Source organism: Lentzea sp. NPDC020367, assembly GCF_044387305.1.
Lineage (GTDB): Bacteria > Actinomycetota > Actinomycetes > Mycobacteriales > Pseudonocardiaceae > Lentzea.
Genome location: NZ_JBIRVV010000008.1, coordinates 1 through 331,381 on the forward strand (window position 1 = coordinate 1; position 331,381 = coordinate 331,381).

General features: G+C 68.7%; 338 protein-coding genes, 5 tRNA genes and 1 pseudogene. 201 read left to right on the top strand and 143 right to left on the bottom strand.

Features of this window, described 5'->3' with window-relative positions; translation table 11 throughout:
• The first annotated feature begins 360 nt into the window (after positions 1-360).
• The 13 genes from ACH413_RS30615 to ACH413_RS30675 all read left to right on the top strand — a co-directional run bounded on the left by ACH413_RS30615 (position 361) and on the right by ACH413_RS30675 (position 19,337).
• Positions 361-1,428, top strand: a complete 1,068-nt coding sequence (locus ACH413_RS30615) for an ATP-binding cassette domain-containing protein (protein WP_360049215.1) — start codon at positions 361-363, stop codon at positions 1,426-1,428.
• A complete protein-coding gene (locus ACH413_RS30620; RefSeq protein ID WP_360049213.1) occupies positions 1,425-2,210 on the top strand; it encodes an ABC transporter permease in 786 nt (261 codons plus the stop codon). The genes ACH413_RS30615 and ACH413_RS30620 overlap by 4 nt, the downstream gene beginning before the upstream one ends.
• Positions 2,210-3,019, top strand: a complete 810-nt coding sequence (locus ACH413_RS30625) for an ABC transporter permease (protein WP_093606336.1) — start codon at positions 2,210-2,212, stop codon at positions 3,017-3,019. Before ACH413_RS30620 ends, ACH413_RS30625 begins: the two co-directional genes overlap by 1 nt.
• Positions 3,016-4,332 (top strand): MCE family protein, encoded by a 1,317-nt coding sequence (locus tag ACH413_RS30630; protein ID WP_360049212.1) that lies wholly within the window; start codon positions 3,016-3,018, stop codon positions 4,330-4,332. Before ACH413_RS30625 ends, ACH413_RS30630 begins: the two co-directional genes overlap by 4 nt.
• Positions 4,329-5,360, top strand: coding sequence for an MCE family protein (locus ACH413_RS30635; protein WP_360049210.1), 1,032 nt, complete (start codon positions 4,329-4,331; stop codon positions 5,358-5,360). The genes ACH413_RS30630 and ACH413_RS30635 overlap by 4 nt, the downstream gene beginning before the upstream one ends.
• Positions 5,357-6,358 carry an MCE family protein gene (locus tag ACH413_RS30640; RefSeq protein ID WP_360049209.1) on the top strand — a complete coding sequence of 334 codons (1,002 nt, stop codon included), beginning with the start codon at positions 5,357-5,359 and terminating at the stop codon, positions 6,356-6,358. The genes ACH413_RS30635 and ACH413_RS30640 overlap by 4 nt, the downstream gene beginning before the upstream one ends.
• Positions 6,355-7,521 (top strand): MCE family protein, encoded by a 1,167-nt coding sequence (locus ACH413_RS30645; RefSeq protein WP_360049207.1) that lies wholly within the window; start codon positions 6,355-6,357, stop codon positions 7,519-7,521. The genes ACH413_RS30640 and ACH413_RS30645 overlap by 4 nt, the downstream gene beginning before the upstream one ends.
• A complete protein-coding gene (locus ACH413_RS30650; protein WP_360049206.1) occupies positions 7,518-8,657 on the top strand; it encodes an MCE family protein in 1,140 nt (379 codons plus the stop codon). Before ACH413_RS30645 ends, ACH413_RS30650 begins: the two co-directional genes overlap by 4 nt.
• Entirely contained in the window at positions 8,654-9,880 is a 1,227-nt protein-coding gene (locus ACH413_RS30655) for an MlaD family protein (RefSeq protein ID WP_360049205.1), read from the top strand. The genes ACH413_RS30650 and ACH413_RS30655 overlap by 4 nt, the downstream gene beginning before the upstream one ends.
• Positions 9,880-10,380 carry a hypothetical protein gene (locus tag ACH413_RS30660; RefSeq protein WP_360049204.1) on the top strand — a complete coding sequence of 167 codons (501 nt, stop codon included), beginning with the start codon at positions 9,880-9,882 and terminating at the stop codon, positions 10,378-10,380. The genes ACH413_RS30655 and ACH413_RS30660 overlap by 1 nt, the downstream gene beginning before the upstream one ends.
• 30 nt (positions 10,381-10,410) lie before the next feature.
• Positions 10,411-11,286 carry a hypothetical protein gene (locus ACH413_RS30665; protein ID WP_360049202.1) on the top strand — a complete coding sequence of 292 codons (876 nt, stop codon included), beginning with the start codon at positions 10,411-10,413 and terminating at the stop codon, positions 11,284-11,286.
• Positions 11,287-11,854: 568 nt separating this feature from the next.
• The gene (locus ACH413_RS30670; protein WP_360049201.1) at positions 11,855-15,340 is read left to right on the top strand and encodes a DNA-directed RNA polymerase subunit beta; all 3,486 of its coding nucleotides are present in this window, start codon (positions 11,855-11,857) and stop codon (positions 15,338-15,340) included.
• Between the two features lie 100 nt (positions 15,341-15,440).
• Positions 15,441-19,337 carry a DNA-directed RNA polymerase subunit beta' gene (locus ACH413_RS30675; protein WP_360049199.1) on the top strand — a complete coding sequence of 1,299 codons (3,897 nt, stop codon included), beginning with the start codon at positions 15,441-15,443 and terminating at the stop codon, positions 19,335-19,337.
• 611 nt (positions 19,338-19,948) lie between these two features.
• Here the strand turns inward: ACH413_RS30675 and ACH413_RS30680 are convergent.
• From ACH413_RS30680 to ACH413_RS30710, 7 genes are all read right to left on the bottom strand, one after another.
• Positions 19,949-20,230, bottom strand: coding sequence for a DUF4287 domain-containing protein (locus tag ACH413_RS30680; protein ID WP_360049037.1), 282 nt, complete (start codon positions 20,228-20,230; stop codon positions 19,949-19,951).
• A 104-nt stretch (positions 20,231-20,334) separates the two neighbouring features.
• A complete protein-coding gene (locus ACH413_RS30685) occupies positions 20,335-20,538 on the bottom strand; it encodes a hypothetical protein (RefSeq protein ID WP_360049038.1) in 204 nt (67 codons plus the stop codon).
• Between the two features lie 230 nt (positions 20,539-20,768).
• The gene (locus tag ACH413_RS30690; RefSeq protein WP_360049040.1) at positions 20,769-21,215 is read right to left on the bottom strand and encodes a hypothetical protein; all 447 of its coding nucleotides are present in this window, start codon (positions 21,213-21,215) and stop codon (positions 20,769-20,771) included.
• Between the two features lie 89 nt (positions 21,216-21,304).
• Positions 21,305-21,589 (bottom strand): zf-TFIIB domain-containing protein, encoded by a 285-nt coding sequence (locus ACH413_RS30695; protein ID WP_396425382.1) that lies wholly within the window; start codon positions 21,587-21,589, stop codon positions 21,305-21,307.
• Between the two features lie 67 nt (positions 21,590-21,656).
• Positions 21,657-22,481, bottom strand: a complete 825-nt coding sequence (locus ACH413_RS30700) for a phosphotransferase (RefSeq protein WP_360049043.1) — start codon at positions 22,479-22,481, stop codon at positions 21,657-21,659.
• A gap of 72 nt (positions 22,482-22,553) precedes the next feature.
• Entirely contained in the window at positions 22,554-23,003 is a 450-nt protein-coding gene (locus tag ACH413_RS30705) for a hypothetical protein (RefSeq protein ID WP_360049045.1), read from the bottom strand.
• On the bottom strand, positions 23,000-23,473 hold the full coding sequence (locus tag ACH413_RS30710) for a hypothetical protein (protein ID WP_360049046.1): 474 nt from the start codon (positions 23,471-23,473) through the stop codon (positions 23,000-23,002). The genes ACH413_RS30705 and ACH413_RS30710 overlap by 4 nt, the downstream gene beginning before the upstream one ends.
• A gap of 308 nt (positions 23,474-23,781) precedes the next feature.
• Between ACH413_RS30710 and rpsL the strand changes: the two genes are divergently transcribed.
• The 37 genes from rpsL (at position 23,782) to truA (ending at position 47,528) form a co-directional block, all read left to right on the top strand.
• A complete protein-coding gene (gene rpsL / locus ACH413_RS30715; protein WP_030473471.1) occupies positions 23,782-24,156 on the top strand; it encodes a 30S ribosomal protein S12 in 375 nt (124 codons plus the stop codon).
• Positions 24,156-24,626, top strand: a complete 471-nt coding sequence (gene rpsG, locus ACH413_RS30720) for a 30S ribosomal protein S7 (RefSeq protein WP_030478293.1) — start codon at positions 24,156-24,158, stop codon at positions 24,624-24,626. Before rpsL ends, rpsG begins: the two co-directional genes overlap by 1 nt.
• A gap of 77 nt (positions 24,627-24,703) precedes the next feature.
• A complete protein-coding gene (fusA, locus tag ACH413_RS30725; RefSeq protein ID WP_360049047.1) occupies positions 24,704-26,806 on the top strand; it encodes an elongation factor G in 2,103 nt (700 codons plus the stop codon).
• A gap of 147 nt (positions 26,807-26,953) precedes the next feature.
• On the top strand, positions 26,954-28,147 hold the full coding sequence (tuf, locus tag ACH413_RS30730; RefSeq protein ID WP_093591175.1) for an elongation factor Tu: 1,194 nt from the start codon (positions 26,954-26,956) through the stop codon (positions 28,145-28,147).
• A 584-nt stretch (positions 28,148-28,731) separates the two neighbouring features.
• Positions 28,732-29,037 carry a 30S ribosomal protein S10 gene (rpsJ, locus tag ACH413_RS30735; protein ID WP_003938093.1) on the top strand — a complete coding sequence of 102 codons (306 nt, stop codon included), beginning with the start codon at positions 28,732-28,734 and terminating at the stop codon, positions 29,035-29,037.
• A gap of 27 nt (positions 29,038-29,064) precedes the next feature.
• Positions 29,065-29,715 carry a 50S ribosomal protein L3 gene (rplC, locus tag ACH413_RS30740; protein ID WP_093591178.1) on the top strand — a complete coding sequence of 217 codons (651 nt, stop codon included), beginning with the start codon at positions 29,065-29,067 and terminating at the stop codon, positions 29,713-29,715.
• A complete protein-coding gene (rplD, locus tag ACH413_RS30745) occupies positions 29,715-30,401 on the top strand; it encodes a 50S ribosomal protein L4 (RefSeq protein WP_360049049.1) in 687 nt (228 codons plus the stop codon). The genes rplC and rplD overlap by 1 nt, the downstream gene beginning before the upstream one ends.
• A complete protein-coding gene (rplW, locus tag ACH413_RS30750; protein WP_045309807.1) occupies positions 30,398-30,697 on the top strand; it encodes a 50S ribosomal protein L23 in 300 nt (99 codons plus the stop codon). Before rplD ends, rplW begins: the two co-directional genes overlap by 4 nt.
• A gap of 19 nt (positions 30,698-30,716) precedes the next feature.
• Positions 30,717-31,550 (top strand): 50S ribosomal protein L2, encoded by an 834-nt coding sequence (gene rplB, locus ACH413_RS30755; protein WP_089949047.1) that lies wholly within the window; start codon positions 30,717-30,719, stop codon positions 31,548-31,550.
• Between the two features lie 18 nt (positions 31,551-31,568).
• Complete coding sequence (gene rpsS, locus ACH413_RS30760; protein ID WP_030478300.1) at positions 31,569-31,850, top strand: 30S ribosomal protein S19; 282 nt, start codon at positions 31,569-31,571, stop codon at positions 31,848-31,850.
• 34 nt (positions 31,851-31,884) lie between these two features.
• On the top strand, positions 31,885-32,283 hold the full coding sequence (gene rplV / locus ACH413_RS30765) for a 50S ribosomal protein L22 (protein WP_360049052.1): 399 nt from the start codon (positions 31,885-31,887) through the stop codon (positions 32,281-32,283).
• Positions 32,283-33,116: a 30S ribosomal protein S3 gene (rpsC, locus tag ACH413_RS30770; RefSeq protein WP_189160161.1), complete on the top strand. Its 834-nt coding sequence runs from the start codon at positions 32,283-32,285 to the stop codon at positions 33,114-33,116. The genes rplV and rpsC overlap by 1 nt, the downstream gene beginning before the upstream one ends.
• A gap of 3 nt (positions 33,117-33,119) precedes the next feature.
• Positions 33,120-33,539: a 50S ribosomal protein L16 gene (gene rplP / locus ACH413_RS30775; RefSeq protein ID WP_030473461.1), complete on the top strand. Its 420-nt coding sequence runs from the start codon at positions 33,120-33,122 to the stop codon at positions 33,537-33,539.
• Entirely contained in the window at positions 33,539-33,781 is a 243-nt protein-coding gene (gene rpmC / locus ACH413_RS30780; RefSeq protein ID WP_089915286.1) for a 50S ribosomal protein L29, read from the top strand. The genes rplP and rpmC overlap by 1 nt, the downstream gene beginning before the upstream one ends.
• The gene (gene rpsQ, locus ACH413_RS30785) at positions 33,778-34,059 is read left to right on the top strand and encodes a 30S ribosomal protein S17 (RefSeq protein WP_065915974.1); all 282 of its coding nucleotides are present in this window, start codon (positions 33,778-33,780) and stop codon (positions 34,057-34,059) included. The genes rpmC and rpsQ overlap by 4 nt, the downstream gene beginning before the upstream one ends.
• A 71-nt stretch (positions 34,060-34,130) precedes the next feature.
• Positions 34,131-34,499 carry a 50S ribosomal protein L14 gene (gene rplN, locus ACH413_RS30790; RefSeq protein ID WP_030478306.1) on the top strand — a complete coding sequence of 123 codons (369 nt, stop codon included), beginning with the start codon at positions 34,131-34,133 and terminating at the stop codon, positions 34,497-34,499.
• Between the two features lie 2 nt (positions 34,500-34,501).
• Positions 34,502-34,816: a 50S ribosomal protein L24 gene (rplX, locus tag ACH413_RS30795; RefSeq protein WP_360049054.1), complete on the top strand. Its 315-nt coding sequence runs from the start codon at positions 34,502-34,504 to the stop codon at positions 34,814-34,816.
• 2 nt (positions 34,817-34,818) lie between these two features.
• On the top strand, positions 34,819-35,382 hold the full coding sequence (gene rplE / locus ACH413_RS30800; RefSeq protein ID WP_360049056.1) for a 50S ribosomal protein L5: 564 nt from the start codon (positions 34,819-34,821) through the stop codon (positions 35,380-35,382).
• A 4-nt stretch (positions 35,383-35,386) separates the two neighbouring features.
• Complete coding sequence (locus ACH413_RS30805) at positions 35,387-35,572, top strand: type Z 30S ribosomal protein S14 (RefSeq protein WP_030473455.1); 186 nt, start codon at positions 35,387-35,389, stop codon at positions 35,570-35,572.
• A 121-nt stretch (positions 35,573-35,693) separates the two neighbouring features.
• Positions 35,694-36,092, top strand: a complete 399-nt coding sequence (gene rpsH / locus ACH413_RS30810; RefSeq protein ID WP_030478309.1) for a 30S ribosomal protein S8 — start codon at positions 35,694-35,696, stop codon at positions 36,090-36,092.
• 12 nt (positions 36,093-36,104) lie between these two features.
• Positions 36,105-36,644: a 50S ribosomal protein L6 gene (gene rplF, locus ACH413_RS30815; RefSeq protein WP_045309814.1), complete on the top strand. Its 540-nt coding sequence runs from the start codon at positions 36,105-36,107 to the stop codon at positions 36,642-36,644.
• A 1-nt stretch (position 36,645) separates the two neighbouring features.
• A complete protein-coding gene (gene rplR, locus ACH413_RS30820; RefSeq protein ID WP_090015388.1) occupies positions 36,646-37,047 on the top strand; it encodes a 50S ribosomal protein L18 in 402 nt (133 codons plus the stop codon).
• 34 nt (positions 37,048-37,081) lie between these two features.
• Positions 37,082-37,690: a 30S ribosomal protein S5 gene (gene rpsE / locus ACH413_RS30825; protein WP_053733140.1), complete on the top strand. Its 609-nt coding sequence runs from the start codon at positions 37,082-37,084 to the stop codon at positions 37,688-37,690.
• Between the two features lie 2 nt (positions 37,691-37,692).
• Positions 37,693-37,878, top strand: a complete 186-nt coding sequence (rpmD, locus tag ACH413_RS30830; protein ID WP_030478313.1) for a 50S ribosomal protein L30 — start codon at positions 37,693-37,695, stop codon at positions 37,876-37,878.
• Entirely contained in the window at positions 37,875-38,318 is a 444-nt protein-coding gene (rplO, locus tag ACH413_RS30835; RefSeq protein WP_360049058.1) for a 50S ribosomal protein L15, read from the top strand. The genes rpmD and rplO overlap by 4 nt, the downstream gene beginning before the upstream one ends.
• Before the next feature lie 862 nt (positions 38,319-39,180).
• On the top strand, positions 39,181-40,491 hold the full coding sequence (gene secY, locus ACH413_RS30840; RefSeq protein ID WP_360049060.1) for a preprotein translocase subunit SecY: 1,311 nt from the start codon (positions 39,181-39,183) through the stop codon (positions 40,489-40,491).
• A complete protein-coding gene (locus ACH413_RS30845) occupies positions 40,492-41,052 on the top strand; it encodes an adenylate kinase (RefSeq protein WP_360049062.1) in 561 nt (186 codons plus the stop codon).
• Positions 41,053-41,111: 59 nt separating this feature from the next.
• Positions 41,112-41,894, top strand: a complete 783-nt coding sequence (gene map, locus ACH413_RS30850) for a type I methionyl aminopeptidase (RefSeq protein ID WP_360049064.1) — start codon at positions 41,112-41,114, stop codon at positions 41,892-41,894.
• Between the two features lie 206 nt (positions 41,895-42,100).
• Positions 42,101-42,682, top strand: a complete 582-nt coding sequence (locus ACH413_RS30855) for a hypothetical protein (protein WP_360049066.1) — start codon at positions 42,101-42,103, stop codon at positions 42,680-42,682.
• A gap of 122 nt (positions 42,683-42,804) precedes the next feature.
• Positions 42,805-43,026, top strand: coding sequence for a translation initiation factor IF-1 (gene infA / locus ACH413_RS30860; protein WP_005166804.1), 222 nt, complete (start codon positions 42,805-42,807; stop codon positions 43,024-43,026).
• Between the two features lie 25 nt (positions 43,027-43,051).
• On the top strand, positions 43,052-43,165 hold the full coding sequence (gene rpmJ, locus ACH413_RS30865; protein ID WP_010148647.1) for a 50S ribosomal protein L36: 114 nt from the start codon (positions 43,052-43,054) through the stop codon (positions 43,163-43,165).
• 217 nt (positions 43,166-43,382) lie between these two features.
• On the top strand, positions 43,383-43,763 hold the full coding sequence (rpsM, locus tag ACH413_RS30870; protein ID WP_330272345.1) for a 30S ribosomal protein S13: 381 nt from the start codon (positions 43,383-43,385) through the stop codon (positions 43,761-43,763).
• Between the two features lie 37 nt (positions 43,764-43,800).
• On the top strand, positions 43,801-44,208 hold the full coding sequence (rpsK, locus tag ACH413_RS30875; protein ID WP_030478320.1) for a 30S ribosomal protein S11: 408 nt from the start codon (positions 43,801-43,803) through the stop codon (positions 44,206-44,208).
• Positions 44,209-44,231: 23 nt separating this feature from the next.
• Entirely contained in the window at positions 44,232-44,837 is a 606-nt protein-coding gene (gene rpsD, locus ACH413_RS30880; RefSeq protein WP_330272346.1) for a 30S ribosomal protein S4, read from the top strand.
• 151 nt (positions 44,838-44,988) lie between these two features.
• A complete protein-coding gene (locus ACH413_RS30885) occupies positions 44,989-46,047 on the top strand; it encodes a DNA-directed RNA polymerase subunit alpha (protein WP_030478322.1) in 1,059 nt (352 codons plus the stop codon).
• A 51-nt stretch (positions 46,048-46,098) separates the two neighbouring features.
• A complete protein-coding gene (rplQ, locus tag ACH413_RS30890; RefSeq protein WP_360049069.1) occupies positions 46,099-46,662 on the top strand; it encodes a 50S ribosomal protein L17 in 564 nt (187 codons plus the stop codon).
• A gap of 59 nt (positions 46,663-46,721) precedes the next feature.
• The gene (gene truA / locus ACH413_RS30895) at positions 46,722-47,528 is read left to right on the top strand and encodes a tRNA pseudouridine(38-40) synthase TruA (protein ID WP_360049071.1); all 807 of its coding nucleotides are present in this window, start codon (positions 46,722-46,724) and stop codon (positions 47,526-47,528) included.
• A gap of 525 nt (positions 47,529-48,053) precedes the next feature.
• Here truA and ACH413_RS30900 read toward each other — a convergent pair.
• The 3 genes from ACH413_RS30900 to eccE all read right to left on the bottom strand — a co-directional run bounded on the left by ACH413_RS30900 (position 48,054) and on the right by eccE (position 51,919).
• Complete coding sequence (locus ACH413_RS30900) at positions 48,054-49,616, bottom strand: S8 family peptidase (RefSeq protein ID WP_360048346.1); 1,563 nt, start codon at positions 49,614-49,616, stop codon at positions 48,054-48,056.
• Between the two features lie 255 nt (positions 49,617-49,871).
• Entirely contained in the window at positions 49,872-50,600 is a 729-nt protein-coding gene (locus ACH413_RS30905; protein WP_360048345.1) for a hypothetical protein, read from the bottom strand.
• Positions 50,597-51,919 carry a type VII secretion protein EccE gene (gene eccE, locus ACH413_RS30910; protein WP_396425388.1) on the bottom strand — a complete coding sequence of 441 codons (1,323 nt, stop codon included), beginning with the start codon at positions 51,917-51,919 and terminating at the stop codon, positions 50,597-50,599. The genes ACH413_RS30905 and eccE overlap by 4 nt, the downstream gene beginning before the upstream one ends.
• Before the next feature lie 159 nt (positions 51,920-52,078).
• Between eccE and eccB the strand changes: the two genes are divergently transcribed.
• The 3 genes from eccB to ACH413_RS30925 all read left to right on the top strand — a co-directional run bounded on the left by eccB (position 52,079) and on the right by ACH413_RS30925 (position 55,167).
• Positions 52,079-53,695: a type VII secretion protein EccB gene (gene eccB, locus ACH413_RS30915; protein WP_360048343.1), complete on the top strand. Its 1,617-nt coding sequence runs from the start codon at positions 52,079-52,081 to the stop codon at positions 53,693-53,695.
• 72 nt (positions 53,696-53,767) lie between these two features.
• On the top strand, positions 53,768-54,085 hold the full coding sequence (locus ACH413_RS30920) for a hypothetical protein (RefSeq protein WP_360048341.1): 318 nt from the start codon (positions 53,768-53,770) through the stop codon (positions 54,083-54,085).
• An 8-nt stretch (positions 54,086-54,093) separates the two neighbouring features.
• Positions 54,094-55,167 carry a hypothetical protein gene (locus ACH413_RS30925; protein ID WP_360048339.1) on the top strand — a complete coding sequence of 358 codons (1,074 nt, stop codon included), beginning with the start codon at positions 54,094-54,096 and terminating at the stop codon, positions 55,165-55,167.
• A 72-nt stretch (positions 55,168-55,239) separates the two neighbouring features.
• Here the strand turns inward: ACH413_RS30925 and mycP are convergent, their stop codons facing one another.
• Both mycP and eccD read right to left on the bottom strand, forming a co-directional pair.
• The gene (mycP, locus tag ACH413_RS30930; RefSeq protein WP_360048337.1) at positions 55,240-56,652 is read right to left on the bottom strand and encodes a type VII secretion-associated serine protease mycosin; all 1,413 of its coding nucleotides are present in this window, start codon (positions 56,650-56,652) and stop codon (positions 55,240-55,242) included.
• On the bottom strand, positions 56,649-58,052 hold the full coding sequence (gene eccD, locus ACH413_RS30935; RefSeq protein ID WP_360048335.1) for a type VII secretion integral membrane protein EccD: 1,404 nt from the start codon (positions 58,050-58,052) through the stop codon (positions 56,649-56,651). The genes mycP and eccD overlap by 4 nt, the downstream gene beginning before the upstream one ends.
• Before the next feature lie 229 nt (positions 58,053-58,281).
• On the opposite strand from eccD, the gene eccCa reads away from it, so the two are divergent.
• The 16 genes from eccCa to ACH413_RS31015 all read left to right on the top strand — a co-directional run bounded on the left by eccCa (position 58,282) and on the right by ACH413_RS31015 (position 81,306).
• A complete protein-coding gene (gene eccCa, locus ACH413_RS30940; RefSeq protein ID WP_360048334.1) occupies positions 58,282-62,310 on the top strand; it encodes a type VII secretion protein EccCa in 4,029 nt (1,342 codons plus the stop codon).
• 477 nt (positions 62,311-62,787) lie between these two features.
• The gene (locus ACH413_RS30945; protein ID WP_360048333.1) at positions 62,788-65,493 is read left to right on the top strand and encodes a BTAD domain-containing putative transcriptional regulator; all 2,706 of its coding nucleotides are present in this window, start codon (positions 62,788-62,790) and stop codon (positions 65,491-65,493) included.
• Positions 65,494-65,734: 241 nt separating this feature from the next.
• Positions 65,735-65,872, top strand: a complete 138-nt coding sequence (locus ACH413_RS30950; RefSeq protein ID WP_360048332.1) for a hypothetical protein — start codon at positions 65,735-65,737, stop codon at positions 65,870-65,872.
• 112 nt (positions 65,873-65,984) lie between these two features.
• A complete protein-coding gene (locus ACH413_RS30955) occupies positions 65,985-68,690 on the top strand; it encodes a BTAD domain-containing putative transcriptional regulator (RefSeq protein WP_360048330.1) in 2,706 nt (901 codons plus the stop codon).
• Positions 68,691-68,731: 41 nt separating this feature from the next.
• On the top strand, positions 68,732-71,395 hold the full coding sequence (locus ACH413_RS30960) for a BTAD domain-containing putative transcriptional regulator (protein WP_360048329.1): 2,664 nt from the start codon (positions 68,732-68,734) through the stop codon (positions 71,393-71,395).
• Between the two features lie 126 nt (positions 71,396-71,521).
• A complete protein-coding gene (locus ACH413_RS30965) occupies positions 71,522-73,324 on the top strand; it encodes a type VII secretion-associated protein (protein ID WP_360048327.1) in 1,803 nt (600 codons plus the stop codon).
• A 25-nt stretch (positions 73,325-73,349) separates the two neighbouring features.
• Entirely contained in the window at positions 73,350-73,736 is a 387-nt protein-coding gene (locus tag ACH413_RS30970) for a hypothetical protein (RefSeq protein WP_360048325.1), read from the top strand.
• Between the two features lie 147 nt (positions 73,737-73,883).
• Positions 73,884-74,189, top strand: a complete 306-nt coding sequence (locus ACH413_RS30975) for a WXG100 family type VII secretion target (protein WP_360048323.1) — start codon at positions 73,884-73,886, stop codon at positions 74,187-74,189.
• A 67-nt stretch (positions 74,190-74,256) separates the two neighbouring features.
• Positions 74,257-74,544 carry a WXG100 family type VII secretion target gene (locus ACH413_RS30980; protein ID WP_360048322.1) on the top strand — a complete coding sequence of 96 codons (288 nt, stop codon included), beginning with the start codon at positions 74,257-74,259 and terminating at the stop codon, positions 74,542-74,544.
• 255 nt (positions 74,545-74,799) lie between these two features.
• A complete protein-coding gene (rplM, locus tag ACH413_RS30985) occupies positions 74,800-75,243 on the top strand; it encodes a 50S ribosomal protein L13 (RefSeq protein ID WP_189160352.1) in 444 nt (147 codons plus the stop codon).
• 26 nt (positions 75,244-75,269) lie between these two features.
• Positions 75,270-75,857 (top strand): 30S ribosomal protein S9, encoded by a 588-nt coding sequence (gene rpsI, locus ACH413_RS30990; protein ID WP_360048320.1) that lies wholly within the window; start codon positions 75,270-75,272, stop codon positions 75,855-75,857.
• Positions 75,858-76,065: 208 nt separating this feature from the next.
• On the top strand, positions 76,066-77,400 hold the full coding sequence (gene glmM / locus ACH413_RS30995; RefSeq protein ID WP_360048318.1) for a phosphoglucosamine mutase: 1,335 nt from the start codon (positions 76,066-76,068) through the stop codon (positions 77,398-77,400).
• Between the two features lie 26 nt (positions 77,401-77,426).
• Positions 77,427-77,699: a hypothetical protein gene (locus ACH413_RS31000; protein ID WP_396425383.1), complete on the top strand. Its 273-nt coding sequence runs from the start codon at positions 77,427-77,429 to the stop codon at positions 77,697-77,699.
• 170 nt (positions 77,700-77,869) lie between these two features.
• Positions 77,870-78,163 (top strand): hypothetical protein, encoded by a 294-nt coding sequence (locus tag ACH413_RS31005; protein ID WP_093591261.1) that lies wholly within the window; start codon positions 77,870-77,872, stop codon positions 78,161-78,163.
• Positions 78,164-78,169: 6 nt separating this feature from the next.
• On the top strand, positions 78,170-80,872 hold the full coding sequence (locus ACH413_RS31010; RefSeq protein WP_360048314.1) for a hypothetical protein: 2,703 nt from the start codon (positions 78,170-78,172) through the stop codon (positions 80,870-80,872).
• On the top strand, positions 80,863-81,306 hold the full coding sequence (locus tag ACH413_RS31015) for a hypothetical protein (protein ID WP_360048312.1): 444 nt from the start codon (positions 80,863-80,865) through the stop codon (positions 81,304-81,306). Before ACH413_RS31010 ends, ACH413_RS31015 begins: the two co-directional genes overlap by 10 nt.
• A gap of 54 nt (positions 81,307-81,360) precedes the next feature.
• Here ACH413_RS31015 and ACH413_RS31020 read toward each other — a convergent pair whose 3' ends face one another.
• A complete protein-coding gene (locus ACH413_RS31020) occupies positions 81,361-82,188 on the bottom strand; it encodes a dienelactone hydrolase family protein (RefSeq protein WP_360048310.1) in 828 nt (275 codons plus the stop codon).
• A 134-nt stretch (positions 82,189-82,322) separates the two neighbouring features.
• On the opposite strand from ACH413_RS31020, the gene glmS reads away from it, so the two are divergent.
• From glmS to ACH413_RS31050, 6 genes are all read left to right on the top strand, one after another.
• Positions 82,323-84,182, top strand: coding sequence for a glutamine--fructose-6-phosphate transaminase (isomerizing) (gene glmS, locus ACH413_RS31025; RefSeq protein ID WP_360048308.1), 1,860 nt, complete (start codon positions 82,323-82,325; stop codon positions 84,180-84,182).
• On the top strand, positions 84,183-85,565 hold the full coding sequence (locus ACH413_RS31030) for an NAD(P)H-hydrate dehydratase (protein ID WP_360048307.1): 1,383 nt from the start codon (positions 84,183-84,185) through the stop codon (positions 85,563-85,565).
• A 50-nt stretch (positions 85,566-85,615) separates the two neighbouring features.
• Positions 85,616-86,701, top strand: a complete 1,086-nt coding sequence (alr, locus tag ACH413_RS31035; protein ID WP_360048305.1) for an alanine racemase — start codon at positions 85,616-85,618, stop codon at positions 86,699-86,701.
• Entirely contained in the window at positions 86,698-87,795 is a 1,098-nt protein-coding gene (locus ACH413_RS31040; RefSeq protein ID WP_360048304.1) for an alpha/beta hydrolase, read from the top strand. Before alr ends, ACH413_RS31040 begins: the two co-directional genes overlap by 4 nt.
• Positions 87,792-88,253, top strand: a complete 462-nt coding sequence (gene tsaE, locus ACH413_RS31045) for a tRNA (adenosine(37)-N6)-threonylcarbamoyltransferase complex ATPase subunit type 1 TsaE (RefSeq protein ID WP_360048302.1) — start codon at positions 87,792-87,794, stop codon at positions 88,251-88,253. Before ACH413_RS31040 ends, tsaE begins: the two co-directional genes overlap by 4 nt.
• Before the next feature lie 63 nt (positions 88,254-88,316).
• Positions 88,317-88,661 carry a hypothetical protein gene (locus ACH413_RS31050; protein ID WP_360048301.1) on the top strand — a complete coding sequence of 115 codons (345 nt, stop codon included), beginning with the start codon at positions 88,317-88,319 and terminating at the stop codon, positions 88,659-88,661.
• 60 nt (positions 88,662-88,721) lie between these two features.
• Here ACH413_RS31050 and ACH413_RS31055 read toward each other — a convergent pair whose 3' ends face one another.
• The gene (locus tag ACH413_RS31055; RefSeq protein WP_360048300.1) at positions 88,722-90,071 is read right to left on the bottom strand and encodes an acyl-CoA synthetase; all 1,350 of its coding nucleotides are present in this window, start codon (positions 90,069-90,071) and stop codon (positions 88,722-88,724) included.
• Between the two features lie 203 nt (positions 90,072-90,274).
• Between ACH413_RS31055 and tsaB the strand changes: the two genes are divergently transcribed.
• Genes tsaB through tsaD form a run of 3 tightly spaced genes read left to right on the top strand, consistent with a single transcriptional unit; the run spans position 90,275 to position 92,458 of the window.
• Positions 90,275-90,955 carry a tRNA (adenosine(37)-N6)-threonylcarbamoyltransferase complex dimerization subunit type 1 TsaB gene (tsaB, locus tag ACH413_RS31060; RefSeq protein ID WP_360048298.1) on the top strand — a complete coding sequence of 227 codons (681 nt, stop codon included), beginning with the start codon at positions 90,275-90,277 and terminating at the stop codon, positions 90,953-90,955.
• Positions 90,952-91,410, top strand: coding sequence for a ribosomal protein S18-alanine N-acetyltransferase (gene rimI, locus ACH413_RS31065; RefSeq protein WP_360048296.1), 459 nt, complete (start codon positions 90,952-90,954; stop codon positions 91,408-91,410). Before tsaB ends, rimI begins: the two co-directional genes overlap by 4 nt.
• Positions 91,403-92,458: a tRNA (adenosine(37)-N6)-threonylcarbamoyltransferase complex transferase subunit TsaD gene (gene tsaD, locus ACH413_RS31070; protein ID WP_360048295.1), complete on the top strand. Its 1,056-nt coding sequence runs from the start codon at positions 91,403-91,405 to the stop codon at positions 92,456-92,458. The genes rimI and tsaD overlap by 8 nt, the downstream gene beginning before the upstream one ends.
• Here tsaD and ACH413_RS31075 read toward each other — a convergent pair.
• The gene (locus ACH413_RS31075) at positions 92,455-93,978 is read right to left on the bottom strand and encodes an alkaline phosphatase D family protein (protein ID WP_360048293.1); all 1,524 of its coding nucleotides are present in this window, start codon (positions 93,976-93,978) and stop codon (positions 92,455-92,457) included. The genes tsaD and ACH413_RS31075 overlap by 4 nt on opposite strands.
• A 122-nt stretch (positions 93,979-94,100) precedes the next feature.
• Positions 94,101-95,606, bottom strand: coding sequence for an alkaline phosphatase D family protein (locus ACH413_RS31080; protein ID WP_360048291.1), 1,506 nt, complete (start codon positions 95,604-95,606; stop codon positions 94,101-94,103).
• A gap of 175 nt (positions 95,607-95,781) precedes the next feature.
• Between ACH413_RS31080 and groES the strand changes: the two genes are divergently transcribed.
• Entirely contained in the window at positions 95,782-96,075 is a 294-nt protein-coding gene (gene groES / locus ACH413_RS31085) for a co-chaperone GroES (protein WP_030478362.1), read from the top strand.
• An 86-nt stretch (positions 96,076-96,161) separates the two neighbouring features.
• Positions 96,162-97,790 carry a chaperonin GroEL gene (gene groL / locus ACH413_RS31090; RefSeq protein ID WP_360048290.1) on the top strand — a complete coding sequence of 543 codons (1,629 nt, stop codon included), beginning with the start codon at positions 96,162-96,164 and terminating at the stop codon, positions 97,788-97,790.
• A 75-nt stretch (positions 97,791-97,865) separates the two neighbouring features.
• On the opposite strand, the gene ACH413_RS31095 is transcribed toward groL, so the two are convergent.
• Complete coding sequence (locus tag ACH413_RS31095; RefSeq protein WP_086663892.1) at positions 97,866-98,162, bottom strand: WhiB family transcriptional regulator; 297 nt, start codon at positions 98,160-98,162, stop codon at positions 97,866-97,868.
• A gap of 180 nt (positions 98,163-98,342) precedes the next feature.
• Between ACH413_RS31095 and ACH413_RS31100 the strand changes: the two genes are divergently transcribed.
• The 5 genes from ACH413_RS31100 (at position 98,343) to ACH413_RS31120 (ending at position 102,645) form a co-directional block, all read left to right on the top strand.
• Complete coding sequence (locus ACH413_RS31100; RefSeq protein WP_396425389.1) at positions 98,343-99,281, top strand: MerR family transcriptional regulator; 939 nt, start codon at positions 98,343-98,345, stop codon at positions 99,279-99,281.
• Positions 99,282-99,295: 14 nt separating this feature from the next.
• Positions 99,296-100,192, top strand: coding sequence for a hypothetical protein (locus ACH413_RS31105; protein ID WP_360048288.1), 897 nt, complete (start codon positions 99,296-99,298; stop codon positions 100,190-100,192).
• An 81-nt stretch (positions 100,193-100,273) separates the two neighbouring features.
• On the top strand, positions 100,274-100,870 hold the full coding sequence (locus tag ACH413_RS31110; RefSeq protein ID WP_030471988.1) for a response regulator transcription factor: 597 nt from the start codon (positions 100,274-100,276) through the stop codon (positions 100,868-100,870).
• Between the two features lie 308 nt (positions 100,871-101,178).
• Entirely contained in the window at positions 101,179-101,751 is a 573-nt protein-coding gene (locus ACH413_RS31115; RefSeq protein WP_030471987.1) for a sigma-70 family RNA polymerase sigma factor, read from the top strand.
• Positions 101,752-102,645: an anti-sigma-D factor RsdA gene (locus tag ACH413_RS31120; RefSeq protein WP_360048286.1), complete on the top strand. Its 894-nt coding sequence runs from the start codon at positions 101,752-101,754 to the stop codon at positions 102,643-102,645.
• A gap of 94 nt (positions 102,646-102,739) precedes the next feature.
• On the opposite strand, the gene ACH413_RS31125 is transcribed toward ACH413_RS31120, so the two are convergent.
• The gene (locus ACH413_RS31125; RefSeq protein WP_360048284.1) at positions 102,740-103,123 is read right to left on the bottom strand and encodes a DUF5319 domain-containing protein; all 384 of its coding nucleotides are present in this window, start codon (positions 103,121-103,123) and stop codon (positions 102,740-102,742) included.
• Positions 103,124-103,265: 142 nt separating this feature from the next.
• On the opposite strand from ACH413_RS31125, the gene guaB reads away from it, so the two are divergent.
• From guaB to ACH413_RS31170, 9 genes are all read left to right on the top strand, one after another.
• Complete coding sequence (gene guaB / locus ACH413_RS31130) at positions 103,266-104,777, top strand: IMP dehydrogenase (protein WP_360048283.1); 1,512 nt, start codon at positions 103,266-103,268, stop codon at positions 104,775-104,777.
• Positions 104,778-104,819: 42 nt separating this feature from the next.
• A complete protein-coding gene (locus tag ACH413_RS31135) occupies positions 104,820-105,953 on the top strand; it encodes a GuaB3 family IMP dehydrogenase-related protein (protein ID WP_360048281.1) in 1,134 nt (377 codons plus the stop codon).
• A gap of 61 nt (positions 105,954-106,014) precedes the next feature.
• Positions 106,015-106,362 (top strand): hypothetical protein, encoded by a 348-nt coding sequence (locus ACH413_RS31140; RefSeq protein WP_360048279.1) that lies wholly within the window; start codon positions 106,015-106,017, stop codon positions 106,360-106,362.
• Positions 106,363-106,401: 39 nt separating this feature from the next.
• Positions 106,402-106,626: a hypothetical protein gene (locus ACH413_RS31145; protein ID WP_360048278.1), complete on the top strand. Its 225-nt coding sequence runs from the start codon at positions 106,402-106,404 to the stop codon at positions 106,624-106,626.
• Positions 106,627-106,870: 244 nt separating this feature from the next.
• On the top strand, positions 106,871-107,044 hold the full coding sequence (locus ACH413_RS31150; protein ID WP_360048276.1) for a hypothetical protein: 174 nt from the start codon (positions 106,871-106,873) through the stop codon (positions 107,042-107,044).
• A 33-nt stretch (positions 107,045-107,077) separates the two neighbouring features.
• Positions 107,078-108,754 carry a GMC family oxidoreductase gene (locus tag ACH413_RS31155; protein WP_360048275.1) on the top strand — a complete coding sequence of 559 codons (1,677 nt, stop codon included), beginning with the start codon at positions 107,078-107,080 and terminating at the stop codon, positions 108,752-108,754.
• A 12-nt stretch (positions 108,755-108,766) separates the two neighbouring features.
• Positions 108,767-109,726, top strand: a complete 960-nt coding sequence (locus ACH413_RS31160; RefSeq protein ID WP_360048273.1) for an MBL fold metallo-hydrolase — start codon at positions 108,767-108,769, stop codon at positions 109,724-109,726.
• Positions 109,723-110,955: an FAD-dependent monooxygenase gene (locus ACH413_RS31165; protein ID WP_360048272.1), complete on the top strand. Its 1,233-nt coding sequence runs from the start codon at positions 109,723-109,725 to the stop codon at positions 110,953-110,955. Before ACH413_RS31160 ends, ACH413_RS31165 begins: the two co-directional genes overlap by 4 nt.
• Positions 110,956-110,998: 43 nt before the next feature.
• Positions 110,999-112,156, top strand: coding sequence for an FAD-binding oxidoreductase (locus ACH413_RS31170; protein ID WP_360048270.1), 1,158 nt, complete (start codon positions 110,999-111,001; stop codon positions 112,154-112,156).
• Here the strand turns inward: ACH413_RS31170 and ACH413_RS31175 are convergent.
• Positions 112,151-113,596: an aldehyde dehydrogenase family protein gene (locus tag ACH413_RS31175; RefSeq protein WP_360048268.1), complete on the bottom strand. Its 1,446-nt coding sequence runs from the start codon at positions 113,594-113,596 to the stop codon at positions 112,151-112,153. The genes ACH413_RS31170 and ACH413_RS31175 overlap by 6 nt on opposite strands.
• Before the next feature lie 10 nt (positions 113,597-113,606).
• Complete coding sequence (locus ACH413_RS31180) at positions 113,607-114,275, bottom strand: aminoglycoside phosphotransferase family protein (protein ID WP_360048267.1); 669 nt, start codon at positions 114,273-114,275, stop codon at positions 113,607-113,609.
• Positions 114,276-114,294: 19 nt separating this feature from the next.
• Here ACH413_RS31180 and guaA point away from each other — a divergent pair, with 19 nt between their 5' ends.
• The gene (guaA, locus tag ACH413_RS31185; RefSeq protein WP_360048265.1) at positions 114,295-115,854 is read left to right on the top strand and encodes a glutamine-hydrolyzing GMP synthase; all 1,560 of its coding nucleotides are present in this window, start codon (positions 114,295-114,297) and stop codon (positions 115,852-115,854) included.
• A 43-nt stretch (positions 115,855-115,897) separates the two neighbouring features.
• Here the strand turns inward: guaA and ACH413_RS31190 are convergent, their stop codons facing one another.
• Positions 115,898-116,092, bottom strand: a complete 195-nt coding sequence (locus ACH413_RS31190; RefSeq protein WP_360048264.1) for a hypothetical protein — start codon at positions 116,090-116,092, stop codon at positions 115,898-115,900.
• Positions 116,085-117,269: a PspC domain-containing protein gene (locus ACH413_RS31195; RefSeq protein ID WP_360048263.1), complete on the bottom strand. Its 1,185-nt coding sequence runs from the start codon at positions 117,267-117,269 to the stop codon at positions 116,085-116,087. The genes ACH413_RS31190 and ACH413_RS31195 overlap by 8 nt, the downstream gene beginning before the upstream one ends.
• A 111-nt stretch (positions 117,270-117,380) precedes the next feature.
• Between ACH413_RS31195 and ACH413_RS31200 the strand changes: the two genes are divergently transcribed.
• The 3 genes from ACH413_RS31200 to ACH413_RS31210 are packed head-to-tail and all read left to right on the top strand — an operon-like array spanning position 117,381 to position 119,807.
• Positions 117,381-118,571: a PspC domain-containing protein gene (locus tag ACH413_RS31200; protein WP_396425384.1), complete on the top strand. Its 1,191-nt coding sequence runs from the start codon at positions 117,381-117,383 to the stop codon at positions 118,569-118,571.
• Complete coding sequence (locus ACH413_RS31205; RefSeq protein WP_090067146.1) at positions 118,568-119,218, top strand: response regulator transcription factor; 651 nt, start codon at positions 118,568-118,570, stop codon at positions 119,216-119,218. Before ACH413_RS31200 ends, ACH413_RS31205 begins: the two co-directional genes overlap by 4 nt.
• A 7-nt stretch (positions 119,219-119,225) precedes the next feature.
• Entirely contained in the window at positions 119,226-119,807 is a 582-nt protein-coding gene (locus ACH413_RS31210; RefSeq protein WP_360048261.1) for a phosphatase PAP2 family protein, read from the top strand.
• On the opposite strand, the gene ACH413_RS31215 is transcribed toward ACH413_RS31210, so the two are convergent.
• The 3 genes from ACH413_RS31215 to ACH413_RS31225 form a co-directional block, all read right to left on the bottom strand.
• The gene (locus ACH413_RS31215; protein WP_360048259.1) at positions 119,800-121,077 is read right to left on the bottom strand and encodes a serine/threonine-protein kinase; all 1,278 of its coding nucleotides are present in this window, start codon (positions 121,075-121,077) and stop codon (positions 119,800-119,802) included. The genes ACH413_RS31210 and ACH413_RS31215 overlap by 8 nt on opposite strands.
• A 275-nt stretch (positions 121,078-121,352) precedes the next feature.
• The gene (locus ACH413_RS31220; protein ID WP_093591358.1) at positions 121,353-121,772 is read right to left on the bottom strand and encodes an SsgA family sporulation/cell division regulator; all 420 of its coding nucleotides are present in this window, start codon (positions 121,770-121,772) and stop codon (positions 121,353-121,355) included.
• A 121-nt stretch (positions 121,773-121,893) separates the two neighbouring features.
• Entirely contained in the window at positions 121,894-122,820 is a 927-nt protein-coding gene (locus ACH413_RS31225; RefSeq protein WP_360048257.1) for a DMT family transporter, read from the bottom strand.
• 81 nt (positions 122,821-122,901) lie between these two features.
• On the opposite strand from ACH413_RS31225, the gene ACH413_RS31230 reads away from it, so the two are divergent.
• Positions 122,902-123,804, top strand: a complete 903-nt coding sequence (locus ACH413_RS31230; protein WP_360048256.1) for a LysR family transcriptional regulator — start codon at positions 122,902-122,904, stop codon at positions 123,802-123,804.
• A gap of 12 nt (positions 123,805-123,816) precedes the next feature.
• Here ACH413_RS31230 and ACH413_RS31235 read toward each other — a convergent pair whose 3' ends face one another.
• The 6 genes from ACH413_RS31235 to ACH413_RS31260 all read right to left on the bottom strand — a co-directional run bounded on the left by ACH413_RS31235 (position 123,817) and on the right by ACH413_RS31260 (position 130,377).
• A complete protein-coding gene (locus ACH413_RS31235; RefSeq protein ID WP_396425385.1) occupies positions 123,817-125,475 on the bottom strand; it encodes a protein kinase in 1,659 nt (552 codons plus the stop codon).
• A gap of 94 nt (positions 125,476-125,569) precedes the next feature.
• Positions 125,570-126,889: a serine/threonine-protein kinase gene (locus ACH413_RS31240; RefSeq protein ID WP_360048254.1), complete on the bottom strand. Its 1,320-nt coding sequence runs from the start codon at positions 126,887-126,889 to the stop codon at positions 125,570-125,572.
• 148 nt (positions 126,890-127,037) lie between these two features.
• Positions 127,038-127,895 carry a hypothetical protein gene (locus ACH413_RS31245; RefSeq protein ID WP_360048252.1) on the bottom strand — a complete coding sequence of 286 codons (858 nt, stop codon included), beginning with the start codon at positions 127,893-127,895 and terminating at the stop codon, positions 127,038-127,040.
• 205 nt (positions 127,896-128,100) lie between these two features.
• Positions 128,101-128,919, bottom strand: coding sequence for a hypothetical protein (locus ACH413_RS31250; RefSeq protein ID WP_360048251.1), 819 nt, complete (start codon positions 128,917-128,919; stop codon positions 128,101-128,103).
• Positions 128,920-129,091: 172 nt separating this feature from the next.
• A complete protein-coding gene (locus ACH413_RS31255; RefSeq protein WP_360048250.1) occupies positions 129,092-129,946 on the bottom strand; it encodes a hypothetical protein in 855 nt (284 codons plus the stop codon).
• A gap of 104 nt (positions 129,947-130,050) precedes the next feature.
• A complete protein-coding gene (locus ACH413_RS31260) occupies positions 130,051-130,377 on the bottom strand; it encodes a hypothetical protein (RefSeq protein ID WP_360048249.1) in 327 nt (108 codons plus the stop codon).
• A 70-nt stretch (positions 130,378-130,447) separates the two neighbouring features.
• On the opposite strand from ACH413_RS31260, the gene ACH413_RS31265 reads away from it, so the two are divergent.
• A complete protein-coding gene (locus tag ACH413_RS31265) occupies positions 130,448-131,500 on the top strand; it encodes a histone deacetylase (RefSeq protein WP_360048348.1) in 1,053 nt (350 codons plus the stop codon).
• Between the two features lie 21 nt (positions 131,501-131,521).
• Here the strand turns inward: ACH413_RS31265 and ACH413_RS31270 are convergent, their stop codons facing one another.
• Positions 131,522-131,782: a chorismate mutase gene (locus ACH413_RS31270; protein ID WP_360048248.1), complete on the bottom strand. Its 261-nt coding sequence runs from the start codon at positions 131,780-131,782 to the stop codon at positions 131,522-131,524.
• A gap of 338 nt (positions 131,783-132,120) precedes the next feature.
• Here ACH413_RS31270 and ACH413_RS31275 point away from each other — a divergent pair, with 338 nt between their 5' ends.
• Together ACH413_RS31275 and pcrA are read left to right on the top strand one after the other, a co-directional pair.
• On the top strand, positions 132,121-132,597 hold the full coding sequence (locus tag ACH413_RS31275; protein ID WP_360048246.1) for a hypothetical protein: 477 nt from the start codon (positions 132,121-132,123) through the stop codon (positions 132,595-132,597).
• Positions 132,598-132,670: 73 nt separating this feature from the next.
• Positions 132,671-134,983, top strand: coding sequence for a DNA helicase PcrA (gene pcrA / locus ACH413_RS31280; protein WP_360048244.1), 2,313 nt, complete (start codon positions 132,671-132,673; stop codon positions 134,981-134,983).
• A gap of 1,646 nt (positions 134,984-136,629) precedes the next feature.
• On the opposite strand, the gene ACH413_RS31285 is transcribed toward pcrA, so the two are convergent.
• A complete protein-coding gene (locus ACH413_RS31285; RefSeq protein ID WP_360044576.1) occupies positions 136,630-137,418 on the bottom strand; it encodes a M23 family metallopeptidase in 789 nt (262 codons plus the stop codon).
• Positions 137,419-137,627: 209 nt separating this feature from the next.
• Positions 137,628-138,521 carry an alpha/beta fold hydrolase gene (locus ACH413_RS31290; protein WP_360044573.1) on the bottom strand — a complete coding sequence of 298 codons (894 nt, stop codon included), beginning with the start codon at positions 138,519-138,521 and terminating at the stop codon, positions 137,628-137,630.
• 221 nt (positions 138,522-138,742) lie between these two features.
• On the opposite strand from ACH413_RS31290, the gene ACH413_RS31295 reads away from it, so the two are divergent.
• The 7 genes from ACH413_RS31295 to purH all read left to right on the top strand — a co-directional run bounded on the left by ACH413_RS31295 (position 138,743) and on the right by purH (position 147,488).
• On the top strand, positions 138,743-140,422 hold the full coding sequence (locus ACH413_RS31295) for a hypothetical protein (RefSeq protein ID WP_360044570.1): 1,680 nt from the start codon (positions 138,743-138,745) through the stop codon (positions 140,420-140,422).
• A 240-nt stretch (positions 140,423-140,662) separates the two neighbouring features.
• Complete coding sequence (sucC, locus tag ACH413_RS31300; RefSeq protein WP_089915033.1) at positions 140,663-141,829, top strand: ADP-forming succinate--CoA ligase subunit beta; 1,167 nt, start codon at positions 140,663-140,665, stop codon at positions 141,827-141,829.
• Positions 141,830-141,834: 5 nt separating this feature from the next.
• Positions 141,835-142,722, top strand: a complete 888-nt coding sequence (sucD, locus tag ACH413_RS31305) for a succinate--CoA ligase subunit alpha (RefSeq protein WP_360044567.1) — start codon at positions 141,835-141,837, stop codon at positions 142,720-142,722.
• A gap of 164 nt (positions 142,723-142,886) precedes the next feature.
• Positions 142,887-143,603: a DUF5336 domain-containing protein gene (locus tag ACH413_RS31310; protein WP_360044564.1), complete on the top strand. Its 717-nt coding sequence runs from the start codon at positions 142,887-142,889 to the stop codon at positions 143,601-143,603.
• A gap of 112 nt (positions 143,604-143,715) precedes the next feature.
• Positions 143,716-145,257: a DUF6350 family protein gene (locus ACH413_RS31315; RefSeq protein ID WP_396425386.1), complete on the top strand. Its 1,542-nt coding sequence runs from the start codon at positions 143,716-143,718 to the stop codon at positions 145,255-145,257.
• A 45-nt stretch (positions 145,258-145,302) separates the two neighbouring features.
• Positions 145,303-145,920, top strand: coding sequence for a phosphoribosylglycinamide formyltransferase (purN, locus tag ACH413_RS31320; RefSeq protein ID WP_360044604.1), 618 nt, complete (start codon positions 145,303-145,305; stop codon positions 145,918-145,920).
• Positions 145,917-147,488 (top strand): bifunctional phosphoribosylaminoimidazolecarboxamide formyltransferase/IMP cyclohydrolase, encoded by a 1,572-nt coding sequence (gene purH, locus ACH413_RS31325; protein ID WP_360044558.1) that lies wholly within the window; start codon positions 145,917-145,919, stop codon positions 147,486-147,488. Before purN ends, purH begins: the two co-directional genes overlap by 4 nt.
• Before the next feature lie 51 nt (positions 147,489-147,539).
• Here purH and ACH413_RS31330 read toward each other — a convergent pair whose 3' ends face one another.
• Positions 147,540-148,262 (bottom strand): hypothetical protein, encoded by a 723-nt coding sequence (locus ACH413_RS31330; protein ID WP_360044555.1) that lies wholly within the window; start codon positions 148,260-148,262, stop codon positions 147,540-147,542.
• Between the two features lie 224 nt (positions 148,263-148,486).
• Here ACH413_RS31330 and ACH413_RS31335 point away from each other — a divergent pair, with 224 nt between their 5' ends.
• From ACH413_RS31335 to ACH413_RS31345, 3 genes are read left to right on the top strand one after another with little or no spacing between them, the layout of a single operon-like run.
• Positions 148,487-149,281: a hypothetical protein gene (locus ACH413_RS31335; protein ID WP_360044552.1), complete on the top strand. Its 795-nt coding sequence runs from the start codon at positions 148,487-148,489 to the stop codon at positions 149,279-149,281.
• Complete coding sequence (locus ACH413_RS31340; protein WP_360044549.1) at positions 149,278-150,780, top strand: DNA polymerase Y family protein; 1,503 nt, start codon at positions 149,278-149,280, stop codon at positions 150,778-150,780. The genes ACH413_RS31335 and ACH413_RS31340 overlap by 4 nt, the downstream gene beginning before the upstream one ends.
• 60 nt (positions 150,781-150,840) lie before the next feature.
• On the top strand, positions 150,841-154,128 hold the full coding sequence (locus ACH413_RS31345; RefSeq protein ID WP_360044546.1) for an error-prone DNA polymerase: 3,288 nt from the start codon (positions 150,841-150,843) through the stop codon (positions 154,126-154,128).
• 10 nt (positions 154,129-154,138) lie between these two features.
• Here the strand turns inward: ACH413_RS31345 and ACH413_RS31350 are convergent, their stop codons facing one another.
• The 7 genes from ACH413_RS31350 to ACH413_RS31380 form a co-directional block, all read right to left on the bottom strand.
• Entirely contained in the window at positions 154,139-154,810 is a 672-nt protein-coding gene (locus ACH413_RS31350) for an SUKH-4 family immunity protein (protein WP_360044543.1), read from the bottom strand.
• Between the two features lie 20 nt (positions 154,811-154,830).
• Positions 154,831-154,902: transfer RNA gene (locus ACH413_RS31355), tRNA-Asn, on the bottom strand.
• Positions 154,903-154,912: 10 nt separating this feature from the next.
• Positions 154,913-155,001, bottom strand: a tRNA-Ser gene (locus ACH413_RS31360).
• A gap of 8 nt (positions 155,002-155,009) precedes the next feature.
• Positions 155,010-155,097, bottom strand: a tRNA-Ser gene (locus ACH413_RS31365).
• Positions 155,098-155,213: 116 nt separating this feature from the next.
• Positions 155,214-155,285 (bottom strand) — tRNA-Arg (locus tag ACH413_RS31370).
• Positions 155,286-155,572: 287 nt separating this feature from the next.
• Positions 155,573-157,519 carry a PIG-L family deacetylase gene (locus ACH413_RS31375; protein ID WP_360044540.1) on the bottom strand — a complete coding sequence of 649 codons (1,947 nt, stop codon included), beginning with the start codon at positions 157,517-157,519 and terminating at the stop codon, positions 155,573-155,575.
• 72 nt (positions 157,520-157,591) lie between these two features.
• Complete coding sequence (locus ACH413_RS31380) at positions 157,592-158,155, bottom strand: dihydrofolate reductase family protein (RefSeq protein ID WP_360044537.1); 564 nt, start codon at positions 158,153-158,155, stop codon at positions 157,592-157,594.
• A 73-nt stretch (positions 158,156-158,228) separates the two neighbouring features.
• On the opposite strand from ACH413_RS31380, the gene ACH413_RS31385 reads away from it, so the two are divergent.
• A complete protein-coding gene (locus ACH413_RS31385; protein WP_360044534.1) occupies positions 158,229-158,798 on the top strand; it encodes a TetR family transcriptional regulator in 570 nt (189 codons plus the stop codon).
• Here the strand turns inward: ACH413_RS31385 and ACH413_RS31390 are convergent.
• The 3 genes from ACH413_RS31390 to ACH413_RS31400 are packed head-to-tail and all read right to left on the bottom strand — an operon-like array spanning position 158,788 to position 160,860.
• Complete coding sequence (locus tag ACH413_RS31390) at positions 158,788-159,108, bottom strand: DUF3017 domain-containing protein (RefSeq protein ID WP_360044531.1); 321 nt, start codon at positions 159,106-159,108, stop codon at positions 158,788-158,790. The two genes, ACH413_RS31385 and ACH413_RS31390, sit on opposite strands and share 11 nt — an antisense overlap.
• Complete coding sequence (locus tag ACH413_RS31395) at positions 159,095-159,943, bottom strand: bifunctional methylenetetrahydrofolate dehydrogenase/methenyltetrahydrofolate cyclohydrolase (protein WP_360044528.1); 849 nt, start codon at positions 159,941-159,943, stop codon at positions 159,095-159,097. The genes ACH413_RS31390 and ACH413_RS31395 overlap by 14 nt, the downstream gene beginning before the upstream one ends.
• Positions 159,940-160,860, bottom strand: coding sequence for a DMT family transporter (locus ACH413_RS31400; protein WP_360044526.1), 921 nt, complete (start codon positions 160,858-160,860; stop codon positions 159,940-159,942). The genes ACH413_RS31395 and ACH413_RS31400 overlap by 4 nt, the downstream gene beginning before the upstream one ends.
• Positions 160,861-160,998: 138 nt before the next feature.
• Between ACH413_RS31400 and ACH413_RS31405 the strand changes: the two genes are divergently transcribed.
• Genes ACH413_RS31405 through ACH413_RS31415 form a run of 3 tightly spaced genes read left to right on the top strand, consistent with a single transcriptional unit; the run spans position 160,999 to position 164,333 of the window.
• Positions 160,999-163,665 carry a glycohydrolase toxin TNT-related protein gene (locus ACH413_RS31405; RefSeq protein WP_360044523.1) on the top strand — a complete coding sequence of 889 codons (2,667 nt, stop codon included), beginning with the start codon at positions 160,999-161,001 and terminating at the stop codon, positions 163,663-163,665.
• Positions 163,666-163,714: 49 nt separating this feature from the next.
• Positions 163,715-164,020: a tachylectin-related carbohydrate-binding protein gene (locus ACH413_RS31410; protein ID WP_360044520.1), complete on the top strand. Its 306-nt coding sequence runs from the start codon at positions 163,715-163,717 to the stop codon at positions 164,018-164,020.
• A 4-nt stretch (positions 164,021-164,024) separates the two neighbouring features.
• Positions 164,025-164,333: a hypothetical protein gene (locus ACH413_RS31415; RefSeq protein ID WP_360044517.1), complete on the top strand. Its 309-nt coding sequence runs from the start codon at positions 164,025-164,027 to the stop codon at positions 164,331-164,333.
• Here the strand turns inward: ACH413_RS31415 and ACH413_RS31420 are convergent.
• Positions 164,319-164,870 (bottom strand): pentapeptide repeat-containing protein, encoded by a 552-nt coding sequence (locus tag ACH413_RS31420; protein WP_360044602.1) that lies wholly within the window; start codon positions 164,868-164,870, stop codon positions 164,319-164,321. The genes ACH413_RS31415 and ACH413_RS31420 overlap by 15 nt on opposite strands.
• Positions 164,871-165,011: 141 nt before the next feature.
• Between ACH413_RS31420 and ACH413_RS31425 the strand changes: the two genes are divergently transcribed.
• Complete coding sequence (locus ACH413_RS31425) at positions 165,012-165,992, top strand: malate dehydrogenase (RefSeq protein ID WP_189154450.1); 981 nt, start codon at positions 165,012-165,014, stop codon at positions 165,990-165,992.
• Between the two features lie 20 nt (positions 165,993-166,012).
• A complete protein-coding gene (locus tag ACH413_RS31430; protein WP_360044514.1) occupies positions 166,013-166,825 on the top strand; it encodes an inositol monophosphatase family protein in 813 nt (270 codons plus the stop codon).
• Here the strand turns inward: ACH413_RS31430 and ACH413_RS31435 are convergent.
• The 9 genes from ACH413_RS31435 to ACH413_RS31475 form a co-directional block, all read right to left on the bottom strand.
• Complete coding sequence (locus ACH413_RS31435) at positions 166,822-167,013, bottom strand: DUF1918 domain-containing protein (RefSeq protein WP_360044511.1); 192 nt, start codon at positions 167,011-167,013, stop codon at positions 166,822-166,824. The genes ACH413_RS31430 and ACH413_RS31435 overlap by 4 nt on opposite strands.
• Before the next feature lie 96 nt (positions 167,014-167,109).
• Positions 167,110-167,457 carry a hypothetical protein gene (locus ACH413_RS31440; protein WP_360044508.1) on the bottom strand — a complete coding sequence of 116 codons (348 nt, stop codon included), beginning with the start codon at positions 167,455-167,457 and terminating at the stop codon, positions 167,110-167,112.
• A gap of 45 nt (positions 167,458-167,502) precedes the next feature.
• Positions 167,503-168,474, bottom strand: a complete 972-nt coding sequence (locus ACH413_RS31445) for an ATP-binding cassette domain-containing protein (protein ID WP_360044507.1) — start codon at positions 168,472-168,474, stop codon at positions 167,503-167,505.
• The gene (locus tag ACH413_RS31450; RefSeq protein WP_360044505.1) at positions 168,471-169,268 is read right to left on the bottom strand and encodes an ABC-2 family transporter protein; all 798 of its coding nucleotides are present in this window, start codon (positions 169,266-169,268) and stop codon (positions 168,471-168,473) included. Before ACH413_RS31450 ends, ACH413_RS31445 begins: the two co-directional genes overlap by 4 nt.
• Positions 169,261-169,971, bottom strand: coding sequence for an ABC-2 family transporter protein (locus ACH413_RS31455; RefSeq protein ID WP_360044502.1), 711 nt, complete (start codon positions 169,969-169,971; stop codon positions 169,261-169,263). The genes ACH413_RS31450 and ACH413_RS31455 overlap by 8 nt, the downstream gene beginning before the upstream one ends.
• Positions 169,972-170,083: 112 nt before the next feature.
• On the bottom strand, positions 170,084-171,457 hold the full coding sequence (locus ACH413_RS31460; RefSeq protein WP_360044499.1) for a serine/threonine-protein kinase: 1,374 nt from the start codon (positions 171,455-171,457) through the stop codon (positions 170,084-170,086).
• Between the two features lie 37 nt (positions 171,458-171,494).
• Positions 171,495-172,442 (bottom strand): hypothetical protein, encoded by a 948-nt coding sequence (locus tag ACH413_RS31465; protein ID WP_360044496.1) that lies wholly within the window; start codon positions 172,440-172,442, stop codon positions 171,495-171,497.
• A 68-nt stretch (positions 172,443-172,510) separates the two neighbouring features.
• Positions 172,511-173,077 (bottom strand): HhH-GPD-type base excision DNA repair protein, encoded by a 567-nt coding sequence (locus tag ACH413_RS31470; protein WP_360044493.1) that lies wholly within the window; start codon positions 173,075-173,077, stop codon positions 172,511-172,513.
• 59 nt (positions 173,078-173,136) lie between these two features.
• Positions 173,137-174,252, bottom strand: coding sequence for a DnaJ domain-containing protein (locus ACH413_RS31475; RefSeq protein ID WP_360044490.1), 1,116 nt, complete (start codon positions 174,250-174,252; stop codon positions 173,137-173,139).
• Positions 174,253-174,357: 105 nt separating this feature from the next.
• On the opposite strand from ACH413_RS31475, the gene ACH413_RS31480 reads away from it, so the two are divergent.
• The 4 genes from ACH413_RS31480 (at position 174,358) to ACH413_RS31495 (ending at position 176,487) form a co-directional block, all read left to right on the top strand.
• Positions 174,358-174,430: transfer RNA gene (locus ACH413_RS31480), tRNA-OTHER, on the top strand.
• 141 nt (positions 174,431-174,571) lie between these two features.
• Positions 174,572-175,807: a glycoside hydrolase family 18 protein gene (locus ACH413_RS31485; protein ID WP_360044487.1), complete on the top strand. Its 1,236-nt coding sequence runs from the start codon at positions 174,572-174,574 to the stop codon at positions 175,805-175,807.
• A 10-nt stretch (positions 175,808-175,817) separates the two neighbouring features.
• Complete coding sequence (locus ACH413_RS31490) at positions 175,818-176,240, top strand: MmcQ/YjbR family DNA-binding protein (protein WP_360044484.1); 423 nt, start codon at positions 175,818-175,820, stop codon at positions 176,238-176,240.
• Entirely contained in the window at positions 176,227-176,487 is a 261-nt protein-coding gene (locus ACH413_RS31495; protein WP_030478439.1) for a hypothetical protein, read from the top strand. The genes ACH413_RS31490 and ACH413_RS31495 overlap by 14 nt, the downstream gene beginning before the upstream one ends.
• Here the strand turns inward: ACH413_RS31495 and ACH413_RS31500 are convergent.
• The gene (locus ACH413_RS31500) at positions 176,484-177,098 is read right to left on the bottom strand and encodes a helix-turn-helix domain-containing protein (protein ID WP_360044481.1); all 615 of its coding nucleotides are present in this window, start codon (positions 177,096-177,098) and stop codon (positions 176,484-176,486) included. The two genes, ACH413_RS31495 and ACH413_RS31500, sit on opposite strands and share 4 nt — an antisense overlap.
• A gap of 78 nt (positions 177,099-177,176) precedes the next feature.
• On the opposite strand from ACH413_RS31500, the gene ACH413_RS31505 reads away from it, so the two are divergent.
• Positions 177,177-177,494, top strand: a complete 318-nt coding sequence (locus ACH413_RS31505; RefSeq protein WP_396425390.1) for a nitroreductase/quinone reductase family protein — start codon at positions 177,177-177,179, stop codon at positions 177,492-177,494.
• A gap of 5 nt (positions 177,495-177,499) precedes the next feature.
• Here ACH413_RS31505 and ACH413_RS31510 read toward each other — a convergent pair whose 3' ends face one another.
• From ACH413_RS31510 to ACH413_RS31520, 3 genes are read right to left on the bottom strand one after another with little or no spacing between them, the layout of a single operon-like run.
• Entirely contained in the window at positions 177,500-178,075 is a 576-nt protein-coding gene (locus tag ACH413_RS31510; RefSeq protein ID WP_360044475.1) for an ABC transporter permease, read from the bottom strand.
• Between the two features lie 28 nt (positions 178,076-178,103).
• On the bottom strand, positions 178,104-178,562 hold the full coding sequence (locus tag ACH413_RS31515; protein ID WP_360044472.1) for a TetR-like C-terminal domain-containing protein: 459 nt from the start codon (positions 178,560-178,562) through the stop codon (positions 178,104-178,106).
• Positions 178,559-179,608 carry a medium chain dehydrogenase/reductase family protein gene (locus ACH413_RS31520; RefSeq protein ID WP_360044469.1) on the bottom strand — a complete coding sequence of 350 codons (1,050 nt, stop codon included), beginning with the start codon at positions 179,606-179,608 and terminating at the stop codon, positions 178,559-178,561. The genes ACH413_RS31515 and ACH413_RS31520 overlap by 4 nt, the downstream gene beginning before the upstream one ends.
• A gap of 108 nt (positions 179,609-179,716) precedes the next feature.
• Between ACH413_RS31520 and ACH413_RS31525 the strand changes: the two genes are divergently transcribed.
• Entirely contained in the window at positions 179,717-180,343 is a 627-nt protein-coding gene (locus ACH413_RS31525; protein WP_360044466.1) for a TetR/AcrR family transcriptional regulator, read from the top strand.
• Here ACH413_RS31525 and ACH413_RS31530 read toward each other — a convergent pair.
• The 6 genes from ACH413_RS31530 to ACH413_RS31555 form a co-directional block, all read right to left on the bottom strand.
• Entirely contained in the window at positions 180,318-180,710 is a 393-nt protein-coding gene (locus ACH413_RS31530) for a hypothetical protein (RefSeq protein ID WP_360044463.1), read from the bottom strand. The genes ACH413_RS31525 and ACH413_RS31530 overlap by 26 nt on opposite strands.
• Entirely contained in the window at positions 180,707-181,369 is a 663-nt protein-coding gene (locus ACH413_RS31535; protein WP_360044460.1) for a hypothetical protein, read from the bottom strand. The genes ACH413_RS31530 and ACH413_RS31535 overlap by 4 nt, the downstream gene beginning before the upstream one ends.
• An 87-nt stretch (positions 181,370-181,456) precedes the next feature.
• Positions 181,457-182,401 (bottom strand): ribose-phosphate pyrophosphokinase, encoded by a 945-nt coding sequence (locus ACH413_RS31540; protein ID WP_360044457.1) that lies wholly within the window; start codon positions 182,399-182,401, stop codon positions 181,457-181,459.
• Positions 182,402-182,411: 10 nt separating this feature from the next.
• A complete protein-coding gene (locus ACH413_RS31545; RefSeq protein WP_360044454.1) occupies positions 182,412-182,894 on the bottom strand; it encodes a hypothetical protein in 483 nt (160 codons plus the stop codon).
• Entirely contained in the window at positions 182,891-184,399 is a 1,509-nt protein-coding gene (locus ACH413_RS31550) for a PHP domain-containing protein (RefSeq protein WP_360044451.1), read from the bottom strand. Before ACH413_RS31550 ends, ACH413_RS31545 begins: the two co-directional genes overlap by 4 nt.
• A gap of 78 nt (positions 184,400-184,477) precedes the next feature.
• Positions 184,478-185,284 (bottom strand): metal-dependent hydrolase, encoded by an 807-nt coding sequence (locus ACH413_RS31555; RefSeq protein ID WP_360044448.1) that lies wholly within the window; start codon positions 185,282-185,284, stop codon positions 184,478-184,480.
• 272 nt (positions 185,285-185,556) lie between these two features.
• Between ACH413_RS31555 and ACH413_RS31560 the strand changes: the two genes are divergently transcribed.
• From ACH413_RS31560 to ACH413_RS31570, 3 genes are all read left to right on the top strand, one after another.
• Positions 185,557-186,780 carry an NADP-dependent isocitrate dehydrogenase gene (locus tag ACH413_RS31560; protein ID WP_319975034.1) on the top strand — a complete coding sequence of 408 codons (1,224 nt, stop codon included), beginning with the start codon at positions 185,557-185,559 and terminating at the stop codon, positions 186,778-186,780.
• Positions 186,781-186,981: 201 nt separating this feature from the next.
• A complete protein-coding gene (locus tag ACH413_RS31565) occupies positions 186,982-187,269 on the top strand; it encodes a hypothetical protein (RefSeq protein ID WP_093591502.1) in 288 nt (95 codons plus the stop codon).
• 106 nt (positions 187,270-187,375) lie between these two features.
• Complete coding sequence (locus ACH413_RS31570) at positions 187,376-189,991, top strand: LuxR family transcriptional regulator (protein ID WP_360044444.1); 2,616 nt, start codon at positions 187,376-187,378, stop codon at positions 189,989-189,991.
• A gap of 27 nt (positions 189,992-190,018) precedes the next feature.
• On the opposite strand, the gene ACH413_RS31575 is transcribed toward ACH413_RS31570, so the two are convergent.
• Positions 190,019-190,333 (bottom strand): hypothetical protein, encoded by a 315-nt coding sequence (locus ACH413_RS31575; protein ID WP_360044441.1) that lies wholly within the window; start codon positions 190,331-190,333, stop codon positions 190,019-190,021.
• Between the two features lie 167 nt (positions 190,334-190,500).
• Here ACH413_RS31575 and ACH413_RS31580 point away from each other — a divergent pair, with 167 nt between their 5' ends.
• The 9 genes and pseudogenes from ACH413_RS31580 to yhjD all read left to right on the top strand — a co-directional run bounded on the left by ACH413_RS31580 (position 190,501) and on the right by yhjD (position 199,388).
• Positions 190,501-190,719 carry a hypothetical protein gene (locus ACH413_RS31580; RefSeq protein WP_319975036.1) on the top strand — a complete coding sequence of 73 codons (219 nt, stop codon included), beginning with the start codon at positions 190,501-190,503 and terminating at the stop codon, positions 190,717-190,719.
• Positions 190,720-190,730: 11 nt separating this feature from the next.
• Positions 190,731-191,534: an exodeoxyribonuclease III gene (locus tag ACH413_RS31585; protein ID WP_360044438.1), complete on the top strand. Its 804-nt coding sequence runs from the start codon at positions 190,731-190,733 to the stop codon at positions 191,532-191,534.
• Between the two features lie 9 nt (positions 191,535-191,543).
• Positions 191,544-192,176, top strand: a complete 633-nt coding sequence (locus ACH413_RS31590; protein ID WP_360044435.1) for a hypothetical protein — start codon at positions 191,544-191,546, stop codon at positions 192,174-192,176.
• 331 nt (positions 192,177-192,507) lie between these two features.
• Positions 192,508-192,645 (top strand): annotated as a pseudogene (locus ACH413_RS31595) (exodeoxyribonuclease III); the annotation flags it as partial.
• Between the two features lie 110 nt (positions 192,646-192,755).
• Entirely contained in the window at positions 192,756-194,414 is a 1,659-nt protein-coding gene (locus ACH413_RS31600; RefSeq protein ID WP_360044432.1) for a TIGR03767 family metallophosphoesterase, read from the top strand.
• A gap of 61 nt (positions 194,415-194,475) precedes the next feature.
• Positions 194,476-196,998, top strand: coding sequence for a bifunctional FO biosynthesis protein CofGH (locus ACH413_RS31605; RefSeq protein WP_360044429.1), 2,523 nt, complete (start codon positions 194,476-194,478; stop codon positions 196,996-196,998).
• Between the two features lie 123 nt (positions 196,999-197,121).
• Positions 197,122-197,313 carry a hypothetical protein gene (locus tag ACH413_RS31610; protein WP_093591525.1) on the top strand — a complete coding sequence of 64 codons (192 nt, stop codon included), beginning with the start codon at positions 197,122-197,124 and terminating at the stop codon, positions 197,311-197,313.
• Between the two features lie 28 nt (positions 197,314-197,341).
• Positions 197,342-198,364: a tryptophan--tRNA ligase gene (gene trpS, locus ACH413_RS31615; RefSeq protein WP_360044425.1), complete on the top strand. Its 1,023-nt coding sequence runs from the start codon at positions 197,342-197,344 to the stop codon at positions 198,362-198,364.
• A gap of 37 nt (positions 198,365-198,401) precedes the next feature.
• Positions 198,402-199,388, top strand: a complete 987-nt coding sequence (yhjD, locus tag ACH413_RS31620) for an inner membrane protein YhjD (protein ID WP_360044422.1) — start codon at positions 198,402-198,404, stop codon at positions 199,386-199,388.
• Between the two features lie 57 nt (positions 199,389-199,445).
• Here the strand turns inward: yhjD and ACH413_RS31625 are convergent, their stop codons facing one another.
• Entirely contained in the window at positions 199,446-200,714 is a 1,269-nt protein-coding gene (locus ACH413_RS31625) for a D-alanyl-D-alanine carboxypeptidase family protein (protein ID WP_360044419.1), read from the bottom strand.
• A 61-nt stretch (positions 200,715-200,775) separates the two neighbouring features.
• Between ACH413_RS31625 and ACH413_RS31630 the strand changes: the two genes are divergently transcribed.
• Positions 200,776-201,003, top strand: a complete 228-nt coding sequence (locus ACH413_RS31630) for an SCO4848 family membrane protein (protein ID WP_360044416.1) — start codon at positions 200,776-200,778, stop codon at positions 201,001-201,003.
• A 10-nt stretch (positions 201,004-201,013) separates the two neighbouring features.
• Positions 201,014-201,364: a hypothetical protein gene (locus ACH413_RS31635; protein WP_319975046.1), complete on the top strand. Its 351-nt coding sequence runs from the start codon at positions 201,014-201,016 to the stop codon at positions 201,362-201,364.
• A gap of 97 nt (positions 201,365-201,461) precedes the next feature.
• Here the strand turns inward: ACH413_RS31635 and ACH413_RS31640 are convergent, their stop codons facing one another.
• Complete coding sequence (locus ACH413_RS31640; protein ID WP_360044607.1) at positions 201,462-202,004, bottom strand: hypothetical protein; 543 nt, start codon at positions 202,002-202,004, stop codon at positions 201,462-201,464.
• Between ACH413_RS31640 and ACH413_RS31645 the strand changes: the two genes are divergently transcribed.
• Together ACH413_RS31645 and ACH413_RS31650 are read left to right on the top strand one after the other, a co-directional pair.
• Complete coding sequence (locus ACH413_RS31645; RefSeq protein ID WP_360044412.1) at positions 201,931-202,092, top strand: LPXTG cell wall anchor domain-containing protein; 162 nt, start codon at positions 201,931-201,933, stop codon at positions 202,090-202,092. The two genes, ACH413_RS31640 and ACH413_RS31645, sit on opposite strands and share 74 nt — an antisense overlap.
• A gap of 40 nt (positions 202,093-202,132) precedes the next feature.
• The gene (locus tag ACH413_RS31650; RefSeq protein WP_360044409.1) at positions 202,133-203,047 is read left to right on the top strand and encodes a hypothetical protein; all 915 of its coding nucleotides are present in this window, start codon (positions 202,133-202,135) and stop codon (positions 203,045-203,047) included.
• A 562-nt stretch (positions 203,048-203,609) separates the two neighbouring features.
• On the opposite strand, the gene ACH413_RS31655 is transcribed toward ACH413_RS31650, so the two are convergent.
• The 4 genes from ACH413_RS31655 to sdhC are packed head-to-tail and all read right to left on the bottom strand — an operon-like array spanning position 203,610 to position 207,001.
• Positions 203,610-204,392 (bottom strand): succinate dehydrogenase iron-sulfur subunit, encoded by a 783-nt coding sequence (locus tag ACH413_RS31655; RefSeq protein WP_319975049.1) that lies wholly within the window; start codon positions 204,390-204,392, stop codon positions 203,610-203,612.
• On the bottom strand, positions 204,392-206,146 hold the full coding sequence (sdhA, locus tag ACH413_RS31660; protein WP_360044405.1) for a succinate dehydrogenase flavoprotein subunit: 1,755 nt from the start codon (positions 206,144-206,146) through the stop codon (positions 204,392-204,394). Before sdhA ends, ACH413_RS31655 begins: the two co-directional genes overlap by 1 nt.
• Before the next feature lie 22 nt (positions 206,147-206,168).
• Complete coding sequence (locus ACH413_RS31665; RefSeq protein ID WP_086660969.1) at positions 206,169-206,576, bottom strand: succinate dehydrogenase hydrophobic membrane anchor subunit; 408 nt, start codon at positions 206,574-206,576, stop codon at positions 206,169-206,171.
• 2 nt (positions 206,577-206,578) lie between these two features.
• Positions 206,579-207,001 (bottom strand): succinate dehydrogenase, cytochrome b556 subunit, encoded by a 423-nt coding sequence (sdhC, locus tag ACH413_RS31670; protein WP_093591546.1) that lies wholly within the window; start codon positions 206,999-207,001, stop codon positions 206,579-206,581.
• 676 nt (positions 207,002-207,677) lie between these two features.
• Here sdhC and ACH413_RS31675 point away from each other — a divergent pair.
• The 6 genes from ACH413_RS31675 (at position 207,678) to ACH413_RS31700 (ending at position 214,459) form a co-directional block, all read left to right on the top strand.
• Positions 207,678-208,811, top strand: coding sequence for a BMP family ABC transporter substrate-binding protein (locus ACH413_RS31675; protein ID WP_360044599.1), 1,134 nt, complete (start codon positions 207,678-207,680; stop codon positions 208,809-208,811).
• Positions 208,812-208,902: 91 nt separating this feature from the next.
• Positions 208,903-210,483, top strand: coding sequence for an ABC transporter ATP-binding protein (locus tag ACH413_RS31680; RefSeq protein ID WP_360044401.1), 1,581 nt, complete (start codon positions 208,903-208,905; stop codon positions 210,481-210,483).
• Positions 210,483-211,556, top strand: coding sequence for an ABC transporter permease (locus ACH413_RS31685; protein ID WP_360044398.1), 1,074 nt, complete (start codon positions 210,483-210,485; stop codon positions 211,554-211,556). The genes ACH413_RS31680 and ACH413_RS31685 overlap by 1 nt, the downstream gene beginning before the upstream one ends.
• Positions 211,553-212,806 (top strand): ABC transporter permease, encoded by a 1,254-nt coding sequence (locus ACH413_RS31690; protein ID WP_360044395.1) that lies wholly within the window; start codon positions 211,553-211,555, stop codon positions 212,804-212,806. The genes ACH413_RS31685 and ACH413_RS31690 overlap by 4 nt, the downstream gene beginning before the upstream one ends.
• Complete coding sequence (locus tag ACH413_RS31695; protein ID WP_360044392.1) at positions 212,799-213,188, top strand: cytidine deaminase; 390 nt, start codon at positions 212,799-212,801, stop codon at positions 213,186-213,188. The genes ACH413_RS31690 and ACH413_RS31695 overlap by 8 nt, the downstream gene beginning before the upstream one ends.
• A complete protein-coding gene (locus ACH413_RS31700; RefSeq protein ID WP_360044389.1) occupies positions 213,185-214,459 on the top strand; it encodes a thymidine phosphorylase in 1,275 nt (424 codons plus the stop codon). Before ACH413_RS31695 ends, ACH413_RS31700 begins: the two co-directional genes overlap by 4 nt.
• Here ACH413_RS31700 and ACH413_RS31705 read toward each other — a convergent pair.
• On the bottom strand, positions 214,456-215,919 hold the full coding sequence (locus ACH413_RS31705; protein ID WP_360044386.1) for a serine/threonine-protein kinase: 1,464 nt from the start codon (positions 215,917-215,919) through the stop codon (positions 214,456-214,458). The genes ACH413_RS31700 and ACH413_RS31705 overlap by 4 nt on opposite strands.
• 160 nt (positions 215,920-216,079) lie before the next feature.
• Positions 216,080-217,558, bottom strand: coding sequence for a hypothetical protein (locus ACH413_RS31710; protein WP_360044383.1), 1,479 nt, complete (start codon positions 217,556-217,558; stop codon positions 216,080-216,082).
• A gap of 559 nt (positions 217,559-218,117) precedes the next feature.
• Here ACH413_RS31710 and ACH413_RS31715 point away from each other — a divergent pair.
• Positions 218,118-219,212, top strand: coding sequence for an adenosine deaminase (locus tag ACH413_RS31715; RefSeq protein WP_360044380.1), 1,095 nt, complete (start codon positions 218,118-218,120; stop codon positions 219,210-219,212).
• On the opposite strand, the gene ACH413_RS31720 is transcribed toward ACH413_RS31715, so the two are convergent.
• Both ACH413_RS31720 and ACH413_RS31725 read right to left on the bottom strand, forming a co-directional pair.
• Entirely contained in the window at positions 219,196-220,179 is a 984-nt protein-coding gene (locus ACH413_RS31720) for a dTDP-glucose 4,6-dehydratase (protein ID WP_360044377.1), read from the bottom strand. The genes ACH413_RS31715 and ACH413_RS31720 overlap by 17 nt on opposite strands.
• 2 nt (positions 220,180-220,181) lie before the next feature.
• A complete protein-coding gene (locus ACH413_RS31725; RefSeq protein WP_360044374.1) occupies positions 220,182-220,925 on the bottom strand; it encodes a GntR family transcriptional regulator in 744 nt (247 codons plus the stop codon).
• Positions 220,926-221,015: 90 nt separating this feature from the next.
• Here ACH413_RS31725 and ACH413_RS31730 point away from each other — a divergent pair, with 90 nt between their 5' ends.
• Positions 221,016-221,345 carry a hypothetical protein gene (locus ACH413_RS31730; RefSeq protein WP_360044371.1) on the top strand — a complete coding sequence of 110 codons (330 nt, stop codon included), beginning with the start codon at positions 221,016-221,018 and terminating at the stop codon, positions 221,343-221,345.
• Between the two features lie 57 nt (positions 221,346-221,402).
• Here the strand turns inward: ACH413_RS31730 and ACH413_RS31735 are convergent, their stop codons facing one another.
• Genes ACH413_RS31735 through ACH413_RS31750 form a run of 4 tightly spaced genes read right to left on the bottom strand, consistent with a single transcriptional unit; the run spans position 221,403 to position 224,067 of the window.
• On the bottom strand, positions 221,403-222,629 hold the full coding sequence (locus ACH413_RS31735) for a primosomal protein (RefSeq protein WP_360044368.1): 1,227 nt from the start codon (positions 222,627-222,629) through the stop codon (positions 221,403-221,405).
• Between the two features lie 54 nt (positions 222,630-222,683).
• A complete protein-coding gene (locus ACH413_RS31740) occupies positions 222,684-223,121 on the bottom strand; it encodes a YbaB/EbfC family nucleoid-associated protein (protein WP_360044365.1) in 438 nt (145 codons plus the stop codon).
• On the bottom strand, positions 223,118-223,471 hold the full coding sequence (locus ACH413_RS31745) for a hypothetical protein (protein ID WP_360044362.1): 354 nt from the start codon (positions 223,469-223,471) through the stop codon (positions 223,118-223,120). The genes ACH413_RS31740 and ACH413_RS31745 overlap by 4 nt, the downstream gene beginning before the upstream one ends.
• 5 nt (positions 223,472-223,476) lie before the next feature.
• Entirely contained in the window at positions 223,477-224,067 is a 591-nt protein-coding gene (locus tag ACH413_RS31750) for a TetR/AcrR family transcriptional regulator (RefSeq protein WP_360044359.1), read from the bottom strand.
• Positions 224,068-224,149: 82 nt separating this feature from the next.
• Here ACH413_RS31750 and ACH413_RS31755 point away from each other — a divergent pair, with 82 nt between their 5' ends.
• A complete protein-coding gene (locus ACH413_RS31755) occupies positions 224,150-224,572 on the top strand; it encodes a tautomerase family protein (RefSeq protein ID WP_360044356.1) in 423 nt (140 codons plus the stop codon).
• A gap of 1 nt (position 224,573) precedes the next feature.
• Here the strand turns inward: ACH413_RS31755 and ACH413_RS31760 are convergent, their stop codons facing one another.
• Both ACH413_RS31760 and ACH413_RS31765 read right to left on the bottom strand, forming a co-directional pair.
• On the bottom strand, positions 224,574-225,761 hold the full coding sequence (locus ACH413_RS31760) for a C40 family peptidase (RefSeq protein WP_360044353.1): 1,188 nt from the start codon (positions 225,759-225,761) through the stop codon (positions 224,574-224,576).
• Positions 225,758-226,084 (bottom strand): hypothetical protein, encoded by a 327-nt coding sequence (locus tag ACH413_RS31765; RefSeq protein WP_360044350.1) that lies wholly within the window; start codon positions 226,082-226,084, stop codon positions 225,758-225,760. Before ACH413_RS31765 ends, ACH413_RS31760 begins: the two co-directional genes overlap by 4 nt.
• 92 nt (positions 226,085-226,176) lie before the next feature.
• Between ACH413_RS31765 and ACH413_RS31770 the strand changes: the two genes are divergently transcribed.
• Entirely contained in the window at positions 226,177-226,713 is a 537-nt protein-coding gene (locus ACH413_RS31770; RefSeq protein WP_360044347.1) for an SMI1/KNR4 family protein, read from the top strand.
• Here ACH413_RS31770 and ACH413_RS31775 read toward each other — a convergent pair.
• The 5 genes from ACH413_RS31775 to ACH413_RS31795 form a co-directional block, all read right to left on the bottom strand.
• Positions 226,710-227,300, bottom strand: a complete 591-nt coding sequence (locus ACH413_RS31775) for a MarC family protein (protein ID WP_360044344.1) — start codon at positions 227,298-227,300, stop codon at positions 226,710-226,712. The two genes, ACH413_RS31770 and ACH413_RS31775, sit on opposite strands and share 4 nt — an antisense overlap.
• 66 nt (positions 227,301-227,366) lie before the next feature.
• Entirely contained in the window at positions 227,367-227,825 is a 459-nt protein-coding gene (locus tag ACH413_RS31780; protein ID WP_360044341.1) for a hypothetical protein, read from the bottom strand.
• A gap of 48 nt (positions 227,826-227,873) precedes the next feature.
• Positions 227,874-228,392 carry a VanZ family protein gene (locus ACH413_RS31785; RefSeq protein WP_360044338.1) on the bottom strand — a complete coding sequence of 173 codons (519 nt, stop codon included), beginning with the start codon at positions 228,390-228,392 and terminating at the stop codon, positions 227,874-227,876.
• 77 nt (positions 228,393-228,469) lie between these two features.
• On the bottom strand, positions 228,470-230,647 hold the full coding sequence (locus ACH413_RS31790) for an FtsX-like permease family protein (protein WP_360044335.1): 2,178 nt from the start codon (positions 230,645-230,647) through the stop codon (positions 228,470-228,472).
• Positions 230,644-231,318: an ABC transporter ATP-binding protein gene (locus tag ACH413_RS31795; RefSeq protein WP_360044333.1), complete on the bottom strand. Its 675-nt coding sequence runs from the start codon at positions 231,316-231,318 to the stop codon at positions 230,644-230,646. The genes ACH413_RS31790 and ACH413_RS31795 overlap by 4 nt, the downstream gene beginning before the upstream one ends.
• Positions 231,319-231,427: 109 nt before the next feature.
• On the opposite strand from ACH413_RS31795, the gene ACH413_RS31800 reads away from it, so the two are divergent.
• The 3 genes from ACH413_RS31800 to ACH413_RS31810 are packed head-to-tail and all read left to right on the top strand — an operon-like array spanning position 231,428 to position 233,375.
• Positions 231,428-232,558 (top strand): histidine kinase, encoded by a 1,131-nt coding sequence (locus tag ACH413_RS31800; RefSeq protein ID WP_360044330.1) that lies wholly within the window; start codon positions 231,428-231,430, stop codon positions 232,556-232,558.
• Entirely contained in the window at positions 232,555-233,181 is a 627-nt protein-coding gene (locus ACH413_RS31805) for a response regulator transcription factor (protein ID WP_319975078.1), read from the top strand. Before ACH413_RS31800 ends, ACH413_RS31805 begins: the two co-directional genes overlap by 4 nt.
• Positions 233,178-233,375: a helix-hairpin-helix domain-containing protein gene (locus ACH413_RS31810; RefSeq protein WP_360044326.1), complete on the top strand. Its 198-nt coding sequence runs from the start codon at positions 233,178-233,180 to the stop codon at positions 233,373-233,375. Before ACH413_RS31805 ends, ACH413_RS31810 begins: the two co-directional genes overlap by 4 nt.
• A gap of 5 nt (positions 233,376-233,380) precedes the next feature.
• On the opposite strand, the gene ACH413_RS31815 is transcribed toward ACH413_RS31810, so the two are convergent.
• The 10 genes from ACH413_RS31815 to ACH413_RS31860 all read right to left on the bottom strand — a co-directional run bounded on the left by ACH413_RS31815 (position 233,381) and on the right by ACH413_RS31860 (position 241,243).
• The gene (locus ACH413_RS31815; protein WP_360044323.1) at positions 233,381-234,244 is read right to left on the bottom strand and encodes an aldehyde dehydrogenase family protein; all 864 of its coding nucleotides are present in this window, start codon (positions 234,242-234,244) and stop codon (positions 233,381-233,383) included.
• A complete protein-coding gene (locus ACH413_RS31820) occupies positions 234,237-235,664 on the bottom strand; it encodes an aldehyde dehydrogenase family protein (RefSeq protein WP_360044320.1) in 1,428 nt (475 codons plus the stop codon). The genes ACH413_RS31815 and ACH413_RS31820 overlap by 8 nt, the downstream gene beginning before the upstream one ends.
• A gap of 4 nt (positions 235,665-235,668) precedes the next feature.
• A complete protein-coding gene (deoC, locus tag ACH413_RS31825) occupies positions 235,669-236,625 on the bottom strand; it encodes a deoxyribose-phosphate aldolase (RefSeq protein ID WP_360044317.1) in 957 nt (318 codons plus the stop codon).
• A gap of 56 nt (positions 236,626-236,681) precedes the next feature.
• Positions 236,682-237,020, bottom strand: coding sequence for a hypothetical protein (locus ACH413_RS31830; protein ID WP_360044314.1), 339 nt, complete (start codon positions 237,018-237,020; stop codon positions 236,682-236,684).
• Positions 237,020-237,664, bottom strand: coding sequence for a DUF1707 domain-containing protein (locus ACH413_RS31835; protein WP_360044311.1), 645 nt, complete (start codon positions 237,662-237,664; stop codon positions 237,020-237,022). Before ACH413_RS31835 ends, ACH413_RS31830 begins: the two co-directional genes overlap by 1 nt.
• Before the next feature lie 103 nt (positions 237,665-237,767).
• Complete coding sequence (locus tag ACH413_RS31840; protein WP_360044308.1) at positions 237,768-238,142, bottom strand: hypothetical protein; 375 nt, start codon at positions 238,140-238,142, stop codon at positions 237,768-237,770.
• 82 nt (positions 238,143-238,224) lie between these two features.
• The gene (locus ACH413_RS31845) at positions 238,225-238,422 is read right to left on the bottom strand and encodes a hypothetical protein (protein WP_143138612.1); all 198 of its coding nucleotides are present in this window, start codon (positions 238,420-238,422) and stop codon (positions 238,225-238,227) included.
• Positions 238,423-238,522: 100 nt separating this feature from the next.
• Positions 238,523-239,506 carry a sigma factor-like helix-turn-helix DNA-binding protein gene (locus tag ACH413_RS31850; protein WP_360044305.1) on the bottom strand — a complete coding sequence of 328 codons (984 nt, stop codon included), beginning with the start codon at positions 239,504-239,506 and terminating at the stop codon, positions 238,523-238,525.
• Between the two features lie 62 nt (positions 239,507-239,568).
• Positions 239,569-240,561, bottom strand: a complete 993-nt coding sequence (locus ACH413_RS31855) for a Gfo/Idh/MocA family oxidoreductase (RefSeq protein ID WP_360044302.1) — start codon at positions 240,559-240,561, stop codon at positions 239,569-239,571.
• Positions 240,562-240,595: 34 nt separating this feature from the next.
• Positions 240,596-241,243: a maleylpyruvate isomerase N-terminal domain-containing protein gene (locus ACH413_RS31860; protein ID WP_360044299.1), complete on the bottom strand. Its 648-nt coding sequence runs from the start codon at positions 241,241-241,243 to the stop codon at positions 240,596-240,598.
• Here ACH413_RS31860 and upp point away from each other — a divergent pair.
• Together upp and ACH413_RS31870 are read left to right on the top strand one after the other, a co-directional pair.
• Entirely contained in the window at positions 241,242-241,865 is a 624-nt protein-coding gene (upp, locus tag ACH413_RS31865) for a uracil phosphoribosyltransferase (RefSeq protein ID WP_093591645.1), read from the top strand. The two genes, ACH413_RS31860 and upp, sit on opposite strands and share 2 nt — an antisense overlap.
• Before the next feature lie 94 nt (positions 241,866-241,959).
• On the top strand, positions 241,960-243,258 hold the full coding sequence (locus tag ACH413_RS31870) for a glycoside hydrolase family 18 protein (RefSeq protein ID WP_360044296.1): 1,299 nt from the start codon (positions 241,960-241,962) through the stop codon (positions 243,256-243,258).
• A gap of 91 nt (positions 243,259-243,349) precedes the next feature.
• Here the strand turns inward: ACH413_RS31870 and ACH413_RS31875 are convergent, their stop codons facing one another.
• A complete protein-coding gene (locus tag ACH413_RS31875) occupies positions 243,350-243,949 on the bottom strand; it encodes a TetR/AcrR family transcriptional regulator (RefSeq protein ID WP_093591651.1) in 600 nt (199 codons plus the stop codon).
• Positions 243,950-244,004: 55 nt separating this feature from the next.
• Between ACH413_RS31875 and ACH413_RS31880 the strand changes: the two genes are divergently transcribed.
• The 4 genes from ACH413_RS31880 to ACH413_RS31895 are packed head-to-tail and all read left to right on the top strand — an operon-like array spanning position 244,005 to position 246,007.
• Entirely contained in the window at positions 244,005-244,211 is a 207-nt protein-coding gene (locus ACH413_RS31880) for a ribbon-helix-helix protein, CopG family (RefSeq protein WP_030478506.1), read from the top strand.
• A gap of 32 nt (positions 244,212-244,243) precedes the next feature.
• Positions 244,244-244,630 carry a Fic family protein gene (locus ACH413_RS31885; RefSeq protein ID WP_319975093.1) on the top strand — a complete coding sequence of 129 codons (387 nt, stop codon included), beginning with the start codon at positions 244,244-244,246 and terminating at the stop codon, positions 244,628-244,630.
• A gap of 34 nt (positions 244,631-244,664) precedes the next feature.
• Positions 244,665-245,042 (top strand): MerR family transcriptional regulator, encoded by a 378-nt coding sequence (locus ACH413_RS31890; protein ID WP_093591660.1) that lies wholly within the window; start codon positions 244,665-244,667, stop codon positions 245,040-245,042.
• 47 nt (positions 245,043-245,089) lie between these two features.
• Positions 245,090-246,007, top strand: coding sequence for an aldo/keto reductase (locus ACH413_RS31895; protein WP_360044596.1), 918 nt, complete (start codon positions 245,090-245,092; stop codon positions 246,005-246,007).
• A 70-nt stretch (positions 246,008-246,077) separates the two neighbouring features.
• Here ACH413_RS31895 and ACH413_RS31900 read toward each other — a convergent pair whose 3' ends face one another.
• Positions 246,078-246,530: a flavodoxin family protein gene (locus tag ACH413_RS31900; RefSeq protein WP_360044291.1), complete on the bottom strand. Its 453-nt coding sequence runs from the start codon at positions 246,528-246,530 to the stop codon at positions 246,078-246,080.
• Between the two features lie 243 nt (positions 246,531-246,773).
• On the opposite strand from ACH413_RS31900, the gene ACH413_RS31905 reads away from it, so the two are divergent.
• From ACH413_RS31905 to ACH413_RS31915, 3 genes are read left to right on the top strand one after another with little or no spacing between them, the layout of a single operon-like run.
• Positions 246,774-246,968, top strand: coding sequence for a hypothetical protein (locus ACH413_RS31905; RefSeq protein ID WP_360044288.1), 195 nt, complete (start codon positions 246,774-246,776; stop codon positions 246,966-246,968).
• An 18-nt stretch (positions 246,969-246,986) separates the two neighbouring features.
• The gene (locus tag ACH413_RS31910; RefSeq protein WP_360044286.1) at positions 246,987-247,613 is read left to right on the top strand and encodes a class I SAM-dependent methyltransferase; all 627 of its coding nucleotides are present in this window, start codon (positions 246,987-246,989) and stop codon (positions 247,611-247,613) included.
• Positions 247,614-247,634: 21 nt separating this feature from the next.
• Positions 247,635-247,976 (top strand): hypothetical protein, encoded by a 342-nt coding sequence (locus tag ACH413_RS31915; RefSeq protein ID WP_360044283.1) that lies wholly within the window; start codon positions 247,635-247,637, stop codon positions 247,974-247,976.
• On the opposite strand, the gene ACH413_RS31920 is transcribed toward ACH413_RS31915, so the two are convergent.
• Genes ACH413_RS31920 through ACH413_RS31930 form a run of 3 tightly spaced genes read right to left on the bottom strand, consistent with a single transcriptional unit; the run spans position 247,973 to position 252,009 of the window.
• Positions 247,973-249,574 carry a phospho-sugar mutase gene (locus ACH413_RS31920; protein WP_360044280.1) on the bottom strand — a complete coding sequence of 534 codons (1,602 nt, stop codon included), beginning with the start codon at positions 249,572-249,574 and terminating at the stop codon, positions 247,973-247,975. The two genes, ACH413_RS31915 and ACH413_RS31920, sit on opposite strands and share 4 nt — an antisense overlap.
• Positions 249,571-250,362, bottom strand: a complete 792-nt coding sequence (locus ACH413_RS31925; RefSeq protein ID WP_360044277.1) for a purine-nucleoside phosphorylase — start codon at positions 250,360-250,362, stop codon at positions 249,571-249,573. The genes ACH413_RS31920 and ACH413_RS31925 overlap by 4 nt, the downstream gene beginning before the upstream one ends.
• Before the next feature lie 9 nt (positions 250,363-250,371).
• Positions 250,372-252,009: a serine/threonine-protein kinase gene (locus tag ACH413_RS31930; RefSeq protein WP_360044274.1), complete on the bottom strand. Its 1,638-nt coding sequence runs from the start codon at positions 252,007-252,009 to the stop codon at positions 250,372-250,374.
• Positions 252,010-252,099: 90 nt separating this feature from the next.
• Here ACH413_RS31930 and ACH413_RS31935 point away from each other — a divergent pair, with 90 nt between their 5' ends.
• The 6 genes from ACH413_RS31935 (at position 252,100) to ACH413_RS31960 (ending at position 259,918) form a co-directional block, all read left to right on the top strand.
• Positions 252,100-253,800, top strand: a complete 1,701-nt coding sequence (locus ACH413_RS31935) for a methylmalonyl-CoA mutase family protein (protein ID WP_360044271.1) — start codon at positions 252,100-252,102, stop codon at positions 253,798-253,800.
• Positions 253,797-255,932 carry a methylmalonyl-CoA mutase gene (gene scpA, locus ACH413_RS31940; RefSeq protein ID WP_360044269.1) on the top strand — a complete coding sequence of 712 codons (2,136 nt, stop codon included), beginning with the start codon at positions 253,797-253,799 and terminating at the stop codon, positions 255,930-255,932. Before ACH413_RS31935 ends, scpA begins: the two co-directional genes overlap by 4 nt.
• The gene (gene meaB, locus ACH413_RS31945; RefSeq protein WP_360044266.1) at positions 255,925-256,917 is read left to right on the top strand and encodes a methylmalonyl Co-A mutase-associated GTPase MeaB; all 993 of its coding nucleotides are present in this window, start codon (positions 255,925-255,927) and stop codon (positions 256,915-256,917) included. Before scpA ends, meaB begins: the two co-directional genes overlap by 8 nt.
• Positions 256,918-256,973: 56 nt before the next feature.
• Positions 256,974-257,267, top strand: coding sequence for a hypothetical protein (locus ACH413_RS31950; protein WP_360044263.1), 294 nt, complete (start codon positions 256,974-256,976; stop codon positions 257,265-257,267).
• A 204-nt stretch (positions 257,268-257,471) separates the two neighbouring features.
• Positions 257,472-258,644 carry a M20 family metallopeptidase gene (locus tag ACH413_RS31955; RefSeq protein WP_360044593.1) on the top strand — a complete coding sequence of 391 codons (1,173 nt, stop codon included), beginning with the start codon at positions 257,472-257,474 and terminating at the stop codon, positions 258,642-258,644.
• The gene (locus ACH413_RS31960) at positions 258,641-259,918 is read left to right on the top strand and encodes a M20 family metallopeptidase (protein WP_360044260.1); all 1,278 of its coding nucleotides are present in this window, start codon (positions 258,641-258,643) and stop codon (positions 259,916-259,918) included. The genes ACH413_RS31955 and ACH413_RS31960 overlap by 4 nt, the downstream gene beginning before the upstream one ends.
• Here ACH413_RS31960 and ACH413_RS31965 read toward each other — a convergent pair.
• Both ACH413_RS31965 and ACH413_RS31970 read right to left on the bottom strand, forming a co-directional pair.
• Entirely contained in the window at positions 259,915-261,324 is a 1,410-nt protein-coding gene (locus tag ACH413_RS31965) for an alkaline phosphatase D family protein (RefSeq protein WP_360044257.1), read from the bottom strand. The two genes, ACH413_RS31960 and ACH413_RS31965, sit on opposite strands and share 4 nt — an antisense overlap.
• 20 nt (positions 261,325-261,344) lie before the next feature.
• Entirely contained in the window at positions 261,345-263,054 is a 1,710-nt protein-coding gene (locus ACH413_RS31970) for a glycerol-3-phosphate dehydrogenase/oxidase (protein WP_360044590.1), read from the bottom strand.
• Between the two features lie 284 nt (positions 263,055-263,338).
• Between ACH413_RS31970 and ACH413_RS31975 the strand changes: the two genes are divergently transcribed.
• Together ACH413_RS31975 and glpK are read left to right on the top strand one after the other, a co-directional pair.
• On the top strand, positions 263,339-264,082 hold the full coding sequence (locus ACH413_RS31975) for an MIP/aquaporin family protein (protein ID WP_360044254.1): 744 nt from the start codon (positions 263,339-263,341) through the stop codon (positions 264,080-264,082).
• A 13-nt stretch (positions 264,083-264,095) separates the two neighbouring features.
• Positions 264,096-265,604: a glycerol kinase GlpK gene (gene glpK, locus ACH413_RS31980; RefSeq protein ID WP_360044251.1), complete on the top strand. Its 1,509-nt coding sequence runs from the start codon at positions 264,096-264,098 to the stop codon at positions 265,602-265,604.
• 78 nt (positions 265,605-265,682) lie between these two features.
• Here the strand turns inward: glpK and ACH413_RS31985 are convergent, their stop codons facing one another.
• The 5 genes from ACH413_RS31985 to ACH413_RS32005 form a co-directional block, all read right to left on the bottom strand.
• A complete protein-coding gene (locus ACH413_RS31985; protein ID WP_360044248.1) occupies positions 265,683-266,219 on the bottom strand; it encodes a sortase domain-bontaining protein in 537 nt (178 codons plus the stop codon).
• A 70-nt stretch (positions 266,220-266,289) separates the two neighbouring features.
• Positions 266,290-266,985, bottom strand: coding sequence for a hypothetical protein (locus ACH413_RS31990; RefSeq protein ID WP_360044244.1), 696 nt, complete (start codon positions 266,983-266,985; stop codon positions 266,290-266,292).
• A gap of 118 nt (positions 266,986-267,103) precedes the next feature.
• Complete coding sequence (locus ACH413_RS31995) at positions 267,104-267,691, bottom strand: class F sortase (RefSeq protein ID WP_360044242.1); 588 nt, start codon at positions 267,689-267,691, stop codon at positions 267,104-267,106.
• On the bottom strand, positions 267,688-268,383 hold the full coding sequence (locus ACH413_RS32000; RefSeq protein WP_360044240.1) for a hypothetical protein: 696 nt from the start codon (positions 268,381-268,383) through the stop codon (positions 267,688-267,690). Before ACH413_RS32000 ends, ACH413_RS31995 begins: the two co-directional genes overlap by 4 nt.
• Positions 268,384-268,446: 63 nt before the next feature.
• A complete protein-coding gene (locus ACH413_RS32005; protein WP_360044237.1) occupies positions 268,447-269,850 on the bottom strand; it encodes an NAD(P)H-quinone dehydrogenase in 1,404 nt (467 codons plus the stop codon).
• Between the two features lie 109 nt (positions 269,851-269,959).
• Between ACH413_RS32005 and ACH413_RS32010 the strand changes: the two genes are divergently transcribed.
• A complete protein-coding gene (locus ACH413_RS32010) occupies positions 269,960-270,409 on the top strand; it encodes a gamma-glutamylcyclotransferase family protein (RefSeq protein ID WP_030478530.1) in 450 nt (149 codons plus the stop codon).
• A gap of 28 nt (positions 270,410-270,437) precedes the next feature.
• On the opposite strand, the gene ACH413_RS32015 is transcribed toward ACH413_RS32010, so the two are convergent.
• The 8 genes from ACH413_RS32015 to ACH413_RS32050 all read right to left on the bottom strand — a co-directional run bounded on the left by ACH413_RS32015 (position 270,438) and on the right by ACH413_RS32050 (position 277,135).
• On the bottom strand, positions 270,438-271,244 hold the full coding sequence (locus ACH413_RS32015; protein WP_360044233.1) for an ESX secretion-associated protein EspG: 807 nt from the start codon (positions 271,242-271,244) through the stop codon (positions 270,438-270,440).
• Positions 271,244-272,446: a PPE domain-containing protein gene (locus ACH413_RS32020; RefSeq protein WP_360044230.1), complete on the bottom strand. Its 1,203-nt coding sequence runs from the start codon at positions 272,444-272,446 to the stop codon at positions 271,244-271,246. The genes ACH413_RS32015 and ACH413_RS32020 overlap by 1 nt, the downstream gene beginning before the upstream one ends.
• Positions 272,447-272,448: 2 nt before the next feature.
• Positions 272,449-272,814 carry a transcriptional regulator gene (locus ACH413_RS32025; RefSeq protein WP_360044227.1) on the bottom strand — a complete coding sequence of 122 codons (366 nt, stop codon included), beginning with the start codon at positions 272,812-272,814 and terminating at the stop codon, positions 272,449-272,451.
• Positions 272,815-272,911: 97 nt separating this feature from the next.
• Positions 272,912-273,493, bottom strand: coding sequence for a DUF3558 domain-containing protein (locus ACH413_RS32030; RefSeq protein WP_360044224.1), 582 nt, complete (start codon positions 273,491-273,493; stop codon positions 272,912-272,914).
• Between the two features lie 6 nt (positions 273,494-273,499).
• Positions 273,500-274,066, bottom strand: a complete 567-nt coding sequence (locus ACH413_RS32035; protein WP_360044221.1) for a GNAT family protein — start codon at positions 274,064-274,066, stop codon at positions 273,500-273,502.
• Positions 274,067-274,076: 10 nt separating this feature from the next.
• Positions 274,077-274,853, bottom strand: a complete 777-nt coding sequence (locus ACH413_RS32040; protein WP_360044218.1) for an HAD-IA family hydrolase — start codon at positions 274,851-274,853, stop codon at positions 274,077-274,079.
• Positions 274,832-275,218 (bottom strand): DUF1707 domain-containing protein, encoded by a 387-nt coding sequence (locus ACH413_RS32045; RefSeq protein ID WP_360044215.1) that lies wholly within the window; start codon positions 275,216-275,218, stop codon positions 274,832-274,834. The genes ACH413_RS32040 and ACH413_RS32045 overlap by 22 nt, the downstream gene beginning before the upstream one ends.
• A gap of 153 nt (positions 275,219-275,371) precedes the next feature.
• Positions 275,372-277,135 carry an acetyl/propionyl/methylcrotonyl-CoA carboxylase subunit alpha gene (locus ACH413_RS32050; RefSeq protein ID WP_360044212.1) on the bottom strand — a complete coding sequence of 588 codons (1,764 nt, stop codon included), beginning with the start codon at positions 277,133-277,135 and terminating at the stop codon, positions 275,372-275,374.
• A 134-nt stretch (positions 277,136-277,269) separates the two neighbouring features.
• On the opposite strand from ACH413_RS32050, the gene ACH413_RS32055 reads away from it, so the two are divergent.
• On the top strand, positions 277,270-277,926 hold the full coding sequence (locus ACH413_RS32055; protein WP_360044209.1) for a hypothetical protein: 657 nt from the start codon (positions 277,270-277,272) through the stop codon (positions 277,924-277,926).
• Here ACH413_RS32055 and ACH413_RS32060 read toward each other — a convergent pair.
• The 3 genes from ACH413_RS32060 to ACH413_RS32070 all read right to left on the bottom strand — a co-directional run bounded on the left by ACH413_RS32060 (position 277,923) and on the right by ACH413_RS32070 (position 281,366).
• The gene (locus ACH413_RS32060) at positions 277,923-279,209 is read right to left on the bottom strand and encodes a dicarboxylate/amino acid:cation symporter (RefSeq protein WP_360044206.1); all 1,287 of its coding nucleotides are present in this window, start codon (positions 279,207-279,209) and stop codon (positions 277,923-277,925) included. The two genes, ACH413_RS32055 and ACH413_RS32060, sit on opposite strands and share 4 nt — an antisense overlap.
• Positions 279,210-279,394: 185 nt before the next feature.
• Positions 279,395-279,994 (bottom strand): nucleoside triphosphate pyrophosphatase, encoded by a 600-nt coding sequence (locus tag ACH413_RS32065; protein WP_360044203.1) that lies wholly within the window; start codon positions 279,992-279,994, stop codon positions 279,395-279,397.
• A complete protein-coding gene (locus tag ACH413_RS32070; RefSeq protein WP_360044200.1) occupies positions 279,954-281,366 on the bottom strand; it encodes an MFS transporter in 1,413 nt (470 codons plus the stop codon). The genes ACH413_RS32065 and ACH413_RS32070 overlap by 41 nt, the downstream gene beginning before the upstream one ends.
• 77 nt (positions 281,367-281,443) lie before the next feature.
• On the opposite strand from ACH413_RS32070, the gene ACH413_RS32075 reads away from it, so the two are divergent.
• Positions 281,444-281,830 (top strand): hypothetical protein, encoded by a 387-nt coding sequence (locus ACH413_RS32075; RefSeq protein ID WP_360044197.1) that lies wholly within the window; start codon positions 281,444-281,446, stop codon positions 281,828-281,830.
• On the opposite strand, the gene ACH413_RS32080 is transcribed toward ACH413_RS32075, so the two are convergent.
• Positions 281,827-282,054, bottom strand: coding sequence for an acyl-CoA carboxylase subunit epsilon (locus ACH413_RS32080; protein ID WP_360044194.1), 228 nt, complete (start codon positions 282,052-282,054; stop codon positions 281,827-281,829). The two genes, ACH413_RS32075 and ACH413_RS32080, sit on opposite strands and share 4 nt — an antisense overlap.
• The gene (locus tag ACH413_RS32085) at positions 282,051-283,697 is read right to left on the bottom strand and encodes an acyl-CoA carboxylase subunit beta (protein ID WP_360044191.1); all 1,647 of its coding nucleotides are present in this window, start codon (positions 283,695-283,697) and stop codon (positions 282,051-282,053) included. Before ACH413_RS32085 ends, ACH413_RS32080 begins: the two co-directional genes overlap by 4 nt.
• Positions 283,698-283,814: 117 nt before the next feature.
• Here ACH413_RS32085 and ACH413_RS32090 point away from each other — a divergent pair, with 117 nt between their 5' ends.
• From ACH413_RS32090 to ACH413_RS32100, 3 genes are read left to right on the top strand one after another with little or no spacing between them, the layout of a single operon-like run.
• Complete coding sequence (locus ACH413_RS32090) at positions 283,815-284,618, top strand: biotin--[acetyl-CoA-carboxylase] ligase (protein WP_360044188.1); 804 nt, start codon at positions 283,815-283,817, stop codon at positions 284,616-284,618.
• A gap of 13 nt (positions 284,619-284,631) precedes the next feature.
• Positions 284,632-285,156, top strand: coding sequence for a PH domain-containing protein (locus ACH413_RS32095; RefSeq protein ID WP_360044185.1), 525 nt, complete (start codon positions 284,632-284,634; stop codon positions 285,154-285,156).
• Positions 285,143-286,072 carry a hydroxymethylglutaryl-CoA lyase gene (locus tag ACH413_RS32100; RefSeq protein ID WP_360044182.1) on the top strand — a complete coding sequence of 310 codons (930 nt, stop codon included), beginning with the start codon at positions 285,143-285,145 and terminating at the stop codon, positions 286,070-286,072. The genes ACH413_RS32095 and ACH413_RS32100 overlap by 14 nt, the downstream gene beginning before the upstream one ends.
• Positions 286,073-286,076: 4 nt before the next feature.
• On the opposite strand, the gene ACH413_RS32105 is transcribed toward ACH413_RS32100, so the two are convergent.
• Positions 286,077-286,514: a MaoC family dehydratase gene (locus ACH413_RS32105; protein ID WP_360044179.1), complete on the bottom strand. Its 438-nt coding sequence runs from the start codon at positions 286,512-286,514 to the stop codon at positions 286,077-286,079.
• A 96-nt stretch (positions 286,515-286,610) separates the two neighbouring features.
• Between ACH413_RS32105 and ACH413_RS32110 the strand changes: the two genes are divergently transcribed.
• From ACH413_RS32110 to ACH413_RS32125, 4 genes are read left to right on the top strand one after another with little or no spacing between them, the layout of a single operon-like run.
• Positions 286,611-287,096 carry a YbaB/EbfC family nucleoid-associated protein gene (locus tag ACH413_RS32110; RefSeq protein ID WP_360044176.1) on the top strand — a complete coding sequence of 162 codons (486 nt, stop codon included), beginning with the start codon at positions 286,611-286,613 and terminating at the stop codon, positions 287,094-287,096.
• On the top strand, positions 287,093-287,407 hold the full coding sequence (locus ACH413_RS32115; protein ID WP_360044173.1) for a WXG100 family type VII secretion target: 315 nt from the start codon (positions 287,093-287,095) through the stop codon (positions 287,405-287,407). Before ACH413_RS32110 ends, ACH413_RS32115 begins: the two co-directional genes overlap by 4 nt.
• Position 287,408: 1 nt before the next feature.
• Positions 287,409-290,036, top strand: a complete 2,628-nt coding sequence (locus tag ACH413_RS32120) for a TNT domain-containing protein (RefSeq protein ID WP_360044170.1) — start codon at positions 287,409-287,411, stop codon at positions 290,034-290,036.
• Positions 290,033-290,287 (top strand): hypothetical protein, encoded by a 255-nt coding sequence (locus ACH413_RS32125; RefSeq protein WP_360044167.1) that lies wholly within the window; start codon positions 290,033-290,035, stop codon positions 290,285-290,287. Before ACH413_RS32120 ends, ACH413_RS32125 begins: the two co-directional genes overlap by 4 nt.
• Here ACH413_RS32125 and hisN read toward each other — a convergent pair.
• Positions 290,268-291,047 (bottom strand): histidinol-phosphatase, encoded by a 780-nt coding sequence (gene hisN / locus ACH413_RS32130; protein ID WP_360044164.1) that lies wholly within the window; start codon positions 291,045-291,047, stop codon positions 290,268-290,270. The two genes, ACH413_RS32125 and hisN, sit on opposite strands and share 20 nt — an antisense overlap.
• Positions 291,048-291,079: 32 nt before the next feature.
• Between hisN and ACH413_RS32135 the strand changes: the two genes are divergently transcribed.
• On the top strand, positions 291,080-291,754 hold the full coding sequence (locus ACH413_RS32135) for a response regulator transcription factor (RefSeq protein ID WP_330272542.1): 675 nt from the start codon (positions 291,080-291,082) through the stop codon (positions 291,752-291,754).
• On the top strand, positions 291,754-293,028 hold the full coding sequence (locus ACH413_RS32140) for an ATP-binding protein (protein WP_360044160.1): 1,275 nt from the start codon (positions 291,754-291,756) through the stop codon (positions 293,026-293,028). The genes ACH413_RS32135 and ACH413_RS32140 overlap by 1 nt, the downstream gene beginning before the upstream one ends.
• Here the strand turns inward: ACH413_RS32140 and ACH413_RS32145 are convergent.
• From ACH413_RS32145 to ACH413_RS32155, 3 genes are all read right to left on the bottom strand, one after another.
• A complete protein-coding gene (locus tag ACH413_RS32145) occupies positions 293,025-293,558 on the bottom strand; it encodes a GtrA family protein (protein ID WP_396425387.1) in 534 nt (177 codons plus the stop codon). The genes ACH413_RS32140 and ACH413_RS32145 overlap by 4 nt on opposite strands.
• Positions 293,488-294,087, bottom strand: coding sequence for a GtrA family protein (locus ACH413_RS32150; RefSeq protein WP_396425391.1), 600 nt, complete (start codon positions 294,085-294,087; stop codon positions 293,488-293,490). Before ACH413_RS32150 ends, ACH413_RS32145 begins: the two co-directional genes overlap by 71 nt.
• A gap of 112 nt (positions 294,088-294,199) precedes the next feature.
• Positions 294,200-296,425, bottom strand: a complete 2,226-nt coding sequence (locus ACH413_RS32155) for a sigma-70 family RNA polymerase sigma factor (RefSeq protein ID WP_360044157.1) — start codon at positions 296,423-296,425, stop codon at positions 294,200-294,202.
• A 142-nt stretch (positions 296,426-296,567) separates the two neighbouring features.
• Between ACH413_RS32155 and ACH413_RS32160 the strand changes: the two genes are divergently transcribed.
• The 4 genes from ACH413_RS32160 to ACH413_RS32175 all read left to right on the top strand — a co-directional run bounded on the left by ACH413_RS32160 (position 296,568) and on the right by ACH413_RS32175 (position 299,636).
• On the top strand, positions 296,568-297,335 hold the full coding sequence (locus ACH413_RS32160; RefSeq protein WP_360044154.1) for a GGDEF domain-containing protein: 768 nt from the start codon (positions 296,568-296,570) through the stop codon (positions 297,333-297,335).
• Between the two features lie 113 nt (positions 297,336-297,448).
• Complete coding sequence (locus ACH413_RS32165; protein ID WP_360044151.1) at positions 297,449-297,829, top strand: GntR family transcriptional regulator; 381 nt, start codon at positions 297,449-297,451, stop codon at positions 297,827-297,829.
• Positions 297,826-298,620: an ABC transporter ATP-binding protein gene (locus ACH413_RS32170; RefSeq protein WP_360044148.1), complete on the top strand. Its 795-nt coding sequence runs from the start codon at positions 297,826-297,828 to the stop codon at positions 298,618-298,620. Before ACH413_RS32165 ends, ACH413_RS32170 begins: the two co-directional genes overlap by 4 nt.
• Positions 298,617-299,636 (top strand): hypothetical protein, encoded by a 1,020-nt coding sequence (locus ACH413_RS32175; RefSeq protein WP_360044146.1) that lies wholly within the window; start codon positions 298,617-298,619, stop codon positions 299,634-299,636. The genes ACH413_RS32170 and ACH413_RS32175 overlap by 4 nt, the downstream gene beginning before the upstream one ends.
• On the opposite strand, the gene ACH413_RS32180 is transcribed toward ACH413_RS32175, so the two are convergent.
• Positions 299,594-299,776 (bottom strand): hypothetical protein, encoded by a 183-nt coding sequence (locus ACH413_RS32180; protein WP_360044143.1) that lies wholly within the window; start codon positions 299,774-299,776, stop codon positions 299,594-299,596. The two genes, ACH413_RS32175 and ACH413_RS32180, sit on opposite strands and share 43 nt — an antisense overlap.
• An 83-nt stretch (positions 299,777-299,859) precedes the next feature.
• On the opposite strand from ACH413_RS32180, the gene ACH413_RS32185 reads away from it, so the two are divergent.
• The 3 genes from ACH413_RS32185 (at position 299,860) to ACH413_RS32195 (ending at position 302,783) form a co-directional block, all read left to right on the top strand.
• Complete coding sequence (locus ACH413_RS32185) at positions 299,860-301,056, top strand: 5-(carboxyamino)imidazole ribonucleotide synthase (RefSeq protein WP_360044140.1); 1,197 nt, start codon at positions 299,860-299,862, stop codon at positions 301,054-301,056.
• A complete protein-coding gene (gene purE / locus ACH413_RS32190; RefSeq protein WP_319975146.1) occupies positions 301,053-301,541 on the top strand; it encodes a 5-(carboxyamino)imidazole ribonucleotide mutase in 489 nt (162 codons plus the stop codon). Before ACH413_RS32185 ends, purE begins: the two co-directional genes overlap by 4 nt.
• A 78-nt stretch (positions 301,542-301,619) precedes the next feature.
• Positions 301,620-302,783 carry an acyl-CoA dehydrogenase family protein gene (locus tag ACH413_RS32195; protein ID WP_360044136.1) on the top strand — a complete coding sequence of 388 codons (1,164 nt, stop codon included), beginning with the start codon at positions 301,620-301,622 and terminating at the stop codon, positions 302,781-302,783.
• A 57-nt stretch (positions 302,784-302,840) separates the two neighbouring features.
• Here the strand turns inward: ACH413_RS32195 and ACH413_RS32200 are convergent, their stop codons facing one another.
• The 3 genes from ACH413_RS32200 to ACH413_RS32210 all read right to left on the bottom strand — a co-directional run bounded on the left by ACH413_RS32200 (position 302,841) and on the right by ACH413_RS32210 (position 304,095).
• Positions 302,841-303,197 carry a hypothetical protein gene (locus ACH413_RS32200; protein WP_360044133.1) on the bottom strand — a complete coding sequence of 119 codons (357 nt, stop codon included), beginning with the start codon at positions 303,195-303,197 and terminating at the stop codon, positions 302,841-302,843.
• Positions 303,198-303,292: 95 nt separating this feature from the next.
• Positions 303,293-303,772: an SRPBCC family protein gene (locus tag ACH413_RS32205; protein ID WP_360044130.1), complete on the bottom strand. Its 480-nt coding sequence runs from the start codon at positions 303,770-303,772 to the stop codon at positions 303,293-303,295.
• Entirely contained in the window at positions 303,769-304,095 is a 327-nt protein-coding gene (locus ACH413_RS32210) for a metalloregulator ArsR/SmtB family transcription factor (RefSeq protein ID WP_360044127.1), read from the bottom strand. The genes ACH413_RS32205 and ACH413_RS32210 overlap by 4 nt, the downstream gene beginning before the upstream one ends.
• Before the next feature lie 312 nt (positions 304,096-304,407).
• On the opposite strand from ACH413_RS32210, the gene ACH413_RS32215 reads away from it, so the two are divergent.
• From ACH413_RS32215 to ACH413_RS32225, 3 genes are all read left to right on the top strand, one after another.
• Complete coding sequence (locus ACH413_RS32215) at positions 304,408-305,340, top strand: hypothetical protein (RefSeq protein ID WP_360044124.1); 933 nt, start codon at positions 304,408-304,410, stop codon at positions 305,338-305,340.
• Between the two features lie 85 nt (positions 305,341-305,425).
• Entirely contained in the window at positions 305,426-306,190 is a 765-nt protein-coding gene (locus tag ACH413_RS32220) for an META domain-containing protein (protein ID WP_360044121.1), read from the top strand.
• 129 nt (positions 306,191-306,319) lie between these two features.
• Positions 306,320-306,736: a DoxX family protein gene (locus ACH413_RS32225; protein ID WP_360044118.1), complete on the top strand. Its 417-nt coding sequence runs from the start codon at positions 306,320-306,322 to the stop codon at positions 306,734-306,736.
• Here the strand turns inward: ACH413_RS32225 and ACH413_RS32230 are convergent.
• The 3 genes from ACH413_RS32230 to ACH413_RS32240 all read right to left on the bottom strand — a co-directional run bounded on the left by ACH413_RS32230 (position 306,717) and on the right by ACH413_RS32240 (position 310,155).
• A complete protein-coding gene (locus ACH413_RS32230) occupies positions 306,717-307,412 on the bottom strand; it encodes a TIGR03089 family protein (protein ID WP_360044115.1) in 696 nt (231 codons plus the stop codon). The genes ACH413_RS32225 and ACH413_RS32230 overlap by 20 nt on opposite strands.
• Before the next feature lie 10 nt (positions 307,413-307,422).
• A complete protein-coding gene (locus ACH413_RS32235) occupies positions 307,423-308,592 on the bottom strand; it encodes an LCP family protein (RefSeq protein WP_360044112.1) in 1,170 nt (389 codons plus the stop codon).
• An 87-nt stretch (positions 308,593-308,679) separates the two neighbouring features.
• A complete protein-coding gene (locus ACH413_RS32240; RefSeq protein WP_360044110.1) occupies positions 308,680-310,155 on the bottom strand; it encodes an LCP family protein in 1,476 nt (491 codons plus the stop codon).
• A gap of 195 nt (positions 310,156-310,350) precedes the next feature.
• Here ACH413_RS32240 and rfbB point away from each other — a divergent pair, with 195 nt between their 5' ends.
• Positions 310,351-311,337: a dTDP-glucose 4,6-dehydratase gene (gene rfbB, locus ACH413_RS32245; RefSeq protein ID WP_360044107.1), complete on the top strand. Its 987-nt coding sequence runs from the start codon at positions 310,351-310,353 to the stop codon at positions 311,335-311,337.
• Positions 311,334-312,191 carry a dTDP-4-dehydrorhamnose reductase gene (gene rfbD / locus ACH413_RS32250; RefSeq protein WP_360044581.1) on the top strand — a complete coding sequence of 286 codons (858 nt, stop codon included), beginning with the start codon at positions 311,334-311,336 and terminating at the stop codon, positions 312,189-312,191. Before rfbB ends, rfbD begins: the two co-directional genes overlap by 4 nt.
• 237 nt (positions 312,192-312,428) lie before the next feature.
• Here rfbD and ACH413_RS32255 read toward each other — a convergent pair whose 3' ends face one another.
• The 4 genes from ACH413_RS32255 to ACH413_RS32270 all read right to left on the bottom strand — a co-directional run bounded on the left by ACH413_RS32255 (position 312,429) and on the right by ACH413_RS32270 (position 317,535).
• A complete protein-coding gene (locus ACH413_RS32255; RefSeq protein WP_360044104.1) occupies positions 312,429-313,520 on the bottom strand; it encodes a glycosyltransferase family 1 protein in 1,092 nt (363 codons plus the stop codon).
• Positions 313,521-316,007 carry a glycosyltransferase gene (locus tag ACH413_RS32260; RefSeq protein ID WP_360044101.1) on the bottom strand — a complete coding sequence of 829 codons (2,487 nt, stop codon included), beginning with the start codon at positions 316,005-316,007 and terminating at the stop codon, positions 313,521-313,523. It lies immediately after the preceding gene.
• Between the two features lie 3 nt (positions 316,008-316,010).
• A complete protein-coding gene (locus tag ACH413_RS32265) occupies positions 316,011-316,562 on the bottom strand; it encodes a hypothetical protein (RefSeq protein ID WP_360044098.1) in 552 nt (183 codons plus the stop codon).
• 70 nt (positions 316,563-316,632) lie between these two features.
• Positions 316,633-317,535 carry a glycosyltransferase gene (locus ACH413_RS32270; RefSeq protein ID WP_360044096.1) on the bottom strand — a complete coding sequence of 301 codons (903 nt, stop codon included), beginning with the start codon at positions 317,533-317,535 and terminating at the stop codon, positions 316,633-316,635.
• Between the two features lie 20 nt (positions 317,536-317,555).
• On the opposite strand from ACH413_RS32270, the gene ACH413_RS32275 reads away from it, so the two are divergent.
• From ACH413_RS32275 to ACH413_RS32285, 3 genes are all read left to right on the top strand, one after another.
• Positions 317,556-318,527, top strand: coding sequence for a glycosyltransferase family 1 protein (locus ACH413_RS32275; RefSeq protein WP_360044093.1), 972 nt, complete (start codon positions 317,556-317,558; stop codon positions 318,525-318,527).
• A gap of 80 nt (positions 318,528-318,607) precedes the next feature.
• On the top strand, positions 318,608-319,735 hold the full coding sequence (locus ACH413_RS32280) for a glycosyltransferase family 1 protein (RefSeq protein WP_360044579.1): 1,128 nt from the start codon (positions 318,608-318,610) through the stop codon (positions 319,733-319,735).
• Positions 319,736-319,806: 71 nt separating this feature from the next.
• The gene (locus ACH413_RS32285) at positions 319,807-320,658 is read left to right on the top strand and encodes a glycosyltransferase family 2 protein (RefSeq protein WP_360044090.1); all 852 of its coding nucleotides are present in this window, start codon (positions 319,807-319,809) and stop codon (positions 320,656-320,658) included.
• A gap of 628 nt (positions 320,659-321,286) precedes the next feature.
• Here ACH413_RS32285 and ACH413_RS32290 read toward each other — a convergent pair.
• The gene (locus tag ACH413_RS32290) at positions 321,287-321,724 is read right to left on the bottom strand and encodes a hypothetical protein (protein ID WP_360044087.1); all 438 of its coding nucleotides are present in this window, start codon (positions 321,722-321,724) and stop codon (positions 321,287-321,289) included.
• Between the two features lie 101 nt (positions 321,725-321,825).
• On the opposite strand from ACH413_RS32290, the gene ACH413_RS32295 reads away from it, so the two are divergent.
• Entirely contained in the window at positions 321,826-322,893 is a 1,068-nt protein-coding gene (locus ACH413_RS32295; RefSeq protein ID WP_360044084.1) for an NDP-sugar synthase, read from the top strand.
• Positions 322,886-323,767, top strand: coding sequence for a DNA-3-methyladenine glycosylase 2 family protein (locus ACH413_RS32300; protein ID WP_360044081.1), 882 nt, complete (start codon positions 322,886-322,888; stop codon positions 323,765-323,767). Before ACH413_RS32295 ends, ACH413_RS32300 begins: the two co-directional genes overlap by 8 nt.
• Here the strand turns inward: ACH413_RS32300 and ACH413_RS32305 are convergent.
• Genes ACH413_RS32305 through ACH413_RS32320 form a run of 4 tightly spaced genes read right to left on the bottom strand, consistent with a single transcriptional unit; the run spans position 323,764 to position 327,342 of the window.
• Positions 323,764-324,291: an NUDIX domain-containing protein gene (locus ACH413_RS32305; RefSeq protein ID WP_360044078.1), complete on the bottom strand. Its 528-nt coding sequence runs from the start codon at positions 324,289-324,291 to the stop codon at positions 323,764-323,766. The two genes, ACH413_RS32300 and ACH413_RS32305, sit on opposite strands and share 4 nt — an antisense overlap.
• Positions 324,288-325,610, bottom strand: a complete 1,323-nt coding sequence (locus tag ACH413_RS32310) for a coenzyme F420-0:L-glutamate ligase (RefSeq protein ID WP_360044075.1) — start codon at positions 325,608-325,610, stop codon at positions 324,288-324,290. The genes ACH413_RS32305 and ACH413_RS32310 overlap by 4 nt, the downstream gene beginning before the upstream one ends.
• Positions 325,603-326,553: a 2-phospho-L-lactate transferase gene (cofD, locus tag ACH413_RS32315; protein ID WP_360044072.1), complete on the bottom strand. Its 951-nt coding sequence runs from the start codon at positions 326,551-326,553 to the stop codon at positions 325,603-325,605. Before cofD ends, ACH413_RS32310 begins: the two co-directional genes overlap by 8 nt.
• Before the next feature lie 33 nt (positions 326,554-326,586).
• Positions 326,587-327,342 carry a site-2 protease family protein gene (locus tag ACH413_RS32320; protein WP_360044069.1) on the bottom strand — a complete coding sequence of 252 codons (756 nt, stop codon included), beginning with the start codon at positions 327,340-327,342 and terminating at the stop codon, positions 326,587-326,589.
• Between the two features lie 245 nt (positions 327,343-327,587).
• Between ACH413_RS32320 and ACH413_RS32325 the strand changes: the two genes are divergently transcribed.
• Together ACH413_RS32325 and ACH413_RS32330 are read left to right on the top strand one after the other, a co-directional pair.
• Entirely contained in the window at positions 327,588-327,893 is a 306-nt protein-coding gene (locus ACH413_RS32325) for a WhiB family transcriptional regulator (RefSeq protein WP_051784712.1), read from the top strand.
• A gap of 31 nt (positions 327,894-327,924) precedes the next feature.
• Positions 327,925-331,095, top strand: a complete 3,171-nt coding sequence (locus ACH413_RS32330) for a glycosyltransferase (RefSeq protein WP_360044066.1) — start codon at positions 327,925-327,927, stop codon at positions 331,093-331,095.
• The last annotated feature ends 286 nt before the right edge of the window (positions 331,096-331,381 follow it).

The window sequence follows — 331,381 nt, forward strand, 5'->3', positions numbered from 1 at the left end:
GGGGTGTCAAGCGGGCGAAAAGCGTGCCCGCTTGACACCCCTACCTGCATGCAGCAAGAGCTATGGCGCGACTCGTGACGGGACCCCACCGCCCAGCCCGTTTGGTAAGGACGGCTCGCCTTCGGCTTCGCGGGTGAGTTGTGTGTGGCGGTGTGTGTTTGGGGTCACATCGGTCTCGTAATTCCCGGTTGTCGGGTGGTGGTCTACGGTCTCGTGCCCGTTTTGCGAGGTCACCCTGTGTGGTGTTATCTGAACGCAACCGCCATTAGGCCAACTGGTGAGTAACCTGCCGCGAACGAACTCGTTGCCCAGGTGTGACGCCGATCGCTGCGGCGTCCTCGGGCGTGTGCGGAGGTGCGGATGGGCGTCGAGGTGGTCGTCGAGGGTCTGACCAAGTCCTTCGGCAAGCAGACCATCTGGCAGGACGTCACGCTCACGTTGCCGCCGGGTGAGGTCAGTGTGATGCTCGGGCCTTCCGGTACCGGCAAGAGCGTGTTCCTGAAGTCGCTGGTGGGGCTGCTCAAGCCGGAGCAAGGCAAGATCATTATCAACGGGACGGATCTTGTGCGGTGCTCTGAGCACCGGTTGTACGAGATTCGGAAGATGTTCGGCGTGCTGTTCCAGGACGGCGCGTTGTTCGGGTCGATGAACCTGTACGACAACATCGCGTTTCCGCTGCGGGAGCACACCCGCAAGACGGAGGCCGAGGTTCGGCGGATCGTCCTCGAGAAGATGGAGATGGTCGGTCTCGTCGGGGCGGAGAAGAAGCTGCCCGGTGAGATCTCCGGCGGTATGCGCAAGCGGGCTGGTCTTGCCCGTGCGCTGGTGCTCGACCCCGAGATCATTTTGTGCGACGAGCCCGACTCCGGGTTGGACCCCGTTCGTACGGCGTACCTGAGTCAGTTGTTGATCGACCTGAACGCCCAGATCGACGCGACCATTCTGATCGTCACGCACAACATCAACATTGCTCGTACCGTGCCGGACAACCTGGGGATGTTGTTCCGGCGCGAGCTTGTCATGTTCGGGCCGCGCGAGGTGTTGCTGACCAGCGATGAGCCTGTTGTTGAGCAGTTTTTGAACGGGCGGCGGCTTGGGCCCATCGGCATGTCCGAGGAGAAGGACACGGCCACGATGGCCGCCGAGCAGGCGCACGCGGACGCTGGGCACTCGGACGGGTCCACGTCTGAGGACGTTCGGGGGATCATCCCGCAGATCGAGCCGACTCCCGGGCTGCCGTTCCGGGACGCTGTTCGGCGGCGCAAGGACCGGGTCATGTCGATCATCCATCAGCTGCCCTACCAGGCTCAGCAGGGGATCATCGAGAGTCTCACCACTGAGGAGCAGGTGCGGTACGGCGTGCATGTTGGTGCGCCGGCGGCGGCGCCTTCGCCCAGCCCTTGGCCTCGGCAGGGTGGTGTTCTGTGACCACTCAGACCTCGTTCCCCGGCGCTGGTGCGCTGCGGGAGACCGGGAAGCTGTGCCAGCTCGGGATCGACGTCGTGCGGACCACGTTCCGGCGGCCGTTTCAGTTGAGGGAGTTCATTCAGCAGAGTTGGTTCATCGTCAGCGTGACGGTGTTGCCCACGGCGCTGGTGTCCATTCCGTTCGGTGCGGTCATTGCACTTCAGCTCGGGTCGTTGACTCGGCAGATCGGTGCGCAGTCGTTCACGGGTGCGGCCAGCGTGCTCGCGATCATTCAGCAGGCCAGTCCGATCGTGACCGCGCTGCTGATCGCGGGGGCCGGTGGCTCGGCCATCTGTGCGGACCTCGGGTCCCGGACGATTCGCGAAGAGATCGACGCGATGGAAGTGCTCGGTGTCTCGCCGATCCATCGGCTCGTCGTGCCTCGGGTTCTTGCCGCGATGTTAGTGTCCGTGCTGCTCAACGGCATGGTCAGCGTCGTCGGTGTGATGGGCGGCTATTTCTTCAACGTGGTCATGCAGGACGGCACGCCTGGTGCGTATTTGGCGAGCTTCTCCGCGTTGGCTCAGCTGCCGGACCTGTGGATCAGTGAGCTGAAGGCGCTGATCTTCGGGTTCATCGCCGGGATCGTGGCCGCCTATCGGGGGCTCAACCCCGCCGGCGGGCCCAAGGGCGTGGGGGACGCGGTGAACCAGGCCGTGGTCATCACGTTCCTGCTGCTGTTCTTCGTCAACTTCGTCCTCACCACGATCTACCTGCAGGTCGTGCCCGCGAAGGGGAGCTGATGGCGAACAAGGTGCTCTCCACCCTCGACGGGTTCGGCGACCAGCTGTCGTTCTACATCAAGGCGCTGGCCTGGACGCCCCGCGCGTTGAAGCGGTACTCCAAGGAGACGATGCGGCTGCTGGCCGAGGTCAGCTTCGGGTCGGGTGCGCTCGCGGTCATCGGCGGCACGATCGGCGTGATGGTCGGGTTGTCCGTGTTCACCGGGACCGTGGTTGGCCTTCAGGGCTTCACGGCGTTGAACCAGATCGGTACCAGCGCTTTTGCCGGGTTCGTGTCCGCGTACTTCAACACGCGTGAGATCGCACCGTTGGTCGCTGGGCTGGCGCTCAGCGCGACGGTGGGGTCCGGCTTCACGGCTCAGCTCGGCGCGATGCGGATCTCCGAGGAGATCGACGCGCTGGAGGTCATGGGGATTCCCAGCCTGCCGTTCCTCGTGACCACGCGGATCATCGCCGGGTTCGTCGCGATCATCCCGCTGTACGTGATCGGGCTGCTGACGAGTTACCTGGCGGCGAGAACGATCACCGTGGAGTTCTACGGGCAGTCCGCGGGTACCTATGACCACTACTTCAACCTGTTCCTACCGCCGATCGACGTGCTCTGGTCGTTCGGCAAGGTGCTGGTCTTCGCGGTCGTGATCATCATGACCCACTGCTACTACGGCTACCGCGCGTCCGGCGGTCCGGCCGGTGTCGGTGTGGCGGTCGGGCGCGCGGTGCGGACCGCGATCGTCACGACGGCGCTGCTCGACTTCTTCCTGAGCCTCGCGATCTGGGGCGCGACGACGACGGTGAGGATCGCCGGATGAGGAAACGCGTGCTGGGCATCGCCTTCCTTCTCGCGATCGCCATGTTCCTGTCGCTCACGGTGGCGCTCTACAAGGACGCCTTCAGCGACTACGTGAAGGTCACGCTCAAGACCGACCACATCGGCAACCAGTTGCAGACCGCGAGCGACGTCAAGGTGCGCGGGCTGATCGTCGGCTCGGTGAAGGCAGTCCGCACCAGCGGGGACGGCGCCGAGCTGGAGCTGGCGCTGCTGCCGGACAAGGTCGAGCAGATCCCGTCCAACGTCAGCGCGCGGCTGCTGCCCAAGACGTTGTTCGGTGAGCGGTACGTGAACCTCGTGCTGCCGCAGCAGAAGAGCGCGGCCATCACGCAGGGCGCCGTCATCGAGCAGGACCGGACGAGCAGCGCGATCGAGCTCGAACGCGTGCTGGACAACCTGATGCCGGTGCTCCAGGCGATCCAGCCGGAGAAGCTCGCCACCACGCTGACCGCGTTGTCGCAGGCACTCGACGGCCGCGGCAAGCCGCTCGGCGAGACGCTGGTGTCGCTCGACTCCTACCTCGGCGAGCTCAACCCGCAGCTGCCGGCGTTGAAGGAGAACATCTCCAGGCTCGCGGACGTTTCGAACGTCTACGCGGACGCGGCGCCGGACCTGTTGCAGGCGCTCAACGACATGACCACGACGACCAAGACCGTCGTCGACCAGCGGGAGAACCTGCTGGCGCTCTACGGGTCTCTGACCACGACGTCGCAGGACGTCACCAGCTTCGTCACGGTCAACAAGAACAACATCATCGCGCTCGCCGACACCGGCCGCCCGACGCTGGAGCTGCTCGCGAAGTACGCGCCCGAGTACCCGTGCCTGCTCAAGGGGCTCGCGGAGTTCGAGCCGGTGATCAGCAAGGCGTTCGGCGAGGGCACCAACGAGCCCGGCCTGCACATCACGCTGGAGATCACGCAGAACCGCGGCAAGTACAAGCCGAACCTCGACGAGCCCGAGTACAAGGACAAGCGCGGACCCCGTTGCTACGACCTGATCCCGCGCCCGAACCCGTTCCCGCAGTACCCGCCGGAGGGTCCGGTGCAGGACGGTGCCACGGCGCCGCCGCCCGCCCGCGTCGCGAACGACGGGATCCTGCCGCCGGCCACCGCGGGCAACGTGACGGTGCCGCAGTCCGCTGACGTGCTGCGGCTCGCCAACTCGCCGGAGGAGGCCAGGTTGATCGCGGCCCTCTTCGGCCCGCGCGTCGGCGTCGACCCGCAGGACATGCCCGGCTGGTCGAGCCTGCTGCTCGGGCCACTGGTTCGCGGAACGGAGGTGACCGTCAAGTGAAGGGCGTCCTCGCTCCACTGCTCAAGCTGATCGCCTTCGCGGTGGTCACGATCCTCGCCACGTCGCTGCTCGCGGTCACCATCGCCAACGTGAACCTGGCCAGCGCCACCGAGTACAAGGCCCAGTTCACCGACGTCACCGCGCTCAACGAGGGCGACGACATCCGCATCGCCGGCGTCCGCGTCGGGCAGGTCGACGGGATCAAGGTCGTCGACCGCAAGACCGCCGAGGTGGAGTTCTCGATCGACGGCGACCGCAAGCTCCCCGAAGCCGTGACGGCGACGATCAAGTACCGCAACCTGGTGGGGCAGCGGTACATCGCGCTGGAGTCCGGCACCGGTGACACGAAGGCGGTGCTGGCCGAGGGCGGCACGATCCCGTTGGAGCGGACGAAAGCCGCGTTGGACCTCACGGTGCTGTTCAACGGCTTCAAGCCGCTCTTCCAGGCGCTGTCGCCCGACGACGTGAACAAGCTGTCGTTCGAGATCATCCAGGTGCTGCAGGGAGAAGGCAGCACGATCGACAGCCTGCTCCAGCACACGGCCTCGCTGACCAGCACCTTGGCGAGCAAGGACAAGGTGATCGGCGACGTCGTCGACAACCTCAACACCGCGCTGGAGACCGTGAACTCGCGCGACGAGGACTTCAACAACCTCGTGATCACGTTGCAGACGCTGGTCTCCGGGCTCGCGCAGGACCGCCAGCCGATCGGGGACGCGATCACCGCGCTCGGCGACCTGACGCAGGCCACCTCCGGGCTGCTGGAGCAGGGCCGCGAGCCGTTGAAGAACGACATCGCGCAGCTCGGCATCGTCTCGAAGACGCTGGGGGACAACGAGGTGCTCGTCGACCGCATGTTGCAGCGCCTGCCCAACAAGCTGGAGACGATCACGCGGACCGCGACCTACGGCTCGTGGTTCAACTTCTACCTGTGCGAGGCCAGCGGCCAGGTCGCCGTGCCGCCGATCATCAACAACCCGATCCCGATCACGGCGTTGCCGGTGACACAGCAGAGGTGCCGCCGATGAAGACCTCCAACCCGATCCGGACCGGCGCGATCAGCCTGACCCTGATCGCCCTGCTGCTGCTGGCCGCGTTCTACTCCGACGACCTGCCGATCGTCGGCGGCGGCACGAGCTACGCCGCCGACTTCAGCGAGGCCGCGGGACTGGTGCCGGGCAACGAGGTCCGCGTCGCCGGCGTGAAGGTCGGCAAGGTCACCAAGGTCAAGCTCAACGGCGACAAGGTGCGGGTGACGTTCAAGGTCAAGGACGCCTGGGTGGGCGACCGGACGACCGCGATGATCCGCATCAAGACGCTGCTGGGCCAGAAGTTCGTGGCGCTGGACCCGCAGGGCACCCAGCCGCTCTCGCCCGGCAGCCCGATCCCGAAGGAACGCACGCTCGCGCCGTACGACGTGAACGAGGCGTTCAACGGGCTCGCGACGACGGTCGGGCAGATCGACACCAAGCAGCTCGCGGACAGCTTCACGGTCCTGTCCAACACCTTCAAGAACTCGCCGGAGCACGTCAGGGGCGCGCTGGACGGCCTGTCCGCGTTGTCCAAGACGATCTCCTCGCGCGACGAGCAGCTGGCGAAGCTCCTGGACAACACCAGGCAGCTCACCAAGACGCTGGCCGACCGCAACGCGGAGTTCGAGAAGCTGCTGTCGGACGGCAACCTGCTGCTCGGCGAACTGCGCAAGCGCCGTGAGTCGATCAGCGCGCTGCTGACCGGCACGCGCGACCTTGCCCGTGAGCTCAGCGGTCTGGTGAACGACAACCAGAACCAGCTCAAGCCGGCTCTGGAACAGCTCGGCCGCGTCACCACGATCCTGGAGCGCAACCAGGAGAACCTCGACCGCAGCCTCGCGCTGATGGCGCCGTTCTACCGGGTGTTCGCGAACACCCTGGGCAACGGCCGTTGGTTCGACACCTACATCTGCGGTCTGCTGCCGCCCTCGGTGAACCTCGGCGTCGTCGGGTTCAACGAGGAAGGCTGCCTGCCTCCGGGGGTGCAGCGATGACGGAAGTCGCGAACAGCAAGGTCGGCCGGTTCATCGCGATCGCGTGCGTTCTCGCGCTCGTCGTCACGGCCGGGCTCTGGTGGGTCTTCAACGGGATGAACGGCCGCAAGGTCACCGCGCACTTCGCGGCGGCCGTCGGCGTCTACCCCGGTGGTGACGTGCGGGTCCTGGGTGTGAAGGTCGGCACCATCGACGAGGTCACGCCGGAGGGCAAGACCGTGAAGGTCGTGTTCACCGTCGACCGCGACGTGCGGGTGCCGGAGAACGCGCAGGCCGTCGTGGTCTCGCCGAGCGTGGTCAGCGACCGGTACGTGCAGCTCGCGCCCGCCTACACCGGTGGGCCGACGCTGGCCGACAACGCCGTGATCCCGCGCGAGCGCACCGCGACGCCGGTCGAGCTGGACGAGCTGTACTCGTCGCTCGACAAGCTCACGACCGCGCTGGGTCCCAACGGCGCGAACGCCGACGGGGCGTTGGCGGACCTGCTGAACTCCGCGGCCGCGAACCTCGAGGGCAACGGCCAGGCGCTCAACGACACGTTGAAGAACCTCGGCCAGGCCACCCGCACGCTGTCGGGGTCCAAGGAGGACCTGTTCGCGACCGTCGACAACCTGCAGAAGTTCACCGCGATGCTGGCGGCCAACGACAGCCAGGTGCGCGACTTCAACAAGCAGCTCGCGGACGTGTCGAAGATGCTCGCCGACGAACGCGGGGACCTCGGTGCGGCGTTGAGCGAGCTGGCGACCGCGCTGGGACTCGTGCAGGGGTTCATCAAGGACAACCGCGAGGCGCTCAAGTCCAATGTGGACAAACTCGCCTCGATCACGCAGGTGCTGGTGAACCAGCGGGGGGCCTTGGCCGAGACCCTCGACGTCGCCCCGCTGGCGCTGGGCAACCTGCAGAACTCCTACAACGCGGCGTCCGGCACGCTCGACACCCGCGCGAACATCAACGAGCTGAACCAGCCGCCGATCGTGCTGATCTGCAAGCTGATCCAGCAGGCGACGCCGAACAACGTGCCGCCGGTGCTGACGAACACCTGCAAGCAGTTGGAGCCTCTGCTGACCGGCGCGATTCCGTTGAAGTCGCCGGCCGAGGTCATCAGCGACCTGAACGTGGGCAAGCTGCCGTTGCCCCTGCCGCTCGCGGGGGTGCCCCAGTGAGGAAGCTGGTCGTAGGGCTGACGGCGTTGTTGCTCGTGTCGGGCTGTGGTTCCGGCGGGTTCGACGGCGTCTACAACATGCCGCTGCCCGGTGGCGCCGACGTCGGCGATCACCCGTACCGGGTCAAGGCGCAGTTCAAGGACGTGCTGGACCTGGTGCCGCAGGCGGGCGTGAAGGTCAACGACGTGCCGGTCGGGCGGGTCGAGCAGATCGACCTGGGTGCCGACGGCTGGACCGCCGAGGTGACCATGCTGGTCAACGGCGACGTGCAGCTTCCGGCGAACGCGTTCGCGAAGCTGCGCCAGTCCGCGTTGCTCGGCGAGAAGTTCGTGGAGCTGGGCAAGCCCAAGGACGCCAGCGGGAAGCTCGCCGACAACGCCACGATCCCGTTGGACAGGACCAACCGGAACCCCGAGGTCGAAGAGGTCTTCGGGGCGTTGTCGATGCTGCTCAACGGCGGTGGCGTCGCGCAGCTGCAGAACATCACCAAGGAGCTCAACGCGGCGATGCAGGGCAACGAGAAGGAGATCCGCTCGTTGCTCGGCAACCTCAACACGTTCGTCGGGGAGCTCGACAAGCACAAGGCGGAGATCGTCCGCGCGCTCGACTCGATGAACCGGCTGGCCGGGACGTTGGCGCAGCAGCGCGAGAAGATCGCGGTGGCGTTGACGGACCTGGAGCCCGGACTGAAGGTGCTGGCCGAGCAGCGCACGCAGCTCGTGACCCTGCTGCAGTCGCTGGACAAGCTCTCCGACGTCGCGACGGACACGGTGAACAGGAGCCGCGACGACATCGTGGCGGACCTGAAGGCGTTGCAGCCGACGCTGACCAAGCTCGCCGAGTCGGGGCAGAACCTGCCGAAGTCGCTGGAGCTGCTGCTGACCTACCCGTTCCCGGACGAGGCGGTCGACGGCATCAAGGGCGACTACACCAACGCGTTCATCGACCTCGACCTGAACCTCGGCACGGTGCTCGACAACCTCGGCCGGTCGCGGCAGTCGCCGATCGACTCGCTGATCCCGTCGCAGGGCACGCCGTTGCCGATGCCGAACATCCCGCTGCCGAACCTCGGGCAGGGCACCGGGTCCGGGCTGGGCGACCTGCTCGGCGGTCTGCTGGGAGGTGGTCGCAAGTGATCACGCGGGGGACCAGGCTCAAGATCGGCGCGTTCGTGCTGGTCGCGTTGCTGGGCATCTCTTACGTCAGCGCCACCTACGTCGGCTTGTTCAAGTCGGCGTCCACGGTCGTGACGATGCAGCTCGCGGACTCGGGCGGCATCTTCACCAACGCCGAGGTGACCTATCGCGGCGTGACGATCGGCCGGGTCGGGCAGCTGCGGCTGACCTCGGACGGCATCGAGGTCGACCTGGAGCTGGACTCGGACGCGCGCGTGCCCGCCGAGACCGAGGCCGTCGTCGCGAACCGGTCGGCCGTCGGTGAGCAGTACGTGGACCTGCGGCCGAAGAGCGACGGCGCGCCGTACCTGGAGGCGGGGTCGGTCATTCCGCGCTCGGCCACCAAGACGCCGCCGCCGGTCGACGGACTTCTGTCCAATTTGGACGCTTTCGCGTCGTCGGTGCCGACGGACTCCCTCCGGACAGTCGTCGACGAGCTGCACACGGCGTTCAGCGGGACCGGTGGCGACCTGCAGGTGCTGATCGACAACACCGCGGCGTTCACGGCGGCGGCGAAGGAGCACCTGCCGCAGACGACGCAGCTGTTGCAGGACGGGCGGATCGTGCTGGCCACGCAGGCCGCGTCCGGTGGCGCCATCCGGTCGTTCAGCGGCGACCTGCGGTTGCTCGCCGAGCAGCTGAAGGCCTCCGACGGCGACCTGCGGCGGTTGATCGTGGCCGTGCCGCCGGCGTCCGAGCAGGTGTCGGCGTTGCTCAAGGAGAGCGGGCCGAACCTCGGGGTGGTCTTCGCGAACCTGCTGACCACGTCGAACATCCTCGTGACCAGGCGTGACGGTTTGGAACAGATCGCGGTGACGTACCCCATCGCCGTCGGCGGTGGCTTCTCCGTTGCTCCTGGCGACGGGTCGGCGCACTTCGGGCTCGCGTTGAACGTGTTCGACCCGATGCCGTGCACTGTCGGATACGAGGGCACGACCATCCGTCCCGGTGGCGACACCTCGGCCGCGCCGCTGAACACGCAGGCGTACTGCGCTCTCGCGCGCGGGTCGGCGACGTCGGTGCGAGGCTCGCAGAACGCGCCGTACGGTGGAACGCCGACCACGCCGGTCGGCAACGCGACGACGCAGCCGGGCCAGGAACCGACAACGGGCCAGGCCGCGCCGGAGCTGCCGTTGCTGACGTCGCTCGGCCAGCTGCTCGGTCTGCCAGAGGGGAAGAAGTAGTGCGGGTCTTCACGGTGGCCGCCGCGGTCTTCGCGGTGGTGGCGTTCGTGTTCGCGGTGTTCAGCGGCTTCGTCTGGTACTCGTCGGCCAGTTCGTCGGAGTCGTCGTACGCCGCCACGCGCGACGACGCCCTGCGGTCCGGCCAGGTCGGCATCACGAACTTCCTGACCCTCGACTACAAGAAGGTCGACGAGGACCTCCAGCGCTGGCTCAACTCGTCCACCGGCGACCTGCGCGCGGAGATCGACAAGGACAAGGACTCGCGCAAGAAGCAGCTGGTCGACGCCAAGTCGGTGACGACGTCGAAGGTCCTGGACGCCGCGATCACCGAGCTGGACGACCGCGCGGGCAGCGCGTCGATGATCGCCGTCGTGGAGAGCACCGTGACCCCCGACAACGGCCAGAAGGTCACCAAGATCAACCGGTACCTGACCAAGCTCACCCGCACCGACGACGGCTGGAAGCTCAGCCAGCTGGGTCCGCTGCGGGCAGGCGTCTGATTCCGCCAGAGCTGATTGGAACGAGTGCACGTGCCTCCATCCCGCCGCCGCCCGATCCCCACCCCGCCCGCAGGAGGCCGCCCGAAGGTGGCCGGCCTGAACCGGCGCGCGGCCGCCGACCCCGTGGTCGAGCCGGCCGCGGAGCCGGTGGTCGAGGACGTGCCGCAGGAGGTCGTGCCCGCTGAGGTCGTGCCCGCTGAGGTCGTGCCGGAGCCGGTGGCGGAGGAGGCAGAGCTCAAGGCCCCGGAAGCCGTCGACTGGGCGCCGCCGGCCGCGCCGAAGAAGAAGGCCGCCGCCGAGAAGTCCGACGCGGTCGAGAAGCCCGCCGTGGCGGAGACCGAACCGGCCGCTGAGAAGGCCGCCCAGAAGACCGGTGCGGCCGGCTGGGTGCTTCCGGTGGCGCTGGTGCTCGTGGGGCTCCTGATGGCGGGCCTGGGCACGTTCTTCCTGGTGAAGTCGCGGTCGGTGTCCTACGACGCCGCCCTGGTCGACTCGGCCGGCACCTCGGCGGTGAACGGCCAGGTCCGCGAGGCCGTGGAGAAGTCGTTCTCGTACAACTTCGCCGACGTGGAGTCCACCGAGAAGGCGGCCAAGGAACTGCTCACCGGCAAGGCCCTGTGCCAGTACAACGCCGTGTTCGGCCCGGTGAAGGAAGTGGCGCCGCAGCAGAAGCTCGTCGTGACGGTCCGTGTGGTGTCCTCGGCCGTGTCGTCCCTCAAGGACGGCCACGCCACCGTCCTGGTCTTCGCCGACCAGGTCACCACCCGCACCACCGACAACCAGTCGGGCGGCGGCACCGCCATGCTCCGCGTGAGCGCGATCGACGACGGCGGCCGCTGGAAGATCGACAACATGGAGATGTTCGGGGCGACGGCGGAGCAGAACCGCCAGATGCAGGGCTGCTGACTCACAAGCCGCGAACTCGCACCCCTCGCGCCGCACCCACCTCACGTCGCTCTCCGTCCCCACCCGACCCAGTCGTTTGGGGCGGGCCGGTGGCGGGTACCTGATCTTCGTCCCCTAAGATCAACACCGCCGTGAGGTCGTCAGATCAGCCCTAGAAGCACCGCTGAGACCCCCTCCGCCAGCCCCGACACGCGTGATCTCGGTCACACCAAATCCTGTGGCGCTCTGTAAGTTCACTTGAAGCCGCCAACTTCCCACCAAATCGGCCGTACACGTGTTTGTGCAGGTCAAATGGGTGACTTCAAGTAAACAGCGCTCCATCCAGAGGGTGGATCGGCCCGCAACATCTTGACTGCGCGCTCATGCAGGGTCACTCTGTCGGTGAGCAAGAGGAGGGTCCTTCCAGGTGCCTCTCGACAGTCGCCGTGCGCGTGGCTAGACTGCCCCTTTGCGCTGCCCATTTTCCGCTTGCCCTTCGCCGAGAGCGTGGATTATGCGGGCATCGCCGCACCCTTGACAGCCGTGCTAGTTCGCTCTAGCCAGCTACCTGTCCCTGGAAGGACGCATCTTGGCGATCTCTCGCGCGACCAAGGCCACTGCTGCGACCAACTCCACGTCGGGGATCCCTGGAGCGCCGAAGCGGGTCTCGTTCGCGAAGATTAACGAGCCGCTTTCGACGCCCAACCTGCTTGACCTGCAGATCCAGTCCTTTGAATGGCTCACCGGCGACGAGGCGTGGTTCCAGCGCCGCGTCGACGCCGGCGACGAGACTCCGACGGGCGGCCTCGAAGAGGTCCTCAACGAGATCTCGCCGATCGAGGACTTCTCCGGCTCCATGTCACTGTCCTTCTCCGACCCGCGCTTCGACGAGGTCAAGGCCTCGACCGAAGAGTGCAAGGACAAGGACATGACGTACGCGGCACCGTTGTTCGTCACGGCGGAGTTCACCAACCACACCACTGGCGAGATCAAGAGCCAGACGGTGTTCATGGGTGACTTCCCGATGATGACGAACAAGGGCACGTTCATCATCAACGGCACTGAGCGCGTGGTGGTCTCTCAGCTCGTGCGGTCCCCCGGTGTGTACTACGACACCGCGGTCGACAAGACGACCGACAAGGACGTCTTCAGCGTCAAGATCATCCCGTCCCGGGGTGCTTGGCTGGAGTTCGACGTCGACAAGCGCGACACCGTCGGTGTCCGCATCGACCGGAAGCGTCGCCAGCCGGTGACGGTGCTGTTGAAGGCTCTGGGCTGGAGCACGGAGCAGATTCGCGAGCGGTTCGCGTTCAGCGAGACGTTGCTGACCACGCTCGAGAAGGACCACACCGCGGGTACCGACGAGGCGTTGCTCGACATCTACCGCAAGCTGCGTCCGGGCGAGCCCCCGACGAAGGAGTCGGCGCAGGCTCTGTTGGAGAACCTGTTCTTCAAGGACAAGCGCTACGACCTGGCGAAGGTTGGCCGGTACAAGGTCAACAAGAAGCTGGGCCTGGACACCGAGATCAACACCGGTGTCCTGACCGAGGACGACATCGTCACGACGATCGAGTACCTCGTTCGCCTGCACGCCGGCGAGACGATGATGGACGCCGCCGCCGGCGGTGACGTGCCCGTCGAGGTCGACGACATCGACCACTTCGGCAACCGTCGCCTCCGCACGGTCGGCGAGCTGATCCAGAACCAGATCCGCGTCGGTCTGTCCCGCATGGAGCGCGTCGTCCGCGAGCGCATGACCACGCAGGACGTCGAGGCCATCACGCCGCAGACCCTGATCAACATCCGTCCCGTCGTGGCGGCGATCAAGGAGTTCTTCGGCACCTCGCAGCTGTCGCAGTTCATGGACCAGACCAACCCGCTCGCGGGTCTGACCCACAAGCGCCGCCTGTCGGCGCTGGGTCCCGGTGGTCTGTCCCGTGAGCGCGCCGGCATGGAGGTCCGCGACGTCCACCCGTCGCACTACGGCCGCATGTGCCCGATCGAGACGCCGGAAGGCCCGAACATCGGCCTGATCGGTTCGCTCTCGAGCTACGCGCGGGTCAACCCGTTCGGCTTCATCGAGACGCCGTACCGCAAGGTCACCGACGGTCGCGTCACGGCGCAGATCGACTACCTGACCGCGGACGAGGAAGACCGCTTCGTCAAGGCGCAGGCGAACTCGCCGACCGACGAGGACGGCAACTTCACCGACGACCGCGTCCTGGTCCGCAAGAAGGGCGGCGAGGTCGAGTTCATCGACCCGACCGACGTCGACTACATGGACGTCTCGCCGCGCCAGATGGTGTCGGCCGCGACCGCCATGATCCCGTTCCTCGAGCACGACGACGCGAACCGCGCCCTGATGGGTGCGAACATGCAGCGTCAGGCAGTGCCGCTGCTCCGCTCCGAGTCGCCGCTCGTCGGCACCGGCATGGAGCTGCGCGCCGCCGTCGACGCCGGTGACGTCGTCGTCGCGAAGAAGACCGGTGTGGTCGAGGAGGTCTCCGCCGACTACATCACCGTCATGGCCGACGACGGTGCGCGCAACACCTACGCGCTGCACAAGTTCCGTCGCTCGAACCAGGGCACCTGCATCAACCAGAAGCCCATCGTCAACGAGGGCGACCGGATCGAGGCGGGTCAGGTTCTGGCCGACGGTCCTTGCACCGAGAACGCCGAGATGGCGCTCGGCAAGAACCTGCTCGTGGCGATCATGCCGTGGGAAGGCCACAACTACGAGGACGCGATCATCCTGTCGCAGCGCCTCGTGCAGGACGACGTTCTCACCTCGATCCACATCGAGGAGCACGAGATCGACGCCCGCGACACGAAGCTCGGCGCCGAGGAGATCACCCGGGACATCCCGAACGTCTCCGAAGAGGTCCTGGCCGACCTGGACGAGCGCGGCATCATCCGCATCGGTGCCGAGGTCCAGCCCGGCGACATCCTCGTCGGCAAGGTCACGCCCAAGGGCGAGACCGAGCTGACGCCGGAGGAGCGCCTGCTCCGCGCGATCTTCGGTGAGAAGGCGCGCGAGGTTCGCGACACGTCGCTCAAGGTGCCGCACGGTGAGTACGGCAAGGTCATCGGCATCCGCGTCTTCTCGCGTGAGGACGACGACGAGCTGCCTCCGGGCGTGAACGAGCTCGTCCGCGTCTACGTGGCCCAGAAGCGCAAGATCCAGGACGGTGACAAGCTCGCCGGCCGCCACGGCAACAAGGGCGTCATCGGCAAGATCCTCCCCGCGGAGGACATGCCGTTCCTCGAGGACGGCACGCCGGTCGACATCATCCTGAACACGCACGGTGTGCCGCGTCGTATGAACATCGGCCAGGTGCTGGAGACCCACCTCGGGTGGATCGCCAAGCAGGGCTGGAGCATCAACGGGGACCCGGACTGGGCGAAGAACCTGTCCGAGGACCTGATGGATGTCGAGCCCGGCACCAAGACCGCGACCCCCGTGTTCGACGGCGCGAAGGAAGAGGAGATCACGGGCCTTCTCGGCTCGACGATCCCGAACCGCGACGGCGAGCGCATGGTCAAGGAGAACGGGAAGGCACAGCTCTTCGACGGCCGCTCCGGCGAGCCGTACCCGTTCCCCGTGTCGGTCGGCTACATGTACATCCTGAAGCTGCTGCACCTGGTGGACGACAAGATCCACGCGCGTTCCACCGGCCCGTACTCGATGATCACGCAGCAGCCGCTGGGTGGTAAGGCGCAGTTCGGTGGTCAGCGCTTCGGTGAGATGGAGTGCTGGGCGATGCAGGCGTACGGCGCCGCATACACCCTGCAGGAACTTCTCACCATCAAGTCCGACGACGTGCTTGGCCGCGTGAAGGTCTACGAGGCCATCGTCAAGGGCGAGAACATCCCGGAACCCGGTATCCCGGAGTCCTTCAAGGTGCTGCTCAAGGAGCTGCAGTCGCTCTGCCTCAACGTCGAGGTCCTGTCTTCGGACGGTGCCGCGATCGAGATGCGCGACGGCGACGACGAGGACCTGGAGCGCGCGGCCGCGAACCTCGGCATCAACCTGTCGAGGTCCGAGTCGCCCTCCGTGGACGACGTCGTCAACTAGTCACCTCGCCGGCTGGTGAGAGGGATGCCTCCCGCGTCCCTCTCACCGGCCCTCCGACCAGCTCCTTTGCCACCGATCTAAAAAGGGGAAGAGAGTAGACGTGCTCGACGTCAACTTCTTCGATGAGCTCCGCATCGGTCTCGCGACCGCGGACGACATCCGCCAGTGGTCTTTTGGCGAGGTCAAGAAGCCCGAGACCATCAACTACCGCACGCTCAAGCCTGAGAAGGACGGCTTGTTCTGCGAGAAGATCTTCGGTCCCACCCGGGACTGGGAGTGCTACTGCGGCAAGTACAAGCGCGTTCGCTTCAAGGGCATCATCTGTGAGCGCTGCGGCGTCGAGGTGACCCGTGCGAAGGTGCGTCGTGAGCGCATGGGCCACATCGAGCTCGCCGCTCCCGTCACGCACATCTGGTACTTCAAGGGCGTCCCCAGCCGGTTGGGCTACCTGCTCGACCTGGCCCCCAAGGACCTCGAGAAGATCATCTACTTCGCCGCCTACGTCATCGTGGGCGTGAACGCGGAGCTGCGCCACAACGACCTGCCGACGCTCGAGAGCGAGATGCAGGTCGAGCGCAAGCGCGTCGAGAACCGTCGCGACGCCGACGTGGAGGCCCGCGCCCAGAAGCTCGAGGCCGACCTGGCCGAGCTCGAGGCCGAGGGTGCCAAGTCCGACGTGCGCCGCAAGGTCAAGGAGGGTGGCGAACGTGAGATGCGCCAGCTCCGCGACCGCGCCCAGCGCGAGCTGGACCGCCTCGACGAGATCTGGTCCACGTTCACCAAGCTCGAGCGCGCTCAGCTGATCGCGGACGAGCTGCTCTACCGCGAGCTGTACGACCGCTACGGCGACTACTTCACCGGTGCCATGGGCGCGGAGGCCATCCAGAAGCTCCTGGGTGACTACGACGTCGACGCCGAGTCCGAGATCCTGCGCGAGACCATTCGCAGCGGCAAGGGCCAGAAGAAGCTGCGTGCGCTCAAGCGCCTCAAGGTTGTTGCCGCCTTCCAGGCGACCCGCAACAACCCGCAGGGCATGGTCCTGGACTGCGTCCCGGTCATCCCGCCGGACCTGCGCCCGATGGTGCAGCTCGACGGTGGCCGTTTCGCGACGTCCGACCTGAACGACCTGTACCGCCGCGTCATCAACCGCAACAACCGGTTGAAGCGACTGATCGACCTCGGCGCGCCCGAGATCATCGTCAACAACGAGAAGCGGATGCTGCAGGAGGCCGTCGACGCGCTGTTCGACAACGGCCGCCGCGGCCGCCCGGTCACCGGTCCCGGTAACCGCCCGCTGAAGTCGCTGTCCGACCTGCTCAAGGGCAAGCAGGGCCGGTTCCGCCAGAACCTGCTCGGCAAGCGCGTCGACTACTCCGGCCGTTCGGTCATCGTGGTCGGCCCGCAGCTCAAGCTGCACCAGTGCGGTCTGCCCAAGCAGATGGCGCTCGAGCTCTTCAAGCCGTTTGTGATGAAGCGGCTCGTGGACCTCAACCACGCGCAGAACATCAAGTCCGCCAAGCGGATGGTCGAGCGTGCGCGCCCGGCCGTGTGGGACGTGCTGGAAGAGGTCATCACCGAGCACCCGGTGCTGCTCAACCGCGCACCCACGCTGCACCGCCTCGGCATCCAGGCCTTCGAGCCCCAGCTGGTCGAGGGCAAGGCCATCCAGCTGCACCCGCTGGTCTGTGAAGCGTTCAACGCCGACTTCGACGGTGACCAGATGGCAGTCCACCTGCCGCTGTCCGCCGAGGCGCAGGCTGAAGCCCGCGTCCTGATGCTGTCGTCGAACAACATCCTGTCCCCGGCGTCCGGCAAGCCGCTGGCCATGCCGCGTCTGGACATGGTGACGGGTCTGTACCACCTGACCCGGCACAAGGTCGGCGACCTGGGCGAGGGTCACTCGTACTCGTCGCCCGCCGAGGCCCTGATGGCGTTCGACCGCAAGGTCCTGGGCCTGCAGTCGATGGTGAAGATCCGCGTCTCCGACAAGAACCCGCCCAAGGGCCAGGAGCCCGAAGGCTGGGAGCCCGGTCAGCCGTGGCTCGCGGAGACCACGCTGGGTCGCGTGTTGTTCAACGAGATCCTGCCGCAGGACTACGCCTTCATCAACGAGGTCATGCCCAAGAAGCGGCAGGCCGTGATCATCAACGACCTCGCCGAGCGGTACCCGATGGTCACCGTCGCCCGGACGCTGGACAAGCTGAAGGACGCCGGTTTCCACTGGGCCACCCGCTCCGGTGTGACGGTCGCGATCTCGGACGTCCTCGTGCCGGCTGCGAAGCAGGACATCCTCGAGGAGCACGAGCGCCTCGCGGACGCCGTCGAGAAGCGCTACCAGCGCGGTCAGCTCTCGCACGACGAGCGCAACTCCGAGCTGGTCAAGGTGTGGACCAAGGCCACCGAGCAGGTCCACGAGATCATGGAAGACAACTTCCCCGAGGACAACTCGATCCGCGTCATCGTGCAGTCCGGCGCCGCCGGCAACATGACGCAGGTCCGTTCGCTCGCGGGTATGCGTGGTCTCGTCACCAACCCGAAGGGTGAGTACATCCCGCGCCCGATCAAGAACTCGTTCCGCGAGGGCTTGTCGGTGCTCGAGTACTTCATCGCGACGCACGGTGCCCGCAAGGGTCTGGCCGACACCGCGCTGCGTACCGCCGACTCGGGTTACCTGACCCGTCGTCTGGTGGACGTCTCGCAGGACGTCATCATCCGCGAGGTCGACTGCGGTACCACCCGCGGTGTGCAGATGACCGTCGGCGAGCAGCTCGGCGACAAGGTCGGCATGCACGAGTTCGCGCAGACCTCGGTCTACGCCCGCACGGTGGCGGACGACATCACCGACGCCCAGGGCAACCTGGTCCTGAACCGCGGCGACGACCTCGGCGACCCGGCACTCGTGTCGCTGGTCGAGGCCGGCATCGTCCGCGTGAAGGTGCGCTCGGTGCTGACCTGCGAGTCCCCGGTCGGTGTGTGCGCGTCCTGCTACGGCCGCTCGATGGCGACCGGCCAGCTGGTCGACGTCGGCGAGGCCGTCGGCATCGTCGCCGCCCAGTCGATCGGTGAGCCCGGCACGCAGCTGACGATGCGTACGTTCCACCAGGGCGGTGTGGCCGGTGACGACATCACGACCGGTCTGCCCCGTGTCCAGGAGCTCTTCGAGGCCCGCGTCCCGAAGGGCAAGGCGCCGATCGCCGACGTGGACGGTCGCGTCCGCATCGAGGACGGCGACCGCTTCTGGAAGATCACGCTGATCCCGGACGACGGCTCCGAGGAGATCGTGTTCGAGAAGCTGTCCAAGCGTCAGCGTCTCGCCAACACGGCCACCGGCCCGCTGCAGGACGGCGACCACGTGTCCGTCGGCCAGCAGCTGCTGGAAGGTACTCCTGACCCGCACGAGGTCCTGCGTGTCATGGGCCCGCGCGAGGCGCAGCTGCACCTCGTGGGCGAAGTGCAGAAGGTGTACCGCGCCCAGGGTGTGGCGATCCACGACAAGCACATCGAGGTCATCGTCCGGCAGATGCTCCGCCGGGTCACGATCATCGACTCCGGTGCGACCGAGTTCCTGCCTGGTTCTCTTGTGGAGCGGGCGGACTTCGAGTCGGGTAACCGCGCTGTCGTCGCCGAGGGTGGCGAGCCGGCTGCCGGTCGTCCGGTGCTGATGGGTATCACTAAGGCTTCGCTGGCTACCGATTCCTGGTTGTCCGCGGCGTCGTTCCAGGAGACCACTCGCGTTTTGACCGACGCTGCTATCAACGGGCGTTCGGACAAGCTCATCGGTCTCAAGGAGAACGTGATCATCGGTAAGTTGATCCCGGCTGGTACTGGGATCAACCGCTACCGCAACATCCAGGTTCAGCCGACTGAGGAGGCGCGGGCTGCGGCTTACGCGATTCCTTCTTACGACGACGGGTACTACACGCCTGACGTCTTCGGTACTGGGACTGGTGCCGCGGTGCCGCTGGATGACTACGACTTCGGTCGGGATTACCGCTAAGAGTTAGTGCTGAACGGCCCCTGGAGCTTTTGCTCTGGGGGCCGTTTTGTGTTTGCTGGCTTGTGTTCCGCGGCCTTGCGGGTGGGTCACCGTGCGGGCGGCCTGGTTGCGTTGGGTGCTTCCCCTGGGGGCTCTGCCCCCAGACCCCCGGCAATCTGATCGGGGGGTCCGCGCCATACGCGGGTAGATGGCACGCCTGTTGCTTTGGGCGGCTGCCTGTTGCTTAGAGAGTTGCGTTGGCGGTGGGTCCCGTCACGAGCCGCACCAAGAGCGGGCCACACCTGGGGATGGGTGTCAACTCGACGAAAAGCGTGTCGAGTTGACACCCATCCCCAGGTGCAGCAGGAGCTATGGCGCGACTCGTGACGGGACCCACCGCCCAGCCCGCTTGGTAAGGACGGCTCGCCTTCGGCTTCGCACCAAGTACGGCTCGCTCGCTCCCGCTCCCGATCCCGTCCCCACCTTCGCTTCCGCTTCGCACCAAGCACGGCTCGCTCGCTCCCGCCCCCACCTTCGCTTCGTTTCGCTCTCGCGGGAGTGTCGGACCTGCTCTGTACGTTGGGTCGCGGGGGACGCTGAATCCAAGGGGACCCCTGCCTTGGCCTGCCGTTTTAGCGGTTGGCGATGCCGTCCAGGCGGAGTGTTGTCGACTCGTCTCGGTGGCTGCCCGTGGTGCCCACGTGCTTCTCGCTGATCTGCGTGCCGTTCTTCAGCACGTGGTAGAGCGCCATGCCGTGGCCTCTGCCCAGGTCGTAGTCGGTCTTCAGCCACTCCAGGAACACGCCTGCCTTGGTGGTTCCGTCGTACCCGCGTCCCGCCGCCTCCGTCAGCAGGTCGGCCGGGGTCTTGCCGGTCTTCTTCTCCGCGCCGTCGAGGTAGGCCTGGAAGGACATCGTGGTCTCCGTTCGTCTGGTGAACAGAGCGTAGGACAACTCCGGCTGTCTTGACAAGAAAAATTGTCGGTGGGGTCTTGTGGAGGTAGGCAGGGCGGGTGTTGTCAGCGGCGGCGGGCTCTGGCCAGGGCTCTGGCTCGGATTACCAGGTCGTCGACGAGGTGCTCGTCGACGAGGGGTGGGATGCCTGACTCGTCGGTGCAGCAGCGGGGTTTGGTGCGCTTCTCCGAGAGGCGTGGTCTTACGCCGGCCATCTCGTACAGGGCCTCGTAGAGGTCCAGGCCCGGGTCGTCGTCGTGTGGGCCCACCAGGAGCACCCACACGACTTCTGGGGAGGGGAAGGCGACTACTACTCGGTCTGGGCCCCGTAGGTGCTTCACGCACAGGCGGGGGAGTGGTTCTGGGCCCGTTACGCGGTAGCCCAGGGCGGCGCAGCCTGAGTGCGCCAGTTCGTCCAGGAAACGTTCGTAGGCCACGCGGGCTCTGCCGCGCAGGCCGTTGGCCTGGGCGTGTGCGGTGGGGGTTTCTACTACCTCGATCAAACCGGGCGGACCACGCGTCCTCTGCCGCTGCGCATCTCGTCCAGGGAGTTGGCGAGGTCTTGGCGGTCCAGCAGTGACTGGTCGCTGAGGCGGCGGTGGACTTCGTCGATCAGGCCGCGGGTCTTGCCTGCGCGGCGTAGGTCGGACACGAGGTGCAGGACTTCGTGCAGGCGCACGGTGTCGAGCAGCATGCGTGGTTCTTGGCTGTGGATGGCCAGTACGCCTTCTCTGGCCCAGGCCTTCACCGTCTTCTCGGTGAGGTCGAGGAGTTCGCCTGCCACCACGGGACGTACCGGTGGGGCCTGGCGGAGGGTTTTGGCCACTACGCCGTCGAGGCGGTGGCGGCGTTCGTCGTCTGCTGACAGGGATGACGCGACGGCTTCGAGTTCCTCGATCGTGTCGAAGAGGTCGCGGATGTGGGCGGCCTCGGTCGCGACAGACATGGCTACTCCTCCCGTTGACTACCGATTATCCACTACTTTTTCGGTAGTCGTCAACGGCCCCGGAGCAGTGATCCGGGGCCGTCGCACGATCAGGAGGAGAAGAAGAGGCCGCCAAGGCCGCGGTGCTTGCGGTGGCCGTAGCCGTACGGGGCCGCGTGACCGCCGTGGTGGTGGTGGATCTGCTGCGGCTGGGCGCCCCAGGCGGGCTGTGCCGGCTGCGGGTACGCGGCGGGCGGCGGCGCGGCCACGGGCGGCGGGGCCTGCATCTGGGCCTCGAGGCGCGTGATCGACTCGAGCTCGCCGTAGTCGAGGAAGACCCCGCGGCAGCCGTCGCACTGCTCGATGTGAACGCCCATGCGGTCGAACGTGCGCATGTTCGCATGACACTTGGGACACTGCATCGTGGTGAGCCTCCTGCGGTGGGACCGGACAAATACGATATTAGCCGCGGTCACTGCTCTCGTGCGTCGTGGCGATCCGACGACAGGCTTCAACCAGCGGTTCCACTGCCTGCAACCCGGACACGAGTGCCCGCGCTGCCATCTGCACAACGTACGCCTGAGCCGGGATGTTGAGTGCTTCCCATTCCATTGTCGGCAGAGCCACACCACCCGTTTCACGGTAGGCGTTGAGGAACCGCGCCCACAGGTCACCGGGCAGCACCCCCGCGGCGAACAAAGCCGCAGGTCGGGCCAGGTCCCACACCGGATCGCCGACCCCCAGATCGTCCACGTCGATGAGTCGCCAGGCACCCCGGTGCACGAGCTGTCCGAGATGCCAATCGCCGTGGATCAACGCACGGCCGTTCGTGTCCAACGGCGGCAAGACTTCGAACGCGCGCAACACGACATCGGCGTGCGGCAACTCCGGTGGCAACGCCCGAATAGCCCGAACAATCCGTTCGGGTGTACCGGCCACGGGCCCTTGCACGGGCAATGCGTGCAGCTTCGCCAGCAGTGCCGCGCTCTCCTCCCACGGCGCCGCATCGGCATCGGCCTGACTCACCGGCGTCCCGTACGGCCACACCGTGATCGGCCGGTCGTCCACGAACTGCAACGGCTTCAACGGCGGCAACAACAACTCGGGATACGCCGCCGCGATCTCCACCCGCTGCCGCAACGCGTCCACGTCGGTGTCCGCGGGATGCGCCTTGGCCACCACGTCACCGACGCGCACCACCACGACGTCGCCGCGATCACCGCCGAGCACCTCGGGGGTGGCCGAAGAGCCGGTCAGCGAGGCCATTGCCGCGATCAGGTCGTCCACGCGCACAAGTGAATCAGGCCCGCGGACGCACGAGTCCGACGAGGTGCGCCGCCGCGGTCACCACGACGTCGCTCAGTTGGAGATGCAGATCGTCCTCACCGGCTGCGAGTACGTCTTCGCGTCGTCCCCGTTGCACAGCGCACGGTCGGACTTGCCGTCGACGACCTTCGTGACCTTCCGCGTCTCGGTGCCGCACGCCACGCGTTCGAAGTACTGGTTGACCGGCTTGAGGCAGTCGCCCTCCTGCACGTTGAGGACGTAGCAGAGCCGCGTCTTGCCGTTCGTCCTCGACCGTCCTGACGACTCCGTCAGATAGTCACCGGTCGGGCACATCGTGCGTCGCTCACGGGAAGACACGCGGTACACGGCCTCCTGCGACGAACAGTCCACTTCGGCCATTTCGACGTTCGTGTCGTTGAGATCGACCTGCTTCGCGCACTCGCCGACGCCGGCCTGCTCCTGCCAGCCGGAGCATCCGGCCAGGGCGAGGATCAGGGTCACGGTGAGGAGGACGACCTTCACGGCTTCTCCAGGCAGACGGTCATGGCGGGCTCGGGGTAGGTGCGGGCCTCGTGGTCACCGCACAGCGATCGGTCGGCGGAAGCGGTGATCTTCGACACCCGCTGGGAGCCGCTCGTGCCGCACGCGACGCGCTCGTGGAACGCGCTGCCCCGCTTGAGACAGTCGCCTTCCCTCGCGTTGAGCACGAAGCAGTAGTGCTTCAGGCCGGCCGGCTTGCCGGCCCTGCTGGCCGTCTGGACGAGGTAGTCGCCCTGCGGGCACGACTTCTTCATCTCGAGCTTCACGAGCCGATATGCCGCCTCGGGGGACGCGCAGCTGGTCTCGTCCATGTCGAAGCCGCCGTCCGACGTGCCGATCGGCTCGGCGCAGTCGCCCACCTCAGGCTCCGAGAACACGTCGCTGACGATGAAGTAGCCGGGCACGACCAGTACCAGCGCGATGAGGCCGTAGACCAGCAGGTTGAGCTTCAAGGCGAGTTCTCCGTCACACGAGTAGCCTGAGTGCCGAGGGCAATGTCTACTGCAGGCGCGGGTGCGGTACCCCCGTTTTGACCCAGGTAGACGTGGGCGGGTATCTTTGCTACTCGTGCCCGACCCATGTCGGGCCGCTCCGCGTGCCCGTGAGGCAGCGGTGTCCTCCACTCGCAGTGGCAGTTGAACTGTTGCTTGCGGACCTGAGGAGCGGGCGACACGCCCGACCTCGGGTGCAGAGAGGGATCAAGAAACAACGTGGGTGAACCGCAAGGGAAACCCACAAAGACGGAAGAAGTAGCCGGCGAATGCCAACGATCCAGCAGCTGGTCCGCAAGGGCCGCCAGGACAAGGTGGCCAAGCAGAAGACGGCGGCCCTCAAGGGCTCGCCGCAGCGGCGCGGTGTGTGCACCCGCGTTTACACCACCACCCCCAAGAAGCCGAACTCCGCACTGCGCAAGGTCGCTCGCGTGAAGCTGACCAGCGGCATCGAGGTCACGGCCTACATCCCCGGTGAGGGTCACAACCTCCAGGAGCACTCGATGGTGCTCGTCCGCGGTGGTCGTGTGAAGGACCTGCCGGGTGTTCGTTACAAGATCATCCGTGGCTCTCTCGACACGCAGGGTGTCAAGAACCGCAAGCAGGCTCGCAGCCGCTACGGCGCGAAGAAGGAGAAGAGCTAATGCCCCGCAAGGGACCGGCCCCGAAGCGGCCGCTTATCTCTGACCCGGTCTACAGCTCGCCCCTCGTGACCCAGCTCATCAACAAGGTGCTGGTCGACGGTAAGCGCTCGGTGGCCGAGAAGATCGTTTACGAAGCCCTCGAGGGCGCTCGCGAGAAGACCGGCACCGACCCGGTCGTCACGCTGAAGCGCGCGCTGGACAACGTGAAGCCGTCGCTGGAGGTCAAGAGCCGCCGCGTCGGTGGTGCGACCTACCAGGTGCCGATCGAGGTCAAGCCCGGCCGCTCCACCACGCTGGCGCTGCGCTGGCTGATCACCTTCTCCCGGCAGCGCCGTGAGAAGACCATGGTCGAGCGTCTGATGAACGAGCTGCTCGATGCGAGCAACGGCCTCGGTGCGAGCGTCAAGCGCCGTGAGGACACGCACAAGATGGCCGAGTCCAACAAGGCCTTCGCCCACTACCGCTGGTGATGTGCCGCCCGGCTTCACCAGGAGCCGGGCGCTCCCAGCCCTAGTGAGCTCACAAGCTCAAGACAGGGGAAAGACCCGTGGCACAGGACGTGCTCACTGATCTCTCCATGGTCCGCAACATCGGGATCATGGCGCACATCGACGCGGGCAAGACCACGACGACTGAGCGGATCCTCTTCTACACGGGGATCAGCTACAAGATCGGCGAGGTTCACGACGGCGCGGCCGTGATGGACTGGATGGAGCAGGAGCAGGAGCGCGGCATCACGATCACGTCGGCCGCGACGACCTGCTACTGGAAGAACCACCAGATCAACCTGATCGACACGCCCGGCCACGTCGACTTCACCGTCGAGGTCGAGCGCAACCTGCGCGTCCTCGACGGCGCCGTCGCCGTCTTCGACGGCAAGGAGGGCGTCGAGCCGCAGTCCGAGCAGGTCTGGCGGCAGGCGACCAAGTACGACGTCCCGCGCATCTGCTTCGTCAACAAGATGGACAAGCTCGGCGCGGACTTCTACTTCACGATCAAGACGATCCAGGACCGGCTGGCCGCCAAGCCGCTGCCGCTCCAGATCCCGATCGGTGCCGAGAGCGACTTCATCGGCGTCGTCGACCTGATCGAGATGCGTGCCCTCACGTGGCGCGGCGAAGTCCAGAAGGGCGAGGACTACGCCATCGAGGAGATCCCCGCGGATCTGCTCGAGAAGGCGCAGGAGTTCCGCGAGCAGCTGCTCGAGGCCGTCGCCGAGACCGACGACGACCTGACCGAGAAGTTCTTCGAGAACGGCGATCTGTCGGTCGAGGAGATCAAGGCCGGCCTCCGCAAGATCGTCGCCGCGGGTACCGCGTACCCGATCCTGTGCGGCTCCGCGTTCAAGAACAAGGGCGTTCAGCCCATGCTCGACGCGGTCATCGACTACCTGCCGTCGCCGCTCGACCTCCCGCCGGTCGAGGGCACGCTGCAGGACGGCGAGACCATCGTGAAGCGCAGCCCGTCCACGGACGAGCCGTTCTCCGCGCTGGCGTTCAAGATCGCCGTGCACCCGTTCTTCGGCAAGCTGACCTACATCCGGGTCTACTCGGGCAAGGTCGCCGCGGGCACCCAGGTCGTCAACGCGACCAAGGACCGCAAGGAGCGCATCGGGAAGATCTTCCAGATGCACGCCAACAAGGAGAACCCGGTCACCGAGGCCATCGCGGGCCACATCTACGCCGTGATCGGTCTAAAGGACACCACGACCGGTGAGACCTTGTGCGACCCGCAGCACCCCATCGTGCTCGAGTCGATGACCTTCCCCGAGCCCGTCATCCAGGTGGCCATCGAGCCCAAGACGAAGGCGGACCAGGAGAAGCTCGGCACCGCGATCCAGAAGCTGGCCGAGGAGGACCCGACGTTCCGGGTCAACCTCGACCAGGAGACCGGCCAGACCATCATCGCCGGCATGGGCGAGCTCCACCTGGACATCCTGGTGGACCGCATGCGCCGCGAGTTCAAGGTCGAGGCCAACATCGGCAAGCCTCAGGTGGCGTACCGGGAGACCATCCGCAAGGCGGTGGAGAAGTACTCCTACACCCACAAGAAGCAGACCGGTGGCTCCGGCCAGTTCGCGAAGGTGCTCGTCACCGTCGAGCCGCTGGAGAAGAAGGAAGACGGCGCGCTCTACGAGTTCGTCAACGCCGTCACCGGTGGTCGCATCCCTCGCGAGTACATCCCGTCGGTCGACGCGGGTGCGCAGGACGCGCTGCAGTACGGCGTGCTGGCGGGTTACCCGCTGGTCGGCGTGAAGGTGACGCTGCTCGACGGCGCCTACCACGAGGTCGACTCCTCGGAAATGGCGTTCAAGATCGCTGGTTCGATGGCCCTCAAGGAAGCCGCCCGTCAGGCGTCTCCCGCGATCCTCGAGCCTCTGATGGCCGTCGAGGTCACGACGCCCGAGGAGTACATGGGCGACGTGATCGGCGACCTGAACTCCCGCCGTGGCCAGATCCAGGCCATGGAGGAGCGCAGCGGCATCCGTGTCGTCAAGGCACTGGTTCCGCTGTCGGAAATGTTCGGGTACGTGGGTGACCTGCGGTCCAAGACCCAGGGTCGTGCCAACTACTCGATGGTGTTCGACTCCTACGCAGAGGTTCCCGCGAACGTCTCGAAGGAGATCATCGCGAAGGCGACCGGGGAGTAATTCCCCACCGGAGCACCGCAGTTCCACCGCGGGCTCTCCGGGGGTCTCTCCCTGGGGTCCGCTACTTTCAGACCCTGACGTGTAAGTCCGGCGGGTGGCCACAGATGCCCGCCGGACCAGCAAAAAGAAGTCCAGGAGGACAATCCAGTGGCCAAGGCGAAGTTCGAGCGGACGAAGCCGCACGTCAACATCGGCACCATCGGTCACATCGACCATGGCAAGACCACGCTGACCGCGGCGATCTCCAAGGTTCTGCACGACGCGTACCCCGATGTGAACGCCTCTTTCGCGTTCGACCAGATCGACAAGGCGCCGGAAGAGAAGCAGCGCGGCATCACGATCTCGATCGCGCACATCGAGTACCAGACGGAGAACCGTCACTACGCGCACGTTGACTGCCCCGGTCACGCCGACTACATCAAGAACATGATCACCGGTGCGGCGCAGATGGACGGCGCCATCCTGGTGGTCGCGGCGACCGACGGTCCGATGCCGCAGACGAAGGAGCACGTCCTCCTGGCCCGCCAGGTCGGCGTTCCCTACATCGTTGTCGCCCTGAACAAGGCCGACATGGTGGACGACGAGGAGATCCTGGAGCTCGTCGAGCTCGAGGTCCGCGAGCTGCTCTCCGAGTACGAGTTCCCGGGCGACGACCTCCCGGTCGTGCGCGTTTCGGCGCTGAAGGCGCTGGAGGGCGACGAGACCTGGGGCAAGTCCGTTCTCGAGCTCATGGCCGCCGTTGACACGGCGATCCCGGAGCCGGAGCGCGACACCGAGAAGCCGTTCCTCATGCCCGTCGAGGACGTCTTCACGATCACCGGCCGCGGCACCGTGGTGACCGGTCGTATCGAGCGCGGCATCATCAACGTGAACTCGGAAATCGAGATCGTCGGTATCAAGGAGACGTCGAAGAAGACGACCGTCACCTCGATCGAGATGTTCAAGAAGTTCCTCGACGAGGGCCGCGCCGGCGACAACGCCGCGCTGCTGCTCCGTGGCATCAAGCGCGAGGAGGTGGAGCGCGGCATGGTCATCGTCAAGCCGGGCACCACGACCCCGCACACCGAGTTCACCGCGCAGGTCTACATCCTGTCGAAGGACGAGGGTGGCCGCCACACGCCGTTCTTCAACAACTACCGTCCCCAGTTCTACTTCCGGACGACGGACGTGACCGGCGTTGTGACGCTGCCCGAGGGCACCGAGATGGTCATGCCGGGTGACACCACCGGTATGGACGTCAAGCTCATCCAGCCGATCGCCATGGACGAGGGCCTCCGCTTCGCGATCCGCGAGGGTGGCCGCACCGTCGGCGCCGGCTCGGTCACCAAGATCCTCAAGTGACCTAGCAGCACCCAGTTCGGCGTGAAGCCGGGCCAACGATCTTCGTTGGCCCGGCTTTCGTCGTTCAGAGGAAATTGTGCGACAGCTCACGTGGAACTGTCGCCGACGCGCGGGTGAAGAGCCGTCGCCGGGATTCTGTTGCCGGACAATGGAACCGGCGCGCCCGTCGCTCCACATGCGACGGAGGACAGCGGCTCACCGGCCAAGATCCGCACGTGATCTGGGTCCAAGTCACCCACCCCGATTTGGATCGCCTCGCTTCCGTGTGGCATCCTTTACGGGTTGCTCGATGAAGGCCGGACCCGCGTCATGCGTGCCCGCGTTTTCGATTGAGCGTCCGCGCCCTGTTAGTGAACGCCTCCTTGCGGAGATGGGCATCAGGGTGCATGGGCTGTGGTAGGCCCAATCCCACCGGGGAGACCTTGAGTGGGACCGGTATGCGCACCGGGCGCGACACGCCCGACCGCGTGGACCGGGCACCATGACACTTCAACAGGGGCGGAGCGCGCCAAGAGGCTGTAAAAGGCCTCATCCGAGGCACCGCACCGCAGCGGTTACGAGAAGCAGAGGAACGGCAAGCCATTATGGCGGGACAAAAGATCCGCATCCGGCTCAAGGCCTACGACCACGAGGCGATCGACGCGTCTGCGCGCAAGATCGTTGAGACCGTGACGCGCACCGGCGCTCGGGTTGTCGGGCCCGTGCCGCTGCCCACTGAGAAGAACGTGTACTGCGTCATCCGCTCGCCGCACAAGTACAAGGACTCGCGCGAGCACTTCGAGATGCGCACGCACAAGCGGCTGATCGACATCCTCGACCCGACGCCGAAGACGGTTGACGCGCTCATGCGCATCGACCTGCCGGCCAGCGTCGACGTCAACATCCAGTAAGCGTTGGGCGCGGAGAGTAACGGACCAATGTCTGACAGGCAGATGAAGGGCATCCTGGGCACCAAGCTCGGCATGACTCAGGTCTTCGACGAGAACAACCGGGTTGTCCCGGTGACGGTCGTCAAGGCTGAGCCCAATGTCGTGACCCAGGTACGCACCGAAGAGAAGGACGGCTACACCGCCGTCCAGCTGGCGGCCGGCGCGATTGACCCGCGCAAGGTCAACAAGCCCGTTGCTGGGCACTTCGCCAAGGCCGGGGTCACGCCCCGTCGCCACCTGGTGGAGCTGCGCACGGCGGACGCCAGCGAGTACACGGTCGGCCAGGAGATCACCGCTGAGGTGTTCGAGGCCGGCGCTGTTGTCGACATCACCGGCACCAGCAAGGGCAAGGGCACCGCGGGTGTCATGAAGCGCCACAACTTCAAGGGCCTCGGCTCCAGCCACGGCACCCAGCGCAAGCACCGCTCGCCGGGTTCCATCGGTGGCTGTGCCACGCCTGGTCGCGTCTTCAAGGGTCTGCGCATGGCTGGCCGCATGGGCCACGAGCGTGTGACGACCCAGAACCTGAAGGTGCACAAGATCGACGTTGAGAACGGCCTGCTGCTCATCAAGGGCGCGGTTCCCGGTCCCAAGGGCGGTCTGGTGTTCGTCAAGACTGCTGCGAAGGGCGGTGCCTGATGTCGACGGTTGAGATCCGCACCCCGGATGGCAAGTCGGCCGGTTCGGTCGAGCTGCCTGCCTCCGTTTTCGACGCGCAGGCGAACGTCGCTCTGCTGCACCAGGTCGTCGTGGCCCAGCAGGCCGCGGCTCGCCAGGGCACGCACTCGACGAAGACCCGCGGCGAGGTTCGTGGTGGCGGCAAGAAGCCGTACCGCCAGAAGGGCACCGGTCGTGCCCGCCAGGGTTCGACGCGTGCGCCGCAGTTCGCCGGCGGTGGCGTCGTCCACGGCCCGCAGCCGCGCGACTACTCGCAGCGGACGCCCAAGAAGATGAAGGCCGCCGCTCTGCGTGGCGCCCTCTCCGACCGGGCTCGCGCCAACCAGGTCCACGTCGTGTCCGGCCTGGTGGACGGGGACACCCCGTCGACCAAGACCGCGCGCAAGGTCCTGGAGTCGGTCACCCAGGCTCGTCGCGTTCTCGTGGTGCTCAACCGCACCGACGAGGTCGCGTGGGTCAGCGTGCGGAACCTTCAGCACGTGCACGTGATCGCGCCCGACCAGCTCAACACCTACGACGTGCTCGTCAACGACGACGTGGTGTTCACCAAGGACTCGCTCGACGTGTTCCTCGCCAGCAAGGCCCAGCAGGGTTCTGGCTCGGCTGAGGCCACGGCGACCGTCGTGGACGAGGAGGGTTCCAAGTGATCCCCGACCACAGGGACATCTTGCTCGCGCCGGTGATCTCGGAGAAGTCCTACGGGCTGCTCGAAGAGAACAAGTACACCTTCTTGGTGGCGCCGGGTTCGAACAAGACCCAGATCAAGATTGCCGTGGAGAAGGTCTTCGGCGTCAAGGTCGTCAGCGTCAACACCATCAACCGCCAGGGCAAGCGCAAGCGGACCAAGAGCGGTTTCGGCAAGCGCAAGGACACGAAGCGCGCGATCGTCACGTTGTCGGCTGACAGCAAGGCGATCGAGATCTTCGGCGGCCCTGCCGCCTGATGACGAGGACTGCGTAGAGATGGGCATTCGCAAGTACAAGCCGACGACGCCTGGTCGTCGCGGTGCGAGCGTCTCCGACTTCGCCGAGATCACTCGGTCGACTCCGGAGAAGTCGCTGATCCGCCCGCTGCACAAGCTGGGTGGGCGCAACGCGTCGGGCAAGATCACCACGCGTCACAAGGGCGGCGGTCACAAGCGGGCATACCGCCTGATCGACTTCCGTCGCAACGACAAGGACGGCGTGCCGGCCAAGGTCGCTCACATCGAGTACGACCCCAACCGCACCGCGCGCATCGCGCTCCTGCACTACGCGGACGGCGAGAAGCGCTACATCATCGCCCCGGAGAAGCTCAAGCAGGGTGACACGGTTGAGAACGGCCCCAAGGCCGACATCAAGCCGGGTAACAACCTGCCGCTGCGCAACATCCCGGTCGGTTCCGTGATCCACGCGATCGAGCTCCGCCCCGGTGGCGGCGCGAAGATCGCCCGCTCCGCCGGCGCCTCGGTTCAGCTCGTGGCGAAGGACGGACCGTACGCCCAGCTGCGGATGCCCTCGGGCGAAATCCGCAACGTGGACGTGCGCTGCCGCGCCACGCTCGGCGAGGTCGGCAACAAGGAGCACCAGAACATCAACTGGGGCAAGGCAGGCCGCATGCGGTGGAAGGGCAAGAAGCCCACCGTCCGTGGTGTCGCCATGAACCCCGTTGACCACCCGCATGGTGGTGGTGAGGGTAAGACCTCCGGTGGTCGCCACCCGGTGAACCCGGCTGGTAAGCCCGAGGGTCGCACCCGCCGCCGTAAGCCAAGCGACAAGCTCATCGTCCGGCGTCGTCGCACCGGTAAGAAGCGCTGAGCAGGGAGGGAGTGAAGGATGCCTCGCAGCCTTAAGAAGGGTCCCTTCGTCGACGACCACCTGCTCAAGAAGGTGGACGTTCAGAACGAAGCGGGCAAGAAGACCGTCATCAAGACGTGGTCCCGCCGGTCCACGATCATCCCGGACATGCTCGGCCACACCATCGCGGTGCACGACGGTCGCAAGCACGTCCCGGTGTTCGTGACCGAGGCCATGGTCGGGCACAAGCTGGGCGAGTTCGCCCCGACCCGCACCTTCAAGGGCCACATCAAGGACGACCGGAAGTCTCGTCGCCGCTAGGCGCCGAACTGAGAAGAGCAAGGGAAAAGCAGCGATGAACGCCCGTAAGGACGCTGAGGCAGCGGAGTTTCCGCGCGCCGTGGCTCGGGCTCGTTACGTTCGCGACACCCCCATGAAGGTGCGTCGCGTCATCGAGCTCATCAAGGGTCGTAACGCAAGCGAGGCCCTGGCCGTGCTCCAGTTCGCGCCCCAGGCCGCCTCTGAGCCGGTCGCGAAGGTGCTCGCCAGCGCCATGGCCAACGCCGAGAACAACCTGTCCCTGGACCCCTCCACCCTCTGGGTGTCGGTGGCCTACGTGGACGAGGGTCCGACCCTCAAGCGTTTCCGCCCGCGTGCCCAGGGCCGCGCGTACCGGATCCGCAAGCGGACGAGCCACATCACCATCGAGGTGGAGTCTCGTCCCAAGAAGACCAGCGTGAAGGGAACGCGGTAGTGGGCCAGAAGATCAACCCGCACGGCTTCCGGCTGGGGATCACCACCGACTGGAAGTCCCGCTGGTACGCAGACAAGCAGTACGCCGAGTACGTGGCGGAGGACGTCAAGATCCGCCGCCTGCTCAGCAAGGGCATGGAGCGTGCCGGCATCTCCAAGGTGGAGATCGAACGGACCCGTGACCGGGTGCGCGTCGACATCCACACCGCTCGGCCGGGCATCGTCATCGGCCGTCGTGGTGCCGAGGCGGACCGCATCCGCGGTGAGCTGGAGAAGCTCACCAAGAAGCAGGTCCAGCTGAACATCCTCGAGGTCAAGAGCCCCGAGTCGGACGCGCAGCTCGTGGCACAGGGTGTCGCCGAGCAGCTGTCCAACCGCGTCGCCTTCCGGCGCGCGATGCGCAAGGCCATTCAGTCGGCCATGCGTTCGCCGCAGGTCAAGGGCATCCGCGTGCAGTGCGGCGGTCGCCTCGGCGGCGCCGAGATGTCCCGCTCGGAGCACTACCGCGACGGCCGCGTGCCGCTGCACACCCTCCGCGCGAACATCGACTACGGCTTCTTCGAGGCCCGCACCACGTTCGGCCGTATCGGCGTGAAGGTGTGGATCTACAAGGGCGACATCGTCGGTGGCATCTCGGCCAAGCGCGCACTCGACGCGGCCCCGGCCCAGGGTGCTGACCGCGCCCCGCGCCGCGACCGTGGCGAGCGTCCGAACCGTGCCCGCCGCTCCGGTGCCAGTGGCACCACCGCGACGAGCACCGAGGCCGGCCGCGCCGCCGCTGACGCCACCGCGTCGGCCGAGGCCCCGGCTTCTGCAGAGAAGACGGAGAGCTGAGTCATGCTCATCCCTCGTAGGGTCAAGCACCGCAAGCAGCACCACCCCAAGCGGTCGGGTGCTGCCAAGGGCGGCACGAAGGTCACCTTCGGTGAGTACGGCATCCAGGCTCTCGAGCCCGCCTACGTCACCAACAGGCAGATCGAGTCCGCTCGTATCGCCATCACGCGACACATCCGTCGTGGCGGCAAGGTCTGGATCAACATCTTCCCGGACCGTCCGCTGACGAAGAAGCCGGCCGAGACCCGCATGGGTTCCGGTAAGGGTTCGCCGGAGTGGTGGGTGGCCAACGTCAAGCCGGGTCGCGTCCTCTTCGAGATGGCCTTCCCGAACGAGCAGGTCGCTCGCGAGGCTCTCCGCCGCGCGATCCACAAGCTCCCGATGAAGTGCCGCATCGTTACGCGTGAGGGTGGTGAGTTCTGATGGCAGCGGGTACCACCGCTTCCGAGCTGCGTGAGCTCACCGAGGAAGAGCTCGTGCTGCGTCTGAAGGAATCGAAGGAAGAGCTGTTCAACCTTCGCTTCCAGATGGCCACGGGCCAGCTCGACAACAACCGGCGGCTGCGCACGGTCCGGCATGACATCGCCCGGATCTACACCGTGATGCGGGAGCGGGAGCTCGGGCTCTCCGTTTCGCCGGATTCCACTGGTGAGGGTGCGGCATGACCGAAAGCAACGAAGTCCAGACCGAGAAGCGCAACGACCGCAAGGTCCGCGAGGGCCTCGTCGTGTCCGACAAGATGGACAAGACGATCGTCGTGGCGCTCGAGGACCGCAAGAAGCACCCGCGTTACTCCAAGATCATGCGCTCCACCACCAAGGTGAAGGTGCACGACGAGGAGAACGCGGCGGGCATCGGTGACCGCGTGCTGCTCATGGAGACCCGGCCTCTGTCGGCGACCAAGCGCTGGCGGCTCGTCGAGATCCTCGAGAAGGCCAAGTAAGTCTCATCTAGACAGACCGAGCCCGTCGGGTCGGAAATCCGGCGGGCCAGGAATGGTCAAGGAGCAAGTAAGTGATTCAGCAGGAGTCGCGGCTTCGTGTCGCCGACAACACTGGTGCGAAGGAAATCCTTTGCATCCGTGTTCTCGGTGGATCCGGCCGCCGCTACGCGGGCATCGGCGACATCATCGTCGCGACCGTCAAGGACGCGATCCCCGGTGCCGGTGTGAAGAAGGGTGACGTCGTCAAGGCCGTCATCGTCCGCACCGTCAAGGAGCGTCGCCGTCCGGATGGCTCGTACATCCGCTTCGACGAGAACGCCGCCGTGCTCATCAAGAACGACAACGAGCCCCGCGGTACCCGCATCTTCGGCCCGGTCGGCCGTGAGCTGCGCGACAAGAAGTTCATGAAGATCATCTCGCTGGCTCCGGAGGTGCTCTGACCATGAAGGTGAAGAAGGGCGACACGGTCGTCGTTATCGCCGGCAAGGACAAGGGCGCGAAGGGCAAGGTCATCCAGGCCTACCCGGAGAACGGCAAGGTCCTGGTCGAGGGCGTCAACCGGATCAAGAAGCACACCAAGATCACGCAGACCCAGCGGGGCGCGCAGTCTGGTGGCATCGTGACCCAGGAAGCTCCGATCAACGTCTCCAACGTGATGGTGGTCGACGCGGACGGCAAGCCGACCCGTGTTGGTTACCGGACGAACGACGAGGGCAAGCGGGTCCGCATTTCCCGTCGTAACGGGAAGGACATCTGATCATGACCACCGCAGAGAAGATCATCCCGCGGCTCAAGACGCGTTACCGCGCCGAGATCGCCGGCGAGCTGCACAAGCAGTTCAACTTCGACAACGTGATGCAGATCCCGCGCGTTGTGAAGGTCGTCGTCAACATGGGCGTCGGCGACGCCGCCCGTGACGGCAAGCTGATCGAGGGTGCCGTCAAGGACCTCTCGATCATCACCGGCCAGCGTCCCGAGGTTCGTCGGGCCCGCAAGTCCATCGCGCAGTTCAAGCTGCGTGAGGGCATGCCGATCGGTGCGCGCGTCACGCTGCGCGGCGACCGCATGTGGGAGTTCCTCGACCGTCTGCTGACGATCGCGCTGCCCCGTATCCGCGACTTCCGCGGCCTCTCGGGCAAGCAGTTCGACGGCAACGGCAACTACACGTTCGGTCTGAACGAGCAGTCGATGTTCCACGAGATCGACCCGGACGCGATCGACCGGCCTCGCGGCATGGACATCACCGTCGTCACCACCGCCACGAACGACGAGGAGGGCCGGGCGCTGCTGAAGCACCTGGGCTTCCCGTTCAAGGAGAACTGAGTCGATGGCCAAGAAGGCGTTGATCAACAAGGCCGCGAAGAAGCCGAAGTTCAAGGTCCGGGGTTACACCCGGTGCCAGCGTTGCGGCCGCCCTCACGCGGTGTTCCGCAAGTTCGGCCTTTGCCGGATCTGCCTGCGCGAGATGGCTCACCGCGGTGAGCTGCCTGGCGTGAGCAAGTCCAGCTGGTAATTCAAAGCTCCATTACTTCGCTGTAGGCCCGCACACGACCGTCCTGTCCCTCCCTTCACCGGGAGGGCGGGTCTGGACCCTGAGCCGGTGAACCGCAGCGAGAAAGGTTGACCAGGTCACCATGACGATGACCGATCCCATCGCAGACATGCTCACTCGTCTGCGGAACGCGAACTCGGCTTACCACGACAAGGTCGTGATGCCGCACTCCAAGATCAAGGCGAACATCGCCGAGATCCTCAAGCGCGAGGGCTACATCGCCTCGTACCGCGACGAGGACGGCGAGGTGGCCAAGAACTTGGTCGTCGAGCTGAAGTACGGCCCGAACCGTGAGCGCAGCATCGCCGGCCTCCGCCGCGTGTCCAAGCCCGGTCTGCGCGTGTACGCGAAGTCCACCGGCCTGCCCCGAGTTCTCGGTGGCCTCGGCGTGGCGATCATTTCGACCTCTGGCGGTCTCATGACCGACCGTCAGGCCAACAAGGCAGGCGTGGGCGGAGAAGTCCTCGCCTACGTTTGGTAAGGGGGAGTAGACATGTCGCGCATCGGTAAGCAGCCGATCATTGTCCCCTCCGGGGTCGACGTGAACATCGCCGGCCAGGACGTCAGCATCAAGGGCCCCAAGGGTCTCCTGACGCTCACGCTCGCTGAGCCGATCATCGTCGAGAAGGCCGAAGACGGCACTCTCGAGGTCAAGCGCCCGAACGACGAGCGCCGCAACCGCGCGCTCCACGGCCTGTCGCGCACGCTCGTGCACAACATGGTCGTCGGCGTGACCCAGGGCTACGAAAAGAAGATGGAAATCCACGGCGTCGGTTACCGCGTCGCGCTCAAGGGCTCTGAGCTCGAGTTCGCGCTCGGTTACTCGCACCCCGTCAAGGTGGAGGCCCCCGCGGGCATCACCTTCGCGGTCGAGACCCCGACCCGGTTCTCCGTCTCGGGTATCGACAAGCAGCTGGTCGGTGAGGTCGCCGCCAACATCCGCAAGCTGCGCAAGCCCGACCCGTACAAGGGTAAGGGCGTCCGTTACTCGGGCGAGAAGATCCGTCGCAAGGTCGGAAAGACGGGTAAGTGACATGAGCGAGTCGACTGTTACGAAGCGCAAGCCGGTGGGCAAGGACATCTCCACCAGGCGTCGTGTTGCGAAGGCCCGTCGCCACTTCCGCCTCCGCAAGAAGGTCAACGGAACTGCCGAGCGTCCGCGCCTGGCCGTGCACCGTTCGTCGAAGCACATCACCGTGCAGATCATCGACGACCTCAAGGGCCACACGATCGCGTCCGCTTCCTCCATGGAGGCCGACGTCCGTGCCCTGGACGGCGACAAGAAGGCCCGTGCGGCCAAGGTCGGCCAGCTGGCCGCGGCCCGCGCCAAGGACGCCGGCGTCACGGCGGTCGTTTTCGACCGCGGTGGCAACGCGTACCACGGCCGCATCGCGGCTCTGGCTGACGCCGCTCGCGAGGCGGGGCTGGAGTTCTGACAATGATCATCACCGGAATTGAGAGGGACGCCTGATGCCAGGACGTACGCGTCGCGAAGGCGGCGGGGGCGAGCGCGGAGAGCGCCGCGACCGTCGTGACGGCGGCCGCGGCGGCGCGGCCCAGGAGAAGACCCCCCACCTCGAGCGCGTGGTTGCGATCAACCGCGTCTCCAAGGTGGTCAAGGGTGGTCGTCGTTTCAGCTTCACCGCGCTCGTCGTGGTGGGTGACGGCGACGGCATGGTCGGCGTCGGCTACGGCAAGGCCAAGGAAGTTCCCGCGGCCATCGCCAAGGGTGTCGAGGAAGCGAAGAAGAACTTCTTCCGCGTGCCTCGCATCGCCGGCACCATCCCCCACCCGATCCAGGGTGAGAAGGCCGCTGGTGTGGTCCTGCTGCGTCCGGCCTCGGCCGGTACCGGTGTCATCGCGGGTGGCGCTGTCCGCGCCGTCCTCGAGTGCGCCGGCGTGCACGACGTGCTGTCGAAGTCCCTGGGCTCCGACAACGCGATCAACATCGTGCACGCGACCGTGGCGGCCCTCAAGGGCCTGCAGCGTCCCGAAGAGGTCGCGGCCCGTCGTGGCCTGCCCCTCGAGGACGTCGCTCCCGCCGGCATGATCCGCGCTCGCGCGGGTCAGGGGGTGTGATCATGGCTCAGCTCAAGATCACCCAGGTGAAGAGCACCATCGGTACCAAGCACAACCACCGCGAGTCGATGCGCACCCTCGGGCTGCGCAAGATCCGCCAGTCGGTCGTGCGTGAGGACACCCCCCAGGTTCTCGGCCTGATCAACGCCGTGCGCCACCTGGTGGTTGTTGAGGAGGTCCAGTCGTGACCATCAAGATCCACGATCTGCGTCCCGCCCCCGGTGCCAAGACCGCCAAGACCCGCGTTGGTCGTGGTGAAGGCTCCAAGGGCAAGACCGCCGGCCGCGGTACGAAGGGCACGGGCGCTCGCAAGAACGTCTCGCCGCGCTTCGAAGGTGGCCAGATGCCGCTGCACATGCGGCTTCCGAAGCTCAAGGGCTTCAAGAACCCGTTCCGCACCGAGTACCAGGTCGTGAACGTTTCCTCGATCGCTGCCTCCTTCCCGGAGGGTGGCTCGGTGGACGTTCCCGCGCTGGTGCTGGCCGGGCTGGTCCGCAAGGGCTCGCTCGTCAAGGTGCTGGGTGACGGTGACGTCAGCGTCAAGCTGGACGTCACGGCTGACAAGTTCTCCAAGACCGCTGTGGAGAAGCTGGCCGCTGCTGGTGGGTCTTCCACCGTGTCGTCCTGACGTTCTGATTTAGGACGTGTCTGAAGGGCCCTGAGGCTTTGCCTCGGGGCCCTTTGGCGTGTCTGGCGGGGGTTGTGTTTCTCGGTGCGGGTTGCGTGCGGGACGTTGCTGTTCCAGCGGGGTTGGTCGCGTTCCCGGGCGAGTGGTCACCTTGCGAGGGTGCTCGCTCAGGTCGTGACGAAGTGCGGGGTTGCGATTGGGGCTTGACCTTGAGCCTCTAGCTGGGCGCGTAGTCGGCCTCAAAGGCCGGGGTGAAGAGCGCCCCGGCCGAGCCCAGACAGGGTGGCACCCAGCCCCTCAAGGTCAAGCCCCAATCGCCATGAGCGGGGTGCACCGCTACCCAGGCGGCAGAGGTTCACACGGCTCGCCTTCGGCATTGCGCCGCCAGGCTTCGTACGTGGTTGCTTTACGAGGGCGGGCGCCGGATGGCACCGCGCGGTGCCGGTTGCGATGGCACCAAGGGGGCCGCGCGGGTCGGCTTGCGATTGCGGGTGGCGGATGGCACCGCGCTGGTCGAGTCGCGTTGCCGGTTGCCGGTTGGCGCCCCGCGTTCCGGGGTTCGCTTTGCGGGTATTTCTCGGGGGAACTTTGAGGGGCCGGCGGACGTTCGCGGACGGCGTAAAAGCGGGTCGTAGCACGGATTTGCAGCGGGAACTGACCCGGATGGCCTAGTGGTGTGGTCAGAGATCAACGAGTTGAAACCTGTGATTGGCCACTGGGTACGACCAGCTCGTTGGGGGCTGTTAGTGTTGCCTGCTGAACCCGGATGTCCTCCGGGTTGCTTGGTCGTGGCTACCTGACTCGGCCTGCCAACTACCGCATGTGCCGGTCCCTGGGGGTCGGCAACGCTCAGGAGGTTCGCGTGCTCGGCGCATTCCGCTCGGCTCTCGCGACGCCGGATCTACGCAAGAAGATCCTGTTCACGCTCGGGATCATCATTGTGTACCGGCTTGGTGCGACCATGCCCGCGCCGGGCGTGTCCTTCAAGAACGTGCGGGCGTGTGCTGAAGCGCTCGAAGGTCAGAACATCTACTCGCTGATCAACCTGTTCAGCGGTGGCGCGCTGCTGAACCTGTCCGTGTTCGCGCTGGGCATCATGCCTTACATCACCGCGAGCATCATCATCCAGCTGCTCACCGTGGTCATCCCGCGGTTCGAGCAGTTGAAGAAGGAAGGACAGGCTGGTCAGGGCAAGCTGACCCAGTACACGCGGTACCTGACGATCGGTCTTGCGATCCTGCAGTCGACCGGTCTCGTGGCGCTGGCGGTGCGCGGGCAGCTGTTCGGTGAGTGCGACCAGGACGTCATTCCCGGCAAGGACAGCATCTTCACCCTCATCGTGCTGGTCATCACCATGACCGCCGGTACCTCGGTCATCATGTGGCTGGGTGAGCTGATCACCGAGAAGGGCATCGGCAACGGCATGTCGTTGCTGATCTTCACCGGTATCGCCGCCCGCATCCCGGCCGAGGGCAAGAACATCCTCGACAAGGACAAGCTCACGTTCGCCCTCGTGATCGTGGCTGCGCTGATCATCATCGCGAGCGTCATCTACGTCGAGCAGGCCCAGCGTCGCATCCCGGTGCAGTACGCCAAGCGCATGATCGGTCGCCGCATGTACGGCGGCACGTCGACGTACCTCCCCCTCAAGGTGAACCAGGCCGGCGTCATCCCGGTCATCTTCGCCTCGTCGCTGCTCTACCTGCCGGACCTGATCGTGCGTCTCACCCAGGGCTCCTCGACCGAGACGAACTGGTTCTCCACGTTCGTCCAGACCTACCTGGTCAAGCAGTCGAGCTGGGTGCACATCGCCGCGTACTTCCTGCTGATCGTCTTCTTCACGTACTTCTACGTCGGCATCACGTTCAACCCGGACGAGCGCGCTGACGAGATGAAGAAGTTCGGTGGCTTCATCCCCGGCATCCGTCCTGGACGCCCGACCGCCGAGTACCTCAAGTTCGTGCTGGGCCGCATCACGCTTCCCGGTTCGCTCTACCTCGGCATCGTGGCGATCCTGCCGAACCTGTTCCTGGACCTGACCGGTGACGGCCAGAACCAGAACTTCCCGTTCGGCGGCACCGCGGTTCTGATCATGGTCGGTGTCGGTCTCGACACCGTGAAGCAGATCGAGAGCCAGCTCATGCAGCGCAATTACGAAGGGTTCCTCCGCTAGATGCGACTCGTTCTCGTTGGCCCGCCCGGTGCGGGCAAGGGCACCCAGGCCGAAGTTCTGAGCCGCAAGCTCGGCGTGCCGCACATCTCGACGGGCGACCTCTTCCGGTCACACATCAGCAACCAGACCGAGCTCGGGCTGGAGGTGCAGAGCATCCTCGACGAGGGCGCTCTCGTGCCGGACTCCATCACGAACGAGATGGTGCGCAAGCGCTTGGCCGAGTCCGACGCCGCGGACGGGTTCCTGCTCGACGGGTTCCCCCGCAACGTCGCCCAGGCCGACACGCTGGGTGAGTTCCTCGCTGTCGACGACCACTCGCTCGACGCGGTGCTGGAGTTCCGGGTCGACGAGGACGTCGTGGTGGAGCGGCTGCTCGCCCGCGGGCGCACGGACGACAAGGAAGAAGTCATCCGGCACCGCCAGCAGGTGTACCGCAACGAGACCGCGCCGCTGCTGAGCTACTACGCGGACAAGGTCATCTCCATCGACGCGGTCGGCGAGATCGACGAGATCAGCGAGCGGGCGCTCGCCGCGCTCGCCTCGTTGCGCGACGAGAAGTGACAGGTGGACTGCTTGACCGGCTCCGCTCCGTCATTTCAGGTGCAACAGGTAGTGAAGGCATGAGCAAGATCGAGATCAAGACCCCCGGCCAGCTGGAGGCCATGCGCGCCTCCGGCCTGGTCGTGGCACGGGCGTTGCGCAACGTCGTCGACGCGGTGAAGCCCGGGGTCTCCACGTGGGAGCTCGACGAGATCGCCGAGCAGACCATCCGCGACGCCGGCGCCATCCCGTCGTTCAAGGGCTACCACGGCTTCCCGGCGAGCATCTGCGCGTCGGTGAACGAGCAGATCGTCCACGGGATTCCGAGCAGGACGCAGGTGCTGGCCGAAGGGGACCTGATCTCCATCGACTGCGGTGCGATCCTCGACGACTGGCACGGCGACTCGGCCGTGACGGTCGGCGTCGGCACTCTGTCTCCCGCGGACCACAAGCTTTCCGAGGCGACCAGGCTGTCGATGCTCGCGGGCATCGAGGCCGCGGTGCCCGGTGGCCGGCTCACGGACATCTCGTTCGCCATCGAGTCCTCCGCCATCGAGTCGGGGGAGCGCGACGGCATCGAGTACGGCGTCGTGGCGGACTACGGCGGCCACGGCATCGGTTCCAAGATGCACATGGAGCCGTTCCTGCCGAACTTCGGCAAGCCGGGCAAGGGCCCGCGGCTCAAGGTCGGCATGGCCATCGCGATCGAGCCGATGCTGACGCTCGGCACCGACGACTCCCAGGAGCTCGAGGACGGCTGGACCGTCATCACGCTCGACGGCACGCGTGCCGCGCACTGGGAGCACAGCGTCGCGATCACCGAGGACGGCCCCTGGGTGCTCACCGCGCCCGAGGAAGGCTAAGCGCCCCAACGGTTTTGGACATGGCCCCGCTCACCTGCCCGGTGAGCGGGGTTATTCGTTTGTCAGCCTCGATACGGTCGTGGTGACGAACGAGTCCAATGCTTGGGGGCATTGTGGGGGTAACCCGTTTCGTCCTGTCCGCGCTACTGATTCCACTTGCAGGCTGTGCTGCCTCTAAGCCGGCCACCGATTTCACCTACCAGGACGTGCCGGCGGATCGGATCGCCGACCGGATCTTCCTGGCCGACACCATCGCGGCGACCGAGGGCTGCTCGCCGCCGTTCTCCGACGTCGTCGTCTGGCGCCCGAACTTCATCAGCCCGCCGCCACCGGTCGATGGTGGGTGCGGGGGCAGCGTCCGTGCCTCCGCGCCGCGGGAGTACGTCGACGCCGTGAGCCGCATCACGGTCCTGCACGACGTCGTCGTGCGGGAGTGGGACGCCCTGCTCCAGTCCGGTCCGGAGGCCGCGGAGACGCGGGCGACCGGGGCGGCGTTGCTGCACTGCCTCGACCGGGCGGGGTTCATCCAGCGCGAACCGGGCGAGCCGAGTCTGGCGGGCTACGGCATCGGATCCGGCGACGTCGCGCTCAACAACGCAGCTCAGAGGTGTTCCGACGACACCGCGTACGGGACCAGGACCGCGGTCCAACGGCTGCGGACGTTGAAGTCCGTGCTCGGCAAACACGAGTCCGAGATCAACGACATCGTGCGGCTGCGGCCCGTGCTCGAACGGGGCGCGCGCTCCGACTCTGGCCCTGAACGGACCCGATTTGGGTTGCCGCTGTGAACTGCGTACACTGGTCAGGTGGCGCACCAGTCGCGCCGGTTCAGTCATGCCCTTGCAGGTGAGATCGAACCGGGCTGACGCGCGTCCAAAGGTTATTACAACTGTCACGAAACGCGGAGGACATGGGCAAGAAGGACGGGGCCATTGAGGTCGAGGGCCGCGTAGTCGAGCCGCTCCCCAACGCGATGTTCAGGGTCGAGTTGGAGAACGGTCACAAGGTACTCGCGCACATCAGCGGCAAGATGCGACAGCACTACATCCGCATCCTCCCTGAGGACCGGGTTGTCGTGGAGCTCTCGCCCTACGACCTGTCCCGCGGGCGCATCGTCTACCGCTACAAGTGACCTCCAGTAGCAGGAGATCTCAGGCGTGAAGGTCCAGCCGAGCGTCAAGAAGATCTGCGACAAGTGCAAGGTGATCCGCCGTCACGGGCGGGTCATGGTGATCTGCGAGAACCTGCGCCACAAGCAGCGCCAGGGCTGAGCAGCTCCACCGCGCGCTCGTCGAGATCCTCGATGACGCAGTAACGAGAATCTCCTCGCACCTACCGCACACAGGGCTTCAAGTGTGCGGACACCCCCGGATTCCAGGCCGGGGCCGGGACACCGGCTGTGAGAGCAGCCGGAACGACATAGCGAGTCAGTCACCGGAATTGGGCGAGGAGCAGACCTGGAAGTAATCGACAGGAGTTAACCGCCACATGGCACGACTCGCTGGCGTCGACCTCCCCCGCGAAAAGCGGATGGAGATCGCGCTCACCTACATCTTCGGCATCGGTCGTACGCGCTCCAAGGAGCTGCTCACCGCCACGGAGATCTCCCCGGACCTCCGGGTGAAGGATCTGACGGACGACGACCTCGCCAAGCTGCGGGACCACATCGAGACGAACTACAAGGTCGAGGGTGACCTTCGCCGTGAGGTTCAGGCCGACATCCGTCGCAAGATGGAGATCGGCTGCTACGAGGGTCTTCGGCACCGTCGCGGCCTGCCCGTTCGCGGTCAGCGCACCAAGACGAACGCCCGTACCCGCAAGGGTCCGAAGAAGACCGTCGCCGGCAAGAAGAAGGCCGGCAAGAAGTAAGACCTCGCGTCTACTGCCCTCAACTTAGGAGCTCGTTTTGCCACCGAAGTCCCGCACGGGCGCCGGGGTCAAGAAGATCCGGCGCAAGGAAAAGAAGAACGTCTCGCACGGCCAGGCGCACATCAAGAGCACGTTCAACAACACCATCGTGTCCATCACGGACCCGCTGGGCAACGTGATCAGCTGGGCGTCCGCCGGCCACGTGGGCTTCAAGGGCTCGCGCAAGTCCACGCCGTTCGCGGCGCAGATGGCTGCCGAGAACGCCGCCCGCAAGGCCGCCGAGCACGGCATGCGCAAGGTGGACGTGTTCGTGAAGGGTCCCGGCTCCGGCCGCGAGACCGCGATCCGTTCGCTGCAGGCCGCCGGTCTCGAGGTCGGCACCATTCAGGACGTGACCCCGCAGCCCCACAACGGCTGCCGCCCGCCCAAGCGGCGCCGGGTCTGAGGCACGGGGAGGAGTAAGAACTCATGGCTCGTTATACGGGACCCGCGACGCGCATCTCGCGTCGCCTCAAGGTTGACCTCGTTGGTGGGGACCAGGCGTTCGAGCGCCGTCCGTACCCGCCCGGCCAGCACGGCCGTGGCCGGGTCAAGGAGTCCGAGTACCTGCTGCAGCTCCAGGAGAAGCAGAAGGCTCGCTACACCTACGGCGTCCTTGAGAAGCAGTTCGTCCGCTACTACAAGGAAGCGGTTCGTCGCCCCGGCAAGACCGGCGAGAACCTGCTGCAGATCCTCGAGGCCCGCCTCGACAACGTGGTGTACCGCGCGGGCCTCGCCCGCACGCGTCGCCAGGCTCGCCAGCTGGTCAGCCACGGGCACTTCATCGTGAATGGCCACAAGGTCAACATCCCGAGCTACCAGGTGTCGAAGTTCGACATCATCGACGTGAAGCCGAAGTCCATGCCGACGCTGCCCTTCGAGGCTGCTCGCGCGTCCTTCGGTGACCGCCCGATTCCCGCTTGGCTGCAGGTCGTCGCCTCGAACCTGCGCATCCTCGTGCACCAGCTGCCCGAGCGCGCGCAGATCGACACGCCTGTCACCGAGCAGCTCATCGTCGAGCTCTACTCGAAGTGATCCTCTCTCGGCGGCCGTCCCTTCTGGGCGGTCGCCGAGGTCGGGTCCCGCATCGGCGCGAAGGGTGTGCCGAGTGCGTTTGCCGGTCCTCGTGGCTGGCTGTTGTTGACGGCGTCAAATAGCGGGCGTCGTTGTCGAAAGGTTGAATCCAGTGCTGATTTCCCAGCGCCCCTCGCTCGCCGAGGAAGCGGTCTCCGAGACCCGTTCCCGGTTCGTCATCGAACCGCTGGAGCCGGGCTTCGGTTACACGCTCGGCAACTCGATCCGCCGCACGCTGCTCTCGTCGATTCCCGGTGCTGCTGTCACGAGCATCCGCATCGACGGCGTGCTGCACGAGTTCACCACGGTTCCCGGGGTGAAGGAGGACGTCACCGACGTCATCCTGAACCTCAAGGAGCTCGTCGTCTCGTCCGAGGAGGACGAGCCGGTGACCATGTACCTGCGCAAGCAGGGCCCTGGTGTGGTGACCGCGGGCGACATCGTGCCTCCGGCCGGTGTCACCGTGCACAACCCCGACCTGCACATCGCGACCCTGAACGGCAAGGGGAAGCTGGAGATCGAGCTCGTCGTCGAGCGCGGTCGCGGCTACGTCCCGGCTGTCCAGAACAAGCAGGCGGGCGCCGAGATCGGCCGCATCCCCGTCGACTCGATCTACTCGCCGGTTCTCAAGGTGACGTACAAGGTCGAGGCCACGCGTGTCGAGCAGCGGACGGACTTCGACAAGCTGATTCTCGACGTGGAGAGCAAGCCCTCGATCACTCCGAGGGACGCCGTTGCCTCCGCGGGTAAGACCCTGGTCGAGCTGTTCGGTCTCGCTCGCGAGCTGAACATCGACGCCGAGGGCATCGAGATCGGCCCGTCGCCGGCCGAGGCCGACACCATCGCCGCGTTCGCGATGCCTATTGAGGATCTGGACCTCACGGTCCGTTCCTACAACTGCTTGAAGCGGGAAGGCATCCACACCGTCGGCGAGCTCGTGTCGCGCAGCGAGGCGGACCTGCTGGACATCCGCAACTTCGGTGCGAAGTCGATCGACGAGGTCAAGATGAAGCTCGTCGGCCTCGGTCTCGCCCTGAAGGACTCGCCTCCTGGATTCGACCCGTCCGCGGCTGCTGCCGACTACCACCCCGGTGACACGGGCTGGGGCGCCGGTACCGGCCTGGACCCGCACGACGACGGTCAGGACTACGCGGAGACCGAGCAGCTCTGACGCTCTGATTCAGAGCTAGAGGATCTCTTTTAGTTACTACAGGAGCAAGCGATGCCCACCCCTACCAAGGGCCCCCGGCTCGGTGGGTCTCCGGCGCACGAGCGGCTGCTGCTCGCCAACCTGGCGACGGCGCTGTTCCAGCACGGCCGGATCAAGACCACTGAGGCCAAGGCGAAGCGGCTGCGTCCGTACGCCGAGAAGATCATCTCCAAGGCCAAGGCCGGCGACCTGCACAACCGTCGCGAGATCATGAAGGTGATCCGCGACAAGGACGTCGTGCACAAGCTGATCGCCGAGATCGGTCCGTTCTTCAGCGACCGCTCCGGTGGCTACACCCGCATCACCAAGACGCTGGCGCGCAAGGGCGACAACGCCCCCATGGCCATCATCGAGCTGGTGCAGCAGAAGCTCGTCTCCACCGAGGCCGAGGCTGCGCGCAAGACCAAGTTCGCCAAGGACGAGAAGCCGGCCGAGGCCGCTGTCGTCGAGGCTGACGCCGACGAGACCAAGGCCGAGGACGCCGTCGAGGTTGACGGCGAGCCGACCGCTGAGGCCGTTGAGGCTGAAGAGGCGAAGGACGACGAGGCCAAGGACGATTCGAAGGACAAGTCCTGACCGGTTCGACCGCTGACGAGCCCGCCGCTCCCCTTGTTGGGGGCGGCGGGCTTGTTCGTGTGCGGTTCGACCTGGGCTACGACGGCACCGAGTTCTCCGGCTGGGCTCGGCAGCCCTCGCGGCGGACCGTCTGCGGCGTTCTCGAGGACACGCTCTCGATGGTGCTGCGGGAGGACGTCTCGCTGACCGTTGCTGGGCGCACCGATGCCGGGGTGCATGCGTCTGGGCAGGTTGCTCACGCTGATCTGCCGTTGTCTGTGGATGTCGCTGGGCTGCCCAAGCGGTTGGCTCGGGCGTTGCCCTCGGATGTTCGGGTGTTCGGTGCTCGGGTGGTGCCTGCTGCCTTTGACGCTCGGTTTTCTGCCTTGCGGCGGCACTACGAGTACCGCGTGTCGGATGCTGATTTTGGAGCGCATCCGTTGCGGCGGTTGGACACCCTGGCCTGGCCTCGTCCGCTGGACGTTGGCGCTATGAACGTTGCTGCTGGGTTGTTGCTGGGGGAACACGACTTTTGTGCGTTCTGCAAGCGGCGTGAGGGGGCCACGACCATTCGGGAGCTGCAGCGGCTTGAGCTGGTGCGATCCGAGGTTGATGGAGTGGTCACGGCGTTTGTGTCTGCTGATGCGTTCTGTCACTCGATGGTTCGGTCGCTCATTGGGGCGTTGCTGGCTGTTGGGGAGGGGAGGAAGGCGGTTGAGTGGCCTTCCTCGTTGTTGTCGCTCAGTGGGCGGGCTAGCGGGGTTACCGTGGCTCCTGCTCATGGGTTGTCGCTGGTGCGGGTGGATTTTCCTGGGGATTCGGAGTTGGCGGCTCGGGCTGAGGCGACTCGGCGGGTTCGGACGTTGTCGGATCCTCTGAGTTCGTGACGTTGGGATTTGCCGGCCTTGGTCGCTTTGCGGGCCGCGGCTTGGTGAGTGGTGACCTTGCGGGCGGCCTGTCGCTTTGCGGGCCGCGGCTTTGTGCTGTGGTTGCCTTGCGGGCGGCGACCTTGCGGTTGCGTGCTTCCCCTGGGGCTCTGCCCCAGACCCCGGCAATCTGATCAGGGGGTCCACGCCACGCGCGGGTAGATGGCACGCCTGTTGCTTTGGGCGGCTGCGCGTTGCTTTGGTGTTTGGGGTGCGGTGGGTCCCATCACGAGCCGCACCAGGAGCGGGCCACATGCGAGAAGGGGTGTCAACTCGACGAAAAGCGTGTCGAGTTGACACCCCTTCTCGCATGCAGCAAGTGCTGTGGCGCGACTCGTGACGGGACCCACCGCCCAGCCCGCTTGGTAAAGACGGCTCGCCTTCGGCATCGCGGGCGATCAGGCGTGCGGCCTGTTTCGCTCTGCTGGAGCAAGGGAGGAGCCCCCGGCGGGGGGACCGGGGGCTCCGAGGGGTGGTGCGGCTGGCTTAGATGTCGAGCGTCCACGAGTCGATGTAGCCCGTGTCCTGGCGGTAGAGGTCGCGGACTCGCAGTTGCCAGGTGCCGTTGGCGTCCTCGGCTGCGACGTTCACGGCGTAGGTGGCGTTGACGTCGTCAGCTGCGTCTGAGCCACTGGAGACCTTCAGGACCTTCACGGTGCCCGAGGGGGCGATGAGGGACACTTCCAGGTCGCCCCGGTAGGTGTGCTTGATGGCCACCTTCACGGAGCCGGTCGTGCTGGCCTTGCCGTTGCAGTCGGCGACGGTGATTGCCGACTTGACCTCGCTGGCGTCCGGGATGGCCGTGTCGGTGTCGTTCGTGACTGCCGGGCACTGGCCCGGGGGGTTGCCGGGGGCCGTGCCGGTGATCTGGAGGAGCTTGTTCGGCGAGCCGGTGCCGGGGGAGGTGACAACGTCGGAACTGGCGTTGTCGACGAGGGCGTCCCGGACCTGCTGCGGGGTGGCGGTGGGGGCCGAGCCCAGGTAGACGGCCGCCGCGCCGACTACGTGAGGGGTGGCCATCGAGGTGCCGCTGATGGTGTTGGTGGCCTCGTCGTTCGTGAGCCAGGCGCTCGTGATGTCGCGGCCTGGGGCGAAGATGTCGAGGCAGGTGCCGAGGTTCGAGAACGAGCTGCGGGCGTCGGTGCGGTCCGTGGAGCCCACGGTGATGGCTTCCGGGGTGCGGGCCGGGGAGGTGTTGCAGGCGTTGCCGCCGTTGTCGTTGCCTGCTGCCAGGCCGTAGGTGACGCCTGCGGCGATGGAGCGGGCCACGGCGTCGTCGACGGTCTGGTTGGCGCCGCCGCCGAGGGACATGTTGGCCACCGCGGGCTTGCGGGCCGGGTTGGCCTGGACGTCCGCGGTGACCCAGTCGATGCCGGCGATGACGCCCGCGAAGGTGCCGGAGCCCGAGCAGTTCAGGACTCGGACGGCTACCAGCTTCACGTCCTTCGCGACGCCGAACTTCGTGCCGCCGACGGTGCCCGCGACGTGGGTTCCGTGGCCGTTGCAGTCCGTGGCGTCGGCATCGTTGTCAACGGTGTCGGTTCCCGACACGGCGCGGCCGCCGAAGTCCGTGTGGGTGAGGCGGATGCCGGTGTCGATGATGTACGCGGTGACGCCCGCGCCGCGGTTCGGGTAGGTGTAGCTGTTGTCCAGCGGGAGTGTGCGCTGGTCGATGCGGTCGAGGCCCCAGGACGGGGTCGGGGTCTGCGTCTCCGAGATGCGGACCTGGCCGTCCTGCTCGACGTAGGCGACGGCCGGGTCTGCGGCCAGGCGCTTGGCCTGGGTCTCGGACATCTGCGCCGAGAAACCGCGCAAAGCGGACTTGTAAGTGTGCTTCACCTGCGCGCCGTACTTAGCGCTGAGGTTCTCCGCGCTTGACGTGCTGATGTCCTTCAGGACGACGATGTAGTTGTCCTTCACCGCGTTGGACGCACCGAGGTTGCGAATCTCCCCCTCGGGCGCAGCGGTGGCGGAGACGGACGACAGGACGAGCGCAGTGCCCGCCACCAGTCCGATTCCGGCCGCTCGTCTGGCCCACGATTCTCCCATAGCAGCAAGCTCCCTCGTCGCAGGGTTGTGCAGGTGAGAGTTTTCTTAGTGGCGCGGACTGATTTCGCACAAGAAGGTCCACGAAATTGCCTTCGAATGGCGAATCAACAGATTTGCTCAGTGATGTGAATTAGTTGGTGCAGCTGATCTCTTTACAAAACAATTGCGCCCCGAACGGTTGTCCGTTCGGGGCGCAAGTTTCGCCTATATTGCCGAGCGTCTCAATCCGCCTGGAGCAGGCGATCGAGTGCTCTCTCAATCGCCTCGGCGCACTGCTCCGAGGATCTGCTGTTCGGCCGGGGTCGTGTAGAGGCGCAGGTGCGCCCACATGTCCTGACCCATCGCGATGACCTGGTCGTCCTTGAGCTGGGTCAGCTGCTGGAACATCTGCGGGCGCAGGCGCCACATCTGGCCGGCGAGCTGGGCCTGGCCCATCGGGAGGCGCTGCAGCAGCACGAGGTCCGCGTTGTTCGCCGTGGACGACGCCTGCGGGTGCAGGTACGGCAGCACGTACATCGTGGTCTGCCACGCCGCGCGCGGCGGGAACAGCTCCTGCGGGACGTGGCCGCCGTCGTGGATCACGAGCAGCGGCATGTCCTCGGTCGGGCGCGGGAGGTCCGCCGGGGACAGTCGGCGCAGCTGCACCAACTGAGACGGACGGCCGTCCGGGCCCTGGCCCGCGGCGCGCACGACCGGCTGCCACGCCTGCGGGCGGCCCGTCGCGATGATGATCCACGCTCCGGTCGCCATGGCGCGCAACGCGATCTGGCGGGCCAGGTACAGGCCGCCGACGACCACCATGCGGGTCGGCGTCGGGCGCAGGACGGACACGCTGAGCGGCTCGCCCTGCGTGCCCTGGCCGAGCATCATGCCGCCGCGGTCGCCGCTGGGGCTGACCAGGTCGAGCATGTTCGGCGACACCAGGAACTCCGGTGCCACCGCGCCTCGGCCGCGCGTGTCGAGCAGACGGGACGACGAGCTCATGCCACACCTCCCAGCGGCAGCGTCGCGGCGAGACCCGCGAGCTGCATGCCCCGCAACGGGGTCAGCGTGATGTCGAGCTTGTCACCCAGCTTCGAGAGCTGGTCCTCGGCCCGGTCCAACTCGCTCGGCGTGCGGGCCGAGACCCGCACCAGGCCGCGCAGCGAGACCTGACCGTCCTCACGGGACGGTGAGATGGACATCGCGAGCGTCGACGAGAGAGCGCGCACACCGGTCAGCGAGTTCAGGTTGCCCTTGAGGCCCTTCGACGGCCAGCCGGTGATCGCGTAGCTCGCGTGACCGACGCCACCCGCGGTGACGCCCTTCCACTTCTCCCGCAGCGACACCGGGTTCGTGTTGCCGACGGCCGCGGTCAGCTCGGCCGACGAGATCGCCGCGCGCAGCAGTTCGTCCGAGTCGAGCGGGCGGATCGTCACACCGGCGGACTCCAGCGCGTTGCGGACGCGGGACAACGCGCCGATCAACGCGCGGTGCGCGCCGACGACGCCGCCGCCGCGCTCCCGGATCGCCTCGCCGCAGCGGCGCGGGTCCAGCCGGACCGTGATCCACGTGGTGCGCCTGGCCGCCGCGGGCAGCGGGCCGAGCACCTCCATGTACGAGCTGATGGCCGGCGAGTTCGGCGGAAGTGCCGCGCTGCCGGGGTAGCAGTGCCAGATCACCGTGATCGCGTCGAGCACGACACCGCGGTCCTCCAGGCACGGTGTGAGCGCTCCCAGGGGCAGTGACGGCGCCGAGCCGACCGCGGAGATCAGCGGCGGCGTCGGGTCGACCAGCAGCACCGCGGTCCACACGCCGTCGTGCCACGACAGCGCGAGCGGACGGCGTTCGTGGTCGACGCCCTTCGCGATCACCAGATCCGGGATCGCGAGGCGCAGCAACGCGACGCGCGGGTCCTCCGGGCCGAGCACCTGCAGCTCGTCGTCACCGAGCTTGGACTCCGTCGGCTCCTGACGCTTCGCGGTGCGGCTGTGCGACCGGAAGTTGTAGCGCAGCCGGACACCGATCCACTGGGTGAGCCAGCGGCCACGCGATCGGGTGAACGCGAGGATCAGTGCGACGAGGAGCACACCGCCGGCGATCGAGACGGAGACGACGTTCAGCGCGCCGCCGGCCTCCTTCACGCCCATGATCGTGAGCACGAGGAGGGCGATGGCGAGACCGACCTCGATCGTGACTACGTTCGAGACGGGCAACGAGCCGAGGCTCACGCCTGCGGCTCTGCGACGGACACGCCCGACCGGACGCGGAGGCGCGGGTGCCTGCTGGCCAGGACCCGCGGGTCCCTGCGGCGGCCGTGCCATCCCTGGGTTGGGCCGGGGCGGATGTGGAGTGGTCACGGACATCCGTTGTGGTCTCTTTCCCCTCGATGGTCGGTGGGCTTGGCGAACCGGCCCACGGAGCAACCTGCGTCCGGCTATCCTGCCGAACCGTACCGCGACTGGGAGAGCAGCGAGCCGAGAATGGCATCAACACCCACCACCAAGTCACAGGTCCAGGCCTACCAATTCGTCCTGCGGCGGATGCAGTCAGCGCTTGTCCGCAGAGACGCTGTGATGCTGCACGACCCCATGCGCAACCACTCGCGCGCGACAGCGGTGGGTGTGGTGCTGGGCGTAGTCGGTCTGATCGGCTTCCTCGTGGTCGGTCTTTTCAGCCCTGCACCGCGGCTGGACGACCAGACGCAGATCGCCATCAGCAAGGAGACCGGCCAGGTCTACGTCGTCGACAGCGCGCCGCGGCGGCTGATCCCGATGACGAACCTCGCGTCGGCCCGGCTGCTCTGGTACTCGCGCAACAACCCGGACGCGCAGCAGGGTCAGGGCGGCGGCGACGCACCGGCCGGCACCGCGGGCGCTCCTCAGGAGGCGGCCGGCGGCACCCCGAAGCTCGTGAGCGAGTCGGCGCTGGCGAGCCTCCCGCGCGGCAGGCTCACCGGTCTGCCGGACGCGCCGGACGTGCTGCCGAAGCAGAACCTGCGGATCGACGCGCAGTGGTCCGTCTGCGACACCCTGAACCTGGACGAGTTCCGCGAGAACCAGGCGGCGGAGAACCAGATCAAGACCTCGGTGATCGCGGGCGTCAGCGAGGGCAACTCCCAGCTGGGCGAGGAGGCCGTGCTGGTGCAGCAGCGCACCGGCGCCAAGAAGGCCTACCTGATCTACAAGAAGCCCGACAGCCGCACCGACATCTCGTCGTCGACGGTCCGCGCCGAGGTGGACCTCAAGAACGACAAGGTGGTCAACGCCCTGAAGCTCGGCGGCAAGCAGGCGCGGTCGATCAGCACGGCGCTGCTCACCACGATCCCCGAGGTCGCCCCGCTGGCCGCGCCGATCATTCCGAACCAGGGCAAGCAGGCCACCTACGTCACCGAGACCAACGTCAAGATCGGTGAGGTCGTCCAGGTCGAGCGGCAGAACGGCTTCGAGTCCATGGTGGCGCTCGAGGACGGCTTCCAGACCGTCGACGAGACCGTCGGCGACCTGCTGCGCTGGGCGTACTCGAACAACAACAAGTCGGTCCGGCTCTCGCCGAGCGCGATCGCGAACCACAAGGACCCGAAGAACCCGCTGAAGCTCGACTCCTTCCCGAAGCAGATCCCCGGCACGCTCGAGGCGAACGCCGGCAACACCGTGCTGTGCCTGGGCTGGAAGGCCGACAACTACACCGAGCAGACCAAGGCCGAGCACACCACGGTCACGATCGGCTCGAAGCTGCCCGGCCCCAAGGACATGGCCCCGGTCGAGCTGAACGCGCCGGGTGCGGCCGGCGAGATCATCGACCAGTTCCTGATGCTGCCGGGCAAGGCCGCGGTCGTGCGGGCGAGCCAGGGCAAGGGCGACTTCGGCACCGGACCGGTGCAGGTCGTCACGGGTCGCGGCGTGCGCTACGGCGTGCCGGACGGCGGCACCGCGTCGGCGCTGGGTCTCGACGGGACGTTCCCGCCGGCACCGAACCAGATCCTGAGCCTGTTGCCGATGGGACCGCAGCTCAACAAGAACGAGGCCAACCGCAGCTACGACTCGATCCCGGCGCCCAAGGGCACCTTCAAGGATCCGCAGGCGGCCGTTCAGAAGTAGCGGAACCGCTCCGGGTGCATCACCGTCAAATGCGACGAAATGCACCCGGAGTTTTCGTAGGGGGACAGAGTCGTGGCCGGTCGGATCAGCGTCGATGCGGAGTGGCTGGAGAAGTACGCCGACCGCATCGACGGGACGACGGACGATCTGAGGCGGGTGCGGGACGCCATGAAGGTGTCCCCGTTGCGCCCCCAGTCGTTCGGCGAGATCGGCAGAACCGTCGGTACCGCCCAGGGTTACGCGCGTGCGGCCGAACTGCTCAACTCGCAGCTCGGCCGCGCCTGTGAGGCGCTCGACGCGGCCTCCAAGGGCCTGCACGCCGTCGCCCGGCAGCACGGGCAGGGCGACGAGGAAAGTCTGCAGGCCATCAAGAAGGCCGACCGGCGGTAGGGGGAGCTGTGGCCAAGGACGGCAGGCAGATCGCGGCCGAGGTGGGTCCCGAGCTCGACTACCTCTCGCGGCTGAGCCGCAAGCTCGGTGTCGTGGACCTCGTGCACGACTTCTTCGACCCGCTGGTGGGCGACTGGAACGACCTGCGCGAGGAAGCCGAGCGCTGGCGCAAGGCCGCGAAGGTGACCGAGGCGGTCAACAAGCACGTCTCCGGGCCGCTGGGCGGGGTCGACGCGCGGTGGGAGGGCAAGGATGCCGACGCGTTCCTCGACCACATGCGCAAGGTGGGCCTCGCGGGCGGTGACCTGTCCGACGCGATGAACGCGATGGCGGACGCGCTGGAGGAGACCGCGGACGGCGTGCGTGTCATCGTGCAGGACATGGCGCACGTGCTCGCCGACGCCGCCGACTCGGTGTCCGGCACGGCCTCGTTGCCGATGGAGGGCGACCAGCGCGCGATCAAGCACATCGAGGAGCTCAAGCACCCGGTCCGCGAGCTGCACGAGTCCGCGCGGCAGGTGCTGGAGGCGTTTCTCAAGCTGTGCGACGGGGTGTCCGGTGAGGCCGGCGGCTTCGAGGCCGTGCGGATGGAACACAAGTACCCCGAGCAGAACTGGACCTACACGGCGCCGGCCAAGTCCGAGACGAAGACGCCCGAACCGGCGAAGGCCTCGGCCACGGCCGCCGCGGGCAGCGCTGCGTCAGGTGGTGCCGCGCCCGGCGGCAGCCCTGTCGGTGGCGGTGTGGGCGCCGGTGGAGTCGGCTCGGTCGGCGCTCCTGCCGCCGCGGCCCAGCAGCCGATGCAGTTCGGAGGCGCCACAGGCGTCGCTGAGCAGGTTCCGCTGGCCGACAGGGGTGCTGGGGTCGGGCAGGCCGCAGCGGCCGCTGGTGGCCGTCCTGGGGCCTCTTCCGGCGGCATGATGGGCGGCGGCATGGCACCGATGATGGGTGGCATGGGCGGTGGCGGGCAGCAGGGCGGCGACAAGGAGCACAAGCCGAAGCAGCGGCTCTCCGGCTCGATCGACGATCTGCTCGGCAAACCCAAGAAGGCCGCGCCGAAGACGATCGGTGACGACGACTGAAAGTCTTCCCCGACAACGAGAAGGGCCCCGCCGGTGAATTCCGGCGGGGCCCTTCTCGTCATGTCTCGAACGCTACGCGGTGCTTCTGCGCTTGCGGTTGAGCGAGTTGCGGACGAACAACGTCAGCGCCAGCAGGATGCCACCGGCACCGATGCCGCTGAGCGCCACGATGATCGGCGGCCAGTCGAGCCCCTGCGGCGGAGTGACGCTGGTGGTCAGCTCCTTCGGTTCCTGCGCCTTGAAACCGGCCGCCTCGGCGGGCAGCACCGCGGTCAGCGCGGCCACCGGGTTGATCATGCCGAAGCCGGCCTTGTTGTCCTTGCCGGTCACCCCGCCGGGGTGCAGCGCCGTGGCCTTGAGGCGCTCCATCACCTGGCGCGCCTTGAGGTTCGGGAACCGCTCGCGCACCAGCGCCGTGATCCCCGCGACGTACGGGGACGCGAAGCTCGTGCCCTTGATGTCCTGCACGCCCTGCGCGGTGACGTTCGCGTTCGTCAGGCCGGTGCCCTTGGGGTCGACGGAGATGATCTCCTCACCCGGCGCGGCGATGCTGACCCACGGGCCCCAGACGCTGAACGACGAGACGTCGCCGGAACGCGCGATCGAGCCCACGGACAGCACGTCGTTGGCGAACCACGCCGGCGACGACACCGAGTTGACGTTGGCCTGGTCCAGGTTGTTGTTCTGGGCGGCGCAGCCGGTGCCCTGGTCGCTCAGGTTGCCGGCCGCCGTGACGATCACCACGTCCTTGACGTCCACGGCGTACCGGATCGCGGCCTGCAGCTTCCTGTCGTCATCGCTGAAGAGCTTGGGAGAGCTGCAGTTCGTCAGCGAGATGTTGATGACCTTGGCGTCCTGGTTCGCCGCGCGCACGATCGCCTGCGCCAGCGTGCCGACCTTGCCGGCCGACGCGCGCTTCTCGTTGTTCGCGTCGCCCTTGAACTCGAAGCGGTCACTGGTCTGGCGGATCGCCAGGATCGTCGCCTCCGGTGCGGCGCCGACGAAGTCGCCCTCGGTCTTGGCCGCGGCGGCGACGCCGGCGACCTCGGTGCCGTGGCCGTCGCAGTCGTCCGTGCCGTTGGCGTTGCCGAAGACGTACTCGCCGCCGCCCTGGACCCTGCCGCCGAAGCGGGGGTTGCGCGGGTCGACACCGGTGTCGATGATCGCGATCTTGATGCCCTTGCCCTTGGCGAACCGGTGCGCCTGCTCCAGGTTCAGGTAGACCTGGCCCCAGGGCATGTACTCGATCAGTTCGCTCTTGGTGTCGGACTCCACGCACCCCTTGGAGGTGCGCTCGTACTTGACGTCCGGCTTGCCCTCGTCGTTGGGCGGCGGGGTGCCGGCCGGCAGGTCCGGCGGCACCGAGTTCGGCCGCGCGGTCGCCGGTGTGGACGACGGCTGAGCGGAGGCCTGTGGCAGCGCCCCCGTCAGCAGAAGCAGTCCGGCGGTCGCTGCCGCCGTGGTGCGCCTGATGCCGGCCCTCATAGCGTGATCAGACCTCGGAACACCTGGTACATGTCCATGACCGCCAGCGCCAGCGGCAGCACGGAGGCGATCAGGATCGCCTCGATGATGTCGACGGTGCGGCGCAACGGCGGCGAGAACTTCTGGCCGGGGAAGATCACACCGAGCACCAGCGCGAGCGCGCCCAGCACCAGCAGCGCGCCGAAGACGAACGCGATGCGGTTGAACGAGGTCGACGAGATCAGCCAGCCGATCAGGATGCCTGCGCTGGCGAACATGCCGGTCGACAGCAGTGCGACGGCCTGCGCGCCGTTGGCGTACGCCCGGCCGCGCATCATCAGCACGATCGCGACGACCACGCCGTAGATCGGGCCCCAGACCGTGTCGGCGGACGCGGCGACGATGGCGGCCAGTGCCGCGACCACGCCGGTGCCGATGATCATGCCCGTCAGGTACTCGTGCGCGACGGCCGTGCGACGCTCGATGACCGCGTACTCCGGGAAGCCGCTGTCCTCCTTGAGGTCCTCGGCGTTCGTCGGCACGACGGGCGGCGGGATCTTGGCCAGCCGCAGCGTGAGACCCGGCAGCATCGACAGCGCGGCGAGCGCCACGGCACCGGTCGCGGCGGCCACACCGGACAGCGGGTGCTCGACGAACGTCGAGACGAGGAACGCCAGCGCCACGAGCGTGCCGCCGGTCGACGCGGCGATGAACACCGTGATGCCCTGCCCGATCAGCAGGATCCCGCCCCACGCGAAGATCATCATCAGCGCGGAGGCGAGCAGCATCTTCGGGCTGAAACCCACACCGGGCACGGCGTGGAAGCCCGCGACGAACGCGAGCGGCAGCGAACCGCACGCGGCGATCAGCACACCGGTCGACGCCGAGCTGTAGGCCCGCGCGATGGTCGCGCCCGCCGCCAGCATGGCGATCGCGCCGACACCACCGGCGATGGCGGCCGCGAGCCCGCTGCCGGAACCGGCCTGCGTGACCGGACCGGACAGGAACAACGCCACCGCGGACGCGATCAGCGCGAGCGCGCCGGCCAGGTGACCGAACCGCTGCGCGGTCTCCTTGGTCCACGGCCGGAACGAGTCCGGATCGGACTCCGCGATCGCGTCGACGACGTCGTCGTACAACGGCGGCGGCGGATTCTCGTTGCGGCGCCGCAACTGCAGCAGCTCACCGTCGACGACGCCCAGCGATGCCAGCGTGCGAGCCGGGTCCAGCGGGTTGTCGCCGAGCTTGGCGAGGCACCAGCCACCGTGCCGGACGCCACCGTCCGGAGTGGCCTCTCTCGCCATGTCCAGCAGCATCGGCAGGAGATCGGCCACCGCCACATCGGCAGGCAGCGCGACGTCGATACGCGTCCGAGGTGCCACCACCGTGACACGGCTGAACACCGTCGTACCGGTCGCCACCAGGGCCCCCTAAGTCAGATCAGCCTTGCAAACAATGTGCCCGACCTTATTGGTCCACTCGGACGGTTGCCGGGCGGCCCTAGTATGGCCGCACCGACGTCTCTTGCACGTGTCGTTTGCAGAACACGTTCGACTGGGTTTTTTCCCGACCCACCTTCGTGACGCGCGCGGATGCGCAATAGTGTCGGTTGCTACTGGTGGCGTAACGAGTCGAAGAGGTGCCTGTCAGTTGAGCACGCTGCAGTTCAAGCGAACGGCACGCCTTGCTGCTCCCCGGCCTCCTGGCGGTGAGGTACACCTCGAACCGCCACCCGAGGTCCCCCGGATCATCCCCGGCAACATCATGATGAAGGCGATGCCCGTCGTCATGATCGTCGCGTCCATGGGCATGATGGGCATGATGCTCGTGTTCATGCCGCGGCAGCCCGCGGCGATGATCATGCCCGGCATGATGATGATCTCGACCATCGGCATGATGGCGAGCGGCATGGGCTCGGGCAAGGGCCAGAAGAAAGCCGAGATGAACGAGGACCGCAAGGACTACCTGCGGTACCTCGGCCAGATGCGCGACCGCGCCCGCGAGGCCGCCGACGAGCAGCGCGCCGAACGCGAGTGGGTGCACCCGGACCCGCAGATGCTGTGGTCGCTCGCCACCACCCGCCGCATGTGGGAACGCCGCCAGAACGACCCGGACTTCTGCCACCTGCGCGCGGGACGGGGCTCGCAGCGCCTCGCCACCCGCCTGGTGCCGCCGCAGACCGGTCCCGTCGAGGAGCTCGAACCGATCGCGACGCTGGCGCTGCGCCGTTTCGTGCGCGCCCACTCGCTCGTGCCCGACCTCCCGATCTCCATCGCACTGCGCGGGTTCGCCGCGGTCGGCCTGCTCGGCGAGATCGAGGACCGCCGCGACCTCGCGCGCGCCCTCCTCGCCCAGCTCGTCACCTTCCACGCCCCGGACGACCTGCTGATCGCGGTCGTCAGCGCGGGCCGCACCAAGCAGCTGTGGGAGTGGGTGAAGTGGCTGCCGCACGCGCAGCACCCCACCGACATCGACGGCATCGGCCAGCGCCGCATGATGGCGAACTCGCTCGCCGAGATCGAGGCGATGCTGGACGAGAACCTGCGCGACCGCCAGCGGTTCACCCGCAACGCCCCGCCGCCGCCCGACCAGCCGCACATCGTGATCGTCATCGACGACGGCGACATCAGCCGCGAAGAGATGATCATCCTCGAAGAGGGTCTGGTCGGCGTCACGCTGCTGGACCTCAACGAGTGCCTCGGCAACCTGACGGCCCGGCGCGGCCTGCGCCTGGTCGTCGAGAACAACCAGCTGGGCGCCCGTTCCGCGAGCGGTGTCGAGTGGTTCGGCGCGCCGGACCGGCTGACCGTCGTGGAGTCCGAGGCGCTGGCCCGCAGGCTGTCGCCCTACCGCATGGGCGCCGCCGGTGAGGCCGGTGGCGACTCGGGCGAGGACCCGTTGGCGATGACCAACAACCCGCCGCTGCTCGAGTTCATGGGCATCCCCGGCGACCCGATCACGTTCGACGTGCAGCAGGCGTGGCGGCCGCGGCCCAAGCGCGACCGCTACCGCATCCCGTTCGGCATCGGCGAGCACGGCCAGGCGGTCGAGCTCGACATCAAGGAAGCGGCCGAGGACGGCATGGGCCCGCACGGCCTGTGCATCGGCGCGACCGGTTCCGGCAAGTCGGAGTTCCTCCGCACCCTGGTGCTCGGCCTGCTGGCCTCGCACTCGTCGACGGCGCTCAACATGATCCTCGTCGACTTCAAGGGTGGTGCGACGTTCCTCGGTCTGGACAAGGCACCGCACGTCGCCGCGACGATCACCAACCTCGCCGGCGACCTGAGCCTGGTCGACCGCATGAAGGACGCCATCGAGGGCGAGGTGTCGCGTCGCCAGGAGGTGCTGGCGAAGGGCAACTACAAGAACGTCTGGGACTACGAGAAGGCCCGTGAGAACGGCGCCCAGCTCGACCCGCTGCCCGCGCTGTTCATCTGCATCGACGAGTTCTCCGAGATGCTGACGGCGAAGCCGGACTTCATCGACATCTTCCTGCAGATCGGTCGTGTCGGCCGGTCGCTGCAGATGCACATGCTCCTCGCGTCGCAGCGACTCGAGGAAGGCAAGCTGCGCGGTCTGGACACGTTCCTCTCGTACCGGATCGGTCTGAAGACGTTCAACGCGGCGGAGTCCCGTGCGGCGATCGGTGTGCCGGACGCGTACGAGCTCCCGCCGATCCCGGGTTCGGGTTACCTGAGCGTGCAGGGCATGCCGCTGACCAGGTTCAAGGCGCTCTACGTCTCGGGCACCTACCGTCCCGCCGGCATGCAGTCCGCCGGTGAGTCGGTGGCCGTGCGCAGTGACAAGCGCCCGCGCTTCTTCGTGCCGGACTTCATCGAGATCCCGAAGGAGCCCGAGCGCCCGATCGAGCCGGTCAAGGTCGAGGCCGCGCCGGTCAAGGAGGACGCGAACGAGCCGACCCAGCTCGAGCTCATCGTCGACCGCCTCGTCGGCCAGGGCCCGCCCGCGCACGAGGTGTGGCTGCCGCCGCTCAACGAGCCGCCGACGATGGACACGATGCTGCCGCCGCTCGACGTGACCCCCGACCGCGGTCTCACGTCGCCGGGCTACCCGGCCAACAGCACGCTGCAGGTCCCGCTGGGCGTGGTCGACAAGCCGTTCGAGCAGCGCCGCGACCTGCTGTGGGCGGACTTCTCCGGTGCGGCCGGTCACGGCGCGGTCGTCGGTGGCCCGCAGTCCGGCAAGTCGATGATGCTCAGGACGCTCGTCGCGTCGATGGCGCTCACCCACACGCCGGAGGAGGTGCAGTTCTACCTCATCGACCTCGGTGGTGGTTCGCTCGCCGCGATGGAGGACCTGCCCCACGTCGGTGGCTTCGCCGGTCGTCTCGACGTCGACAAGGTCCGCCGCATGGTGGCCGAGCTGCAGACCCTGATCGCGGAACGCGAACTCCGCTGGCGCGACCAGCGCATCGAGCTGGGCGAGTTCCGCAACCGCAAGCGTCGCGGTGAGATCAAGGACGACTCCTTCGGTGACGCGTTCCTGATCGTGGACGGCTGGATGAACTTCCGCCAGGAGTTCGAGATGGTCGAGCCGCAGATCCAGGCGCTCGCCGCGCAGGGTCTGTCCTACGGCGTGCACGTGATCGTCGGCGCGAGCCGGTGGGCGGAGATCCGGCCCGCCATGAAGGACCTCCTCGGCACGCGCTTCGAGCTGCGGCTCGGTGACCCGAGCGAGTCCGAGGTCGACCGCAAGGTGGCGGTCAACGTGCCGCCGGGCCGGCCCGGCCGCGGCATCACCGTCGACGGTGCCACGGGACGCAAGCTGCACTACCTCGTCGGCCTGCCCCGCATCGACACCTCGCAGGACGCGAGCACGGTGGTCTCCGGTGTCCAGGACCTCAGCCACAAGCTGAACCAGGCCTGGCAGGGCCCGCGCGCCCCGCAGGTCCGGATGCTGCCCGACCTGCTCGACCACGCGCAGTTCATGGCGCACGTCCAGCAGATCCTCCCCAACCGAGGCCACCTGGTCCCGGTCGGTGTCAACGAGGACGAGCTCGCGCCGGTCTACCTGGACTTCGACGCGGACCCGCACTTCCTCGCGCTGGCCGACGGCGAGTCCGGCAAGACGAACATCCTGCGCACGATCGTCCGCGGCATCATGCAGAGCTACACCTCGTCCGAGGCGTTGATCCTGCTCGCGGACTACCGCCGCACGATGCTCGGTTTCATCGACACCGACCACCTGCTCAGCTACGCGGTGTCGGGCACGCAGTTCACCCAGAACGTCCAGGAGGTGCGCGGCTCGCTCGCGAACCGCATGCCCGGCCCGGACGTGACGCAGGAGCAGCTCAAGAACCGCTCCTGGTGGAAGGGCCCGGAGGTCTTCGTCGTCGTCGACGACTACGACCTGGTCGCTCCGCAGGGTGCCGCGAACCCGATGCAGCCGCTGGCCGAGTTCATCCCGCAGGCGAAGGACGTCGGTCTGCACGTCGTCGTCGTCCGCCGCATGGGTGGAGCGTCCCGCGCGATGTACGACCCGATCATCGGCAAGCTGAAGGAGATCTCGGCGCCGATCTTCGTCGGTTCCGGTTCGAAGGAGGAGGGCAACATCATCGGCAACCTGAAGCCGTCGCCGCAGCCTCCCGGCCGGGGCACGATGGTGACCCGCAAGCACGGTCAGCAGCGCATCCAGTTCGCCTGGCTCCCGTCGGACTAGGAACAGTTGCACGGAAAGGGCCCGCGGCATCAGCCGCGGGCCCTTTCCGGTTCGCAGGCTCGGAACCTGGTGCGCCCAAGAGGGAGGGAGGCGGCACCGGGTCCGTCGAGTCACCCCCAGTGCTGACTCTTCCGAACCGGCTGGGCAGGACTCTGCGGGACACCGCTCACGCGCCGCCGGCATCTCGATGACACCGGTTTCCGGTGCAATAAAAAGGCCCGCAGCCGAAGCCGCGGGCCTTCACCGAACAGCAGGGGACTGTCCGGTTCCCCCCATGACCGGATTTCCTCCCGGACCGCACCACTGGGGAGGGGCGGCCCGGAGGGAGCGCGGCGATCGTGACAGCCCCCCAAGACTTCGCTGTCACTCTCATCGCTCCGGCTGATGACTACTTTGCCCGGCTGTGCTCACACTTCGGTCACACCCAGTTCTCGCCCCTACACTCGGCGCTCGGCCACCGAGCGGGAGAGGGGCGACGTGCGAGTCGAGTACCACGTGCTGGGGCCGCTCGAGGTCCTGCTCGACGGTGCCCCGGTCACCGTTCCGGCCGGCCGGTGCCGGGTTCTGCTCGGCACACTTCTCCTGCGCGCCAACGAGTTCGTCTCCGTGGACGAGATCGTCGAGCGGCTGTGGGACGGGGCGCCGCCCAGCGCGGACCGCGCGGGCAAGACGGTGCACATGGTCGTGACCCGGTTGCGGCAGGCGCTCGGCGCGGCCAACTGCGTGCGGACGGGTGCGGGCGGTTACGCGGCCGTGGTCGGGCAGGAGCAGCTCGACCTGCTCATGTTCCGCGCCCACCTGAGGGCCGGTGAGCACGCCGAGGCGACGGCGTTGTGGCGCGGGCCGGTGCTGGCGAACGTCCCGGCGGAGTCGCTGCACCGCGATCTCGTGCCGGCGCTGGTCGAGGAATGGCTGGCAGCGCTGGAGAAGCGGATCGACGACGACCTGGAGCGGGGTGTCGCGGCCGAACTGGTGCCGGAGCTCAAAACGCTCACCCACCAGCACCCGGTGCGGGAGGTGTTCTGGGCGCAGCTGATGCTCGCCCTGCACCGCGGCGGACAGCAGGCGGACGCGCTCGCGACCTACCAGGAGGTCGCGGTCGTGCTGGGCGAGCAACTGGGCGTCACGCCGGGACCGCGGCTGCGGGAGGCGCAGCAGCAGGTGCTGGCGGGGGAGGTCCCCGCGACGGCGGTGCTCGTTCCGTCGCACCACCACGTTCCCCGGCAGCTGCCGACCGCGTTGCCGCACTTCGTGGGCAGGGAGCGGGAACTCGACCGGCTCGACGCCGTGCTCGCGCCCGGGCAGCTGGTGATCAACGGAAGCGGTGGCATCGGCAAGACGTCGCTCGCGGTGCAGTGGGCGCACCGGATCGCCGGCCGGTTCCCGGACGGGCAGCTCTACAGCGACCTGCGCGGGTTCGATCCGACCGGATCCCCGGTGAACCCGATCAGCACGGCCCGCGACTTCCTGCTGGCGCTCGGCGTGCCCGCGGACGAGGTCCCGGCCGGTACCGAGGCGATGCTGGAGAGCTACCGGACGCTGCTGTCGCGGCGGCGGGTGCTGGTGCTGCTCGACAACGTCCGGGACGTGGCGCAGGTGCGGCCGCTGCTGCCGGGCGGGTCGCAAAGCCTGGCCGTGATCACGTCCCGCAACCGCTTGCGCGGCCTGGTCACGCAGGACCGGACGTTCCAGCTCGACGTGCTGGGACCGGAGGAGTCGATGACGCTCTTCGGCGGCAGGGTCGGCGCGCACCGGGTCGCCGAGGAACCCGCGGCGGCCGCCAGGCTCGTCGAGCTGTGTGCGGGCCTGCCGCTGGCACTCGCCGTGGTGGCGGCACGGGCGATGCTCGACCAGCACCCGCTCGGCGTGCTCGTGGAGGAACTCGAACACGCTGCCCTGGACGCGTTGGACACCGACGATCCGCTGACCAGCGTGCGGGCGGTGTTCTCGTGGACGTTCGGATGGCTGAGCCCGGTGGCGGCGCGTCTGTTCGTGCTGCTGGGCCTGCACCCCGGCCCGGACGTGACCGAGCCCGCCGCGACCAGCCTCATGGCGCGGCCGTCGGCCGACGCGCTGGACGAGCTGGTCCGCTACAGCCTGATCAACAGCCAGAACGGCCGCTACCGGCTGCACGACCTGATGCGTTCGTACGCGGCGGAGGAGGCGGCTCTGTGCCTGACGCCTGCTGAGCGCGAGGCTGCCCAACGGCGGTTCTTCGACCACCTCATGCACTCCGCGCTGGCCGCCGCGGTGAGGTCGGACCCGTTGCGCCAGCCCATCACCACGCCGGACCCGGCTCCCGGCGCCGTCGTGCTGGCGTTCGAGGTGAGCACCGACGCCGACCGCTGGTACGCGGAGGAACGCGCGGTCTTCGGTCCCGCGGTCGTCGCGGCGGGCGAGGCGGGCTTCGACGGTCACGTGTGGCGCACGGTGTGGGCGATCCGGCACTTCCTGCTGGCCACCGGCCGGTGGCGCGAGGGCGAACGCCTGCAACGGCTGGCCGTGGCCGCCGCGCGCCGGGCAGGTGATCTCGAGGGGGAGTGCCGGGCCCGCCGCGGCCTGGTGTCCTGCCTGGTGCCGGGGCAGGAGTTCGACGAGGCCGAGCGCCAGCTCCGCGCGGCCGTCGCCCTGGACGAACGGCTGGGCGACCTCATCGGGTTGTCGAACGACCTGCGCGGCCTCGCCTACCTGCTGGCCAGGCAGGACAGGCACCGGCATGCGCTCGGCCCGTTGCTGCAGGCCCTGGACGTGGCGATGCGCAGCGGCGACCGCATCGAACTGGCGAGCGTCTCCGCGTCGCTGGCGTTCGTGCACCACGAGCTCGGCGACCACCACGAGGCGGCCGCGCACGCCGAACAGGCCCGGGACATGTACCTGGACCTGGTGCCGGACGAGCGGGACACCGTGGTGGCCTCGAACCGCGACACCCTCGGCAGCATCTACCGCGCGCTGGGCCGCTACGAGGAGGCGGAGGCGAACTACCTCAGGTCCGTCGAGCTGCAGGCGACGTTGTCGTACCGCCACTACCAGGCGGACACGCTCGTGCGGCTGGCCGACATGAAACGGGAGCTGGGCGAACTGGACGCGGCCCGCGGCTACTACCTCGCGGCGCTCGACGTCTACGACGACCTGGGCAACGCGCAGGCCGACGACGTGCGCGAACTGCTGGCCTCGTTGAACTGAGGCCGGCCCCTCCACGGTGAAGAGGGAGGTAACCGCGGAGAGGCCGGCCGCTCACAGAGTCGCTGATCGCGCTCACACTTCGGTCACGGGCGCGGCGGCCCGGGAACTGATGAGCGGTGCTGGTGGCCCCCCAGGTAACTCAGCCACCAGCACCGCTGAGAACTACTCTGCCCGGCCCCGCTCACACTTTGCTCACACCGCGATCACACGCCGCTAAACTGGCTGCGACCTGGGGGGACTTGTGCGAGCCGAGTACCGCGTGCGGCTGGATCGGCGTGACGAAGCACCCGAGACGTGGCAACGCGCGACAGGCATCTGGCGTGATCCCGGCGGCGAGCGGGCGGAGGGGCTCGCCGGGAGGCTCGCGGCACTGGAGTAGCCGGAGACGACTGCGACCCCCCAGGCGAAGCCACTTGTCGCTGTCGTCCCCGGCTGATGATGAGCTTGCCGACCGGCGCTCACACTTCGGTCACACCCCTCAAGAATCCACTGTGGACGAGCAGGTGAAGGAGCCCATGAACGTCGAGTACCGCGTCCTCGGGCCGTTGGAGGTGCTGTGCGACGGCGTGCGCGTGCAGGTTCCCGCCGGGCGCGGGCGCGTGCTGCTCGCCACGTTGCTGTTGCGGCCCAACCGGTTCGTGTCCGTCGACGAGCTGGTGGACCGGCTGTGGGACGGTGAGCCGCCCACGATCGATCGCGCGCACAAGACGTTGCAGATGGTCGTGCGGCGGCTGCGGATGGCGTTGGGGGACGCCAACTGCGTGCGCACGGCCACCGGTGGCTATCTGGCCGAGGTGGATCCGGACCGGCTCGACCTGACCCGGTTCCGCCGGTTCGCCGCCGAGGGCGAGTTCGCCGCCGCGCTCGCGCACTGGCGTGGTGAGGTGGCGTCCAACGTCGCGTCGACGCACCTGCATCGCGAGGACGTGCCGCCGCTCGTCGAGGAACGGCTCGTGGTGCACGGCCGGCGCGTCGAGGCCGATCTGGCACGCGGGCGCGGAGCCGCACTGGTGGACGAGCTGCGCGAACTGACCGGCGAGCATCCGTTGCGCGAAGGGTTCTGGGCGCAGCTGGTGCACGCGCTGCACCAGGCGGGACGGCCCCAGGAGGCGCTCGCCGCGTACGAGCAGATCCGCGACCACCTCGACGACGAACTGGGCGTCGAGCCCGGTCAGCCGTTGCGCGACCTGCACGCCCGGCTGCTCGACCCGGCCGCGCGGGCCGGTGTGCCGCGGCAGCTGCCCGTCGGGGCCGTGCACTTCGCCGGCCGCGACGCCGAGCTGGCCAGGCTGACCGAGGTCACCACGGGCGGGGCGGCGGTGGTGATCACCGCGATCGACGGCACCGCGGGGATCGGCAAGACGGCACTGGCCGTGCGGTGGGCGCACTCGGTCGCGGACCGCTTCCCGGACGGGCAGCTCTACGTCGATCTGCGCGGCTTCGAGCCGTCGGCCGATCCCGCCGACCCGGCCGAGGTGCTGGCGGCGTTCCTCGGCGCTTTCGGGGTGTCCGGCAGCCGGGTTCCGGTGGACCTGCCCGAACGGGCGGCGCTCTACCGCAGCGTCGTCGCCGATCGCCGCGTGCTCGTGCTGCTCGACAACGCCCGCGACGTCGAACAGGTCCGGCCGCTGCTGCCCGCCGGCCGCGGCTGCCTGGTCGTGATCACCAGCCGCAACCGGTTCACCGGACTCGTCGTCCGCGAGGGCGCGGTCCCGGTGACGCTCGACCTGCTCGGTGAGGACGACGCCGTCGCGCTGCTCACCGCCCGCCTCGGTGCCGGGCGCGTGGCCGCCGAACCGGACGCCGTCGCCGACCTGGTCGCGTTCTGCGGCGGCCTGCCGCTCGCCCTCGCCGTCTCCGCCTCCAGGGCGGCCGACGATCCCGGTCTCGGCCTGCGCGAACTCGTCGCCGAGCTCAGGGCCGCGGACGGCCTGATGACCCACGTCGAGGCGGTCTTCGCCACGTCCTGCGGCCGCCTGGACGACGACACGGCGAGGCTCTTCCGGTTGCTCGGCCTGACCACGGGCCCGGACATCTCGCTGGACGCGGCCACCGCACTCGACGGCCGCCGCCGCGGTGAGGTGCGCAGGTCGTTGCAGACGCTGGCGCGCATGCACCTCGTCATCGAACGCTCGCCGGGCCGGTACACGTCCCACGACCTGCTGCGCGCGTACGCGCGCTCGCTGCGGGAGACGGATCCGGCCGCCGAGCGGCTCACGGCCGTCCGCCGGCTGCTGGAGTTCTACCTGCACTCGGTGGACAGCGCCGACCGGCTGTTGCGCCACAGCCGGGTCGCCATCACGTTGTGCCCGCTCTCCGACGGCGTTCAGCCGGTGCTGTTCGAGGACTCGGCGGTCGCCGCCGCCTGGTGCGAGACCGAGCACGAGAACCTCCTCGCCGCCGTCGGGCTGGCCGGTGAGTGCGGCCTGCACCAGCACGCCTGGCAGCTCGCGACCGTCATGTTCGGCTATCTCTACTTGCGCGGGCGGCCGTCGGAACGGATCGCGCTGTACCGCGTCGCACTCGCGGCCGCCCGCGCGAGTGCCGACAGGTACGCCGAGGGCATCACCCTGCACTCGCTCGGCAACGCCTTCTCCGCCCTGGGAGCGTTCGCCGACGGCGCCGTCCACTACGCCGAGGCGCTGCGGGTGCGCGAGGAGATCGGCCACCTGCACGGCATCGCGGTCACCCTCGACCAGTGGGCCGTCAACCACGCGATGAGCGGCGACCTGGAGTCGGCGAAGGCCCTGCACGAACGAGCGATCGAGAAGCGCCAGGAACAGGGCTCGCCGTCCGGGCTGGCCATGGCGCTGAACAACTACTCGATGACGTTGGTGGGCCTCAAGGAGTTCGACGCCGCACTCACCGCGAACGACGAGGCGTACGCCGTCGTCACCCAGGAGGGCATGGCCGAACTCGCGGCCTCCACTTTGGACACTCGCGGTCTGCTGCACCTGGAACGCGGCCACCTCGCCGAGGCCGTCGCGACGTTCCAGCGGGTGCTCGCGCTGCCCGGCGACCAGCTGCCGGACGCCATCAAGAGCGTGACGCTCGAGAACCTCGCCGACGCACACGCCCGCGCCGGACGGGCGGAGGACGCCGTGGCCGCGTTGAAGGAGGCGTTGCTGCTGCGCGAGGACATGGGCAACGAGCAGGCGGCGGAGAAGCTGCGGGCTCGCGTCGCTGAACTCTCCTGATGCCTGATGAACTGCCACACTCGTCGTGAAATGAGGTGAACGTGAGCGTCGAGTTCCGGGTGCTGGGTCCGCTGGAAGTGCTGCTCGACGGCGAGCCGGTCGCGGTGCCGGCCGGGCAGGTGCAGACGTTGCTGGCCGTGTTGTTGTTGCGCCCCAACCAGTTGGTGCTGGTGGATGAGCTGGTCGACCGGCTGTGGGACGGTGCCCCGCCGAACGCCGACCGCGCGCACAAGACGCTGCACATGGTCGTGCGGCGGCTGCGGGTCGCGCTGGGTGAGGCGGACTGCGTGCAGACCCGGACCGGTGGTTATGTCGCCGTGGTCGAACCGGACCAGCTGGACCTGCTGCGGTTCCGCGCCTTCGCGGGTTCGGGTGACTTCGGTGCGGCCGCGGCGTTGTGGCGCGGGGCGGTGCTCGGCAACGTCGCGTCGGACGTCCTGCACCGCGAGGACGTGCCGCGGCTGGTCGACGAGCGGCTCACGGTGCTGGAGCGGCGCATCGACGCCGATCTGGACAGCGGGCTCTCCGGCGAGCTGGTGGCGGAACTGAGGTCGCTGGTCGCTGATCATCCGTTGCAGGAGCCGTTCTGGTCGCACCTGATGCTCGCGCTGTACCGGTCGGGCAACCGTGCCGAGGCGTTGAACGCGTACCAGGACCTGCGGACCAGGCTCGCCGAGGAGCTGGGCGTCGATCCCTGTCCCGCGCTGCAGGAGCTGCACCAGCAGATCCTGCGAGCCGAGGTGGCACCTGGGAGGCGCGTGCAGGTGCCACGTCAGCTCCCGCACGGTGTGCGGAACTTCGTGGGCCGTGAGGACGAACTCGGGGAACTCGGCACGGCGACAGGCGTCACCGTCGTGCACGGCGTCGGTGGCGTCGGCAAGACCGCGCTGGCGCTGCACTGGGCTCGCGCTGTTCGTGAGGACTATCCGGACGGCGACCTCTACGTGAACCTGCGCGGGTTCGATCCCGAGGTGCAGCCGGTCGATCCCGCTGCCGTGGCGGAGACGCTGCTGGCCGGGCTCGGCGTGGACGAGGTCCCGGCCGGCGCGGACGCCCGGTTCGCGTTGCTGCGCACCACCTTGGTCGACCTGAGGCTGCTGCTCCTGCTCGACAACGCCGCGTCGGCGCGCCAGGTCCTTCCCCTCCTGCCCGCCGCGGCCGGGGTGCGGGTGCTGATCACCAGTCGCAACCAGCTCCGCGCGCTCGTCTCCCAGCACGACGCGACCGCGATCGGGCTGCAGGAGCTGGAGTTCGACGCGGCACGGTCGTTGCTCGCGGTCGTGCTCGGTGAACAGCGGCTCGACGCCGAACCGGAGGCCGCGCGCGAGATCGTCGAACGTTGTGCCGGCCTGCCGTTGGCGCTCCGCGTGTTCGCCGAACGGGTGGCGCGCTTCCCGGACGTTCCGCTGCGGGAGTTCGTGGCCGAGCTGCGCGACGAGCGGCTCGACGCGTTCAGCGACTTCTACGACGTGGACGTCCGTGCGGTGTTCTCGTGGTCGTACCGGGCGTTGGACGACGAGTCGGCACGGATGTTCCGGCTGTTGTCGGTGCACCCCGGTCAGAACTTCGACGTGAGCGCCGCCGCCGCGTTGGCCGGGGTGTCGGTGACGCAGGCCAGGCGGCTGCTGGAGCGGCTGGTCGCCGATGCTCTCGTGCAGACGCCTTCCCCTGGGCGCTACAGCCTGCACGACCTGCTGCGCGCCTATGCGGTCGAGCTGTGCGGTGACGACGAGGCGGCCTCGCTGAGGATCACCGAGTGGTACGTCCACACCCTCGAGAACGCCGCTCTGGTGGAGAAACCGATCGCGCTGGTGCGGGCCGGTGAGATCACGTCGGGCGTGGTGCCGCGGGAGTTCGCCTCGCGGTTCGACGCGCTGGCATGGGTGCGGCAGGACTGGGACAACCTCCACGCGATCCTGCGCGAGGCCGCGGCACGCGGGTGGGGCCGGCTCGCGCTGCTGATCCCGACGCACGTGCAGAGGTTCCTGGTCTACAACCAGCCGCGCTGGTCGGAGGCGATCGAGATGTTCGAGGCGGTCCAGACCTTCGGGACTGCTCGTGAGCAGGGGTTCCTGCTGCTGAAGCTGGCTGGTCTCTACTCGGACGTCGGACGCCAGGACGACGCACTGGCCTGCTTCGAGGAGGGACTGCGGTTCGTCCGCGAGTCGGGGGAACGGACCGCGGAGGCGGCCGGTCTGATCAACTTGGCCGCGCACCAGGAGAGGCTCGGTCAGGTGGAGGCGGCCCTCGGCACCTCGCGCCTGGCGGCCGAGGTGAGCGCCGAGATCGAGAACAGGTACATGGAGGGCGCCGCGCGTTCCAACATCGGCTTCATGCTGACCGAGCTCGGCCGCCACGACGAGGCTCTCGTCGCGATCGACCGTGCCGTCGTCATCGCGACCGAGTTCGACGACAGGGACGAGCACGTTCTCGCGCGGATTCACGCTGTGCGGGGCAGAGCCCTCACCCGACTCGGACGGCACGCCGAAGCCGTGGCCGTGCTCGGACCCGCTGCCAAGGCCCTGGCCGGGCTCGGCGACTCCGAGTACGAAGCTCTGGCCCTGCAGGACCTGGGCAGCGCCTTGGTCGAGCTGGATGAGCGCGAGGAAGCCACCGCGGCCTGGCGACGTGCGATGGACCTTCTGCGTCAACTGGACGGGGGCCAGGCTGAGGCGCTCGCCGCCAGGCTGGCCGCTCTGGAGTAGGCGGAACGACCCCCGGGACGGACGTGGGTGGCGCGATGCGCTGAACTCGTCACGGCGACCTTCGTCATCCGTGTCGTCCTGCCCAGTCGCATCGGGTAAGCATGTGCGCGGAAGAGGGGAAGGTGCATGAGCCTGCACGTCGCGGTCGACTTCGGCACGTCGAGCACCTGCGTGGCGATCTCCGCGCACGGCCGGGAGCCGCAGGTCGTCGTGTTCGACGGCCAGCCGCTGGTGCCGTCCGCCGTGTTCGCCGCCGCCGACGGGACGTTGTTCGTCGGTCAGGAGGCCGAGCGCCAGGCCGCGGTCGACCCCGCCCGCTACGAGCCGCACCCGAAGCGCCGCGTCGACGAGGGGGAGTTGCTGCTCGGCAGCACCGTGCTGCCCGTTGTGGACGTTGTGCGCGCAGTGCTGTCGCGAGCCGTGGGGGAAGCACGGCGCGTTGGTGGCGGAGCACCGGTAGACCTTCTCGTCCTCACTCACCCCGCGGACTGGGGCACGGTCCGCACCCGCGTCCTGCTGCAGGCGGCACGAGGGCTCGGCCGCGAGCTGGTGCTGGTGCCCGAACCCGTCGCCGCCGCCGTCTTCCACTCCGCGAGCCACTCCATTCCGGACGGTGCCGCCCTCGCCGTGCTCGACCTCGGCGGAGGCACTGTCGACGCCAGCGTGGTGGCGCGCGCGGGCAAGAGCTTCCGGGTGCTGTCCGCCAAGGGCGACCCGAGCTTCGGTGGCGCCGACATCGACCAGGCGCTGCTCGAACACGTCGGCGGGCTGGTCGCGGCCAAGGACCCCGAGGCGTGGCGACAGCTCGTCGAGGGCCGCGAGATGGCCGACCGGCGCAAGCGGCGGGTGCTGCGGCAGGACGTGCGGGGTGCCAAGGAGACGCTGTCCCGGCACGCCTACACCGACGTGCCGATGCCGCAGCCGTTCCCCGACGCGCACGTGACGCGGTCGGACCTGGAGCAGCTGATCACCGCGCCGCTGAACCGGGCGGCCGCGCTGGCCGCCGCCACCGTCCGCGACGCCGGTCTGCGGCCCCAGCAGCTCGCCGGGGTGTTCCTGGTCGGCGGGTCGAGCCGGATCCCTCTCGTCGCGCGCCTGGTGCACGACCAGATCCGCGTGGTGCCGACGAGCATCGACCAGCCGGAGACGGTGGTGGCCCGCGGCGCGCTGCGGGCCGTCAGCCTCGATCCGGAACGGACCGGCGGTGTCGCCCAGCAGCCGAAGGGGCCGTCGGGTGAGGTGACTCACAACCTGAGGGTCGGCGACGACACCACCCGCAAGATCACCCGCCGGATCACGCCGCCGCCTCCCGGGCAGTTCCCCGTGTCGTTCGCCACGGCCTCGCCGTCGCCGCCGCGGAAGAAGAGCAGGGCTCCGCTGTTCATCACGATCGGTGTCGTGGTCGTCCTCGCGGCGGCCGGTGCCGGTGGCTACCTCTGGCTGAACCGCAAGCCGCCGCAGCAGCCGGCTCCGCCCGGCGATCAGATCGCGGTCTACGACTACAGCTTCACCCGGCCGGACGGGTGGGAGCAGACCGGCGGCGCGGCCGGTGATCGACAGGTGCTTTTGCAACCGATTGAGCGCAAGAATTCCGATAGCAAACAACCGGAAGCGCGTATTGCTGTGCAGGAGCAAACTCTCACGTACAACAGCGACCAGGACCGAGTTCGCGCGTTGAGTGAGTTGAAGGGCCTGTATCAGCAACGCAAGGAGAATGGCGACGAGGTCGCCGACTTCGTCGACAACACGACATTCGCGGGCAAGTCTGTTGTTCACTATCGCGAAGTGGTCGAAGTGACCGGGGTCGAGTGGTACATCCAGTTCGCCGGCGACGTCCAGGTGAGCGTGGGCTGCCAGGCGACGGAGGCCACCAGGGCCCAGGTCCGCACCGCCTGCGAGCGGATCGTCAGCTCGCTCGTCATCAAGTGACAGTCGCAACCTCAGGGAGTCGCCGATGTCCGCCACCGAGGTCCTCGCCCGGTTCCGCGCCGAGGTAGGAGCCGCGGTCACCCGTGCCCGTCGCGCGTCGGGTGAGGTCGGTGAACGCAACGCCGAGCTGCGGGAACGCACGCGTGATCTCGCCGCGCAGGCGCGTGAGCGCAAGGTCGAGCCCGGTGCTCAGGCCACCCCCGGCGAGGTCCGGCAGACCGCCGCGGGCTTCCGCGCGGACCGGGGTCTGGCCGTCGAGCAGGTGCCGAGTGCCGCCGAACTCACCGCGCCCGCTCCAGTTGAGACGGAGCGGGTGACTCTCGGTTCTTCCGCCGTCGCCGGTCCGAGTGGTCAGCTTCCCCGTGTGAGTGACGATGACGAGGACTTTTCGCAGTCGCGAATCCTCTACTGACGCCTGGTTTCACCCGGAGCCGTTTACTAGCGCAACTACTTCGAAAGAAATCGCGACAGGGCGGAACCGACGTGGCAGGGTCCTCGTCGGAAGAGACGTACGAACCAAGAAGTACGCCTTGAAGTTCTCTGAAGGGGGCATCTCCCAATGGCATTGACCGTTACTTCTGAAGAGCTCGACGCGCTGGCGAAGCACATCGCCGACGTCAACGACCAGACGCAGGGCACGCTCCGCCAGGTCGGCAGCACCGTCGACACGCTGGCCGGCACCTGGAAGGGCGGCGCGGCCACCGCGTTCGCCAACCTGATGTCGCGCTTCCACGACGACGCCGCCAAGGTGCAGGAAGCGCTGATGGCCATCGCCGAGCAGATCTCGAGCTCCGCGGACGTCTACGCCCGCAACGAGGAAGAGCAGTCGCAGAGCATGACCGGCATCACCAGCCGCCTCAGCTGATCTTGCTTTCGTTCGTCAGTCGCTTCTCGCGTTTCCAGACTTCAAAGACATCCCAGGGGAGATAGCAATGACCGGTCCTATTGAGGTTACCTTCGCCGAGGTGGCGAACGCGGCTTCGCAGATCAGCAGCGCCGCCAAGAGCGTCGACCAGCAGCTCGACGACCTGCGCTCGAAGGTGACGAGCACGCTCTCCGGCTACACCGGTGACGCCGCCACCCAGTACCAGGCCGCGCAGCAGAAGTGGGACACGGCCGCCGCCGACCTGCAGGCCGTGCTCGCCGCCATCGGTACCGCCGTGCAGCAGGCCGGCGAGGCCTACGAGTCGTCCGAGCGCATGAACGCCGCGCGCTGGTAACTCAGCACGATCGCAAGAACTCTCGCGAGCCCCGGAACCACGTGGTCCGGGGCTCGCGTATGTCCATGGTGAGGTGGTTTCGGAGGGGCCGTTTTGGTCCCGGAGCCACCCATCCGGTATCTTCTGACGTTGTTGTGCGGTAGCTGGCACCCCTATGTGTCGCGCCTGTCTCGGAACCACCGCTTGGTTCGTCCAAGATCGGTCTGGGGCAACCGCCGCAGTGACCCCAGACGCAAGTGACGACGAGGTAGATCCGTGCGCACGTACAGCCCGAAGCCCGGTGAGGTGACCCGCACCTGGCACGTGATCGACGCCCAGGACGTGGTGCTCGGCCGGCTCGCCACCCAGGCCGCGACGCTGCTGCGCGGCAAGCACAAGCCGACTTACGCACCTCACGTTGACACCGGTGACTTCGTTGTCATCATCAACGCTGACAAGGTCGCTCTGACCGGTGCGAAGCGCGACCAGGCGTTCCAGTACCGCCACTCCGGCTTCCCCGGTGGTCTGCGCAAGCAGTCCTTCGGCGAGGTCCTGGACACCCGTCCGGACCGCCTGGTGGAGAAGGCGATCAAGGGCATGCTGCCCAAGAACCGCCTCGGCCGCCAGATCGCGAACAAGCTCAAGGTCTACGCAGGCCCGAGCCACCCGCACGAGGCGCAGCAGCCTCAGGCCTTCGAGATCAAGAAGATCGCCCAGTGAGCGACGAGTACACCGAGGAAGTTCCTGTGACCACCCCTGAGAACGAGACCCCTGAGGTCGAGACCCCCGAGGTCGAGGCCGAGGTTGTCGAGGCCGAGGTCGTCGACGCTCCTGAGGCCGAAGAGGCTCCCGAAGCCGTTGAGGCCGAGGCCGTCGAGGCTGACGCCGACGACGCCGAGGTCGAGGAGACCTCCGCGCCGGTGGTCGCGCCCTCGCTGAACGGCGCCGCGCACCTCGCGCAGACCGTCGGCCGCCGCAAGGAGGCCGTCGTCCGCGTCCGCCTCGTGCCCGGCACCGGCAAGTTCACGCTGAACGGCAAGTCTCTCGAGACCTACTTCCCGAACAAGGTGCACCAGCAGCTCATCAGGGAGCCGCTCGTCACCACGGAGAAGCCCGAGACCTTCGACGTGATCGGCAACCTGCACGGCGGCGGCATCACCGGCCAGGCCGGTGCGCTGCGTCTCGCCATCGCGCGTGCGCTGATCGCCATCGACGCCGAGGACCGCCCGGTCCTGAAGAAGGCCGGCTTCCTCACCCGTGACCCGCGGGTCAAGGAGCGCAAGAAGTACGGTCTGAAGAAGGCCCGCAAGGCGCCTCAGTACTCCAAGCGTTGACGGGTCAGTCGCTGGGCGAGCTCTGTCTGCTTCGTCAGACCACTGCTCGAACCCGGTGACTGCGGGGACACCCCGCACCCCGAGCGCGTCACAGCTGTACCTGCGGGAGCAGCAGTTCACTACGAACTGCTGCTCCCGCAGTGTTTTCCAGGGTTTCCGGGTTTTCCGGGTCAGTCCCCGCCGCCTTGCAGTCCACTTCGGAGGTTCCATGGCCCGCCTGTTCGGCACCGACGGTGTACGCGGTCTCGCCAACGCCGATCTCACCCCTGAACTCGCGATGTCCGTCGCTTCCGCGGCCGCGCGGGTGCTCGCCGAGCACGACCGCTCCCACCGCCCCGTCGCCGTCGTCGGCCGCGACCCCAGGGCGAGCAGCGAGATGCTCGACGCCGCCGTCACCGCCGGCCTCACCTCGGCCGGTGCGGACGTGCTGCGCGTCGGCGCCCTGCCCACGCCCGCCGTCGCGTACCTGGTCGCAGCCCTCGGCGCCGACATCGGCGTGATGATCTCCGCGTCGCACAACGCCATGCCGGACAACGGGATCAAGATCTTCGCCGCTGGTGGCCACAAGCTGCCCGACTCGGTCGAGGACGAGATCGAGCAGCACATGGGCGCCGGTTTCGACCGGCCGACCGGTGCCGCGATCGGCCGGGTGCGTGATGTTCCCGACGCCGAGACCCAGTACGTCGAGCACCTGCTCAAGGTCACACCGCACCGCCTGGACGGCCTCAAGGTCGTGGTGGACTGCGCGAACGGTGCCGCGTCGGTGGCCGCACCGGACGCCTACCGCCGCGCGGGGGCCGAGGTGATCGCGATCAACGCGAACCCGGACGGCCTCAACATCAACGCCGGCTGTGGTTCCACTCACATCGACGTCGTGGCCGCCGCGGTCCGCGAGCACGGTGCCGACCTCGGCATCGCGCACGACGGTGACGCCGACCGCTGCCTCGCCGTGGACGCCCAGGGCGAGCCGATCGACGGCGACCAGATCCTCGCGGTCCTCGCGCTCGCGATGCGCGACGCGGGCGAGCTGTTCGAGGACACGCTCGTCGCCACCGTGATGAGCAACCTCGGCCTGCACATCGCCATGCGCGAGTCGAAGATCCGGCTGCGCACCACCGCCGTCGGCGACCGCTACGTGTTGCAGGACCTCAAGGCCGGCGGCTTCTCGCTCGGCGGCGAGCAGTCCGGCCACGTCGTGCTGCCCGCGCACGCCACCACCGGCGACGGCCTGCTCACCGCGCTGCGCCTGATGGCCCGCATGGCCGAGACCGGCAAGTCGCTCGCCGACCTCGCCTCGGTGATGCGCCGCCTGCCGCAGGTCCTGATCAACGTGAAGGTCACCGACAAGGCGGCCGTCGCCAAGGCGGCCACGGTCAGCGAGGCCGTCGCCGCCGTCGAGGCAGAGCTCGGCGACACCGGCCGCGTGCTGCTGCGCCCGTCCGGCACCGAGCAGCTCGTGCGGGTGATGGTCGAGGCGACGAGCCACGAACAGGCCGAGTCGGCCGCGCAGCGCCTCGCGGGTGTGGTTTCCTCGGTGCACTGAGGTCGGACGGGGGCTGGGGAATGACCATGTTGATGTTGCTCGTACTCCTGGTGTTCCTGGGAGGTGTGACAGCGGTCGTCATCGCCGTCGTCACGACGTCGAAGCGCAAACCCGTCGCCCAGCCCCCGTTCCCGCCCGGTCATGGTCATCCGCAGCAGCCGTACGGGCAGCAGTACCCGCAGGGATTTCCGCAGCAGGCCCCTCCCCAGCAGGGATTCCCCCAGCAGCCGTACCCGTCCCACGGGTACCCGCAGCAGCCCCCGCCCGGCGCACAGCCGCCCGCGCCCGGCGGCTGGTGACCAGGCGCCACCCGTTCAGTGGTGATCATCGGCATCTTGCGCCGAATGGCTGTTTACTAAGGCAACCGACATCCTGGAGCTCCGGTCACCGCGTGATCCGAGCTGGCACTGTATGGCGGAACCCGATGAGGCCGAATTGCGTCAGATCGGGGACTAGGGGAGGCGAGCAGATGTCCGGGTTCGGCGTTCAGTCCGGCGATTTGACCAAGGCTGCGGGGACGTACGAGGCAGAGGGATCAGCCCTGATCCAGATGAAGGCCGCGGCCGTGCCGGGTGTGGGAGCCGGGCAGGTCGGCCGCAAGTTCCAGGGCGTCGCCGCCGAGTACAAGGCCTGCTTCGACCTCTTCGGCCAGGACTTGGAGAAGTTCGGCAAGGAGGCGACCGGCATCGCCACTCGCCTGAAGGACGTCGCCAAGACGTACGAGTCGAACGAGGCGCAGACCTCGAGCCAGTTCAAGGGGTAACGAGTCGTGGCGGATCAGACCGAGATCAAGAAGCTCCTCGACGACCCGAACGTCACTCCGGAGACCAAGAAGCAGCTCGTACCCGCGCTCGCCGGTGCCGGCGCCTCGGACGAGGACGTCGAGCGGTATGCGAAGGCCAACGGAGTCGATGTTCCGAGCGATCCTGGCGTCGGCAGCTACCTGCTCGGCGCGGCGTTGGCCGTTCCTACCGCCGGCCTGAGCATGGGGGTGGTCGCCGGCAAGGAGGTCGACCGCGCCCAGTGGGAGAAGAAGGGCGGCGACGCCGACAAGCTCGTCGACCAGGCCAAGGTGGAGCGCGAGCTCGGCTCCACCCAGAAGGTCCTGAACGAGCAGGGTGACGTTCCGAACAGCAACACGCTGCTCGACGCCGGTGCCCCCGGTCTCAGGTTCTTCGAGAAGTTCATCCCGATCTACCCGAAGGCCGCGCAGGCGTGCGGTCATGGTGGCGCCGCGCCGAACCTGCAGAACGACATCTACCGGCAGTACGACGAGGTTCGCGACATCGACTTCGCGAAGTTCCGCGAAGACGCCCACAAGCTCACCGAGAACGTGAAGAAGGCGGAGGCGCACGACAACGCCCTGGGCTCCGCCTGGAACGGGCTCGGTTCCTGGGAGGGCTCCGCCGCGAAGGCCGCGGGCGAGTACCGGACCAAGTTCGCCGGCGCCTCGAAGACGTTCGTGCAGCAGGCGGGCACGGCTCCCGGCGCGATCACCGCCGGCGTGACGAACGTGCAGAAGCACGTCAAGGACTTCGCGCAGCAGATCCACGACCAGTACTCGGAGAAGTGCGGCGGTCTGACGGTCGAGGAGGCCGAGACCGCGATCCGTCAGGCGAACGGTGACATCTACGAGAACGACGCGGGCATCCTCGACGGACTCTCCGGCCTGCCCGGTTGGGTCGTCGGCGGTGTCGTGGGCGCTCTCACCGGCGGCATCCTGTCGGGCGTTCTCGCGGGCCTCGGCTGGGATTCCTGGGTCAAGGGCCGGCGGGAATCCATCATCAACGAGGCCAAGCAGAAGCTGAAGGCGCTCTGCGATGAGTTCGACGGCAAGAAGAAGGCGTTCGACGGCTACTGCCAGGCCGTGCAGGCCGGTGTCGACGCCGACTACAAGGCCATGTTCACGGGCTTGAAGAACGCGTTCAAGGACACGTTCGGCCCGATTGGCGACCCCCCGGCGTTCTCCGATCAGGGCGGCGGCCGCAAGAACGTCGACAACGGCGGCGGTGGTGGCGGCAGCCCGAACGGTGGCGGCGGTGGCGGCAGCCCGAGCGGCGGTGGTGGCGGTGGCTCGCCGGAGATGCCGAAGCCGCCGGAGAACCCGCTCGACAAGGACGGCGACGGCAAGCCCGACGTCCCCGGTGACACCGACGGCGACGGCAAGCCCGACGACCTCGACGGCGACGGCAAGCCGGACCAGCCGAAGCCGGAGGAAGAGCTCGAGACCGTCACGGTCACGGCGGGCGACAACACGATCAAGGTCACGGAGCCCGACTCGAACGGGCACGTGAAGATGACGATCGACACGCCGAAGGGCGAGCCGAAGACCTACGACCTGGACTTCAGCAAGAACCCCGAGGCCGCCAAGGCCCTGATGGGGCAGAACGGCACGCAGGCCATCACCAACATGGCCAACCAGCTCACCGCCTCGAACCCGACCGCGGGCGCCCAGACTCCCGGCGGGCAGACGCCTGCCGCCGGTGGCACGCCGGCGCCCGGTGGCGGCGCGGCCCCGACGACGGGCCCGCTCGGGTCGGAGTCGAACCCGATCCCGGTCGAGGTCGGCGCGGACGGCAAGATCCACATCGAGCAGGACGGCGTCAACTTCACGGCCGAGGTCGACACCCAGACCGGCGAGATCAACCTGACCGCGGACAACGGCGACGGCACGCCCGACAAGATCGGTGTGGGCTTCGGCGAGGACGAGAACCCGGCCGCGCAGACGCCGGGCTCCGAGTCCGGTCCCGGCGGGGGCGGTGCCGACGGCGGCAGGCTCGAGGACGGCCTGCGCACGCCGGAGTCGGACTTCCCGCAGGCCGTCGAGGACGTCGTCACGACGCTGCCCGCCGAGGCCGACTTCCAGACGATGCCCGCACCCGCGGGCGACCAGGTCTGGAGCCCGCCGGGGGAGACGACGCCGAACGTGGCGGAGCGCTTCCAGGAGTCGATGGGCCGCAGCTACATCGAGGACAACGGCATCATGCCGAACGTCGGCGAGCCCAGGATCTCCGCGGAGAGCACCCCGCAGTTCGCCCAGGCCTCCGACAGCACTTCGACGTCCGGTGTCTCGTTCACCGGCGGCGCGGGCAGCGGCGAGTCCGTGCTCGGCGGCTCGAACGCGGACAGCGCGTGGAGCAGCCCGAACTCGAGCGACAGCAGCGGCGGCTCGTTCAACACGAACCCCTCCGAGGCCGGTCAGGCTGGTTCCGCGAACCTGCCGTCCATGCAGGACGCCCAGGGCCAGGCGCCGAGCGGTGCGGCCTCCGGCGGCATGATGGGTGGCGGCGGAATGATGGGCGGCGGTGCCGGAGCCGGCGCCGGCGGTCAGCAGGGCGGCGACACCGAGCGCGGAGCCAGCCAGTGGCGCACCACGGGCACGTTGTTCGACGACGACAACAGCAACCCGTTGAGCGCCATGCAGACCACGCTGGGCGATGACCGAGGAGAGGCCGCCAACCCATGGCGATGATCGGGGAAACGGACCCGCGCGTTCAGGCGTTGTTCGACGAGAACATCGCCAAGACCCGCCGTGCCACCGCGGAGGTCTCGGCGGAGCTCAAGGCGAGCCAGGACAAGGTGGCCGCCGACATCGCGGCTCGCGAGGAAAAGCACAAGCAGGACGTCGCGGCCGCTCAGAAGAGCGCCGAGGACATCGTCAAGCAGGGCGAGAAGCAGCAGCCGCGCAAGCCGCAGTGGGAACGCCCGGAGCGTGGTGCGGGCGAGATGGCGTTCGGGCCGGAGGACGACGACGGTGGCTACTCGCCGCAGGCGTCCACTCCGCCGACCACGCCGATGCCCGTCGTACCGCCTCCGGTCGCTCCGCCGCCTCCGCCGGCCCGGCCGCGCAGGCCTGCCCCGGTGGACGACGATGACGACCTGAGCGGCCAGACCTGGCTCAGCTGACCGGATTTCTCCGGCCGAGAGGCCCGCGCCGACGCCGGTGCGGGCCTCTCGCCGTCAGCGCTGGCGCAGGGCTTCGCGCTGGAAGACGAGGTTCGCGTTCTTCAGATCGGTGTCCAGCAGTTCGTCGTAGGTCTTGTCGCCGGTCAGCACGCGGAGCAGGAACGCCGTCACGAACGCGCGCCCGAGCTTCTGCGATCCGCGCTCGGCACTGCCGTCGAGCATGAGCTCGCTCCAGTGCCTGCCTTCGGTGAACCCCAGGTGCGAGGCCTTGGGCAGCAGTCGCAGTTGCACGGGGCCGCCCCAGGCCTGGGCGATCGCCTCGGCGTGGCCGACGGGCGGTGCGATGCGGTCCTCGCCCGCCGCGAGGTGCAGTCCGGGCGCGCGCACCTCCCGCGCCGCGTCCAGCGCGGAGGGTCGCGTCTCCGTTGCGGCCAAAGTCACAACGGCCCTGATGCGGTCCGATCCCGACGCCGCCAGCACCGCCGCGCCGCCACCCATCGAGTGCCCGGCCAGTGCCAGTCGCGACGGGTCGACGCTGATCTCCCCGGTGCCGAGCCGCACGCCGGTGGAGATGTCCAAAGTGGTCAGCAGGTTCGCCGCCAGCACCCGCGACGACAGCAGCGGGCCGCGCTCCACGGCCGGTGCCGCGGCGACCACGCCCCACGACGCCAGGTGCCGCAAAAGGCCGTGGTAGCGGCGTACGGGCTGCATCCAGCCGTGTCCGAACGCGACGGCGGGCAGACCGAGGCCGGACTGGGGCGTGAAGATCACGCCCGGCAGGCCGACGAGCGCGAGGTCGCCGCGCAGCACGGGGTGCGGGCCAGGCCTGCTGAGCTGCTCAAGGGCCTGTTTCGCGGTCAGCGTGATCACGCGGCGAGCCATGCCGTGAACCGTAGTCGATCCTGTCGCGCGCACCACACCTGAGATTGGTCTACACCACATGGGCGTGTGACCTGCGCAAACAGAGCCCCCTCACTCATTAGGGTTAGCGGCGTGGTCTAGCTAGTCTGTTTTCCGTGTGCGGAATCGTGGGATACGTGGGTCACCAGTCGGCGCTCGACGTCGTTCTGGACGGGCTGAGGCGCCTCGAGTACCGGGGTTACGACTCGGCGGGCGTCGCGGTCGTGACAGGCGACGACCTCGCCGTCGAACGCAAGGCCGGACGGCTGCAGAACCTGGAGACGAGGCTCGACGAGGTGGGCCGCGACAACTTCGTGGGCACCGTCGGAATGGGCCACACCCGGTGGGCGACGCACGGCGCGCCGATCGACAAGAACTCGCACCCGCACCGCGACGCCACCGGCCGCGTCGCCGTGGTGCACAACGGCATCATCGAGAACTTCCTCGCGCTGCGCGCCGAGATCGAAGGTCTCGGCGTCGAGATGGCGTCCGACACCGACAGCGAGACGGTCGCGCACCTCGTGGCGTTCGCCTACGCCGAGGGCGACACGAAGGGTGACCTGCCTGCCAGCGTGCGCAAGATCGCGCGCCGGCTCGAAGGCGCGTTCACGCTCGTGATCACGCACGCCGACGAGCCCGACCAGGTCGTCGCCGCGCGCCGCAACTCGCCGCTGGTCGTCGGCGTCGGCGACAACGAGTACTTCGTCGCCAGCGACGTCGCCGCGTTCATCGCGCACACCAAGGAAGCCGTCGAGCTGGGTCAGGACCAGATGGTCGTGCTCACCCGCTCCGGCTACGAGGTCACCGACTTCGACGGTGAGCCCGCCGCGGCCAAGCCGTTCACGGTCAACTGGGACCTCAGCGCCGCCGAGAAGGGCGGCCACGAGTACTTCATGCTCAAGGAGATCGAGGAGCAGCCGGAGGCGCTGGCGAACACGCTGCGCGGCCACTTCGCGAACGGCCGGATCGTCCTCGACGAGCAGCGCCTCTCCGACCAGGACCTGCGCGACGTCGACAAGGTCTTCGTCATCGCCTGCGGTTCCGCCTACCACTCCGGACTCGTCGCGAAGTACGCGATCGAGCACTGGACCCGCCTGCCCGTCGAGGTCGAGCTGGCCTCCGAGTTCCGCTACCGCGACCCGGTGCTCGACCGCGACACGCTCGTCGTCGCCGTGTCGCAGTCCGGCGAGACCGCGGACACGCTCGAGGCCGTGCGCCACGCCCGTGAGCAGAAGGCCCGCGTTCTGGCCGTCTGCAACACGAACGGCGCGCAGATCCCGCGTGAGTCCGACGCCGTCCTCTACACGCACGCCGGTCCGGAGATCGGTGTCGCGTCGACGAAGGCGTTCCTCGCGCAGATCGCCGCGAACTACCTCGTCGGCCTGGCCCTGGCGCAGGCCCGCGGCACCAAGTACCCGGACGAGGTCGCCCGCGAGTTCCACGAGCTCGAGGCCATGCCCGAGGCCGTGCGCCGCGTGCTCGCCACGGCCGACCAGGTCCGGGCCCTGGGCCGGGAGCTCGCGGACTCGAAGGCGGTGCTGTTCCTCGGCCGTCACGTCGGCTACCCGGTGGCACTCGAAGGCGCGCTCAAGCTCAAGGAGCTCGCCTACATGCACGCCGAGGGCTTCGCGGCCGGTGAGCTCAAGCACGGCCCGATCGCGCTGATCGAGGAGGGCCTCCCGGTCGTCGTGGTCATGCCGTCGCCGAAGGGCCGCGCCGTCCTGCACTCGAAGCTGGTGTCGAACATCAGCGAGATCCAGGCCCGTGGCGCCCGCACGATCGTGATCGCCGAGGAGGGCGACGAGACCGTGCGCCCGTTCGCGGACCACCTGATCGAGATCCCGGCCGTCCCGACGCTGCTGCAGCCGCTCATCTCGACGGTGCCGCTGCAGATCCTCGCGGCCGAGATCGCGTCCGCCCGCGGCTACGACGTGGACAAGCCTCGCAACCTGGCGAAGTCCGTTACCGTCGAGTGAGTGAGAGGCGTCTGGCACACCGAACGCGTCAAGTCCGCTGAAGAGGAGCTCATGGCGGTCGTCCCGCCGGGTTCCTTGATGCGCAAGGCCGCGTTCGGTGTGGCCACTCACGCCCTCAGGCTTCTTTCCGGACGTCGCCGCATCACGTTGCTCGTGGGTGCGGGCAACAACGGCGGCGACGCCCTGTGGGCCGGCTACTTCCTGCGCCGCAGGGGAATCGCCGTGTCCGCGGTGTTGCTCAACCCGGCCAAGGCGCACGCCGAGGGGCTTCAGGCCTTCCGGCGGGCAGGCGGGCGGATCGTCTCCGAGGTCGGTGCTCCGGACCTGGTGATCGACGGCATCGTCGGGCTGTCCGCGCGGGGTCCGTTGCGGCCCGACGCGGCGGCACTGGTCGAGACGGTCACAGCTCCGATTGTGGCCGTGGACCTGCCTTCCGGCATCGACCCGGACACCGGCGAGATCTCCGGGCCGCACGTCCGCGCGCACACCACCGTCACGTTCGGCTGCCTGAAGCCGGTGCACGCGCTGGCTGACTGCGGCGACGTGCATCTGGTCGACATCGGGCTCAGGCCAACAGATCCGGACTTCGTGCTGCTGGACCGCGAGGACATCGCCTGGCCGGTGCCGGGCCCGTCCGACGACAAGTACACCCAGGGCGTCACGGGAGTGGCGGCCGGCAGCGCGACCTATCCCGGCGCCGCGGTGCTCTCCACCGGTGCCGCCGTGCTCGCGACGTCCGGCATGGTCCGCTACGCCGGTCCGGCCGCCGACGCCATCCGCTCCCGCTGGCCAGAAACGATCTGCACTGGATCGACCACCGACGCCGGTCGCGTCCAGGCCTGGGTCGTCGGCCCCGGCATGGGCACGGGCAGTTCGTCCGCCGAGGTCGTGAGGTTCGTGCTGGACGCCGGGGTGCCGGTGATCGCCGACGCGGACGCCATCACGCTGCTCGCCTCGACCCCGTCGCTCTGGGACGCCCGCGATCCCGACGCCGCCCTGGTGCTGACGCCGCACGACCGCGAGTTCGCGCGCCTGGCCGGTCCGGTGGGCCCGGACCGCGTCGCGGCGGCCCGCAAGGCCGCTCAGCGGTTCAACGCGGTGGTGCTGCTCAAAGGCCATCGCACCGTCGTGGCGGCGCCGGACGGACGGGCGCTGGTCAACTCGGCGACCTCGTCCTGGCCCGCGACGGCCGGGTCGGGCGACGTGTTGTCGGGCATCATCGGCGCGTTGCTCGCGGCCGGGGTGGATCCGTTCCTGGCCGCGGGCTACGGGGCCTACCTGCACGTGCGGGCCGCGGAACTGGGCGCGGACGGTGCTCCGGTGCCCGCGTCCGGCCTCATGGCGGCCATTCCTGACGCCATCAGGGCACTTCGCCGGTCCTGAGCGCTCGCTCACACTTGTGAGCTGCGAAGTCATGGCACGATGAACAGGTTATGGCCCGTTCAGAAGTGGTAGTCGACCTCGGTGCGCTGCGGCACAACGTCGCGTTGCTCGCCGGCCTCGCCCCCGGTGCGGAGACGATGGCCGTCGTCAAGGCGGACGGCTACGGCCACGGCGCGGTGGAGGTCGCCCGCGCGGCCCTGGAAGCCGGCGCGACCTGGCTCGGTTCCTGTTCGACGCAGGAAGCCCTCGCCCTGCGCTCGGCGGGCATCCAGGCCCGGATCCTGGCCTGGCTCGACGCGCCGGACGAGGATCTCGCCGCCGGTCTCGCGGCCGACGTCGACATGTCCGTGTCCTCGCTCTCGGACCTGCGCCGGGTCGAGGCCGCCGCCGAGGAGGCCGACGCCCGGCCGCGGATCCACCTCAAGATCGACACCGGGCTGAGCCGCAACGGCTGCCAGCCGCACGACTGGCCGGAGCTGGTCGAGGCCGCGCGCAGGCACGAGGTGGTGGCCGTCTGGTCGCACCTCGCGTCCGCGGACGAGATCGGCGACCCGTCGATCGACCTGCAGGCCAAGAGGTTCGACGACGCCTACGAGGTCGCCAGGAGCTTCGGCCTGACCCCGAAACGGCACATCGCGAACTCGGCGGCGTTGCTGACCAGGCCCGATCTGCACTTCGACATCGTGCGGCCCGGCATCGCGATGTACGGGCTGAACCCGGTGCCGACCGAGCACGACCTGAGGCCGGTCATGAGCTACCGGTCGCACGTGGCGCTCACGAAACGTATCCCCGCAGGTGAGTCGGTCTCCTACGGGATGACATGGACAGCGCGGACCGACACGACGCTGGCACTGGTGCCGGCGGGGTATGCGGACGGTGTCCCGAGGGCGCTCTCCGGCCGGATGGAGGTGCTCCTGGACGGGAGACGCCGCCCGGTGGTCGGCCGTGTCTGCATGGACCAGATCGTCGTGGACTGCGGGAACGACGAGATCGCGGAGGGTGCCGAGGTCGTCCTGTTCGGCGACGGGCGCCGGGGGGAGCCGACGGCGACGGAGTGGGCGGAGCTGACCGGGACGATCGACTACGAGATCGTCTGCGGGATGTACCGCCCTCGGGTGCGGAGGATCTACACGTGAAGCCGGTGTGGAAGGTCGTCGGGTGGGTCGGTGGCGCGGTCGGTGCCGTCGTCGCCGGCGCGGCCGTGGCGCAGACCGCGAAGGTCTCGCACGAGCGCAAGAACGCGACCGACAGCCTCTCCGACGAGCCGCTCGGTGAGCTGAGGCCCGATCGCGAGTCGACGGTGGCCGCCGACGACGGCGTGCCGATCTCCGTCGAGGAGGTCGACCCGGCGGACGGCGGCGAGCCGGACATCACGGTCGTGCTGGTGCACGGGTTCGCGCTGGACCGCCGCTGCTTCCACTTCCAGCGCCGGGATCTGGCCGAACTGCTCGACCCGCGCGTCCACCAGGTCCTCTACGACCAGCGCGGCCACGGCCGTTCCGGGAAGTCCTCCCCCGAGAACAGCACGATCGACCAGCTCGCGCTCGACCTCGACTCGGTGATCCGCTCGGTCGTGCCGGACGGCCCGCTGGTGCTCGTCGGCCACTCCATGGGCGGCATGACGATCATGGCGCTGGCCGAGAAGGAGCCCGGGCTCTTCGAGGAACGGGTGCGCGGCGTCGCGTTGATCGGCACGGCCGCCGGGGCCGTGGGCGGTGCGGGGCTGCCGAAGTCCGTGCTGTCGCGGTACAACCCGGTGACGCTGGGCGTCGGCCGGCTCGCGGGCCTGCAGCCCGGACTCGTCGAGTGGGTCCGCAAGGGCACGAAAACCCTGACGTGGAGCGGCATCCGCGCGCTGGCGTTCGGTGACCGCAAGGTCGCGCCGTCCCTGGTGGACCTGATGGAGAAGATGATCAACGGGACCACGGTGAAGGTGCTCACCGACTTCCTGGAGACCCTCGGCACGCACGACCGCTACAAGGCGCTCGCCGGGTTGCGGCACTGCGAGGTGCTGATCCTGAGCGGTGACGCGGACAAGCTCACGCCGTTCTCGCACGCCGAGCGGATGGCGGAGGAGATGCCGCACGCCACTCTCGTGCGGGCCCCCGGTGCCGGGCACATGGTGATGATGGAGCAGGCTGATCTCGTCAACGACCACCTGGTCGCGCTCGTCGAACGCTGCGCGACCGATCGCGGAGAGAGTCGGAAGAAGTGGTGGCGCCGAGCGTGAAGACCGTCGAACTGCCCCTGGTGGAGGACACCGAGGAGTTCGGCCGCAAGCTGGGTGAAGTGCTGCGGGCGGGCGACCTGCTGCTGCTCGCCGGGCCGTTGGGAGCGGGCAAGACGGCGCTGGTGCGCGGGCTCGCGCGCGGCCTCGGCGTGCAGGGCCGGGTGTCCTCGCCGACGTTCGTCGTCGCCCGTGTCCACGAGCCCGCCGAGGACGGGCGTGGCGTGCGGCTGGTGCACGTCGACGCGTACCGGCTCGGGGGTCACCTGGACGAGTTGGACGACCTCGACCTGGACACGGACCTGGTCGACGCCGTGGTCGCCGTCGAGTGGGGCGAGGGCGTCGCGGAACGCCTGAACGAAGATCATCTGCTGATCCGGCTCGAGCGCGGAATCGACGACGTTCGCACAGCTCAGCTGATCCCGCACGGCGAGTGGAGCTCACGTCCCCTGCCTGTGTGACGTTTTCTGACGCATGGGGTGACGTCCATTAAGGACAGAGCGTGACGGGCCGATGAGATCCGCATGATCAAGAAGACGCTCTTCGCAACCGCAGTCATCGGTGGCGCGCTCCTCGCGGCCGCTGCTCCCGCATCCGCCGGCGAGCACGACCGCCACGGTGGCATCAGCGTTGCCGACAACCTCTGCGCCGCGCCGTGGCAGTGGAACGGCCCGATCTCGCTGCTGCACGAGGGCCACGCCCCCGGCTACGCCGCGTGCAACGACAACCACGCCGCCGGTGGCTCCGACATCAGCGTGCTGAACAACGCCTGTGTCGCGCCGTGGCAGTGGAACGGCCCGCTCGAGGTCTTCACGGTCGACCACTCGCCGTCCTACGTCGCCTGCAACGGCAACACGTCCGGTCGCTAGTCCGGAGCGTCACGGGGGATGGCCGGACGAGCCCGTCGGCCATCCCCTGAGACCGTCCTTTCAGGACAACTCCCGCTTGAGGACCTTGCCCATCTCGTTGCGCGGCAAGGCCTGCAGATAGCGCACCACTCGCGGCCTCTTGTGCGGCGACAACAACTTCGCGACATGATCGCTGAGGGCTGATGGTTCCGGCGCTTCGCCCGCTGGAACCACCCACGCCACGATCCGCTCGCCCAGGTCGTCGTCCGGCTCGCCCGTCACCGCCACCTCGGCCACCGACGGATGCTCCAGCAGGACGTTCTCGATCTCGCCCGCGCCGATCTTGTAGCCACCGCTCTTGATGAGGTCCGTGGCCCGCCGCCCGACGATGCGGACGTACCCGTCGGGATCGCGCACCGCCATGTCGCCGGTCCTGAACCACCCGTCCCGGAACGCTTCCTCGGTCGCGTCCGGACGGTTGAGGTACTCCAGGAACAGGTTCGGCCCGCGCACCTCGATCTCGCCGATCGCGTCGCCGCTCACCTCGTGGCCCTGCTCGTCCACCACCCGCACGTCGACGCCGTCCACCGGCAGCCCGACCGCGCCCGGCCGCCGATCACCGTCGAACCGCACGCTGACGTTCATCAGCGTCTCGCTCATCCCGTACCGCTCGACGATGCCCTGCCCGGTGGCCTTCGCGATCCGCTCGTGGTCGCTCGCGGGCAGCGCGGCGGAGCCCGAAACCAGCAGCCGGGCCGTGCGGAACCGGTCGGCGAGCTCCTGGTCGTTCTCCACGGCCTCCGCGATCCGGTGGTACATCGTCGGGACGCCGAACATCATCGTGGCGCCGGTCGCGAACTCCTGGCCGATGGCCTCCGGCGAGAACTTCACGTGCCGCACCGCTCCGCCGAGCCGCAGCGGGCCGAGGATGCCGATGCCCAGGCCGTGCACGTGGAACAGCGGCAGCCCGTGCACCAGCACGTCGTCCGCGGTCCACTGCCAGGCCTTGGCGAGCGCGTCGATGTTCGAGGTCAGCGACCGGCGGGGCAGCACCACGCCCTTGGGCGGTCCGGTCGTGCCCGAGGTGTAGATGACCAGCGCGGGAGTCTCCGGACCCGGCTCGTCGAACGTGCCGGGCTCGCCGAACGCGATCGGTTCGTCGCGCAGCACCAGGTCGGGCTCGCTGTCGCCGAGGATGTGGTCCAGTTCGCGTTCGCCGAGCTTGGGGTTGAGCGGCACGATCGCCACGCCCGCCAGGAGTCCCGCCACGACGGCGACACACGTTTCCAGCGTCGAGGTCGCCCAGACGGCGACGCGAGTGTGGCCTCGCAGCCGTGCGGCCAGAGTGCCCGCGGCCTGGTGCAGCTCGGCGTAGGTCAGGGACTTCTCACCGAAGCGCAACGCCTCGCGGTCACTCGGTTCAGCGAACATGGATCCAGGGTTGTACGAGTGCCTTGAGGACGCATCGGAAGTGTGGTCTGCCACACGTGTTTGATTGCCCCTGCTCCGCAGATGGCGACGAGGCCGTCGGGAAGTCGGTCATCCGGCCACCGCTTGTCGCCGAATCGCCTCCGGCGGTTGACAACAAGAGGTGACCGGATGACCGACACGACCTCGTACTACTCTGGACAATCGTGCTAGTGCTCGCCGTCGACACGGCCACCCCCGCAGTCACCGCCGGTGTGGTCGAACTCGCGCCAGACTCCCCGCCGCGCCTGCTCGCGAAGCGGGTGACGCTCAACGCCAAGGCGCACGGCGAGCTGCTCACCCCGCACATCAGCGCCGCGCTCGCGGAGGCCGGCAAGACGTTCGCCGATCTCGACGCGATCGTCGTCGGCGCCGGTCCGGGGCCGTTCACCGGTCTGCGGGTCGGCCTCGCCACCGCCGCCGCGCTCGGCCAGGCGCTCAACCGCCCGGTCTACCCGGTCGCGACCCCCGACGCCATCGCCAAGGACGCCGCCAGCGGCCACCCGCTGCTCGTCGCGACGGACGCTCGGCGCAAGGAGGTCTACTGGGCCGCCTACGACGCCGCCGGTCGCCGCACGGACGGCCCGCACGTCGAGCGCCCGCAGGACCTCGCCGAGAAGCTGCCCGCCCTGGGCGTGCGCCAGGCGACCGGTGAGGGTGCCGAGATCTACGCCGAGATCCTCGGCTTGGAGCTGCTCCAAGCCAAGCACCCGAGTCCGGAGGGCCTGGTCGCCGCCGCGGCCGCCGAGGTGCTCGCGAAGGCCCGCCCGGCCGCGCTCACCCCGCTCTACCTGCGCCGTCCCGACGCCGTCGAGCCGACCGGGCGCAAGCGGGTGACCAGGGCATGACCACCGGCACCGTCACGCTCGCGCCCTTGCAGCACGCCGACGTGCCCAGGTGCCACGAGATCGAGCTGGCGTTGTTCCCCGGCGACGACCCGTGGAGCGAGAACGCGTTCCACAGCGAGCTCGACAACGGCAACTACTACATGGGCGCGTACGCCGACGCCGAGCTGATCGGGTACGCCGGGCTCGCCGTCAGCCAGTACGAGGCCAGCGTGCACACGATCGCCGTCATCGGGCACTGGCAGGGCAGGGGCGTCGGCAAGACGCTGCTGAGGGATCTGCTGGCCCGCGTCGACGAGATCAACGTGCCGGTCTACCTGGAAGTCCGCACGGACAACGAGCCGGCGATCGCGATGTACAAGACGCACGGCTTCGAACAACTCGGCCTGCGCCGCCGCTACTACCAGCCGTCGGGTGCCGACGCGTACACGATGGGAAGGCCCGCACAAAGTGTCTGATCGCTTGATTCTGGGCATCGAGAGCTCCTGCGACGAGACGGGCTTCGGCATCGTCCGCCTCGGGCCGGACGGCTCGCTCGAACTGCTCGCCGACGAGGTCGCCTCCAGCGTCGAGGAGCACGCCCGCTTCGGCGGCGTCGTGCCGGAGGTCGCCTCGCGCGCCCACCTCGAAGCCCTGGTCCCGACCATGCGCCGGGCGCTCGACACCGCGAAGGTCGAGCTCTCCCAGATCCACTCCATCGCCGTCACCGCCGGGCCGGGTCTCGCCGGCGCGCTGCTGGTCGGCGTGTCCGCCGCGAAGGCGTACGCGGCCGCGCTCGGCAAGCCGCTCTACGGCGTGAACCACCTCGCGGGCCACGTCGCCGCGGACACGTTGCAGCACGGCCCGTTGCCGGAGCGCTGTCTCGCGCTGCTGGTCTCCGGCGGCCACTCGCAGCTGCTGCTGATCGAGGGCGGCCTGGCGAACTCGATCACCGAGATCGGCTCCACGGTGGACGACGCGGCCGGCGAGGCGTACGACAAGGTCGCGCGGCTGCTCGACCTGCCGTACCCCGGCGGCCCGCCCATCGACAAGCTCGCCAAGCAGGGCAACGGCTGCGCGATCGCGTTCCCGCGCGGCCTCACCGGCCCGCGCGACGCGAAGTACGACTTCTCGTTCTCCGGTCTGAAGACCTCGGTCGCCCGCTGGGTCGAACGCGCCGAGCGGGCCGGCGAGGAGATCCCGCTGGCCGACGTCGCCGCGTCGTTCCAGGAGGCCGTCGCGGACGTGCTGACCGCCAAGGCGATCCGCGCCGCGAAGGACCTGGACGTCGGCACGCTGGTGATCTCCGGCGGCGTCGCGGCGAACTCGCGGCTGAGCGGGCTCGCCGCCGAACGTTGCGCCGAGGCGGGCATCGAACTGCGCGTGCCGAGGCCACGGCTGTGCACCGACAACGGCGCGATGATCGCGGCGCTCGGCGCCCACCTCGTCGCGGCGGGCGCCAAGCCGTCCCCGATGGACATCTCGACCACGCCGGGCCTTCCGGTCAGCACGGTCCAGATCTTCTAGACGTTCTGAAGCCCGGGGTTCCGGTCCTCGATCACGAAGGACGCCTTCGTGGTCACCGGAGCTCCGGGCTTCGACACGTAGTCGAGTCCGCGGAAGTCCGCCCGCACCTCACGCGCGGTGAAGCGGGTCCGCACGTACCCGCGCCGGTTGTTGTAGTACTTCACATGCGGGTTCTCGGCCAGCATCGCCGGAGTCTCCGCACGGGTCTCCGAGCCGTCACCGCCGGACGTGATCGACGTCGACACCAGCTCTGTCGCGACCGTGCGCGAGGTCGGGTCGTTCCAGCGTTCCTTGACGTCGGCCGCCCACGCCGCGTGCACGTCACCGGTGAGCACGACGGTGTTGCGCGTGCGGGAGAACCCGGCCGCCACACGGTCACGGTTCGCGGCATAGCCGTCCCACGCGTCCATGTTGTTGGTCTCGCCGGCACCAGGCGTGAAGTCGAGCTGCGAGAAGAACACCTGCTGTCCCAACACGTCCCAACGCGCGTGCGAGCGCTTCAGTCCGTCCAACAGCCACTTCTCTTGCGCGGCACCGGTGATCGTGCGCGTCGGCTCCAACCGCTCCGGACACGCCTTCACGCCGTCACCGCACGCCTGGTCGTCGCGGTACTGCCGGGTGTCGAGCAGGTGGAAGTTCGCCAGCCCACCCCACTGCAGCCGCCGGTAGAGCTGCAGGTCGATCCCGGAAGGCTTGTTCCTGATCGGCATGTTCTCGTAGTAGGCCTGGAACGCCGCCGCCCGCCGCGCCAGGAAGTTCGGTTGCGGGATCTGGGGCTTCTCGTAGACCTCGTCCGCCCAGTTGTTGTCGACCTCGTGGTCGTCCCACACGACCGCCCACGGCGCCACGGCGTGCGCTTCTTGCAGGTCGAGGTCGGTCTTGTACTGCGCGTGCCGCTGCCGGTAGTTGGCCAGCGTCTCGGTCTCCGGTCCCTCGTGGTCGCGCGGGTTGCCACCCGGCGCCACGTACGCGCCCTTCGTGTACTCGTACTGGTAGTCGCCGAGGTGCAGCACCAGATCGGGCTGGTCCTCGGCCAGCCGCCGGTACGCGGTGAAGTAGCCGTGCTCGAACTGCGAGCAGGAGGCGAACGCCATCGTGAGCCCGCTGCCCAACGCCCACGGTGCCGGCGCCGTGCGCGTACGGCCGGTCCTCGACACGTGCCCTTCGGCGGAGAAGCGGTAGAAGTACTCGCGGCCAGGCAGGAGCCCACGCACGTCCACGTGCACGCTGTGGCCTTCCTCAGGCCGTGCGTAGGCCTTGCCGCGACGAACGACGAGCCGGAACCGCTCGTCCAGTGCGATCTCCCACTTCACCTCGACGACGCGGGACGGCATGCCGCCCGCTCCGTCCTCCGCGAGAGGGGTGGGTGCCAGGCGGGTCCACAGGACCACGCCGTCGAAGGTCGGGTCGCCGGAAGCGACGCCGAGAGTGAACGGGTCGACGAGCTTTGCCGACCCCGCGCCGACGGTGGTGAGCGCAAGTCCTCCGACGAGGAGCGTGCGTCGCGTCACTCGAGTCATGGTCCGACCCTCACGCACCAGGGTGGCGGTGAGGTGAACGCTTCCCCTAGAGCCTGTGAAGCCCTGGACAGTGATATTCCCAAGACGCTGAGGGAGGCCTGGGCTTCACCAGGTCAGCTGCGCTAGACCTGGTGAAGCCCAGGCCTCCGGTCCTCCACCGCGAAGGATCCCTTGGTGCGGACAGGCGAACCCGGCCGCGTCACGTAGTCCAGCCCGCGGAAGTCCGTGCGCAGCTCATCGGGCGTGAAGCGGCTCACGGTGTAGCCGCGCCGGTTGTTGAAGTACTTCACGTGCGGGTTCTCGCGCAGCCACAGCGGTGTCTCGGCGTACTCCTCCGACCCGTCGCCACCGGCCGTGATCGACGTGGTCACGAGCTCGGTCGCCAAGGTCTTCGACGACGGGTCGTCCCACCGCTCCTTGACCTCCGCACCCCACGCCGCGTGCACGTCCCCGGTCAGCACGACCGGGTTCCGCACGTCCGCGAGCGCCGCCACGACCCGGTCCCGGTCGGCGACGTAGCCGTCCCACGCGTCGAGCAGGAACTTGTCGACCTCGCCGGGGATGTAGTCGTACTGCGAGAAGAACACCTGCTGCCCGAGCACGTCCCAGCGCGCCCGCGAGCCGCGGAAGCCGTTGAACAGCCACTCCTCCTGCGCGGCGCCGAGCATCGTGCGTTCCGGCTCCAGCCGTTCCGGGCAGAGCTGCAACCCGTCGCCGCAGGCCTGGTCGGTCCGGTACTGGCGGGTGTCGAGCATGTGGAACGTCGCGAGCGAGCCCCAGCCGATCCGCCGGTACAGCCTTGGTGACCTGCGCAAAGGCATGTTCTCGTAGTACGCCTGGATGGCCGCGGCCCGCCGCGCGGGGAAGTCCGGCTGCGACTGGTCCGGCAGCAGCCCCGCCCAGTTGTTGTCGATCTCGTGGTCGTCCCAGATCACCGACCACGGCGCCACGGCGTGCGCTTCCTGCAGGTCGGGGTCGGTCTTGTACTGGGCCTGCCGCCGCCGGTAGCCGGCGAGCGTCGTGGTGGTCGGGCCCTCGACGTGCCGGACGTTGCCGCTCGGAGCGACGTGGATGCCGCTCTCGTACTCGTAGGTGTAGTCGCCGAGGTGCAGCACCAGGTCGGGCTCGTCCTCCGCGAGTCTTCGGTAGGCCGTGAAGTAGCCGTGCTCGTACTGCGCGCACGACGCGAAGGCCATCGTCAGCGGTACCTGCAACGAACCAGGAGGAGGTGTCGTGCGCGTACGGCCCGTCCGCGAGAGGTGGTTGAGGGCCTTGAAGCGGTAGAAGTACTCGCGGCCGGGCTCCAGCCCGACGAGTTCCACGTGGACGCTGTGCGCCTCCTCAGGTCGAGCCGTGGTGGAGCCGCGCTGAACAATTCGGGTGAATCGTTCGTCCCGCGCGACCTGCCACTGGACCTCGATCGGATGGGCCGGCATGCCTCCCAGGCCGTCGTCGGCGAGCGGATCGACGGCCAGCCGGGTCCACAGAACCACTCCGTCGGGTGCCGGGTCGCCCGAGGCCACACCGAGTGTGAAAGGGTCGCTCGGCCGGGCCGAGGCGGCGACCGAGAACGCTGTGACTCCCGCCACCCCGGCGAGCAGCAGCGTTCGGCGCGTCAACGTGGACATGCCCTGAATACGGTTCCCGGATGGTGATCGGTTCGGGGGTCTCGTTGAAGGCTTGGCACTCTCGTGGGTAGAGTGCCAATTGCACGGCACCAGTACCGCCCCGACCCCCGCGACGGCGGGGTGGCAGGAGCCGTTAAACAAACGAACCTGCCAACGACCCGTGGAGGTCATCCCGGTGAGCGTGAACATCAAGCCGCTTGAGGACAAGATCGTTGTCCAGGCCTCCGAGGCCGAGACGACGACCGCCTCCGGCCTCGTGATCCCGGACACCGCGAAGGAGAAGCCCCAGGAGGGCAAGGTCCTCGCGGTGGGCCCCGGCCGCATCGACGACAAGGGCAACCGCGTCCCGCTGGACGTCGCTGTCGGCGACGTCGTCATCTACTCGAAGTACGGCGGCACCGAGGTCAAGTACAACGGCGAGGAGTACTTGATCCTCTCCGCTCGCGACGTGCTGGCCGTCGTCAACTAGTCGACGCTCGGCTGTCATGCCTGACGCCCCGGCGCCCCATCCGGGGTGTCCGGGGCGTTTCGCTACCCAGAGAGGCTTTGAGTTCAATGCCCAAGCAGATCAGCTTCGACGAGGACGCTCGTCGGGCCCTCGAGCGCGGCGTCAACAAGCTCGCCGACACGGTCAAGGTCACCCTTGGCCCGCGTGGGCGGCATGTCGTGCTCGACAAGAAGTTCGGTGGCCCCACGGTCACCAACGACGGTGTGACCATCGCTCGTGAGATCGAGCTGGACGACCCGTTCGAGAACCTCGGCGCGCAGCTCGCCAAGTCGGTCGCCACCAAGACCAACGACGTCGCGGGTGACGGCACCACCACCGCCACCGTGCTGGCGCAGGCGCTGGTCAAGGAAGGCCTGCGCAACATCGCCGCGGGTGCGAACCCGACCGCGCTCGGCCGTGGCATCCAGGCCGCCGCCGACGCCGTCGTGGACGCGCTCAAGGCCAAGGCCACCCCGGTCAAGGGCCGCGAGAACATCGCGCAGGTCGGCACCGTCTCCTCGCGTGACGAGTCCATCGGCGCCCTGCTCGGCGAGGCCATCGAGCGCGTCGGCGAGGACGGTGTCATCACCGTCGAGGAGTCGTCCACGCTCGCGACCGAGCTGGTCATCACCGAGGGCGTGCAGTTCGACAAGGGCTACGTGTCGACGCACTTCTCGACCGACCTCGAGGCGCAGGAGGCCGTCTACGAAGACGTCCGCATCCTGCTGCACCGCGAGAAGATCTCGGCGCTGGCCGACGTCCTCCCGATCCTCGAGAAGGTCGCGGAGTCCGGCAAGCCGCTCCTGATCATCGCCGAGGACGTCGAGGGCGAGGCCCTGTCCACGCTGGTGGTCAACGCCGTCCGCAAGACCCTGAAGGTCGTCGCCGTGAAGGCGCCGTTCTTCGGTGACCGCCGCAAGGCGTTCCTGGACGACCTCGCGGTCGTCACCGGTGGCGAGGTGGTCTCCTCGGAGATCGGCCTCAAGCTGTCCGAGACCACGCTGGAGCAGCTGGGCACCGCCCGCCGCGTCGTCGTGACCAAGGACGACACCACGATCGTCGACGGTGGCGGCACCAAGGCCGACATCGCCGGTCGCGCGGAGCAGCTGCGTCGCGAGATCGAGAACACGGACTCCGACTGGGACCGCGAGAAGCTCCAGGAGCGCCTCGCGAAGCTCTCCGGCGGCATCGCCGTGATCAAGGTCGGCGCCGCCACCGAGACCGAGCTCAAGGAGCGCAAGCACCGCATCGAGGACGCGGTCGCCGCTACCAAGGCCGCGGTCGAGGAGGGCATCGTCCCCGGCGGTGGCTCCGCTCTCGTGCACGGCGCCAAGGTGCTCGACGGTGGCCTCGGCCTGTCGGGTGACGAGGCCACGGGTGTCGCGCTCGTCGCGAAGGCCCTTTCCGCGCCGCTGTTCTGGATCGCCGCGAACGCCGGCCTCGAAGGCGCCGTCGTGGTGAACAAGGTCCGCGAGGGCGAGTGGGGCTTCGGCATCAACGCAGCCTCGCTGGAGTTCGGTGACCTGCTCGAGCAGGGCATCATCGACCCGGTCAAGGTCACGCGTTCCGCCGTGGCGAACGCCGCCTCCATCGCGCGCATGGTGCTCACGACCGAGAGCGCCATCGTCGAGAAGAAGGCGGACGAGCCCGCTTCCGCCGCGGCCGGCCACGGCCACGGCCACGGGCACGGCCACTGAGACGTACCGAGTTCTTCGAACTCAAATAAAACCGGGGCGGCACCATTTCGTTTGGTGCCGCCCCGGTTTTACTGTCTACACAATTGCCAATTGTCGCTTTCGTGCCTTGATGATGTGGTCGCGCTCCGATTCCGAGAGCCCGCCCCAGATTCCATACGGTTCCTGCACCGCGAGCGCGTGCCTGCGACACATCTCCAACACCGGGCAGGCGAGGCAGACGGCCTTGGCGCGAGCTTCCCGCCGAGATCTCGCCGGGCCCCGTTCACCGTCGGGGTGGAAGAAGAACGCGCTGTCCATGCCCCGGCACGAACCGCGCATCTGCCAGTCCCACAGGTCTGCGTTGGGACCGGGGAGCCTTCGGGTGTCCGCCATCGAGACCGCCTCCGTGACGACTGCTCCATTCGGCTTAACGATGATCCACCGTAGAACCGCGTCAAAACTTGTTCAAGAGGCTGAAGACCCTTATCAACTGATGGGTGACGGCACGCGTGTTCGATCACTCACCGCCCGGAGTTGCCGCCCGGATGAGGTGAACGGAACATGGCTCTCGTGATGACACCGCCGGAGCACACCTCTGCCGGGAGTCACACGAGTGAGCCCCTTCTCTCAGTGGCCGCGGTGGCCAGGCGACTCGGCGTGGCACCCGCCACCCTGCGCACCTGGGACCGTCGCTACGGGCTGGGTCCGACCGGCCACACCGTGGGGCGGCACCGGAAATACGGGCCTCCGGACGTGGCCCGGCTCGAATTGATGCAACGCGCTCTTCTTCGTGGCGCGTCGTCCGCGGAAGCGGCCCGTTTCGCGCTCGACTCGAAATCGTCGATGACACACGGAGTGGTTCCCGTCGCACCATCGGGTGGACGTGGACTGAAATTGCCGGGAGCGTCTCGATTGGCGCGCGGATTGGGTCGTGCGGCGGTCGCGATGGACTCCATCGCCGTCCAGGAGATGCTCGCCGACTCGTTGGCGTCCGACGGCGTGATCACCACCTGGAACGAGGTCGTGCGGCCGGTGCTGACGGCCGTCGCCGCGCGGTGGCAGCTCTCCGGTGCCGGCGTCGAGGTCGAGCACCTGTTGAACGAGTGCGTGCTCGCGGCGTTCGTGCGCGCGACACCGCTCGTCACGTCCGGACGCAACCATCGGCCCGTGCTGCTGGCGTGCATGCCGGAGGAGAGGCACAACCTTCCCCTCTATCCGTTGGCCGCGGAGCTGGCGCACCGAGGCGTCGTCGTCCGGCAGCTCGGAGCGGCGTTGCCCGTGGACGCGTTGGCGGCCGCTGTGCGCCGTACCGCGCCCGCCGCGGTGGTGCTGTGGGCGCAGTTGCCGCGCTACGCCGATCCGGGGGTGATCACCGCCTTGCCGCGCACCCGGCAGCAGGTGAGGTTGTTCGTCGGCGGGCCCGGCTGGCGGCGGGGTGTGGTGACGTCTCCGGCGGAACGGGTCGAGGATCTCGCCGCCGCCGTCGAGGCCGTTGAGGCCGCGGTCACCTGACAGACTCCGTCACCGTGATCGAAGAGGAGCTGCGCCGGGCCGCGTTCGGTGATTCACCCGATCTCGACGTCTGGTCCGCGCTCTCGGCGCCCGACTCGCGGTCCCGGTGGCTCGCCGCGGTCGTTCTCGGTGGTCAGGGGCACTACGCGGCGGCAGCAACCACGTTGGACGCGCTCCGTCATGACCTCGACCCGGTGATCGCGTCCCTCTCCCTCTCGACTCGCGCGTCGCACCACCGTCAGCTAGGGGCCCATCACCTCGCTCGTCGGCTCGACGGCGCGGCGCTCGCCCGCGTCCAGTCAGCGGACCGCGGCGACCAGGACGGGATCGACGCCGCAGGTGCCAGGACGGACGCCCTGCTCGGTCTCGCGGCCGATTCGCTGGGTGCTCAACGCCTGGGAGAGGCCCGCGGGTTGCTCGCACGAGTTGAGACGCACTCGTGGAGGAGTGAGGTCCGCAGGGGCTGGGTGACCGCCGAGATCGAGCTGGCGTCCGGCCACGCGGAGGCCGCGGTGGCACCCGCCGAGGCGGCCTACGGCGTGGCGACGAGCAGAAAGGCGCTCCGGCACGAGCTCAAGTCGGCACTCGTTCTGGGCACCTCGTTGGTCGTGTGGGGGACACCCGACGGCCTGAACCGCGGAGTTGAACTGGTCGAGTGTGAGCTAAATCACAGCGCTGCGAAGGGGCTTCATCCGTTGATCTGGCCGAGCGCTCTTGTCCTGGTGGGTCATGCCCCCACGGTGGGCGCAGTCGCCATCGACCGGGCGACGGAGGCCCTGAGCTGCGTGTTACGCAGAGCTGATGCCGTCAGCCGACAGGTCGCCCTTGAGTCCCCGTGGGTGCCCACCGGGCTGCTCCGTTCCGGGGAACCCCCGAACGCAGACCCTCAGATGAACTTCTTGACGGATTAAGCACCGGATCGTGTCAAGGTTGGGCCGCCAGCGTCCGATAGGGGAGATGGAACGTCACTCGGCTGCAGGAAAGGAGTCCCCGTGACCACGGTCCTTATTTGCGACGACCGGCGCAGTGTGCGGGAGGGTCTCACCCGCGTGATGTCGGCTGTCCCCGGGGTTAGCCGCATCGACTGCGTAGCGCACGGTGACGAGTTGTTGGCTCGCTTTTCAAGGCAGCCGGTCGACGTCGTGCTGGTGGGAACTCAGCGCGCTGTCCCGACCGGGGTTGAAGCTACCCGTCGGCTCGTCTCCGCGAATCCGCAGGCAAACGTCATCGTCTTCGGAGCCCCCGACGACGCCGGAAGCATCGCCGCGGCGATCGCCGGCGGTGCTCGTGGCTACCTGAGGTGGGACGCGTCGCGTCCCGAGCTTGTGGCGGCCCTCGCGCACACGCTCGCCAGCACCTCGGTGCCGGCGCCTCGTCAGCCCTCCGACCCCGGCGTGCAGCTCACGGAGCGTGAGCTCCAGGTGCTGCGTGGCATGAGCCAGGGCAAGAGCAACGGCCAGATCGGCCGCGAGCTCTACCTGTCGGAGGACACGGTGAAGACGCACGCCCGTCGTCTCTTCCGCAAGCTCGGTGTTCGTGACCGTGCTCAGGCGGTCGCGCACGGCTTCCGGCGAGGCCTCGTTCAGTAGTCGCTCTCGCCGCACCGGCCCCGCGTCCTCATATGCCGCATGTGGGGAAGCGGGGCCGGTGGCGTGAGAGGGCTCACCCGTGCGGCCGGTGATCTTTCAGGTCGCGCAATTAGCCCAGCCCGGTGACAATGTCGCCGGGCTGTCAGCCGTTCGGGCGTGTCTGCTGTTCACGCGGGGTGTCCATACCCCACCTATGAACAGAAGGCCTGAAGACCGGTACGGTGAAGGCGCTGTAACGAGTCGCTGTGAGTGACTCGTGTTGTTCTGTGTCGGTACGCCAACAAGTAACACCAGGGCTGTTGTCTGCGATGACCAACTTGGGGGACGGACTGGACGCCGAAGTGGGCGCGGCCGTCGACGGCGACCGCCAGGCGATCGAACGCCTGCTGGCCTCCATTCGTCCTCTTGTGGTGCGGTACTGCCGCGCCAGAGTTGGAAGGCAGGAGCGAAGCTTCGCTTCGGCGGACGATGTGGCCCAGGAGGTGTGTCTCGCGGTGCTCACGGCATTGCCCAGCTACCGCGATCAGGGTCGGCCCTTCCTCGCGTTCGTGTACGGGATCGCGGCGCACAAGGTCGCCGATGCACATCGGTCTGCCGCCAGGAACCGCTCCGAGCCCGTTCCCGAAGTTCCCGACGCGCCGGAGACCGAAGCTGGTCCGGAGCAGCGGGCGATGCAGGGCGAACTCTCCGACCGGATGGCCGTCCTACTGCGCGTCCTGCCGGAGAAGCAGCGGGAGATCCTGCTGTTGAGGGTGGTGGTCGGACTCTCCGCCGAGGAAACTGCCGAGGCGGTTGGTTCGACTCCGGGTGCGGTTCGGGTGGCGCAACACCGTGCGCTGGCCCGGCTGCGCAAGTCGCTGGCAGCGGAGGAGGTGGTCTGAGTGGCCGACGAACACGGGAAGGACGACGAGGAAGTGCGCGGACAGGACGATAGAGCCCCGCACGAACCCGTCGCAGATGATCTTTCGGCTGTACAGGCCGATGACAGGCTGCTCGACGCGCTGGGGTCGGCGACACCGGGCGCGGCCGGCAACCTGGTCGACGACGAGCTGAACGCGTTGCTGCTCGCATGGCGCAACGAGGTGGAGACCGAGCCGTTCGGCGAGCTCGTCGACACCGACACCGCCATCGCCACGATCCAGGCTGCCCGTCCGCAGCCGGTGAGCAGGCACCGCTTCCTGATCCCGCTGGCGAGCGCCGCGGCGGTCCTGGCCATCGCCTTCACCGGCGTGAGCCTCGTCGCCCGTGACGCCCAGCCCGGCGACGCGCTCTGGGGTCTCACGCGAGTGCTGTACTCCGAGCACGCGAAGTCGATCGAGGCAGCGGCCATCATCAACACCGACCTCGACGCCGCACGCCTGGCGTTGCGCGAGGGCAAGGTCGACGAGGCCCGCGAGAAGCTGAACAAGGTCGGCGCCAGCCTCGAGTCGGTGTCCACGGCCGACGGCAAGCAGAAGCTCGAGGAGAAGCACAAGGAGCTCGAGAAGGAGCTCGACACCAACACCTCGACGCCGCCGTCCACGACGAACCCGAAGCCGACGAAGCCGACCAGGTCGTCGGAGCCCACGACGCCGTCCTCGACGCAGCCGTCGAGCGAGCCGTCGACCACCCAGCCGTCCACGCCGCCCTCGTCGGAGACTCCGGCGCCGCCGACGTCGAACGGCGAGGAGAACCCGCCGCCTCCTCCGCCGCCGGACCCCGGCACCGGGGAGACGGGTTCCACTGGCACCGGCACCAACGGTGAGACCGTCGGGCAGACGACCGGCTCCAACTGAGACGCACTGTGAACGGCCCCTGATCTTTCGAGGTCAGGGGCCGTTCACATGCTCAGGTGTTCACACGTCAGGTGGAATGTGACCGGTCTCGCGGTCAGCGGGCCGACTCGGTGGCCGTCACGCCGTCGGCGTACCCCCGGCAGTACTCCCAGCTGACGTAGGCGCCGGGGTTCGGGTCGAAGGCCGGCTCGTGCGGGCGCATGCGGCCGTCGGCGAGGAGTTGTTCGAGTGAGGCTCGCAACAGTGCCCAGTCGTGGTAGTGCGGTTCCTCGCACTCGCCGCAGTCCACGACGATGCCGCGCACGCCTCTGTGTTCCAGCAGCGCTTGGTAGACGGCGAGGTCGCTCAGGTCGCTGACCAGCTCTGTTCGCTCGTCGTCATCCATCGGGGGATGGTCGTGGTGCGGTTCGCCCAGGGAGAGTGCGGGGTCTTCTGGGTCATCCGCGAAGGGGTCTGGTGGCAACGCGTCGTGCGGCACGACCCCGCACGGTACCCGCCGTACCCCCTCGGTCGTCCAGATACCATGGGTCGCACCGCCTCCGCCTGCGGAAACTGGACACGCAGGACCCCAAAAGGGCAGGCAGAGCGCAGACCGCACGACGGAAGGCATGTCACCCGCTATGACCAGCGAGCTCAACGCTGATGGAGTCCCGCAGAAGTTCGCCATGCTGGGACTGACCTTCGACGACGTGCTCCTGCTGCCTGCCGAGTCCGACGTCGTTCCGAGTGGCGTCGACACGAGCACCAGGATCTCGCGCAACATCTCCCTCAAGATTCCGCTGGCCAGCGCCGCGATGGACACGGTCACCGAGGGCCGGATGGCGATCTCGATGGCACGTCAGGGCGGCATCGGTGTGCTGCACCGCAACCTGAGCATCGAGGACCAGGCCCGCCAGGCCGAGACCGTCAAGCGGTCAGAGGCCGGCATGGTCACCGACCCGGTCACGTGCTCGCCCGAGGCCACGCTGGCCGAGGTGGACGCGCTGTGCGCCCGCTACCGCATCTCCGGCGTGCCGGTGACCGACGAGAACAACAAGCTCGTGGGCATCATCACGAACCGCGACATGCGGTTCGAGCTCGACCACTCCAAGCGTGTGATCGAGGTCATGACCAAGGGCCCGCTCGTCACGGCCCAGGTGGGCGTGTCCGCGGAGGCCGCGCTCGGCCTGCTGCGCCGCCACAAGGTCGAGAAGCTGCCGATCGTCGACGGCGACGGCAAGCTCAAGGGCCTCATCACGGTCAAGGACTTCGTCAAGACCGAGCAGTACCCGATGGCCACCAAGGACCCGGACGGCCGCCTGCTGTGCGCCGCCGCGGTCGGTGTGGGCGAGGACTCGTTCGTCCGCGCGATGACGCTCGCCGAGGCCGGCGTCGACGTGCTGATGGTCGACACGGCGCACGGGCACTCGCGCGGCGTGCTGGAGATGGTCGCCCGCATCAAGAAGGAGCTCGGCGACTCGACGGACGTCGTCGGCGGCAACGTCGCGACGCGGGCCGGTGCCCAGGCACTGGTGGACGCGGGCGCGGACGGCGTGAAGGTCGGTGTCGGTCCCGGCTCGATCTGCACCACGCGCGTCGTCGCCGGTGTCGGCGTGCCGCAGATCTCCGCGATCTACGAGGCGGCGCTGGCCTGCACCCCGGCCGGTGTGCCGGTGATCGGTGACGGCGGCATCCAGTACTCCGGCGACATCGCCAAGGCCATCGCGGCCGGCGCGTCCGCCGTGATGCTCGGTTCGCTGCTCGCGGGCACCCAGGAGGCGCCCGGCGACCTGATCCTGGTCAACGGCAAGCAGTTCAAGACCTACCGCGGCATGGGCTCGCTGGCCGCGATGCAGTCCCGTGGCGAGAACAAGTCGTTCTCGAAGGACCGCTACTTCCAGGACGACGTGCTCAACGAGGACAAGCTCGTCCCCGAGGGCATCGAGGGCCGCACGCCGTTCCGCGGCCCGTTGTCGCAGGTCGTGCACCAGCTCAACGGCGGCCTGCGCGCGGCGATGGGCTACACGGGCTCCCACACGATCGCCGAGCTGCAGAACCAGCAGCTCGTGCGCATCACGGCGGCCGGTCTGAAGGAAAGCCACCCGCACGACATCACGATGACCGTCGAGGCCCCGAACTACACCACCCGTTAGGGTCTTGCGGGCAGTTCAACGAGCTTTGGAAGGGAAAGACTGGTGCGCGATCTGGTCGAGATCGGGATGGGCCGGACCGCGAGGCGGGCCTACGAGCTGGACGACATCGAGATCATCCCGTCGCGTCGGACGAGGTCGTCCAAGGACGTCTCCACGACGTGGCAGATCGATGCCTACCGCTTCGACATCCCGCTGATCACCCACCCGACCGACGCCATCGTGTCGCCGGGCACGGCGGTCGCGGTCGGCGAGCTCGGCGGCCTCGGTGTGCTCAACGCCGAGGGCCTCTGGGCCCGCCACGGCGACGTGGACGAGGCGCTGTTCCGCCTGGTCCAGGCGACCGAGGACAGCGACGACCCGGCGGCGGCCGTGAAGGTCCTGCAGGAGCTGCACTCCGCCCCGCTGCGGATGGACCTGATCGCCGAGGCGGTCAAGCAGATCCGCGAGTCGGGCGTCACGGTCGCGGTCCGCGTCAGCCCGCAGCGCGCTGCCGAGCTGACCCCGGACCTGCTGGCCGCCGGCGTCGAGATCCTGGTCGTGCAGGGCACGATCATCTCGGCCGAGCACGTGTCGCGTGACGGCGAGCCGCTGAACCTGAAGTCGTTCATCGCGGATCTCGACATCCCGGTGATCGCGGGCGGTGTCGGCGACTACCGCACCGCCATGCACCTCATGCGCACCGGCGCGGCGGGCGTGATCGTCGGCTACGGCTACACGCCCGGCGTCACCACCACCGACTCGGTCCTGGGCATCGGCGTGCCGATGGCCACCGCGATCGCCGACGCCGCGGCCGCGCGCCGCGACTACCTCGACGAGACCGGCGGCCGCTACGTGCACGTCATCGCGGACGGCGGCGTCACGACGTCGGGCGACGTGGCGAAGTCCATCGCCTGCGGTGCCGACGCCGTGATGCTCGGCGAGCCGCTGGCCGCCGCGACCGAGGCACCGGGCCAGGGCCTGTACTGGACGGCGTCGTCCGCGCACCCGTCCGTGCCGCGCAGCCTCGTCGCCGAGGCGGTGGACCAGGAGCTCGACCTGCGCAAGCTGCTGTTCGGCCCGTCCGCCGACCCGCGCGGCGTGACGAACCTGTTCGGTGCCCTCAAGCGGGCCATGGCCAAGACCGGCTACTCGGACCTCAAGGAGTTCCAGAAGGTCGGCCTGACCATCCGCGGCTAGAGATCAACTGGTCGAGGGGCGCGTTTCAGCCGGGACGCGCCCCTCTGCTTTGCTGGACGCCGTGCCGCTCGTCGAGATCACCTACGCACCCCACGTCCCCCACGCAGTGCTGAAGGAACTGGCGGCAATGCTCCCGCACGCCGTCTCGGTCGCGGTCGAGTGCCCGGAAGAGCCCTACGACGGCGACCTCCAGCCCGGCGACGTGGAACTGCGCTTCCGCCCGCGCGGCCCGTTCGACGTCAGCGGCATGGACATCGTTGTCGAGGTCCGCTCGAAGTGGTTCGAAAGCCGTGCCACCAACCGCCAAGATCGCGTCGACGACCTGTGCAAGGCCGTCGTCGACGCTTGTGGCCTCGCTGACGTGGGCGTTTACCTCAGCCTCCCGATCGCCGCCTGGGCGCAGAGCTGATCTTGCAACCGAACGACTGCTCCGCGCGTCCTCTTGTGCGTGGAATTGGATGCCTTGTTCGGCGACGGCAAGAACAGTGATGTGGACACGATCGACCCGGACGCCGAAGTCCAAGAGTTCGAGTTGGAGGAAGTGCCCGAGGAGGACGAGCGAGTAGGCGGCATCGGCTGGAAGATGCTGACCCTGTTCGTCTGCGGCGGGCTGGTGATCACGGCGCTGGCCGTGGCGTTCATGGTGTGGGTGATCGAGGGCCTGGTGCTCTGAGTCGACGGGTGCGCCTGCCCGCGCACCCTCGACCTTCTGGTTGGATTTCTGCGTACGGCTGCATTGCGCGATGTACGCGCGCTGAACGTCACCCGGCGCGGCCGTCCGGTTGCCGCGGTTGTTCCGGTGAGCCGTCTCGTTGAGATCGACGAAGCGGCGGCTGACCTGAGGGACCTGGCGCTCGATCGCTGAGCAAGTTGGTGGTGGGACGAAACCACTGGCGGATCGTCTACCGGTCACGTCGATGGCTGACGAGGACTCCACGCTGGCCGAACTGACCGACGTCATCGGCAGGCTCGGTCGCCTCGTGGGCGACGTGGTCGTGGAGCAGGTCGCGGCGCTGAACCTGGAGCAGGCGGTGGACCTCTGGACCGCTTTCGCGAGTGTGCCTCGTCCTTCTGAACCGATCGGGGACTAGGCGTTACCGGAAGTAACGCCTACTCTCCGGTTCATGGGTGAACTCGCCGGTAACTTCGATGTCGTCATCGTCGGCTCCGGGTTCGGCGGAAGCGTGGCCGCGCTCCGCCTGACCGAGAAGGGCTACCGCGTCGCCGTCCTGGAGGCGGGGCGCCGGTTCGCCGACGACGAGTTCGCCAAGACCAGCTGGAACCTCCGCAGGTACCTGTGGGCGCCGCAGCTCAAGTGCTTCGGCATTCAGCGCATCCACCTGCTGCGCAACGTCATGGTGCTCGCCGGTGCGGGCGTCGGTGGCGGCAGCCTCGTGTACGCGAACACGCTGTACCGGCCGCTCAAGCCGTTCTACGAGGACCGGCAGTGGGCGCACATCACCGACTGGCAGGACGAGCTGGAGCCGTTCTACGACCAGGCGAGCAGGATGCTGGGCGTCGTCACGAACCCCACGACGACCCCGAGCGACGTCGTCATGCAGAAGGTCGCGAAGGACATGGGGGTCGAGGACAGCTACCACGCGACGCCCGTCGGCGTGTTCTTCGGCGAGCCGGGGAAGAAGGCGGCAGACCCCTACTTCGGTGGCGCTGGACCGGAACGCACCGGGTGCACGGAGTGCGGCAGCTGCATGTCGGGCTGCCGGGTCGGCGCCAAGAACACGCTGGTCAAGAACTACCTGTACCTCGCGGAGAAGCTCGGCGCGAAGGTCTTCCCGCTGACCACGGTCACGCAGCTCAACGAGAACGACGGCACCTGGACCATCGACACCAGGATGACCGGCGGCAAGGCCAAGGCCACCTTCACCGCCGACCAGGTCGTGATCGCCGCCGGCACGTGGGGCACCCAGCAGCTCCTGCACAAGGCGAAGGCCACGACGTTGCCGAGGATCTCGGCCAAGCTCGGCGAGCTCACCCGCACCAACTCCGAGTCGATCATCGGGGCCGCGCGCTACACGGTCGACCCGGACACCGACTTCACGCAGGGCGTCGCGATCACGAGCTCCATCCACCCCGACGAGATCACGCACATCGAACCCGTCCGGTACGGCAAGGGCAGCAACGCCATGGGCATGCTGCAGACCCTCGCCACGGACGGCGCGCTGAGCACCCCGCGGTGGTTGCAGTTCATCAAGCAGGCGGTCAGGCACCCGCTCCGGCTCCTGCGGCTGCTCAGCGTGCACCGGTGGAGCGAGCGGACCGTGATCCTGCTGGTCATGCAGAGCCTCGACAACTCCATCACCACGTTCCTCAAGCGCGGCAAGCTCACCAGCAAGCAGGGGCACGGCGACCCGAACCCGGCGTTCATCCCGGCCGGTCACGAGGCGAACCTGCTGGCGGCCAAGCACATCGACGGCATGGCCGGCGGCACGTGGGGCGAGCTGTTCAACATCCCGCTGACCGCGCACTTCATCGGCGGCTGCGCGATCGCGAGCGACGAGGAGCAGGGTGTGATCGACCCGTACCACCGGGTCTTCAACTACCCCGGACTGTCCGTTGTGGACGGTGCGGCGATCAGCGCCAACCTCGGGGTGAACCCGAGCCTCACGATCACCGCGCAGGCCGAGCGGGCGTTCTCGCTGTGGCCGAACAAGGGCGAGCAGGACCAGCGACCGGAGCAGAGCCTGCCCTACCGCAGGATCAATCCGACGAAGCCGAAGAACCCGGCGGTTCCCGATCAAGCTCCAGCCGCTTTGCGGTTGCCGATCGTGAAGGCGTCCTGACACGGTGGAGGCATGGCCAAAAAGCCTTTTGCCTCCAGCGCCGACCTCGCCCCCAAGGACGAGGTTTTCGTCGAACTCGCCGACGGCGTCTACACCCTGACCGCCGAAGGCGACCCCAACGTCGCGGCCATCGAGGCCGAGGACTTCCTGATCTGCTTCGAGGCGCGCGCCACACCCGCGGCCGCGCGCAGGTGGCTGACACAGCTGCGCAAGCACACCAAGAAGCCGGTCCGGTACCTCGTGCTCAGCCACTACCACGCCGTGCGCACGCTCGGGGCCAGCGCGTTCGACGCCCAGGAGATCGTCGCGCACGAGATGACGCGGGTGCTGATCGCCGAACGCGGGCAGCAGGACTGGGAGAGCGAGTTCGGCCGCATGCCGCGGCTCTTCGAGTCGCCGGAGGAGATCCCCGGGCTGACGTGGCCGACGCTCACGTTCTCCGACCGCATGACGATCCCGCTCGGCGACGAGCGCGGCGACCTGGTGCTGCAGTTCCTCGGGCGCGGGCACACCGCGGGCGACATCGTGGCGTGGCTGCCGCAGCAGCGCATCCTGTTCGCCGGGGACCTGGTCGAGTCGCAGGCCGCGCTCTACACCGGTGACGCGTTCCACGACGAGTGGGCGACGTCCACTTTGGACGAGATCGAGGAGCTGGGCGCCGAGGTGCTGGTCGGCGGGCGCGGCAAGGTCGCCCGTGACCGGTACGAGGTCGAGGCCGCCATCAACCAGAGCAGGCACTTCCTCAACGAACTGCGCCGCACGGTCGGCGGGGTCCACGCCGAGGGCGGCACGCTCAAGCAGGCCTTCGAACTGGCGCACAAGACCCTCGTGGACCGCTACGGGCGCTGGCCGATCTTCGAGCACTGCCTGCCGTTCGACGTGAAGCGCTACTGGGACGAGTGCGACGGCAGGGACTGGCCGGAGATCTGGACCGCCGAACGCGACCGCGCCGTGTGGGACGCCCTGCAGTGACGGTCCTGGTGGTGGGTGCCGGACCGGTCGGCCTCGCCGCCGCGCTGTTCCTCGCGCGAGCCGGTGTGCCGAGCGTCGTCCTGGAGAAGGAACCGGGGCGCGCGCAGACGGGCAGTCGTTCGATCTGCGTGCAGCGCGACGTGCTGGAGATCCTCGAACGGATCGGCGTCGGGCAGGCCGTCGCCGACGCGGGCGTCACCTGGTACACCGGCCGCACCTACCACCGCGACCGCGAGGTCCTGACCCTGACCTTTCCGCAGGCCAAGGGTTTCCCGCCGTTCGTGAACACCCCGCAGACCGTCGTCGAGCAGTTGCTGGAGGAACGCGTCCGCGCCGAACCGCTCATCGAACTCCGTTACGGGCACGCGCTCGAAAGCCTCACTCAGGACGACGACGGAGTGTCCACACAGGACGGAATCAGGGCGACCCACTGCATCGCGGCGGACGGCGTGCACTCGACCGTCCGGCAGCTGCTGGACATCCCGTTCGAGGGCTTCTCGTTCGACGACAGGTTCATCATCGCCGACGTCCGGGTCGACCTGGACTTCGAGACGCCCGAACGCCGTTTCTACTTCGACCCGCCCTGGAACCCGGGCAGACAGGTCCTCCTGCACCCGCAACCGAAGGGCGTCTGGCGGATCGACTGGCAGGTCGCCGAGGACGTCCAGCTCACCGACGACCACGTCCGCGCGATCGTGGGCGACCGGCCGTACGAGATCGTCTGGCAGTCCACCTACCGCTTCCACCAGCGCAAAGCCGCGACTCTGCGATCAGGGAGAGTCCTGCTCGTCGGCGACGCCGCGCACGTGATGAGCCCGTTCGGTGCCCGCGGCCTGAACTCCGGGATCTGCGACGCCGACAACGCGGCCTGGAAGATCGCCGCCGACCGGTCCGGCGAGGCAGGTCCGAACCTCCTCGCCTCCTACGACGCCGAACGCGGTGCCGCCGCCGACGAGAACCTCCGCATCACCGGTGACACCATGCGGTTCCTCGTCCCGGGCACCCCGGAAGAACGAGCCCACCGGCAGCGCGCGCTGGAGTCCGGCGAGGGCATCGACTCGGGCAAGCTCTTCACCCCGTTCGCCTACGAGAACGGCGGCGTGCTGGTCGAAGGATCCCGCACGGCGGGCCCTGGCTTCACGGTCCGGGACGGCCTGCTGATCCGGCCGGACGGCCACGTCGCCGGACCGGACGACGAGGAGACGAGACGCCGTGCACTCGGCTGGTGATCCGCAGAACACCCTTTATGCGCACCGAAAACCGCTTGAGGTGGTGAGGTGCGCACGGGTCGAGGACGTCCAGGCGGGCCTGGAACGTGCGGCACGCCAACGCATTCCGGTCGCCGCACGCAGCGGTGGCCACAGCTACGCGGGCTACTCGTGGCCCGACGGAGGCCTTGTCCTCGACCTCGCGGGGTTGTCGGACGTGCGGATCGACGGCCGGACAGCGGTCATCGGCGGCGGGGCGCGGATGTACGACGTCTACGAGGCGCTCGGTGCCGCGGGCCAGGCGTTGCCCGCCGGCACGTGCCGCTCGGTCGGTATCGGTGGACTCGCGCTCGGCGGCGGCATCGGCGTGACCGCGCGCAAGTACGGCCTGACGTGCGACCACCTCGTCGAGGCGCGGATCGTCACCCCGGACGGCGTTCTGCGCACTGCCTCGGAGGAGCCGGACCTGCTCTGGGCGTTGAAAGGCGGCGGTGGCGGCAACTTCGGCGTCGTCACGGAGTTCACGTTCCGCACGGATCCCGCGCCGGGCCTGACCGTGTTCGGCCTCGACTACCCCGAGGGCACGGCGGACGTGGTCGACGCTTGGCAGGAGTGGATCGCGGACGCGCCGGACGAGCTGTGGACGAGCCTGCGCGTCGACTCCGGCCCGAAGTCGGTGCCGAGCGTCAGGGGCGCGTACGTGGGACCGGCGAAGGACCTGCACCGGCTGCTGGACCGGATGCCACCGGCTGAGCGCGAAGTCGAGGAGATGCCCTACCTGCAGGCGATGCGCCACTACGCGGGACCTGCGGAAACCGGTGAACCTTACGTGGCGTCGTCGCGGATGCCGCACGCGCCCGTGCCGGGGTCGAAGGTCGCCGCGCTGATGGACGGGCAGCCGCCGTTCATGATCCAGTTCGACTCGTTCGGCGGCGCGATCGGACGGGTCGCGTCCGACGCCACCGCGTTCCCGCACCGCGACGCCACCGCGAGCGTCCAGATCTTCGTCCACCTCGGCGACCTGACCGAGGCACGTGCACGGGCGCTGCTCGCCGGTGTCCGCGACGGGCTCGGCGCGGGCACCACCGGGTACGTGAACTACATCGACCCGGAGATGCCCGACTGGCCGACCGCCTACTACGGCCGCAACCTCGCGCGACTCAGGGAAGTCGCGGACAGGTACGACCCCGATCGCGTGCTGGCGTTCCCGCAGGGCCTATAGCTGGATGCCCGTCAGCACGGTCACGCGTTCTTCGGTGAAGTCCTCCATCGCCGAGCGGACGCCCTCGCGTCCGGTGCCCGATCCCTTCACGCCGCCGTAGGGCATCTGGTCCGCGCGGTAGGACGGCACGTCGCCGATGATCACGCCGCCGACCTCGAGTTCGGCCGCGGCCTCGAACGCCACCTGCACGTCGCGCGTGAACACCCCGGCCTGCAGCCCGTACTTGGAGTCGTTGGCCTGCGCGAACGCGTCCTCCACGCCGTCCGCCACCGACACCACGAGCACCGGTCCGAAGATCTCCTCGGTCCAGACCTTGGCGGACTTCGGCACGTCCGTCAGCACGGTCGGCTCGACCGTCGCCCCGGTCCGCTTGCCGCCGAGCAGCACCTTCGCGCCGACGTCGGTGGCCATGTTGACCCACTCCTCGACGCGGCGGGCGTTGTCCTCGTCGATCAACGGCCCGACCTCGACCTCGGGGTCGTGCGGGTCGCCGGTCTTCAACGCTCCCACCGCTTCCACGAGCTTCGGCACGAACTCGTCGGCCTTCGACCGGTCCACGATCACCCGTTGCACGGCGATGCACGACTGCCCGGCCTGGTAGTTGCCGAACGTCGCGATGCGCTGCGCCGCGTGGTCCAGGTCCGTCCAATCAGGACAGATGATCGCCGCCGCGTTGGACCCCAGTTCCATCACGACGTGCTTGCGCGGCGCGGCTTCCATCAGCGACCAGCCGACCTTCGTGGACCCGGTGAACGAGATCACCGGCAGCCGTTCGTCGCGCACCAGGACGTCCATGTCCTTGCCGCGCACGGGAAGGATCGAGAACGCGCCCTCCGGCAGATCGGTCTCGGCCAGGATCTCGCCGAGCAGCAACGCGCTCAACGGCGTGGCGGAAGCGGGCTTCACGATCACCGGCGCACCGACCGCGAGCGCCGGCGCGACCTTGTGCGCCACCAGGTTCAGCGGGAAGTTGAACGGCGCCACGGCCAGCACCGGCCCGCGCGGCACGTGCCGGACGATCGCCATCCGCCCCACGCCACCGGCCTCGGTGTCGAGCCGTTGCAACCCGCCGGTGAACCGGCGCGCCTCCTCGGCGGCGAAGCGGAACGTGTTGACCGCCCGCGAGACCTCGATCTCGGCCCACTTCAGCGGTTTGCCGTTCTCGGCGGTGATCGTCTCGGCGATCTCCTCCGCGCGTTCGGCCAGCGTCCGCGACACCTGCAGCAGTGCCTCGGCGCGCACGTGCGCGGGTGTTCGCCGGAACTGTTTCGCGACCGCCGCGGCCGCCGCGATCGCGCGTTCCACCTGATCTCTGCCCGGTACGGCCACCGAGGCGACCTCGGTGCCGTCGAACGGGTGGAGGACCTCTAACGCCTGCTCGCCCTGCTCGGGGCGGCCGGCGACCCAGCACGGCCTGGGTTGCGGTGTGAACGCGTCCATGGGGATCACGTTAAGCCCTACTGGCCTGCACGTACCGGCTGAGATCCAAGTAGTGGTCAACATGCCCTTCTGCGCGTTGGAGCACGAACCTCGGATCCTCCCGAATCGTTTGGATCATGTCGTCCAACCGGATCAGCACGTGCTCGCGGTCGTACTCGATCCCGTACGTCTCGCAGAACAGCCGGGTGCGCCGTTCGCGGTCATCGGGCAGTGCCAGCACGAACTGGATGATCGCCCAGCTGACGTCCCACCAGCGCGGACCCGGATGCGCGCCGTCCCAGTCGAACACGCCCTTCGGTGACCCGTCGCGGAACACGATGTTGTACGGCGCGAAATCACCGTGCAGCACCACCTCGACGGGTTCGCGGGCGGCGAACTGCCACCCGTTCAGCTCGCCGACGAGAGTGGCCGTCGCGTCGTGCAGCCGCCGCAGCAGCAGTGCCGACTCGATCAACGTCGCGTCGCTCGAAGGGGGCACGTGGCCAACGTCACCGGGCAGGTAGCTGAGCAGCTCGTGCTCCGCGTCGAGCCCGAGCGGAACCGGCGCGATCCCCAGCGGTGCCAAGCGCCGCAACAAATCGTGCACCCGAGGAGCCCACGGCCCGGCCGGCCTGCGCACCGCGTCACCCACCCTGAACACCTGGTTCAGCCCGCCACCGGTCAGCAGTTCCTCGTTCACGCATGAGATCCTTGGCGACGTGTCCGACACCAGCAACCGCCCTGTTCTCGTCGTCGACTTCGGCGCCCAGTACGCGCAGCTGATCGCCCGCCGCGTCCGCGAGGCCCAGGTCTACTCCGAGGTCGTCCCGCACACCGCGACCGTGAGCGAGATCCTCGACAAGAACCCGCTGGCCATCGTTCTGTCCGGTGGCCCGTCGAGCGTGTACGAGGAGAACGCCCCGCAGGTCGACCCGAAGCTGTTCGAGACCGGCGTCCCGGTCTTCGGCATCTGCTACGGCTTCCAGGCCATGGCGCGCGCACTTGGTGGCGCGGTTGAACAGACGGGCACCCGCGAGTACGGCCGCACGGACCTGAGCGTGCCCACCGAGGGCGGCGCGCTGCACCAGGAGCTCCCGGCGAGCCACCCGGTGTGGATGAGCCACGGCGACGCCGTCACCAAGGCGCCAGAGGGCTTCACCGTCACCGCGACCAGCGAGGGCGCGCCGGTCGCCGCGTTCGAGAACAAGGAGCGCCGGTTCGCCGGCGTGCAGTACCACCCCGAGGTGCACCACTCGCCGCACGGCCAGGAGGTGCTGCGCCGGTTCCTGCACGAGATCGCGGGCATCCGTCCGCAGTGGACGACGTCGTCCATCGTGGACGAGCAGGTCACCCGGATCCGCGAGCAGATCGGTGACGGCAAGGCGATCTGCGGCCTGTCCGGCGGCGTCGACTCCGCCGTCGCGGCCGCCCTGGTCCAGCGCGCCATCGGCGACCGCCTCACGTGCGTCTTCGTCGACCACGGACTGCTGCGCTCCGGCGAGCGCGCCCAGGTCGAGCGCGACTACGTGGCCGCCACGGGCATCCGCCTGGTGACCGTCGACGCCCGCGAGCGCTTCCTGAACGCCCTGGCCGGCGTCACGGACCCCGAAGAGAAGCGCAAGATCATCGGCCGCGAGTTCATCCGCGTGTTCGAGCAGGCCGAGCGCGACCTCAAGGCCGAGGGCGACTACAAGTTCCTCGTCCAGGGCACGCTCTACCCGGACGTCGTCGAGTCCGGCGGCGGCGCGGGCACCGCGAACATCAAGTCGCACCACAACGTCGGCGGCCTGCCGGACGACCTGCAGTTCGAGCTGGTCGAACCCCTGCGCGCGCTGTTCAAGGACGAGGTCCGCCGCGTCGGCACCGAACTGGGCCTGCCCGAGACGATCGTGCAGCGCCAGCCGTTCCCCGGCCCCGGCCTCGGCATCCGCATCATCGGCGAGGTCACCCAGGACCGCCTCGACACGCTGCGCCAGGCCGACGCCATCGCGCGCGAGGAACTGACCCTGGCCGGTCTCGACCGGCAGATCTGGCAGTGCCCGGTCGTGCTGCTCGCGGACGTCCGCAGCGTCGGCGTGCAGGGCGACGGCCGCACCTACGGCCACCCGATCGTGCTGCGCCCGGTGTCGTCCGAGGACGCGATGACCGCGGACTGGACCCGCCTGCCGTACGAGGTGCTGGAGCGGATCTCGACCCGGATCACCAACGAGGTGGCGGAGGTCAACCGGGTCGTGCTGGACGTGACGTCCAAGCCGCCGGGCACCATCGAGTGGGAGTAGAGACGTGAAGAAAGGGCCCCGGTCAGCTGACCGGGGCCCTTTCTCATTCGCGGGTCTTGCGTCTGATCGAGTTCGTCAGCAGCACCAGCCCGACCACGATGGCCGTCCCTCCCAGCGCCCATCGGAAGTCGAACCAGAACGACCCGTTGCTCAGCACGTAGGCCGCCATCAGCCCGCCGCCGATCCCGAAGACCAGCGTCACCGGGTCGATCCGCCTGCGCATCACCTGCTCAGTCACGGAGCACCTTCACCTCTCCGACGCTGGCCTGCACGTCGAGCTCGATCTGGAGGCCGCCCTCGCCGTTCTCGCCGAGGTCGCGACCGCTGACGTCCACGCTGCTGCCCTCCGCGCGCTTGCCCAGGCAGTCGAGCTCGCCGAGGGACGACGCCTCGCACCGGTACGTCACGTCCGCGTTCTTGGGCACGCGCACCTGCACCTCGCCGAGCTCGACCTCGATCGCGGTCTTCACCGAACCGGAGTCGGGCAGGTCGCGGAGATCGAGCTGCACGCTGCCCACGCTCGTCTCGTACCGGTCGCGCACGTCGGTCACGGACTTCGGCTTCTCGTTGTAGCTGCTCAGGTTGGACGGGCTGCCGTCGAAGTCGATCGCCGTCACGCCGAAGCCCACCACGGACAGCGGGATCATCAGCCAGATCAGGCCTCGGCCGCCGCCGGTGAACGACCCGATCAGCAGGCCCGCCGCCAGCACCGCGAGCACCAGGCCGATGACGTGCGGCACGGTGAACCACGGCGCCCAGGCACCGGCGATCGCGGAACCGGCGACCACCAGCGTCGCCACGCCCAGCGTCATCAGGCCGATGCGCGGTCCGCGAGGCGGCCTCGGGGCCGGTGGCTGCGGCTTCGGGGTCGGTTCCGGCAGGTCCCACGCGAACGGCGCGGCACCCAGCGGGTCCCAGGCCGGTGCCCCCGGCACCGGTGGCGTCACGGGTGTCACGGAGTCGGCGAGCGTCGTTGCCGGCTGCAGGTGCCCACGGTTCTTCTGCAGCAGGTAGACGCACGCGACCGCCGCGGCCAGCGTCACCACGACCTGGAACCCGCCGCTCCCGAACGTGAAGGCGAGCGCGGGGAACATCAGGAAGCCCAGCAGCACGGTCTGCGCCTGCGGCATCGAGCTGTGGCCCTTGTTGATCAACGACTCCAGCGGCGAGACCGCGTCGCCCTCCTCCGGCAGCAACAGCCAGCCCGCGAGGTACAGCGGAACGCCCACGCCACCCGACAACGCGAGTGCCACGAACGCGATCCGGACGATCACCGGGTCGATCTGGAAGCGCAGGGCGATTCCGGTGGCCACGCCGCCGGCTTTGCGTCCTGCACGGGGCCGCACCGGACGGTGGGCCCAGAACTCTCTGAGCGTGTCCGCCACGCCCTGCATCGCCTTCTCAGTCCCGCTCACGATGACAAGGTTGCGCTGTCACGCCTGGAACCACATCAGGGACCAGCCCTGATTCACGGAACCGGGGTCATCCCTGATGAACAACTCGCCGGGACGTGTGACGATCGGACCGTGAGTGCACGCATTGAGCCGATGCGCCGTCGACGCACCGGCCGGGTGGTCGCGGGCGTCGCGAGCGGACTGGCCGACCATCTCGGCGCACCTGTCTTCTGGGTGCGCGCGATCTTCGCCGTGTTCGCCGCGTTCAGCGGGGTCGGGATCATCGCCTACGCGTTGCTCTGGATGTTCGTGCCGCAGTCCGCGGTGGCGGAGCCGGAGACCGACAAGGACCGCAAGGAGTGGCAGCAGGCCGTCGGCCTCGCGGCACTCGGGGTCGGCGTCGCGGTCTTCACCGGCCTGATCGGCGGGACCTGGAGCGGGTGGATCACCGGTCCGATCGCCGTCGCACTCGTGGGCGCCGCGGTCGTGTGGCGCGAGGCGGACGAGGCTCAGCGACGCCGCTGGAAGGACGGGGCGTTCGCGCAGGGGAAGACGGGGATCGTGCGAACGGTCGCGGGAGGCGCGCTGGTCGTGGCGGGGGTCGCCGCGTTCCTCGTGGTGAACGACACCGTCCAGAACCTCTCGACCGTCATCCTCTCCGTGCTGGCCACGTTGATCGGTGTCGCGGTGCTGACCGTGCCGCTGTGGATGCGGCTGGTGCGCGACCTCGACTCGGAACGCCGTGCGCGCATCCGCACCGAGGAACGCGCCGAGATCGCCGCCCACCTGCACGACTCCGTGCTGCAAACGCTTGCCCTGATCCAGAAGCAGTCGGAGTCGCCGCGCGAGGTCAAGCGGCTGGCCCGCAGCCAGGAACGCGAGCTGCGCGGCTGGCTCTACGGCCGTGAGGTCGGCGAGCAGCCGCATTCCATCAGCGTCGCGATCGCCCAGGTGTGCGCGGAGGTCGAGGACGGGTTCGCCATCGCCGTCTCGCAGGTCGTCGTCGGGGACGCCGAGCTGGAGGACGGGATGTTCGCGCTGGTCCAGGCGTCGAAGGAGGCGATGGTCAACGCGGCCAAGCACGCGGGGGTGGCCGAGGTCAGCGTCTACGCCGAGGTCGAGCCGGAGAAGGTCACGGTGTTCGTGCGCGACCGGGGCAAGGGTTTCGACCCCGACGCGGTTCCGGACGACCGGCATGGCCTGGCGGGCAGCATCAGGGGGAGAATGACGAGGCACGGCGGGGAGGTGCGACTGCGCACGGCTCCGGGAGAGGGGACCGAGGTGCAGCTCGAGATGCCGAGGAAGACGGAGGCCAGGACATGAGCGTCAGGGTGTTCCTGGTGGACGACCACGCGTTGTTCCGCGCAGGGGTCAAGGCGGAGCTCGACACCATCACCGACGAGGTGGACGTGGTCGGCGAGGCCGGCAGCGTCGGTGAGGCGGTGGCCGGCATCGCGCACCACAAGCCGGACGTCGTGCTGCTGGACGTGCACATGCCCGACGGTGGCGGCGCCGAGGTGCTGCGGCAGATCCGCACCAAGATCCCCGAGGTCACGTTCCTCGCCCTGTCGGTCTCCGACGCGGCCGAGGACGTCATCAACGTCATCCGCGCCGGTGCGCGCGGCTACGTGACGAAGACGATCTCCAGCCAGGAGCTGGTCAGGGCCGTCGTGCGGGTGTCCGAGGGAGACGCGGTGTTCTCGCCGCGGCTGGCCGGGTTCGTGCTGGACGCGTTCGCCGACAGGCCCGGCGCCGCGCCGATCAGCGACCCCGAGCTCGACCTGCTGACGCCGCGCGAACGCGACGTCCTGCGGCTGCTGGCGCGTGGTTACGCTTACAAGGAGATCGCGTCCGAGCTCTTCATCAGCGTGAAAACGGTGGAGACGCACGTGTCGAGCGTCCTGCGGAAGACCCAGCTCTCCAACCGGTACGAGCTCTCCCGCTGGGCCACTGATCGCAGACTGGTCTGAGGGGACATTGATCAAGAAGGTCGCCCGCGGTGCCACCGAGGTGCTGGCGCCGTGGGTCTGGGTGATTTTGCTGCCGTTCGGTGTTGCCGCCGCGACGGAGAACGTCTGGATGACGCTGCTGTGGGGGTTCGTGGTCGCCGTGACGGCGTCCGTCATCCCCATGGCCGTCATCGTGCGTGGCGCGCGCAAGGGCAAGTGGGACGGCCACCACGTCACGAACCGCGAGGGCAGGCTCGTTCCACTGGTCACGGCGGGAGCGTCGCTGGCCGCCGGCACGGTGATCATGGTCCTGGGCGACGCGCCCCGGAACATGCTCGCGCTGGCGGGCAGCATGTTCGCCTCGCTGGTCGTCAGCATGGCGATCACGTTCGGCATGAAGTGGAAGATCTCGCTGCACGCCGCCGTGGCGTGGGCCGCGGTGGTGACGCTCGCGACCGTCTACGGGCCGTGGTGGCTGCTTCTCGCGCTGCCTGCCGCCCTGGTGGCGTGGTCCCGCGTCGAGCTGGGTGACCACACGACGGCGCAGGTGCTGGCCGGGTCGGTGATGGGCGTGGTCGTGGGCGGCGGCAGCTTCTGGCTGCTCAGCTGACCCGCTTGGTGCTGACGATCTTCATCTGGTTGTCGACCGCGGCGACCTCGATGTCGTAGACACCGTTCTCGGTGACGCCGTTGCTGATCGTCACGAGGCCGATGTTGACCACCCAGTTCCGGCCCTCCGACCGCACCGTCCCCGGTCCCGTGATGATGACGCTCGTGTAGGTGCTCCAGCGGTTCAGGTAGTCCGCCTGCGGTTCGGCGGCCTGGCCGTAGAGGTTCCGCCACGCCCTTTCCGCGTTGCTCGGCAGCAGGCGGTAGTGGTCCTGCACGAAGCTGTTCGCCTGGTCCGCGGTGTAGTAGACCGGCTGCTGGGTGAAGTCCGCCTGGTTGACCGGGGTGGTGCCGTTGCCGGTGCCGCCCCAGTACGCGGCCGCCGCGCCACCACCGATCGCCAGCACCGCGATGACCGCGAGGATCACCAGGATCCGGCGGTTCGGCGCCTTGAGCCTGCGTTGTGGCCGCGGGATCTCGAGCGGCTGTGACGGCTGCGGCTCGGAGGCCAGCAGGTCGGCGGCCTCCTGCATGCTCGGCCGGTCCTCGGGGGCCTGCGAGAGCAGCCGCAGCAGCAACGGGGTGAGCTCGCCCGCGTTCTTGGGATCGCGGAGCTGGCCGCTGGCGGCGCGGTAGAGCAGGCCGAAGCTGTTGTCGCTGGGCCCGAAGACCGACTCGCCCTCGATGGCCGTGTAGATCGTGGCGCCGAGCGAGAACACGTCGGACGCCTCGCCGGGCTGCTCGCCGCGCGCCACCTCGGGTGCGAGGTAGGCGGGGGTGCCCGAGATCATGCCGGTGTCGGTCATCGTGCCGTCGCCGGTCGCCTTGGAGATGCCGAAGTCGGTGAGCTTGACCGTGCCGTCGTGGCCGATCAGGACGTTGCCGGGCTTGACGTCGCGGTGGACCAGTCCGGCGGCGTGCGCCGCGGCCAGTGCCGAGGCGACCTTGCCGCCGATGCTCGCGGCCTGGGCCGGCTTGAGCGGCCCGCGCTCGGCGATCAGCGCCGAGAGGCTGTGCGACGGCAGGTACTCCATGACGATCCACGGCTCTTCGTCGTCGCTGCCCACGACGTCGAACACCGCGATCGCGTGCTGGTGGTGCAGCCGCGCGGCGTTGCGTGCCTCCCGCATCGCGCGCTGGTGGTCACCGGTGACGAGCTCCTTGACCGCGACCTCGCGGGCCAGCACCTCGTCCCGTGCCCGCCAGACCACCCCCATCGCCCCGCTGCCGATGCGCTCCAGCAGCGTGTAGCGGCCCCCGATGGTTGTCACACCCTGAGACTAATCAATCGCGCAGACGAGCATCGAATGATCCGGTCTGCCCGTCGGTGATCGGTGAAGTGCGTCATGCCGAGCCGAAGTCACCGGTGGGGACTGTCTGCCTCTGTGACCCGCTCGACCTGTTGAGACGTGCGTTCGTCGCTGCCCACGACGTCGCACGGCGCCGTTCCCGGTGGTCTCCGGTGACGAGCTGGTCGGCAACGCTGCCCCGCGTGCCGGCACCTCGTCCCGCGCCCGTAGAACCACCCCGGAACCTCGCCAGGGGACTAGTCGATCGTCGAGACCAGCTTCTGCAGCTCACGGTCGAAGTCGATCCACAGGTCCTCCTCGCCCGGCTGCACGACGTCGTAGGAGCTGTCCAGGAACTCCGCCACGTCCTCGGCGACGGCGCTGAGGATGGCGAACCCGGTCGGCGCGTTCAGCTCGACCAGGACGCGCTCCGGGTCGTCGGACGCGGGCCGGACGAGGATGTCGCCCTCGCCGGACGGCGTCAGCAGACCGTCGGCCAGCAGGTCGCGGGCGAACATCCACTCGACGCGGCCGGAGCCCGTGAAGAAGATGACGGCGACCGCGTAGGGGTCCTCCGGGTCGTAGACGAGTTCGGCCTCGACCGGAGCCGGCGCGGCTCCTGGTGCCAAGAGCTGAAAAGTCGTCCGGGTGGTGACCTTCAGGTTCTCGTTGTTCATGTCGATGTCCTTCCCAGGCTGGTCTCCATGTCCGCTCACAAAGAGGAGACGGCCAACCAGCCCGTTAAGGACGCGATTCGTCTCGGAACCATCCTATTGGGGGAGACGTGCGTCTCACCCTTCAGCGTTTGACCAGGTCGCGTGTCTCGTTTGGTGAGATGGTCTGACCTGCCGCGACGGGCTTCCTCCGGGTCAGCGCGACGCCCAGGAGAACCACCAGCATGCCGACGACGACCCTTGCGTTGAGTTGCTCTCCGAGGAAGATCGCTCCAAGGAGTACCGAGACGACGGGCAGAAGGTAACCGACGGTAGTTGCCGTCGTGGCGCCCTCGTCGGCGATGACGCGGTAGTTGAGGATGAACGCGACGCCGGTGCCGAAGACGCCGAGGATCATCACGGCGACGACGCCGACCCAGTGCAGGTGCAGCGTCTGCAGGCCGCCGAACGGCGTCGCCAGGATCAGCATTCCCATCGCGGTGGTCAGCTGCATGGCGGCGAGCTGCGTCGAGGTGGCGCCCGTGTTGACCAGGTAGCGGCCGGCGTAGGAGTAGCCGATGGCGTAGCTCGCGGCGCCGATGAGGCAGAGCACCGCACCCCAGCTCGCGATGCTGTTGGCCGACTGCCACGGCGCGAAGATCACCAGAACGCCCGCGAAGCCGAGCGCGAGGCCGAGCACGCGGACCACGTTGCTGATCTTCTCCGAGCCGAGCACGAGGCCGATGGCCAGCGCGAACAGCGGCGTCGTGGAGTTGAGCACCCCGGAGACACCCGAGTCGACCGTCTGACCGCCGAACGCGAACAGCGTGAACGGGATGGCGCTGCCGAACAGGGCCACGAAGAGCATGTGACCCCAGATCCTGCGGTCACGCGGCAGGCTCATCTTCGCCAGCGCGAGCACGACGAACAGCACGAGCGCCCCGAAGAACGTCCGCACGAGCGAGATCTGCAGTGGCGCGAGACTCCCGAGCGCGAGCTTCATCCACAGGAAGCTGGATCCCCACAGCAGGGCGAGCACGCCCATCCTGATCAACGTTCCGCGTTGGTTCACGTGTCAACCATGCGCCCGCCGACACCTAATGACAATTTAATTGTTGTGCTTAACCTTTAAGCACCGCTGTAAGGTCGAGGCATGTTGGACGTGCGACGAATGCAGGTGCTCAGGGCCGTCGTGAGCACGGGTTCCATCACCGCGGCCGCGACCAACCTCGGCTACACCCCGTCCGCCATCTCGCAGCAGGTCGCGGGCCTGGAGAAGCAGGCGGGACTGCCGCTGCTGGAGCGCGTCGGCAGGGGAGTCCGGCCTACCGCGGCCGGGCGCCTGCTCACCGAGCACGCCGGCCGCCTCGCCGAGCAGCTGGCCGAGGCCGAGAGCGCCCTGACGGCGTTGCGCAACGGCTGCGCGGGCACCCTGCGCGTCCGCTACTTCGCCACGGCCGGAGCGGCGCTCGTGCCGCCCGCGGTGGCGACGTTCCGGGCCGAGCGCTCGGGCGTGGAGCTCGACCTGAAGCTGACCGAGCCGACCGACCCGTTCGTCGAACTGGCGGCGGGCCGCGCGGACGTGGCGATCACCGTCCTCGAACCCGACGCGCCCGCACCGGAGGGCATGGTCGCGCGGCACCTGCTCGCCGACCCGTTCTACGCCGTGCTTCCGCGTGGCCACGCCCTGGCCCGCAAGCGCGTGCTCGATCTCGGCGAACTGGCCGACGAGCCGTGGATCGACGCGGACTGCGGCGCCGCCGGCCCGTGCGCGGACCTCGTGCGCAATGCCTGCGCGGGCGCCGGATTCTCGCCGCAGGTGGCCGTGGAAAGTGACGACTACGCGACCGCGCAGGGATTCGTGGCGGCCGGACTGGGCGTCACGATCATTCCCCGGCTCGGCCTGGGATATGCGCACCCCGGCGTTGTTCTGCGCAAGGTGCGCAATCCCGAACCCGTTCGGCACATTCACGTGGTCTATCGCGAAGATGCCGCGCGCAATCCCGCTGTGCTCACTCTCGCGGAAGCCCTGGAGAAGGCCGCACGGGCCTCCTGACCAGGGCCGCGATCAGTAGGAGCCGAGCGACTTGTCGTTGTGCATGAGGAAGTTCGGGCTCTTCCACTCGAACGAGATGCCCCGGCGTTCGGTGGTCGTCCCGCCGCTCTTCTTCGTGTACTCGACGTCGACTTCCCAGTAGAAGCCTTCTTTTTCGGTGGCCTTGATGATCTTGGCTTCCTTGATGCCCGACCAGAAGCTCTGGAAACCGCTGTAGCCGCCCGGGAAGCTGCCCTGGAAGTTGCCGTTGCCGAGCTTCCAGGCTTCTTCCGGGGACTTGGGCGCGGTGTCGAAGTACTCCTCCAGGAACGCCTTCATGTCCTCTGGCTGGGGCGAACTCGTCCACTGGCCGGCCTTGCCCGCGGACTTCGGCGGCGTCGACTGCTTGGTCGGGTCGTTGCCCTGGGTCTGCTGCGTCGAGGTGTTCGCGCCCGCGTTGTTGTCGTTCCCGCCGTCGCCGCTGTTCGACAGCATGCTCGCGAACATGATGCCCACGACCGCCGCCGCCACGATGGCGAGTGCGGTGTAGATCGTCGACTTCTTGCTCTTCGACGACGAGGACTGCGCTGCCGGCCTCGGGCGCTGCGAGTACTGCGGCGCGGCGGCCGGGCGGTGGTTCGACGGTTGCTGCTGCTGCGCGGTGCGCGGCGGCGGCGTGTGCATGTCCACCCGCGTCGCGTTGGGCGGCGGCGGTGCCTGCTGCTGCCCGTGCGGCGGCGTCAGGGCCCGCGTGGCGGCCTGCTGCTGCGGCTGCTGCACCGGCACACCGCGCCACGACGGCGGGTGGGTCGGGGCGACCACGGCGGGGGTGAAGGCGGGGGCTGCCTGGCCGTTCGCGACGGCGGCGAGCGCGTCGCGGGCCTCGGCCATGGTCGGGCGGTCTTCCGGCTCCGCCCGCAGCAGGCGCATCAGCAGCGCGGTCAGCGGCCCCGCGTTGCGCGGAGGGTTGACCTTGCCGGACGCGACCTTGTGCAGCAGCGCGATGGTGTTCTCGCTCAGACCGAACGGCGGCTCGCCCTCGATCGCGGCGTACAGCGTCGAGCCCAGCGAGAACACGTCGGACGGCGAGCCGGGGTCGTAGCCCTTGGCCACCTCGGGCGCGAGGTAGGCGGGGGTGCCCGCGAGCATGCCCGTCGCGGTGACGGTGACGTCACCGGTCGCGCGGGAGATGCCGAAGTCGGTGATCTTGACCGTGCCGTCGTCGCCGAGCAGCACGTTGCCGGGCTTGATGTCGCGGTGCACGATGCCGGCGTTGTGCGCGGCCGCCAGTGCGGACGCGACCTGCATGCCGATCGACGCCACGTCACGCGGCGGGAGCGTGCCGCGTTCGGAGAGCACCGCGGACAGGCTCTTCGACGGCAGGTACTCCATGATCAGCCACGGCTGGCTGTCGTCCTCGGCGACGTCGTAGACGGCGACGGCGTGGGGGTGTTGCAGGCGCGCGGCGATACGGCCCTCGCGCATGGCACGTCTCTTGGCCTCGTCCGTGTCAGCTTCGGCTAGTCCAGGCTGCAGGAGGAGTTGCTTGACCGCGACTGTGCGGTGCAGGCGTTCATCATGTGCCGTCCAAACGACGCCCATGGCGCCGCTGCCGATCCGCTGGCTCAATCGGTAGCGACCAGCGACCAATCGGCCATCGTCGGTCACAGTTGCTCCCCGCTGTGCGGTCACTTGCTCTCTGTTCAACGGCTGATCACACCTTCGGGTTCAGATCACCCATCGGTGCGGGTACCCACCTTACGAGATTTCAACGGCGTAATGACGCTTAGCCCGCTGGGGGCGGCGCGCTCGTCGTCGTTGTCGTCGTAGTCGTCGTGGTTGTCGACGAGGACGGTGGGGGCGGCGACGACTTCGTCGTTGTCGTCGTGGTGGTCGTAGTTGTAGTCGTCGTCGTTGTAGACGTCGTTTCGCGTGTGGTCGTTGCCTCGGGCGTGGTTGTCGTCACCTCGGGCAACGAACTCGTCGGTTCCACCGTCTGCGACGAGCTCGCAGGCGGCGCGGACGGGGTCTGCGGTTCCTTGTTGAACACCCCGAGCGCGACCATCAAACCACCGATGACCAGCAACAACGCCAGCACCACCGCAGCGACCACCAGCGGCCGGTTGTCCTGGCCCCTGGCGGGAGCCATCGGCGGTGCGGTGCGTGGTGGAGCGGTTCGGGCCACCGGCCGGACCACGCGGGTCCGATCGGGTTCCACGATCGTCGTCGGGTCGGGCCCGGCGGTCACCGCCAGGCCGCTGAACGACGGCGAACGGCCGTGCGCGACGGCGTTGAGCACCTCGCGCGCCTGGGCCATGGTCGGCCTGTCGTCCGGTTCGAAGTTCAGCAGGTACAGCAGCGTGTCGGAGAGCGGGTGGTCGACGGTCGGCGGGTTGATCCGCCCGGCCGCGACGGCGTGCAGAACACCGAGAGTGTTCTCGCTCACTCCGTAGGGCGGCTCGCCCTCCATCGCGGCGAACAGCGTCGAGCCGAGCGAGTAGACGTCGGAGGCCGGCGTCGGGTCCTGGCCCCGCGCGATCTCCGGCGCGAGGTACGCGGGCGTGCCGGCGATCAGGCCGGTCTTGGTGACCGTGATGTCGTCGGAGGCGCGCGAGATGCCGAAGTCGGTGATCTTGACGACGCCGTTCTCGGCGATCAGCACGTTGCCGGGCTTCACGTCGCGGTGCACGATCCCCGCCGCGTGGGCCGCGGCCAGCGCCGCCGCGCACTGGGAGCCGATGCTGGCGACCTCGATCGGGTCCATCGGCCCGCCCTCGGCCAGCGCGTCCGCGAGGCTGTAGGACGGCAGGTACTCCATGACCAGGCACGGGACGCCGTCTTCCTCGACGACGTCGTACACGGCGATGGCGTTCGGGTGGTGCAGCTTGGCGGCGATGCGGCCCTCGCGCATGGCGCGCTGGATGGCCTCGTCCTGCTCGGCCTCGTCGAGACCGGGAGCCAGCAGCAGCTGCTTGATCGCCACCTCGCGGCCGAGGCGTTCGTCGTGGGCTCGCCAGACGATGCCCATCGCGCCGGAGCCGATGCGGTCGAGGAAGCGGTACCGGTCGGCGATCAGACGGCCGTCCGAGGTGCCGGACGTCGTCACGGGCTCACCTCAGGGGTGCTCGAAGGCGTGACTGCGGCTGCGGCAGCAGATCCCACGCTCGTGCTCCTCGTGCGGTAGTCAGCGGGTCGTCCGGAATGCCCGCACAGGGTACCTGTCGAGGGCTGCCGCTGAAGCTACCTGTCGTACGTCAGTTCGCCGGGGCGAAGAAGTCGAATCCGCCGACGGTGTCGCCCACGGTGTTCAGCACCGGGTCGAGGATGCCGAGGTCCACGCTCACGTCGACCGGGTTGGACGACGACGGCAGCGGGGTCTGGGTGGTGGGTGACGTGCTGCTGCTCGGCGGGGTGACCGTGGAGGAGCTCGGCGGCGGAGGAGGAGTCTCACTCGACGGCGGCGTGCTCGGCTGGCTGGTCTCGGTGGACGACGACGGCGGCGGGGTCTGCGTCGAGGTCTCGGAGGTGGGCTGCTGCGTCGGCTGCTGGGTCTGCTGCGTCGGCTGCTGCTGCTTGACCTGGGTGTTCGGCTCGACGCGCCTGGTCGGGCTCGTGGTCGTCGGGTCGGCCTGCTGGGTCTCGGTGGCGTCGGCCTGCTGCGTCTTGTTCGACGGCAGCTTCACGACGCCTTCGGTGCCGGAGCTGGCGCCACGGGCCTGGGCGCGCTCGTCGAACCGCACCTCGGCGAGCGGGCGCTCGTCCGGTGAGGACAGCCAGGAGGAGGCGGCGAACGCCACCGAACCGCAGATGATCACGCCACCGCTGGCCGCCGCGGCCAGCTTGCCGACGGTGAACCCGCCGCGGTGGGTGTCGTCGGCGAGGCCTTCACGGCGCAGCAGCTCCGTGATGTGCAGCTCCTTCATGGGCTGCTTCTTCTTGCCGCCAGGAGCCTTGACCGGCTTGAACTTGACGGTCGGCTCGAACGACTCGGGGGTGACGTCGTCGGCGAGCATGTCGGCGGTGATCACCGGGATCTCCACGGTTTCCGCCTCGCGGCGGGCGATCAGCTCGGCGACGGACAGCTGGCCGGTCGACTCAGCCGACCCGGTCAACCGCCGACGATGGTCCTCAATCGACACCGCTCGTTCACCCTTCCAAGTTCGCGTACGCGCACTGGCGGGGATATGGATACCGAATCGTGACCGGAGATGTAACCCCTATGGGGGAATTTTCACGATCGAACCTAGGTTTTCGCGACGAGCGGTCACCGTTCGACTGCGAACGGCGAATCAGTTGGGTGCGACCTAAGTTCGCGACCTAGCTGCGCTGCGCCGAAAGGACCTCGGTGCCGACGATGCGCGGCTGGCTCGTGCTGGTGAGCCAGAAGAGCTGCTCGATGCGCAGCCAGCTGCCGTCCACCTCCTGCATGGAGACGACCGCGAGCACCGATCCGTCCGGCCGCACCGACGTCTGGTCGACGTTCACCGTCTTGACCCTGCCCCAGGACTTCACGAACTCCGCGGGGTTCGCGCCGACCAGTTCCGGCGAGAGCAGCTTGGCCGCCGAGGCGGGCTTGGTCGTGAGCAGCTCGTAGAACCTCTTCACCACGTCCACCTGCGGCTGAGGGCCGACCGAAACCTCGGGCGTGGACGGTTCGGGGTCGGCCGTCTGCAGCAGCAGCGCGGACGGCTGCGGCATCGGGACGGCGGTGGTCTGCACCGGCGCGTTTTCGTTCGGCAGCTGGGCGGACAGGACGTCCGGGCGCAGCGCGCTCGACCCGGACAGCGCGACGGGCCGTTCGGTGACCGGGACGCCGTTGTTGGCGGGGCGCTTGTTCGCGAGGACCGCCGCGCCCGCGATCGAGGAGACCAGCACGATCGCGCCGGTCAGCAGGCCGGCGGCCCTGGCGAGGGTGCCCGACTTCGTGCGGCGGCGACCGGGCACGACCGGGATCACGGTCGTCGTCGCGGTCATGTTCTCGGTCGGACCGAGCAGGGAGGTGACGAGAGCGTCGGTGGCGGCTTCCTCGTTCGACAGGATGCGCATCGGGGTCGGCTGCTGCTTGATCAGCTCGGCCACGCTGATCGAGCCGGCGCGGGTGTGCCGCCGTCCGGTCGTCGCCGCGGGACGCTGCACTGCTCTGGTCCTCCGTACTGTCCGTGTTCGACTGAAGACGTACCGTGGCCACGCGTGAAGATGCCAGTGTCCTGGTGAACTTCACTCGTTCGTGGCGGCCAGCGGCGCTCAGGATTCGCTCGAAGGTGCTACCTACTACGTTCGGTAGCTCCGGCCGTGACCTTTAGCCACTTCAGCCGCCGGCCTTCAACCGTTCACTGTTGATCAGCGGCAGGTCGCCGAGCGTGAAGCTGAGCTCGCGCTTCTCGGTGCTGACCGAGCCGTCCTTCTTCGTCACCTGCAGCAGGCTGACGGTGAGGCCCTTGCTCGGGTCGACCGCGATCTCCTTGACCTCGATCAGCGAGATGTCGGCGAGCCTGCCCTCCAGCAACGCGTCGGCGTTCGAGCGCACGGTGTCCGTGGTCATGGCGAGCGCGGTGTCCGCGTTCGTCGCCATCGCGCGGTAGAAGGTCTCGGTCTGCTGGGCGATCTTGCCGCCGTCGACCACGGGGGCCTGGGTGACCGGCACGGTCGTGATGACCGGCGGGGCCGTCCCGGACGGCTTGGGGTTCGGCGCGGAGGCCTGGCCGCTCGTGGCGGGTGCGCTGGAGCCCGTGCCCGGCACAGGAGCGCCCTTCCCCGTCTTCGCGGCCGACGGCGCGGTGCCCGTGGTGGCGGACGGCGTGGTGCCGCCGGTGGGCAGCTGGGAGATGAGCGGCACGTCCGACGGGTAACCGGGCAGCCCGACCGTCTCGGTGGCGCCGCCACCGCCGACCAGCTTGGCCGCGGCGACGCTCAGGCCGACCAGCACGAGCACCGACGAGACGACGGCGAACCAGGCCGCGCGCTTCCAGGTGCGCGGCGGCGTGACCGAGGCGGGCACCAGCCCGATGTTGAACTTGCGCAGCCCGTCGGTGTCCTGCAGCGGGTCGATCTGGCGGCGGCGCGGCAGCGGGATGCGGTCGCCCCCGACGACGGACCGCGGCTGCATCTCCGGCGGCAGCGCGACCCCGTCGTCGAGACGATGCTTGCCCGGCAGTTCGTCCATCCCGACACCCCTCTGCGACGCAATCAGCGTAGGGCCGTCTGGAGGTACCGAACCAACCAAAAGGGGGTGTTCAGGACGAGTGACACTCTTTTGTGTGAAGTTTGTCAGCGCGGCGGGAGTTGAGCTTGACCGCTGTTCAGCTGCTTGCGCGTGTTCTGGACGCCGTTGAGCGCGGCCAGACCGCTGCCACCCGCGATCAGCGCGCCGATGACGTCGGCGCCCAGCGATTCGCCGTTGGTGATCAGCAGGCCGATCACCGCTCCGGCGGTCGTGATGATCGCGGTCTTCCAACGGCTGCGGACGAACTGCGAGACGGGCGCTCCGGCGAGGCCCTTCTTGTTCGCGGCCGAACCGAGCAAGCCCAGGTAAGCGTCGTGCGCCAAGGCGGCGAGCAGGCCGGCGATGGCGATCAGTGCGGCGATGAGGCCCATGTGTCCAGTGTGCCCCCAGAACTTTTCGGTGGACCATCCGTGATCGCCCTGATATCCGATTCGAGTGGACATGTTCTGGCACGACGACTGCCTCGAGCACGACGCCGGTGAGGGCCTGTGGGAGCTGCCGGGCTCCTGGCCGTGGCTGGACGTCGCCGAACCGCACCCGGAGACCGCGGCGCGCCTGCGCACGTTCCGGCACGCGCTGATGCACGGCCCGGTGGCGCCGCACTTGAAGTGGCACGAGGGGCGCCACGCGTCCGTTGACGAGCTTCTGCGCGTGCACACGGCGGGGTACTTGGACTCGTTGCGCGTATCGGAGCGTGTGGCGCTGGAGGTGAACACCATCGTGGGGCCGGAGACGTGGCGTGCGGCGTCCGCGGCGGCAGGCACCGCGCTGGCGGCGCTGGAGTCCGGTGCACCGGTGGCATATGCGCTGGTACGACCGCCGGGGCACCACGCGCAGCCGGACATGGCGGACGGCTACTGCTTCGTGAACAACGCGGCGCTGGTGGCGGAGACCGCGCGACGCCAGGGGATGCGCGTCGCCGTCCTGGACTGGGACGTGCACCACGGCAACGGCACGCAGGAGGTCTTCTACGACCGCACGGACGTGCTGACCATCTCGGTGCACATGCGGCACGGGTCGTGGGGCACCAACCACCCGCAGACGGGTGCACCATCAGAAGTGGGCGCCAACGGCAGGAACGTGAACATCGAACTGTCGCTCGGTGCGGGCGATACGACGTACTTGCGCGCGCTCGACGAGATCGCCTTCCCGCTGCTGCGCGACTTCGAGCCGGACCTGCTGGTGTGCGCGTCCGGGTTCGACGGGTCGGCGTTCGACCCCAACGGGCGCCACAACCTCACCGCGGACGGGTACCGCGAGATCGGCCGCCGGGTGGCGTCGTTCGGACCGCGCGCCGTGCTCACCCAGGAGGGCGGCTACCTGCGCGGATACTCCGCGTTGTGCCTGCACGCGCTGGTGGAGGGCCTGCTGCGGCTGCCGGAGCCGTTGCTGGAGGACCCGCTGGCCTACGTGCCGGACGACTCCCAGCTCGCGGACGCGGACCTCGAACGCGTGCGCGCCGCCCTGAAGCCTTTTTGGCCCGGCGTGCTGTGACGCCGGGCCCGTGGGGTGCTGCTACCTGCCGAGCGGGCCGCGGCCCATCTTGAGCAGGATCATCGCGAGGTCCTTGCCCTCGGTGCCGAGCGGCCGGTAGCGGTTGAGAACGTCGATCTCGCGGTTGTGCACGATCTTCGTGCCGCCGGCCGCCATGCGGGCCGCGCCGATGATCTTGGACACCTCGACGCGTCGTTGCACGAGGCGAAGGATCTCCGCGTCGAGGTGGTCGATCTCCTCGCGCAGCGCGTTGATGTCGGGTTCGGTGGTGGTGGCGTCCATCGTGGTGTGACCTCTCGACTCTTCGAGTCCTGGCCCGGAAGCGACGAAGCCCCGGTGTCCGAGGACTCCGGGGCTTCGTGGTGGCTTTTCAGCGCTAGACGACCACGGGAGCCGGAGTCCGGGTCCCGTAGAAAAACTCGAAGAACGTCGCGCGCATGGATTCAGTGTTGCACAGAACCTCCCGCACTCGCCAAGCCCGCGCGGTTGAAGGGCTCACCAAGTGGGAACCCACCGTTCGAAGTTCCCTCTTCTGCCCTAGCTCCTCGGCAGAGGAGTGGACATACAGTCGTCCGGTGCTGAGACCAAGACCTGGGGGTCATGTGAAGTACGCACTCGGGATGGCGACCGCTCTGGCGCTGTCCTCTTCGGTCGCGCCGGCAGCAACGGCAGCGGAGCCGGATTTCGCCACCATCAAGATATCCAGGGTTTCCGGCTGGTTCGGCCAGGAGGACTTCTGGACCACCAGGGGTGGGTTCGTCCCCAGGCAGAAGTTCAGCGTCGACATCACGAACGTCGTGGGCCACGACGAGCGGGGCCTGAACCTCTTCATCTCGTTCCCGACCGACCGCCTCGAGGTCACGGGCTTCGAGGGCGACGGCTGGGACTGCCGTGACGTCAACGAGGGCATCGGCGCCGAAGGCCTCAGGTGCACGCAGGATCACCTGATCGTGCACAAGGAGGCGTGGCCGACGCTCACGGTCGAGACCAAGGCCGAGGCCGTCTGGACGCAGGACTCCATCGACGTGTACGCCGAGGCAGGCGACCACGCGGCCGTGCACGCGGCGAAGCCGTTCAGGATCGACACCAGCACCTGATAGCTCCTGCTCATCGAACACATGGTCGGGCGGTACCGGATTTGTCGGTGCCGCCCGGTACCGTGGATGGACGATGAGCGCCTTGTTCGACTTGCCCTCAAGTCCCCCCGTTTCCCGCGCGGGTCACCTGCTCGACGACCTGAATCCCGCGCAGCGCCGTGCCGTCGAGCACGCCGGTTCACCGCTGCTCGTGGTGGCGGGCGCCGGCTCCGGCAAGACGCGCGTCCTCACCAGGCGGATCGCGTACCTGCTCGCGGAACGTGACGTGCATCCCGGCCAGATCATGGCCATCACGTTCACGAACAAGGCCGCCGCCGAGATGAAGGAGCGCGTCGCCGACATGGTGGGCGCGCGCGCCCGTTCGATGTGGGTGTCGACGTTCCACTCGATGTGCGTGCGCGTGATGCGCCGCGACGCGAAGACCCTCGGCATGTCGTCGAACTTCTCGATCTACGACAGCGACGACACGCGCCGCCTCGTCACGCTCGTGGCCAGGGACCTCGACCTGGACCCGAAGAAGTACGCGGCCCGCACCCTCGCCGTGCACATCTCGAACCTCAAGAACGAGCTCGTCGACCCGGAGACCGCCACCGCCCAGGCCACGAACGACCTGGAACGCCGCGTGGCCGAGGTCTACACCGTCTACCAGCGCCGCCTGGCCGAGTCGAACTCGCTCGACTTCGACGACCTCATCATGAGGACCGTCGAACTCCTCCAGCGCTTCCCGGACGTGGCCGAGCACTACCGCCGCCGCTTCCGCCACGTCCTGGTCGACGAGTACCAGGACACGAACCACGCGCAGTACACCCTGGTGCGCGAACTCGTCGGCAAGGCGGGCGGCGAGATCCCCCCGGCGGAACTCTGCGTGGTGGGCGACGCGGACCAGTCCATCTACGCCTTCCGCGGCGCCACCATCCGCAACATCGTGGAGTTCGAGCGCGACTACCCGGACGCCACCACGATCCTGCTCGAGCAGAACTACCGCTCCACGCAGAACATCCTCACGGCCGCCAACGCGGTGATCTCCCGCAACCCGAACCGCCGCGACAAGTCGCTCTGGTCCGACCTCGGCGAGGGCGAGAAGATCGTCGGCTACGTCGCGGACAACGAACACGACGAAGCGGCCTTCGTCGCCAACGAGATCGACCGCCTGGTCGACGGCGGCGAGGTCAACAACTCCGAGATCGCCGTCTTCTACCGCACCAACAACCAGTCGCGGGTCTTCGAGGAGATCTTCATCCGCCTCGGCCTCCCGTACCGAGTGGTCGGCGGCGTCCGCTTCTACGAGCGCCGAGAGGTCCGCGACGCCCTCGCGTACCTGCGCACCCTGGCCAACCCGGAAGACACGGTCTCCCTGCGTCGAATCCTGAACGTCCCGAAACGGGGCATCGGCGAACGAGCGGAAGCCTGCGTCTCGGCCTACGCGGAACGCGAACGAATCAGCTTCGCCGCAGCCCTCCGCGAGGCCGTGAACGACCGAGTCCCGATGCTGAACCCGCGCTCCCGCAACGCCATCGCCGGCTTCGTGGAGATGATGGACCAACTGGGCGAGATGGTCGCCCGCGAGGACGACGTGGCCGACATCCTCGAATCGGTCCTGGAAAAAACCGGCTACCGCACCGAGCTGGAAGCCAGCGAGGACCCGCAGGACCACACGAGGATCGAAAACCTCAACGAGCTGGTCACCGTGGCCCGCGAGTTCACCGAACTGGAACTCCCCGAAGGCGCCGAACCGATCCCGTCGCTCCCAGCCTTCCTGGAACGCGTCTCCCTGGTGGCAGACGCGGACTCGATCCCAGACGCGGACTCGGACGGCGTGGTCACCCTGATGACCATCCACACGGCCAAGGGCCTCGAATACCCGGTCGTCTTCAGCACGGGCTGGGAAGACGGCGTCTTCCCGCACATGCGAGCACTGGGCGACCCAGCCGAGCTGGCAGAAGAACGCCGCCTCGCCTACGTGGGAATCACCAGGGCCCAACGCCGCCTCTACCTCTCCAGGGCACTGGTGAGGTCGGCCTGGGGCCAACCATCAGCCAACCCGGCCTCCCGCTTCCTGGGCGAAATCCCGCAGGACCTCCTGGACTGGCGCCGAGTAGAGCCTTCACGCTCAGGCCCAGCGGCAGCCACGACGTGGGGCCGCTCAGCCTCAGGCGGCATAGCCTCCCGAGGCCTCTCCCGCCCGGCCCCGGGCAAAGCGGGCTGGAAGGACGGCCCAGCGATGAAGCTGGAAGTGGGCGACCGAGTGACCCACGACAAGTACGGCCTGGGCAGAGTGATGGCAGTGGACGGCGAGGGCCTGCGAGCCACCGCGACGATCGACTTCGGCGGCTCAGGCACAGTCCGCCTGATGCTGATCGGCAGCGTCCCAATGACAAAACTCTAACGCCCCAAGCCCAAGCCAAACAGCATGCCAGCGCGCGTCACGGCAAGCACCCGCCCACCCGCGACGCCGAAGGCGAGCCGTCCTTACCGTGCGGTCTGGGTGGGGTGGTTTCGTCACGAGTCGTGCCACAGCTCTTGCTGCAGGCAGAAGGGGATGTCAAACGGACACGCTTTTCGTCCGTTTGACATCCCCTTCTGCCTGTGGCCCGCTCTTGGTGCGACTCGTGACGAAACCACCCCACCAACGCGCCCATCTACGCAACGCCACTCCGCCCAAAGCAACAGGCGTGCCATCTACCTACGCACGGCGTGGACCCCGGTTTTTGATCAGATTGGCGGGGTCTGGGGCAGTGCCCCAGGAATCAGCCGCCACACCAGCACGCAACCCAACCACCTACGGACGACCCAACAGGCACCCGCCAACGCACCAGGGGGACGACCAACAAAACCAACGCGCACGCCGAAGGCGGCCCCCCAACGCACTTACGGAACGCCAGAGACCCACCATCCGGGTGCACGACACAAGCCACATCCCCACCCAAACCGGACCACCCCCACCCCCCTGACCAGCACTTTCCCCACCCCCGAAGAAATCCCCCAATTTTCCTCAAAACCAGCGCAACGGACTGCCACAACGTGCGTCTATGTGGGTGTCGCAAGCAGCACAGCCAGGGAACGTTCGGGGCGATCCAAGGCAACCAAGCAGCCTGCAGACGAAGGGGAGCGAAGGAACGGCGGGGGCCGAACTTCGCGGCGAGGTGCGGCCGGACCGAACGGGAGAGCGGTCCGGCCGCACTGTCTTCTCAGGACTGTCTTCGGGGGACTGTCGTCTGGGGACTGCCCAGTCCGGCACGGGGCCCGGACGGCACAGCCAAGGGCCCGGCCTTCTTCGGCGCAGCCCAGGCATCTGCCCGGCGCAGCCCAGGCTTTCTTCGACACAGCCCCAACTTCTGCCCGGCGCAGCCCAGGCGTCTGCCTGGCACAGTCCCGGCATCTACCCGGCTAGTGCCCGCCACAGCCCACACACGGCTCCCGCTGCCCCCACAACCCAGAAGATCGACGCAGGTCATCCCCACCGCGTCCAAAAATTGTCAGACCCCCGGAGCATCATCGACCGCATGAGGCCACAACCCCAGCGGGAGAGCTCAAGATGGATCACGTACTGGCCGGCGCCCTGCACGAACGTGTGTTCGCAATCCTCAGCCAGCTGGAATCCCCGGAAACGACCAACCTGGTCGAGGCGTGGCGCACCCTGCTCCGCCACCACGAACCAACGGAGAGCGGGTCCTGCAAGGCGTGCGGCCCACGCTGGCGCAGACACATGTGCTCGGTCTGGCGCGTAGCGGCCAACTATTTCGTCCGGTGTGAAGCCGGACGGCCTCCCGGCGCGAAGTAGCCGGGCGAGATCCCGCAGGAGCGCGGCTGGGGTGCGACTGGGGTGCGACTGGAGCGACGCTAGAGGCTCCTGGGCCGCACGAGCCCTCTGAGGCTTCTCAAACGCCCTGACCCACACCGCGAGGTGGGTCAGCCGCGAAATCCCGTCAGAAAGCTACTGAGCCGTAGTTCAACAAGTCTCGAACCACGTGGCCCGGAAGGTCCGGCGAACCCGAAAGCCCGGCGAACCCGAGGACCCGGAGGTCCGGTGAATCAGACAGTCACACCGCGAGCGTTCAGCCAGGTCAGCGGGTTGATCTTCTGGCCGCCCGGGTTCCAGACCTCGAAGTGCAGGTGAGGGCCGGTGGAGAAGCCGCGGTTGCCCATGCGGGCGATCTGCTCGCCTGCCTTGACGACCTGGCCCTCGCGGACGTTGAACGTGTCGACGTGGCCGTAGACGGTGATGGTGCCGTCGGCGTGCTCCACGCGGACCCAGAGGCCGAAGCCGGAGGCGGGACCCGCCTCGAGCACCTTGCCGTCGGCGGCGGCGAGGATCGGGGTGCCGATCGGGCCGGCGATGTCGATGCCGAGGTGCATGGTGCCCCAGCGGCCGCCGTAGCCGGAGGTGAAGTCACCGGCGGCGGGGCGGACGAACTTCGGGCGCTTCTTCTCGGCCTCGACGGCCTCGCGCTCGGTGGTGAGCTGCTGGCTGCGCAGGAGCTTGGCGGCCTCGGCGGAGCCCTCCGCCGTCGTCTTGGAGACCGCGAGGATCTGCGGGGCGGGGGCGGTGTCGCCTCCCACGCCGTCGAAGGTGGCGGCGCCACCGGAGTGGTTCGCGAGCTGGACGTCACTGCTGTCGTCCGCTGCGGCCTGGCCGATCTGTCCTGCGCCTGCTGCTGCGAACGCGCCTACTGCGACGGCGGCGACGACGATGCGTCCGCGAAGCGCCGACGGCGGCGGGGGGAGCCGGTGAGAGCTGACCGTGCGCGCATTGGCGCGGTCGACTGCCTCTTCAAGCGCAGCACTGCGTTCATGGCCGCCGGGGGAGCGGTGGTGACTCAAAGCTTGCCCTTCCGCCTTCGGGGAGCCTGATCTTGTGGACTGCCGGGCGGGGGATTCCCGGTGAGTCAGGATTCGGGGTTCTGACTCGGTGTCCTTCTGTGATCAGACCGTGACAACGGACCGGGGGAAGGTAACGGCTGGGAGCCTCGGAGGGCAAACCCCAGTTCGTTATGTCCTCCCAATGGGCGGCGACCAGCGGGTTTCAACTGTCAACTGTGACTGTCGGTCATGCCAGGCGGTCGACACGCCTCACCGCCAGCGGCGATGGGGTGAGTTGACAAGTCATCCGATCGGGTGATGGCCGTCACAACTACATGAAGAGTCCTCGTGTCAACAGGCAAAGAAAGGTGACCTGAATCACGTATCTGGTGCTCTTCGACGAGTAACGACGAGTGCTCCAGCCGGGCGTTGCGCTGAGGCACGATGATCTGATCCATCTCCGACCAGACGACGACGAAGCGCGTGCGGCACGGCCGGCACGGTTCGGCGAGCTCCTCGAGCAACTCGGAGCCCGGTCGCAGTTGCTTGGTCAGCGGGGTCGGCAGCAGATAGGCGGCGAGCGTGCCCCTGTGCGGCGTTCCCAGCGTTACGAGTGTGCGAACGCGTGCGTCGCCATGTAGCCGTTGTACGTAGTAACGAGCGATGAGCCCGCCCAGCGAATGACCGACGACGTGGACCTGGTCGGATCCGGTCTGTTCACAGATCCGCTCGATGTGCGCGCCGAGCAACGCGGCCGAACGGCGGACGTCTCCGGTCAACGCCGTCAGCACGCTGTAGTTGATGGCGTGGACTACGCCGAAGCCCCGCCTTCGCAGCGCCCCCGACAGCACCGCGAAGGCGGAACGGTTGTCCCCGATGCCATGCACCAACACGATCGGGGTTCCCGCCGCGTCCATCGCCGAAACCATCAGCCCGCGCTGGCGCGGGGGCAGGCCGTCGGTGCGGTAGTGCCGGTACTGGCCGTCCGTGCGCAGCTGTTCGGTGATCGCACCCCACGGGTAGAGCACCGCGTGGGCCGTCAGCCAGGCCGCTTCCATCGCGACCCCGCGCACTCCGCCGGGCGTGGCCATCGCCCGCAGCGCGACCTTCACTTCTTCCGCCACGTCACGGGCCGTGTGCACGCCCCAGCCGGCACGGTCGAGAGCCGCGTCCGTCAGACGCGTGATCCACGACCGGCCGCTCTCGCTCATATGAGCGACGGTAAGTGATGAAGTCACGGGCTAGGAGTACCCGCCGGACGTTTTCCACATGCGAACGAATTTCGTCTTGATAGGCACAACGGGCCACACACGGGCACACACCGGTCTTGCTAGGTTCGCCCGCGATGACTCGCACCGAGCTCGAGAACCAGACCCCGGCGGCCGCGAGGCTGCGCACGTCGTGGGCACTCGCCGCGGCAGGCTCCCTTCTACTGGCGGCCGGTCCGCTGCTCGGCGTGGTCGACGGCGCGGATCCCGCGTTCACGTCGTGGCCGCTGCTCGCCCTGCTGGCGCTGTTGCCGCCGGTCGTCGCGGGTGTGCTGCTGATGCGCGGCCGTCCGTTCGTGGCGGCGGGACTGATCGCCGCGGTCGGTGTCTTCGCGGTCGGACGTCTGCTGAGCGACTTCCAGATCGTCCTCGACGCGATGAAGGTGGCGCGGCCGGAGCTGTTCCGGCCGACGACCCTCGTCGCGGTCGTCCCGTCGGCGGGAGTCTGGCTGCTGATCGCCGGGCACCTGCTGGTGATCGCGGGCGGTGCGCTCGCGGCCGGTCGCGCCGGCATGCCCGCGGACGAGTCGGAGCCCCCGACCCTGGTGGCCCTGCCGGTGATCATCGCCGCGTGGGCCGCGATCGGGTTGCTGGGCAAGCCGTTCATCTCGACGGACCCGTTCCAGCTGGACCGCGGCCCGTGGGACCTGCCGGTGCTCGGCCTGACCGGCGGTCTGCTGATCGCACTGGCCGCGCCGCTCGCCACCGCGCTCGCGGCCAGCTCCCCCGACCCGGACACCCGCCAGGGCGGGACGATCGGCGTGACGCTCGCGTTGCTGGCCGTCGTGCTGCCACCGCTGGTGGCGGGCACCGTCGCGGCCGGGCTGAGCATCAGCGTGGGATCGATGATCGCGCTGGTCGCCGCTCTCATCCTGCCCATCACGCCGCTCTACGGCCGGACGGCGCGACTGTTGCGCGGCAAGCGCGACGAGACGCGCGACCCGGCGCTGCCCTCTCTTCGGCGCATGCACCTGGCCGCCGGTGTCTTCGCCGTCCTCTCGGCCGCCGCGATGCTCATCGGCGCGTTGCTGCCGCAGCTCGTTCTCAGCACGGGCGGTGTGGCACCCGATCTGGCGTCCGTGAACCTGCTCTGGGCGGCCGGACTCGCGTTCGCCGGGCTGGGCCTTCTCCTGGTGTTGCCGTCCACGGCCGCTGTGGTGCGCCCGGCGCTGGTGGGCGGTTACTTCGCCATGCAGTTCGCCGCGGCGGGCGCGACCGAACCCGTGCTGGCGGCGAGTCAGCTGGGCGTCGCGCAGCCCGGCGCGGGGTTCTGGCTGATGACCGTCGAACTCCCGCTCGGCCTGCTGGCACTGGCCTGCGCGGGCCTCGCGGGCGCGATCGAGCGGGAGAACGCGGGTGAGACCAAGAAGGAGCAGGTGCCGGTGACCGAGCTGGGCGCCGTGCTGCTCGCCGGGCTCTTCGCGGCAGGCGCCTTCGCGCTGCCGACCCTGCGCGGCGACAGGTACACGTCACCGACCCTGGTGCCGGACAACGACCCGACGGTCTCCGCGGTCCTGCTGATCTCCCTCATCGTGCTGATCATGACCCTCGTGCTCGCGCTCCGGTCGAAGCCCGCTCGTGGCGCGGCCACGCTCGTGGGCGGCGCGCTGCTGCTCGGCGTGCGGGCGCTCGAACTGCCGCTGACCGGCGGACGCGTCGAGGGAGCGGTGGCGGCGCCCGGCACGTGGCTCGCGCTGGCGTCGATCGCGGCACTGCTGATCGCGGCCGGCTTGATGGGGACTCGCGCGACCCGCTGAAACGTGTCGCAAAAGACTCTTGAACGTCTCGTGGCCCCTGCTTTTCCCTATAACGCGCGATAACGCGCGCGCACGCGTGATCGACCTCACCGCCGTTGAGACCGACCTCACCGGTGGTGGCGTGCGAGCGGTACCTGCAGCTCGATAGTGTCTGGGCCCAGCCGCGTCAAGTGGGTTCGCACGGCCCCTTGAGGACCACCCAGGCGCGGTGTTCCGACACCGACGTCGCAGGAGACCCGAGTGGACCTGTACGAGTACCAGGCGAAGGATCTCTTCGCCGCCCACGGCGTCCCGGTTCTGCCGGGCGATGTGGCAACCAACCCCGCCGACGCCAAGGCCATCGCCGCGAAGTTCGGCCAGGCCGTCGTCGTCAAGGCCCAGGTCAAGACCGGCGGCCGCGGCAAGGCCGGTGGTGTGAAGCTCGCTTCCACCCCGGAGGAGACCGAGGAGAAGGCGACCGCCATTCTCGGCCTCGACATCAAGGGGCACATCGTTCACCGCGTTCTGGTGACGCCCGCCTCCGACATCGCGGAGGAGTACTACTTCTCCTTCCTGCTCGACCGTGCCAACCGCACCTTCCTCGCCATGGCGAGCGTCGAGGGCGGCATGGACATCGAGGAGGTCGCCGCGACCAAGCCCGAGGCCCTCGCGAAGATCGCCATCGACGCCATCAAGGGCGTCGACGTGGCCAAGGCCACGGAGATCGCCGACGCGGCGAACTTCCCGGCCGAGGTCAAGGACCAGGTCGTCGACACCATCGTGAAGCTCTGGGAGACCTTCGTCTCCGAGGACGCCACGCTGGTCGAGGTCAACCCTCTGGTCCGCGACCCGCAGGGCAAGATCGTCGCGCTCGACGGCAAGGTCACGCTCGACGAGAACGCCGACTTCCGCCACCCGGCTCACGCCGAGCTGGTCGACAAGGCGGCGGAGAACCCTCTCGAGGCGAAGGCCAAGGAGAAGGGCCTCAACTACGTCAAGCTCGACGGCGAGGTCGGCATCATCGGAAACGGTGCCGGTCTGGTCATGTCGACGCTGGACGTCGTCGCGTACGCCGGTGAGCAGTACGGCGTGAAGCCCGCGAACTTCCTCGACATCGGTGGCGGCGCGTCCGCCGAGGTCATGGCCAACGGCCTGGACGTCATCCTCGGCGACGAGGCCGTCCGTTCCGTGTTCGTGAACGTCTTCGGTGGCATCACCGCGTGCGACGCCGTCGCCAACGGCATCGTGAAGGCGTTGGAGATCCTCGGCGACTCGGCCACCAAGCCGCTCGTCGTCCGCCTGGACGGCAACAACGTGGAGGAGGGCCGCGCGATTCTCGCCGAGGCCAACCACCCGCTGGTGACCGTTGTCGACACGATGGACAACGCGGCCGCCAAGGCCGCCGAGCTCGCGGCTGCGGGGGTCTGACCAAGATGGCTATCTTCCTCAACGAGACCAGCAAGGTCATCGTCCAGGGCATGACCGGTGCCGAAGGCACCAAGCACACCAAGCGCATGCTCGCGTCCGGCACGAACATCGTCGGTGGCGTGAACCCGCGCAAGGCGGGCGAGAAGGTCGACTTCGACGGCACCGTCCTCCCGGTCTTCGGCACCGTCAAGGAGGCCATGGAGGCCACCGGCGCGAACGTGACCGTGATCTTCGTCCCGCCGGCCTTCTCGAAGGCCGCCGTGGTCGAGGCGATCGACGCCGAGATCGAGCTGGCCGTCGTCATCACCGAGGGCATCCCGGTGCACGACACCGCCTACTTCTGGGCGCACGCCGTCGCGACGGGCCACAAGACCCGCATCATCGGCCCGAACTGCCCCGGCATCATCAGCCCCGGCAAGTCGAACGCCGGCATCATCCCCGCCAACATCGCGGGCAGCGGCAAGATCGGCCTGGTGTCGAAGTCGGGCACGCTGACCTACCAGATGATGCACGAGCTGCGGGACTTCGGTTTCTCCACCGCGATCGGCATCGGTGGCGACCCGATCATCGGCACCACGCACATCGACGCCCTCGAGGCGTTCGAGGCGGACCCCGAGACCACCGCGATCGTCATGATCGGTGAGATCGGTGGCGACGCTGAAGAGCGCGCCGCGGCGTACATCAAGGAGAACGTGACCAAGCCGGTCGTCGGCTACGTCGCGGGCTTCACCGCTCCCGAGGGCAAGACCATGGGCCACGCCGGCGCCATCGTCTCTGGCTCGGCGGGCACCGCGCAGGCGAAGAAGGAGGCCCTCGAGGCCGCCGGGGTCAAGGTCGGCAAGACGCCGTCCGAGACCGCCGCTCTGATGCGCGAGATCATGCAGGGTCTCTGATCTCAGGCACTCAGCGCGATACGAGGGCTGGATTCCGAGTACTTTCGGAGTCCAGCCCTCGCTCGTATGGCGGAACCGGCATGATCGGTCCATCGTCTTAGTAGCGGGTGCAGAGCACTGCTAGCGTCAATCGACGCACCCTGGTTTGAGGAGGAGACCTCGACATGTCCGTGCCTTACGGCGCACCCCAACAGCAGCCGCCGGGTCCGGCACAGCACCAGGCTCCGCCGCCGGCCCACGGGGCCCCCGGCGCCAACAACATCAACCTGGCCCTGATCCTCCCGCTGGTCGCGGCGGGTCTCGGCCTCGTGGCGTACCTCGTCGCGTTCGCGGACGACGTCAGCGGCAGCGTGACGTACCTGCTGGCCGCGGGCATGCTCGCGGGCCTCTCGGTGCTCCCCAGCATCCCGAAGGGCTTCGTCCCGGTCGCCGCGGTCCTCGCGGGCGTCCAGACGCTGCTCCAGCTGCAGGGCATCATCAAGTCGCCGTCCGTGCAGGGCCTCGACATCGTGCTGCTCATCGTCGCGCTGCTCGAGACGGCCGCGGTCGTGCTCGCGTTCCTGCTCGCCGAGGGCATCGTGAAGTTCGAGCCGAAGCCCGCGAACCCGTACGCGGGTCAGCAGCAGGGGCAGCCGGGCGGCTGGAACCCGCAGTCCGGCGCGTTCCCGCAGCAGGGCCAGCACCCGCAGCACGGCGCGCCCCAGCAGGCCCCGCAGCAGCAGGCGCCACAGCAGTTCGGCCAGCAGCAGCAGTTCGGTCAGCAGCCGCAGCAGCCCGCACAGCCGGGTCAGCCGCCGCAGCAGACCAGCTTCATGCCGCAGCCCGGCCAGTTCGGCTCGCCGGGCACGCCGCCCGGTGGCTTCGGCGGACCGCAGCAGTAAGGTCCGCACACCGTTCGACCTCAGGGGTGGTGCCGGTTCTCCGGCACCACCCCTGTCGTATGACCCGGCGTGCCTGCCCCGAATGGCTCAGGCGGCCTGACACAGTGGAGAAGTGCCCGTGCTGCAACGCGATGTGACCCGCGAGGTCAACACCGTGCGCCCACCGGAGTTCTCGCGGTCCGAACGCACGCGCGTGCTCATCGCCTCCGCGGTCGGATCGGTGGTCGTCGGATACGCCGCTGTCGCCGCGGTCCTCGCGCTGGTCTCCGCGACGGCCACGTACGCGGAGTTCTCCACGTCAGGCGTGCTCAGCGCCGCCGCGCCCGCCTGGCTGGCGGCACACCACGTGCCGTTGCGCTTCGAGTCGGGTCAGCTCGGCGTGCTGCCGCTGCTGCCCACGGCGTTGCTGATGCTGCTGGTCGGCCGCACCGCCGCGGGGGCCGCCGACCGTCTCGGCCTCTACGAACCGCTGCAGGCCCGTGGGGTCGTGCTCAGCATCGCCGGATCGCACGCGGTCGTCGGCGGCACGATCGCGCTCGTCATGGGCGAGGGCGTCGTGCGTGCCACACCGGCCGTGGCGTTCTTCGGCTGTGCGGCGGTGTCCGGTCTCGCCGCGACCATCGGCGTGGCTCGCCGTTGTGGCCTGGTCGAGGTGGTGTTCGACAAGCTCGACCCGGTGGCGCTGCACGGTCTGCGCTCCGGCTTCATGGCGTTGTTCACGCTGGTCTGCATGGGTGCGTTGGCGGTGGCCGCCGGTCTCGCGGCGTCCTGGCCGACGACCAGCGGGCTCTTCGCGGGTGCCGGTCCGTCGTTCGGCGTCGGTCTCGGCGTGTTCCTGCTGTGCCTCGGCTACCTGCCGAACGCGATCATCGCGGGCTTCTCGTACGTCGTGGGCGCCGGCTTCTCGCTGGGCGGGGTCGAGGTCGCGCCGACGCGGTTCGTCGGCGGTCCGGTGCCCCCGGTGCCGCTGCTGGCGGCCATGCCGGAGAACGCGTTCGTGTGGAGCCCCGCCGTGCTGGCCGGCGGCGCGGTGATCGGCGTGCTGGTCGGCTGGACCTGCCGCAAGGTGTCCGACCGGCCGACCTCGCGGCTGCGCGCGGTGCTGGTGGCGGCGATCACGGCGGCCGTGGGCAGCCTGGTTCTCGCCGCGACGGCCGGTGGACGGCTGGCGGGCGGCGCGTTCGACCCCGTGACGGTGCCCGCGGGCCTGCTCGCGCTGCTCGTGGCGCTGTGGGTGCTGGTGCCGGGCGCCCTGGTGGCCTGGCTCGCGGGGAACCGCAAGAAGACCGTGGTGGCGGACGACGCCGAGTTCGTCGAGCCGGACTACGACGAGGATGCGGAGGCCGTCGACCCGGACGTCGTGTTCGAGGACGACGAGCTCACCGACCAGTTCGAACAGCTCGAGGTCGTGGACGAGGACGAGTTCGAGGTCGAAGAGGACCTCGAGGACGACGACTACTACGACGAGGACGAGTACGACGAGGAAGAGCCTGAAGACGTCGTCGAGGCCGAAGACGTTGAGGACGAACAGGAAGACGAACCGGAGGACGACGCGGACGAGGACCTCGAAGAGGAAGAGGACCTTGATGCGGAGTTCGACGAAATGCTCGGCATGGAGCCGGAGGAGGACCTGGACGGCAAGCCGGGACGGTGACGTCCTAGGCTGCTCCTGAGCTGCTGCAACGACCAGGAGTAGACGCTGAGCACCGAACTTCGGCTTCCCACACCGGCGCGCGTCGTCGTACTCGTCTCCGGTTCCGGAACCCTCATGCAGGCCCTGCTGGACGCGGACCTCCCGATCGAGGTGGTCGCGGTCGGCGCCGACCGCGAGAACATCGAGGGCCTCAAGCGCGCCGAACGCGCCGGGGTGCCCCACTTCGCCGTGAAGCTGCGCGACCACGCCGACCGCACGGCCTGGGACACCGCCCTGACCGAGGCCGTCGCGTCGTACGAGCCCGACCTGGTCGTGTCCGCCGGCTTCATGAAGATCATCGGCGAGCAGTTCCTCGCCCGCTTCGGCGGCCGCATGATCAACACCCACCCCGCGCTGCTGCCGGCCTTCCCCGGCGCGCACGGCGTGCGCGACGCCCTGGCCTACGGCGTGCACGTCACCGGATCGACGGTGCACCTGGTCGACGCGGGCGTCGACACGGGGCCGATCCTCGCGCAGGAGGCCGTGGTCGTCGAACCCGGCGACACCGAGGACACCCTGCACGAACGCATCAAGGTCGTCGAACGCCGGCTGCTCGTCGAGACAGTCGGCCGGCTCGCCCGTGAGGGCTGCACCGTGAACGGACGAAAGGTGAGCATTCCGTGAGCACTCCTGCCGAGAGGCGACCGGTCCGCCGGGCCCTGATCGGGGTCTCCGACAAGGCCGGCCTGCTGGAACTGGCCACCGGCCTGCACGCGGCCGGAGTCGAGATCGTGTCCACCGGCGGCACCGCGAAGGTGCTGGCCGACGCGGGCGTCCCCGTGACGCCGGTCGAGCAGGTCACCGGGTTCCCCGAGTGCCTCGACGGCCGCGTGAAGACGCTGCACCCACGCGTGCACGCCGGTCTGCTGGCCGACCTGCGCAAGGACTCGCACGTCCAGCAGCTGCGCGAGATGGACATCGCGCCGTTCGACCTGCTGGTCGTGAACCTGTACCCGTTCACGCAGACCGTCGCGTCCGGTGCCTCCCAGGACGACTGCGTCGAGCAGATCGACATCGGCGGCCCCGCGATGGTCCGCGCGTCGGCGAAGAACCACGCCAACGTCGCGGTCGTCGTCGACCCCGCCCGCTACGACTGGGTGCTGGAGAACGTCCGCGAGGGCGGCTTCACCCTGGCCGACCGGCAGCGCCTGGCCGCCGACGCGTTCCGCCACACCGCTTCCTACGACGTCGCCGTGGCCTCGTGGATGGGCAGCGCACTGGCGCCCGACGATGAGGGCAGCGGCTTCCCCGGCTGGGTCGGCGCGACCTGGAACCGGTCGAACGTGCTGCGCTACGGCGAGAACCCGCACCAGAGCGCCGCGATCTACACGCAGGGCGACGGCCGCGTGGGCCTGGCGTCGGCGAAGCAGTTGCACGGCAAGGAGATGTCGTACAACAACTACCTCGACGGTGATGCCGCGTGGCGTGCCGCGTGGGACCACGAACTGCCGTGCGTCGCGATCATCAAGCACGCCAACCCGTGCGGCATCGCGGTGTCCGAGCTGAGCATCGCGGACGCGCACCGCAAGGCGCACGAGTGCGACCCGGTCAGCGCGTTCGGCGGCATCATCGCGGCGAACCGCGAGGTCACCGTGGAGATGGCCGAGTTCGTCTCGGAGATCTTCACCGAGGTCGTCATCGCTCCGTCCTATGCGGACGGTGCGGTGGAGGTGTTGCAGCGCAAGAAGAACGTGCGCATCCTCGTGGCCGAGGCGCCTGCTCGCGGCGGCGCGGAGATGCGTCCGGTGTCTGGTGGCCTGCTGCTGCAGCAGCGCGACGCCATCGACGCGTCCGGTGACTCGCCGGCGAACTGGACCCTGGCGGCCGGCAAGCCCGCGGACGAGAAGACGCTGGCGGACCTCGAGTTCGCGTGGCGTGCCATCCGCGCGGTGAAGTCGAACGCGATCCTGCTGGCGGACAACGGTGCCACCGTCGGCGTCGGCATGGGCCAGGTCAACCGGGTCGACTCCTCGCACCTCGCGGTGAAGCGCGCCGGTGAGCGGGCCAAGGGTGCGGTCGGCGCGTCCGACGCGTTCTTCCCGTTCCCGGACGGTCTCGAGGTGCTGCTGGAGGCGGGCGTGCGCGCGGTCGTGCAGCCCGGTGGCTCGGTGCGCGACCCCGAGGTCATCGCCAAGGCAGAAGAAGCGGGCATCACGCTGTACCTGACGGGTACGCGGCACTTCGCCCACTAGAACCGCTTGAAGAAGGGCCGCTTCCCGTTGGGGGAGCGGCCCTTTTCGGCTTCAGAGCTTCGCGACCATCTCCTGGGCGATGCCCTTCGCGGCGGCCTCGAACTCCGCGACGTCCGGCTTGGCGTTGGCGAACAGACCCGCGTCCCAGCCGGAGTAGTCGACCTCGATCACGGTGTCGCCCTTGCGCACGACGATCCAGATGTCGGTGAACGCGGAGTCGTCCTCCACCAGCACGGCCGTGGCCTGGTCGCCGAGGTCATCCAGCTGCTTGCGCTGGGGGACGCCCCTGGTGTCCATGTGCTGCGCCACGAGCCGGTCGAAGTCGGTCTTCACGTCGTCGCTGGAGACGTAGACGTCGGTGCTGCGGTGGCCCTTGCCGTCGACGCCCTTGGTCTGGTTCCACGAGCAGATCGTCCGCGTGCCGTCCGACACCTTCGTCTCGTGCGAACCGAGGCCGTTCGGGTTCGTCGTGCGCGCCTTGGCCAGTGCCGCCTCGGAGACGTTGCCGCACAACGCGGGCATCTTGTCGGCGCGCTTGCTGGTGCCGCCGTCCTTGTTGACGTTGAGGTGGAGCACGAGCCCGGTGATGCCACCGGCGAGCACCAGGACGCCGACGAGGATGCCGATGATCAGCGGAGCCTTGCTCTTCTTGGGTGGCTGCGGCGGACCCCAGCCCGGCGGCGGTTGCTGCCACCCCTGCTGTGGAGGTGGCTGCTGCCGGCCCGGTGGAGGTGGCGGCTGCTGATGCCAGCCGTGCGGAGGTGGTTGGTTCACGATTTCCCCAGTTCCCAGTAGTGCTGAAGGCACGGTAGAGGACCTCCCGGACTCGTGTGGCCGTGTCCACCAAAAGGGTGACGCTCTGGGATTGACACAGGGGTGCGCCCGCGCGCTACGATCATCCCGTTCGTTCGAACAAGAGTTCGAATAAGCAAGTCGCCGAACTTCCCTCGGCGGTCGTGCACAGGGGTGCGCACGGTCCGTGACGGGAGGTGGGTGGAGTGTCCAGGTCGGCAACGGCGTCGTTGGCCGCGCTCGGGGTGAACCCGGCCAGCGAGCTGACCAGCACCACCACCGACCACACCACGGGGCGGGTCCTGCCGGTTCGCGGGGAACTGGCGGGCCTGCTCCCGTGGGGCGGCTTGCGGCGTGGCAGCACGGTGTCGGTGGGCGGATCGACATCGTTGCTGCTCGCCCTGCTGGCGGGTGCGACCGCGGACGGCTGCTGGGCCGCCGTGGTCGGCCTGCCCCAGGTGGGAGTGCTGGCCGCGGCCGAACTGGGCGTCGCGGTGCAACGCCTGGCACTGGTCCCACGTCCGGGTGCTGACCCGGGCCCGGTCATCGCGGCCCTGCTGGACGGCATCGACCTGGTGGCCGTCGCCTGCCCGCTCCCTCCCTCACTGGCCCGCCGTCTGACGGCCCGCGCCCGCCAACGCCGTTCCGTGCTCATCGCCTTCGGCCCCTGGCCCTCTGCCGACGTGGAACTGACCGCGGAGTCCGTGAGCTGGAACGCCTTGGACGACGGGGCGGAAACGTTGCGGCGCCAGGAGATCAGCGTGCGCAGTGGCGGTCGCGGCTCGGCCGGGCGCGCCAAGAACGTGCTGCTGACCTTTGGTGCGGAAGAAATCGAGCTCCCGCTGGTGGCCGGTGAACCGGCCCGCTCCGACGAGCCGGCTGATGCCGGTCCGGGCCGGGCCGACGAGCTGGCCACCAGACGGGCGGACAGTGCCGTCACCAGGCGGACGGAGGCAGTGGAACGCCTGGTCAGGCTCGCGCAAAAGGGTCCATCGGCGTGAAGGACACACGGCTGCTCGCCGTTTGGTGCCCCGACTGGCCCGTCATCGCCGCCTGCACCGCCACCGGCACCGCCCCGCACGTGCCCGTGGCGGTGGTCGACGGCAACGAGATCGTGTCCACCTCCGCGGTGGCACGGGCCGAGGGCATCCGGAAGGCGATGCGCAAGCGCGCGGCCGAGGCGATGTGTCCTGAGCTGATCACCTTCGAGCGCGATCCGCAGCGCGACGCCCGGTTCTTCGAGCCGGTCGCGGAGGCCGTCGAGGAACTCGCGCCCGGCATCGAGGTCGTGCTGCCCGGACTGGTCGCGGTGCCGGCGCAGGGGCCGGTCGGCTACTTCGGGTCTGAGGAGCAGGCGGCCGAACGGATCGTCGACCACGTCGCGACCCGGACCGGGACCGAGGCCCAGGTGGGCATGGCCGACAGCTTGTTCGCGGCCACGAAAGCCGCGCACCGCAACGTGATCGTGCCGCCGGACCGGACGCCGGAGTTCCTCAGGCCGTTGGGCGTGCACGAGCTTGACGCACCAGAACTGGTCGACCTGCTCAGGAGGCTCGGCCTGAAGACGCTCGGCGCGTTCGCGGAGGTGCCGGAGAACTCGGTGGCGTCGAGGTTCGGCGGCCCGGCCACCCGGCAGCACCGGCTGGCGCGCGGGTTGCCGGAACGTCCGCTCGACAAGCGCAGGCCCGCGCCGGAACTGGCGGTCAGCGAGACCTTCGACGAACCGGTCGAGCGCATCGACGCGGCCGCGTTCGCCGCGAAGATCCTGTCGGAACGGCTGCACGAGAACCTCGCGGCCAGAAGCCTCGCGTGCACGCGGCTCGGCATCCACGCCCGCACCGAGAACGACGAGGAGCTGCACCGGGTGTGGCGGGCCGCGGAACCGTTGACACCACGGGGAATCGCGGACCGGGTGCGCTGGCAGCTCGACGGGTGGCTCACCCGCGAACGCCTCACCTCCGGCATCCGCACGCTCACCCTCGAACCGGTCGAGGTCGTCAACGGCACCGCGCTCCAGCTCGGGTTGTGGGGCCACGACGACGAACGCGCGGTGCGGGCGTTGCTGCACGTCCAGGGGCTGCTCGGCCCGGACGGCGTGCTCACCGGGGTCATCGACGGCGGCAGGGGACCGAAGGAGCAGGTCAGGCTCGTGCCGTGGGGCGACGAACGAGTACCCGCTCGAAATCCGGACCACCCGTGGCCCGGTCGGCTCACCAGGGCGCCCGCGACCCTCGCCGACGACCCCGCGGACCTGAAGGACGAGGCAGGCGACGAGGTCGGCGTGACCGGCCGCCTCGAGCTCACCGCACAGCCGAAAAGCCTGACGGTCAAAGGGAAGACACGGGAGATCACCGCGTGGGCCGGGCCGTGGCCGGTCGACGAGCGGTGGTGGGCACCGGACCCGCACCGGGCCGCGCGCATCCAGGTGCAGACGAACGAGCAGGCGTTCCTGCTGATCCGCAGGAACAAGAGGTGGTTTCTGGAAGGGGTGTACGACTGATGTACGACGAGTACTGGGATCTGCTGGAGACCCTGATTCCGTTGCCGCGCAAGGAACCTGATGGGCTGGAATAACCCGCCGGTCCGCTGGAGGGAGCTGGAGCGGGCTCTCTCCGGCAAGCCCTACGAGCAGAAACCCGACGGCGGCGACGGTCCGGGGTGGGGAAGACACCGCGACCGCTACGCCGCACCGCCGGGGTTCGAGATGCACGCGGACGAGCTCGCGGTCACCCGCAAGCGCGTGCCGTACGCGGAACTGCACTGCCACTCCAACTTCAGCTGGCTCGACGGCGCGAGCCACCCAGAGGAACTGGTCGAGGAGGCACAACGGCTCAAGCTCGACGCCATCGCGATCACCGACCACGACGGCATGTACGGCGTGGTCCGCTTCGCCGAGGCCGCCAAGGAACTCGGCATGCACACGGTGTTCGGCGCCGAGCTGAGCATCGGTCTGAGCAGACCCGCCAACGGCGAACCGGATCCCGAGGGCGACCACCTGCTTCTCCTGGCTCGCAAGCAGGACGGCTACCACGGGCTGTGCCGCACGCTCACCACCGGCCATCTGGAAGAGGGTGCCGAGAAGGGCAAACCCGTCTACGACGTCGACCAGATCGTGGCCGACACCAAGGGCGACGTCGTGGTGCTCACGGGCTGCCGCAAGGGAACCGTCCGCCGGGCGCTGGTGAGGGAAGGCCCGGAGGCGGCGTTCGAGGAGATCGTCAGGCTCACCGACCTGTTCGGCAGGGGCCGCGTCTACGTCGAGCTGACCGACCACGGCCTGCCCGAGGACAGCAGGCGCAACGACGTCCTCAACGCGATGGCGCAGAAGCTGCAACTCCCAGTCGTGGCAACGAACGCGGTGCACTACGCGACGCCGAGCCGTGGCAGGCTCGCCGCCGCGATGGCCGCCGTCCGTGCGCGCAGCAGCCTCGACGACATGGCCGGTTGGCTGCCGCCGTCGCCCGCCGCGTTCCTGCGCAGCGGTGAGGAGATGTTCCACCGGTTCCGCCGTTTTCCCGGCGCCGTGCACAACGCCGCGTTGCTCGGCATGCAGCTGGCGTTCGACCTGCGACTGGTCGCGCCGAAGCTGCCGCCGTTCGACGTGCCGGACGGCCACACCGAGATCAGCTGGCTGCGCCACCTCACCTACGAGGGCGCGCGCCGGCGGTACGCCGAGAGCGACGAGAAGGCGTTCGGGCAGATCGAGCACGAACTGCGGATCATCGAACAGCTCGGCTTCCCCGGCTACTTCCTCGTCGTGCACGACATCGTGGACTTCTGCAAGCGCAACGACATCCTCTGCCAGGGCAGGGGCAGTGCCGCGAACTCCGCGGTGTGCTTCGCACTCGGCATCACCAACGTCGACGCGGTCCGCTTCGACCTGCTCTTCGAACGGTTCCTGGCGCCCGCCCGCGACGGCCCTCCCGACATCGACGTCGACATCGAGTCCGACCGGCGCGAGGAGGTCATCCAGCACGTCTACGCCAAGTACGACCGCAGGCACGCGGCGCAGGTGGCGAACGTGATCACCTACCGCGCCCGGTCCGCGGTGCGCGACATGGCCCGCGCGCTCGGCCACTCGCCGGGCCAGCAGGACGCGTGGAGCAAGCAGATAGACAGGTGGGGCCCGCTCGGCACCACCACCGACGACTGCGACATCCCGCGGGACGTGCTGGAACTGTCCGCGCAGCTGGAGAACTTCCCGCGCCACCTCGGCATCCACTCCGGCGGCATGGTGATCTGCGACCGCGCCGTCAGCGAGGTGTGCCCGGTGGAGAAGGCGCGCATGGACAAGCGCACGGTCCTGCAGTGGGACAAGGACGACTGCGCGTCCATCGGCCTGGTGAAGTTCGACCTGCTCGGCCTCGGCATGCTCTCCGCGCTGCACTACGCCATCGACCTGGTCCGCGACCACGAGGGCGTCGACGTCGACATGGGCAGGATCGACCTCACCGACTCCGCCGTCTACGACATGCTGCAGAAAGCCGACTCGGTCGGCGTCTTCCAGGTGGAGAGCCGCGCGCAGATGGCGACGCTGCCGCGCCTGAAACCGCGCAAGTTCTACGACCTGGTCGTCGAGGTCGCGCTGATCAGGCCCGGCCCGATCCAGGGCGGTTCGGTGCACCCGTACATCCGGCGCCGCAACGAGGTCGAGAAGTGGGACTACGACCACCCGTTGCTGGAGAACGCGCTCAAGAAGACCTACGGCGTGCCGTTGTTCCAGGAACAGCTCATGCAGATCGCGGTGGACGTGGCCGGCTTCACCGCCGCCGAGGCCGACGAACTGCGCCGCGCGATGGGCGCCAAGCGCTCGACCGCCCGCATGGAACGCCTGCGCGACCGCTTCTACGAGGGCTGTGCGGCTCAGGGCATCAACGAGGAACTGGCCGGCCGCATCTACGCGAAGCTCCTGGCGTTCGCCAACTTCGGCTTCCCGGAGTCGCACGCCCTGTCGTTCGCGCACCTGGTGTTCGTGAGCGCGTGGTTCAAGCTCTACTACCCGGCGGCGTTCTGCGCGGCCCTGCTCAGGGCCCAGCCGATGGGCTTCTACTCACCGCAGTCGCTGGTGATCGACGCCCGCCGCCACGGCGTGACGGTGCACAGCCCGTGCGTGAACCGCTCGCTTCCCTGGGCGGGCCTGGAACCGTTCGAGGGCAAGAACTCCGTCCGCATCGGCCTGTCCGCCATCCGCGGCATCGGCGACGCGGACGCCGAGCGGATCGTTGCCGCACAACCGTTCCGCGACATGGAGGACTTCGGCACCCGCGTGCAGCTCACCGCGGCCCAGGTGGAAGCCCTCGCCACCGCGGGCGCCTTCTCCTGCTTCGGCCTGGAGCGCCGCGAGGCACTCTGGGCGGCCGGCGCGGTGGCCGCCATCAGGCCAGACCGCCTGCCCGGCACCGTGGTCGGCGTCGACGCACCAGCGTTGCCCGGCATGGACGACGTCGAACTGGCGGTGGCGGACGTCTGGGCCACGGGCCTGTCCCCGGACAGCTTCCCGACCCAGTTCGTACGGTCCACTTTGGACTCGATGGGCGCACTGCCGGTGACTGCCCTCGCGTCCGTCGAACCCGGCACGCGGGTGCTGATCGGCGGCGCGGTGACACATCGGCAACGGCCGGCAATGGCAGGCGGGGTCACGTTCCTCAACATCGAGGACGAGACCGGGATGGTGAACGTCGTGTGCTCACCGGGTTTGTGGGCGCGGTACCGGCGGGTGGCGCGCGGCAGCGGCGCGATGCTCGTGCGGGGCGTGGTCGAGTCGGCGGAGGGCGTGGTCAGCCTGTTGGCGGACCGGTTGCAGCACCTGGACCTGCGGATCCCGTCGAAGTCACGGGACTTCCGCTGAAGGTCGGGGATCAGTGGCTTGTGTCGGTGACGACCTCGCCCCACAGGGAACTCGGGTCGTCGGCGCGGAGGTGCCCGTCGATCCTCTCCACGTGCCCGAGGACGATCCGCTCGTACTCCCGGACACGGTCGTAGAACGCCTCGGCGACTTCACGCGGTGCGCCGAAGAGGGAGTGCTCCAGTCCGGTGAGGATTCGCGCGACCGCGCGCCACCGCCAGCTGATCTCGACCAGCCGTGCCACCGACGAGTTGATGAAGTCCACCGAGGGGTGGTAGAGGTCGCGGTAGTACTCCCGCAGATCAGGGTGAACGTCCTGCGCCGTCACAGGTTCCTCGCGGATCGCCATGACCCTGCCGTCACCGGCGACTGCGCCCACCCACGGCGTCAGGTCGTGCGAGCCCCACCTCCCCAGCCGGTAGAGCCGGTCCTCGCGGGTGATCAGGCGGCTTTCCAGCGGTCCCGCCACGTTGGGGACGAGCACTGGTTCGGACTCCGACTGGAAGTCAGGTGTCTGCAGCAGGTCGGTGGGAAGCCCCCACCTGGACAGGGCGCTGAGATCAGTCTCCGGCAGCCGCCACTCCCGCATCACCTGCTCGGAGGGGCGCACCTGCGCGCCGGCGTCGACGATCGAATCCAGCGGTGCGGTCATCACTTCGGCAAGCCGCTCTTCCACCTCGGGCACGAAGCGAAGAGTAGGCGAGGTTCCCCTGCCAGGATTCGAACCTGGTCCTCCCGCGTAACAGTCGGGCGTGCTGCCATCAGCACTTCAGAGGACACGGTGGAGCGGAGGATGCAGGATTCGAACCTGCGCAGCGCTCGCGCGCTGACCACTGTTTTCGAGACAGCTGCCTTACCGGGCTCGGCCAATCCTCCCCAGGACGCGGAGGGCGCGCGGATCGAACGCGCGCCAGGCGTGCTGCCCGGACCTCGGATTAGCAATCCGGTGCCTTCCCACTCGGCCAGCCCTCCTTCGCCCTGAAAACCGGTGCGTTCCGAAGAACGCCTTTCGTCGGATGCCCGCGAGTCGAACGCGGTGTGTCCTCATCCCAAATGAGGTGGGTTGCCGTCTCCCTCGCACCCGTGAGTACCCCTGCCAGGAGTCGAACCTGAATCTCGGCGTTCGTAGCGCCGCACTCTGTCCATTGAGCTACAAGGGTGTGTATTAAATGCACGGCAAACAAAGAGAGCCGCCCTGATCGGTTTCCCGATGGGCGGCTCCCCGTGTGACCTGAAGCTTGGCCACTACAAGGAGCTCACCTGCGAAAACGGTCGCGAGGAGCTGGGGAGCCGTGATGAGCGCACGCAGGCGACGACGCTGCTGGAGCGTCCGCGTCGCATGTCCTGGCTCTTCATGACGTTCCCCTTCGGCTTGGTGTGTGGCACAAGTATTGCGGCGGGTGATGTCCGCCGTCAATCATTTTTTCGAACGAATTCAATTGTTGAACTAGTTCCCGGCGACCTGCCAGCTTCCGAACGGGTTGGTCGGGCCGGCCGCGCTCTGCTTGCGTTCGTAGAGCTTCGCGTCCGCGCCGACGACGAGCACCCGCACGAAACCTGAGGCGTCACGAACGGCGGCAGGGCCGACCTCCGCGTAGCCGCCGAGGTCCTCCCACGGGCTGAACGTGGTGCCGTTGGTCTGTCGCGCCACGCTGATGCCGTAGCTGTCGTTGCGCGCGAACGCCAGCACGCGCGCGGAAGCACCACCGCCAGAGGTCACCGCCGCGACCGGGCCGACACCGCCCTGCCCGCCGAGGTGGGCGAGCGCGCCGAACGTGCCGTTGCTCGAGCCTTCGGCGACCGTGCCGACGGCGCCGTCGCCGTGCTCGCGGACGATCGCGCGGACCTTGTTGCCGTCCATCGCGACGGCGGGTGCGTGCGTGCACTCGACGGACCCGATCGACTTGTACCCGGTCGACGCGCCGGGGTTCTGCTGCCAGTGGGCGACCTGGCCGTTGTTGTCGGCGAACAGGTGCAGGCGGCCGGTCGACGACGTGAAGCCGACAGGAGGCGACACGATCATGCTCGCCACGCCACCCGTGGACAGCGCCTCCCAGCCGCTGAACGACCCGTCGCCGTTCTGCCAGGCGTTGCTCACGCCGTTGGCCTGGTTGATCGCGAACAGTTCGAGGCCGCCGTCGCCGTTGAGCACGAGGCCCGGCGTGCCGAACGCGGGCGTGGCGCCGTCCGGGTTGCCGACGTCGGTCCAGGTGCCGAACCCGCCGCCCGGCGAGGTCTGGCCGGTGATCAGGATCGAACCGGTGTCCAGGTCCAGGACGGCGACGTGCACGAGACCCGATCCGTTGAGTGCGACGGCGACGCCGGGTGCGAACGTGCCGCCGCGCAGCATCTGCGGGCCGGCCCAGGCGCCGTTGACCGGCTGGTGCCACCACATGATCGAGTCACCGGCGGCGACGAACGCGTGCAGCGTGCCCGTGCTGTCGACGATCGCCCACGGCGCGACGACAGGCCATCGGTGGTAGTTGCGGAACACGTGCTCGTCGAAGGCGGGGCCGGTGACCGGGTCGTGCTCGGCGTACGCCTGGTAGGCCTCGGACTTCGGCCCGCGCAACGCGTCCGGCACGTTGGCGGGAGACGCGGCGATGTTGTAGCAGCGGTAGCGGGTGAACAGCACGAACCCGCGCTCGTTGGTGCCCTCGTAGGACTTGACGGCCTTCGTCGCGAACTTGGCCGCGTGGATGTGATCGGTGTGCTCGCCGCCCTCGTTCGGGAAGTCGTAGTTCGGTTCCGGGTCCTGGACGCGGATCACCGTCGGCTGGTACTCGTCGAGCAACGCGAGCAGGACGTTGTTCACGTCCGCCTGGTTGTACCACTGGGAAGCCTGGACCGGTCCGCCCGTCGGGATGATCGTCGGGGCGGCGAAGTTCGGGTCGTTCCAGAGCCTCTCCAGAGCCATGGTGTGGTCGGGGAAGTTCGGGTCGTCGTCGCCACCGTCCGGCAGGCTCAGGTAGACCAGTTGGACGTTCGGCGCGCCCACGAGGGTGTCGACCTCGAGGAACATGGTCGCGACCTGCTTGGATTCGCGGTTCCAGTTGTTCGGCTTGCCCGCGAGCTTCGCGTAGGCGGAGCGCTGGCCTTCCCGCACGCTCGCGGCCAGTTCCTCGCGAGTCATGTCCCCGAACCCCTTGTTCTGGTCCGCCGTGAGGACGATCGTCCGCATCGGCAGTCCGGAAAGGACGGACGGCTGGATGTCCGGGTTGAGGAACAACAGGTCATCGTCCGTGTGCGCGACGATGTTGACGAAACTTCCCTGGCCGGGCAGGGCGTTGGTGCCTGGTGCCGCGGCGAACGCGATGCCGGAGTTGGCGATCGCGGTCGCGGCGGCGGCAGAGGCACCTGCGACGAGCACTGTGCGTCGGCTGATGCTGGTCATCGAGAATCCCCCAGATTCTGTCCAATGCAACAAACCACAGGACGCGCGGTCCTGCAGCAGGTTGCACGGGCCTCAGGGGCGTTCGTAGGTCATGAACGAGACTCCGCTCTCGAACAGCTGCGCGTTCGTGCGCTGGAACTTCGTGATGTCGGCCTTCCCGTCGAACAACGGGATGCCGCGCCCGAACACCACCGGGTGGATCTTGAGCAGCAGCTTGTCGATCTCCGACAGGAGTTCGCCCGCGAGCTTGCCGCCGCCGCACAGCCAGATGTCGAGGCCGTCCTCCGCCTTCAGCGAGCGCACGCGCCCCAGCACGTCCTCGCCGATCAACTCGACGTCGTCCGGGGTGTCGAGCGCCTGGGACGTCACGACGAACTGGCGCAGGTGCGCGTACGGCGAGGCCAGGCCGCCGGGCACCTGGTAGGTGTTGCGGCCCATCAGGACCGTGTCGAAGTTCCGGTTCGGCGCGTCCTGCAGGCCGAGTGCCTCGCGGAACTGGGTGGGCAGCGTGTCCGCGTACACGGCGTTGATGCCCTCCATGTGGTCGCCTTCGAAGACGAACCCGTCGAAGGTCCCGTCTTCGGCCGCGATGTAACCGTCGAGCGTGACGGCCACGTAGTAGACGAGCTTTCGCATGCGAACCCCCTGGGATCTCGTTCAACCACGACAACTGTAGTACTATGAGTGTAGTGGTTGTCAAGGAGGCGGCGTGGTCCGGAACGAGGCAAGGCGAACTGCTCTGTTGGACGCGGCGATCGACGTCCTGGCCGAGGAAGGCGCGCGGGGGCTGACCTACCGCGCGATCGACGCGAAGGCGCAGGTGCCGGCGGGCACGGCGTCGAACTACTTCGCGAACCGCGACGAACTGATGTCGAACGTCATGACGCGGGTGCACGACCGGCTGATGCCGTCCGACGAGTCGGTCGCGGAGTCGCTCGCGATGCCGCGCGACAGGTCGCTGACGGTGAAGTTCATGCACGACATCATCAAGCGGGCGGACGCCGACAAGGCCTGCTACCTCGCGATGATGGAGCTGCGGCTCGAGGCCACCAGGAGGCCGGAGATCCGGCAGGCGCTCACGAGGACGATCGCCGACAACATCGAGGCCAACGTCGCGTTCAACGAGGAGTCGAAGCTGCCGGGCGACCGGATGACCGTCGTCTCGCTGTACTTCGCGATGACGGGGCTGATCTACGAACGGCTGACGCTGCCGGACGTGGTGGCCACCATGGACCTCGACGAACTCGTCGAGGTCATGGTGGACCGGGCTATCGGCTGAGCGGGCCGCCGGTGATCGTCAGACTGACGGCGATCACCACGATGCCCAGCGTCGAGTACAGGAACGCGTCCATGCCGCGGCCGCGGATCTTGATCAGACCCGCCTGCTCGTCGGTCACGAGGATCCGCAGCACGGCCGCGACCAGCAACGACACGCCGAGCAGCACGGCGCCCTGCCGCCAGTGGTACTGGAAGATCCGCACCAGCCCGAGCGCGCCGACCCCGAGCACCAGCGCGAACGGCAGGTGCTTCCCGGGGCCCGAACGCCAGCGCTGTTCGCCCATGAGCGCTTCCGCGTCAGACCGCTGCATTGGCGCGCTCGGCGGCTTCGACGGTGTTGGTCAGCAGCATCGCGACGGTCATCGGGCCGGCGCCACCGGGGATCGGGGCGAGCCAGCCGGCGACCTCGCGGACCTCGGGGGCCACGTCGCCGACGAGACCGGCCTCGGTGCGGGTGATGCCGACGTCGACCACGGCCGCGCCCGGCTTGACCATGTCCGCGGTGATCAGGCCGGGGCTGCCGGCACCGGCGATCACGATGTCCGCGCGGCGCACCTCGGCCGCCAGGTCCTTGGTGCCGGTGTGGCACAGCGTCACGGTGGCGTTCTCGCTGCGGCGGGTCAGCAGCAGGCCGATCGGGCGGCCCACGGTGACGCCGCGGCCGACGACGGTGACGTTCGCGCCGGCGATCGGCACGTCGTAGCGGCGCAGCAGCTCCACGATGCCCCGCGGCGTCGCGGGCAGCGCCGCGTCCTCGCCGAGCACGAGCTTGCCGAGGTTGACCGGGTGCAGGCCGTCGCCGTCCTTGGCCGGATCGATGCGCTCCAGGATCGCGTTCGCGTTGAGGTGCTTCGGCAGCGGCAGCTGGACGATGTACGCGGTGACCTCGGGGTTCGCGTTCAGCTCGTCGATGACGGCTTCCAGCTCCTCCTGCGTGGTCGACTCGGGCAGGTCGCGCCGGATGGACTTGATGCCTACCTTCTCGCACGCCCGGTGCTTGCCCTTGACGTACGAGTGCGAGCCGGGGTCGTCGCCGACCAGCACGGTGGCGAGACCGACTGAGCCGGGCAGCGCGGCGACCCGCGCCTTGAGGTCCTCGAACAGCGCGTTCCGGGTTTCGTTGCCGTTGAGCAGCGTCGCAGTCACGTCCTCATCCTCCCATTGGGCAGGGCCGCGACGCCCACCGACACCAGCGTCAGCGCCACGCCGATGACCGTCGGCAACGCGAGGTGCCCGCTCACCGCGTCGAGCAGCACGGCCCCGATGAGCTGCCCGCACACGCCGCACAACCCGACCATCAACACGCCGATGAACCGCACCGACGTGATCGCGCCACCGACGCCCACGATGCCCAGCAACCCGCCGAGGTACAGCCACCACTGCGAGGGGAACGCGCCGGGCACGCCACTCCAAGCCACGGCGTTGACCAGCGACAACGCCGCCGTGCCCACGCTGAAGTTCACCAGGATCGTCGCCACCGAGCTGACCGCGGCCTCGCGCACCAGCCCGTTCACCGCCTGCTGCCAGCCCATCAGCAGGCCCGCGACCAGCGGCAGCACCGCGAGCCACAACCCGCCGGGCGAGGCGAACCGGTCCGACACCGCGATCGTGACGGCGATAACGCCGACGGCCGCTCCGACGACACGTGTCTTTGTAATCGGCTTCGACTCGCCGGGACCGACCCCGAGGTTGTCCATGACCATGCTGCTCACGACCTGCCCGATCACCACCGCGACCGTGAACACCGCCACACCGATGGTCGCGACCGCGAGGCCCTGCGAGCCGACGAGCACCGCGCCGCTGATGCCGCCGACGCACTCCCACCACCGGATGCGCCGGTGCCGCAGCGCGTCCCGCAGCCGCAGCAGCCCGTCCCGTCCGGACTGCCGGGACAGCACCACCGCGAGCAGCACGAACCACCCGCCGCCGAAGGAGATCAACGCCGCCAGCAGCCCGTTGCCCAGCGACTGCGCGAGCGATCCGTTGACGCGCGCCTGGACCGCGATGGCCACTCCACCCGCCGCCGCCAGCAGACCGCCGGTCACCTGCGCGGACCGCGTCACCTGGCCTCCAGACCCCACAAAAGTGTTCTTGATCAGCTTTAACCATGCACGTCGACCACGTTATGGTCGGGCCTCCACCGTTCGGCGCAGTGGCGGGGGACGTGTGCGATCCGGCGAGTTGCGGGGGAAGATGTTGGCGTGTCCGAGCCGAAGCCGTTGAACCCTACCGAGCAGGACGCTCTGGTTAAGCAGATCGGCCTGACTCTGATGCGGGCCGCACCAGAGGACTGGCGCAGTGTCATCGCGCAGTACCGAGCCACCGGCCGGTACTTCGAACTGGAGGCCGAACTCAAGCTGCAGGACGGCTCGAAGCGCGCGTGGGCGGTGCCGCAGGACGCGGCGTCGCTGTTCGCGCGCCTGCGGGCCGGAATGCACCGCGAGGGCCGGGGCAGCTGGACCAACGCCCGGTACCAGCTCGACCACCCCTCCAGCTACAACCTCGACTTCGACCGCGCGGAGCCGAGTTGGCAGACCCCGCCTCCGCAACAGGCGTACTTCGACGAGATGCGGTTCTTCCCGCGTGCCGAGGAGAACGTCCCGGAGTGGCTGCGCCGCAGGCTGAACCCGCCGACGCCGGTGTTCCGGACCGTCCGCGTGTTCGACGGCGCCGGACCGAACGGTCGTCCGTCGGTCAACCGGCCGCCGGTGCCGGAGCCCGAGGTCGCGCCGCTGCTCGCGTACCTGTCGAACGCGCCGGTCGCCGTGGCCGGTCGTGGCTTCGACAACGACGTGCTGCACCCGGACGCGCCGCCGGTCGTGCCGTCGGGGTTCCAGACGGACGGTGCGTGGATCTGGCCCGCCGGAGTCGCGTACTACCTGCGCAAGTACGGCGTGCCGCCCGAGCCCGAGCTGGTCGAACGCGCGCGTGCCGCCGGTTTCAGCCTGCCGGAGGTGAGTGAGGAGTCGAGGCTCGCCGCCGCGGCGAACCTGGGCGCTCCCGCCGCGCCTCCCGGCACCGTGGTGCCGACACCGGTCGAGCCCGAACCGGCGTCCGAACCCTCGGTGGACGCGACGCAGTTCGTCACGGCCCCCAAGTTCGAGGCCACGAAGTTCGAGGCTCCCGAGGCGGAGACGGCGGACGAGGCGGAGGAGGAGTACGACTTCGAGCCGCTGTACCCCGAACCGCCGGCGGTCGAGGAGCGCAGGCCCGAGCCCGTCGACGACCTCGGCGAGACGCTCGCGGTCGCCGCACCGCCGCTGGGCGCGGACGGCCCTCCCTACCGGGTCGTCTTCGACTCGGACGGCGTACCCGGCACCGTCGACGACCGGACCCTGCGCGACACGTACGGCGCGGGCATGGACCTCTTCGCCCCGCACCCGAGCGAGGTCGCGGAGGCCGAGGCGCCGGAGCCGGTCAGGGAGATCGTCCGGGAGCCCGCTCCGGAACCGGTCGCGGAGTTCGTCGCCGAGAAGCCGAACGAAAACGACCTCCAGGACGAACACGTAGACGTGGACGTCCCCGAGGAACCCGAGATCCCCACCGCAGGGCCGGACGAGCCCGAGCTCCTCACGCACCACCGCGAAGAGGAGCTCACGGACCACCTGGTCGCCGAGACCGAGGAACGTCCGCGCGACGTCATGCAGGACACGATGGCGTGGAGCCCTGTCCTCGACGAGCCGCGGGAGAGCCCGGCCGAGGTCACCGAGGAGCACCCGGTCGTCGCGGTCACCGAGGACGAGCCCGACCTCGCCGAGGAGGAGATCGAGTCCACGACCTCCTTCGAGACGACCGAGTTCGAGCCGGAGTTCGAGGACCGCTTCGAGGCGCAGCTCGACTCGCACTTCGAACCGGAGCCCGTCGCCGAGGCCGCGCCGGTCCTGCCGGTCGTGCCCGTGGTTCCGGTGTCCCCGCCGGCGCCGACGCGCTCCGAGGAGACCACCCAGTTCGACGCGGCGCTGTTCAGCGAGCCGGAACCCGAACCGGAGCCCGAACCGGTCAAGCCGCCGCGGCAGGTCACGAAGGAAGAGGACCGCGAGCTGGCGGGCACCCGCCGCGCGCTCGACGACCTCAACGTGCCGCACGGCGTGTTCCGGATCGGCGGCGAGCCCGCCGACCGCACCTGGACGCTGCGCCTCGACGGCGACAGCTGGGAGGTGTGCTGGTTCGACCACGGCCCGAAGAACCCCGTGCGGTTCGACAAGGTCGAGGACGCGTCGGCCTACCTGGTCGGCAAGCTGGTGCTGGGCAACTTCCGCACGATTCCGCGGACGCCCCCGCCACCGCAGCAGCGGCCGATCACCAACGGCTTCCGCGAGGAGCCGCGCCGCCCCGTTCCGCCACAGCGCCCGCCGATGCCGCAGGCACAGCCCCAGGCACAGGCGCCGACGCAGGTCCAGCAGGCACCGCTGCCCCCGGCCGCGGCTCCGACGAAGGTCCAGCCGGTTCCGCCACCCGCGCCGCAGCAGGCCCCGGCACCCTCGCCGGTCGCCGCCGCCGTGGCGCAGGAGGAACCGTCGAAGCGGAAGTTCCCGATCTCACCGCTGGCGGGCGAACCGCCGCTGACGTTGTTCCGCCACAAGCAGATGTTCGAGCTGCCGGCGGGCACCGAGATCGACCGCTACGGCGACCAGAGCGGCAACCTCGTCTACGTGGCGGGCACGCCGTTCCCGGAACGCAGCCTCGTGCCGTCGTGGATCAACCGCCCGTACCGCGTGTACCGGTTGCGCCGCCCGCTCGAGGTGCTGACGGGCGTGGCCGTGCCGTGGTTCGAGCAGCCGGGTGGCGGCACCGCCTACCTGCTGCCGAAGGCGGTCGAGGAGATGATCGCCGACGGCGTGCTGGTGGAGATCTCGACCGACCACTGACCGCGGGCTTTGAAGTGGCCGGGATCCGTGCGATCCCGGCCACAGCCATGTGAGCAGCGGTTTTGTTTCGAGACGATTCAGTTCTATATTCCTGCCGTGTTCAGATCTGGGGCGGTTCGCCACGAGTGGCCGCGACCTCGTCACCGTCGACGCCGCCGGTGACATCTACCGCGTGGACACCGACGGCACGCTGCGCCGATTCGTGCACGACGGTGCCAAGTGGGCGGTCGACGGCCAGGAGATCGCCAAGGGCTGGGACCGCTACAACCTGATCGTCGCGGCCGGGCCGGGTGTGCTTTACGCCCGCGCGCCATCCGGCGGTCTGCGGCTCACCACGATCATCCCGAAGGGTTAGCGCGATGATGCAGGTGCCTTCCGACGACGAGGTCCTCGACGCGTTCGGCGTCACCCCCGAAACCGAGGACGAGCCGTGGATCAAGGTCGTCCAGGTCGAGGACGTGCTGCTCTCGTTCGATGCGCACGCCGCATCCGTGCGGGTGCGGTGGTTCCAGCACGACGAGCCGGTCGTCGACCTCTACCGCGAGGGCGCGAGCCGGCTGCGCGTGTGGTCCGGTGACGGCGAGTCGCATGTCGCGGTGGACTTCGGCGGCGAAGAGTTGTCCGTGCGCATCCACCCGTCCGTGCGCATCACTTCACGACACCACTAGGCCGTAGGCGGCCGCGAAGGCGATCGCCTGGTCGATGTCGATCAGGGCTCCGGCGAGCTTGGCCTGCCGGAGCCCGTTCGCGTCCACGACCGCCCCGCGCAGGTCGGCGCCCTCCAGCTTGGCGTCGAGCAGCCGTGCGCCCAGCAGGTCCGCCTTGCTCAGGTCTGTGTTGCGCAGGTCCGCCTCGCTGAGGTTCGTCTCGCGGAACCGCTGGCCGGCCAGCTTCAGGTCGTACAGCGGCGCCTTCACGAACGACGCCAGCGTGAAGTCCACCTCGGTGAAGGTGATGGGCCGCAGCACGCAGTCGACGAAGTTCGAACCCATGAGGCTGCACGAGTTGAACGACGACCGCGTCAGCACCGTGCGGTCGAACGTGCACTGCCGGAACGCCGTCGCCTGGTGCTTGGACTCGCCGAGATCCGTCCGGGTGAAGTCGCACCGGGTGAACGTGCACCCCGTCGTGACGAGCTCGCGGAGGTCGGCCTCGGTGAAGTCGCAGTCGGTGAAAGAGCGCTTCTCCCAGTGCTGACCGGGCATGACGGCGTCGGAGTAGTCCTCGCCGATCTCTTCGTCGGGGATGTCCACTCTCACACTCTGCCATCGGCCACGTGTTGGTAACGTGCGGGTCGCCGGGCAGACCCGCCCGACGTCAACGAGGACCGTCATTCGGGAAGGCTCATGACCCGCACGCCCGTGAACGTCACTGTCACCGGTGCAGCCGGCCAGATCGGCTACGCACTGCTCTTCCGCATCGCTTCCGGCCACCTGCTCGGCCCGGACACCCCGGTCAACCTGCGGCTGCTGGAGATCACCCCCGCGCTGAAGGCCGCCGAGGGCACCGCGATGGAGCTGGACGACTGCGCCTTCCCGCTGCTCAAGGGAATCACGATCACCGACGACGCGAAGACCGCGTTCGACGGCGTGAACGTGGCCCTGCTCGTCGGCGCCCGCCCCCGCACCAAGGGCATGGAGCGCGGCGACCTCCTCGAGGCCAACGGTGGCATCTTCAAGCCGCAGGGCGAGGCGATCAACGCCGGTGCCGCGGACGACGTGAAGGTGCTCGTGGTCGGCAACCCGGCCAACACCAACGCCCTCATCGCCCAGCAGCACGCGCCGGACGTCCCGCGCGAGCGCTTCACCGCGATGACGCGCCTGGACCACAACCGCGCCCTGTCGCAGCTCGCCAAGAAGCTGGGTGTCGCCGTCACGGACATCCAGAACATGACGATCTGGGGCAACCACTCGGCCACCCAGTACCCGGACCTGTTCCACGCCAAGGTCGGCGACAAGACCGCCGCCGAGGCCGTGAACGACCAGGCGTGGCTGGAGAACGACTTCATCCCGACCGTCGCCAAGCGCGGCGCGGCGATCATCGAGGCCCGTGGCGCGTCGTCGGCCGCCTCGGCCGCCAACGCCGCCATCGACCACATCTACGACTGGGTCAACGGCACCGAGTGGACCTCGATGGCCATCCCGTCGGACGGTTCGTACGGCGTGCCCGAGGGCATCATCTCCTCGTTCCCCGTCCGCACCTCGGGTGGTTCCTACGAGATCATCCAGGGCCTGGAGATCGACGAGTTCTCCCGCGGCCGCATCGACGCCTCGGTCGCCGAGCTCGTCGAGGAGCGCGACGCGGTCAAGGGCCTCGGCCTGATCTGATCCGTGGCAGTGTGGGGCACGTGCTGATCCCGTGGGACGTGCCCCAGCCACAGCTTTCCGATGACGTGCACCCTGCGCTCGCTGATGCCGCTCGCGCGGCGTCGGCGGCGTACGGGCGTGCCCGATCTCTGCACACGCGCCTCGAACTCCGCGAAGAAGTGGCGGACGGCGCCGACGGAACACCGACGATGCGCGTCGATCGCATCGTCGAGGACGCGATCCTGGAGTCCATCCACCGCAGTCGCGTGAACCTGCTCTCCGAGGAAGCCGGGTTCGTCGACAACGGTTCCTCGATCACCCTCGTCATCGACCCGGTCGACGGGTCCGCGAACGCCGCCTTCGGCGTCCCTCTCTCCTGCTTCGCCGGTGCGCTCGTGGAAGACGGCACGGCCAAAGAAGCGCTGACGACATGGTTCGACACGGGTCGTGCGTGGCATGCGCTCGCAGGAGTGCCGACGTCGTTCCGCACCACCGGACGCACGACGCTGGACGGCGCGTCCGTGTGCATCATGCGCCCCAAGACGGCCACTCAGGACGCGTGGCTGCGCATCGCGAACCGTGCCGACCGCATCCGTGTGCTGTGCACGACGTGCCTGGAGACCATGCTGGTCGCGGAAGGCACCGTCGACGCGTTCATCGACCCCGGCAGCGACACGCACCGGATCATGGACCTCGCGACGGCGCTGGTCACCGTCCCCGCCGCGGGCGGGGTGCTGGTCGACCTGCACGGGCGGCCGTTCACGTTCGAACCCGACCTGACCCACCGGTGGTCAGGCGTGGCGGCAGCGACTCCTCAGCTGGCTGAGGAGCTCATCGCGACCGTGCTGGGTTAGACGGAGCCCCGCGACTCGACGACGCAGTCGGGGCCGGGGAACACCAGGCCCTCGTGACCGTCGTTGAAGCGGACGAGGTACGGCGGATGTCCGTCGCTCCCGCGCACTTCGAGGATCTCGCCCAGGCGCTCCTCGAGGCCGATGGAGCGGCTGTGGACGTGGAGCCTGTCACCCACTGTTGCTTGCATGGTGCTGCAACACCTCCGGTGTGCGGCCGAGGCTTGGCGCGTCGAACGCGTCAAAGCCTAGGCGCACACCGGAGGCGCGCAACAGGGCTCAAGTGCTCATCCGCCGCAAGCCGAGGAGACCTTCGCGGCGAGGTCGGCCTTCTGGGCCACCCAGTCCGCCGCGGAGTTCACGTTCTGCATGCCGTTCGCGGCCTCTTCGAGAGCCTTCTTCACGTTCTCGTCCGGCGAGGAGTTCGCGAGGTTCTCGAGCTCCTTCGCCTTGGCCTGGGTGTCCTCCAGAGCCTTCTGCGGGTCGCTCATGTCCGGCGAGAAGCCCAGGAGCGAGATCGCGTCGGCGCACAGCTTGACCTTGTCCGCGGTGTCGCTGACGCCCTGGATCGTGTCGCACGCCGTCAAGCTGCCCAACGCGATGACAGCCGCGGCAAGCGGTCCAACTAGGCGCATTCGCTCTCCTTGTGCCCGATGTGTCCGGATTCGTTGCTTATGACTCTACCGATGTACGTCTTGATCGAGTTGCCGTTGGTAGAGCTTGCGGATGACGTCGTCGATTTCCGGCTCCACGACGGCGAGGTCGTGGACCTCCACCTGCCGCACCACCTGGGTGATCAACTGTGCCGCCGTCGTCTCCGCCCTCCTGAACGTGAGGTGGTGTCGCAACCCGTTGGCCTCGCTGCGCACCGCCGTTACTCCGGGGACGTCCGGCGCCGGGCCGGGTTCCCTGAGGTCGATGACGAGCTCGCGGTCCGGGGTGACCTCGGCGCGCAGCTCGTCCAGCGGGCCGTCGGCGAGCACCCGGCCGTGGTCGATCACCATCAGCCGCGGGCAGAGGCGTTCGATGTCGTCGAGGTCGTGGGTGGTGAGCAGAAGCGTGGTGCCCCGGCGGGCGTTGATGTCCGCGAGGAACTCCCTGAGGCGTTCCTTCGACTCCAGGTCCAGGCCGATCGTCGGCTCGTCCAGCACCAGGAGCTCGGGGGCGTGCAGCAGGGCGGCGGTGATCTCGCCGCGCATCCGCTGCCCCAGCGAGAGCTGCCGCACCGGCGTGATCAGAAGCTCTTGCAGGCCAAGGAGTTCGACGCACTCGTCGAGCCGCTTGCGGTAGTCCTCCGCCGACACCCGGTAGATGGACCTGAGCAGGTCGAAGCTGTCCTTGAGCGGCAGATCCCACCAGAGCTGGCTGCGCTGGCCGAACACGACCCCGATGCGTTTCGCGAGATCCCGCCGCTGCCTCGAGGGATCCACGCCGCCCACCTCGATGTGCCCGCTGGTCGGCACCAGGATCCCGGTCAGCATCTTGATCGTCGTGGACTTGCCGGCGCCGTTCGGCCCGACGTACCCGACGGCCTCCCCGGCCTGCACGCCGAACGTGACGCCGTCGACCGCCGTGACCGTCTTGTAGTTGCGCCGCAGGCCTTTCGACGTGGCGACCTTGAACTCCCTGCGGAGCTCCCTGACCTCGATCATGATCCCGTTCCCCGGTAGTGCCTGACCGCGAACCGCCACACGAACCCGGCAACCGTGGCCGCCAGGACCGCGACGAGCGGTGATGTCCAGCCGACCCAGCCAGGAAGGCCGAGCGGATCCTGCTTCCCGAGCAGCGCGAGGCTCGGGTAGTAAGCGACGAACGCCCCCGGCACGATGAACGCCATCACCCAGCGCAGCGGGGCGCTGTAGACGTTGACCGGGTACGAGGTGAAGGTGTTGCTGCCGTAGGTGAAGGCGTTGGCGAACTCACGGCCCTCCACGATCCAGAAGCACACCGAGCACATCACGACCCAGATCGCGCCGAAGATGACCGCTCCGGCCAGCGGCGTGGCGATGGACAGCGCGACCTTCGCGGGTGTCCAGGCGATGCTGCTGTGCGTCAGCGCGTAGACCATCACGGCGATCGCGCCGATGATGCGCCCGACCCTGCGCAGGCGAACATCCGACACCATGATCTGCGGAAGCGTGCCGAGCGGTCGCATCAGCAGCACGTCGAAAGTGCCGCTGCGGATGTACGTCGGCAGGTTGTCGAGCTGTCCCGCGAAGAGGTCTGCGATGCCGAACGCGATACCCGAGAACGCGTACATCAGCAGCACTTCGTTCTTGGTGAACCCGCCGAGCGCGCTGACGTGATCGAACAGCACGAGGATGACGACCAGTTCGATCCATTGCGCCAGCACCTGCGTGACGATGTCGATCGCGAACGACGCGCGGTAGGACATCTGGCTTCTCAGCCGTGCGGCGATGAGCCTCGGATAGATGGTGTCAGCCACCCTGCACCACCACCTTGCGCACCGCGCGCTGGAGGAGCAGGTGACCGGCCACGAGCAGCGCCACGGCCCAGAACACCTGGTTGAGCATGGTTCGCACCGGGTCGCCGTGCCCGAGGAACACGTCGATGGGCGCCTGCATCAATGAGGGGAACGGGGTCATCCACAGCACGTCCCGAGCCCACTCGGGGAAGAACGCGATCGGCACGGTGAGCCCGCACAGCAGGCCGGACGTGACGTTCCAGAATCCGTACAGCCCCCGGTTGTCGATCAGCCAGAACGCGCTGACGTCGATCAGGAACCGGCACGCGAAGCTGATGACCAGCGCGATGAGCGCGCTGACCAGGAACAGCGGCCACTGCACCGGACTGGCCGGAAACTGGAACGGGAACAGCAGCATGCCGAACACCATCGGCGGCGCGAGCCTGGTCAGGAACGCGAACCCGCCGCGGCCGACGTCCTGCGCGAGCAGAGCGCTCTGCAGGTGCCACGGGCGGTACAGGTCTACGACGACGTCACCGGATCGCACGCGCTCGGCGAGCTCGTTGGTTCCCCACAACAGGATGAACCCGAGCAGCCCCTGCCCGATCCAGACGTACGTGTTGGTGGCAGCGATGCCGTAGTCGGCGATCTCACCGTTCGCCGCCTTGAGAGCGGCGACGAGAACGGCGACCCGCAGCAGGCCGAAGACCACGTTCGCGGTCATTCCGGCCAGCATCGCTTGTCGGTAGGTCGAGTACCTTCGGAATCCAGCAATGATCAAATCGGCGTGAACACGCACGTCGATCTACATTAGTGACCGTCGCAAGTGGATTTGTTCAACTGCCGAAAGCGCTGTTCACGACCTCGCCGGCCTCAGGCTCCGCACCGAGACAGAGGAAGTAGTTGCGGGTGCCGTCCTTGAACCCGACAGCGGTGATCTCCCAGCCTGTCGTGTCGACCGTCGGCCTGGTGTTCGCCTTCATCAGCGCTGGTGTGCAGACGTTCTTCACCTCCGCCGAGGCCAGCAGCTCGTCGGAGTCGACCGCCGGGATCTCGCCGGACAGCCAGCCGCCTCCGAACGCCTCCCAGTAGTGCTCGTCCGCACAGCTGCCGACCTTGCGCGCGGTGGCAGCCGAACCGCCGACGGTGGTGACCCCTCGGTAGCAGGTCGACTTGTCGACGCAGAACCCCGAGCTGTCGCACTTCTTGAGGAACGGCGGGACGTCCTCCGCACCGCCCGGCTGCGTCGTCGCCGGTCCAGGCCCCTGGGCCGTCGCCTTGTCCTTGTCGACGAGGTTCCACACGAGAAGGCCCGCCACGATCGCGACGACCAGCCCGGCCGCGGCGACCAACGGCCACTTCTTGCGCTGAGGCGGGGGAGGAACCGGCACGGTGGGCATCCGCATCGGGTCGACCAGCTCGTCGCGCAGCTGGGCGGCACTCGGCGTGCGCAGGTTCGCGTCCGGGTGCAGCGCCCTCGCCAGAGCCTCGTGCAACGCGGGCGGCACCCCCGGCACCGCGGGCACTGGCCGGCGCAGGATCTCGCCGAGCTGGTCGAACGACGTGATCGGCCACGGCACCGGACGCGGCGGCTTGCCCGCGAGCAGCGTGTAGAGCGTCGCGGCGAGGCTGTACACGTCGGCCTGCGGCGTCGGCTCGGCCATCGCGAACGCCTCGGGCGGCGCGTAGCTGGGGCTCAGGGCGTCCCGCGTGACCGTGCTGCCGCCCTGCGCGTCGAGCAGCGCCGCGAGCCCGAAGTCGGCCAGCTTCGGCGTGCCGTAGCGGTCGACGAGGATGTTGCCGGGCTTGATGTCCCGGTGCAGCACGCCTACCTGATGCGCGGCGGCCAGCGCGTCGGCGAGCTTGATGCCGAGGTCCCGCACCTGGTCGGGGTGCAACTGCCCCTGCCGGTCGAGCTGGTCGGCGAGCGAGCCGCCCGTGCAGAGCTCCATCACGATGTACGGCGTGCCCTGGCCGGTGATGTTCGCGTCGTGCACCCCGACGACGTGCGGATGGCCGGACAACTTGGCCGCCGCCTGCGCCTCGCGCAGGAACCGCCTCCGGTCGCGTTCGTCGACGAGCACCCGGTTGTCGATCTTGACGGCGACGTCACGACCGAGTTGTGCCTGGTGCGCGGTGTAGACGGTGGCGAAACCGCCCGCGCCCAACGGTCTCAGGTTCGTCAGGCCGGGGATGTGGGGTGCGGTCACGCGCGGGAGCATAGTTCCGCACCCCGACAATCCTCTGCTAGACCGTGCAGTTCAGCGAACCGCTCCTGAGCGCGTGACTGCTCGTGTTGTCGTCGTCCGACCACAGCACGACCTTCTTGCCGCTCACACAGCTCGGCGAGATCGCGAAGCCTTCGAGGTTCACGTTCGGCAGCTTCGACGGCCGGTCGTACGTCGCCGTCACCTTGAACTTCCCGTCACTGATCGCGAGCGTCGTGGCCCGCCCGCTGCAGTGGTCGTCGCAGGCCGCCCAGAGCCTGTTGGTCTCCCACTCCAGGTCCATCACCTGCGCCTGCCCGCTCGCGAACTTCGAGACCAGCTTCGCCCCGCCGTCCTGCAACGCGTACAGGAAGATCCCGCCGGTCGACTCCAGCCCGACCGCGAACAACCCGGTCCCGTGCGCCGGGTAGTCGGCGGGGTTGTAGAGCTTGCCGGTGTCGTCCTTGAACTGCTGTGCGGTCAGGAACGAGTCCGGAATCCACGAGATCGCCTCGGGCCCCTCGTTGGGGTCGACCGACGGCATCCCCGGCAGCTTCCACTCGGCCACCGCGTTGCTGCCACTGCCGAACTTCAACACCGCCGGCGCACTGACATCACCGTTGTCGTTGTCCCGCTCGGTGATGACGAACAGCCCGTCCGGCGTGCTCACCACACCCTCGGCGTCCGGGTCGCCCTTCCCGTTCTTGAACTTGAGCGACCTCTTCGAGTCGACCTTCCACGTGCTGCCGCTCGGCACGAGCCGATAAAGCGTGGACGGCCCGTTCTTCACCGCCCACACAACGCCGGCACTCTCGAACGACAACCCGCTGAGGTTCTTGCCGAACACGTTCGTGCCGTCAGCCGTCTTGCTCGCCGAGTCCCCAGGCCACGTGGTGGCAGCGTCGGCCGCGGTGGTGCCCAGACCGAGCGCCAGGACCGTGAAAACGCCAATCGCCTTGATGCGCAACGGAACCGCCCCTTCTCTCACAGGGCAAGATGGCACCCCGTGCGGACAGGCGGCGGACGTCCAGTGCACCAGACGATGAACAGTCCGTGCTACTTCTTGGCGGCGGCCTTCGCGGCCTTCTTGAAGTCGCGAACCTCGAGCAACGACTTCTGATCGCGCACGTCAGCGACGCTACGTCGGCTTCCTTCGTCCCCGTAGTGCCCAGCGGCCTCACGCCACCCAGCGGGCGTCACGTCGAACTGTTTGCCCAAAAGTGCCAGGAAGATCTTGGCCTTCTGGTCCCCGAACCCCGGCAACGCCTTGAGCCGCTTGAACACCGCGGCCCCGTCCCCGTCGGCCCAGATCCGCGTCACGTCGCCGTCGTAGTTCTCGACGACGAACTGCGACAGCGCCTGCACCCGCTTGGCCATGGAACCAGGGAACCGGTGCACGGCGGGCGGCGTGGCCATGACGGTGGCGAAGGCCTCCGGGTCGGCCTCGGCGATGCGGTGCACGTCCAGGCCGCCCATGCGGTCGGCGAGGACCTTGGGGCCGGAGAACGCCTTCTCCATCGGAATCTGCTGGTCCAGCAGCATCCCCGTCAGCAGGGCGAACATGTCCGACGCGAGGAGTGCGTCCGCGTCCGGGTTCTGCGCGAGGCACAACGTGCGGGTCATGGCGGCAATCCTGACACGAACTGCTCCGTCCGGCCTCACGCCGGTGGGTCGTCCGGGAGCTAGGCGCCGGCCACACGGACTTCCGAGATCACCTGGCGCACCAGGGCGCGCAGGGCCTCGCGGTCGACGGTGGCCGGGTCGTCGGCCAGCCAGTCGCCGATCTCGCTGACGAACTGCTCCGGGGTCATCGGCGGCACCTCGAAGTCGAGGTCGTCGTCGCAGGTGACCTCGCCGGCGCGGCTCGGGTAGACGATCAGGGCGCCGCGGATCTCCAGCCACGGCAGGAGTTCGGCGAAGCGTTCGACGCCGTCGAGCAGTTGTGAGCCGCCGCCGCGGAACGGGTGGCCGTTGCGCCAGAGTTCGCCGTCCTCGTCGCAGTAGTAGTGGCCGGGCAGCCACGACTTCGACTCGATCAGGACCAGGCGGCGGCCGCAGAGCAGGGCGTGGTCGACGTCGGTGAAGACCGAGCCCGGCCAGGCGAGGCCGTGGAAGATGCGCACGCCCGGTAGCTGCGTCATGTACTCCGTGAGCAATCCGGCGGTCAGCCGTTCGCGTCTGTTTTCACCCGGACGGCCGAAAATCGTGTTGCCGTCGTACTCGCCGGCGAACGCCCTTTCGGCCCGCGCGACCGTCATGTAGCGGCGCACCAGTCGGAACGCCCCGTAACCGGCGCCCGCCACGAGCGGCAGCCAGACGACGAGGAGCAGCGGTGACAGCGGCATCGCCAACGGGATGAGCAGGACGAACCACCCACCGATCGCGGCCGCCGCGGGGGCGTGGCCGAGGCCTGTGGCGGGCACGTAGCGGACGCGTGCGCCGAGGTCGATGCGGTGCCACCACTCCATCGAGCCGAGGTCGACGCGGGGGCGTGGCGCGGCGTAGTTCGGGTCGTCGCCGAAGTCGCGCAGACGGCCCGTGTGGCCTGTTCGGCGAGGTCGCGGGCGTGTCTGCGGGCGGACGACCGTCGGCGCGGGCCTGGCGGGGCGGTCGTAGTCGGCGCGCCGAACCGGGTCCTTCAGCGTCTCGTAGGCCTCCTGGAGCAGCCGGAAGCCGCCAGACGTCCCACCCGCGTCGGGGTGCATGACCTTGGCGAGAGAGCGGTAGGCCGACTTGATCTCCGAGGCACTGGCGCCCCGGTTGACACCGAGCAACTCGTAGTAGTCGATCCCGGGCACGACACCGTCCAGTTCGGGGTTGGTCCGTGAACCTTATTGGGTCCAACACTTTCGCAGGGCATACGGCCCGCAGTTCGCCGACTAGTGTGAAGAGCGCGGTGGCGAGGGGCCTGTAGCGCAGTGGTTGACGCGCCCTCCGAACGGAGGGAGAACGCCGGTTCGAATCCGGCCGGTCCCGCTCGGAACGTTCACTGGCTCCCGCCTTTCCTCTTCCTCGTACGGCTCTGCCGTGTCGCCGGTTCAGCTGTTGACGTCAGTGGTCTAGTCCACCTAGCTTGAGAGCAGCGCCGCCGCGCAGTCACCCATCGAGGAGACCGCTATGTTCAGGCGCAGAATCATCGCGGCGGCAACGGCACTCTTGACGGCGGCCACGCTCGCGGCACCGGCTTCACAAGCCGCACCACAGCAGGAGATCGGCTCGCAGGCGATCGCGAAACGCGTCGTCGGCTACTTCGTGCAGTGGGGCGTCTACCAGCGCAATTACCACGTGAAGAACATCCGCTCGTCCGGCTCGGCCGGCAAGCTCACGCACATCAACTACGCGTTCGGCAACGTGAGCGGCGGCCGTTGCGCGCTCGGCGACGCCTACGCGGACTACGACAAGTTCTACGATGCCGCGTCCTCTGTGGACGGTACGGCGGACAAGTGGGACGCGGGTGCGTTGCGCGGCAACTTCAACCAGCTGCGCAAGCTCAAGGCGGTCACCCCGGGACTCAAGGTCCTGTTCTCCTTCGGCGGCTGGACCTGGTCCGGCGGGTTCGGGCAGGCGGCGAGCAGCCCGAGCGCGGCGGCGGCGTTCGCGGACTCCTGCTACAAGCTCGTCGAGGACCCGCGCTGGGCGGACGTGTTCGACGGCATCGACATCGACTGGGAGTACCCCAACGCGTGCGGACTCACCTGTGACACCAGCGGTTTCAACTCCTACAAGACGCTGATGCAGGCTGTGCGCAGCAGGTTCGGCAGCGGCAACCTGGTGACGGCCGCGATCAGCGCGGACGGGTCCGCCGGCGGCAAGCTGGACAAGGCCGACTACGCGGGCGCGGCGCAGTACGTCGACTGGTACAACCCGATGACGTACGACTTCTTCGGCGCCTTCAACCCGCAGGGCCCGACCGCCCCGCACTCGCCGCTCACGTCCTACCCCGGCATCCCGACGGCCGGTTTCAACACCGACGCGGCGATCCAGAAGCTCAAGGGCAAGGGCATTCCGGCGAGCAAGATGTTGCTGGGCCTCGGTTTCTACGGCCGCGGCTGGACCGGCGTCACCCAGGCCGCACCCGGCGGCACGGCGACCGGCGCCGCACCCGGCACGTACGAGGCGGGCATCGAGGACTACAAGGTCCTCAAGACCCGTTGTCCCGCCAACGGAACCGTCGCCGGCACCGCGTACGCCAAGTGCGGCAGCCAGTGGTGGAGCTACGACACCCCGGCCACCGTCCGCAGCAAGATCTCGTGGGCGAGCGGCCAGAACATGGGCGGCGTGTTCTTCTGGGAGCTTTCCGGTGACACGGCCAACGGTGAGCTGATCAGCGCGATTCGCGCCGGCACCGGCTGACACACCGAAAATGGCGCAGGATGTTCGGGTGGACGCACTCGAACACCTGCGCCGCCTCTGCGTCGCGTTGCCAGAGGTGACCGAACGCCTGAGTCACGGCGAACCCACCTGGTTCGTCCGCGGCAAGAAGACCTTCGTGACCTCGGCCGACCACCACCACGACGACCGCAGCGCGTTCTGGTGCGCGGCGGGCCCCGGCGTCCAGGAGACCCTGATCGCCCAGGCTCCCGAGAACTACTTCCGCCCGCCCTACGTGGGCCACCGCGGCTGGCTCGGCGTGTACCTGGACGTGCCGGTCGACTGGGACGTCGTCGCCGATCTCGTCGAGGACGCCTATCGGGTGATTGCCCCGAAGACGCTGGTCGCGCTGCTCGACGTTCGAGTTGCCGACCCGGCCGACCTGTCGCAGTCTTCCGCGCATGGCGACCTGTGACGTCTGTGGCAACGAGTACTGGATGGCCTTCGAGGTGCGCACCGTCGGCGGCGGCGTGCACACGTTCGACAGCTTCGAGTGCGCGATCCAACGGCTCGCGCCGCGCTGCGAGCACTGCGACTGCCGCGTGATCGGGCACGGCGTGGAGGTGGAGGGCAAGTTCTTCTGCTGCGCCCACTGCGCGCGGATGGGCTCCGCCGACCTCGGCGCGATGATCCGCGACACCGTCGGCGCCCACCCCGGCTAACGGAGCACGAGGTCCAGGCTGAGCGGCACGGGCGGCGGCAGCACGTCCGTGCCACTCCGGAACGACTCCAGCAGGTACGCGACCAGGCGCCGGGACGCGGCTGTCGCGACCTCCACCGGTACGCCGGAAAGCCCTCCGTTGGCCAGGAGCACCAGCGTCAGGTCGTGCGGCGAGAAGTCTGCGCGCAACTGCCCGCTGTCCTTCGCCCGCTGCACCAACGCGCCGAAGTCCTCCCAGGTCCGGTGGCGCACCTCGGAGTGCAGTTCGGGGAACGAGGCCGTGAACGCGGCGGTGAACCCGCGGTCGGCCGCCTGCAGCAGGCACACCTTCTCGATCACCGTGCAGAGCCCGCGCCACGGGTCCGGGTCGCGCAAAGCGTCGTCGATGACGCCCTGGCAGATCGCGAACTGTTCGGTGAAGGCCTCCATGACCAGCGATTCCTTGGTCGGGAAGCGCCGGTACAACGTGGCGACGCCGACTCCGGCACGGCGGGCGATCGCGGCCATCGGCACCTCCAGCCCGCGTTCGGCGAACAGGTCGCGGGCGACGGCCAGCACCCTTGCCCGGTTCTCGCGGGCGTCGGCGCGCATCTGAGACGGTTCAGCGGTCACTTCTTCTCACTTCGCCTCAAGTGGACGGGGGTCTCCACTTACCAGGCTACGTTGGAACACATGAGAGTTCAGGGACCGATGGTGCGCACGGTCAACAAGTGGATCGTCGGACTGCGTGACGCGCCGCTCGTGGGGAAGCTCGTGCGCAAGGGGCTCACGGTTGTGACCTACACGGGCAGGCGGTCCGGCCGGACGATCAGCACACCCGTTGGCTACCAACGCAAAGGCGACGTCGTCGAGATCCGCGTGATGATGCCGGAAGCGAAGGTGTGGTGGCGCAACTTCGAAGACGAGGGCGGTCCGTTGACGCTCGAACTCGATGGCGGCGAACGGACCGGACACGCGACTTCGCACCGTGACGACAAAGGTCGTGTCACGGTGCGAGTGCAGCTGTAAAAGCCTTACGCGGCAAGGCGGCGAGGCTCCAGGAACGCGGCGACCAGATAGGCGCCGCCACCCAGCACGGCCAGCACGCCGAAGAAACCGGCTCCCGGCACGAACAGCGTCGCGGCGGCGACCAGCATGAGCCAGGTGCCCAGGTTGTAGTGCAGGGCGTTGCCGCGGATGGCGCCCTCGGCGATGTAGATCAGGCCGACGACGATGGTCGAGCCGGCGGGCCAGAGCACGGTCTGGAGCTCTGGCTTGTCGAACACCGTGCTCACGCCGGTGACCGCTAACGCCAGCGCGGTGAAGCCGGTGAGCCAGGCAGTGCCGACCAGCTTCTCGGCTCGTCGCCGCACGTCGGAGGCCGCTCGCTGGGCACGCAGCGACGCGGTCATGGCGAAGACCGTGCCGGCGAGCAGGCCGGTGGCCAGCAGCGCGATCGGCAGCCACGAGGGCATCAGGACCGCGCCGGACTTCGACAGCACCGCGGCGCCGTGACCGAAGACGTAGGCGAACGCGAAACCCAGGTAGGCGGCGCGGTTGTCGACCTCGGTGGACGCGACGGTGGCGGTGCGGACAGCGGTGGCGTTCATGGTGGGGACTCCCGGAAGTCGGCTGAGCTCAGATGAGTGAACTGATCAGGCGTGGTGCGATGACGAGGAACTGGGGCGAGCGGCGGATCGAGGCGCGCTGGTCGGCGAGGCCGTGCAGGCCCAGCCAGAACGTCATGGCGCGGTCGGGATCGGCGACGACTCGGGTGAACAGCCGCCACGCCTGCTCGGAGAGATCGGCCGCACCGAACATCACGCGGTAGCGGCGGGGGTGCAGGACGGCGAAGTCCAGGTAGGCGAGGCCTGCCGCGTAGGCGTCGGGTGCGGCCAGAACGGCGGCTTCGAGTTCGCGGAAGGCCTCGTGGCACGTGGCCAGCAGGATCGCCGGTACGTCGGGGAACTGCTGGTAGATCGCCGAGGTGGGGACGTCCGCCTCGCGGGACACGGCCCGCAGCGTCACGGCGTCGTCCCTGTCGACCAGGGCGGTCGCCGCCGCCACGATCAACTGGCGGCAGCCCTGCCTGCTCACGGCTCCGGAACGATGACGACCTTGCCCAGCACGGTGCGCGACTCGGCCAGCACCAGTGCGGAGGCGGCCTCCGACAGCGGGATGCGCGCGGCGATCTGCGGCTTGAGCGCGCCGGCCTTGACCAGCTGCAGCACCTGCGTGAGGTCGTCGCGAAGACGAGCGCGGAACGTGGCCGTGCGGAAGCGCTTGCCGGCCCAGAAGTTGTAGAAGCCCGCGCGCTTGCCGTTGGGCAGCAGGTTCCACAGTGCGAGCTGGCCGAAGTTCTTGAGCACCGGCAGCGTCCCGTTGCCCTGCTCGTCCTTCGTCGCGGCCGAACCGTAGTTGACCAGCGTGCCGCCGCGGCGGACCAGCTTCCAGGACTCGTGCACGCCGGGACCGCCGACGTGGTCGAACACGGCGTCCACGCCTTCGGGCGCCAGCTCGCGGATGCGGTCGTACATGTTCGGGTCGCGGTAGTCGACGGGGATCGCGCCGAGCTCACGGACCGCGTCGTGGTGGCGGGCGGAGGCCGTGCCGATCACCTTGATGCCGGCGTGGCGGGCGAGCTGCACCAGCGTCGAGCCGACGCCGCCGTTCGCGCCCAGCACGACGATCGTGTCGCCCCGCTTCACCTTCGCGGTCCGGTACATCATCTGCCACGCCGTGACGCCGTTGACCGCGACGGTCTCGGCGGCGGCCGCGTCGACGCCGTCCGGCACCGGCACCAGGTCGGCGGCCTCGACGATCAGGTGGCTGGCCCAGCCGCCGACCTTGGTGACGACGGCGAACCGGTGCCCCCGCAGGTCGCGGTCGACGCCGGGACCTGCCGCGACGACCGTGCCGACGACGTCGTAACCGGGCACGAACGGGAACGCGGGCTGGTCGTAGTACTTGCCCAGGCGCATCTGCTGCTCGGCGAACGAGACCCCGGTGGCCTCCATGCGCAGGACGACCTGGCCGGCACCCGGCGCGGGCAGGTCGCGGACCTGGACGTGCAGGCCGGCGGGCTCGACCACGCCCGGCAGGACGATCTCGGTGGCGCGGGTGGTGGAGGTCGTGGCGTTCATCGTGTGCTCCTTGGCGTCTCGGTTGTGCTTACGGACATAAGCTAACGCCCGTAAGTCTAAGAGCGCAAGGCCTAACACCTATAAACTTTCAGGTGTATGGTTACGGCCGTGACGAACACGGAACCGCGCAGGCGCAACCGCAGGGGCGAAGGCGGGAAGCTGCGCGAAGAGATCATCACCGCGGCGGTCGCGCTGCTGGACGAAGGCGGCGACGAACGCGCGGTCACGCTGCGCTCGGTCGCCCGCAAGGCGGGGATCGCGGCACCGTCGATCTACCCGCACTTCGCGGACCAGCCGTCGATCATGCTGGCCGTCGTCCAGCAGGAGATGGACAAGCTCACCGCGGTCCTGCGCGAGGCCAACGACAACGCGGGCCCGGACGCGCGCGCACGGCTCTTCGCGATCGGCCACGCCTACCTGGACTTCGCGCAGGCGCACCCGCAGCGCTACCGGATCATGTTCGGCGGCCTCTGGACCCCGTCGGTCGAGGACACGTCGATCACCGACGCCGACCTCGACTCACTGGGCGTGGCGGCGTTCACGCTGCTCGTCGAGGTGCTCGGCGCGTGCGTCGAGCAGGGGATCGCACACGGCAGCGACGACCTCTTCGGCGACGCGGTGGCGTTGTGGCTCGGGCTGCACGGCCTCGCCCACCAGCGGGCCGTGGTGCGCAAGATGCCAGGACCCGCCGACGTGGGGGACCGGCTGATCAGGGCACTCGCGCACCTGAAGTAGGTGCGCGCCGACTCAGCGCGTGACCGGCGCCGAACGCACCTGCGGTCAGGCCGGCACCGGCTCCGAAGATGGTCAGGCCCGGCACCACGTTTCCCGTGTCGGCGTAGTGCCATGCGACCAAGGCGAGGACGACGACGTTGCAGAGGCCCATCCCCAGCATCGCGATCTGGGCCCACCAGCGGCGCAGGTCCATCCGCTGCGCGTGTTGCTCGCGCACCTTTTCGAGTTCCCACTGAGCTCGCGCGTGCTCCTCGGCGAGTTCGATGAGCTTGTCCGAGATGTGGGGTGCTTTGGCGTGCCACTGCGCAGCTTTGTCCCACGGGGAGAGATCTGTCCAAGAACTCTTCTTGGCACTTGGCGTGGTCACGACACACCTACTGGCGCGATCGGAGTGACGACTGGTAGGCCGGTCGCCTCGGGCGGGGGACCGAGCATGTTGAGGATCTCGTTGAACGAGTCGGTGGTCCGGTCGATCGAAGAGCCCATGAGCCGTGCTTCGGCGCCTGGACCACCCCCAGCGTCGAGCTTCGTCGCCAACCAGTTCCGCAGTCGGGTCGGCCACGCCGTGTCGCTTTCGGAAGGGGCCGCCATCTGATCGCGCTCAAGGAGAAGCATGGCCAGGTGAGTTCGGAGGAGCGCTATCTCCTCCCGCCGCTCATTGAGCGACTCATCCTCGTACGAGATCTGCACGCGGTTCCCATGCCGGGTGAACAGGCTCGTCTGGCCGAGAAACCGCTCGTCGATCTTGTAGTGGACGACATCGGCGGCCGTTGGATCGTGGTGTTCGTGGATCAGGTGAAGTTCGTTCAACGTTCGTACGACGTCATGTGCTTCGGCGGGAGGCATGATCTGCCCCAGGTAAGCCACGGCGAGCAGTTCACTGAAAGGTCCTGAAAGCGCGGACATGCTCTGGAGGAAGCTGAAGAGGAAGATAGAGGCCGGGTCCGAAAGGAGTTGTCCGGCGACGATCTGTTGGGCGGCATACGTGAACGATTCGGGTGTGAAGTCGGAATCAGGCGTGCTCACGCGGGGACCTGCCCTTCGGGCGGCGTTGACGCTCACTGTCCGATCGGCAAGTCGCCCGCGTGGAACCGCCCGTTACATGCCAAACGGTCAGGGAGCCTCGAAAAGAGTCGACACCGACTCGCCGACGTTGATCCGCCGCATCGCCTCGGCCATCGCCGGCGCGATCGACAGCACCTTCAACTTCGGCACGGCCTTGTCGGCGGGGATCGGCACGGTGTTCGTGGCGACGATCTCCAGCACGTCCTCGAACGCCTGCAACCGGTCCAGGGCCCCGGACGAGAACAGCCCGTGCGTGCAGGCCACCCGGATCGGCCCGGCGCCGCGCTCCCGCAGCTTGTCGATCAGCTCGACCACGGTCGAGCCCTTGGCGATCTCGTCGTCCAGCACGATCACGTCGCGCCCGGCCACCTCGCCGATCACGGTCTGGATCTGCACCTTGTCGTCGGCGAACCGCTGCTTGGCGCCGGCCGCGACCGGCAGGCCCAGGATCCGGGCGAAGTGCGCGGCCTCCTTGGCGTTGCCCAGGTCCGGCGACACGACGACGGTGTTCGACAGGTCGTACTGGGAGAAGTGCGCGGCCAGCTCGCGCAGGGCGTGCAGGTGGTCGACGGGCACCGAGAAGAACCCGTGCACCTGCGGTGAGTGCAACGTCATCGCCAGCACCCGTGAGGCACCCGCGGCGACCATCAGGTCGGCGACCAGGCGGCCGCCGATCGAGATCCGGGGCGCGTCCTTCTTGTCCGAACGCGCGTAGGCGTAGTGCGGCAGGACGACGGTCGTGCGCGCGGCGGAGGCGCCACGGGCAGCGTCCAGCATCAGCAGGAGTTCGACGAGGTGTTCCTGCACCGGGGGTACCAGCGGCTGGATCAGGAACACGTCCCGCTCCCGGCAGTTCGCCTGCAACTGCACTTCCAGGCAGTCGTTGGCGAACCGCGTCAAGCGGCTGGGTGAGAGCTCGACACCGAGATGGCCACAGATCTCCGCGGCGAGTGAGGGATGGGCAGAACCACTGAAGACAGCGATGTCACGCACACCCCGAAACCTAGTCGATGACCAGCACCAACTTGCCGTCGCGGAAGAACGGCGTCAGGTTCCCGCGCGTGTCGACCGTGTGGGTTCCGCGCGGCAGAACGACCTCTATGGCCGTGAACGCGAGGATGTCCGACACGCCATGACGGCCGCGCAACGACCGTTGGCCTTGGTACCGCAGAGCGCGCCCCTCGCGGCGGTACTGGTGGGCCTCAGCAGCAGTGGAGGCGCCTACTCGAAGCGCCTCCGGGCCTACCTGACGTGCTGAGGAAGCACCGCGTACGGAGACGCCGAAACCCTGCGCGACTAGTGAGTTCACCACTGCGTCGGACGGGGGGACCGGCAGGAGGAAGGACATCGCGAAATGGCTGTCGACCTCGTGCACCGCGACCGTTCGGGCCGTGGTCAGCACGGTGTCGTGCAGCTCCAGTGCGATCTTCTCCGCTTCCCAGCGGTTTTCATAGCCGGCGTCGATGCCGACGAAGGTGCTGGTCACCTGACCTCCACGAAGATCGGGTTGGTGTAGCACCACAGGTCCTCCCACGGGTTCGCGGCTCCGGGTGTGTCCGCCTGCGGTTCGAACGCGCCGCGGTTGCCGTCGGTTCCGCGCAATCGGAGGTAAAAAGGCTCCCGGACGTTGCGGAACGTGTGCGTGAAGACCGCATAGTGCCAGCGCGGCTCGTAGGATCGCTCGACCTTCACATGTGGCGTGGCCAACGTTTCAGATGATGATCGTCCGGTTACCGCGCCCTTGATGAGGTCCAAACGGCGCAATCGTGGCACGAATCCGGCGCTGTTGGGGCGGGTTGCCAAACGTGCCTTGACCAGCACGGTCACGTCAGAGCCGCGCCGGACGCGCAAACGGCCGCCCATCGTCTGGGTTCCGCCGGACGCGTAAACGTGGAACTGAAGATCATCGACCAGCCCGCCGTGCGAAACCCACGCTCGACCCGCCCTCAAGCCCTCCATCACGGCGCCGCGCGTCCGCCGGGTGGCGCCGACGACGGTCCGGGAGAACTCGCCGGGGAAGAAGTCGACGTAGGGCGGCAGCACCTGGGGCACCTCGCCCTCGATCGCGTCGAGGTGCTTGCCGGTCAGGTCGAACTGGTCGCCGGGCTCCGGCACGCGGACGATCGTGTCCCGCGAGTTGAAGTGCGAGTCGGAGTTCGACGTGATCCACCAGCCGAGACCCTCGGCGAGCAGCGAGTCCCAGACACCGCCGACCTTCGCGGTCATCCAGTCGAAGCCGCCGTAGGTCTTGTAGGCCTCGGGCGGATAGGGCGCGTAGGAGTTCGAGCCGGGGCTGTTCGCGTACCCGCCGCGGTGGCCGCCCGGACCGCGCAACGGGTCGCCGTCGCCCTGCGCTCCCGGTGCGCCCTCCATCCCGACAACGATGTCGGGAGCCAGGTCACGCATGTTCCGCAACTCGTGGGGCGCCACCCGGCCGTTGCGCATCGGGTGGTTCACGAACACCAGCGCGGACTTCATCGTGCCGTTGCGAATCTTGGTCTGCAGGAACCGGATCGCGTCGAGCGCCTTCTTCTCGTTCGCCGGGGTCGAGGCCTCGGCGCCGTTCAGCCGCCAGTCGAACTGCCGCTCGAAGTCGCGCAGCACCCCGGCCTCGTCCCGGCAGTCCTCGAAGAACAGCGTCGCGTGCTCCGCGCCGGGGACGTTCCACTCCATCCCGTGCCACAGCAGCAGTTGCGGGAACTTCCGCCGGGCGCGCTGCAGATCCGCCGCCGTCGCCTCGACCGAGTGCGCCTCGTGCGACGCGTGGCCGTGGTCGGTGATCACGAGCCAGTCCGTGCCGTGCCGCAACGCACCGCGGATCTGCTGCTCGATGCTGTACATGCCGTCGTACGAGTACTGCGTGTGCGTGTGGTGATCACCGGAAAGCCACTGGTAGCGCGACGTCGCCGAAGCAGTTCCCGTGCCCAGCGCTCCCGCCACGCCGAGCACGCCGACTCCCTGCAGGAAGCGTCTGCGGGCTACTTCGGACATGGCTGATCCTCCACACGACGGGTCGGGGTCCGTGGAGGCTAGGCCGATCGGATGAGGTGCAGGTGGACGCGAAGTGAACTAGATCGGAAGCAGGTCCACCCAGTCCAGGAACGGCAGCGCGCCCGTGCCCTGCAACGCCGCGAGTCCCAGCCAGATCGACAGGATCGTCACGATCGGCCCGACGATCGCCATCTCCACGACGCCACCGGTCTTCATCCGCAGGATCTTCGGCGGCGCGACCGGGAACCACGTCTTGCCCATGATCGGGATCGGCCACAGGATCGGGCAGCCCTGCTCGGTGATCGCGTCACCGATGTAGTGCGCGAAACACCCGATGCCGACCGCGATCCCGCACGCCGCCGCGGACGCGTCCGTCTGCGAGGTCCACGCGATCATCGCCCAGGTGATCCCCGCCGACACCACGGTGATCAGCAACGCGTCCTGCTTGGGGCACCAGTCGTTCATGATGCCGCGCACCGCCAGACCGGCGAACACGAACATCAGCACGGGCAGCGCCCACTTCTGGCTGTTCTGGATGACCGCGGCGGTGAAGACGGCGGCGAACATCGCGAAGACGAGCGTGTGCGTGAGACCGCGATGTCCGCCGTCTCGCTTGGAATCCCGCTTCAGCCGCGTTGTCCGGTAGACGAAGCTGCTCAACGCGTTGATGCCCGCGGACAGCCCGCTGCTCAGCGCTCCGAACGTGCGCGAGATGGTCGATCCGGGGTGGTCCAGGTCGGGCAGAAGTGCCGCGCCAGTGGCGAGAACCGCGCCAACGGCCCAGCTCTGCGGCGAGAGTTGGCCGATCGGGTGAGTTGACGCGATCGCGGTGACGGCGCTCCAGGCGAGCAGCCCGCTCATCGCATGTGTTGGCCCAGTTGACACTTACGCCCTTTCCGGTGATCACCCGACCGTGCTGACAGTAGTCGTTGCTTCAACGCCGCCGGAGCGAAACTCGTTCAACGGCGAAGAAGATCGACTTGTGCCTGGTGGGGCCCTCTCTCGTGGTGACCAGTGCGCGAGAGGACTACGGTTCACACCAATGGCGCAGTGCGTGGCGCCGATTGAATCGATGTAACCAGGGTCGCAGGCACAGGACGGCGGTTTACCAGTACGCTTGTCCTGCTTGCATCGTCGCGAGAGGAGCGCCCAGGATTATGGGCAAGATCAAGGTTCAGGGCACCGTCGTCGAACTCGACGGCGACGAGATGACCCGGATCATCTGGCAGTTCATCAAGGACAAGCTGATCCACCCGTACCTGGACGTCACTCTGGAGTACTACGACCTGGGCATCGAGCACCGGGACGCCACCGACGACCAGGTCACGATCGACGCCGCGAACGCCATCAAGAAGCACGGCGTCGGCGTGAAGTGCGCCACGATCACGCCGGACGAGGCGCGCGTCGAGGAGTTCGGCCTCAAGAAGATGTGGGTCTCGCCCAACGGCACGATCCGCAACATCCTCGGCGGTGTCGTCTTCCGCGAGCCGATCATCATCTCGAACGTGCCGCGCCTGGTCCCGGGCTGGACGAAGCCGATCATCATCGGCCGTCACGCCCACGGTGACCAGTACAAGGCCACCAACTTCAAGGTGCCCGGCGCCGGCAAGCTCACGATCACGTTCCAGCCGGAGGACGGCTCGGACCCGATCGAGCACGTCGTCACCGAGTTCCCGGCGGAGGGCGGTGTGGCGATGGGCATGTACAACTACAACAAGTCCATCGAGGACTTCGCCCGCGCCTCGTTCTCCTACGGCCTGCAGCGGGGCTACCCCGTCTACATGTCGACGAAGAACACGATCCTGAAGGCCTACGACGGCGCCTTCAAGGACATCTTCGAGCGCGTGTTCAACGAGGAGTTCAAGGCCGAGTTCGACGCCAAGGGCCTCACCTACGAGCACCGCCTGATCGACGACATGGTCGCCGCTGCCATGAAGTGGGAGGGCGGCTACGTCTGGGCGTGCAAGAACTACGACGGTGACGTCCAGTCCGACACGGTCGCGCAGGGCTTCGGCTCGCTCGGCCTGATGACGTCGGTCCTGATGACGCCGGACGGCAAGACGGTCGAGGCCGAGGCCGCGCACGGCACCGTGACGCGTCACTTCCGCCAGCACCAGGCCGGCAAGCCGACCTCCACGAACCCCATCGCGTCGATCTACGCGTGGACCCGTGGCCTCATGCACCGCGGCAAGCTGGACAACACCCCCGAGGTGATCCGCTTCGCCGAGGCGCTCGAGGAGGTCGTGATCGAGACCGTCGAGGCCGGTCAGATGACCAAGGACCTGGCCCTGCTGATCAGCAAGGACCAGGCGTGGCTGACGACCGAGGACTTCCTCGGCGCGCTCGACGAGAACCTCAAGAAGAAGATGGCGTCGTTCTGACGGTCGCCTGATTCGAGTACGTGAGAAGGCCACCCCGGTCACACCGGGGTGGCCTTTCGCGTTGGGCGTCACCCGGTCGGTTCCTCTTGCGGGTGGTTGCCGCGCCGAGCCGTCCACTCCAGCCCTCCAGCCGCTATATCTGCTGTTCCAGGGCTTGTGTTGTGCGGAGGCGTCGCGATGCTGGGTGTTCCGGTTCGGGGAATGATCGTCATTGGTGTGCTCGGGGTCGCCGGCGTCATGTACGCGGTGAACGGCGGCAAGCCGATGGGCAGTGACAAGGGGTCGGAGATCTGCAAGATCACGGTGACGGCGGACATCCTCAACGTCCGGTCGGGGCCCGGTGACATGCAGCCGATCGTCTCGACCATGCCGCGTGACGCGGTCACCGACGCGCAGGGCCGCGTCGAGAACGGCTACCGGATGCTGAGCGACCGGCGCTGGGTCAGCCAGTCGTTCGTCGCGCTGACCAGCGATTCCACCTGCAAGTAGGGAAACACCCCATCGACCCCCAATAGGATTGGTCCGGCTGGCCCAGTGAGGTCGGCCGGACGCGCCGCCACGTGTTCGAAGTGCGTGCGGCGAAGGGACGTCTCCGGTGGCGGTCGCGAGTTCCGCGGTGTCCGACCGCAGGCGCGAACTGACGGTGGTGCGCGAGGCGCTGGAGGCCGCTCCCGCTGTCGTGTGCGTCGAGGGCAGCGCGGGCACGGGCAAGTCGACGGTGCTCGCCGAAACCGTGCGGATCGCTCGTGAGCTGGGCTTCCAGGTCTTCCGCGCACAGTGCTCCGCCTCGGAGTCCGGGTTCCGCTTCGGTGTGGTGGCGCAGCTCTTCGAGAGCGAAGCCGACGCGATCCTGGCGGGGGACGCCGATCAGGCGGCGATGCACCGGCTGCACCGGCTGGTTCGCAAGATGTCCCTCGGCTCTCCTGTGCTGCTGGCCGTCGACGACGTGGAGCTGGCCGACGCGCCGTCGTTGAAGTTCCTGTCCTACCTGCGAAGGCGGCTGAGCGACCTGCCGGTCGTCCTCGTGGTGACGCGGGGGTTCGTGGTCGACGCGCCGTTGCTGCGCGAGGTCGTCGGTGACGCCGTTCGCGTCCGGCTCGTCGGTCTTGACCAGGCGGGGTGTGCGCGGTTTCTGAGGACGCTCTTCGCTTCCGGGGTCACCGACGAGGTCGTCGCCGACTGGCGGGTGGCGACCGGCGGCAACCCGTACCTGCTCGGTCTGCGTCCTCGTGACCTAGGGGAACGTGCCGGCGAACTGGTCGCGAGGCTGTCGTCTGCCGGCTCCTCGGTCGTGGCGCTGGCGCGGGCGTTCGCCGTGCTCGGCGAGGCCGATCTGGCGCTGGCTGGTGCGGCGGCCGGGCTGGCTCCTGCTGACGCCGTGGACGCGTCACGGGCGTTGGGCGGCTTGGGTTTCGCGGGCGTGCCGATGGTGCTGTCGACGTTGGCGCAGAGCACGACATCGTTGGACCGGGCGGCGATCCACGCGCGAGCCGCCCGGTTCCGGTACGACGACCAGGCGTCCGTCGACGTCGTGGCGGCGCATTTGCTCGAGGCCGCGCCGATCGGGCAGGAGTGGGTGCGGGACGTGCTGCGCGCGGCGGCCCGGAAGTCCACTTCGGACAGAGCGATCGCCTGTCTGCGCAGGCTTTTGCGCGAACCGCTGCCGGACGACCTGCGCGGCGAGGTGCTGGTCGAGCTGAGCGAGGCGCAGTCGTTGGTCGATCCCGGCGCGGCTCGCGCGTCGTTGCACAAGGCCGCGGGTGCGTCGATGGACGTGCCGGCCGAGGGGCGGATGGCGTTGCTGCTCGCCTACGACCTGGCCGGGCGGCGGCTGTACCGGGACGCGGTCGCGAAGGTCGAGTCGGTGATCGCGCGCGTCTGCGGTGCGGATCCGGATCTGGCTCAGCGGCTGGACCTGTACGCGCTGTCGCTGGGGTTGGAGGAGTCGTTCTTCTCCAGCGAGGTGGAGACGCGGATCGCGCGGTTGCTCGGTTCGCGCATGACCTCGGCCCGCAACGCGCGTTTCTTGAACACCCTGCTGGCTTATCGGGGCGCGACGATCGGCGCGAACCCCGGTGAGACGCGGCGTCGCGTGCAGGCCGCGCTGCCGTTGCACGTCGGGCGGGACCTGATCGACCAGTTCTCGTTCGCGCACATGATCGTGGCGTTGCTCGGGATCGACGAGTACGAGCTGGCGGACCGGCAGTGCGAGGAGGCGCTACGGGTGACGTCCGAACGCGATCTCGCCCTGTGCGCGGCTCTGGTGCAGGGGCTGCGGTGTCACGTGGCGCGCCGGCTGGGTTCGTTGGCCGTGGCGGAACAACTCGGCCTGGCGTCGCTGGCACGGCTGGACTCGGTGGGCGCGGGGCAGGACGGCAACATCGTGGTGTCCGTCGCCGGGCTGGCCGGCGTGTGGGTGGACACGGGCGACACGGCGTCGGCGTCGCGGCTCGTGCGCGAGCGCTCGCTCGACGGTGACGTGCCCGAGTACTCGCACTACAACGCGTTGCTGCACCAGCGCGGCCGTCTGCACATGGCTTCGGGAGATCCGGCTTCGGCGTTGCGCGACCACCTCTTGTGCGGTCAGCGGATGGAACGCCGTGGTGCGCGCAATCCGTCGTTGCAACCGTGGCGCTCGCACGCGGCGTTGGCGCACTTGGCGTTGGGGGAGCGGGATCAGGCTTTCCGCTTGGCTTTCCAGGAGCTGGAACTGGCGCGCGACTGGGGTCTCGCCGTGCCGATCGGGGTTTCCGCGAGGGTCGCCGGTGTCGTGGCGTCGGATGTTCTGCTGCTGGAGGAGGCCGTGTCGGCGTTGCGCGGCACTCCGGCCCGGCTGGAACTGGCACGGGCGTTGATCGACTGGGGAGTGGTGCTGCGGTCGCTCGGCCGCGGCCCGGAGGCGCTGGCGGCGTTGCGGCAGGGCCACGACGTGGCGAAGAGGTGCGGCGCGATCCCGTTGATGGGCCTCGCGGCACGGGAACTGCGCGCGGCCGGCGGACGTCCGGCGCGCGTGCCGTCGGGTTCGGTGCTCACCGCGCAGGAGCAACACATCGCGCGGCGCGCGGTGCACGGACTGACGAACCGGCAAATCGCGGCGGAGTTGTTCGTGACGCCACGGGCCGTTGAACTGCACCTGACCCGCGTCTATCGAAAACTGGGGATCTCCGGGCGGCGAGATCTGGCCGCCGCGTTGGAAAAGGCCGGCGCGTGAGGGCGGCGCCGGCCTTTTCCGCTCGTCCTACTTGAGCACGATGATGCCCAGCGCGAAGATCTTGCCGCCCAGCTTCAGCCCCTTGACGTCGACGCTCGCGCCGACCTCCAGCTCACCGGAGATGATGGTCTTCACGAAGTCGTAGTCCACGTCCACCGTGGTCGAGGCGTCGACCCTGACCTTGATGGACTTGCCCTTGACGACCGCGACGACCTCGCCGGTCAGGTCCGCGGACACCTCGGCCGACTGAGCCGGCGCCGGCGCGGCGAAAGCCTGGGCGGCACCACCGAACAGCACGGCGGTGGCGGCGAGACCGGCGAGAACACCCTTGATCGAGTTCATTGCTTCTCCTTGGTGCTTTCGTGCTTCGGGGAGATTTCCTGGGCCCGCCAAAAGAATGTCTTCCGATGATCCGCACGCTCAAGTGGTCGGTTTCAACAGTTCGTTCTCACCGAACTGCGGCTTTGCATTGGGCAACGACTTCGGTGGCGTGTGGCAAACTTGCGGGCATGCTGCGGAACATGTTTCGGTGGGGCAGAGCCAAGGGCGTCACGCAGTGCTCCTGCGACCCCGAGTGGCAGGGCCTCTACACCGAGATCGACGGCCAGCGCCAGCTAGCCCTGCCGCGCGACGAGATGGCCACCCTCGTCGGCTACCTCGACCTGACCGCGCACTGCGCCGGCTGCGGCGCCGAGTACCCGAAGCCCTGGGGCCTGGCCTCCCAGTAGGCTCCCCCGTCGTGCTCACGGTCTCCACGGTCAACGTCAACGGTCTGCGCGCCGCCGCGAAGAAGGGCTACCTCTCGTGGCTCGCCTCGACTTCCGCGGATGTGGTGTGCCTGCAGGAAGTCCGCGCCGAACCAGCCGAGCTGACCCCTGACGTCCACTCGCCCGAGGGCTGGCACGGCGTGTACGCCCCGTCGTCCTTGAAGGGCCGCGCAGGCGTGGGCATCCTCTCGCGCGTAGAGCCCACCTCGGTCCGCATCGGCTTCGGCACCGCCGAGTTCGAGGCGAGCGGCCGCTACGTGGAGATCGAACTGCCCGGCGTCGTCGTGGCGTCGCTCTACCTGCCGTCCGGCGACGTCGGCACCGAGAAGCAGGACGAGAAGGACCGCTTCATGGCGGCCTTCCTGCCGTACCTGGTGTCGTTGCGGGAGAAGGCGGCCGTATCGGGCCGTGAGGTGCTCGTGTGCGGCGACTGGAACATCGCGCACCAGCAGGCAGACCTGAAGAACTGGAAGACGAATCAGAAGGAGTCCGGCTTCCTGCCGTACGAGCGGGAGTGGCTCACGTCCGTGTTCGCGTCGGGCTACAACGACGTGATGCGCTCTTTGCACCCGGATGTGGTCGGGCCGTACTCGTGGTGGTCGTACCGCGGCAAGGCCTTCGACAACGACTCGGGCTGGCGGATCGACTACGTCGTGGCGACTGACGGGATTGCCAACTCGGCGACGAGTGCGGTCGTTGAGCGTGCGGCCACCTACCAGGAACGATGGTCCGATCATGCTCCCGTGACGTGCACGTTCGACTACCCCAAGCCCTAGCCTGCCGACATGGCTCCTGTCTGGTCTGCTCTCATCGGTGCACTAGCGGCACTGATCGGCGTGTGGGTGACTCAGTGGCTCACCAACCGGCGAGAGTTTCAGCGTGATCAGCTCAAGTGGGCGCAGGAGCGCCAACAGCGGCAGTTCGACCTGCAGAAGACGGCGTTCACCGAGGCGCTGACGGTGTTGAACGAGTGGCACCGCACCTTGCGTGATGTCGTGCTATGGGTGACATTCCCAGAGGAACCCAGGCCACGGGTGATTGCGTTCTCAGAACACATGGCGCAGGCGAACAGTGCCCTGACAACCGTTGAGTTGGTGTGCTCAGATGCTGCTGACGAAGTGACCAAGAAGGCTTTGGTCGCTCTGACTCATTTCCACCACCGAGCGTGGGAGGCGGCTCGTGAAACTGAGATGACCCGAGCGATAGGGCCTGCCTGGTGTCCTGGTCCTCCTGTCGACACCACTCAAGTTCAAATCGCCATGAGTCAACTTCGCGATGTCTACCGCGCCGAACTAGCCGGGTTGGCGACTGAACCTGTTGCGTTGCCTGAGAAATCTCGTGGGCGGTTCCGCCTGCCGTGGCGGAGATCCGCTCAGGCTTCAACCACTGCCACGAACGTCACGAACGCGCCTGCTTGATGGTGGGATGGGGTGAAGGACACAAAGCTCCAGCCGAACCTGACGTGCTCGTTGATCACATCTGTGAGGACGGCGGCAAGGCCTGCATCCACATCCTCAGGGTGGGCCGACGAGGGCACAAAACCACGCGGTACTCAGGCATCGTCACCGTTCCTTTGACGCGCACCGCTTCGGTCTCTTCAAGATCTTCTTCTGCTCGGGTCAAAGCCTCGTCTGGACGCGGGCGGTCATTAGCTGGAGTCGAGGCGGATGGTGCTTCACGCGGCTCGTGGGTGCTATGGCCAAGGTGCCTCCCGGTCGGCGAACCGTTCGGTTAGTAGAACCCTAGACATCGGGCTGGCGCATCGACTACCAGGTCGCGACGGACGGGCTGGCGGCTCGGGCTCGGACCGCGGTGGTGGAGCGGGCGGCGACGTACGCCGAGCGCTGGTCGGACCACGCCCCGGTCACCGTCGAGTACTCCGACTGACCCAGCCCGAACAGCCTTTATCGCTCTTGTCGCCCACCTGACGGCTCGATTCCACCCACCCGTTCCCCGAATATGAACACGATTCACCATCGATGAATCGGGGGCGGCTCATGACAGGCTTCAACCGGCGTTCGTTCCTCCTGGCGATGGGTGTGGGTGCCGCAGGCGTCCCGCTCCTCGACCGCCAAGCGTTTGCGTCCACGGCGGGCACCACGCTCGACGTCACGGCCGCGCCGATCGGCACCAGCGGCTATCGCAGGCTCGCCGCGGGTCCGGGCTGGCCGACGGTCGTGCGCGGCGACCTCATCGCCGCGAAACCCAAGCGGGAAGCCAGGCGGCGAGCGCTCGCCAGCTTCGTGCAGTTCAGCGACATGCACATCTGCGACGCCCAGAGTCCGCTCCGGTTCGAGTACCTGCACCCGATCATGGGCTCCAGCGCGCACCGGCCGCAGGAAGCGCTCACCACGCAGGGCTCCACCTCACTCGTCCGTCGCGTCAACGCCGTCCGCCAAGGGCCGTTGACCGGCAGGCCGTTCGACTTCCTCATGACGACCGGGGACAACACCGACAACCACGAGAACGTCGAGCTCGACTGGTTCCTCACGATCCTCAACGGCGGCCGCATCACCCCGAACACCGGCGACGCGCGGTACGAAGGCGTGCAGAACGCGGGCATCAGCACGTTCTGGCAGCCCGACCTCAGCGGCGGCGACGACTACAAGGCAAAGGGTTTCCCGCAGCTCACCGGGTTGCTCGACGCGGCCGTCCGCGAGTTCACCAGCCCTGGCCTGAACATCCCCTGGTACTCCACGATCGGCAACCACGACGACAGCGTGGTCGGTGCTCTGCCGGACGGGCTGCTCGACAGCTGGTACACGGGACGCAAGAAGATCGTCGGGTTCGGAGACCCCGTGCAGAACGCCAAGGTCGCGCAGGCGTTCAACGATCCCAAGGCCATCCCGGAAGCGATGGCCATCCTCGCGAGTGGCGGCGTCGTCCGCACCGTGACGCCGGACAGCCGTCGGAGGCTGTTCGACACCGGTGAGTTCGTGCGCAAGCATCTGCCGTCAGGTGGGCACGGCTACACGGACGCCAACGCGGATGGCGTGGACGTCTTCTACACGTTCCGGATGGCGCCTGGTGTCACGGGCATCAGCATGGACACCACGAACCTCGCAGGGTTCTCCACGGGCTCGATAGGGCTGCATCAGCTCAACTGGATCGAGAAGACCCTCAGGCGCAACAGCTCGCTCTACTACGACTGGCTGGGCTTGCCGCAACGGCAGAACGTCACCGACGAGCTGTTCGTGCTCTTCAGTCACCACACGAGCACGACGATGGGCAACGTTCTGCCGGACAAGCGCCGGCCGCTCGACCCGCGGATGAACGGCGACGCGCTCGTGAATCTCCTGCACCGCTTTCCGAACGTGCTGGCGTGGGTCAACGGCCACACGCACCGCAACGTGATCACGCCGCACCGGCACGACACACCCGGCAGAAGCTTCTGGGAGATCAACACCGCCGCGCACGTCGACTACCCGCAGCACGCCCGCGTGATCGAGGTCGCGGACAACGGCGACGGCACGTTGTCGCTGTTCACGACCTTGCTCGAAGCCGATGCGCCCTACCAGGTCGACTACGACGACCGCAGCGACACCGGGCTCGCGAGCCTGTGCCGGGAGTTCACCTACAACGACATCCACTCGCGGACGAACCCGCTGGGCACACCGCTCGACCGGAACACGGAGCTGCTCGTCGCCGTCCGCTGAGTGGGATGTCCCACAGCCAGTCACACCTGATCAGGAATTTCGGCGGCCTAAGGTCGTTGACGTGGCAGTGGACATCTCGCTAACCCCACCTCAGCCCCGTCCGAGTGCGGCGGCCATGCGGCGTGCGCTTCGCCGGGCCGCCGACGGTGCGGTGCTCGACGCGACCGAAGCCTCCGTGCTGCTCCACGCGCGTGAGGACGACCTGGAAGCGTTGCTGACAGCGGCGGGCAAGGTGCGGGACGCGCACCTGCTCGCCGAGGGGCGGGCGGGGATCGTCACGTACAGCCGGTCGGTGTTCATCCCGCTGACCAGGCTGTGCCGCGACCGGTGCCACTACTGCACGTTCGCGACCGTGCCGCACAAGGTGCCCGCGGCGTTCCTCGAACGCGACGAGGTGCTGGCGATCGCACGGGCCGGGGCCGCCCAAGGTTGCAAGGAAGCCCTCTTCACGCTCGGCGACCGGCCGGAGGACCGCTGGCCCGCCGCGAAGGAGTGGCTGGAGGCACGCGGGTACGAGTCCACTTTGGACTACGTGCGGGCCAGTGCCATCGCGGTGCTGGAGGAGACCGGGCTGCTGCCGCACCTCAACCCCGGCGTGCTGAGCTGGGAGGAACTGACGCGGCTGCGGCCCGTCGCGTCCAGCATGGGCATGATGCTCGAGACCACGGCCGAACGGCTGTGGAGCGAGAAGGGCGGCCCGCACTACGGCAGCCCCGACAAGGATCCCGCCGTCCGGCTGCGCGTCCTCACCGACGCCGGCCGCGTGAACGTCCCGTTCACCACCGGAATCCTGATCGGCATCGGCGAGACCATCGCCGAGCGCGCCGAGTCGTTGCTCGCGATGCGGCAGATCGCCAAGCAGTACGGGCACATCCAGGAAGTCATCATCCAGAACTTCCGCGCCAAGCCGGACACGGCGATGCGCGGCATGCCCGACGCCGACCTGACCGAGCTCGCGGCCACGATCGCCGTGGCACGCCTGGTGATGCCGTCGACCGTGAGCGTGCAGGCGCCGCCGAACCTGGTCGGCGGCGAGTTCGACCTCATGCTGCGCGCGGGCGTCGACGACTGGGGCGGCGTCTCGCCGATCACGCCCGACCACGTGAACCCCGAGAAGCCGTGGCCCCAGGTCGACCAGCTCGCGGAGATCACCGCACAGGCCGGTTTCTCCTTGCAGGAACGGCTGAACGTCTACCCGCGCTTCGTCCGCGCGACGGTCGGGCAGTGGATCGACACCCGGCTCACCGCGCACGTTTCCGCGCTGGCACTGGAAAGCGGCCTCGCGAACCCGGACGCCGAGGTGGTCGGTCGCGAGTGGCAGGAACCGGACGGCGGGACCGACACCTACGGACGCGCGGACCTCAACACCTCGATCGACACCGAAGGCCGCACTAACGACCGCCGCGGCGACTTCGACGAGGTCTACGGCGACTGGGACGAGCTGAAGATCCCCGTTGCCCCGCAACGACTTCCCGACGACGTCCAACGTGGACTGAAGATCGCCGAGAACGACCCGGCCGCGTTGCTCGAGGACACCGAGGCCGCGATGGCGCTGCTGACGGCCGACGGTGACGCGCTCGAGGTGATGACCCGCCTGGCCGACGACCTGCGGCGCGAGGTGGTCGGCGACGACGTCACCTACGTCGTCAACCGGAACATCAACTTCTCCAACGTCTGCTACGTCGGTTGCCGTTTCTGCGCTTTCGCCCAGCGCGAGCGCGACGCCGACGCGTTCCGGCTGTCCGCGGAGGAGGTCGCCGACCGCGCGCAGGAGGCGTGGGACGACGGCGCCACCGAGGTCTGCATGCAGGGCGGCATCGACCCCAAGCTGCCGGTGACCTACTACGCCGACGTCGTGCGCGCGATCAAGAAGCGCATTCCGCAGATGCACGTCCACGCGTTCAGCCCGATGGAGATCGTCTCCGCCGCGGCGAAGGCCGGCGTGAGCGTGCGCGAGTGGCTGACCGAGCTCAGGGAAGCCGGTCTCGACACGATTCCCGGCACGGCGGCCGAGATCCTCGACGACGACGTGCGCTGGGTGCTCACCAAGGGCAAGCTGCCGACCGCGACCTGGCTCGACGTCGTCGGGACGGCCCATGAGCTGGGCATTCGTTCGTCCAGCACGATGATGTACGGCCACGTGGACCACCCCGGCCACTGGCTCACGCACTTCCGCGTGCTCGCGAAGCTCCAGGACCGCACGGGCGGGCTCACCGAGTTCGTCGCGCTGCCGTTCGTGCACCGCAACGCCCCGATCTACCTGGCAGGAGTCGCCCGCCCCGGCCCCACCCGCCGCGACAACCGTGCCGTGCACGCGTTCGCACGGTTGGCGCTGCACGGGCGCGTCGACAACATCCAGTGCTCATGGGTGAAGCTCGGCGACGAGGGCACCGCGGAGATCCTCAACGGCGGCGCGAACGACATCGGCGGCACGTTGATGGAGGAGACCATCAGCCGCATGGCCGGGTCCGAACACGGCTCGGCGCGTACTGTGCGTGAGCTCGAATCCCTGGCTTCGCTCGCAGGGCGTAACGCCCGTCAGCGGACTACGACATATGGGCGAGTGCTATCTGATCACGAGTGACCGATAGTCTGATTCGGCGCATCGACGCTACCGGCGATCGGTAGCTTGGCGGCCAATCAGTCAGCAAGGTTCACCCGTTCCGGGGTGGATCTGTGCCTTGGGGAGGCTCGGCAAGTGCACGGCATGAGTCTGGTTCTGAGCGCTGCGGTCGAAAGCAGCATGACCGGCACCGCTGCCGGTCCCGTGGGTCTGATCGCGGTGACGGCGGGCGTGGGTGGTCTGGTGTACGGCCTGGTGAAGCGGCGCAAGCCCGCTCCGGTCGTCGCGGCCAACCAGCGCATCGACCTGGTCCAGCAGGACTCCGCGCAGAACTGATCGAGCCGGGTCTGAGAAGATTTCGGTCGTGTCCACGGAGAACGCGCCTGTAGAGGCTGTCAAGCGCCCCCGCGTCCTGTCCGGCATCCAGCCGACGGCCGGGTCGTTCCACCTCGGCAACTACCTGGGTGCGGTGCGGCAGTGGGTGGCGTTGCAGGAAGCGCACGACGCGTTCTACTGCGTCGTCGACCTGCACGCGATCACCGTGGAGCAGAACCCGAAGGAACTGCGTCAGAACACGCGCGTCTCGGCCGCGCAGCTGCTCGCGCTGGGCATCGACCCGGATCGGGCGACCCTGTTCGTGCAGTCGCACGTGCCGGAGCACGCCCAGCTCGGCTGGGTCATGCAGTGCATGACCGGCTTCGGCGAGGCGTCGCGGATGACGCAGTTCAAGGACAAGTCCGCACGTCAGGAGCAGTCCGTCGGCGTGGGCCTGTTCACGTACCCGATCCTGCAGGCCGCGGACATCCTGCTGTACCAGGCGCACTACGTGCCGGTCGGCGAGGACCAGCGCCAGCACCTGGAGCTGACCCGCGACCTCGCGACGCGCTTCAACTCGCGCTACGGCAAGACGTTCCGCCTGCCGGAGGCGTACATCGTCAAGGACACGGCCAAGATCTTCGACCTGCAGGACCCGACGGCGAAGATGAGCAAGTCGGTGCCCGGCGGTGTCGTCGAGCTGCTCGAAGACCCGAAGCGGTCGGCCAAGAAGATCCGCTCCGCCGTCACCGACACCGGTCGCGAGATCATCTTCGACGTCGAGAACAAGCCGGGCGTCTCGAACCTGCTGACGATCTACTCGGCCCTGACCGGCCGGACGGTCGAGTCGCTGGTCACCGACTACGACGGCAAGGGCTACGGGGACCTGAAGAAGGACCTCGGCGAGGTCTTCACCGAGTGGGTCACGCCGGTGCAGGAACGCGTGAAGATGTACCTCGACGACGTGGCGTCGCTGGACAAGATTCTGGCCGCCGGTGCCGAACGCGCCCGTGAGGTCGCTTCCGGCACGTTGCGCCGCACGTACGAGAAGATCGGCTTCGTGCTGGCCTGATCTGCCCGAGTAGTGCAAGTGCACTAGCGTCTTGGGCGTGGACAAGTGGCGGCAGAAGTACGCGTGGCTCGATCACATCATGCGTGCGTATGAGCGCTTCGACCAGCGGTACGGCGCCCAGCACGCCGCCGCGGTCACGTACTTCAGCGTGCTCTCCCTCGTGCCGATCCTGATGATCGGGTTCGCGGTCGCCGGTTTCGTGCTGCAGTCGCAGCCGGATCTGCTGATGTCGCTGCGGGGGAGCATCGCCGAGGCCGTGCCGGACCAGCAGTTGCGCACCCAGATCAACGAGGCCGTGGACACCGCTCTGGAGTCCAAGGGCACCGTCGGCATCATCGGTCTGCTCGGTGCCGCCTACTCCGGTCTCGGCTGGATGAGCAACCTCCGCGACGCCCTGACCGCGCAATGGGGTCAGGCGAAGGGCGAACTGCCGTTCCTCGGCACGCTGTGGCGCGACCTGCTGGCGTTGCTCGGCCTGGGCCTCGCGATCGTGCTGTCGTTCGGCATCACGGCGGTGGGCACGGGGTTCGCGGAGCTGATCCTGAGGTGGATGGGGCTGGAGAACGCCGGCTGGGCACACGTCCTGCTGCGGATCGGCACGATCATCCTGTCGCTGCTCGCGAACTGGCTCGTGTTCCTGTGGGTGCTCTCGCGGTTGCCGCGCAAGCCCGTCGGGTGGCGCAGCGCGATTCGCGGGGCGTTCGCCGGCGCGGTCGGGTTCGAGATCCTGAAGCAGACGGCGACGATCTTCCTGTCGTTCACGACCAAGTCGCCGACCTCGGCCGCGTTCGGGTCCGTCATCGGTGTGCTGGTGTTCGCGAACCTGGTGGCGCAGTTCATCCTGTTCATCGCGGCCTGGACGGCCACCGCGAGGGAGAACCGCGAGCCCGAGGTCGTGCAGGCACCCCCACCCGCGGTGATTCAGCCCGTGGTCTCGGTGCGGTCCGGGCCGTCACCGTCGTTGATGCTCGGCGCAGGCGCGGTGGCCGGTGCGCTGCTCGGCTTCCGGTGGCGCCGCAAGTAGCGTTCAGAACGAGAACGGCCCCAGCGCACGTGCGCTGGGGCCGTCTTCTTGGGGGTCTCAGACGCCCTGTGCCGCCTGCTGCGCGGCCTGGCGGCGTGCCCTGGCCGCCTTGGCGCGCTTGCTGCGGATGAAGAGCACCAGACCGGCCAGCAGGCCGAGCACCGCGACGGCCGTGATGGGCAGGCCGACGGTGCCGAACGCGGTCGGCGTCGGGCGGCCGGTGCGCGGGTCGGTGACCGCCACGTCCTGCGCGTCCGGGCTGTCCTGGGTGGGGACGACCTTCGGCTTCGGCTGCGGCGCGCCGTCGACGAGCTTGCCGACGCCGCCGGGGCCCATGGAGAAGCCGTAGTCGAGCAGCTTCGACGCCTGGGCGTCGATGCGCGTGGGCGTCTGCTGGCCGCGGAGCAGCACCACGACGAGACGGCGGCCGTTGCGTTCGGCGGCGCCCACGTAGGTGTGCTGGGAGTCGTCGGTGAAGCCGGTCTTGCCGCCGAGCGCGCCCTCGTAGTTCGTGAGCAGGCGGTTGTCGTTCTGCAGCATGATCGTGCCGCCGTTGCGGCCGGGGAACTGCGACTGCTGCAGCTTGATGGCCGTCGCGAACTCCTCGTACTTCATCGCGCCGCGGAAGATCAGGCCGACGTCGTAGGCCGAGGTGCTGGTGCCGGGGGCGTCGAGGCCCGACGGCGTCACGGCGCGGGTGTCGAGGGCGCCGAGCTCCTTGGCCATGGCGTTCATCTTGCGCAGGGCGTTCGGCACGCCGCCGAGCTGACGGGCCAGCGTGTGCGCCACGTCGTTGCCCGAGGTGAGCAGCAGGCCGTGCAGCAGCTGGCGGACCGTGTACTGGCCGCCGTCCTTGAGACCCACGCAGGTGCATTCCTGCTGCGTGTCCTCGGCGCTGGCGGTGACGACGAGGTCGCCCCGCAGTTCCTTGGCGACGACCATCGCGAGCAGCACCTTGATGACGCTGGCGGGACGCTGACGGCCGTGCGGGTCGTACGCGGCGATGACCGCGCCGCTGTCCATGTCCGCGAGCAGCCACGACGCGGCGGTGATGCCGCTGGGCGGCTGGCCGGAGTTCGGCGGCAGGATCAGGCCGCACTCGCCCAGCCGGTCGCCACCGACGGGCTTCTCCGGCACCTCGAGCGCCAGCGGGGCCTTCTGACCGGGCGCCGGCTGTTCGGACGTGTCCACCGGTGGAGGCGGCGTCTCGCGGTTCTCACACTGAGCCGAGCCGGCGGCCTGCTGTGCGGTGCTCGTCGGTGCGGCGAACGCGGCGGTGGCCGTTGCTAGGACCAGGGCGACGATGAGCCGTTTTGGGAAGGGCACACGTTCAGGCTATCCACCCCCGTTTAGCGGCTTGCACGCGCCACGTCTGATACTGGGGAACGTGAAGCTCTCGCGCCCGATGTCACTCTTCCTGGTGGCTTTCGGACTGTGGTCGTGGGTGATCTGGCCCACTTTCCTGAAGAACATCTGGAAGGACCCCCGTTCGTTCAGCGACGGACCTACCGCGTTCTTCACGGTCCACCTGGTGCTCGTGATCGCCTCGCTCGTGTTCGGCACCGTCATCGGCGTGCTGGGCGTGCGGGGATTCCTGGCCACTCGACGTCGATAAGGAAAACGCTGTGGAGTTCGTACGCCTGCTGCTGGTGTTCCTGCACCTGCTCGGCATGGGCATGCTCGTCGCGATGATCATGTTGCAGGCCAGGGCCGGCAAGGACGCCCCGGTCAACAAGGGCTGGTTGCACGGCGCGGCGCTGCAGCTGCTGACCGGTGTCGCGCTGGTGGCCATCGACCCGCTGGTCGACTCCGTGAAGTACGACCACGTCAAGATCGGTGTGAAGCTGCTGGTCGTCGTGGCCATCGCCGCCGTCGTGGCGATCAACGTCAGCAAGCCGAAGGCCCCGTCCTGGCTGCTGCCGACCGCCGCGTCGCTGGTCGTGCTGAACGTGGGCATCGCGGTCTTCTGGACCTGATCGGGCGATGTCGCCCGCTCTGGCGGGTGACGTGGGCCTGCTTTTGACCCGACAGGCTGTACCCGCGCGCAACCATCCGTGGCATGTCACGTATCGCCTATATCGGTGTGCTCACCGCCGGAGCAGTGTTGACGCTCGTCGCACTGCACGGTGCCGCCCCGGAAGCTTCGGCCTCCGGGGATGGCCAGGTGTGCGCCGCTGCGTGGTGCCCGAAAGTACGCCCAGACTGGCGCGCGCCGTCGCCGAGAGGTGAAGAGCCTCCGACGTCGTCCACGACCACTCCGACGACAACGACCACCACCCCATGCACGACGACCACGACCACCACCACGACTCCGCCAACGACGACCACGACCACGGAGAAGCCGCCGGGTTCGACGCCGCCGAGCTCGACCACCACGACGACTTCGACGACCACGACGACTTCGACAACGTCGACGACCACGACGCCGCCGGGTTCGACGACCTCGACGACGACCTCGAGGACCACGACACCGCCGGACTCGACCACGTCGACGACGACCACGCCGAAGACCACCACCCCGTCCACGCCGACGAAGCCGCTGGTGGCGACTCCGCCGGTCACGAAGCCCCCGGTCCACCAGGACAACCGCCTGGCCAACACCGGCGCCTCCACCACGTGGCTGCTCCTGCTCGGCGTTCTGCTCCTCGTAGGAGGCACCGCTCTGATGCTGATCGACCGCGCCAGGCGACCCTCCAGGCGCTGACCCCCCGAAAACTGTCGGTGTCCCTCGTCACACTGGTGACGTGCGAATCGAACACCTGCGCGAACGCAGCGATCTCGGCGTGATCAGTGCCGGCGCCCTGAAGTCACTGGGCGTCACCAACCCGTGGCGGCGATGTATCGCGGGCGGGCCGTGGCAGCGCATGTACCCAGGCGTAGTGCTGCTGCACAACGGCCCGCCCACCCCGGACCAACAACTGACCGCGGCCCTCCTGCGAGCAGGCCCAGGAGCCGTGGTGACAGGCGCCGAAGCCTGCCGCCGCCACGGCCTACCGGCCCGCGCCCAGCAAATCCACGTCCTGATCCCAGGCACGGCCCGAGGCAGCGGCACGCTGATCCTCGAACGAGCCTCACCCATGCCCACGTCAACAGACGTCGGCGGCTACCCGGTGGTGTCCGCAGCCAGAGCCGTAGTCGACGCCTGCCGCTTCCTGCGCTCCGAAGACGAGGCCACCACCCTGATCGCCGCAGCAGTCCAACGAGGCCGCTGCACCCCACAAGACCTCGCGGCAGAGGCCAGAACCAACCGCTTCGGCACCAAGCTGGTCCGCACCGTCCTAAAAGAACTGGGCCGCGCCGAATCAATCGCAGAACGAGACGCCCGCCGCCTCTCCCGCAAGATCCGCCTCACCACCCCGCACTGGAACGCCACGATCGCCAACGCCGACGGCGTGCTCATCGGCAAACCGGACGCCTGGTACGACGACGTGGGCCTGGCGTGGGAGATCGACTCGAAGGCATTCCACTTCGGACCGCGCGACTACGAACGAACCCTCGCCCGGAACAGCCGTTACGCGGCAGCGGGAATCCTCGTCCTCCAAACCCTGCCGACGAGGCTGCGCGACACCCCGGAAGCGGTGGCACGCGAACTGAAGGCGGCACATCGCGCGGCAGCGGCCAGACCCCGCCCACCGGTGCACGTGGTGGAGGCGACCTGAACAAGCAAGCAAGCACGCACTCCAACGCAGCCTCCGACCCGCGCATGCCACCCGCACTCGCCAACGCAAGGCAACCACGACGCACGCCCGGCGCGCGGTGCCACCCGCACTCGCCAACGCAAGGCGACCACATACGAGGGCCCGGCGCGCGGTGCCAACAGGCGCGGCCCTCGCAAGGCGACCACGTACGAGCCCGGGCGTGGCGATGCGAAGCGAGCCGTCTGAACCTAGAGCGCCGGGTAGCGGTGCACCCCGCTCATGGCGATTGGGGCTTGACCTTGAGGGGCTGGGTGCCACCCTGTCTGGGCTCGGCCGGGGCGCTTTTCACCCCGGCTTTGAGGCCGACAACGCGCCCAGCTAGAGGCTCAAGGTCAAGCCCCAATCGCAACCCCGCACTTCGTCACGACCTGCGCAAGCACCCTCGCAAGGCGACCACCCGCACGGAACGCGACCAACCCCGCTGGAACGCAACGGCCCGCACGCAACCCGCACCGCACCCCCAACAAACGCCAAAACGCCGCGCCCCCCAACGGGAACGCGGCGCCTCAACACCAAAACCAGATCAAACGCGCTTGAACAGCAAAGCCCGCTTAACTTCCTGAATAGCCTTGGTCACCTGAATCCCACGAGGACAAGCATCGGTGCAGTTGAACGTGGTCCGGCACCGCCAAACCCCGTCGATGTCGTTGAGGATGTCCAACCGCTCCTCAGCACCCTCATCCCGAGAGTCAAAGATGAACCGGTGCGCGTTGACGATCGCCGCAGGCCCGAAGTAAGACCCCTCAGACCAGTAAACAGGGCACGACGTAGTGCAGCAGGCACACAGAATGCACTTGGTCGTGTCATCAAACCGCTCACGGTCAGCAACAGACTGGATGCGCTCGCGAGTCGGCTCGTTGCCATAGGTCACGAGGTAAGGCTTGACAGCGCGGAAAGCCTCGAAGAACGGCTCCATGTTGACAAGCAGGTCCTTGTTCACCGGCAGGCCCTTGATGGGCTCGATGGTGATCGTGGTGTGCTTGTCGCCCTTCTCCAGCAAATCCTTCAACAGCACCTTGCACGCCAGGCGGTTGACGCCGTTGATGCGCATCGCGTCCGAGCCGCAGATGCCGTGCGCGCAGGAGCGCCTGAAGGTCAGCGTCCCGTCCACGTACCACTTGATGTGGTGCAGCAGGTTCAGCACGCGGTCCGACGGCAGCGCCGGGATGTCGAACGAGTCCCAGCGCGGCTCGTCGTCGATCTCCGGGTTGAACCGGCGGATCTTGACGGTGACCGTGACAGCGCCGTCCGGAACCGGCGGCTGCGAGCCGCGCGAGCCAGCAGTAGTTTCAGCGGTGGCGGTCATCAGTACTTGCGCTCCATCGGCTTGTACCGGGTAAAGGTCACGGGCTTGTAGTCCATGCGGATGTCCGCGGCCAGACCGTCGCCCTGCTTGTAGAACATGCTGTGGCGCATGAAGTTCGTGTCGTCGCGGTTCGGGTAGTCCTCGCGGGCGTGACCGCCGCGGGACTCCTTGCGCTCCAGAGCACCGTGCACCAGCACCTCGGCCAGCTCCAGCAGGAAGCCGAGTTCGACGGCCTCCAACAGGTCCGTGTTGAAACGCTTGCCCTTGTCCTGCACCTGGATGTGCGCGTAGCGCTCCTTCAGGGCCTGGACGTCGTGCAGCGCCTTCTTCAGCGTGTCCTCGGTGCGGTACACGGACGCGTTGGCGTCCATGGTGGCCTGCAGCTCGATGCGGATGTCCGCGACGCGCTCGTGGCCGTGCTCCGACAGCGCCAGGGCGACCTGGGCCTCGACGGACGCGGCCGGGTTCTCCGGCAGGTCCACGTGGGACTCACGCGACAGCGCGTACTCCGCGGCGGCGATGCCCGCGCGGCGGCCGAAGACGTTGATGTCCAGCAGCGAGTTCGTGCCGAGGCGGTTCGCGCCGTGCACGGACACGCAGGCGCACTCACCGGCGGCGTAGAGCCCGGGAACGACGTTGTCGTTGTCCCGCAGCACTTCGCCGTGGATGTTCGTCGGGATGCCACCCATCGCGTAGTGCGCGGTCGGGTACACCGGGACGGGCTCGACGACCGGGTCGACGGCCAAATAAGTCCGCGCGAACTCGGTGATGTCCGGCAGCTTCGTCTCCAGGACCTCGGCACCGAGGTGCGTGCAGTCCAGCAGCACGTAGTCCTTGTTCGGGCCGGCGCCACGGCCTTCCAGCACCTCGAGGGCCATCGAACGGGCCACGATGTCGCGCGGCGCCAGGTCCTTGATGGTCGGGGCGTAGCGCTCCATGAACCGCTCACCCGAGGCGTTGCGCAGGATCGCGCCCTCGCCGCGGGCACCCTCGGTCAGCAGGATGCCGAGACCGGCGAGGCCGGTCGGGTGGAACTGGTAGAACTCCATGTCCTCCAGGGGCAGGCCCTTGCGGAAGACGATGCCCATGCCGTCGCCGGTCAGCGTGTGGGCGTTCGACGTGGTCTTGAAGACCTTGCCGAAACCACCGGTCGCGAACACGACGGACTTGGCCTGGAAGACGTGGATCTCGCCGGTCGCGAGCTCGTAGGCGACGGCGCCGGTGCAGACCGGGCCGTTCTCCGTCTCGGTCAGGCAGATGTCGAGCACGTAGAACTCGTTGAAGAACTCGATGCCGTGCTTGACGCAGTTTTGATAGAGCGTCTGCAGGATCATGTGGCCGGTGCGGTCCGCGGCGTAGCAGGCGCGGCGCACGGCGGCTTCACCGTGGTTGCGCGTGTGGCCGCCGAACCGGCGCTGGTCGATCTTGCCCTCGGGCGTCCGGTTGAACGGCAGGCCCATCTTCTCGAGGTCGAGAACGGCGTCGATCGCCTCCTTCGCCATGATCTCGGCGGCGTCCTGGTCGACCAGGTAGTCGCCGCCCTTGATCGTGTCGAAGGTGTGCCACTCCCAGTTGTCCTCCTCGACGTTGGCGAGGGCGGCGCACATGCCGCCCTGGGCCGCGCCGGTGTGCGAACGCGTGGGGTAGAGCTTGGTGAGCACCGCGGTGCGGGCGCGCTGGCCGGACTCGATCGCCGCGCGCATTCCGGCACCACCAGCGCCGATGATGACTACGTCGTACTTGTGGAACTGCATTGTGGTGGGCTCCCCGCGCGGGTCAGTTCGAGATGTTCGGGTCGAAGGTGAAGATCACGAACGTGCCGAGCGAGATGATCAGGACCATCGACACGTAGAGCAGCATCTTCAACCAGAACCGGGTGGAGTCCTTGCGGGCGTAGTCGTTGATGACCGTCCGCACGCCGTTGCCGCCGTGGATCTGCGCGAGCCAGAGCATCGCGAGGTCCCAGAACTGCCAGAACGGGGACGCCCAGCGGCCGGCGACGAAGCCGAAGTTGATCTTGTGCACGCCGCCGTCGAGGATGTTCATGATGAACAGGTGGCCCAGGACCAGGACCACGAGCAGCAGGCCGGAGAGGCGCATGAACAGCCAGCTGTAGAGCTCGCCGTTGCTGCGGCGGGCCGCGGGGCGGCGCGGCTGGCGGGGCTTGTCGAGTGCGAGTGACATGGTCAGTGACCCCCAACCAGGTCGGAGATCGTGCGCTCCATCATGAAGTAGAAGCCGGGGATCATCACGACGACCCAGACGGCCAGCACGGTCCAGAGCATGACCCTCTGGTACTTGGCGCCCTTCTCCCAGAAGTCGACCAGCATGACCCGGATGCCGTTCAGCGCGTGGTAGAGCACCGCGCCGACGAGGCCGACCTCGAAGAGGTTGACGATCGGGTTCTTGTAGGTCTCGATCACCGCGTCGTACGCGTTCGGGGACACCCGCACGAGTGCGGTGTCGAGCACGTGGGTGAAGAGGAAGAAGAACGTGAGGACACCGGTGATCCGGTGGGCGACCCAGGACCACATGCCCAGATCACCGCGGTAGAGCGTCCCACCCCCTCGGGTGGTGCCCGACCGCTCGGGTGCGCCTGCGCTGGTCATGCGCCGCGACCTCCAACGTCAGTGGTGGTGGGTCGGCAACAGTTCTTCCCGACCATGACCGGAAAATCCTAGTCCCGCACGTTGGAACCGACCCAGCAGGCGCACCCGCTCTGTGATCGATGAGACACGCTGTCGATCCACCAAGCGGTCTTGATCGATTCTGAAATGCGGTCCACGCCACAAAACGACGACGAAGGACGGCGGCCAGGACCTCCGCCTTGGTCCGGGCCGCCGTCGTCGGCAAGGGCACTTGCCACCTCGTACACGTCGGGAGGCCCGCGACCGGTTCAACGCGGAATGACATTCCGGAGTCAGCGGCACGGCAGCGCGCCGAACCATCCTGGGCGTCATGGGGAGGGACAACTCGTCGGGCTGGCCTGCGGGCGGCCCGGTTTCCGGCATGTCGGGGGCGTTGGAGCGGTGGGCTTGGCGCGCGGAACTGGGCCGAACGGACGAAGATCGGAGCGAGGAAGCGGTCGAAGAGGAGTTTTCGCCACGCCCCGAACACGAGTGATCACCACAGGTACGGCCAAAGCGTCGAATGCGTAACCGATAGGGGTCTTTGTAGGTGCTGACGGCAACGGGGTTGGTTACTAAGAGGTACGGTGCCGCCTCTAGGACCCAACAACGTCGTTGGGGAGGAACCTCAGGGAGGAGACGAGCCGTGCGTCGTCGTATGCGTGGTGTCGCGGTCGCCGCGATCGCGTTGACCAGCGTGATGACTATGGCCGCCTGCGCGAAGGACTCGGGTGGCGGTAACACCAGCTCGGGCACGGGCACTGGCGCCGCTTGCGAGTTCGCCGAGGCCCCGACCGCGCCTGCCACCTCGAACACCAGCGCCGCCAACGGTGACAAGGTGGACGCGAGCACGCTGAAGGTCGGTCTGGCCTACGACATCGGTGGCCGTGGCGATGCGTCGTTCAACGACTCCGCCGCCGCCGGTCTGGACAAGGCGCTCACCGACTTCGGTGTGAAGAAGGAGAACACCCGCGAGCTGTCCGCGGCTCCGAGTGAGGACGAGTCGGCCAAGCAGACCCGTCTGCGCCAGCTGGCCTCCGAGGGCTTCAGCCCGATCATCGGTGTCGGCTTCGCCTACGCCGAGTCGATGAAGCTCGTCGCCGCGGAGTTCCCGAACGTCAAGTTCGGCCTGGTCGACTCGGCCGTCGACGGCGCCGCGAACGTCACGCCGCTGGTGTTCGCCGAGCAGGAGGGCTCCTTCCTGGCCGGCGTCATCGCCGCGTACCAGAGCAAGAAGTGCCACGTGGGCTTCGTCGGCGGTGTCGAGATCCCGCTGATCCAGAAGTTCGAGGCCGGCTACTTCCAGGGTGCCAAGGCCGCCGCGCCGAAGATCCAGATCGAGAAGAAGTACATCACCCCCGCCGGTGACTTCACCGGTTTCCAGGACGCCCCGAAGGGTCAGGAAGCCGCGAAGGGTCAGATCGACAAGGGCGCCGACGTCATCTACCAGGCCGCGGGCGCGTCCGGTAAGGGCATCTTCTCGGCCGCCAAGCAGGGTGGCGTGCTGGCCATCGGCGTCGACTCCGACCAGTACAACCAGGCGACCGTCGCCGACACGAAGGACGTCATCGTCTCCTCGATGCTCAAGCGCGTCGACGTCGCGGTCTACGACTTCATCAAGGCCGTCGCGAAGAACGACCTCGCCTCGTTGCCCAAGGTCTTCGACCTGAAGGTGGACGGTGTCGGCTACGCCACGTCGGGTGGCAAGATCGACGCGAAGCTGCAGGGCATCCTCGAGGGCTACAAGGCCCAGATCATCGAGGGCAAGATCAAGGTCGCGGACAAGCCGTAGTCCGTCAGTCGTTCAAGTCGTTTGCACGTGCCGGGCCCTGTGAGGATCTGCCCTCACAGGGCCTGGTGCGTGGTAGGAGGAGCACTCGACGATGAGCAGTTCCACGTCCGCACGGACGGACGATCCCCCCGCTGTGGTGCTCACCGGCATCACGAAGCGATTCCCCGGTGTGGTCGCCAACAGCGACGTGCACCTGACCGTCCGCCGTGGCGAGGTACATGCCCTGTGCGGTGAGAACGGCGCCGGCAAGTCCACCCTGATGAAGATCCTCTACGGCATGCAGCCGCCGGACGAGGGCACCATCGAGGTGAACGGCGAGCAGGTGCGGTTCCGCACCCCGTCCGACGCCATCAAGGCCGGCATCGGCATGGTGCACCAGCACTTCATGCTGGCCGACAACCTCACCGTCCAGGAGAACGTGGTCCTGGGTGCCGAGGCGCTGCACGGCATCGGCAAGAAGGCCCGCGCGCGCATCATCGAGCTCTCCGGCAGGACCGGCCTCAACGTCGACCCCGGCGTTCTGGTCGAGCAGCTCGGTGTCGCGGACCGGCAGCGCGTCGAGATCCTCAAGGTGCTCTACCGCGGCGCCAAGGTGATCATCCTGGACGAGCCCACCGCCGTGCTCGTGCCGCAGGAGGTCAACGAGCTCTTCGACACCGTGCGCGGCATGCAGGAGCAGGGCTACACGTTCCTGTTCATCTCGCACAAGCTCGACGAGGTCCGTGCGATCGCGGACTCCGTCACGGTGATCCGCCGCGGCACGACCGTGGGCAGCGCCGACCCGAAGACCGTCAGCTCCCGGCAACTCGCCGAGATGATGGTCGGCAGCGAGCTGCCCAGCCCGGAGACCCGCGAGTCCACGGTCACCGACACGGTCGTGCTGGACGTCAAGGGCCTCAAGCTGATGACCCCGGACGGCTCGCGGCCGATCCTCGACGACGTCGACATGGCGGTCCGTTCCGGCGAGGTCGTCGGCATCGCCGGCGTCGAGGGCAACGGCCAGACCGAGCTCGTTGAGACGATCATGGGCATGCGCAAGGCCGGCAGCGGCACGATCACGTTGCAGGACAAGGACCTCACGAAGCTGGGCACGCTCGCCCGGCGTGAGGCGGGCATCGGGTACATCCCCGAGGACCGCCACCGCCACGGCCTGCTGCTCACGCAACCCCTTTGGTACAACCGGATCCTCGGCTACCAGACGCGCAAGCCGACGGCCAAGGGCATCTGGCTCGACACCGACGGCGCGAAGAAGGACACCGAGCGGATCGTCACCGAGTTCGACGTCCGCACGCCCGGCATCGACGTGCCCGCGGCCGCGCTTTCCGGTGGTAACCAGCAGAAACTCGTCGTCGGACGCGAACTGTCCGGCAACCCCGTGCTGCTGATCGCCTCGCACCCGACCCGCGGTGTGGACGTCGGCGCGCAGGCGTTGATCTGGGACGAGATCAAGCGCGCCCGTGCCGCCGGCCTCGCCGTGCTGCTGATCTCCGCCGACCTGGACGAGCTGATCGGCCTGTCGGACACGATCAAGGTCATGCTGCGCGGACGCCTGGTGGCCGACGCCGACCCGAACACCGTGACGCCCGAAGACCTCGGTAGCGCCATGACCGGTGCGGGCAGCACGAGCGCAGCGGTCCAGGAGACCGCTGTCGTCGAGGAAGGCGAGAACTGATGGGACACCTGCGCGGCAAACTCCTGCCGCCCGCGTTGGCGATCGTCTTCTCACTGCTGTTGTGCGGCGTGGCGCTCGTCATCTCCGGCGCGAACCCGCTCAGCGCGTTCGGTGCGATGGTGACGCAGGTCGGCAAGGGCACGACGTTCGTCGACATCCTCAACTCGACGGGCATCTACTACATCGCGGCGCTCGCGGTGGCGATCGGGTTCCAGATGAACCTGTTCAACATCGGTGTCGAGGGTCAGTACCGCGTCGCGGCCGTGGTCGCCGCGGTCGTCGGCGGCTCGATCGCGCTGCCCACCGGCATCCACACGCTGGTGATCATCATCGTGGCCGCGATCGCCGGTGCCGCCTGGGCCGCGATCCCCGCGATCCTCAAGGTGACGCGCGGCGTCAACGAGGTCATCTCGACGATCATGATGAACGGCCTGGCGATCGGCCTGTCCGCGTACCTGATCCGCCGCGACGTCTTCGGTGAGCTGCGGGGCAACAACATCCGCACCGCCGAGATCCCGGAGAGCGGCTGGATGCCCGGCATCTCGTTCGGTGGCGGCGGCACGATGTTCGGCTTCATCTTCGTGGCCATCGCCCTCGGCATCGGCTACTGGGTGATGATGAACAAGACCCGGTTCGGCTTCGAGCTGCGCGCCTCCGGCGAGTCCTCGACCGCCGCGTCGGCCGGTGGCGTCAACGCCAAGAAGATGGTGCTGGTCTCGATGCTGCTCTCGGGCGCCATCGCGGGCCTGATCTCGCTGCCGGAACTGCTCGGCCGCGACCACACCTTTAGCCTGAACTTCAGTGCCGGCATCGGTTTCTCGGGCATCGCGATCGCGCTGCTCGGCCGCAACCACCCCGGTGGCATCGCGTTCGGCGCGCTGCTCTGGGCGTTCCTCGACAAGTCGGGCCTCGCGCTCGACAACGTCGGTGTGCCCAGGGAGATCGTCACCATCATGCAGGGCTCGATCGTCCTGTCGGTCGTCGTCGCCTACGAGGTGGTGCGCCGCTTCGAGCTCGCCTCCGAGCAGCGCCGCGTCGGCCGTGAGCTCGGAACTGTCGGAGGTGCCGCGTGATCTCGACGTTGGAAGAGAAGCCGCACGTCCCGGCGGCGCCGCGCAAGCGCAAGTTGCCCGGCTGGGCCGTGGCCATGCTCGGTGTCGCGGGCGCGATCGCGTTGCTGTCGATCACGTCGATGCAGACCGGGTTCCCGCAGCTCACGTCGTCCGGCACGACCCAGACCGCGGTCCGGCTCGCGCTGCCGATCCTGCTCGCCGGTCTCGGCGGCCTGTGGGCGGAACGCGCCGGCGTGGTCAACATCGGCCTCGAAGGCATGATGATCATGGGCACCTGGGGTGCGGCGTGGGCCGGCTACCAGTGGGGTCCGTGGGCCGCTCTTGTCGCGGCCGTCGTGTTCGGTTCGCTGGGCGGGCTGCTGCACGCGATCGCGACGGTCACGTTCGGCGTCAACCACATCGTCTCCGGTGTGGCGATCAACCTGCTCGGCGCCGGTCTGACGAAGTACCTGTCGACGCTCATCTTCCTGCCGGTGTCGCACAACCCGCGGCAGTCGCCGCCGGTGCAGCCGTTCGACACGTTCTCGGCGGCGGGCCTCGGTGACTGGCTCGGTGAGCTCGAAGCGGGCCAGCGCCTGTTCATCTCGGACGTCGCCGGCATCCTGCGCGGTCTGGTCACCGGCGTCTCGCCGCTGACGATGATCGCGATCCTGCTGCTGCCGCTGTCGTACTTCCTGCTCTGGCGCACCCGCTTCGGCCTGCGCCTGCGCTCGGTCGGCGAGAACCCGCACGCGGCGGACTCGCTGGGCGTGAAGGTGTACTTCCACAAGTACGTCGCCGTGATCGTCTCCGGTGGTCTCGCCGGCCTGGGCGGCGCCGCGCTGGTGCTCAACCCCGGTCAGCTGTCCTATCTGGAGGGTCAGACCGGCGGCCGCGGCTACATCGGTCTCGCCGCGATGATCTTCGGCAACTGGCGGCCCGGTGGCCTGCTGGGTGGTGCGGCGCTGTTCGGCTACGCCGACGGCCTGCAGCTGCGTTCGGGCGGCGAGACGGTGCTGGCGCTGGTCTACGGCGTGGTGATCCTGCTCGCCGTGATCGTGGTGTGGCAGCTGATCCGCCAGAAGTGGTTCTCCGCCGCGTCGGCGATCGTCGTGGCCGTGCTGATGTACCTGCTGTACATCAGCCTCGACGAGATCCCTGGCGAGTTCGTGTCCTACGCGCCGCACATGGTGACGCTGGCCGTGCTGGCCGTGGCGTCGCAGCGGTTGCGAATGCCGGCCGCCGACGGTCTGGTGTACCGCCGTGGCTGAGGTCGACTGGGACCTGCTGCGGGCACGGGCGGTGGAAGCGGCGTCGTTCGCCCACTGCCCGTACTCGGGGCTTCAGGTCGGGTCCGCCGCGCTGTGCGACGACGGCCGCATCGTCGTGGGCTGCAACGTGGAGAACGCCTCGTACGGCGTCGGTCTGTGCGCCGAGTGCGCGATGGCGGGCCAGTTGCAGTTGACGGGTGGCGGCCGGTTCGTCGCGGTGGCCTGTCGTTCGGGTGCCGGTGACCTGCTGATGCCGTGCGGTCGCTGCCGTCAGGTTCTCTACGAACTGGGCGGCCGGGACTGCCTGGTGGACACGCCGTCCGGTGTGCTGCCGATGTCGTCGGTGCTGCCGGACGCGTTCGGACCGGAGGATCTGCCATGAGCTTCTCCGCCGTGGACGTCATTCGCGCCAAGCGCGACGGCTTGGCGTTGTCGGACGCGCAGATCGACTGGGTCATCGACGCCTACACGCACGGCGCCGTCGCGGACGAGCAGATGTCCGCACTGGCCATGGCGATCTTCCTCAACGGCATGACGTCGTCCGAGACGGCACGCTGGACGCAGGCGATGATCTCGTCCGGCGAGCGGCTCTCGCTGCACGTCGACCGCCCGACAGTGGACAAGCACTCGACGGGCGGTGTCGGCGACAAGATCACGCTGCCGCTGGCACCTCTCGTCGCCGCGTGCGGTGCCGCCGTGCCGCAGCTTTCGGGCCGCGGTCTCGGCCACACCGGCGGGACCCTGGACAAGCTGGAGTCGATCCCGGGGTGGCGGGCCGCACTGTCCACTTCGGAGATTCTGTCGCAGCTGTCCTCGGTCGGCGCCGTGGTTTGTGCTGCTACTGAAGGACTTGCTCCGGCCGACCGCAAGCTCTACGCGTTGCGGGACGTCACCGGCACCGTCGAGGCGATTCCGCTGATCGCGTCCTCGATCATGTCGAAGAAGATCGCCGAAGGCGCCGAGTCGTTGGTGCTGGACGTGAAGGTCGGCTCCGGCGCGTTCATGAAGGACCTGGCGTCCGCACGCGCGTTGGCCGAGGCCCTGGTGGCCATCGGCGTCCAGCACGGCGTGCGGATCTCGGCTCTGCTGACCGACATGTCCGTGCCTCTCGGACGGGCGGTCGGCAACGCGGTCGAGGTCGCCGAGTCCGTCGACGTGCTGCGCGGCGGCGGACCTGCCGACGTGGTCGAGCTGACGGTGGCCTTGGCGGCGGAAATGCTTTCGCTGGCCGGGATCTCCGCCGACCCGGCCGCTGTTCTGGCTTCGGGTGAGGCTTACGAGGTGTGGGCGCGGATGATCCGGGCCCAGGGCGGCGATCCCGATGCCGCACTGCCCGTCGCCTCGCACAAGCACGTCGTGGTCGCGCCCAGCACCGGCGTCCTGTCCACTTTGGACGCTTACGGCGTCGGCGTGGCGGCGTGGCGGCTCGGTGCCGGCCGTGCGCGCAAGGAGGACCCGGTGCAGTTCGGTGCCGGCGTGCTCTGCCTGGCCAAGCCGGGCGACCACGTCGAGGCCGGGCAACCGTTGCTGGAGCTGTACACCGACACCCCGGACGCGGTCTCCGGAGCGCTGCAGGCATTGGAAGGTGCTTACAGCGTCGAGGATTCCGCGCTGGAGCGTTCGCCGCTGGTCATCGACACGATCCGCGGCTAGTTGACGAGCGAGCCCGCCAGGGGTGACCTGTCCTGCTTCCACAGCACGCACAGGACCTCCTGGCGGCCCGGCGACGCGGCGTCGTTGTAGGCCTCCCACTCCTTCTGCGTGGGCACGAGGCCGGTGAAGCCGAGGACCTCCTTGGAGTTCGGCTCGACGGCCTTGAACTGCTCGGTGCAGTAGTTCTTGGTGAAGTCGGCCAGCCACTGCGTGCCGGGGTAGGCAATGTCCTTCGGCTTGTCCCACAGCGGCGTCGCGGCGGAGAAGAGCTGAATCCCGTGCGGTCCGCTGCACGGCACCTCGGTCCGCACCGGCGACCCCTGCGTGAGGAAGTCCTTGGCGCACTGCGTGCCGGAGAGGTTCCACTCGGGCACGTCGCCGCCGCGGCCGAACGTGGCGATGCGGCGCGACGGCAGCGGAGCACCCACCGGCAGCGACGAGGCCTCGGTCCACTCGCTGGAGTTCTCGCTGGTCTGGCTGGTGCTCGGCCCCGCGTTGTTCGTGGTCGAGTCCTTCGGTTTGAGGACCTGGTACCCGGCGAACGCGACTCCCGCGAGCACGGCGATGCCCACGACCACAGCGGCGATCTTGACCGCCACGCCCTTCTTCTGACCGCCGTTGTTCTGCGGGAACGAAACCTGCGTGGCGCCCTGGCTGATCGCGGTCAGCATCTGCCGCGCCTGGGGAGCGGTGAGCCGGCGCGCAACGTCGACGGTCAGGAACCCGCGGATCACCTGGGCCAGTGCGGGCGAGGCTCGCTGCAGCACGGGTGGCTCGTTCATGACGGCGTGCAGCGTCGACGCCGTGGAGGTGCGTTCGAACGGACTGATGCCCTCGACCGCGTGCGCCATCGTGACGCCGAGCGCCCACAGGTCCGACGCGGGCGAGGCCTCCCAGCCGCTGAGCCGGTCCGGTGACATGTACGCGGGCGAGCCCACGATGCCGCCGTTGTGCGTCAGCCGCGGGTCGTCCATGGCCTGCGCGATGCCGAAGTCGGTGAGCTTCACGGCCCCGTCCGGCCGCACCATGATGTTGCTGGGCTTGACGTCCCGATGCACGATGCCGGCCTGGTGCGCGGTCTCCAGCGCCCCCAGCACCTGCAACGCCACGTTCGCCATCCACGTCGAGTCACGTGGCCCGTGCCGCTGCACGATCGTGGAGAGGTCGAGCGCGTCGACCAGTTCCATCGCGAGATAGGTGCGGTCGTTCTCGCGGACGATGTCGTAGACCGTCACGACGGCGGGGTGGTTCAGCCGGCCGGCGGTCCGCGCCTCGCGGAGCATGCGCTCCTCCAGCACGGTGCGCTCCGCGGCTGCCATGCCCTGGGGCGGGTGCAGCTCCTTGAGCGCGACGGCCCGGCCGAGCACCTGGTCCTGGGCACGCCACACGATGCCCATCGCACCGCGGCCGAGCTCCGCGAGCAGTGCGTAGCGGTTGGCGACGAGTCGCTGTTGCTGCACGGACTATCCCTTCTGGACGCCCCCAGATTCCGGCGAGCATAACGACGGTCGTGTGAGCGCTCTCGTCATGGTCACGTGTGTCACGTCGCGCGGGTTCACCTCAGGACGCAGAACGGCCCCGGAGCGACGTTGCCCCGGGGCCGTTCTCACGCAGTGACGATCAGGCGCCCTCGGCCGCCAGGTCGTCGTCGTCCATGTCCTTGCCGCCGTTGGCCGGCTTCGGGCCGCCGTTCTTGCGGGTGCGGCGCTGCGGGCGCGGCAGGGCGGTGGGCGGCGGGGGAGGCGTGGGCGAGCCGCCGCCGAGGATGAGCTCGGCGAAGGTGGCCATGGCCTCGTCCAGCTGGCCGCCGATGCGCAGTTCGGACTCCTGGTTCGACTTGCGGACCAGGGACTGCAGCGCGTCGGCGTCCGGGCGGGCGCCCACGGTCTCGGCGACCTTGGTGAGGCTCGCGTCGACGGTGCCGCCGAGCTCGGAGATGCGGCTGGCGAAGCCGTCCTCGACCTTGTCCAGGCGGTTGGTCATGTTGTCGAGCTGCGAGGTGACGAGCTCCAGGCGGCGGGCCAGGGACTCGAGGCGGTCGGCTGCGTCGACCTGGTCGCGGGACTGCTCGATCGCCGCGTACAGGGCGGTGCGGGCCTCGTCGAGCTTGCCGTTGACGACCTCGCGGGTGTCGGCGACGGCCGACGTCAGCTCGGTGCGGGTCTCGGCCAGCGAGCCGGCGAGCGACTCGCGCGTCTCGTTGAGGGAACCGACGAGCGACTCGCGGGTCTCGTTGAGCGAGCCGGCCAGGGAGTCGCGGGTCTCCGCCACGACGCCTGCCAGTTCGCCGCGGGTCTCCGCCACGGCGCCGGACAGCTCGGTGCGGGTCTCGGTCAGCGACGCGGCCAGCTGGTTGTGGCGGTCGGTGACGGTCGAGGTCAGCTTCTCGCGGCTGTCGTTGATCGCTCCGGCCAGCTCCCCGCGGCTCTCGGCGATCGCGGTGACCAGCTCGCTGCGGGCAGCGGCGAGGGCGTCACGCTGCTCGTCGGCGCGGCCGTGCACGCTGGAGAAGGACTCGGCGAGGATCTTCTGCAGGGCCTCGCGGGTGCCGTCGAGGTGCTCGTGCACGCCCTCGTCCACCTCGTCGAGACGGCCACGCAGCGCGGCCTCCAGCGCTTCGACGCGCTCGCGCAGCGGGTTCGTGACGGCGGCCGGGATCGCGTCGACCTTGCCGTCCTGCTTGTCCAGGTGGCCGTCGAGGTCGTCGATGCGCTTGTGGATGCTCGAGAGCTTGTCCTCGAGACCGTCCATGCGGCCCGCGACACCCTCGAAGCGGCCGGCGACGCCGTCGAGGCGACCGTCGAGCTGCGCGAACGGCTTGGCGAGCTTGTCCACCAGGGAGTCGACCGCGCGACCGATGTCGGCGACGGCGTTGTCCTGGGCCTCCAGCTTGGCGAGGGCCTCGTCCAGGCGCTCAGCGAGAACGCTGACCTCGGTGCGGTCCGGCAGCTCCGACAGGCGCTTGCGAACCGAACCCAGCGACTCCAGAGGCGACATCCGGGCGTGGATCTCGTCCAGCGCGTCGAAGATCTGCTGCTGCTCGCTCTCACGGATCTCCGCGGCGCGCGTGAGCATGTTGCGCATCCGATCGAAGGACATCGTGGAGTTGTTGTTCTCTGTCACGGCTGAGTGCCTTCGTCCAGGGGAGGGGGAGACCACGGGAGCCTATCCGCGTCACGGGACGTCGCTGTACCACCCCCGCCAGAAAATGGCCGGGTGCGGATGGCCAACTAACCCGATCAGGCTACCTGACTACTCTGAACGCCAAGTGACCGGCCGAAAGCAGGCAGTAGCCACCGATGATGTTCCTACCTTGGGGTGACTCAAGCCTCGCGTTGGTTGCAGAAAGTTGCTGATCACGGATCTGCAACGACGTTGACGCAGCAAATGATCATATCGAGGGCAAGATCATTTTTGCCAGCACTGAAGCGGCGTGTCGCCTGGAGTCGGCCGATCGTGGGCTTGACCTCGAGCCTCTGGCGGGATGCTCGGACGGCCGGAAAAGGCCGGGCCGAAAGCGCCTGGCTCGGCCGTGCGGGGCGGGTTGCGCGCGGGCCGTTCCCACTTCAGTGGAGGAGACAGGTCGTGTCGGCGACTGCCGTGCTGGCGCTGCGCGCCAGCACCCGAAGCGGCGTGGCGCCTGGAGTAACGTGTAGCAATGTCCACGCCGCTTACCTTGGAGTCCATCCGCAGCGCGCCGAAGGTGCTGCTGCACGACCACCTCGACGGTGGCCTCCGCCCGCAGACGGTGATCGAACTCGCCGATGCCACCGGCTACCAGGGCCTGCCCACCACCGATGCGGGCGTCCTCGGCGGCTGGTTCCGCGACAACGCGAACTCCGGCTCCCTCGTGCGTTACCTCGAGGGCTTTGCCCACACGTGCGGTGTCATGCAGGACGAGGCGTCGCTGGTGCGAGTCGCCGCCGAGGCCGTCGAGGACCTGGCCGCGGACGGCGTCGTCTACGCCGAGATCCGCTACGCGCCCGAGCTCAACACCGACAAGGGCCTCACGCTGGAACAGGTCGTCGAGGCCGTCCAGGAGGGCTTCCGCGTCGGCGAGCAGCGCGTCGCCGCCACCGGTCGCAAGATCCGCATCGGCACCCTGCTGTGCGCGATGCGCCAGAACGAGGGCTGGCTGCGCATCGCCGAGCTCGCCGTCCGCTACCGCGACCTCGGCGTCGTCGGCTTCGACATCGCGGGCCCCGAGGCCGGTTTCCCTCCCACCAGGGGCCTCGACACGTTCGAGTACCTGCGCCAGCAGAACGCGCACTTCACCATCCACGCCGGTGAGGCGTTCGGCCTGCCGTCCATCTGGGAGGCGATCCAGCACTGCGGCGCCGAACGACTCGGCCACGGCGTGCGGATCGTCGACGACATCAAGGTCTCCGGCGACGGCGACGTCCAGCTGGGCCGCCTGGCCGCGTACGTCCGCGACCGCCGCATCCCGCTGGAGATGTGCCCGACCTCGAACCTGCAGACCGGCGCCGCCCCGACGCTGGCCGACCACCCGATCGGCCTGCTCGCGAAGCTGCGGTTCCGCGTCACCGTCAACACCGACAACCGCCTGATGAGCGACTGCACGCTGTCGAGCGAGTTCGCCGCGCTGGCCGAGACGTTCGGCTACGGGTGGGCGGACCTGCAGTGGTTCACGATCAACGCGATGAAGTCGGCGTTCCTCGGGTTCGACGAGCGGCTGGCGATCATCAACGAACTGGTCAAGCCGGGCTACGCAGCCCTCACCGCCCGGTCGTAACCGCCCACGCGCTCTCGTCGATCGCGCTGAGCCGCAGCAACGGCTCCCACCACGCGCGGTTGGCGGCGTACCAGCGGATGGTGTCCCGGACTCCGGCCTCGAAGCCGATCTCCGGGCGCCATCCGAGCTCGCGGCCGATCCGGCCGGAGTCCAGCAGGTAGCGGCGGTCGTGGCCGGGTCGGTCGGCGACGACCGACTTCCGCGACCGCGGCAGGCCGAGCTCGTCCAGCACCAGGTCGGCGATCTCGTCGACGCTCGCCTCGACGCCCGTGCCCACGTGGTAGGTGCGGCCGACGACACCGTCCCGCAGCACCGCGTCGATCGCACGGCAGTGGTCCAGCACGTGGATCCACTCGCGGCGGTTGTCGCTCGACGCGTAGACGGGCAGTTGCCCGCCGTCCAAAGCACGCGTCGTGAACAGCGGCAGGACGTTCTCGGGGAACTGGTTCGGGCCGTAGTTGTTGGCGCAGTTGGTGATCGTCACCGGCAGCTCGAACGTCTCGAAGTACGAGCGGACGGCGTGGTCCGAGCCGGCCTTGGACGCGTTGTAGGGCGTGCGCGGCTGATAGGGCGAGTCCTCGTGGAACGCCTCGGTGGCGTCCAGCGCGAGGTCGCCGTACACCTCGCACGTCGACACGTGGTGGAACCGCTGCACGCCCGCGCGACGGCAGGACTCCAGCAACGCCTGTGTGCTCAGGACGTTCGTGCGGAAGAAACGGCCGGGATCCAGCACGGCGAGGCTGTTGTGCGACTCGGCGGCGAAGTTCACGACGACGTCGATGCCCTCGACGTCCGCCTCGGCGATGTCCGCGTGCACGAACGGCACGTCGGCGGGCAGGTTCGCGCGGTTGCCGCGGTAGGTCAGCGCGTCGAGGGCGATGACCTCGTCCGCCGGGTGTTCGCGCAGCCAGTAGCGGGTGAAGTGCGAGCCGATGAACCCGGCCGCGCCGGTGACGAGCACGCGCATGATCAGTCCTCCGAGGGGATCGCGGCGACGCCGGGAGGTTCCGCGCCGGGCCAGCCGCGGAACTCGACCTCCAGCTGGAACCGGTGGCCCAGGTAGTGGTGCTCGGACAGGGCGATGGGCTGCTCGGCGCCGTCGAACGCGATGCGGCGCACCAGAAGCACGGGTGTGGTGGCGGCGACCCCGAGCAGTGTGCCGAGGTCGCCCGCCGCGACGGCCGCGATGCTCTGCCGGACGACGGCGATCTGGTTGCCGTTGCGCCGCAACGTCTCCCACGTGCCGGGCGACTCGGCGTCGGCCCGGCTGACCGGCGCGGCCAGTGCCAGCGGCACCCACTCGGTCACGACGTCCAGCGGTGTGTCCCCGGTGCGGCGCAACGAACGCACGCGCAGCATCTCGCCCGGTCCCAGTGTCGAGGCGACGGTCGAAGGTGCCTCGCGGTAGCCGTATTCGAGCACCGTGCGCACCAGTGAGACACCGGCTTCGGCCACTGCCGACTGCGCGTGCTGGAACGAGCCGAGCGCCAGCGGCTGGGCGAACGACACCACGTACCAGCCGGCGCCTTTTCGCGACGCCAGCAGGCCTTCGTCGCGGAGCTGCTCCAAAGCCCGGCGCACGGTCACGCGGCTGACCTCGTAGCGGCGGCCCAGTTCGGCCTCGCTCTCGATCGACCCCGCCGGGCCGTAGTCGCCGAGCGTGATCCGTTCCCGCAACTCCACGGCGAGGCGCTGCGACCGAGAACCTGTCATAAACCTGTATCATACAGGCGGGTGCAACCGGATGTCGTTCCGGTCCTGGAAGACAGCTGATCGACAGCTGCGGCTGGGAAAGTGGATCTCATGCGCCCTGCACTGATCGCCGGAGGACTCGCCGTCCTCGCCTCGATGGCCCTCGCCCTGCCCGCCAGCGCCGAAGGTGAGCACGCCGTGCTCTACAGCGGCTCCAACCTGTCCGGCACCAAGTCCGCGGTCGACCTCGCGAACGGCGAGTGCGTGAACGTGGCACCGGTGCGTTCCGGCCTCAACATCTCGTCCGCGAACATCGACGTCTTCTTCAACGCGAACTGCGCGACGGGTCTGCCCGGCCAGTCCGGCGACACCTACTACGTCCTCGGCAGCCTGCACCAGGGCAACTTCCCGTTCCCCGCCGTGAGCTACCGAGTCCGTTAGACGACAACGAAAAGGGGCCGCTCACCAGAAGTGAGCGGCCCCTCGTCACACCAGAGCTCAGTTGGTGTTGAGCCGGTCCTCGAACGCGGCCTGCAGCGTGCGGAACGCGGCCACCTCGGCGTCGTACGGGGCGGACGGCGCGAGACGCGTCGGGTCCGGCGACACGACGAACGACACGAGCCAGCCCAGTGACTCGGACGAGGCGAGCGCGTCCTTCACGGACTCGTCCTCGGCCCACTCGGCCGCGTCCTCGAACAGTTCGACGGCGAGGTCGAGCTGCTGCGGGTCGAGGGAGTCGGGGCCCTCCTCCATGTCCTCGGCGATGCCGGTGAGCACGTAGACGTTGTCGTCGTCCACGTCGACGTCGAGCTCGCCCGCGGTGGCCTTGACCTTGATGTCGTTCCAGGTCTCGACCTCGGCCAGGTCGTGCTCGTCGTTCTCGGCGACGAAGCGGCTCAGGGCGCGGTGCGAGGTGAAGACCTCGATCTTGCCGCGGCGGCCCAGGAACACCGGGTCGTCGCCCAGGTAGCAGCGCAGCGTGTAGAACTCGCCGGCCGACGTGATGATCTTGATGGGGTCGACGCCGACCTCGGCCCAGAAGCCCGTGGGCTCGGCCTTCTCCTCGTCGGAGTCCTCGTCCGCGGGGGAGTCGACGGCGGCCGCGGCCGTGGCAGCCGCGGCGGCCTCCAGCGCGGCGAGCTCGTCCTGCGCGACGGAGAGCTCCTTCTCGGGGACCTCCGGCGTGTTCACCACGCTGTCGATCGCGTCGAGGACCTCGTCCCACTTCTCGGAGACGACCTCGGACAGCTCGCCCCACAGCTTGCCGCCGTCACGGCCGCTGAACGGCAGCGTGCCCTGCGGCAGCAGCGAGAAGCCCTCGGCGCTGTCGAGCACCTCGTGGACCTTCTCCAGGTCGCAGACGTCCGCGAGGGCGCGCACGATCGCGATGACGTCGGCGAGCTCGCCGATCGTCCAGGTGTCCGGGTCTTCCGCGACGAGCTCGGGCACGCCGACGAGGTCGAACTGGTGGTTGTCGTCCGGCGAGAGGTCCGCGACACCCAGCGACGGCACGACCGGCCACGCGGGGTGATCGGTCAGGTCGTGCTCCTCGGCGGTGCGCACGAAGGCGGCGAGATGCGCGGCGTCGGGGAAGACGAACAGGTCCTCCTCGTCGCCGAGGAACGCCTCCCACTCCTCGCCCTTCTCGCGCCAGCGGGGTGCCCACAGGGTGACTACGTCACCCTGCGTCAGCCCCAGCTCGATGGGGACGATGTCCTGCGCCATCCTGACCTCCCGGTCACGCCTGCCTGATGCCGTCGACGAGCCTAACGGTGCTGATCACCGGAGCCACGAGGGGTTCTCGAAGAACGCGTCGTCGTCCGGGTTCTCGATGTGCGGCGCCCTCTGCCTGCGCTCCGGTGGTGCCTGCTCAGCGGGGGATTTCGGTGGCACGACGGGGTTCCACGTCGACCGGAAGGGTGAGTCCCCCGCGACGGACTCGACGTCGATCGCCATCCCGTCACCGAGTGCCAGCGCCATCTTGTTGAAGCTGATCTGCACGGCCGCGTTCGTGGCGAGCTGGACGGTCTCGGTGACGACCTGCCCCACGGCCTGCGCGCCCTGCGTGAGCAGCGCGGGGTGCAGGTGCAGGGCCTTGATCTCGCCCTTCGGCGACGCCGTGACCATGCACGTGCCGTTCGGGTGCTCGACCGTGGCGGTGAGTGTCGCGAGCTCGCGCTGGAGCCGCTCGGTGGCCTGCAGGCGTTCCTCGTTCACCGCCGCCACCCGAGTTCGTCCTCGTCGGGGCCGCGTTCGAGGCCCACGGCCGTCAGTTCGCGCGGGTCGACCACGCGGTCCAGCGTCTGGTGCAGGCGGGTGTTCGCGTCGCGCCGGGCCTTGTCGGCGATGCGCATGATCTCGGCGGCCAGCCCGTGCGGGCCCATCCGCAGCGCCGCCGGGCTCACCGCGATCTGCTGCGGCGGGCCTCCCGGGGTGGCGACCACCGTCACCGCGCCGTCCGGAGAGGACGCTCGTCCCGTGATGGGACCACTGCGCGTGACGTGCTCCGACACCGCCTGCTCGACCTCGCGCACCTTCCGCGCGGCGCGCTGGACGTCGTCGTCCACTCCGATCACCCCCTGATGGGGACAGTGTGCCGCATCCCAGGATCTTCGGTGGCCGCATGTAGCAACGCGGTGAGTTCGGCGGCCACGTCGTCGAGGGGTTCGATGCTGCGCCGGGCCCTGCACAGCGCGACCGCGCCCTCCGCCGCCGAGACGCAGAGGTGGGCGAGGCTGCGCGCACGGGCGGGCGAGACCCCGTGCTCCTCCAGCGACGCGGCCAGCTGGGCCGACCACGCCCGGAACCCGTCCGCCGCGGCCATCAGCGCCTGCGGGCTCGCGTTCTCCTCGATGGCCACCGCGAGCACGGGACAACCGGCCTGAAAACCGGTCTCCGTGACGATCTGCCGCCACAGCGCGAAGAACGCCTTCACGCCGTCGACCGGTCCTTTGCGGAGCTTCGCCGTGAGCACCTTCGAGACGGTCTCCGCCGCCCACTGGACCGCCTCGGTCGCGAGCTGCGTCTTGCCGCCGGGGAAGTAGTGGTAGGTCGAGCCGAGCGGTGTGCCCGCGTGCTTGGCGACCTCGCGGATGCTCGTGGCGTTGAGGCCGCGCCGCCGGATCATGTCGGCCGCGCCGGTGACGATCTGCTCTCGGGACATGTCAGGCCTCTCTGGCTATAACGCTCGTCATAGACTAGCGTCCGCCGGGGGTTATAACAGTCGTCATAGATCGGGGAATGCCATGCCGATGATCGAACTGACCGCGCCGGCCGGATCGCTGACGGACGCGGGCCGCAAGAGCGTGCAGCGCGACCTGGCCGCGTTGCTGCTGAAGTGGGAGGGCGCGCCGGACAACGAGTTCTTCCGCTCGGTGGCCTGGACCTACCTGCACGAACTGCCCGCGGGCGCGCAGACCACCGCCGAGGACGACGCGCCGCGGTTCCGGGTGGACGTCCGGGTGCCGGTGGGCGCGCTGTCCGACCGGCGCAAGGCCGGTCTCGTGCAGGAGGCGACGGCGCTGGTGCTGGAGGCCGCCGGACTGGGCGAGGCCGACGCGTTGCGGGTCTGGGTGCTGATCCACGAGCAGCCGGAGGGGACCTGGGGCGCGGGCGGTCAGATCGTGAAGTTCGCCGACCTGAAGGCCGCGGCCCAGGCCGCGAAGTAGCTCAGCCCGTGGGGCGGTAGAAGCCGTAGAACGACATCCCGCTGTTCGACGTGCGGATCGGCTGCACCTGCACGGGATCGCCGGCCTCGACCATCTGGCCGTTGCCGATGATCATCGCCACGTGCCCGTCCCACACCACGAGGTCGCCGGGCAGCACCTGGTCCGCGGGCACCGAGGCGCCCATCGCCTGGGACGAGGCCGGGCGCGGGATGTCGAAGCCCGCGCCCCCGTAGGCCCACTGCGTGAGGCCGGAGCAGTCGGTGCCCTGGGGCGGGTTCGCGCCGCCCCACACGTACGGGGTGCCGAGGGCGGACAACGCGTTGCGCACGGCCTTGGCCGCGGTCTCGTTCGGTGCCTCCGCGCTGCTGCCGTCGGGCAGGTTCACGCCGACGCCCTCGCCGGGCTGCGGCGGGATCGCGACGGGCAGGCGCGGGCCGGAGCCGCCGCCGCCTCCGCCGCTGCCCGAACCGCCGCCACCGCCACCGCCGCCGCCTCCTGAACCGCTGCCGCCACCGCCGCCAGAGCCGGAGCCGCTGCCGTTGTTGGAGCCGGGACCGGATTCCTGCTTCGGGGTGTCGGAGGCGCCGGAGGTCGAGGTGGTGCCCTCGTCGCCGCCCAGCGGGTCGCCGAGCTTCGCGAGCGCGCCCGCGTCCGGCTTCTGCAGGCCGTTGATCTGCCCGACGAGCTGCGTGAGCTGGTCGCGCACCTTCTGCAGTTCGGCGGAGGTCTTGCCCTGGTACCCGGACGCCATTCCGGCGAGGTCGGCCACGGCCGCCAGCACGACGCCGGGCCCTGCCACGAGCGACAGGGCGAGGGCCGCGGCGAGCTTCGGGGTCGCCTTGGACGTGAACTCGTCGATGAGGCCCTGGATCGCGGTGCGGCCGCCGGTCACGGCGGACACGCCGGTCGAGGCCGCGGTCTTGAGCGCGGAAGCGTTGGAGGACAGCAGGGTCGCGGCCGAGGCGAAGGTCGAGACGCGGGCGGTGAAGGCGTTGGCCTTGTCGCCGGACCACGTGTTCAGCACGGCCGTCGAGGCCGAACCGTGCCGCGTGCCCAGGTCGGTCATCGCGGTCTGGGCGCGGCCGAACGCGTCGCCGGCCCGCGTGGCGCCGCCGGTGTCACCGTCCAGCTTGGCCAGGTCCTCCTTCATGGGCGCGATGAACTGGCTCAGCAGCCCCTCGACGCTCATGCCTGGCCCGCCTTGGTGATCGCCGCCTTGTGCGCTTCTTCCTGGGCGAGGTACGACTCGCGGGCCTTCGAGACCGCGGTGCCGAGACCGGCGAGCCCCGTCGACGCGGCCTTGAGCGCGTCGAGCTGCGCCTGCGCGGCGGTTTGGAAGGCGGCGTTGAGGCCGACCTCGTTGCCCAGCTTGCCGAAGCAGTCGCCGGGGAGGCTGGTCGTGCCGTTCAACGTGCCGCTGCCGACGGTGCCGACCTCGCTCGCCAGACCGCTCACCGCGGACGCGTATCCGGTCAAGGCGTCGAAGTCGACCTTGAGGCCTTGTTCCGCCATCTGAAAGCTCTTCCCCCAGTAGTGACCTGTTCGCGTTGATCCTGCCCCGATGGGCGGTACCTCGCCCGTCGTTCCGCCAAGATCATGGAACGGTGGGTGTGATCGAGCACTGGAACCGGATCCTGGCATGGCTGGCGGAGCACGCTCCGGCCACCCGTGCCGTGTTGCGTCCGAGGTATGACGCGCTGCCGGAGCTTCGGGTTCCGATCGATCTCCAGCTGTGGTGGAGCGTCTACGGCGGCACCGAACAGGGGCGCTTCGCCGAGATCCTGCCGCCCTTCTACACGCCGCTGGGCGCCGATCGCGCGTTCGTGCTCAGGGACACCCACGTGAGCAAGCCCGTCGACGTCTCCGAGGCCGGCGCGCCGACTTCGGGTTTCCACCCCGAGTGGCTGCCGATCGCGTTCGACGGCACCGGCGACGTGCTCGCGGTGGACCTCCGCCCCGGAGTGCTGCGCGGCTGCGTGGTCGAGTGGGACCAGGAGCGCAACGAGATGGTCAAGCCGGAGTGGACGTCGATCGTGGAGATGTTCGACCAGGTCGCGACGGCCCTGGAGACGCGCAGCGCGGTCGGCCACTGCTTCCCGGAGATCAACTCCGCGGGCGAATTGGGCTGGCGCACCAGTTAGACCCGTTCGAGGATGCCGAGCGTGATCAGGCCCTCGACGATCTGGTCGACGCCCAGCGCCGCGAGCAGCACGCCCAGCACCCGCACGAGCACCCAGGCGTAGGTCATCTTGACCCAGCGCATCGCGATGCCGAGCACGGCGATCGCCGCCAGGTCGAGCGCGATCACCGCCGCGAACCCGCCTGCCAGCACGAACGTCGTCTCGACCGACTTCGTGTCCGAGAGCAGGAACAGGTAGGCCAGTGCCACGGGGTTCGCGTAGTAGGCGGTGGCCAACTCGTGTGTGCCGCGCGTGTCGTCGTGCGTTGGTTCCTGCTTGCGTCCGAGCACGAGATCAAGCGCGTGCACGAACAGGATGACGCCGCTCGCCAGGTACAGCGCACCCTCGCTGATGTGGAAGACCGAGAGCAACGCCCGTCCGGCCACCACGACGAACAGGCCGACGCCCAGCGCGATCGCGGTCGAGGTGAACGCCACCCGCCAGCGCGTGCGGGAGTCGGCGCCCTCGGTGTCCATCAGGAACGCCAGCAGGATCTTCGGCGGGCCGACGACGGCGACCAGGATGCTGAACGCCTCCACGAACTTCATGGCGGCCATGATCAGGGGACGGGCCCGGCGGCGCGCGTCACCTCACGCCGCCGGGTGAACGTGGGGTCAGGCGAGTCCTGTCACGCCGAGGTACTTGTCCTTGGCCCAGCCGAAGGAGTTCACCAGGTCGCTGGAGGGGACGGACTGGCTGCGGCCGAAGCACACCGACCACGAGTTCGCCCCGACACCGGACGACGGGCACTCCCAGATGCCCATCTGACTCCGCCCCTCGGACCACAGGTCCACCGTCGCCGTGGCGGAGAAGAGGCCGGACTGGTTGTTGCGCACGATCACCGCGCCCTGGGCGGAGCCCCCGCTGGCCGACCTGATCGCGCACACCTGCGCGACGACGTTGGTCGTGACCGCCTTGCTGGCGGCGCAGACCCACGTGTGCGGGCTGGACGTGATCGGGTTCGTGTTCCCGTACGCCTTCCAGCTGCCCACCGCGGCCGAGGCGGGGCTCACCGTCATCGCGGTCAGGCCGAGAAGGGCGGCGGTGACCGCGATCGTTCGCTTGGCTCGCATGCGGCCCAGCATCCACACGGGTCTTGCAGGCTTTCTGGAATCCGCAGGTCAGCGGGCGCTGACGAGCTCGCGCTGCGGCACAACGGTCTTCACGCGGGCGTAGACCTTCACGGCGGCCAGCGCGCCGAGCCAGCCGAGCGCGGTGCCGGTGGTGTTGGTGATGAGGTCGTCGACGTCGAAGATCCGGTTGGCCCACAGCAGTTGCGAGCCCTCGATCAGCAGCGAGACGCCGTAGCCGATCAACGCGGTCTGGCCGATCGTGCGCTTCCCCCAGAACATCAGCATCGCGCCGAGCGGCACGAACAGCAGCACGTTCAACGTCATCTGGTCGAACGCGATCTGCCCGTCGCGAAAGGTGTCGGCGATCCACTGGAACGGGACGAGCTGCACGGACTGGCGCGGCGGCGCGGTCTGCATCGGCAGGAACGTCGCCGAGAACAGCATGCTCGCGTAGACGGTGATGGTGGCGCCGCGGAAGGTGAGCTGACGGAACAGCAGCTGCGGGAGCAGGAAAACGATTGAGAGGAAAACGCCCCACTGGATGCTCGCGAGCTGTGCATTCGTCATGAATCCAAGTTATGAAAAAGGCCCTCCGCGCACATCGCGCTGAGGGCCAGTTCCATCCTCGTACTTCCGGCCGAGTACTACTCGGCCGCGTAATCCCGAGGGCTGATGCCGCGTAGTACCGGGCCGCACGCCAGGGCCGCCACCAGCGCGACCACGACACCGACGCCCACCGGGGCGATCACCCACGGCGTGATCGGCATTTCGCCGTGACCCACCAGTCCGCGCGCCAGGGTGAGCAATCCGAGGCCCACGACAATTCCCGCGCCGCACGCCGCGATTGTGACGGCGAACACCGGCAACATCACTTCGCGCCGCAATGCGTGAGCCAGGACACGAATCGGAGTCCCAGCCGCGATCAACGCGCCGAAAGTGCGCCTGCGGTCGATCACCGAACCCGCCGCGGCCACCGCCGCGCCGATGCCGCCGAGCACCGCCGCGATGGAGAGGCCGATGATCGTGGCCCGCTGGAGGTCCGCCATCAGCGTGTCGCCGAAGAGGCCCCGCTGCTCGCCGTCCACGAGCCGCACGCCCGGCAGCGTGCCGATCAGCGCGGTGTGCACGGCGTCGCGGTTCTCCGGCGTCGTCGGCACGCCGACCATCGACACCTCGCCCGCCAGTGAGGGCAGCAGGTCGCGGTCGATCACCGCGCTCACCCGGCCGCTGCCCTCGAACGGCCGCGTCTCGTACCGCGCCGGCAGCTGCGCGGTCAGCACGTCCTTGCCGCCGCTCGACTTGAACTCGGTGCCCTGCAACGGTCCTGGCGAGTAGACGGCGGGTCCCGCCTGGCAGTGGAGGCCGGTCAGCACCTTCGCGACCTCGGCGCACTCACCGACGACGACGTACGTGCCGTAGTCGCCACTCCTGATCGTGCCGTCGAGCATCGTGACGATCGGTCCCGAGGTCGCCAGGCGCAACGGCGTGATGTCGTGCGTCACCTGCTCCGCGACGATCGCGTTCTCCAGCCACGTCGAGTCGCGGTACGGGACCTGGCTCTCCAGCCCCGGCAGCATCGTGAGCGCCATCGAGCCGGTGAACACGGCGATCACCACGCCCGCCGAGCCGCGGAACGCCGCCACCGGGTCACCGGCGAGCCTGCGTCCGGCCAGCAACGTCGACGGCCTGCGCCACCGCCCCACGAAGAACCGGCCGACCCACGCGGTCAGCACCGGTCCCGCCAGCACCAGCGCGAGCGCCACCGCGCCGAGGCCGAGGAGCACGACGGTGAACTGGCCGTCGCCGCTCGCCTCCTGCGCGTACATGATCCCGAGGAAGAACACGCCCAGCGCGCCGGCGATGGTCAGCAGCCGCCACGACCTGACCTTGCGCTTCGCCTCCGCCGCGAGCGGCTGGTTCACCACGCGCCGCAGACCCATGATCGCGGCCCCGACGACCAGCAGCGGCGCGAGCACCGCCACCGCCGCCACGACCGCGGGTTCCGGCACGAAGTCACCGGGGTACCAGGTGCCGCCCTCCCACGGGACTTCGGCGGTGACGTGGCTGAACGGCCGCGCCAGCACCACACCCAGCACGCTGCCGACGACCGCGCCGATCGCGGTCTCGACGGCGGTCATCACCACGACCTGCCGCGGACTGGCACCGGCGAGCCTGAGCGCGGCGAGGCGCCGTTCCCGTTTCGCCGCGGTCAGCCGGGCGGCCGAGGCGACCAGCACCAGGCACGGCACGACCAGCACTACGAGCCCGACGCGCGTGAGCAGGTAGAGCATGCCGTGGTAGTCGTCGCGGTACGAGCCGGCGCCGCCCCGCAGATCCGCCGCGGGGTAGCCGTTGTCGACCTGCTCGTGGCCGATGATCGCGACGAGTTCGCCGGGGAACTTGAGCGCCTCCGGCCCCAGTTCCGCGATCCGCGTGCCAGGGAAGCGGTTGCCGAGTTTCTCCGGAGGGGTGTCGCGCACGAGGTCCGCGAGCGCGGGTGACAGCAGCACCTCGCCCGCTTCCGGGAACCTGGCGATGCCGGCCGCGACCGGGATGGTGCCCTGTTCGGTGCGGGCGACGTCGAACCGTTCGATGAGCTTGCCGTCGTACGAATCCTGGTTCATGGCAACGGAAACGGCGCCCTTGTCGTTCTGGCCGATGCCGTCGCGCCACGCCGTGCGGTCGGCTCGCGCCTGCAGGCCGTTCGGAGCGGCGAGCAGCCAGAGGACCAGCGACACCGCGATCATCACGCCCAGTGCGACCAGCACCGTCGCGACCTGGCTGCGGCGGTCCCTGCGCAGAACCGCGAGAGCGATCCTCACGCGGACACCCCCGCCGCGATGCGCCCGTCCTGGATCTCGACGACGCGCAACGCCCGGTCGGCGATCGCCTTGTCGTGCGTGACGATCACGATCGCCGCGCCGGTCTCCTCGGCGGCCTGCAGGAGCACGGTCATCATCTCCTGGCCGGTGCGCGTGTCGAGGGCGCCGGTCGGTTCGTCCGCGAAGATCACCCGCGGGCTGTGCGCGAGGGCCCGCGCGATCGCGACGCGCTGCGCCTGCCCGCCGGAGAGTTCGCTCGGCAGCCGCTTCTCCATGCCCTGCAGGCCGAGCCGGGACAGCCACAGCCGGGCCGCGCCGAGCGACTCCGCGCGTGCACCGCCGGCGAGCAGCATCGGCAGCGCCGCGTTCTCCTCGGCGGTCAGTTCGGCCACGAGCATGCCCGACTGGAACACGAACCCGAACGCCGTGCGCCGCAGCGCGCTGCGTCCCGTCTCGTTCAGCTCGCCGATCGCCCGCCCGTCCAGGAACACCTCGCCGCCGTCGGCGCGCAGGATGCCGGACAGCACGTGCAGGAGCGTCGTCTTGCCGGACCCGGACGGACCGACGACCGCCAGCACGTCCCCGGCCTTGATGTCGATGTCCACCCCGGCGAGCGCGTGCACGTCGCCGTAGGTCTTGACCAGGCCACGAGCGGCCAGAACCGAATTCATGTTTCTCAAGGTGCCGGGTTCGGGACCGCAAAACCTCAGCCTTGACGACACACCGGATCAGCCGGATGACCGAGGCCGTAGAGGTGTGGTGGTCCTACCGTTGTCTCCCGTGGACAGTCATCGGGGCCAATGGCCGATCGCCGCCGTTCTCGCCTTGCTGATGCTCGGCGAGCTCCTTCTGATGAGCGGGGGCGGCAGCCCCGAGGCGCTGGTGTGGCTGATGACCGTGCCGGTGTGCATCGTCGCCGTCATGTCGTTCAAGTCGCGCGCCTTCACCATCCCGGTGGCGGTCGCGTCGATCTTCCTGTCGTCGTTCGTGATCCGGCTCTTCAACGTGAACCTGCCGACGCTGCTGAGCCCGCTCACCGTCGCCGAGACCGCCGCGTGCCTGGTCATCACGGCTGTGGTCGTGCGAGAAGAGCCCCGCCGCGCCGCCACGTGGTCGGTGGGCTGGCTGGTCGCCGTGAGCTTCTTCGCCGCCATCGTCCGGGACAACTGGATCTCGTCGAGCAACTACAACGAGATGCTCGGCTCGCTCGTGCTGGGCTTCACCGCCGTCGGCACCGGCCTGTACTTCCGCGCCCGCGACACCGAGGGCGGCCGCCTGATCGCCGCCGCCGTCACCGACGCGCAGAAGGAAGAACGCATCGCCCTGGCCCGCGAACTGCACGACGTCGTCGCCCACCACGTGACGGGCATGCTCGTGCAGGCCCAGGCGGCGCTGGAGGTCTCCGACGACGACCCGCACGCCGCCCACCGCCTGCTGCCCGGCATCGTCCGTTCGGGCACCGAGGCCCTGGGCGCGATGCGCCGGCTCGTCGGCACGTTGCGCCAGGGCGAGAACGAGGCCGCCACCACGGACCTGGCCGCCGACGTCATCTCGGCCGTCGAACGCACCCGCGAGCTCGGCTTCGAGACCCGCCTGCGCATCGACCTGCCCGACGTGGTGCCGCCGGAGCTCGGCCGGTCGGTGCTGCGCCTGGTCCAGGAGTCGCTCACCAACGTGCACAAACACGCCGTACGGCCCACCATGATCGACGTGGAGATCTCGCGGACGTCCGGTGGGGCGTTGCGCGTGATCGTGGCCGACGACGGTCAGCTGCACGAGCTGAACCAGGGTGGCTACGGTCTCGTAGGTATGCGTGAGAGGGTCGACCTGCTGGGCGGCCTGTTCTCCGCGGGTCCGCGCGAGCACGGCTGGCAGGTGCTCGCCGAGCTACCCCTGGAAGGGAAGAAGTGATCTCGGTCCTCATCGCCGACGACCAGGAGATGGTCCGCGTCGGGTTTCGGATGATCCTGGAGAAGCAGCCGGACATCACCGTCGTCGCCGACGTTCCCGACGGGATCTCGGCCGTCACCGCCGCTCGGGAGCACAACCCCGACGTGGCCCTGCTGGACATCCGCATGCCCGGGATGGACGGGCTCGAGGTGACCAAGAAGCTGTCGCCCACGACGAAGGTGGTCGTCGTGACCACGTTCGACCTGGACGAGTACGTGCACACGGCGTTGGAGAACGGGGCTTCCGGGTTCCTGACCAAGGACGCCGGGCCGGCGCTGCTGGTGGAGGCCGTTCGCGCCGCCGCCGCGGGGAACGCGCTGATCTCGCCTCAGGTGACCGTGCGGATGCTGGAGCACTTCGCCCGGCCCGCCCAGCGGCCTGACCTGTCGTTGCTGACCGCTCGTGAGCAGGACGTGGTCCGTGAGGTGGCGCGGGGGCTCTCCAACCAGGAGATCGCTTCGTCGCTGTTCCTGTCGCTGTCCACGGTGAAGACCCACCTGGCTTCGGTGCAGACCAAGCTGAACGTGCGCAACCGCGTCGGGATCGCTTCCTGGGCGTGGCGCGCGGGTCTGGTGAACTCGTGACCGAGCCGGAGTTCCCGCGCACGATCGGCAAGGTGGCGGCGCGTGAACTGGCATCGCACGGCTACACGACGTTCGACTCGCTGACGAAGGTGTCCGCGAAGACGTTGCTGAAGATCCACGGCGTCGGCCCGAAGGCCATCAGGATCCTCGGCGAGGAGCTGGCGGCGCAGGGCAAGGCCTACGCCGCCGACTAGCTGCCCTAAACACCCATCGGGTGCCAGACCGTCTTCGTCTCCAGGTACGCGCGCAGGCGCGACATGTCCGGCGTGGCGGTGAAGTCCTCGCTCGGCTTGTTGCGCAGCACGCGCTTCACGGTGCCCGCCGCACTCCGCTCCAGGTCCGCGCGGATCGAGTCCGGCGCACCGGTGAGGTCCAGCGCGTTCACGTCGCCGTGCGAGGCCAGCCACGGGGCGATCTCCGCGGTGCGGCCGGTGATGATGTTGACGACGCCGCCGGGGACGTCGCTGGTGGCCAGCACCTCGGACAACGTGATCGCGGGCAGCGGGCGGTCCTGCGAGGTGATGACCACGCAGGTGTTGCCGGACGCGATCACCGGTGCGATCACCGAGATCAGGCCGAGCAGCGACGACTGCTGCGGCGCCAGGACGGCGACCACGCCCGTCGGTTCCGGGGTGGAGAACGAGAAGTACGGGCCCGCCACCGGGTTCGACGAACCCAGGACGGCCGCGATCTTGTCGGTCCAGCCCGCGTACCAGACCCAGCGGTCGATCGCGGTGTCCACGAGGGACTGCGCCTTCTTGAGCGCGACGCCCTCGGACGTGCCGACCTCGGCGATGAACTGCTCGCGGCGGCCTTCGAGGACCTCGGCCACGCGGTACAGGACCTGGCCCCGGTTGTAGGCCGTGGCGCCGGACCAGCTCGCGAAAGCCTTGCGGGCGGCGGAAACCGCGTCGCGCGCGTCCTTGCGGGAGCCCTGCGCGGCGTTGGCGAGGAACGTGCCCTTCGCGTCGGTCACCGGGTAGCTGCGGCCCGACTCGGAGCGGGGGAACTTGCCGCCGATGTAGAGCTTGTAGGTCTTCTCGACCGTGATGCGATCAGACATCGAGGTAGGCCTCCAGACCCGTGCGGCCGCCCTCACGGCCGAAGCCCGACTCCTGGTAACCGCCGAACGGGGCGGTCGGGTCGAAGCGGTTGAACGTGTTGGACCAGACGACGCCGGCGCGCATGCGTTGTGCCATCCAGAGAATGCGCGAGCCCTTCTCCGTCCAGATGCCCGCGGACAGGCCGTACGGCGTGTTGTTCGCCTTGGCCACGGCCTCTTCCGGCGTGCGGAACGTCAGCACGGACAGCACCGGGCCGAAGATCTCCTCACGGGCGATGCGCATCGCCTGCGACACACCGGAGAAGACGGTCGGGGCGAAGAAGAAACCCTTGTCCGGCAACGGGCAGGAGGACGTCCAGCGAGTGGCGCCCTCGGCGTCGCCCGCGTCGGTCAGCTCCTTGATCTTGGTGAGCTGCTCGCGGGAGTTGATCGCGCCGACGTCGGTGTTCTTGTCGAGCGGGTCGCCGACGCGCAACGTGCTGACGCGCGCGTGCAGCTTCTCGAGCAGTTCGTCGGCGATGGACTCCTGCACGAGCAGGCGGGATCCGGCGCAGCAGACGTGGCCCTGGTTGAAGAAGATGCCGTTGACGATGCCCTCGACGGCCTGGTCGAGCGGGGCGTCGTCGAACACGATGTTCGCCGCCTTGCCGCCCAGTTCCAGCGTGAGCTTCTTCGACGTGCCCGCCAGCTGGCCCTGGATGATCTTGCCGACGTCGGTCGAGCCGGTGAAGGCGACCTTGTTGACGTCCGCGTGCTCGACCAGCGCGGCGCCGACGTCACCGGCGCCCGGGATGATGTTCACGACGCCCGGCGGCAGGTCGCACTGCTGGATGATGTCGGCCAGCACCAGCGCCGTGAGCGGGGTGGTCTCGGCGGGCTTGAGCACGACGGTGTTGCCGCACGCCAGCGCCGGTGCGATCTTCCACGCGGCCATCAGCAGCGGGAAGTTCCACGGGATCACCTGGCCCGCGACGCCCAACGGCTTCGGGTCGGGCCCGTAGCCCGCGTAGCCGAGCTTGTCCGCCCAGCCCGCGTGGTAGAAGAAGTGCGAGGCCGCCGTCGGGATGTCGGTGTCGCGCGACTCCTTGATCGGCTTGCCGTTGTCGAGCGACTCCAGCACCGCGAGCTCACGGCCGCGTTCCTGGATCTGCCGCGCGATCCGGTAGATGTACTTGGCCCGTTCGGATCCGGGCATCTTCGACCACACGCGGTCGTAGGCCTTGCGCGCGGCCTTGACCGCGGTGTCCACATCGGACTGACTCGCGGTCGAGACCTCGGCGAGCACCTCTTCGGTGGCCGGGTTGATGGTCTTGAGCGGCTCGCCGGTGCCCTCGACGAACTTGCCGTCGACGAACATCTTGTAGCTCGGCTTGAGGTTCGCGATGTCCCGCGACTCGGGCGCGGGGGCGTATTCCCACATGTCTTCAGTCCACCGTCACGTAGTCCGGGCCGCTGTAGTGGCCGTCCAACTGGGTCCGACGCTGCATGAGCAGGTCGTTGAGCAACGTCGACGCGCCGAACCGGAAGAGGTGCGGGTCGAGCCACTCCGGACCGGCCACCTCGTGCACGGCCACCAGGTACTTGATCGCGTCCTTGGTCGTGCGGATGCCACCGGCGGGCTTCACCCCGCGCAGCTCACCCGTCTGGTCCTTCCAGTCCCGCACCGCCTGCAGCATCACGTGCGTCACCGGCAACGTCGCGGCGGGCTGCACCTTGCCGGTCGACGTCTTGATGAAGTCACCACCGGCCAGCAGCGCGAGCCACGACGCGCGGCGCACGTTGTCGTACGTCACGAGCTCGCCGGTCTCCAGGATCACCTTGAGGTGCGCGTCCCCGCAGGCTTCCTTGATCTTGACGATCTCCTCGAACACCTGCCCGTACCGGCCACTGAGGAACGCGCCGCGGTCGATCACCATGTCGACCTCGGCCGCACCCTGCTCGACGGCGAACCGGGTGTCGGCCAGCTTGATGTCCATCGTGCTGCGGCCACTGGGAAACGCGGTCGCGACGCTGGCGACGTTGATGCCGGTGCCTTTGAGGTCGTCGGCCGCCGTCTTCACCATGTCCGGGTAGACGCAGACCGCCGCGACCTTCGGCACATCAGGCCGGTCGGGGTCGGGGCGCTTCGCCTTGGCGGCGAGCCCGCGCACCTTGCCGGGGGTGTCGGCGCCTTCCAGCGTGGTCAGGTCCACCATGCTGATCGCCAGGTCGATGGCGTGCAGCTTCGAGGCCTTCTTGATGCTCCGCGTGCCGAGGCCCGCGGCTCGTTGCTCGACGCCGACCTGGTCGACGCCGGGGAGCCCGTGCAGGAAACGCCGCAGCGACGATTCGTCGCGCACGGCGTCAGCCAGGGCCGACGGCAGTGTCGTTGGAGCAGCCATGCCTGGGAGTCTAAGCGGAATGGGACGCCCGTCCTAAGTGAGGACGTTTGCGCAGATCAAGGTACGTCTGCGGCCGGTCTGAGGGTCTGTTCGCCAGTGCCGTCGACGATGACGATCGCGCCGCGGCGACCCAGCTCCTCGTAGTGCTCGGCGAACGCGTCCAAGTCCTCGATCTCGTCGTCCAGCCAGGACCACTCACCCGGCAGCTTCGCCAGTTCGTTCCGCAGGATCCCGAGCACCTGGTCGATGCGGTTGACGTCACGCCGATACCGGAAGTCCAGGTCCGGGTACGAGATCAACACGGTCCACCGGTGGGTGGCGCGTTCCCCGTCGATCTTGAGCATGATCGAGGCGCCTGCGAAACCGGCGAGTTCGACGAGGTCGGCGACCTTCATCAGTCGAGCAGCTCGCGCAGGATGTTCCTCTTGGGCTTCTTCGGCCCCTTCACTTCCACGCCACCCATGAGCGCGAGCCCGGTGATCCGCACCGTCGGCGCGCCGGGGATGTACCGGCGTCCAGGCGCGTGGTCCTCGAAGGCGCCCATGAACCCGAACCCGTCGACCTTCACGTTTATGTCGTCCGGCACGCGGATCTCGACGCCGCCCCAGAACGCGAAGACGCTGATGGTGACCTCGGCTTCGGCGAAGCTCGCGTGGGTGAGGTCCAGCTCGATGCCGCCCATGACGGCGACGGCGTTGTGCAGGCGCGGGACGACCCACTGGCCCTTGCGGTTGACGCCCGACCAGAAGGCCACGGACACCGCGCTGCCGGGCTGGCCGCCGATGCGGTCGCTCGTCGCCGGCTGGTACTGCGGCACGGCCGGGGTCTGCGGCAGGCCGCTCATCACCAGGTCGGCGGTGATGGGAACGAGTTCGCCGTACGTCTTCGCGGCGTAGACCGCCACGAGTCGTTCGTCCAGCTCGTGGATGTCGAGGCGGCCCTCGGCGGTCGCCTTGTGCAGCACCTGCGCGATCCGTTCCCGGTCCGCGTCGGAGGCCCGCATGTGACTCTGGTCAGCCGGTACCAGCTCGTCGCTCACCCGATCGAGTCTAGTGCGGCGCCTGCGCTCTTCGCCGCGTCTTTCGCCAGTAGGCAGGGCACCGCGATGCGCCCGTCTGAGAGGCGAAAGACGCGGCGACTGCTCAGTACCCCTGAACCCAGGGCGTGCAGGCGACGAACCGGTCGCCGAACTGGTTGTAGAACCACGAGCACCCGCGCCAGCGCAGCGGCGAGCCCGAGTAGCGGTACTCGGCGTAACCGCGACCGGCGGCGAGGTGGTTGGTCCTGTCGCTGTCGATCCACACGTCGACGTTGCGGCTGTTGTTCAGCCCGGCCTTGATGATCCCGGGGTAAGCGGTGACGCTGACGAAATCGCCGTTGTAGTCGTAGCGGCAGTTCCGGAACCCGCTGCCCTGGCTGCAACCGGTGGCGGACGCGGCCGGTGCGGCGACGACGGCGGCCCCCAGCAACAACCCGGCGGCGGTCAGTGCAGTGGCGAGACGGTTGAACGTGTTCATGCCGGAAGAGCTATCCAATCGACGTTGGAACAACCTTGCACAGCAGGTCAGCGGGCCTGAACGTCGACGAGGTCGAGAACGCTCACTTGCGGTTCGGTGCGTACTTGACCGTGATCGCGAAAGCGATCACGAGGAGAGCGGCGAGCGCCGCCGCGAGCGCCGGGCTGTAGCCCCACGTCAGCGGCAGCACGCCGATCAACACGGCGAGTGACCCCGAAACACCCAGGATGACCAGCGGGGATTCACACAACTGCTGGACGGGCTTCTGTTCGATCGTCACCGTTCGCACCTCCGCGTCTCAACTGGCTACGAGACTCTTCGGAGCTGCTTCGGCGATTCTTTACTCCCGGATCGGGTTGTGCGGGCCCCTGATCAGGTGGTCATCGGAACGGATCGGTCACCGGAGGGTCGGCCAGTCGTACCGACGTCTTCAGCGCGTCCAGTTCCGCTTCTGATGCGCTTCCGCCCTGCGTGACGGGGACACCGCGCTGCAGTCCCAGACGCACCCCGTTGGTGAACACGAGTTCGACGTTGCCGCGAGTATCGCGGACGCCTTCCAGTTCCCACGACGTCTGGACCGTGTACGTCGTCTTGACCTTGATCTGCTCGTCGAACCTCAGGCTCTCCGCGAGCTCGCGCGCCCGGTCCTCGTTGTCCGGGAACCCCCGCACCTCGACCGTCGCCCACACGCCGGGCTCCCACTCGAACGCCAGGTACATGTCGTTCCGCATCGCGCGCTTGCCCTGCACATCCGGGACCGCGTCACCCGGTAGCGGCTTGATCGTGCCCGCCTTGGGCACCGTGACGTAGGCCGACTGGCCACCGGTGCCCACGAGCGCGATCTTCTGCGCCGTGCGCTCGGTGGTGTAGGTCTCCGGCTTCAGCCCGGGAACCGAACCCACGCTGATGTTGCGCACCAACGGATCGAACGTCACGGCGGTCGCCGGGGGAGGCGTCGCGACCGGCCTGATCAGCAACGGCAGCACGCCGGCGACGATCAGCACCAGCACCCCGGCCGCCGCCACCCGCAACGACCTCGTGCGCTTGCTGGTCCTGATGGCCTGCGACACGCTGACCCCGTCCGACGTCTGGCTCTTCACGGTGCCCTCCGAGCACTTCAGAGCACGCGCGACCTCGGCGACGGGCAGGTCGAACAGGAATCGCAGGACGAGCACCGCGCGCTGGCCCGGTGCCACGCGCATCAGGGCGACCCGGACTTCCTCACGGGTCTCGACGTCCGGGTTCGCGACGGCGCAGCTCGTCGACCCGGTCCAACAGGCGCACGCGGCTCCACGGCCGCCTGCGTTCGACGCGTACGTGCGCACGAGGATCGTCCGCACGTACGCGTCGATGTTGTCGGCCAACCCTCCCCCTTCCGTCCGCACTCAGGACACGGCGCGGAGCAGGGGAGGTTGGGTGACCTGGGTCACGGAGTCGGCTGGCGCAGCGGCAGTCCGGCCGCCCGGTAGATCGAGTCGATCACCGTCATGTTCTTCACCGCGTCGTCCGCGGTCGTCGGGAACGGCTTGCCGTGCAGCACGGCGTCGGTGAACGCGTCGAGCTGGTAGGCGTACGTCGCGCGTTTCCCGAAGGTCTCCGACGACTTCTTGTCCTTGAGCTTCAACGACAAGCGGTGCAACGCCTGCGGGCCGAGCGGGTTGAAGACGCTCAGCGTGCCGTTCTCGCCGACCGCCTTCATCGACAGCTTGAACACCGTCGACGACCACAGCGAGGCGTGCACGGAACCCGTGTGGCCGGAAGGGAAGCGCAGCGAGGCACGCATCGCGCGGTCGATGGAAGGCCCGCGCAGCAACGCTTTCGCGGACCGCACCTCGGGCTCTTCGGCACCCAGCAGCCGTGCCATGTGCACGGCGTAGCAGCCGGCGTCCATCATCGCGCCGCCCGCGAGCGAGTAGTCGTAGCGGATGTTGGAGAACATCGGCAGCGGGAAGCAGACCGAGGCCTCGACGTGCCGCAACGGGCCGAGCACACCGGAGGAGATGATCTCGGCGACCCGCAGGGCCAGCGGGTGGTAGCGGTAGTGGAACGCCTCCATCACCACCAGGCCGGACGCCTCGGCGGCCTTGGCGACAGTGGCGGCTTCGGCGGCGTTCGCGGTGAACGGCTTCTCGCACAGCACGTGCTTGCCGGCCTCCAGCGCGGCCAGCGTCCACTTGCCGTGCAGGCCGTTGGGCAGCGGGTTGTAGACGGCGTCCACCGCCGGGTCCGCCAGCAGGTCCTCGTACGAGCCGTGCACGCGCGCAATGCCGTGCTTGTCGGCAAAGGCCTTGGCCTTGTCGGCCGATCGCGCGGCGATCGCCACCACTTCGGCGACCGTCGAGGAGCGGGCCGGACGGATGACAGCGGGTGGCGCGATCATGGCCGCGCCGAGCACTCCGATGCGCACGTGGTCTGTCACGCGGCCGACCCTACACCTCTTCAGTTAACGGCGTTTACTCCACCAGGTCGCTCTCTCGCGTCGGAAAGAACGAGATCTTCTCGATCGGCGACCGGTCCGACCAGTTCCACGACTCCATCTGGGCGCGCGAGCGCCTGCCGAAGAACGCGCGCCACAGTTCGTAGCCCTCGACCTCCAGCGTGATCGGGCCGTCGCCGAGGTCGCCGAACTCGGTCTTCACGGTCACGTCCGTCAGCACGCGCGGCGCCATCCACACCAGGGTCGGCTGCCACACGGCGTCCGGCAGGCGCTCCCTGCCGAGCGCCGCGCGCAGGTCGGCCTCGTGCGTGATCGCGTCCAGAGCCAGCTGGAACGGCAGGCGCGGCATCTCGCTGATCTTGTCGCCGAAGGCGTTCCACTGCTCCAGCAGGTCTTCCACCGGGACGTCCGCGCGCTCGGCGACGTGCCGCGCCGTCCACTCGTCCGACGGCGCGCCCTCCATGCGTCCGTTGACCAGATCGGACGACTCGCCCGACAGGTGCGCGATCACCTGGTGCACGGTCCATTCAGGACAGGCGGGCACGGTCCGTGCGAGCTCGTCGGCGGTCAAGCCCATCGTCAGACCGACGATGCGCTGACGTGCCTCGCGGTAGATCTCTTCGAACACCCCTAGCTCCTCCCAGCGGGTTACGGTGTCGAGCATGGACGTCCTGGTCGTCGATCATCCACTCGCCAAGGCGAGACTCACAACGATGCGTGACGCGCGCACGGACAATGCCGCATTCCGCGCCGCGTTGCAGGAACTCACCGTGATGCTGGTCTACGAAGCGATGCGCGAGGCGCCGCTGAAGGAAGACCGCACGCACACACCGGTAGCCCGCACCACCGGCTACAAGCTCGCGAACCCGCCACTGCTGGTGCCGGTGCTGCGAGCGGGGCTCGGCATGGCCGACCAGGCGCACAAGCTGATCCCGGACGCCCAGATGGGGTTCGTCGGACTGGCCCGCGACGAGGAGACGTTGCAGCCGACGCCGTACATGGAGTCGCTGCCGGAGGACCTCGCGGGACGCCCGGTGTTCGTCCTCGACCCGATGCTCGCGACCGGCGGGTCGATGGCGTACACGATCCGCCTGCTGACCCAGCGCGGCGCGACCGACGTGACGGCCGTGTGCGTGCTCGCGGCGCCCGAGGGAATCAATCACCTGGAGGACTCGAAGCTGCCGTGCCGTCTCATCACGGCGTCGGTGGACGAGAGGCTGAACGACTCCGGCTTCATCGTGCCCGGTCTGGGCGACGCCGGTGACCGACTGTACGGGGCGGTTTAGGACATACCTCCGATCGGACGTAGCAGTGGTCTAGACCTCAGGCCTATCGTGCTGTGGACCACATCGCCGCTGCCGCGAACGACTTAGGAGACTCATGTCCAGACGGAGATGGGGTGTCGCCGCTCTCGCGGTCGGCGCCCTGTCCGCGTCGCTGGCCGTTGCGCCCGCGAACGCCGACGTCGAGACCAATGGGCACCACGGTTACTCGAAGACCCGCACCGTTGGGTACTTCATCCAGTGGGGCGTGTACGACCGGAACTTCCGCGTCAAGAACCTCGTGGACAGCGGGGCCGCCGCGCGGCTCACGCACCTGAACTACGCCTTCGGTTTCCTCGACGAGTCGGGCAAGTGCGTCAGCGCCGACCCGTGGGCCGACTGGCAGATGCCCTACACCGCGGAGCAGTCCGTGAGCGGCAAGGCCGACGAAGCCGGCCAGGCCCTGCTGGGCAACCTGAACCAGCTCAAGCAGCTCAAGGCCAAGTACCCCAAGCTGAGGATCAACATCTCGCTGGGCGGCTGGACGGGCTCGCGCTACTTCTCCAACGCCGCGCTGACGCCCGAGTCGCGGGCGGCGCACGTCAAGTCGTGCACCGACATGTGGATCAAGGGTGACCTGCCCGGTCTGCCCGCGGGTGCCGCGAAGGGCGTCTTCGACGGCGTCGACCTCGACTGGGAGTGGCCGTCGAGCGCGGGCAACCCGACCCCGCCGAACGTCATTCGCCCCGAGGACAAGCAGAACTTCACCAAGCTGCTCGCCGAGTACCGCAGGCAGATGGGCTGGAACCGCGACCTGACGGCGTTCCTGCCGGCCGACCCCAAGCAGGTCGACGCGGGCTTCGAGGTCGCGAAGGTGTTCACCTACCTCACTTTCGGCACGCTGCAGGGCTACGACTACCACGGCGCCTGGGACGCCCCGGCGAACCAGCAGTCCGCGCTGAAGGTGCCCAAGGGTGACCCGTCGGAGTTCGAGTTCAGCTCCGAGGTGACGGTCAACGCGTGGCTCCGTCGCGGTGCCCCGCGCTCGAAGGCCGTGCTCGGCGTTCCGTTCTACGGCCGCGGCTGGGACGGCGTCGCCCCCGGCAAGCGCAACGGCCTGTTCGGCACCGGTGTGCCGGCGCCCGCCAAGTACGAGGCCGGTTACGAGGACTTCCACCGCATCAAGGCGAAGCTCTCCGAGCCCGGCAACGCGTACAAGGTCTACCGCGACGAGAAGGCCGGCTTCGCGTGGATCTACGACGGCAAGACGTGGTGGACCTACGACGACGCCACCGAGATGAAGCGCAAGGCCCGCTACATCAACGACCGCAAGCTCGGCGGCGCGATGATCTGGTCGCTCGACGGCGACACCGCCAACGGCGAACTGATCAAGGCGCTCGACGGGGCTCTCAAGTAAGGCCGCACCACCGAGACGGACTGTCCTAACCGGACAGTTCAGCGGGTCCGGGGAGGTTTCGCGGCGGCCGCCTCCCCGGATTCCGTGGTGTTCAAAGAGTTTTCCCGGTCTCCGCCCGCCAGCCCCTGCCGTGCGCGCGCAACGCCAGTTCGTACGTGGCGGCCGCGTCGATGCCGGGCGGCAGGTTCCCGTTGAGCTCCAGGCTCACCAGGCCGTGCGCGATGCCCCACATCGACATCGCGATCTGCTCCGGGTCCTCCGCCAGGTAGACGCCCTGCTCCACCGCTCGCCGCACCGCGTTGATCACCGGCGCGAACGTCCTGCCCGCCGCGCGGCTCATCTCCTTCGTCGGTTCGACGACCTTCGAGTAGAGCACCGAGTAGAACTGCGGGTCCTCCAGCGCGCCGCGCCGGTACGCGAGCCCGATCTGCAGCAGGTCCTCCGCGGGGTCGTCGGTGACCGGAACCGCCGCGAGGTTCTTGCCGAACTGGGTGAACGCCTCGTCGTAGAGCGCCTCGAGCAGCGCTGGTTTTCCGCCGAAGAGGGAATAGACCGCCGTCGTCGAGGTGTTGACGTCGGTGGCGATCTTGCGCAGGCTCACCGCGGCGGGGCCCTCGGTGCTGAGCAACTCGCCCGCTCGCTCGAGCAGACGCCGTCGCAGAGCGTCGTCGTGGGTCTTGGGCCTGGGCATCACGCAATCCTAACGGCCGCTGGCCTGAGTGGTATCAGGTTGATACCGTCACTCCATGGCGATGACCTTGCGGTTGACCGAGGAGGAGAACCTGCGGCTCGCCGAACTGGCGCAGTCCGAGGGGCGCTCCAAGCAGGAGGTCGTGCGGCTGGCGATCGCGGATCGCTACCAGCGCATGCAGCAGGAGGAGAAGCTCGGCGAGGTGCTTGGGCGAGTCCTGCCGAAGTACCGAGGTCTTTTGGATAGGCTCGGTTCTTCCTGAAACTGTCAGACCTCTGTGATCAACTGGGTGCCGTGATCTCCTACCTCGACGCCGGGGACCTCTTAGTGCTGGCCACGGCCGTGACCGGTGGCGATCTCCTCGTCAGGGACATCGGCCTGCTGGACACGGCGGCCTACCGTCCCCGCGCCACCGTGCTCGGCGTGGAGGCCTACGACACGCTGTGGCTGAAGTCCTCCGCTCTGCTCGACTCGATCGTCCGAACCCGCCCCCTGGTCGAGGGGAACTGGCGGCTGGCCTGGGTCGCCGCCGTCACGATGTGCGACATCAACGGCTACTGGATCGACGCCGACGAGGACGACGCGCTCGACCTCGTCCGATCCCTCGGCCGCGACAAGATCGACGTCCCGGAGATGGCGGGTCATCTCGAAGCGTGGGGACTCCCGAAGGATTCCGCTTGACCTAGAGTGCACTCCAGGTCTTAGCGTCGAACTCGTGAGTTACTCGATAGCCCAAGCCGCGCAGCGCAGTGGGTTGTCCATCGACACCTTGCGCTACTACGAACGAATCGGGCTCGTCGACCCGCCAGCGCGTGACTCGGGCGGCCGTCGCAGCTACTCGGAGGAGGACCTCGGCTGGCTGGCCTTCGTGACGCGCCTGCGCACGACCGGCATGCCGATCCGCATGATGCGCGAGTTCGCGCAGCTCAGGCACCACGGCGACCTCACGGCAGGCCGCCGCAAGCAGATTCTCGTCGAACACCGAGGTGACGTCCGCGCCCGCATCGCGGAGCTGCAGACGTGCCTGGAGGTGCTCGACTACAAGATCGACCACTACGCGGTGGTCGAGCAGGACTTGGAGGCGACGGCGTGAGCCGTTTGTTGGGATCGCTCGAGGTCGGGCCGCAGGGCCTCGGCTGCATGGGAATGTCGGAGTTCTACGGCGCCGGCGACGAGTCGGAGTCGATCGCGGTGATCCACCGGGCCCTGGAGCTCGGCGTGACGCTGATCGACACCGCCGACATGTACGGGCCGCACGTGAACGAGGAGCTGGTGGGCCGCGCGCTCGCCGGCCGTTCGAACTACGTGCTGGCCACGAAGTTCGGCATCGTCCGCGAAGAGGGCGGCGGCCGTTCGGTCCGAGGCGACCGCGCCTACGTGCGGTCGGCGGTCGAGGGCTCGTTGAAGCGCCTCGGCGTGGACGCGATCGACCTGTACTACCTGCACCGGGTGCCCGCGGACACGCCGATCGAGGAGACCGTCGGCGCGATGTCCGAGCTGGTCACCGAGGGCAAGGTGCGGTTCCTCGGCCTGTCGGAGGCAGGCGCTTCGACGCTGCGCCGCGCGCACGCCGTGCACCCGATCACCGCTCTGCAGAGCGAGTGGTCGCTGTGGTCGCGCGACATCGAGGCCGAGATCGTGCCCACGGCCCGTGAGCTGGGTGTCGGCATCGTGCCGTACTCGCCTCTGGGCCGTGGCGTGCTGACCGGTCGTTTCACCTCTGCCGCGGACTTCGGCGCCGGCGACTTCCGCGGCGTCGCACAGCCGCGGTTCACCGGCTCGAACCTCGACGCGAACCTCAAGATGGTGGAGGCCCTGCGCGCTCTGGCGGCGGACCGCGGCGTGACCGCCGGTCAGCTGGCGCTGGCGTGGGTGCAGCACCGCGGCCAGGACGTCGTACCGATCCCGGGCACGAAGCGGATCAAGTACCTGGAGGAGAACGTGGCGGCGGCCTCGCTGGAGCTGTCCACCGACGACCTCGCCGCGATCGAGGCCGCCGTGCCCGCGTCGGCCGTGGCCGGAGACCGGTACCCGGACATGAGCTCGATCGGCCGCTAGAACATACGTTCGAGCATATCCCCAGGGTTGTCCACAGGTTGGGGACAAGAGGCTGTGGACAACCCCGGGTTCATGTGGACAACTGGGCCGCAACGGTGGCGCCGAGCTCCCAGCACGCCTCCAGGTCGGCCTTCCCCGGTTCGCCCGTGACGACCACGTGCTGCGCCGCCTTCTCCCAGCCCAACCCGGTCGTGGCGGTCTCCACGCTGCGCACCGCACCCGTCGTGTCGTTGTTGCCGTGCACGTAGAGCCCGAACGGCCTGCCCCGCGTGGAGTCGAGACACGGGTAGTAGACGGTGTCGAAGAAGTGCTTCAACGCACCGCTCATGTAACCGAGGTTCGCGGGCGTGCCCAGCAGGTAGCCGTCGGCTTCCAGGACATCCACAGCGGTTGTGGACAACGCGGCCCGGCGGACCACCTCGACGCCCTCGATCTCGGGGGTGGACGCGCCGGCGACCACGGCCTCGAACATCGCCTGGACGGCGGGCGACGGCGTGTGGTGCACGATCAACAGTCGGGGCATGCGCCACACGCTGACGGGTGATCTAGCGGTCCGCAACCACATCGGGCGACGTTGATCGTTATACTCGGCCTGCAATGAGCGTCGGTCTGCGGACCGAAGGCGACGCGGACTCTTTCGGTGCTGGCACGCCGAGGTGAGCAGGGGTCCACGACGTTAAGGGAGTCGCTCCTTGCGCTGGTTGAACCAGATGGCATCACAGCGACCCGCCAAGCTCACGGTGGGCTTCCTCGTTGTGGAGTCGTCATGTCGGTCTGGTGGGCTGCGGCAACGGTGGCGGTACCAACCGTTTCCGCGTTGATCTGGCGTTGGGTCGAGCTGCGCTTCCTGCATCGCGTCTACGAGCGTGGCGGAGCGAAAGACCTCAAGGTCGCCGCTGAGGCTCTTCGTGCGACCCGATCCCAAACCCTCGCTGAAAAGCTTCCGCGCCGCCGTCCGTAGTCGGCAACATAGACGGTCGTGACCCGCGCCTCCTACGACATTGTCGCCGCCAGCTACGCCCAGCTCATCCCGGACGCGCACGACGGCCGCCCGCTCGACGCCGCGATCATGCGCGCGTTCGCCGAACTCACCGAGGGCCCGGTCGCGGACCTCGGCTGCGGCACCGGCCGCATCACCCAGCACCTGCACGAACTCGGCCTCGACGCGTTCGGCGTCGACCTGTCCGACGGCATGCTCGATCAGGCAAGAAAGCTGTACCCGCACCTCACGTTCACCCAGGGAGACATCACGAAGCTGGACCTGGAGGACGACAGCCTCGGCGGCGCCGTCGTCTGGTACTCCACGGTCCACATGCCCGCGAACGAGGTGCCGTGGCAGGAGTTCCACCGCGTCCTCAAGCCTGGCGGGCACCTGCTGCACGGGTTCAAACTGGGTGACCAGAAGAAGCACCTCAGCTACGCGTACGGCCACGACGTGGACCTCTACGTCCACTGGCACGACATCGACGAGACCGTGAGCAACGCGACCGAAGCCGGGTTCAACGAAGTGGCACGCCTGCAACGTCAGAAGGGTGTGGACGAAGGCGGGCCGCAGGCCTTCTTGTTGATGAGCAAACGGAACCCCGCGGCCGGAAGCGCGTCTTAACGGGTGTACACAGGAGGGACCATGAAGACCACTGCCCTTATGCACACCAGTCCTCGTCAGCGCCGCATCACCTGGGGTTTCGGCCTTGCGGTCGGCATCGGGATGATCGGGATCGGGCCCCTGTTCGCGTCGTTGTGGCCCGGATTCGACCACAGCCCGTGGGACGTCAACACGATGTTGCTCGGACTCGGCGTGGGGCTCTGCACGATCGCGTACATCTTCGGCCGGATCGCCGTCGCGGCGGTCACCGAGGGACGCCGCAACGCGGTGTCCCCGCCGACCAGAAGGGCCTACTTCGTGGCCGGCGGGGGTTTCGTCCTCGCCGCGCTCGCACTGACGATCGCGCTGAGCTTCCCGAGCTAGCTGACGAGCGCAGTCACCCGTTCCCGCAGTTCAGCCAACCGGGCCCTACCTGACGCACGGGCGGACTCCAGTCCGTCCGTGACCGGTTCCACGACCTCCAGGTAGGCCTTGAGCTTCGGCTCGGTGCCGGACGGGCGCACGATCACGCGCACACCGTCCGCCGTCCACCGCAGCACGTCCGCGCTGGGCAGCAGGTCTTCCGCCGCGAAGTCGGCAGGCGGTGCGGAGCGCAGCCTGGCCATCGTCGCGCCGATCAGGCTCAGATCGGTGTACCGCAAGGAGACCTGGTCGGTCAGGTGCAGCCCGTGGTCCGTCGCGAGCTGGTCCAGCGCGTCCAGCAACGTGCGGCCCGACGCCTTCAGCCCGGCGGCCAGATCAGCGGCGACGACGGCGGCCGAGATGCCGTCCTTGTCCGCGACGTGCTCGGGATCGACGCAGTTGCCGAGCGCTTCCTCGTAGGCGAACACCAGGCCCTCGCCCGCGCGCGCCAGCCACTTGAAGCCCGTCAGCGTCTCCGCGTACCGGGCACCGTGTGCGGCCGCGATCGACTTCAGCAGTGACGACGACACGATCGTCGTTGCCACCAACGGATCTGTGGACTCGGTGGTCGACAACACGAGCGAACCGAGCAGCACGCCCGTTTCGTCGCCGCGCAGCATCCGCCACTTGTCGCCGTCCTTGACGCCCAGCGCGCACCGGTCCGCGTCCGGGTCCAGCGCGATGGCCAGGTCCGCGTTCACCGACGCCGCAAGGGAAAGCAGCTCGTCGGACGCGCCGGGCTCCTCCGGGTTCGGGAACACCACGGTCGGGAAGTCCGGGTCCGGCACCGCCTGTGACCGCACCACGTGCACGTCGGTGAAACCCGCGCGCCGCAACGCTTCCACGGCGAACGCGCCACCCACGCCGTGCATCGGCGTCAACGCGATCTTCAGCGAACGGGAGTTCCCGCGAGGCAGTGACGCCACCCGTTCCAGGTATGCGTCCACCTCGGCGTCGGAAACCGTGGTGTAGGTGACGTTGCGAGGCACGGACACCGCGGCCGGAACGGCCTCGATCGCCTTCTCGATCTCGCCGTCCGCGGGCGGCACGATCTGCGAACCACCGGTCAGGTACAGCTTGTAGCCGTTGTCCGCGGGCGGGTTGTGCGACGCGGTGATCTGAATCCCCGCCACCGCACCATGTGCGCGCACCAGGTACGCCAGCACGGGCGTCGGCAACGGGCCGGGCAGCACGCGCACGTCGAAGCCCGCGGCCGCCATCACCTCGGCGGCGGCCACGGCGAAGTCCTCCGAGCCGTGCCGGGCGTCCCGGCCCACGAACACCAGGCCGGTCCCACCGAGCCACGACGCCAGACCGGCGGTCGTGCGGACCACCGTGGCGACGTTCATGCCGTTGGTGCCCGCCCGCACCGGCCCGCGCAGCCCGGCGGTGCCGAACGTCAGCGGCCCGGCCATGCGGTCCTGGAGATCTTCCAGCGCGGCGGGGTCGCCGCCCATCGCCCGTGCCAACACGCCCTGCAGCTCGGTTCGAGTCGCGTCCGACGGGTCGTCAGCGATCCACCGGAACGTCGCGTCACGCAGTGCCGGCGGCAGGCTCATGCGCGGTCCACCAGCTCACGCAGCAGCGTTCCCATGCGCTGGGCGGCGGCGGCGCCGGCCTCCAGCACCTCCTGGTGGTTCAGCGGCTCGCCGGTGATGCCCGCCGCGAGGTTCGTGACCAGCGACAGACCGAACACCTCGACGCCCTCGGCGCGTGCGGCGATCGCCTCGTGCACGGTCGACATGCCGACCAGGTCCGCGCCCATCGTGCGGAGCATCCGGATCTCGGCGGGCGTCTCGAAGTGCGGGCCCGGGAGTCCGGCGTACACGCCCTCCTCCAGCGACGAGTCGATCTCCTGCGCGACCTTGCGCAGCCGCGGCGAGTACAGGTCCGTGAGGTCGACGAACCGCGCGCCGACCAGCGGCGACACGGCCGTCAGGTTCAGGTGGTCGGAGATCAGCACGGGCTGCCCGACGGACATGCCCTGACGCAGGCCACCGGCGGCGTTGGTCAGCACGACCGTGGACACGCCCGCGGCGGCGATGGTGCGCACGCCGTGCACGACCTTCTGGACGCCCTTGCCCTCGTAGCCGTGGGTGCGGCCGAGAACGACGAGGACCTTCTTGCCGCCGACCTCGACGGAACGGATGGTGCCGCCGTGGCCGAGCGCGGTCGGCGCCTCGAAGCCCGTCAGTTCGCCCACCGGGATCTCGGTGACCGGTTCGCCGATCACGTCGGCGGCGGGCCGCCAGCCCGAGCCGAGCACGATGGCGATGTCGTGCTTCGCGTTGCCGGTGCGGCTCTGGATCTCTTCCGCGGCCTTGCCGGCCAGCTCTTCTGGAGTCACCGCGAGAGCTTAAACCGGTGCGAAGGTGGAGGCGATCGCGTCGAACAGTCGCACGCGGGCCTCGTCCTCCTGCTCTGTCGGCACGATAACCTCGACCACCCACAGGTCGTTGCCGTAGGGGAGCAGGCGGGAGAAGTGCGACCTGCGCAGCGCGGTGGGCTCGTCACCCTCGACCGTCTTGTAGAGGAACTGGATGCTGTTCTCGCTGCGCGGCCCTGGGAGGTCCGGCGTCGAGGTCGTCTCGCCGCCGAAGAACCTGCCGGGCCAGCGTCCCTGCACGCCGGCCACGTACGTGTCGATGTCGCGCTTCGGGTAGTACTCGGGGAACCGCTGCACGGTCACCTCGTACGCGCCGCTGCCCGACACGAGGTGCACCATCGCCGAGACCGGGAACCGCTGGTCGGCGGCACGTTGCTCGGTGTAGACCGACCAGCTCTGCTCGACGTTCAGCGTGAACCTGCCGCCCTGGTCGCCGTTCGCCAGCACGGCCGAGAGGGTGCGGGGCTGCAGGGTCGCCGACGTGGGCAGGGTCGGCAGGGTGGGCAGCGTCTGCTCGGCCGGCGGCAGCAGTGGCGCGCCCGCGGCCAGCCTGGTCAGCGCGAACCCGCCGCCGGAGCCGGCCACGAACAGCAGGACCGCCGCCACCAGCACGAACGTCGTGGCCACGCGTCCGCGTCGCCGCTCCGGCGCCATCGGCTTCGTGATCATGAACGGCAACGGGCCGGGGTCGTCCGCCAGCGGCGCGTCCGGCTCGATCTTCGGCTTGGGACGCACGACGATCGGCACCTGCACCGGTTCGCGGACCTCGAACGCGTCCGTGCCCGGCTCCGGCAGCAGCGGGTAGACCCGCCTGCGCACGTCGACCAGCGACAGCCGCTCTGCCGGGTCCTTCTGCATCAACCCGCTGATCACCGGCGCGAGCCGCCCGGCACCCGCCGGCACCGGCACGTCGCCGTGGATCACCGAGTTGATCGTCTGCATGACGTTGCGGCCCACGTACGGCGGCTCGCCGGACATCGCGGCCCACATCGTCGCGCCCAGCGACCACCTGTCCGCGGCCGCCGACACGTCGCCGCCCTGAGCCACCTCCGGCGCGATGTAGGCGGGCGTGCCGAGCGTGATGCCGCGCGCGGTCATGGTGGCCTCGGCGACGTTGCGCGCGATGCCGAAGTCCGTGAGCTTCACCCGGCCGTCGTCCGCGATGAGCACGTTGCCGGGCTTCACGTCCCGGTGCGTGATGCCGGCCCGATGCGCCGACGCCAGCGCCGCCGCGATCGCGTCCAGCACCGCCGCGCCCTGCTTCTCGGTGAGGCAGCCCTGTTCCTGCAGCACCTCGCCGAGGCTGCGGGACGGCACCAGCTCCATCACCACGTACGGGTCGCCGTCCTGCTGCAGGACGTCGTAGAGCGTCACGAGGTTCGGGTGGGACAACGCGGCGACGGCCCGCGCCTCGCGCATGGTCCGTTCGCGCAGCTGAGCGGCCTCGACCTCGGGCATGCCGGGCGTCTGCAGGATGCCCTTCACCGCGACCTGCCTGCCCAGCACCTCGTCGTGAGCGGCCCACACGGTGCCCATCGAGCCCTGACCGAGCACGTGCAGCAGCCGATATCGATCTGCGATCAGGCGCTTCAGGTCACCTTTGTCCACGCCTCAATTGTTCCTGACACACTGACTGCATCGTTAACGGCGGTGAACCTCACATAGCCGTGTCGGTACTGGTCGGTAACACTGCAACGCATGATGGAGTTGGCATTGACCGCCGAATTCCGCCCGAACGAGTTCCCCTCAGCGTCGAGGGAACAGTGGCGTGAGCTGGTCGACGCCGTGCTCCGCAAGACCGGCGCGAGCTTCGACTCCCTGGTCACGAAGACGTACGACGGCATCGAACTCCAGCCGCTCTACACCCTCGACGACGCGCTGGAGCCCTACGCGCTCGCTCCGGTGAAGCAGGGCTGGGACATCCGGCAGCGCCACGCCGTGCCCGATCCGGTCGCCTTGATGAACGACCTGGAGGGCGGCGTCACCTCCCTGTGGCTCGCCGTGCCGGCTGCGTCGCTGGAACGTCTGCTCGACGGCGTGTACCTCGACCTCGCGCCGATCGTGCTCGACGGTTCCGTGGACGCCGCACGCGCGATGCTGCGGATCTACGACCAGGCGCCGCTGCTGGCCGACGAGGTGCGCGGCAACCTGGCCCTGACGCCGTACGGCGAGGCTCTCGACGTCATCAAGCAGGCTCGGTCGCAGTTCCCAGGGCTGCGGACCGTCGTGGTGGACGCGTTGCCGTTCCACGACGCCGGTGGCTCCGACTCCGAAGAGCTGGGCGCCTCTCTCGCGCTCGCTGTTTCGCACCTGCGCGCTCTGACCGGTGCGGGGCTGTCGGCTGAGGAGGCTTTCGCGCAGCTCGAGTTCCGCTACGCCGCGACGGCCGACCAGTTCATGACGATCGCCAAGCTGCGCGCCGCTCGTCGGCTGTGGGCGCGCGTGGCCGAGGTGTCCGGCGTTTCCGATGCCGTGCAGGTGCAGCACGCCGTGACGTCGTCGGCGATGATGACCCGCCGTGACCCGTGGGTGAACATGCTGCGCACCACCGTGGCCTGCCTGTCCGCCGGTCTTGGTGGGGCGGATGCGGTGACGGTGCAGCCGTTCGACGCGGCGATCGGGCTGCCGGACGAGTTCGCGCGGCGGATCGCGCGCAACACGCAGAACCTGCTGCTGGAGGAGTCGCACCTCGGCGAGGTGATCGATCCCGCGGCCGGGTCCTGGTACGTGGAGAAGCTGACCGACTCGCTGGCTGTTGCCGCTTGGGCCTGGTTCCAGGAGATCGAACGGGCGGGTGGGCTGGACTCCGCTCGGTCGCTGGTCGCCTCGCGGATCGCTGCCACCTGGGAGGCTCGGTCGGCCCGGCTCGCGAACCGGAGCGACCCGATCACGGGGGTGAGCGAGTTCCCGAACCTCGGCGAGAAGCCGGTCGTCCGCGAGTCGGCGCTCGCGACACCGGAGGGCGAGCTGCCGCGCGTCCGTTATGCACAGGCCTTCGAGGAGCTGCGCGACCTCGCCGACGCCCAGCCCGAACGGCCGCAGGTCTTCCTTGCCACCCTCGGCCCGGTCGCCGCCCACACCGCCCGAGCCACCTTCGCCGCCAACCTCTTCAACGCCGGCGGTTTCGCCACCCCGAACGCGGGCGCGACCAGGACCCCCGAAGACGTGGCCCAGAGGTTCGAGGAGTCCGGCGCCAAGGTCGCCGTCCTGTGCGGCAGCGACACCAGCTACGCCGACCAGGCCGTCCCCACCGTCGAGGCGCTGCGTCATGCCGGAGCCGAGCGGGTACTCCTGGCAGGCAAGAAGACAGACGCGGACGTCGACGGCTTCGTCTACACGGGATGCCCGGCGCTCGAGATCCTCAACGACACCTACGGTTTTCTGGGAGTGGAGCGATGATCCCCAACTTCGCGGACATCGACCTCGGCCCGCTCCCGCAGGCGAAGTACGAGACCGACCTGGCGCCGTGGGAGACGCCGGAGGGCATCGCGGTCAAGCCGGTCTACGGGCCGTCCGATGTGGACGGTCTCGACTTCCTGCGGACCTACCCCGGCGTGGCGCCGTTCCTCCGCGGCCCGTACCCGACGATGTACGTCAACCAGCCGTGGACCGTCCGCCAGTACGCGGGTTTCTCCACCGCCGAGGAGTCGAACGCCTTCTACCGCCGCAACCTCGCGGCCGGCCAGAAGGGCCTCTCGGTGGCGTTCGACCTCGCGACCCACCGCGGCTACGACTCGGACCACCCGCGCGTCGCCGGTGACGTCGGCATGGCCGGGGTGGCGATCGACTCGATCTACGACATGCGCACGCTGTTCGACGGCATCCCGCTGGACAAGATGTCCGTGTCGATGACGATGAACGGCGCGGTGCTGCCGATCCTCGCGCTGTTCGTGGTGGCGGCGGAGGAGCAGGGGGTGAAGCCGGAGCAGCTCATGGGGACGATCCAGAACGACATCCTCAAGGAGTTCATGGTCCGCAACACCTACATCTACCCGCCCGCGGCGTCGATGCGGATCATCTCCGACATCTTCAGCTACACCAGCCAGAACATGCCGAAGTACAACTCCATCTCGATCTCCGGCTACCACATGCAGGAGGCAGGGGCGACCGCCGACCTGGAGCTGGCGTACACGCTCGCGGACGGCGTCGAGTACATCCGCGCCGGTAAAGAGGCCGGGCTGGACGTCGACGCGTTCGCGCCGCGGCTGAGCTTCTTCTGGGCGATCGGCATGAACTACTTCATGGAGATCGCCAAGATGCGGGCCGCGCGGCTGCTCTGGGCGAAGCTGGTCAACGACTTCCAGCCGAAGAGCCAGAAGTCCCTCAGCTTGCGCACGCACTGCCAGACGTCCGGATGGAGCCTCACCGCGCAGGACGTGTTCAACAACGTCGCGCGCACGTGCGTCGAGGCGATGGCGGCGACGCAGGGACACACGCAGTCGTTGCACACCAACGCACTCGACGAGGCGCTGGCGCTGCCGACCGACTTCTCCGCGCGCATCGCCCGCAACACCCAGCTGCTGCTCCAGCAGGAGTCCGGCACGACGCGCGTGATCGACCCGTGGGGTGGCAGCGCGTACGTCGAGCGGCTCACGAACGAGCTCGCCGCCAAGGCGTGGGAGCACATCAGCGAGGTCGAGAAGGCCGGCGGCATGGCCCGCGCGATCGACGAAGGCATCCCGAAGCTCCGCATCGAGGAAGCGGCGGCCCGCACCCAAGCGCGCATCGACTCCGGACGGCAGCCCGTCATCGGCGTCAACAAGTACCTGGTGGGCACCGACGAGCAGATCGAGGTGCTCAAGGTCGACAACGCCGGCGTGCGCACGCAGCAGCTCGAGAAACTGCGCAGGCTCAGGGAGGAACGCGACCAGTCCGCTGTGGACAGTGCGCTCGACGCCCTCACGAACGCGGCGAACGGTGGCGGCAACCTGCTGGAGCTGGCGATCAACGCCGCCCGCGCCAAGGCGACCGTCGGCGAGATCTCCGAGTCCCTCGGCAAGGTGTGGGGGCGGCACACCGCCCAGATCCGCACCATTTCCGGTGTCTACCGGCAGGAGGTCGGATCGGTGTCCAACGTGGACGCCTGCCGCGAGGTCGTCGAGGCCTTCGCGGTGGAGGAAGGCCGCCGCCCGCGCATTCTGGTCGCCAAGATGGGCCAAGACGGGCACGACCGCGGCCAGAAGGTCATCGCCACGGCGTTCGCGGACCTCGGCTTCGACGTCGACGTCGGCCCGCTGTTCCAGACGCCGGACGAGGTCGCGCGCCAGGCCGTCGAGGCCGACGTGCACATCGTCGGCGTGTCCTCGCTCGCCGCCGGCCACCTCACGCTGGTGCCGGCGCTGAAGGAGGAGCTGACGAAGCTCGGCCGCGAGGACATCATGATCGTCGTCGGTGGCGTGATCCCGCCGCAGGACTTCGACGAGCTGTACGCGGCGGGTGCGGCGGCGATCTTCCCGCCCGGCACCGTGATCGCGGACGCGGCGAAGGATCTACTGGTGAAACTCGCGAAGCAACTCGAGCACCATGGCTAGGGTGATCGATGTCGCCGAGTACACCAAGGGCGTCCTCGACGGCAATCGCGGCGTGCTGGCCAGGGCCATCACGCTCGTCGAGTCGACGCGCGCCGAGCACCGGGCCAAGGCCCAGGAGCTGCTGATCGAGCTGTTGCCGAAGTCGGGCGACGCGATCAGGGTCGGCATCACCGGCGTGCCCGGCGTCGGCAAGTCGACGTTCATCGACGCCCTCGGCACGACGCTGACCGAGCAGGGTCATCGGGTCGCGGTGCTCGCCGTCGACCCGTCCTCGACCCGCACCGGCGGCAGCATTCTGGGCGACAAGACTCGGATGCAGCGGCTGTCGGTGAACCAGAACGCGTTCATCAGGCCCTCGCCGACGTCCGGCACGCTCGGCGGCGTCGCGCAGGCCACCCGCGAGACGATCGTGCTGGTCGAGGCCGCCGGCTTCGACGTGGTGCTGGTCGAGACCGTCGGCGTCGGGCAGTCCGAGGTAGCCGTCGCGAACATGACGGACTGCTCGCTGTTCCTCACCCTCGCGCGCACCGGCGACCAGCTGCAGGGCATCAAGAAGGGCATCCTGGAGCTCGCGGACGTCATCGCGGTCAACAAGGCCGACGGTGATCACGAGCTCGATGCCCGCAAGGCCGCCCGCGAACTGGCCGGGGCGCTGAAGCTGCTGCGCCCGCCGGACGCGTTGTGGCACCCGCCGGTGCTCACCTGCTCGGGTCTCACCGGGGCCGGTCTGGACGAGCTGTGGTCCCGAGTGATGGAACACCGGCGCACCCTGGAAGCAGCCGGGGAACTGGACGAACGTCGTCGCCGTCAGCAGGTCGAATGGACCTGGATGATGGTCCACGACGAACTGTGGCGGCAGGTGCGCGAGAGCACCGCCGTGCGTTCCCTTGCCCCCTCTTTGGAAGAGAAGGTCCGCCTCGGAGAGCTCACCGCCACCCTTGCGGCCGAGCAGATTTTGAAGGCGTTCCAATCGGACTCACGGTAGGCGCTTAACTAGTTTGGGTGACCTTCGATCGTGGTATTCGAGGTAGAGTTCAGGCCATGTCGAGGTTGCTGCTGGCCTGCGTGTTCTCGCTGATGAGCGTTCTCGGGATCGCCGGAGTGGCGTCCGCGCAAGAGGCGGCGAGCGCGCCTGTGGCGGCTGCGCAGCAGACGACCGTGAACCCGGCTCCCGACGTGAACGCACCGCAGGTGCCGTCGTCTGAGAGTCGTGAGGAGACCAAGCGCAAGCTGTGGATCGGCGGCATCGCCGTGCTGCTGTTCGTGCTGGTCTACTACCGCAACAAGAAGCGGTGGGCGAAGTGGCGCAAGGAACGGGCTGCCAAGAAGGGCTAGCCGAACGGTAGGTGCGTTGAGACCGCACGTCCCACATGCTGGGACGTAATAGTCAAAATTAAGCGTGTCTCGCGACCATTTGCGTCATCGTTGATCGGTCAGACCGAAACTCGCTCGCCGCTTGGCGCAGCGCCGCGACCGGCCGTCCGGTTGATCATCATCAGCGCGCTGCGTCCTATGAGTGGTGATGCAGGATGGTGGCAAATGGGTACCGACTTGAAGATCAGCACACGCTCGACCGTCGAGCGGTACTCGGACGCGCTGCTGGACCTGTCGCACTCGATCCACGCAGAGCCTGAGCTGGCCTTCGAGGAGCACCGCAGCGTCGAGAAGATCACTTCTCTGCTCGCTCGCGAGGGCTTCAAGGTCGACCGCGGGGTCGCGGATCTCGACACCGCGTTCGTCGCGACGTACGGCGACGGCGAGCTGGTGCTGGGACTTTGTGCCGAATACGACGCTCTGCCCGAAGTCGGGCACGCGTGCGGGCACAACGTCATCGCCGCCGCTTCCGTCGGCTCGGCGCTCGCTCTGCGTGACATCGCCGACCAGTTGGGTATCACCGTCAAGGTGATCGGAACTCCAGCGGAAGAGGTCGGCGGCGGCAAGGTGCTCATGCTGGAACGGGGCGTGTTCGACGACGTCTCGCTCTCGATGATGGTGCACCCGGCGCCGTACGAGTCGTGCGCCGCCAAATCGCTCGCCATCACCGATCTCGAGGTGCGCTACACGGGCAAGCCGTCACACGCGGCCGCAGCCCCCCACCTGGGCATCAACGCCGCGGACGCGGTGACCGTCGCGCAGATCTCGATCAGTCTGCTGCGGCAGCACTTCGAACCGGGCCAGATGGTGAGCGGCATCGTCACCAACGGCGGCACCGTGCCGAACGTAATACCCGCCCGCGCATCGGCGATGTTCGATGTGAGGGCGGAAAACCTGGAATCGTTGCAGCGTCTGGAGAACCGGATCCGCGACTGCTTCTCGGCCGGCGCGCTCGCGACCGGTTGCACCCATGAGGTCGTGCAGGTCTCACCGATCTACGCCGAGTTGACTCCCGATCCGTGGCTGGCGGACGCCTACCGGCGTGCGGCCACTGAGCTGGGAAGACGACCGCTCTCGCCCGAACAGGAACAACGAGAGAAGATCGGGAGCACCGACATGGGCAACGTCACCAGAGTGTTGCCCGCCATCCACCCGACCATCGCAATCGACTGCGGAGACGCGGTGAACCACCAACTAGAGTTCGCGACCGCCTGTGCCTCGGCGTCGGCCGACCGTGCGCTCCTCGACGGAGCACTAGCCATGGCTTGGACGACGATCGCGACAGCCACCGATTCCCAGCAGCGAGCACGGCTGCTGGCCCGCGGAGGTGCGGCATGACGGTTCTGGACTCCCGGCCTTCGGGCTCCTCAACTGTGAAGACGTCCACCGAGATGCTCGTGGACCCCACCGGGGTGAGCATGTCTCCTGTGGATGATCTGGGAGAAGGCCGTGGCCCCGCCTGGCTCGACGACTGGCTGAAGGCGAACTCCGCCGACGTCGTCGCCTGGCGCAGGCACATCCACGCCAACCCCGAGCTCTCCCGGCGCGAGTACAACACCACCGAACTCGTCGCGAAGCTGCTGCGCGAGGTCGGCCTCAAGCCGCGCATCCTCCCCGGCGGCACGGGCCTGATCTGCGACATCGGTCACGGCCCACGCTGCGTGGCTCTCCGCGCGGACATGGACGCCCTGCCGCTGCACGAGAACACCGGCCTGCCGTTCGGATCCACTGTGGACGGTGTGTCGCACGCGTGCGGTCACGACGCCCACACGACGGTCCTGCTCGGCACCGCGCTGGCGCTCGCGTCGGCGACGGAGCTGCCCGGCCGCATCCGGCTGGTGTTCCAGCCGGCCGAGGAGGTCATGCCGGGCGGCGCGCTCGACGTGCTGGCCGCGGGCGGACTCGACGGCGTGGAGCGAATTTTCGGTCTGCACTGCGACCCGCGCCTGCAGGTCGGCCGCATCGGCACGCGCATCGGCGCCATCACGTCGGCCTCCGACCTGCTGGAGCTGCGGCTGTCGTCGCCGGGCGGCCACACCTCGCGCCCGCACCTCACCGCGGACCTGGTGCACGCGCTCGGCACGGTCATCACCGGCCTGCCGACGATGCTGTCGCGCCGCGTCGACCCCCGCTCCGGCACCGTTCTCGTGTGGGGCGCGGTGCACGCGGGCGAGGCGCCCAACGCGGTGCCGCAGGACGGCCTGGTGCGCGGCACGCTGCGCACCGGCGACCGCGACATCTGGGCCGAGCTGGAGCCGTTGGTCAAGGACCTGGTGACGGGCCTGCTGGCCCCCACCGGCGTCGGCTTCGACCTGCACCACCGCCGCGGCGTGCCGCCGGTGGTGAACGAGCGCGAGTCGACCCAGATCCTGCGCGCCGGCATCGAGGCCGCACTGGGCGACGACGCGCTCGCAGGCACCGAGCAGTCGTCCGGTGGTGAGGACTTCGGCTGGTACCTGGAGCACGTGCCCGGCTCGTTCGCGCGTCTCGGCGTGTGGAACGGCCAGGAGAAGCAGCGCGATCTGCACCAGCCGACGTTCGACCTCGACGAGCGTGCGCTCCTCGTGGGCGTCCGCGTGATGGTGCACACCGCGCTGGCTGCTCTCGCCTAGAGGACGACCCTTTCAGTTCGAGCTGTGTTGTGGCGCGTGCGGTACGAATGCGCACGCGCCACAGCGCTGTCCGGGTTCTTCTTGTCCACGACGTAGTGCCAGTCGAACCGCACCTCGTCCGCGGTCACGCGCAGCGTCGAGACGCCGTGCGAGTCCAGCTCCACGAACCGCACGTGCGGGTTGAGCGCCTGGAACTGCGCCTCCACCTGCAACGCGACCGTGCGCGGCGGCACCTTCAGCAGGTCGTCGAAGTTGTCCGACGTCAGCGACGTGACGACGTACTCGGTGGCCACCGACTGGTCGCCGAGCGGCACGTCGTTGGCCCACGAGCTGTGGATGTCGCCGGTCAGGAACACCGTGTTCTTCCGCTCGCCCAACGACCTGAGCACCAGCTCCCGGTCGGCGGGGAAGCCGTCCCACTGGTCGGGGTTCGTCTGCGGCAGCCCCGGCAGCGGCGGCACCTTCAGCGGGCTGAGCATCACCGAGTTGCCGACGAGCTGCCAGCGGGCGCGGTCGGTCGTGAGGGTGTCGATCAGCCAGTCCCGTTGGGCGGCACCGAGAATCGTGGTGTCGGTGCGGTACGAACGCAGGTCGAGCATGGTCAGCGTCGCCAGCTCGCCGAAGCGGAACGTCCGGTCGAGTCTGCCCTCGCGCACGGGCATCCACTCGAAGTAGGCCTGCGTCGCTGCTGCCAGCCGTGCGCCCCACGGACCCTCGGTGGCCGGATCGTGTTGCGGCGAACCGATGCTGGACGAGTTGTCGGCGCTCTCGTGGTCGTCCCAGGTCGCGATCATGGCGTGGGCCGAGTGCAGCGCCTGGACGTGCTGGTCGGTCTTGTACTTCGCGTGCCGGCGCCGGTAGTCGTCGAGCGTGAGGCACTTGTGCGGCGGGTCCTGCACCCGGACCTCGCCGTCGACGTTCTCGTAGATGTAGTCGCCGAGGTGGATCACGGCGTCGAGGTCCTGGCGGGCGAGGTACCCGTAGCCGGCGAAGTACCCGGCCGACCAGTTCGCGCACGACGTGACGCCGAAGTTCAGCTCGGACCCGCAGCCGCCGGTCTTGGTCCTGCCGACCGGTGACACGACGTCGCCGACGCGGAACCGGTACCAGTAGCGGGTGTTCTCGCGAAGGCCGTGGACCTCGACCTTCACCGTGTGGTCGCGCGCTGCGGAAGTGCGGGTGACACCGCGCTTCACGATCCGGTGGAAGTCCTCGTCACGAGCGACCTCCCACCGGATCGGCCCGGACGTGATCACGCGCGTCCACAGCAGGACACCATCGGGCAACGGGTCGCCGGACGCGACACCGTGCTCGAACACAGGAGGGGCAGCGTGGGCGGTACCGGTCGAAGCGGCACCGGCCACGGCTGCACCGATCAGGAAAGTTCGTCTGCCAACCCCGGTCATGCCCTACAGCATGCCGAAGATCAGCTCACGGGTTCGGTCAACTGAGGACGTGCTTCCGGTGCCGAGGCACGAATCGCGTCCGCCGCCTGGTCGTCCGGCTTGGTCTGGGACGTGCGCTCGGCCTCGACGCGGGCGTTGTAGATCTCGACCTCGCGCTTGATCGCGTCCTCGTCCCACCCGAGGATCGGCGCGACCAGCCTCGCCACCGCGTCCGCCGAGTCGACGCCGCGGTGGGCGTACTCGATGGAGATGCGGGTGCGCCGCGTCAGCACGTCCTCCAGGTGCATCGCGCCCTCGTGCGAGACCGCGTACACCGCCTCGACCTGGAGGTAGTCGGGGGAGGCAGGGATCGGCTTGAGCAGCTCCGGGTTGTCCGCCGCCAGCGACAGCACCTCGTGCACCAGCGAGCCGTAACGGTCCAGCAGGTGCCGCACGCGGTACGGGTGCAGGCCGTGCTTGGCCGCGAGCTGGTCGGCCTGGTTCACCAGTGCGTGGTAGCCGTCGGCGCCGACCAGCGGCACCTTGTCCGTGATGGACGGCTGGATCCGGCCCGGCAGGTCGACGTGCGCCGCGTCGACGGCGTCCGCGCCCATCACCCGGTACGTCGTGTACTTGCCGCCCGCGATCGCCACCAGGCCAGGGGAGACCCGCGCGACCGCGTGCTCGCGCGAAAGCTTGGACGTCGAGTCGTTCTCGCCCGCCAGCAACGGCCGCAGACCGGCGTAGACGCCCTCGATGTCCTCGTGCGTCAACGGGGTCGCGAGCACCGAGTTGACGTGTTCGAGGATGTAGTCGATGTCGTGCTTGGTGGCCGCGGGGTGCGCCAGGTCGAGGTTCCAGTCGGTGTCCGTGGTGCCGACGATCCAGTGGTTGCGCCACGGGATGACGAACAGCACGGACTTCTCGGTGCGCAGGATCATGCCGGCCTCGGCGACGATCCGGTCGCGCGGAACGACGATGTGCACGCCCTTCGACGCCCGCACCCGGAACCGCCCGCGCGAGCCAGAAAGCCGCTGCAACTCGTCGGTCCAGACGCCGGTCGCGTTGATCACGGCGTGCGCCCGCACGTCGACCTCGCGCCCGTCCTCGACGTCGCGCACCCGCACACCGGACACGCGGTCCGCCTCGCGCAGGAACTCGACCACCTGGGTCGACGTCCGCACCACGGCACCGTAGTGGGCGGCGGTGCGGCCGACCATCATGGTGTGCCGGGCGTCGTCGGCCTGGGCGTCGTAGTAGCGGATGCCGCCGATCAGCGCGTCGCGCTTCAACGCGGGAACCAGCCGGAGCGCACCCGCTCGGGTGAGGTGCTTCTGCCCCGGCACGGACCGGGCGCCGCCCATCGTGTCGTACAGGAACAGACCGGCCGCCGAGTACGGGCGTTCCCAGATGCGGTTGCTCAGCGGGTAGAGGAACGCGACGGGCTTCACCAGGTGCGGCGCGATGCGGGTCAGCATCAGCTCGCGCTCGCGCAGTGCCTCGCGCACCAGGCCGAACTCCAGCTGCTCCAGGTAGCGCAGGCCGCCGTGGAAGAGCTTGGAGGACCGGCTGGACGTGCCGGACGCCAGGTCACGGGCCTCGACGAGCGCGACCCGCAGTCCCCGCGTGGCGGCGTCCAGTGCCGCGCCGACACCGACGACACCGCCGCCGACGACCACGACGTCGAACGTCTCGGCGCCCAGCCGCTGCCAGGCCTCCTCGCGTTCGGCCGGACCGAGCCGGCCGGTGATCGGCGGTTCGGCATGGGTTCGCGGTGGTGCAGCTGCGTTCTTGCGCGTGGCCACGACTGACGCCTCCCTGCTACGACTTCGCCTCACGCTACCTTCAGCGACCGCCTCCCGCCCACGGGCGCGCGGGCCAGAACCACATGGCCTGCAAATGGCCTGACTGCACGCACTTGGCGTGGACAACTGATCAGGTCGGTAATAGCGTCCGATCACGTTGTAGGCGGGCGGCGCGGCCCTGACCTCGGGTTTGCGCGTCCTGCCTGGCCGCAAACGAGTGGAGGTCGACGATGAGCGCAGGCTCGATCTTCGTCTGGGAGATGCTGGGGACCGCGGTCCTCATCCTCCTGGGCACCGGTGTCGTCGCGAACCAGGTGCTCAAGAACACCCTCGGAAACAGCACGGGATTCCTCTTCGTCAACGTCGGCTGGGCCTTCGCGGTCTTCACCGGCGCGAGCATCGCCGCCCCGAGCGGCGCGCACCTCAACCCGGCGGTGACGCTGGGACTCGCGATCGCGGACAAGACTCCGTGGGGCGATGTACCCGTGTACTTCCTCGGGCAGATGGTCGGCGCCATCATCGGCGCGATGCTCTGCTGGGCCACCTACAAGCTGCAGTTCGACACGCACGACGAACCGCAGGGCACGCTCGGCATCTTCTCCACCGGCCCGACCGTGCCGAACAAGCCGTGGAACCTCGTCTCCGAGATCATCGGCACGTTCGTCCTCGTCGCGTGGATCCTGCTGTCGCCGGCCGCGAAGGTGTCGGTGGACGGGGTGCCGACGTTCGGCAACTCGGCGCTCGGGTACGCGGGTGTCGCGTTCGTCGTGCTGGTGATCGGCACGTCGCTCGGTGGCCCGACCGGATACGCCATCAACCCGGCGCGCGACCTCGGTCCGCGCATCGCCTACGCCTTCATGATGCCGATCCACAACAAGGGCGACGCCAACTGGGGCTATTCGTGGGTCCCCGTCGTCGGCCCGCTCGTGGGTGGCGCGCTCGCCGCGCTGCTCTTCCTGGTTCTCCCGGTCTGAAAGGACTTCTCGCATGACGCAGTACGTGGCCGCGATCGACCAGGGCACCACCTCGACCCGGTGCATGATCTTCGACCACTCCGGGCGGGTGGTCTCGGTCGACCAGAAGGAGCACGAGCAGATCTTCCCCAAAGCGGGGTGGGTCGAGCACGACCCGAAGGAGGTCTGGCAGAACACCCGCCAGGTCGCCGCCGGCGCGCTCGCGAAAGCCGATCTGTCCACTTCGGACATCGCTGCCGTCGGCATCACCAACCAGCGCGAGACCGCGCTGGTGTGGGACAAGAACACCGGCGAACCCGTCTACAACGCCATCGTCTGGCAGGACACGCGCACCGACAAGATCGTGCAGGAACTGGGCGCGCTGGGCGGCGGCCAGGAGCGCTACCGGCAGAAGGTCGGCCTGCCGCTGGCGACCTACTTCTCCGGCCCCAAGGTCCGCTGGATCCTCGACAACGTCGAAGGCGCGCGGGAGAGGGCCGAGGCCGGCGACCTGCTGTTCGGCAACATGGACACGTGGGTGCTGTGGAACATGACCGGCGGCACGGACGGCGGCGTGCACGTCACCGACCCGACCAACGCGTCGCGGACCATGCTGATGGACCTCGACACGCTGCAGTGGGACGAGTCGATCGCTTCGGACATGGGCATTCCGATGTCGATGCTGCCGGAGATCCGTTCCTCGTCGGAGGTCTACGGCCAGGTGCGCGAACGCGGCGCGCTGGCCGGCGTGCCGATCGCGGGCATCCTCGGCGACCAGCAGGCGGCGACGTTCGGCCAGGCCTGCCTGTCACCCGGTGAAGCCAAGAACACCTACGGCACCGGCAACTTCATGCTGCTCAACACCGGCACCGAGAAGGTGATGAGCGAGAACGGGTTGCTCACCACCGTCTGCTACAAGATCGGTGAGGCTCCCGCCGTCTACGCCCTGGAGGGCTCGATCGCGGTCACCGGCTCGCTGGTGCAGTGGCTGCGCGACAACCTCGGCATGATCGGCTCCGCCGCCGAGATCGAGGACTTCGCCAGTTCGGTGGAGGACAACGGCGGCGCGTACTTCGTGCCCGCGTTCTCCGGCCTGTTCGCGCCCTACTGGCGTTCCGACGCCCGCGGCGCGATCGTGGGTCTCACGCGGTTCGTCAACAAGGGCCACCTCGCGCGGGCCGTGCTGGAGGCGACGGCGTTCCAGACGCGGGAGGTGCTCGACGCGATGAACGCCGACTCGGGCGTCGACCTGACCGCGTTGAAGGTCGACGGCGGCATGGTCGTGAACGAGCTGCTGATGCAGTTCCAGGCGGACATCCTCGGCGTGCCGGTGATCAGGCCGGTCGTCGCGGAGACGACCGCGCTGGGTGCTGCCTACGCCGCCGGTCTCGCGGTCGGGTTCTGGAAGACCGAGGACGAGATCCGCGAGAACTGGGCGCAGGACAAGCAGTGGGAGCCGCAGATGGACGAGTCCCGCCGGGCTTCGGAGTACGCGAACTGGAAGAAGGCAGTGACCAAGACCTTCGACTGGGTCGAGGACTGAGTTTTTGGTCGCTGCTCCGCAGACTCCGATTTTCTGGTGAAGGCGGCCGCTGCTTCGTCCTGATAGGGCTTCGCCGAATCAGGACGAAGCAGCGGCGTGCACGATCACGTTGTCGCGGGTGCCACACGTGATCAGCCGCAGCCCCTGCTCGTCCTTGTCCCGCGCGACGGCCTCCGCGAAGAAGTCGTCGCGGATGATCCGCTCCGTGCGCGTCACGGTGAAGCGGGCGACCGAACCGTCCTTCTTGGACACTTCGATGACGTCGCCCGTCAGCAGGTCGTTCAGCCGGAAGTAGACGCCTCTGGCCTTGTTGCTCTCGATCCGGCCGACGATGATCCACTGCTGCGGTTGCGTTTGGTACCAACCGGCCTGCATGCCCTCGTTGGCGGGCGGCATCTGCACGACGCCCTGCTGGTCGAGGCCCAGCGCGACCAGTGACGACCGCACGCCGATCCGCTCGATCCGCAGTTCCATCGGGTCGGAGTTGCCGAGCGGTGACACCACCGGCGGCGGCGCGCTGTCGCTCGTCGCCGCCGACGGCTTCGGTGCCGGTCCCTGCGAACAGGCGGTGGCCAATGCCACACACAGCACCGCGATCAAGACACGAGTCCCCACGGACCCATTGACGCACATCTCGTGGGTTAGTTGCGCGTCCGGCCAAGACAGGATCGAAATGTGATCATGATCAGGCGGTGCCGCCACCACCGGTCTGCGGCGCGCCCTTCGGCTTGACGACGGGAGCCTTCGCGACGGGAGTCGTCACGACGGGAGCCTTCACGGCCCCGACCACGACCGGAGTCACCGGAGGCGTCAGCGGAACGATCTCGAACTCCGCCGCACCGCGCGTGCCGCCCACGCAGGTCAGGATCGCGGTGTACTTGCCGGGCTTGTCGCCCGCGACCCCGTACGGGCTGCTCACCGGGACCTCCGTGCGGAATCCAGGTGAGTCGATCGTGCCGCCGTCGGGGCAGTCGCCCTTCTCGATCCGCGCCTCGAACTTCTGCCCCGGCTCGAGGGTCGAAGGCTCGATCTTGAACTGCGGCCGGATGTTCCGGTCGATGACCTGGTACTCGGTCGTGCCGGTCTTCGAGGTGCCGTTGCACGTCAGCGTCGCCGTGTACGTGCCCGGCGTGGTGCCGGCCATGCCGTGGATGCTGCCGGCACCGACCGGCGAGGCAAAGCCCGCCGAGGTGATGGACGCGGACCCGCCTGGGCAGGTCCCCTCCTCGATCTGCACCTCGAACCACTGGCCCTTCATGAGGACGTTCGGCGCCAGCTGGAACTTCGGCGTCACGTCCTCCTGTGCCTGCGCGCTCGGTCCGAACGCGCACGCTGCCGCCGCCAGCGCTGCCACGGCGACGATGGTGTTGATGGTCTTCATTTCCGTTGTCCCCCAGGATACTCCGGTAATTCGGACATCGTCCTAAGTGGACGAAATCCCCCAGTTTTTCGCTTGCCCACAGAAGACGCCGGTGCCGAGGGGGTGGTTGCTTTCTTCTTCAGACCAGTTTCGCGTACACGATGACGTTGTCCCGATAGCTGTGTGCGGCCGTGTCGAAGCTGCCGCCACAGGTGATCAGCCGGAGTTCGGGCGTCGTGGTGTCGCCGTAGACGGCTTCGGTCGGGAAGCTGTCCTTGGCGATCTGCTCGGTCCTGGTCACGCGGAACCTGGCCGTGGTGCCGTCCTTTCTGGACACCTCGACCTCGTCGCCCGCCACGAGTTCCTTGAGCCGGAAGAAGATGCCGGGCTGCTTGTTGCCGTCCACGTGCCCGAGCAGGACGGCGGGACCTGGTTCACCCGGCGTGCGGGCGAGCTTGTACCAACCGGCCTGCATCGGCTGCTCGACCGGCGGTACCTCGATCGTCTCGTCCGGGTTGAGGCCGAGCGGGACGAGCGAGGACTTGGCGCCGATCTTCGGGATCCGCACCTCGGTCGGTTCCGACGCGGGCAGGCCAGCGTCCGAAGTGGACGAAGCGGTCGCGGTGGTGGTGGGTGGTGCCGGTCCGGTGGGCAGGACGGCGTCCGGTGCCGCGACGCAGCCGGTCAGCAGCGCCAGCGCCACCAGCGCGGTGGCGAGAGTCTTCACGCGGTACCGCCACCGCCGGTCTGCGGGGCACCCTTGGGCTTCACGACGGGAGCCTTGGGCGCGGGCTTGGGCGCGGGCTTCACCGCAGGCGGTGTGGTCGTGGTCGTGCTCGTGGGCGGAGTGCCCTTGACCGTGAAGTCCCTGGTGAGAAGGGGCCGGTCAGCCCCGCAGTTCAAGGTCGCGGTGTAGGTGCCCGGCGTCGTCACCACCGTGGTGTACCCGATGAACCTGGGACCGCCAGGGGTCCACATGAACGGCTGGGCGAAGCCGGGCGAGGTCAGCGTGGGCTGGCACGACCACTTCTCGGTGATGGAGTCGATCCTTCCGCCCGGCTCGAGTTCGAGGGGGTAGAGGGACCAGTTGGGCGGTGGCCGGTCCACCACGGTGAACTGCGCCGAGTAGGACTTGCCCGCGCACTCCGCCGTCGCGGTGAAGCTGCCCGCCTTCGTGCCGATCTGGGCGATGCCGCCCAAGCCGCCGACAGTGCGGTCCAGTTGGGCGGGTTGAGCGAAGCCGGGCGAACTGGCGGTCGTCGGCGTCGTGCAGCCGGTCAGCGACACGTACGTGGTGTCGTACGTCTGCACTTCCGTGTCCAGGAGCACGAGCTTGATCTCGTCCTGCGCCTGCGCGGTGGCCGGGATGACGGCCAACAGGCTCAGCCCGGCCAGCAGTGTTGCGATCTTTCTTCCCACGACTTCCTCCCCAGAGTCCTGCGTGCCCAGGACACGCGCGACTCCGGGGAGAGGTTGCCTTGGTCAGTCCAGGTCGTCGTGGCGCATGAGCTGGCGGCCGGCCTCGGTGATGGAGCCGGACAGCGACGGGTAGACCGAGAAGGTCGTCGCCAGGTGCTCGACGGTGAGCTGGTTCTGCACGGCGAGCGCGATCGGCAGGATGAGCTCGCTCGCGTTCGGAGCGACGACCACACCGCCGATGACCACGCCGGTGGCCGGGCGGCAGAACAGCTTCACGAAGCCGCGGCGCAGACCCTCCATCTTGGAACGGGGGTTCGTGGCCAGCGGCAGCATGATCGTGCGCGCGGGTACCTCGCCCGAGTCGATCGCCTGCTGGCTGATGCCGACGCTGGCGATCTCGGGGTTGGTGAAGACGTTCGCGGCGACGGTCTTGAGCTTGATCGGGCTGACGCCCTCGCCCAGCGCGTGCCACATCGCGATGCGCCCCTGCATGGCCGCGACGGACGCGAGCAGCAGCACGCCGGTGCAGTCGCCGGCCGCGTAGACGCCGCTGACGTTGGTCCGGCTGACCCGGTCGACGGGGATGTAGCCGCCACGCCCGAGCTCGATACCGATCTTGTCGAGGCCGATGTCGGTCGTGTTCGGCACCGAACCGACGGTCATCAGGGCGTGCGACGCCTCGATCGTGCGACCGTCTTCCAGGTGGATCAGAACGCCGTCGCCGGTGTTCTCGACCTTGTCCGCGCGGGCGTGCTTGACGACGGCCGTGCCGCGCTCGGCGAACACGTCCTCCAGCACCGCGGCCGCGTCGGCGTCCTCGTGCGGCAGGACGCGGTCCCGGCTGGAGACCATCGTCACCTTCACGCCCATCTCGGTGTAGGCGCTGGCGAACTCGACACCCGTGACGCCGGAACCGATCACCGCGAGGTGTTCGGGCAGCTCAGGCAGGTCGTAGATCTGTCGCCAGGTGAGGATCCGCTTGCCGTCGGGCTCGGCGCCCTGCAACACGCGCGGGGTCGCACCGGTTGCGATGAGCACCACATCGGCGTTGAGGATCTCGTCGGACCCGTCCGCGCCGGTCGCCACGACCTGGTGCTGGGCGAGTCCGCGCGAGTCGTCGACGAACTTCGCGCGCCCGTTGATCAGCCGCACGCCCTCCCGCTGGAGGCGTGCCCGGACGTCCGCGGACTGGGCCAGAGCGAGGCCCTTCACCCGTCCGTGCACGACCGGAAGATCGACCGTCGCGAGTTCGTTGTGAGTCTGAATGCCCAGCTCACCGGCGTTGCGGAAGGCGCTGCGGGCCCCCGCGGACGCGATGAAGGTCTTGGACGGCACGCAGTCGTACAACACGCACGCGCCACCGGCCCCGTCGTTCTCCACCACGGTCACGTCGGCGCCGTGCTGCGCAGCGACCAGGGCTGCTTCGTAACCTGCGGGTCCGCCGCCGATGATGACGATGCGGGTCACGATCAGTTCCCTTCTGCGTGCTTGCTGGGCGGCTCAACCGTACGCGTTGACCGAATCGACCGTGTCGTCAGTACCGAAAGCTGATCGCCGGGTCGCTACGCTGTCGGACGTGCCGCTCTATGCCGCGTACGGGTCGAACATGGATCCGAACCAGATGATGGAGCGAGCCCCGTACTCCCCGCTCGCGGGGACCGGCTGGCTCGTTGGTTGGCGCATGACGTTCGGTGGCGAGGACCTCGGCTGGGAGGGTGCCCTCGCGACGATCGTCGAGGAGCCAGACCACCAGACGTTCTGCGTGCTCTACGACGTGTCGCCACGCGATGAGTCGCGGCTGGACCGGTGGGAGGGTGCGCTCGGCCTGTACAAGAAGATCCGGTTGCGGGTGCAGACCCTCGAGGGGTCCGTGGTCGCCTGGCTCTACGTGCTGGACGCCTACGAGGGCGGGCTGCCGTCCGCCCGCTACATCGGGGTGGTCGCCGACGCGGCCGAGGCCGCCGGGGCGCCCGACGACTACGTGAACGACCTGCGGACCCGGCCCTGCCAGGGCATCGGGCCCTGATCCCGAGCCGAGGCTCCTGACCCGGTGGTCAGGAGCCCGCAGCCTCCGCGAGCAGTTCCACCAGGTGGTGGTGCATGCGCCGGTAGTCGACGGGCGTGATGGTCGACCACGGAGGCTGACCGTCCACCGCGCGGCGCATCTGCAGGTAGCGGCCCTTCGGCGTGTCGTAGAACGCCACGACCCGGTCCGGCCGGACGCGCTTGCCCCACTTGTCGCGGGCCGCCGCGCCGAACTGGCCGCGGTTCGAGGCGTCGCGGACCATCTCGGCCAGCGTGTGGGCGTCGTCGCCGCGCAACTTCGTGCTCAGCGCGGCTTCCAGGTCCTCCGGAGTCGCCGCTGAGGCCGCTGCTCCGTCCAGGTCGGCCGAGGGCAGGGTGATCGAGTGGCCCTCGCCCGCCGGAGCGGCGGGCAGGGCGGTGAGCGCCTCGCGCGGGAGTCCGTCGGCCTCCGCCGGGCGCAGGATCAGCTGGGTGCCGTCGAGGATCGCCAGCACTCCCGCCTGGCCCTTGCCCGCGGCCAGCACCCGGAGGCTGCGCTCGTGCAGCCACATCCGGGCGTCGATCTCCTGCTGCGGCCGGTTGAGGACGTGCAGCAGGTCTTCCAGGGTCGGGTCCAGGGAACGCGGGCCGCCGAGACCGCGGGCGCCGAGCTGCAGCCAGACCCGGTCCTCGATGGCGCGGCGTTCCTCCGTGGTCTTGCCCGGTGATGGGACCTTCAGGACCAGCGGCATCGTCTCCAGGCCCAGGTGCTCCCAGAGAACGTCGAACTCCAGCGTGGAGATGATCACCGGGTCGCGCGTGTCGCTCGTCCCGACGTCCAAGCCGAACAGAGTCATCAGTCGGTCGTGCTCTCCCCGATGACGGGCAACGTGTAGCTGCCCACGCCGTAGATGTCGTCGCGCTCGCGGAGGTAGTCGGCGGCCTTGTGTTCCAAGTCCTCCTCTTCCTCGCCCTTGCGCCCGCCGCCCATGCCGCCGAACGGGTCGAACGACTGCGGCATCGGCACGGCCCTGCGGTGGACCTGGTCTCCGTTGTTGTTCCCGGCACCGAGGGTGCCCATCGAGCCCATGGCGGAACCCGCCGCGCCCGAGACGCCGGCGGCGTGGCCCTGGTTCATGACCGTGCCCATGGCGGCACCGGAGGCGGCGGTCGCGCCGTCCTCCATCTGCTTCACCTCGTGGCCGGCGGAGTTGCCCGAACGGCTGGAGGAGCGCTGACCCGCCAGGCCGACGCCCGCGGTGCCCGTGCCACCGGGACCGGTGGTGCTCGCCGTGACCGAGCCGTGCGTGCCCTTGGTACCGGGCGCCGTGCTGGTGCCCGTGCTCGACGTACGCGTCGTGGAGCCCGGTGCGGGCGTGCCGCTACGAGGCGGCGGGGCAGTGGTGCCGCGCGTGCCCGTCGAGGTGCGGCCACGGGTCGCGCTGCCGCCGTTGCCGTACGCGCCGGCGCCCCAGACGGTGGCCGCGCCGATCTGGGCGCCACCGCCGTGCACGGTGCCGGAGCCGCTGATCTGCAGCTGCGGGGGCTGGGTGAACTGGCCGAGCGTCGAGGTGTTCGAGGTCGTGGACGACGCGTAGGTGGACATGACCTCACGGGCGCGGCGCTCGGCGGCGTCCTGGGCCGCCTCCTGCTTCTCGTGGTCGGTCTGTCCGCCGAAGAGGTGGGTGATGCCGCTGACGAGGGCACCCGGCTGCTCCGCGGTCACGTTGACCGGCGCCGGCATGTCCGCGCGGGCCTTCGAGACGTATCCGGCCTGCAGTTCGGCCGAGTAGCGCATGACGTCCGAGCCGGTGCGCGCGCTGTCCGCCCAGGCGGCGATCGGGTTCAGGCCCGCCTGAGCCAGGTCGGCGGCCTTGCCCTGCCACTTCGCGCCCGAGAGCGCGATGCCGGAGTGCAGGTCGTCGTTGATCTCGGTCAGCGCTGCCGACACGCCCTGCCAGCGCTCCATCGACGCGAACGACGCCGAGGCGCCGGGACCCGCGTGGATGCGCTCGTACAGTTCCTTGTGGCTGTAGCCCTGCCAGCGGTGATCTGCCATGGTCAGCACCCGCTCTTGTTCATCATGCCGGTGTTGTCGCCCTCGACCACGTTGTACTGCCGTTCGATCTGGTTGAGGTTGTCCATCGCGGTCTTGAGCTGCCGCTGGTAGTTCAGCAGAGCCTGCAGAGCCGAGTCGCCGTCCGAGATCGAACGGTCGTTGAACTTCTCCGCGGCCTCGGCGCTGACCGGGTCACCCGCCCACGGGCGCACGCGGAACTCGGTGATCGCCATCTCGATCTGCTTGTCCAGCTTGATCAGGGCGGCCGAGAACGTGCTGCGCAACGCCGGGATCGCCTCTGGCTCCACGTTCAGCTCGTGCGAAGCGGGCGGCGAGGAGTCTGCCCCGCTGCGTCCCCCTGGCGGCATGGTGGAACCTCCGGCGGTTGTACGTGCAAGCGCATCGACACTCTAACCACCGAAGGTAACGCTGGGGAGTGCGATCAGTGACATCCGCCCGAGTGGGTCAGCGCTTCTGGAGCAAACTGGCCATCGCGGCCTCTGCCACGCGCTGGGCTCCGAGGCAAAGATGATCTTGTTGCACGGCAGTCGAATTGCCGCCGTCGCGGAACATGACGTCGAGGAACTGCCCATCGGCAACGTCTATTTCCACATTGCAGACGTCGTGCACGTCGGGTGTGCGGACAGTGATCGCCGCGAATCCCTCGATCGCGCCCACCGTGAAGTCGACCTGGGCGTTCTCCGAGAGCCACACATCCGCGCCCGAGGCGAGCACGAGTGCGATCCTCGCCACATTCCCACTCGTCGTGCTCCGGATCGTGCACGCCCGCGCGCTGCCGAAGCTCGGTTCGACGTACGCGCTGGGCGGGTTGTCGAGGCTCAGCGACATGCGCTGGTCGGCGGTCAGCACCCCGCAGGGGTCCACCTGGTCGAGCGGCACCGCGCGCGGCCTCTGCGGGAAGTCGAGCTGCGAGGTCGTCGTGGGTGGCGGCGGAGGGGGCGGCGGGGTGGTCAGCGAACTCTGCTTGGGCGCCGCCGTGCACCCGGCCAGCACCATCGCGACGATGAGGAGCCCCGTGGTCCGCATGGCCGGTCACCGTAGCTGCTCTGGGAAGGGGTCCGACGCCAGCCGTGACCACAGCAACTGGTCTTCGCGCTGATCATCGACCATCGCCTCCTCGCGAAGTCGACCCTCCAGGGTGAATCCGCACTTCTCCGCGACCCGCTGCGACGCCGTGTTCGACACCGCGTGCCGATAGGTGACCCGGTGAATGTCCATCGCGCCGTAGACCCAGCCGAGCACGGAGTTCAGCGCGGCGGGCAGCACGCCTTTGCCGCGGTGCTGCGGCTGGCTCCAGCACATCACCTCGGCCGATCCGAGGTGGTGGTCGACGTTGTGGATGACGATCCCGGCCATCACCTCGGCGGTGACGGCCTCGCAGACCGCCCACGACCAGCGGTAGTCCTTCTCCCAGCCGTCGGTCATCAGCAGGACGAACGTCTCCGCGGACGGCGCGCCGTCCGCGGTCAGGCGCGGCATGTACCGCTTGGTCTCCGCGTCCGCGAAGGCCTCGGTCAACGCCGGCACGTCGTCGATGCGGTCGTCGCTGCGGAAGGCGCGCAGGTAGTACTCGCCCGCGTTGATCTCAACTGGCTCCACGGCCAGCAGGCTAGTGGTCGCCCGTGAAACCGTCGTGCCGCTCGGCCAGTTCGTCGAGTTCGTTGCGGTGTGCGGACGCCCGAAGGCCGTCCGGTGCGGTGACCAGCTCGACCACCCAGTCCACGGCCTCGGCGTCGTCCTCGCCCGCCAGCATGTCCCTGTGCACGGCACACGGGCCCCAGCCGGCCTCCAGCAACTCCGTGGCCAGCTCCTCGGCCTCGTCGCGGTCCGGCAGGATCAGCAGCACGGTCGGCGGGATCAGCCCCCGCACGGCCAGCGCCGTCCGCAACGCCGCCGTGTCCGGCACGTGCACGCCGTCCAGCCCCGCCGCCGTCGCCGCGTCCGCGTTCGCCGCGGTGTCGTCGCAGAAGACCGCCGTCTCGTGGCCGAGCTCGTCCAGCACCCTGCGGTAGATCGCGGGATCCGGTTTCGCGAGGCCGAGCCGGGACGAGTTGAAGACCGCGTCGAACTCGGCGTCGAGGCCGAGCAGCGCCAGGTCCGCTTCCAGCCGCGTGGTCGCGTTGGACAGCAACGCCACGAAGCACTGCCGTCGTGCGGTGCGCACCAACGCCAGCGCCTCGGGGATCACCTCGCCGGGGTCGGCCGCGAAGTCAGGGCCGACCGCCTGCCGCCACTGCTCGTCGGAGATCTCCCCGGTGACCGCGCGGTGCAGCAACGACGGCTCGAAAGCTCGCGCGGCGAGCTCAGCGGACATCGGCGGGAACCTGCGCACCACGCCGTCGAGATCGAGCAACAGCAAGGGTTTCAGCGCCGGCGTCCGTTCCACTGGCCCCACAGGATCGCCACCGCGGGGATGAGCAGGAAGATCAACGGGTTCTTGACGAAGGCGAAGAACAAGATCGCCACGGCCACGCCCACCACGGGAACCACCGCGCCCTCCCACCGCCGCGCGGGCGCCCTGGAGGGTTCGTTGAACATCGGCACGGGCGCGACGAACTGCGGCCGCGGATCGGGCAGGTCGTAGAACAACGCCATCAGCTCGCCGCGGGTCTTCGCGGTGGTGATCTTGGCGGACCGGTCGCCGTACTCGTTGATGTCGATGCGGCCCGCGCTCATGTGCTCACCGAGCACCTGCAACGCCTGCTGACGCTCGGTGTCACCGATGCGGATGTCCCTGCTCGGGTCGCTCACGAATCAATCGTAGGTGAGCGACCCGGCCGGTCAGTCCTGCAGAGGGCGGATCAAAGCCCGCCGCCTCGGTCCACCGCGAGTGTCAGACCCCCTGAGTACGTTGGGACGCGGGGGACCCAACGCCCAGGGGGACCCCTGCGCGAGCCTGCGAGCTCAGTCCTTCAGCTCGCAGATCACGGTGCCCTGGGTGATCGGGTCACCGGGCGCGGCCGCGAGACCCGTCACCGTGCCGGCCTTGTGCGCCGTCACCGGGTTCTCCATCTTCATGGCCTCCAGCACCACGATCAGGTCGCCCGCCTCGACGGTCTGCCCGTCCTCGACGGCCACCTTCACGATCGTGCCCTGCATCGGCGCCGCCACCGCGTCACCCGAGACAGCCGCGGAACCGCCACCGGCACGCTTCGTCTTGGGCTTCTTCACCGCGGCGGCGGGACGGGAACCGACCGCGAGATCGCCCGGCAGCGACACCTCCAGGCGACGCCCGCCGACCTCGACGACGACGGTCTGGCGCGGCGTCTCGTCCTCTGCAGCCTCAGCGGCTCCGCTGAACGGCGCGATCTGGTTGTCGAACTCCGTCTCGATCCACCGCGTGTGCACGGTGAAACCCTCGGGCTTCTCGGCGGTGAACGCCGCGTCCCGCACGATCACGCGGTGGAACGGCAGCACGGTCGCCATGCCGTCGACGACCATCTCGTCCAGCGCGCGCCGCGCACGGGCCAGGGCCTCGTCGCGGTTCTCGCCGGTGACGATCAGCTTGGCCAGCAACGAGTCGAACTGCCCGCCGATCACCGAACCCGACTCGACACCGGCGTCCACGCGGACACCGGGACCGGACGGCGCGATGAACGTCGTCACCGTGCCGGGTGCGGGCAGGAAGCCACGACCGGCGTCCTCGCCGTTGATCCGGAACTCGATGGAGTGCGCGCGCGGCGTCGGGTCCTCGGTGAACCGCAGCTTCTCGCCCGCGGCGATGCGGAACTGCTCGCGCACCAGGTCGAGGCCCGTCGTCTCCTCCGACACCGGGTGTTCGACCTGCAGGCGCGTGTTGACCTCCAGGAACGAGATCGACCCGTCCATCCCGACGAGGTACTCGACGGTGCCGGCGCCGTGGTAGCCCGCCTCCAGGCAGATCGCGCGGGCCGACGAGTGGATCGTGGCGCGCTGCTCGTCGGTCAGGAACGGCGCGGGCGCCTCCTCGACCAGCTTCTGGTGGCGGCGCTGCAACGAGCAGTCGCGCGTGCCGACGACGATCACGTTGCCGTGGGTGTCGGCGAGGACCTGCGCCTCGACGTGGCGCGGCTTGTCCAGGTAGCGCTCGACGAAGCACTCGCCGCGGCCGAACGCCGTGACGGCCTCGCGGACCGCGGAGTCGAACAGCTCGGGGATCTCCTCGAGGGTGCGCGCGACCTTCAGGCCACGGCCGCCACCGCCGAACGCCGCCTTGATCGCGACCGGCAGCCCGTGCTCGGACGCGAACGCGATGATCTCGTCCGGTCCGTTGACCGGGTCCTTGGTGCCGGGCACCAGCGGCGCGCCCGCGCGCATCGCGATGTGCCGCGCGGTCACCTTGTCGCCGAGGTCGCGGATCGCCTGCGGCGTCGGGCCGATCCAGACCAGACCGGCGTCGATCACGGCCTGCGCGAACTCGGCGTTCTCGGACAGGAAGCCGTAACCGGGGTGCACGGAGTCGGCGCCGGACTGGGCGGCGGCCGCCAGCACCTTCTCGAACGACAGGTAGCTCTCGCCGGGAGTGTTGCCGCCCAGCGCGAACGCCTCGTCGGCGAGCCGCACGAACGGGGCGTCGCGGTCGGGTTCGGCGTAGACGGCGACGCTCGTCAGACCGGCGTCACGGCAGGCGCGGATGACCCGGACGGCGATCTCACCGCGGTTCGCGATGAGGACCTTGCGCAGCGACACGGCGTCGTACCTCCTGCTGGACCGGTTAATTACGGCTCTGGCTGGTGCCGCAGTCTACGGAAATCGACGAACTCCGAGAGGGAGAGACGGCTCACTTCACATCAATCGTGAGCCCATCGGCAACAATCTGCGACGTGGGTGGAACCAGGTCCGTGCAGGTGATCGCCATCGTCGCTGCCGTGGTCGTCGTCGCGGGGCTGACGTTCGCCTATTTCCGGAGACCGAACAACACCGATTCAGGTCAATCCGGCACCGACCCCGGAATGCGCTGCGGTACCACCGTCTGCCAGGTCGTCATCGGCAAATCGGTCGGCAAGGACCTCGTGGAGCTGCTCGCCGGAACCGGCGGCGGGCGGATCAGGGTGACCGGCGAGTCGGGCCCGTTCATCTTCGAGATGACCATCGCCGAGTCCGGCGCGACGGTGACGGCCGAGTCGCTGGAGTGCCAGGCGGCGGCGATCAGCGTGTGCCTCGTGCGCGGGGACGCCGGCGGCAAGGTGCTCGGCGAGGTGCTGTTCCGCAAGGACGGCACGTGGTCGCGCGCGCAGGCCGCCTATCTGTCCAGTGCCGGGTACCTCGGGCTGCACGACGTCAACGAGGACGGCACGGCGGACATCGTCTCGGCCCAGCGCGCCTGCGACGGTCAGTGCAACGACGCGTTCGTCCAGGTGTTCTCGGCCCTCGGCGCGAACGTCGGCTGTACGACGCCGGCACCGGCGCGGGAGCAGCTTCCAGGCTGGCCCGCACCGGTGCCGAAGTTGTCGCAACTACGTCCGTGCGCTGATTCCTAAGCGGTCACGAGTTCCTTGTCCTCAACGGCAGCGGGCTCCTCGATCAGGTTCTCGCTGCGCGCCACCAGCACCGGCACGGTGATCTGGCCGGCCACGTTGGTCGCGGTGCGCATCATGTCGAGGATCGGGTCGATCGCGTAGACCACGGCCACACCGGTCGCGATCACGGCCGGCGGCAGGCCGACGACGCTCAGGGTCAGGGTGAGCATCGTGTACCAGCCGGTCGTTCCGGCCGTGGCCAGCGCGCCGAACACGGCCACGAGCACGATGCCGACGTACTGCCACACCGAGAGCTGGATGCCGAACAGGTTCGCGATGAAGATCGTCGCGACGGCCGGGTAGACCGCGGCACACCCGTCCATCTTGGTCGTGGTGCCCAGCGGCACGGCGAAGTTCGCGTACTCCTGCGGCACGCCGAGGTCGGTGGCGGCCTTGCGGGACAACGGAAGCGTGGCGCCGGACGAGCGCGACACGAACGCGAACTGCAGTGCCGTGCCCGCCTTGCGGAAGAACTCGACCGGCGAGGTCTTGCCGACGAACTTCAGCAGGATCGGGTAGACGACGAACAGCACCAGGGCGGAACCGACGTACACGGCCAGGATCAACGAGAACAGCGGCTTCACGAACGCGTTGCCGTAGGACGCGACGGCGTTGCCGATGAGGCCGAAGATGCCGATCGGGGCCAGCAGGATGATCCAGCCGACGACCTTCTGGATGATCTCGAAGAACGAGCGGACCAGGTTCGTGAACGGCGCGGCCTTCTCACCGAGCGCGTAGGCGGCGAAGCCGACCAGCACCGCGATGAACACGACCTGCAGCACGTCGCCCTCGGTGAACGAGCTGAAGATGTTGGTGGGCACCAGGTTGTCGAGCAACGCCTGCCACGAACCGGAAGCGCGCTTGGCGAGCTTGTCGACGGCACCGGCGGCGGGTTCGATCTGCACGCCCTGGCCGAGCCGCAGGACCGAGGCGACCGCGATGCCGATCAGCACCGCGATGAACGACGTGATGGCGAACCACAGGAACGTCTTGCCGCCGAGCCGGGCCGCGGTGCGGCCGCCACCGAGGTTCCGCAGCGACGCGATGCCGACGACGATCGCGGTGAAGACGAGCGGGATCACGGTGAGCTGGAGCAGCGCCGTGAAGGTGGAGCCGATCTTGGCGAGGACGGGCGCGAGCCACGTGCCCTTGCCGAGCCAGCCTGCCAGCGCGCCGAGGACGAGCGCGCCGAGAACTGTCAGTCCGAAGACCTTGGGCTTGCGGTATGTCTGGACGAGTGACACTGGAACATCTCCTGGGCAGGGATGAGCTGGGTGAGGGGTGGCGGAGGCGTTAGCTCCGACAACCCGTGCTCGTCCTGCGTGCCAGGTCGATGTTCCTGCGACGCGTCAAGTACTCGTTCACCGCTAGCCCCCAACGCCGGCGTTGGGGACAAGTCTTCCCCGATCGGGTGAACTGTGACCAGCGTCTACCAGAGTGTGGACACCGAAACACCCACCTGGCTCAGCAGCCTTCGGGTGAGCGGCAGGCTGATGCCGATGACGGACGTGTGGTCGCCGTCGATGCCGTCGATGAACCAGCCGCCGAGCCCGTCGATCGTGAAGCCGCCGGCGACGTGCAACGGCTCGCCCGTCGCGATGTACGCCTCCAGCTCTTCCTCCGACGGCGTGCCGAACCGCACGGTGGTCGACTCGGCGGCCGAGGCGCGGCCCGTGATCTCTCCCCCGACGACCCGCAGCACGGTGTGCCCGGTGATCAGCACGCCGCTCTTGCCCGCGACCCGCCGCCACCGGTCCAGCGCGACCTCGGGCGTGCCGGGCTTGCCGACGAGCTCACCCTCGAACAGCAGCATCGAGTCGCAGCCGACGACCACGCAGTCGTCGTCGTGCTCGATCGCCTCGGCCTTGGCCGCCGACAGCACGACGACGGTCTCCTCCGGCGTCGGGTTGTCCAGCGAGGCGATCAGCGCGTCCTCGTCGACGCCGGAGACGCGGACGACGGGTTCGATGCCCGCGGATCGCAGGACGCTAAGACGGGCGGGTGACTGGGAGGCCAGGATCAGACGCACGAGCGGAGTCTGTCACGCCTCCTGGAGGGGCGACCTGGCGAAAGGCGAACGCCGCCGCGATCCCGACCGCCGTGACCGCGAGCAGCAGGTAGAACGTCGCTCGCACGGCCGTGGTGAAGTCGCCGGTCGCCGCGAGCACGATCTGCAGCACCGCACCGGTCACCGCGCTGCCGAGCACGTTCCCGAACTGCCGCGAAGTGTTGTAGATGCCGGACCCCGCGCCCAGCAGCGAACGGTCGAGCGTGCGCGTGGAGATGTTCGTCAGCGGCGAGAACACGAGCCCCATGCCGATGCCCAGCGCGACCATCGACGGCAGCAGCACCCACTGGGAGCCGTCGCCGAGCAGGAACGTCATCGCGAAGATGCCCGCGGCCATCAGCGCGAACCCGGTGATCGGCAGGTACTTGGCGTCCGCCCGGTTCGACAGCCGCCCGGCGAACACGGCCACCACGCCGGACATCAGCGACGCGGGTGCCGTGACCAGGCCGGTCATCAGCGGAGTCAGCTTCGGCACGGTCTGCAGGAACAGCGCCAGCGGCACGAACACGCCGGTCACCGTGATGCCGATCATGATGTTCGCGACGTTGCCGAGCGAGAAGTTGCGGTTGCGGAAGATCTTGAGCGGCATCAGCGGCTCCGGGTTGCGCGCCGACGCCTGCCACAGCACGAACGCCACCAGGAACAGCACACCGGCCGCGATGATCTCGGCGACGGTGATCGGTCCCGCCACCCGGCCCCACTGGTAGTGCTCGCCGTTCTGGATCCCGAACACGAGCAGTCCGAGGCCGAGGCAGCACAGCACGACCCCGAGCACGTCGAACCTCGGTGCCCGGTTCGGCTGCAGGTCAGGCACCCACAGGAACAGCAGCACCAGCGCGAGCACGCCGATCGGGAGGTTCACGAAGAAGATCCACTCCCAGCCCAGGTGCGTGACCAGCACGCCGCCGAGCAACGGCCCGGAGACCGTCGCGAGCCCGGCCACCGACCCCCACATGCCGAGCGCCGCGCCGCGCTTGGCCGCCGGGAACAGGTGCGTGATGAACGCCATCGTCTGCGGGGTCATGGCCGCGGCGCCCAGTCCCTGGAAGACGCGCGCGGCGATCAGCGCCTCGGAACTCGTGGCGAGACCGCAGGCCAGCGAGGCCCCGAGGAAGAGGACGAGGCCGATCCCGTAGAGCCGCTTGGGCCCGAACCGGTCACCGAGCCGCCCGGTCAGCAGCAACGGCACCGCGAACGCGAGCAGGTAGGCGCTCACGACCCAGATGACGTCGTTCAGGGAGGCGTTCAGGTCGGTGATCATCGACGGCAGCGCGACGTTGACGATGGTCGTGTCCAGCAGCGTCATGAAGAAGCCGATGCACAGCGCGTACACGGTCCGCCAGTTCTCACGGTCCGTCCGAGTAGTACTACTGATGCGCGATCACCTCTTCTATCGGCACTCTCGGCAGAGTGAAGCGCTGGGTGCTTGTCCTCACCGAACGCGGTTCCGATCGCGAAGGCAAGCGCAGACGGATCGCGGCACTGCTCGTCGTGCTCGGCGGCCTCATTGGATCGTGGGGCGTTGGAAGCGTGCTCGCGAGTGACCCGATCGGCTATGGAGTGCCCATCTGGCCGTTCGCCGACACCGCCGACCGCGCCGAGAACGCGCTGCTCAGCCAGATCGTGCCCGCGGTGCGGTCCGGCTCGCCGCTCAACCACGCCGGCGTGCAGGTGCTGCGGCAGACCTCCGCGTACGGCAGCGCGTTCTGGACGCTGAAGATGCAGGTCGACGGCGAGACCCGCTGTCGCGAGGTCGCCGTCGGCCTGAACGTCACCAGTCGTCGGGTGGACTGCTAACCGGGGACGGGGAAACCGGAGGCGCGCCACGCGCCCGGTCCGTGCTGCAACGGCCGGCGGACCCGGCGAGCCGGGTTCGCCCACTCCGAGCGCTGCTTCGGCTTCTCCTCGGCGGGCGCGGCCGAGGCCAGCCCGGCGACGACCGCGGTCAGCGCGGCCAGTTGGTAGTCGTCCGGCGTGCCCTTGACGACCCTGAGCAGAGGCTTCTCCTCGGGCGCGGTCACAGCGGGATGTTCCCGTGCTTCTTGGGCGGCAGCGTCTCCCGCTTGTCCCGCAGCATCGACAACGCCCGCGCCACGTAACCGCGGGTGTACGACGGCGGGATCACCGAGTCGACGTACCCGCGTTCAGCGGCGACGTACGGGTTGCACAGCGCGTCCTCGTACTCCTGCTGGAGCTTCGCGCGCAGGGCGTCGACGTCCTCGCCGTTGGCAGCGGCGGCCGCGAGCGTCTTGCGGTGCACGATGTTCGCCGCACCTGACGCGCCCATGACGGCGATCTGCGCGGTCGGCCACGCGAGGTTGATGTCGGCGCCGAGGTGCTTGGAGCCCATGACGTCGTACGCGCCGCCGTACGCCTTGCGCGTGATCACGGTGACCAGCGGAACGGTGGCCTCGGCGTAGGCGTAGATCAGCTTGGCGCCGCGCCGGATGATGCCGTTCCACTCCTGGTCGGTGCCGGGCAGGAAGCCGGGCACGTCGACGAACGTCAGCACCGGGATGTTGAACGCGTCGCAGGTGCGCACGAACCGTGCGGCCTTCTCGGAGGCGTCGATGTCGAGACAGCCGGCGAACTGGGTGGGCTGGTTCGCGACGACGCCGACGCTGTGGCCGTCCACGCGGCCGAAGCCGACGAGGATGTTCGGCGCGAACAGCGGCTGCACCTCGAGGAAGTCGCCCTCGTCGAGCACGCGGTTGATGACCTCGTGCATGTCGTACGGCTGGTTCGCCGAGTCCGGGATGAGCGTGTCGAGCTCGCGGTCCTCGTCCGTGATCGAATCGGAGATCGACCCCTCGGCCAGCGTGCCCTCGAACGCGGGCGAGTCCGAGAGGTTGTTCGACGGCAGGTAGCTCAGGAGCTCCTTGACGTACGCGATCGCGTCTTCCTCGTCGTTGCCGAGGTAGTGCGCGTTGCCGGACTTGGTGTTGTGCGTGCGACCGCCACCAAGCTCCTCCATCGTCACGTCTTCACCGGTGACGGTCTTGATGACGTCCGGGCCGGTGATGAACATGTGCGAGGTCTGGTCGACCATCACGACGAAGTCGGTCAGCGCGGGGGAGTAGACGTGCCCGCCCGCGTTCGAGCCCATGATCAGCGAGATCTGCGGGATCACGCCGGAGGCCTTCACGTTGCGGGAGAAGATCTCGCCGTAGAGGCCGAGCGAGACGACGCCCTCCTGGATGCGCGCGCCGCCGCCCTCGTTGATGCCGACGATCGGCCGGCCGGTCTTGATCGCCAGATCCATGATCTTGACGATCTTCTCGCCGTACACCTCGCCGAGCGAGCCGCCGAAGACCGTGACGTCCTGGGAGAACACGCACACCGGACGGCCGTCGACGGTGCCGTAGCCCGTCACGACGCCGTCGCCGTACGGGCGGTTCTTCTCCTGGCCGAAGTTCGTCGAGCGGTGCCGTGCCAGCTCGTCCAGTTCGACGAACGAACCGGGGTCGAGCAGGAGGTCGATGCGCTCGCGGGCTGTCTTCTTGCCCTTCGCGTGCTGTTTTTCGACCGCGCGTTCCGAGCCGGCGTGAACCGCCTCGTCGTTGCGCCGGTAGAGGTCAACGAGCTTGCCCGCGGTGGTGTGGACGTCCGGGACGCCTGAAGCGTCGGTGGGGACGTGCCCGATCGGCTCGGTCGCACTGCTCATGAGCTCGCAGCCTAACGAGACCATTGCTGAACTGCCCCGTGCAGTTGTCCAGGTCACGGCAACCTGTTGGCAATCTCTGATCGCACGTACTCTCTTCCGTTCCAATAACCTGGCGCGATGACCACCGCACTCGACGCCGAAGAGCTGCGCTCACGGCTTGTCGCACCCAACGGTCCGTACGCCGCTCTCGACGTCGTGGAGACCACGGCGTCCACGAACGCCGATCTGGCCGGTTCCGGTGCCGCCGACCGCACCGTGCTCATCGCGCTGGAGCAGAGCGCGGGACAGGGCCGCCGCGGCCGCTCCTGGTCGTCGCCCGAGGGCGGGCTCTACGTGAGCGTGCTGTTCCGGCCCGCCGGCGTGCCCGCCGCGAAGCTTCCGTGGCTGAACCTGATCGCCGGGCTGGCGTTGGTCAGGGTCGCCCAGTCGGTCGACGTCGAGGCGACGCTGAAGTGGCCGAACGACCTGCTGCTCGGCCCGGACGGCGGCAAGGGCGCCGGGATCCTGTCCGAGATCACCGCCGACGGCGCGGTCGTCGTCGGCATCGGCCTCAACGTGGCGAAGCTGCCCGCCGACGTCGAGCCCGCGCCGGGCGGCCTCGCGCCGACGTCGCTGGAGGACCTGGGCGCCGCCGAACTGGACCGCGGCGAGCTGGCGTTCCGGCTGCTGGTCGAACTGGCGGGCCTGGAAGGCGTGTGGCGCAAGAACGGCGGCGACGCGGTCGAGTCCGGCGTGCTGGAGGAGTACGAGGAGCACTCGTCGACCGTGGGCGCGCAGGTTCGCGTCGAACTTTCGGACGGTGTTCAGCTTCTCGGGGTGGCGCAGCGCATCGAGACCGACGGCACGCTGGTCGTGCGCGGCGCCGACGGTGCCGACCACGGCGTGTCCGCTGGTGACGTGGTGCATTTGCGCCCGGCGTAGTTAGGGTTGCGCCATGGCCTACCCCGACGACCTGCTGAGCTCCGGCGAGCACGTCGTGATCCACAAGCACCCCCACTGGAAGATGCTGATCTTCCCGGTGTTCTGGCTGCTGGTGGTGGTCGCGCTCGGCACCTACCTGGCCGGGCTGGTCGGAGACCAGTCGTGGGCCGCCATCGCGTGGATCGCGCTCGCCGTCGTCGGCGTCGTGCTGATCCTGTGGCTGACGCTGGCGCCGGTCGTGCGCTGGCGGACGACGCACTTCATCATCACGTCGGACCGCGTGATGTACCGCGAGGGCGTGTTCAAGCGCACAGGCTTGGACATCCCTTTGGCTCGTGTGAACAGCGTCCGCTTCGAGCACAGTCTGTTGGACAGGGTGCTCGGCTGCGGCACGCTGATCATCGAGTCGGCCTCGGACGAGCCGCTCGAGTTCGACGACATCCCGTCCGTGGAGAAGGTGCACACCATGCTGTACCGCGAGGTGAACGACAACCCGGACGACGACTTCTACCCGGGAGTGGTCGATGGGCGCGCGTGAGGTCGGTCTGCCCGACGTCGTCGGCTCCGGGTCGCTGCCTTCCGCGGTGACCATCTGGGAGGTCGGGGCTCGGGACGGGCTGCAGAACGAGTCGGTCGTCGTGCCGGTCGCGGTGAAGCTGGAGTTCCTGGCGCGGCTGGCCGACGCCGGACTGTCCGTTTTGGAGGCCACGTCCTTCGTGCACCCCAAGTGGGTGCCACAGCTGGCCGACGCCGCCGAACTGCTGGCCGGGCTGGATCAACGCCCCGGTGTCGTCTACCCCGTGCTGGTGCCGAACGAGCGCGGGCTGGACCGCGCCCTGGAGGCCGGTGTCACGCACATCGCGATCTTCGCGTCGGCCACGGAGACGTTCGCGTCCAAGAACCTGAACCGGACGCTGGACTCGCAGTTCGAGATGTTCGAGCCGACGGTTTCCCGTGCGCTGGCAGCGGGTCTGGACGTGCGCGGGTACGTGTCGATGTGCTTCGGCGACCCGTGGGAGGGGGCCGTGGCGCGGTCCCAGGTCGTGGCCGTGGGCGAGCGGCTGCTGGAGATGGGGTGCTCGCAGCTGTCACTGGGGGACACCATCGGCGTGGCGACCCCCGGTCAGGTCGAGTCGTTGCTGGAGGGCTTCCGCGACGTTTCCCGGCTGGCCGTGCACTTCCACGACACGTACGGGCAGGCGCTGTCCAACACCCTCGCCGCTTTGCGTTGCGGCGTGACGACTGTGGACTCGTCCGCCGGTGGGCTGGGCGGATGCCCGTACGCGGAGTCGGCGACCGGCAACCTCGCCACCGAGGACCTGGTGTGGATGCTCGACGGGCTGGGCATTGAGACCGGGGTCGACCTGGACAAGCTGGTCGAGACCTCGGCGTGGATGGCGGAGCAGCTGGGCCGGCCGTCCCCGTCCCGCGTGGTGCGCGCGCTGACGAAGTAGACGGTCAGCCGCGCGCGGTGAACATGCCCGTCGCGACGAGCCGGAATACCAGCTCGTCGCCGCGCCTCGCCGTTCCCTCGAACTCCACCAGGCCGAGATCCGGGCGCTTCTTCGACAGCCGTGCGTTCAGAACTTCGGCGGCGAACGTCAGCGTGTCGCCGGGGTAGACCGGGGTCAGCCACGAGAGTTCGCGGCCTCCCGGCGAGCCCTGGGAGGTGGAGTCGCCGAGGACCGCGTCCACCCAGGCGCGCATCCACAGCGAGGCCGTGTACCAGCCAGAGGCGGACAAACCGCCGAAAATCGAGTTCTTGCCCGCTTGCTCGTCCAGGTGGAACGGTTGCGGGTCGAACTTCTTCGCGAAATCCAGCATGTCGTCCCGGTCGACGGTTACCTCGCCAAGCGGGATGATGCGGCCTGCGGGCAGATCCTCGAAGGCGATCACGTCGTTGACTCTAGTAACTGAATCCGCTGGGAACCGATCTATGGGCGACGGCGTCCTAGAGCCCGAGCCCAGGGCTATGCGTGTGAGGGGGACTCGGTGGACGACCACCGTGCGCAGGTCGAGGAGCTGCTGGCCGACTACCGGCGCAGCCGCGAGCAGCTGACTTCGGTTCAGCGCGAGCTCGCTGCCGTGTCCGCGACGGCTTCCAGTCCTGACGGGACGGTCGAGGCGACCGTGGGTCCCGGAGGCAAGCTCGTCGGGCTTGAGCTCTCTGAACTCGCCTATCGCAGGCATCGGCCAGAGCAGCTGGCCGAGTTGATCGTGCGGACCGTCGCCGCGGCCGCGGCCAGTGCGGCCGAGGACACCTATCAGGCGCTGAGCACGGTGCTGCCCGCCGCCGCGGATCCTGCCGCGGTGGTCGCCGGTACCGCTGATCTGCGGCCTTCGGAGTACGCGTCCGACGAGTACGAGACCGTCGATCTGGGGCGGCAACCCGTTCGCCGTCGCGCTGACGACGACGAGGACAACGAGCAACGGGAGAGCTGGCTCGACTCCGAGCTCATCAACAGGAGGGTCCGATGACCGGGTACTCGGCCGACCTCGAGCGCTTGGACGCCGGGGCACGCGACCTGAAGGGGTTCGCCGGGCAGGCGACCGAGATCGCGGGGACGCTCGACAAGGCGCTGGCCGCGTTCGGTGCCTGCTGGGGCGACGACGCCGTCGGGCGCAGTTTCGCCGCCTCGCACGAGAAGCCTTCCGGGGACGCCAGCGGTGCGGTGTCCGGCCTTGCGACCGTGCTGGGGGACGTGGGCGACAAGCTCGCCGCGACGGCCGAGACGTACCGGCACGCCGAGCAGAGCAACGCGTCCGCGATGAGAAGGTTGGAGGGCTGACATGGGCATCGAGCTTCCCGCCGAACTCACCGCCATCGCCGCCAAGGCCGGTGTCTCCTGGCCCAAGGCCGACGAGGACGCCATGCGTTCCAGCGCCACCGCGTGGCGCGAGGCGGGCGACAAGATCAAGCACCTCGGAACGTCCTCCGACGGTGCCGCGGGCCGTGCCCTGGGCGGCATGTCCGGCGGAACCGCTGACGCCGCGCGTGGCCGTTGGGCGAAGGTCGTGGCACCGGACGGCGACTTCCACCGCGCGGCCCGCGGGTGCCACGCCGCCGCCGACCGCCTCGACCACGCCGCCCAGCAGGTCGGTGCCGCGAAGGTCGAGATCGTCCGCGAGCTCGTGATGCTCGCCAAGAACAACGACGCCGCGACGGCCTCGGCCAACGCCGGCAACCCCAACGCGCTGCTCGGCCTCGACACGCTGACCAAGGGCGCCGCGGCCAACGTCGCGAACCTCCAGAACACGCTGAGCTCCGCCATCCGGCTGGACAGCGGCATCGACATGAGCCAGGGCTCGCAGCCCGTCAACACCGCACCCGGCGCCCACGGGCCCGGCGGTGGCGGGGGTGGTGGCCTGCTGTCGCCCGTCACGAACATCGTCGGTGGCGTGGTGGCCCCGGTGGCGGGCGTCGTCGCTCCCATCGTCGAGCCCGTCGCCGCCGTGGTCGCTCCGGTGACCGAAGCCGTGGCCCCGGCCGTCGGCGCGGTGACCGCTCCGGTCGCGCCCGTCGTCGGTGCGGTGACGGCACCTCTCGCACCTGTCGTCGGTGCGGTGACCGACGCGGCCGGGCCGATCCTCGACGCCGCCGCTCCCGTCACCGCGCCCGCCGCCGCAGTCGTGCACCCGGTGCTCGACGCGGTGCCCGGTGGCCGTGACGCCGCCGGTCCGGTGTTCGACAACGGCGCCGGTGAGGGCCCGCGCGGCGAGACCCCCGGCCGCGGTGAGGGCAAGGGGCTGCTGCCCGGCATCGTGGCCGACGCGGGACAGGCGGCCGGCCCGGCCGTGGCGCCCGTCGCGCACGCGGTGGCGGACGTGATCCCGAGCGTGCACGGCAGCCTCGGCCCGATCGCCGAAGGCACGACCCAGGCCTCCGGTGCCGTGCTCGACCCGACTTTGGTCCGCGGTTCCGACGCGCACGGCCCGGTTTCCTCCGCGCCCCAGGCAGCGGCACCCGCTGCCCAGGCCGCTCCCGCTGCCCCGGCGATGGGTGCGGCCCCGGCCGGTGGCCCGATCGGTGGCGCCGTGGGTGCTGTCGGCGGTGCCGTGAGCGGTGCTGTCGGTGGTGCTCCGGCGGCGGCCTCCCAGGTCGGTGCCGTCGTGGGCCAGCAGAGCGGCGCGCAGGTCCCCGCGCAGCAGGGACAGGCGGGTCAGCAGGGCCAGGCCGCCCAGCAGGCCGCCAAGGCCACCGACGCCAAGGCCACCGACGCGAAGGCCGCCGAGCTCAAGGCTGGTGAGGCCAAGGTCGGTGAGGCCAAGGTCGGCGAGGCCAAGACGGGCGCGCCGCAGGGCGTGGCCAAGACCGGTGCGCCGGGCGGAGCTCAGGCGCTGAGCGGCCAGGTCGGCAACCAGCCAGGCCAGGCGCAGAGCCAGATCGCCACCCAGCAGGGGCCTCAGTCCGGCAACCAGGGACCGGGCCAGAGCCAGTCCGGCCAGCAGAGCCAGCCCTCCGCGATCACCAAGGACGCGCTGGCCAAGGACCAGGCGGCCAAGGACGCGCTGCACCACGACTCGGAGTCCGTCGACTTCGATCCCGAGACGGGCTTCGGCCCGCAGAAGGTCGGCGACACCATCGCCACCCCGGCCGCTCCTGGCGCGGACGTCGACCTCGGGGCCACCGGCGCCGGAACCGACACCCGCGAGATCACCACCTCGGGACCGTTGGCGACCGTCGACCCCGGCGGCCACCCGGCGTCGCACGCACTGAGCGACCGCCTCGAAAACCGGGAGAACCAGGCCCTGGGCACGGGCATCGCCGGCGAGATCATCGGCCACACCTACACCGCCGCGGCCGCCGGCAGCTGGTTCATGGCCATCTTCCTGAGCGCGGGCCGAGCCCCGCGCCTGGCCCGCAAGCCGGCCCGCCAGCTCCCGCCGCCCCCGCAGGCCGACGAGCAGGTCGTCCCGAGGTTCGCCCCGGACGACCACCCGCAGCGGGTCGACACGTCCGCCCCGCGGCCGTCCACGCAGTCCGGCGGTCTCGGCAAAGATCACCCGATCGTGCAGGAGCTCCTGGAGGGCCACGACCCGCTCGCGGGCATGCACGAACGCGACTGGGAAAGCCTGTTCCAGCACGAGGACGGCACCCCGCGCTGGCCGCTCGAACGTGAGGGTGGCTACGAGGACAGCCAGGCCGAGATCCTGAAGGAAGGCGCCGAACTGGACAGGTTCGGCACTCCGGAAGGCCGCGTCCTGAGCGCGGCGGGCACCCCGTTCGCCCAGCGCTCCCTGCCGCCCGGGGCAGCGGAGGAGGGCTACCGGAAGTACCGCGTCACCAAGGACCTGCCCGTGCACCGCACGATCAGCGCGCCCTGGTTCGGCCAGCCCGGCGGGGCGAGCCGGTACCGCACCACCTACCCCGTCGCGGACCTCGTCGCGCTCGGCTACCTCACGGAGATCACCGCATGAACGTCGAGTCGCTGCCCGAGTGGCTGACCAGGATCGGCGTGCCGGACGACGTCGTGAGCATCGGTGAGGAGACGGACCAGCGCTGGTGCCTCCTCAGCGACGAGACCGGTCACGAGGTGTTCTGGCAGGAGCAGGGCAACCGCTACGACTGGGCCCGGTTCGACGACGAGAGCGTGGCGTGCCACTACCTCTTCGGCCGTCTCGCCTGGGCCCAGGTCGCGCGCGGAGGTCTTACCGTTCCAACAGCTTGAGAGCCGCCTCGTGCAGGTGGCCGTTCGACGTCAGCACACTGCCGCCGTCGTAGCGCTCCTCACCGTCCAGTGAGGTGAAACGGCCACCCGCCTCGGTCACCAGGACCTGGAACGGGGCGATGTCCCACGGGTTCGCGACGCACTCGGGCGCGAGGTCGATCGCGCCCTCGGCCACCAGGCAGTGCTGGTAGAAGTCGCCGAACGCACGGCTCTCCCAGGTCGCGTCCACCAACCGCAGGTACGCCTCGCGAGAGTGGTACTCGACCCACGACTTGATGTCCGTCGTGGAGACGTAGGCGTCCTCGAGAGAACGCACGCCGGACACGGAGATCGCGCGCTCACCGGACGCCTCCGAAGCGAACGCGCCCCCACCGGCGGCGGCCCACCAGCGGCGGCTCATGGCGGGCGCGGACACCACGCCCACGACCGGGACGCCGTCCTCGACCAGGGCGATCAGCGTCGCCCAGATCGGCACGCCGCGCAGGAAGTTCTTGGTGCCGTCGATCGGGTCGAGCACCCAGACGCGCTTCGCGTCCAGCGTGCCGCCGCGTTCCTCGCCCATGACGACGTCGTCGGGACGCTCGGAGGCCAGCACGGCACGGACCGCGTCCTCCACCGCGACGTCGGCATCGGTGACGGGCGTGCGGTCCGGCTTGCGCTCCACGGCGAGGTCGTGAGCGCGGAATCGGGTCGCGGTGATCGCGTCGGCGGCGTCGGCGAGGCGGAGGGCCAGTTCGAGATCAGCATCGTGGCGTGACACGCGGCGATCGTTCCACGAATACGCTGGGCCCCGTGAGCGTGGTGTTGCTGGCCGAGGACGATCCGGCCATCGCGGAACCTCTCTCCCGCGCGTTGACGCGGGAGGGCTATTCGGTGCAGGTCGTGGGCGACGGGCCAAAGGCCTTCGAAGCCGCCATCGCCGGGGGTATCGACCTCCTGGTGCTGGACCTCGGCCTGCCGGGCATGGACGGGTTGGAGGTGTGCCGCAGGCTGCGCCAGAGCGGCAGAGGCGTACCCGTGCTGATGCTCACCGCCCGAGCCGACGAGGTCGACTTCGTCGTCGGCCTCGACGCGGGAGCGGACGACTACGTCGCCAAGCCGTTCCGCCTGGCCGAGCTGATGGCCCGCATCCGGGCCCTGCTGCGCCGCCGGGCACCGGGAACGCTGGAGGTCAACGGCGTCCGCGTCGACCTGGCCGCCCGCCGCGTCACGGTCGACGGCGGCGAGATCCAGCTGGCGAACAAGGAGTTCGAGCTGCTCAAGGTGCTGATCCAGCGCGCGGGGCAGGTCGTGAGCCGCGACGAGATCCTGTCCGAGGTCTGGAACGACCCCGACCTCAAGGGCAGCAAGACGCTCGACATGCACATGTCGTGGCTGCGCAGGAAGCTCAGCGACGGCACGCCGAACTCCGCCGAGAAGCGCATCGCGACCGTGCGGGGCCGTGGCTTCCGCTTCAACGCCGACTAGTGCGCCGCCGGATCCTGCGGGCGATCCTGCTCGCCGTCGCCGTCACGGGCTTCGTGCTCGGCCTGCCGCTCGGCTACACCGCGCTGCAGCTCGTCGAGGACACCGCCCGCGGCAGCCTCACCGAGCGAGCCCAGCAGATCGCGACGACGCTCGACGACCAGCTCGCCAAGCAGCAGAGCATCGACATCGAGGCCGTCCGGGTCGCGATACCGACCGACGGCCGCCTCACGGTGATCTCGGCGGGCACCACCAAGGTCACGGGACCGTCGCCGGGCGACGACCCGCTGGCCGTCGAACTGACGATCGCCCAGCAGGGCACCGTCCGGCTGGAGATCCCCTCCGGACCGATGCACACGCAGCAGGCCCAGGTCGCGGGCCTGGTGCTGCTCCTGCTGGCGCTCTCGGTGGGCACCGGCACCGTCGTGGCCCTGGTGACGGCGCAAACGCTTGCCCGCCCGCTGGGGCACGTGGCCGCCCGCGCGTCCCGGCTGGGTGCGGGCGACTTCCGCGCCGACGACCAGCGCTACAACATCGAGGAACTCGACGCCGTCTCCGAGGCCCTCGACACCTCCGCCACCGCACTGGCCCGCCTGGTCCAGCGTGAACGCGAGCTGGTCGGCGACGTCTCCCACCAGCTCCGCAGCCGTCTCACGGCCCTGCAACTGCGTCTGGAAGCCCTGGCGGAGCATCCGGAACCCGACACGGCCGCCGAGGCCCGCGCCGCCCTGGAACAGGCCGAACGCCTCGCCGCCGTGCTGGACGAACTCCTCGCCGCCGCCCGCGCGGCCCGAGCCGTCGGCGCCGAACCGCTGGAGCTGCGGCCCGCGCTGAACCTGATCGCCGAGGAGTGGCGCGAGCAGGTCAGGGGCCAGGGCAGGGCGTTGCGCGTCCGCGTCCCGGACGGCCTGCTGGCCCGCGCCACCCCCGCCCGCCTGCGCGAGGCCATCGGAGTGCTGTTGGACAACGCCCTGCGCCACGGCGAGGGGTCCGTCGTCATCACCGCGCGCAGCGAGGAGGGCACGGTCGTGGTCGAGGTCAGCGACGGCGGCTCGGGCGTGCCGGACGACCTGGCGGCGCACATCTTCGAGCGCGGCGTCTCCGGCGGTGGCTCGACCGGGGTGGGGCTGGCGCTCGCACGGGCGCTGGTCGACGCGGACGGCGGCCGGTTGGAGCTGTCCACGGCCCGGCCGGCGACGTTCGCCGTGTTCCTGCCGGTGCCGAAGGCTCAGGACGTGGTGGGCATCTCCTGGAAGACGCCGGGCACACCCCGTTAGGAGTGGCCGAGTTCCTTCTCGTCCTCGATCGACCGGCTCTTGCGGGCGTTCTCCTCGGGGAAGACCCAGTTCTTGTAGCCGTACCAGCGGAAGGCCATCGCGATGAGCGTGCCGATGATCTGCGCGCTCAGGAAGTCCGAGATCTCCTCCGTGAGTCGCGACACGTGCGGCTCCTGCAGGTGGAACGCGTACCGCGCGATGTACAGCGGTGCCGAGTTCAGCACGATGCCGATGCCGTTGACCAGGAAGAACAGCAACGCCTCGTGGTGACGCTCGCGGCCGCCGCGGGTGCGGAACGACCACTCCCTGTTCAGGATGTACGACACGATCGTGGCGACCAGGGTCGCGATGATCTTCGCGGTCACCGGGTTGTTCGGCAGGACGACCGTCTTGATCCCGAAGAACAGGACGGTGTCGATCACGAAGCAGGTGCCCCCGACCAGGGCGAACTTGACTAGTTCACGATGCTTCAGCGCGATCGACCGGATCGGCTCCGGAAACCGCGAGATCACTGTTTCGCCTAGGGACACGCGACGAGTCTACGGAGATCGGGTGAACGCGCCGGTCCGGCCGCGCGTCGGCGTCCGGGAACACCCAGCGCCGCATCGCCCAGAACTTGAAGCCGGTGGCGAGCAGCATGCCGATGATCGAGCCCGAGACGAAGTCCGCGATCTCCTCGGTGAACACCGAGACGAACGGGGCCTGGAGGCCGAACAGGTGCCGCGACAGCCACAGCGGCAGGATGTTGATCCCCACGCCCAGGCCGCTGACCAGGAAGAACAGCGCGGCTTCGTGGTGACGCTCGCGGCCGCCGCGGGTGTGGAACGACCACTCGCGGGACAGCACGTACGAGGCGATGATCGCCACCAGCACGCCGATGACCTTCGCCGTGACGACCTTGTCGGTCAGCACGGTGAGCTTGAGCGCGTACCAGACACCGTTGTCGATCAGGAACGTCGTGCCGCCGACCAGGGCGAACCTGATCATCTCGCGGTGCTTGTGCAGCAGGAACTGGAGTGGTTCTGGCAACCGGCTCATGGCACGGCGAACGACTGGCAGCACCGGACCAGCTTACGGATCAAGGTAACGGTCACTGCCTCCGGGTGTTACCTTCTGCCACTCAGAGGCACGTGACCTGCACGTTCTGTGACGACCAAAGATCAACTTTTGATCAACTTCGCGGGGCGGGACACGACCGGCCGAACAGGTCAGGGATCAGCGACGGCAGCAGTCCCGGCCACGGGTCGCACGGCTCCGAGGTCGGCGGTGGCGTGGTCGACGACGGTGGCGGCGGCGTCTCGAACGGCTCCGGCAGCGTCGGCACGGTCACCGTCGGCGAGGTCACCGTCGGCTCGGTCGGCTTGGTGGGCACGGTCGGTTCCGTCGGCTTGGTCACCGTCGGTTCGGTCGGCCGCGTCGGTTCGGTCGGCTTCGTGGGCTGCGTCGTCGTGGTCGTCGGAGGAGCCGTCGTCGTGGACGTCGGCGGGTTCGGCGGTTCCTCGCCCGGAGGCTCCGGCCAGGCCTTGATCGGCACGGTCACGGACTTCGTCGCGTTGCCCAGCGTGGCCGTGACGGTGATGTTGCCGCCGCGATGCCCGAACGCCCAGACCGACATCCGGTACCGGCCGCCCTTGTCCAGGTCGGTGACGCAGCGCAGCGTCGTCTTGCCGGACGACGTGCACTCGCGGTACGGCGTGTAGAGCACGAGGTTCTCCGACGTCGACACGTCCAGCTTCAACGTGCCCGCGCGTGGGCCCGTGTTGCGCACCTCGACGTCCGCGCGCGGGTCCCAGAACACCTCGTCCTGCCACGTCTTCACGAAGAGTTCGAGGTCGTCGTTCACCGGCGGCACGTTGACCGCGACGCTGACGTTGACGGAGATCGCCGCACCCGCGCTGATGACGCCGGTGATCGTGCCGGGCACCGCGGTGTCGGTCGCGCGCAGCAGGAAGTGGAACGTCGCCTGCCCGCCGGGCGCGATGCCCTGCGGCGTCACGCACGTGATCGTGCCGGTGCCGGCGGGGCAGTTCACGGTCTGGTCGGCCGAGCCGTCCGGTTGCAGCAGGCGCGCGGCGCCGAACGACGCGGGCCCGCCGGTCGAGACGACGCCGGGCGGCAGGTTCAGCACCATGCTCGCGGGCGGCGCCGCGGTGCCACCGGTGTTGCGGATGGAGATCGGGAAGTCCTTGGGCTCCTCGCCGGGCGTCAGCGTGAACCCGCTCGGCGTGGTCGGCGTGAGCGACGGCGGCGCGGGGGCGGGAGGTTCGGGGGCCGGCGGAGCGGGCGGTGCCGGTGGAGCGGGCGGAGTCGCCACGGGCGGCGGCTCCGTCGTGGGCTGCGGCGCCGAGGGCTGGGGCGTGGGGGCGGGAGGAACGGGTGCCGGCGGCACCGGTCGCGGCGGCTGGACCTGCGTCTGCGCGGGCGGCGGCTCGACGGCCTGGACCACGGGCGCCTGCTGCTCGCCACCGGCCGCGGCCAGCGCGATCGCCACGGCCGCGGCCACGGCGGCGGCGGAACCACCGACCGTGACGAGCTGACGGGGGATCGCGGCACCGATGGCGCCCGCACCACCCGCGGCCGCTCCGGCACCGACGACGGCCGTCGTGGTTCCGGCGGCGATCAGGTACGTCGTGGCACCGATGCCCAGCACCAGCGGGGCGACGAAGATCCGCAGCGCGCCGTTGACGTCCGCGAGTTCTGCGGCCAGCGCGCGGCACCGGCCGCACTCGTCGAGGTGTGCCTCGACCTGGGTCGCCTCGCGCTTGGACAGGCCGGCGCGGGTCCAGGCACCGAGCCGGTCGACGGTCGCCCGGCAGCGCTCCGCCTCCGTGTCGGTCAGGTGCATCTGCAGGTACTGCTGCTTGAGGCCTTCACGGGCGCGGTAGGCGAGCGCGGACACGCCGTTGGCCGTCAGCCCGAGCAGCGGGGCGACCTCGGCGGGCGACTGGCCCTCGATCTCGGTGTGCCAGAGCACCATCTGCCAGCGCTCGGGCAGCGCGGCGAACGCGCGGGCGGCCATCGACTTCTCGAGGCCGGCCACCGCGGTGTCGCTGAACTGCACGGCGGGCGCGACGTCGGTCATGTCCTCGGTGAGGTCGACCTTCTTGTCGCGGCGGGTCTTGTCGTACGCGGTGTGCCGCAGCGCCGTGAGCAGGTACGCGCGGAACGCCGAGTCGGGTCCGCGCCCTGCACGGAGCGTGTCCAGCACCTTCGCGAACGCCTCGGACACGAGGTCGTCGGCTTCCGCCGGAGAACGCGCCAACTGGCGGGCGAGGTTGTAGGCCGCCGAGACGTGGCGTTCGTACAACTGGCCGTAGGCGTCGATGGTCCCACCACGCACTGATTCGATCAGTTCGGCGTCGCTGGGTCCCTGGACGTCTGCAGGAACGATTGCCACAGTCTTCGTTTCCCTCCCTCGCGGCGCTCAGTGTGACTTACGGCGCCTGACAGAGTCATCTCAATCCCCCGCGCGGGTTGCGTCACGAATCAGCGACGGCTGCGTCTCCCACCTGGAATCGGGTGAACTGAAGGGAGACCGGGTGGGTGTCGCACAAGCGGAACGCCTGCTGAAGTCGAGGTGGCGGACCGCCACCATGGCCGCCGGCTGGGCGTTCCCCGCAGACTGGCCGCTCGCCGAGGTCGACGACGTGTGCGCGGCGATGCTGGAGAACACCGACCCCGGCGACGCGCTGGTCCGGCTGGGCCGGGCTCGCGCCGAGGCGGGAGCGGGCCTGAGCGAGACGCTGATGGACCTGGCCGCGCTGCACGCCGTGCTGACCGCCGTGTCGCACGTCGTGTCGCCGGACGTCGACTCGCTGCCCGCACGGATGTTGCGCATGACAGCGCTGGGATGGGCGGACGTGGTGACGAAGCAGGCCGGCGAGTGCGCGGCCGAGGACCCTCTGACCGGGCTGGCGACCGCCGCCTACCTGCGCACGAGGCTCGGCGAGGTGTACCGGGAGACACCCGTCGCGACGCTCGACTACGCGCTGGTGATGCTGCGCCTCGACGTGCACCGGGCCACCGGCTGGTCCCGCGTGGTCGCGATGACGCTCGCGTCCGACGCGTTGCGCACTGTCTTCGACGGTGGCGAGACGTTGGCGACCCTCGGGCCGTGCGTGGCCGCCGTGCTCGTTCGCCGGGACGAACTGCTGGCACGAAGAGTGTCGAACCTCAGAGTCCTGGCGGCCGACCGGCTCGCCGACGACCCGAACGTCCGTCCGGTCGGACCCGCCAAGGTCTGGGTCGAGCAGTTGCCGGACACGCACGCCGAGGCGCGTGCGCTCCTCACCTCGCTTGGGCGCTGAACCCCCTGTCCCGCGCCCACGGGTTCTCCCCGTGTCCCCACCGGGGGTGTCTTCCCAACGCTCCGAGAAGTGTTCTATTGTGCTAGTTCACTAGAACAATCTGGGGAGCGTGCGTGGTCGAGTTCCACGTTGACCGCGGCAGTGGTCTTCCCGCCTACCTGCAACTCGGCAGGCAGGTCAGGGAGGCCCTGAGGCTCGGCTGGTTGCAGCCGGGTGATCGGCTGCCGACGGTCCGCGACGTCGTCGCCACGAGCGGCGTGAACGCGAACACCGTGCTCAAGGCCTACCGCGAGCTCGAACTCGCCGGCCTCGTCGAAGCCCGTCAGGGCTCCGGCACCTTCGTCAAGGCCTCCTTGGGGTCCGCCGCCCCCGAGGACCTGGACCCGTTGCGCGCCAAGCTCGCCACATGGGTCGCGGAGGCACGCTCCGCCGGGTTGGAGGACGAGGACATCTACGCGCTGCTGCGCGAAGTGCTGAGTGGGGGAGCGCAATGAGCGTGGTCGCGGCCGGATTGTCGAAGTGGGCGGTGCGGAACGTCTCCTTCGAACTACCGCCTGGCAGCGTCACGGCGATGGTGGGAGCCAACGGCTCCGGCAAGTCGACGCTGCTCAACGTTTTGGCTGGGCACCTACCGCCGGATGCGGGGCACGCGTCGATCGCGGGCCGCGTGGCGTACGTGCCGCAGCACAAACCGATGTACAAGTCGTTCAAGGTCGCGGACGTGCTGCAGTTCGGCCGCCGCATGAACGACGTCTGGGACAACGATCGCGCCGACGAGTGGCTCACCCGGTTCAAGGTGCCGCGCAGGCTCCAGATCGGTGACCTGTCCGGCGGCCAGCGCACGCACGTGACGCTCGCGCTGGCACTGGGATCCCGCCCGGACGTCCTGTTGCTGGACGAACCACTGTCCGAATTGGACCCTCTCGCGCGCCACAAGGTCATGCGGGAGTTGCTGACCGAGGTCAACGACAACGGCATGACGCTGGTCTTCTCCACGCACGTCGTCGCGGAGATCGGTGGCGTGGCCGACCGGTTGCTGCTGCTGTCGGGCGGACGGTTGCTGGTGAACGGCGACACGGACGAGTTGCTGGAAGAGCACGTTCTCTACACCGGCCCGCACGCCTCGAAATCACCCGTGGAGGGCCCTGTGGTGCTCGCGAAGCACGGCAGATCGCAGTCGTCGTACCTGGTGCGTTCCGGCGGTGCGCGGATCGACGAACCGTGGACCGCGCGGTACGTGACGCTGGAAGAGCTGGTCGTGGCACACCTGGAGCGTGCGGCGTGAAACTCGGCTCGCTCATCTGGCTGACCTGGCGTCAGCACCGCTGGTCCATCGCCGGCGTCGTCGCTCTCGCCCTGATCGCCGTGTACGGCCTGCTCTCGACGGAGTACGAGGGCGGGTCGGCCTCGATGCCGATCTTCGGCTTCTACGCCCTCATGGTGCAGATCGGGTTCGGCGGCGTGATCGGCATGTTCTGGGGCGCGCCGCTCATCGCCCGTGAGCTGGAGGAACGCACCTACTTCGTGGCATGGGGCCAGGACGTCACTCCCGTGGAGTGGTTGCGCGGCAAGCTGCTCGTGTTCGGCGTCCTGGCCGTCATGCTGGGCGCGCTCGTCGGAACCGGCGACGGTTACATCGGCACGAGGAGGTCGTGGTCCTCGTTCGAGGCCAACCCGCTCGTGCAGGCCGGTTACGCCGTCCTGGGGCTCGCGATCGGTGTGCTCGTCGGCCTGCTGACCAGGCACGTGATGACGGCGATCGCGGGCACCCTCGTGTTCTTCACGCTCACGCGCGTGCTCGTGTCCGTGGTGGCGCGCGACTACTACCTGCCGCCGGAACGCGTGATCGTGCGCTGGGAGAACACCCCCGTCGCGCCGGAGCGCGGACTTGAGCTCGGCAACGGCTTCATCGGCCCCGACCTCGAACCGGTGCGCGTGCTGGACAAGTGCATGCAGGGCATCAACGCGAACACCTGCATGCGCAACGAGAAGGCCGCCATCGGCACGTACGTCGAATACCAGCCGATCGAGCGGCTCACGACGTTCCAGGTCATCGAGTTCGTCGTGTGCGCGCTGATCGCCGCAGGGCTGTTCTTCCTGGTGTTCCGGTTGATGCGGCACGGCGGCGGGTGGAAGCCCTCCCGCTCGCACCGCCGCATCGGTTCCCCGGAGCCCGAGGCCGAGGCAGAACCGGAGGTCGCTGCCGAGCCGGACTCCGAGCCCGTCGCTGAGTCCGAGTCCGATTCCGCTCCGAGTGATCAGAGCGCGCCGGACACGGCCGCCGCCAAGGCCGAGGGGTAGCGCGGGCGGAAGCCGAGCACCCGCTGGGCGTGGTTCGTCGACACGATCCCGCGCCACGGGTCGAAGTCCAGCTGAACGGCCTCCTTGGGGGTGAGGCCGTTCAGCTGGTGCGGTTCGACGACCAGCGGCTCGTGATCCACGTCGCACCCGAGGGCCGCGTCATCGCCCAGAGGCTGGATCTGCTGGTGAGTGCCGGAGAAGCCGCAGGTAGAATGCCTGAACCGTGGACTCTCGTACCCGTCTCCCCGTCGTCGGAATGATCGGCGGCGGGCAGCTCGCCCGCATGACGCACCAGGCCGCGATCCCGCTGGGACAGTCGCTGCGCGTGCTCGCAGTCTCCGAGAACGACCCCGCCGCCCTCGTCGCGCGGGACGTGGTGCTCGGCACCCACACCGACCTCGACGCGTTGCGCGCGTTCGCGAAGGGCTGCGAGGTCGTCACGTTCGACCACGAGCACGTGCCGCAGGAGCACCTGCGCGCGCTGGTCGCCGAGGGCGTGAAGGTGCACCCCGGTCCGGACGCGCTGCAGTACGCGCAGGACAAGCTCAAGATGCGGGTGCGGCTGGCCGAGCTGGGGCTGCCGGTGCCGCCGTTCGCCGAGGTGCACGAGGTTCGCGACGTGCAGAAGTTCGGCGCGGCGCACGGCTGGCCGTGCGTGCTGAAGGCGATCCGCGGCGGCTACGACGGGCGCGGCGTGTGGATGCTGAACACCCCGCAGAGCGCCGAGCGCGTCGTCCCCGAGCTGCTGGAGGCCGGGACGCCGTTGATGGTCGAGCAGTGCGTGCCGATGCGCCGCGAACTGGCCGCCGTCGTGGCGCGCTCGCCGTTCGGGCAGGGCGCGGCGTGGCCGGTCGTCGAGACCGTGCAGTCCGACGGCATCTGCGTCGAGGTTCTCGCGCCGGCACCCGCCCTGGACGGTGCCGAGGCCCAGGAGCTGGCCCTGAAGGTCGCCGAAGCGCTGGGCGTCGTGGGCGTGCTGGCCGTCGAGCTGTTCGAGACCGCGGACGGCGTGGTCGTGAACGAGCTGGCGATGCGCCCCCACAACTCCGGCCACTGGTCGATCGAGGGCGCGCGCACGTCGCAGTTCGAACAGCACCTGCGCGCCGTCCTGGACTACCCGCTCGGCCGCACCGACCTGATGGCGCCGGCCGTCGTGATGGCGAACGTCCTCGGTGCTTCCGACGTGCCCGCGATGGGGCCGGACGAGCGCGTGCACCACCTGTTCGCGCGGTTCCCGGACGCGCACGTGCACCTGTACGGCAAGGAGGAACGGCCGGGCCGCAAGGTCGGGCACGTGACGTTCCTCGGCAACGACATGACCGAGGTCCGCCAGCGCGCGCAGCTTGCCGCTCACTGGCTGTCCACGGGCATCTGGTCAGACGGATACGACATTCACGGCGAGAAGCGGAGTGCGGAGTGACTCAGGTTGGCGTGATCATGGGCAGCGACTCGGACTGGCCGGTGATGAAGGCGGCCACCGAGGCCCTCGCCGAGTTCGACGTGCCGTTCGAGGTGAGCGTCGTCTCCGCCCACCGCACCCCGCAGCGCATGCTCGACTACGCCGGTTCGGCTGCCTCCCGCGGCCTGCGCGTGATCATCGCGGGTGCCGGCGGCGCCGCCCACCTGCCCGGCATGGTCGCCTCGGCCACGGTGCTGCCGGTCATCGGCGTGCCGGTGCCTCTCAAGTACCTCGACGGCATGGACTCGCTGCTCTCGATCGTGCAGATGCCCGCGGGCGTCCCGGTCGCCACGGTCTCAGTCGGTGGTGCGCGCAACGCGGGCCTGCTGGCCGTCCGCGTGCTGGCGGCCTCGGACGTCGCACTGCAGGAACGCATGGCCCGCTTCCAGGCAGAACTCGAGCAGCTCGTACTAGACAAGGACGCGGCGCTGCAGAAGTCCCTCTGAGTGCTCAACAGCACAGCAGCGCCCGACGTGAACGGGCGCTAACATCGTGCCGAGTACTCGCTACTGGGAGGTAACAAGGTGAACCCGAGCTTCGGCACCTATCAGCTCGCCGAGGAGCACGAGGCGCTGCGAGAGGCCGTCCGCTCGCTCGCCGAGAAGGAGATCAAGCCGTACGCGGCCGAGGTCGACGAGAACGAGCGCTTCCCGGTAGAGGCCCACAACGCCCTGGTCAAGGCGGGCTTCGCGGCCGTCCACGTGCCGGAGACCTACGACGGCCAGGGCGCGGACTCCGTCGCCACCTGCATCGTCATCGAGGAAGTGGCCCGCGTCTGCGCGTCGTCCTCGCTGATCCCGGCGGTGAACAAGCTCGGCACGATGCCGATCCTCCTCTCGGCGTCCGAGGAACTGAAGCAGCTCGTCATGCCGTCCATCGCCTCCGGCGAGGCCATGGCCTCCTACGCGCTGTCCGAGCGCGAGGCGGGCTCCGACACCGCGTCGATGCGCACGCGCGCCGTCCTGGACGGCTCGGACTGGGTGCTCAACGGCACCAAGTGCTGGATCACCAACGCAGGCGAGTCCACCTGGTACACCGTCATGGCCGTGACGGACCCCAACGCCGCGAAGAAGTCCGCCGGCATCTCGGCGTTCGTCGTGCACAAGGACGACCCTGGCTTCTCGGTGGGCCCGAAGGAGCGCAAGCTCGGCATCAAGGGCTCGCCGACCCGCGAGATCTACTTCGAGAACTGCACCATCCCGGCCAACCGCATCATCGGCGAGCCGGGCACGGGCCTCAAGACGGCTTTGAAGACGTTGGACCACACCCGCCCGACGATCGGCGCCCAGGCCGTCGGCATCGCGCAGGGTGCCCTCGAGGCCGCGGTCGCGTACGTCAAGGACCGCAAGCAGTTCGGAAAGTCCATTTCGGACTTCCAGGGCGTCCAGTTCATGCTCGCCGACATGGCGATGAAGATCGAGGCGGCCCGCCACATGGTCTACGTCGCCGCCGCCAAGGCAGAACGCGGCGAGCCGAACATCGGCTTCATCACCGCCGCGGCCAAGTGCTTCGCCTCCGACGTGGCCATGGAGGTCACCACGGACGCGGTGCAGCTCTTCGGCGGCGCCGGCTACACGCGCGACTTCCCGGTCGAGCGGATGATGCGGGACGCGAAGATCACGCAGATCTACGAGGGCACGAACCAGATCCAGCGCGTCGTGATGTTGCGCGCCGTGCTCAACGGCTAGAGCAACGACCCGATGATCGGCCTGGAGGCTCGTCCTCCAGGCCGATCGTTGTTCGAGTCAGGCGGCCACGCACGTGCCGATCGCCTCTCCGACAGCCCCCTTCGCCCCAAGCACGCAAGGCGAGGTAGCGGTGAGCGACTTGTCCGCGAGCTGCTGCGCGAACGCGATGGCGACGTTCATCATCCGCGTAGGACTCCCGCTGTCCACCGCCGCCTTCACCGCAGCGGACCGGGCTTCCTCTGTCGTGCACGACAAATCCGTGCCGAACTTGTCGACGCGCGGCAGCCACAGGGCCTTCGAGCCGGACGCGCACGGCACAACGTCCCAGCGCGAGCCCGGAACGGCGTGAGCGAGCGGAGCGGACAGCACGGCGAAGCCGAGCGTGATGGCCAGAGCCACGAGAAAACGTCCCATGCGCCCGAACGTAACCGCGCACATGAACCCTGACCGGGGGAACCGTTGTCACCAAAGGTGATTACGGTCCGCCAACCTCGAGCCGGGTGGACGGGTCACAGCGTGGCCAGGACCTCGCCCAGCCGCTCGTAGCTGCGCCCCGCGCCGTCGGACATGCCGGTCGCGAGCACCGCGTCCCTGGCTTCCTGCGACACCAGCGTCATCGTGGTGGTCATCGTCGTCTGACCGTCCACCTCCACGAACTCGACCGTCGTGATGGACGGCGGGTTGTCCTCGAAGATCTCCGTGTTGACGATCCGCGAGAACGGCGTGACCTCGGTGTACTCCCCGTACATCTCGAACGCGGAAGAGCCGTCCGGCTGCGCCCAGCCGTAACGCCACTTGCCGCCCACGCGCAGGTCGACCTCGCAGATCGGCATCTCCCAGCCGTCGGGGCCGAGCAGCCAGCGCCGGAGCAGTTCTGGCGTCGTGAAGGCCTTCCACACCAACGATGCGGGCGCGTCGAACGTGCGCGACATCGCGATCTCGGTGTCGGAGGGGAGGGTGACGGTCGTGCCGAACTTCACCGTGGTCATCGGTCGTTCTCCTTCATTTCGGTCAAGAGTGCGTCCAGGCGCGTGTAGCTCGCATCCCAGAAGCGGCGGTAGTTCTCAGCCCACACGGCGACCTCCTTCAGCGGTGTCGCATCGAGCTGGCAGGGACGCCACTGGGCTTCCCTGCCGCGGGTGATCAGGCCTGCCTTCTCCAGCACGCGCAGGTGTTTGGAGATCGCCGGGCCGCTGATGTCGAACGGCTCGGAGAGCTCCTTCACCGTCGCCGGGCCCTCCGTGAGCCGCGCGAGGATCGCCCGGCGGGTCGGGTCCGCCAGCGCGGCGAAGGTGGAGCTCAGCTGGTCCATCTCTTACCTAACCACTTGGTTATCTAACCTCTGGGTTAAGTACAGCCACGAGCGTCCGGTCTGTCAAGCCCCAGGTTCAAGATCGACTGACGGATAACGCTTTCCGATCCGGCACATCGGCCGAAGAAATGGCCCGGATGGACCTTTTTCTGGCAGGCATGGAATGGAAGCGGGGCTGAACAGAGCAACTTCAACAAACGGCTGGACACCAGGTCAGAGGCATCGCTACGTTCGCAAAGCCGCAAGTTGACCTCGTTTAGTGAGGTATTTCGAATGAGAGCGAAAAGAACTGTTTCATTAGCGTTCGGATTTTTGCTGGCTGCTTCCGTGCTCGTGCCGACCGCGCAGGCGGCACCGAACGGCAGCGCTGCCAGCCTGGCCAGAACCTCCGACAACAAGATCCAGTCGGCCGCCGCGGCCGAGGCTTACTGGACTCCGGAGCGCATGGCCGCCGCGATCCCGGCACAGGCACCCGCCACGGTTCAGGCCGCTTCCCCACGCCAGCCCTCGGGTCGTGCGGGCAGCATCGAAGGGGTCGCACCCTCGGTGAAGGTCAAGACCGAGCAGGCGCAGGGCATCGGGACGATGCTCAACGAGTCGGCGACGGTCGGAAAGGTGTTCTTCACCAACCCGGCCAACGGCCTGAACTACGTCTGCTCCGGCGCGACCGTGAGCAGCGCCAAGAGGAAGCTGGTCCAGACGGCGGGGCACTGCGTGCACGGCGGTGCCGGCGGCCAGTGGATGAGCAACTGGGTGTTCGTGCCTCGCTACCGCAACGGCGCGCGCCCCTTCGGCACGTGGAGTGCCTACCAGCTCACGTCTCGCACTGCCTGGATCAACTCCAGCAACAGTGACGAGGACATGGGCATCGTCATCATGCAGACCCTCGGCGGCAGTTCGATCGCGAACGTCGTGGGCGGCAACGGGTTGCGCTGGAACTGGGGCTACTCGGTGTTCGTCACGATCCTCGGCTACCCCGCGGGTGCGCCGTTCACCGGTGAGCTGCAGTACTTCTGCCAGGGCACGACCTGGAACGGCCACAGCCAGCAGGTGCGGGCCTGGTGCAACATGACCGGCGGATCGTCGGGCGGACCGTGGCTGCAGGAGTACAACGACCAGAACGGGCTGGGCTACATCAACAGCGTGGTCAGCCACCGGCACGCCGACGCGAGCCAGATGGACGGGCCGTACTTCGACAACGACATCAAGAGTCTCTACGACTTCGCTGAGTCGCTGTCCCCGTGACATCGAATTTTCCGTTGGCCGGGCGCGGAAATCCCGCTCCCGGCCTTCGGGCAACCACAGGGCCACACCGTTCCGTCCTAGTCGCATGAGCGCCCGAATCGCCTTCGCCGTCCTGTTGCTGGCCGCCGCAACGGCCTGCTCCACCTCGCCTGCGGGTCAGGGGGCGAACCTGCGGGGCAAGGTGTACGTCTCGACCTCCGTCACCGAACAGGGCAAGCCGCGCGCACTGGTCGAGGGCACGACGGTGGAACTGAGATTCACCGACGACGACAGGCTGATCGCGAGCGCCGGCTGCAACCAGATGCAGAGTCCGGTCAAGCTCGACGACGGCAAGCTCTCCGTTGGCGACCTCGCCATGACCGCGATGGGCTGCCCCAAACCCGAGCTGCACCAGCAGGACGAGTGGCTGTCGAACCTGCTCCGCGCGACACCTTCCTGGAAGCTCGACGGCACCAACCTCGTGCTCACCGGGGCGGACGCGGAGATCGTGCTCGCGACGGAACAGCCCGCCACCCTGGAGGGCACCTGGACCGTCGACGGGCTCGTCACGCGCGACGCCGTCTCGTCCCTGCCCGCTGGAGTGAGGGTCACGGTCGCCTTCCGCAACGGCAACATGGCCGTGGTCAGCGGCTGCAATCTCAGGGGCGGCGACCGGCCGTACGAACTGGCCGGCCAGACGATCAAGGTCGCGCTGGGGCCCATCACCGACATGGGGTGTGGCGAGCAGGTCAACGCCGTGGAAGAGGCCGTCGTGCAGGCGTTGGGCAAGGGCGAGTTCACCTACAAGATCAACCGCTCCTCGCTGATCCTGACCAACGCGGAGGGCGCCGGTCTGACCCTCAAGAAGTAGCGCGACCAGCGAACCTGTGGACTCGCTGTTGGCTTCCTGTCGAAATCATGAGGTTGTTCAAACCTGCACTAGTTTTGGTTCGAGGCTGAACGACCTACAGCTGAACGACAGGATCGGGGAGCAGGAAACATGGTCAAGGACATCGCCGCACTCATCGGGCGCATCGCCGTCGGCGTCGTGTTCGTCGCGCACGGCTGGCAGAAGTTCACCGAGTTCGGCATGGCGGGCACCGCGGGCTCGTTCGACAAGATGGGCGTGCCGCTGCCGACGCTGTCCGCGTGGTTCGCCGCGTCCGTCGAACTCGCCGGTGGCCTCGCGCTGATCGCCGGTGTGGCGCTGCCGGTCGTCGGCGTGCTGCTCGCCGCCGACATGCTCGGCGCCTGGGTCCTCGTGCACCTGCCGAACGGCCTGCTCGGCGAGGGTGGTGCCGAACTGGTCGTCGTGCTCGGCGCGGCCGCCCTCGCCCTCGGCTTCAACGGTGGTGCCTACTCGCTGGACCGCGTGCTGTTCAAGAACAACAAGGTGCTCAACCCAGCAGCTGTGTGATCTCCTGGGTGACCTTCTCGCTCTCCCGGCGCGCGGCCAGCTGGCCCGCGTCGGGATTGCTCACCTGAACCAGTGAACCACCGGCCGCGAGCACGGCCAGAAAGCCTTCCAGCACAGCGGAAGGCGAGTCCCACTCCACAGTGGACAGCACACGCGGGTCGGAGCCGAGCTTCGCGCCGAGCTCCCGTGCCTGCGCGACCACCTCGTCCACAGTGGACTCACCCAGCGCCAACGTTGAACCCGGGACCGGTTCCCAGGGCATGAAGTCGTCGCCGTGCACGCGCACGTCGTCGGCGTAGTCGACCGGGGCGCCGGAGCCCAAACCCATGGGGTGCAACGAGGCCACGGCCACGACGTCCGCGTCGGCCGTGCCACCGGGCGGCACCACGGCCACCTTGGCGTCAGTTCCGGCGCCGACCACGCGGGCACCGCACCACCAGGCGCCGAGCAGCAGGCCCACGGTCTGCCAGTGCGCGGGCAGCAGCACCGCCACCGAGTCGCCTGGTTCGACGTCGTGCTCGTCCCGCAGCCAGTTCGCCGTCTTCGCGGCCCAGTTCTTCACGGTCGCGCGCGACAGCTCGATCCGCGTGCCCGCCGCGTCGTCGTAGTGCGTGATCAGCGGACGACCGGGATCGGCCTTCAGCAACGGCGTGAAGAGGATCTCGGTCACGCTCACGCGGTACTCCCTAGTCGACGCACGGCACATCCTGGCGAGCTGCGACAGCGTGCGCGCCGTCCAGCGAGAGCAGCTTTTCAGGGCCGAACCGCGCGGGCGTACTCGGGGTCGTCGACGACGGAACGGGCTTCGGGGTCTCGCCGATCTGCTGCGCCACCCACGCCTTCACCGCCTCGCGGTCGACCGTCACGATGCTCTGCCCGCGTTCGTTGCGGCCGTCGATGCTCGTCACCGGGATCGTGGCGAACTCCACGTTGCCCGACGCGAGGCCCTGCGCCTGCGTCGCCAGCGTCGTGAGGTCGAGGTTCTGGTCCACGACAACGGACTTCGACACCGTGTCGAGCAGCCCGCTCAGCTTCCCGGGATCGGTGAACGTGCCCGCGGACAGCAACTGCTTCATCGCCTGCGACATGAACACCTGCTGCCGCGCGATGCGACCCAGGTCACCGCCGGGCATGTTCCGCTGCCGCACGAACGACAACGCGTCACCGCCCGAGATCGTCTGCGGGCCCGCGCGGAAGTTCGCGCCGGAGTTCGGGTCCGACGTGCCGGCCTTCAGGCAGACCTGCACGCCGCCGATCACCTCGGTCAGCAGGTAGAACCCGTAGAGGTTGATCTCCGCGTAGTGGTCGACGCGCATCCCCGTGAGGTGCTGGACCGCCTGCACCAGCGCCTTGCGCCCGGCCTCGTCCGACCTGCGCTCGCGCTCCTGCTGGTCGCTCACGCCCTCGGCCTGCAACCGTTCCGCGGTCAGGTACTTCACCGCGCCGTACGCGGAATTGATCTTGTCGTCGCGGTAGCCGGCGATCGGGACGTACGTGTCGCGTGGAATCGAGATGGCGCTCGCCTTGCCGCCGTTGCGGGGCACGCGCATCACGATGATCGTGTCCGTGTTCACCGTGTCCGTGCCTTCGGTGCGCAACTTGCGCAGCACGTCCGCGGGAAGTGGCCGCCCCTGCGCGTCCGTCCGGCTGTCGCTGCCCACCAACAGGATGTCGATCGCGCCGTCCTCGACGGGTGGCGAGTTCGGGATGTCCTCCAGCACCTGGAGGATCTGCGTGGTGTTGGTGTTCTGCTTCACCAGCCGCAGCGCGGTCCAGAAGTAGCCGGAGAACGCCAACGTTGTCACGGCGACAAGCGCGATCACCGTACGGCCGATGACCCGTGCGGTTTTCTTCACGCGTGCGGCAGTGCTCAAGGGTTGGCCCTTCGTGTGCTGGTTCTGCGTGCTCAGCGTAACTATCGCAAGCGCGTTACGCCGGGGGTTTCAGTTCACGCAGACCAGTCCGCCCGCCGTGATGGGCGGGGTGCTGCTCGAGCTGGCGGGCGCCGACGTGCCGGGAACGCCCTGCGGGTCGATGTCCTCGGAGTCGTCGCCCTGCGCCTGGTAGTCGCTGCCGACGAAGACGTGGATCTGTCCCTTTCGGACGGTCGCGTCCTCCTCGACCCCGACGTTGGGGCCGAGTTCCGCCGCGACCTTGCGCGCGGAGCCCTCTTCACCGGTCGCGTACCGCACGACGGTGGTGTCGCTGTTCTGCGGCGCCGACGCCACGGGACCGCGCTGGAAACCCTTGGCCGCCAGCGTGTTCATCACCTGCGTCGCGAGTCCCTGGATGCCCGCGGCGTTGAAGACCTGCACGGTGATCGAGGAGTTCGGCGGCGCGGGCAGCGTGGTGGTCGTCACCGGGGCCTTGCTCGACGTGTCCTTGTCCGCGGCCAGGTCGGTGAGGAACTTGCGCACCTGCGCGGGGTTCACCGGCAGCACGTTGCCGTCGCTGTAGGTGTCCGTCGGGTCGCCCACCGGGATCGTCTTGAACTGGAAGTTGCCGCCCACGAGGCCCTGCATCTGCTCGGCGAACGTGGTGATGTCCCAGCCGGAGCTGAGGATCACGGACTTCTGCACGGCCTCGACCAGGCTGTTGAGCCTGCCGGGGTCGGTCAGCGTGCCGGTCGACAGCACCTTCTTCGCGAGGGCCCCGATGAACACCTGCTGGCGCACGATCCGGTCGAGGTCGCCGCCGGGCAGGTTCTTGCGCTGCCGCACGAACGACAGCGCGGCCGCGCCCTCGATCGTCTGCTGGCCCGCCTGGAAGTTCGCGCCGGAGTCGCGGTCGGAGGTCGGTTCCTTCAGGCACACCTCGACGCCGCCGATGGCCTTGGTGACCTCGTAGAAGCTGGCGAGGTTGACCTCGGCGTAGCGGTCGACGCGCACCGACCCGCCGGTCATGTTCTCGATCGTCTTGATCAGCGTCTTGCGGCCAGCGGCCATCGACTCGGTGCGGATCCGCGCCTCGTCCGTCACGCCCTGTGAGCGCAACTGCTGGTCGACGGTGTTGCGCTGGCGCGCGAACGCCGAGTTGAGCTTGTGCTTGCCGAACCCGTCCGCCATCTCGACGTAGGAGTCGCGGGGGAACGAGATGGCGACCGCGCGGGTGCCGTCGACCGGGATGTGCACGAGGATCATGGTGTCGGTGTTCTGCTCGCCGTCGGCGATGCCGCCGTTGAGCATGGCGAGCACCTCCTCCGACAGCGGGTTGCCCTGCGCGTCGGTGCGGCTGTCCATGCCGACCAGCAGGATGTCGACCGCGCCGTCGAGCGGCTTGGGCCCCTGCTTGGCGAGTTCCTCCGAGATGACCTCGGTTTTGACGATGCCGTCGTTCGTCGTGCGCAGCTTGTTCCAGCCGTAGGACGTGACGAGAAGCACAGCCGTTGAGACGAGTGCGATGAAGATCTTCCCCGTCACCAGGAAAGCGCGAAAGGCCGCAGACGGTCGGGTGCCCACCACCCTGACCGGCAGAGTTCTGCCTTCCACAGCCGTTTCCTCCCCCACAACCGCGAGTTTAGTTCTTTATAAGTCAGACGGCGTGACGTTGCTGTGGGTTGCAGCGATTAGGTACGTGACAGACTGCGAGCGGGGAACACCACGGGAGGAAATGGCATGCGCGTACTGGTGACAGGTGGGGCCGGGTTCATCGGCTCGCACTACGTGCGGGAGTTGGTGAGCGGGTCCTACCCGGCGTTCGCCGGTGCCGAAGTGGTGGTGCTCGACAAGCTCACCTACGCGGGCAGCGAGACCAACCTCGCGCCGGTCGCGGGCAAGTTCGAGTTCGTGCAGGGCGACATCTGCGACGCCGGCGTGGTCGCCGAGCAGATGCGCGGCATCGACGTCGTCGTGCACTTCGCGGCCGAATCGCACGTGGACCGGTCCATCACCGGATCGGCCGACTTCGTGCTCACGAACGTCCTGGGCACGCAGACGCTGCTGCAGGGCGCCCTGAACGCGGGCGTGGGCCGGTTCGTGCACGTCTCGACGGACGAGGTCTACGGCTCGATCGAGGACGGCTCCTGGACCGAGACGCACATCCTCGAACCGAACTCGCCCTACTCGGCCTCCAAGGCTTCTTCGGACCTGTTGGCGCGTGCGTTCCACCGCACTCACGGCCTGCCCGTGAGCATCACTCGGTGTTCGAACAATTACGGGCCGTATCAGTTCCCCGAAAAGGTGATTCCGCTCTTCGTCACCAATTTGATCGATGGCAAGAAGGTGCCTCTCTACGGCGACGGCCTGAACGTGCGCGACTGGCTGCACGTGGCCGACCACTGCCGTGGCATCCAGCTCGTCGCCGAGGCCGGCCGGCCGGGGGAGATCTACAACATCGGCGGCGGCACCGAGCTCACCAACCGCGAGCTGACCGAGAAGCTGCTGGAGGCGACGGGCCGCGACTGGACGGCCGTCGAACCCGTGCAGGACCGCAAGGGTCACGACCGCCGCTACTCGGTCGACATCTCCAAGATCGCCTCCGAACTGGGCTACGCGCCGCAGGTCGACTTCACCGTCGGTCTCTCCGACACGGTCGAGTGGTACCGCGAGAACCGCGCCTGGTGGGAGCCGCTCAAGGAGCGCGCGGCGCTGGCGAAGGGCTGAGAGAGGTGATCCTCGTTCCCGGTGGTCGTGGCCAGCTCGGCCACGACCTCGCCGCCCTGTCCACCGACGTCCGCGCGGTGTCCTCCGCCGAGCTCGACGTGACGAAGGTCGCGGCCGCGGACCTGGCCGGTGCCTCCGCGGTGATCAACTGCGCCGCGTACACCGCCGTCGACGCCGCCGAGACCGACGAGGACCGCGCGTTCGCGGTCAACGCCGTCGGTCCCGGTCTGCTGGCGCAGGCGTGCGCTTCCGTTGGCATTCCGATGATCCACGTCTCGACGGACTACGTGTTCGCCGGCGACGGCACGCGGCCGTACGAGACTTCTGACGAGGTCGGTCCGAAGTCCGCTTACGGTCGCACAAAACTCGAAGGCGAACGCCGTGTGCTGGCGGCGGGCGGTTACGTCGTGCGCACCTCGTGGGTGTACGGCGCGCAAGGCTCGAACTTCGTGAAGACCATGGCGGCACTGGAATCCTCGAGGCCTTCACTGTCCGTTGTGGATGATCAGGCCGGTTCGCCGACGTGGTCGCACGACCTCGCGGCCGGACTTCTCGAGCTCGCCTCGGTTCTGCCGGAGACGCGTCTGCTGCACGCGACCGGTGGCGGCGAGACCACGTGGTTCCGGTTCGCACAGGCCATTTTCGAGGAACTCGGCGCCGATCCCGCACGCGTTCAGCCCTGCACCACGGCGGATTTCCCCCGCCCGGCACCGCGACCCGCCTACTCGGTGCTGTCGGGTGCCGCGTGGGCAGCCGCGGGACTGCGCCCGTTGCCGCACTGGCGCAGCGCCCTTTCGGAGGCAGTGCGAGCCGGGGTGGTAGCTCCCCGTGCCGGTGCTGCGCCATTGGGGTGACCGGTCTGGCACGGTAGTCCCAAGTGCGGGAGCCTGTTCGGCATGTTCGATTCCGGGCGCACACCTCAGCGTCCCGCGACAGCGGATTCCGATCGGCAGCGCTTCCTGAAGTGCGTTGCTGTTGTCACGGGCTCGCGACAGGTGTCGATGAGTCAGCTGGACAAGCACGCACCGAGGCCGCACTCTCGGTGAAGTCGTTGGGGCGTCAGGGTTTCCTGACGCCCTCCGACGTGCACCTCAGGCCCTGCTCCGCCGGTACGCCTCGACGGTCTTCTCCGCGCACCGCCGCCAGGTGAACCCGGACGCGTGCGCACGCCGTTCGGACTGCGCCTCCGGAGTGGTCGGCGCGGCGACTGCCTGCGCCATTCCATCCGCCAGGGCCTCGACGTCTCCCACCGGCACGTGCAGTGCGTGCCCACCGGCGACCTCGCGCAACGCGGGCACGTCCGAGCAAACCACAGGAACGTTGCAGGCCAATGCTTCCAGCACCGGAAGCCCGAAGCCCTCGTCCCGCGACGGCAGCACCAGCGCCGTCGCTCCGGCCACCACCGAACGCAGGTGCACGTCCGGCAGGTACCCGGTCCGCAGCACCCGGCCGTCCACACCGGACCGGCCGGGCCCGACGATCACCAGCGGCGGCAGCGACGGGTCGGACGCGTGCGCCTTGATCAGGTACTCGAGACCCTTGCGCGGCCCGTCCGCACCCACGAACAGCAGGTACTCCGAGCCCAGGCCCAGCCGGCCTCGCAACGTCGGCGACGGCGGCCGCGAGGCGAACCAGGCGGGGTCGACGCCCAGCGGCGTCACCATGATCTTCTCCAGCGGCACGGAGAACCGGTCCGCGACGACCGACGCGACGGCCGCGGTCGGCGTGCAGATCACGTCGGCGCGCTGGGCCGACAGCCGGACCAGTTCCGGCAACCGGCGATCCGACGGCGGGAGGTCACCGGGCGCGTCCAGGAACGCGAGGTCGTGGATCGTGACGACCTTGCCGGCCCGGATCGTCGGCGGCAGCACGAAGTTCGTGGCGTGCATGACGTCGGTGAACCCGGCCAGCATCTCGACCGGCGGGAACTTGGCGCGCAGCCACAGCTGGCGCAGCGCCCGCGCCGAGACGGGCAGGCCGCGCGCTGTCACGTCGTGCGGGAGGACGGTGCGCAACGCACGCCAGCCGCGCAGCGTGAACGCCACCGCCCGTACGTCGACGTCGTCCGACATCGACGCCAGTTCTTCGGCCAGAGCCGCTGTGTAGCGGCCGATTCCGGTGCGATGTCCTAGCAGAGGGGTGCCGTCGAGCAGCACCCTGAGGGGTTTCGGGGATCTCGCCATTTACCTGCCACCACGCGCGATTTTCCGCAGACGCCCCGTCGCCCGCTTGGCCAACTCGGTCGGGCCACCCGCGTCCAGGTACTCGCGCACCAGGTGCAGGTCCCGCTTCACCTTGTCCGTCGTGCTGAGCCCCGGTGTGCGCACCATGGGGGCCGAGCCGGGCAGACGGTCCGCGGCGGGCCTGGGGTTGCGGCAGAACTCGGCCAGCGGCGCGAGTGCCGTCTCCCAGGTGAACCGTTCGCGGACGACGGCGATGCGCTCACGGCACGCGGCCGCGAACTCCTCGTCGTAGAGCACCTTCTCCAGCGCGTCGGCCAGTGCCTCCGGGTCCTCCGGCGGCACGACGACGCCCAAACCTTCGCGCTCCACCAGGTCCGCGAACGAGTCGCCGGACGTGGTGACGATCGGCAGGCCCGCCCACAGGTAGTCGAGCACCCGCGTGCGGAACGCGAACGTGGTCTCCACGTGCTCGTAGTGCGTGGTGACACCGCAGTTCGCGTCGAGCAGCCAGTTCTGCCGGTCGTTGTACGGCACCCAGCCGTCGTTGAAGAACACGTGCTCGCCGGTCAGCCCCAACTGTGCGGACAGCGCCCGCGTCTGGCCGGCGATGTCCATGTCCGGGACCTCGGGGTTCGGGTGCTTCATGCCGAGGAAGTACAGCTTCGCGGACGGCTGCCGCCTGCGCAGGTGGTCCATCGCCTCGATCAGCGACAGCGGGTCGAACCAGCTGTAGACGCCACCGGCCCAGATCACGACCTTGTCCGCGTCCGTGACGCCGGGCACGACGCCCTTGATCGCCGGGCCGGTGCGCTGCGGCGGCTTGCCCGACAGTCCGAAGGGGACGATCCCGAGCAGCGACGCCGTCGTCGGGTCGTTGTCGTACAAGGTCGGCGTCAACCGGCCCAGCGCGGCCAGGTGGCCGAGCCAGAAGTGCCGCTGCCGTTCCGACGCGCACAGGAAGAAGTCGCCGCGTTCGAGCTGCGTGTTCAGCACCTTGGTGACGGCGGCGAGGTCGAGGGCGCGCTTGTCGTCGGCCTTGTCCTTGCCCTGTTCCAGCAGTTCCAGGTGCATCGGGTCGTACATGTCGCAGACCACGATCTTGGTCGACGACTCCTTCTTCAGCTCGCCGACCATCTCCAGCGCGTGGCCCTGCAGCACGACCACGTCCGCCCACGCGACGTGCGGCGGAAGTTCCTTCGGCCGGGCGCGTTCGACGCCGAACGGGGCGTCGGGCGGCGCGCACAGCGGGTTCGTCGTGACCAGCCGCACCTGGTGCTCGCCGGACAGCACGTCGGCCATGTGCCAGGCCCGGATCGCGGGACCCGCCATCCGGTCCGAGATCGCGTCGCCGGTGATCACCAGGATCTTGCGCGGCCTGCCGAACACGTCGTCGAGGCCCAGGACGTCCACGAGGATGTCGTGCGCGGCGAGGTAGCGCGGCAGGGGATAGGCCGGTTCGAGAGCCTTGCGCATCAACGGAACGAGGTCGGTGTCCGACATCCGGCGCGCGGCCTGTTCGATCTTGCGCGACTTGGCCAGCGACGGCATCTGCTCGACGAACTGGTCGATCGCGAGGAACCCGGCGAGCGCCTGGCGGGACATCCCGACCGGCTCGCGGTCCTGCGCGGGGTCGGCGGGGCGGCGGGTGATCTCGAGCTGCGTGGGATCGATCTCACCGCGCGCCGTGGCCCTTCTGACGCACAGCGCGAGCGCGGCCGGCAGCACCTTCGCCAGCGTCTCGTCGGAGAAGTTCTTGTACAGCGACATGAGCGCGTTGCGCTCCAGCAGGTACAGCTCGCGGCTCTCGTGGATCGAGCTCATCGACGCGTGGTGGCGGTGGAACGTGAGCGACGCCGGTTCGTAGCGGACCCGCCAGCCGCGCAGGTTCAGCCGCCAGCCGAGGTCGACGTCCTCGTAGAACATGAAGAACCGCTCGTCGAACCCGCCGAGCTTCTTGTAGAGGTCGGTGCGCACGAACATCGCCGAACCGGTGCCGAACAGCACGTCCTTCGGGCCGTCGTGGCTGCCGTCGTCGTCCTGGTCGGCGTGCCGCTTGTAGCCCATGCCGAACCAGGTCAGCCCGCCGTCGACGAAGTCGATCTTCTCGCCGTCCCAGTCGAGGACCTTGCTCGCGACCGCGCCTACCGCCGGTTCGGAGTGGAACACCCTGATCGCGGCCTTGATCCAGTTCCGGTCCGCGCGGGCGTCGTTGTTGAGGAACGCGAGCACCCCGCCCGTGGCGTGGTCGACGCCGAGGTTGCAGCCGCCCGCGAAGCCGAGGTTCGTGGGCGAGGTGATGATCTCGACGCCCGGCAGTTCCGCCTTCAGCCGTGCGGTGTCGTGCGCCTCGTTGTCGACGACGATGACCTGGAGCAGCTCGGCCGGGTAGTCCACCTCGGCCAGCCCGCGGACGCAGGTCACGGTGTCTTCCGCGCCGCGATAGTTGACGACCACGACGGACACGACGGGCAGTGAGGCTCGATCCACGCGCTAAGCCTGCCTCATCACTCTGCGCGCCCGCAGTGTGGTTGCACAGATCAGCAGCAACAAGACAGCCAGAGGTACCCCGAAGACCCACTCGGCGGACCAGTCGTTGCGCTCGGCGAGCAACGGCCGCATCAGCGGATGCCGCAGAACCGTGGCCGGACCCGGCCGCATCTTCTTCTCCTGCTCGCCCCGCACGACTATCCGCAGCTCGGCGCCGTCCGGACAGGTGACGCGGTGCGCGTAGGCGGGGTTGTCCGGCCCCGGCACGTCCTCGACGCTGGTGATCACGCACGTCTGGGGCGTGGCGAGGACGTCCATCAACGCGCGGTGACCGTCGCCGACCAGCACCGCTGTGCCGGGGATCACGACCATGAACGCGGGCAGCACGAGCCACGCCGGCCCGAGCTTGCCGACGCCCCACGCGAACGCGATCGACAGCAGGCAGCACGGCACCAGCACCGCGAGCTCGTAGTGCTCGGGCACGACGGCACCCAGCACGACCGCGACGGCGACCGCGGCGAGCCCGATCACGATGAGTGGCGCCGGTCGCCTCACGACTGCTTCCTGAGGTTCATCGTCACGGGGGACGCCTGTGGGCCGCAGGAGGTTCCATCGCCGCGCGACATCAGCGGCCGGCCCAGTCCCGCCAGACGCTCTTGCGCGGGACCTCGGTCTTGATCCTGAGACGCTGGACGAGCGTCGCGGGGAGCCTCAGCAGCACCTCCGCCAGGACCTGGGCGCGGAGCCCGAGCCGGAAGTTGGCGGCGTCCGGGACGTTCTTGCGGAACGGCAGCACCGCGGTGATCGCGAAGAACCGGGCGAGCTGGGTGAGCGCGACTCCCGCCGGGGCGCACCGGAGCAGCATCAGCAGCCGGTTGCGCTCGTTCCAGCGGTGGAAGAGCGTCGAGCCGGGACGTGTGCTGGCGCCGTGCTTGTGCCGGACCCGCGCCGGTCCGACCGAGATCACCCGGTGCCCGGCCAGCCGCAGCCGCCAGGCCGTGTCGGTGTCCTCGTAGTAGCAGAAGAAGCTCGCCGGGACACCGCCCGCGGCCCTGAGCTCGTCGGTCCTGAGCAGCGCCGCGCCGCCGCAGAACCCGAACACCTCGCGTCCGGCGAGCACGACGTCCCTGCCGTGGCCGTCCGCGGTCAGTGCCACGCCGACGGACTGCGTCGAGCCGTCCGTGAGCAAGATCGACGAGGTGGCGGCCGCCGCTCCCGGCTCGCCGTTGAGAGCGCTCTCCAGCTCGGCCAGCCACGACGGCTCCGGTGCCGCGTCGTCGTTGAGCCACGCGACGAACTGGGTGTCCACCATGTCCAGAACGGCGGCGAGCCCGCCCGCGTAACCGCGGTTGCGCGGCAGCCGCACGACCTCATGTCCGCTGATCAGCTCGGCTGTGCCGTCGTCGGACGCGTTGTCCACGATGATCGTCCTGTGTGGACTCTTCTGGGCCGCGAGGGCGTCCAGGCACGCCGTGATGTGGTCACGGCCTCGCCACGTCACGACCACCACGGTGCTGACTGCCGACACGGCGTGAGACGGTACGCGACGTGCCCGAGCTAGTAGTGCTGACCGAGCAACTCAACGCCCCGGTCCCCGGCGGAACCGGCCGCTACACGGCGGAGCTGCTCAAGGCGTTGGGGGAGAGCGTTCCTGACGGCTGGTCCGTGGTGACCGCGGCGACGGCCCGCGCCGACCGCGTGATCAGGGTGCCGCGCCGGGCGCTGGTGGCGTTGTGGGAGCGCGGTCTTCCGCCGAAGCTCGGCCCGCACGTGCACGCCCCGACGCCGCTCGCACCGTTGCCTGGCGCCGTCGTCACCGTGCACGACGTGGTGCCGTGGACGCACCCGGAGACTTTGACTCCGCGCGGGGTCGCCTGGCACCGCAAGGTGATCGCGCGGGCGGCACGCGAGGCGCGCGCTCTGGTCGTGCCGACGCACGCCGTTGCGTCTCAGTTGGCTGCGTGCGTTCGGGTTGAGGTTCCTGTGCACGTGGTGCCCAACGGCGTGACGCGACTCGTTGCTCCGCCTGCCGACGACCTGCCGTCGTCCTACGTGCTCGCTATCGGCACCGTGGAGCCGCGCAAGGGTTTCGGGTTGCTGGTGCGCGCGACCGAACGGCTGCGGGTGCCGTTGGTCGTGATCGGACAGCAGGGCTGGGGCGACGTCGACCTGCGCGCGCCGCACGTGACGTTGCTGGGCAAGGTTTCCGACCAGCGGCTCGCCTCGGTGCTGGCCGGCGCCACCGTGCTCGCCGCGCCCAGCCTGGCCGAGGGGTTCGGCCTGCCGGTGCTCGAGGCGATGGCCGCGGGCGTACCCGTCGTGCACTCCGACGATCCGGCTCTCGTGGAGGTCGCGGGAGGCGCCGGAACCGTCGTGCGGCGGGGCGATCTGGCTTCGTTGACGGAAGGGCTGCGGGCCGTGCTGGCTGATCCTCGTCACACCGTCGAGGCCGGAATCACCCGCGCGAGTGAGTTCACCTGGGAAAAGACGGCGCAGGGTGTCTGGGACACACACGCTTAACGACCGGATTAGTGCATTCCCGTTAAACGCATAAGCAAATGACATTACGCTAGCTGATCGTGCCCACCGTCGAACCCAGCGTGTTGATCGACGCCACCGCGATCCCCGCAGACCGGGGCGGCGTCGGCCGTTACGTGGATTCGCTCGTCGCGGCACTGGACGCGGACGGGGCCAGACTCTCCGTCGTGTGCCAGCCACGCGACGAGGACCTGTTCACCAAGATCGCGCCGAACGCCAGGATCATCAGGGCCGCTGACGCCGTCGCCACCAGGACGGCCCGCCTGGCCTGGGAACAGACGACGCTGCCCCGCCTGATCCGCACCCTCGGCGTCGACGTGGTGCACTCACCGCACTACACACTCCCGTTGGCGGGCAAGGCCGCCTCGGTCGTGACGCTGCACGACGCCACCTTCTTCACCGACCCGGTGCTGCACTCCTCGGTGAAGGCCCGCTTCTTCCGCACCTGGACCCGAGCCTCCCTGAGACGCGCGGACCTGTGCGTGGTCCCGTCCCAGGCAACGGCGGACGAACTGGTCCGCGTGGCCGGCGCCGACCGCCGAGTCCTGCACATCGCGCAACACGGCGTGGACACCGAACGCTTCCACCCGCCGTCACCGGACGAGGTCCTGGCAGTCCGCAAGGCCCTGTCGCTGGGCGACACCCCGTACGTGGCGTTCCTGGGAGCGTTGGAACCGCGCAAGAACGTCCCGGCCCTGATCCGCGGCTTCGCCCAGGCGATGGTGGGCAGAGCCGACCCGCCGGCCCTGGTGCTGGCGGGCCAGCCGGGCTGGGACAGCCAGGTCGAGCGCGCCCTGGACTCCGTGCCGCACCGCATCCGCGTGATCCGCGCCGGCTACCTGCCGTTCGAACAGCTCGCCGGCTTCCTGGGCGGCGCGCAGCTGGTGGCTTATCCGTCCTTGGGCGAGGGCTTCGGCCTGCCGGTGCTGGAGGCCATGGCCTGCGGTGCGTGCGTGCTGACCACCCGTCGGCTGTCGCTGCCGGAGGTGGGCGGCGAGGCCGTTGCCTACTGCGGTGTCGGCGCCGGGGACATCGCCGCCGCCGTTGCCGACCTGCTGGACGATCCTGCTCGCCGGGCTTCTCTGGCGGCTTCCGGTCAGCAGCGGGCCAAGGACTTCTCGTGGGCCGTCAGTGCCGACCGTCACCGGCTGGCTTACGAGCGCGCGGCGTTGGTGCGACGCCGGCGCTGACGCTTGCCGGTGCTCGGTCCGAGACTTGGTCTGGCGTTGGCGGCTGACCGGGCGGCGCTAGGGTGGCGCGCGTGAACTACGGCGACGGACTTGGTGTCGTGACGGTCACGTACTCGCCGGGCGAGACGCTGGCTCCCTTTGTGGACACCCTTTCGAAGGCAACTTCCCGTCCGGTGCAGGTGATCCTGGCCGACAACGGGTCCACCGACGGGGTTCCCGAGGAGGTTGCCGCCACTCGGGATCATGTGACGTTCCTGTCCACCGGGGGGAACCTCGGATACGGCGGCGGGGCCAATCGCGGGGTCGCCACTCTTGGGCCCGATGTCGGGTGGGTGTTGATTTCCAATCCTGACATCGAGTTCGCGCCTGGCAGTGTGGACGCGTTGATCGCTGCCGGTGAGCGGTGGCCTCGGGGTGGGATGTTCGGGCCGTTGATCCGGGAGCCCTCCGGGGAGGTTTACCCGTCTGCTCGGTTGTTGCCTTCGTTCGGGCGTGGGGTCGGGCACGCTCTTTTTGGGGCTGTTTGGAAGTCCAATCCCTGGACTCGGGCCTATCGGCAGGAGAAGTCGCCCGTTGAGCGGACTGCCGGGTGGTTGTCGGGGTCCTGCTTTTTGATGCGGCGTGAGGCTTTTGACTCCGTTGGCGGGTTCGATGAGCGGTACTTCATGTACTTCGAGGACGTTGACCTCGGGGAACGTGTTGGTGCGGCTGGGTGGGTCAACGTTTATGTGCCTGAGGCTGAGGTTGTGCACATCGGGGGGCACTCGACTGCTCGGTCTTCGGATCGGATGTTGAGGGAGCATCATCGGAGTGCTTATCGGTATCTGGCTGATCGGCATGCTGGGGTGGTTTGGGCGCCGTTTCGTGGGGTGTTGAAGGCTGGGTTGGGGTTGCGGGCTTGGGTTCTTACTCGGAAGAGTTGACGCCTTCGGCGTGCGCGCCGGGTCTGTGGGGCGTCTCCCTGGTGCGTTGGCGGGTTCCTGTTTCGTGTTCGTAGGTGGTTGGGTTGCGGGCGTTGCCTTGCGTTGATTCCTGGGGCTCCGCCCCAGACCCCGCCAATCTGATCAAAAGCCGGGGTCCACGCCACGCGTAGGTAGATGGCACGCCTGTTGCTTTGGGCGGAGTTGCGTTGCTTAGTTTGGTGGCGTCGGTGGGGTGGCTTCGTCACGAGCCGAGCCAAGAGCGGGCCACATCAGAGGATGGGTGTCAAACGGACGAAAAGCGTGTCCGTTTGACACCCATCCTCTGATGCAGCAAGAGCTATGGCACGACTCGTGACGAAGCCACCCCACCCAGACCGCACGGTAAGGACGGCTCGCCTGCGGCGTCGCGGGTGATCAGGTGCTTGGCGTGATCGCGCGCTCTGACGGCTCGCCTGCGGCGTCGCGGGGGGATCAGGTGCTTGCCGTTCCCGCCCGCTCTTGCTGCTCGCCCTCGCCCCGCTTTCGCTTCGCGGGACTGTCAGACCTGCTCGCTAAGTTGGGTCGCGGGGGATCCAGCTTCCAAGGGGACCCTTGCGCGAGCCTGCCCGGCGGCATCCGCCGGGCACGGCTACATGTCGCCGCTCAGCCGTTGGCTCAGCGAGTTGCGGGCCTGCTGGTGGTTCGAGACGGTCGGGATCAGGCCCGGCTGCACTACCTGAGTGATCTCCGCGTCATCTGCCGGCTGCTGCGGCGCCGGGAGCGGCTGGCCCTGTTTCGGCTGGCCCTGCTTCGACTGGGCGTGCATCGGTTGCGTTGGCATCGGCTGGCCCGGCGCGTGGTGTTGCGGGCGCTGCTGTTGCTGGCCCATCTGGCCCATCTGCGCGGGCTGCAGGATCATCGTCGAGTCCGGGTCTCGGCGCGGGTCCATGGCGTTGACCAGCGAGCGAGGGATTTGTTGCGTGTCCGAGGAGTCCATCGGGGACGTCATGTTGTCCGGCGTCACGATGTTCCGCCCACGTGCGCGGGCGCGGGCGAGCATGGCGTCGGCCCGGTCGCGGGGGTCCATGTCGGATTTAGCTCCTTGCCGGGACCAGATCCCATATGACGATCTGCTTCGTGTCAGAGTATTCCGTCGAACGGCTCGCTGTAACGCGGAGGAGGAAAAAGGTGCACGGCGTCGAAGCTGTGGTGCTGGTCGGGGGCAAGGGCACCCGTCTTCGCCCGCTGACCCTGTCCGCTCCCAAGCCCATGTTGCCGACCGCAGGGGTGCCATTTTTGACACACCTCCTGTCTCGGATCAAGGAGGTCGGCATCACGCACGTGGTGTTGGGGACCTCCTACAAGGCCGAGGTGTTCGAGGAGTACTTCGGGGACGGATCTAGGCTCGGGCTGGAGCTCGAGTACGTGGTGGAAGAGGTGCCGCTGGACACGGCGGGGGCGATTCGCAACGTTGCGGACAAGCTGCGTGAGCCCGACGTGATGGTCTTCAACGGCGACATCCTGTCGGGGGTCGACCTGTCGGGGATCGTCGACACGCACCGCAAGCACGAGGCGGATGTGACGCTGCACCTGGTGAAGGTGGCGGACCCGCGGGCGTTCGGGTGTGTGCCGACGGACGACGAGGGGCGCGTTCAGGCGTTCCTGGAGAAGACCGAGAACCCGCCGACGGACCAGATCAACGCTGGTTGTTACGTGTTCCGGCGTGAGGTGATCGACGCGATTCCCGCCGGGCGGCCGGTGTCGGTGGAGCGCGAGACGTTCCCCGGGCTGCTCGAGGCGGGGCGGAGGTTGCAGGGGCACGTGGACGCCACGTACTGGCTGGACCTCGGCAAGCCCGAGGCGTTCGTGCAGGGGTCCGCGGACCTCGTGCGCGGTGTTGCGCCGTCGGCGGCTGTTGCACAGCCTGGCGACTACCTGGTGCTCGAGGGCACGAGCGTGCACGAAGGCGCGACGCTCAAGGGTGGGACCGCGGTCGGTGCGAACTGCACGGTTGCGGACGGTGCTGTGCTCGATGGCGCGATTTTGTTCGACGGTGCCGTTGTCGGTGAGAACGCCGTGGTCGAGCGTTCGATCGTGGGTGCCGGTGCGCTCGTGCAGGCCGGTGCGGTCCTCAAGGACGCCGTGATCGGCGACTCCGCGGTGATCGGCGCGCGGTGTGAGCTGATCGGCGGAGCGCGGGTGTGGCCGGGTGTGGTGCTGCCCGAGGCCGGCGTGCGCTTCTCGACGGATGCCTAGCAGAGCCTGGACTCCACCGTTCCCACTCGATCTGGGCGCGGTGCTCGGCAGGTTGCGCCGCGGGCCCGGCGATCCGTCCTTCAGCGCGGAGGGCGGTGTCTGGTTCGCGGCGAACACGCCGTGCGGCGCCGGCACGTTGCACGTCACGAGGACGAGCGGCGAGGTGCTGGCTGAAGCGTGGGGTGAGGGCGGGCAGTGGCTGCTGGACGGGCTGCCCGCCCTGCTCGGCGCCGACGACACGGTGGACGAGTTCGTCGCGCACCACCCGATCATCGCCGAAGCCAGGAGACAACGACCTGGGCTGCGGCTCGGGGCGACGAACCGGGTCTGGGACTTGGTGTTCGCCTCGATCCTGGAGCAGAAGGTCACCGGCATGGAGGCCTTCCGCACGTGGCGTGAGCTGGGACGGCGGTTCGGTGAGAGCGCTCCCGGACCGAAGCCGCTGAAGGTTCCGCCGACGCCGCAACGGTTGCTGGGCCTGCAGGACTGGGAGTGGCACCAGTGCGGCCTCGACGGGGGCCGCAGGAGGACGCTGATCAACGCTGCGCAGGTCGCGCACCGGCTGGAGAAGGCCGCGGAGATGCGCAGCCGCGAACTGCTCGAGAAGGTGCCCGGCATCGGCGTGTGGACGTCGGCCGAGGTCGCGCAACGGTCCTGGGGCGACCCGGACGCCGTGAGCGTCGGCGACTACCACGTCGCCAAGAACGTCACGTGGGCGTTGACCGGTACGCCGGGCGACGACGACGGCATGATGGAGCTGCTGGAGCCCTACAAGCCGCAACGCCACCGCGCGGTCATGTACCTGGAGGCGGCGGGTCTGCGGCGGCCGCGGCGAGCACCGAGGTTCTCGCCGCGCGACTACCGCAAGTTCTAACGGAGACGGGCGAGAGCGCTCTCGATCAACGGGTGCAGGTCGTCCACGTTGTCCGGCAACGAGTCCAGCGGCCACCACTGCAGATCGACGGACTCAGCGCTGCGCACCGGCTGCGCGCCGACGGGAGCGCGCACCAGGAAGCGGACGTCGAAGTGCCGCGTCGGCTTGCCGAGCGAGCACGTGATCGGGTGCACGTCGAGGTGGATCGGCGTCGGCTCGATGCGCAGGCCGCGCATGCCGGACTCCTCGGTGGCCTCGCGCAGAGCGGCACCGGCCAGCGACACGTCTTCCGGCTCACAGTGGCCGCCCAGCTGAAGCCACCGGCCCACGCGCGGGTGCAGCGTCAGCAACGCGTGCTCCGCAGTGGCGTCCAGGACCAACGCAGAGGCCGTGATGTGCCCGGGTTCGCAAGATCGCATGCAGGCGTCCTCGCGGGCCGCCAGGAAGCCCAGGTAGGCCTCGCGCAGGGCGTCCTGGCCCGCGAACCGGCTCAGCGTCGAGACGGCGTCGGCGTGCAGCGTCACAGCTCGATCAGTCCTTCCAGGGGCTCGCGCGGCGTCAGCGGCTCGGTCGGGTGCCCGATCGCGACGGCGCCCAGCGGCTCCCAGTCGTCAGGAACACCCAGCACCGACCGCACGAGGCCCGCGCAGAAGATCGTCGACGACACCCAGCACGAGCCGAGGCCCTCGGCGGCCAGAGCCACCAGCAGGCCCTGCACGGCGGCGCCACCGGCGACCGTGAACATCGTCTTCTCGGCGTCGGCGCGACGGGCGTCGGGATAGGTGTGCGACCCGTCGCGCACGAGGAACGGCACGACGATCTCCGGCGCCTCCACCAGCAGGTCGCCACGCCGCACCCGGCGCGCGATCTGCTCGGGCGTGAAGCCGTCCGAAAGGAGATCGGATTCCCACTGCGAGCGCATCGCTTGGAGCAGCGCCAAGCGCTTCTCCCGCACCAGCACGAACCGCAGCGGCTTCGTGTGGTGCGGCGCGGGCGCGGTCAGTGCCGCACCGACAGCCCTGCGCACCACGGCGAGATCAACGGGTTCGTCCGAGTAGAACCGCACGGACCTGCGCATCAGCACGGCCTGAGCGCGGCCCTGGGCCAGCGCCTCCTCCGTGCCGAGGCTGAACAGGTCCTCCTCGACCGGCCGGTTCAGGTCGCGGGCCGTGGAGCCGTCGTCCACCACCTCGAACCCGCGCAGCACCGCCACCGGCACCGAGCCGAGCTTGCCCTTCACCAGGTCGGCGGCCGCGGCGATCTCGTCGGCGATCGCGACCATGGTCACCGCGAGCTCGTTGCCGTGCTCGTCCACCGCACCCGCGTAGTCGTGCAGCACGCGGATGCCGGACGCGCCGATCGCGGCGTCGGTCTGGCCCATCCGCCACGCGCGGCCCATGGTGTCGGTGATCACCACGGCGACCTCGACGCCCAGCAGGTCCTTCAACGCGCCGCGCAACGAGGCCGCGGAGCCGTCCGGGTCGACCGGCAGCAGCGCGATCTCGTCGCCCGCCACGTTCGAGGCGTCGACGCCGGACGCGGCCTGCACGATGCCGAGCTTGTTCTCGGTGATCAGCGTGCGCATCTTGCGGGCGAGCACCCGCACCGACTCCGCGTCGACGTGCTCGCGCCGGATCCGGTCCCGTTCCTCGGGATCGGCCGGTACCCGAACGAGTCGTCCCTCTACTTTGGACAGGATCTTGGACGTGACGATCAGCACGTCGCCGTCGCGCAGCCAGGGCGCGGCCGTCGCGATCGCGCCGGCCAGGTCGTCGCCGGGGCGAAATTCCGGCAGGCCCGGAACAGGCAGCAGCTCCAGTGCGGCTGCGGCGTGATCAGTCAACTTCGACTCCGGCCAGGTCCAGCGCGGCACGGGCCATCTGCGCCGTCGCGTCCACATCGGACATCAGCAGCGGGACGGCGCGCACCGCGACACCGGGCACGTCGGCGCGGTCGCCGGTGTGCACCAGCCACGCGTCGAGAATGCCGTCGGAGCACTTGCGGGAGCCGTAGTGCCGCCCGACCGCTTCGGCGGAGGTCTCCACACCGATCGCGTCCAAACAAGCGTCGGCCATGCCCCGCAACGGTTTCCCGCCGATGATCGGCGACAGGCCCACGACCCCGGCCTCGGTCTTGCGCAACGCGTCGCGCACGCCGGGAACGTTGAGGATCGTGCCGATGCTCACCACGGGGTTGGACGGGGCCAGGATCACCGCGTCGGCCTCGTTGATCGCGTCCAGCACGCCGGGCCCGGCGGTGGCGGTCTCGGCGCCGACGAACGCGAACGACTTCGCGGGCACGGCGGCCCGGTGCTTGACCCACCACTCCTGGAAGTGGATGGCCTTCGTCTCGCCGTCGAGTTCCACGACGACGTGCGTCTCCACGCGGTCGTCCGACATCGGCAGCAGCTTCACGCCCGGCTTCCACCGGTCGCACAGCGCCTCCGCCACGGCGGACAGCGGATAGCCGGCGCGGAGCATGCGGGTGCGAACGAGGTGCGTCGCGATGTCCCGGTCGCCCAGGCCGAACCACGTCGGCTCGGCGCCGTAGGCCGCGAGCTCCTCCTTGACGGTCCACGACTCGTCCGCACGGCCCCAGCCGCGTTCGGTGTCGATCCCGCCGCCCAGCGTGTACATGCAGGTGTCGAGGTCAGGAGTGATGCGCAGCCCGTGCATCCACACGTCATCGCCGGTGTTCACCACCGCGGTGACGTCCGCCCCTAGAGCTTTGAGTCCCTGCAGGAACCTCGCGCCGCCGACCCCGCCGACCAGTGCTACGACCTTCACGCCCGCCCATGCTTCCACAGCGCCGGGGGTGGCCTACAGGGAGCGCCAGAACGAGAACGTCCTCGAGCCGTTGACCGCTGAGAACGGGTCGCCGCCGATGAGCTCGAACACCCAGGTCGACGCCTCGAAGAACAACTGGCTGACGGCGCTGAAGCCGATCAGGACGGCGAACAGGACCAGCGGCGCCCACGGCCGGACCTTCGCGCCGAACCGCTGTGCCTCGTAGGGCAGGAACGGTTCGATGGCACCCCAGCCGTCCAGGCCGGGAATCGGCAGGATGTTCAGCACGAACGCGAACACCTGCAACAAAGCAAGGTACGAAATCGCGGCGCCGAGCGCGGCGGGCGGCGAGAAGATCGCGACGACCAGTGCGAGCAGAACACCGATCACGAGGTTCGAGAGCGGTCCCGCGAGTGAGACCAACGACTCGATCTTCTTCGAGCGAAGGGCGTGGTGGTTGATCCACACGGCGCCACCCGGAAGAGGGATCCCGCCCATGACCAGCAGCACCAGCGGCAGCACGATGCTGAGCACCGGGTCGGTGTAACGGCGGATGTCGAGCGTCAGATAACCCTTGTCACGTACGGAAAAGTCGCCGCCCTTGTACGCGACGGCGGCGTGCCCGAACTCGTGCAGGCACAGCGTCACCGCCCACCCGGCGAGCACGAACAGGATGGTGCCCGAGATGATGGCGACGTCACCTTCGAGCAGGGTGAGGACGGCTCCGGCGGCGGTCGCCGCGAGCAGACCTAGGAACAGTGGACTGGGGCGAACCGCTGATCGCTTCACCCCTCCAGTGTGGCGTGTCGGCTGGTGTCGTGGGCCGTTCGGGGACACGTTGCAACACCTGAATCACTGTCTGTGCTGCCAGTCAAGGTTTTTGCGGCCATCCGCGCGAATATCCCCCGACGTGTGGACTCCGCTTGACCGCCCGCTGTGACGCAGGTGTAATCACATCGGTGTCATTCGTCGTTGTGGGAACGGCGTCTGGCGTCCGCCAACCGGGGAGAGCGGAAGGCGAGGAGGCGGACGAAATGCAGGAATTCGAAGAGCTCGAAGAAGATCACGTCACGCAGCCGGTCGTGCAGGGCGAGCTGTCGTACCTGTTCGACCCTGCCGACGAGCAGGACTGGCAGGAGCGCGCGCTCTGCGCACAGACCGATCCTGAGGCGTTCTTCCCCGAAAAGGGAGGGTCGACTCGGGAGGCCAAGCGCATCTGCCTGGGCTGCGAGGTGCGTTCGGAGTGCCTTGAGTACGCACTCCAGCACGACGAACGCTTCGGCATCTGGGGCGGTCTCAGTGAACGAGAACGCCGCAAGCTGAAGAAGCGAGCCGTCTAGAAGCGTGATCTTCGTGCCCTAACTTGGGGGCGTGACAAGTCCTCAGCCGAGGCTCCGGACAGCGCCGGTGCTGTGCGTCCTGGTCTGCCACGACGGAGACCAGTGGCTCAGTACGGCGCTGTCCGCGTTGCGGCGTCAGCGAATTCGCCCTCGGCACGTGATCGCGGTCGACACCGGATCAACCGACCGGACAGCGAAGGTGCTGGCGGAGGCGGGGGATCTGCTGGACGGCGTGCTGACCGCGCCGCGTGGCACGGGCTACGGCACCGCCGTGCGGCTCGCGGTCGAACACGCCGTCGAACGGTGGGGTGACCCCGGCAAATGGCTGTGGTTGCTGCACGACGACAGCGCGCCCGAACCCGACTGCCTGGCCTCGCTGCTGACCGCGGCCGAGGTGTCGCCGTCGGCTGCCGTGCTGGGCCCGCTGTGCCTCGATTGGGTGGATTCTCGTCTGGTCGTCGAGGCGGGTTTGTCGACGGATTCTTCAGGACATCGACAGACTGGTCTGTCCTCTGCGGAGCATTCCGCATCGTTTCAGCAGAGCACCGAGGTTCTCGCCGTCTCGTCCGCGGGATCGTTGATCAGACGTGAGGTCTGGCACGCGCTCGGCGGTTACGACGAAGCGATGCCGCTGCTGCGCGACGATCTCGACTTCGGCTGGCGCGCTAATCGCGCGGGTCATTTGGTCCTGTGCGTACCGGTCGCACGCATGCGACATGCACGCGCCGCAACTAAAGGCTCACGTCGTTTGGACGCGGCCATGGCGCGGCCGGGACCGTCATTTCGTGGCGTCGACCGCGCGCACGGCATGCGCACATTTTTGGTCAATTGTTCAAGTTTCTCGTTTCTCGTCGGAGTTCCGCGACTGCTGTTCCTGTCGCTGCTGCGCGCCCTGGGCTTCCTGCTCCTCCGGCGTTTCGCGGACGCACACGCCGAAGTCGGCGCGGCCCGCTACCTCCTGACCAGAGGCCGTCTGCTCCAAGGCCGCCGCGCCCGCCGCGGTTCCGCCGTCGTGCGCGGCCTCTTCACCAGCAGACTCACCCGGCTGCGCAACGCGATCCGCGCCGGCGCCACCTTCCTGATCCGCCGCCGCGTCGAAGCGGACGCCGCGCTGGGTCGTTTGCCCGCAACCGATGCGGGTTCGACGTGGCTCGAACCATCCGAAGTGGACTCTCGCCCGGTCGGCCCGTCGGCGTTGCCCGCCGGTGCGTCCCGAGGCCGCCCGCGCGTCGCGGGCCTGCGCCGCCCACCGGTCGTCGTCCCCGTGGACGCCGCCCTGCCCGGCACGCTGCGCCCGGCACCGCGCCCCCGTCCGTCGCCCGGACCGCGCGGCGCTCCCGGCATGGTCTTCGTCGAGGTCGACCAGTCGCGGATGCTGCGTTCGCTGCTGCTCGCGCCCCCGGTCCTGTTGTTGTTCGGACTCTCGGCCGTCGCCGTGATCGCGAACTGGTCCCGGCTCGGCCTGAACCTCGCGGGCGGCCGGCTGCTCCCGGTCGGCTCGGCGGGGTCGGTCTGGTCGACCTACCTGTCGTCGTGGCACCCGGTCTTCGGCGGCACCGCGGCCCCCGCTCCCGCCGCGCTGGCCGTCCTGGGCCTGATCCCCGGCGGACCTTCCTTCGCCGTCGCACTGCTGTTGCTCGGCGACATCCCCCTCGCCGCGTTGTCCGCCTACATCGCGTCACGCGGCATGCGCGTACGCCGTTCCGTGCGCGCTGTGGTGGCCGCCTTCTACGGCCTGCTGCCAGTCGCCACGACCGCCGTCGCCGAAGGCCGCCTGGACGTCATCGTCGTGCACGTCGTGACGCCCGTGGTCTTCGCGGGCATCTACGCGGTGTTGCGCGCGTCGTCCACGCACGCCTGGCTGCCCATGGCTTCTGGCACCGCCATCGGTGTTGCTGTTTTGGGTGCCTTCTCGCCGCTGACCCACGTCGTGATCATCGTGGGCGCGTTGGCCGGGTTCATCGCCGTCACCGGCGGTGCGCGGCGGATCGCGGCGCTGTTCATGATCGTGCTTTTGCCGATGGGGCTGCTTCTGCCGTGGCCCGCCGTCTTGTTGCAGCACCCGGAGATGGTGCTCAACGGGCTTGGCGCCGCGTTCTCGTCGCCGCCACCGAACCTGGTCGTGTGTTCGGTCTTCGTGGCGGCCGCGTTCGCTGCCGCGGTGCTGCGGCCCAACGCGTCGATGTTGCCCGGGCTGTTGGTGATCGTGCTGGCGATTGGTGCGCTTGCTGCCGTGGCTGCTGTTGGGGCCTGGCCTGGGACGCCGTTGGTCTTGCTGGCCTGGGGACTCGTTTGTGTGGTGCTCGCCGGGTGTCAGCGTGGGGTGGCGCCTGGGGTTGCTGGGCAGGCTCGGGTGCGGCGGGCCGTCTACGTCGTTGGTGTGGTGACGTTGGTCAGTCTCGGAGTGGCCGGGTTGTTGGATCTGCGCTCTGGGCCGTTGAAGGCTGACGGTGGTGTGGCTTTGGGGCCGTCTTTGACCGCTGAGTTGGAGCGGACCGGGCGGTCTGTGTTGATCCTGGGGTCGCCGGTTCGTCAGGTTGCTGGGCGGATGCCGGCTTTTGGGGACGACGATCTGGTGCCCACTGTGTCGTCGCCCGCTCGGTTGCGGCGGTGGAACTCGTCTCTGGTGGACGGGGCGGCGCCTGCTGTGAAGACCGCGTTGGCTCAGGCCGCGGCTTCTGGGGTGGCTTTTGTGGTGTTGCCGTCCGAGGAGGTGGCTGCTCGGGTTCGGGCTGCTGCCGGCGAGTTGGTGTCGGTGGCGCCTGGTGCCTCTGATGGGCGGCCCGTGTTGCGGTTGCGGTTCGCTGCCGACACCGGGGTGTTGCTGGCGCCCGATCTGGCTCGGCGGGCTCGGACCGGTGGGGAGCCGTCTGAGGAGCTTGCGGCTTCTGGGGTGGTGCCGGTCAATTTGTCGTTGCCGGAGGTTGCGGTTCGGGTTTCACCTGGTGGGGAGGGGCGGGTGCTCGTTCTGGCTGCGGAGGACGAGCCTGGGTGGCGGGTTTTTGTGGATGGGGCTGAGGTGCCTGTGGTTCGGGCTTGGGGGCACTTGGTCGGGGTGCCGTTGCCGGGTTCTGCTGCTGAGGTTCGGGTGGAGATGTCTTCGACCTTGCGGGACTTTTTGCTGTTGGGGCAGGCGGCGGCCGCGTTGTTCACGTTGTTGACTGCGATACCTACTCGTCGGAAGGGCGCGTCGGGTCCGTAGGTCGTCCCCCGGTTGCGTTGGCGGCTGCGCGTTGAGAGTTCGTAGGTGGTCACCTTGCGAGGGGATGTGGCGGCTGATTCCTGGGGCTCCGCCCCAGACCCCGCCAATCTGATCAAAAGCCGGGGTCTACGCCGTACGCGGGTTGATGGCACGCCTGTTGCGTTGGGCGGAGGCGCGTTGCTTTGGTGGTTGCGTTGGTGGGGTGGCTTCGTCACGAGCCGAGCCAAGAGCGGGCCACAGCCAGGAAGGGATGTCAACTCGACGAAAAGCGTGTCGAGTTGACATC

Bases quoted from the DNA above. Each gene is read 5' to 3' on its own strand.
- rpsL (WP_030473471.1), top strand. From the start codon at position 23,782: ATGCCAACGATCCAGCAGCTGGTCCGCAAGGGCCGCCAGGACAAGGTG.
- ACH413_RS31840 (WP_360044308.1), bottom strand. From the start codon at position 238,142: ATGAACACGTTCAACCGTCTCGCCACTGCACTGACCGCCGCCGGGTTG.
- ACH413_RS30625 (WP_093606336.1), top strand. From the start codon at position 2,210: ATGGCGAACAAGGTGCTCTCCACCCTCGACGGGTTCGGCGACCAGCTG.
- guaB (WP_360048283.1), top strand. From the start codon at position 103,266: ATGACCAGCGAGCTCAACGCTGATGGAGTCCCGCAGAAGTTCGCCATG.
- ACH413_RS31260 (WP_360048249.1), bottom strand. From the start codon at position 130,377: ATGGGCCTCATCGCCGCACTGATCGCCATCGCCGGCCTGCTCGCCGCC.
- ACH413_RS31005 (WP_093591261.1), top strand. From the start codon at position 77,870: ATGTCCGGGTTCGGCGTTCAGTCCGGCGATTTGACCAAGGCTGCGGGG.
- ACH413_RS31175 (WP_360048268.1), bottom strand. From the start codon at position 113,596: ATGGACGCGTTCACACCGCAACCCAGGCCGTGCTGGGTCGCCGGCCGC.
- ACH413_RS31575 (WP_360044441.1), bottom strand. From the start codon at position 190,333: ATGAACTCGATCAAGGGTGTTCTCGCCGGTCTCGCCGCCACCGCCGTG.
- rpmC (WP_089915286.1), top strand. From the start codon at position 33,539: ATGGCAGCGGGTACCACCGCTTCCGAGCTGCGTGAGCTCACCGAGGAA.
- ACH413_RS32030 (WP_360044224.1), bottom strand. From the start codon at position 273,493: ATGCGGACCACGGGGCTCCTCATCGTCGCGATGGTGCTGGCCGGGTGC.
- meaB (WP_360044266.1), top strand. From the start codon at position 255,925: ATGGCTAGGGTGATCGATGTCGCCGAGTACACCAAGGGCGTCCTCGAC.
- ACH413_RS31735 (WP_360044368.1), bottom strand. From the start codon at position 222,629: ATGGCGCAGGACATCGTCCCCATCGAGCTGGGGCTGACGCAGGGTGAC.
- ACH413_RS31420 (WP_360044602.1), bottom strand. From the start codon at position 164,870: ATGCCCGGTCAGCACTGGGAGAAGCGCTCTTTCACCGACTGCGACTTC.
- ACH413_RS31495 (WP_030478439.1), top strand. From the start codon at position 176,227: ATGGCGACCTGTGACGTCTGTGGCAACGAGTACTGGATGGCCTTCGAG.
- rpsD (WP_330272346.1), top strand. From the start codon at position 44,232: ATGGCTCGTTATACGGGACCCGCGACGCGCATCTCGCGTCGCCTCAAG.
- ACH413_RS31755 (WP_360044356.1), top strand. From the start codon at position 224,150: ATGCCGATGATCGAACTGACCGCGCCGGCCGGATCGCTGACGGACGCG.
- ACH413_RS31055 (WP_360048300.1), bottom strand. From the start codon at position 90,071: ATGTTCGCTGAACCGAGTGACCGCGAGGCGTTGCGCTTCGGTGAGAAG.
- ACH413_RS31715 (WP_360044380.1), top strand. From the start codon at position 218,118: ATGTCCACGCCGCTTACCTTGGAGTCCATCCGCAGCGCGCCGAAGGTG.
- ACH413_RS32100 (WP_360044182.1), top strand. From the start codon at position 285,143: ATGGGCGCGCGTGAGGTCGGTCTGCCCGACGTCGTCGGCTCCGGGTCG.
- ACH413_RS31965 (WP_360044257.1), bottom strand. From the start codon at position 261,324: ATGACCGGGGTTGGCAGACGAACTTTCCTGATCGGTGCAGCCGTGGCC.
- ACH413_RS31960 (WP_360044260.1), top strand. From the start codon at position 258,641: ATGACGGTTCTGGACTCCCGGCCTTCGGGCTCCTCAACTGTGAAGACG.
- rpsE (WP_053733140.1), top strand. From the start codon at position 37,082: ATGCCAGGACGTACGCGTCGCGAAGGCGGCGGGGGCGAGCGCGGAGAG.
- ACH413_RS31510 (WP_360044475.1), bottom strand. From the start codon at position 178,075: ATGAACGCCACCGCTGTCCGCACCGCCACCGTCGCGTCCACCGAGGTC.
- rplV (WP_360049052.1), top strand. From the start codon at position 31,885: ATGAACGCCCGTAAGGACGCTGAGGCAGCGGAGTTTCCGCGCGCCGTG.
- ACH413_RS32290 (WP_360044087.1), bottom strand. From the start codon at position 321,724: ATGGACCCCCGCGACCGGGCCGACGCCATGCTCGCCCGCGCCCGCGCA.
- sucD (WP_360044567.1), top strand. From the start codon at position 141,835: ATGGCTATCTTCCTCAACGAGACCAGCAAGGTCATCGTCCAGGGCATG.
- ACH413_RS31205 (WP_090067146.1), top strand. From the start codon at position 118,568: ATGAGCGTCAGGGTGTTCCTGGTGGACGACCACGCGTTGTTCCGCGCA.
- ACH413_RS31680 (WP_360044401.1), top strand. From the start codon at position 208,903: ATGAGCAGTTCCACGTCCGCACGGACGGACGATCCCCCCGCTGTGGTG.
- mycP (WP_360048337.1), bottom strand. From the start codon at position 56,652: ATGAGGGCCGGCATCAGGCGCACCACGGCGGCAGCGACCGCCGGACTG.
- ACH413_RS31780 (WP_360044341.1), bottom strand. From the start codon at position 227,825: ATGCGAGCCAAGCGAACGATCGCGGTCACCGCCGCCCTTCTCGGCCTG.
- ACH413_RS31725 (WP_360044374.1), bottom strand. From the start codon at position 220,925: ATGACAGGTTCTCGGTCGCAGCGCCTCGCCGTGGAGTTGCGGGAACGG.
- groL (WP_360048290.1), top strand. From the start codon at position 96,162: ATGCCCAAGCAGATCAGCTTCGACGAGGACGCTCGTCGGGCCCTCGAG.
- ACH413_RS31710 (WP_360044383.1), bottom strand. From the start codon at position 217,558: ATGTCCTTCGATCGGATGCGCAACATGCTCACGCGCGCCGCGGAGATC.
- ACH413_RS31020 (WP_360048310.1), bottom strand. From the start codon at position 82,188: ATGGCTCGCCGCGTGATCACGCTGACCGCGAAACAGGCCCTTGAGCAG.
- ACH413_RS31505 (WP_396425390.1), top strand. From the start codon at position 177,177: ATGGTGCGCACGGTCAACAAGTGGATCGTCGGACTGCGTGACGCGCCG.
- ACH413_RS31050 (WP_360048301.1), top strand. From the start codon at position 88,317: ATGATCAAGAAGACGCTCTTCGCAACCGCAGTCATCGGTGGCGCGCTC.
- ACH413_RS31445 (WP_360044507.1), bottom strand. From the start codon at position 168,474: ATGATCGAGGTCAGGGAGCTCCGCAGGGAGTTCAAGGTCGCCACGTCG.
- ACH413_RS31375 (WP_360044540.1), bottom strand. From the start codon at position 157,519: ATGACCAGCATCAGCCGACGCACAGTGCTCGTCGCAGGTGCCTCTGCC.
- ACH413_RS32020 (WP_360044230.1), bottom strand. From the start codon at position 272,446: ATGGCAGATCACCGCTGGCAGGGCTACAGCCACAAGGAACTGTACGAG.
- rplB (WP_089949047.1), top strand. From the start codon at position 30,717: ATGGGCATTCGCAAGTACAAGCCGACGACGCCTGGTCGTCGCGGTGCG.
- ACH413_RS30695 (WP_396425382.1), bottom strand. From the start codon at position 21,589: ATGCGCACGTTCGACCGCATGGGCGTTCACATCGAGCAGTGCGACGGC.
- ACH413_RS31905 (WP_360044288.1), top strand. From the start codon at position 246,774: ATGTCGGTCTGGTGGGCTGCGGCAACGGTGGCGGTACCAACCGTTTCC.
- ACH413_RS31730 (WP_360044371.1), top strand. From the start codon at position 221,016: ATGCGCCCTGCACTGATCGCCGGAGGACTCGCCGTCCTCGCCTCGATG.
- ACH413_RS31080 (WP_360048291.1), bottom strand. From the start codon at position 95,606: ATGTCCACGTTGACGCGCCGAACGCTGCTGCTCGCCGGGGTGGCGGGA.
- ACH413_RS31820 (WP_360044320.1), bottom strand. From the start codon at position 235,664: ATGTGGGAATACGCCCCCGCGCCCGAGTCGCGGGACATCGCGAACCTC.
- ACH413_RS31230 (WP_360048256.1), top strand. From the start codon at position 122,902: ATGTTGGACGTGCGACGAATGCAGGTGCTCAGGGCCGTCGTGAGCACG.
- ACH413_RS30680 (WP_360049037.1), bottom strand. From the start codon at position 20,230: ATGTCCTTCCAGGCCTACCTCGACGGCGCGGAGAAGAAGACCGGCAAG.
- sdhA (WP_360044405.1), bottom strand. From the start codon at position 206,146: ATGCAGTTCCACAAGTACGACGTAGTCATCATCGGCGCTGGTGGTGCC.
- ACH413_RS31015 (WP_360048312.1), top strand. From the start codon at position 80,863: ATGGCGATGATCGGGGAAACGGACCCGCGCGTTCAGGCGTTGTTCGAC.
- ACH413_RS31520 (WP_360044469.1), bottom strand. From the start codon at position 179,608: ATGAACGCCACGACCTCCACCACCCGCGCCACCGAGATCGTCCTGCCG.
- ACH413_RS32225 (WP_360044118.1), top strand. From the start codon at position 306,320: ATGGTCAAGGACATCGCCGCACTCATCGGGCGCATCGCCGTCGGCGTC.
- rplX (WP_360049054.1), top strand. From the start codon at position 34,502: ATGAAGGTGAAGAAGGGCGACACGGTCGTCGTTATCGCCGGCAAGGAC.
- deoC (WP_360044317.1), bottom strand. From the start codon at position 236,625: ATGGCTGCTCCAACGACACTGCCGTCGGCCCTGGCTGACGCCGTGCGC.
- ACH413_RS31720 (WP_360044377.1), bottom strand. From the start codon at position 220,179: ATGCGCGTGCTCGTCACCGGCGCGGCCGGGTTCATCGGCTCGCACTTC.
- ACH413_RS31600 (WP_360044432.1), top strand. From the start codon at position 192,756: ATGACAGGCTTCAACCGGCGTTCGTTCCTCCTGGCGATGGGTGTGGGT.
- ACH413_RS31380 (WP_360044537.1), bottom strand. From the start codon at position 158,155: ATGCGAAAGCTCGTCTACTACGTGGCCGTCACGCTCGACGGTTACATC.
- rplE (WP_360049056.1), top strand. From the start codon at position 34,819: ATGACCACCGCAGAGAAGATCATCCCGCGGCTCAAGACGCGTTACCGC.
- ACH413_RS31295 (WP_360044570.1), top strand. From the start codon at position 138,743: ATGACTCGCACCGAGCTCGAGAACCAGACCCCGGCGGCCGCGAGGCTG.
- rpmD (WP_030478313.1), top strand. From the start codon at position 37,693: ATGGCTCAGCTCAAGATCACCCAGGTGAAGAGCACCATCGGTACCAAG.
- ACH413_RS32015 (WP_360044233.1), bottom strand. From the start codon at position 271,244: ATGACTCTGTTCGGCTTGGACGTCGGGACGAGCGACACGCGCGACCCG.
- rplC (WP_093591178.1), top strand. From the start codon at position 29,065: ATGTCTGACAGGCAGATGAAGGGCATCCTGGGCACCAAGCTCGGCATG.
- ACH413_RS30630 (WP_360049212.1), top strand. From the start codon at position 3,016: ATGAGGAAACGCGTGCTGGGCATCGCCTTCCTTCTCGCGATCGCCATG.
- ACH413_RS30900 (WP_360048346.1), bottom strand. From the start codon at position 49,616: ATGGGAGAATCGTGGGCCAGACGAGCGGCCGGAATCGGACTGGTGGCG.
- ACH413_RS32255 (WP_360044104.1), bottom strand. From the start codon at position 313,520: ATGGCGAGATCCCCGAAACCCCTCAGGGTGCTGCTCGACGGCACCCCT.
- ACH413_RS31000 (WP_396425383.1), top strand. From the start codon at position 77,427: ATGTTGATGTTGCTCGTACTCCTGGTGTTCCTGGGAGGTGTGACAGCG.
- ACH413_RS30615 (WP_360049215.1), top strand. From the start codon at position 361: ATGGGCGTCGAGGTGGTCGTCGAGGGTCTGACCAAGTCCTTCGGCAAG.
- ACH413_RS31815 (WP_360044323.1), bottom strand. From the start codon at position 234,244: ATGTCTGATCGCATCACGGTCGAGAAGACCTACAAGCTCTACATCGGC.
- ACH413_RS30980 (WP_360048322.1), top strand. From the start codon at position 74,257: ATGACCGGTCCTATTGAGGTTACCTTCGCCGAGGTGGCGAACGCGGCT.
- ACH413_RS31415 (WP_360044517.1), top strand. From the start codon at position 164,025: ATGATGCAGGTGCCTTCCGACGACGAGGTCCTCGACGCGTTCGGCGTC.
- ACH413_RS32325 (WP_051784712.1), top strand. From the start codon at position 327,588: ATGCAGGAATTCGAAGAGCTCGAAGAAGATCACGTCACGCAGCCGGTC.
- ACH413_RS30805 (WP_030473455.1), top strand. From the start codon at position 35,387: ATGGCCAAGAAGGCGTTGATCAACAAGGCCGCGAAGAAGCCGAAGTTC.
- ACH413_RS31685 (WP_360044398.1), top strand. From the start codon at position 210,483: ATGGGACACCTGCGCGGCAAACTCCTGCCGCCCGCGTTGGCGATCGTC.
- rpsS (WP_030478300.1), top strand. From the start codon at position 31,569: ATGCCTCGCAGCCTTAAGAAGGGTCCCTTCGTCGACGACCACCTGCTC.
- eccE (WP_396425388.1), bottom strand. From the start codon at position 51,919: ATGGCACGGCCGCCGCAGGGACCCGCGGGTCCTGGCCAGCAGGCACCC.
- ACH413_RS31560 (WP_319975034.1), top strand. From the start codon at position 185,557: ATGGGCAAGATCAAGGTTCAGGGCACCGTCGTCGAACTCGACGGCGAC.
- ACH413_RS31490 (WP_360044484.1), top strand. From the start codon at position 175,818: ATGGCGCAGGATGTTCGGGTGGACGCACTCGAACACCTGCGCCGCCTC.
- ACH413_RS31990 (WP_360044244.1), bottom strand. From the start codon at position 266,985: ATGAAGACCATCAACACCATCGTCGCCGTGGCAGCGCTGGCGGCGGCA.
- rpsG (WP_030478293.1), top strand. From the start codon at position 24,156: ATGCCCCGCAAGGGACCGGCCCCGAAGCGGCCGCTTATCTCTGACCCG.
- rplQ (WP_360049069.1), top strand. From the start codon at position 46,099: ATGCCCACCCCTACCAAGGGCCCCCGGCTCGGTGGGTCTCCGGCGCAC.
- pcrA (WP_360048244.1), top strand. From the start codon at position 132,671: ATGAGCGCCTTGTTCGACTTGCCCTCAAGTCCCCCCGTTTCCCGCGCG.
- ACH413_RS31880 (WP_030478506.1), top strand. From the start codon at position 244,005: ATGGCGATGACCTTGCGGTTGACCGAGGAGGAGAACCTGCGGCTCGCC.
- ACH413_RS31920 (WP_360044280.1), bottom strand. From the start codon at position 249,574: ATGAGCCTGCCGCCGGCACTGCGTGACGCGACGTTCCGGTGGATCGCT.
- ACH413_RS30965 (WP_360048327.1), top strand. From the start codon at position 71,522: ATGAGCCTGCACGTCGCGGTCGACTTCGGCACGTCGAGCACCTGCGTG.
- ACH413_RS31900 (WP_360044291.1), bottom strand. From the start codon at position 246,530: ATGCCCCGACTGTTGATCGTGCACCACACGCCGTCGCCCGCCGTCCAG.
- rimI (WP_360048296.1), top strand. From the start codon at position 90,952: ATGACCACCGGCACCGTCACGCTCGCGCCCTTGCAGCACGCCGACGTG.
- rplR (WP_090015388.1), top strand. From the start codon at position 36,646: ATGAGCGAGTCGACTGTTACGAAGCGCAAGCCGGTGGGCAAGGACATC.
- sdhC (WP_093591546.1), bottom strand. From the start codon at position 207,001: ATGACCAGCGCAGGCGCACCCGAGCGGTCGGGCACCACCCGAGGGGGT.
- ACH413_RS31830 (WP_360044314.1), bottom strand. From the start codon at position 237,020: ATGAAGGTCGCCGACCTCGTCGAACTCGCCGGTTTCGCAGGCGCCTCG.
- ACH413_RS31095 (WP_086663892.1), bottom strand. From the start codon at position 98,162: ATGGCGGACACCCGAAGGCTCCCCGGTCCCAACGCAGACCTGTGGGAC.
- ACH413_RS32300 (WP_360044081.1), top strand. From the start codon at position 322,886: ATGCCTAGCAGAGCCTGGACTCCACCGTTCCCACTCGATCTGGGCGCG.
- upp (WP_093591645.1), top strand. From the start codon at position 241,242: ATGGACGTCCTGGTCGTCGATCATCCACTCGCCAAGGCGAGACTCACA.
- ACH413_RS31785 (WP_360044338.1), bottom strand. From the start codon at position 228,392: ATGACGAATGCACAGCTCGCGAGCATCCAGTGGGGCGTTTTCCTCTCA.
- ACH413_RS30970 (WP_360048325.1), top strand. From the start codon at position 73,350: ATGTCCGCCACCGAGGTCCTCGCCCGGTTCCGCGCCGAGGTAGGAGCC.
- ACH413_RS31345 (WP_360044546.1), top strand. From the start codon at position 150,841: ATGGGCTGGAATAACCCGCCGGTCCGCTGGAGGGAGCTGGAGCGGGCT.
- ACH413_RS31935 (WP_360044271.1), top strand. From the start codon at position 252,100: ATGATGGAGTTGGCATTGACCGCCGAATTCCGCCCGAACGAGTTCCCC.
- ACH413_RS32025 (WP_360044227.1), bottom strand. From the start codon at position 272,814: ATGCCGCCAGGGGGACGCAGCGGGGCAGACTCCTCGCCGCCCGCTTCG.
- ACH413_RS31915 (WP_360044283.1), top strand. From the start codon at position 247,635: ATGAAGACCACTGCCCTTATGCACACCAGTCCTCGTCAGCGCCGCATC.
- ACH413_RS31580 (WP_319975036.1), top strand. From the start codon at position 190,501: ATGCTGCGGAACATGTTTCGGTGGGGCAGAGCCAAGGGCGTCACGCAG.
- ACH413_RS32200 (WP_360044133.1), bottom strand. From the start codon at position 303,197: ATGGGACGTTTTCTCGTGGCTCTGGCCATCACGCTCGGCTTCGCCGTG.
- ACH413_RS32120 (WP_360044170.1), top strand. From the start codon at position 287,409: ATGGGCATCGAGCTTCCCGCCGAACTCACCGCCATCGCCGCCAAGGCC.
- ACH413_RS31470 (WP_360044493.1), bottom strand. From the start codon at position 173,077: ATGACCCGCACGTTGTGCCTCGCGCAGAACCCGGACGCGGACGCACTC.
- ACH413_RS30845 (WP_360049062.1), top strand. From the start codon at position 40,492: ATGCGACTCGTTCTCGTTGGCCCGCCCGGTGCGGGCAAGGGCACCCAG.
- rpsQ (WP_065915974.1), top strand. From the start codon at position 33,778: ATGACCGAAAGCAACGAAGTCCAGACCGAGAAGCGCAACGACCGCAAG.
- ACH413_RS31550 (WP_360044451.1), bottom strand. From the start codon at position 184,399: ATGTCCGAAGTAGCCCGCAGACGCTTCCTGCAGGGAGTCGGCGTGCTC.
- ACH413_RS30905 (WP_360048345.1), bottom strand. From the start codon at position 50,600: ATGAGCTCGTCGTCCCGTCTGCTCGACACGCGCGGCCGAGGCGCGGTG.
- ACH413_RS31220 (WP_093591358.1), bottom strand. From the start codon at position 121,772: ATGAACAACGAGAACCTGAAGGTCACCACCCGGACGACTTTTCAGCTC.
- ACH413_RS31700 (WP_360044389.1), top strand. From the start codon at position 213,185: ATGAGCTTCTCCGCCGTGGACGTCATTCGCGCCAAGCGCGACGGCTTG.
- ACH413_RS31675 (WP_360044599.1), top strand. From the start codon at position 207,678: ATGCGTGGTGTCGCGGTCGCCGCGATCGCGTTGACCAGCGTGATGACT.
- ACH413_RS31440 (WP_360044508.1), bottom strand. From the start codon at position 167,457: ATGCGCCTAGTTGGACCGCTTGCCGCGGCTGTCATCGCGTTGGGCAGC.
- ACH413_RS31425 (WP_189154450.1), top strand. From the start codon at position 165,012: ATGACCCGCACGCCCGTGAACGTCACTGTCACCGGTGCAGCCGGCCAG.
- ACH413_RS31860 (WP_360044299.1), bottom strand. From the start codon at position 241,243: ATGCTCGACACCGTAACCCGCTGGGAGGAGCTAGGGGTGTTCGAAGAG.
- ACH413_RS30640 (WP_360049209.1), top strand. From the start codon at position 5,357: ATGAAGACCTCCAACCCGATCCGGACCGGCGCGATCAGCCTGACCCTG.
- ACH413_RS30645 (WP_360049207.1), top strand. From the start codon at position 6,355: ATGACGGAAGTCGCGAACAGCAAGGTCGGCCGGTTCATCGCGATCGCG.
- ACH413_RS31390 (WP_360044531.1), bottom strand. From the start codon at position 159,108: ATGCAGCGGTCTGACGCGGAAGCGCTCATGGGCGAACAGCGCTGGCGT.
- ACH413_RS31075 (WP_360048293.1), bottom strand. From the start codon at position 93,978: ATGACTCGAGTGACGCGACGCACGCTCCTCGTCGGAGGACTTGCGCTC.
- ACH413_RS31115 (WP_030471987.1), top strand. From the start codon at position 101,179: ATGACCAACTTGGGGGACGGACTGGACGCCGAAGTGGGCGCGGCCGTC.
- ACH413_RS32095 (WP_360044185.1), top strand. From the start codon at position 284,632: ATGGCCTACCCCGACGACCTGCTGAGCTCCGGCGAGCACGTCGTGATC.
- ACH413_RS31160 (WP_360048273.1), top strand. From the start codon at position 108,767: ATGGCCAAAAAGCCTTTTGCCTCCAGCGCCGACCTCGCCCCCAAGGAC.
- ACH413_RS31310 (WP_360044564.1), top strand. From the start codon at position 142,887: ATGTCCGTGCCTTACGGCGCACCCCAACAGCAGCCGCCGGGTCCGGCA.
- ACH413_RS31870 (WP_360044296.1), top strand. From the start codon at position 241,960: ATGTCCAGACGGAGATGGGGTGTCGCCGCTCTCGCGGTCGGCGCCCTG.
- rpsM (WP_330272345.1), top strand. From the start codon at position 43,383: ATGGCACGACTCGCTGGCGTCGACCTCCCCCGCGAAAAGCGGATGGAG.
- infA (WP_005166804.1), top strand. From the start codon at position 42,805: ATGGGCAAGAAGGACGGGGCCATTGAGGTCGAGGGCCGCGTAGTCGAG.
- rpsJ (WP_003938093.1), top strand. From the start codon at position 28,732: ATGGCGGGACAAAAGATCCGCATCCGGCTCAAGGCCTACGACCACGAG.
- ACH413_RS31655 (WP_319975049.1), bottom strand. From the start codon at position 204,392: ATGACCGCCACCGCTGAAACTACTGCTGGCTCGCGCGGCTCGCAGCCG.
- ACH413_RS32220 (WP_360044121.1), top strand. From the start codon at position 305,426: ATGAGCGCCCGAATCGCCTTCGCCGTCCTGTTGCTGGCCGCCGCAACG.
- ACH413_RS32205 (WP_360044130.1), bottom strand. From the start codon at position 303,772: ATGACCACGGTGAAGTTCGGCACGACCGTCACCCTCCCCTCCGACACC.
- ACH413_RS31610 (WP_093591525.1), top strand. From the start codon at position 197,122: ATGAGTCTGGTTCTGAGCGCTGCGGTCGAAAGCAGCATGACCGGCACC.
- rplP (WP_030473461.1), top strand. From the start codon at position 33,120: ATGCTCATCCCTCGTAGGGTCAAGCACCGCAAGCAGCACCACCCCAAG.
- ACH413_RS31750 (WP_360044359.1), bottom strand. From the start codon at position 224,067: ATGTCCCGAGAGCAGATCGTCACCGGCGCGGCCGACATGATCCGGCGG.
- ACH413_RS31155 (WP_360048275.1), top strand. From the start codon at position 107,078: ATGGGTGAACTCGCCGGTAACTTCGATGTCGTCATCGTCGGCTCCGGG.
- ACH413_RS31455 (WP_360044502.1), bottom strand. From the start codon at position 169,971: ATGACCGCGAACGTGGTCTTCGGCCTGCTGCGGGTCGCCGTTCTCGTC.
- ACH413_RS31665 (WP_086660969.1), bottom strand. From the start codon at position 206,576: ATGTCACTCGCACTCGACAAGCCCCGCCAGCCGCGCCGCCCCGCGGCC.
- ACH413_RS30690 (WP_360049040.1), bottom strand. From the start codon at position 21,215: ATGTCTGTCGCGACCGAGGCCGCCCACATCCGCGACCTCTTCGACACG.
- ACH413_RS31975 (WP_360044254.1), top strand. From the start codon at position 263,339: ATGAGCGCAGGCTCGATCTTCGTCTGGGAGATGCTGGGGACCGCGGTC.
- ACH413_RS31485 (WP_360044487.1), top strand. From the start codon at position 174,572: ATGTTCAGGCGCAGAATCATCGCGGCGGCAACGGCACTCTTGACGGCG.
- ACH413_RS31255 (WP_360048250.1), bottom strand. From the start codon at position 129,946: ATGGACGAACTGCCGGGCAAGCATCGTCTCGACGACGGGGTCGCGCTG.
- ACH413_RS32085 (WP_360044191.1), bottom strand. From the start codon at position 283,697: ATGAGCAGTGCGACCGAGCCGATCGGGCACGTCCCCACCGACGCTTCA.
- ACH413_RS31955 (WP_360044593.1), top strand. From the start codon at position 257,472: ATGGGTACCGACTTGAAGATCAGCACACGCTCGACCGTCGAGCGGTAC.
- ACH413_RS31265 (WP_360048348.1), top strand. From the start codon at position 130,448: ATGTTCTGGCACGACGACTGCCTCGAGCACGACGCCGGTGAGGGCCTG.
- ACH413_RS31590 (WP_360044435.1), top strand. From the start codon at position 191,544: ATGGCTCCTGTCTGGTCTGCTCTCATCGGTGCACTAGCGGCACTGATC.
- ACH413_RS31895 (WP_360044596.1), top strand. From the start codon at position 245,090: ATGGGAATGTCGGAGTTCTACGGCGCCGGCGACGAGTCGGAGTCGATC.
- ACH413_RS31765 (WP_360044350.1), bottom strand. From the start codon at position 226,084: ATGGCGGAACAAGGCCTCAAGGTCGACTTCGACGCCTTGACCGGATAC.
- ACH413_RS31565 (WP_093591502.1), top strand. From the start codon at position 186,982: ATGATCGTCATTGGTGTGCTCGGGGTCGCCGGCGTCATGTACGCGGTG.
- ACH413_RS31795 (WP_360044333.1), bottom strand. From the start codon at position 231,318: ATGAATTCGGTTCTGGCCGCTCGTGGCCTGGTCAAGACCTACGGCGAC.
- eccB (WP_360048343.1), top strand. From the start codon at position 52,079: ATGGCATCAACACCCACCACCAAGTCACAGGTCCAGGCCTACCAATTC.
- scpA (WP_360044269.1), top strand. From the start codon at position 253,797: ATGATCCCCAACTTCGCGGACATCGACCTCGGCCCGCTCCCGCAGGCG.
- ACH413_RS31100 (WP_396425389.1), top strand. From the start codon at position 98,343: ATGACACCGCCGGAGCACACCTCTGCCGGGAGTCACACGAGTGAGCCC.
- ACH413_RS32210 (WP_360044127.1), bottom strand. From the start codon at position 304,095: ATGGACCAGCTGAGCTCCACCTTCGCCGCGCTGGCGGACCCGACCCGC.
- ACH413_RS31435 (WP_360044511.1), bottom strand. From the start codon at position 167,013: ATGCAAGCAACAGTGGGTGACAGGCTCCACGTCCACAGCCGCTCCATC.
- ACH413_RS32125 (WP_360044167.1), top strand. From the start codon at position 290,033: ATGAACGTCGAGTCGCTGCCCGAGTGGCTGACCAGGATCGGCGTGCCG.
- alr (WP_360048305.1), top strand. From the start codon at position 85,616: ATGGCCCGTTCAGAAGTGGTAGTCGACCTCGGTGCGCTGCGGCACAAC.
- ACH413_RS31275 (WP_360048246.1), top strand. From the start codon at position 132,121: ATGGCGACCGCTCTGGCGCTGTCCTCTTCGGTCGCGCCGGCAGCAACG.
- ACH413_RS32115 (WP_360044173.1), top strand. From the start codon at position 287,093: ATGACCGGGTACTCGGCCGACCTCGAGCGCTTGGACGCCGGGGCACGC.
- ACH413_RS31875 (WP_093591651.1), bottom strand. From the start codon at position 243,949: ATGCCCAGGCCCAAGACCCACGACGACGCTCTGCGACGGCGTCTGCTC.
- rplF (WP_045309814.1), top strand. From the start codon at position 36,105: ATGTCGCGCATCGGTAAGCAGCCGATCATTGTCCCCTCCGGGGTCGAC.
- ACH413_RS31760 (WP_360044353.1), bottom strand. From the start codon at position 225,761: ATGAGCGTCGAGGGGCTGCTGAGCCAGTTCATCGCGCCCATGAAGGAG.
- ACH413_RS32170 (WP_360044148.1), top strand. From the start codon at position 297,826: ATGAGCGTGGTCGCGGCCGGATTGTCGAAGTGGGCGGTGCGGAACGTC.
- rplD (WP_360049049.1), top strand. From the start codon at position 29,715: ATGTCGACGGTTGAGATCCGCACCCCGGATGGCAAGTCGGCCGGTTCG.
- ACH413_RS31775 (WP_360044344.1), bottom strand. From the start codon at position 227,300: ATGAAGTTCGTGGAGGCGTTCAGCATCCTGGTCGCCGTCGTCGGCCCG.
- glmM (WP_360048318.1), top strand. From the start codon at position 76,066: ATGGCCCGCCTGTTCGGCACCGACGGTGTACGCGGTCTCGCCAACGCC.
- ACH413_RS31270 (WP_360048248.1), bottom strand. From the start codon at position 131,782: ATGGACGCCACCACCACCGAACCCGACATCAACGCGCTGCGCGAGGAG.
- map (WP_360049064.1), top strand. From the start codon at position 41,112: ATGAGCAAGATCGAGATCAAGACCCCCGGCCAGCTGGAGGCCATGCGC.
- ACH413_RS31950 (WP_360044263.1), top strand. From the start codon at position 256,974: ATGTCGAGGTTGCTGCTGGCCTGCGTGTTCTCGCTGATGAGCGTTCTC.
- ACH413_RS31150 (WP_360048276.1), top strand. From the start codon at position 106,871: ATGGCTGACGAGGACTCCACGCTGGCCGAACTGACCGACGTCATCGGC.
- ACH413_RS32090 (WP_360044188.1), top strand. From the start codon at position 283,815: ATGACCACCGCACTCGACGCCGAAGAGCTGCGCTCACGGCTTGTCGCA.
- rfbB (WP_360044107.1), top strand. From the start codon at position 310,351: ATGCGCGTACTGGTGACAGGTGGGGCCGGGTTCATCGGCTCGCACTAC.
- ACH413_RS30975 (WP_360048323.1), top strand. From the start codon at position 73,884: ATGGCATTGACCGTTACTTCTGAAGAGCTCGACGCGCTGGCGAAGCAC.
- rpsH (WP_030478309.1), top strand. From the start codon at position 35,694: ATGACGATGACCGATCCCATCGCAGACATGCTCACTCGTCTGCGGAAC.
- glpK (WP_360044251.1), top strand. From the start codon at position 264,096: ATGACGCAGTACGTGGCCGCGATCGACCAGGGCACCACCTCGACCCGG.